Source organism: Mucilaginibacter ximonensis, from assembly GCF_042686265.1.
Lineage (GTDB): Bacteria > Bacteroidota > Bacteroidia > Sphingobacteriales > Sphingobacteriaceae > Mucilaginibacter > Mucilaginibacter ximonensis.
The window spans coordinates 400,477-735,896 of the sequence record NZ_JBHUPD010000003.1; the positions used below are offsets into that span (position 1 = coordinate 400,477).

The 335,420-nt window shown below is 43.2% G+C and carries 294 protein-coding genes, 3 tRNA genes, 1 other RNA gene and 1 riboswitch (1 of these 299 running past the window's edge); of the genes, 156 read left to right on the forward strand and 142 right to left on the reverse strand.

The genetic code is table 11. The features are described 5' to 3' along the window. The 13 genes from bamA to ACFS5N_RS15795 all read left to right on the forward strand — a co-directional run. Nucleotides 1–1,051, forward strand: the 3' end of a protein-coding gene (bamA, locus tag ACFS5N_RS15735) for an outer membrane protein assembly factor BamA (RefSeq protein WP_377187631.1). It extends 1,499 nt beyond the left edge of the window; 1,051 of the gene's 2,550 nt are visible here — the last part of the coding sequence; the start codon falls outside the window, past its left edge; it ends in the stop codon at nt 1,049–1,051. Nucleotides 1,052–1,064: 13 nt separating this feature from the next. Next, a complete protein-coding gene (locus ACFS5N_RS15740) occupies nt 1,065–1,595 on the forward strand; it encodes an OmpH family outer membrane protein (protein WP_377187634.1) in 531 nt (176 codons plus the stop codon). Nucleotides 1,596–1,648: 53 nt separating this feature from the next. Further along, complete coding sequence (locus tag ACFS5N_RS15745) at nt 1,649–2,182, forward strand: OmpH family outer membrane protein (protein WP_377187637.1); 534 nt, start codon at nt 1,649–1,651, stop codon at nt 2,180–2,182. Nucleotides 2,183–2,262: 80 nt separating this feature from the next. Next, a complete protein-coding gene (gene murI / locus ACFS5N_RS15750; RefSeq protein ID WP_377187640.1) occupies nt 2,263–3,108 on the forward strand; it encodes a glutamate racemase in 846 nt (281 codons plus the stop codon). A 117-nt stretch (nt 3,109–3,225) separates the two neighbouring features. Further along, a complete protein-coding gene (nuoH, locus tag ACFS5N_RS15755) occupies nt 3,226–4,296 on the forward strand; it encodes an NADH-quinone oxidoreductase subunit NuoH (protein WP_377187642.1) in 1,071 nt (356 codons plus the stop codon). 39 nt (nt 4,297–4,335) lie between these two features. Then, the gene (locus ACFS5N_RS15760; protein ID WP_377187645.1) at nt 4,336–4,926 is read left to right on the forward strand and encodes a 4Fe-4S binding protein; all 591 of its coding nucleotides are present in this window, start codon (nt 4,336–4,338) and stop codon (nt 4,924–4,926) included. Next, a complete protein-coding gene (locus ACFS5N_RS15765) occupies nt 4,923–5,474 on the forward strand; it encodes an NADH-quinone oxidoreductase subunit J family protein (protein ID WP_377187647.1) in 552 nt (183 codons plus the stop codon). Before ACFS5N_RS15760 ends, ACFS5N_RS15765 begins: the two co-directional genes overlap by 4 nt. Further along, entirely contained in the window at nt 5,471–5,776 is a 306-nt protein-coding gene (nuoK, locus tag ACFS5N_RS15770; protein WP_377187650.1) for an NADH-quinone oxidoreductase subunit NuoK, read from the forward strand. Before ACFS5N_RS15765 ends, nuoK begins: the two co-directional genes overlap by 4 nt. Nucleotides 5,777–5,791: 15 nt before the next feature. Next, on the forward strand, nt 5,792–7,849 hold the full coding sequence (locus tag ACFS5N_RS15775; RefSeq protein ID WP_377187653.1) for an NADH-quinone oxidoreductase subunit 5 family protein: 2,058 nt from the start codon (nt 5,792–5,794) through the stop codon (nt 7,847–7,849). Nucleotides 7,850–7,864: 15 nt separating this feature from the next. Further along, nucleotides 7,865–9,472, forward strand: coding sequence for a complex I subunit 4 family protein (locus tag ACFS5N_RS15780; RefSeq protein WP_377187656.1), 1,608 nt, complete (start codon nt 7,865–7,867; stop codon nt 9,470–9,472). Between the two features lie 2 nt (nt 9,473–9,474). Further along, on the forward strand, nt 9,475–10,968 hold the full coding sequence (locus ACFS5N_RS15785; protein WP_377187659.1) for an NADH-quinone oxidoreductase subunit N: 1,494 nt from the start codon (nt 9,475–9,477) through the stop codon (nt 10,966–10,968). Between the two features lie 268 nt (nt 10,969–11,236). Beyond that, nucleotides 11,237–12,544, forward strand: coding sequence for an ammonium transporter (locus ACFS5N_RS15790; RefSeq protein WP_377187662.1), 1,308 nt, complete (start codon nt 11,237–11,239; stop codon nt 12,542–12,544). A 179-nt stretch (nt 12,545–12,723) separates the two neighbouring features. After that, the gene (locus ACFS5N_RS15795; RefSeq protein WP_377187665.1) at nt 12,724–14,631 is read left to right on the forward strand and encodes an amidophosphoribosyltransferase; all 1,908 of its coding nucleotides are present in this window, start codon (nt 12,724–12,726) and stop codon (nt 14,629–14,631) included. Nucleotides 14,632–14,727: 96 nt separating this feature from the next. Here the strand turns inward: ACFS5N_RS15795 and ACFS5N_RS15800 are convergent, their stop codons facing one another. Further along, on the reverse strand, nt 14,728–15,177 hold the full coding sequence (locus ACFS5N_RS15800) for a DUF1569 domain-containing protein (protein WP_377187668.1): 450 nt from the start codon (nt 15,175–15,177) through the stop codon (nt 14,728–14,730). A 39-nt stretch (nt 15,178–15,216) separates the two neighbouring features. Next, complete coding sequence (locus ACFS5N_RS15805; RefSeq protein ID WP_377187671.1) at nt 15,217–15,870, reverse strand: LysE family translocator; 654 nt, start codon at nt 15,868–15,870, stop codon at nt 15,217–15,219. 162 nt (nt 15,871–16,032) lie between these two features. On the opposite strand from ACFS5N_RS15805, the gene ACFS5N_RS15810 reads away from it, so the two are divergent. Together ACFS5N_RS15810 and ACFS5N_RS15815 are read left to right on the forward strand one after the other, a co-directional pair. Next, on the forward strand, nt 16,033–17,649 hold the full coding sequence (locus tag ACFS5N_RS15810; RefSeq protein WP_377187674.1) for an MFS transporter: 1,617 nt from the start codon (nt 16,033–16,035) through the stop codon (nt 17,647–17,649). Between the two features lie 91 nt (nt 17,650–17,740). Then, nucleotides 17,741–18,205, forward strand: a complete 465-nt coding sequence (locus ACFS5N_RS15815; protein WP_377187677.1) for a deoxycytidylate deaminase — start codon at nt 17,741–17,743, stop codon at nt 18,203–18,205. Between the two features lie 2 nt (nt 18,206–18,207). Here the strand turns inward: ACFS5N_RS15815 and cmk are convergent, their stop codons facing one another. After that, nucleotides 18,208–18,894, reverse strand: a complete 687-nt coding sequence (gene cmk / locus ACFS5N_RS15820; RefSeq protein ID WP_377187680.1) for a (d)CMP kinase — start codon at nt 18,892–18,894, stop codon at nt 18,208–18,210. 79 nt (nt 18,895–18,973) lie between these two features. Here cmk and arfB point away from each other — a divergent pair, with 79 nt between their 5' ends. Beyond that, on the forward strand, nt 18,974–19,384 hold the full coding sequence (gene arfB, locus ACFS5N_RS15825; protein WP_377187683.1) for an alternative ribosome rescue aminoacyl-tRNA hydrolase ArfB: 411 nt from the start codon (nt 18,974–18,976) through the stop codon (nt 19,382–19,384). Here the strand turns inward: arfB and ACFS5N_RS15830 are convergent. Together ACFS5N_RS15830 and lon are read right to left on the reverse strand one after the other, a co-directional pair. Continuing rightward, nucleotides 19,381–20,334: a lipid A deacylase LpxR family protein gene (locus tag ACFS5N_RS15830; RefSeq protein WP_377187686.1), complete on the reverse strand. Its 954-nt coding sequence runs from the start codon at nt 20,332–20,334 to the stop codon at nt 19,381–19,383. The two genes, arfB and ACFS5N_RS15830, sit on opposite strands and share 4 nt — an antisense overlap. A gap of 57 nt (nt 20,335–20,391) precedes the next feature. Further along, nucleotides 20,392–22,896, reverse strand: a complete 2,505-nt coding sequence (gene lon / locus ACFS5N_RS15835; RefSeq protein WP_377187689.1) for an endopeptidase La — start codon at nt 22,894–22,896, stop codon at nt 20,392–20,394. A 336-nt stretch (nt 22,897–23,232) separates the two neighbouring features. On the opposite strand from lon, the gene ACFS5N_RS15840 reads away from it, so the two are divergent. Continuing rightward, nucleotides 23,233–23,862, forward strand: a complete 630-nt coding sequence (locus ACFS5N_RS15840; protein ID WP_377187691.1) for a tetratricopeptide repeat protein — start codon at nt 23,233–23,235, stop codon at nt 23,860–23,862. Here ACFS5N_RS15840 and ACFS5N_RS15845 read toward each other — a convergent pair. Together ACFS5N_RS15845 and gpmI are read right to left on the reverse strand one after the other, a co-directional pair. Further along, on the reverse strand, nt 23,859–24,458 hold the full coding sequence (locus tag ACFS5N_RS15845) for a hypothetical protein (RefSeq protein ID WP_377187694.1): 600 nt from the start codon (nt 24,456–24,458) through the stop codon (nt 23,859–23,861). The genes ACFS5N_RS15840 and ACFS5N_RS15845 overlap by 4 nt on opposite strands. Before the next feature lie 121 nt (nt 24,459–24,579). Next, the gene (gene gpmI / locus ACFS5N_RS15850) at nt 24,580–26,103 is read right to left on the reverse strand and encodes a 2,3-bisphosphoglycerate-independent phosphoglycerate mutase (RefSeq protein WP_377187697.1); all 1,524 of its coding nucleotides are present in this window, start codon (nt 26,101–26,103) and stop codon (nt 24,580–24,582) included. A 76-nt stretch (nt 26,104–26,179) separates the two neighbouring features. On the opposite strand from gpmI, the gene ACFS5N_RS15855 reads away from it, so the two are divergent. The 4 genes from ACFS5N_RS15855 to ACFS5N_RS15870 all read left to right on the forward strand — a co-directional run bounded on the left by ACFS5N_RS15855 (nt 26,180) and on the right by ACFS5N_RS15870 (nt 29,835). Beyond that, complete coding sequence (locus ACFS5N_RS15855) at nt 26,180–27,202, forward strand: alpha/beta fold hydrolase (protein ID WP_377187700.1); 1,023 nt, start codon at nt 26,180–26,182, stop codon at nt 27,200–27,202. 188 nt (nt 27,203–27,390) lie between these two features. Then, nucleotides 27,391–28,236, forward strand: a complete 846-nt coding sequence (gene nadC / locus ACFS5N_RS15860) for a carboxylating nicotinate-nucleotide diphosphorylase (protein WP_377187702.1) — start codon at nt 27,391–27,393, stop codon at nt 28,234–28,236. Nucleotides 28,237–28,329: 93 nt separating this feature from the next. After that, on the forward strand, nt 28,330–28,974 hold the full coding sequence (plsY, locus tag ACFS5N_RS15865) for a glycerol-3-phosphate 1-O-acyltransferase PlsY (protein ID WP_377187706.1): 645 nt from the start codon (nt 28,330–28,332) through the stop codon (nt 28,972–28,974). Between the two features lie 57 nt (nt 28,975–29,031). Then, nucleotides 29,032–29,835 carry a M48 family metallopeptidase gene (locus tag ACFS5N_RS15870; RefSeq protein ID WP_377187710.1) on the forward strand — a complete coding sequence of 268 codons (804 nt, stop codon included), beginning with the start codon at nt 29,032–29,034 and terminating at the stop codon, nt 29,833–29,835. Nucleotides 29,836–30,126: 291 nt separating this feature from the next. Here ACFS5N_RS15870 and ACFS5N_RS15875 read toward each other — a convergent pair whose 3' ends face one another. The 4 genes from ACFS5N_RS15875 to ACFS5N_RS15890 all read right to left on the reverse strand — a co-directional run bounded on the left by ACFS5N_RS15875 (nt 30,127) and on the right by ACFS5N_RS15890 (nt 35,555). Then, nucleotides 30,127–31,395 carry an anthranilate synthase component I family protein gene (locus tag ACFS5N_RS15875; protein WP_377187713.1) on the reverse strand — a complete coding sequence of 423 codons (1,269 nt, stop codon included), beginning with the start codon at nt 31,393–31,395 and terminating at the stop codon, nt 30,127–30,129. 50 nt (nt 31,396–31,445) lie between these two features. Beyond that, on the reverse strand, nt 31,446–32,723 hold the full coding sequence (locus ACFS5N_RS15880; protein WP_377187715.1) for an adenylosuccinate synthase: 1,278 nt from the start codon (nt 32,721–32,723) through the stop codon (nt 31,446–31,448). Nucleotides 32,724–32,759: 36 nt separating this feature from the next. Further along, nucleotides 32,760–33,227 (reverse strand): Fur family transcriptional regulator, encoded by a 468-nt coding sequence (locus tag ACFS5N_RS15885; RefSeq protein ID WP_377187718.1) that lies wholly within the window; start codon nt 33,225–33,227, stop codon nt 32,760–32,762. A gap of 108 nt (nt 33,228–33,335) precedes the next feature. Next, a complete protein-coding gene (locus ACFS5N_RS15890) occupies nt 33,336–35,555 on the reverse strand; it encodes a RelA/SpoT family protein (RefSeq protein ID WP_377187721.1) in 2,220 nt (739 codons plus the stop codon). A 106-nt stretch (nt 35,556–35,661) separates the two neighbouring features. On the opposite strand from ACFS5N_RS15890, the gene ACFS5N_RS15895 reads away from it, so the two are divergent. From ACFS5N_RS15895 to bshB1, 3 genes are read left to right on the forward strand one after another with little or no spacing between them, the layout of a single operon-like run. Further along, nucleotides 35,662–36,285, forward strand: coding sequence for a DUF4294 domain-containing protein (locus ACFS5N_RS15895; RefSeq protein WP_377187724.1), 624 nt, complete (start codon nt 35,662–35,664; stop codon nt 36,283–36,285). A gap of 2 nt (nt 36,286–36,287) precedes the next feature. Continuing rightward, on the forward strand, nt 36,288–36,788 hold the full coding sequence (locus ACFS5N_RS15900) for a glutathione peroxidase (protein WP_377187727.1): 501 nt from the start codon (nt 36,288–36,290) through the stop codon (nt 36,786–36,788). Nucleotides 36,789–36,805: 17 nt separating this feature from the next. Next, nucleotides 36,806–37,528 (forward strand): bacillithiol biosynthesis deacetylase BshB1, encoded by a 723-nt coding sequence (gene bshB1 / locus ACFS5N_RS15905; protein ID WP_377187730.1) that lies wholly within the window; start codon nt 36,806–36,808, stop codon nt 37,526–37,528. 124 nt (nt 37,529–37,652) lie between these two features. On the opposite strand, the gene ACFS5N_RS15910 is transcribed toward bshB1, so the two are convergent. The 4 genes from ACFS5N_RS15910 to ACFS5N_RS15925 form a co-directional block, all read right to left on the reverse strand. Continuing rightward, entirely contained in the window at nt 37,653–38,099 is a 447-nt protein-coding gene (locus ACFS5N_RS15910) for a hypothetical protein (RefSeq protein WP_377187733.1), read from the reverse strand. A gap of 214 nt (nt 38,100–38,313) precedes the next feature. Next, complete coding sequence (gene lat, locus ACFS5N_RS15915) at nt 38,314–39,648, reverse strand: L-lysine 6-transaminase (RefSeq protein ID WP_377187736.1); 1,335 nt, start codon at nt 39,646–39,648, stop codon at nt 38,314–38,316. A gap of 193 nt (nt 39,649–39,841) precedes the next feature. Next, complete coding sequence (locus ACFS5N_RS15920; RefSeq protein ID WP_377187739.1) at nt 39,842–40,735, reverse strand: 1-aminocyclopropane-1-carboxylate deaminase/D-cysteine desulfhydrase; 894 nt, start codon at nt 40,733–40,735, stop codon at nt 39,842–39,844. Nucleotides 40,736–40,744: 9 nt separating this feature from the next. Further along, nucleotides 40,745–41,815, reverse strand: a complete 1,071-nt coding sequence (locus ACFS5N_RS15925; protein WP_377187741.1) for a DUF6588 family protein — start codon at nt 41,813–41,815, stop codon at nt 40,745–40,747. Between the two features lie 130 nt (nt 41,816–41,945). On the opposite strand from ACFS5N_RS15925, the gene ACFS5N_RS15930 reads away from it, so the two are divergent. Then, nucleotides 41,946–43,001 carry an RluA family pseudouridine synthase gene (locus tag ACFS5N_RS15930; RefSeq protein WP_377187744.1) on the forward strand — a complete coding sequence of 352 codons (1,056 nt, stop codon included), beginning with the start codon at nt 41,946–41,948 and terminating at the stop codon, nt 42,999–43,001. Between the two features lie 6 nt (nt 43,002–43,007). Continuing rightward, the gene (locus tag ACFS5N_RS15935) at nt 43,008–43,844 is read left to right on the forward strand and encodes an aminotransferase class IV (RefSeq protein ID WP_377187747.1); all 837 of its coding nucleotides are present in this window, start codon (nt 43,008–43,010) and stop codon (nt 43,842–43,844) included. 217 nt (nt 43,845–44,061) lie between these two features. Here the strand turns inward: ACFS5N_RS15935 and fmt are convergent, their stop codons facing one another. Both fmt and ACFS5N_RS15945 read right to left on the reverse strand, forming a co-directional pair. Then, on the reverse strand, nt 44,062–44,982 hold the full coding sequence (fmt, locus tag ACFS5N_RS15940) for a methionyl-tRNA formyltransferase (protein ID WP_377187749.1): 921 nt from the start codon (nt 44,980–44,982) through the stop codon (nt 44,062–44,064). 93 nt (nt 44,983–45,075) lie between these two features. Further along, nucleotides 45,076–46,299, reverse strand: coding sequence for an exo-beta-N-acetylmuramidase NamZ family protein (locus tag ACFS5N_RS15945; RefSeq protein WP_377187752.1), 1,224 nt, complete (start codon nt 46,297–46,299; stop codon nt 45,076–45,078). An 81-nt stretch (nt 46,300–46,380) separates the two neighbouring features. On the opposite strand from ACFS5N_RS15945, the gene ACFS5N_RS15950 reads away from it, so the two are divergent. After that, nucleotides 46,381–47,601, forward strand: a complete 1,221-nt coding sequence (locus ACFS5N_RS15950; protein WP_377187754.1) for an ABC transporter permease — start codon at nt 46,381–46,383, stop codon at nt 47,599–47,601. 2 nt (nt 47,602–47,603) lie between these two features. Here the strand turns inward: ACFS5N_RS15950 and mazG are convergent, their stop codons facing one another. The 4 genes from mazG to ACFS5N_RS15970 form a co-directional block, all read right to left on the reverse strand. After that, nucleotides 47,604–48,407 carry a nucleoside triphosphate pyrophosphohydrolase gene (gene mazG, locus ACFS5N_RS15955; protein ID WP_377187757.1) on the reverse strand — a complete coding sequence of 268 codons (804 nt, stop codon included), beginning with the start codon at nt 48,405–48,407 and terminating at the stop codon, nt 47,604–47,606. Nucleotides 48,408–48,456: 49 nt separating this feature from the next. After that, nucleotides 48,457–49,131 carry a tRNA (5-methylaminomethyl-2-thiouridine)(34)-methyltransferase MnmD gene (gene mnmD, locus ACFS5N_RS15960; RefSeq protein WP_377187760.1) on the reverse strand — a complete coding sequence of 225 codons (675 nt, stop codon included), beginning with the start codon at nt 49,129–49,131 and terminating at the stop codon, nt 48,457–48,459. Continuing rightward, the gene (locus tag ACFS5N_RS15965; protein ID WP_377187763.1) at nt 49,128–50,462 is read right to left on the reverse strand and encodes an MBL fold metallo-hydrolase; all 1,335 of its coding nucleotides are present in this window, start codon (nt 50,460–50,462) and stop codon (nt 49,128–49,130) included. The genes mnmD and ACFS5N_RS15965 overlap by 4 nt, the downstream gene beginning before the upstream one ends. Nucleotides 50,463–50,586: 124 nt before the next feature. After that, complete coding sequence (locus ACFS5N_RS15970; RefSeq protein ID WP_377187766.1) at nt 50,587–52,626, reverse strand: M13 family metallopeptidase; 2,040 nt, start codon at nt 52,624–52,626, stop codon at nt 50,587–50,589. 134 nt (nt 52,627–52,760) lie between these two features. Here ACFS5N_RS15970 and ACFS5N_RS15975 point away from each other — a divergent pair, with 134 nt between their 5' ends. Both ACFS5N_RS15975 and ACFS5N_RS15980 read left to right on the forward strand, forming a co-directional pair. Next, complete coding sequence (locus tag ACFS5N_RS15975) at nt 52,761–55,391, forward strand: valine--tRNA ligase (protein WP_377187769.1); 2,631 nt, start codon at nt 52,761–52,763, stop codon at nt 55,389–55,391. A gap of 103 nt (nt 55,392–55,494) precedes the next feature. Further along, nucleotides 55,495–57,339 (forward strand): ATP-binding protein, encoded by a 1,845-nt coding sequence (locus ACFS5N_RS15980; RefSeq protein WP_377187772.1) that lies wholly within the window; start codon nt 55,495–55,497, stop codon nt 57,337–57,339. On the opposite strand, the gene ACFS5N_RS15985 is transcribed toward ACFS5N_RS15980, so the two are convergent. Continuing rightward, nucleotides 57,305–57,757: a type I restriction enzyme HsdR N-terminal domain-containing protein gene (locus tag ACFS5N_RS15985; RefSeq protein WP_377187774.1), complete on the reverse strand. Its 453-nt coding sequence runs from the start codon at nt 57,755–57,757 to the stop codon at nt 57,305–57,307. The two genes, ACFS5N_RS15980 and ACFS5N_RS15985, sit on opposite strands and share 35 nt — an antisense overlap. Nucleotides 57,758–57,929: 172 nt before the next feature. Between ACFS5N_RS15985 and holA the strand changes: the two genes are divergently transcribed. The 3 genes from holA (at nt 57,930) to ACFS5N_RS16000 (ending at nt 60,085) form a co-directional block, all read left to right on the forward strand. Beyond that, the gene (gene holA, locus ACFS5N_RS15990) at nt 57,930–58,952 is read left to right on the forward strand and encodes a DNA polymerase III subunit delta (RefSeq protein ID WP_377187777.1); all 1,023 of its coding nucleotides are present in this window, start codon (nt 57,930–57,932) and stop codon (nt 58,950–58,952) included. Nucleotides 58,953–59,046: 94 nt separating this feature from the next. Further along, entirely contained in the window at nt 59,047–59,583 is a 537-nt protein-coding gene (locus ACFS5N_RS15995) for a DUF922 domain-containing protein (RefSeq protein WP_377187780.1), read from the forward strand. A gap of 97 nt (nt 59,584–59,680) precedes the next feature. Beyond that, the gene (locus tag ACFS5N_RS16000) at nt 59,681–60,085 is read left to right on the forward strand and encodes an EVE domain-containing protein (protein WP_377187783.1); all 405 of its coding nucleotides are present in this window, start codon (nt 59,681–59,683) and stop codon (nt 60,083–60,085) included. Between the two features lie 103 nt (nt 60,086–60,188). Here ACFS5N_RS16000 and ACFS5N_RS16005 read toward each other — a convergent pair whose 3' ends face one another. Next, complete coding sequence (locus ACFS5N_RS16005) at nt 60,189–60,716, reverse strand: acyl-CoA thioesterase (RefSeq protein WP_377187786.1); 528 nt, start codon at nt 60,714–60,716, stop codon at nt 60,189–60,191. Nucleotides 60,717–60,818: 102 nt separating this feature from the next. On the opposite strand from ACFS5N_RS16005, the gene ACFS5N_RS16010 reads away from it, so the two are divergent. After that, nucleotides 60,819–63,071 (forward strand): S9 family peptidase, encoded by a 2,253-nt coding sequence (locus ACFS5N_RS16010; protein ID WP_377187789.1) that lies wholly within the window; start codon nt 60,819–60,821, stop codon nt 63,069–63,071. Nucleotides 63,072–63,158: 87 nt separating this feature from the next. After that, a complete protein-coding gene (locus ACFS5N_RS16015; protein ID WP_377187791.1) occupies nt 63,159–63,734 on the forward strand; it encodes a YceI family protein in 576 nt (191 codons plus the stop codon). A 153-nt stretch (nt 63,735–63,887) separates the two neighbouring features. Here the strand turns inward: ACFS5N_RS16015 and ACFS5N_RS16020 are convergent, their stop codons facing one another. Then, a complete protein-coding gene (locus tag ACFS5N_RS16020) occupies nt 63,888–64,340 on the reverse strand; it encodes a DUF2147 domain-containing protein (protein ID WP_377187794.1) in 453 nt (150 codons plus the stop codon). A gap of 110 nt (nt 64,341–64,450) precedes the next feature. On the opposite strand from ACFS5N_RS16020, the gene ACFS5N_RS16025 reads away from it, so the two are divergent. Continuing rightward, complete coding sequence (locus tag ACFS5N_RS16025) at nt 64,451–64,984, forward strand: hypothetical protein (protein ID WP_377187797.1); 534 nt, start codon at nt 64,451–64,453, stop codon at nt 64,982–64,984. A 163-nt stretch (nt 64,985–65,147) separates the two neighbouring features. Here ACFS5N_RS16025 and tamL read toward each other — a convergent pair whose 3' ends face one another. Next, nucleotides 65,148–67,541 (reverse strand): translocation and assembly module lipoprotein TamL, encoded by a 2,394-nt coding sequence (gene tamL / locus ACFS5N_RS16030; RefSeq protein ID WP_377187800.1) that lies wholly within the window; start codon nt 67,539–67,541, stop codon nt 65,148–65,150. Between tamL and ACFS5N_RS16035 the strand changes: the two genes are divergently transcribed. The 3 genes from ACFS5N_RS16035 to ACFS5N_RS16045 all read left to right on the forward strand — a co-directional run bounded on the left by ACFS5N_RS16035 (nt 67,532) and on the right by ACFS5N_RS16045 (nt 68,609). Then, entirely contained in the window at nt 67,532–68,281 is a 750-nt protein-coding gene (locus ACFS5N_RS16035; RefSeq protein WP_377187803.1) for a TrmH family RNA methyltransferase, read from the forward strand. The genes tamL and ACFS5N_RS16035 overlap by 10 nt on opposite strands. A gap of 49 nt (nt 68,282–68,330) precedes the next feature. Then, nucleotides 68,331–68,401, forward strand: a tRNA-Cys gene (locus ACFS5N_RS16040). Nucleotides 68,402–68,429: 28 nt separating this feature from the next. Continuing rightward, a complete protein-coding gene (locus tag ACFS5N_RS16045; protein ID WP_377187806.1) occupies nt 68,430–68,609 on the forward strand; it encodes a spore protein in 180 nt (59 codons plus the stop codon). A 342-nt stretch (nt 68,610–68,951) separates the two neighbouring features. Here ACFS5N_RS16045 and tnpA read toward each other — a convergent pair whose 3' ends face one another. Next, nucleotides 68,952–69,416, reverse strand: a complete 465-nt coding sequence (gene tnpA / locus ACFS5N_RS16050) for an IS200/IS605 family transposase (protein WP_377187809.1) — start codon at nt 69,414–69,416, stop codon at nt 68,952–68,954. 6 nt (nt 69,417–69,422) lie between these two features. After that, nucleotides 69,423–70,463, reverse strand: coding sequence for a quinone-dependent dihydroorotate dehydrogenase (locus tag ACFS5N_RS16055; protein ID WP_377187812.1), 1,041 nt, complete (start codon nt 70,461–70,463; stop codon nt 69,423–69,425). Nucleotides 70,464–70,583: 120 nt separating this feature from the next. On the opposite strand from ACFS5N_RS16055, the gene ACFS5N_RS16060 reads away from it, so the two are divergent. The 4 genes from ACFS5N_RS16060 to ACFS5N_RS16075 all read left to right on the forward strand — a co-directional run bounded on the left by ACFS5N_RS16060 (nt 70,584) and on the right by ACFS5N_RS16075 (nt 76,730). Further along, nucleotides 70,584–71,354, forward strand: coding sequence for an SGNH/GDSL hydrolase family protein (locus ACFS5N_RS16060; RefSeq protein ID WP_377187815.1), 771 nt, complete (start codon nt 70,584–70,586; stop codon nt 71,352–71,354). Between the two features lie 168 nt (nt 71,355–71,522). Continuing rightward, entirely contained in the window at nt 71,523–73,442 is a 1,920-nt protein-coding gene (locus ACFS5N_RS16065) for an ABC-F family ATP-binding cassette domain-containing protein (RefSeq protein ID WP_377187818.1), read from the forward strand. A gap of 322 nt (nt 73,443–73,764) precedes the next feature. Beyond that, entirely contained in the window at nt 73,765–75,018 is a 1,254-nt protein-coding gene (locus tag ACFS5N_RS16070; RefSeq protein ID WP_377187820.1) for a type IX secretion system plug protein, read from the forward strand. Nucleotides 75,019–75,047: 29 nt separating this feature from the next. Beyond that, nucleotides 75,048–76,730 carry an ArnT family glycosyltransferase gene (locus ACFS5N_RS16075; RefSeq protein ID WP_377187823.1) on the forward strand — a complete coding sequence of 561 codons (1,683 nt, stop codon included), beginning with the start codon at nt 75,048–75,050 and terminating at the stop codon, nt 76,728–76,730. Here ACFS5N_RS16075 and ACFS5N_RS16080 read toward each other — a convergent pair. Next, nucleotides 76,720–77,967: a sensor histidine kinase gene (locus tag ACFS5N_RS16080; protein WP_377187826.1), complete on the reverse strand. Its 1,248-nt coding sequence runs from the start codon at nt 77,965–77,967 to the stop codon at nt 76,720–76,722. The two genes, ACFS5N_RS16075 and ACFS5N_RS16080, sit on opposite strands and share 11 nt — an antisense overlap. Next, complete coding sequence (locus ACFS5N_RS16085) at nt 77,968–78,639, reverse strand: response regulator transcription factor (RefSeq protein WP_377187829.1); 672 nt, start codon at nt 78,637–78,639, stop codon at nt 77,968–77,970. It lies immediately after the preceding gene. 88 nt (nt 78,640–78,727) lie between these two features. On the opposite strand from ACFS5N_RS16085, the gene ACFS5N_RS16090 reads away from it, so the two are divergent. After that, nucleotides 78,728–79,372, forward strand: coding sequence for an HAD family hydrolase (locus tag ACFS5N_RS16090; RefSeq protein WP_377187832.1), 645 nt, complete (start codon nt 78,728–78,730; stop codon nt 79,370–79,372). Between the two features lie 54 nt (nt 79,373–79,426). Continuing rightward, nucleotides 79,427–80,089 (forward strand): MBL fold metallo-hydrolase, encoded by a 663-nt coding sequence (locus ACFS5N_RS16095; protein ID WP_377187835.1) that lies wholly within the window; start codon nt 79,427–79,429, stop codon nt 80,087–80,089. Nucleotides 80,090–80,098: 9 nt separating this feature from the next. Here ACFS5N_RS16095 and ACFS5N_RS16100 read toward each other — a convergent pair whose 3' ends face one another. The 4 genes from ACFS5N_RS16100 to pyrR all read right to left on the reverse strand — a co-directional run bounded on the left by ACFS5N_RS16100 (nt 80,099) and on the right by pyrR (nt 83,127). Further along, entirely contained in the window at nt 80,099–81,301 is a 1,203-nt protein-coding gene (locus tag ACFS5N_RS16100; RefSeq protein WP_377187838.1) for a serine hydrolase domain-containing protein, read from the reverse strand. After that, nucleotides 81,273–81,533, reverse strand: a complete 261-nt coding sequence (locus ACFS5N_RS16105; protein ID WP_377187841.1) for a hypothetical protein — start codon at nt 81,531–81,533, stop codon at nt 81,273–81,275. The genes ACFS5N_RS16100 and ACFS5N_RS16105 overlap by 29 nt, the downstream gene beginning before the upstream one ends. A gap of 4 nt (nt 81,534–81,537) precedes the next feature. Further along, complete coding sequence (locus tag ACFS5N_RS16110) at nt 81,538–82,461, reverse strand: aspartate carbamoyltransferase catalytic subunit (RefSeq protein ID WP_377187844.1); 924 nt, start codon at nt 82,459–82,461, stop codon at nt 81,538–81,540. Between the two features lie 120 nt (nt 82,462–82,581). Continuing rightward, complete coding sequence (gene pyrR / locus ACFS5N_RS16115; protein ID WP_377187847.1) at nt 82,582–83,127, reverse strand: bifunctional pyr operon transcriptional regulator/uracil phosphoribosyltransferase PyrR; 546 nt, start codon at nt 83,125–83,127, stop codon at nt 82,582–82,584. Between the two features lie 103 nt (nt 83,128–83,230). On the opposite strand from pyrR, the gene ACFS5N_RS16120 reads away from it, so the two are divergent. Beyond that, nucleotides 83,231–85,180 carry an ATP-binding protein gene (locus ACFS5N_RS16120; protein ID WP_377187850.1) on the forward strand — a complete coding sequence of 650 codons (1,950 nt, stop codon included), beginning with the start codon at nt 83,231–83,233 and terminating at the stop codon, nt 85,178–85,180. Nucleotides 85,181–85,726: 546 nt separating this feature from the next. Here the strand turns inward: ACFS5N_RS16120 and rpsA are convergent. Both rpsA and ACFS5N_RS16130 read right to left on the reverse strand, forming a co-directional pair. Beyond that, nucleotides 85,727–87,700, reverse strand: a complete 1,974-nt coding sequence (rpsA, locus tag ACFS5N_RS16125) for a 30S ribosomal protein S1 (protein WP_377187853.1) — start codon at nt 87,698–87,700, stop codon at nt 85,727–85,729. A 187-nt stretch (nt 87,701–87,887) separates the two neighbouring features. Continuing rightward, nucleotides 87,888–88,550 (reverse strand): hypothetical protein, encoded by a 663-nt coding sequence (locus ACFS5N_RS16130; RefSeq protein WP_377187856.1) that lies wholly within the window; start codon nt 88,548–88,550, stop codon nt 87,888–87,890. A 197-nt stretch (nt 88,551–88,747) separates the two neighbouring features. On the opposite strand from ACFS5N_RS16130, the gene tyrS reads away from it, so the two are divergent. Further along, entirely contained in the window at nt 88,748–90,031 is a 1,284-nt protein-coding gene (gene tyrS / locus ACFS5N_RS16135; protein WP_377187859.1) for a tyrosine--tRNA ligase, read from the forward strand. 193 nt (nt 90,032–90,224) lie between these two features. Here tyrS and ACFS5N_RS16140 read toward each other — a convergent pair whose 3' ends face one another. Further along, on the reverse strand, nt 90,225–90,878 hold the full coding sequence (locus ACFS5N_RS16140; protein WP_377187862.1) for a PH domain-containing protein: 654 nt from the start codon (nt 90,876–90,878) through the stop codon (nt 90,225–90,227). 60 nt (nt 90,879–90,938) lie between these two features. Then, on the reverse strand, nt 90,939–91,922 hold the full coding sequence (locus tag ACFS5N_RS16145) for an acyl transferase (protein WP_377187864.1): 984 nt from the start codon (nt 91,920–91,922) through the stop codon (nt 90,939–90,941). Between the two features lie 143 nt (nt 91,923–92,065). Here ACFS5N_RS16145 and ACFS5N_RS16150 point away from each other — a divergent pair, with 143 nt between their 5' ends. Both ACFS5N_RS16150 and ACFS5N_RS16155 read left to right on the forward strand, forming a co-directional pair. Next, nucleotides 92,066–92,737: a lipid-binding SYLF domain-containing protein gene (locus tag ACFS5N_RS16150; RefSeq protein WP_377187867.1), complete on the forward strand. Its 672-nt coding sequence runs from the start codon at nt 92,066–92,068 to the stop codon at nt 92,735–92,737. A 242-nt stretch (nt 92,738–92,979) separates the two neighbouring features. Further along, nucleotides 92,980–95,442 (forward strand): glycoside hydrolase family 31 protein, encoded by a 2,463-nt coding sequence (locus ACFS5N_RS16155; RefSeq protein ID WP_377187870.1) that lies wholly within the window; start codon nt 92,980–92,982, stop codon nt 95,440–95,442. 69 nt (nt 95,443–95,511) lie between these two features. On the opposite strand, the gene ACFS5N_RS16160 is transcribed toward ACFS5N_RS16155, so the two are convergent. Next, nucleotides 95,512–97,920, reverse strand: a complete 2,409-nt coding sequence (locus ACFS5N_RS16160) for an ABC transporter permease (protein WP_377187873.1) — start codon at nt 97,918–97,920, stop codon at nt 95,512–95,514. Between the two features lie 198 nt (nt 97,921–98,118). Here ACFS5N_RS16160 and glgB point away from each other — a divergent pair, with 198 nt between their 5' ends. Next, nucleotides 98,119–100,239: a 1,4-alpha-glucan branching protein GlgB gene (gene glgB / locus ACFS5N_RS16165; RefSeq protein WP_377187876.1), complete on the forward strand. Its 2,121-nt coding sequence runs from the start codon at nt 98,119–98,121 to the stop codon at nt 100,237–100,239. Nucleotides 100,240–100,642: 403 nt separating this feature from the next. Here glgB and ACFS5N_RS16170 read toward each other — a convergent pair whose 3' ends face one another. The 7 genes from ACFS5N_RS16170 to ACFS5N_RS16200 all read right to left on the reverse strand — a co-directional run bounded on the left by ACFS5N_RS16170 (nt 100,643) and on the right by ACFS5N_RS16200 (nt 109,106). Further along, complete coding sequence (locus ACFS5N_RS16170; RefSeq protein ID WP_377187879.1) at nt 100,643–101,134, reverse strand: isoprenylcysteine carboxyl methyltransferase family protein; 492 nt, start codon at nt 101,132–101,134, stop codon at nt 100,643–100,645. A 2-nt stretch (nt 101,135–101,136) separates the two neighbouring features. Beyond that, complete coding sequence (locus ACFS5N_RS16175) at nt 101,137–102,198, reverse strand: type III polyketide synthase (RefSeq protein WP_377187881.1); 1,062 nt, start codon at nt 102,196–102,198, stop codon at nt 101,137–101,139. 136 nt (nt 102,199–102,334) lie between these two features. Then, complete coding sequence (gene uxuA / locus ACFS5N_RS16180) at nt 102,335–103,525, reverse strand: mannonate dehydratase (protein WP_377187884.1); 1,191 nt, start codon at nt 103,523–103,525, stop codon at nt 102,335–102,337. A 111-nt stretch (nt 103,526–103,636) separates the two neighbouring features. Then, nucleotides 103,637–105,310 carry a sodium/sugar symporter gene (locus tag ACFS5N_RS16185; RefSeq protein ID WP_377187887.1) on the reverse strand — a complete coding sequence of 558 codons (1,674 nt, stop codon included), beginning with the start codon at nt 105,308–105,310 and terminating at the stop codon, nt 103,637–103,639. Between the two features lie 99 nt (nt 105,311–105,409). Next, nucleotides 105,410–105,760, reverse strand: a complete 351-nt coding sequence (locus ACFS5N_RS16190) for a hypothetical protein (protein ID WP_377187890.1) — start codon at nt 105,758–105,760, stop codon at nt 105,410–105,412. A gap of 115 nt (nt 105,761–105,875) precedes the next feature. Beyond that, the gene (locus ACFS5N_RS16195) at nt 105,876–107,840 is read right to left on the reverse strand and encodes a glycoside hydrolase family 97 protein (RefSeq protein ID WP_377187893.1); all 1,965 of its coding nucleotides are present in this window, start codon (nt 107,838–107,840) and stop codon (nt 105,876–105,878) included. 159 nt (nt 107,841–107,999) lie between these two features. Continuing rightward, nucleotides 108,000–109,106: a sulfatase-like hydrolase/transferase gene (locus ACFS5N_RS16200; protein ID WP_377187896.1), complete on the reverse strand. Its 1,107-nt coding sequence runs from the start codon at nt 109,104–109,106 to the stop codon at nt 108,000–108,002. Between the two features lie 307 nt (nt 109,107–109,413). On the opposite strand from ACFS5N_RS16200, the gene ACFS5N_RS16205 reads away from it, so the two are divergent. Further along, the gene (locus ACFS5N_RS16205; RefSeq protein WP_377187899.1) at nt 109,414–110,901 is read left to right on the forward strand and encodes a xylulokinase; all 1,488 of its coding nucleotides are present in this window, start codon (nt 109,414–109,416) and stop codon (nt 110,899–110,901) included. Nucleotides 110,902–111,048: 147 nt separating this feature from the next. Here ACFS5N_RS16205 and ACFS5N_RS16210 read toward each other — a convergent pair whose 3' ends face one another. From ACFS5N_RS16210 to ACFS5N_RS16290, 17 genes are all read right to left on the reverse strand, one after another. Next, complete coding sequence (locus tag ACFS5N_RS16210) at nt 111,049–111,618, reverse strand: glycosyl hydrolase 108 family protein (RefSeq protein WP_377187902.1); 570 nt, start codon at nt 111,616–111,618, stop codon at nt 111,049–111,051. After that, complete coding sequence (locus tag ACFS5N_RS16215) at nt 111,618–111,965, reverse strand: hypothetical protein (protein WP_377187905.1); 348 nt, start codon at nt 111,963–111,965, stop codon at nt 111,618–111,620. Before ACFS5N_RS16215 ends, ACFS5N_RS16210 begins: the two co-directional genes overlap by 1 nt. A gap of 4 nt (nt 111,966–111,969) precedes the next feature. Beyond that, complete coding sequence (locus ACFS5N_RS16220) at nt 111,970–112,317, reverse strand: hypothetical protein (RefSeq protein ID WP_377187908.1); 348 nt, start codon at nt 112,315–112,317, stop codon at nt 111,970–111,972. Between the two features lie 19 nt (nt 112,318–112,336). After that, on the reverse strand, nt 112,337–114,217 hold the full coding sequence (locus ACFS5N_RS16225) for a hypothetical protein (protein WP_377187910.1): 1,881 nt from the start codon (nt 114,215–114,217) through the stop codon (nt 112,337–112,339). A gap of 28 nt (nt 114,218–114,245) precedes the next feature. Further along, nucleotides 114,246–115,199, reverse strand: a complete 954-nt coding sequence (locus ACFS5N_RS16230) for a hypothetical protein (protein WP_377187913.1) — start codon at nt 115,197–115,199, stop codon at nt 114,246–114,248. A 2-nt stretch (nt 115,200–115,201) separates the two neighbouring features. After that, the gene (locus ACFS5N_RS16235) at nt 115,202–116,608 is read right to left on the reverse strand and encodes a phage tail protein (protein ID WP_377187916.1); all 1,407 of its coding nucleotides are present in this window, start codon (nt 116,606–116,608) and stop codon (nt 115,202–115,204) included. After that, nucleotides 116,605–117,075, reverse strand: coding sequence for a hypothetical protein (locus ACFS5N_RS16240; RefSeq protein WP_377187919.1), 471 nt, complete (start codon nt 117,073–117,075; stop codon nt 116,605–116,607). The genes ACFS5N_RS16235 and ACFS5N_RS16240 overlap by 4 nt, the downstream gene beginning before the upstream one ends. Further along, entirely contained in the window at nt 117,072–121,178 is a 4,107-nt protein-coding gene (locus ACFS5N_RS16245) for a hypothetical protein (RefSeq protein ID WP_377187922.1), read from the reverse strand. Before ACFS5N_RS16245 ends, ACFS5N_RS16240 begins: the two co-directional genes overlap by 4 nt. Continuing rightward, nucleotides 121,175–121,378: a hypothetical protein gene (locus ACFS5N_RS16250; RefSeq protein WP_377187925.1), complete on the reverse strand. Its 204-nt coding sequence runs from the start codon at nt 121,376–121,378 to the stop codon at nt 121,175–121,177. Before ACFS5N_RS16250 ends, ACFS5N_RS16245 begins: the two co-directional genes overlap by 4 nt. 11 nt (nt 121,379–121,389) lie before the next feature. Beyond that, on the reverse strand, nt 121,390–121,857 hold the full coding sequence (locus ACFS5N_RS16255) for a hypothetical protein (protein WP_377187928.1): 468 nt from the start codon (nt 121,855–121,857) through the stop codon (nt 121,390–121,392). Continuing rightward, nucleotides 121,857–122,627: a PKD domain-containing protein gene (locus ACFS5N_RS16260; RefSeq protein ID WP_377187931.1), complete on the reverse strand. Its 771-nt coding sequence runs from the start codon at nt 122,625–122,627 to the stop codon at nt 121,857–121,859. The genes ACFS5N_RS16255 and ACFS5N_RS16260 overlap by 1 nt, the downstream gene beginning before the upstream one ends. A gap of 58 nt (nt 122,628–122,685) precedes the next feature. Then, nucleotides 122,686–123,186 (reverse strand): hypothetical protein, encoded by a 501-nt coding sequence (locus ACFS5N_RS16265; protein WP_377187934.1) that lies wholly within the window; start codon nt 123,184–123,186, stop codon nt 122,686–122,688. A 39-nt stretch (nt 123,187–123,225) separates the two neighbouring features. Then, entirely contained in the window at nt 123,226–123,681 is a 456-nt protein-coding gene (locus ACFS5N_RS16270) for a hypothetical protein (RefSeq protein ID WP_377187937.1), read from the reverse strand. A 1-nt stretch (nt 123,682) separates the two neighbouring features. Next, on the reverse strand, nt 123,683–124,243 hold the full coding sequence (locus ACFS5N_RS16275; protein WP_377187939.1) for a hypothetical protein: 561 nt from the start codon (nt 124,241–124,243) through the stop codon (nt 123,683–123,685). Further along, nucleotides 124,240–124,473 carry a hypothetical protein gene (locus tag ACFS5N_RS16280; RefSeq protein ID WP_377187942.1) on the reverse strand — a complete coding sequence of 78 codons (234 nt, stop codon included), beginning with the start codon at nt 124,471–124,473 and terminating at the stop codon, nt 124,240–124,242. The genes ACFS5N_RS16275 and ACFS5N_RS16280 overlap by 4 nt, the downstream gene beginning before the upstream one ends. 85 nt (nt 124,474–124,558) lie before the next feature. Further along, a complete protein-coding gene (locus ACFS5N_RS16285) occupies nt 124,559–125,500 on the reverse strand; it encodes a hypothetical protein (protein ID WP_377187945.1) in 942 nt (313 codons plus the stop codon). Nucleotides 125,501–125,562: 62 nt separating this feature from the next. After that, on the reverse strand, nt 125,563–126,543 hold the full coding sequence (locus ACFS5N_RS16290) for a hypothetical protein (RefSeq protein WP_377187948.1): 981 nt from the start codon (nt 126,541–126,543) through the stop codon (nt 125,563–125,565). A 128-nt stretch (nt 126,544–126,671) separates the two neighbouring features. Between ACFS5N_RS16290 and ACFS5N_RS16295 the strand changes: the two genes are divergently transcribed. From ACFS5N_RS16295 to ACFS5N_RS16330, 8 genes are all read left to right on the forward strand, one after another. Next, nucleotides 126,672–127,100: a hypothetical protein gene (locus tag ACFS5N_RS16295; RefSeq protein ID WP_377187951.1), complete on the forward strand. Its 429-nt coding sequence runs from the start codon at nt 126,672–126,674 to the stop codon at nt 127,098–127,100. Next, nucleotides 127,100–127,339, forward strand: a complete 240-nt coding sequence (locus ACFS5N_RS16300; RefSeq protein ID WP_377187953.1) for a hypothetical protein — start codon at nt 127,100–127,102, stop codon at nt 127,337–127,339. Before ACFS5N_RS16295 ends, ACFS5N_RS16300 begins: the two co-directional genes overlap by 1 nt. Beyond that, nucleotides 127,339–128,940 carry a hypothetical protein gene (locus tag ACFS5N_RS16305; RefSeq protein ID WP_377187956.1) on the forward strand — a complete coding sequence of 534 codons (1,602 nt, stop codon included), beginning with the start codon at nt 127,339–127,341 and terminating at the stop codon, nt 128,938–128,940. Before ACFS5N_RS16300 ends, ACFS5N_RS16305 begins: the two co-directional genes overlap by 1 nt. Beyond that, on the forward strand, nt 128,900–129,397 hold the full coding sequence (locus tag ACFS5N_RS16310; protein ID WP_377187959.1) for a hypothetical protein: 498 nt from the start codon (nt 128,900–128,902) through the stop codon (nt 129,395–129,397). Before ACFS5N_RS16305 ends, ACFS5N_RS16310 begins: the two co-directional genes overlap by 41 nt. Nucleotides 129,398–129,413: 16 nt before the next feature. Beyond that, entirely contained in the window at nt 129,414–130,688 is a 1,275-nt protein-coding gene (locus tag ACFS5N_RS16315) for a phage portal protein family protein (RefSeq protein ID WP_377187962.1), read from the forward strand. 77 nt (nt 130,689–130,765) lie between these two features. Then, a complete protein-coding gene (locus tag ACFS5N_RS16320; RefSeq protein ID WP_377187965.1) occupies nt 130,766–132,049 on the forward strand; it encodes a phage minor head protein in 1,284 nt (427 codons plus the stop codon). A gap of 77 nt (nt 132,050–132,126) precedes the next feature. Further along, on the forward strand, nt 132,127–132,675 hold the full coding sequence (locus ACFS5N_RS16325) for a phage virion morphogenesis protein (protein WP_377187967.1): 549 nt from the start codon (nt 132,127–132,129) through the stop codon (nt 132,673–132,675). Beyond that, nucleotides 132,672–133,103 carry a hypothetical protein gene (locus ACFS5N_RS16330; protein ID WP_377187970.1) on the forward strand — a complete coding sequence of 144 codons (432 nt, stop codon included), beginning with the start codon at nt 132,672–132,674 and terminating at the stop codon, nt 133,101–133,103. The genes ACFS5N_RS16325 and ACFS5N_RS16330 overlap by 4 nt, the downstream gene beginning before the upstream one ends. Here ACFS5N_RS16330 and ACFS5N_RS16335 read toward each other — a convergent pair. The 26 genes from ACFS5N_RS16335 to ACFS5N_RS16460 all read right to left on the reverse strand — a co-directional run bounded on the left by ACFS5N_RS16335 (nt 133,100) and on the right by ACFS5N_RS16460 (nt 146,511). Continuing rightward, nucleotides 133,100–133,324 carry a hypothetical protein gene (locus ACFS5N_RS16335; protein ID WP_377187973.1) on the reverse strand — a complete coding sequence of 75 codons (225 nt, stop codon included), beginning with the start codon at nt 133,322–133,324 and terminating at the stop codon, nt 133,100–133,102. The genes ACFS5N_RS16330 and ACFS5N_RS16335 overlap by 4 nt on opposite strands. Before the next feature lie 183 nt (nt 133,325–133,507). After that, nucleotides 133,508–133,738, reverse strand: a complete 231-nt coding sequence (locus ACFS5N_RS16340) for a hypothetical protein (RefSeq protein ID WP_377187976.1) — start codon at nt 133,736–133,738, stop codon at nt 133,508–133,510. 36 nt (nt 133,739–133,774) lie between these two features. Beyond that, nucleotides 133,775–134,014 carry a hypothetical protein gene (locus tag ACFS5N_RS16345; RefSeq protein ID WP_377187979.1) on the reverse strand — a complete coding sequence of 80 codons (240 nt, stop codon included), beginning with the start codon at nt 134,012–134,014 and terminating at the stop codon, nt 133,775–133,777. Next, nucleotides 133,998–134,681, reverse strand: coding sequence for a hypothetical protein (locus ACFS5N_RS16350; RefSeq protein WP_377187982.1), 684 nt, complete (start codon nt 134,679–134,681; stop codon nt 133,998–134,000). Before ACFS5N_RS16350 ends, ACFS5N_RS16345 begins: the two co-directional genes overlap by 17 nt. Before the next feature lie 246 nt (nt 134,682–134,927). Next, entirely contained in the window at nt 134,928–135,338 is a 411-nt protein-coding gene (locus ACFS5N_RS16355) for a hypothetical protein (protein ID WP_377187985.1), read from the reverse strand. A gap of 35 nt (nt 135,339–135,373) precedes the next feature. Continuing rightward, nucleotides 135,374–135,706, reverse strand: coding sequence for a hypothetical protein (locus tag ACFS5N_RS16360; protein WP_377187988.1), 333 nt, complete (start codon nt 135,704–135,706; stop codon nt 135,374–135,376). A gap of 8 nt (nt 135,707–135,714) precedes the next feature. Continuing rightward, a complete protein-coding gene (locus tag ACFS5N_RS16365; protein WP_377187991.1) occupies nt 135,715–135,975 on the reverse strand; it encodes a hypothetical protein in 261 nt (86 codons plus the stop codon). After that, a complete protein-coding gene (locus ACFS5N_RS16370) occupies nt 135,972–136,352 on the reverse strand; it encodes a hypothetical protein (protein ID WP_377187994.1) in 381 nt (126 codons plus the stop codon). Before ACFS5N_RS16370 ends, ACFS5N_RS16365 begins: the two co-directional genes overlap by 4 nt. After that, nucleotides 136,349–136,723 carry a hypothetical protein gene (locus ACFS5N_RS16375; RefSeq protein ID WP_377187997.1) on the reverse strand — a complete coding sequence of 125 codons (375 nt, stop codon included), beginning with the start codon at nt 136,721–136,723 and terminating at the stop codon, nt 136,349–136,351. The genes ACFS5N_RS16370 and ACFS5N_RS16375 overlap by 4 nt, the downstream gene beginning before the upstream one ends. After that, nucleotides 136,720–137,283, reverse strand: coding sequence for a hypothetical protein (locus tag ACFS5N_RS16380; protein WP_377188000.1), 564 nt, complete (start codon nt 137,281–137,283; stop codon nt 136,720–136,722). The genes ACFS5N_RS16375 and ACFS5N_RS16380 overlap by 4 nt, the downstream gene beginning before the upstream one ends. Before the next feature lie 5 nt (nt 137,284–137,288). After that, nucleotides 137,289–137,678 (reverse strand): hypothetical protein, encoded by a 390-nt coding sequence (locus ACFS5N_RS16385; RefSeq protein WP_377188002.1) that lies wholly within the window; start codon nt 137,676–137,678, stop codon nt 137,289–137,291. Between the two features lie 3 nt (nt 137,679–137,681). Then, entirely contained in the window at nt 137,682–138,026 is a 345-nt protein-coding gene (locus ACFS5N_RS16390) for a DUF4406 domain-containing protein (protein ID WP_377188004.1), read from the reverse strand. 11 nt (nt 138,027–138,037) lie between these two features. Continuing rightward, a complete protein-coding gene (locus ACFS5N_RS16395; RefSeq protein ID WP_377188007.1) occupies nt 138,038–139,546 on the reverse strand; it encodes a DNA cytosine methyltransferase in 1,509 nt (502 codons plus the stop codon). A 60-nt stretch (nt 139,547–139,606) separates the two neighbouring features. Further along, complete coding sequence (locus tag ACFS5N_RS16400) at nt 139,607–139,741, reverse strand: hypothetical protein (RefSeq protein ID WP_377188010.1); 135 nt, start codon at nt 139,739–139,741, stop codon at nt 139,607–139,609. A gap of 6 nt (nt 139,742–139,747) precedes the next feature. Continuing rightward, nucleotides 139,748–139,972, reverse strand: coding sequence for a hypothetical protein (locus tag ACFS5N_RS16405; protein WP_377188013.1), 225 nt, complete (start codon nt 139,970–139,972; stop codon nt 139,748–139,750). 81 nt (nt 139,973–140,053) lie between these two features. Next, nucleotides 140,054–140,473: a hypothetical protein gene (locus tag ACFS5N_RS16410; RefSeq protein WP_377188016.1), complete on the reverse strand. Its 420-nt coding sequence runs from the start codon at nt 140,471–140,473 to the stop codon at nt 140,054–140,056. Nucleotides 140,474–140,483: 10 nt separating this feature from the next. Beyond that, complete coding sequence (locus ACFS5N_RS16415; protein ID WP_377188019.1) at nt 140,484–140,618, reverse strand: hypothetical protein; 135 nt, start codon at nt 140,616–140,618, stop codon at nt 140,484–140,486. 37 nt (nt 140,619–140,655) lie between these two features. Then, a complete protein-coding gene (locus ACFS5N_RS16420) occupies nt 140,656–141,306 on the reverse strand; it encodes a DUF3164 family protein (protein ID WP_377188022.1) in 651 nt (216 codons plus the stop codon). An 11-nt stretch (nt 141,307–141,317) separates the two neighbouring features. After that, complete coding sequence (locus tag ACFS5N_RS16425) at nt 141,318–141,626, reverse strand: hypothetical protein (protein WP_377188025.1); 309 nt, start codon at nt 141,624–141,626, stop codon at nt 141,318–141,320. Beyond that, a complete protein-coding gene (locus ACFS5N_RS16430) occupies nt 141,595–141,987 on the reverse strand; it encodes a helix-turn-helix domain-containing protein (protein WP_377188028.1) in 393 nt (130 codons plus the stop codon). The genes ACFS5N_RS16425 and ACFS5N_RS16430 overlap by 32 nt, the downstream gene beginning before the upstream one ends. Continuing rightward, nucleotides 141,984–142,313 carry a hypothetical protein gene (locus tag ACFS5N_RS16435; protein WP_377188031.1) on the reverse strand — a complete coding sequence of 110 codons (330 nt, stop codon included), beginning with the start codon at nt 142,311–142,313 and terminating at the stop codon, nt 141,984–141,986. Before ACFS5N_RS16435 ends, ACFS5N_RS16430 begins: the two co-directional genes overlap by 4 nt. After that, complete coding sequence (locus tag ACFS5N_RS16440) at nt 142,310–142,702, reverse strand: hypothetical protein (RefSeq protein ID WP_377188034.1); 393 nt, start codon at nt 142,700–142,702, stop codon at nt 142,310–142,312. Before ACFS5N_RS16440 ends, ACFS5N_RS16435 begins: the two co-directional genes overlap by 4 nt. Continuing rightward, complete coding sequence (locus ACFS5N_RS16445) at nt 142,699–143,334, reverse strand: hypothetical protein (RefSeq protein WP_377188036.1); 636 nt, start codon at nt 143,332–143,334, stop codon at nt 142,699–142,701. The genes ACFS5N_RS16440 and ACFS5N_RS16445 overlap by 4 nt, the downstream gene beginning before the upstream one ends. A gap of 5 nt (nt 143,335–143,339) precedes the next feature. Further along, the gene (locus ACFS5N_RS16450; protein WP_377188039.1) at nt 143,340–144,248 is read right to left on the reverse strand and encodes an AAA family ATPase; all 909 of its coding nucleotides are present in this window, start codon (nt 144,246–144,248) and stop codon (nt 143,340–143,342) included. A gap of 13 nt (nt 144,249–144,261) precedes the next feature. Beyond that, nucleotides 144,262–146,292 carry a hypothetical protein gene (locus ACFS5N_RS16455; RefSeq protein ID WP_377188042.1) on the reverse strand — a complete coding sequence of 677 codons (2,031 nt, stop codon included), beginning with the start codon at nt 146,290–146,292 and terminating at the stop codon, nt 144,262–144,264. A 27-nt stretch (nt 146,293–146,319) separates the two neighbouring features. After that, nucleotides 146,320–146,511, reverse strand: coding sequence for a hypothetical protein (locus ACFS5N_RS16460; protein WP_377188045.1), 192 nt, complete (start codon nt 146,509–146,511; stop codon nt 146,320–146,322). A gap of 78 nt (nt 146,512–146,589) precedes the next feature. Between ACFS5N_RS16460 and ACFS5N_RS16465 the strand changes: the two genes are divergently transcribed. The 5 genes from ACFS5N_RS16465 to ACFS5N_RS16485 all read left to right on the forward strand — a co-directional run bounded on the left by ACFS5N_RS16465 (nt 146,590) and on the right by ACFS5N_RS16485 (nt 151,250). Beyond that, nucleotides 146,590–147,402, forward strand: coding sequence for an XRE family transcriptional regulator (locus ACFS5N_RS16465; RefSeq protein ID WP_377188048.1), 813 nt, complete (start codon nt 146,590–146,592; stop codon nt 147,400–147,402). A 6-nt stretch (nt 147,403–147,408) separates the two neighbouring features. Beyond that, nucleotides 147,409–147,957 carry a hypothetical protein gene (locus ACFS5N_RS16470; protein ID WP_377188051.1) on the forward strand — a complete coding sequence of 183 codons (549 nt, stop codon included), beginning with the start codon at nt 147,409–147,411 and terminating at the stop codon, nt 147,955–147,957. Nucleotides 147,958–147,961: 4 nt separating this feature from the next. Then, on the forward strand, nt 147,962–148,522 hold the full coding sequence (locus ACFS5N_RS16475) for a hypothetical protein (RefSeq protein WP_377188054.1): 561 nt from the start codon (nt 147,962–147,964) through the stop codon (nt 148,520–148,522). Between the two features lie 591 nt (nt 148,523–149,113). Then, the gene (locus ACFS5N_RS16480; RefSeq protein WP_377188057.1) at nt 149,114–150,559 is read left to right on the forward strand and encodes a phytoene desaturase family protein; all 1,446 of its coding nucleotides are present in this window, start codon (nt 149,114–149,116) and stop codon (nt 150,557–150,559) included. Between the two features lie 373 nt (nt 150,560–150,932). Then, nucleotides 150,933–151,250 carry a hypothetical protein gene (locus ACFS5N_RS16485; RefSeq protein WP_377188060.1) on the forward strand — a complete coding sequence of 106 codons (318 nt, stop codon included), beginning with the start codon at nt 150,933–150,935 and terminating at the stop codon, nt 151,248–151,250. Nucleotides 151,251–151,316: 66 nt separating this feature from the next. Here ACFS5N_RS16485 and ACFS5N_RS16490 read toward each other — a convergent pair whose 3' ends face one another. Continuing rightward, nucleotides 151,317–154,799: a carboxypeptidase regulatory-like domain-containing protein gene (locus ACFS5N_RS16490; RefSeq protein WP_377188063.1), complete on the reverse strand. Its 3,483-nt coding sequence runs from the start codon at nt 154,797–154,799 to the stop codon at nt 151,317–151,319. Nucleotides 154,800–154,920: 121 nt separating this feature from the next. Beyond that, nucleotides 154,921–154,994, reverse strand: a tRNA-Arg gene (locus ACFS5N_RS16495). A 372-nt stretch (nt 154,995–155,366) separates the two neighbouring features. On the opposite strand from ACFS5N_RS16495, the gene ACFS5N_RS16500 reads away from it, so the two are divergent. Then, on the forward strand, nt 155,367–156,227 hold the full coding sequence (locus tag ACFS5N_RS16500; protein ID WP_377188066.1) for a BadF/BadG/BcrA/BcrD ATPase family protein: 861 nt from the start codon (nt 155,367–155,369) through the stop codon (nt 156,225–156,227). Between the two features lie 172 nt (nt 156,228–156,399). On the opposite strand, the gene ACFS5N_RS16505 is transcribed toward ACFS5N_RS16500, so the two are convergent. Continuing rightward, the gene (locus ACFS5N_RS16505; protein ID WP_377188069.1) at nt 156,400–157,092 is read right to left on the reverse strand and encodes an NUDIX hydrolase; all 693 of its coding nucleotides are present in this window, start codon (nt 157,090–157,092) and stop codon (nt 156,400–156,402) included. A gap of 129 nt (nt 157,093–157,221) precedes the next feature. Here ACFS5N_RS16505 and pfkA point away from each other — a divergent pair, with 129 nt between their 5' ends. The 4 genes from pfkA to ACFS5N_RS16525 all read left to right on the forward strand — a co-directional run bounded on the left by pfkA (nt 157,222) and on the right by ACFS5N_RS16525 (nt 161,347). Then, complete coding sequence (gene pfkA / locus ACFS5N_RS16510; RefSeq protein ID WP_377188072.1) at nt 157,222–158,208, forward strand: 6-phosphofructokinase; 987 nt, start codon at nt 157,222–157,224, stop codon at nt 158,206–158,208. Then, complete coding sequence (locus tag ACFS5N_RS16515; RefSeq protein WP_377188074.1) at nt 158,208–159,056, forward strand: hypothetical protein; 849 nt, start codon at nt 158,208–158,210, stop codon at nt 159,054–159,056. The genes pfkA and ACFS5N_RS16515 overlap by 1 nt, the downstream gene beginning before the upstream one ends. A gap of 6 nt (nt 159,057–159,062) precedes the next feature. Next, nucleotides 159,063–160,058, forward strand: a complete 996-nt coding sequence (gene gap, locus ACFS5N_RS16520; RefSeq protein WP_377188077.1) for a type I glyceraldehyde-3-phosphate dehydrogenase — start codon at nt 159,063–159,065, stop codon at nt 160,056–160,058. Nucleotides 160,059–160,267: 209 nt separating this feature from the next. Then, nucleotides 160,268–161,347 (forward strand): alpha/beta fold hydrolase, encoded by a 1,080-nt coding sequence (locus ACFS5N_RS16525; protein WP_377188080.1) that lies wholly within the window; start codon nt 160,268–160,270, stop codon nt 161,345–161,347. A 193-nt stretch (nt 161,348–161,540) separates the two neighbouring features. Here the strand turns inward: ACFS5N_RS16525 and ACFS5N_RS16530 are convergent, their stop codons facing one another. Further along, complete coding sequence (locus tag ACFS5N_RS16530) at nt 161,541–161,927, reverse strand: YtxH domain-containing protein (RefSeq protein ID WP_377188082.1); 387 nt, start codon at nt 161,925–161,927, stop codon at nt 161,541–161,543. Nucleotides 161,928–162,124: 197 nt separating this feature from the next. Here ACFS5N_RS16530 and ACFS5N_RS16535 point away from each other — a divergent pair, with 197 nt between their 5' ends. Then, entirely contained in the window at nt 162,125–162,487 is a 363-nt protein-coding gene (locus tag ACFS5N_RS16535) for a hypothetical protein (protein WP_377188085.1), read from the forward strand. Between the two features lie 119 nt (nt 162,488–162,606). Here the strand turns inward: ACFS5N_RS16535 and ACFS5N_RS16540 are convergent, their stop codons facing one another. From ACFS5N_RS16540 to ACFS5N_RS16555, 4 genes are all read right to left on the reverse strand, one after another. Beyond that, the gene (locus ACFS5N_RS16540) at nt 162,607–163,746 is read right to left on the reverse strand and encodes a GAF domain-containing protein (protein ID WP_377188088.1); all 1,140 of its coding nucleotides are present in this window, start codon (nt 163,744–163,746) and stop codon (nt 162,607–162,609) included. Between the two features lie 460 nt (nt 163,747–164,206). Further along, nucleotides 164,207–165,358, reverse strand: a complete 1,152-nt coding sequence (lysA, locus tag ACFS5N_RS16545) for a diaminopimelate decarboxylase (protein ID WP_377188091.1) — start codon at nt 165,356–165,358, stop codon at nt 164,207–164,209. A gap of 90 nt (nt 165,359–165,448) precedes the next feature. Continuing rightward, on the reverse strand, nt 165,449–166,759 hold the full coding sequence (locus tag ACFS5N_RS16550; RefSeq protein WP_377188094.1) for an aspartate kinase: 1,311 nt from the start codon (nt 166,757–166,759) through the stop codon (nt 165,449–165,451). Nucleotides 166,760–167,101: 342 nt separating this feature from the next. Next, a complete protein-coding gene (locus ACFS5N_RS16555; protein WP_377188097.1) occupies nt 167,102–167,599 on the reverse strand; it encodes a DUF892 family protein in 498 nt (165 codons plus the stop codon). Nucleotides 167,600–167,713: 114 nt separating this feature from the next. On the opposite strand from ACFS5N_RS16555, the gene ACFS5N_RS16560 reads away from it, so the two are divergent. After that, nucleotides 167,714–168,661, forward strand: a complete 948-nt coding sequence (locus ACFS5N_RS16560) for a Smr/MutS family protein (RefSeq protein ID WP_377188100.1) — start codon at nt 167,714–167,716, stop codon at nt 168,659–168,661. A gap of 3 nt (nt 168,662–168,664) precedes the next feature. Here ACFS5N_RS16560 and ACFS5N_RS16565 read toward each other — a convergent pair whose 3' ends face one another. Further along, the gene (locus tag ACFS5N_RS16565; protein ID WP_377188103.1) at nt 168,665–169,687 is read right to left on the reverse strand and encodes a glycosyltransferase family protein; all 1,023 of its coding nucleotides are present in this window, start codon (nt 169,685–169,687) and stop codon (nt 168,665–168,667) included. A 266-nt stretch (nt 169,688–169,953) separates the two neighbouring features. Here ACFS5N_RS16565 and ACFS5N_RS16570 point away from each other — a divergent pair, with 266 nt between their 5' ends. The 5 genes from ACFS5N_RS16570 to ACFS5N_RS16590 all read left to right on the forward strand — a co-directional run bounded on the left by ACFS5N_RS16570 (nt 169,954) and on the right by ACFS5N_RS16590 (nt 176,352). Continuing rightward, nucleotides 169,954–171,003: an acyltransferase gene (locus tag ACFS5N_RS16570; protein WP_377188106.1), complete on the forward strand. Its 1,050-nt coding sequence runs from the start codon at nt 169,954–169,956 to the stop codon at nt 171,001–171,003. Between the two features lie 44 nt (nt 171,004–171,047). Continuing rightward, nucleotides 171,048–171,686 carry an START domain-containing protein gene (locus tag ACFS5N_RS16575; RefSeq protein WP_377188109.1) on the forward strand — a complete coding sequence of 213 codons (639 nt, stop codon included), beginning with the start codon at nt 171,048–171,050 and terminating at the stop codon, nt 171,684–171,686. 237 nt (nt 171,687–171,923) lie between these two features. Continuing rightward, a complete protein-coding gene (locus ACFS5N_RS16580; protein WP_377188112.1) occupies nt 171,924–174,671 on the forward strand; it encodes a glycoside hydrolase family 2 TIM barrel-domain containing protein in 2,748 nt (915 codons plus the stop codon). A gap of 128 nt (nt 174,672–174,799) precedes the next feature. After that, a complete protein-coding gene (locus tag ACFS5N_RS16585) occupies nt 174,800–175,582 on the forward strand; it encodes an ABC transporter ATP-binding protein (protein ID WP_377188115.1) in 783 nt (260 codons plus the stop codon). Between the two features lie 11 nt (nt 175,583–175,593). Beyond that, nucleotides 175,594–176,352, forward strand: a complete 759-nt coding sequence (locus tag ACFS5N_RS16590) for an ABC transporter permease (protein WP_377188118.1) — start codon at nt 175,594–175,596, stop codon at nt 176,350–176,352. A gap of 46 nt (nt 176,353–176,398) precedes the next feature. Here the strand turns inward: ACFS5N_RS16590 and ACFS5N_RS16595 are convergent, their stop codons facing one another. From ACFS5N_RS16595 to ACFS5N_RS16610, 4 genes are all read right to left on the reverse strand, one after another. Continuing rightward, the gene (locus ACFS5N_RS16595) at nt 176,399–178,030 is read right to left on the reverse strand and encodes an ArnT family glycosyltransferase (protein ID WP_377188121.1); all 1,632 of its coding nucleotides are present in this window, start codon (nt 178,028–178,030) and stop codon (nt 176,399–176,401) included. A gap of 147 nt (nt 178,031–178,177) precedes the next feature. After that, nucleotides 178,178–178,402 carry a hypothetical protein gene (locus tag ACFS5N_RS16600; RefSeq protein ID WP_377188124.1) on the reverse strand — a complete coding sequence of 75 codons (225 nt, stop codon included), beginning with the start codon at nt 178,400–178,402 and terminating at the stop codon, nt 178,178–178,180. Nucleotides 178,403–178,421: 19 nt separating this feature from the next. After that, nucleotides 178,422–178,889: a VOC family protein gene (locus tag ACFS5N_RS16605; RefSeq protein ID WP_377188127.1), complete on the reverse strand. Its 468-nt coding sequence runs from the start codon at nt 178,887–178,889 to the stop codon at nt 178,422–178,424. 87 nt (nt 178,890–178,976) lie between these two features. After that, nucleotides 178,977–179,246, reverse strand: coding sequence for a hypothetical protein (locus tag ACFS5N_RS16610; RefSeq protein ID WP_377188130.1), 270 nt, complete (start codon nt 179,244–179,246; stop codon nt 178,977–178,979). A 126-nt stretch (nt 179,247–179,372) separates the two neighbouring features. On the opposite strand from ACFS5N_RS16610, the gene ACFS5N_RS16615 reads away from it, so the two are divergent. After that, nucleotides 179,373–181,895, forward strand: coding sequence for a PAS domain S-box protein (locus ACFS5N_RS16615; RefSeq protein ID WP_377188133.1), 2,523 nt, complete (start codon nt 179,373–179,375; stop codon nt 181,893–181,895). A 61-nt stretch (nt 181,896–181,956) separates the two neighbouring features. Here ACFS5N_RS16615 and ACFS5N_RS16620 read toward each other — a convergent pair whose 3' ends face one another. Continuing rightward, nucleotides 181,957–182,508 (reverse strand): ferritin, encoded by a 552-nt coding sequence (locus ACFS5N_RS16620; RefSeq protein ID WP_377188136.1) that lies wholly within the window; start codon nt 182,506–182,508, stop codon nt 181,957–181,959. Nucleotides 182,509–182,596: 88 nt separating this feature from the next. On the opposite strand from ACFS5N_RS16620, the gene ACFS5N_RS16625 reads away from it, so the two are divergent. The 6 genes from ACFS5N_RS16625 to ACFS5N_RS16650 all read left to right on the forward strand — a co-directional run bounded on the left by ACFS5N_RS16625 (nt 182,597) and on the right by ACFS5N_RS16650 (nt 188,692). After that, entirely contained in the window at nt 182,597–182,857 is a 261-nt protein-coding gene (locus ACFS5N_RS16625) for a DUF4342 domain-containing protein (RefSeq protein WP_377188138.1), read from the forward strand. A gap of 250 nt (nt 182,858–183,107) precedes the next feature. Continuing rightward, nucleotides 183,108–184,640 (forward strand): carbohydrate-binding domain-containing protein, encoded by a 1,533-nt coding sequence (locus ACFS5N_RS16630; RefSeq protein WP_377188141.1) that lies wholly within the window; start codon nt 183,108–183,110, stop codon nt 184,638–184,640. Nucleotides 184,641–184,769: 129 nt separating this feature from the next. After that, nucleotides 184,770–187,091, forward strand: a complete 2,322-nt coding sequence (locus tag ACFS5N_RS16635; RefSeq protein ID WP_377188144.1) for a S9 family peptidase — start codon at nt 184,770–184,772, stop codon at nt 187,089–187,091. Nucleotides 187,092–187,239: 148 nt separating this feature from the next. Next, a complete protein-coding gene (locus tag ACFS5N_RS16640) occupies nt 187,240–187,569 on the forward strand; it encodes an ArsR/SmtB family transcription factor (RefSeq protein WP_377188147.1) in 330 nt (109 codons plus the stop codon). Nucleotides 187,570–187,601: 32 nt separating this feature from the next. Further along, the gene (locus ACFS5N_RS16645) at nt 187,602–188,141 is read left to right on the forward strand and encodes a DUF6428 family protein (RefSeq protein ID WP_377188150.1); all 540 of its coding nucleotides are present in this window, start codon (nt 187,602–187,604) and stop codon (nt 188,139–188,141) included. Nucleotides 188,142–188,275: 134 nt separating this feature from the next. Continuing rightward, nucleotides 188,276–188,692 carry an arsenate reductase ArsC gene (locus ACFS5N_RS16650; protein WP_377188153.1) on the forward strand — a complete coding sequence of 139 codons (417 nt, stop codon included), beginning with the start codon at nt 188,276–188,278 and terminating at the stop codon, nt 188,690–188,692. 166 nt (nt 188,693–188,858) lie between these two features. Here the strand turns inward: ACFS5N_RS16650 and ACFS5N_RS16655 are convergent, their stop codons facing one another. Further along, nucleotides 188,859–189,800, reverse strand: a complete 942-nt coding sequence (locus ACFS5N_RS16655) for a sugar phosphate isomerase/epimerase family protein (RefSeq protein WP_377188156.1) — start codon at nt 189,798–189,800, stop codon at nt 188,859–188,861. A 358-nt stretch (nt 189,801–190,158) separates the two neighbouring features. On the opposite strand from ACFS5N_RS16655, the gene ACFS5N_RS16660 reads away from it, so the two are divergent. Next, nucleotides 190,159–191,286 (forward strand): glycoside hydrolase family 76 protein, encoded by a 1,128-nt coding sequence (locus ACFS5N_RS16660; protein WP_377188159.1) that lies wholly within the window; start codon nt 190,159–190,161, stop codon nt 191,284–191,286. 113 nt (nt 191,287–191,399) lie between these two features. Here ACFS5N_RS16660 and ACFS5N_RS16665 read toward each other — a convergent pair whose 3' ends face one another. Next, nucleotides 191,400–192,410: a LacI family DNA-binding transcriptional regulator gene (locus ACFS5N_RS16665; RefSeq protein ID WP_377188162.1), complete on the reverse strand. Its 1,011-nt coding sequence runs from the start codon at nt 192,408–192,410 to the stop codon at nt 191,400–191,402. A 222-nt stretch (nt 192,411–192,632) separates the two neighbouring features. Between ACFS5N_RS16665 and fucP the strand changes: the two genes are divergently transcribed. From fucP to ACFS5N_RS16715, 10 genes are all read left to right on the forward strand, one after another. After that, on the forward strand, nt 192,633–193,895 hold the full coding sequence (gene fucP / locus ACFS5N_RS16670) for an L-fucose:H+ symporter permease (RefSeq protein WP_377188164.1): 1,263 nt from the start codon (nt 192,633–192,635) through the stop codon (nt 193,893–193,895). Continuing rightward, a complete protein-coding gene (locus ACFS5N_RS16675) occupies nt 193,895–194,227 on the forward strand; it encodes an L-rhamnose mutarotase (protein ID WP_377188166.1) in 333 nt (110 codons plus the stop codon). The genes fucP and ACFS5N_RS16675 overlap by 1 nt, the downstream gene beginning before the upstream one ends. Nucleotides 194,228–194,235: 8 nt before the next feature. Next, nucleotides 194,236–195,000: an SDR family NAD(P)-dependent oxidoreductase gene (locus tag ACFS5N_RS16680; RefSeq protein WP_377188168.1), complete on the forward strand. Its 765-nt coding sequence runs from the start codon at nt 194,236–194,238 to the stop codon at nt 194,998–195,000. Nucleotides 195,001–195,113: 113 nt separating this feature from the next. Then, nucleotides 195,114–195,971 (forward strand): fumarylacetoacetate hydrolase family protein, encoded by an 858-nt coding sequence (locus tag ACFS5N_RS16685; RefSeq protein WP_377188172.1) that lies wholly within the window; start codon nt 195,114–195,116, stop codon nt 195,969–195,971. Further along, nucleotides 195,958–196,788, forward strand: coding sequence for an amidohydrolase family protein (locus tag ACFS5N_RS16690; protein WP_377188175.1), 831 nt, complete (start codon nt 195,958–195,960; stop codon nt 196,786–196,788). The genes ACFS5N_RS16685 and ACFS5N_RS16690 overlap by 14 nt, the downstream gene beginning before the upstream one ends. 115 nt (nt 196,789–196,903) lie before the next feature. Further along, nucleotides 196,904–197,686: an SDR family oxidoreductase gene (locus tag ACFS5N_RS16695; RefSeq protein ID WP_377188178.1), complete on the forward strand. Its 783-nt coding sequence runs from the start codon at nt 196,904–196,906 to the stop codon at nt 197,684–197,686. Nucleotides 197,687–197,870: 184 nt separating this feature from the next. Then, on the forward strand, nt 197,871–198,857 hold the full coding sequence (locus ACFS5N_RS16700; RefSeq protein ID WP_377188181.1) for a family 43 glycosylhydrolase: 987 nt from the start codon (nt 197,871–197,873) through the stop codon (nt 198,855–198,857). 168 nt (nt 198,858–199,025) lie between these two features. Further along, the gene (locus ACFS5N_RS16705) at nt 199,026–201,020 is read left to right on the forward strand and encodes an FAD-dependent oxidoreductase (protein ID WP_377188184.1); all 1,995 of its coding nucleotides are present in this window, start codon (nt 199,026–199,028) and stop codon (nt 201,018–201,020) included. A gap of 41 nt (nt 201,021–201,061) precedes the next feature. Further along, a complete protein-coding gene (locus ACFS5N_RS16710) occupies nt 201,062–201,481 on the forward strand; it encodes a DUF1810 domain-containing protein (protein ID WP_377188187.1) in 420 nt (139 codons plus the stop codon). Nucleotides 201,482–201,629: 148 nt separating this feature from the next. Then, nucleotides 201,630–202,472, forward strand: a complete 843-nt coding sequence (locus tag ACFS5N_RS16715; protein ID WP_377188190.1) for a DUF2911 domain-containing protein — start codon at nt 201,630–201,632, stop codon at nt 202,470–202,472. A 60-nt stretch (nt 202,473–202,532) separates the two neighbouring features. On the opposite strand, the gene ACFS5N_RS16720 is transcribed toward ACFS5N_RS16715, so the two are convergent. From ACFS5N_RS16720 to ACFS5N_RS16735, 4 genes are all read right to left on the reverse strand, one after another. Next, nucleotides 202,533–202,916 carry a YidH family protein gene (locus ACFS5N_RS16720; RefSeq protein ID WP_377188193.1) on the reverse strand — a complete coding sequence of 128 codons (384 nt, stop codon included), beginning with the start codon at nt 202,914–202,916 and terminating at the stop codon, nt 202,533–202,535. Between the two features lie 5 nt (nt 202,917–202,921). Continuing rightward, a complete protein-coding gene (locus tag ACFS5N_RS16725; RefSeq protein ID WP_377188196.1) occupies nt 202,922–203,098 on the reverse strand; it encodes a hypothetical protein in 177 nt (58 codons plus the stop codon). Nucleotides 203,099–203,159: 61 nt separating this feature from the next. Continuing rightward, on the reverse strand, nt 203,160–203,654 hold the full coding sequence (locus ACFS5N_RS16730) for a DUF421 domain-containing protein (RefSeq protein WP_377188199.1): 495 nt from the start codon (nt 203,652–203,654) through the stop codon (nt 203,160–203,162). A 246-nt stretch (nt 203,655–203,900) separates the two neighbouring features. Continuing rightward, nucleotides 203,901–206,276 carry a TonB-dependent siderophore receptor gene (locus ACFS5N_RS16735; RefSeq protein WP_377188202.1) on the reverse strand — a complete coding sequence of 792 codons (2,376 nt, stop codon included), beginning with the start codon at nt 206,274–206,276 and terminating at the stop codon, nt 203,901–203,903. A gap of 220 nt (nt 206,277–206,496) precedes the next feature. Between ACFS5N_RS16735 and ACFS5N_RS16740 the strand changes: the two genes are divergently transcribed. From ACFS5N_RS16740 to ACFS5N_RS16750, 3 genes are all read left to right on the forward strand, one after another. Further along, entirely contained in the window at nt 206,497–206,838 is a 342-nt protein-coding gene (locus ACFS5N_RS16740) for a HopJ type III effector protein (protein ID WP_377188205.1), read from the forward strand. 76 nt (nt 206,839–206,914) lie between these two features. Next, nucleotides 206,915–207,232 carry a hypothetical protein gene (locus ACFS5N_RS16745; RefSeq protein WP_377188208.1) on the forward strand — a complete coding sequence of 106 codons (318 nt, stop codon included), beginning with the start codon at nt 206,915–206,917 and terminating at the stop codon, nt 207,230–207,232. 65 nt (nt 207,233–207,297) lie between these two features. Further along, nucleotides 207,298–207,486 (forward strand): hypothetical protein, encoded by a 189-nt coding sequence (locus ACFS5N_RS16750; RefSeq protein WP_377188211.1) that lies wholly within the window; start codon nt 207,298–207,300, stop codon nt 207,484–207,486. A 105-nt stretch (nt 207,487–207,591) separates the two neighbouring features. On the opposite strand, the gene ACFS5N_RS16755 is transcribed toward ACFS5N_RS16750, so the two are convergent. From ACFS5N_RS16755 to metE, 4 genes are all read right to left on the reverse strand, one after another. Next, the gene (locus tag ACFS5N_RS16755; RefSeq protein WP_377188214.1) at nt 207,592–209,409 is read right to left on the reverse strand and encodes a glycoside hydrolase family 2 protein; all 1,818 of its coding nucleotides are present in this window, start codon (nt 209,407–209,409) and stop codon (nt 207,592–207,594) included. Nucleotides 209,410–209,585: 176 nt separating this feature from the next. After that, complete coding sequence (locus ACFS5N_RS16760; protein WP_377188217.1) at nt 209,586–211,799, reverse strand: beta strand repeat-containing protein; 2,214 nt, start codon at nt 211,797–211,799, stop codon at nt 209,586–209,588. A 465-nt stretch (nt 211,800–212,264) separates the two neighbouring features. Then, nucleotides 212,265–213,221 carry a methylenetetrahydrofolate reductase gene (locus ACFS5N_RS16765; protein ID WP_377188220.1) on the reverse strand — a complete coding sequence of 319 codons (957 nt, stop codon included), beginning with the start codon at nt 213,219–213,221 and terminating at the stop codon, nt 212,265–212,267. A gap of 114 nt (nt 213,222–213,335) precedes the next feature. After that, nucleotides 213,336–215,642 carry a 5-methyltetrahydropteroyltriglutamate--homocysteine S-methyltransferase gene (gene metE, locus ACFS5N_RS16770; RefSeq protein WP_377188222.1) on the reverse strand — a complete coding sequence of 769 codons (2,307 nt, stop codon included), beginning with the start codon at nt 215,640–215,642 and terminating at the stop codon, nt 213,336–213,338. 23 nt (nt 215,643–215,665) lie between these two features. Continuing rightward, a riboswitch (cobalamin riboswitch) is annotated at nt 215,666–215,868 on the reverse strand. Between the two features lie 163 nt (nt 215,869–216,031). On the opposite strand from metE, the gene ACFS5N_RS16775 reads away from it, so the two are divergent. The 10 genes from ACFS5N_RS16775 (at nt 216,032) to ACFS5N_RS16820 (ending at nt 227,150) form a co-directional block, all read left to right on the forward strand. Then, on the forward strand, nt 216,032–216,493 hold the full coding sequence (locus ACFS5N_RS16775; RefSeq protein WP_377188225.1) for an Lrp/AsnC family transcriptional regulator: 462 nt from the start codon (nt 216,032–216,034) through the stop codon (nt 216,491–216,493). 93 nt (nt 216,494–216,586) lie between these two features. Continuing rightward, the gene (locus ACFS5N_RS16780) at nt 216,587–217,144 is read left to right on the forward strand and encodes a thioredoxin family protein (RefSeq protein ID WP_377188228.1); all 558 of its coding nucleotides are present in this window, start codon (nt 216,587–216,589) and stop codon (nt 217,142–217,144) included. After that, entirely contained in the window at nt 217,141–217,737 is a 597-nt protein-coding gene (locus ACFS5N_RS16785; RefSeq protein ID WP_377188231.1) for a TlpA family protein disulfide reductase, read from the forward strand. The genes ACFS5N_RS16780 and ACFS5N_RS16785 overlap by 4 nt, the downstream gene beginning before the upstream one ends. A 142-nt stretch (nt 217,738–217,879) precedes the next feature. Beyond that, complete coding sequence (locus ACFS5N_RS16790) at nt 217,880–219,229, forward strand: sigma-54-dependent transcriptional regulator (protein WP_377188234.1); 1,350 nt, start codon at nt 217,880–217,882, stop codon at nt 219,227–219,229. A 271-nt stretch (nt 219,230–219,500) separates the two neighbouring features. Then, nucleotides 219,501–219,578, forward strand: coding sequence for a potassium-transporting ATPase subunit F (locus ACFS5N_RS16795; protein ID WP_144248180.1), 78 nt, complete (start codon nt 219,501–219,503; stop codon nt 219,576–219,578). A gap of 12 nt (nt 219,579–219,590) precedes the next feature. Then, on the forward strand, nt 219,591–221,309 hold the full coding sequence (gene kdpA, locus ACFS5N_RS16800; RefSeq protein WP_377188237.1) for a potassium-transporting ATPase subunit KdpA: 1,719 nt from the start codon (nt 219,591–219,593) through the stop codon (nt 221,307–221,309). Nucleotides 221,310–221,317: 8 nt separating this feature from the next. Next, the gene (gene kdpB / locus ACFS5N_RS16805) at nt 221,318–223,348 is read left to right on the forward strand and encodes a potassium-transporting ATPase subunit KdpB (RefSeq protein WP_377188241.1); all 2,031 of its coding nucleotides are present in this window, start codon (nt 221,318–221,320) and stop codon (nt 223,346–223,348) included. 92 nt (nt 223,349–223,440) lie between these two features. Beyond that, nucleotides 223,441–224,004: a K(+)-transporting ATPase subunit C gene (locus ACFS5N_RS16810; protein WP_377188244.1), complete on the forward strand. Its 564-nt coding sequence runs from the start codon at nt 223,441–223,443 to the stop codon at nt 224,002–224,004. 261 nt (nt 224,005–224,265) lie between these two features. Then, nucleotides 224,266–225,393, forward strand: coding sequence for a sensor protein KdpD (locus ACFS5N_RS16815; protein ID WP_377188247.1), 1,128 nt, complete (start codon nt 224,266–224,268; stop codon nt 225,391–225,393). Next, entirely contained in the window at nt 225,390–227,150 is a 1,761-nt protein-coding gene (locus ACFS5N_RS16820; protein WP_377188250.1) for a HAMP domain-containing sensor histidine kinase, read from the forward strand. The genes ACFS5N_RS16815 and ACFS5N_RS16820 overlap by 4 nt, the downstream gene beginning before the upstream one ends. 113 nt (nt 227,151–227,263) lie before the next feature. Here ACFS5N_RS16820 and ACFS5N_RS16825 read toward each other — a convergent pair whose 3' ends face one another. The 6 genes from ACFS5N_RS16825 to ACFS5N_RS16850 are packed head-to-tail and all read right to left on the reverse strand — an operon-like array spanning nt 227,264 to nt 236,895. Further along, the gene (locus tag ACFS5N_RS16825) at nt 227,264–228,157 is read right to left on the reverse strand and encodes a glycoside hydrolase family 16 protein (protein ID WP_377188253.1); all 894 of its coding nucleotides are present in this window, start codon (nt 228,155–228,157) and stop codon (nt 227,264–227,266) included. A 21-nt stretch (nt 228,158–228,178) separates the two neighbouring features. Continuing rightward, nucleotides 228,179–229,210, reverse strand: a complete 1,032-nt coding sequence (locus tag ACFS5N_RS16830) for a family 16 glycosylhydrolase (protein WP_377188255.1) — start codon at nt 229,208–229,210, stop codon at nt 228,179–228,181. Between the two features lie 10 nt (nt 229,211–229,220). After that, nucleotides 229,221–230,120 carry a PKD domain-containing protein gene (locus ACFS5N_RS16835; RefSeq protein WP_377188258.1) on the reverse strand — a complete coding sequence of 300 codons (900 nt, stop codon included), beginning with the start codon at nt 230,118–230,120 and terminating at the stop codon, nt 229,221–229,223. A gap of 17 nt (nt 230,121–230,137) precedes the next feature. Then, on the reverse strand, nt 230,138–232,228 hold the full coding sequence (locus tag ACFS5N_RS16840; protein ID WP_377188261.1) for a hypothetical protein: 2,091 nt from the start codon (nt 232,226–232,228) through the stop codon (nt 230,138–230,140). Between the two features lie 26 nt (nt 232,229–232,254). After that, nucleotides 232,255–233,769 (reverse strand): RagB/SusD family nutrient uptake outer membrane protein, encoded by a 1,515-nt coding sequence (locus ACFS5N_RS16845; RefSeq protein ID WP_377188264.1) that lies wholly within the window; start codon nt 233,767–233,769, stop codon nt 232,255–232,257. Between the two features lie 18 nt (nt 233,770–233,787). Continuing rightward, the gene (locus tag ACFS5N_RS16850; protein WP_377188267.1) at nt 233,788–236,895 is read right to left on the reverse strand and encodes a SusC/RagA family TonB-linked outer membrane protein; all 3,108 of its coding nucleotides are present in this window, start codon (nt 236,893–236,895) and stop codon (nt 233,788–233,790) included. Between the two features lie 411 nt (nt 236,896–237,306). On the opposite strand from ACFS5N_RS16850, the gene ACFS5N_RS16855 reads away from it, so the two are divergent. The 27 genes from ACFS5N_RS16855 (at nt 237,307) to ACFS5N_RS16985 (ending at nt 279,504) form a co-directional block, all read left to right on the forward strand. After that, nucleotides 237,307–240,231: a ligand-binding sensor domain-containing protein gene (locus ACFS5N_RS16855; RefSeq protein WP_377188270.1), complete on the forward strand. Its 2,925-nt coding sequence runs from the start codon at nt 237,307–237,309 to the stop codon at nt 240,229–240,231. A 107-nt stretch (nt 240,232–240,338) separates the two neighbouring features. After that, a complete protein-coding gene (locus tag ACFS5N_RS16860) occupies nt 240,339–240,926 on the forward strand; it encodes an RNA polymerase sigma factor (RefSeq protein WP_377188273.1) in 588 nt (195 codons plus the stop codon). An 87-nt stretch (nt 240,927–241,013) separates the two neighbouring features. After that, nucleotides 241,014–242,129 (forward strand): FecR domain-containing protein, encoded by a 1,116-nt coding sequence (locus ACFS5N_RS16865; RefSeq protein WP_377188275.1) that lies wholly within the window; start codon nt 241,014–241,016, stop codon nt 242,127–242,129. A gap of 174 nt (nt 242,130–242,303) precedes the next feature. Continuing rightward, nucleotides 242,304–245,738: a SusC/RagA family TonB-linked outer membrane protein gene (locus ACFS5N_RS16870; RefSeq protein WP_377188278.1), complete on the forward strand. Its 3,435-nt coding sequence runs from the start codon at nt 242,304–242,306 to the stop codon at nt 245,736–245,738. Between the two features lie 10 nt (nt 245,739–245,748). Then, a complete protein-coding gene (locus tag ACFS5N_RS16875; protein WP_377188281.1) occupies nt 245,749–247,221 on the forward strand; it encodes a RagB/SusD family nutrient uptake outer membrane protein in 1,473 nt (490 codons plus the stop codon). 11 nt (nt 247,222–247,232) lie between these two features. Further along, the gene (locus ACFS5N_RS16880) at nt 247,233–248,093 is read left to right on the forward strand and encodes a DUF4843 domain-containing protein (RefSeq protein ID WP_377188284.1); all 861 of its coding nucleotides are present in this window, start codon (nt 247,233–247,235) and stop codon (nt 248,091–248,093) included. Between the two features lie 2 nt (nt 248,094–248,095). Further along, nucleotides 248,096–249,505 (forward strand): PKD-like family lipoprotein, encoded by a 1,410-nt coding sequence (locus tag ACFS5N_RS16885; protein WP_377188287.1) that lies wholly within the window; start codon nt 248,096–248,098, stop codon nt 249,503–249,505. A 7-nt stretch (nt 249,506–249,512) separates the two neighbouring features. Further along, complete coding sequence (locus ACFS5N_RS16890; protein WP_377188290.1) at nt 249,513–250,643, forward strand: redoxin domain-containing protein; 1,131 nt, start codon at nt 249,513–249,515, stop codon at nt 250,641–250,643. A gap of 1 nt (nt 250,644) precedes the next feature. Then, the gene (locus ACFS5N_RS16895; RefSeq protein ID WP_377188293.1) at nt 250,645–252,183 is read left to right on the forward strand and encodes a trypsin-like peptidase domain-containing protein; all 1,539 of its coding nucleotides are present in this window, start codon (nt 250,645–250,647) and stop codon (nt 252,181–252,183) included. Between the two features lie 176 nt (nt 252,184–252,359). Next, complete coding sequence (locus ACFS5N_RS16900) at nt 252,360–253,166, forward strand: helix-turn-helix domain-containing protein (protein ID WP_377188296.1); 807 nt, start codon at nt 252,360–252,362, stop codon at nt 253,164–253,166. Nucleotides 253,167–253,241: 75 nt separating this feature from the next. Then, entirely contained in the window at nt 253,242–255,695 is a 2,454-nt protein-coding gene (locus ACFS5N_RS16905) for a TonB-dependent receptor domain-containing protein (RefSeq protein ID WP_377188299.1), read from the forward strand. A gap of 159 nt (nt 255,696–255,854) precedes the next feature. Continuing rightward, nucleotides 255,855–256,958 (forward strand): substrate-binding domain-containing protein, encoded by a 1,104-nt coding sequence (locus tag ACFS5N_RS16910; protein WP_377188302.1) that lies wholly within the window; start codon nt 255,855–255,857, stop codon nt 256,956–256,958. 105 nt (nt 256,959–257,063) lie between these two features. Next, nucleotides 257,064–257,696, forward strand: coding sequence for a carbohydrate-binding family 9-like protein (locus ACFS5N_RS16915; RefSeq protein WP_377188305.1), 633 nt, complete (start codon nt 257,064–257,066; stop codon nt 257,694–257,696). A gap of 132 nt (nt 257,697–257,828) precedes the next feature. Next, entirely contained in the window at nt 257,829–258,941 is a 1,113-nt protein-coding gene (locus tag ACFS5N_RS16920) for an acyltransferase family protein (RefSeq protein WP_377188308.1), read from the forward strand. Nucleotides 258,942–258,994: 53 nt separating this feature from the next. Beyond that, complete coding sequence (locus tag ACFS5N_RS16925) at nt 258,995–260,503, forward strand: DUF4832 domain-containing protein (RefSeq protein WP_377188311.1); 1,509 nt, start codon at nt 258,995–258,997, stop codon at nt 260,501–260,503. A gap of 12 nt (nt 260,504–260,515) precedes the next feature. Next, nucleotides 260,516–261,559: a UDP-glucose 4-epimerase GalE gene (gene galE / locus ACFS5N_RS16930; protein ID WP_377188314.1), complete on the forward strand. Its 1,044-nt coding sequence runs from the start codon at nt 260,516–260,518 to the stop codon at nt 261,557–261,559. Next, the gene (locus ACFS5N_RS16935; protein ID WP_377188317.1) at nt 261,559–263,547 is read left to right on the forward strand and encodes a hypothetical protein; all 1,989 of its coding nucleotides are present in this window, start codon (nt 261,559–261,561) and stop codon (nt 263,545–263,547) included. Before galE ends, ACFS5N_RS16935 begins: the two co-directional genes overlap by 1 nt. Nucleotides 263,548–263,669: 122 nt before the next feature. Further along, nucleotides 263,670–264,824, forward strand: coding sequence for a phosphotransferase enzyme family protein (locus ACFS5N_RS16940; protein WP_377188320.1), 1,155 nt, complete (start codon nt 263,670–263,672; stop codon nt 264,822–264,824). Nucleotides 264,825–264,865: 41 nt separating this feature from the next. After that, nucleotides 264,866–266,782, forward strand: a complete 1,917-nt coding sequence (nagB, locus tag ACFS5N_RS16945) for a glucosamine-6-phosphate deaminase (RefSeq protein WP_377188323.1) — start codon at nt 264,866–264,868, stop codon at nt 266,780–266,782. Between the two features lie 16 nt (nt 266,783–266,798). Beyond that, nucleotides 266,799–268,184: a phosphoglucosamine mutase gene (glmM, locus tag ACFS5N_RS16950; protein ID WP_377188326.1), complete on the forward strand. Its 1,386-nt coding sequence runs from the start codon at nt 266,799–266,801 to the stop codon at nt 268,182–268,184. Nucleotides 268,185–268,568: 384 nt separating this feature from the next. After that, on the forward strand, nt 268,569–269,708 hold the full coding sequence (locus tag ACFS5N_RS16955) for a phosphotransferase enzyme family protein (protein WP_377188329.1): 1,140 nt from the start codon (nt 268,569–268,571) through the stop codon (nt 269,706–269,708). A gap of 117 nt (nt 269,709–269,825) precedes the next feature. Next, complete coding sequence (locus tag ACFS5N_RS16960; protein ID WP_377188332.1) at nt 269,826–272,969, forward strand: SusC/RagA family TonB-linked outer membrane protein; 3,144 nt, start codon at nt 269,826–269,828, stop codon at nt 272,967–272,969. 20 nt (nt 272,970–272,989) lie between these two features. After that, nucleotides 272,990–274,453, forward strand: coding sequence for a RagB/SusD family nutrient uptake outer membrane protein (locus tag ACFS5N_RS16965; protein WP_377188335.1), 1,464 nt, complete (start codon nt 272,990–272,992; stop codon nt 274,451–274,453). A 40-nt stretch (nt 274,454–274,493) separates the two neighbouring features. Beyond that, on the forward strand, nt 274,494–275,876 hold the full coding sequence (locus ACFS5N_RS16970) for a DUF4832 domain-containing protein (protein WP_377188338.1): 1,383 nt from the start codon (nt 274,494–274,496) through the stop codon (nt 275,874–275,876). 20 nt (nt 275,877–275,896) lie between these two features. Continuing rightward, complete coding sequence (locus ACFS5N_RS16975; protein WP_377188341.1) at nt 275,897–276,757, forward strand: PKD domain-containing protein; 861 nt, start codon at nt 275,897–275,899, stop codon at nt 276,755–276,757. A gap of 53 nt (nt 276,758–276,810) precedes the next feature. After that, nucleotides 276,811–278,097, forward strand: coding sequence for a sugar MFS transporter (locus ACFS5N_RS16980; protein ID WP_377188344.1), 1,287 nt, complete (start codon nt 276,811–276,813; stop codon nt 278,095–278,097). A gap of 57 nt (nt 278,098–278,154) precedes the next feature. Further along, nucleotides 278,155–279,504, forward strand: coding sequence for a Gfo/Idh/MocA family protein (locus tag ACFS5N_RS16985; protein ID WP_377188347.1), 1,350 nt, complete (start codon nt 278,155–278,157; stop codon nt 279,502–279,504). 468 nt (nt 279,505–279,972) lie between these two features. Here ACFS5N_RS16985 and ACFS5N_RS16990 read toward each other — a convergent pair whose 3' ends face one another. Further along, nucleotides 279,973–280,686: a LytR/AlgR family response regulator transcription factor gene (locus tag ACFS5N_RS16990; RefSeq protein WP_377188350.1), complete on the reverse strand. Its 714-nt coding sequence runs from the start codon at nt 280,684–280,686 to the stop codon at nt 279,973–279,975. Next, a complete protein-coding gene (locus ACFS5N_RS16995; RefSeq protein ID WP_377188353.1) occupies nt 280,683–281,759 on the reverse strand; it encodes a sensor histidine kinase in 1,077 nt (358 codons plus the stop codon). Before ACFS5N_RS16995 ends, ACFS5N_RS16990 begins: the two co-directional genes overlap by 4 nt. Before the next feature lie 177 nt (nt 281,760–281,936). Between ACFS5N_RS16995 and ACFS5N_RS17000 the strand changes: the two genes are divergently transcribed. Further along, nucleotides 281,937–284,345, forward strand: coding sequence for an outer membrane beta-barrel protein (locus tag ACFS5N_RS17000; RefSeq protein ID WP_377188356.1), 2,409 nt, complete (start codon nt 281,937–281,939; stop codon nt 284,343–284,345). Nucleotides 284,346–284,935: 590 nt separating this feature from the next. Here ACFS5N_RS17000 and ssrA read toward each other — a convergent pair. The 3 genes from ssrA to ACFS5N_RS17015 form a co-directional block, all read right to left on the reverse strand. Beyond that, nucleotides 284,936–285,305: a transfer-messenger RNA gene (ssrA, locus tag ACFS5N_RS17005) on the reverse strand. Between the two features lie 124 nt (nt 285,306–285,429). Continuing rightward, on the reverse strand, nt 285,430–286,671 hold the full coding sequence (locus tag ACFS5N_RS17010) for a pyridoxal phosphate-dependent aminotransferase (RefSeq protein ID WP_377188359.1): 1,242 nt from the start codon (nt 286,669–286,671) through the stop codon (nt 285,430–285,432). A gap of 158 nt (nt 286,672–286,829) precedes the next feature. Beyond that, entirely contained in the window at nt 286,830–287,246 is a 417-nt protein-coding gene (locus ACFS5N_RS17015) for a DUF1573 domain-containing protein (RefSeq protein WP_377188362.1), read from the reverse strand. A gap of 350 nt (nt 287,247–287,596) precedes the next feature. Here ACFS5N_RS17015 and ACFS5N_RS17020 point away from each other — a divergent pair, with 350 nt between their 5' ends. From ACFS5N_RS17020 to ACFS5N_RS17035, 4 genes are all read left to right on the forward strand, one after another. Then, nucleotides 287,597–290,029 carry an alpha-ketoacid dehydrogenase subunit alpha/beta gene (locus ACFS5N_RS17020; RefSeq protein ID WP_377188365.1) on the forward strand — a complete coding sequence of 811 codons (2,433 nt, stop codon included), beginning with the start codon at nt 287,597–287,599 and terminating at the stop codon, nt 290,027–290,029. A 10-nt stretch (nt 290,030–290,039) separates the two neighbouring features. Further along, the gene (locus tag ACFS5N_RS17025; RefSeq protein WP_377188368.1) at nt 290,040–290,543 is read left to right on the forward strand and encodes a hypothetical protein; all 504 of its coding nucleotides are present in this window, start codon (nt 290,040–290,042) and stop codon (nt 290,541–290,543) included. Nucleotides 290,544–290,563: 20 nt separating this feature from the next. Next, nucleotides 290,564–291,139, forward strand: coding sequence for a nitroreductase family protein (locus ACFS5N_RS17030; RefSeq protein WP_377188371.1), 576 nt, complete (start codon nt 290,564–290,566; stop codon nt 291,137–291,139). A gap of 186 nt (nt 291,140–291,325) precedes the next feature. Then, nucleotides 291,326–292,126, forward strand: a complete 801-nt coding sequence (locus ACFS5N_RS17035) for a murein L,D-transpeptidase catalytic domain family protein (protein ID WP_377188375.1) — start codon at nt 291,326–291,328, stop codon at nt 292,124–292,126. Between the two features lie 128 nt (nt 292,127–292,254). On the opposite strand, the gene ACFS5N_RS17040 is transcribed toward ACFS5N_RS17035, so the two are convergent. Continuing rightward, the gene (locus ACFS5N_RS17040) at nt 292,255–293,772 is read right to left on the reverse strand and encodes a L,D-transpeptidase family protein (RefSeq protein WP_377188378.1); all 1,518 of its coding nucleotides are present in this window, start codon (nt 293,770–293,772) and stop codon (nt 292,255–292,257) included. Between the two features lie 99 nt (nt 293,773–293,871). Here ACFS5N_RS17040 and ACFS5N_RS17045 point away from each other — a divergent pair, with 99 nt between their 5' ends. Both ACFS5N_RS17045 and ACFS5N_RS17050 read left to right on the forward strand, forming a co-directional pair. After that, entirely contained in the window at nt 293,872–294,384 is a 513-nt protein-coding gene (locus tag ACFS5N_RS17045; protein ID WP_377188381.1) for a DinB family protein, read from the forward strand. Between the two features lie 82 nt (nt 294,385–294,466). Next, the gene (locus tag ACFS5N_RS17050; protein ID WP_377188384.1) at nt 294,467–295,765 is read left to right on the forward strand and encodes a sialidase family protein; all 1,299 of its coding nucleotides are present in this window, start codon (nt 294,467–294,469) and stop codon (nt 295,763–295,765) included. On the opposite strand, the gene ACFS5N_RS17055 is transcribed toward ACFS5N_RS17050, so the two are convergent. From ACFS5N_RS17055 to ACFS5N_RS17085, 7 genes are all read right to left on the reverse strand, one after another. Beyond that, the gene (locus ACFS5N_RS17055) at nt 295,766–297,706 is read right to left on the reverse strand and encodes an endo-alpha-N-acetylgalactosaminidase family protein (protein WP_377188387.1); all 1,941 of its coding nucleotides are present in this window, start codon (nt 297,704–297,706) and stop codon (nt 295,766–295,768) included. It abuts the gene before it with no gap. 257 nt (nt 297,707–297,963) lie between these two features. Continuing rightward, nucleotides 297,964–299,058, reverse strand: a complete 1,095-nt coding sequence (gene aroC, locus ACFS5N_RS17060; RefSeq protein WP_377188390.1) for a chorismate synthase — start codon at nt 299,056–299,058, stop codon at nt 297,964–297,966. 114 nt (nt 299,059–299,172) lie between these two features. Further along, nucleotides 299,173–300,453, reverse strand: a complete 1,281-nt coding sequence (aroA, locus tag ACFS5N_RS17065; RefSeq protein WP_377188393.1) for a 3-phosphoshikimate 1-carboxyvinyltransferase — start codon at nt 300,451–300,453, stop codon at nt 299,173–299,175. 7 nt (nt 300,454–300,460) lie between these two features. Further along, nucleotides 300,461–301,591: a chorismate mutase gene (locus ACFS5N_RS17070; RefSeq protein ID WP_377188396.1), complete on the reverse strand. Its 1,131-nt coding sequence runs from the start codon at nt 301,589–301,591 to the stop codon at nt 300,461–300,463. A gap of 26 nt (nt 301,592–301,617) precedes the next feature. Then, the gene (locus tag ACFS5N_RS17075) at nt 301,618–302,541 is read right to left on the reverse strand and encodes a prephenate dehydratase (protein WP_377188399.1); all 924 of its coding nucleotides are present in this window, start codon (nt 302,539–302,541) and stop codon (nt 301,618–301,620) included. Nucleotides 302,542–302,827: 286 nt separating this feature from the next. Then, nucleotides 302,828–304,246 (reverse strand): alpha/beta hydrolase-fold protein, encoded by a 1,419-nt coding sequence (locus ACFS5N_RS17080; protein WP_377188402.1) that lies wholly within the window; start codon nt 304,244–304,246, stop codon nt 302,828–302,830. A 188-nt stretch (nt 304,247–304,434) separates the two neighbouring features. Next, nucleotides 304,435–304,569 carry a hypothetical protein gene (locus ACFS5N_RS17085; RefSeq protein ID WP_377188404.1) on the reverse strand — a complete coding sequence of 45 codons (135 nt, stop codon included), beginning with the start codon at nt 304,567–304,569 and terminating at the stop codon, nt 304,435–304,437. A 282-nt stretch (nt 304,570–304,851) separates the two neighbouring features. Here ACFS5N_RS17085 and ACFS5N_RS17090 point away from each other — a divergent pair, with 282 nt between their 5' ends. Further along, nucleotides 304,852–305,118, forward strand: a complete 267-nt coding sequence (locus tag ACFS5N_RS17090) for a hypothetical protein (protein WP_377188407.1) — start codon at nt 304,852–304,854, stop codon at nt 305,116–305,118. On the opposite strand, the gene ACFS5N_RS17095 is transcribed toward ACFS5N_RS17090, so the two are convergent. Both ACFS5N_RS17095 and ACFS5N_RS17100 read right to left on the reverse strand, forming a co-directional pair. Beyond that, complete coding sequence (locus ACFS5N_RS17095; protein ID WP_377188410.1) at nt 305,110–305,511, reverse strand: DUF5655 domain-containing protein; 402 nt, start codon at nt 305,509–305,511, stop codon at nt 305,110–305,112. The two genes, ACFS5N_RS17090 and ACFS5N_RS17095, sit on opposite strands and share 9 nt — an antisense overlap. Before the next feature lie 37 nt (nt 305,512–305,548). After that, the gene (locus tag ACFS5N_RS17100) at nt 305,549–305,938 is read right to left on the reverse strand and encodes a winged helix-turn-helix transcriptional regulator (protein ID WP_377188413.1); all 390 of its coding nucleotides are present in this window, start codon (nt 305,936–305,938) and stop codon (nt 305,549–305,551) included. 109 nt (nt 305,939–306,047) lie between these two features. Here ACFS5N_RS17100 and ACFS5N_RS17105 point away from each other — a divergent pair, with 109 nt between their 5' ends. Continuing rightward, the gene (locus ACFS5N_RS17105) at nt 306,048–306,647 is read left to right on the forward strand and encodes an FMN-dependent NADH-azoreductase (protein ID WP_377188416.1); all 600 of its coding nucleotides are present in this window, start codon (nt 306,048–306,050) and stop codon (nt 306,645–306,647) included. Between the two features lie 112 nt (nt 306,648–306,759). After that, nucleotides 306,760–307,059, forward strand: coding sequence for a hypothetical protein (locus ACFS5N_RS17110; RefSeq protein ID WP_377188419.1), 300 nt, complete (start codon nt 306,760–306,762; stop codon nt 307,057–307,059). Between the two features lie 161 nt (nt 307,060–307,220). Here ACFS5N_RS17110 and ACFS5N_RS17115 read toward each other — a convergent pair whose 3' ends face one another. The 3 genes from ACFS5N_RS17115 to ACFS5N_RS17125 all read right to left on the reverse strand — a co-directional run bounded on the left by ACFS5N_RS17115 (nt 307,221) and on the right by ACFS5N_RS17125 (nt 309,726). Continuing rightward, entirely contained in the window at nt 307,221–307,637 is a 417-nt protein-coding gene (locus ACFS5N_RS17115; RefSeq protein WP_377188422.1) for an OsmC family protein, read from the reverse strand. A gap of 87 nt (nt 307,638–307,724) precedes the next feature. Then, entirely contained in the window at nt 307,725–308,666 is a 942-nt protein-coding gene (locus ACFS5N_RS17120; protein ID WP_377188425.1) for a helix-turn-helix domain-containing protein, read from the reverse strand. 262 nt (nt 308,667–308,928) lie between these two features. Then, nucleotides 308,929–309,726, reverse strand: coding sequence for an SDR family oxidoreductase (locus tag ACFS5N_RS17125; RefSeq protein WP_377188429.1), 798 nt, complete (start codon nt 309,724–309,726; stop codon nt 308,929–308,931). A gap of 130 nt (nt 309,727–309,856) precedes the next feature. Between ACFS5N_RS17125 and ACFS5N_RS17130 the strand changes: the two genes are divergently transcribed. After that, nucleotides 309,857–310,216 carry a winged helix-turn-helix transcriptional regulator gene (locus tag ACFS5N_RS17130; protein ID WP_377188432.1) on the forward strand — a complete coding sequence of 120 codons (360 nt, stop codon included), beginning with the start codon at nt 309,857–309,859 and terminating at the stop codon, nt 310,214–310,216. Nucleotides 310,217–310,221: 5 nt separating this feature from the next. Here ACFS5N_RS17130 and ACFS5N_RS17135 read toward each other — a convergent pair whose 3' ends face one another. Next, nucleotides 310,222–310,593: a winged helix-turn-helix transcriptional regulator gene (locus ACFS5N_RS17135; protein WP_377188435.1), complete on the reverse strand. Its 372-nt coding sequence runs from the start codon at nt 310,591–310,593 to the stop codon at nt 310,222–310,224. Nucleotides 310,594–310,690: 97 nt separating this feature from the next. Between ACFS5N_RS17135 and ACFS5N_RS17140 the strand changes: the two genes are divergently transcribed. Further along, complete coding sequence (locus ACFS5N_RS17140; RefSeq protein WP_377188438.1) at nt 310,691–311,656, forward strand: alpha/beta hydrolase family esterase; 966 nt, start codon at nt 310,691–310,693, stop codon at nt 311,654–311,656. 148 nt (nt 311,657–311,804) lie between these two features. Here ACFS5N_RS17140 and ACFS5N_RS17145 read toward each other — a convergent pair whose 3' ends face one another. The 4 genes from ACFS5N_RS17145 to ACFS5N_RS17160 form a co-directional block, all read right to left on the reverse strand. Next, complete coding sequence (locus ACFS5N_RS17145; protein WP_377188441.1) at nt 311,805–312,482, reverse strand: helix-turn-helix domain-containing protein; 678 nt, start codon at nt 312,480–312,482, stop codon at nt 311,805–311,807. 245 nt (nt 312,483–312,727) lie between these two features. Then, on the reverse strand, nt 312,728–313,657 hold the full coding sequence (locus ACFS5N_RS17150) for an alpha/beta hydrolase family protein (protein WP_377188444.1): 930 nt from the start codon (nt 313,655–313,657) through the stop codon (nt 312,728–312,730). 347 nt (nt 313,658–314,004) lie between these two features. Beyond that, a complete protein-coding gene (locus tag ACFS5N_RS17155; RefSeq protein ID WP_377188447.1) occupies nt 314,005–317,049 on the reverse strand; it encodes an FG-GAP-like repeat-containing protein in 3,045 nt (1,014 codons plus the stop codon). 184 nt (nt 317,050–317,233) lie between these two features. Next, nucleotides 317,234–317,307, reverse strand: a tRNA-Ile gene (locus ACFS5N_RS17160). 119 nt (nt 317,308–317,426) lie between these two features. Between ACFS5N_RS17160 and ACFS5N_RS17165 the strand changes: the two genes are divergently transcribed. After that, on the forward strand, nt 317,427–318,371 hold the full coding sequence (locus ACFS5N_RS17165; protein ID WP_377188450.1) for a sugar phosphate isomerase/epimerase family protein: 945 nt from the start codon (nt 317,427–317,429) through the stop codon (nt 318,369–318,371). Beyond that, entirely contained in the window at nt 318,368–319,000 is a 633-nt protein-coding gene (locus ACFS5N_RS17170) for an HAD family hydrolase (protein WP_377188453.1), read from the forward strand. Before ACFS5N_RS17165 ends, ACFS5N_RS17170 begins: the two co-directional genes overlap by 4 nt. Here the strand turns inward: ACFS5N_RS17170 and ACFS5N_RS17175 are convergent, their stop codons facing one another. Then, nucleotides 319,001–320,179, reverse strand: coding sequence for a proline dehydrogenase family protein (locus tag ACFS5N_RS17175; protein ID WP_377188456.1), 1,179 nt, complete (start codon nt 320,177–320,179; stop codon nt 319,001–319,003). A 139-nt stretch (nt 320,180–320,318) separates the two neighbouring features. On the opposite strand from ACFS5N_RS17175, the gene ACFS5N_RS17180 reads away from it, so the two are divergent. The 9 genes from ACFS5N_RS17180 (at nt 320,319) to ACFS5N_RS17220 (ending at nt 335,197) form a co-directional block, all read left to right on the forward strand. Beyond that, nucleotides 320,319–320,525, forward strand: coding sequence for an RNA-binding S4 domain-containing protein (locus tag ACFS5N_RS17180; RefSeq protein ID WP_377188459.1), 207 nt, complete (start codon nt 320,319–320,321; stop codon nt 320,523–320,525). After that, nucleotides 320,526–321,623, forward strand: a complete 1,098-nt coding sequence (gene aroB / locus ACFS5N_RS17185; protein ID WP_377188462.1) for a 3-dehydroquinate synthase — start codon at nt 320,526–320,528, stop codon at nt 321,621–321,623. A gap of 442 nt (nt 321,624–322,065) precedes the next feature. Continuing rightward, nucleotides 322,066–322,644 (forward strand): RNA polymerase sigma factor, encoded by a 579-nt coding sequence (locus ACFS5N_RS17190; RefSeq protein ID WP_377188465.1) that lies wholly within the window; start codon nt 322,066–322,068, stop codon nt 322,642–322,644. A gap of 230 nt (nt 322,645–322,874) precedes the next feature. Further along, nucleotides 322,875–323,999, forward strand: coding sequence for a FecR family protein (locus tag ACFS5N_RS17195; RefSeq protein ID WP_377188468.1), 1,125 nt, complete (start codon nt 322,875–322,877; stop codon nt 323,997–323,999). Nucleotides 324,000–324,306: 307 nt separating this feature from the next. After that, nucleotides 324,307–327,702, forward strand: coding sequence for a SusC/RagA family TonB-linked outer membrane protein (locus ACFS5N_RS17200; RefSeq protein WP_377188470.1), 3,396 nt, complete (start codon nt 324,307–324,309; stop codon nt 327,700–327,702). A 167-nt stretch (nt 327,703–327,869) separates the two neighbouring features. Beyond that, a complete protein-coding gene (locus ACFS5N_RS17205; protein WP_377188473.1) occupies nt 327,870–329,114 on the forward strand; it encodes a RagB/SusD family nutrient uptake outer membrane protein in 1,245 nt (414 codons plus the stop codon). A gap of 85 nt (nt 329,115–329,199) precedes the next feature. Next, nucleotides 329,200–330,138: an ABC transporter ATP-binding protein gene (locus ACFS5N_RS17210; protein ID WP_377188476.1), complete on the forward strand. Its 939-nt coding sequence runs from the start codon at nt 329,200–329,202 to the stop codon at nt 330,136–330,138. Continuing rightward, the gene (locus tag ACFS5N_RS17215; RefSeq protein WP_377188479.1) at nt 330,138–332,519 is read left to right on the forward strand and encodes a Gldg family protein; all 2,382 of its coding nucleotides are present in this window, start codon (nt 330,138–330,140) and stop codon (nt 332,517–332,519) included. The genes ACFS5N_RS17210 and ACFS5N_RS17215 overlap by 1 nt, the downstream gene beginning before the upstream one ends. Before the next feature lie 5 nt (nt 332,520–332,524). Continuing rightward, entirely contained in the window at nt 332,525–335,197 is a 2,673-nt protein-coding gene (locus ACFS5N_RS17220; protein WP_377188482.1) for a MutS-related protein, read from the forward strand. The last annotated feature ends 223 nt before the right edge of the window (nt 335,198–335,420 follow it).

Sequence of the window (335,420 nt, forward strand, 5' to 3'; positions counted from 1 at the left end):
GAAACTAAGTATTAGAGGCCAGTCAAGCGGTCGTAGCTATCAAAACTACTCATTTACTTTCTCTGAGCCATGGTTAGGCGGTAAGCGCCCTATTTTCTTCTCTGTAACTGCATATACCCAGTTAAGTTCAACCGGTCAGTATTATGCTAAAACAGACCCTAATTATAACAACCTGCGTATAAACGGTATTGGTGTAACATTGGGTAAACGTTTAAAATGGCCTGATAATAGGTTCCAGTTAAACTACTCGTTAAACTTTGATCACTATAATCTGGATAACTATCCGGGGTATCTGTTCTCAAACGGTACTTCATACAATATTAAGTTAACGCAAGAGCTTACACGTAACTCGCTGGAAGGTTCGCCGATATTCCCTACAGGTGGTTCAAACATCAGGTTCACCCTGCAGGGCACACCGCCTTATTCATTATTTAACAACATCAATTACAAATTGCCACCAACACAAGAGCAATTGTATCATTTTGTTGAATATTATAAGGTGAAGTTTGACGCACAATGGTTTATCCACCTGGCAGGCAAATTTACCTTATTGACCCAAACCCGCTTTGGCTGGTTGGGCGAATACAACTCAGTGGTTCCGGGTTCGCCGTTTGAGCGCTTTAAATTAGGCGGCGACGGTATGCAAAGCTACCAGTTTTTACAGGGTAGCGATATTGTGGGTTTGCGTGGTTATGAAAACTTCTCTATTGTGCCGGTTGGTTCAAACTATACCGCCAATAATAACCCGGGCGCAGCTATTTACGATAAGTTAACCTTCGAAATTCGTCACCCGGTTATTACCAGCACATCGGCTACCATATTTGCACTGGCTTTTGCCGAGGGTGGTAACGTGTGGGATCATTTCTCACAATTTAACCCTTACAACGTCAGAAGATCGGTAGGTGTTGGCGCCAGAATATTTTTACCTATTTTTGGTTTGCTTGGCTTGGATTATGGTTATGGTTTTGACCCTATCCCGGGTATACCTACTGCTAACAAAGGACAATTTAGTTTCTCAATATCGCAAAGCTTAAGCGGTGGTTTTAACTAAGGAAAAAAATTAAATGAAGAAGGTAATTTTAGTACTGGCTTTAACGTTTGTAAGTTTCACAGCAGCGCTGGCGCAACGTTTTGCCTATGTTGATTCTGACTATATACTGAAACATATGCCTGATTATGTATCAGCACAGAAGCAGTTGGGCGCGCTGTCAGACCAATGGCAAAAAGAGGTAGACAGCCGTTTTCAGGAGATTGACCGGTTGTACAAGGCTTACCAGGCCGACCAGGTTTTAATGACACCTGAGATGAAGAAAAGGAGAGAGGATGAAGTGGTTACTAAAGAAAAGGCGGCTAAAGATTTTCAACGTCAGAAATTTGGCCCCGGCGGCGAATTGGAAACCAAAAGCAGCGCGGTAATGAAACCGATACAAGACCGGGTTGCCAAAGCAGTGCAGGCCGTTGCCGAAGCCGAAAACCTGGATATGATATTTGATAAAAACAGCGAGGTGATAATGTTATACGCAAATCCCCGTTATGATAAAAGTGCTGAGGTGATAACCCGTTTAGGATTAAAGCCCGGCGTATTTGCTAAATAAGATTTTTATATATATAATCGCAAAATAAATTAAAAACACACAGAACAAAGACAATGAAAAAATTAATTAAAGTTGCTTTAGTGGTAGTTTGTATGGTATCGATGAGCAGCTTTGCCAATGCGCAAAAAATCGGCTATATCAACACTAATGATTTGATCCCGAACATGCCTGAGTACAAAACTGTAACTACCCAGGTAGACGCTTATAAAAAGACCTTTGTTGACGTTTTGCAAAACTTAAGCAACGAGCTTCAAACTAAAGGCGCTGATTACCAAAAAAACCAGGCTACAATGACTGACGCTCAAAAAACCGCTAAACAAGCTGAGCTAAATGATTTGAATACTCGTGCCAACAACTATCAAAATGATGCTCAGCAAAAAGTAGCTCAAAAAGGCGAAGAGTTGATGAAACCTTTGCTTGATAAAGCTAAAGCAGCAATTACTGAAGTAGCTAAAGAAAAAGGTTACACTTACGTGGTTGATTCGTCAACTACTACTTTCATTGTTGCTCCGCCGGCTGATGATTTATTACCTGCTGTTAAAGCTAAATTAGGTATCGCTGCTACCTCAACTGCAGTTGGTAAGTAATTGACGATATTTAACTTTACAAAAAGGCGTCTCCAATTAAGGGGCGCTTTTTTTATTTTTGATTAATTTTAAAGTAAATTATGCCCGGTAAGACACCTATAGGTATTTTTGATTCAGGAATTGGCGGTTTGACCGTCTTTCGCTCGATAGCCGAGCAGTTGCCTGCTTATGACTATATTTATCTGGGCGATAACAGCCGTGCGCCCTATGGCAATCGCTCGTTCAATACTATTCACCAATACACCTGGGAATGTGTACAATGGCTGTTTCAGCAAGGTTGCCCGTTAATTATCCTGGCTTGTAATACAGCTTCAGCCAAAGCGCTGCGTACTATTCAGCAAAAGGATATGCAAGGGCTTGATCCGTCTAAACGGGTTTTAGGCGTTATCCGGCCGACGGCCGAGGTTATAGGCAAATACTCAAAAACCAAAGAGATTGGTGTGCTTGGTACTGTAGGTACGGTTAAGTCAGAGTCTTATCTTATAGAGATACAAAAATTCTTTCCCGAATTAAAAGTTTACCAGCAAGCATGCCCCTTATGGGTGCCTTTGGTTGAAAGCGGCGAATATGAAAAGCCGGGATCTGATTATTTTATACAAGAATACCTGGGCGAACTGATGGCGCAATCAACCAATATTGATACCATATTACTGGCTTGTACACACTATCCCTTATTGCAGGACAAAATAAAGGCGCATTTGCCGCAACACGTTAATGTTATAGCGCAAGGCGATATAGTAGCCAAAAGTTTAGTTGATTACCTGCAGCGCCACCCTGAGCTGGAGCAGCAGCTCAGCAAAACCGGCACGCGCGAATTTTATACCACCACTGATGATACTGCCGACTTTGATCATCACGCGTCACGGTTCTTTTCGGCGCCGGTTAAATCGTCATTTGTATCGGTTACTGAGTTTAGCTGTAAATAGGGCTTATGTAATTTGCAATTCCTTTTTAATAAAATACTACTAAATTGGTCAACTTTATACAATCTAATCAATTCAATCACCCTAAAATTTATTAAGTTTGCAGCTAAAGCAAACCGGTTGAACTTTTATATTACATATTTCCTTATAGCGATAGGCTTATTTGTATTTGTAGCCGTATTTACGCTGTTTGGTGTTTACGCCGAACGCAAGCTTTCAGCCTTTATTCAGGATAGGTTGGGCCCAACTGAGGTTGGTAAATTTGGATTGCTTCAAACCGTTGCCGATATTCTGAAGCTTATTCAAAAGGAAATCATTGTGCCGGCGGCCGCCGATAAAGTGCTGTTTTTAATGGCTCCGCTTATTATCTTCGTTGCGGTTTACCTGGGTTTTGCTGCGTTACCCTGGGCGCCTGATCTTATCCCGGCTAAAATCAACATCGGCATTTATTATGTTTTGGCTATCATCTCTATCGAGACTTTAGGCATATTGATGGCCGGATGGGGCTCAAATAATAAATATTCAATTTTGGGCGCCATGCGTTCGGCCGCGCAGATTATTTCGTACGAAATTCCCGCCGGCTTTGCGCTGATAGCCGTTGTGATGATAGCGCAAAGTTTAGATCTTCAAACCATTGCTGTGCAACAGGGCATCCTATCGCACGAAAAAACAAAATTCCTGGGTTTCTGGGATGTGTCTTCAACCGGTGGATTTTTATCGTGGAATATTTTCAGGGCGCCACATTTAATAATTGCTTTTGTAATTTATTTCATCGCTTCATTGGCCGAGAGTAATCGTGCCCCGTTTGATATTCCCGAAGCCGAATCAGAATTAGTTGCCGGTTTTCATACTGAATTTACCGCTTTGCAATTCGCGCTGGTATTTTTAGCCGAGTATGCCATGATGTTTTTAGTGTCGATGGTTGGGGTAATATTATTTCTGGGAGCCTGGAACACACCACTGCCAAATATAGGGGCAGTTCGCCTGGCCGACTGGACGACCGGAACGGGTTTCGGTATTTTTTGGATAGTGCTGAAAACATTTGGACTGATTGGCGTGCAAATGTGGATACGCTGGACATTGCCCCGCTTACGTGTTGACCAGTTGATGAATTTATGCTGGAAAGTACTAACTCCGCTGGCGTTTATATGCATGCTAATATCAGGCATATGGCGGTTGTGGGTAATGTGAAATAGTGATTAGAAAAATCGGTGAAAAAAAAACAGATCAGTGAGATTAACTAAATTAAACGGATTGACTACTGCGCTAAAGGGGCTTTCGCTTACTTTAAAGCATGTGTTTTCGGGTAACTCGAAGAGACAAGTGGTGCCCATCACTGATAATAACTATTTCAAACAATTGGATAATACCACCAATACTATTCAATATCCGCATCAAAAATTACCGGTTCCTGAAGTAGGCCGTTATCAGTTGGATGTGATGATGGATGATTGTGTGGTATGTGATCTGTGCGCCAAAATTTGCCCGGTTGATTGTATAACTATCGATTCTATCAAAGCTACCGAACCTATTGGCCAAACCTCAGACGGCACTACCAAACGTATCTATGCCGCCCGGTTTGATATCGACATGGCTAAATGTATGTATTGCGGCTTGTGTACTATTGTTTGCCCAACCGAGTGCATTATTATGACCAACCAGTATGACCGTACTGTTTTCGAGCTAAAAGACCTGAATTATGAGTTCTCAGACATGTCGCCGGAAATGGCGGCCGAGAAACGCCGGTTATTAGAGAACCAACTGGCCGAGCGCCAGGCGGCTAAGTTTGCTGCTTTGAACAAAAAGGAGGGCGACGCATGAGTTTAGTACAGGTAATGTTTTATATTTTGGCGGCTGTAGTTATAGGCTCGGCATTATTTGTAGCTGGTAGCAAGAACCTGGTGCGCTCGATATTTATGTTTTTTATTACGTTGTTTGGTTTGGCCGGATTATATGTTTTATCTACGGCCGATTTTGTAGCTGTGACACAAATTGTCATCTACGTGGGTGGCGTATTGGTGTTGATCTTGTTTGCGTTTATGCTGTCGGGCAAAGAAAACCTGGAACTGCTTCAACAGCGCGAAAGTAAATTCATCACGGTTAAAAAGCTACCAGCGTTATTGTTAGCAGTTTTGTTTTTTATAGTGATCATCAATATAATTTTAAAAGTTGATATCAGCCGTTTACCATGGATACAGGCAAGCCAGGATAAATTACCACAATTGCAGATTAACGATTCAACCGTCGAAAATATTGGCATAAACTTGATGACCCGATATTTATTGCCATTTGAAGCCATTTCGATATTATTGCTGATGGCGCTGGTAGGTGCCGCCCATTTGGCCAGAAAGGAGCGCGGGCTGCTATGATATCACTAACCGACTTCCTTATTGTTAGCGCTACGCTGTTTTGCATTGGTTTATACATGATCATCACTAAAAGCAATGCTATCCAGGTTTTAATAGGCATTGAGCTGATGCTTAATGCCGCAATTTTAAATCTGGTGGCTTTTGGTAAGTATGACAAAATAAATAATGGCGGCAATGTTTTCGCACTGTTTGCTATTGTGCTGGCAGCTGCTACCACTGCTGTAGCGCTGGCTATTATATTAAACGTTTATAAAAAATACCGGACTATTGACCCGGATAAGGTTAATAAATTGAAGGATTAACCTGTACTAATTGATTTGAGAACATCATTACCATACCATGATCTGTCAACTATTTACTTTGCTGTAGCAACGGTATTATTGCCGCTTTTTGCCTGCCTGGTAAATTGTTGCCTGCCTGGTAAGCGTAATAAGGCTTCGGGTGTTATTTCTACGGCGGCTATTTTGGTGGCGGCTGTTTTGTCAATTATAGTGTTCAGCAAAACCTGGAATGTACATCAGATACATGTTCAGCAGTTGTGGTTTACCATTGGGGCTACGCAACTGCATGCCGGATTATTGCTTAATAATCTGTCAGTCATTTTGCTGATGTTGGTGTGCCTCATCGCCTTGCCGGTGCATATTTACTCGACGGCCTACATGAAACACGACGAAAATTATGATCGTTACTTCATTTACCTGAGTCTGTTTTGTTTTAGTATGCTGGCGCTGGTATTGGCTGATAGCATGGTGCTGTTATATGGCTTTTGGGAGTTGGTGGGTTTTTCGTCATACCTGCTTATCGGTTTCTGGTTTACCAAAGAAAAGGCAGTTCAAGCTAATAAGAAAGCTTTCCTGATGAACAGAATAGGAGATATCGGTTTACTGACAGCTATCATGACCCTGTTTGCACAATACCATACTTTTGATATTGTACAGCTTTTTGGTACTGATGGACTGATCAGCCAATCAACTATTCAAAACGGGCAATGGGTTGGGCCCGCAGGTAGTCTACCCGCTGTTTGGCAATATGTGGCTTTTGTAGGTATACTGCTGGGCGTCGCGGCCAAATCGGCGCAGTTTCCGCTGCATACCTGGCTGCCCGACGCTATGGAGGGCCCTACCTCTGTATCCGCTTTGATCCATGCCGCTACTATGGTTGCAGCAGGTGTGTTCTTACTGGGCCGGGTTTACCCGATGTTTACTACCGGTGAGTTGGATATACTGGCTATCGTAGGTTGCTTTACGGCTTTTATGGCTGCAACCATTGCCTTAACACAAAACGATCTGAAACGTATCCTGGCTTATTCAACCATATCGCAATTAGGCTTTATGGTGATGGCGATGGGTATTGGCGCATATGCCTCGTCATTATTTCATTTAGTTACGCACGCCTTTTTTAAATGTGCGTTGTTTTTGGTAACTGGCGTAGTTATTCACGAGATGCAGCATATCAAACAAGACAACAATCTGGACATCGACCCTCAAAATATTCTGTACATGGGTGGCCTGCGCAAAAAGCTGCCGGTTACTTTCCTGGTTGCTGCCGTTGCCGGTTTGGCGCTTATTGGTTTGCCACTTACATCGGGGTTTTTATCTAAAGACGGTATTTTGGTACAGGCGGTAGATTGGTCTGACAGCAAAGGCCCTTTGTTCAGGTTAATACCCATAGGTGCTATCGTTGCTACCTGGTTAACCGGTTTTTATGTGGCCCGGTTAATTGCCAAAGTATTCTTCGGCCATTTCAGGCTGGAGCAGTTTCATCCGCATGTACAATATCACATTGGCGATGGCAACTGGCAATATCGTGTTCCGCTGATTTTTTTGGGTTTGGCCTCGTTATTCCCGCTGTTTTCATTGAACCCGTTTATTTATGAGCATGCCTGGATCTTTGCCGGGTTCGGTTCCATCCACTTAGAACGCGTAAATATCTATCATACCATTATCCCTGTAGGGGTAAATATATTGAGCCTGTTTGTGATCTACTGGTCATGGTCGGTTTATTCAGGCCGCAAACAAATGCCGTTTAAGCAAACCGGCTTTTTGTTTCATCTGTCATATCGCGAATGGTATATCGATAAATTTTACAATCGTGTTGTTGTAAATCTCGTCCTGAGCCTTAGCAAAGCTATGGCATGGGTCGACCGTACAGTTATCGATGGATTTATCGACGGTTTATCGAATGTCACTGTCAGTCTGGCAAAAGTTACTGCCTGGTTTGATTATCATATAGTGGATGGGATATCGCGTGTACTTACCATTTTTGTGCAGATAACCGGTAATTTTATCCGCCGGTTTCAGGGGGGTAAAGTGCAGTACTATTTATTCAGTATGCTGGTATTGGTACTGGCGCTTATTATTTATTTGACTATTTGATACATTGATCATAAAATGAACCAACTTACGCTACTCATATTTATACCGCTGCTGTTTGGCCTTATTATATCCTTGCTGCCGTCAACCATGCGCAATAGCTTTAAGTACATTACGCTTGTGGCTACGCTGGTGCAGCTGGGTTTGAGCATTTGCCTGTACCTGAACTTTAAAACCGGTGCCGGTTTTGCCGGAGTAGCTAATGAGAGCCAGTTTCAGTTTGTACAGAAATTACCCTGGATAAACCTGAATTTAGGCAACATGGGCCGTATGCAGATGGATTATTTTGTCGGTGTCGACGGTATATCGATCATGCTGCTCTTGATGTCATCATTGGTAATGGTTATCGCAGCCCTGGCATCGTGGGAGATTAAAAGTAACCTGAAAGGTTTCTTTATTTTGTTTCTGATATTGGATATGGCAGTAATGGGCGTGTTCTGCTCGCTGGATTTCTTCCTGTTCTACATCTTCTACGAACTGATGTTGCTGCCGCTTTACTTCCTGATTGGTATGTGGGGTGGGGTAAGGCGCGAGTATGCCGCTATCAAGTTTTTCCTGTATACGCTATTTGGTTCGGTATTTATGTTACTGGTGATGATAGGCTTGTACCTGTCTGTGTCAGACCCATCAACCGGTACGCATACCTTTAATATGGTGTATATGATGAACCCTGCGAATTATGGGGCCAACAGCATCTTCTCCATTGTTAACCATTATACCTTACTGGGAATACCGGCCCGTACTTTAGGCTTTATTGTATTGTTTGTTGCTTTCGCGATAAAAGTGCCGGTAGTGCCCCTTCATACCTGGCTGCCCGATGCACACGTTGAGGCGCCTACACCGGTATCTATCATACTGGCAGCTATTTTATTGAAGATTGGCGGTTACGGTATTATTCGTATCTGCGTAAGCATATTCCCGGAGGTTGCTACTCATGGGGCATTTTGGCTGGGATTATTAGGTGTCATATCTATTATATACGGCGCGTTAAACGCTTTAGCGCAGCGCGACCTGAAAAAGGTTATCGCCTACTCATCGGTATCACAAATGGGTTTTGTTTTATTGGGGATAGCCTCTCAGACACCCGAAGGTTTAAGTGGAGCCACCTTCCAAATGGTAAGCCATGGCTTCCTTTCAACCATGCTTTTCTTCCTTGTTGGGGTGGTTTATAACCGCGTGCACGATCGCGATGTTTATAATTTCCGTGGCCTGGGTTCATTAATGCCTAAATACACGTTGTTTGTCATGATCGCTTTTTTTGCGTCATTAGGTTTGCCCGGTTTCTCGGCATTCATAGCCGAGGCATTCTCATTGGCAGGCGCATTTAAATCGCCAACGGTTAATGGTTTGCTGCCCTATTGGTTATCAGTTGCGGGTGCAGCAGGCATACTGTTAAGTGCCTGCTATTTCTTGTGGACTTTACAACGCATGTTCTTTGGCTCGGTATCGCTAAAAGGCGGAGATGTCTGGAAAGTAGCTTTAACTGATTTGAACGCCCGCGAAATAATTACCCTGGTACCTTTGTCGCTGGTGGTACTCATTTTGGGTATAATGCCATCACTGGTGTTTGATAAGGTGAACGACTCGGTATTGGCTGTGGTGCAACTTTTACATCTAACTAAATAAATATGTTGGTACCCGATATAAGCGCGCAATTAAGCAGTATCCTGGCCGATTTGAAATATATCGGCCCTGAAATCTGGCTGTCGCTTTTATTTTTGGTAGTATTAATTACTGACTTGCTTTTTGGCCGTAACTCTGAAAACCTTTGCCGGATTGTAGCTACAGCCGGTATTTTATTTGTACTGTTTCAGGATTATAAACTGGTTGCCTTATTAGGGGGGCAGGGCCGGTTGGCTTTTGGCCGAATGCTGCTTGAAACAGAGCTCTCTGTGATATTGCGATTTATTATTGATGTTGGCGCATTTATCCTTTTACTTTATTTTGGTTGGGACGAACAGCTTAAATCGCACCCAAAGAAACTTTCTGATCTGTATTCTATCTCTATTGCAGCCATCTTTGGTTTGCATTTGATGACTTTGGCGGCTAACCTCTTATCAATATACCTTGCCATTGAGATGGTATCTATAGCGTCATATTTGCTGGTTGCTTATCGTTCAGAAAATGCCTTTACAGCCGAGGCCGGATTAAAATACGTATTGTTTGGCGCTGCTGCATCGGCGGTAATGCTGTATGGTATATCCTTACTATATGGCTTTACCGGTTCTCTCGGTTTGTTTGACGCCAATTTTATGCCGGGCCTGTTGAATATTAATAAAGCAGCCGCAGCTTTTGCCGTGGTATTGGTACTGGTAGGTGTGGGTTTCAAACTATCATTTGTACCTATCCACTTCTGGGTTCCTGATGTTTATGAGGGCGCATCAACGCCAATCACGGCATTCCTTTCAACTTTGCCAAAAGTGGCAGGCTTTGGTTTGCTTATCAATATCCTTACGCCATTTATTATAGAGCCGGCTTGGAAAACCTTTAACTTTGGGCTGTTTATATCTGTTATCGGCATCATTACCATGATAGCCGGCAACTTTGCCGCCGTTATGCAGAAAAATGTAAAACGATTACTGGCTTACTCAAGTATTGGGCACACTGGTTTTGCTTTAATGGCCATAGTTACCTTTAATGCCGAGGGCATTAAAGCGCTTGATTTTTACCTCGCGGTTTATATGCTGGCCAATATTGGTGCACTTATGCTGGTATCCTATTTTACAGGTATCACTCAGTCAGAAGATATAGAAAGTTATAAGGGTTTAGGTTTAAAATATCCTGCGGCATCAATAGCGTTCGTTATTATCCTGATTTCATTGACCGGTTTGCCCGTCAGTGCAGGTTTTTCTGGTAAATTATTTGTTTTCTCTGCTGTTTATGGCGCCTACACCGTAAATCATAACCATTGGCTACTGCTTTTAACCATAACGGGGGCCATAACTACCGTCGTTTCGCTATTTTATTATATTAAAATACCACTGTATCTTTTTTTAAAGCGTACTGAGATTGCCAAACCTACTCCCCGGCCATCTAATTTATTAACTGCTGCTATTATCATAGCTGTTGCTTTGTTGGCATTAGGCATTTTCCCAAATTGGCTGGGCAGTTTTTTATCGTAATCATTTCTTGCCCTTTTTTATATTCATTTCTGCTTTAGTTTTACAGGGTTTGCGCTCTAATCAACACCCATTTTACTTTAATTTATCATTTTGTTAATTTTTATTCTGCATTTAATGGTATTGCAGCTTTTTTATGGTTTTTAAATTTGATTTTTATAAAAATCGCATATTTAGCGTTGATTTTTAAATAATTTTTGATAAATTATAAGTTTTATATGATTTAAATCATAATTTTAGGCGTTTTTAATAATTATCGCACTAAATTTTTATGAAGCGCTATTTTCCGTTTTTACTTATCGTAGCTATTCTTGTATTAACGTTTATTTTTCCATCGGTAGAGTTTAAAAACACCGGAGCCAGTCATTATAATACCGGTGATATTGCCTGGATGCTAATGTCGACCGCATTGGTTTTGATTATGACGCCGGGATTGGCTTTCTTTTACGGCGGCATGGTTAACAAAAAGAATGTGATATCAACCATGCTGCAAAGCGTGATCTGTATGGTAATTATCACGGTAATGTGGGGTATTTTCGGGTTTAGTTTAGCCTTTGGCGATAGCTTTCATGGTATAATTGGTAATCCTTCAACCTATTTTATGATGAAGGGTATGCTGGGCGATTCAACCTGGCCATCGGCACCAACCATTCCCTTGTTGTTGTTTGCCATGTACCAGTTAAAATTTGCCATTATTACGCCGGCGCTGATCACCGGGGCCTTTGCCGAGCGTATACGTTTCAATTCGTACATTATCTTCCTTTGTCTGTTCAGCATCTTTATATTCTCACCATTGGCCCACGCAACCTGGCACCCGGATGGCTTGTTAGCTAAAATGGGCGTGCTTGACTTTGCGGGCGGTACCGTGGTACATATGTCTGCAGGTTGGGCGGCTTTGGCATCGGCCTTATATTTAAAGAAACGTAATGAGGTAAGCCATTCACCCGCACGTATTACTTATGTATTAATAGGTACCGGCTTACTATGGTTTGGCTGGTTCGGTTTTAACGCCGGTTCGGCCTTTGGTGCCAATCATCTTGCAGTTACGGCTTTGGCTACGAGCACCAGCGCGTCGGCAGCGGCAGGTTTAACCTGGATATTTTTTGACATGCTGCGCGGTAAGAAACCATCGGCCATGGGTACCTGTATTGGCGCTGTAGTTGGTTTGGTAGCTATTACGCCTGCCGCGGGTTTCGTTTCTATCCCGCACTCATTAGCCATCGGTATTATATCGGCAGTGATCAGCAACCTGGTGGTTGAGTGGCGTACCGGTACTTCAATTGACGACACTTTGGACGTGTTCCCTTGCCACGGCGTTGGCGGTATGGTAGGTATGTTGCTTACCGGTGTGTTTGCGCATAAAAATGTTAATCCCGGCAATACTACAGGCAACGGTTTGTTCTTTGGCGAACATCATCTGTTTGTGGTTCAGTTGTTGGCTCTGGTATTGGTATCTATTTTCGCTTTCTTCGGATCATTATTATTACTAAAGATCACCGACATGATCTCTCCGCTGCGCGTATCAGCAGAGGACGAGGTTATAGGTCTGGATATCAGCCAACATGGCGAAAAATTATAATCAGCAATCTCTAAACAATCTATAGACCATAATTTGGAAGGCGGCCGGCGGTCGCCTTTTTTGCTTAACACTGTCCTAGCACTATGTTTAAATCTTGTTAATATTTAATACGATATAATGACAATTAGCCTGCCTATTGTACGGTTTAAAAGTTTAAATTTGCTGCTCCATAATCAATCATGAGCGATCAGATTAAACACGAGTGCGGTGTGGCATTTATCCGCCTTTTAAAGCCACTATCTTATTATCAAAAAAAGTATGGCACTGCGCTGTACGGACTCAATAAGCTGTATCTTTTAATGGAAAAACAACATAACCGTGGCCAGGATGGCGCCGGCGTTGCTACCATTAAATTAGATATTGAGCCGGGTAAGCGCTACATTAGCCGACACCGTTCGATGGCCTCAAATGCTGTTGCCGACATCTTTGAATACATACAGAAGAAGTTTGCCGACATACAGAAGGAATCGCCGGAGAAAATGGCTGATACTGAATGGCTCAAAGAGCACGTAAGCTTTACCGGCGAAGTGTTATTGGGCCATTTACGTTATGGTACCCATGGCAAAAACAGTATTGAAAGCTGCCACCCTTTTCTGCGTCAAAATAATTGGATGACCCGTAACCTGGTGATAGCCGGTAACTTTAACATGACCAATGTTGACGAACTGCTGCAGCAACTGTACGACTTAGGTCAGCACCCGAAAGAGAAAGCCGATACGGTTACGGTATTGGAGAAAATGGGCCACTTTATCGACACAGAGGTGCAAGGCTTGTTTGATCAGTACAAACGCGAAGGCTTGAATGATAATGCTGAGATAAGTAAGCTGATTGCCCGCGACATGGACGTAGCCAAGATTCTGCATAAATCGGCCCGTAACTGGGACGGTGGCTATACTATTGCCGGTATGCTGGGCCATGGCGACGCCTTTATTATGCGCGACCCTGCCGGTATACGCCCGGCGTTTTATTACCGTAATGACGAAATTGTGGTGGCCGCGTCTGAGCGCCCTGCAATTCAAACCGCTTTCAACGTTCCGTTAGAGGAAATTAAAGAAATACAACCCGGTCATGCGCTGATTATCAAAAAAGACGGCAAGATATCTGAAGATATGTTTAGCGAACCGAAAGAGAAGAAATCATGCTCATTTGAGCGTATTTATTTTTCAAGGGGTAGCGATTCATCTATCTACCGTGAGCGCAAGCAGTTGGGACGCCTGTTGTGTCCGCAGATATTAGATGCTGTGGGTCATGATATCAAGAATACCGTATTTTCTTATATCCCAAACACAGCCGAAGTAGCATTTTACGGCATGGTTGAGGGGGTGCATAAATACATCAAACAGTATCAACGCGATCGTTTATTAAATCGCGAAGACAAAATAAGCGAAGAAGAGCTGACCGAGGTGCTGAGCATGGCGCCACGGGTGGAGAAGATTGCTATTAAAGACGTAAAGCTGCGTACTTTTATTACGCAGGATGCCGACCGTACCGAGATGGTGGCTCACGTTTACGACACCACTTACGGCCTGATCAAGAAAGATACCGACACCCTGGTGGTATTGGACGATTCAATTGTTCGTGGTACTACATTAAAACAAAGTATCCTGAAAATATTAGACAGATTAGGGCCTAAAAAGGTTGTGATCGTGTCGTCTGCTCCGCAGATACGTTATCCCGATTGTTACGGGATTGATATGTCGCGCATGGGCGAGTTTGTAGCTTTTGAAGCCGCTGTGAGCTTGCTGAAGGAGCAAGGCAAAGAAAATATTATTGCCGACGTGTACAACCTGTGTAAACTAAGTGCAAGCTTACCTAAAGAAAACGTAATTAACCACGTAAAAGCTATTTACGAACCTTTTACCGATCAGCAGATATCTGACCGCATTGCCCAGATCATCACACCAAAAGACATCAAAGCCGAGGTTAAGGTGATTTATCAAACGCTGGACAATCTGCACAAAGCTTGCCCTGATCATTTAGGCGACTGGTATTTTTCGGGCGATTTCCCGACCCCGGGTGGTAACAAGGTTGTAAACCGTGCCTTTGTTAACTGGATGGAAGGAAAGAATCAAAGAGCTTATATGTGATTTAACTGAAAGCGAAATTACAAAGGCGAAGGTTATCAACTTTCGCCTTTTTTACTAAAGACAGCTTTGGTCTTTAAGCTTTTCGCTTAGTTGCACTTACACCCCAAACTGCCTTAAATGGTGATCCAGGTGTTTCCAGTTAAGCTGGCACCATTCGCCCGCCTTGAATTTATGAAAATATGGGTGAGGGAATTTTACCAATCCTGCTTCACCTTTTTCTAGGGCTGTTCGGATGATCTGCAGAAATTTTTCTTTTGCTTCCTCAAAATTGCAGGAGTGTTCAACACGCATAGCGATAAACGCCGGTATATGGTGGTCCATATCTTTTGTTTTCAAAACGCGGCGTTTGGCTATATTGCCAAACAAAACGCCTATCCAATGCCTGCGGCATTTAGTCAGGCCAAAGGCAATATTCATGGCTGCTGTACAATGCGTCATCATTTGAGCAACATCCATTTTACCCCATAGTGCTTTGGTATAGGGGCATAATTGATTTACGCGGGCAACTAATTCCGCATTGTCATCGGCATTAAAAATACTTTTCATGATGATAACCAGGGGGCTGGCTACGGCGAAGATAGCAATTTATGCTGATGGGGCCGAGAAAACGTAGTGTGTCACTAATTTGTCCACCAGTATTAGCGAGGCAATAATGAGCGCGGCACCTGCAACCTCATTTAAACGATGGACGAATTTCTCAGAAATACGATCGCGTAGTTTATTGGCATAAAAAGCCTTGGTTGTATCCAACCCAAACTGAACAATCAGAATGGTTAAAAACATAATAGCAATTTTAGCCGAACGATTGTGCGTGTCGCTACGGTAGATGGTGCTTGCGGTACCTATAACAGTTATCCAGTGAAATAGCAGCGTGGGGTTAAAAATACACATCAGGAAACCTTTCAGGAAATAACCGGTGCGCTTTAGGCCGGTAGGCTGTGTGTTGGTGTAGTTTACTTTAGGCTTCTTGATGATATATCGTATACCTACAACAAACAAAATAACGCTGCCAACAACGCCGGCTATAGTTTTAGTTTGACTGGTGACTTCGAAAAATTGCGATCCGAACAATATAGAGCCTACAAAAACAACATCACTGCACACTACGCCCAAGGCTAGAAAAACTCCGGCATGAAAACCTCGTTCAATACTGGTTTTAATCAATGCGAAAAATACCGGGCCTGTCAAAAACGTAAGCACTAAGCCAATCCCAATACCCGAAATAACAGCTTCTATCATTAATCTGTAACCTTTGTTCAGTTTAAAGTATGCGAAGATGCGGTTTTTTTCGCTTATACAAAGAAACTTTAATATGGTATGTTTATTAATTTAACACGATAGAATTACAAAAAATAGTTATGTTAGTGCTTTAAAACCAATTTCAAATCAACTAACATAAAAATGAAAGAAAACAACACCAAAAGTTATGGTTCGGCTTTGTATACGCTGGTAACTGTATTCTTTTTTTGGGGCTTTTTGGCGGCCTCAAACGGTATATTTATTCCTTTTTGTAAATCGCATTTTCATTTAACACAATTTGAGTCGCAACTTATCGACTTTACATTTTACGGCGGATATTTTATTGGTTCGCTGATATTATACTTCGCCTCGCAAGCTACTAAAGTTGATATATTAAATAAGCTGGGCTATAAAAATGGTATTGTTTGGGGATTGGTTATATCGGCTGTAGGCGCTTTATGTATGATTCCTGCAGTAGCAACCGGCTCGTTTGCTTTCATTTTAGGATCGTTATTTATAATAGCTTTAGGATTTTCCCTGCAGCAAACGGCAGCTAATCCGTTTGTGGTTGCCCTCGGTCCGCCAGAAACAGGTTCAAACCGGCTTAACTTTGCAGGGGCCATCAATAACATCGGCGGTTTGCTGGGGCCAATTGTAGTTAGTTTGGTTCTGTTCGGCTCTGCCCAGGGCGCTGCGTCAACCAGCGATGTGAAACTATCATCAATAGACACTTTATATTATATACTGGCAGGGCTGTTTCTAGCCGTCGCCGTATTTTTTTATTTCGCTAACCTTCCGGTTGTAACCAGCGACGAAAAAATAGAGAACAGTAAAAAACCTACGCCGCCGCTGTTTATTATGTTTCTGGCGTTTTGTTTGATACTGGTCGCAGATCAGTTAGCTGCTGCTACCGGTATTTCAAAAGCCACTTACATTTATGCTGCTTTAGCCATTATCGTAGTTACGTTGGTAGGTTCATTAATGTCGGCGCAAAGAAATAAAGAGGGTTGGGGAGCAATGCAATATCCACAATTGATTTTGGGTATGATAGCTATTTTTACTTATGTTGGTACTGAAGTAACTATTCAAAGTAATTTGGGTGCGCTGTTAAAAACGCCGGCCTTTGGCGGTTTTACTGAGAGCCAGATGTCTCCGTTTATCTCGCTTTATTGGGGTAGTTTGATGATTGGCCGATGGACTGGTTCAATCGGGGCTTTTAACTTTTCAAAAACTGCCAAAAATATTTTGACGTTAGTTGTTCCGTTTGCAGCATTTGCTATCATACTTTTAGTAAATCACTCAAGCGGGTCTGATGTAAGCAGCCTGTACAAATATGCTATAAGCATTGTTGTAATGATTATCGCCTTTTATATCGGGGCCCAAAAGCCTGTGCGTACTTTAGTGTCTTTGGGGGTGTTAGGTATCATATTTATGCTGATTGGCTTATTTACTACCGGTACGGTTGCAGTGTTTGCATTTATTAGCGGTGGTTTATGCTGCTCAATTATGTGGCCATCAATTTTCTCGTTGGCTATCACAGGTTTAGGCAAGTACACCGGTCAGGGGTCTGCATTTCTGATCATGATGATCTTAGGTGGATCGATTATTCCGCCGGTACAAGGCTTAATGGCCGATACCATTGGCATCCATCAATCATATATAGTTCCGGTGTTAGGCTTTGCCTATATCGTGTTCTTTGCCTGGAAGGTGCGTGTTGAATTGATTAAACAAGGAATCAATATAGACCACGTACAAGTTGAAAAAAGCGGTGGGCATTAATAATTAGTCATTAAGTCATTAGTCATTGAGTCATTAGTGAAGCCACTAATACCAATGACTAATGACTTAATGACCAAATGACTACAACAACATGAAACCATCCTTCGATCATATCTTTATGAAACTGGCTACTGATCTGGCTTTACGCTCACATTGCGTAAAAGCTCATGTCGGGGCGGTTTTAACGCAGGATACACGTATTATTTCAATCGGCTACAACGGCCCACCTGCCGGGACGCATAACTGTGATGAAGAGTGGCCGGAGCAGGGTTGCCCGCGCGACTCAAAAGGTAGTTGCTCGCTGGCCTTGCATGCCGAAGAGAACGCTATTTTATATGCCGTAAAAAGCGGTGCTAAATTGGAAGGCGCTACTTTGTATACCACCTTGTCGCCGTGCATAGCCTGCGCGCGATTGATCTTTTCGGCAGGTATTAAAAAGGTATATTACAATAAGTCGTACGCTAAATACAAAGGTATCCCGAGCGATGAAGGGGTAGACTTTCTGAATAAATTTGGCGTGCCTACAGTAATGCTTGAAGAGGAAGCAGTTGTTTAAATTCAAGAATTTCGCCCATCAACAAAAGGCTTAACCAGGTCTACCGCCAGCTGTAGTTGCTGTTCAGGGGTAAGATTGGTATTATCGAGCACTATGGCGTCCTCGGCTCGTGTTAACGGGCTTTCTTCACGGGTTGTATCTGCATAATCACGGTGTGCCAAATTCTCAAAAACATCTTCAAGTGTAATATCAGGATTGGTTGACTGCAGCTCTTTATAACGACGTTCTGCACGTACTTTCGGATCGGCAGTCATGAACAACTTTAGCTGTGCATGAGGAAACACCACAGTGCCAATGTCGCGGCCATCCATTACTACATTTTTTGATTTGCCCATGCGCTGTTGCTGGCGAACCATTTCTTTACGTACTTCTTTAATTGCAGCTACCTCGCTCACTTTGTCAGATACGGGCATTTGTCTTATTTCGGCAGATACTTCTTCGTCATTTAAGGTAATGTGAGTCTGATAATCGCGCGAATGAAAATTGAGATGGATGTTTTTCAGCGCCCCGGCAACCTGATCATGGTTTTTAGTATCGACATTATTACGAATGAAGTATAAGGCGACGGCACGATACATCGCACCGCTATCAACATAAATAAAATGGAGTTTCTTGGCTAATGCCTTTGCCAGTGTGCTTTTACCACATGACGAATACCCGTCGATAGCTACTACGATGTTGTTGCTCATATCGTAAGCAAAGTTAGTAAAATTTGGCTGTTTAAAATTTGATGGCTGTCACTAATCACAAACTTCATTACCTTTAGCCATGAATTTTTCTAAAGACGATCTGCAGCGCGAAGTCTTTTATAAAACGTCACGCAGCGGCGGAAAGGGCGGGCAAAATGTAAATAAGGTTTCCAGCAAAGTTGAACTGCTGTTTTCTATAACCGGCTCGGTTTTGTTTACCGATGACGAAAAGCAGCGCCTAACAGAAAAACTGTCTGCCAGATTAAATAAAGATGGCTTTGTACAGATTGTTTGTGACGAAGAACGCAGCCAATATCTTAATAAAGTTAAAGCTATTGATCGCTTGGTCAACACACTTACACGGGCTTTAATTGTTCAAAAACCCAGAAAGGCTACCAAACCCAGCAAGCAGGCCAAAGCCAAACGCCTGGACGATAAAAAACAACAGGGCGCAAAAAAAGAAAGCCGCAAACGCTACTTCGAGTACTAATCAAATTTGTAGTACAGTGTCGCTGATCCCCACGCTTCAGACAATTGCTGATATTTGGTGTCTTTACTATGGAATATGGCAGCCACGTCAATCACCCAACGTTTAGTTGCATACGTAACGCCCACGTGGTTGCTCAATACAAAACGTTGCGGTTCGGCAGTAACTTCTAAGCTACCCGCTTCATCCTTTTTATTGAATAAACCGCCCTGGATAGTGGCATCATAAGCAATTACGTTCGCCATGGGCTTATAATATAAAAAGAATTCGTGCTTATTAGGGGTCACTATGCTATTATCGGCAATGACAGAGCTTTGTGTACTGGCCGAATTAAACAACTGGTTAAACACTCCTAAACGAAACAACAATCCGGCCCCTGCACCGGTAAAGCCCGTACCCAAATTTGCGTAAGACGCAAATGAAAGGTCTAATGCAGTATCCCTGGCAATAAGCCTGTTGTACTCGCCTGAAAAATTAACCACTGCATTATTCTTGATTTGATATTGCCAGCCATTCGGGGCATAAAAACCAAAGTTGTTGTGAACCCATGTTTGCGCAGTTTGGCCGCCCGAGGCCGGGCCGATAACCCCTAATTGAACGCCTATCTTAAAATTGGATTCGTTTTTATATAGATAATTCATGCTGGCACCTGCATAAAGATAACCGGCAAATGGCCTGTCGATGTAACTTGCAGAGGGTACAGCTCCACTTTGCGGGTTAAATATTTTCTGACCTAAATCGAATCCCAAAACTTTATTTTTTAGCTTGTCGCTGGCCTTGACATCCAGTGCATGTCTGAAATAAAGGTATAAGCCGTCGGTGTAGTACCGGTCGCTGCCCTGACCCAGGTAAGAATCATTGTCGCTTTGTATACCAAACTCATTTTGATGATTTTGTGCAAATGTGCAAGTTACTGTTATCACCAGCAGCAAGGTTAAGTACAGGTTTCTCATTAAGGTTATAACTATGATAAAGTATAAAGGCCCGTTAATTTCAACGGGCCTTTAAAGTTAATTTAAAATGGGCTTAATATCTTCTTTTACGGTTAAATCTAGCGGGTCTTTTACTTTTTCATTGAGTAAAGCCAAATCAATCACTTCGCGCATTTCGGTAACGTAGTGAAATTGTAAATCTTTAATGTAGCTTTCTTTGATCTCAAGGATATCTTTCTGGTTTGACTTGCAAAGAATGATCTCTTTGATATTAGCACGCTTAGCAGCCAGGATTTTTTCTTTGATACCACCAACTGGCAACACACGGCCCCGAAGGGTGATCTCGCCAGTCATAGCCAGGTGAGGCTTTACCTTGCGTTGTGTGAAGGCTGATGTCAGCGCAGTGAGCATGGTAACACCTGCCGACGGACCGTCTTTAGGTGTAGCGCCAGCGGGTACGTGCACATGGACATCCCATTGATCAAATAATCTGTTATCAATACCAAATTTGGCCGAATTGGCGCGCAAATAGGCTAACGCGATGGTCGCAGATTCTTTCATAACATCGCCCAGGCTACCTGTTAAAGTCAACCGGCCCTTGCCTGGGCTTAAGCTGGCTTCAATAAACAAAATATCACCGCCAACTGATGTCCAGGCTAAGCCTGTAACCACACCGGCTACCGTGTTGCCTTCGTATAAGTCTTTATCAAATATCGGCGCGCCCAGTATTTTCTCGACGTCTAGCTTGCTTACCGTAGTGTTGTACGGTTCTTCAAGCGCAATGTTTTTAGCGGTGCCCCGCACTACAGAACCGATCTTTTTCTCCAAGCCGCGTACGCCCGATTCGCGCGTATAATCCTCAATCAATTTTTCAATGACGTCGGCTTTCAGCATGATATCTTTAGGCCTCAGACCATGTGCTTCGCGTTGTTTGGGCAGCAGGTGCTGTTTAGCTATCTCGACCTTTTCTTCAATGGTATAGCCATTTACCTCGATGATCTCCATACGATCCAGCAAAGCAGGCTGTATACTGCTTAATGAGTTTGCTGTCGCGATGAACATTACGTTTGAAAGGTCAAAATCCATTTCTACATAATGATCATAAAAATTGGCATTTTGTTCAGGGTCAAGAACTTCAAGCAGCGCAGATGATGGGTCTCCGCGAAAATCATTACCCACCTTATCAATCTCGTCCAGGATGAACACCGGGTTGGCCGCCCCGGCTTTTTTTATCGATTGGATAATACGGCCGGGCATGGCGCCAATATAAGTTTTACGGTGACCGCGAATCTCGGCTTCATCACGGATACCACCCAGCGCCATACGTACATATTTACGACCTAAAGCCTTGGCTATTGATTTGCCTAATGAGGTTTTACCTACTCCCGGGGGGCCGACTAAACAAAGGATAGGTGCTTTCATGTTATGCTTTAATTTAAGTACTGCCAGGTACTCAATTATCCTTTGCTTAACCTTATCTAACCCAAAGTGGTCTTTATCTAATACTTTTTGTGCACGTTTCAGGTCGAAGTTGTCCTTGGTAAATTCATTCCATGGCAGGTCTACCAACAATTCAAGGTAATTAATCTGTACTGAATAGTCGGCGGCAGCCGGATTGGTTCGCGCCAGCTTTTCAATTTCTTTGTCGAAATGTTTTTTTACCTCAACATCCCATTTCTTTTTGGCAGCACGCTGGCGCAGACTTTCAATTTCCATGTCGGCAGTGTTGCCGCCCAGTTCTTCCTGAATGGTTTTGATCTGCTGGTTCAGAAAATAGTCGCGTTGCTGCTTGTCCAGATCTACACGCACCCGGGTTTGAATCTGATTTTTCAGCTCCAGCAATTGCAGCTCAATAGTTAAATGCTGTAATACGGCATTGGCCATTTCGGCCCGGTCGGTAATCTCCAGCAATTTTTGTTTGGCTGCCATGTCGGCGTTCATGTTTGACGAGATAAAGTTCATCAAAAACGAGGTGCTTTCAATATTACGAATTGCAATACCTGCCTCGCTCGGGATGTTTGGCGATAGCTGTATAATATTCATAGCCATATCCTTTATTGAGGATATCAACGCTTTGAATTCTTTATCTTCTTTCGCTTTTTTAAGTTCAATAAACGGGTCGATGGTCGCTTTTAGATAAGGCTCGGTCTGAACTTCTTCTTTTAGACGGAAGCGCTTCTTGCCTTGTAAAATAACGGTGGTATTACCGTCGGGCATTTGCAGCATCTTAATGATAAGGGCTACCGTGCCCACTTTATTTAACTGATCGAATGCGGGATCTTCAATAGCTACATCTTTTTGCGATACTACACCAATCATGCGGCTGCCTTTGTTGGCATCGCGTATTAATTTGATTGATTTGTCGCGGCCTACCGTAATCGGAATTACAACACCCGGAAAAAGCACAGTGTTACGCAATGGCAGTATCGGCAAAACCTCGGGTACTTCTTCATTATTCATCTCTTCCTCGTCTTCAGACGACATCAAAGGGAAAAACTCCGAATCTTCATTTATAACCGGCATCGCACTCTTAAAATCAAACGGGTCAAAACTCATTAATACACTTTTTAAAATAAACGCCATGTTGTCAGGTTACGATATTATCGGGCTGCTGAACATTGCTTAAATAACGGCTTTTAAATGCCTGATGTTATGTTTCAAGACCTATGCCAAGTTAAGGCAATATAAACATAACCACTAACACCGACAGGTATTCCACTGGTAATTTGGTGGTTACAAATTTAAATGGTTTTTAATAATTATTGATAAAATTATTGGTAAAGATGAAAAAAAGTCATAGTCTTATGGCTGAAGGTTTTTTACAAAACACCACAATTGAAAATTAAATTGTTATTAGTTCATAATAATTTTAAGGTTAGACAGTTAATAGTGTACAATTCGTTTAATTTTAAACTTTTGATGAGGTTATCAGTCTTATTTTCCATTCTGGTTTTTTCGACTGTTGAGCGTGCAGCCGCACAGAACGCTTATACCCGTTTAGGCCAGCAAGCTTATATCGACGGTAATTTTAAAGTAGCCATAGCGCAGTTGGAAAAAGGTCGCCTTATTGACTCAACCGATGCCAGTGCACTTTGGATGCTGGGCTATTCTTATTTTCATAACGAAAACTTTGCAAAATCTATAGCAGCTTTTACAAAAGAAATTGCCATTGAGCCGGCCGACGCACACGCTTATTATTATAGGGCTAAAGCTCAGTGCCATTTAGGTTTAGATTCACAGGTCCCAACGGAAAAAGAAAAGTACTTTCTGGGGTCTATTATTGATTTAACTAAAGCTATCTCCATTAACCCCGCCGAAGCCCGGATGACATCTTTTTACCTAAACAGGGGAGTAGCTTATAAAGAATACGGTTTTTTTCGTTTGCAGCAAAACATGAGGCTTTATGACAAAGCCCGTGGAATCAATTCATTAAAAGCTGCCATAGCCGATTTTCAGAAAGTGCTGGACTCTGACAGAGGTCGTCAGGACATTATTGTACTGATAGATGAATGTAAAGAAAAGCTCTCAACGGTGTTAGGTCACCACTAATTCAGACTGCCTTTAATAAAATAGTTGTTAGTGCCCAAAAAGCTAACATGTTGTTGCTTTTTTATAGTATAAAGCGAGTCGGGCCTGTAGGTCAGCGTTTCGTCTGTTTGATACAGCCTGTTCTTGCTTTCGTTAAAAATCATGATCCACTTAATGCTGTTGTTTTTATTACGCGTAATGACAATCTCGCGGGTTCGCAGCTCTGGCTCCTTAGCGGTGTAAACTATGGAACCATCAATGCCTGATTGAACCGAATAACTATCTCGCCAGGCCGGTTTGTTAATGTCCGACTGGACGAACAAAGCTAATTCCAGTGCCCAGTCATCAATGTGTACCTTTTTAGTTTCAGTACTGCCATTGTGCGTTACTGATTTTAAGGTAGGGTGATTAAGCTTGCGTTGTTTGGCGATCTCAGCTTTAAAATATCCGGCGATGTCGTAATACTTTGGTTTTGAGCCGTCCTGAACATTATCAGGTTTGCAGGATGAGAGAATAGATAAAAGTATGATGACAAAAATCAAGGCAACTGCATTCTGACCCTTTTTTGAGAAAGGGAAAGCCTGACTGAGCATTTGATGAGATGTGTTATTTGTCATTTAAACTTATTTTAAAAAGAATTGTCATTCTGAGCGTAGCGAAGAATCTTATTCGATTTGCTAATCGCTTATATAAGATTCTTCGCTACGCTCAGAATGACAAGTGTATTATTAAGGTGTTTTATACTAATACGTTACCGCCCATTTCTTTAGGTATCTCAACACCCAAAATGTGCAAAATAGTAGGGGCGACATCACCTAATTTGCCATCTTTTACCGAAGTAACGTCCTTGTCAATCACTATACATGGCACCAGGTTAGTAGTGTGGGCTGTGTTTGGCGTACCGTCGTCGTTTATCATATAATCGGCATTCCCGTGGTCGGCAAGGATAATAAAAGAGTAACCATTGGCTAAACCAGCTTCTACCACATCCTGTGTGCACCGGTCGGCCGTTTCGGCAGCTTTAACAACGGCGCTAAAAACACCTGTGTGACCCACCATATCGGTGTTGGCAAAGTTAAGAATAATCAAATCTGCCCAGCCGCTTTGCAGTTCGGGTACAATGGCATCACGGATACCTTCGGCACTCATTTCAGGCTGTAAGTCGTAAGTAGCAACTTTTGGCGATGGTACCATAAGTCTTTTCTCGTTATCAAACTCTTTTTCGCGACCACCTGAGAAGAAGAAAGTAACGTGCGGGTATTTTTCTGTCTCTGCAATACGTATCTGGTTTTTGCCTGCATCCTGGATAATTTCGCCCAGGGTTTTGGTCAGATCCTCTTTAGTAAACACCACTTTAACGTCTTTAAAAGTTTCGTCATAAGTAGTCATGGTTACGTAGTACAATTTAAGCGGATGCAGGTTATACTCAGGGAAAGCTTTTTGAGTTAACGCAACGGTAATTTCGCGACCACGGTCTGTACGGAAATTAAAGCAGATCACCACATCGCCGTCCTTAATTACAGCGGTTGGTTTACCCTCGCCATCGACCTTAACAATCGGCGGCATAAATTCGTCAGTAACATCTTTTAAGTATGATTCTTTAATAGCCTGTGTTACGCTGTCAGTTGGCTCGCCAATGCCGTTAACCATTACGTCATAAGCTTGTTTAACGCGTTCCCAGCGGTTATCGCGGTCCATTGCGTAATAACGACCAATAGCCGATGCTAATTTAACCGGCGTATTTTCAATGTGGTTTTCCAGCTCAGTAATAAAACCTAAGCCCGATTTGGGGTCAGTGTCGCGGCCATCCAAAAAAGCATGAACAAAAACATTGCTCAGGCCAGAAGTTACCGCGGCATCGCACAGGCCCTTCAGGTGTTTGATATGTGAGTGCACGCCACCGTCTGATACCAGGCCGATAAAGTGCACGTCTTTATTGTTTTGTTTAGCGTAGTCGAAAGCGCCTTTAAGCACCTCGTTAGTCACCAGTTCATTGTCATCAACAGCTTTGTTGATGCGGCCAAGTTCCTGGTAAACGGTACGGCCGGCACCCAGATTCATATGCCCTACTTCTGAGTTGCCCATCTGCCCGTCAGGCAAACCAACGGCCATACCAGATGCTTCCAGTTTTGAGTGCGGATATTTCTCCAGCAAAGAGTCAAAAAAAGGTGTCTTAGCTGCTAAAATAGCGTTCGACTCATCATTGCGGCCGTAACCCCAGCCGTCCAATATAATTAATGCAAGTTTCTTCTTATTTTCCACGACGCAAATATAACCGCCACATAGGATAGATTATAATTTCTTTTATATAGCTTAGTTTATTCAATTATACCTAACCATGAAAAAGTTATTATTGACGGTGCTTTTGTTTTGGGGCACTTTAAGTTTTGGCCAAACCCACAAGGCCGATCGCCAACAAATAGCCAATATCGGCGACTTCAAAGTAGCAGGCGGAACAATAAAAGATTGCAAAGTAGGCTACCGCATGTTTGGCAAACTAAACGCCGGTAAAAGCAACGCCGTAATATTCCTGACCTGGTTTGGTGGGGTGTCCCGAGATATTGTGAATCCTGCAAATTTTAGCGCTATCGATACCACGCGCTATTGCCTCATTATCATCGATGCTTTGGCTGATGGTGTTTCTTCATCGCCCTCAAACAGTAAAACGCAGCATGGTCGTAATTTTCCGGTGTTTACTGCTGCGGATATGATTGAGAGCCAGCATATGCTGTTGACCAAGAATCTGGGGATTAAACATGTAAAAGTGGTAATGGGCATTTCAATGGGCGGGATACAAACGTTTCAATGGGCGGTAAGCTACCCGGACTTTATGGATTACCTCATACCCATAGTTGGTACACCACAATTTACCAGTTATGACAATATGCGCGGCGAAATTTATCGTCGCCTGCTGGAAAATGATCCGGAGTATAACCACGGTAATTATACTGTTAATCCTAAAATCACCATTATTAACATGTTTTGGGAGATGTTGCTCACCACACCAACTGAAAAGGTCCGTGCTCATCCGCATGATGACTTTTCAAAATGGCTAAAGGATGTGGAGGCGCAACAACATAGCGACTGGAACGATACCTGGTATCAATCAAACGCCTTGTCAGAATTTGATATTACCAAAGCATTTGGCGGATCGTTTGAAGAAACTGCAAAGCACGTTAAAGCCAAAATGATAATTATAACTTGCCTGCAAGACCATATTGTCAACCCAAAACCTTGTATTGACTTTGCGAAGGCAGCCAATGCTAGGCTGATTAAGATTGACAATGATGCAGGGCACCTGGGTGGCAACCTTGGTAATGCTGACGCGCGTAATGCGGTTATTGAGGCTTTGGCTAATTAATTGAAGGATATTAATATGTTTAGAGAAATGATATTCTTCATTGCCGTTGACTTTAGTCAACGGCAATGTTTTTTTTAATGATGCCTGATAAGGCAAATTTAGATAGTTTAATAAGGGATTGTGCCACCAAAAACTATCACAACCCAAAAAATGTTACTACTTTTGAACCTTCTAAAAAATAACTGATTTTGGATATAGAACTAGTACAACCGTTTATTGACAACGCCTTAAAAGAGGATGTTGGCGATGGCGACCATACATCGCTGGCTACCATTCCGCCGGGCACTACCGGCAAAGCCAGGTTATTGGTAAAAGACAACGGCATTATAGCGGGCGTAGAACTGGCCCAGTATATTTTTCATCGCGTAGATAAAGCTCTTAGCGTAAATATTTTTATCAAAGACGGCACCGTGGTTAAACCTAAGGACGTTGTATTGGAGGTTGAAGGTGATGTAATCAGCATATTGACAGCCGAGCGTTTGGTGCTTAACTGTATGCAGCGCATGTCTGGCATTGCTACTAATACTAACCATATCGTCGATTTATTGAAAGGTACCAATACCCAGGTTTTGGATACGCGTAAAACTACGCCGGGTATGCGTTATCTGGAAAAATGGGCGGTGCGTATAGGCGGCGGCGTAAATCACCGTTTTGGCTTATATGATATGATATTGATCAAAGATAATCACGTGGATTATTCGGGTGGTATTGCCCGTGCTATTGAGAACGCACACCAGTACATTGAAAAAACGGGTAAAAAACTGGCAATAGAGATTGAAGTGCGTAACCAGGAAGAACTGGACGAAGTAATTGCTGCCGGCGGGGTCGACCGTATTCTGTTAGATAATTTCAATTTTGCCGATTTGAAACAAGCGGTAAATATTATTGAAGGACGTTATATCACCGAGGCATCGGGCGGTATAACGGTGGACAATGTGCGTGAATATGCAAATTGCGGAGTAGACTATGTTTCTATAGGTGCGCTTACGCATTCGGTCAAATGCCTGGATCTGAGTTTAAAAGCGGTTAAGTAAGCGCATTTAAAACAATTTCCCCAGTTTAACCCTCTTACGCTAAGTATGAATAAACTTGTTAGTACGCTCATCAATTTTTAATATTGCGTTGATATGATAACCCCTTATTCAATTTCAGCGCTTATACTTGCTTACTTATTTGGCTCTATCCCTACGGCAGTTTGGATAGGTATGGCGTTTTATGGGATTGACGTACGCGAATACGGCAGCGGCAACGCAGGGGCTACTAATACATTCAGGGTGCTGGGTAAAAAAGCCGGCATACCCGTAATGTTGCTCGATATTTTAAAAGGATTTACTGCGACTAACCTGGCTTATTTTATTGGCGTTACTACTACGGGTGGCGTACACTCAACTTCATATACCAATTATGCCTTAGCGCTGGGCATCGCAGCAGTAATGGGACATTTGTTCCCAATCTTCGCAGGTTTTAGAGGGGGTAAGGGCATAGCGACGCTATTGGGTATGGTTCTGGCCATACATTTGCACGCAGCACTACTTTGTGTGGTTGTATTTATTATTGTATTATTAATTTTCAGATATGTATCCTTAGGTTCGATTTTGGCCGGTTTTACATATTTAATTGGCGTAACCTTCATCTTTCCAAGCAACCGTTCGGTAGTAATATATGGTATGTGTATGTTCCTGCTTATTTTGGTTACCCACCAAAAAAACATAGAGCGTTTAATTCGCGGTACCGAAAGTAAAGTGAACCTCTTCAAAAAGAAGCAAGCTTAAACATTTCGGTCTTATTTATGTTATGTTCAATAATAGTATTAACCTAACTAAACTATTATGAAAACCGCAAAACCACTATTATTATTCGTATTATTTTTTTCAGTTATATATTCATGCGCTACTGTACCCTTAACCGGCCGCAAGCAGTTGAGCTTGGTTGGCGACAGCCAAATTAATCAAGCAGCGGCAGCAAGTTACTCGCAATTGTTGTCTGACCCTAAAACTAAAGTTATTGCCAGCGGCACGGATGCACAACGTGTTAAAAGAATAGGTGGACAACTATCAGCAGCTATTGAGCGTTATCTGCAACAAAACGGCTACGCCAGTCAATATCAATTTAAATGGGAGTTTAATTTGATTCAAAGCAGCGAGATAAATGCCTGGTGCATGCCGGGTGGCAAAGTTGCGGTTTACAGCGGTATATTACCGGTAACCCAAAATGATGCCGGTTTAGCAACTGTAATGGGTCACGAGATAGGTCATGCCATAGCCCGCCACGCGGCCGAGCGAATGTCGCAGCAATTGGCAGCACAGGCCGGCGGAGCAGCGGTAGGTGCTGCTATCGGCGGACAATCGCAAACTACCCAAGCGATAGTTAACCAGGCTTATGGTATTGGCGGACAATTAGCTTTACTAAAATATTCCAGAGATCAGGAGTCAGAAGCCGACCGCTTAGGCTTAACTTTTATGGCCATGGCCGGGTATGATCCACATGAGGCTATCGCCTTTTGGAAACGCATGCAAGCCCAAAATAAAGGCGGCGCGCAGCCTGAGTTTTTAAGTACCCACCCGGCAGACGCTACCCGGATTGCCGCCATTGAGCAGTTGATACCTGAAGCGATGAAATACTACAAAAGGTAAGCTTCGCACAACCCTGTTTTTTTAAAGGCACAATGGCATAAATTAATAATGATCAACTATGAGGTTGATCAAGATGTGCTTTTGCCTTATTAACCCGTAGATACTGAAATTGATTTATGGCAAGGCAAAGCCCCGGTAAGTATGGTTGGCTTTATGTTTAACAATACCTCAGTTTGGGTATAAAGTAGCCTTTCCATATTAATTTTGAAAAGGTCAATCTCCGGTTTTACCTACGATATTCTGATGGGGCGATTTGGAAGCGCGGAACCGATATCAACCTGCGCAAGGGTTCTAAGCTAAAGATTGCCCCAAAACCTGTAAAATGGCCTTTGCCTTAAGCAGGCATTCGTCATATTCACGTTCTGCGTCGGCGTGGTAGGTAATAGCGCTTCCGGTAGTGAATGAGAGGTACTTGTTACTGCGGTTGTATAGCAACGTGCGTATCACTACATTAAAATCAAAATCATTATTGGGGCTAAAGTAGCCTATTGCACCTGAGTAGATACCGCGTTTACTTCGCTCATACTTATCCATCAGTTGCATCGAACGTATTTTGGGCGCCCCTGTCATGCTACCCATCGGAAAAGTATTGCGGATGGCTTCGACGGGGCTGATATCATCACTTAATTCGCAAACCACCGTCGATATCATTTGATGTACCTGTTTAAATGTGTAAACGCCAAATAGCTCTTCAGTTTTTACAGTGCCGGGTTTTGCCGAATGCGTCAGGTCATTCCGTACCAAATCAACAATCATGACATTTTCCTGTAGCTCTTTGGTATGGTTGCGCAATTGCGCTTTAATAGCTTCGTCTTCTTCGGCTGTCTCGCCGCGTTTAGCCGTACCTTTAATAGGTTGCGATATCAGCTTGTTGCCACGTTTTGCCAGAAAACGCTCGGGTGAGGCGCAGAGAATGTAATTATCCATCCACTTATAAAAGGTGCCAAAAGGGGTGGGGGATATTCGGTTAAGCTGTAAAAACGTAGCCACGGGATCTATGTTGGCGTCACTGGCAAAAAATTCCTGGCAGAAATTGGTTACATAAATATCGCCGCGGCTAATGTGGTCTTTGATTTGGTTAACCGTGGTTACATAATCAGCTTTGCTAAAACGGGCTTGCAAGTTGAGTGTTCGCGGCTCATAGTCTGTTAAAACCTCGGCATTTATATCATCTAACACAGCTTGTGCGTCATCAGCAATAATTTCAACTAAGCCGTTGTTTAAAATGATAATATTTTTTGGTGCAAAGAAAAACAGATCAGGAAAGTTAAGCTGGTCCGGGTTTTCAGATGATAGCAGTTCAACTTCGTTTTTCAGGTCGTAGCTCAAAAAGCCGGTCAGCCATTCGGGATATTTTGTTCTGAAGGTTTCCAGTTCGGCAAAAGCACAGCCCGTATGCGCAGTAATGCTATCATGAATGCCGGCTGTGATCAGCGTATCAAACTTCGAATAAGGGTCGTTAAAGTTGTTGGAATCCAGATAACTACACGCATCAAACCTTGCCGCCCATTTCAGGGCTTTTTGCTTGAATAAGTTGAGGTCAGTTATTTGCAGAATCACAAGGTAAATTTAAGTAAAAAAGAAAAGTCCCGGCGGGCCGGGACTTTTTATTAATGCAGTGTTAAAGTCTGTTTCCTATCCGGACCTACCGACAACCATTTGATCGGTACGCCAAGCTCCTGCTCCAGGTAGTCGATATATGACTGTAGTTTAGCGGGAATCTGAGAGGTTTCGGTAATACCGGTCAAATCTTCGTTCCAGCCGTCAATTTCTTTCAGTACGGGCACAGCATCAACTGAAACGAGGTCGTATGGCATATAGTCAATAGTTTCGCCTAAATAAGTATAGTGTGTGCAAGCGTAGATTTTATCAAATCCACTTAAAACATCAGCCTTTGTCATTACCATTTGGGTAACCCCGTTCAGCATAATAGCATATTTTAACGCAGGTAGATCGATCCAGCCTGTACGGCGTGGGCGACCGGTAGTAGCACCAAACTCGTGACCTATTTTGCGCAGTTCTTCGCCGGTTTCGTCGTTCAACTCGGTAGGGAAGGGGCCGCCACCAACGCGGGTACAATATGCTTTAAAAATACCTATCACATCGCCTATGGTCGATGGGGCAATACCCAAACCGGTACAAGCGCCTGCGGTGGTAGTATTTGACGAAGTAACAAATGGGTATGAACCAAAGTCTATATCCAGCATGGTGCCTTGTGCACCTTCGGCTAATATTTTTTTGCCTTTTTTCAGGTAGTCATTTACAAAATGTTCAGAATCAACCAGCTTGAATTTGCTGATTAGTTCAATGGCTTCAAAGAAAGCTGCCTCGCGTTCGCTGAAATCGGCAACTTCACCATATAGCTGGTGCAGCATTGATACGTGCTTTTCAACCAGTTTTTTATAGCGATCTTTAAAGTCAGGTAAAGTGATGTCGCCCACACGTAAACCGTTCCTGCCGGTTTTGTCCATATAAGTTGGGCCTATACCTTTAAGTGTCGAACCAATTTTGCCTTCGCCCATTTTCTTTTCGTTAGCAGCGTCAAGCAATTGGTGAGTAGGTAAAATAAGATGTGCTTTTTTAGCGATGAGTAAGTTGCCTTTAGCCAACAGGTCATGGCCGGCATCTTTTAACTTGTCAATTTCACGTTTAAGTGTTATTGGGTCAATCACAACACCGTTACCAATCAGGTTTACGGTATTGTCAAAAAATATTCCCGAAGGGATGGTATTTAATACGAACTTTTTGCCGTCAAACTCCAAAGTATGACCTGCATTGGGGCCGCCCTGGAAACGTGCAATCAGGTCATAACCTGCGCTTAGTACGTCAACAATTTTTCCTTTTCCTTCGTCGCCCCACTGGAGGCCTAATAATACGTCAACAGCCATTATATTTTTGAAATATTTACTAACAAGGGGGCGAATTTATACTTTTCTATCGCAAAAACCCTCTTTTAGTTTTTCACAATTACCATAAAGATTCAACGAGTGGTGCTTGATGTCGAATTTTAACAGCCCACCCATCATACTTTGAATCTGCTGGATACGCGGATCGCAGAACTCAACCACCTTGCCACAGTCAAGGCAGATAATGTGGTCGTGCTGCTTATAACCGTAAGATTTCTCGAATTGGGCCATGTTTTTACCAAATTGGTGTTTGGTCACCAAATCGCATGATACCAGTAGTTCAAGCGTGTTATAAACAGTAGCACGGCTAACGCGATACTTTTTATTTTTCATGTGGATATACAATGATTCCACATCAAAATGGTCATTACGTGAATATATTTCTTCCAGAATGGCAAAGCGTTCAGGGGTTTTACGTAACGCCTTATTTTCAAGGTAAGCCTCGAAAATCTTTTTTACCATATCTATAGTTTCCTGTTGGGACATAGTATTTTATTGAAGTATCAAAAGTAATGTTTTTAGTTGATTTTGTTGATAGAGTTTATTGAGTTATGACAAACCAATCACCTAATCAACCAGTCACTGATCAACCCGTCAGGACGCTTTTTCTATCGCATCGAAGCGGGTAACTGCAGTTACACCGTTTACTGTTTTAAGTTTTTTGATCAGGTTATCCAAATGTTGTGTGTCATTTACATACACCATGATTGACCCCTCAAAAATACCATTATCGCTATCTACGGTAATTGAACGCATGTTAACTTTAAAGTCGTTTGATATAACTGTGGTTAGCCGGTTAATCAAGCCAACATCATCAATACCTGTAATACGCAATCCGGTAAGGAAAGCCAGTTCCTGCTGGTTGGTCCAACGGGCTTTAACCACCCGGTAACCGTAGTTGGCCATTAACTTAGCCGCGTTAGGGCAGTTGGTACGATGTATCTTGATGCCGTCGTTTACGGTAATAAAACCAAAAACGTCATCGCCCGGAATAGGGTTACAGCAATTTGCCAGTTTATAGTCAATCTTCTGCATATCCTCGCCAATCAGCAATATATCGCTGTCCTTAGCTTTGATATTGCGCAGCAGACCCTGTAGTTGCTCGTTATCAATGCGATCCTGAGGTTTGTTTTCAACTGCCTTTTCAGATAGTTGGTACTCCTTAAGATCTTTCATGTCGATCAAGCCCTTAGCAACATTAAAGAAAAGGTCTTGTGTAGATTGCAGCTTGAAGAAATAACTGATCTTGTGAAGGTTTTCTGAATTGTAAGTGATCTTCAGGGCTTTCAGTTTACGCTCCAGGATTTCTTTACCATCCTCAGCAATCTTACGTTTTTCTTCTTTTAGCGCAGATTTAATTTTGGACTTGGCCTTTGCGGTAACCACAAAGTTTAACCAATCTTCTTTTGGTATCTGTTTGCTTGAAGTAATCACTTCAACCTGGTCGCCGTTTTGCAGCTTGTAACTCAAAGGCACCAGTTTATGATTTACTTTGGCGCCTATACAACTGGCCCCAACGTCGGTATGTATCTCAAAAGCAAAGTCAAGCGCGGTAGCATTCAAGGGCAACTGGATCAAGGCGCCTTTCGGCGTAAAAATGAATATCTCGTCAGAGAATAAATTCATTTTAAAATCATCCAGAAACTCCAGTGCGTTTGAGTCTGGGTTTTTCAACATATCCCGCACCTTTTGTACCCATTGGTCGAGGCCGCTGTCGGTTGACGATTCTTTATATTTCCAGTGTGCTGCGAAACCCTTTTCGGCAATCTCATTCATGCGTTTGGTGCGTATCTGCACCTCAACCCATTGGCCGCGCGGCCCCATAACTGTAGTGTGCAGCGATTCGTAACCATTTGCCTTTGGCGATGAGATCCAGTCGCGCAGACGGTCGGGGTTAGGGCGATAAAGATCAGTAACTATAGAGTAAGCTTTCCAGCAGTCGGCTTTTTCATTTTCCGGTGGGCTATCCAATATGACACGGATAGCGAAAAGATCATACACCTCTTCAAACGGAACCGACTTTTTCTTCATCTTGTTCCAGATTGAGTGTATAGATTTTGGCCTGCCAAATACGTCGGCATCTAAACCCTGATTTAATAACACTTTTTTAACCGGCTCAATAAAATCGCGGATAAACTTCTCGCGTTCGGCCTTTTTTTCGTTCAGTTTATTTTTGATGAACTGGTAAGTTTCCCGCTCCATGTATTTCATAGACAGGTCTTCCATTTCAGATTTTATAGCATATAAACCTAAACGGTGAGCCAACGGTGCGTACAGGTAAACGGTTTCAGACGATATTTTAAGCTGTTTGTCACGCGGCATTGACTCCAGCGTACGCATATTATGCAGCCGGTCGGCAAGTTTGATTAATATTACCCTAACGTCATCGGCCAGGGTAAGCAGCATTTTTCTAAAATTTTCGGCTTGTAAAGAGCTATTCGTATCAAATACGCCAGATATTTTAGTCAATCCGTCAATAATTTTGGCAACTTTTTTGCCAAACTCCTGTTCAATTTCGTCCAGCGTTACGTCGGTGTCCTCAACAACATCATGCAGTAAAGCGCATACAATTGAAGTAGTGCCTAAACCAATCTCTTCTGCAGCTATCTGCGCAACGGCAATTGGATGGTATATATAGGGCTCGCCGCTTTTGCGCCGCATATCTTTGTGGCTCTCTAAAGCCATATCAAAAGCCTTGCGTATCATGCGTTTATCGCCCTTTTGCAGGGTCGATTTAGATGCACGCAGCAGCGCCCGGTATCGTTTCAATATCTCGGTCTTCTCAGCTTCCAGATCAATTACTAATTCTTTCATTTACAAGGTTGTGTTAGCTATATCATAAACACGCAATAAATTATTAAATTGCGTGTTATTATGACATGCCAAAAAAAATTGCATTAATTTTGCACTAGGTAAATTTATGAAATTATTCGGGCTTTTAGTAGTGTTTTGCTGCCTGATGGGTAAAGTTAACGCCCAATCTGCGCATCCTCCTTACCCTGTTATTGGCAAAAATGATACCATAAAAACCTATTTGACTTTGCTTGATGGCGAAATGGTGCCATGGGTGGTTACCAACGAGGTGGTGATACGTGCAGGCCGCATTTTTAAAACCGATGCCGACCGTAAAGCTTTTAACCTGTTGCGCTATAACGTAAGCAAAGTTATTCCTTATGCCCATTTTGCCGGCGACAGGTATCGTAAATTGCAGCGCGACCTGGCCCTTACAGGCGACAAGGACAAACAGAAACAACTTATAGAAACCTGTAATCATGAAATTAAAGACATGTTTAACCGGGATATTAAAAACCTGACAATTAGTCAGGGCGAGATTCTGATTAAACTGATTAACCGGGAAACAGATGTGACTACTTATGCTGTGGTAAAAGAACTGAAGGGAACCATTACTGCGTTTTCCATGCAAATGCTGGCCGGCCTGTTTGGCCATAACTTAAAGGAAACCTACGATCGCGAAGAACAACGGGATATAGAAACGATATTGCAGGAATATAATTACGATTCTTACAAGTCTCCGTATCAATAATAATGAGCGATAAGACCATCTATACATTTAAAGCCCATCAGATATCGGGCGATGAATTCAGCTTGTCAGACTATAAAAATAAGGTGTTGATGATTGTTAATACCGCGTCTGAATGTGGTTTTACGCCGCAATTAAAAGATTTGGCGGCCCTGAAAAACGAATTTATTGGGCAGGATTTTGAAATACTGGCTTTCCCCTCAAACGATTTTGGAGGGCAGGAACCGTTGCAAGGTGATGCTATAGCCACGTTTTGCGAAAACTACGGATCCAACTTTCCGGTTTTTGATAAGATAACCGTAAAAGGTGCTCAGGCGCACCCGCTTTATAAATTCTTTGCCGATAAAAAACTAAATGGCCGGCTAAGCTCAAAACCGCGTTGGAACTTTCATAAATTCCTGATTAACCGGAAGGGCGAAGTGGTAGATTTTTATTTGCCATTTACCAAACCTACGTCGCCGAAAATTAAAACGAAAATAAGCCAATTGTTGGCAGACGATCAATAAACATCTTACAAAAAAACATGCTTAAATTAGATATACTGGTTTTAGCCGTCCATCCTGACGATGCCGAGCTGGGCTGCTCAGGAACCATTTTGAAACATATTGCCTTAGGTAAAAAGGTAGGTATAGTTGACTTAACCCGGGGTGAATTAGGTACCCGCGGTTCGGCCGAACAACGTGATAGGGAAGCAGCGACTGCCGCAGATATATTGGGCTTGGCTGTACGTGAAAATCTGGCTATTCCTGACGGTTTTTTCGAGAATACCAGGCAATACCAGTTAAAGGTGATTGAAGCTATACGTAAGTTTCAGCCAGAGATCATTATTACCAACGCTTATTATGATCGTCATCCTGATCATGGCCGTGCTTGCCAATTGGTTTCAGATGCAGCTTTCTTGTCCGGGCTTCGGAAAATCGAAACATCGTTAGAAGGCGGGCAACAAGAGCCATGGCGCGCAAACTTGCTGTTACATTTCATTCAGGACATGTACATACAGCCCGATATTGTAATTGATATCACCGAGTATTGGGACAAAAAACTGGAAAGTATTTTCGCGTATCAATCGCAATTTCACAACCCTGAGTGGGAACAGGAGCCGCAAACCTACATATCATCGCCTGAGTTTATAGCCGTAGTTGAGGGCCGAGCGCGCGAGTTTGGAAAAGCCATCCATGTTAAATATGCAGAGGGGTTTACTTCACGCAAAATTTTAGGCGTAGATAGTTTGTTTGATTTGCGTTGATGATTAAAGATAAAAAGTTGTCATTCTGAGCGTAGCGAAGAATCTTATCAAAGCGGGTATCTAACTAAGCACATAAGATTCTTCGCTACGCTCAGAATGACAAATGGTTATTAATGTTATCTGGTTAAACTGCTACGTATTCGAAACGATTATTCTCGTTATTGCGCTGGCGTTTAAGTTTATTTTCTTTAGCTAATTTTAGCAGGATGCCTGAAAGTTCAGAGGTCTTAAATTCTGAATCAAAATGCTCTTTGCAGTAATTGGCAATAGCTGATATAGAATGTGGTGTAGCGAAGAAATCGGTAGTAAGCAACTGGTTTAATATTTTTGTTGCTCCTGGCTTTTTGCGGCCAATAACGGCGCTATAGGCTCCTTGTTCTGTGCCGTTTTTTATTTTGTTTGATTTTCTGTTTAAAAATTCCAGCCCCTCAGCATCTCCTCTCTCAAACTCAATCATCGCATCTAAAAGCTTATCAACAATTTTTACTTGTACAGCTTCTGATTTGAACGCATTTACAACTTCTGATATTTCTATCAATTGTTTTTTTAGTTTTTCAATGGGTTTGCTCATGATATATTATAGGTATGGTTAATATATTATTTCCGGTGAAAGGCTAACAGAACGACACAAAGGGGGGATATTATTCTGTTAAAGGAAATAATGATAATAGATGTTAACGCAAACATACGATTATAGTATAGTTTACCTAAAATAATTGCTTAATACGTTAAAAAAATATCGTGATGTAGCGAAAACGTTACATTGTGGCTTTTAATAATATTACTCAGGATAGTTTTTTAATGATATCGCTCAGGATATTTAAGCCATCATCAATATTGTTTTTTTCAATGATGAGCGCCGGCCTGAAGCGGATAGTGCTGCGTCCGCATCCCAGGAACATCACATTTTTTTCCATCCCTTTCTGTATGAACCTATCGCGGATTTCTTTTTCTGCAAAATCAAACGACGACAGCAAGCCCTTGCCGCGCACGCCGCTTATAATTGTGTGCTCATTAGCTATTGCTGTGAGTTGTTGTTGAAGATATTGCCCAGTATCGGCGGCTTTATTGCAAAGTTTATCTTCTTCAATTATCTCCAGTATTTTGGTCGCCCTTACCATATCTACCAAACTACCGCCCCAGGTGGAGTTAATGCGCGATGATACATTAAACACATTGTGCTCAACTTCATCTATACGCTTGCTGGCCAGTATGCCGCACACTTGCATTTTTTTACCAAAAGCAATAATATCCGGGCGGGCGTTTTCTCCAAAATGATCGTGGCACCAAAACTTGCCTGACAAGCCTACGCCGGTCTGTACTTCATCATAGATCAATAACGCTTCATGCTCATCGGCCAGAACGCGAAGCTGTTCCATAAACTCTTTACGGGCATGATTGTCGCCGCCTTCAGCTTGTACAGGTTCAATAATGATGGCGCAAATGTCGTCTTTGTTGTCTGAAAATGCTTGTTTAATCTGGGCGATTGATTTTTTCTCTCTGTCTATCAAATCGGCAAGGGTCTCTTCTGTTTGCGGGAATTTAATCGCAGGAAACGAAACCCTCGGCCAGTTAAACTTGGCGTACCATTTAGTTTTTACGGGCAGCGTATTGGTGAGGCTCAATGTATAGCCCGAGCGGCCGTGGAAAGCGTTTTCAAAATGCAGAACTTTTAAGCCCTTTTCTTCGGTATAGCCTTTTGCAAAGTTTTTCTGCACCTTCCAGTCCATCGCCGTCTTGAGTGCGTTTTCGATGGCTAAAGTTCCCCCTGAAATAAAAAAAGCGTGCGGCAAGTAATCAGGGATGCCTATGCGCTCAAACGTTTTTACAAACTCTGCATATTGCTCCGTATAGATATCTGAGTTTGACGGATTGGTCAACGCCGCCAACATCAGGTTTTTCTTAAATGCTTCATCATTCAGCATTTTGGGATGGTTGTAGCCAAGTGGCACAGATGCAAAGCAGGTAAAAAAGTCAAGCAGGGTGCGTTTGTTTTTTGAATCGTAAATATGTACGCCCTGGCTTTTTTCCATGTCAAAGGTAAGATCAAAGCCATCGGCTAGAACATGTTTGTTTAGTGAGCTAATAACATTTTCAGGAGCAACAGATAAGTTATACATCGGAATACGCTTTTAACAAATTTACCAAAAATGCCCCTAAAATGGGAAATAAAGCAGTTTTTGAACCGATTTGATAGAAACAACGTTTAAATTGTTTAAACATTGTTTTTATACCAATGCCGCGATCGGTATGTATTAACAGAATGTAAATTTGTGATTGATCTGATAGAATTCTGCTTTTGATGCGTCTTCTTTACGCTAAAAATTTATCCTTCATTCCTAATAATCCAAATAAGCCACCGGTATGAATAGCCAGGATTTTATCGCCGGGTTTAAAATAGTTTTTGGTAACCAGGTCATACAGGGCATAGAACATCTTGCCGGTATAAACCGGCTCGATCAAAATTCCGGTATCAGCCACAAATTGTTTTATAAAACTGATTAGCTCGGGCTTGGTTTTGCCATATCCGCCAAAGTGATATTCGGTGTGAAGTTGATAAGCAGCGGGAGTGAGTAGCAGTTTATTTATTTCATCGCCAATAAAGCCGCCATTTTTTAAAACCGGGATGACGTGGCAAACGGTATCTAAATGTTTTTGGGTAATGCCGCTAATAATGCCGGCTGCCGTTGCGCCGGTGCCGGCAGCGCAAAAAATGTGATTGTAGGTTTGAGGCAACTCGGCAACCAGTTCGCTACAGCCTCTTACAGCTTCGGCTGATGCTCCGCCTTCATTAATAAAGTAAGCTTGCTCATCGTCGCCAAAATAGCGGTTAAACAGGCCTTGCTTGTCACGATAGCTTTCGCGATCTACAAATATCAAATTCATTCCGTGCAGGCGGCATATAAACAAAGTGTCATTATCAACATCTTCGCCACGGACGAAGCCCGTCGCCTTGAACCCAAATTTTGCGGCTGCTGCGGCCGTCGCCAATAAATGATTAGAAAAAGCACCACCGAAAGTCACCAGATGCTTTTTTTGCTGAAGGCGGGCTTCATGAAGCAAGTATTTTAGTTTACGCCATTTATTACCCGAAATAATCGGATGGATCAGGTCGTCTCGTTTGGTATAAACAAACAAATCCCGCTCATCAAACAACTTATTTTTGATTTGATGAACGGGACTAAATATTTCCAGATCGATAGTCAATACCGATTATTAAAGGCCAAAGCCTATACCTGCGTTAAATGAATTATAGCTGGTGCTGCTTACTCCATATGAGGCATAAACTTTAAAGAATGCCAGGCTTAACTGAAAACCCAGATCAGCACGTGTGCCACTTAAGCCTGCATATGAGCCGCTAATTGAAATTGGGTCAGCGTATGATGTGTAAGTAGGTTTACCTGTCAAAGTGGCGCCGGTTACAAACGGATAGTTGCCTTTAAGCGTTACATCTGTATTGCTTTTTTGATAACCCACAGATACAAATGGGGTAAAGAACATTAATTTCTTTGAGAATATCAATGATGCGTTGATACCATTAAAATGACCTTCCAACCTTTGGTTGCTAAAGTCTGTACTGCCGCTAACGGTCGATCCGTTGTCAGGCTGTACATCTAATGATTTTGTATAATTCAAACGGGTGTAGCCAAAAGCAATGGCCAGGTCAAATGGATACTCTTTGCCCTTTATCGCAAAGTCCTGTATGATATCATGCTTTAAACCAAATCCAAACATCCCTACTTTACCTACATCATCGGTTATTTTAACTGTAGGGATAAAGCGTACAGAAAGATCAGTGTGTTTGATCAAACCTACTGTCAATTGTATTTGCGGAGCAGGTACATATTGGGTAACACCTTTAGGCAACGTGGTTGAGTACTTTGCCAACGGGTTGTTTGGGTCAGTATATGTAATACCTGTACTCATGTTTTTATCGCCACCAAAAGTTGGAGCGATAGTTTGATTTGGATCTGTCGGCTTGATGTTAGCCAAACCCAATGAATTGATATCAAAAGTTTTATCTTTTGTCGGGATCATTGACGCTGTCGCACTTATCCTCAAAGAAAAGCCTAAGAAGTGCTGCGTTTTAGCGGTATTGGTCCAGCCGCCGTTTAAGCTGTTACCAAATCCTTTGAAAAGCGATACGCTATAAGCGTTTACCAATTTGTTTACGTCGCTTGGGCCGCCTTTAAATAACGATGAAATCCCATCGTCCGATTGAGCCTGCGCATTGAAAGACAGCGCAGTTACACATGCAAGAGTGATTAGAGAGTAGAGTTTTTTCATATAGTTTGTTATGTTAGGTTTAACGCCACTAAAGTTAGTATATATTTCTTAATAATCAATATTACAGCCCTTTAGTGATATCGCAGCCAGGACTTTTAATTAAATAGAAAGCTGTATTTTTGTCCAAGATATGATAAATGAAACCGATGTCCTTGAACAAGAGGAACAGGATCTGTACGAGCACCTGCGCGTAGTGGTTGACAAAGGACAATCGCTTTTGCGTATTGATAAGTTTTTGATGCATCGTATTGAAAACGCTTCACGCAGCCGTATCCAAAATGCTATTGACGCTGGCAACGTGCTGGTTAATGAAAAAGTAATCAAAGCCAGTTATAAAGTTAAGCCGCAGGATATCATTTCCATCGTTTTGCCGCACCCGCCGCGCGACACGGAGGTTTATCCTGAAAACCTGCCTATAAATATTGTTTATGAAGATGATGATGTACTGGTGGTTAACAAAGATGCCGGCATGGTTGTGCACCCCGGATATAATAATTACACTGGGACGCTGGTAAATGCCCTTGTATATCATTTTCAACAGCTGCCCACGCTGCCGGGTAACGATGGCCGGCCGGGTTTGGTGCACCGTATTGACAAGGATACTTCGGGTTTGTTATTGATCAGTAAGAACGAGCGGTCCATGACCTATCTGGCACGCCAGTTTTTTGATCACAGCATCACCCGTAAGTATATTGCTTTGGTTTGGGGCGATTTGGCGGAGGACGGTACCGTGACCGGCTATATAGGCCGTAGTGTTAACGACCGCCGTGTTATGTCTATTTATGACGACGAGGAAAAAGGTAAATGGTCTGTAACCCATTATAAAGTTTTGGAGCGATTGAATTATGTTACGCTGATTGAATGTCAGTTAGAGACAGGCCGTACGCACCAGATACGTGCGCATATGAAGCATATAGGGCACCCGCTGTTTAGTGATGCTACTTACGGTGGTGACAAAATTTTGAAGGGCGCTGTTTACAGTAAATACAAACAATTTGTCGAAAATTGTTTTGAGTTGATGCCGCGTCAGGCACTCCATGCACAAACGTTGGGATTTGTGCATCCATCCACCAAAAAATATATGTTTTTTGAAGCGCCTATGCCACAGGATTTTGAAGCCGTGCTTCAAAAATGGCGAAAATATATTGGTGCTAATGCCACACAAAATGGTGAAATTAGCGATTAATTGACCATGGCGCTTCTGTACATCAATTTTAACGGAGAAATAGTTCCTTCGGAGAGTAAATTACTACCGGTGGCAAATCGGTCATTTAAATACGGCGACGGCCTGTTTGAGAGCATGCGCATGCTTAAAGGTGAGCTCAAATTCGCCGAACAGCACGCCGACCGGCTGCAACGTGGCATGAAAGCCCTTAAAATGGACGGCTATTCGCAAATGGATGCTTATTTTCTGAAAGAGAAAGCCGAGCAACTTGCTATTCGCAATAAAGCTAAACATGGCCGGTTGCGTTTAACTGTTTACCGTGATTCTGGTGGATTTTACGCTCCTGCGCAAAACAAGGCGGGTTATTGCCTGGAATTTATCCCGGCAGACGAGCCACGTTATTTTTTGAACGAAAAAGGTTTAATTGCAGATGTATTCACCGAACTGCCCAAGCCCATTAATTATTTGTCGAACATCAAAACCTGTAACTCGCTTACCTATGTAATGGCGGGCCTATATAAAATGCAAAACAATCTCGACGAGGTTTTTCTGGTAAATCAGAATGGTTTTTTATGTGAGGCCAGTAGCTCCAATGTTTTTGTGTGGTACCAGGATCATTTGTATACTCCGGCTTTAAGCGAGGGTTGTGTAGAAGGTGTAATGCGTCAAGTGATCATTGATATCGCCAGGAAAAATAATATCGGGATAACCGAAGCTCAGATCAACCCTGAAATTTTGTACGAAGCCGATGAGGTTTTTCTAACCAATGCCAGCAAAGGTATTCAAGGGGTTATGGGATATGGCATTCGGCGGTACTTTAATAAAATAAGCAAGCAACTGATGGATGAGCTGAATAAACTCTGATCGACTTATATTAGCCTGTTGTTCTGATTACCTCCCTGTCATTCTGAGCGATAGCGAAGAATCTTATGTGTCTGGCTAACATATTCTCATAAATCTAATTAAAAAAAATGTCATTTTGACCAAAGGGGGAAATCCATACACGCGCAGTTATAAGCATATGTGTAGATTTCTCGCTCCGCTCGAAATGACAAATATTGAATAGAATTAGATTCTCGTGTTACAACTTCACCCCACGCAAAAATTCAGTAATTTCCATGCGTTTTTTGCCTTCCTGCTGTACATCCGTAACATTGATAAAGCCATCTTGTGCGGCAAATTTCAGGTGCGATTTGTTGTCGGTTATGAAGGCGCCTGGCTGTATACCAGGTTCAGTTTCCTGGTAGTCGGCTTTGTATATTTTAAAGGTTTTGCCGTTTAGTTCAGTAAAAGCAGTAGGCACGGGGCTTAAACCGCGAATAAAATTATAGATATCAACTACCGGCCTATTCCAGTTTATTTTGCAATCGTCTTTGTAAATTTTCGGGGCAGTTTTTAGTTCTGAATTTTCAGCCGCTAATATCGCCTGCGGATGTTCATTGTATCGTCCGCTCTCAACAGCCTTTACTGTTTTTACCAGTAAGCCTGCGCCTTTATACATTAGCCGGTCATGCAGTTCGCCGGCTGTTTCGTGGCCGGTTAAAGTAACCTTTTCAGTAAATAATACGTTACCTGTATCAATTTCTTGTTTTAAAAAGAAGGTGGTTACGCCGCTTTCTTTTTCGCCGTTAATAATAGCCCAATTAATAGGGGCCGCGCCGCGATAATTGGGTAATAACGAGGCATGCAGATTGATTGTACCTTTGTCAGGCATGTTCCAGACCTCTTCAGGCAGCATTCTGAAAGCTACTACTACTTGCAGGTCGGCATCGAGCGATCTTAGTTCGGCCAGAAACTCGGGGTCCTTTAAATTGGTGGGTTGCAAAACACGTAGTCCGCTTGCTACAGCATATTGTTTTACTGCCGACTCGCTTATTTTTTGACCGCGACCGGCAGGCTTGTCCGGTGCGGTTATTACACCTACAATTTCTGAGCCTGATTTTATCAATTCATCTAACGATGCCACAGCGAATTGCGGCGTTCCCATAAATACAAGTTTCATGCTGATAATATCGGTATTAAATCTGACAAGTTAAGGTGTTTTGAAGCCAAATCAGCAAAAATTACTTAATTAATAACGGTCCGCTAAGACTGATTATTGATATAGCAAATATTTGTGACGCGTGGCCTTAAATTTAGCTAACCCGGGCTCCCAACTCCTGCGTATTTGTGCCTCTGTCATGCCTGCCTCAATTTGTTTTTGAAGCCGGTCTGTGCCGGCTAGTTTGGTGAAGTAGGCATTAAAGAAATGCGCCTTATCCGGGAAAGCTTTGTAAAGCTCGATTAACCATAAAAGGTTAATGTGTCCACTGTTTTTAATGATATTAGTATCATAGTTTTTTAGATTGATACCATAACAAATCTGGTTTTTTTGCGGTGGATCTTCGCTCATACCCGGAATGCTCACGGGCTTAAACGAAAAGCTATATTTACCTTTCAGTAAGGGGTGCCCCACTTGTAAAAAAGGTAACAGCGTACCGCGGCCCAAACTCAATGTGGTGCCCTCAAATAGGCATACACTGGGGTATAATAAAATTGATTGCGCGGTATTTAAATTAGGCGATGGATTAACTGGTAAAGTATAGGTAAAAGCGTGCTTATAGTTAGCCATTTTAATAATCCGCAGTTTGCATTGTATACCATTTTTTAGCCAATGTTCGCCGTTAATCATTTGTGCATACTCGCCAATGGTCATGCCATGAGCAATTGGTATTTGATGCATACCCACAAAAGAGCGGAATGCAGTGTCCAGAATTGGCCCGTCGATAATAGTTCCGTTTGGGTTAGGGCGATCAAGAACCATAAGCTCGATATTGTTTTCGGCGCAAGCTTCCATGACATAATGGAGGGTAGAAATGTAGGTGTAAAATCTGACGCCTACATCTTGTATGTCAAATATAAGCAGGTCGATGCCATTAAGGTCAGCAGGAGTTGGTTTGTAATGTTTTCCGTAAAGCGATATTACCGGCAGGCCTGTCTTAGCATCGACTGCATCATCTATTTTTGCGCCGTTACTGGCGTCGCCCCTAAAGCCATGTTCTGGCCCGTAAACTTTTTTGATATTGATACCGAGTTTCAGCAGGCTATCAACTAATGACGTTTTGTTTTTGCCGATGATTGACGTGGGATTAACCACCATGCCAATATTTTTGCCTTTCAGGTAGTTTAGGTAAAGTTGGGTTTGATCGGCGCCGGTCAATATCGTGGGCAAAACGTTGCGACGGTTTAGTGTTCGGGGAGCAACGGGTTTGCCAAAGGTGTTAAGGGCTAAACTGGCCGTTATCAGTACATACAGGGACAAAGTTTTTATGGTCGTCATAAATATTGATCTCTCTTAAATTAAAATACAATATTAGGCGTTAAAAACGCATATTTGCTATTTACGAAAACAAATACTGCCTTGAGTTTCGCATCATTTATAGCCAGCCGCATTTCTTTTAAGTCTAAACGCACTTTCTCTAAATTGATTGTGCGCATAGCCATTGCGGGTATAATGCTGGGGCTTGGTATTATGATTCTTTCGCTTGCTATTATTCGGGGTTTTAAAGCCCAGATTTTAGAAAAAGTGCGTGGTTTTGATGGCGATATAAAGGTTGTAAAATATGATCTGAATGCTTCATATGAAAACTCCCCGTTTATTAAAGCTGATACCTTTGAAAGTAAAGTTAAACATTCAAAACTTGTAGAATATGCGGCTCCCTTTGCTACTAAACCCGGCATTATCAAAGCCAATAATGAGATTGAGGGTGTACTGCTAAAAGGGGTCGATAAAAACTATAATTGGGCTTTTTTGAAGGCTAATTTGATGGCAGGCCGCGTGGTCGACTTTTCTGATACTACCAGGTCAAAGCAGGAACTCATGATATCGCAGACGCTGGCTAACCGGTTAAAGTTGAAGCTGGGTGATAACCTGATGATGTACTTTGTACAGGAGCCATTGAGACGCCGGCCTTTTAAGGTTGTAGGAATTTTCGACACCAGTATTGAAGATATTGATAAGATTTACGTGATAGGGGATATAGCACTCATTCGCCGTTTAAACGATTGGCGACAAGACGAAATTGGTGGTTACCAGATACGTGTTGCTGATTTTAGCAAGATCGAGGAAACCGGCCGCTTTATTGACAATAACCTGCCGCCAAGATTGAAATATACCACGGTGTTTGAAAACTTCCCGATTATATTTGAATGGCTGCCATTGCTGGATGTTAACGCCCGCGTAATGCTTGTGCTAATGCTTGCTGTCTCTGTTATCAATATGATTTCGGCCTTGCTTATTATGATTTTGGAGCGTACTTCGATGATCGGGATCTTTAAAGCTATGGGCGCCACCAACTGGAACATACAGCGCATATTTTTGTACAATGCTGCTTTAATCATTGGTATCGGATTGATTTTAGGTAATGTGCTGGGTTTAGGTTTAAGTTTGCTGCAATATAAGACACATATCTTTAAACTTGATGCCTCGTCATACTACATGCCATTTGTGCCGATAAAATTAACCTGGTATGATGTGGTGGGATTAAATATCGGTACGATGATTATTTGCTTATTGGTACTGTTGATTCCTTCAATGTTGGTATCAAAAATATCGCCGGTGAAGGCCATACAGTACAAATAGGATTATAGTTTCTTTGCTTCGTTCCAGAATACATCCATCTCATCCAAACTCATATCATGCAGTTGCTTGCCGTTTTCGGCAGCTTTATTTTCCAGATACTGAAAGCGTTTGATGAATTTGCGGTTGGTTTTTTCCAGTGCATCCTCTGGATTGATGTTAATGAAACGGGCATAATTGATCAAAGAGAAAAGCAGATCGCCAAACTCGCTTTCGGCACGTTCATGGTCGATGGTTGTTTCATCTTCGGCATTAAATTCATTTCTGAACTCCTGCATTTCCTCTTCAACTTTGGCCCAAACCTGGCTTTTCTCTTCCCAGTCGAACCCGACACCGCGGGCTTTCTCCTGAATGCGCGATGCTTTAACCAGCGCAGGCAATGACACAGGTACACCGCCCAAAACCGACTTGTTGCCTTCTTTGAGTTTGATCTGCTCCCAGTTGCGTTTTACATCATTCTCGTCGTTCACATTAACATCGCCATAAATATGCGGGTGGCGGTTAATCAGCTTTTCGCAAATACCGTTTAATACATCGGTAATATTGAAGTTGTTAGTTTCAGACGCAATTCTGGCGTAAAATACCAGATGCAGCATAATGTCACCAAGCTCCTTTTTAATCTCGGGCATATCGGCGGCCAATATCGAATCTGAAAGCTCATAAACTTCCTCGATGGTAAGATGTCTTAAACTCTCAAGAGTTTGTTTTTTATCCCACGGGCAGTTTAGGCGCAGGTCGTCCATTATGGTTAACAGGCGTTCAAAAGCTGTTGCAGGGGTGGATGCGTATGCAGGTGGAGTTAAAGCCATGATAGATGTGTAAATGTGCAGATATGCAAATGTGCGGATTTTTAGTGACCTACAGAACAGCGCGTAACATTTCCCTTTTGCCCGGCGCTCCCGGAATTTTCTGTATCGTTAGTCCCAGGCTTTTTAGTATGCGTTTCAGATTTCCGGTAATGGCATAGGTTACAAACACACTGCCCGGCTTCATGAATTTTACGGTATGGCTTATCGCTTCTTCGCCCCACATTTCAGGTTGATGGATAGCGGCAAAAGCATCAAAGTAAATCACATCAAACTTTTGCGCCGATTCAAATTCGAGTAATTGCGTATTCGCGACGTGTAATCTGCAATATTCATTCAGATCTACCGGTTGCTGGAGTGTCGTTTGATAATTGCCGAGCATTTGCTGCCAGGTTTCCGGCGATGCATATTCGTTGTATCCGGTATTGTTAATGAATTCAAAGGTAAGCGGATAAGCTTCGATGCCTGTGTAATTTAATTTGATCTGGTGTTCAATGCAATAGTCGGCTGTTAACAAAAAATTTAATCCGGTGCCAAAACCAACCTCTAATATCGACGCTGACTGTGATTGGCTTTGCTCCAGGAAGTATAACAAACCTGCATTCAGGAAAACGTGCTTACTTTCTTGCAGAGCGCCATGTTTAGAATGATAATTTTCACCAACCAACGGGTTGAAAATGGTTTTCGAGCCATCAGCAGTGGTAACTATTTGCAAATCGCCGGTCATGAATTTGAGAATTGAGTGATCGTATCGCTAAGGTCATAAACCGGGGTCGAACTTATTCTGGCGGCAATTATGCTGCTGGCAGCGGCCGAGCGATAACCAGCTGCGCAGTGAACCACGATAGGTTTCCCTGTCGGGATTTCGTGCAGGCGTTTCCTTAACTCGGGCAGCGGGATTGTTAATGCGTCGGCAAATATCTTTCCATGATTAACCTCGCCATGGTTCCGTACATCTACAATAGTAAATTTGTCTGGGTTGGCTTTGAAATCGTTCAGCTCAAAATTGTCCGACTGAACATTGCCCTCATTGGAAACAACGCCTGCTTTGATCTTTTGCTCGTAACCTATCTTGGCCGCCTTTTTTATGGCGATTTCTAAAGCATCGGTGCTGTCGGCCAATAAATAAAAAGACTCATAGGGTTCAACCACCGAGCCAAGCCATGTCTCAAATTTCTCCGCATCCTGCAAATTTATGGCGCCCTGAAGGTGCCCTGCTCTGAAAGCTTCTTTTTTACGTGTGTCAATAATTAAAGCGTCTTTTTGAATATCATCTGCGCCGGTTATTTGTACAGCTTCAACGCTCGGTATAAAAGCCGGTGCGCCTTGTTTATTCATATCTACATCAAAACCAAAGTAATGCGGTACAAACGGCTGGTCGGCGAGGAGTACTTTGATGAATTCACTTTTGTCGGCTATCTGTAACATGTGGTTTTCCTTCAGTTCGCGGCCCACCGTGGTTTGCAGATCAGGGCTGGTAGTTTTACCACACAGCGAGCCTGGGCCATGGGCAGGGTATACGGTAACATGCTGGGGCAAATGCATCAGTTTATCGCGCAGCGAATCAAACAGCTGCGCCGCCAGCTCTTCTTTTTTAGCAGTAATGTTACCTGCATCTTCGCGCAAATCCGGGCGGCCCACATCGCCAACAAATAAAGTGTCGCCAGTGAATAAGGCGGTGGCTCTGTCATCTTCATCCTTTAATAAAACACAGATAGAATCAGGAGAGTGTCCAGGCGTATTAATGGCCGTTAGCTTAATATCGGCCAGACTAATTACGTCGCCATCATCAAAACTTTGATGTGGGTATAGCGCACCAACCAGTTTACTGCAATAAATGGTTGCACCGGTGGTTTGGTGTATTTCAAGATGTGAGCTTACAAAATCGGCATGTGGATGAGTTTCAATAATGCCCACAATGTCTGCCTCGTGCAAAATTGCAAAGTCATAATATGGCTGTGGATCGCGCGATGGGTCAATCACGACCATCTTGTTATCTCTGATAATGGCGTACGACGCATGGGCCAGGCCCTTGTCGTAAAACTGATGAATGATCATGGTATAAAGATACGGTTTAAGGATAAAGCTAAACAACAAACCCCGGCTTTGGCCGGGGCATGTTTGTAATATTACGTTTTAACCACTTTAGAGTCATCTTGTGGCTTCCGGAAGTTTTAAATACCTACCAAACCTTGGTTCTGTCCTCAGGTTTTTTGTACAGCTTATCGCCTGGTTTAACGTTAAATGCTTTATACCATGCATCAATATTAGTTAATGCAGCATACGCACGGTATCTGCCCGGTGAGTGCGGATCAACCAATACAGCCTGGCCGGCAGCCTCAGGACGAACCATACCTCGCCAAATCTGTGCAAACGACAGGAAGAAACGCTGGTCTGGTGTAAAGCCGTCAATTTTAATGTTACCCTTGCCTTGTTTGGTTTTTTTGAAAGCTTCGTAAGCAATATTAACTCCACCTAAATCGGCAAGGTTTTCACCTAAAGTTAAGCGACCATTTAAGTGTAGGGTATCATTAACGGTGTATGCGTTAAATTGGTCGACCACTTTATCGGCGCGGCCTTTAAATTTGTCGGCGTCCGATTTAGTCCACCAGTCATGTAATGAGCCATCGGCATCAAACTGCCTGCCCTGATCATCAAAACCATGGGTCATTTCGTGACCGATAACAGCCCCAATACCGCCATAGTTTACTGCATCATCAGCAGCAAAATCGAAGAACGGCGGCTGCAGGATGCCTGCAGGAAAAGTAATCTCGTTTTTGTTAGGGCTATAGTTAGCATTAACTGTCGGCGGCGTCATGTTGAACTTTTTCTTGTCGACAGGCTTACCCAGCTGACTTACGTTGTAGTTATAGTGCCATTCGCCAATTCTGCGTAAATTGCCTTCAAAATCATTGCGAACTATAACCAGGCCTTTGTACTCTTCCCAATTGTCGGTATAGCCTATTTTTACACTGAAGGCTGCCAATTTTTTTAGTGCACGGGCTTTGGTTTCATCACTCATCCATTCTACACGTTTAATACGGTCGGCAAAAACACTTTTAAGGTTATTTACCAGATTAATCATGTAAATTTTAGCGGCAGGCTTAAAGTATTTAGCTACATAAAGCTGACCTAATAAGTCGCCCATACTGCCGTCAATCTGCGCAGCCATGCGCTCGCTGCGTGGCGACTGAACTTTTTGACCGGTTAGGGTGCTGGTAAAATCAAATGATGCTTTTACAAATGGCGAGCTTAACTCGTTGGCTGAGTTTTTTAATATCTGCCATTTTAAATATACCTTCCAGTCATCAACCAGCGTTGAGCCAACCAGGTCATCCTCAAATTTAAAGAAATCAGGCTGTCCAACAATTACGCTGTCCTGGCCGGGCGCTTTCATATCAACCATCAACTTAACCCAGTTAAAATGCGGAGTTGATTTCTTGAAGTCGATAACAGATAGCTTGTGGTAGCTTTTGTTAGGGTCGCGTAACTCAACACGGCTCAATTGTGCTTTAGCCAGTTTGCTCTCTATACCAAAAATTACATCAGCATATTTAGAGGCGTCGTTGGCCTCGCCTACCAGGCTAAACAGGTTTATAATATACTGTTTATAAGCATTTTGGATTTTTTTTGAACGTGCGTCATCTTTTAAATAATAATCACGGTCGGGCAATGAGGTGCCACCCTGATAAAAGTTGGCAATATTCACCTCGGGGTGTTTTGAATCGGGCCCTACGCCAAAGGCAAATAGCGGGCTACCCAAGGCGTGTGTGCGCTCATAGGTAATTTCAGCAACAACGTCGTCAGTGGTTTTGATGCGGTCTATGCGCGCCAAATCTGCTTTGATTGGTGTGTAGCCCAGTTTTTCAATGGCTACACTGTCCATAGCGCTGGCATACATATCACCAACGCGTTGTTTAACACTTCCTTTTGGTTGTCCCGGTGTTTTGCTTGTTTCTTTAAGGATGGCTACTACGTGGTCAACATTTTGTTGCGCCAGGATGTTAAATGCGCCCCAACTGGTTTTGTTGCCTGGAATAGAGTGGGTTTTTAGCCAACCTCCGTTGGCATATTCCCAAAAATCATCGCCGGGTTTTACGGATAAGTCCATATTTGCCCGGTCAATAAATTTGGGTTTCGGCTTTACGTTGTCAATAACGAAAGCGCTGGCAGCAAGACATACGCCCCCCGCCAAAATCAGATGAATGATTCTTGGTTTCATTGAATAATTGAGTTCAGTTATTTAATACAATATTAATGATTATTTTATGATAAAAGTATGCATGCATAGTAACAATTATCACACAGATATTCCCGCTACGAAGTTTAGCTGCAAAAGCTTATTTTTGCAGCCTTATGAGTATTGCTAAAACATATTTGCCTAAAGAAGCTGAAGAGAAATGGTATAGTTACTGGTTAGAAAATAACTTTTTCAGATCTGTACCTGACGAACGTGAACCTTACACCATTGTAATGCCGCCGCCTAACGTTACCGGTGTGCTGCATATGGGCCATATGCTAAACAATACCATACAAGATGTGCTGATACGCCGTGCACGTATGAAAGGCAAAAACGCCTGCTGGGTGCCGGGTACAGACCACGCCAGCATCGCTACTGAAGCCAAGGTTGTTGCCATGCTCAAGGAGAAAGGGATCAACAAAAAAGACCTTAGCCGTGCTGAGTTTCTGGATTATGCCTGGGAATGGAAAGAGAAATACGGCGGTATAATCCTTGATCAATTAAAGAAACTGGGCGCCTCATGCGACTGGGAGCGCACCCGCTTTACCATGGATGATGACCTGAGTGAGGCGGTGATAGATACCTTTATTCACCTGTATAAAAAAGGTTGGATCTATCGTGGTATCCGCATGGTGAACTGGGATCCGCAGGGTAAAACTGCTGTAAGTGATGAAGAGGTTATTCGTAAAGAAGTAAATCAAAAGTTATTTTACATCAATTATTATATTGTTGGAAGCTCTGAGTTTTTAACGGTTGCAACTACCCGACCGGAAACTATTATGGCTGATGCCGCCATCTGCATAAACCCTAACGATGCGCGATATACGCATTTGCATGGCAAAAAAGTTTTCATCCCATTAATTAACCGCGAGATACCGGTTATATTGGATGACTATGTAGAGATGGATTTTGGTACCGGCTGTCTGAAGGTTACTCCCGCACACGATTTAAACGACTATGAACTTGGGCAGAAGCATAACCTGCCGGTTATTGATATTTTAAATGATGACGGTACACTGAACGCCAAAGCCGAAATTCTGGTAGGCGAGGACCGCTTTGCCGCGCGCAAAAAAATTGCTGCAATGCTGGAAGAAGCCGGCATGCTGGGCAAAGTCGAAGAATATAAATCGCAGGTAGGTTTTTCTGAGCGTACTAACGCGGTTATCGAGCCGAAGCTTTCGATGCAGTGGTTTTGCAAAATGGAAGAGATGGCTAAGCCTGCATTGGATTATGTTTTAAACGGGGATATTAAACTGATACCCGATAAGTTCATTAATACATACCGCCACTGGATGGAGAACGTAAAGGACTGGTGTATCAGTCGCCAGTTATGGTGGGGGCAGCAGATACCTGCTTACTATCTGCCTAACGGGCAGTATGTAATTGCTAAAACTGTTGAAGAGGCACTTGAGCAGGCTAAAGAACTGACTCAAGACTCAGCACTTACGACTCAGGACTTAACCCAGGAGGAGGATGTAGTTGATACCTGGTTCTCGTCGTGGCTATGGCCGATATCTGTGTTCGATGGATTTAAAGACCCCCAAAATGCTGATATCAATTACTATTACCCAACCAATGATTTGGTAACAGCTCCGGAAATATTGTTTTTTTGGGTGGCACGTATGATTATGGCCGGCCATGAGTTTAGAGGCAAAATTCCGTTTGAGAATGTTTACCTGACCGGGATAGTTCGCGATAAGCTGGGGCGCAAAATGTCTAAGTCGTTAGGTAACTCTCCCGACCCCCTGGATTTGATTGCACAATATGGTGCTGATGGCGTACGTGTAGGCATGTTGCTAAGCTCGCCTGCGGGTAATGATTTGATGTTTGACGAAAGCCATTGCCTGCAGGGACGTAACTTTTATAACAAAGTATGGAACGCCTTTTTATTGGTAAAAGGCTGGGAGGTTGATGATAAACTGGAGAATCCTAACCGGTTGGCTATTAGCTGGTTTGAAAGCCGGTTTAATCAGGCTATGATAGAGATCGAAGATAACTTTGGTCAATACCGTTTGTCAGAAGCTTTGATGTCAACTTATAAACTGGTATGGGACGATTTTTGTGCCTGGTACCTGGAAATGATCAAACCTGCTTATCAAGCGCCTATTGATCGTGATACTTATACCAACACCATTGCTTTCTTCGAGAATATCTTGAAAGTATTGCATCCGTTTATGCCTTTCATTACTGAGGAGTTGTGGCACGACGAACTGTTTGGAATCCGGGATACCCGCGATTGTTGCATTGTGGCGCAATTGCCTGCTAATGGGGAAATTAATGCCCAGCTTTTGGCAGACATTGAAAATGTTAAACAAATTATTACGCAGGTTAGAAATATTCGCAATAACAAAGGTATGTCACCTAAAGAAACACTGCCCTTAGCTGTTAGAGCTAACGGGAATGTTAATTATTTGGCTTATCAAACAATTTTAACCAAGTTGGCAAATCTTAGCGAATTAACTATCGTTAAGGAAAAGATAACCGGCGCGAACAGCTTTTTAGTGTCGACAGATGAATTCTATGTCCCGCTAAGTGAAAATATTGACCCCGTTGCTGAACGCGAACGTCTGCAAAAAGAAAAAGAATACCTGGCAGGGTTTCTAAAATCTGTTAATGCCAAATTAAATAATGAAAGGTTCATGGCTAACGCCAAGCCTGAAATTATTCAGGCTGAGCAGAAAAAGAAATCTGATGCTGAGGCTAAATTAATAATCATAGAAGAGGGTTTGCAGGGATTGGCAGATTAATTGCATCAGTGGTTGGGTTTCCTGATTTTTAATAATAGGTTAATTAAACTTTAATAATAAATTTCAAACCCCATTGGTATAGCGTTTTGCTTATCCACTGATTATGAGTAAAAAAGTAGGCTTTTTTAATTTCTCGTTGCGTAAGGTATTGTCTGATGATCTCTCGATCCTCGATAATGCACGTTTGCGTATGTTATACTATGGGTTAGCCTTATCATTTTTTACCTTATTTGTGATACTTGCTGATGTTATATATCAGCATCATACTATATTGACTATTACAACGGGTATGATGTTCATATCAGCCGGGGTATTATTCAAATTTCTCACTTTTCGCCCCCGTTGGACGCTGATTTCTCACTTAATACTGATAGTAGGCACACTGGCGAACATTGTCGATAGCTATATAGCGATACAAAATGTTGACGTAGTTACTGTTGAAGTGATAATCACTATCCTGCTTTTTAGTGTTTACATGCTGGGCCAGAAAGCGGGCATGATTTATTCGCTGCTTAACGTTGTGCCAGTTTTGGCTTTGGCGCTTTTGCAGTTTAGCAATAACTATGTGTTGCCATTTAAACCTGAGAAAGTTGATCAAACCACCACAATAGTGGCTATGGTTGCCTGCATGGCGCTTATTGCTTTTATTGTAAGCCATTTTTATACAGCTTTTATAAAAACTTTCACTCAACTTGTTGAAACTAACGAAAAGGAGAGTAAACTAACTGCCGAGTTTGAGGAAGCCATGGAAAAGGCGCAAAAATCGTCAGAAGCAAAGTCTGAGTTTTTGTCGACGATGTCGCACGAGATCAGGACGCCATTAAATGCAGTTATAGGCATGAGTAATTTGCTTATCAGCGGTAATCCCCGGCCAGATCAGCGTGAAAACCTAGAGGTGCTTAAATTTTCGGCAGGTAATCTGCTGTCTATCGTAAATGACGTGCTCGATTTCAATAAAATTGAATCGGGTAAATTGGTGTTTGAGAATATCAAGTTCAATATAGTTGAACTGATGCAGAATATTTGCGGCGGCCAGGCCATGACAGCCCGAACCAAAGGCTTGTCATTTCAATTAGATATAGACAATTCACTCAATAGTAAAGTATTATTTGGCGACCCCACCCGTATCACCCAAATAGTATTTAACCTCATCAGTAACGCAATTAAGTTTACCGGCCAGGGTGGCGTAACTGTAAAGGTATCTTGTATTGAAGATCGCCATAACCAGGTTACCGTGAGCTTTACGGTAAAAGACACCGGCATTGGTATAGAGCAACAGCGCCTGGCCATGATATTTGAGCCATTTATACAAGAATCAACCAGTACCACCCGGGAGTATGGCGGCACAGGTTTAGGGTTGGCTATTGTTAAACGTTTGCTTGAATTGCAAGGCCTGAAAATTAAAGTAGCCAGCTCAGTGGGTCGCGGGTCAGAGTTTTCATTCAACATGGAGTTCCCGGTATCTACAGAAGTGTTTGTGGCTAAGCCAAATGTGCCGCAGCAAACCAGCGAAAATAGTGATACGTTAAGCAGTGTTAGGATGCTTATTGCTGAAGATAACCCCGTTAACGTAATGCTAATGAAAAAGCTGTTATCTAAATGGGGCATCACCCCAACCGTTGCCGAGAACGGCGAACGCGCGGTTGAACTGGTGCAATACGGCAACTTTGATATTATATTGATGGATTTGCAGATGCCGGTGATGAACGGCTTCGACGCCGCGATAGAGATACGTAAAATGCGCGATCATCAAAAATCAAGTATCCCAATTATAGCGCTTACAGCTTCGGCGCTGTTTGATATCCGCGAACGCGTACTTGAGTCTGGTATGAACGATTACGTTTCCAAGCCATTCAAACCAAATGAGTTACTGGAGAAGATTCAGGCGCTCACTAAACTCTCTGCCAACTCTTTCAGATTTTCTGATAGTCCGGCAATTGCTCAATAAACTGATAGTTGTTTTCTTTAAAATTAATGCGGCAGTAATAATGCTGTAAACCGTTGGTTACGGCCAGCAAGCCAATTTTGTGCACTATATTATAGCGCGCCACCTGGTCAAATACTTTTTGGTCAATAGCAACAGATGGCGCCTTGCATTCCACCATTAAAACTTTATCGCCGGCCGAATTAAAAGCTATAATGTCCGACCGCCGTTGCTGGCCGTAAAGTCTATGACCTCCCTCCAATTTCAATAAACTTTTAGGATAATTTTTGTGCCCGATGAGGAACTGCACAAAATGCTGGCGCACCCATTCTTCGGGTGTTAAAATGATATTACGCTTGCGTATTTCATCAAATAGCGATAACTGTCCATCCTGGTCGGTAATTTTAAAAGGGTAGGGAGGCAGATTTAGCGGTTGCAGCATTTGGTGAATTCAAAAGGTAAAAGTAAAAATTCAAAACGATTTTACCTTATTGTCATCCTGAACATGGTGAAGGATCTTATACGCCATCATAAGATATTTCGTTATGCTCAACATGACAGGTTATTTATCAACCATACATCATTTTGCCTTTTGAATTTTTACTTTTGACTTAATGAACGCTTCTGACATAATTAAAGACCTTAAAAACCGAAAGTTAAAACCGGTTTATTTATTGCATGGCGATGAACCTTACTTTATTGACCTGGTAAGCAACTATATAGAGCACAAATTATTGTCAGATGCAGAGAAGGGATTTAACCAGACGGTTTTGTACGGTAAGGATACCGATATCATGGCTGTGCTAAATGCAGCCAAGCGTTACCCTATGATGTCAGATTACCAGGTAGTATTAGTTAAAGAAGCGCAAGAACTTAAATGGGGCACTGAAAACGACGACAAGAAAGGCCTCAACCCGTTATTGGCTTACCTGGAAAGCCCGCTGCCAAGTACGGTACTGGTATTTTGCTACAAATACGGCAAGTTTGACAAGCGAAAAAAGGCCTACAAAGCCATCGAAAAAAGCGGGTTGGTATTCGAGTCGGGAACTTTGTATGACAATAAGATACCCGGCTGGATAGAAGAGTATGTAACCGAAAAAGGCTACAAGATCAATGCGCAGGCCTCGGCTATGTTATCGGAGTATTTGGGGAACGACTTGTCTAAGATTGCCAATGAATTAGATAAACTAATGCTGAACGTGCAGCCAGGACAGGAGATAACCCTCAAATTGATTCAGGACAATATCGGTATCAGCAAAGAATATAATGTTTTTGAGCTGCAAAGTGCGTTGGGCCGTAAGGATGCTGTAAAAGTCAACCAGATCATTAATTACTTTGAGGCTAATCCAAAGAATAACCCTATAGTTTTGGTACTAGGTAATCTGAATAACTTTTTTACCAAGGTGCTCATCTATCATTATGTAAAAGATAAGTCGCAACAAAACCTGGCGAAAGAGATGGGTGTAAGTCCGTTTTTTGTGAAAGATTATGAGCAGGCGGCGCGTAGTTATCCGTATGGCAAAACCATGCAGATCATTCATTTTTTGCGTGAGTATGATGTGAAAAGTAAGGGTGTCGATTCAAATACCGATCATGGTGGTTTGATGAAGGAGCTGATGTTTAAGATATTGCATTAATGACAGCTTTTAAATTAGATTAAGAACAACACGATTTTTTAAGATAAAAAGTCTTAACTTGCTTCTGCAATCTATCTTATCTAAACCTTCGGCAATGCGTTTCATTACATTTATCGCATTCTTAATATCGGTTTGCTGCCCAAAGTTACTCAAAGCCCAGGTTATTAAATGGGACGAAAACAGACCTTTAAAATGGTCGGACTTTAAAGGCCGGCTTGGGTTTGGTTGGAGCGCTTCTACTTACACTCAAATTAACTATACTTATAAGGTCTTGAATCTTGATTGTAATTATCTGATTACTTTTGATATAGAAAGTGATTTTTATCCTGAAAATTCGATGTCTTGGAGTCATTATAACGGAGACGATGCCTATTTGCTTAAACATGAGCAATTACATTTTGATATTAATGAGCTTTTTACGAGAAAATTTGCTGCCGCTGTAAATGCCACCGTTTTTACAGATAATTTTAGATCTGAAATACAGGAGATATTTAACAAAAACTGGGCAGAACGCTGTGCTATGGAATCCAGATATGATGCTGAAAGTGAGCATTCAAGAAATTCAAAAATGCAATATCGATGGCAGTTGTTTGTTTACTTACAGTTGTTGCACCTGCCACGAAATTATTGATAAAATGTCTCGTAGGCTTTCGGGTCAAAGCAAAAAGTTTCAAACTTTTCTAATTCTCTTCGGTTTTCTGCATTTTTACGCCATCAAATCACACAACATGAACTACTGGTTAGTAAAATCTGAACCTCATAAATATAGTTGGGAAAAATTTAATGAAGATGGTCTTACCTTTTGGGATGGCGTGCGCAATTACCAGGCGCGCAATAATCTGCGCGATATGAAAGAAGGCGACCTGGTGCTGTTTTATCACAGCAACGAGGGTAAAGAGGTTGTAGGTATAGCCAAGGTTGTAAAAGAATCTTACCAGGACCCAACCACTACCGATCCCAACTGGCTGGTTGTCGACCTGTCGCCGGTTGAAACTTTGAAAAAACCTGTAACTCTCGAGCAAATTAAAGCCGACGAGCGTTTAAAAGATATCGGCCTGGTACGTCAGGGTCGCCTTTCTGTAATGGGCATGAAGCGCGAGGAATTTGACCGTATTGTAGAGCTGGGTAGTTAGTGTATGGAAAAAATGTCATTTCGAGCATCGCGAGAAATCTATACATCTGCTTATGAACGAGTGTATAGATCTCTCATTTCATTCGAAATGACAGCCTTTATATTTAAGCCTTGCTCTGATCACTTATAAATAGCGCTTTCAACTCTGTAGCGTCATCCGCTTTCATTTTTCCGGCCAGTACTAAACGTAGCTGGCGGCGGCGCAGCGCTCCTGCAAAAAACTCCTTTTCCTGATCGGTTTCAGGCAGCAAATTTGGTACTTCTATTTTGTTACCCTCTTGGTCAAGCGCTACAAAGGTGTAATAGGCCTCGTTGCTTTTTACTATCGTAGCTGATGGAACGTTCTGTGCCCATACATCCAGTCTCACTTCAACTGAAGTATTAAAAGCGCGGGTAACCTTAGCTTCTATAGTGACCACATCGCCCAGTTTGATGGAATGCTTAAAAGAAACGTTATCAACCGATGCGGTTACCGCAATGCTGTTACAATGCTTTTGTGCACTTATAGCCGCGGCGATGTCCATCCAATGCAGCAGGCGGCCGCCCATCAGGTTGTGCAGCATATTGGTATCATTGGGTAATACCAGCTCGTTCATAATGGTTAGCGAGTCTTTGGGCGTTTTGGTAATCATAGATCAGTATTTGCACGCAAAGATACAGCTATTGTAACTTAGTACAGATATAATTGTCCAAATGAGGTAAATACTTTAGCTTTAAAACAAATTAACTGAACTATGAATAAAACCGCTGCACAATACCTGTGCATGGCGCTCTTGTCATGGAGCGCGCTCATCAATGCCGCCGAGGCTCAAAGCAAAAAAGAATATAAAAACTTAGGAGACGCCATTATGTCGGGCGGGCAATTGCGTGGCCGGTTAGGTCCGCAAAGCGTGAACTGGATAAACGACGGGCAGAAGTATTCGTATATCTCTGGCGAAGAAATCCGCTCAATGCAGCCTTCAACCTTGAAAGACGAATTGATCTTTAATAACAAAGGACTAAACTTTCCCGGCACGCAAAATCCTTTTAATTATGAATCGTTTCAGTGGTCGCACGATTCAAAAAATCTGGTTTTTCAGTCAAATTTCCGTCCCATCTATCGTAAGTCAGGCATAGCAGACTATTACGTCTACAATCTGGCAAGCAAGCAGCTAAAGCCGGTTGCAAAAGATGCCCGTACGGCCGAGCTATCGCCAAACGGCAAAAAAGCAGGCATTGAGCGTAAGGGTAATATGTTTGTGTATGATTTTACTACAGGCAAGGAGAAGCAGTTAACTAACGACGCTACCGGCGATCACGGAATATTTAACGGGCATTACGATTGGGTTTACGAAGAAGAGTTTGGCCAGCCGCAAGCCTGGAACTGGTCGCCCGACAGCAAGTACATAGCTTACTGGCAATTTGACGAAAGTAAGGTGCCCGATTTTGAAATGACCAACTACGAAGGCCATCATAACGATAACATCAAAATTTCGTTGCCGCAAGTAGGCGACACCAACCCAAAGGTTAAAATTGGCGTAGTTGATGTTAGCACCGGAAAAAAAATCTGGTTAAAGCCCGATGAAACCGGCGATTTTTACATCCCGCGTATTTACTGGACAAGCAACCCGGATGTGCTGGCCATGATGACGCTTAACCGCGAGCAAAACCACATGAAGTTGTATTTCTTCAACGTTAAAACGGGCGAGCACCATGTGGTACTGGAAGAACAGAATAATGCCTGGGTTGCAGTGTTCGACTTTTATACCAACGTTAATGATATGATCTATTTCCCTGAGCACAGCAAGGAGTTTTTCTGGGTTTCAGACCGTTCAGGGTATTACCATATTTATCGTTACGGTTACGATGGTAAACTGATTAATCAGGTTACAAAGGGCAACTGGGATATGATCAAATGCGAGGGCATCGATACCAAATCGCAAACTATTTACTATCTGTCGGCCGAATCATCAGGATTGGCGCAGGAGCTGTACAGTATCAAATTTGACGGCAGTAGTAAGAAAAAATTAAGCGCGGTTGATGGTTTTCACGACGTGAATATGTCGCCGGATACTAAATATTACCTGGATAGCTATAGCAATATTAGCACCCCGACACACGTAGCGCTGTTTGACAACAGCGGAAAGGCTCTGAAAATGCTGGAAGAGAACAAAGGCGTAACCACTTACTTAAGCACGCATGCTTATTCGGCTCCTGAGCCCTTTAAAGTAAAAACCAGTGATGGTGTAACTTTAGATGCCTACATGATCAAGCCTTTCAATTTCGACGAAAATAAAAAGTACCCGGTTGTACTAACTGTTTACGGCGGACCAGAATCGCATTCGTTCTACAATAAATTCTCAGCAAATCCATGGCAGCAGTGGCTGGCGCAAAACGGATATATTGTGGTCGATGTAAATAATCGCGGTATTTCTAACTATGGCAGCCAGTTTTTAAAAATCGGCTACAAACAATTGGGTAAATATGAAAGCGCCGACTTTGCCGAGACAGCACAATACATGAACACGCTGCCTTATGTAGATAAAGGGAAAATTGCCATTATGGGCACCAGCTATGGTGGCTATGCTACCATCTATACGTTATTAACGCACCCGGGCGTGTTTACAGCAGGTATAGCCAACTCGGCCGTAACCGACTGGCGTTTGTATGATGATATTTATACCGAACGTTACATGGGCCTGATGAAAGAGAATGCAGCGGGTTATGACGAAAGCTCTGCTATTAAGCACGCAGCAGGTTTACAAGACCATTTGCTGGTAATTCACTCAATGAGCGATGATAATGTGCATCCGGCCAATACCATGCAGCTGTTAACGGCGTTAACCACAGCAGGTAAAGACGTCGATCTGCGTATATATCCCAAAGGAGCGCACGGTGCTGCGTACGACTTTCAAAGTTATATGCTGATTAACGATGTACAGTTTCAGTACCTGGAAAAATGCCTGAAAGGTAAATACGACCAGCCGAACTTAAACGGAAAAAAGTAGAAAAAACATAGTAAAGTCATAAATATATGTTTAAACATGTATTTTGAAGTGGTCTTTTTACATTTGTCAAAATTAATAACAAGACAAATGAAAAAGACCATTTTACTTTTTGCAGCTATTGTATTCACTGCAAATACTTTGTTCGCGCAAACCACCTGGAAATCGGACAAAATGCACTCTAAGTTAACTTTCACTATCACACACCTTTCCATCTCAGACGTTGATGGTTTGTTTAAAGATTTTGATGCAACTATTGTAAGCAATAAACCAGATTTCAGCGATGCTAAAATTACACTGGTAGCGCAAACTGCATCTATTAACACTGAAGTTGACAAACGCGATGCTCACTTAAAAAGCGCCGACTTTTTTGAGGTTGATAAATTCCCGACCATGAATTTTACCAGCACCGGCATTACCAAGGTGGCTCCTAATAAATATCTATTAAAAGGTAACTTAACCCTGCATGGTGTTACTAAACCTGTTGCCATGAACCTGGTATACCGTGGTAACTTCACTAACCCGCAAACTAATACAACTTCTGCAGGTTTTCAGTTAACCGGTGAGTTAAAACGTTCAGAGTTTAACTTCGGGCAGAAATTTACTGCACCTGTATTAAGTGACGAAGTACAGATTAAAGCTAACGGCGAGTTTATTAAGAGCTAATTAGCTAGCAGTCATGATGCTTGTTATTCTGAGCTACAACGAAGAATTTATGAGAGTGATAGTGAATGGGGATGATGTATAAGATTCTTCGTTATACTCAGAATAACAAATGATAAAAGAGAAAGGCTTCACAATTTGTGAAGCCTTTCTCTTTTATTGAACTCTGTTGAATATCATCGTCTTGCCTATAAACTTAAAGTGCCAGTAGCCAACTACTTTTAAAACGCCGTTTTTATCGAGTTTGGCGACAGCGCTCCAATAGTGGCCGGTTTGTGCATCATATATTTTGCCGTTTTCCCAACTCTCTGAATTTGCATCGTAAGTTACCCCGTTTATTACGTCGATACCTAATATTTTACGGCTGCGCAGCTTAGGGTCGGGGTTATGCTTATCGGTCCACTCTTCCATGGTTTTGCTGTTGTCATCACTTTTAAACCAAACCATTTTGCCCCGGTAAATATTGCCGGTTTTATAGATCTGTACAATAAGGTTTTTATTTGACGATATCCATTTGCCGCAAATGCGGTCGCCTTCGAAATTTGGTTTATCAGGTTGAGGCTGCGCTATTAAAGTTGTGAAAAAAAATAGCGTTAAAAATTTAAACATTAACAGGTTATTCGGCATTATTGCTTTAAAAATCAGATGCACTTAAATTGATGTTTATATTAACTAAATTTAAAGCGTGTTGTTTTAAACTTTCAAACCTAGCAATAAAAATGAAAAAGATATTATTTGTGGTTGCGTTGATACTTTTTGCCGCCGATTTTGCCTTTGCAGACACTATTGCCATAAAGCATTTTGACGTAAAGGAAAATCCCTTTGCTGATAGCGAAGTAGCCATAGTTGCCACCGATAGTTTGGGTAATGTGCAGGAAAATGTAGACGGTGTCTTCGCTTTCACCATCAATGGTTTTGAAGAGCAACTGCAGTTTCAAAAAGGGACGGCCTTTTATCGTCATAAGTTAGATAAGTCTGCCTTTTTTTATGTGAAGCATATTAATGATGCAGGTACGCATTCGGCATTGTATTATATCTACAAATCATCCAACAAACTAAAACCGATACATATCAGCTGGATGCTTTTAGTGATTATCCCCCTGGCGCTGGTATTGTTGGGCTATATGTTTAAGCGATTTATTATTATCGCAATAGTGATATTCCTGATATTTATCTATTTCAACCATCACAATGGCCTTAGTGTCCCAACGTTCTTCGAGAGTATTTTTGATGGATTGAAAGGGATGTTTTGAGATGAAGATATGCAGATGTGCGAATATGCAGATGTGCATATGACAATAAATGAAAAAGGCTCATGGTAAAACCATGAGCCTTTTTCATTTAACAGCAAATTTCTCTACAAAATTACCACATCAAAATGATCTATATCTGCATATTCGTACATTCGCATATCCATCAAAACGGCATTCCAATGCCAAAGTTAAGCTGCATGAAGTTATAGGTATCGCCGATTGACCTGCCATTTGCATCTACACCCACACGATTGGCATCCAGGTAAGCCTGTTTGAATGCACCCGGATGAAAAAGTTCATTGCCATGTTTAATGAGCACCCATTGGTCGGCGCCATTAAATTGCGGGTCTTTAAACTTAAATGCGGCATCCAGTCTGAATACGAAAAAGCTAACGTCAAAACGCAAGCCGGTACCAATGCCAATAGCGCTTGATTGCAGCAGGTTATTAAATCTGAACTCGCCGTTTGGATTCTCAGGTTGTTTATGCAGGCGCCAAACGTTACCTGCATCAATAAATACAGCCCCTTTTAACTTAGAGCCAAAAAAATTATTGACTAATTTGTATCTGTATTCGGCATTGGTTACAAATTTAATTTCGCCAAACTGATCGATGTACTTCAAGCGGCTGCGTAGTGTAGTGTCGCCGCCGTAAGCAGTGGCGCGGTTAAACTGCCCGGGACCTAAAGTACGTGGTAACCAGGCGCGGATATCATTTGCCCCGCCCGTGTAAAAGTTTTTCTCAAATATCAGTTGGTTGCTATTGCCGTACGGTATACCAATACCCGGGTTTACCCTGAAGATAAACTGGCGCTCGCCACCAAAACTGCGGTAAATGCGCAAGTCAATCTCTGTTTTTGCGTACTGGGCAAAAGTGTAACCAAACAGGGTATGCTTGCCCAGGGTATCTTTTGGTGAGTTGGTTAAATTGCTTACAGCTGATAAGAAATTACCGCCGATGTCTAACGATCCTTTGAAGTAGGTAAAGTTGTGGTAACTGTTTAGCAAGTTACCATTGGCCTGGTAAGTATATTGGCTACCTGTAGTAAAGATGGTTCGCCCTATAAGATAAATATAAGAGTAACTGTTTTTACTTAACAGTTCGGCACGTGCCTGCGGGTCAATAATACCTCTCGAAAACTCAATATCAATAGGGGTTATGCTATGCACTTTGTTAGCCGTCTCCAGGAAATCGTAAGTGATAGAGTTTACTAAGCTGGTACGCTCAACCAGCCCTTTTTGAAAAAACAAGGAATAATTACTTGAAAACGTGGTATGCGGTACCCCGTATTTTCCCGGTTTGGCAAAATTAAACGGTGTAACTATCCATGGGTAAATCAGGCTCGCCCCAATTTTGAAATCCTGGTTCTCTACAATACTTTTATTATTAGAGGTGTTAGTGCCGTTGTCATATAACACGCTCAGATTTAGTTTTATCTGCAGCGTTACGGCCTTTTTGAAAATGTTTCTGTCGGTAAATGTATTACCGATATTGTAACCGTACCGGCCGTCGGCAAATAAAAACTCGCCTTCTACGCGGTCAGACATGCGCTTAAGCGGTATCAGTTTCAGTACCATGTTTAAGCGGTTGGTACTGTCAGATGTTTTAATGTACTCCGGGTTGGGCACGTTTCTGAACACATTAAGTTCCGACAGGCGCGAGGTGGTGGCCGTTTGTAAGTCTGCATCGTATAAGTCGCCTTTTTTTAACAGCACATAGTCAACCACCGGGTGTGGTTTAAACCGATGCGAAAAATCAACAAACCTGAATTGACTGTCCACTTGTATGGTATCCTCTTTACCCTTATACTGCCCATTGCTGTTTGAAATGGTTACCAATGTGTTGTTCATGGTATAAATAGGGTGGGCGTTCTTATCTGCCGGATTGTCAATAAACATGGTCAGATCAACTACCCCGCTGTTATAAGTGGAGTCGGCCGTATAGTTGATATATTGGCGATAAAAATCATAATAGCCATTGCGTTTCATCTCCTGATAAAACGCATCGCGGTCAAAAGCCAGGCTATCGGTATCGAACCTGCCGCCAGGTTGCAGGTGCGAGAACACCAAACGGGTTTTGCGATATAACAGGCGCACTTTCGTGTCTGCAATACTGTCCTGTATCTTCCGTATCCTGAACATTGGCCCTTGGTTTACAGCAAATAATAACTGTGCCTTTTTCTTTTTGATCTGGATAGTGTCATCCACCTTAGCCTTTAAATAGCCTTTGCTTTTAATAAATTTTTCGATTTGTAAACGCGAGAACTCTACCAGGTTGCTATCCAGGATAGCAGGCGGTTCGCCAATATTTCTTTTACCTTTTTTGTTAAACCAATAGTAAAGTTGCAGGTTAAAGGCATTGTTAGGCTGTTGTTGCTTATCTACATAGTTTAAAGCCTGCTCAACAAACTCTTTATCCATGCCTTTAATGGTCACTTTACGCACTAATTTTTCATTTCCCTTGAGTCCGCGGGTTAAACTGCAACCCGAGCCTATAATAAGCAGCAGAATACTTAATATTGCAATACGGTATTTAGTTGTGCCTATATATGCTTTCAAAATCAAAAATTAGTTTATTACAATCTTTACAACAAAAAAAGTTTCGCCGCGAACATGGTTTGTTTTTGGTTGAAGGCTTCAAATCTGTGAGCGAATTTGACAATTCGGCTTACCAGATCGAAGCTGTTTACCATACGGCAACCATGGCCCCAAAAATGCTTAAATTATCGCAGAAAATAAACTCCATCGAGATATCATCTGCCATAATTGAAAAAATAAGCGCATTAAAAACGGCCGCCGATGTTGTAGCAACTGTGCGGATACCGCAATGGCCGGCCCTGGCTCATGATACTCTTAACAAAAAATTTTCAATTGTGTTGGATGGTATTCAGGATCCGGGCAATATGGGCACCATTATTCGTACGGCCGACTGGTTTGGTATAGAAAATATAATTTGTTCTGAAGATTGTGTAGAGGTTTATAACCCCAAAGTGGTGCAGGCTGCCATGGGCTCGCTTTCGCGGATAAACGTACACTACGTTGATTTGAAACAAATGCTTACCGACACAAAGTTACCGGTTTACGGCGCACTGCTTGACGGTGAGAACATCTATGCTACCAATTTTGGTACTGAAGGATTGATTGTCATGGGTAATGAGGGCAAGGGTTTAACCGAAAATGTGAAGCAATTGGTTACCCGGGCCATCACCATTCCGCGCGGGGGTAAGGCCGAAAGTTTGAACGTTGCCATAGCTACAGCAATATTTTGTTCAGAAATAAACAGAAATAAGCTTAAATAAATGTTGGTTCGCAACAAATAATTACTATTTTTGCATTCCTAAAAAACAGGGTCGGATGGCCGAGTGGCTAGGCAGAGGTCTGCAAAACCTCCTACAGCGGTTCGAATCCGCTTCCGACCTCAGGTATACAGCTATTAAAAATAAAGTCATGGGCGTAACACGTTTAAAAAGAAAAGATAGAAGAAACAAAACCTTCTCAAGATTAGAAGTTCAGTTTTTAAAGAACGCTACCAACCTGGAAGCAGGAAGCCGTTCGCACGAGTCAGCAAAAAGCCAGATCAGCATTAACAATGCGGTGTTGGCGCAAGCTGCTGCTGCTCTTAAATAATATTTAATTTAAGATTATTCAGATATTGAAAGTCCCGTTGGTTGTGCCGACGGGACTTTTTTTATAGGCTATATTTTCGCTTGTTTTAGGAGGCTCCTATGGAGCCAAGTCGTTTTGTTATGCATTTCTATAAACACGAGGGCTCCTAACGGAGCTTTCGCTTAGATAGAATTGTTTTGCCGGGCCAGGCTCAATGTGAACCTCGTGTCAGCCTCCTCACGGAGCTTTCGCTTAAATACCATTGTTTAGCGGAGCTATGGCTCCATAGGAGCCTCGTGTTTATAGAAAAGAACAGAGAGAGGTGTTTGGCTCCATAGGAGCCTCCTTTAAACGCAACGCTATTCATCCCGCCCCAAAATCAAACAAAAACCATTCTTCAAAAGATATATCAAATTTCTTCAATAGTTCGATGTACTCCTGTTTAAATGTTTTCTTTTGATGATGCTTTTCCTGATTCAAAATATATTTAACAACACTATCGATGTGCGATTGGGAGTAAGAAAATACCCCATAACCCTCTTGCCAGCTAAATTTACCTTTTATCCAATTTTTGCTATTAATAAATTCGTTGCTTTCAACTTTGATCTCTTTCACAAAGTCAGCAATCAAGATGGTGGGTTTAAATCCGACAAATAAATGGATATGATCGGGCATGCTATTAATAGCGAGCACTTTGGTATGGCGATGTTGCACTAATGCCGTAATATACCTGTGCAATTCTTCCTTATGTTCTTTGGGTATGAGATTTTGCCTGCCTTTCACAGCAAATACAAATTGCAGATAGATTTGAGAAAATGTATTTGCCATATTTCGTTACGATTTCAATAGCGCTTTATTAACCCTTTTAATCAATCCAGGCCCTTCATAAATAAAACCGGTATACAGCTGCACCAGCGAGGCACCAGCTTCCAGTTTCTCTAAAGCATCCTCGGCCGAATGTATGCCGCCTACACCAATGATGGGGAACGAACCGTTTGATTTTTTTGACAGATAACGAATAACCTCGGTTGATCTTTTGGTTAGCGGTGCGCCGCTCAACCCCCCGGCTTCTTCTTTTAGTTTTGCATCGGCTATTGCTGATTTGTCGATGGTGGTGTTGGTGGCTATAACCCCGGCGATTTTTGTCTCCTGAACAATCTCTACGATATCGTTCAATTGCTCATTTGTCAAATCGGGCGCTATTTTAAGCAGAATTGGCTTGCTGATGCCGTTTTTATTATTACGCTGTTGCAGCGTATTTAATATAGCCATCAAAGGCTCTTTTTCTTGCAGTGCACGCAGACCGGGGGTATTTGGCGAGCTTACGTTCACCACAAAATAATCAACCACATCAAACAGGCGGTCAAAGCATTTAATGTAATCACTTACGGCGTCCTCGTTCGGTGTATTTTTATTTTTGCCGATATTGCCGCCGATGATTAATCCCTGTTGCTTTTTGGGGTGTTTGTGGCGATAGGCCGCAATGCGCTCGGCCACTACATCAACTCCCAGGTTATTAAAACCCATGCGATTGATCAGGCCTTTTTCCTTCGGGCTGCGAAACATCCTGGGTTTAGGATTGCCTGGCTGGGGCAGGGGAGTAACCGTACCTACCTCAATAAAACCAAAACCCAGGTTTGCCATCTCGCTGATTACTTCGCCGTTTTTATCAAAACCTGCAGCTAAACCTACCGGATTGATAAATTTCAAACCAAAAACTTCTTTCTGCAGGCGATGATCCTTAATATCCCACACTGCGCGGCTCAAAGCTGCACCACCCGGCAAACGGTTAAAGCGTTTTAAGTTACGCGTTACAAAATAATGGATGTTTTCCGGGTCGAACTGAAAAAAGATAGGTTTAATAAGCTTATACATAGGCGCGAAGTTAGCAGTTTTAGGGCTGACCCTGAATAATTAAAGTGCCATAGGTTTGAATTTTTAAATTAATCTGTAAATTCGGTCATCGCCAGGCAAGGCATCAACCAATTATAATTTATGGGAAATCAGGAAAACAACCGCCGCAGTTTTATCAAAAGCGCCTCAATAGGTGCCGTAGCAGCTATCAGCATACCGCAAATAGTTAGCTCGGCCGTGGCCGTTGCGCCTAAGGGCAGAAGGGTAAGTATTGATCAGGGCGATGTTATTCTGTTTCAGGGCGATTCAATTACAGATGCCGGTCGTGGTAACCGTAATGCTTTTTCGCCAAACAATGCGGGCGCTATGGGTAATGGTTACGCATTGATGGCTGCCGGACAGTTATTGTCACAATATCCGGGGAAGGATCTTAAAATTTATAACAAAGGCGTAAGCGGCAACAAAGTTTTCCAGCTGGCCGATCGCTGGGACGCCGACACCCTGGCCATTAAACCAAATATACTGAGCATCCATATCGGCGTAAATGATTATTGGCATACCCTGACTAACGGCTATACCGGTACTATTGATAACTACATTACCGACTATAAAAAGCTGCTCGACCGAACCAAAGCAGCACTGCCAAATGTAAAACTAATCATCTGCGAACCGTTTGGCGTATTGGGCGTAAGGTCCGTCACCGATGCCTGGTATCCAGCTTTTAACCAATTCAAAAAAGCTGCACGCGATATTGCCGATCAATACGACGCTGCATTCGTGCCTTATCAGGCCGCTTTCGACAAAGCCATAACCCAGGCTCCGCCCGCTTACTGGACAGGCGACGGCGTACATCCGTCAATTGCTGGAGCTGCGTTGATGGCCCACACGTGGTTGGAGGCGGTGAAGGGATAAGATGTAGAGACGCAATATATTGCGTCTCTTTTTCTGATAATAATTTTGACTTCACAGTGGGGACGCAAAATATTGCGTCTCTACGGAATGATGTCCCCTAATCTCCAATCAACTAATCACCAATCTCCGTTTTTAAGCCCCGCTTAAAAACCGTATCTTTGCGCGCAAATGATTGCTATAAATAATCTTACGTTCGAGATCGGTGCGAGGGCATTGTATGACGAGGCCAATTGGCATATTAAACCCGGTGAAAAGATAGGCCTTATCGGCGCTAACGGGACTGGAAAAACCACACTCTTAAAAATTATTACCGGCGAATATACCCCGACATCGGGTACTATATCAATGGCTAAGGACCTGACTATGGGTTACCTTAACCAGGACCTCTTGTCTTATTCGTCCGACAAAAACATAGTGCACGTGGCTATGGAAGCTTTTGAGCGCCAAAACCAGTTGCATGACGAGATTGAGGCCCTGCTTAAAAAGCTGGAAACTGATTATACCGAGGACCTGATCCATAAACTAAGCGACAAGCAATCAGAGTTTGAAGCATTAGATGGTTACAACATCGAATACAAGGCACACGAAATTTTGGCCGGTCTGGGTTTTAGCGAAGCCGATTGCCATCGCAAGTTAAGCACTTTTTCGGGTGGATGGCGCATGCGTGTAATGCTGGCCAAGATATTGTTGCAGGCGCCGGACATTCTGCTGCTCGATGAGCCTACCAACCACTTAGACTTACCGTCTATCCAATGGCTTGAAGATTATCTGAAATCATTTCCCGGCGCTATCATTATCGTATCGCACGATAGATGGTTTCTGGACAAAGTAATAAACCGTACGGTCGAGTCGCGCAAAGGCAAGCTGACCGTTTATGCGGGCAACTACTCTTTTTATTTAGAAGAAAAAGAGCTACGTGCCGAAATACAGCGTGGTGAGTTTAAAAACCAGCAATCAAAGATCCGCCAGGAAGAGCGTTTAATCGAACGTTTCCGCGCTAAGGCGTCAAAAGCAAAAATGGCGCAGTCGCGTATCAAGATGCTCGACAAAATGGAGCGTATCGACGATGTAGATGACGATAATCCTGAAGTTAACTTTAGCTTTAAGTTTAGCAAACAATCGGGTCGTCATGTAGTGACTTTGGAGCACATTACCAAAAAGTATCCTAATATCGATATTCTGGAAGATGCCGAGGCCATTATTGAAAAAGGCGACAAAATAGCCTTAATTGGTGCTAACGGTCGCGGTAAATCTACCTTGCTGCGCATCATAGCCGGTGCCGACAAAGAATTTGAAGGTAAAGCAACAACCGGGCACAACGTTAGTCAAACCTTTTTTGCGCAGCACCAACTGGAGAGCCTGCACCTGGAAAACCAGATTTTGCAGGAACTGCAATCATTCGCCCCGAAACATACAGACACCGAATTACGCTCAATCTTAGGTTCATTCCTGTTTACAGGCGACGATGTGTTTAAAAAGATCAAGGTACTTTCCGGTGGCGAAAAGTCGCGTGTGGCGTTAGCCAAAGCTTTAACTGCCGATGCCAATTTCCTGGTGCTGGATGAGCCCACTAACCACCTGGACATGGCCTCAGTAAATATTTTAATACAGGCCCTGCAACAATATGAAGGTACGGTAATCGTCGTATCGCACGACCGTTACTTTCTGGACAATATCGCCAACAAGATCTGGTTTATTGAAGATCAAAAGATCAAAGAATATCCGGGTACTTATCAGGAGTATGAAGAGTGGGCCGCAAAGCGTAAAGTTGAGCCTAAAGGTTTGCCAATTGCTCAGCCAAAAAAGGAGGAGAAAAAGCTTGAACCGGTTAAAGTGCAACCATCGGAAAACAAGCAGCAGCAACTGAAAAAGATGAACCAGGATCTTTCAAAAATGGAAGAACAGATCTCAGTTTTAGAAAAAGCTGTAAAGGATATGGAGACCGCGCTGGCCGACGAAAAGATTTATAACGACGCCGGCAAGCTAAAAGAAACCAACGCCACCTACAGCCAAAAGAAAGACGAACTTAAACTAACCCAGCAAAAATGGGAAGAACTGGCCGAGCAGATCATGGAACTGGAAGCATAAGATTGTTTGATAGATTTTTAAGCGTTGAACTCCGTTCAGCGCTTTTTTTATGGTTTCAAGTTTTATACCTAAGAGTCCTGGGTATGTTTCAACGTTGGTGTTTCACTTTAATTCATTACAATGATGAAATTTGATATAAGTCATTGGTATTTTAATACTTAAACCCATATGTTTGAAGTATTGGTAGTGTTTCACACTGTTTCAGGTGTTTTTATAACTAGTTGATAATCAAATGATATTGTGGAAAAGTGTTCCAAAGTGTTTCACATTTATGTGGAACACCCGCGTTTATAACCCACCGAAAAGTACGTATTATTGCATCATGAGAAATTGCGTTGCACTTCTTTTCATATTGATAGGGTTCAAGGCCTACAGTCAGCCCTATACGGATAGCGTTTACAATGCGCACATCAAAGCCGTTCAGTTTTACAATGCCAAAATGGACATGTCGTTCCCGGTTATTGCTTTGCAGGGCGAACAGGCTTTGTTAATGTTTGATGACCTGCGCGGCGGTACGCGCAATTACTATTATACGCTTGAACATTGCGATAGTAAATGGAACTCAAGCAATATCTCGAAATCTGAATACCTCCAGGGTTTCCAGGACGACCGTTTGCTGGATTACAGGTATTCGGTCTCCACCTTACAGAAATATACGCACTATGAGCTAAAGGTGCCTAATGAAAACATGAAGCCTAAAATATCGGGCAACTATATACTGAAAGTTTATGAGGATGCCGATCAGGCAAAAATGGTGCTGACACGACGTTTGTATGTGGTGGATGCCAAAGTTGCTATAGCTGCCGATATAGCGCCCTCTAACGATCCGTCGTTAAGGCAAACCAACCAAAAGGTAAACTTTCAGGTTGCTTTCGGCGGCTTGAATGTACAGAATCCTAATACCGATATTAAAGTTTTCCTGATGCAGAATGCCCGTTATGAAACCGGCATCTGGAACACATCACCCTCAACCATCCGCGGCACGCAGTTGGTTTATAACGATATTAACGCCAATGATTTTCCTGGTCGTAATGAGTTCAGGCACTTTGATACCCGTAGCCTTCGGTTAAATTCTGATAGGGTAGGGCATATCTATAGGGATACGGCTTACACAGTTACCTTGCTAACCGACCCGCCACGTAGTCAGGAGGGTTACACCTTGTTATATGATAACGATGGCAAATACTTCATCCTGAACCAGGACGGCAGCGGCGAGCCTAAACGCGACGCCGATTATGCCCACATGTATTTCGCTTTATTCGCCAATAAAACAGATCAGGAAGGCTCGGCTTACATCGTCGGTAAATTCAATGACTACAAGCTCGATGCCAGCAGCAAAATGGATTTTGACGCCATAAAAGGTCGCTTCTTCACCAACCTGTTCCTAAAACAAGGTGTTTATGATTACGAATACGTTTGGGTTGACAAAACAGGTAAGGCCGACGATATACCTATTGAGGGCAGCCATTTTGAAACGGAGAATGAATATCAGCTACTGGTTTACTATCGCCCGGTAAGCGGCCGATGGGATGAACTGGTAGGTTATCGATTATTGAGCAATAGGCAGCAAAGGTAGTCTGCCAAAACTATTACCTTTACCCTCAAATGGATAAACAAACCCCGGTAGTTGAAACTAAATGGCTTTACGCGCTCATTGGCGTAGCTGTTTTGGTGAATTTTAGCGGGCTGTTTGTCCCGGTAATCGGTCCCGATGGTACCTTATATGCCTGTATAGCCAAAACCATGGCGCAGACCAATAATTTTGTTGATCTGTATGCTTATGGACACGACTGGCTAGATAAGCCCCACCTCCCGTTTTGGGTTACTGCTTTGTCTTTTCGGCTTTTTGGCATTAGTACCTGGGCGTATAAGCTGCCAGGTATTTTGTTTATGATGATGGGTGCTTTCTATACCTATCTGTTTGGAAAATCGCTGTACAACAAACAAACCGGTCTCTGGGCGACTTTGATCTTGCTGACAGCCCAGCATATCGTCCTCTCCAATAATGATGTTCGGGCTGAGCCTTATTTAACCGGGTTGATTATTGCATCGGTTTATCACTTATATCAATCGCATACCAAAAACAGTTATTGGCAATTATTATGGGGATGCTTGTTCGCCGCCTGCGCTATCATGACCAAGGGCGTGTTTGCTGTTATACCTATCGGTGGAGCTATTGCGGGGCATTTTATGATCACCAGGCAATGGAAACAACTGTTTAGCCTGCGCTGGTTAGCGGCTATTGTTTTAACCCTGATATTTATTGTTCCTGAACTTTATTGTCTTTACCAGCAATTCGACTTACATCCTGAAAAGTTAATATTTGACAAGCATTGCGTGTCAGGCGTACGCTTCTTTTTCTGGGATAGCCAGTTTGGCCGCTTCTTTAATACCGGGCCCATTAAAGGGCACGGCGATCCAAGCTTTTTTATTCATACCACATTGTGGGCTTTCTTGCCATGGTCGCTATTGCTATTTGTGGCTATTTACCAATTTATTAAAAAAGGCGCCAGGCACATACAGACAACTGAATGGTATTGCATCTCCGGTTCACTACTGACGTTCCTGCTGTTCTCAACCTCTAAGTTTCAATTGCCGCATTATTTAAATATTGTTTATCCATTTTTCGCTATTATTACGGCTCAGTATTTGCAAAATGTACGTCAGCTAAAAAGCATCAAAGCTATCCGGGTAGCCCAAACCATCGTTACCGGGCTGATGGCTTTGCTCATCATTGGTTTAAATTACTTTTATCAGCCCGAAACATGGAACTTATCTGCGGCTATTTGTTTGTTGCTGTGTATAGCCGGGCTGCTCTATCTGCCGCATCGTGTTACCCGGGGGGTAGTAGCACAGATGGTAGTACTTACTGCGATAGTTTCATTCTTTGTTAATATTTATTTGAACACCATTTTCTACAGCTCGTTATTGAAATATCAGGCGGGCGGCGAGGCTGCGATGTGGATCAATCAAAACAATATTCAGAATTTACCGGTGGTGCAATTGAACGATGAGTATGTGTCATCCTTTACCTTTTACATCAAATCGCAGGTTAATACTATTACCGATGACAACCCAAAAAACTACCCTGTAACTCCGTTTATATTTTACGGTAAGGCCGACAGGATCAAGCAATTGGCTGAACTTGGCTGGCAAATTAAATCATTAAAATTATTTGAACGCTATTGGGTAAGCCGCCTTAAACCTAAGTTTTTAAATAAGGCTACCCGTGCTCAGGAACTGACAGAGATGCAGGTTGTCTACATCGATCCACAACCTAAAAGATAACGCTAAACCGGTGCATCTGGTTTTCAAATCTATAGGTCAGTTGGTAACCGTATTGTGCGCAAATATTTTTTGCGATGGTTAATCCCAACCCCGTCCCATCTGAATTACTGCCGCGTTTAAAGCGCTCAAAAATTTCAGCGTCGTTAAGCGCAGCGCTGCCGCTGTTTTCAAATACCAGCTCGCGTTTGCTTAGCCTGATGTATAATTGCCCTTTTGTAACGTTATGTTTAATTGCGTTATTGAACAGGTTATTAATTAATATTTCTATCAAATACTGGCTGGCGGTGATTTCTTTATCGTCAAGTAAATCAATCAGGGTAATGCCTTTGCTCTGAACCAGTTCCTGTAACTGGCGCTCTTTTTGAACAATAACATTTTTAAGGTTAAAGGTCGATACTTCATTAATCAGGTGATTATCAATTTTCACCAAAAGTAAAAGCGATTGGTTTAACCTCGACAATTTATTAGTGGCTGCGTATATGTGACTGATTTGGGCAAATTGCTCGTCCCGCAATTGTTCATCCTGTATCAGTGTATCCAGTTTAGAATTGATTACTGCAATGGGCGTCAGCATTTCGTGCGAGGCATTTTCAGCAAACGTCTTTAAATTTTGATAATCTGTTTTTACGCGGGTCGACATCGTAGCTACCGCATCATTCAACTCTCTGAACTCTTCAATATTACTACTGTTAGTTTTAATGTTTTCTGAATCTGCAATATTAAATGCTTTTAACTCCTGCAGTATGTCATAAAAAGGCTGCCATATGCCGCTAAAGATATAACGGTTTGTTAATGCCAAAATAATTATTAAAACGGCAGTCAACAATATGGTGACGCCTATAATCAGCTGTGCAATGTTTTCAGAACCCTCTTTTGAAATAGTTACAGTAGCAACATAATTCTTGCCATGAAGGGTTATAAACGCTTTGACTGCGCGCCCTGCTTCTGTTTTGTTATTGCGTTTATAGTAAGGGGTGTCGTAAAAAGTGATGGACGATTCTTGCCGAGTTGTAGGGGTAAATGCCGTCTGGTCGCCTTCAAAATCCAACTGTTGCGGCAAATGCTTATTTTGTTTTACAAAATCGCGTATTTCAGTAAGTTCTTCTATCAGGTCTCGGTCAAGTTGTTTGTTGACGATGTAATTGATTAAGGCATAGTACACCGCGCCGGTAATCAGTAACACAACAATGGTGATAACCAACGTCGCTTTGTTATATCTGGCCGATAATTTTATCACTTATACAAATTTATAACCTACGCCGTAAATGGCTTTGATATAGTCTTTACGTGCAGCCTCCATTAATTTTTTGCGTATGTTCTTGATGTGGGTATAGATAAAATCAAAGCTATCGGCCAAATCAAACTCATCACCCCACAAATGCTCTGCTATGGCATTTTTTGAGATAACCTTGCCCTTGTTGGCAATAAAGTACAACAACATATCGTACTCCTTACGGGTAAAAATAAGGCTTACGGAATTGACCTTCACCTCGCGGGCAGACAGATCAATATTAATCAAATCATGCACGAGTAAGTTGTTGGTATTAAATGCTCTTCGGCGATAAATAGCGTCAATGCGCGCTTTCAGCTCAGCTAAATGAAAAGGTTTTATCAGGTAATCGTCTGCGCCTAAATTCAACCCTTTAATTTTGGTATCAAGCGAATTGCGTGCAGAAATAATTAACACACCTTCGTTTTTGCCGTGGGCTTTCAGATGCTCCAGCACAGTAAAGCCTTCGCCGTCAGGCAGGCCTATGTCCAGCAAAATACAATCATAGTCATATAATGAAATTTTGCTTATTGCGCCATCGAGGGTGTCGCAGCTTTCGCACAACACCCCGGCTTCGCTAAAATATTTTTCAATACTCTCGCGCAGTGCCGGTTCGTCTTCAATGATAAGTAGTTTCAAGAAAAAGCGTTTGGTTTTAAATTTAATAATAGATTTTGAGTAAAATTTGAAGAAGTTCCTCCAAAATTAAAACCTACTTTTGCCACCGATGAATAATTTATTAAAAAGCCAATTTGATAGTATAATTTTTGATCTTGATGGCACATTGTGGGACAGCTCATCTAATGTCGTGGTGGCCTGGCAAACGGCTAAAGAACAGGTAGACTATATCAAAGAAGATTTTACCCGCCCCATGGTCCACTCGATAACCGGCATGACCTACAAAGCCATTTTTGAAACCCTGTTACCTTACCTGACAGAAGAACAGCGTGAAGAATTCAAAGCATTGGCCGGCAAATATGAACTGGAGATTTTATATAAAAAAGGTGGCGATTTATATCCGGGTTTGGAACAGGCTCTCGAGCAGCTTTCTAAAAAATATAAACTTTTCATAGTAAGCAATTGCCAAAGCGGTTACATTGAGGTGTTCTTCAAGGTTAGTGGGTTTGAACATTATTTTGCAGGCCACCAATGTTACGGTGCCAAAAATCAGCCCAAAGCCGAAAATATTATTGACATTATAAAGGATCATGAGTTGAAAGCGCCGGTTTACGTTGGTGACACTTTAGGCGATTATACAGCAGCAACCAAAGCCGGAGTACCCTTTATTTTTGCTGACTATGGTTTTGGCGAAGTAGAGGAAGGGCAGGTGGCTACTATATCATCATTGGTTGAATTGACAGCGTTGTTATAATTAACACAAAACCTTTCGTGGGCAACCCGGTTAAAATCTTATTACACTGTCAACATGAAAATATCCAAATACCTGCACTCTTGTTTAGTTTTTGAGATAGATGACTACAAGCTGTTGTTCGACCCGGGAAAGTTCAGTTTTGCCGAAGGCGACGTTCAACCAGAATTGTTTAGTGATGTCAATGCTATCGTTATCACCCATATTCATCCTGATCATCTGGATATTGATAACCTGAAAAAAATTGTGGAGCTAAGCAACGCCCCGGTTTATACAACCGCGCAAGTGGCCGAAGTTTTGCAAAAAAACGATATGGCGCACAATGTTTGGCAAGATGGTACACATCAACTTGGTCCGTTCAAACTGGAGGCTATTACGGTTAAACATGCACTGATTTTGGATAACCCGCTACCGCAGATGCTGGGTTTTGTTATTAATGACCGTGTGCTGCATCCGGTCGATTCGATGGAAGATGAGCTACTGCGTTATAAAGGTATTGAACTGTTAATAATGGTCACCATGGCGCCTTTTGCCAATGAAATTATGATATCAGCTTTTGCTGACAAGCTGCAACCCGAACAAATACTGCCGGTGCATGATGGTTATGCTAAAGAGTTTTTTATTAAACAACGCTATGAAGCTTATACCAAACATTTTGATAAACAGGGTATCAAATTTCATAATATTTATAAGCCCGGCGATAGCATAACTATTTGCTAAACTTAATGGTTACTGTAATTTATATATAATATCTACCCCGGTATTATCTGTACTTGCGCCCGCGTTAGATAGCAGGATCACAGCTAATTTTTTCTCAATATTATAAGCCAGGAAGCTGCTGCTGCCTTCGGTACCGCCATTATGAAACAGGTAACTCACCCCATTAACCTTAATGATATGCCAACCCAAACCAACCTGCGTATCGCCATTGTTAAAAGTTATTTGATGTGCCAATTCCATAGCCTTTGAGAGCTTGGTGTCAGTTTTGTTCATGTTGGCTTTAGCATAGAGTAGCAGGTCATTAATAGTCGATCGGAGAGAGCCGCAGGCTGCCAGCGCATCAAAATCCCAGGCCGGCGTTTGCTTGCCCTCCTCATCATAAACAAAAGCAAATCGCCCTGCAATAAGCGGATATAGATGTTGTAAGGTTGACTTCATCCCCAGGGGGCGACAGATAATTTCGGTGACCAATTGCTCATATGGTTTTCCGCTAATGCGTTCCAAAATTACGCCCAGCAAGCCCACCGCCAAATTTGAATAAGCGTACTCGGTACCAGGCTTGCTTCTTAACTTGCAATTTGCCAGGTAGCTGAATAACATTTCGCGCGTGTAATTTTTATAAGGATTGGCATCGCTGTAATCTTTTTGCTTCGCAAAGTTGGTGGGTAAGCCCGGCAGGCCTGATGTGTGGTTGCTTAGATTTACCAGTTTAATATCTTTCAAGGCCGGGTTAGCAGCAACCGAGTCGGGCAGATATTTCGTGATTGGATCGTCCAGGCTCAATTTACCTTCATTCACATACCAGGCTAATAAAGTAGCCGTAAACGTTTTAGTGATGGAACCGATCTCATACAGTGTGCCCATGTTGGGCATATTACCTTTACCTTTTTTAGTTTCGCCGTAATTGTAGGTATGAACGCTTCCGTTCCTGATAATGCCCACGCTCATGCTTACCGTATTAGAACGCTGGATATATTTACGCACAACAGAATCAACCAACCCGTCAACCGGGGTTGCCATAGGGTTATTTGTGGCAGCCGGCGATGGTTTGGTTACCGATGTCTCTCTATATGGTTCAAGTTTAAAATAGGATAGTTTATCATTTTCGCTCAGGCTAATAGTGAGCAGCATAGTCACGGCATCAAATTGTACACGATAGGCCGCAGTAACATTGTTTACGAAACTAATGAGCGAGTCTTTCCACAATCCCAAGCGGAAACAGTTCTTTCGCCAGAAAATCATTAAAGTCGCCATGCTGGATGGATTTTTTAAAACGGGCATCGGCCAGGTTATAAATAGCGTCCGGGTTTTTGGTAACGATGTACTGTTTAATAAGCACAAAAACCGAATCGGTTTTGCGAAGCTGGCGTGCCTGTGCGTTTGTGTTGAGACTTAACAATAAGCCAATCGCACAAAGCAATAATCCACGCAGCGTTTTTATCATATTATCAAGGGTTTTGACCTGCCAGCAGGTATAGCACGGCCATACGTACGGCTACACCATTTTCAACCTGATCCAGAATGATAGACTGTTTGCTGTCGGCTACGTCGCTGGTTATCTCTACCCCCCGGTTTATCGGCCCCGGGTGCATTACCGTAATCTCTTTATCTAACGAGTCTAAAATCTCTTTATTCAATCCGTATAGCATAGTGTATTCGCGCAGCGATGGAAAATATTTAATATCCTGACGCTCCAATTGAATGCGCAGCATATTGGCCACATCGCACCAGTTCAAAGCTTTGATCAGGTTATGCTCTACTTTAACGCCTAAGGCACTAATATATTTCGGGATCAGCGTTGTTGGTCCGCAAACCATAACTTCGGCACCCAGTTCTTTCAGGCAAAGGATATTTGATAACGCCACGCGAGAGTGGAGGATATCGCCCACAATAACAATCTTCTTACCGGCAACATCGCCATATTTTTCACGGATTGAAAAAGCATCCAATAACGCTTGCGTTGGGTGCTCGTGTGCGCCGTCACCGGCATTTACTATCTGCGCCTTTACGTGTTTTGATAAAAAGGTAGCCGCGCCGGCATAGGGGTGACGCATCACTACCATATCCACTTTCATAGCCAGGATGTTGTTTACCGTGTCTATCAGCGTTTCGCCTTTACTCACTGATGATGACGAAGCGGCGAAATTTACCACATCGGCAGACAGGCGTTTCTCTGCTAATTCGAATGACAAGCGGGTACGGGTAGAGTTTTCAAAGAAAATATTGGCAATGGTCACATCCCGAAGCGACGGAACTTTTTTAATCGGACGGTTTAACACCGTTTTAAAATTGTCGGCTGTTTCAAATATCAACTGAATATCAGCTTCATTTAAACCTTTAATTCCAAGTAAGTGGCGTGTGCTTAAACCCATTTTTATTTCGGATTTCGAATGTTCGAATTCGGATTTGTTATAATTATTTTCTTATTAATTGTCGGTTTCCGATTGTTCGATTGGATTTAAATCCGAACTCGAACATCCGAAATCCGATATCTACTTAGCTTCAGATACCAAAAGTATTCTGTCCTCGCCATCAGTTTCTTTCCAGCTTACCACCACTTTTTGCGACGCGATGGAATCAACCTCAATGCCGATATAATCAGCTGCTACCGGGATGTGGCGAGAGTAACGCCTGTCAACCAGCGTTAACAGCTCAACACGCTCCGGCCGCCCAAAGGCCAGCATCGCGTCCATAGCTGCGCGGATGGTACGGCCGGTCCATAGCACATCATCCATTAAAACCACTTTTTTGCCTTCAATAATAAAGTCGATCTTGGTTTGATTAGGCACTAGTGGCGATTCGCGTCGGCGAAAGTCATCACGATAAAAAGTTATATCCAGGTCGCCTTGCTGAATGTTGTGATCGGGTAAAATTTTGCGTAGTTCATCAGCAACGCGTTTAGCCAGGTAAATACCCCTTGGCTGTATGCCAATTAATACTGTTTGCGAAAAATCGTTATGATTCTCAATTAATTGACGACAAAGACGCTGAATAGTGATTTGAAATTTCTGACCGTCGAGCAGCGTAAGATTTTGCATCGTATGGGTGGATTTGGGCAAAGGTAATAATTTTGGTAATTATTTGTGTAGCTTAATCGAGACAAAAGCTAACATTCAATCTTGTTTTACGTAAAAGGCCTTGATGATGTATAAATTTAATTACCCCTTAATTTTGCTGTTGATATGCAGCACCGCATTTGCCCAGGTACCGTTATCTACGCTGCGATCGCGTCTGAAAAATGAGAGTAACCAACAAAAAATAGATACCTACTTAGAAATTAGTAAACTTTATGCTACTGATCAGCCCGATTCGGCTGTGCATTATTGTAACCAGGCCATGCGCCTGGCTGAATTGATGGGCGACCATCACAGTCAGGCTGTATTACTTATGGAGCTTGGTAGCGTAAATATTCTGCATAACCATGCAAACCTGGCGCGCCGGTTTATTAATGAAGCCTTGTCGATATTTCGTAACCTGCATGAGCCGGAAGGTGTGGCCGCAGCGTATGATCAACTGGGGCTGCTGGATGGCCAGGGGAAGAACGTCGCGGTAGCAGTTACTGAACTGGATAAGTCGCTTACTTTTTACAAGGATAGTCATGATAGTAGCGGTATACTGGATACTTATAGCGGTTTAGGTAAGGTATACGAAGAAAAAGGCGATATTGAAAAAGCGCTTACGTATTACCTGCGCACGTTGGTGCAGTATGAGCATCGGCAAAAGAAGCCTGAAGAGTACTTTATTTTACTGGACAGGATAGGCCATCTGTATTTGCGTAAAGGTGATAACCGTACAGCCATCAAATATCTGGAAGAAGGCGTACAAAATAGTAAGATCCCGGCCGAACGCGATACGGAGATCAATATGTTGGGCGAAGAAGGTAAGATTTACGAGCAGGAAGGCCAGTCTGCTCACGCGCTTTCTACATACAAACAAGCGCTTTCTGAAGCTAAAAAATACAATCGCCCGGAGCAGCAGGCCGAAGCTTTGATTAATATAGCCGGTGTGCTGAAAAAAGAGGATTCGGGCCAGAGTTTAAAAGATTTGAAAAGTGCATTGCATCTGGCCGATAGTCTGCACCAGCCACGTCTTGCGGCCAGCATCTACGCAGCAATGGCCGGTGTCTATCAGCAGGAAAAAGATTATAAGGAGGCGATGGCTGCTCTTGAAGAAAATCATCGTTTGCTGGATAGTTTGTTAAATGCCGATACCACCAAAGATATCGCAGCTATAGACAGCAGCTACGCGTTAGAGTCATCGCGCGAGAAGATTGGTAACCTGCAACAAGTAAGTAAAGTAGAAAAAAAAGAGCTTGATTTAAGCCTGGTGATATTAGTGATTGTATTGGCGGCTTTGGTAATGTTCTTTTTTGAGCGACGCAAAATAAGACGGTTAAACAAGGAGCTGAAAGCTGCTAACCAGGTTAAAGATACCTTATTCTCTGTAATTGGTCATGACCTGAAGGGGCCGGCCGGCAGCGCAGCGCAGTTATTTGCTTTGATGGAAACTGAAGATTTTACCGAAGAGGAATTGAAGCTCATGATATCTGACCTGCGCAAACAAACGGAGGCTTCTTTTGAGCTGCTGCAAACATTGTTTGAATGGGGGAGGACGCAATTGCAAGGTATTAAGGTACAGCCTGAAACGCTCGATACCAAGGCTATTGTTGACAAAAACATAAATTTGCTTTCCAGGCAAGCTGCACTCAAAGATATAGCGGTTATTGACCGTGTACCCTTGGGTGCCGGGATTATTGGTGATATTAACCATTTTGATTTTATTATACGTAATCTGCTGTCAAACGCTATTAAGTTTACTTATGAAAAAGGCAGCATTGAACTTGGCGCAGATAAGCAAGACGGCAAGGTGATATTTATGGTTCGTGATACCGGTAAGGGCATTACTGAAGATCAGCAGAAGCAATTCCTTACTTCAAACTTGCAGGTGTCTTATGGTACAAAAGGCGAGAAAGGCAGTGGCCTGGGGTTAAGTCTGATCAAAGAGTTTGTTGCTGCAAACCATGGTAAAATCTGGCTGGAAAGCTATGAGGGTAAGGGTACTACATTTTATTTCTCGTTCCCGGCGGCTTGATAGGTAATTACCCGCAGTAATCTCTTTCGCTATATTTATTTTAATGACAGAGAGCTAATGGAGCTGTTTTGTTTCAGGTGAATGTGAAACAGATGAAACAAGTGAAACAACATTTTAATGTAATTGGCTTATTTATAGCTGCTTACAAAAAGCAGTGAAACAAATTGAAACTGAATGAAACAACATTGCTGACAATGCCCCGTCAGCATAAATATGAAATTTAACTATTTGCAGTACAACTTTTGGGAATGTTTTGTATTTTCACATACAAAGCTTTAAAATTTAAATCCTGAACCTGTGCCCGTACGCAACCGAACCTATGAAAACTTTTTACAGCTTGTGTTAGGTTTTATAACCATGTTAGTTTTAGGCTATATAGCACTTAAACTATTCATCGAGTTGATAAGCTATTGCTCCCGGTTACACATGTGAGGTCTACTTTGTTAATTAAGCGAAGCAATAACCCTGTCAGTGATGATGTTTTTATTATACAAAAAAGCCCCCGATCACTCGGGGGCTTTAGTTTTAAAAATATTCGGTTAAAGCTTATTTAGCTTCTTCTTCAGATTTTTTTGGAGCGGCAGCTTTTTTAGCAGCAGCTTTGGTTTCTGCACCTTCCATTTGTTCTTTCAATTGAGCAAGAACTGACAAGTCGCCTAAAGTTGATTTCTCAACTGAATCTTTCACTTTCTTAACCGCATTGCTGGCAGATTTTGCCTCTTTTTTACGGTTTTCGAAGTCTTGTACACGAGCATCAGCGCGAGCATCTTCCCAAATACGAGCGTGTGAAATCACGATACGTTTGTTCTCTTTGTTAAACTCAATGATTTTGAAGTCAGCCGTTTCGTCAGCTTTTAAAGCTTTGCCATCTTCTTTAACCAGGTGTTTGGTAGGAGCGAAGCCTTCAACACCGTAAGGTAAAGCAACAATTGCACCTTTGTCAGTTACTTTCAATACAGTGCCTTCGTGGATTGAATCCAGTGTGAACACAGTTTCGAAAGTATCCCAAGGGTTTTCTTCTAATTGTTTGTGACCTAAGCTCAGTTTGCGGTTTTCAACGTCAAGCTCTAATACAACCACGTTCAGTTTTTCACCAACTTTAGTGAACTCGTTAGGGTGGTTTATTTTTTTAGACCATGAAAGGTCAGAGATGTGGATCAAACCGTCGATACCGTCTTCCAGTTCAACAAACACACCAAAGTTGGTCATGTTTTTAACTGTAGCTACGTGCTGAGTGCCGATAGCGTATTTCTCAGCAGCATTTTGCCATGGATCAGGCGTTAATTGTTTAATACCTAATGACATTTTGCGCTCGTCGCGGTCTAATGTCAATACCTGAGCTTCGATCTCGTCGCCAACTTTCAGGAATTCTTGCGGGTTGCGCAGGTTTTGTGACCACGACATTTCTGACACGTGGATCAAACCTTCAACACCCGGGATGATTTCTAAGAAAGCACCGTAATCAGCAACAGTAACTATACGGCCTTTAACTTTTGAACCAACCTGAATTGACTCGTCAAGCGACTGCCAAGGGTGTGGAGTTAATTGTTTCAAGCCCAAGGCGATACGTTTTTTCTCATCATCAAAGTCAAGCACAACAACGTTGATTTTTTGATCCAATGATAAAACTTCTCTTGGATGCTCAATACGGCCCCATGAAATATCTGTAATGTGTAATAAACCGTCAACACCACCAAGGTCAATAAATACACCAAAGTCGGTAATATTTTTAACTGTACCTTCCAATACCTGACCTTTTTCAAGTTTTGCGACAATTTCGGTTTTTTGGTTTTCTAAGTCGTCCTCGATCAACACTTTGTGTGATACTACCACGTTTTTAAACTCGTGGTTAATTTTAACAACTTTGAACTCCATAGTTTTGCCCACGTAAACGTCATAATCCCTGATAGGTTTAATGTCGATTTGTGAACCTGGTAAGAAGGCTTCAACGCCCATGATGTCAACGATCAAGCCACCTTTAGTTCTGCTCTTAACAAAACCGGTGATGATCTCATCGTTATCCAATGCAGAATTGATTTTCTCCCATGATTTTTGAGTTTTAGCGCGTTTGCGAGACAATACTAACTGACCGTTAGCATCCTCTTGCGACTCAACAAAAACATCAACTGTATCACCGATCTTCAGATCAGGTGTATCACGGAATTCAGAAACTGATACCAAACCATCAGATTTAAATCCAACGTTCAAGACAACGTCTTTGTTGTTGATACTTACAACGGTACCAGTGATGATTTCGCCTTTGGTGATAGAGCTGAAAGTTCCATCATACAATTTTTCGAATTTCTCACGGTCGCTGTCGCTGTAGTTACCAAATTTTTTGTCATCAGCATCCCAATCAAAATCTGCATTAGGTACTGAAGCAATTTGAGATTTAATCTCTTCGATTGATATTGAATCAGCCTCTGATTCAATAGTTTCTTTTTCGCCACCAGCTCTTGCTGTTTCCAGCTCAGCTTGTTTAGCTTTTAATTCTTTTTCTGCTTCTTGTTTTTTTGCCATTAATTAATTTATCTCCTTTTCCCAATTTGTTAATTGGGACTGCAAAGGTACGACTATATTTTATACAAGGAAATTTTATTTAATGTTAAATGCTGATTTTTAAGGGCTTTTGATGACAAAACGCGGATTTTAGGCGATATTGTTAACTGACAGCTCATTAGCCGGATCTAAATCATCATAAATGAGCTTACAGCTTACTTTCAATCTCACTAAAAATCGACATAAATTCAGGCAGCAACCGCTCACGATAATTGATAACTACCTTGTTCATCTGTGCCTCATGTTGCGGGGTGAAGGGGTTGTCCCAAATACGCATACAGATGCGTTTTAGCGCATATGCAATTTGCTCTGTTTCTGAATAGGTGTTCAGATATTTATCACGTTTAAATCCTTCAAAAAAACGAAAGAAACGGGTAGTGTCTTTCAATCCGGCTGAAACGAGAAAGTCATCAATCACTTCGTTATCGCAACCTTTTAAATGGTCATAAAAATCGCCAACCATTATTTCGCCGGTGGTGAGCAGCAGGTTGTCAATAATTAGTTCGACTGCAATATGACCTAAAAAAAACGGTTTGACCGGCGAGCCTGTTATAGCTGGTAATAATTCTTTCTTAAGCTGATGCGAGTGCGTTATGAAAAAATTTGAAGAGTGGAAATGCTTATCTACATCAAGATGTTTGTTCCATCCGGCTACAATGCTGTTAACTGCAGGGTTGGTATGATGCAGTTTTTCAGGATGCAAAACAATGCGCTTATCCGCATTCTTCAATAAATCGGGCAGTACGGTACCAAGTACAAAATAGCAGTCGGTAGCCTCACAGTCAAAATAAAAGTGGGATAAAAAATTCATAAACGGGCCTCAGCTAAAAATAGGAAAAATGTTTGATAGCAGCTAAAATTTAGATGTTGTTATAACATTTAGATTACTGTAAAATGACGAGTGTTTATAAATCGGTATATAATCGCCCATATAAAGTGTATAAAAATGTATAATCTGTTATCTTTGGCGGCCCGATAGTTACGGGCATTTTAAAAGATACTATATCAATGAATTTTGTTGAAGAATTACGCTGGCGCGGCATGTTGCATGATATTATGCCCGGAACTGAGGAACTGTTAAATAAAGGTATGACATCCGGCTATATCGGGTTCGACCCAACTGCCGATTCATTGCATGTAGGCAGTCTGGCGCAGATCATGACCCTGATACATTTTCAACGTGCGGGCCACAAACCTTTTGCCCTGGTTGGCGGCGCCACCGGTATGGTAGGCGACCCTTCAGGTAAATCGGCCGAGCGTAATTTGTTGTCAGAAGATGTTTTAGCGAAAAACCTTGCCGGTATTAAAGCGCAATTAGAGAAATTTCTTGACTTTAATAGTGGGGCCAATAGCGCTCAGATGGTGAACAACTTTGATTGGTTTAAAGATTTTACTTTTCTTGATTTTATCCGCGAGGTTGGTAAGCACATCACTGTTAATTATATGATGGCGAAAGACTCGGTTAAGAAGCGCTTGGAAGGCGAGACCGGTATGTCGTTCACTGAGTTTACCTACCAGTTGGTGCAGGGATATGATTTTTACTATTTGTGGAAACATAACAACTGCCAATTGCAAATGGGTGGCTCAGATCAATGGGGTAACATTGTTACCGGTACTGAATTGGTGCGCCGCAAAGGTGGCGGCGAGGCTTTTGCTTTAACCACACAATTGATTAAAAAGGCTGATGGCTCAAAATTTGGTAAAACCGAGGGGGGTAATATATGGTTGGACGCTGAAAAAACATCACCTTATAAATTCTATCAATTTTGGCTAAATACCAGCGATGACGATGCAAAAAGCTACATCCGCATATTTACCCTGTTTGACGAGGACACTATTAAAGGTTTGGAAGCCGAGCAAGACAGCGCACCGCACCTGCGTACCTTACAAAAAGCTTTAGCTAAAGACATCACCATACGTGTACATGGCGAAGCTGAATATGAAAAAGCTATCAAATCGTCAGAGTTTTTATTTGGCAATACAGGCATTGAGTTTTTGAATGAACTAAGCGAGGCTGAGGTAATTGGTTTATTTGAAGGTGTGCCTAATTTTAAAATAAGCTTGAGCGATTTACAGGCTGGTATCAGTGCTGTCGACTTACTGGCTGCCAATACCCAAGTTTTTGCATCAAAAGGCGAAGCAAAAAAAATGATCCAGGGTGGTGGGGTAGCCATCAATAAAACTAAAATAGGCGCTCCTGAAGATGTTTATAACACAGATAGTCTGATAGGTGGGAAATTCCTTGTCGCTCAAAAAGGTAAAAAGAATTACTTTTTGATTATTGCTGAGTAAGTAACGCAATCCTGTTTGTCATCAATAAACTCCACTTGTCATCCTGAGCGTAGCGAAGGATCTTATCCGATTGATAGTTAAAGGTCGATAATCGCTTAAATAAGATTCTTCGCGATGCTGAGAATGACAAATTTGATAAAGAGGAAAGGGGCAGATGATCATCTGCCCCTTTCCTCTTTATGGTTTCTTTCAATTACAGATCGCTTAACAAATCCAATTTCTTAGAATTATATTCCTCTTGTGAGATTAGTCCGTTATCGAACAAGGTTTTCAGCTTTTTCAATTTCTCAGTCAACACATCTGGTTTAACCTCGGCGGCAGGTGCTGCCGGAGCAGGAGTTGGCTCAACTTGTGCCGGTGCGGCAGCCTGTAATGCAGGAGCTTGCGGCGGAGCATGCTGATCGTATTGAATAGAGCCCGATTCGGCGCGTTTCTCTTCAAGCTCGCGCTGGCGGCGTGCTTCGCGTTCGGCTTCTTTTCGCTCTTGCGCGTATTGATATAGTTTACGGGCCTGTACCTTCGGTAGATAGTCGACACCCATTTCAGCACCATTGGTGGTTTTTACGCTAAATATAGCGCCAATGATCTCTTCCTTTGTATAAACGTCAACAATATCCTTCCAAACAAAGTCGACAAATTTTATAGACAGGCCCAGGTTTGCCGGGGTAAAAAACAGTACGCGCTTATTCGTAATCGCAATACAATCAGGTAAAATGTTTACCAAAGGTTTTTTTTGTACGGCTATGTATATAATTTCTTCTCCGGTGGTTAACAAGTCAACCAGGCGGGTGTAAACTTTCTCTATCGCTTTTGGGTCTTGCTCGTCACGCAAAAATTGATCCATCATGTTGTTTCGGTATTTGTGAGGTGCAAAAATAGTTAAATTCCGTTAGTTGCATATTAAGTTTTACGCTATCAGTAAATTACAGCCGCGTATATCGGCATTATCAAAACGCCCTAAAACCTCAAAGCTACCATCAGCATAAATCTTACCTAAATCTTTGGTTGCAATGAATGAGCACGAATTAATATTAGCCAGGTCGATAACATTAATGCCGCCAACTTTGCCGTCGGTAATTAAAGTTAATGGGTCGTTGGTATCGCGGGTGATGATCTTCATCCAGGGCGGACAGTAAAAAACTCCCCCGCCTTGTGAGTAGGCTTGCGAGAGCAGCTCAGTCATACCATACTCTGAATGAATGGCGGTTACGCCAAACCCTTCGCATAAAACAGCGTGCAGTTCTTCACGGATCATTTCCTTACGACGCCCTTTCATGCCGCCGGTTTCCATCACAATCAATTCTGGAAAGTTAATTGGGTGCTGCTCCACAAAATCAAGCAGCGCAAAAGTCACGCCTATTAACAAGGTAGGTTTGGCAGCAATCTGCTGTTTGGCCAGTTGCGCGGCCAGTTCGTCGTAGTTATATAAGTAAAAGCCACTGTCAGGGTTGTTTGACTGGGTAATCAGATCCTGGGCCATATAAATCAATGACGATCCCTGACGCTCAAGGTACGAGGGCAGCAGCGCCAGGACGGTATAATCTCTTATATCGCCATAAAATAAATTAAACGCTTTGCGAAAGCTTTCCTCATACCAACTCACGTCAGTTACATAATGGCTGCTGGTGATCATGCCTGTAGTACCCGAGCTGGTAAAGGTAACCTGCGCCGCATCTGCCGAGCTTAAAATATGGTGGCCCTTAAAAAACTCGATAGGCAAAAACGGAATTTGCGTAACTGCGTTTATTCGTTCGGTATCAATACCCAAACCGGCGATAAAATCAGCATAAACCCGGCAGTTTTTTGCCTGATACCTGAAAGTCTGCAAAGCAATTTCGTTAAATGCCGCATCATTATCTATAGAAAATACCTGCTGTTTACCGGGTTTCATTTGTGCAAAGATAAGCACCGGGTTTAATATGCTATTATGCTAAAAACAGATAGGATAATTATATGACGGGGAAACTTACATTTTAGCAAACAACTACCGGATTCGCAGGTTTTGTTCATAACACAAATTAATATCTGTCAATCATGAAAACTTTAAAATTATTTATAGCGCCGGTATTGTTATCTGTACTGATGATAATGGCGTCGGCCACTGATGTGAGTAAAGAAACTGAGCGCGTCAATAAATCAACCGATGTGCTAAAGGCTTTTAGTAAAATGAAAGAAACCATACCCCATGATCTGATATCGCAATATGAAGGTATTGTAATTATCCCGGGGCTGTTGAACGCCGGCTTTGGTGTGGGTGCCAAACGCGGCAAAGGCATTGCGCTGGTAAAGTTGCCAGACGGTAAATGGAGCGACCCGGTATTTGTTACTATGACAGGCGGTAGCATTGGTTTGCAGATCGGTGTGCAGTCTACCGACCTGGTGTTGGTATTTAGGCACAAAGGTGTGTTAGCCAAAGTTAAAAATGGCGATTTTACCATTGGCGGTGACATATCAGCAGCAGCCGGCCCTGTAGGCCGCAGTTCGCAGGCAACTACCGATTATAAGTTAGAGGCCGAGGTTTATTCCTATTCACGCAGTCGCGGATTATTTGCAGGTATCACCATTCATGGTTCAAACCTGGCTATTGATAAGGACGCTAACCATGCGTTTTACAGTAATAAAATGTCATCGGCCGAAATATTTGAGGCTGGTAACAGCAGTAATGCCGCGGTTGTTGGCTTAAAAGCAGCGTTAAACGCTTTATAAATCTTTTAATTCCGGATAGCAGCGGGTACCCGCCCGTTGCTATTTTAATATTAAATTGCAGTACTTTAAAGTACTGAAAATTATGACTTTCATAATTTTTCACTGTTGTCCATCTTTTCCGGCTTCATCTGTCCTTTTTATAGAATAAAAGTCGTTTATTAGCTCTTGAAACAGGCAATTGCCATTAATTTTTGGCTTTTACTGCGAATATTTGTGTGCAAGTGCCGAATCGATCATAGTATATGGAAGAGAACACGACAAACCCCGAATTAGAATTAAACAAATCCACAGTGGCCGAAGAAGAGGTGTTTCAACATGTAAACAACCCTGTAATCGGAATAAAACCCATCATAAAAAAATATCTGGGCATACCCAAACAAGCCGATCAGATAGGTCACAAGTTCTATTTTACAGACGGAGAGGCCAAAGTTGAAATAGTAGTAGTAACAGACGAGATTATCCGGGTTAGACTGGCTCCGCATGGGGTTTTTCTGGAGGAGTTTTCTTATGGAGTGCCTAAGATTACTCCTAAGGCCACTGCCTTTACCTTGTTTGAGGATGATGCTGAGTTTCGTGTTTCAACAGGTGTAGTTACCTGCCATATCCGTAAGGCTGATTTTTTCATCTCATTCTCCGATGCGGATGACACCATTACCAGTATGGACGCCGTACCTATGCACTGGGAAGAAAACGTGGCCTTTGGTGGTTATTATGTGTTTTGTACTAAAGAATGCCTTCCCCGTGAGGCGTTTTTTGGTTTGGGCGATAAACCTACTGAGCTCAACCTGCGCGGTAAACGTTTTGTAAACTGGAATACCGATGCTTATTCGTTCCAATGGAATCAGGATCCTATTTACCGCACCATACCTTTTTACATCAGTATAAATGAGGGTATATCCCACGGTATTTTCTTTGACAATACGTTTAAATCGCATTTCGACTTTGGTTCGCAAGAGCCTGACAAAACCAGTTTCTGGGCTGATGGCGGCGAATTACAGTATTACTATATACACGGGCCACATATGATGGACGTGGTTAAAAACTACCACAAACTTACGGGTACGCATCCAATGCCGCCGTTATGGGCTCTTGGTTATCATCAATGCCGCTGGAGCTACTACCCTGAGGCTAAGGTTAGAAAGATTGCTACTACATTTCGTGAGCAAAATATTCCTTGCGACGGTATCTACCTGGATATTGATTACATGGACGGTTACCGTTGCTTTACCTGGAATAAAAAATATTTCCCTGATCCGAAAGCCATGATCAGTGATTTGGCTAAGGATGGTTTCAAAACCGTGGTAATTATTGATCCGGGTATTCGGGTTGATGATAATTATTGGGTATTTAAAGAAGGTAAGGAGAAACGCTATTTCTGCCGCCGGAGCGACGATTATTTTATGGAAGGCCATGTATGGCCCGGCCGTTGCCAGTTTCCTGACTTTACAAACCCGGAGGTACGTGAGTGGTGGGGCGGCTTGTTTCAGGGCCTTGTTGACGCGGGCGTCGCCGGGGTTTGGAACGATATGAATGAGCCTGCTGTATTTGGTACCAGCACTTTCCCTGATGATGTCCGTCATCAGTACGATGGCCACCGTGGCTCGCACCGTAAAGCACACAACGTGTATGGTATGCAAATGGTACGCGCTACGTATGAGGGCTTGCGTAATATCATGAAAAATAAACGCCCGTTTACAATTACCCGGGCCGGATATTCGGGCGTACAGCGTTATTCGTCAGTTTGGACGGGAGATAACGTGGCAACCTGGGAGCATTTGAAATTGGGTAACGTTCAGCTACAACGTCTGTCAATGTCAGGCATTCCGTTTTGCGGTACTGATATAGGTGGCTTTAGCGGCGAACCAGACGGCGAACTGTTTACCCGCTGGATTCAGTTAGGAACATTCTCGCCGTTTATGCGCGCGCACTCTGCCGGCGATACCAAGGAACGTGAGCCATGGAGCTTTGGCGATCCGTATACCGCTATCAATCGCAAATTCATCGAATTACGTTATAAATTGCTGCCTTACCTGTACTCAACCTTCTGGGAGCACCACCGTTATGGTTTCCCTATTTTAAGGCCTATTGTGATGCAGGAGCAGCTGGAATCAGATAACTACTTCCGCCAGGACGAGTTTACTTATGGCGATAAGATACTGGTTTGCCCGGTGTTGGAGCCTGGTCAGAAAAGCCGCCGTGTTTATCTGCCAACCGGCGTTTGGTATAACTTCTGGACACTTGAAGTTGTCGAGGGTGGTAAAGAGGTTGAAGTTCAAACCCCGTTAGAAACGATCCCCGTATTCATTAAAGCCGGTGCGGTTATTCCGGAATACCCTATACAGCAGTACGTTGGCGAAAAAGAGATTGAAGAGGTTAAACTAAATATTTATTTTGCCGATCATGATGCCAACTCGTTCTTCTTTGAAGATTATGGAGAAACTTTTGCCTATGAGCAAGACATCTACTCTGAGAAAAAATTTGTTACCAGCGGTACCAAAACCAGCATGAGCATACAGCAAAGTGTTGAAGGTTTGTATACACCACGTTATGATATGTATACCTTTACGGTATCGGGTTTGCCGTTTAAAGCTAAAACCATTACTGCTGACGGCAAAGCGATTACCGATTTTGCGGTCAACGCAGATGGCTTGCTAGAGTTTAAATACAGTAAAAACTTTAAGAAGATTGATATTGCCGCTAAGTAATTAGCGCCTGGAATAATAAAAGCCTTGCCGATTTTTTCGACAGGGCTTTTTTGTTTTACACCAAAAAGTTTACCCATCCACCCTTAAACTGTTCACCGGGTTTGCCAATGCCGTTTTAACGGTTTGTAAGCCAATTAATATTGCCGTCAAAACAGTCAGTGTACCCATAGTCAAAACAAATGGTAGCAGTGTAATGCTTACGCGTGACGCGTACCCGTCTAACCAATGCGACATGATGACGTAGGCTAGTGGACAAGCAACCAAACCTGCTATAGCCACGGTGACCAGAAAATCCTTCATGAAAAGCATAATGATGGCATTGATGGATGATCCCAGCACTTTGCGGATACCGATCTCTTTAGTGCGTTTTTGTACGCTAAGCGATATCAAGCCCAATACACCTAATAGCACGATGATTATAGATAAGGCGGTTGCTAATGAGGCCGCTTTTTTAAGTTGTAATTCAGTAGCATAAACTTTTGCCAGAGCGTCGTCCATAAACTGATATTCAAAGGGGGCATCGGGCATCAATGCAGTCCACTTTTTTTGAATAGCGGCCAGGCTGCTTTGCAAATTACCGGGTTTTAAACGGATATTGAAGTAACGGTAAACGGAAACATAATTATTACTCATAAACGTTACTGGCTCTATTTTGTCATGCATCGATCCAAAATGAAAATCGGCAGTTACACCGCAAACTGTAAAAGGCTTTGCCGAATAGGCCCATATCATTACCGGCTTGCCAATAGCCTCCTGCGGGTTAGCCCAACCCAGCAATTTAGCCTGTGTTTCATTAATGACAATTTTTAAGCTATCGGCTTTAGTAAATACCGGGTCGAAAAATTTTCCGGCTCTGAGCGGAATTTTATAAGTTGACAAATAGCCATCGTCGCAAACCAGTCCGGTGCTGCTGATCACTTTGTCTGGTTTGTCGGGTCGGTTCACTTTAAAATTGCTGCCGTTGTGGCCGTCGGGTATTTCGTACGATAGCGATATGTTACGTACTTCAGGTAACTGAGCTAGTTGCGAGCGTATGTATTCCATTTTCTGTACCCCTTGTGATGACCAGTCGCGGGACGGTTGTGCGTAGATCAGATTGTCTTTTTTATAACCCAGATTATCGCTAAAAAATAAACTGATTTGCTGCGACATGATAATGGCGCCTGTTAAAACCACTGCAGCTATGGTAAATTGAAAAGCTACCAGCGTTTTACGAAGTAATACGCTCTCTTTTACCGAACTAAGTTTGCCTTTTAATGAATCGACAGATTTTGAAGCCGATAGTACAATTGCAGGATACAGGCCCGCTAATGCACCTGTCAACAATATAAATACCAATAGCCCAGGACCGATGTATGCCGGGAAGCTAAACAAACCTGGAATATTTCTACCTAAAATGGTACTAAAATAAGGTTTGGCTGCCAGGTATATTATCAATGCAATTAAGGTTGAGGCCAAAACCAATACGGTCGACTCAATTAAAAATTGAAAGATGAGCTGTTTACGTAAACTACCCAGCGCTTTTCGTATTCCCACCTCGCGCATGCGGCTTGCCGAACGGCCAATGCAAATGTTTACGAAATTGATAATCGCCATAAATAATATAAATACTGCTATGCAAGAGAGAGTATAAACCATCTTTTTAATCAGGCCCTTGTTAGCTTGCAGATTATAGTCGGTAAGTTTTACCAGGTATTCTGTAAGCTCTTTTTTAATCGTTTCGTCAGATACGTTTCTATCTATCAAAAACTTCATGGCTTTTTCAACCGCGACGGGGTTTGCACCTTTTTTTAACTCCACATACCCTATATTGCCCGGATTCATCCAGCCGTTAAGGCTGCGATTAAAATATCGCGCACCTGCATTGTTAAAAAAGAACTCATTTTTGCCCGCTAATGATGTTACCGAGTTTTCGGGCATCTCTTTCAATACCCCGGTAATGGTAAAGTCGTGGTTGCCCCCGTTAAGGTTTGCAAAATTGAGGGTTTGGCCGGTTACATCGGTATGTCCAAAATATTTGATAGCCATCTTTTGGGTGATTACTACCGTAAACGGATCTTTTAGTGCGGTATTGGTATCACCATATAATAGTTTAAATCCGTAGGTGCTTAATAAGGTACTGTCGCCTAACTGCAGGTTTTCCCTGAAATGTTTATCGTTTTTTGATACTACTGTCGTAATACCATCGGCGTGATAATAATTGGCAACCAGATTGGGGCAGTTATCCTTAAGCGCTTTTGGTATTTCTGCCAGAACACCAATTTCGCTTCCCAGGTTAGGGTCCTTCCAACGGCTTAGGATGATATATTGGTTGTCGGCATTTTTAAGCTGATGATTGTAGCGTACTTCGCTCCAAACGTAAGCCCCAATTAACAGGGTAAAAGATATCCCAACAGATAAACCGAAAATATTAATGAGCGAAAAAGTCTTGTTTTTTAGTATGTTTCGCCAGGCGATAGTAATGTAATTGTGCAGCATAAGCGTTTGGGTTTTAACCGAAAGTAATCACTAACATTCACCCAACGAAAAGATTAACATTTTTTAACGCAGTATGGCATCCGCAAACAATAATGCCCTTTATTACTTTTTCATCGAACAATTATATGTTTGATTGTTATAAAAAACTCATTACCTTGATTGAGTTTATCTAAAACCGCCCGAAAGGGCAAACCTATTATGGCAAAAAAAACCACGATTACCTCTCCTGAATCTGCAAACCCAAAATCTGAAAAAACTGCTAAGGCTAAAGTTGTAACAGAGAAAGCCGCGCCGGCTAAAGTCGCCAGAGAAAAAACGGCGGACAAACCGAAAGCGGGCAGCAAGTCTGTAACGGCTAAAAAAGCTGTTAAACCTGAAATTGCCGCAGATGAGGTGGCGCATCTGAACGATGTGCGCCGGGTAATTCCATATAGCCGTTTTACTGATTTTGACATAGCACTGTTTCAGTCGGGTAAGCACTACAAATTATATGATAAGTTAGGATCGCATGTGGTTGAGCTAAATGGGGTAGTGGGCACTTATTTTGCAGTATGGGCACCCAACGCACATTATGTGTCGGTTATCGCCAACTTTAACGGTTGGGATAAGGGTTCGCATCCGCTGTATAGCCGCTGGGATGGCTCTGGGATATGGGAGGGATACATACCTAACGTAGGGAATGGTGAGGTATACAAATATTTCATTAACTCTACCACCGGCGAAGATCTTGAAAAAAGCGATCCGTTTGCTTTACGCTGGGAGGTTCCGCCGCTTACAGGGTCAATAGTGGCCGATACTTTTTATGAGTGGAAGGATGCTAACTGGATGGCAAACCGCTATCAGCATAATGCTTTAGATAAACCTTATTCTGTTTACGAAGTACACTTAGGTTCATGGGCGCGCGATTTTGACCGCCCCGACGAGTTTTATAACTACGAACAATTGGCCGAAATGCTGGTGCCCTACGTAAAATATATGGGCTTTACGCACGTGGAGTTTATGCCGATTATGGAGCATCCTTTTTACCCGAGTTGGGGTTACCAGGTAAGCGGTTATTACGCGGCATCGTCGCGCTACGGCACTCCTCAGCAGTTAATGTATCTGATTGAGCGTTTTCATCAGGAAGGTATAGGCGTAATATTGGATTGGGTGCCCTCGCATTTCCCTGGCGACGCTATGGCGCTTTACAAATTTGATGGTACGCATCTTTACGAGCATGCCGACACCCGCAAAGGGTTTCACCCTGATTGGAAATCATATATATTTAATTACGGCCGCAATGAGGTCAGAGCGTTTCTGATCAGCAATGCTATTTTCTGGCTGGACAGATATCATGTTGATGGTTTACGTGTAGACGCGGTGGCTTCAATGCTTTACCTTGACTATTCGCGTAACGTAGGTGAGTGGGAACCCAATGTATTTGGTGGTAATGAAAACCTGGAAGCCATATCGTTTCTGAAAGAGTTTAATGAAGCTGTTTACAGCCATTTTCCTGACATTCAAACCATAGCCGAAGAGTCGACCTCATTTACCGGTGTAAGCCGTCCGGTTTTTGTCGGGGGACTGGGTTTTGGTATGAAATGGATGATGGGCTGGATGCACGATACGTTGAAGTATTTTTCTGAAGATCCGATCAATCGTAAATATCACCACAATGTATTGACCTTTAGTTTGATTTATGCGTTTACTGAAAACTTTATGCTGCCTTTCTCGCACGATGAGGTGGTATACGGTAAAGGCGCTATGTTACGCAAAATGCCGGGCGACGAATGGCAGCAGTTTGCTAACCTGCGCTTGTGTTATAGCTATATGTTTACTCACCCGGGTGCCAAGTTGCTATTTATGGGCTGTGAGTTTGGCCAGGGTGATGAATGGAATTTTCAAACTGCGCTGCAATGGCACGTAACTGAATATCCAAATCATAAAGGTATCAGCGAAACGGTTAGAGCATTAAATCAACTATATAAATCTGAACCTGCATTATACGAAAAAGCCTTTTCGCCCGAAGGTTTTGAATGGATAGATGGGGGGAATGTTGACGACTCAGTAGTGGTTTACCTGCGTAAAGGTAATAACCCTAAAAATGACTTGCTGGTGGTGTTGAACATGACCCCTGTTGTGCGCGAGGGCTACCGGATAGGTGTGCCTACCGCCGGTGACTGGCAGGAAATATTTAACTCAGATGCCGTAGGTTACTGGGGTAGCGGTGTTAATAATAATAAGCCGGTAATAAGTGAGAAGGTAAGCTGGCATGGCAAAAGCAATTCAATCAATATTACCTTGCCGCCGCTGGCTGCAACGGTATTTAAGTTAAAATGATTTGGATGGGTGATTGTAAATAAATTTGCGCAGGGTTTTTGATTAGCCCCGCCTTAGGCGAAAAATTTGCTTATTAATAAATTCAATTTTAAATAAGACTATATTTTTTATAAAAATTTGATTTTTAGAGGTTTAGGGTGTTATATTTAATATAGATAGTTGATTTTTCGTCGCGAATTATCAGTTATCAGGCCCCTAACCCCTAATTGAATGAAACTATTCTTATCACTATTTTTCGCCTTTTGCGCAATAGCAGCCCTGTCGTTTGCTATTTATATAGCAGTTCCAATATATCCTTATATTAAAGACCCGACTGTAATTGTCAGCTTTATGGTGTTCCTAGTATTTTATTACCTGGCTTACCGCTCTTATAACGGGCACAAAAAAAGCAGGGTCATTTAACCTATTGCGCCCATACTTTATTCTCAACTTTTATGCGTACCGTTAACATAATAGCATTGAGTAAAGTAAATATTATCGCCGTGTAATAAAGATGAAATACCAGGGGGATTATGGCTATCTCACAAATTACTTCCATATAGTTGGGGTGTTTGAAAAATTTGTATGGTCCCTTTTTTACAGGGTATACTCCAGGGATACGATAAATCTTGGTGTTCCAATATTTGCCAAGCGACAACAAAGCCCAGAATTTAAAAGAAAGTACAAGCAAGAAACTGACTAGTGCTATCCAGCTAATTGGCTGGCCATCTTTTAAGTTATATTCAACAATCAGCGAAAGCAAAAACAGTGTATGCATGGTAACCATATACGGGTAATGGTCTTGCCCATATTGAATAGCGCCATTGGCCAGCAGCCATTTCTCATTGCGCCTGGAGATATACAGTTCAGACAGCCGCTGAAGAATCAAAAAAGTAATAAAGACGATAAAATACATGATTAGCTTTCTGTAAGCTTTAACAACACCATCTCGCTCGAAAACCCGGGGCCCATGGCCATCATTAATCCGTAGCCGGGCTCAAAGCCCTCGTTCATAAAACGCTCTAAAACATAGAGTACAGTAGCGCTGCTCATGTTACCATTGTCGTTCATTACGGCGCGGGTTTTATTTAAAAAGTCGCCCTCCACTTGTAAGGCATCCGCGTAGGCATCTAAAACCTTTTTACCACCGGGGTGGAAAATGAAATTTTTGATATCGCTTAGCTGTAAACCTTGTTTGGTTAAAAACTCGGTGATATCTGCCTTTACATTTTCATGAATGAAGGTAGGTATATCTTTTGAGAAAAGTACTTTAAACCCGGTATCATTAAAATCCCAGCCCATTACGTCGAGCGAGTCGTAGTATAATTTGCTGCTGGCGCCTATGTAAGCCACTTTTTGTTTTGGGGCGTCAAAGGCATCGCCTTTAATGATACAAGCCGCTATACCGTCTGAAAACAGGCTTGAGCCTATGAAATTACTCTTGCTGTAATCGGTTTTGATTAAGGTGAGTGAACACAATTCAACTGCCACCAGCAAAACCACCGCATTTGCATCGGCAATGGCAGCCATATTGGCTTTGGCCATACCCGACACGCCACCACCGCAACCTAATCCCCACAGCGGGCTTCTCCGAATATGCTGATTAAGCCGCATATTATTGATGATTAAGGCGTCCAGACTTGGCGTTGCAAGGCCCGTGGTCGATACAAAAATAATATCGGTGATATCACCTTTGCTTATACCTGCTTTAACGATACAATCTTCAATCGCCTGTACCGAGTAATTCAATGCATTTTCAATATAATCATTATTGCGCTGCTCGAAGGTGTTGGGTTCTGCATAATAGGAGAGTGGCTTACAGAAATTGCGCGTCACAATCTCTGTATTATCAAAAGCAAATATCAGCCGGTCTGTTTGTGGGAAGTTGGCCGAAAATAGCTCGTGAGCCTGTTGCTTAACTTCCTGTTGACTGATCTTGTAAGGTAGATCTATGGTAGATGTGGCTGCTATATGAGGCATATTGTACTTACGATGGCGTTTAAACAATAGTTGCCCTTAGATAAGCAAAAAGCCTGTTGATTGTTTCAATTTGTCAGCCTAAAAAGCAAAAACCCGTACTTTTTGCAAACACGGGTTTATACTTGAGTGACTAACTTTATAGCAAGCTGCGTTTTACACCCAGCTCCAGCCCCCGCAATTCTGCCAGACCCTTTAAACGGCCAATAACTGAATAACCCGGGAAGGTGTCATGGTTAAAATCATCCAGCAATTTATGGCCATGGTCTGGGCGCATGGGTATGACTGCATCGTCGCGGCCGGCGTCTTGTCTTTTCTTTTGCTCAAGGGCGATAGCTTTCATCACGGCAAACATATCGGTGCTGCCTTCCAGGTGATTGTCTTCATAAAAGCTGCCATCGGCCTCACGTTTAACGTTACGCAGGTGCAGAAAGTGGAAATGCTGACCCAGCCGTTCAACAATACCCGGCAAATCGTTATCGCCACGGGCACCCAATGAGCCGGTGCAAAAAGTTATACCATTGCTCGGTGATGGCGCCGCGTTTACTACATCGTTCAGGTCTTTTTCTGTCGATACTATCCTGGGTAAACCAAAAATCGGGAACGGGGGATCGTCGGGGTGTACACACATCTTGATACCCAGTTTCTCCGCATCAGGAATGATTGCCTGCAGGAAATAAGCCATGTTAGCTTTCAGCGATACCGCATCGGTATTTTCATAACGTTTTAAAAACTCTTTAAACTGGTCGATAGTCAGTACATCTTTAGTGCCCGGCAAGCCGGCCATCACGTTTTTTATGAGTTGTTGCTTTTCTTCAGCAGTGATGCTGTCCAGATAAGCTTTGGCAGCTTGTTGCTGGGCTGGCGTAAATTCATCAAAAGCGCCGGGGCGTTCTAAAATGTACAAATCAAACGCCGCCAGGGCAGGGGCGTGAAAGCGCAAGGCCGAGGCTCCATTTTGTAACCGATAATCAATATCGGTACGTGTCCAATCCAGCACCGGCATAAAGTTGTAACAAACTGTTTTTACGCCGGCGGCAGATAGGTTTTTAAGTGTCTCGATATAGTTTTTGATATGCTGATCGCGACCTGCGGCTGCTGTCTTAATGGTGTCGTGCACGTTTACGCTTTCTACTACCGACCAGCGGAAACCGGCGGCCTCAATGATGTCTTTACGCTTCTTTATTTCATCAAGGCTCCATACCTCGCCGGTAGGGATATAGTGCAGCGCGTTTACAATTCCGGTAGCGCCGGTGTGGCTAATGGCTTGCAAAGTTGCAGCGTCATTTGGCCCGTACCAGCGAAATGTTTGTTCTAAATTGGTGATCATGTAAGGGATGATGTTATCGGTTACAAAAAACGGTATATAGGTTATAAAAAACAACCCTCTTGTTGATTGACAAGAGGGTTGTTAGTATGATGCCACCGGCAAATATTTTTCTTACCAGTAAATTGAATAAAGTGCTACCAGGATACCGCCTACAATCAAAGTACCTACCGCAAAGCCTTTTGATGTTTTAAACATGCTTGAATCAACTTCAAGTCCGTGAACTTTATCACCTTTGGCATTTTCGATCATAGAGATGATGTACATTCCGATAACGCAGATCAGGAATACAAAGCCCATACGGTCAATAAACGGCATCTCATAAACACCGTTAGCGTTTTTAGCGGAGAAACCGTAAGGTGCCAAGCCTGCTAAATTTACATAGCCTGGTAATACTTTGAATCCGCATGAAAGGATGAAACCACCTATAGTTGCAAACAATGCCGCGTTTGAAGTGGTTTTTTTCCAGAAGAAACCCAGGATAAACATGGCGAAGATGCCCGGCGAAACAAAGCCGGTATATTCCTGGATGTATTGGAAACCGCCTTTTTTATCGATACCCAGGTGAGTACATAATAAAATACCCAGCAACATGGCAACAACCACGGTTATTTTGCCAATAGTTACGGTTTGCTTATCGTTAATTTTTGGATTGATCTTTTTGTAAACGTCCAGTGTAAAGATGGTTGCAATACTATTTGCTTTACCAGCCAAAGATGCTACCACAGCCGCAGTTAAAGCCGCAAATGACAAACCTTTTAAGCCCGACGGCAACAGATTCAACAAAATGGGATAAGCACGATCAGGGTTCATGTCGGCACCAACGCCGATTTTATGCGAAAAGTCAAATACGTCGTGTTTGTACAGGATGAACGCAGCAATACCCGGCAACACTACGATAACCGGCATTAACAACTTCAGGAAAGCTGCGAATAAAATACCACCACGGGCAGTCTTCAAATCGGCACCCAAAGCACGTTGGGTGATGTATTGGTTACAGCCCCAGTAGTTCAGGTTAACAATCCACATACCCCCAATTAATACGCTTAAGCCCGGCAGGTCAAGATAATTTTTATTGTCATGGCTAAATATCATGTGAAAGTGATCTGCCGCTTGTTCTTTCATGACACTTAAACCGGCAAGCACACCATGCTGCCCAAATTGCGTAGAAACAAGATTAACGGCAATATAAGTTGTCACCAATCCACCCAGAATCAAGAAGAATACCTGGATAACGTCTGTAAAACCAATAACCTTCATACCACCCAAGGTGATAATTACGGCAAAAATGGCCATCCCCCAGATACAGGCCATCAGGCTAACGCCAGAGATTGCGCTAACCGCCAGTGCACCCAGGAATAATATTGAGGTTAAGTTAACTACTACGTAAAGCAGCAACCAGAAAATGGCCATGATCATAGCAACAGTACCATTATATCGCTGGTTCAGGAACTGAGGCATGGTGAATATCTTATTTTTAAGATAAACCGGAATGAAAAATATGGCTACGATGATCAGGGTGGCAGCGGCCATCCACTCATAGGTAGCAATAGCCAGGCCCATTTTAAAACCTGACCCACTCATTCCGATAAATTGCTCGGCTGAGATATTTGAGGCGATAAGAGATGCACCAATAGCCCACCATGTTAGTGAACCTTCTGCCAGAAAATAATCATTTGAACCAGATTCGGCTTTACGCTTGCGTTGGTAAACCCATAATCCGTAAAAAGCTACTACAAAAAAGTAAATTGCAAATACTACATAGTCGCCGGTTGTCAGCTTATTCATTTTTAAAGTTTAAAATTGGTTGAGCAATTATAAACTTTATATCACGCTTTTTCAAACTATAAGTGCTTATTGTTACAAAATGTTAATAAAAGGCAAATATCATTGATCAACCTTGATGTGTCCGGGTTCAAATGCTATCACCTGAATAGTGTTTTTGTACATTACTACCGTCCCTGTAACGCACAGATGCTTATTTTTAAGATTTGCCCAATCCAACTGCAACTTGTTCCCTTTTACCGCAATGGTGAATTTTTGGTGCGGAACGTTACCGCCCATGTATAAATAGGTAACCGTATCGCTAATTACTTTTACCTGGTAAACCACATCGCACAAGGTGGCTACTTTGGACAGGTGAGTCCGATAGTCAGCAGGATTACGTAAGGTGTCCTGGGCTTTTGCGGTGATGGCGAAACTGACAAGTAGCGTAAAAGCAAGTAATGTTTTTTTCATGGCAATATTGTGTCAATATACAACCATCGATATGCCTGAATGTTCTTTAGCGGTTTGAAAACAAAAAAGTCCGGCCAGTTATGGCCGAACTTGATATTGTGGGTAATTTTTAACCTTATTGTAATACAGCAGCAAAGCCACCGTTGCGCACCATTTTAACGGTCATTTTATCGCCTGCTTTTACCTGTGCAGTTTTGCGGCGATAATCCATAGCCTGACGGCCCGCATTGATGCCATCCTCAAAATAGTTCATGGTATAGGTTTTGCCTTTTTCCAGGAAATTGAAGTTCAATTCCACCTCGCGGGTTTTTTCCTCGCCATTAGCAATACCACCGATAAACCATTTCTCGCCTTTGCGTTTAGCTACTACAGCCACCTGGCCCGCGTCGGCTGCCAAAGCCTTGGTTTCATCCCAGGTAGTAGGTACGCTGGTGATGAATTCAGTACAATCCGGGTTACGATAGTATAGTGTCGGGTTATCGGCCAGCATTTGCACACTAGTTTCAAATACCACATATAAAGCCATTTGGTAAGCGCGGGTGCCTATGCTGGCAGCGTTTGGTCTTTCGGCGCGATAAACGTCAGGCTGCATGTTGATCATTGAACCCGGCGTAAAGTCCATCGGGCCAACTGCGTTACGTATAAAAGGGAAGTAAACGCTATTGTTTGGATAACAACCGCCCATTTGTTCTAAACCGCGCACCCCTTCGTACGATACCAGGTTAGGGTATTTATATTCCAACCCAGATGGTTTAAATGCACCGTGAAAGTCAACAAACACCTCGTTTTTAGCAGCTTCTTTAACTACGTCTTCATAGTAGTTAACCATCCATTGGTCACTGCGGTCCATAAAGTCAATTTTCACACCTTTAATACCCCACTCATGGAAGGTTTTAAACAAATCCATATGGTTATGAACGGTTAACCAGGTTAACCATAATATAATACCAACATGTTTCTCTTTACCATATCGAATCAGTTCTTTCAAGTCAACTTTTGGGTTTGGCGTGAAAGGGTCGGTTGTGCTGTTTGCCCATCCCTCGTCCATTACAATGTATTTAACACCGTATTTCGAAGCAAAATCAATATAGTATTTATAAGTATCCAGGTTATAACCCGACACAAAATTTACGTCAGGGCCATAAGGCGAGGCATCATTCCACCACTCCCAGCTGGCCTGGCCCGGTTTAACCCAGGTTGGGTCGCCTATTGCGCTTTTTGATGCCAGTTTTAAATTCATGGTGTTCTCAATCAGCTGGCCATCTTGTTTAGTGATCACAAAATAGCGCCACGGGAAATTGCGGGTGCCTTTTGTTTTGGCAATGAAGTCGGCTGCTTTTACGATTTTAAGGCTACGGTCGCCATCAGGGCCAAACTCAAGCGGTGCTTTCGGGAAAGTTCCTTCAGCCCCATTTTCGCCCGTACCTTTCAGGAACATGCCCGGGTAATCGCTCAGGTCGGTCTCGCTGATCAGTATTTTATATTTGTCTTTTGTATCGATCAATACCGGCAGGGTAGACATTTTATCAGTCGCCTGCCAGCCTTTAGATGAAATATGGGTATACAGATCTTCGTATGAAGTTTTGAAGCCACCTACCTGCTGCAGATTAAGCGTATAATCGGCCGGGAAATTAATTGAGAAATCTTCATTCATTACCTCGATATCACCTTTCTTGCTGGTAATAAAGCGATAAGCAAAACCATCATCAAAAGCGCGGAATTCAACAGCATAGTCACCTTTAAAAGTTAAAAGCACCCAGTTATAAACGCTGTTTACTGTCGAAAATTTAATCGGGAAATAGGGTTTAATAACCTCGCTGCCTTTACCTTTTTTGGTAGCCGAAAGTTTAGGATTAGCGCCTAAGGTACCATCATTTAAAGTTAAAGCTAAATGATCTTTGGTTAGTAGCTCTTTACCTTGCTCAGATACCGAGTAATAGATCTTGTCGCTAAGTGTAATAGCCACTTTTATCTCGCCATTTGGAGATGTCAGATTGATTGATTTGCCTTGTGCATACACTGCGGTGCCCGTTGCCGAAAGCAGCATAATGCAGCAAACAAGTTTGTTAATAAGTTTCATGGTTTGTAATTGGTTAAACTTAAAATGTCGGGGCTAAAAGTAGCTTTTTTTGATAAACTCCATGCAACAAAATGTGCTTATAAAGCAAAACCTCCGTTACGTAATCGTTGCCGGAGGCTGCAGGGGTATTAAATATTAAAAAACAATATAATCAACTTGCTACCTAAAAATGGCGTCTATCACTTTGCCTTTACCATAATCCATATTAAAATGCAATAGTTTGGCTACGGTTGCGCTGATATCTATTTGCTCAAATTTCTGATCAAAACCTGCGCCTTGCTTAAAATCGGGCCCCAAACCCAGGAATGATATATGACGGCACCCTTCGCAACCATCGCCATGGTTTACAAAACCATCGGCAACATCATTGAGGTGTCTGCCATGGTCATTGGTGATAATCACCGTGGTTTTGCCTTTGTAAACCGGGTCGGCCTCAATCTGATCATATAATGCTTTAATGTAAGTGTCTATTTTAGTGATTGAAGTCAGGTACTTTGCCCAAAGGGCAGAATGGCCCGAAACATCGGCATCTTTAAAGTTGATCAGCATTAGGTTAGGGTGATATTGCGCCAATACTCGTTTGGAATGCTGAAAGGTGGTGTCATCATCGCGATAGCCGCTAAACAGTCCATTAACACCGCAATCAGTGCGCGGCATATATTTGCCATTCCAGCTATCCGTTTTACAATTACCTAAAATCTCTAGTTTATCTTTTGAAGCTACCACCCATGCCGCTTCGGCAGGTTTGCCCGTGGCTTTTAAGTATTGCTGAAAGATAGAAGGGTAAGTTGGCAGTTCTTGGCCGGTGTTTTCAAGGTTTTCATAATTACCAGTACAAATTGCGTCATGGCCCGAGTCGGTATTAGTTGTTCCCATGTTGTAAAAGTTGCCCAGCAAAACACCACGGGTATACATGCGGTCAGAGTTCGGAATATACTTTCGGCTGTAATCTCCAAATGTTTCGCTGTAACGGGGACCATCTAAAACTATAATAATTACATTTTGTGTTTTACAACAGCCAGTGTAAGGCAAGCCATCGTCAGGATTTGCTGTCGATGCATCAAAGTAAGGTGATTGCGAAGTAGCGGACGCACCCGAGCTGGACGAGGTTGAACTCTGGTTGCTGTTGCTTGTTGAAGAAACATTAGCAGGTGCAGTAAAATATCCCGAGCTGGTTGCCGGTACTTTGACATCTTTACCGCATGACAACATGCTGAAAATCAAAGTACCAACAACCGCCCGCAATATGCGGTTGGGGTATCTCATAATTTAAATTAATTAGGCTTGTAGATACAAGTATAAAACATTTATTATAATGTAACAAAAAAGATACAACTTTTATATAAATTTTATTGACCTCATTGTCAGTGAGTTATGTTTTTTAAAAAAGCTTAAGCTTTTTTAACCGAAAAAGTTGTGAGCGAAACAGGGAGAGACTAATAATGGAGATAATATCCAGCTAAAGAAGTGGGCGCCAAAAATATTATTGCAATCGATTGTATTTTAAAGCTTAAAAAAATTAATTTGCGCCGTCTTATTGCTAATCATTATAAACTTATCAGCTCAAATCAGCATGTTATTATTAGGAATCGACGTAGGCACCTCGTCCATCAAAGTGTCAGTGGTTGACGCCCAAACTCAAAAAAACCTGGCGTCGGCACAATATCCTGAAACGGAATCGCCTATAACCACTTTGCAGCCCGGGTGGGCCGAGCAATCGCCCGATATGTGGTGGCAGCATGTGCAGCAGGCTATCAAAATTTGTAATCAAAGCGGTAAGTATGATCCGCAGGATGTCGCAGCCATTGGTATAGCTTACCAAATGCATGGACTTGTGCTGGTTGATAAAGACCAGAATTTGCTGCGCGACAGCATTATTTGGTGCGATAGCCGGGCTGTTCAAATAGGCGAAAAGGCCTTTGACGCTATTGGTCACGAAAAATGCCTGTCGCATCTGTTAAACTCGCCGGGCAATTTTACAGTAAGCAAACTGGCCTGGGTGAAACAAAATGAGCCGCAGACTTATGCACGGGTAGATAAGATCATGCTGCCGGGCGATTACATCGCGATGAAATTAAGTGGTGAGATCACCACCTCGATATCTGCACTATCAGAAGGGGTTTTTTTTGATTTTGTGAATAACAGCATATCGCAGGATATTATTAGCCAGTATGGTTTTAGTGAAAGTTTATTTCCTAAGGTACAACCGGTGTTTTCTAACCATGGCGGCATAATGCCGTCTGTAGCACAACAACTAGGTTTAAAATCTGGCATACCTATCGCTTACAAAGCCGGCGACCAGCCCAATAACGCCCTTTCTCTAAACGTATTGAATGCGGGTGAGGTGGCAGCTACTGCCGGGACATCAGGTGTTATATACGGTGTTAGCGATAAATTGACTTACGATCTGCAGTCGCGCGTAAACACATTTGCGCATGTTAATTATACTGATCAGCAAAAAAGCCTGGGCGTATTATTGTGTATTAATGGTACAGGTAGCCTTTACCGTTGGACGAAGAATCTGTTTGGTTCTGCCATGGGCTATAACCAGATGAATAATGAAGCCGCTCAAGCGCCGTTAGGCAGCAACGGCCTGCGTATATTGCCTTTTGGCAACGGCGCCGAACGGATGCTGAATAATGAACTGATAGGCGTGCATTTTCATAACATCGACCTTAACCTGCATACGCATGCACATATCTTCCGCGCGGTGCAAGAGGGGATAGCCTCTGCTTTTCGTTACGGAGTGGATATTATGCGTGAGAATGGCATGAACCCTACAGTGATTCGTGCGGGTAAAGCCAATTTGTTTTTGAGCGATCTGTTTGCACAAACTTTTGTGAATGCTACCGGCATTCCTGTCGAACTATATAATAATGATGGCAGCGTAGGGGCAGCTTTAGGGGCTGGAATAGGGGCAGGGATATTTTCATCACCTCAGGAAGCCTTTAAACAAATGCATCCGCTGCAACTCATTGAGCCTAATACAAGCGCCTTTGAACCCATTTACCAGGAGTGGAAAAGTTTATTATTAAAACAGCTTTCAATTTCATCATCATAAAACAAAAGCTCAGGCGATGTCTGAGCTTTTGTATAATCGGAAAAACCAAAAGTACAATTTTAGCAAAACGAAAACCGCAATTTTTTCGCAAATTATTTAAAAATTAAAAGCCGCTTAAAACATAATTAAGCGGCTTTTAAATGTGGTTTAACTCAATTGTCTGGCACTCCTGAACAGCCAGCTTGAAAGCCATTGCGACGCCGAAGGCGTTAGCCTGGTGCGTTCGTAATAGTTAGCCTGCCTAACGGCGCAGAATGCTAAATCAAACAGTTTTTCATCTAACGCATTGATACAAGCAAGTGTCAACGCACCGAAATCGCCGTCTACACTAACGGACTTTTGCTTGATCGCATTGCAGGCGATTTGAGCGGCTTTCACAACCCCAATGATACAAGGGTTTACCGAGCAGTCAAATAGCGCATTAGCCTTGATCTGAGAGCTTACAGCGTCAAGCGAAAGCACATCCCAATAATTTGCCTTATAGAAAGACTGTATATCAGCCTGTAATTGAGTATTAGCAGCAAGGGCGGCGTTCATTCTGGCCACACTGATGCCAGGGCTTTCTTTTTTGATAGCATCAATGATAGCCCAGCCTGGCCACTTAGGGTTTGCGCCGCGATCGATGCCGCGGTAAGTCTCAGCCTCGCCGTTGCCTGGGTTATATTCACCCTCTATCTTAATGATAGTGCGTTGGTAAGCAATATTGAAATTAGCCATTACTTTCGCGCCTCCAGCGTCAGGTTTTTGAAGATCTGTGAAACCTTGTCAAGACACAGGCCGATTAGGAAACCGAGCCATTCGCTCACGTCCTGTCCAAACAGGTAACTTGAGAACCTGATGCCAAAGAAAAGCAGCATAAGGGTAAAGCCCAGCCTTTGCAGGTTATCTATAAAAAAGAACTTCCAAGAGAAAAGCGCTGGTGTAGCGTCGCTGAACTGATCCCGATTGTTTACATGGAGTAATAAGGAAAAGATCACGCCCAGAACACTGAATCCATAAATAATTAAAAACTTTCCGGCATCTGCCATGCCGAGAATTTGCTCGATGTAGGTTTGCTTAATCATGATGTTATTTTTTAGGGTTTTTATTGTTTTCGTTAACAGCAGGTGCCTGCGGGTGTCGCTCGTTATAAATTATTGCGATCAGTTTGCTGAGGTTATCCATCACCTGCAATGAAGCTGACGCCTCAGCAGCCGATACAGTACTTGAGCCTGGCAAGCCCTTTTTTACTGTTTCAATAGCTCCATAAAGCCCGGCTAGATTAGCGTCAGCAAATACGCTGGCTTTGATACTTGTTGTATCGTTTTTGAAGGTAGGTTTCTGTGAAGCCTCACTGACTTTTGATTCCTGTTTATTTTGGGCGAACGTCACAGTTGCGATCATCACCAGGATAATAATTAAAATTGCTTTTTTCATGTATTTGATTGGTTAAAAATTAAAAAGTTGAACCGGTGACTTTAATCCAGCTATTCGTAGCGATACACCAAAAAATGCCATTAGATGTATATCTGATCTCACCGGTAGTACCAGTGTCACTTGAACTGGTTGGCGCTGCGTTAAGTGCAGATATTCGTAATTGCGTAACTTTTAAATAGCCTGATGATATGGTATTGCCTGAATTATCCACTGTGAAAACAGTACTATAGCCACCTGCATTCAATTGGGTAGATAGTGTCCATAATGAAGTAACAGGGTTACTGCTGGTTGGCCTAACGTCTAACCTCCAGTTTATACTATTAGCCGTAGATAATATTGGGTTATATGCACTTGCATCCCATCGTATGGCTGTAGAATATTGAATCGGTATGGCTAATGTTGCAGTGGATGCATTTGATAACGCTACCGCATCTGTCGGGGTAGTTTGTATATTCCCTGTATTTAAAGTTATTCTAGGCGCTGTAATGGTGCTGGCTGCATTAAATGTACTGGTGATAGTTAAACCTCCGGCTGGGGTTAATTTCATGATATCGTTAGTGATTGTGCCATTAATATTGCTGTTCCATGAAAAATAAGAAGTTGATAAACTTGCCGAGGATACTGGAACTGTCTTAACAAAAAAGCTAACATATTGCGACGAACCTGCGCCGGATGTTGACCAGCCCTGCCCCCCTGATTCTATAGTCGGTGATGGTTGTTGGACGCTTGAAGTTGCTAATGTTGGATTTATATAATATCTATTTCCGGCACTTGTCTTGTCACCAGTTAATCCGGTTTGCGTGGTGTTTGTAGTAACGTAGTTCGATGGAATATCATCCAAATAAGCAAACACTCCATTTTTATCCTGAATGGTTTGCGATCTGTTATTTGTCAGCGACGGTGCGGTTATTTGAACACCATAGGTCGAATGCGTAATTCCTAAATTACTTGTACCTACGCCGTAATCGGAAATGTAACTGGTTGAGGTTTCAAATGCGCTGCCAATAATCGGAGCTTCAATGTGTAGCTCGTGATTGTCTTTATGATAAAATATCCGGCTGTAAGTAGTTCCGTCTCCATTCAAAAATCTGAAACCCTGCTGTCCATTACCGGCAGTAGCGGTAATATTGGTAAAACTTAAAATACCGGTAATATTCGGCGATTGCCCAATTGTTTGAGTGCTGCCGGTAAGATTGAGATAATTTGCACTTCCTGATATCGGCGCATAGGCCAAATCAGACCAGGCCTGTACTCGCGCCTGGGTGTAATACTTATTGGTTGAACCCTCACCAACGTCATCCGTATTTAAGTTAACAATGCCCTGGTAGCCATTTACCGAGGTTACCCGATTAGTACCAGCGGAGAGCTGCCAGGCGCTGCCGTTATAGATAACAAAATCGCCCTGAAGAAAATGGAGGGTGCCTGAACCGAAGTTATGATCGCCGTCTGCGCTGGCTTCCCATACGTCGCCTGAAGTGCCGGTGCCATTGACCAGTGTAGGCGTATTGGTTGCCGGATTCCACTGACCTTTATAAACCAAAAGGTTTGCGGGTAATTGTGAAAGCGGCACTTTACCACCACCGTCAAGGGTCGCCACGCCGTTTGTGGCTCCTTTTTGAGTTAGCGCAATCTTTTTAACGGTATCAGCATATTTGTTGCCGCCGATGTATAAAGCCTGTTCAGCCGTGTTTAACAGGATACCGGCAGCCCAGTTGCTATCTGGCACGTAGCTTGGCTTTATAACGCCGATAGCTTTGGGAATTGCTAAAAATTCCTGTGCTTTAGATGCCATGTCACTAACCACCTGTCTGGTGAGGGTTCGCTTGTAATCGGGTTTTGCCTGCGCTAATACCAGCGCAGGCAAACAGATCATGATTAAAGTTTTTAATAGTCGTTTCATTGTTATTTATAGGGGTTTTAAAAGCAGTTTAAACACCGGCATATTCTATCCATATACCGATTAAATAAGGGTTCATTATGCTGTATGGCTTGGCTACTTTGTTGCCGCTGCCATCATCCACGCCGCCTGCGCTTTCAGTGGTCAGTGTCCGGTGATCCCCTTCGCCGTCGTGCGTCAGGTCGGGGCCTGCGTTGCTATAGTTTGCTAGATCGCGGCTTGGTATAATGATATCATGCTCATGCGGCACCATTTCCTCAAGCGTGTTGGTGTGCATTTTAGTTCCTCCTGGCGTACCTATAGGTCTGCTCAGGCCGTCAGGATTGGTAACAGCATTGTAGATATCGGCAGGATCATGCGCGATCGGGAGTCGGCCACGCATGGCGATACACTCCTGCCAGCCTGCCGGTATGGCGCCTGCTGATTTAGGCCACCATACTTTGCCACCATTAGGGCCGGTAAGCGTCGGAATAAACGGCGCTGCAATGGCCTTCAGCATAGCCACGTCGGCTTTCAGCTGAGCATACTCGGTGTCTGAGCTGGCGTCGCGTTCACCTGGTAATGTGATTATGATCTGCTCGCCATTATCCAGCTGAAAGCCGCTGATAATAACCGAGCCTTTGGTGTCGTCATCTGGATCAACCGAATTATAGGCGAGTACATTCAGCCTGAAATAACCGCCTCCGAACTGTGTTGTAGCTACCGGATACTGCGTTTTATTGAGCAGGCGTTCGTCAAGGATCTTTACCGTATTTGCTCCGGCATCAGGAATGTAGTTTGGCGAGGTATTGACCACGATAAACGGCGAGGCCACCGATATGATCGAAGTGCCGCCACCGCCACCGCCGCCGCCAGTGCTGGCAGGTAGATCTGATACCGCTACAATGGCGTTTTTCTCCTCTTCGGTCGCCCAGACGAGTATCAGGTCATTATCGGCGAGATCTCTGCCTAAAGCGGGAAAATCGGTAAACTTCTTTTTTGCCATGTTTAAATTTTGTTGAATAGTTTAACAATTGGGGTTTGCGGCAAAACGGTGTTTGCCAGCGTCAGCGAGGTATATAAATTGCGGTTGCGCAGGTTGCGGGTAAAGCCGACCACACGAATCTGCATTTGGATATTGGCCTCAGTCATCACCAGCGTCAGGCTTGAGCCGTTTTTGATGCGTATGCTATTATCCCTGAAGTAAACAGGATTGCAGGCTACGGTGAACGTGAATTTAGCGGGGCCGTTATCGTCCAGGTATTTCTGACCAGCAACTTGCAGCCTGTGCTCAGCATCCGTATAATAAGCATCAGGCATAAGCATATCTACCAGCACATACTCGTCGCCTACAGCCGGTTTTAGCGCCTCTGAAGGCACCGACTGCGTCTGTGTGGTGCTCGACACAATCACAAAGGTTTTAGTGACGTTATTGTATGATCCGATCTCAAAGGTGTAACCGGCCAGCAGACCTGTGTTAAACGTTACCTTTGCCTTATCGCCGTTTGGCAGCGGGTAAAGGTTTACGTCGAAATCCATTGTGTCGTCGGTAAACGTGGTGATATCGCCCACAGCCGTAACAACGCCGGTACGGGTAGGGAATATTTCAGCCAGGTTGTCTGAGCCGTCAAACTTTACTGTCTTTTCGTACAGGCCAAAAAGGTTTACGTTTTTATCCAGGTATAACTTATCCGGCATGCGCAGGCGCTGCGCACCATTGCGGTAATTGTCGCCCAGGTTTTTGCTGCTGCCATATACGTACAAGCGGGTAAATATCCCCTTGGATACATCCGCGTTTTTGCGCTCGATAGACCATAGGGCCTTACCCTTGCCATACTCCAGCGTGATGCCGCTGTTTGGCTGGCTTAATATCAGGTTGATCTTGTTGCTTTCAACCGTAAATTCGGTCTGGTAGCTTTCGGCTACTTTGGTAAGGGCTTCCAGGCAGTTCTGGCCGTCAAATTCAATCGTTTGATAGTCGCCATCCAGAACAGATCCTACCTGCCAATTTTCAGTCGGAAACAAGCGGTTCATGTTCTTAACGGCCAGCGTCACGAAATCTATAGGCCGCCCCGTTAACGGAAAGGTGCCTTCCGTAAGCTCGTTATGGCTGTCGTAGGTAAAATAGTACGGCCTGCTTAATTGGTGATACGGCCCTTCCATTGTCATGGTATAAGAAAAATCCCGCTTAAAAGTCTTCACAAATTCCACATCGCGGTTAATGCGATAGGTTAAGCCGTCCAGCTTACAGTAATCACCGATCTGGAAGCCTACAAACTGCGCCAGCTTAAATGTAAGGTTCAGGGTGTCGCCGCGCATAATGCCGGTATCCTGAGCGTTGCTGGCTTCAGGATCTATCACCGCACGGACGTCGTTTCCGGCAAACTTGTAAATGGTTATCTCTGCCGTATTCATATACCGATTATAAAATTATCCTGCTCGTCAACCAGGTAGTCGCCTACGTTATCCTGCGGGTTGGTTTCGCTGAAAATGATGTCGAAGGATATGCCGACGATTTCACTGGTAAACCGGCTGGTGATCTTCTTAAGGTTTTGCTGCTCTTTGTAATAAACCAGGTAAGTTTCGTCATGATCGGCGAAATAGAACTCATTCAGGCCCGCACTCATCACCTCGTTACGGAAGCCCCAATACTTCGTTTTAAAGTCGGCCAGACCGGCAGCAGTTATCGTGAACGAAACAGCAAATTCGCGGGGATCCACATGCGGATCAACCAGATCTCTGTCCTCGCCGTCCTCTTCCTGGTAATTGTGATTAACGCTGTCCTTACGTTTACCCCAATTAAAAAAAGCGTCCATGCCTTTATTAATAACAGCACCGAAAGCCTGAAAATCAATATTGTTAAATGTGCCTTGCGATATCATATAATGCCTGCTGCTCTAAGTGTGTTGGTTAATCCTGTAGTAGAGGTATTGGTGGCAATTGATGCCAGCGAGTCGACCATTTTGTCGGTATTATCGGCGGTACGCTTCGTGTTAGCCTCGATGTTCTTTTGAACCAGCGTTTGCCTGCGCATCTCGTCGAGCTGATCGGACATAGCTTTACTGTTTGACGGCTGATTGTCTGCGATCTCATTCACAGCTAACTGTATGCCCCTGGTGATGCCCTCCAGCGCGTTTGCCTGCACTTCAGATATCCCTTTGATGGAATTAGCCACAATGCCGCTATTGCTTGCGCTGCTGCTGCCCGATGGCGGCGTAATGCCGGTAATTTTGTACAGATCCTCGTAGGCAGTAGATGCGCCGTTAACCAGGTTAGCGTACTGGCTCTTCAGCTGCGAGATCTCGTCAGGTGTAAGTCCGCCGCCGCTTTCACTGGCAGCAGCAAAAGCTTTGTAGAAGGCGGCGGCCTTATCTTTCAGGTAAGAATCTTCGAAAATGCTATCCAGCGAGGTTTGCATCGCCTGTTCAAAATCGCCGGTAAAATCTGGGAAGCCACGTTTGCCGTTTTTCAGGCCGGTTAATATAGCCTGCTCGAGACTGTCAGCAGTTGTACCGGTAAAGATTTTGTCGATCTGATCATTAACAGCCGCGGTAGCGTCGCTGATATCGCCCATTTCGTCATGAACGTTTTTTAACTGCTCAAACCATTTGGCGGTCTCGTCGCTCAGCTTACCTTCGGTGTACAGCTTTAACAGGGTGTCATAATCAGCACCGCCAATACCGGCCAGATCCTGCACGACTTTGGTTTTACGGGCTATGCCCAGAAAGCCGCCGTATTTTTCGGTATGCTCACCGGTTACCTGCTGGCCATTGTTCTGAATGAGCGCCAGGAGCTTGTTATAATCACTCTGCGCCTCCAGCTGCTGCTGTGCCAGTAATTGCTTGCGCTGCTCCAGCTGCTGAGCATTCAGTGCGTTGATATCCTTAATTGCCGATGCCTGCTCACGCAAAAGCTCATTGTATTTTACCTCATTAGCAATCAGCCCTTCCTGGTAGCTCTTCATCTCCTTAGCGGCGGCGATCGCTGATTCTTTGGCGGCCTTGAAAGCGCCGACAACTGAGCCAACGGTGCTGACAACCGAGCTAATGATACCGCCCACAACCGGCACCATACCGGCAACTGCCGATACCGTGCCCAGAATACCGCCACCGGCACTTTTTTTATCTGCGGAGAAATTAGCCAGGCCCTTCTGGAAAGCATTGATCTGCTTACCCATATTGGCCACCTGCGATATGGTTTGCGCGATAGTGCTAAGTGTCGAAGAGAAAGCAGGGTCGAGACCTTCCGCATTGCGGGCGATATTTTCTAAAGCTCCGGCTATTGCATTTAGGCCGTTTAAAATGGTGTTAGAATTTATCGCATCTTCAGCTTGTTTAATGTAAGTCATTAAAGACTGATAGGTCGCCGCAGATATTCTGTTAGCATCCAGATCTGCCTTTACCCTGTCTTTTGCAAAACTGACTTGCAAAAGCGCTTCATCCTTCGTCATACCAGATATCTGGTCATAAAACGACTTATATTGACTTATTAACTGCTGTTGGCTATCAACACGCAATTGCACCTCGTCTACTGCCTGAGAAAGTATTAAGTCGCCTTGCGCTTTCTTTCCTGCTGCATACAAAAGCGTGGCTTTACGCAGGCCGTTTTCAATTATAACCGACAATTGCTGCTGGAAACTCAGGGTATCAGCCAGCATGCCAAGATTTAAAGAGCTGTTGATTTTTTGAATCTCCAGCGCATATTTCTCATACAGCTTTTTGCGATCTTCGAAGGCAGCGGGCGAGATATCGTTCTGCACATCAGTAAGCGACTTTTGTAGGGTCTGAATATAAACCTCGAAAGTCGCACCCGATTTTAACAGATCTGCATATTCTGCATTTGCGGCGTCTTTACCTACTTTTTCGCGATAGGCTTCGTATTCAGCGTACAGCTGCTTTTTCTTTTGCAGGTCAAGCTCAATGTATTTGGTTTCGTTCAGATCGGCCTGATTACCCAGCGCGGCAAACTCCTGCGGGTTGAGCGCATTGATATCACCCTGGCCAATCTGGTTGTTTTTGTTTTTAGGATTGGCATTAAAGGCCGCAATCTTTTGACGCAGCTGGTCAAACTTGTCGCTAATAGCAGTTAAAGCGGCCTGATCGTCGCTCAGCGTACGGCGGTTAAACTGATCGTTGGCCGCAGCCAGCTCGCGCAGGAGCGCCATTTTGTTTCTTAGCGATTCGGCGTCCTGGTCGTCCTGTTGTTTGCGTTTTTCTGCGGCCTTGTCGGCGGCCTCTTTATTCAGGTTATCCAGCTTTTGCTGATAATCTGCCTGAGCCTTCAGCCGCTCCTCGTTAGCTTTGGCAGAAACCACTTTCCGGTCAGAGGCAGACAAGCTCGCATTCAGCAACTGCTGCTTTTCATTCAGGCCAATAAGGTTTAACTCGTCATTAAGACCCTGTTTAAGCGCGGCCTGTCTTTCCTTGAGTGACTTCTGGCGATCTTCAAAAATGGCGTTTTGTGCATCAGCATCACTCTTTACCGTTTGCTTTTGCAGCTCGATAGCATTTGCCGCGTCCTTAGCTAGTACTTTGGCACCATTACCCGCAATGTCACCGCCTTTTTTCTGGAGCTTCAACTGATCGCTGACAACGCCGTTAGTCAGCTGATCAATGTTTTTTTGATAATCCGCTATTTGCGCCACCAGTGCCTTAGCGGCAGGATCTGTGATACCTGAAAGGCCATGAGCCTTTACGTTTTTAGCCAGGTCTATTGTGCCAATAATATTGGCCATACTGCGAAGCGACTCTCCGAATTGCTCCAGAAAGCCGTCACCTACTTTTTTTGTCTGAACAGCTAGCAGATCGTTCTCAGCTTGCAGCAGCTTTTTGTATTTGTCGGTTAACAACGCTTTACCGGCTTCAATCCTTGAGTTTAAATCCAGCGCCTCGTTATATTTTTTAAATGCATCAGGCAGTTTACTCACGATATCGTGAATGTCCTTCAGGTTGCCGAAATAAGTAGGCGATATCTGGTTAAGTTCGCTCAGGATCTCTCTTTGTCGATCTTGCGTCGTATTTGTATTTTGCAGCTCGGCCACCAGCAGGCGAACATTGACCGACTGCTCGGCGTAAATGTCACCGGCTTTTTTGGCAAGCTCCATGTTCAGTTGCATAGCGCTCTCGCCGCCCGTCATGATATAAAACACTTTTTCAAGCGCGTTGCCGAACTCCTCTAACAGCTTGGCACCTACGGCATAGCTTAAAAAACCAACGCCCAGGCTGATTAGTTGCCTGGTTAACTGCGTTACTGCCCGTGCACCTATGGCACTGAAGTCTGAAACCTTATTTAAGGCAGCCGTAAACTTGCTGACCTTCTCAGTCGGCAGCGCATTGCCAAACTCGTCAAAACCGGTTTTACCAACATTGTTAAGCCTGGCGATCTGTGCCTCAGTCTCCTGGATAAGCGCGTTTGTCCTGGCGAGCTTTTCTTCGTCGAAGATACCCGGCCTTGATTCTTTTAGCCGCTTAAGCTCAACCTCCAGCGTTTCAATTAAACCGGCCTGCTCTTTTATCTGGGCGCTTTCCCGCTGCCTGGCTTTTGCCTGCTCATTTTCTGCGACAGTAGCTTGCTGGATAGCGGCTTTTAATTCGTTTTCACTTTTGATAATGGCGTCTAAACCGGCTTTGTATTTTTCCAGTCCGACAATCTGCGGATCTAACGATTCAAACTCGATATGCGCCTGCTGGATTTGAACCAGGCGGGCTTTCATGTCATCCAGTGAAAAACTGGCTTTATCGGCAAACTTTGAGATATCCCCGACGCTGGCGGCAACGGCTTCGGCGGCTTCTTTTTGTGAGTCAGAATAACCTCCTTTAGCTATAAGCTTGGCAATAGCATCACCGGCTGTCTGCGCTTTTTCTTCGATATTGCCTACAGTTTCATCATACATCTGCTCGGTCGCTTCCAGGTCGGCTGCGATCTGCTGTCTGTTGATGATCCATTCTATCTGTACAGGGCCTAAGCTGTTTACGTCCTCGTTCATGGTTGCCAATATTCCATAAGCTCTTCCAGGCTCATGTCTTTAACTTCGTTTTGTTGCGAACTCTTTTTTACTGATTTGTAGCGGGGCGCATCTGCGAACATCCGCCGTACATTTTGCCAGGATATGCCCCAAAGCAGGTAATCCCGTGCCCATCCCGTTTCCTTTATGATGCTTATCTCTAATCCCCAAGGGCTATGCATGCCGAAGCATTTTAACTCCCTTTCGCTGTCTGACCCAGATTCGGCCTCGTCATCTTCATCCCGATCACCGATCTGGTAGTATTCAAAAAAGCCTTATCGAGCCTCAAAGCCTCGATCACCTCACCGACCGTCAGCAGGTGCAGCGGCTGTAAATGCTCCCTGAGCCACCAGGCTAAAGGCTTCCGAACTAGCCAGCCGATCGCGCTTCCATTGCTTATACAAATAGCAATCGCCAGCGATAAGGGCTTCGTGAACCTGCGGCGGGCTTCGTGAATATTGACCGACTGGTCGTCGATCAGCGCCGTCATGCCGCTGGCCTCGACCAGCTCGTCAACCCTGTATAGCGTTCCCAGCGTAGGCGGGGGGATCAGGATGCTGATTTCCTTTTTACCGAAGGCACGTAACAGTGAAGGTGCCCTTGCAGGCACCTTCATTCCATGTTCTAACAATGCCCGCGCGGCTAATTGTTCCTGTGTCATTATGCCAATGCTACAGTTACTGAAACAAGAGCCGAGCTGGTAAAGCCGTTTTCGTCGGTTACGGTTACCTTCAGTTTATACAGGCCGTCAATGGTCAAACCGGTTACCGTAGTGCCTAAAGCGGCAGGCGTACCGAACGCAACAACAGCTCCCGCAGGTTTTGTGTCGACAGTCCAGGCAATGGTGCTGATATCGCCTCGATAAGCAGTCGCAACAGCCAATAGGTTAGCGTGATCTACCGTGATGTTTTGCGCATTACCGGCGTTTAAAACCGGCGGCAGGTATTTGGAGATCATTACCGGTTTAACACCGGCACCGGCAGGCATTAAAGGCGTACCAAAAACGTCGGTCAGGCCCGCCGCATCTTTTTGCAGTTTACCGTTTAGCACCGCGTTTATGCCCATACGGGGAAACTCCATTAACACATCTGTTTGTGTTAATACCGCGTAGCTCTCTTCGATGACAGGCACAGTATCAGGCTCCTGCCAAACGCCGTTTACTACTTCGCCGCCTTTTACGATCTGTAACACTTCGGGCGTCCAGTCAGGCAAGCTGAATGCAAGTTTCTTTGCGCCTTTGGTAAAGAACTGGAAGATCGGATCGTCCTGCTCTTCAACCATTACGTTAAATGCGCTGGCGGCATCTTCCACGAAGCTTACCGAACCTTTATAGGTTGGGCCGATTTTGCTTAACACGGTGCCCATCGTTCCGTCGTTGGGAATCGGGCCGCGCTTTACCCATTTTACGCCTATAGGGATTAAATTTGACATATTTAATAGGGGTTTAAATTTTAATTAATGGTTATTTAAATAAGCTCGGTCGGCTTTTTTATACCTGCTGATCTGAGCCGCTTTGGTCAGCCGGTTTTTCTTCGTCAGCTGGTTTTTCTTCGTCGGCTGGCTTTTCGTCGTCGGCTGGCTTTTCAGCAGCTTTGCCTTTAGCCGGAGCTTTGTCTGTCGCTGGCTTGTCAGCAGCTTTGCCTTTAGCCGGAGCTTTGTCTGTCGCTGGCTTGTCAGCAGCTTTGCCTTTAGCCGGAGCTTTGCCTGTCGCTGGCTTGTCAGGAGCATTGTCTTTAGCCGGTGCTTTGGCCGCCGCTGGTTTCTCAGGAGCTTTAGGCGCTGATACCGGCTGCTCTTCTGTTACCGGCTTGCCTTCGCTGGCTTCCGAGCGGGTGATGACTACCGTTGATTTATCCTTCAGCGTATTGGCGTGATTAAGACAAGGATTCTTTTCAAAGAACGCCTGGCCGTCGGTAGTAAAGTGCAGCTCGTCTTTTGAGCTGTACTTGTCGAAAATGCCTTTGGCCTTTTCTAAAAATTTTGCTTTCATTTATGAGTAATTAAAGTTTGACAATAAACCAGATCTGAGCTATTTGATCAGCGCAGTTGTGGAGACCTTCGACGTCTGTGTGCCAAAGCCTTTTAGCACGACCTTGTACCACAGAAAATTATTTGCCGTCAGTTTCCACGTCTTGACCTGTTCGCCTGCTTTATCTGCGACGGCCAGTGTGTCTGTGGCTGTGGTCACCAGATCCCAGCGATTTTTGTTATTGCCGCCGTAAAGCTTAATAGAGGTTCCTGCGCCAATGGTTCCGGTCAACTTCGTTACACCGGTCATAATGGTAATCACGGTCGGCTTACCCATGATCTGCAATAGCTGGGTTGTGGAAACCGGTGTACCGGTAGTCACGTTGGTATCTAAACCGGCTTTGTGAACCGTTTGATCCGACAGCATATTGTATACACCTGGTTTGTCGGCGGTCTGGGCTTTCGCTACCGAAAGCGAGGCAGTTAATGCAACTGCGAAAATTAAAAGGTATTTCATGTTAAAAGTTGATTGGTAACGATTTAATGAGCCATCTTATTAGTATGGCCAGCAAGCCAGCTGCGAGTAACCAACACCACCAGGGGATACGAAGGCCCGTATGTGTAGTTGTTGTAGATTGCACCTGCGCGGTGGAGTCTTTTTTAATCGTCGCGTGGACATTGACCTGTTCCGTTTTGCTGGTGTTGGTTACTGTCACCGGTTTAGCTATCGCACTGTAATCGGTCTTGAGGCCGGTGAGCTGGTTGTTTTTATATACTGGCTTGAATGTGCCGCTGAGGCTTATGCCGGTACTGTGTAAGCTAAAATTGATCAGCGAGTCGTCAGACGCACTGGTGGTATCTTTTAATGCACTAACTGGTATAAAGCCCACGCCGACAAGCGTATCGCCATATGTTTTGGTACTTACCAGATAGCTGCCTGCTTTGGCTGAGTCTACAGCAACTATTGTATGAACAGCCGTATCGGTTTTAACGCTTTTTTTAACGCTGCCGCAACCGCACAGAAACAGTGCAAGTATGGCCAGCAGGAAAAGCAGGTAATCGGTTAAAATCTTTCTCATTGTTTAGCCCTTTCCTTTTTTAAGTCGTCAATCTCCTGACGCTGGATTTTTAATTCGTTTTCAACATTGCCTAACCGAACCTCTGTAACCCTGTTATTGACCACCAGATCGCTTTTAAGCGCCATGTAACTGCCGCATACTCCGGCTGTTATTAATACTGCTCCTGACAATGTAGCCCAGATCAGCTTTAGCGTTATTCCTTTTATTTCTTTGTGTTCTATTGCTGTCATGGCTTCAAAAAACCGCCCGGGCCAATGGCAGGCCCGAGGCGGTCGGCGGTCAGGGTTGGTGGTTATCAGGGTTAGGGGTTATCGATTAAGCGGCGCTCGCAGATGCAATCACACCAATGTATTTGTTGCGTTTAGGCACACAGATAAAGTAGTGGCGATAAGCTAAGCGGTTAGTTTGGTTCTCCGGATCCAAAGCAGACGGTTTAAAGTACTGTTTGGTCATACCGGTCTTTTTAGCAATGTTCGGCACGTAGAACGCTACTGAACCTTGATATTGACCGTCTGCCGGTACAGATCCGTAAGCCTGCTTGGTAGTACCGTCATAGATTGGGTTATTGATATACTGGTATATCTCAAAGCCTGCAATCATAGGCGCTACGTCACCTGTTTTATAATTGGCCAGCAAGTCGCCAAAGCGTTTTCTGTCCAGTAACAGGTCGTTCCAGTGGTCGCTGCAAAGGATGATCCGGCGACCGTCAGCAGGCACCTGCATGTCGTCGAATTTCTTTTTAAGCGCTACCAGATCCGCATATACCAGGATCAATCTGCCGTTATCGGTGATCGGCGCTGCCTGATCCTCGTCACGCATACCGGTAGTGGTGATCACCGGCGTGTTTACGGTGTTTGCTGCGGCACCCAAAGCCCATACCGCTTTGCCATACTTCTTTTTAAGAATGGCGCGGGTAGTCAGGCCGGTAGCGGCATCAATTTGCACGTAAGACGCGCCCATTGTCTGGTCGTCGGTCAGCGTTACCACTTTGGTCTGGTATTTATCCAGCTGAATAGTGACTTTGTCGTCATCATATTGCTGAAGGGCCAGCGGGTAAGCATTGTTATTGATCAAAACATCCGGTTCAAAATCCGTGGTCGGAATATGAATGATGTTTTGCTCGCTGGCCGAGCCTGAACCTACCTCAATAATGGTAGTGTCAAGTTCTGGTATACCAGCTAAAAACGGGGCCTGGTCTTCGGTGGTCAGGTTGATTTCAACCCTGCTTTCCCACATTTCAGGAAAATTTTGTGGCATGTTCTTTAGTTTAAGTTAATAGGGGTAATTTTTAATTCTCTCTCTCTGCTTTCCGGCGGTGCTTATCTTTTGAACAGGCTTTTATACTCTTCCGGGTTTGCTTCCTTCCAGGCCAGTTTTGCTTCGTTTGACAGCTTTTCGAAATCGTCGATAGATTTCACGGCGGTGGCGGTGGCGGCGGTGCCTGAGCTATTGCTCATGCCAGCGGTCAGGCTAACTTTGCCGGGCAGTTTATTGATCTGCTTAGTAGCAAGCGACAGGTTAGCTAAAGCAAGCTCAACCCATTCGGCCTTATCACCGGCAACGATCTTTTCGGCAGCGATAGCGGCGTCGACTAATGCCTCAGCCTGCAACTTGATTTGTTTGTCATGCTCGGTTTTCAGATCGTTGTACTTTTGATCTTTGCTATCCAATTCAGCTTTCAGCTTCATGATGGCATTACTGATACCAGGAGCGGTATCGCAGTTTGTTAAACCGAAAGCCAGCAGGAATGCGGCCGCGTCGGTTGTTAAAGTGATTTTTCCTTCCATTGTAGGGGTATTTGAGTTTTTAAAGTCTGCTTTTAGTTGAGCCAGCGAAAGCTTGATCTGATCTTCAGTAATGATTTCGCCGGTACGTTTATCGAGTAGCTGAACCAATGAACCTGGGCCGCTCGGCACGGCGCAAACGGTGCCTTCAACCATTTCAGAGCGTATCAGATCCCAATTGCCGTCCGGTTGGCGCTCGAAAGGATCTTCGCTCCAGTCTATGGCGAGACCAGGCGATGCGCCTTTGACAAAACCTCTGTCGACTTGTCCCTCCAGCGTTTGCGCTGCCGGTAGGTCTACATCAAAGTTTCCGTCCATAACTAACTTAGATCCTTCTGTACGCCTGTTTTTCCAGTTTCCTCTTACATAGGCTGTCTCGTTTCGATGATCTTCGAGCATTACCGGATTGTCGTCGAACCTTTGAAAGTTGATACCAGAGTTTCTCACACGGAAACCATAAGAGTTGATCACATTTTCATCGTTCAATACAAAGGGGTAAAGCTTCTTTTCGGACATCGTTTTTAATCGTTGATGGCTCAAAGATGCAAGCATCTTTAAGCGGCATCAATTAAGCGCGCAAGGCTTGCACAACTATTTAAAATCGGGGGTATTTCAGGCCACTTTTGCTGAGCAAAAGAAATCCAATGGCTAACAAAAAAGAGAAAACAAGGCTAAAAGCAGAGGAGTGGTACATCGAGCACACCGACTGTACACAGGCTCAAATTGCCGAATTATTCCACGTCGCGCCTAACACCGTCGGCGATTGGGTGCGAAAGCATAATTGGGATGATAAGCGATTAGAGTATCACTCCTCGCCGGTGCGTATTAAGCAGATCCTGCAAGATGAGTTTATCTGGGTATCACAGGGCAATAAGGCCCGTATTGATACAGATGCGCTTTCGAAGATTAACGCCTCGTTGGAGCGCGTCGATCGCAAAGCGGATCCTTATGTATACGCGCGTATGCTTAAAGAGCTGGATAACTTCATTAGCCAGATCAACCCAAAATTCGCAGCTGACTGCACACCATTCCACAAGCTTTTTTTACAACACCGTATAGATCTGGAGGCATAATGAGAACAACTGTCAAATACAAGAAACGTGCTGCTGACTACGATCAGTACTTAAAACAGCTTAAAGAACAAACTCACACGACGACTATCGAAACGCGTGAGGACAAATACATTAGAATTGCCAAAGTGCGGCAAGATTTCGGGGCATTTGTTAAGTTCTATTTTCCTGATTACAAATCGTTACCAGACGAGGCGCTGTCATTTCACAGAGGCTTAGTTGAAAATCTTATCGGGTCGTAATGGTTGTTAAGTCAGCGAAATATCAAAAGCTCATTGCCGATTATGACAAGCATTGCCTGCGCATTGCCAAGGCCACCTCTGTAAACATACATGAGACAGAGGCAGAAAAGCAAAAGCGCATTAAATGGCTTGAAGAAGATTACGTGCGCTGGTTTGAATACTACTTTCCAAACTTCGCTAAAAAGAAGTGCGCATGGTTTCACGTCAAGCTTGCTAAGTACATCATAGAAAATAAGCGCATCAGGCTGTTGGCGGAGATGTTCAGATCTGCCGGTAAATCCGTGCATATCTGTATGGGTATACCGTTATTTCTGTACCTGGCTAAAAAAGAGTTAAAGTTCATGCTGCTGATCGGCAAGACCGAAAAGAAAGCCATGTTACTACTTTCTGGCCTCCAAAGTCAGCTCCAGTACAATAACCGGCTTAAGAACGACTACGGCGACCGCTACCAGCAGGGCAGCTGGGCCGAGGGCGACTTCACAACCAATGACGGCGCTAAATTCTTATCGCTTGGCTTTGGTCAGGATTGCCGGGGCGTAAGAGAAAACGCTGACCGTCCCGATTATATCGCCTGCGACGATGTGGACGGCAAAAAGCACCTGAATAATGACCGTATTATGAGCGAGTCGCTGGAATACATCACAGAGGACGTTTGGGGCTGTTTTGATGCGGACGACGATAGCATCGAACGGTTTGTATACGCCAATAACAACTTTCATAAGGACTGTATTACTAACCGGCTTAAAGGCTTTTACAATGTGGTTATCAATAAGCGAAAAGCCAGGCTAAAAGAGCGTAAAACGTCCCGACCGCGCGACAGCTTTAAGTCTACCGAGTTTAAGATCTTAAAGGTTAATGCCGTTAAGAACATTGTAGACTTTACACCTGAGTGGCCTGAGAAAACCTCAGCAGCCTACTGGCGTGAAAAGTTTGAGGAGATGTCCTTCCGTTCGTTCATGCGCGAGTACATGAATACGCACGTAAGCGAAGGCAAGATCTTCAAACACGAGTATATCCAGTTCAAAAAAATGCGGCCGCTCGGCGAATACGATGCGCTGGTTATGTACGGTGACTTAAGTTACAAGGACAAAGGGGATTTTAAGTCCCTGGTTCTGGTCGGCAAGATCGGGCATGAGTTCCACATCATTTATGTTTTCCTCCGGCAAAAGAGCCGCGCCAAGGCTGCCAAATGGCTGTACGATCTGTACGAGGAGCATAACCTTGAGAAATATAATATCAAGTACAAGATCGAGGGGCTTTTCGCGCAGGATGAGTTTGTAAATGACTTTGACGACGAGGGCGACCGGCGCGGCTATCGCATACCCGTAAGGGCTGACAAGCGCGGTAAAGAAGGCAAGTACGACCGTATCGAAAGCATGGACGGCGACTTTGAGCGCCTTTGGTTTTTCTTCAACATCGATTTCGAGACTGATCCGGATATGGTTGAGCTTGTCGATCAATTTTTAGAGTTTGAAAAAGGCAGCACCAAAAATGACGACGGCCCAGACAGCGTGCACGGCGCAAAGAGCCTGTTAACGAGACGAACCAAAAAATCAACCAGTGGATACGCCAGCGGCGGCCACACAGACAGACGATACTAATATGGCATTTTTAACTAAAGAAGATCTGCGCAGCGCGATAAGAGAGTATCAGCTGGACGCTATTACCGATAACGACGACACGATCGTGCAAATGGCCATCGACGCCGCCATTGAACAGGCTAAAAGCATGCTGACGCCAAACGATATGAAGATTTGGGACGATGGTAGGCCGCATTATGATGTCGACGCAATTTTCACGCAGGAAAATGCCGACCGCAATGCACTTATGCTGGCCAATACCAAGACGGTAGCGCTATGGCACCTGATACAGCTATGCAATACCGGTTTGAATTATGACGACGCGAAAGACCGTTACGACCGCGCTATTAAGTACCTGAAAGATCTTGGAGCCGGTATCGTTAACAGCGGCACTTTGCCGAAGATCACCGCCGATCCGCCGCCAGATCAGCAGCCGTTCTACTCAGGCAGTAGAGCTAAATTTTCACACGATTATTAATTATACCCCTATTAAAATGAGTTTTAAAGAACAATTAAACAGTGTGGTAAACCTGTTTAGGGGCCGGTCAGATGTTAATCTGGCGGCTGCTGACTATAAACCCGGCACCGGTCTGCCCGTTCATCAGGGCCAGTTTTTGCAGCACGACCTTAAAAGTGTATTCCAGACCCGCAAGGATATAAAGGACTGGCGCAGGGCCGAAGCTTTGTATTACAGCCAGGATCCCAAAACATGGATGCTTCAATTATTGCTGAATGACATTTATAAAGACGCGACACTTACCTCGCAAAAAGAGAACCGCACACAGCAGGTATTTGCCCGTGAGGTAAGGATCAAAAAGAAAAACGGCGATATCGACAAAGAGCAAACCGACGCGCTTAAAAAAATGCCATTGTATCGCTTCCTGACCCACAAGGTGCTCGATGCCATTTACTACGAATACAGCGTTGTGGAATTATCAATGGAGCAAACTATCGACGGCGAGCAGTTCCTGGTCGGCAACGATGTGCCGCGCACCAATATCGTACCGATAACCGGCACCTTTTACAAAGATTACATGGACACGGTAAACGGCATTCAGTACCGAGACATGCAGGAGTACGGCGTCTGGATACTGGAGTTCTGGACAAAGGAGATGCCGCTGTTTAACAAAGCGGTGCCGCACGTGCTGTTCAAGCGTTTTGCCGAAAGCTGCTGGAGCGAGCTTTGCGAGATCTTCGGTATTCCGCCGCGTGTATTAAAGACCAACACACAGGATAAAAAGATGATGGATCGGGCACAGCGCATGCTAAAAGATATGGGCGCTGCCTCCTGGTTTATTATTGACGAGGACGAGGAGTTTGAGTTTGCCCAGGGCGCTACAACCAACGGCGATGTTTACCACAACCTGATCAACTTGTGTAATAACGAGATGTCGCTGCTGATAGCCGGTGCTATTATCGGGCAGGACACCAAAAACGGCAACCGCAGCAAAGAGGAGGTTTCAAAGGATCTGGCGGCCCTTCGCGTTGAAAGTGATATTGCAATGGTCGAAGAGGCTTGGAATAACAAGATTATCCCCTGCCTGAAGCGCCACGGCATGCTCACCGGCGACATTACCTTCGAGTTTGTGCCGGTAGTGAACATCAAGGAGCTTTACGAGCGCGTTATCGGTCTTTTGCAGTACTGCGAGATTGACCCCAAATGGATCTCGGATGCTTTAGGCATACCGATTTTAAAGCTGCGCGATAAATTGCAGCCGGCAGATCAGAAACAAGCCGACAAATCTAAACTTAAAGCTTTTTTCGACTAAGCCCTTCAGCTCCGCTCGGTGCGCAGCTGGCGGGGCTGGGGGGCTTAGGCTTCGACAGGTTAAAGACAGCGGTCGACATGCTTTATAAGAGCTGCTGTCCGGCCACCGGCAACCACATTATTACGCTTTCTGCCGAGGGCAAGGATCACGTAGACAAGCTGATCAAAAGCATCTATGACGACAAGGCCATACCTGATATGGACGCTGGCCTGGCGAAAGCCTACGGCGGTAAATTGGGCAATGCGGTTGTCGAGGGTTACGGCGCTGATCTGGCCGGTGTCGACTGGAACTCGCCCGACTATGCGACCATATCAGCCCTGCAAAATAACGTCTGGCAGTTTAGCGCCGCCAAGACCAGGACGCAGTTAATCGACTTTGGCAAAGCGCTGATCGGGCCTGACGGCAAGATCCGCAGCTTTGACGATTTCCAACGCGCCGCGCAGCAGATCACCGACGAGCAGTTACGCTGGTTACGTACCGAGTATGATACGACGGTAGCCGGTGCCCAGATGGCCGCTAAGTGGCAAAGGATACAGGCAGAAAAAGACACTTTCCCGATGCTGGAGTTTGACGCGGTGCTGGATAGCCACAGCTCGACGATCTGTCCGCCGCTGGATAAGGTACGCAAGCCGGTTGATCACCCGTTCTGGTTAAAATGGTATCCGCCCAATCACTTTAACTGCCGTAGTACCGTAAGGCAGCTTACCGAAGGCGAAGAGACGCCGGATGATCAGATCGTATACCCTGAGAAGATATCGCCGATGTTCGCCGGTAATGTGGGTGTGAGCGGGATCATCTTTCCGAAGGATCACCCGTACTATGAAGGTGTCGAGCCGCACATCGTGGATAATGCGACACTGTACATGCCGGAAGAGGAGCAATACCTGATCACCTATGAGCCTGAAAAAGGCGACGGCGGTGTTACAGTAAACCGCAAGACGTTAATCGCTGACAAGCCCGACCTGGAGCAATTGCAGCAGGCAGCCGAGGCGCTGGCCAATGCGGGCAAAAAAGTAGAGATACTGCCGGAGATCCACGCTGCCGAAAGCGCATTGCGTGACGAACTGTTACCTGATGCCAAGCCTAACAAAAATCCGGATATGCGCGTCGACGGCAATTATACCGAGGTGAAAGCGCCAGGAGCGCCGCTGTCAGTCGATAAGCTGGAGAAAGCAATATCCAAAGGCATACGGCAGGCAAATGATCTGGTAATACTGCTGGAAGAGGATTTCGATAAAGACGCCCTGAAGAGCGCGGCAGAGAATCGTTTCAATTTATATCCGGAGCTGGATAACGTCGGCTTTGTCACCATTGACGGCGAGTACGTAGAGTTTAAAAATGACAAGAGGCAAAAGAAATAAATCTTTTGCCTCAAGGTCGACCAGGTACGCAGCCTGGTCATAAGCACAAATATAAAGTTTAATCAATTCAAAACCAAATGTCTAAAGGCAGAGAGCAGGTCAAGATCATTTTCTCCAAGCTTAAAAGCGGGATGGATGCCGCCATGAATGAACTGCCTATGATTATTGGCAATGAGGTTGTTAATTACACATTAGAAGCTTTTGACAAACAAGGCTGGAACGGAAAGCCCTGGGAGGAGCGCAAAAACGATAAGGATCCGGGCAGAGCCATCAATATAAAAACCGGCAGGATGAAACGCGGCAACAGGATCATACGCACTACGGTTAATTCGGTTGTAGTAGGCAATGACGTTCCTTATGCACCCATACACAACAACGGCGGTGTGATCAAGCGCTCCGCGCATTCTGAAACATTTGTGCGGCCACGCTTTAAACGAGGCGATAATCGCGGTAAGTTCAGAAGAATGACGCGAGAAGAACGATCGGCAGCACCAGCGCAGGGCTTCCAGGTGAAAGCCTATGAGATTAACATGCCACAGCGCCAGTTTATAGGTGTCACGCCCGAAGAGATTAAACGGGTTAAGCGTGTGGCCAATCAGCATATTATCAAATTCATAAAAAGATGACAGATATTTTTTTAACCTTCCGCGACCTGTGCGCTGGTGCCGACGGCATTAAAGAGGCCGACAGGGATAACGGCCAGCTTAACCAGGCTAACCCAGCGGTTAACTTTCCATGCGCTTTGATCAAGCTTACATTTAACGGATCTACGCTCACTACCAAAACCCAGCAGTGTAAAGGCAGTTTGCAGGTTACCGTGGCGCACAACCTTATGAAGATGGAAACGACATCACTGGCTCCCGATGAAGCCGCGCAGCGAAGCCTGGCTTTTGTTACCTATGCCAATAACGTTTACAAAAAGCTTCAGGGATATGCTGACGCTATGATCAACTACACGGACAGGATCAGCTATACCGACATGAATGTAAACGGACTGGCTACGGTAGTGATGACGTTCAACTTTGGATTTTTAGATCAGTCTGCCGAGGACTAAACGGGAAACAGTGTAGGCTGTTTGTATTCGGACGGCTTCATACCCTTGTAGTTCATCAGGGTACGATAAGAGATAAAGATATTGTATTCGGCGAGGCGTTTCAGGATGCGGGTATCGGGCACGTCGCTCTCTTTTAACTCGTTATATTTATTCATAACGTAGTTAACCCGCTTTTGCTGATTACTCCTGTTGTATGCCATTGATACAAAGATAAATGGCATGTTTCGATATTTAATTTACGTTTGCTGAAGGCCGTATGCGAAGCTTTGGAAGTTCTGATTCGGCATAAAGTGCGGTACAGATGGCGCATTGATAAAGGTTGTTTTCAGGCACCTTGTAAACAGGGCCGGTGCACTCTTCGCAGCACCGGCCACTATCGGCTATTGTTTGAGGGTGATTTTGCATTAAAAATAAGCTTCGTGTATCAGGTAAAAGCCGTGAACTTCATAAACGTGCGACGGTTTGTGATCTTCATGCCATTTACCAGGAACTGCTTGTGCAGCATTGTTGTAAAGCTCACACAGCCTGTCGGCCTCTTCTTTATCGCTATACATGCGCATCTCTTTTGCGTTATAGGGGGTGAAAATCAACCCATCCTGAACGATCACCCACACCTTTCTGAACTTTTTTGGCATGGGTTAAAGTTATGCTAAATGAATTAGTATATCAATCTATAATTCCGGATCAAGTCTTTCTCCTAGTTCATAATCCTCCCGCGTTATTTCTTGCCAGTTCAATAACACGTATTGCCTTTTCGCTCCTGGCTGAGGCGCGGCATCCGGCCTATCATTCACGCTATCTATATACTCAAAAGGATGATAGTTTAACACTCGCGTAAATTTGTAAGCGCTGCCTGAGTGTACTACCGTACACTCAACACACATCCAGTAATATTTAGTCGTTTTGCTCATAGCTACCCAGTTCGTCAAGTTTCTCTTTTATCGTGTTAAAGGTAGAGTCCAACAATGAGGGGATCGAATTTTCTAATTTGTTGCAATCAAACAGGTAATCCACATAGTTTTTGTTTTTCCAAACGCGAATCGATATTGCATTGTCATTTTCAAAAAAGTCTATCTTATCGTAATTGCCTTCCAGTGATTGCCTGATATATGCCACTATGCCCGACTGGTCAAGTACCGGCTCTTCTTTGCGTGTTACTTCACCTGTAGGCCAAATATAATCGCCATTACAATTAAAACGGCCATGATTAGGGTAATAATCAGATGCTGGGTTATTGATCGATCCAGCCGATTTTTCATTAGTCGTATCCGAGTCCTCGTTTTTCAAAAGATGCTTATAATAAGTATCTGTCATTTTAACAGTATAAACTCCATCTGATTCAGATTCCTTCATTTCTAAAAAATAACCTTCGGGAATTAGGCGTAAATATCTTTCAAGCGGATCAGCAATGTCCTGTACGGCTGCCTGAGCTTTATAGTCGCTTATAAAAGATTCTAACGAGTTCCAATGCTGATTGTCATTAAAAGTGTGGAACCGGTCGCAAATAGTCGTAAACCAGGCAAAGCAGGGGTCGTCGTCTAGGTATATCTGACCTCTCAAATCAATAAATCTAATCATAATGTGAAGTTACTTCTTTATTTGGGTTGTGGGGTTAAATTCATCTTGCTTTATTAAATAAGTAGTCTTTGACCACTTAAAGCACAAAAAATAAATGCTTTGGAAGAATTGAACGTGTTGTTTGTCATAGGCAAAGTATTGCGTAAAATAGCCAAATGCTAAAACGGGCCAAATACTAAGCTTGTACTTTGTTTTGCCGTTCAGGCGGTATCCTGTTTTCATATTACTGTTTGCTTTTAATTGGGATTAATTAAATATCGGTAATTGTATCAGTTGCGCCCGTGAAATATCAAACAAACCTGTTTCTTCATTAAAGAGTTCGCGGTTATATCTTTCCTCATAATCAGAAAAATATAAAAAGTCATCAGAGACGTCCCTTACATAAACTTTACTAAGAAGTTTACCTTTGTCTTTATTAAAAAATGATGGGGTGTGCTTAAATACAAAAACCTCATCTGTTATGTGAGATGTTTTCCAAGGCCAATACCACTTCCCGGGCAGTGAATTATTTTCAATTAGAAGTTCGCCTACTGCCTTTCTGAATTGACCTACGGTTTTAGCTTTTTCAAAATCGCCATCATAGGCATTTGATGTACAACCCAGTAACTCTAATTTTCCGTCAGTGTGTTGAATATAGAAATCTGCTCTTGTTGCCATTACTTTTGATTTATTTGGTTTGATATGACCGTTAATTAATTCTTTGATTGATCCGGTTTATAAAACTCTATAATATTATGCGACGTATCCTTTTTAGCCACAAAGCCCAGGCTTCGCAGATAGGCGAAATACTCGGTAGCTTTAGCCGGTGATAGCGTGTTGTAATAGGGCTGGCTCCAGTGATCCGGATGCGGGCTTTTGGGTTTACCGGCGTTCTTAACCTCGACCAGCAGCTCGTTATAAAAGTTAACCAGGTTGTGAATGCTGTATTTGCCTTTAAACAGGTTGTTATTGCAGGTAAAGTAAACCGTCAGGATCTGCTCGTCAAGTTTCACCAGTTTGATTTTGCCGGAATCCTTCAGTGTCACTTTATACTTTAGGCCGACATGCTGCTCATAAACCGGCAGAATAGGGCTATCTTTTGATTTGCGGCTGGCTCCTGGGTAACTACCAGGCCGATACCGGCCAGCAGTGTCAGGTTGCTTTCAAACTGCGGTATGGCACCCATCAGCGTATCAAACTGAACGCTGTTTAATTCGCTTTTAAAATCAATTTTAATCACATTTAAAAGGCCCTTATCATATTGCAGCTCGACGCATCCCGTCATCTTCTCGCTTGTTAGTGTGTAGGTATTCATTTGTTTAAGTTGGTTAAGAAGTCGCCCAATACTTTATCCTCGTAAATGGTGCAGATCACGCCCAGTTCGGCGACGTTGTGCAGCATGAGCGGCTTTTTATATTTCTGCTTTCGGCACCAGCCGTCGAGGATCTGCGCAAGCTCTTTATTAGTTTTGCCTGCATACATCTGCTTAGTGATCATGAACATTTTGCGGCGGATCTCATTACCTGGCGGAATCTTATTAAACTGCTGCATCCACACCATGAGGCGCCTGAACTCGTCGTCATTCAGTGCGGTCAGGCTATTGGTGCGCTGATCGGTAAACTGCAAAACGACCTCCTCCTTTGTGAAGCCGTTTTTGTTGCAGATAGCGTAAAATTCTTTGTAGGATCTCATTCGCCTTCCTCATTGTTGTGCCACCGTATAAAATCTATCACCGCCCTGATTGTCGCATCAAACTTAGTATCGGACTGATGTTCTGTTATAGGCACCTCGCCATCTTTGTGTATAAGGCAGTAGTTTGAATCGATTTGAACACCGTATACCACATTCAAGCCGTCAGGTTTTATGCTTTCTATCTTTTCAACTACTGGCATTAACCAATCCCAGTGTGAGTGGTAATAAGTATCATAAATTGAGCGGCTATAAATCCAATCTCCTTGAGCATTTTGGTAATACATACCAACATCGCCACCAGGCGTATCCTCGACTTTATAGCCTAAAAATTTTGCTATAAGCTCGGCGTGTTCTATTTCTGCTATTGTCATATTATATCTATTAAATTTTTTGATTTCTGTTGATCAGACGGCTTGTCGAACGCCATCGTGATTTGTGGGTGCTTTTTGCGGTGTGCCATAATTTCTCTGGCCACCAGCTTAATGGTCTGGTACATGGTGTGGTTAAAGTCTGTGTTGAAGTAGCTTTCGTAAGGCGTATTGCATATTACCTCATTTTCGAGATAGGTTTCAAGATCTGCCTGGTGGCAGTTGATAGGTAACTCTTGTTTAGCCGCCTGCTTTTTAAGCGTAATGTAAAACCTCGCCTGAAAGAATAGCACATTCTCTTCAGGTGTCAACCCGACACCGGCGTCGCGCTTATCCATCAGTCTTTCCTGGGCTTGTATAAAATAATGCTCCTTTTTGGTCTCAGCGGTTACAGGCGTCATGTTGTCAATGGTGAAAGCTGAGAGCATTGTTTTAATGTTCTCAGCAATCGAACTGATACCCTCTTCAACATACTCACCTTCTCGGAAAACCTGATCTATTCCGTCGAGCAGTGACTTTATCTCTACGAAAAGGTTTGCAATATGCTTGCTATCAACTTTCATGGCGATCAATACCAAAATTTTGTCCAGTGAAGTAATACGCCTTTATAGGTTCTGTCGGGATGTTCCATTAAAACGGGTATCCACCAGCTTTCAAAGTCTTTCCAGTCTTTAAAACCGTCGCTAACCGCGAAGTTGTCTTTTTCGGGATAGCCGTAAATGAGCGTTTCGTTTACAGACACTTCTAACTTTCCGTTGTAATAAGTCATAAATAAATCCTGAACAGATACGCATTCATGCTCTGTAAATTGGTGATACTCTTTTGAGAAACGACCACCTGTATACATGTGCATGGTCATTCCGGCTTTCCAGCGACCGCCTTTATCTTCTCTTATCGTGTGTATTTTGCTGCCTGTCAAAATCGGATTGACAAACTGCTGTTTAAATCCTATTACCATTTTTCACTCCATTACCACGTTTAACCCGAACCTTTGAGCTATCTCAAACTCTATTCTCGCGCCCTCGCTGTCCATCCAGTCCGGCAGCAAGTAAATGGTATCGGCCATGCAGAGCAGAGGCAGTGCAAAGCGCATCGCCATTTGCCAGTCTTCGTCTGCTTTTATAAAGTCGCAGGGATTTAACACTGTCCAGCCGTCAGCCTCAAGCTTCGCCTGGGCGGCTTTGAATTTTAAATAACACTCTGTTGGTTCCAGCCCCGTTACCTTTCCGGCTACGTAGGCGACATGCTTTTTACTTTTTGTAATGGCCGTAGCCAGTTTAATTAGGAATTGAATTTTGTTATCCATTTTCTGTTGATTTATGCCGCTGCTAGGCCGTTTTTAAATTCTTTGATTGCTTTGATATTGTGTTTGAGTTTCTTCTCTGTCCAGTATGGCGGAACGGCATTGCCGATCAAGCCGACAGCGGCTTTGTGTGACAGCTTTAGCTCCGGATGACTGAAGTAATCGCGCGGGAAGGTGCTGCAACCAGCTAATTCGTCAGGGCGTAGAAACCTTACCTTTATATCGAAGTCGTCAAGTATGGTTACCAGCTGATGCTTGTTAATTTCAAGTATTGCCGAAATTGGCTCGTCAAGGCTTTGGGTATTGTATTCCGGATTGCCTGAGCTGTTAAAGTACTTGGCTATAAATTGCGCTTTCTCCAATCTAACTAGCTGGTGTGTATCCCTGCACGGTATTGTATAAATTGGCTCGTCAAGCGTGTTCGACTGGATACCACCGCCATAATATTGAGTGATGAACGTTGTGTCTATCGTTGCAAACTGCTTTGTTTGTCGGGTTAAAATTGGCTTGATAGGTTCCAGCAAACTGTGATAATTGTCTGAATGACAATGATCCATTATGAATTGTAGTTTTTCAACTGTCACCAGTTGATGCCGGTTGCTGCCGTCTATAACTGCGATAGGCTTGTCTAAACTTTGCGAGCGCTCCGGATTTTCACCCGCATGATACTTACAAAGAAATTGGTTTATACCAGCCAGCGCCGCGAACGTTTCAGGACATTGTTTTTTAATACCGCCTATTATCCGGCGTATGCTGTTGGCACAAAGCGGCTGTTGCTGGATCTTTTTAAGAGACTTATTGTATTTGCGTCCAAATATGCTGACACCGTGATCGTCAGTGTCAATGTGCGGCCTGCATGCCAACCATTTTAATTTACCATCTTCGCCGGTCTCTGAGTGAGTGTACTCCGGAAACGATATATTCATGCCTGGGCGATAGAAGTAACAGAAATACCTTACTCGGCGTGTAGGCAGGCCGTCATCAGCGGCGTTTCTAATCGATTCGATATAATCATAACCTAAGTCCATGATTGCTTTTTTCCAGCGTTCAAACTCTTCACCCTGGCGGGCCTTAATAGGTTGGTTGTGTTCGTCGAGCGGTGCCCATTTTTTAAACTCCGGAACATTCTCAATGCTTATCAGCATAGGGTTCAGATGTTTAAGGTATCGGTAAAACTCCCAGCCCATTGTATAAGAGCCGATCTCCTTTTCTTTTCCTGCGTTTGCGCCGGTGTGCTGGTCGCATTCTAGCGACGCCTGCACTATATCAACCGGCTCCATTTCAAGCTCGTCCTGCACGTATACGTCTGCCCAATAAGCCTTAACGCCTTTGTTATGAAAAGCACTGGTCTTTATAGCAGTTGCATCATGGTTTAGTATCCAGCGCAGTTCTATGTCTTTTACTTTTTTGGCACCGTGACTGATGCCGCCACCACCGGCAAAAAACACGCCGAGCGTAATTTTATCGCTGGCCGGTTTGGGCTGATCTAAGTTTAAATTGTATTGATTGTGGTTTATCCGCATAGTTTTAGTTGGTAACCCGCGCACGTTCACACATGCGCGGGGGTTAATTAGGGGTTGGGGTTATTTCTCGTTTTCGCAGGCCTCGCAAACGCAAAAGCAGCATATTAGCTCGCCGCATTTGTCGCAGGTCTCCATTTCGTCAAGTTCGTCCCTGTTACCGCAATTGCTGCATGTACCTATTTCTGTGTCTTTCATGGCATGTTAATTAAAGTGGACGCTCAAACCTGTTCCTGACCTTTTTACATTCAATGAAAGCATGTGCTTTGTTGAAATAGTTGCCAAATCCATTACATCACTGGCGTTAAGCGACTGCTTTGTAAATGCCAGGTTGATACCATTAGCGCCTGTTGAGTTTTTAACTTTTGCATCAGGGAAATAGCCTTGTACTTCCTTTTCGATTGCGGCTAAATTTTCTGCTGTAATCATGTTGTTTTGTTTTTTAATTGTGGCAATATTACCATCGAACCCGCGCCGGTATCGATCCGGTCGCTGAAGCTCCAAGCCGGGTTAGTTAATTTCGGTTACAAGATTTTCGTTAATCAGGCGTTCAAGGGCCTCATTCGGGGTTAAACCTTCCGCATATAGCTCGTCGACAGCTCCTTTTATTTCAGATGGAATCATGATTTTCCTTTCATATCCCAATGTGGTTAACTGATGTAGCCAGTTATGGTACTCTTCCTGTGTAGCCGAGAAGCATTCGTTACAGTAGTCGTTACCTTCCGTGTCGTTACCGCCTGCCTCGCCTTCTAATATTGACACTCCGCAGCCATTGCAGTGATCAATACCTAACCACTTGTCGCCATCAAAGACACTATCTGCCTTAAAGCCTCTATTTTGCTTTTCAGCCAACTTTACCGCATCCAGCGGGGTAGCTGCTTCGACATCCACGTCAATGATCGATCTGAGTTCTATTCTGTAATTTTTCATGCTACAGATCTTAACAGGTGTACATCCTGCCAATCAGGTAAATAAATGCGCCGCCTAATAGTATCAGTGTTGTAAATACAAACACTGCTTCAGTAAGCGACATTTCGTCGCTTATTACTCTGTCTATAAATCTTTTTGCTTTCATGTTATTTAATTGTGTTTTAAATGGTGATTAATTCGGGTTATGCTGTGATTGAAAATGACATGCTGATCTCACGTCCGTCTTGTACCTGTTTGCGGTAGTAGCCGCGCACATACATGGTCGTGCGTGTTTTAAACTGGCTTTGCTCGACGATCTCCACACCCTCGGTAAATAGATCATTATCCATTTCGGCTTTAAGCTCTGACAGGGCTATTACCTTTGTCGGGTTCAGATCGCCCTTTTTGTTCTTTTTGGTAAGCGTGGATATGATCTTTTGAAGCTTTTCGCGGTTGGCATCGTCTACAGACAGCGACGAGATAAACTCATGTATTTTTTGCAGGCCAACGTCAACCGTGTTGTCAAAGCCGATGATCTCATTGTAACCGATGATGATCTGTGCTTTGCCGTCGCGGGCGGTAAACGTGTGGCTTGACTGCTTTTCATCAAAGCCGTAGGTCTCCTTTTTAAGCGCTATAACCGACGCGAACCGATTAAAGACAGTTTGTATTATCTCTTCCTGTTTTTGGCCGAAATCAGCGCAAATCGGGGCCAGCTCGACCACCGCTTCATCCATCAATGTTTTTAGCGCTTCGCGGTCATCTACTTTTTTCTTTTTGGCGGCTTTCTGCTCTGCGGCCAACTCGTTTAGTAAGGTTTTCTTTTCTTCTGGTGTTAATGTTTGTAAATTCATATCAATAATTTTTATGCGTATACTTTGTCTATTTCTCCGATGTGATTGTTTATAAAAGCGGCCTCATAAAGGCGGCTGTAGCCTAAACCCCTGTCCCTGAAGTACAGGTAATAGGCGATAGCTTCTTCGTCGGTCAGTGCCAGGCTATACCCCTGTCCTTTTAGCCTTGCTTCGAGTCGGGTTCTGAGCTTCTTATAAATTTTAATCATGATAAGCTGCAATAGCTTGTCGTCCATATGGATTGGCTTTTCTGGTATTACCAGATCCTCGAAAACTAGTCGCAGGGCGTTAGCTTGCTGTATGTTCAGTTTTATGGTCATGTCGTCGGTTTATTCTTTCTAATAATTGGTTCACACGGGCTTTAAATCTGGAGTCGGAAAACATCAGGTCGTTTACCGTATCGATACTGTAAATTGCCGTTGAATGATCCAGTTCAAACAGCCCGCCTATATGCTTAAATGGCATCTTAGGATAGGTCTTTCGAATCAGGTATATAGCAACCTGTCTCGGTTCGGTATAGGCTCGTTTTCGGCTTTTCTTTACGATCTTGTTAACCGAAACCTGATAGTTATTTGCGACTATTTCTATGATGTCGGCAGGTGGCATATTTGAGCCAAGCACCTGCGCCGCCCCGTAGGCATTCCGCCATACAAAAGGCGATGGTTTACAATAGGCCATCATGCCGCATCCTCCAGTTGTGTGATCCTGCCCATAATCGACAGGTAGCTCCTTTTGAAATACCTGTCATAGCCATCCATCCAGGGCCATGTACTTAAAATCGCGTCCGCATTTTGTATCAGCGTATAAACTCGGTTAGGAGAAACGCTGATCATCCTGGCTATAAAGGCAGCGCCGTAACCTTCCTGGTCTAATACCAGCGCTATCATGCAGCGCAGGCGCAGTCCTGGGTGATACTTTGAAAGCCGCACCTCGTAGGTGCCTGCTATCTCTGAAAGCCGCATACCCATTTCCTGCTCTGTAATCCTTATTATCTCTTGTGGGTTCATTTGCAAATCATTCTCACTACGTTTTCAAATCGGTTATAAAAGTTCTCGTCGGTATAAAGCTGTTTAGCATCGTGTATGTACCGGTATTCGGCCCGCATTTCCGGCACATCGAACTTGCACTCATAGGCCGCTGGCAGAAATTTCTGCTGGTTACGCGCCGACCATTCGTTATTCCAAAATCCGCGGTAAAGCGGCGAGGTCAGTATCGGACGCATCAGCTCATACTTATTCTCGCAGGCCATGGCGACAAAGCTTTCATACTGGCGGTACTGATCCCAGCAGTAATGCTCAGGCGTGTAGCCCAAAAGCGCACAGATTTCGCCCAGCTCTTCAGCCTGGCGATCTCTCACCTTGCCGATGTGTGTTGCAGGTATGGTTAGTGTCTTCATGCTGTTTTGTTCATTATATCCTGACCGTGATACAAGAGCGACCGGCTCTCGTCTATCATGATCATACCGCCAGGGCATCTGCCGGATACGTGGCAGGCCAGGCCCTCAACTCGTATTATAATTTTTGCCAGTTTCCGCACTTCTCTCGCCAGTGCTGTATAAGGCTCTCCGCGCTCTTCGTGAGCCAGGAAAATGAATAGTACTTCGGGAAACTCCCTGAGTAATGGTTGTACTTGTGATGGCTTAAGCTCGGCGCGATAACAGGTCAGGTTATCTATGATGACTATTCGGGGCGCTTTTCGCTTTTTTAAGCGCTCTTTTAAGTCTTCCAGGGCTTCGTACTCCTCAACTTGTATCTGCGTGTCTGAGGCGCTTATTTTAGCCCTCTTCAACGATGCGACGAAATCCTTTCCGGTTCCCTCTTCCGCCGACACGTAATGCACTTTTTCAAATTGACTCAGGTACTTTGCCGCCAGCATTGTAATCCACGTCTTGCCATTCTTTTCAGGCCCCCAGATCAGCCACGCTCCGGCTCGGTCAGGGTTGCCGCATCTATCTTTCCAGATGCCGTCAAATTCAAATTCCTGGTGTTTTTTATCGAAGAGGTTTTTGATAGTTTTAGCCCTCCTCATTTAGTCTATGCCGCCCTTTCTAAAATCAGTGTACTTTCCAGTCGTCTCAAACCGCCTATCTGGTTGGTCAGCTTGTCAATCTTCATACATTTTGCTGCCAGCGCAGGTATTTGCGCATGGTTCCTGATGTTTGCCTCCAGTACCTTGTAGATCAGGTTTCTGATAAACAGCGTTCTGTCGTTGGCGCTCAGTTCTGAGGTAAGGCTGGAGAATGAACCGGAGAAACGGCTGAATAGCGCCCTGAATCCTGGCTTGTGGCTCCTGATCGCTTTCTCTATCAGGTGGCTCAGGCTATCATCGCCGATCATGTACCACGCGCAGTAACCTTCAGTACCATTCCAGAACTCCTTTAGCTCCAGAAATACTTCCAGCTTCAGGTCTCCGGCGTCGTCAATGATCACTATAGGTTCTTTTAAGGTCAGCAGCTGCTCTTTGATCGATGCTTTGATATCGGCTATCCTTCCGCTGTTGTCTACGCCTACGGCCTGTGCAAGCGCACGAACGAAAAGGTGTTTGGTTTTGCACTGGCTGCCATCCAGGTAAATCACGTTCTCTATTCTCATGGCCAGATCTTTGGCGGCAGTGGTTTTGCCGATCTCGCAGATATCCACGAATATCATAGCCTTGCTATGCTTTTTACAGAACATCACATCCTCTTCAATTTGCTCATACACGTCCGTTCTGGCTATTTTAAGGTTTAGCTTACCAGGCAGTATGTTTAACTGCCTGCCTATGCGAAGCCAGTTTGCATCGCTGATAATGCCGGTAAGCTCGCCGCCTTTTAACCGGCTGAATACCGACTTGTTGATATCCCATTTGATGGAAAAAGCTTCGTTTGTACCGCCGTAGTTTTTGCGCACTTCCAGTAACGCCTTAGCTACTTTTTGTCTGAATTCATTGTTTACTTCAATCATGGTCATCAATAGTTTAAAATCTTTCGTTAAGGCTCCTTCTGAAGCCTGGTTGCATATATTGGTTGTTATTAGGAATTTCAGTTTCGGTATTGCCGGTCTCACCGGTGTTTCCCTCCTGGTAGCGTACCTTTTTAGGTAGGCCAGGCATCACGAAGTCATCAAACTCAGGCTTTCTCTCGTCTATCAGGATGATAGGATCTATCGAGCGTTTAACACGCCTGCCGTAAGCATCGATCGTGGCGGCATAAGCGCTCATGATGGTTCTGGCATGGTGATCGTCGACCGTCTGCTCAATCCGCGCACGTTGGTACTCCGGTTTCTGTATGGCCTCGCAGATCAGCTGGCCGTCAAGGTATACCAGCGCTTTGAAGATCACTCCGTCGTCGTCGTCCATCCAGTACACCACTACCTTTTTACCTTCAACCTGCTTCATTAAGCCGATCAGCTTTTCGCCGAGGGCGATGCTGCCGTCAAGACCGAGCAGGTATTCACCGTAGTTTAATTCGATAGTTCCGGTGCGCACGCTGGTATCTGTTTTATAGCCTATATGCGGTAATATGGCCTCGTAATTGGTGGCTTTCAGATCAGGGTTTTGCATTGTGCAAAACATCTTCCAGCGCGAAATATGGGTATGCGTGCGGTGCGGCTGATTGTTCCATTTGGTAATGTCCGCCAGTGAGTTCTCTACGATCTCACCGTATGGCAGGCGCGGAACGTTTTCTGAAGGTATGGCCGGTTGGTTAGCCTCGGTGATGGCGTTAGGTCTGGCCAGCCATCCTTCTTTGTCTTTTTCGTAACCGTAACGTAATGATCTGAAGTAGCGCTCTATCTTCTTTGCGCGGGCCTTGTTGGCTTCAATACGCACGTATTGGAACATCGCACCCTCACGCAAAAAACTGTCTTTGTAGCTGCTGTTTAAGCTCATTTCGGCCTCAAGCTCTGCCGGTAGCTTAAAGCCCCAGCTATGATAGTTGCGTACAAGCTGGCGGTAAAACTCCAGGATAATACCTTCCTTGGTTTCGCCGTGCACCCAGCAGGTGAACGCTTCGCTGGCCAGATCAATGCCCATGTAAAACCATAGCCTTTTGCCGTTCTCCATTTTGAAAGGCGGCTGGCGGTCGTCGATAGAAAGGATACTACCGGCGTATTTCGGAATCTTAAGTGAGTGACTCGGTGTAAAGTGCTGCATGTATACCTGGCGGTTGCCTGAGCGCAGTTCGTAGGTGCCTATGGCGCTCGCCCACGACTTCATATAGTTTTTTACGGTAGTATCGCTCAGGGCCTTAAAGTCCTTCGGATCGTAAGCCTCGCCGGTGTCGCCGTTGATGGCTTGCATATAGCCGTTTATAAAGGCGTCATAACGGCGGTGTACTTCGGTTGCGGTAGGTTTCTTTTTAGTTCCTGCAAACAGGCACTCCAGCAGGTTAAGTGTGGTATCGGTAACCTTGCGGGTGTTCTGGTTGCCGTGTTTTTTGCTGATTAGGGTTTCATAGCCTTCACATTCGAACGCCTTAAGCGTATCCATGAACGTACGGTAGTTATCCGGCAGCGTGTGCTCTACGTTATCCTTGTCAAGCAGGTACTTTCTGAAGCTGATGGCATCTTTCCATACCGTCTCGTTAACATCGCCGGTCTTGCCACCTTTGTTTCTGCGGTCATCTATACGGGCCTTACGAAGACGTAAAGCAGCTTGAAGGACGCTGGCGTTAGTGATGTACCGCTCCTGGTATTCCGGACGCAGGTACGTGCCGTTTTCAAACCGATAAGTGGTGTAGTAAGCGACAGCGTCAGAGTCAACCCTGTAAAAACGCTCCATGATATGATTAATCCGGCGCGGATCTGGGATTGAGTTTTGCACCTCGGCAGGCAGCGTATCGTAGTTATACAAGGCAATGCGGCCATTGCCGCCACGCTGTACGCGCTTGATGCCGTAGTTTTTTTTAAGGTGACGTCTAACTGTCTCTTTTAAATTACTGTAATTGAAAAACTTTGGCACAAGTTCATCCTGCGTCACTACTAAAATATCGTTCCAAATGTGCGGCATAGCTTAATTGTAATTAGGTTAGTTATCTTATAGTCCTTTTTCGATAAGTTGCTCTCTCTGCTCGACGATGATTGTTAAAGCTTTGATCATTGATTCATGATGCTTGCTTTCTTCTCTCTCTATGGCTTTATAACCATTAGCTGTACTGATCCCTACCATTTTTGAAGCGGTGTCGATATCACCAGGTTTAATTTTTTCTTTCAGATTATCGATTGGCATAACTATGTTTGTCTAAATATTTAGACAAATGTTGCAAGAATTTATTTCAAATGCAAGAAATTATTTCAAAAAAGTGAAATGACTATACACGCCCGCATAAAAGACCTAAGAATACAGTCTGGTAAAAGCCAGGAGGAGTTTGCTGTATCTATAAATTTGAAGCGGGGTAACCTATCTCAAATAGAATTAGGCAAACAATTGCCGACTTTAGATACCATTAGAGAAATTGCAAGAATTTATGGCAAAAGTTACCAGTGGATTATTGATGGAAACGAAAATTCGGCATCCTATGGCGAGCATAAACCAGCGGTTCCTGTCCTAAACGAACCAAAGGTGAGTTATATTCCACAAGTAGTTACTGTAACGCCAGATGATGACGATATCATTAGCATTGTTGGACAAAAAGCTGCTGCGGGATATTTGAATGGATATTCTGATCCTGAATTTATCGAAAGACTACCTACGATATCAGCACCTGGTTATCGGGGTGCCTTGCATCGTGCCTTTGAGATCAGAGGTAACTCTATGCCGCCTTTGCACACAGGTTCAATAAGCATAGGCAGATATGTAGAAAGCCTTACTGATATTAAAAACCGGCGCGTCTATATAATACTGTCAAAACTTGATGGGGTGGTTATTAAGCGAGTAATAAATGTTCCTGAAGAACAAAAACTTATCTTAATATCGGATAATCCAAATAAACGAGAATTCGGAAATTATACCATTGACTATGAAGACATTCTCGAAGTATGGTATTGGCGGGGGGGATTGATTAGAGAACTTCCAGATCCTTCAGATCTATACAACAGAATGAACGATTATGAAGCCAGATTGACAATTTTAGAGGAAAGACAACTACAAATGATAGGAAAAGGCAAACAAAAGGGTTAAATAATTATGCATCAATTACTATTTAATTTTTCTGGTTGTAAAACTTTCGAAGAATTTATGCAGGCAAATGAACAGTTTTATTTTTGCTATAATAATTATAAATCGGAAACTTTTTTTTCGGAAGCCTTATTCTTTCTTGAAGAAAGAGCCCTTATTTTAGCTAAAAATGAGTATGGTCAAGCCATCATTCATATGCAATTAAAACGATTATGGGACAATATAGTAACTAATATTAATATCTTTCCATATTTGGAATACGATGCGGTTATAGATGATTACGCTACAGATATTGATCGGAAATTAAATAAGGTTATCAAAAGAGCAGATGATGATTTTTGGGATGTATATTTCCCTCTTAATTACAAGGGCGATAGGAGTACGGTTAGACAATTAATATCTGGAAATCTGTCGAATGTCACTGATCTACCATTGCCAAATCCAGGTTACAGAAAAAATTTATATAAAATTCATAAAATCGACTTGAACAAACGCATTTTTTTAATTCATAATACACAGGAAAATATCTCTTTATTTAAAAACAGTTTTAAAACATAAGTATATGAAAATACAATACTTGTTATTAATATTTGTCTCTGCTTTTTATAAAGCAAATGCGCAAACTGTAACAATTGACAGTATTTATAAAACGAGCAAAATAGATACAGTTGTTTTTACAAAATTCACTAGATCTCAAGCATACGAAAGCATATTGAAATATTTCCGTTCGAGACCTGATGGGACAAGTGATTTAAGATATTTGACAAGTCAAGATCCGTTAGATGGAAAGATAACTTTTACAGGCCATATAGCTAAAAATATCATCAAACATTTAAGGCCAAAAGATAAAGACACAATCGAATTAGTAGCCCTAAACTACAAAGGAACAGTTTATATTAAAGATCAAAAATATAAGATCATATTAAACTCGCTTGTATATCAATATGGCTTTAAATCAGCTATTGATATCCCAGATTACGCCTTAAAAAATGGTATCGATTGGACGCCTTTATCTGCATCAAATGATGAAAATAAAGAAAATACTTTATGTAAGGAACTTGCGAAATCTCTTATTGTTGATATTGCGCGAAAAACAAATATAAGTTCAGATTCTGACTTTTAATATAACTACCTGAAGATCAATAATATGTATTTGTATACGGTTTTAAACTTTTTGTTTTATAGGGTGTCGAATCATTAAAAACAAGCATTTTTTACCCTGTTTTATGACCTTATAGGGTACTTAATTCGCTAAATTAAACACACATTTGTGTCCCCAACTGTGGCCCCAACTGTGTAACCAACTGTTTATACTTGTTGTTTTTGGCATAAAACAGGGGGTAAAATTGCTATTTCAGACAGGCACCTGCACTGGCAAATCAGCGCTAAAACATCAATTTAAACCGCTTATAAACGCTGTTTTAAGTCGGTTTAAACGCTGTTTTTACCTATAAAATCTCAGTTTTTGTAACAATTGCAAGGTATGCAGGGGCAAGTTTCACAGGCAAAATCGCAGCAAATCGCAGTTTGCACTTTTCGTTTTTCGCCGCCACCAAACAAAAAAAGCGCTAAAAAGCGCCTTAACAATATCAAAAAAGCCTTTTTTTTCAATTTTGCCGTTTGGTATTATTTGTATGTTTTGTTTTACCCCCTATATTTGTTTTTAAACAACCTGTTAATTCTACGCGTTTTAATAACCTATATTTGTTTACGCATGAGTTTAGAAAAACGCGAATACGATGCCATTGTAGTAGGTTCTGGCCCTAACGGACTGGCGGCTGCTATCTTGATGCAAGAACAAGGCTTACGCGTTTTACTTATCGAGGGCATGGATAAGTTAGGAGGTGGCCTGTTATCTGCTGAGTTAACTTTGCCCGGTTTTATCCATGATGTTTGTTCTGCTATTCATCCGCTGGCTGTGGCTTCTCCATTTTTTAAGACCCTGCCATTGGAAAGACATGGGTTGAGTTTCATACAACCTGAACTGGCGGCGGCACACCCTTTTGATGACGGCAGTGCCGCCATACTTGATCATTCTATCCAAAAAACGGCGCAATATCTCGGAGCCGATGAAATAACTTATATAGAGTTAATGCAATCGGTTACCCAAAACTGGCAGCTGATTGATAAAGATGCCTTAGGTCCGTTGCATTATCCGCAACATCCGTTAGCTATGGCCCGTTTTGGCTTAAAAGCATTAACAAGCGCGGGGCATTTTATTAAACGATTTAAAACTATTGAAGGGCGGGGTTTATTTGCTGGCATGGCGGCCCATTCTATACAACCCTTAAATAATTTAGGCACTACAGCCGTAGGTTTAGTGCTATTGGCCGCAGGGCATATGCAAGGATGGCCTATACCTAAGGGCGGTTCAATTAGTATTGCCAACGCTTTAGCGAGCTATTTTATGTCGATAGGTGGGCAGGTGCAAACGGGCACTTATGTAAAATCGCTTGAGCAATTGCCACCTGCCCATGCCGTTTTGTTTGATGTCACACCGAGGCAGTTACTGCAAATTGCCGGACATAAATTTTCGCCCATTTATAAATGGCAATTGGAGCGTTACCGTTATGGAATGGGCGTGTATAAAATAGATTGGGTGCTTGACGGACCGATACCTTTTACCAACGCAGATTGCCGACGTGCCGGTACAATTCACCTCGGAAATACGTTCGAGGAAATTGCTGCAGGTGAACTGTCAACCAGCAAAGGCCGGCCGGTTGACAGGCCATTTGTGTTATTGGCACAGCAAAGCCTTTTTGACAGCAGTCGCGCTCTTGAGGGAAAGCAAACGGCCTGGGCTTATTGCCACGTCCCCAATGGCTCAACAAAGGACATGACCAATATTATTGAAACCCAGGTTGAACGTTTTGCACCGGGCTTTAGAGATTTGATACTGGCCCGGCATACAATGAACACACATCAAATGCAGCACTATAATCACAACTATATAGGCGGCGACATCAACGGCGGTGTAATGGATATCCGTCAATTGTTTACCCGGCCTGCGCTACGCTGGTCGCCCTACAAAACATCTGCAAAAGGTTTATATATCTGTTCGTCGTCGACGCCGCCGGGAGGCGGTGTACACGGTATGTGCGGTTATAATGCTGCTAAGCGGGCACTCAAAGATGTATTTAACATCAAAGTTTCGCTGTGATCCACTGTCGTTTTTTAAACGATTATCTGCCTATTGTCTTCTTAAAATAGTTTTTATTGGACGCTTTGTTGCTGCAGTGTGTAGATAAAAATATACGTCTATGCCTTAAAAACGGCTTTTTTATATTCAAAACACTCGTGGCATAGTTTTTATTTAGTTAAAGATGAAAAACAGATGAAAATCGGCTTATCGAATACCGAAGAATCAAGCTTAATATCCTAATAAAAAAGCTATTGCCGGTAGATATTAAATAGTTTCAGTTTAAAAATAACTTGTGGTTAACCGTTTGATGGTTAAAGGCAGTTTGGTTTGGGCTGAGCTATGAGTAAAACGGAAAGTAATTTGTTTTTTAAAAACAACGCTAATAAACAGTATGAAAAGATTTGAAGAAAATGCATCTGTAGTTTACACAGATAATGAAGGAAGGCAAATTGACACCTTTGTGATTTTTGCTACCGATGCCGTGACGGGGCTTACACACATTAACCATGAAAACCTGCAAGTACCGCTTGACAGGCTCAGGCTGCACGAAAAAACAGTTACGCGTTACCACTTACCTATAGCCGATGCTTTTAGCTTTGAGATATTTAGAAAATTAAGGGATAAATATGCAGCGCTTGACAGCCGCGTAAAGCAGGAAATTTTAAAACCAGAACTGGCGCCCCTTACCTTATTGGCAAAAGCTTCGTAAAAGAAATTTTGTTTAACTTTTACAATTGCGAAACCCTTTTCGGCGAAAGCTGCAAAGGGTTTTCTGTCATAATTCAACCTTGTAATGGTACACCAGCCGGCCCAATTCGCCGGCGGCATCAATACCTTCAATTACAACGCGGTAATTACCCGACCCATCGGCATTGTAAAAATCAATCGTCGCTTTGCCGGCAGCGTCGGTATTTACATAAGGGTCCCAGTAAATAGTGCTACGCAGATCGGGTTTGGGTATATCATTTGGATGATTATAACGCGGCGAGTAGAACTGCCTAACCTTATTGTATCCTTTTGGAGCAATGTTTACAATATTAGGGTAGTAATGTTTACGCTCGCTAGGTGGTTTGGTAACAATAAATAAAAAACCTGCCGGATGATCAGAGCCCTGACGTAACATATTAATTATGGCCTGATTATTTCTAACTACTTCTATTTTCGCTATATCCTCCAAATTCATGTCTGTTAGTGGGTCACCGGCTACGTGTGCACCATTTACAACAATTACGATTTCATTGCTGGTGCCATCTGTGGTTACCGGCCTAATATCCACCACTTTGCTGTTCCCAAAACTGTCAGTTTCAATTCTTAAATTTGAAATCCTGGCTTGGATAAAACTTTTCAAGTCAATGAAGCTGTCGGGATCCGGTATGGTATATATGTGATCTGCCGATTGCTCATCTGGAAGGCTAAACATTTCTTGCGTTACAATTCTTTGATTTTTTTTATTTCTCAACGCTTTAATATCAACCTGTTTCAAAACATGACCGGTTAAGTTAATTCTTTTGCCATCGTCCACCGCTTTTCGCAGGTTAGTATTAATGATAGCCGCATCGGCTGTGCTTGGCTTAATATTGACAGTAACACGCGGAAGGCTATCTAAGGTAATAATAGCGTGGTCAGAATTATTAGGTGCACGAGCCTGAATAGCAAATTTTGCGCTATCCGCAAATATCAAGCTGTCAAATTTAAAATGCCCGTTTTGGTCGGTTAGCATGCTTTTGTTAATACGCGCATTTATTGACACTAACGATACCACTGCTTTTTCCATCGGTTGATGTCGTAAATCGGTAACAACTCCGGATATGATATTGCCAAAGCCTTCGGCCTGGAAAGCTGGTTTAATGCTTACCACATCGTTTATAGCCTGCCACTCAAACCGACGATATCCTTGCGTAAGCATGAGGTTGTCTAAAGCCTTGCTTGTTAACGTATCTGCCGAGAAATAATAGTTGGGTTTTTCTACATACCCTTTAATATCTGAGGTAAGTAATAAATTAGAAAAAATGGTGCTTTCTGAATCTTCGTCTCCAGCTACTTTATTTTGATCGATCACCGCTACCGAGAAACTGCCATAGGCAGGCATGTCCTGATCATTTTTGATGTTCAGATTCAATTGCACATGTTCGCGGCTTTTATAAGTGGTTTGCGCGCTGTCAATGCTTATTTTTAGATTATCGTTGTTTTTAATAAATGCAATGCGTTCGTTTAAAGGGCGATTATTACTGTCAAAAATGGTGAACTGCGCTATACCGCTCGGGAAAGTTTTTGTATCCAGCCAAATGGAACTCATTGCGTTTTTTATAGTTATAGGCGACGCAAAGATTATCTCCCCACTGCTATGAACTATCAGGGTAATGGCGGATTGTTGTAAGTTCTGCGATGCCTGTATGCGTACCAGTATACTGTCTTTATTTGGCTGGTAAACATTTAATACATAGCCATCATTCAGCGCGTCAGGAAGTGCAATATCTTTTATAACACTGTCTGCAAGTTTTACATGAGCCATATAGGTTTTGCCAGCCAGGGGTCTTAGCAAAAAGCTACCCATACCCGCGTGCAAGGTGTTTACTACTGCTACCTCTTTGTTGTCGTTATCGGTAATTACGCCATGTATGTTAACACCTAATCCGTTGGTGCCGACGGCTTTAAAAGCAACTTTTGTGGTAATATCATTTACTAAATCGCCACTTTCCGGGAAAAATTGTATATCGGCTTGCTGATGCGAATTGTCTTTTTCAGGTTTTTTAAAATTTGCCGGGTCTATAACAGCAATAACATGATCAAAAAAGTAATCTGCACCCGTATTTCGCATCCATTGTGTATAGGCTCTGATCCGATAAGCGCCGGGCGGTATATCTTTATCTAAAACAATATCGCCGTCTGTCATGCCCGCAGTTACGGGGCGTTTTATAGTTTTTACGATGTGATTTTGCTGATCAACCAAATCTATATAAACTGAGCCGCTCAAGGCAGAAAGCTGATGCCGGCTACCAGTGGTGAGATAGGTTTTGAACCAAATGGTATCTCCGGTTGCGTAGTAGGGTTTATCCATATGCAGGTAAGCTTTTTCCTGCGGGATGCTATCTGTCCATTTTTGTAGGGCCGCTACCATAGGGTTAACTGAAAAGGCACGGTGAGCGGCAGGTGTGGTGATTGATTGATATTCAAGTGGTAATTGGTCGCCCACCCGGTATCTGGCCCAATAGCCATGAATGTAAAAATCGCGGTAGTCGGTATAGTTGCCCTGGCGGTCAACTACCGCCTGCTCATTCGCCAGCCTGAGTACAGATGCTTTTTTTTCAATAAAAATGCTTTTGGTATAACCTGTAGCATTCGAAGCGAAACCTATTGATTTTGTTGGGTCATACAAAACGTAAAGCTGATTGAATTTTAGAGAGATAAAGTTAGTATCAATGCTTGTAACGAGCGAGTCGAACTTTACCGGGCTGTTTTTTACAATGGCTTTAAATTGGTTATCTATAACACTGCCATCGTAACGCAGGCTTCCGTAACCGAACATAGGTTTGGTAATAAAGCCATTTTCTGCCGTGCTATTGCTATAAACAGATCGTAAAAAATGCATAAACGAACCCAGATAGGCATCTTCACGGTTTTTAGCCCGTTCTTTCCGCTGGTCGTCGGCACCGGTCAATTCTTCGAAATTACATTGGCCATTATAAAGTGCAATATCTCTGCGCGAATTATATTCGAAACCTTTAAGCAGATAACGGATTCTATAACCAAGTCGCTTGTTTTCTATTACCAGAAAATCGTCAGCATCGGCCATTAATACCCCTTTTTGTGTGCTGAAATTTATCAATTCGGGATTGAGAATAGTACAAGCTTTAGCATTTTCAGATGTGCCTAAAAAGTTTTCTTTAAATAGTTGGTAGTTTCTTTCCCAGGCGCGTTTATCGGTGATTACTTTATTTAGCAATATAGGTTTGGTTTGCATTTTTAGTTCAATGCTTACAGGTGCGTTCTTTATAACGATATCGCGTGTTACCGATGCATACCCGATCATCTGCACTGAAATCTGAAATTTACCTGGTAAAACATGTCCAAAATTAAAATGGCCATTTGTGTCGGTAGGCATCACCCGTTCCGAGCCGCCAATGAAAACCGTAGCGCCCCTAAGCGGTTGTCCACTTTCATTAACAACGATGCCGGATACGTTGTAATCTTGAGCAAAGGTGGTAACCGTTATAAATAGTAGGGGAATAATGAGTAAATAACAAAAGATGGTTTTCATAAGGCAGGTAATAGGCGTAGTAAATATACAACCTTGTTTAATCGGTTGCAATAGCTGCAAATTATAGAGTGGAATGCATAAAAAAAGCCTTAGATCACATGATCAAGGCTTTCAATAGGAGTGATCTCATTTGGATTCGAACCAAAGACCGACAGATTAGAAATCTGTTGCTCTATCCAGCTGAGCTATGAGACCATCACGAAATAGATTCGTGCTGCAAAGATGCAAAAATCCTATAAAATACCGAAGCCAATTTTAAAATAATCAAACCCTCCGTTTTGGGTTCAATTAGTCTTGGCAAATTGATAAATATTACATTTTGATATTACCAATATTAAGGATTGTAAAATTACGATTGACGCAATAAATCGCGTTAATCTTTAATTATTTAGCTTACAATTAATAATAATGCTGCATAGAAAATATAGCAGAATAGGGTTTTATTATTAAAAATTTAATCAACCCTTAATATAAAGCATAAGCTCGATCATATTTTTTTGGATACAAAGTGTAGGAAATACAATAAGAAGTTATACATTTAGCCCACTATTTTAAAAACTTAAAGGTATGATCATAATTGCTGACGGCGGCTCAACCAAAACGAACTGGTGTTTACTGAATGAGGAGGGTAAGAAAGTATACTTCAATACCGAAGGATATAACCCATATTTTTCAAGCGTAGAGTACATCATAAATTCGTTAAATGAAAGTTTACCTGCCGATTTGGAAAAGGAAAAAATTACAGAAGTAAACTACTATGGTGCCGGCTGCTCAACACAAGAAAAACGCGACCAGGTTAAAGAAGCAATGGCTGCAGTATTCACTAAAGCTACTGTAAACATTGGCCACGATTTATTGGCTGCTGCACGTGCATTACTGGGCCGCAACGCCGGTTTTGCTGCTATTTTGGGTACAGGTACCAATACCTGTATTTATGACGGTAAAGACATTGTACAAAACATTGATTCAGGCGCCTATATACTGGGCGACGAAGGAAGCGGTTGCTATATCGGAAAGAAATTACTGACCGACTATATACGTGGTTATATGCCCGAGGTAGTGAGGACCTTGTTCTGGGAAACTTACCAGCTTACACCAGATGATGTTAACGAGCAGGTTTATACCAAGCCTTTAGCTAACCGATTTTGCGCCAGTTTTAGCAAATTTGTTTACGACAATAACGTACACATTGAATATTCAAGAAATCTGGTGAGAACATCTTTTGAAGATTTCTTTAAAAACCTGGTAACTCATTATCCTGACTATCAAAAATATACTTTTAACTGTATCGGTTCGGTAGGTTACAACTTCCGTAATGTGCTGGAAGAAGTGTGTATTGAGAACGGTATGCAGGTGGGTAACATCATTCGTTCACCTATAGATAGCCTGGTTAAATTTCATCAGGAATTAGCTGCCGAATTAAAGTAATAAAAACAATAATCAAGAGTCAGGAATCAAGACCAAAACCAAACCGGAACTGATTTGAGACTAACAAAAAATGCAGATTATATGATCTGCATTTTTTTGTTTATAATAAAAACTAAATCTTTATTTCTAACCATTGTCTTGGCTCCTGGTTCTAAGCTCCTGACTCTAGAAATCACTCCCCCATTAATTCATTCTGAAATATCTTAGCGTACTTTCTTCGGTCAAACTTGTACAATTTAGCTGCGCGATAGGATACACCTTTTTGTTTTTCAACCAGTTCTTTCAGAAATCCGTAGCTCAGCATCTTTTTGCGGAAATTACGCTTGTCCAACTTTTTGTTCAAAATAGCTTCATACAAGGTTTGCAACTGCGTAAGCGTGAATTTTTCGGGCAACAAATCAAACGCTATAGGCTGATGATTTAAGCGGCGGCGTATTTTACTGAAACCGGTTTTAAATATCTCGGCATGGTCAAAGGCCAGCTTAGGTAAACTGTTAACCGGGTACCACACCGCGCGGCGGGCATAATGGCTAATCGGCCTCAGCTCTTTTTGTCCATTAATGCGTATCAGTGCGTAATATCCTACGGTAATTACCCGGCCTTGCGGGTGACGGTTAACTTCGCCAAATGTATGAAACTGTTTCATTTGCAGGTCCCGCAAACCGGTTAGCTCATAAAGTATGCGATCGGCAGCGTCGTCAAGGCTTTCATCTTGTTGAACAATGTATCCAGGCAGAGCAAACCATCCGCTGAAAGGCTCTTCATTACGTTCAATTAAAAGTATTTTTAGTTCGCCGGCCTCAAACCCAAAAATCAGACAGTCGATACTGAAAATCGACTCAAAAGTGGGTAATTTCTCTTCCAAAATAGCGTTGTAATTAAGATGTTATTTTATTTAGATAAATGCTTTACTGCCACCAAAAATAAATAAAAATAAATTTAAGAGTGTAATTTTCACACCTTATATTCGCGTAAAATTTTTTTGAACAAAAAGATGAGTAAAATTTCGAAAATAGGAGTACTTACATCAGGTGGCGATGCGCCGGGCATGAACCCGTGTATTCGTGCCGTTGTACGTACCGCTATATTCAACGGATTAGAAGTTGTTGGTATTAAACAGGGCTACAAAGGGATGATTGAGAACGATATGTACGAAATGGGTACCCGCTCTGTAAGTAATATTTTAAATTTAGGCGGCACCATTTTAAAAACAGCGCGTTGCCTGCCTTTTCGTACCGACGAAGGTATGGAAACCGCTTATCAAAACATTAAAGCACGAGGTATTGACGGCTTAGTAGTTATAGGCGGCGATGGTACTTTTACCGGTGCCCTGCGTTTTTCGCAAAAATATCCTGATGTGGCCGTGATTGGCGTACCAGGAACTATTGATAATGACCTTTACGGTTCAACCTATACCTTAGGTTTTGATACCGCTACCAATACCGTAATTGAAGCTATTGACAAAATTCGGGATACGGCCGATTCTCATGACCGTTTGTTTTTTGTTGAAGTAATGGGCCGCGACTCGGGCGCTATTGCTTTACGCGCAGGCATCTCCTGCGGTGCTGAGGCCATACTGTTACCTGAAAAAGAAACTGCTTTGACAGATCTGATCGAACATCTTAAAAACGGTGCAACTAATAAAAAGTCGTCAAGTATTGTAATCGTTGCCGAAGGTGATAAAACCGGCGGTATTTACGACCTGGCTAAGGCTGTTCAGCAGGAGGTTACTCACTATGACATTAAGGTTACCGTGTTGGGCCACTTACAACGTGGTGGTGCGCCGAGCAGCTTTGACCGTGTATTGGGCAGCCGTATGGGTTTTGCTGCGGTTAATGCGTTGATAGCCGGACATAACCAGAAAATGGTAGGTCTTGAAGCCAACCATATCAAATTGACACCTTTAGACGAAGCGTTAAGCCATCACGATTTTAAACTTGAGTCTGACTTGTTACAAATGATGGACGTTTTATCCATATAATGATAGCAGTTGTTTATAGCGGATCAAACCATGCAGACTGGCGCTTGTCAGACAAAGGACGGACTGTTTCCTCGTTCAGAACAAATGGTATCAACCCCTATTTTATCGATGAAAAACACATCGTACAACTGTTAAACAAAAATATTAACCTGATTCATCACGCCGAAGAATTAAAACGAATTTACTTTTTCGGTGCAGGGTCATCATCAACCGAGCTGCAGGCTATCGTCCATAATGCTTTGGCTTCGTTCTTTAAATTTGCTAAGATTACCGTATCGCACGACATAGAAGGTGCTGCCATAGCATGTTGTAAAAATACGCCGGGCATCATTGGTATTTGTGGCAGCGGATCAAACGCAGCCTGGTACGACGGCCGTAAAGTAAAGCCTAACAACTACGGTTTGGGCTATATTTTAGCCGATGAAGGGTCTGGCAACTGGCTTGGACGTGAGCTTATTAAAGGTTTCATGAATGAGACGTTGCCTGAGCACCTCCGCAAGAAATTTGTGCACAAGTATGAAGCCGACAGAAAGACTTTGCTTGAAAAGGTATATCGCCAAAAACAAACTGCTTTGTATTTAAGCGCATTTAGCGAATTTTATATCGAGAATGCAGGCGATGAATATCTTAAAAGCGTCATAAAGCGCGGTTTTAATTTACTTATAAACACATACTTGTTACCTTTACATAAACAGCATCCGCAGGCGCCGCTTTATTTTGAGGGCTCGGTTGCTTTTGCGTTTCAGGATTATCTGCAAGAAGCTACCGCTGAGGCTGGTTTGACGATAGCAGGTATTATAAAAGAACCTATAAACAATCTATTAACGTATTATTCAAATAAAAATTAAAAAATCATGAAAATAGGAATTAACGGTTTCGGCCGTATCGGTCGCCTTGCTTTCAGAGCTGCAGTTGAAAGACCCGACATTGAAGTTGTTGGTATTAATGATCTTGTTGAGCCGGATTATATGGCTTACATGTTAAAATACGACTCAACTCACGGTCAGTTCAAAGGCACAATTGCTGTTGAAGGCGGTCATCTGGTTGTAAACGGTAAAACTATTCGCGTAACTGCTGAAAAAGATCCTGCTAACCTTAAATGGAGTGAAGTAGGTGCCGAGGTGATCATCGAATCAACCGGCTTATTTCTGACTCAGGAGAGCGCACAAAAACACATTGACGCTGGTGCTAAAAAAGTAGTAATGAGCGCACCTGCAAAAGACGATACCCCAACGTTTGTTATGGGTGTAAACCATAAACTGTTGAAAGCTGATCAGAATATAGTATCAAACGCTTCATGTACTACCAACTGTTTAGCACCAATTGCTAAAGTGTTAAATGATAAATTTGGTATTGAAGAAGGTTTGATGAGCACTATCCACGCGGTAACTGCTACTCAAAAAACTGTTGACGGCCCGTCTGCAAAAGACTGGAGAGGTGGTCGTGGTGCTTACCAAAACATCATCCCTTCATCAACCGGTGCTGCTAAAGCTGTAGGCTTGGTATTGCCTGAATTGAAAGGTAAATTAACCGGTATGTCTTTCCGTGTACCAGTTGCCGACGTTTCGGTGGTTGACTTAACTGCACGTTTGAAAACCCCTGCTACTTACGAGGAGATCAAAGCTGCCATGAAAGAAGCTTCAGAAGGCGAATTGAAAGGTATCCTGGGTTACACTGAAGACGAGGTTGTATCTGAAGATTTTAAAGGCGATGCACGTACATCAATTTTTGATGCTAAAGCAGGTATCGCTTTAAACAACAACTTTGTTAAAGTTGTTTCCTGGTACGATAACGAGTGGGGTTACTCAAACAAATTGATCGACCTTGTTCAGGAAATCGGTAAATTATAATCGAACACGTTAATATAATTGGAAAGCCGCTGAGTAATCAGCGGCTTTTTTTGTGATACCGCGTGGGGTGTCACCCTGAGGCCCTCGAAGGGTGAGCGTAGGGAATGGAACGTGTTGACTGGTCTTTGCCCTCATGCTTCGACAGGCTCAGCGTGACACCCTTTGTTTAGTTAATTGCGTATATTAGTCATACACATTAACTGCACCACATGCTTAAAAACTCATTACTCATCGCATTATTATGCATAGCCATCACTGGCCGTGCGCAAATCAAATATCCCACACCGCAGGAAAGCGACTACATTGCCAAAGACTTCAAATTTGAAAGCGGCGAGACCTTGCCCGAACTGCGCTTGCATTGCATCACCGTCGGCAAGCAACACAAGGATGCCAAAGGCCAAACGGATAATGCAGTGCTTATCATGCACGGCACCACCGGCGACTCAAAAGGGCTTATTGGTATTGAACGTTTCTCAAATACCTTGTTTGCGCCGGGAGCGGTTTTGGACGCTAATAAGTATTACATTGTTTTTGTAGATGGCATAGGTCACGGTAAATCTAGCAAGCCCAGCGATGGTCTGCACATGAAGTTTCCGAAGTATACTTATAATGACATGGTGAAAGCGCAATACTTGCTTGTAACGCAGCATTTGGGCATTAATCACCTGCGTTTGGTTATGGGTACCTCAATGGGTGCTATGCACACCTGGGTTTGGGGCTACACTTACCCTGATTTTATGGATGCACTGATGCCGCTGGCCAGTAACCCGGTGGAGATTGCCGGCCGTAACCGAATGATGCGCAAATTGGCTATTGACATGATTGAGAATGACCCGGCGTGGATGGGCGGCGAATATAAAGAGCAACCTAAAGAAGGCTTATTAGGGGCTACCGCTTGCCTGTTATTTATGGGTAGCAGTTCATTGCAAATGCAAAAAGCAGCTCCAACCCGCGAACAGGAAGATGCCCTGCTGGCCCGCACAGAAGAACGGTATTATAAGATACTCGACGCAAATGACGTGATTTATGCTTTTGATGCGTCACGATATTACAACCCGGCTCCTCATTTGGAACAGATCAAAGCGCCGCTGTTTGCAATTAATTCAGCGGACGACGTCATTAATCCCCCTGAACTGGGATTGATTGACAAAGAGATTAAACGAGTACCTAAGGGGCGATATATACTGCTGCCAATTACCGATAAAACATCTGGCCACGGCACGCACTCCAACCCGACTATATGGGGCGATTATTTGAAGGAGTTGATGTCGGTGTCTGAGAAGAAGTAAAAAATAATCGGCTTGTCATCCTGAGCGATAGCGGAGGATCTTATACGATTTACTTGTTCGCAGCTCGCTTGAATAAGATTCTTCGCTATCGCTCAGAATGACAAGCTGGGCAAAATCGTTTTAAATAAAAAAGCCTCTGCATCGCGCAGGGGCTTTTTTATAATTAACTGTTCTTATTATTATTTGCGAAGTTTTATGCCTCCTGGATAGAGTCATTCACATCGTTAGCTGCGCTTTTTACTTTTGATTTTGCGCGTTCAATATGATCTTGAGCCTGGTCTGCAATATCATTGCCTCTTGAGCGAATTTCGTCAGAAACGCCGTCTCTGTAATTGTACAGGTCGTCTGCCGCGTTGCCAAATTTTGATTTTGCTCTTTCATACATGTCATTGCCATAATTTTTTATCTGGTCGGACACTGAACGTGCCCCGTCTTTTGCTTTCCCTGCAAGGTCATCAGCATAACCTGCCAGGTTGCCTCTGGTTTCTTCACCACTGCCGGGAGCAAATAATAATCCTAATACCGCGCCTGCTGCAGCACCCACTAAAATTGCTGCTAAAAGTTTTGATTGATCTTTCATGGTTTTCATTTTTATGTAGCCGACAGGTTATTACAACAACGGTGCCAATAGATTAGACATGATAAAAAATCCAAGGCGGTGGCGTAAAGCTGTAACAAATACAATACGGAAGTGACTTACATGTAACACAAAATAATACAATACTTTATTGGCTCGTTATAAATCGTAATTTTACCCGTACGCATAAATTAATGGATATGAAAAAGTTTATCATTCTTACAGGTTTAATAATAACAACAGCCGGCGCTAAATTATTCGCCCAAACTAATATTACCGCCAAAGACGCCGCCAAACACATCAAAGAAAAAGTGGTGGTGACTGACCAGGTTTACGGTGGCAAGTTTTTAAGTAATGGCGGTATTACACTGATTGATGTCGGCGGAGCTCACCCTAATGAAGCTTTAACGCTTTTAATTAAAGGAGATGATCGTAAAAAATTTAAAGACGCGCCCGAAGAAGCTCTGAAAGGCAAAAAAGTGATTATTACCGGCGAAGTTATTGATTACAAAGGCAAGCCGGAGATTGTGATCACAGACCCAGCCCAAATTAAAGTGCAGTAATGAGGTTGAATAGTTAATAGTGAGCATTGGGTCTATAAAAGTGGTTTTCTGATAGTCATCATCATCCCTTATTGGTATTCACTGCTCACTATTTCCAATTCTATACTGCCCACTCCCTATCAGGCTACAATAGCCAATTGGTTGCCAATAGTACTTTCTGAATCTTTAACTATCTCACGTATTTTAACGTCGAGTTCATTTACGGTATGTTCGAGAATGTCAAAATATTCAAGGCCCGCACTTTTCTGTTCCAGCTTAAGAAGCGCCATAATACCCAATAGGGATGCAACAGGCCGCCTTAGCTCATGCGATTGTATGATGGCAATACGTGTTAAGGCAGCATTCTGGATATTGATTTGATATTCCTGATTCTTACGCTCGGTAATATCTGTCGAATTTAGCGCTACGCCTATAATGTTTTTGATACTGTCTTTTATTGGTACAAACTCCAGTTCTTTCCAGGCTGCATTTTCTGTGTCCGGACGCATATGCCACTCAAACTTGATGGTTTTGCCCTCAAATGCTCTGCGAAAGCACTTTGCAAAAGCTTCTGTCACTTCAGGGTCGGCATACTCCAGCACAGAAGCTCCTATCTCTAATTTTTTGCTGTAAGCGTGTCGTACAAATACTGCCGAAGCACGATTAAAAGCTACAACCTGCAAATCTTTATTTACCAGTATGTGCGTATGCTTAGAGCTGTTGAAAATAGCGTTAAGCTTTAGCTCAGACTCAGCAATCAGAACTTTTTGCTTTTCAGTTTCGGTTTGGTGCTGTTCTTTGTCGCGGCGCGCATAATTTAGCTCCAGCATATTCATCACTTGTTTTGATAAAATGCGCAGCGTGTTTTTTTGAGTTTCGTTTAAATGGCGGGGTTTAAAGTCGACAATGCACAAGGCGCCGATAGCATAGCCATCTGAGGTTGTTAAGGTTGAACCCGCGTAAAAGCGAATGTTCGGCGCTCCGATAACCAATGGGTTGCTTATAAAACGTTCATCTAATAATGTATCGCTAATGATATGCAGATCGTTTTGCAATATAGTGTAATTGCAAAATGATATTTCACGGCCGGTGCAATCAATATCCACTCCCTTGCTGGCTTTAAACCATTGGTTGTCCCGGTCAAGCAAGGTTATTAATGCAACCGGGGTGTCACAGATCTGGGCAGTTAGTTCCACCAGTTCATTCAGGTCTTTTTTCAGGGCATCATCAAGCTGCATAAATCTGCTGACAGCATTCAGGCGATTGAGTTCATTGCTCATTTACGTAGGAGTGTTTGGAGTTAAATGCTGTTGTAAAATTTATTATAGATACGTTTCGATATATCCGTTAGTTTTCGAATTTAGCTTCAAAATAATGCTCTTTGCGTAACTTTTATGGTACAATTGTTTCTTAATAGTTACGTATTAACTATTGATAAATAGTCGTCGTGAGGTTGTGTGTCAATTATTGTATCGCAGGCAATTGTGCTTAACCTATATGAAAAATAACCATCTGGTATTGTCGACTATATTAGCACTATCTGTTCGTCATGTACGCCATTGTATTTGCCGGCAATCTATCTCAGGATATAGCTTAGACGCGCAAATCGGCATTATTTGAAGTTTTGACCATGATTAATGATTTTAGGATAGCCTGGATTTGATTTCGTAATTAATCTGTTAGATTAATCCTGTCGATGACTATAGAAATCAAGGCAATGCTAAAATCCTTTAATCACGGTTAGACAGAATATAAACTCTGTACCCTGTCCCTCAAATTATAACCTGAAGCCATAACTTCGCCATATGCGCCAGCCGTACGTACGGCAATCAAATCGCCTCGAAACGATTCGGGTAATTCAACATCCTTGCGGAAACAGTCGGTGCTTTCGCATATGGGGCCCACTACATCATATTTCAGATCGGCAGCGCCGGTGCGACTAACATTTTCAATTTCATGATAAGCCTGGTAAAGCATGGGGCGTATTAACTCGGTCATGCCAGCATCCAGCACCAGGAAATTCTTTTTCTGTCCGTTTTTAACGTACAATACTTTTGAAACCAGCGACGCACATTGAGCAACTAACGCACGCCCCAGTTCAAAATGTACTTCCTGATCGGCACGGACGTTCAGAAAATCTTTAAAAACTTTGAAATAGCTTTGAAAATCGCTGATGTTGTTAGTGTCCGGATTGTGGTAGTCTACCCCCAAACCGCCACCTGCGTTTAATATTTTTACTGTAAAGCCGTGATCTTCAAACCAGGCTGCAATTTCGTTTATGCGTATGCAAAGGCTTTTGTATACCTCCATATCGGTAATTTGCGAGCCGATATGAAAGTGCACACCCATAAACTGTATGTTTTTGCAGGCGCGTAAGGCTTTCAATACATCGTCCAGCTGCCAGGTGTTAACGCCGAATTTGTTTTCGTCTAAACCAGTAGTAATAAAGTGATGTGTATGGGCATCAACATTTGGGTTTATTCGGATAGCCACTTTAGCGATTTTGCCTTTTTTTTCGGCCAGCTCATTAATAATTTCAAGCTCCTGTACAGATTCTACGTTGAAGCAGAAGATATCAGCGTCTAAAGCAAAGTTGATCTCTTTGTCTGATTTACCCACGCCTGCGAATACCACCTGGTTGTTTTTAAAACCATAGTCTATAGCTGCCTTAACCTCGCCGCCGCTTACGCAGTCGGCGCCAAAACCAAACGACTGGATCATTTGCAGCACTTTTGGGTTAAAGTTGGCCTTTAAAGCATAATGAACATGAAAGCCATAGCGTGACGATGCGTCATAACAAGCCTGCAACGTTTGGCGAAGCATGTCCAAATCGTAATAGTAAAAAGGTGTTTCGGCGTTTTTAAAACGGGTAATGGTATCTGGAGTGAACATTATTGGTAAGTCAAAATTCAAAATTAAAAAGTCAAAATCCGGAGTCGATATCAAAGTATTAACCCGAAATCGAACATCCGAAATTCGATATTAGAACAGTCTGCTGTGTAAACTTCTCAAAGCCTCTACTTTATCTTCGGTTTTTACCAAAACAGATAGGTTGTGGTTGCTCCCGCCGTACGATATCATGCGTAACGGCAAATGTTTCAACGCCTCTAAAACGCGCGAACCAAACCCGTGTTTATCGGCAGCGAAATCGCCAACTACGCAAATAATAGTTTGATCGGTATCTACCTCAACATCGCCAAAGGTTTTCAGTTCACCTAATATCTCTTCAAGATGCGTAGTGTCATCTATAGTTAAAGATACAGCCACCTCTGAAGTGGTGATCATATCTATCGATGTTTTATATCGCTCAAAAACCTCAAACACACGACGCAGGAAACCGTAGGCCAGCAGCATGCGGCTTGAGTTAATTTTAATGGCGGTAATGCCATCTTTAGCGGCTATTGATTTGATTTGGTTCTTCTCACTATCTGTAGTGATTAATGTGCCCTTAGCCTGCGGGTCCATTGTATTAAGCAGGCGCACCGGTATTTTATATTTTTGCGCCGGAAAAACGCTTTGCGGATGCAATATCTTTGCGCCGAAATAAGCCAGTTCGGCAGCTTCATCAAATGACAGCTGGGCAATAGGCCTGGTACCCTGAACAATACGTGGGTCGTTATTGTGCATGCCATCAATATCGGTCCATATCTGCACTTCTTCGCTGCGAATGCCGGCACCAATAAGCGACGCCGTATAATCGCTGCCGCCACGGCGCAGGTTATCAATTTCACCGAATGAGTTGCGGCAAATATAACCTTGTGTAATGAATAGCTTATTATCAGGCGCTGCTTCCAAAAGCGGGGTTAAATGAGTTGTAATGAAATCTACATCCGGTTCATTGTCCTCGTCTGTCTTCATAAAATCTAACGCAGGTAACAAAACTGATGGCACACCAATTTCTTTCAGATAAACATGGTATAGCGTTGTAGATAATAACTCGCCTTGAGCCAAAACTATCTTGTCCTCAACAGGTGTGAACAGATCGTTCGCAAAATTGCTCAGCAAACTAAAATGGTAATCAATCACCTCTTTACCTTGTGCTAAAAACTCAGGCTGGGCAAACAGGTCGTTAATGAAGCCTTCGTACTTGCTTTTTAAAACAGCAATTAATTGAGTAGCCTTTGGCTTATCGCCGGCTAAATAAGCCTGGCCAATTTCAACTAAACTGTTTGTTGTACCCGATACGGCCGACAGCACGATAATTTGCCTTTCAGAAGCATCAATAATGTCCAGCAGCTTTTTCATCCGCTCGGGACTGCCTACTGATGTTCCGCCAAATTTTAAAACTTTCATTTTATAGTTCTTAAACACAATTGCTACCTGATATCTATCGCATCAGCGTTAGCGGCGTTAAAATTAGGATTTTAGCGCCTATTAATTGCATTAAAGATCACAAAAAGTGTATGGCTGAAATGCGCTTTTTAATCCTTTTAGCCCACTTTAATAGTCAAGAAACATTGCGAAAATGTCAAAATACTGACTAACTCGTCAGAATTTGAAAAGAGTACGCGCTATTTTTTGGAGCTGGTTATTTTATTACTTTACTTTACAACAGGTTATTTTAATAGGGGTATTAAATAGCTATAACCAGCCGCTTGTGTAATTACAAGCGGCTTATTTTTTTACAGGTCTTTTCTATTTGATATACTCTTTAGTAATAAGGTTGAATAACTCATCATTATCTACATTTTCATCAAAACATTCTGTTAGTAATTGTTCTATATGATCGTAATTAAGGCGGTTGGCTACGGTTTTGAGCAAGCCGTAAGTTGTAATATTGATATTTTCCAAAATCTGCACGTAAATTATCAGATCCATATCATTCAATATTGATAGCTCATGTTTTTCGTTCAGGCAAAATTCTTCTTTAACAATAGCCTTAATGGGGTTGCAATTTTTGTCTGAAGGATATTCGCTGATCACATCATAGATCTTGTCCATCCGGGCAATTTGTTTTTTTACGTCTTCCCAAAATTCAGTCATGCCTAACTGCAATGTTTTAAATGAAGCCATTTCAATTAAGTTGGGCATTTTTTGATCCAGATATCGTTTTGCAAAGTATAGGCGATTCAAATTGTGAACAAATATTTTGAACAGGGTTTGTCCGTCGGCGGTGTCGGGTATGTTTTTCATGGTATAGTGCTTAAATAGAAGTGCAAGAAGCGACAATACTAAAACAATTAAAAAACGGAATGTTTGCCTTTATGGATTTATATACGGTAGCTTTGTGCCCATAATTTTGCAGCTATGAAATATAAATTAGGCGATTTTGTGCGATTTGTTGATGAGAAGATGGAAGGTTTCATTACCCGCATTATTGACGACCAGATGATAGGCGTAACCGGCGAAGATGAATTTGAAATACCGGTACTGGCCAGCAAAGTAACACTGGTACACGGCTACAAGCCCGCCGGCGCAGACGCGCAACAAGTAACCGGTAACGAGCCTCAAACACCTCAGGGTGAATTTAAAACCAAAGGTGTTTACCTGGGTGTAGTGGCCGATGCCAAAGCAAATTCGGTAGTTCATTTTCACTTACTCAATGATACCTCGTTTCAACTACTTATTACACTTACAACCGATAAGCAGGGTTTTAAAGGCGAGTATGCAGGCATCGTCGCGCCAAAAACGGCCACTAAAATATATTCAGCACAGTTAGCCGATCTGCAGCTATGGCCTAAGTTTCTGCTCAATATACTTTATTACACTACCCAAAACGTAGAAGCGCCTCCACCATTAACCTTTAGCGAGAAATTTAAGGCGAAAGATTTTTCGGGCAGCAAAAAGAATTTGCCGTTGATAAATCAGCAGGGCTGGTTAATTCAGGTAGATGAGCCGGAACTGGTTATCGATGCGCAAAAGTTGAAGGAAAGTTTTTTCAAATCGCCAGAAGAAAAGGTGGCGATTGATAAGCCGCAACGCGAAGTCGACCTGCACATCGAAAAACTGCGCGACGATTATCAATTTTTAAACAGCACCGAGATACAACGTATCCAGATGGCACATTTTAACAAAGCGTTAGACGCGGCGATTGTACATCAATTGCCCGATATAGTTTTTATTCATGGCACAGGTAACGGTGTGCTGCGTCACGAGATACAAAAGGTGCTTAGCAAACATCCTAAAGTGCAAACCTTTATGGATGCCTTGAAAGAGAAATTTGGTTATGGGGCTACACGAGTAGTTCTGAAATAATAATTAAGATGCTGTTAGTTGTGCCTTATGGTAGCTGGTTTGGGCGTACTCTTCAAACAGCAGGTCGAGTATTTGCTGCGTGTTATCAGGATAGTTTACCTTGATCACCTTCCCGTTTTGCAGCCAGTCACGGATGGTATCGTAATGTTTAGGTTTTAAGCTTTTGATAACGGGCACCCCCATTTCACGCAACAATTCTGCATTTAATTGTTGTTCGTACTGGTTTTTCATCGGGGTAACCATTAGTTTCTTACCAAGAAACAGCGCTTCGGCCGGTGTCTCAAAGCCGCCGCCGCACAATACCCCGGCGCTTTGTGCCATGCTGCGCACAAATGCTTTATTCTCAATAGGTTGTATGGTTACGTTTTTCTGGGTAAATGTTTTTTTGTTATGTTTTGAGAAAACGTCCCAGGTAATGTCCGGGAACTCGGCTAAACGTTTTACCAGGCGCTTATCATCGTAAGCCGGCAGATAAACGGTATAATGTCCTTTATTGCTTATAGGCTGCTCACGTACCTGTTGGCGTATAACTGGAGTGAATATGTTTTTATCTAAAGCCTTAAAGTGAAAACCGTAATTGGCGGTCACAGGTGCATAGTTTTTCAATATCAGTCTGCCTATCATATCAGCATCTGCAGGTACAGGCGCTTTTTCGTGCAGTACCGCTGCCTGGTGGCTCAAGCCAATGCAAGGCTTATTTTTTAAATAACAAGCCCAGGCCGATACCGGTTCAAAATCGTTGATTACCAGATCGTACTTGTCAATCGGCAAATTTTTTATCTCTTTGATAAATTTCCTGAAGCGTGATTTCATGAACGACGCCCACAAATCAACCCCGCCCGATTTACCAAAGATAAATCCAAACCCATGCAATTTATACTTAATAGGGAAAGGCAGGTTCAAATCGCCCTGTATGCCACTAACCAGTACATCAACATCGCCCATTTTTTTGAGCAAAGGTACAATGTCCATCGATCGGCTTAAGTGGCCGTTTCCCGTTCCCTGTATGGCATATAAAATCTTCATGAATTATAATGAGAATGTTTGAGCGATAAAATAGTTTTAAAAAAATAAAGAGAGCCTTTTGCGCTCTCTTTACTATTAACTGATCTTATTAGTTCAATGAAAAAAGAACGATTGGTTAGTACATCATCTGAATAATGCTACAAAAGTAAAGGTGTAATGTTAAGCATTGATTAACTTAGTGTTAGTTGTGTGCCAGATTAACATTTGTTAGCCATTCATTTCATATGCACCAAATATATTACTTTCGCTCAACAGCATTTTAACCCATGGCACCGGCAACCCCCAAAAACATTGATTGGATAAACAGCCTCAGGCTTATAGCCTTGCTGGCCGTGATTGTGCTGCATGTTTCGGCGATACCGCTTGGTCAATATGGCCACATCGATATTGATACCTGGCTTACAGCCGATTTTTATAACGCGCTGGTGCGCTTTGCCGTACCTGTATTTGTGATGATAACCGGCGCGCTCACCCTACACCGGGATTATGAACTTGGAGCTTTTCTTAAAAAACGGCTAAGCAGGGTAGTGATTCCTTTTATTTTTTGGAGCCTGGTGTATGTTTGGTACTCCTGGTATATAGAGATTCTTGTATTTACAGGCAATTGGTGGGCAGATAGCAAACTGGTGCTGCACCAGTTAAAATACAGCGCATCGTACCATTTATGGTACGTATATATGCTCATTGGGCTTTACTTCGTAATACCTGTTATCAGTATATTTGTGCGCAATGCTACCAAGCGCCAACTGGAATATTTTTTGGCGATGTGGTTTATTGCTATGCTGCTTACACAACCCGGGATATCACGCTTTAACCCACAGGTTGATATCCATTATTTTAGCGGTTATGCCGGTTATCTGGTGTTAGGGCATTACCTTACTTTCTGCGTTAATTATAGCAGGCGGCTACTGATTACTATATGGTCTATGTTCTTTAGCTTGCTGATAATTATCACGATAAGTACTTATTTTATGTATAAGTACACCACTTGGATTACACTGCTTTATGAGCCGCTTGGCCCACCTGTGGTGTTGCTGGCCGGTAGTGTATTTTTGTTAGCAAGATTTACCAAAATGCAATTGCCTGGCTTTATTATTAAAGCCAAAGACTTTGCTTGTACCTATAATTATGGCATCTATTTAAGCCACGCATTAATACTTTATTTCCTGGATGACCCTTTTGGTATCAGCTTTAAATTATGCACATCAATTTTGAGTATTCCGCTTACGGCTGTTATTTGTTTTGGAATATCGTTATTGTTGGTATGGCTATTGAGTAAGTTGCCGGTGTTTGGCAAATGGCTTGCCGGTTTGTAAATGGCACCGTTTAAGCCTACAGCATTGAATATAAAATTGAACAAATGAAATTAAAACTACTTGCTTTCTTTGCCTTAACCTTTACGGCCAACATGGCGCTTGCGCAAAGCAATTGGACCTTTAAAACACAAAGCGGCGATATTAAAGTTTACGTGGATAAAGAATCGCCGATGAAGGTTAAGCCTATTAAGGTTGAGAGTACTTTTAGCGCAACCCCTGTTCAGCTAGCGGCTATTTTACTGGATATAAAAAATTACCCGGATTGGGCATACAAAATCAAATCGGCAGCTGTGGTAAAACAGGTTTCGGCAACAGATCTGTATTACTATGCAATAGTAGACATGCCGTGGCCAGCGCAAAATCGAGATTTTGCCGCACATATAAGTGTCACACAAGATCCGGCTACCAAGGTAATAACCGTCGACGCGCCCTCAATAGCCGACCTTGTGCCGCAAAAGGAAGATTTGGTGCGCGTTAAAAAATCAACCGGTAAATGGATATTAACGCCAGACGGCGCCCACCAAACCAAAGTTACCTACTATCTCACGCTTGAACCTGATGGCGGCGCGCCTGCCTGGATCATCAATATTTTTGTTTCTGACGGACCGATGCAAAGTTTCAAAAAGCTTAAAGAACAGGTGCAGAAACCGGCATACAGGAATGTGGCGTTGCCGCTTAGGTAGCCAACGTAAAACTACCCCAGGTTGTCATTTCGACCAACGGGAGAAATCTATACACATGCTAAGCATAACCTCTATGAACGGGTGTATAGATTTCTCGCTACGCTCGAAATGACAACGTGTTAATTATATAGAGGCTTTCTTCAACATTCAGATTACGCAATCGTTGGCGTAGTTTTTACTTCTAAGACAGGGCAGATATGGTTAGCTTAGCCCAACAAACCAATTGCTGTTAAATACATGAAGAAGTTTTACATAGCCTGCCTGGGCTTATTGATGTCTCTTAGCTCGTTTGCGCAACATACTATTGTTAAATATTTGTCGGGTACCGATAAAGATCATACCGTGCAATGGGATTTCTTTTGTACCGAAGGCCGTAACAGTGGCGTCTGGACAAAAATTGCCGTACCGTCGTGTTGGGAACTGCAAGGTTTTGGCACTTATAATTACGGTGGCGACAAAGATAAAGCTCACGAGAGCGGCTTGTACAAACACCAGTTTATGGCTGGCCTGTGGACCGGTAAACGCGTATTTATTGTTTTTGAAGGATCAATGACTGATACTAAAGTGATGATCAATGGCAAACAAGCCGGACCGATCCATCAGGGTAGTTTTTACCGGTTTAAATACGATATTACCGATCTGGTAAAATTTAATACTGAAAATTTATTAGAGGTAAGAGTCGATAAAATGTCGGCTGAATCATCAGTAAATGATGCAGAACGTAACCGTAGTGATTTTTGGGTTTTTGGCGGGATCTATCGCCCAGTTTATCTGGAGATAGTGCCCGAAACTTATATAGACCATACTGCTATCAATGCCGGGGCCGACGGCTCTTTCCGAATGGATGTTTACGCCAGCAATCTAAAAGGCGATGAAATAATTGAGGCTCAGGTACAAAAAACAAATGGCCAGAACGTAGGTAAACCAATTGTGGTAAAGGCCGACCCGTCTGCCGGTCATCTGGAAGTAAAAGCTAATTACAGCAGACCGGCTTTGTGGAGTTCAGAGTTTCCAAACCTGTATCAGGTAATCGTCAGTATAAAAAATAAGCAGGGCACAGGACACATTATCAAACAGAAATTTGGTTTCAGAACCATCGAAGTGCGCCCGCAGGACGGCATATATGTTAATGGCGCGAAAACTATTCTGAAAGGCACCTGCCGACACAGTTTCTGGCCTGAAACCGGGCGAACCTTAAGCTATGCTGTACAGGTGGCAGACGTAAAGTTAATGAAGGATATGAACAACAACGCCGTACGGATGTCACATTACCCGCCTGATCAGGATTTTTTGAACGTTTGCGACTCGCTGGGCCTTTATGTGCTGGACGAGCTTACCGGCTGGCAGTCTAAATACGATACCGTGGTTGGTCATAAACTGGTTAAAGAAATGGTAATCCGTGATGTTAATCACCCTGCTGTTTTGTTTTGGGATAACGGTAACGAAGGCGGCTTTAACTTTGGCCTTGATAATGACTATGCATTATACGATCCCCAAAAACGCGTGGTGTTGCACCCCTGGTCAAATTTTCATAACGTGGATACACATCATTATCCGGACTATAGTTATATCGAAAAAACGGTTAACACAGGTAAGGACATCCTCATGCCAACCGAATTTATGCATGGCCTGTATGATGGAGGCGCAGGTGCCGCACTCGAAGATTTTTGGAGTAAGATGATGTCTTATCCGCATTTAGGGGGCGGTTTTATCTGGGCTTTTCTTGATGAATCTGTGATCCGCACCGATAAAAACAATACTTACGATGGTAACGGTAACCGCGCACCTGACGGTATCCTTGGCCCGCACCGCGAAAAGGAGGCGAGCTTTTATACAGTGAAGGAAATTTGGTCACCGGTTTACATCAAGCCCGAGCCTATCGACGAAAAGTTTGATGGTAAGATACCTGTAGAGAACCGATATGTATTTACCTGGCTAAGCCAGTGTAAGTTTGTGTGGAAACTGGCTAAACTACCATCCGCGCAAGCGAAAACAACATCTGCTATTATCAACTTAACAGGCAAGCCATTGCCACTGGAGTTGGCTCCGGGGCAAAAAGGAGTATTAGATTTACATTTACCTGCTAACTGGGCAAGCAATGACGCTTTGTATCTTACCGCTTACGGCCCGCATGGTGAAGAGCTCTGTAGCTGGAGCTGGGCTATTAAATCGCCGCAGGCAATTGCTAAAGCCCCTGTTATAGCAAATGGCGCAATAAGTCATGTGGAGCAGGGTGATGAGTTGATAGTTTCTGCCGATGGCAAAAAATATTACTTTAACAAAAGCACCGGTTATATTGAAAAGGTAGTTAAAGGCGATAAAACCATCTCACTATCTGGCGGGCCTGTACTTGCCGGCGTAAATACAACGCTTAAAGACTTTACGGCTAAAGCCGAAGGCAAGCAATTTATTATCCAGGCTAATTATACCGGCGATGCCACCATGCAGGTAAAATGGACCTTTGCGCCTGGCAAACGCGTTAGGCTCGATTACACTTATAGCCAAACAGGCGATGCAGATTATATGGGTATCACTTTCAATTATCCTGAAGCAAAAGTGACCGGTATGAAATGGATGGGCCGCGGGCCTTACCGTACCTGGAAAAACCGGGTGCCGGGACAGCAATTTGGTGTATGGCATAAAGACTATAACAATACTATTACCGGCGAAAACTGGGGATATCCTGAATTTAAAGGCTATCACGGCGAATTAAACTGGGTTGTGCTGGAGAATAAGGAGTCGCCGTTTACGGTTTATACTGATACCCAAAATATGTACCTGCAAATGTACCGCCCTGCCCGTGAAATGGATGCGCTGAAAAATAACAACGTTGAGCCGCCTTTTCCTGACGGCAATATTGGTTTCCTGAATGCCATCAGCGCCATTGGTACCAAGTTTCAGGCAGCCCGGCAAATGGGTCCGCAGAGCCAGAAAACACATGCTGATGGCACACCGTTAAGTAATACATTATGGTTTGAATTTTAGAGATAGTACTCCTGCCACATGTCATGCCGAACAAGTTCGGCATCACGCGTTAATGGTATCTCCCAATTTTTTCCTTTACAAAATGTAATTATCTTGCGGTATCTCACTCTAACAACAAAACGAATAAAATGAATACTGGGCAAGATCAATACATTTTGAAAGTAGAAGGTTTGGCTGTCAGTTACGGCAGTTTTGAAGCAGTAAAAGATGTCAGTTTTAATGTATTGCAAGGCGAAATTTTTGGGTTACTGGGGCCTAACGGCGCCGGCAAAACCAGTACGTTAAGCTCGATAGAGGGGCTGGTGAAATTTAAAAGCGGCAGCATTAAACTAAATGATTATGACGTACAGCAGCAACCCCTGCAAGCCAAAGCCTCAATGGGCGTACAGCTACAGTCAACCAGTTTTCAGGCTGAACTGAATGTTGCCCAGATACTGCAGTTATACTCAGGAATATATGGGGTACCGATGGATGCGGATCAAATAAAAACGACTTTAAGGGAGATAGGTTTGGATGAAGCTGGTAAAAAGAAATACAGCCAGTTATCCGGCGGCCAACAGCAACGTCTGTCGCTAATTATTGCAACTATTCATAACCCAAAATTAGTTTTGCTGGATGAGCCGACTACCGGCCTCGACCCGCAATCGCGCCGCCAGTTATGGGAGCGTATAGAGGCTATAAAAGCGCGCGGTCATGCTGTGTTGCTAACTACGCACTCTATGGAAGAAGCAGAAGCGGTATGTGATCGGATAGCTATTGTAGACCATGGGTGTGTAATCGCCATTGATACCCCGCAGGCCCTGGTTGACAAACATCGAGACGACCCGGAAGTTATCGCCGTATCGCGCCGTGGTAAAGTAACTTTAGAGGATGTATTTATCGGCCTTACCGGCAAAGCGGTGAGGGCTTAATTAATTACAATATGGAAAATAATAACGTCAGTATACCCAAAACTTCAACGGTATTAGCTACCCTATTCAGGGCCGATGTAGCCACGCAGGTTAATAACCGCCGTTCGGTAATGATCACCCTGGTGGTGCCCATCATGATCATGATATCTTGGAAAAGCTTCGCCCAAAAAGTAGGTGGGCCTTATGTACTGTCGTCTGCAATAGGTATCGGTTTGATATCTATCGGCCTGATGGGCTATTCTCTTGCACTAGCGCGCGACCGTGATAAAGGTGTTTTTCAGCGCTTGCGTGTAGCACCTGTGCCAGCTTGGGCAATTATGTTTAGCCGTATTAGCATTCAATTGCTGATGATTATGATCCTGAACCTGGCCATTTTTATTGTAGGTGCCCAGGTTGATAAAGTGACTTTGTCGGCAAGTGGTTATGTGGCGGCATTTTTTACCGCTTTTATAGGTGGCGCAGTATACCTTAGCCTTGGCCAGCTGATTGTCGGCTTAATTAAGAGTTTTGAAACGGTAAACGCAACCGTGCGCCTTGTATATTTTCTGTTTATTATGATCGGGATGTTTGGCGAGCTGGGTTTGCTGGGAGAATATGTTAAAAATGCGATCCATTGGTCGCCTTATGGCTCGGTAAAAATAATGCTTGCAGGCAGTATGAACCCCGATAAATGGGACGCCGATGCTACCCAAGCCCTACTGTTATCGCTGGGATATATTGTGGTATTTTCGGCGGTTGGTATTAATAAGTTTAAGTGGAGTACTAAATAGATTAAAAAGAAAAAGGCCAGCAAACGCTGGCCTTTTTCTTTTTAATCTATTTTCCAAACGGAACCAATCCATTCAACTGTCTGTATAATGGATAATCAGGCAGTGGCTGTTTTGACTGATGGAAATTTTTGCAGTAATAAACCTGCAAATGTTCTTCAACCACCCCACCGCGAATAATCGGCACATCAGGTAGCTTGGTAATGCTGTCAAAAAATGGCGTCGCATCATTGTAAATAGTTTCGTCGTAGGCATGAGCTTCGCCAATCATTATACAATCTTTGCCTATCAGTTTTTTGGGATCAACCAGGAAAGCCAGGTTGCGCGGATCGCGATTAAAGCATACAATATCTTTTTTTCCTTTTAGCGCCCAGTCTACTTTACCGGCCAGCCACCAGCGGGTGCTGCCTGCAAATATCTTGTCGTTTTTTATCCAGCCTTCTTTTTCAAAACGGGTCATTACATCATCGTAGTCTACACCCTGGATAGTGGGGTCAATTTTAGCGCCACCCAGGCTGGCTACCCATTTTGGCCCGTAGCTTTGCCAAAAACCGGTTACCAAATGCAGGCCCAATATGGTGATGGTGATCACCGTAAAACATATCGAGAAATTCAACCAGCGACGAGTAAACCGCTTACGCTTTTGATTGGTGCCATTAAGGGCTTTGTCAACCGCAAACCCTAAAGGCATAAACAGCATCATATACCCAGGCGCCTGCCAATGGAAATGATATTGCAGATCGGCCCAAAGCGTAATTACCGTAAAGAAAACAATCGGCAGTACCGACATCCAGAAGTTAAATCCATACGCTTGCTGTACGCGTTTTTTGTAAGCAATAAACATTTGGCGGATGGTAGGGAACCAGATCCATGGCAGCAACCATACCGCCTGCCCGGCGATGCTGCGGAGGAACCAATCAAAATGGATGGTAAAAGGTTCATCGCGGGTGCCCGCGCGCGAGCCTTGCCACACAAACGATACCCAATTGTTTTTATAGTTCCAGTACAGTACCGGGGTAGCCATAATAATGGTGATCAGGATAGCCAGATAAGGGCCAGGATGCGCCAGCCAATGGCGTTGCTTTTTGTTGGTGAGAATAAACATAAACACCGCCGCAAACAGAAACAGTACGTGGTATTTGCTCAAGGTAGCCAAACCCATGCAAATGCCAATGATTACCCAAAGGCCATAAACTTTGCTTTTATCGGTTTTTGGATCAAGGGGCTTTTCTTCGCCTATGCCCAGCACTTTTACAATGTACCAGGTGCTTAGCAGCCAAAAAAACATAAGCGGGGCATCGGGCTGATACCAGCAGGCTACGCCTACCGTAAATAAGGCGCTCAAATTCATTACCACTACGGCCCAAAAGCCTGCAGCAGCGTTAAACAGTTTGCGGCCAAGCAAAAACAGCAACCAGCTTGTTCCCGCAAACATTAATACATCCGGAAAACGTAAGCCAAAATTGGTTAAGCCAAAAAGCCGGATACTTAAACCACCTAACCAAAAGAAAAGTGGTGGCTGGTCAAAATAGCTCCAGTCTAGATGAATAGCTCCCCGAAAGTAATACGACTCGCCGTTGCCCAAGCCTGTATATGCCGCTATCCATAACCTGGCAAAAAATGTAGTAGTGATTAGCACCAGGGTATATAGTGCGGCGTTTTGTTGGGTTATTTTTTTCATGGATGGCGAACGCGAGCTTTGTTTTACGCGTGCAAATCTCCGAAAAAAATGTAATTAATCCGCATTGGGTTGCGTAGTTTGGCTAGAAAGCCTGCAACAATACAGGTAGGGAAGTATCGTAAGCTCGCTACCTCTATTATAAATAATTTATGCCTCTAACTTTTGCTCTTTACGTAGTTTGCGCATATTTACCACAATAACTACCAGAGCCGCGGCAAAAAAGAGCAAACCGGTACCACTTACTAAAATGCGCCAAAGCTCGCCTTTATTCAAGGCTGATATAAAGGTACAAAGCGCATAAATAGTCATTGAGCCGTTGATTACTAACGATGCCGTAAACTTTTTCTGCGGATTTTTTACTGGTTCTTCCATACCAGTAAATATACAAAAATTATTTGCCTGCTTCTTCTAACGCAGACATATCTAACTTGTCCATTTTCATCATGGCTCGCATAACGTTCGCAGCTTTCTCCGGGTCTTCATTATGCAGCAATTGTCCCAGGTTATCTGGTACTACCTGCCATGATAAACCGAATTTATCCTTTAACCAACCGCAGCGGCTTTTTTGTCCACCCTCTGCCAGTCGCTCCCAATAATAATCTATCTCTTCCTGGTTAACGCACGATATGAACATGGATACAGCTTCGGTAAATTTAAATAGCGGCCCGCCGTTTAATGCCATAAATTTCTGGCCTTCCAGTTCAAAGGTTGCGGTCATGATCGTACCTTTCGGTCCCGGGCCTGCATCGCCGTATTGCACTTTATAAAGCAGGCGGTGGTTCTTAAAAACAGACGAATAAAATTTAATGGCATCGTCCAGGTTATTGTCGAACCATAAAAATGGGGTGATCTTGCTCATGATTTTTTGCTTTTATTAATGCAAATTTATAAGGTCGCAAAACTACCCATAGGGGGTGTATGGGACATTTTAAGGGCCAAATCAGGACTAAATATGATAGCCCTCTAGCTGGTCACAGATCAAATTAAGTACGTATTCTGACACCACGCCAGGGTTCTGGCAAATGTGTAATATTTTGTGATGATCGGGCTCTAAACTGCCTACGAATTTCCCTTCTTTAAAAACTTCGTATTTACACTTGTCGCCCTCATGGTGCATATAGTCACGAATTTCAAAATGTTGATTTTGATTATTTACTGGCACTGATATTTCAAATTTCTCCATGGTCACAAAAATGTTTCTACCTACAGAAACCATTAAGCGTTATAATTGTTGTAAATATACTTGTAGATACAACCAATAGGAACAAAACTTTTTGCCCCTCCGTTAAAAACCAATAAATTATAAGCCCAAACAAAATTTAAAGTTTGCCCCAACGTACGTATGACCGACGAAATTCAAGCCGATATTGAAGCAGTTTCACAAATCCCCCTTATTAATACATTATTGGATGTTGCAATTGAAACCACCGGCTTAGGTTTTGCTGCTATTGCCCGCATTGTTGACAAGCAATGGATAGTTTATGCTGTAAAAGATAGTGTTGGCTTCGGCTTGTTGCCCGGCCGCGCACTGCCATCAAATATGGCCGTTGATAATGATATACTTCAAAGCGGCGAAACGGTTATTATAGACGATGTGCAGACTCATCCGCATTACCGCAACCACCCAATGGCCGCCGCGCTGGGCTTTCGCAGTTATATTGCTGTGCCTGTCTTAAAAAATGATAATAATCCTTTCGGGATTTTATTTGCTATGGACCGGCAGCCAATAAGTTTTGATACATCTAAATTTATTGGCATGTTTAATTTATTTGCTAACCTAATAGCAAATCAGCTCAATGCTTTTGAAAGTTCGCACAAGTCAGAGTCAGAATTGCTTCGTGAACAGCAAATATCAAAACTACAACATGTTTATAACAATCAATTAAGCGAGGCTAACAGGAACTTAGAAAAAGCCAATCTTAAGTTACAACAGGCTATTGACACTGGTAATATGGGCACATGGAGCATAAATCCTGAAAGTAAGCAGGTAACCATGTCTGCTTTTATACGGAATCTGGCCGGTTTGCCAGCTGAAGGCGAGCTTACAATTGAGCAAAGTATGTCGGTTGTTGATCCTGCCTACCGTGAGGCGTTAACCGATGTATTGAGAGATGCACTGGTGAATCATATAGATTGTGATATTGAATACCCTTTAATAAATGGTGTAACCGGCGAGCGAAAATGGGTGCGTTGTACAGGAAAGTTATTGTATGATGGCGAAGGTAATATTACCGAATATTCAGGTGTTTTACTGGATATTACCAGCCGTAAACAACACGAAGATAAACAGGCTATGCTGGCTGCTATTATCGAGTCGTCAGACGATGCAATTGTGAGTAAAACACTCGACGGAATAATTACCAGTTGGAACAACTCGGCCGAGCGAATGTTCGGCTACACCGAACGTGAGGTGGTTGGTAAACATATTTCTATAATTATTCCTGAAGACAGACTTGCCGAAGAAACCCAGATTATCAGCAAAGTGAGCAACAGCGAAAGGGTAGAGCATTTTGAAACCATGCGCCGCACTAAATCGGGGGTGGAGATACCGCTATCATTAACCATATCGCCTATACGTAACGAGCGTGGCCAGGTAATAGGCGCTTCAAAGATTGCGCGCGATATCAGCAGGCAAAAGATAGCCGAAGAACGCCTGCAAAACTACGCCGAACACATGGAGATATTAAACTCTATTGGTCAAACAATTTCTGCCGACCTGGACACAAAGGGTATTTTGCAAAAAGTAACCGATGCTACAACGCAATTAACAGGGGCTGAATTTGGCGCATTTTTTCACAACATGGTCAATGATAAAGGCGAATCGTACACCTTATATACTTTATCTGGCGCTCCGCGCGAAGCTTTCGAAAAGTTTCCGATGCCGCGAAATACCAAAGTATTCGGACCCACTTTCAGAGGCGAGGGTATCGTACGTTCGGATGATATTACCAAAGATCCCCGTTATGGTAAAAATGCTCCTTATTATGGTAAACCTGAAGGCCATCTACCTGTTGTCAGTTATTTGGCTGTACCTGTAACAGCCAAAAACGGAGAAGTAATAGGTGGTTTGTTCTTCGGACATTCCCAGCCGGGCAGGTTTAAAAAGGAGCATGAGCAACTGGTGGCTGGCGTAGCTGCTCAGGCTGCGGTGGCTTTGGATAACGCTAAATTATATGATGAAATCAGGATATTAAACGCTAAAAAAGACGAGTTTATAGGCTTGGCCAGTCATGAGTTGAAAACGCCTGTAACCAGTATTAATGGATATCTGCAGATAGTAGAGCGAGGTATGGCTAAAGACGATCGTAATAAAACGTTTATCAATAAGGCCCGCACACAAGTAAGTAAATTAACGACGCTCATTGAGGATTTGCTCGACGTATCTAAAATACAAACCGGTAAGTTGCCGTTTTCATACACCAAATTTGACCTGGCAGCTATACTTAACGATATTACAGATATGATGCAGCAAAATAATCTTACTCATAAAATACAGCTGCATTATAATCAACAACCCATTATGCTAAAGGCCGATCAGCAGCGTATTGAACAGGTGTTAATTAATCTGATTAATAATGCTATCAAATATTCGCCGGGGGCAGATAAGATTATTGTAAATGCTGAGCTAAGCGGTAATAAAGTAAGTGTTTCAGTGCAGGACTTTGGTATCGGTATCGAGAAAGATCAGCATGAACGCATCTTCTCGCGTTTTTATCGTGTCGAAAACCTGGCAGCACATATGTCCGGTCTGGGTATTGGCCTTTATATTTCTCAGCAGATTATAGAACGTCACAAAGGCCGGATGCGGGTGGAGAGCGAACCCGGTAAAGGCTCAACCTTTGTTTTTGAACTCCCCGTCAACTAAATTAAAAGGCGAATATTTTACAATATTCGCCCTTCAAACTAAACATTATTGATGGTTATTATTACGGGTTTTCAACCGTAACATCTTGTGCAAGGGTAGCGTCGTCAGGCGTGTTCTTGAGGTCATTGTCAAGTGCATACAGGGCATCGTCCTTAGCGTTAGCACCGCCTGCTACTTTAATCTTGCTTAACAGATCGAGTGCCAGGGTTTCCTCTTCTGTTTGCTCTTTTACAAACCACTGCATGAAATTCCAGGTGGCCCAGTCTTTTTCGGCCATACTCAAATCTACAATACGGTAAATCTTAGCCGTATTTTCAATTTCTGATTTGAATACCTTTTCAAAACAATCATTTACGTTAATGGGGTCTTCACCAGGCGCCGGGATAGCGCTAACTACCACCTTGCCGCCACGTTTTAAAATGTATTCCAGAAATTTCATCATATGGTTACGCTCCTCATTGGCGTGCCTGAACAAGAAATTTGAAATGCCGTCATAACCTTTATCAGCTGCCCATGATGCATAAGCCAGGTATATCTGCGCATTATGAGCTTCGTTGGTCATTTGTTCGTTTAAAGCTTGCGCTATTGTGGGTGATAATCTGTTGGTTTCCATAAAACCTTAAACCGACAGGCACGCTAATAGTTTTTACGCTTTTTCTTTTTTATTGAAAATGATTATCTTCATATAAAAGAAGGTATAAATGGCTAATAAAGAGTATTTTTCGATTAACGGCGAGGGCTTGCTCAAAAAGGTAAAAGAGCTAATTGCCGAAGGTAATGTGACCCGCATTACCGTGGCCGACAAAACCGGAAACGAAATTGCCAGCTTCCCGCTGACACTGGGTTTGGTGGGTGTAGTTTTAATGCCGATGTTCGCTGCGGTTGGCGCCATAGCCGCATTAATAGGGGAGTGCACTATTATAGTTGAACGAAAAGAAACCGAAGATACTAAACAACAATAGCTACTGACTGATTGCGAAGCCGTTAGTTTTTACAGATCAAATTGGCAATACCGGCCAACGCAATATAGTCCACCCTTACTGTGCCGTAAATGTACAAGGTATTTGCTTTACTGCGCCCGCACACAATTACCCGGTATATAACTGAAACTTTACAATTGCGATACGCTGATTACACTTAACTTTGTTGAGAAAAATCTATCATCGCCAACATATTTGCCGGTTAAATATGTCACAATTAGCCCATTTATTTATGAAAAACCTGTTTATGAATCATCGTAGCGTTAAATCCCTGGTGTTTGCCATAGCTTTGGTAGCTGCAGCAAGTTGCAAAAAAGGCAGTAATAACAATGGCGGGAGTTCAGCGTCCATTACTGCAAAAATTGATAGTGCCGGGGTAACTACCGGCGCAGCCGAGGGGTTGAATTATACTGGCGCCAATACTGATGATACCTATACGTCGACAGACTTTCCGACAACGGTATCCATCGCATTTTTCCCGGGCGGGGCGACGGTTACACCGGCAATCGCTAATGGCGTAACCATTACGCAAACCGGCGGTAATGTGGTGGTTACCGCAACAGGATCAGGTATACAATATATGGTTTCAGGTTCGACATCAAATGGTTCGCTTAAGATTTATAGCGATAAAAAGTTTCTGGTAACTTTAAATAACGCCACCATAATTAACCTTACCGGCCCTGCGGTGAATATTCAATCTAAAAAAAGAGCTTTCATTTCGGTAGCCGATGGTACAACAAATACGTTGAGCGATGGTGCTACTTATGCTTCGTCAACTGAGGATCAAAAGGGCACCATCTTCTCCGAAGGCCAGATAGTGTTTGGCGGTACCGGAACCCTGAAAGTTAGCGGTAATTATAAACACGCTATTTGCAGCGATGACTATGTAAGGATAGTTAGCGGTAATATCAATATAAATAGGTCAGTGAGTGATGGTATTCACACCAATAACGCTGTTTTTGTTGACGGAGGAACGATTAATATAACCGCCGGCAGCGACGGAATAGAAGCCGAAGCCGGCAATATCATTATTAATGGTGGTAACCTGAATATAACATCGGGAGGTAAAGGAATCCGAACCTCTTATACCGGTACCGATGGCTCGATAGCGCGTTATATCGTCATAAATGGGGGTAACATAAACGTTAAATCGACTACTGACGAAGGTATATCAAGCAAGGGTAGTTTAACTATAAATAAAGGTAACATATCCTCATTTGCCAGCGATGATGCATTTAAGGCCGATTCGGCCATTTACGTAAATGGGGGCTATGTTTTTGCCAACAGTACGGCTAACGATGGCATGGACTCCAATGGTATTTTCGACCTGAACGGTGGTACCGTAGTAGCTATTGGCGCCCCGGTAACTGAATCAGGCATTGATTGCGACGACCGCCAGTTTAAAATCACCGGCGGACAGTTGATAGCAACAGGCGGCAGCACCAGTGCCCCAAGCGCAACTTCGACCATTAATTCGGTTGTTTTGGGTGCAGGGACGGCACAAATAATTCATATTCAATCAACCACCGGTACTGAAGCGCTTACTTTCCAGGCGCCTGCTACCTACGCCACATTAGTGTTTGCCAGCGCCAAATTAAAATCCAACACAGCATACAATGTTTACACAGGCGGCAGCGTTAATAGCCCTGTAAATTTTAGAGGGTTATTTACCGGGGGAACCTATAAGGCAGGTACCAAATCATCTACAACCTTTACTACCGGTAGTGTGGTAACCAAAGTTGGCGGTATTATAGCAACCAATTAAAAGTTTTTAATATTAATTAGGGTAAGCGGATGGACTAACGTCATCCGCTTTTTTGTTGCCGGCAGTTTCTTTAAAAACGTACGAATAGCCGTATATTGCTTACCTGAATTAACTGTACTTAACAAACACATGAACAAGTTTTTATTGGCCGCTATACCCCTGAGTTTAGCGTTTACTGCTGATGCGCAACAAAAGCAGGCGGTAACTGCACAAGATTATGCGAGGGCCGAAACCCGCCTGAGCTACAATATTGAACCATTAGTGCAACGTAACGGCATTCATCCTAACTGGCTGCCCGATGACCAGTTTTACTTCCGTACGTCTGATGCCGAAGGCGGCAAATATTTTGTGGTGAACCCAGCTAATGGTAAAAAATTACCGGTTTTTGACCAGCAGAAACTGGCTGAAGCTCTATCGCAGGCAACCGGTAGCAGCGTTGTTGCAGAAAAACTGCCGATCACGAAGATTCTTAGCATTGACGACCGGGGTGTAATATTTAGCGCCGGGGGCAAGCAATGGAAATATAAAGATAATAAGTTAGTGGCTGATGATAGTTCTATACAGGCAGTAGCAACAGGCAGGCGCGGCCGCCGTGGCGGCGCGGGCAGCGACGGAAATCCCGGAGAAGTTTTGTCGCCTGATAAACAAAAGGCCGTTTATATCAAAGATTTTAATTTGTGGCTGCGCGATGTAAAAAGCGGACAGCAAATACAGCTTACCACTGATGGTGTTAAGGACGATGGCTACGGTACCGACAATGCCGGTTGGGCACAGGGCATTAGTCCGATTTTGGTTTGGTCGCCCGACTCAAAAAAGATTGCGACTTTTCAGCAGGACGAGCGCAAGGTAAACAACATGTACCTGGTGAGCACAAAAGTTGGTGCACCAAAACTAAGCGAATGGAAATATCCGCTCCCTGGCGATAAGGAGATCCCAATGTTGAGCCGTGTGATCATTAACGTTGACGCGCCAAAAGTGATTAAACTACAATGCGACCCTGATCCGCATCGCTCCACACTAAGCGATGATATTAAGGGCGGCCTGGGCTGGGCTGATGTTTACTGGAGCGATGATGCTACCAAATTGGTGTTTGCCTCAACCAACCGCGACCATAAGGTTGAAAAAGTGCGCATGGCCGATACTGAGACCGGTGCCGTACGTGAAATATTTACCGAAACCGTTAAAACACAATTTGAATCAGGCTGGGACGATGTTAACTGGCGTTACCTGAGCAAGAGTAATGAGATTTTATGGTTCTCTGAACGCGACAACTGGGGGCATCTGTATTTATATGATGCTGCTACAGGCAAACTTAAAAATCAGGTTACCAAAGGCAATTGGGTGGTAACCAATGTGGTTAAAGTTGATGAGAAAAACCGTATAGTGTACTTCACTGCTGATGGTTTGCAGGCGGAGAACCCATATTTTAGCCAATTGTGTAAAATCGGCTTGGACGGTAAAGGCTTCGCAGTATTAACGCCTGGCGCAGGCAACCATACCGCGGCTTTTTCGCCCGGCGGTAACTATATTGTCGATACTTACTCAAAACCCGATGTGCCGCCGGTAACGGTGTTGCGTGATACAAAGGGTAAACAATTAATGGAACTGGAGAAGGTGGATGTAAGTAAGTTGCAAGCCACAGGCTGGAAGCCATGCATCCCGTTTTCGGTAAAAGCAGCCGACGGTAAAACTGATATCTACGGATTGATGTGGGCTCCGGCCAATGCTGATCCAAATAAAAAATACCCCATCATTGATTATATCTATCCTGGTCCGCAGGGTGGTAGCGTGGGCAGCTGGTCGTTCTCGGCTGTAAGGGGTGATAATGCGGCATTGGCCGAGTTAGGTTTTGTGGTGGTTGAAATTGAAGGAACCAGTAATCCGCTCCGCTCGAAAAGCTTCCATGATATGGCCTATGGCGATATGGCACAAAATACCCTGGCCGACCAAGTGACAGGTATTAAGCAACTGGCAGTCAAATATCCATATATGGATTTGGATAGAGTAGGTATTTGGGGTCACTCTGGCGGTGGTTTTGCAACCGCTGGCGCTATGTTCCGTTACCCCGATTTCTTTAAAGTTGGCATTGCCGAATCGGGTAACCATGATAACCGTAATTACGAGGATAATTGGGGCGAACGCTATAACGGCCTGCTGGAAAACGCCAATTACGAAGAGCAGGCTAATCAGAACCTGGCCAAGAACCTGAAAGGTAAGCTAATGCTGGCTCATGGTTTAATGGACGATAACGTTCCGCCGCAAAATACCTTGCTGGTGGCTGAGGCACTGGAGAAAGCCAACAAAAGCTTTGACCTGGTGATCTTCCCGAATAGCCCGCACGGTTATGGGCAATATTCGTACTACATGATGCGCCGCCGCTGGGACTATTTTGTGAAGAACCTGCTGGGCGCAGAGCCTCCGGTTGATTATAAATTGGGGCCAAATAAGTAAGCCGTCTAAAATAATATTGAAGCGGATAACCGGCCGGTTATCCGCTTTTTTTGATTACAGAAGTCCCAGATTCCCTGAATTTTGTAATTCTATTTTAAAAAAGATTGTTTGGTTTTAATAAAATTAATCGTAATATTGCGATTGATATATGGGTGCGTCAAAAACAGAAATATTCTCGACTGAGCAAAACGAGCTGGCTACTTTGTTGAAAGCAATGGCACATCCGGCACGTATTGCCATACTGCAGCATATCATTGCTGCCAATGCATGTATCTGCGGCGATTTGGTTGATGAACTGGGTTTGGCGCAAGCCACCATATCGCAACATTTAAAAGAGTTGAAAAATGCAGGTATTATACAAGGCACTATTGAAGGTGTAAAAACCTGCTATTGTATAAACCCCAAAACCTGGCAGTTGCTCACAGCGCAATTGGGCGGATTTTTAAACGGATTTAAGTGCGGCGATAATTGCTGCTAAAATTTTTTGATCATATTAATCGTAATATTACAATGGATAATTTGGAATTAATGAACTGGCAATCTTTCAGAGAGAAGTTGCTGGCCAATACTGAATTTATACTGCAATTTGAATATGCTGCCGGCAAGTGGGTCGACGCAGCTTATCACATCACCGAGATTAAGCAAGCACAGATAACATCGGTTGATTGCGGCGGGAAAGTTAACGATTGGACGGAGGTCATTGTGCAGTTATGGGAACCTCAAGGTAAACAAACCGATCAGGCTATGGAGGTTGAAAAAGCCTTGTCTATTATCAACGTGGTAGAAAAATCATTGGCTTTGAACCCCGAAGGTGTCGTAAAGATCGAGTTCGGTAATTCACAATTTGATACCCGGCAAATGTATCCTGCTGAGTTTTTAGTGAGTGGTGGAAATTTGATCGTTATACTGAATCCTGACAAAACGCAATGCAAAGCAATTGGCCGCGGCGATACTTGCGGCGATGGCAAATCAGTTGCAAAGCCTAAAGTACAATTGGCAACATTGGGGAAACAAGATACTTGTTGTGCGCCTTCATCAGGTTGTTGCTAACATGGAGGTGAATTTTAAGCGCTATAAAAAGGCGGCTATCATTACTTCGTCGGTAATGATATTACAGCTCATATTTGGTTGGGACGCCAAGTTTTGCATCATCAATTTAGTTTGGTTATTAGTTTAAATTATACATGAAAAAAGTATTGGTACTTTGCACGGGCAACAGTTGCCGCAGCCAGATAGCCGAAGGTTATTTAAGATATTTCGCCGGCAATAAGGCTGAAATTTATAGCGCAGGGATTGAAACCCACGGTGTCAATCCGAAAGCGATTAAGGTTATGAAAGAGGATGGTATTGATATCTCCCATCATACCTCAAACAATATCGACGAGTATAAAGACATCGATTTTGACTACGTGATAACTGTTTGCGATAACGCTAAGGAGAGCTGCCCGTATTTTCCGTCAAATGCTGTCAAGTTTCACTATAACTTTCCCGACCCTGCGAAAGCAGTTGGTACCGAGGAGGAGGTGATGGCAGAGTTTAGAATGGTGAGAGAGATGATCAAGTTGTATGCTAAGGATTTTGTGGCGGATAATCTTTTCTGACAATGTCATCTCGAACAAAGTGAGAGACCTATACACCTGCTAAGCAATCTTAACTATCTATGTATAGATTTCTCCCCTTGGTCGAAATGACAAAAACGTAATTACGGATTAAAAAAAATCCCCGCGTGAAGACACTGGGGATTTTTTTTATCGCTTTAAACAAACTTTATGCTTTCAACGCCTGCTCGGCAAAGTCGCGGCATTTTTTAACCTCGGCAACTGCGTCCGATCCTTTAGGGATGTCGTACTCCAGCTCAATAGTTACCGGAAACTTATATTTTTTGTCTCTTACCGTGTGCAGAATATCTGCTAACGGTGTATCGCCTTGTCCCCATGGCTCATTAGGTCCGTCATGAAATTTGCGGTCTTTCAGGTGCATACTAACAATACGGTCGTGATATTTTTCAATAAATGGAACAGGGCTGCTGCTGGTGCCTGAGGCATAGTGGCCGGCATCCAGGTTAATGCAGTTGTATTTTGACTGGCTTAAAGCGGTATCCCACAGAGTTGGCGTGGCCTGCGTATGCGCGTGATAACCAATTTTAAATTTATGAGCTGTCGCCAGATCGCCCAGGCGTTTGGTTTGCGCGGCATCACCCAGTTCAACAGTCACGTGGCTGGCGCCTAAGGCTTTACCGGCATTAAAGGCGTAGATGATCTCATCGTCAGTGTTATGCGGGTCTAAAGCACTTGGCTTCCAGGCGTAAATGCTCACGCCGGCATCTGCATACATTTTGCGAATCTCTTTAAATTTATCCATTGATACCGTGGCACGCCACTGCGCAACGGCTTTATTGTAGTCTTCGCGCGACTGGCCCTGCTCGTGTTTTGGAATGCCGGCATAAGCTTCGGGAGCGTCGCCCATTAACTCTATAGCATTGATGTTGCAGGCCAGGCAATATTTTAACAGGTCTTCAATAGACGAAGGCATGCTTCTGAATGAGTAAGTTATAGTACCTATCTGTACGCCTGCAATTACTGAATTGGGCTTAGCCTCAGCACGTAAGAGGCGTGATGCAAACGATGTTTTTGATAAAAACATAACCCCTGTTGCGGCAAGTGCGCCGGTGCCCAAAAAGCGGCGCCTGGATATCTGAGAGTTTTCCATAATTATTTTACGGTTTATTGGTTTTTAAACGGTGTTTTCAAATTTAAAAAATTAAAGCAATTTGCATAAGTTGTACTAAAACTGTTACTATAGAAAATATAGATATAAACTTTTGTGTAATGCCAATGTTGCAGAATTTGTTTCCGATAATTAGGTATAAATGGTAGAATTGCCATGGGTTATAACTAAGCGATAATTGATAAAAATTACAATCAAATAGGTCAATCCGCAATAATTAGATCAGTATAAACGCTTGCGACCTGAAGGCGTAAAGGCGGCTTTATCCTGGTAAATTTTGCATAGCAGCGTTTATTTTAAAATATTTGAAGACAAATCAATCCACATCTAATAAATCTATATGAATACCAAAAAGCACAATCTACTTTTTGTTTTACTGCTGACGTTTACCGCCGGATTGGCATCGGCACAAACCAAAACCGGTGGTAACTACTATAACGAAATGAAGTCGTTACAAACCGCTATCGAGAAAAATTTTCATGACAAAAAATCGGGCGAATACTTTGTAGAGCTTGATCCATCAAAACGCGAAAACAAAAATGGTTACCTGCGCGAGTATACTTACCTATGGTCGTACTGTGCCATGTACCAGGCGGCTAATGAAATTGAAAAACTGGAGCCTAAAGCCAACCTGATGGCTCCAATGTTGAAGTTGATGTATGAATATTACAGCCCGGCTCCGCCCGCTGCCGGTTTTACTGACTATATCATGAAGCTAAAACCTGGTGAACGTTACTACGACGACAACGAATGGATAGGCATTGCTGCTTTAGATTCGTACGCGCGCACTAAAAAGAAAAGCGACCTGGCCTTAGGCAAACTGATGTATGATTTCATTATGAGCGGCCATGATCAGGTGTTGGGTGGCGGCATTTACTGGAAAGAAGGCGACCTGAGCTCAAAAAATACCTGCTCAAATGGTCCAGGCGCGTTGGTTGCCCTGCAAATGTATGAGGCAACCAAAAAGAAAGCATATCTGGATACAGCTATTAAAATTCTTAAATGGACGGATGCAAAACTGCAAACCCCTGAGAAATTGTATTGGGACAACATCCGTACTAAAGACGGTAGTGTCAATAAAGGCATTCTGTCATACAACACCGGTACGCCTTTGGAGGCTTATATTTACCTGTACGAGATTACCAAACAGAAAAAATACCTTGACGAGGCTAACGCAATTGCTGATGCTTCGCTGGCTTTCTTTTATGGCGAAGGAAAATTCAGGGATGATTACTGGTTCAATGCGGTATTGCTAAGAGCTTACCAGCATTTATTGAAATTTAATAAAGACACCAAATACATTTTGGGCTTTAAAAAAGCTTTGGATAACACGTTGCAGCACGAGAAGAATGAGCAGGGCCTTTTTACCGGCCGCAATGGCGTGCGTAACCTGGTTGACCAGGGTGGTTTGCTAGAAATACTGGCCCGTTATGCGTGGCTGGAAAAGCACTACGATTTGAAAGGATAATCTATTTCTGATGTTTTGGCATCAAGAACGTAGCGAGAGATCTATACGCTGACCTGACCTTATCCGTGTATAGATTTCTCGTTAAACGAATGGCCGGTTGGGTTTAAAGCTCTTTACTGAACCAGGTGCAGCTCGGTATCCAGCACCCTTGTCTCAAACTCGGTGATTGGATATTTTGCTTCAATTAGTTTCAACAGCATTTCAATGGCTATCTGACCCATTTCAAATGATTTTTGTTTGACATAAGAAATAGACGGCTGCAGTAGGTCCACCACATCTGAATTGGCAAATCCGGCTATGGCTATTTCTTTTGTGTCAAAGCTGAGGTTTTTGAGCGCACGCACACAGCCAATACTTATACGGTCGGCGCTGATAAAAATAGCGTCAGGTTTGTCGGCCATAGTGAGCAGGCCTTTCACCGCATCTTCAACTTCCTGGTAATTGTTGCCGCCCTCGTTGCAGTAACGTATAAAATCCTCGCGGAAAGGCAGACCATAATCAACCAGTGCCTTTTGATAGCCCGAACGACGCTCATTAGTGATAGATAAATGCGAGGCACTGGCCAGCAGAGCTATCTTGCGTTTACCTGCCTTAATCAGGGATTCCGTAGCGTTGTACGCGCCCTTGCGATTATCAGAGGTTACTTTAAAGGTATCGATCTCATCTATCGTACGGTCAAAAAATACCATTGGCATTCCGTCGTCATGTAAGGCTTTTAAAAAGCTGAAATCTGAAGCTTCTGATGATATTGATATCAGCAAACCGTCTACCGATCGTTGTGCCAGGTGATTTATATTAGCCCGTTCACGTTCTGCCGATTCATGACTTTGCGTAATTATTGTAAAATATCCCCGTTCGTGGGCTATTGATTCAATCCCGGCTATAGCCTGCGAAAAAAAGCTGTTAGCCAGCCGGGGTATTACAATACCTATCGAATAGCTGCGCTTGTTTTTAAGGCTCAGGGCAATAGGATTCGATTTATAATTTACCTTTTGGGCATAAGCTACCACCAGCTTTTTAGTTTCTTCACTAATCTCATAACCATCGCGCAAAGCACGCGACACTGTGGAGGGCGACAGGTTAAGCGCGAGGGCAATATCTTTTATAGTGGCGGGTTTATACATATTTGTCGGCTAAGTACAATTATACGGCTAATTCAAGTGAGTGCCATAAAAAAATAAAAACGGTAACGATTGCATAAATTTTTAGTTATCAATTGGCACTATTTTGCCATAAAACGACATAAACATGCCAAGATTGTGTAATATTTTAATGATAAAATACCATTTTTAAGCGCTTATTCTGCTTTCTTTGCTATTACCAATTAAAACCAACCGTACTTAACTATGTCAAAAAACAAATACCTGTTCCCATTAATTTTGGTGACCTCGTTATTTTTTCTTTGGGCGTTCTTGCACAACATCAACCCAATCCTTATCCCTCACTTAAAAAAAGCTTGTCAATTAACTGATACCCAGTCGTCATTTATTGACTCGGCAGTTTACCTGGGCTATTTTCTGATAGCTATACCGGCCGGTTTATTTGTACATAAGTACAGTTATAAAAAAGGTATTATTTTAGGCTTGATATTATATGCTTTGGGCGCGTTGTTATTTATACCGGCAGCTGGCGCGCAAAGTTATGCTTTCTTTCTGGTGGCATTATTTATCATGGCCAGCGGGGCTACTTTTTTAGAGACCGTTGCCAACCCATATATAACTGTTTTGGGCGATAAGGAAACATCGGCACAACGTTTAAACTTTGCGCAATCATTTAATGGTGTAGGGGCTTTCGTGGCGCCGATTGTTGGTGGCCAGGTTATTCTTTCAGGTATTGAACATACGCCTGCGGAAATGAAGGGCATGTCTCCTGCGGCTTTAGCCTCTTATCTACAGTCAGAAGCTGACACCGTTAAAATTCCGTACTTGATTATCGGCGCTGCTGTTATTATATTGATTCTGCTATTTGTATTCAGCCATATTCCTGATGTAAAAGAAGACGATAGCGCGATAGACAGTCACCATGCGCCGGGTACAGACTTTTCAGCAGCTGTGTTAAAGCACAAGCACCTGGCCTGGGCCGTTGTTGCTCAATTTTTCTATGTAGGTGCGCAGGTGGGCGTTGGCAGCTTTTTTATCCGTTATTCGAAATTTGTTGCCGGTATGGCCGAAAAAGAAGCCGCATTTTTATGGGGATCAATAGCTATGGTAGGCTTTATGGTTGGCCGCTTCGCGGGAACTTTCTTTATGAAATTCATCGACCCTGCCAAGCTGTTGACTATTTATGCAGGCATTGCAATTTTGTTGTTGGCCGTGGGCTTAACTGCACATGGTAACGTAGCCTTATATTCAGTAATGGCGGTGCCTTTCTTTATGTCGATCATGTTCCCAACTATATTTGCTTTGGGTATTAAAGGTTTGGGTGAGGAAACCAAAATTGCCTCTTCTTTCCTGGTAATGTCTATCATAGGTGGCGGCATCGCTCCGCTGTTTATGGGGCTGATCTCAGATAAAACAGGTAGCATCCAGATGGCTTATATTGTGCCATTGATCTGCTTTGTAATTATATTGTATTATGGCGTTAAAGGACATAAAGTAGTAAAAGCATAATGGCCAGATATTGTTTAGCGTTAGATTTGGTAGACGACCCGCAGCTGATTGCCGAGTATGAAAAGTATCACGAGTCGATTTGGCCCGAGATACATGAAAGCATTGTAACGGGTGGTGTTACCAATATGGAGATATACCGTGTATTTAATCGGTTATTTATGATTATGGAGACAGATGACGCGACTTTCAGCTTCGATAAAAAAGGGGCAATGGATGCCGCGAACCCAAAAGTGCAGGAGTGGGAGCAACTGATGTGGAAATATCAGCAGGCCTTGCCCGGCTCAAAGCCCGGCGAGAAGTGGGTACTAATGAATAAAATTTTCAATCTATAGAAAATATAATGTTTAGTTTAAAAGATAAAGCAGCAGTAATTACCGGCGGTGGTAGTGGTATTGGCCGGGCTATAGCTGTAAAGTTTGCCGAGGCAGGCGCCAAAGTACATATTATTGAGCTTAATGCTGACGCCGCAGCCGATACCGTACATGAAATAACCCAGGCCGGTGGCCAGGCCGAAGCCCATAGCTGTAACGTAAGCAACCAGCAGCAGGTGCTCGATGTTTATAATAAAATAGGCGACATCGATATCCTGGTAAATAATGCCGGCATTGCGCACATCGGCGAAGCCACAACTACCAGCGAGGCCGATTTTGACCGCATAGTAAGCGTAAATATTAAAGGCGTTTACAACTCACTGTTCGCGGCTATTCCGTTAATGAAACAAAAAGGCAAAGGCGTTATACTTAACATGGCATCTATAGCGGCAACGGTAGGTATCCCTGATCGCTTTGCTTATTCCATGAGCAAGGGTGCAGTTTATTCTATGACACTGTCGGTAGCGAAAGACTATCTGGCCGATAACATCCGTTGTAACAGCATATCGCCTGCAAGGGTGCATACCCCTTTTGTAGATGGCTTTATTGCCAAGAATTATGCAGGTAAAGAAGAAGAAATCTTCGATAAACTATCAAAAAGCCAACCCATAGGCCGCATGGGCAAGCCCGAGGAAGTAGCCGCACTGGCGCTATATTTATGCAGTGACGAAGCCGGTTTTGTTACCGGCTGTGACTATCTGCTGGATGGTGGCTTTGTGAAGTTGAATAATTAAAAAAAAACAATACCGTCATGCCGAACTTGTTTCGGCATCCCAATCGCTAAACAGACGATCTGTCTGTCCTGTGGGATGCTGAAACAAGTTCAGCATGACCTAATTTATATAATATGAAACTAATCAGACACGGCGCACTGGGTAAAGAAAAAACCGGCGTCATTATTAACGATATTAAATACGATACCTCCGCTTTTGGCGAGGACTATAACGAAGCTTTTTTTGAGAACGATGGCCTGAACAGACTAAAGAAGTTTTTGGCCGATAATGAAGGGAAACTAACAAAGGTAGCCGATGGCGAACGTTTAGGCAGTCCTGTTGCCCGACCATCGAAAATCCTTTGTATTGGTTTGAATTATGCCGACCACGCGCGGGAAACCAATGCACAGGTACCTGCCGAGCCGGTTTTGTTCATGAAATCGACCACAGCGCTGGTTGGCCCGAATGACGATGTGATCATTCCGCGCGATTCGGTTAAGACGGATTGGGAGGTTGAATTGGCTGTAGTGATTGGTAAGAAAGCAAGCTATGTAGAAGAATCAGAAGCTTTAGATTATGTTGCTGGTTATGCTTTACACAACGACGTATCTGAACGCGAGTTCCAGATAGAGCGTGGCGGCACTTGGGACAAGGGTAAAGGTTGCGATACCTTTGCGCCGGTTGGTCCGTTTATGGCTACGCCCGATGAATTAGGCGATATTAATAACCTGCGCCTGTGGCTAAAGGTTAACGGTAAAACTATGCAGGATGGTAATACCTCAAATTTTATCTTCAATGTGCCTTTTGTGATTGCTTACGTGAGTAAGTTTATGACCCTGTTGCCCGGCGACATCATCTCAACCGGCACGCCCGCGGGGGTTGGCCTTGGTTTTAAGCCGCCAATTTATCTGAAAGCCGGCGACGTAATGGAACTGGGTATTGACGGTTTGGGCGAGTCGAGACAGGAGTTAAAAGCTTATGCAAAGAATTGATTCGCACCAGCATTTCTGGAACTATGATCCGGTAACTCATGGCTGGATCAGTGACGATATGGAGATCATCCGGCAGGATTTTTTACCTGATGATCTGGAACCGATATTACAGGAGTATGGTTTTGCCGGATGTGTTTCAGTACAAGCAGATCAGTCAGAAACGGAGAACCATTTTTTGCTGGAGCACGCTATCAATAAAAGCTTCATAAAAGGTATTGTAGGTTGGGTTGATTTTAAATCGGCAAATATTGACGATCGGCTGAATTATTACCGGCAGTTCGACAAAATGAAAGGCTTTCGCCACATATTGCAGGGTGAAGCTGACAGGGCTTACATGCTTAATGCTGATTTTAAACGCGGTATCAGCAAGTTGAAACAGTTTGGTTATACATATGATATTTTGATCTATACTGATCAGCTAGCATACGCCAACGAGTTTGCAGCAGCATTTCCTGATCAGCCATTCGTGATCGACCATCTGGCGAAGCCGAAAATAAAAGAGCATGATATTGACCAATGGGCAAAAGACATGCGTACGATCGCCCAAAATCAAAACGTAAGCTGCAAGCTATCGGGTATGGTAACCGAAGCCGACTGGAAAAACTGGAAGCCTGAAGATTTTACCCCATATATGGATGTGGTATTCGAAGCTTTTGGCGCTGACAGAGTAATGTATGGGTCTGACTGGCCGGTTTGTCGCGTGGCGGCAACTTACGGTGAGCAGCTATCAATATATGAGGATTATGTGGCTAAACTATCAGCCGATGAGCAGGCCAAGTTTTGGGGTAGGAATGCGGTTAAGTTTTATGGGTTGTAAATAGAATTTTTTGTCATTCTGAGCGTAGCGAAGAATCTTATGCGCTTTGATAAGATTCTTCGCTACGCTCAGAATGACAGCTTTTTAAAAGAGAAGACAATAACAAAATCAAAATATGGACTTACAGTTAAAAAATAAAGTGGTAATAGTGACCGGCGGTGCAAAGGGCATTGGCGAGGGTATTGTGAACGTGCTGGCTAACGAAGGTGCTATACCCGTGATAGTAGGCCGTAGCGAAAAGGATAATTTAAAAACAGTTGAAAGCCTTGCAGCTCGCGGCCTGCAATGCTTTCAGGTACAGGCTGAGTTGACCGATCCGGCCGAATGTGAAAAAGCAATAAATGCAGTTATAGAAAAATTTGGCCGTATTGAAGGTCTGATTAACAATGCCGGCGTGAATGACGGTGTAGGATTAGAGAAAGGCAATTACGACGACTTTGTACGCAGCCTGCATCGTAACGTAACGCATTACTACCTGATGGCAAAATTTGCCTTGCCTGAGCTAAAGAAATCAAAAGGTAACATCGTTAACATAGGCTCAAAAGTAGCCGAAACCGGTCAGGGCAATACTTCTGCCTATGCAGCGGCAAACGGCGGGCGTAACGCGCTTACGCGCGAATGGGCAGTTGAGCTGTTGCCGTATGGCATACGGGTTAACGCAGTAATTGTAGCTGAGTGCTGGACGCCACTTTACGAAGCCTATATAGCCGGTATGGAAGACCCTGAGGCTAAATTGAAAGATATTGTAAAAAATATCCCCCTGGGTCACCGCATGACCACTGCCGAAGAAATCGCCAATATGGTAGTCTTCCTGCTTTCTGAGGCGTCAAGCCATACTACCGGCCAGCTGGTACATGTGGATGGTGGTTATACGCATTTGGATAGGGTGATAGAGTAGTTAAACAGCTAACCAACTTGTCATTCTGAGCGAGAGCGAAGAATCTTATGCGCTTTGCCAGCCGCTTCGATAAGATTCTTCGCTCTCGCTCAGAATGACAAATGATTTATGTGAGGCGTTGTATATAAGTTTCAATTTGATTTCTTCCCCACCACTCATAGTTTCGCGATAACCCATACAACCTATGTTCAAATTTGTCCTCATCGGCTTCCTGTTTACTTTTTGCGCGTTATCAGGTATCGCCCAAAACAAGACGATTAATCCCGGCGCTGTTTGGCCCGACGACCGTGGGCAGCATATACAAGCGCATGGTGGCGGCATTATTAAAATTAAAGACACTTATTATTGGTATGGCGAAGAGCGGGCTCAGGGGCTTGATCCGCATTATCGTTACGTTAGCTGCTATTCGTCAAGGGATCTAACCAATTGGAAGTTTCGTGGTGATGTGGTTAAAATGTCTGATCCTGAAAATTTAGGCGAAGGTTGGATATTGGAGCGCCCTAAAGTTTATTACAATAAGCTCACCAAAAAATACGTGATGTATTTTCATCTGGATACCCGTAATTACCAGTACGCGAGGGTAGGCATAGCGGTGAGCGACAAGCCTGATGGCAATTATACGTTTGTAAAGAGTTTTCGACCATTAGATCATCAAAGTCGCGACATCGGTCAGTTTATTGATGATGATGGTAGCGCATACCTGATATTTGAGGATAGGGCGCTTGGTTTTCATATTGTAAAACTGGCCGACGATTATATGAGCGTCGCTAAAGAAATGAGCCTGGTGAATATGCCTTTAGAGGGTGGCGCTGTAGTACATTACAAAGGTTTATACTATGCCATAGGCTCTGCGCTAACCGGCTGGGCTCCTAACCCAAACAAATATGCTACCGCTACATCGTTAGCAGGGCCCTGGAGCGAATTTAAAGACATTGCACCGCCTGAAACAAAAACCTACCATTCGCAATCAACCATGATGCTGAAGGTTGTGGGTACCAAAGATACTACAGTAATTTTTATGGCCGACCAATGGAAACCCAACGCGCAATGGGATTCAAGATACCTGTGGATGCCGCTGGAAATAGGAGAGGGCAAGCTATGGCTCAATGAGCCAAAACCCTGGAAGATAAATGTAAAGACAGGGGAACATAAGATTGCAGAAAAGCTATAATAATCAACATCCAGTCATGCCGAACTTGTTTCGGCATCCCACTCACTAAGCGGGCATACAGCCTGTCCTGTGGGATGCTGAAACAAGTTCAGCATGACGGTCTTTTTTACACGCCCCTTGTTATTCTCCCTGTCAATCATAGCTTTGCAATAACCAATACGCAAACCTATGTTCAGATTAATCGCTGCCTGTTTTCTGCTATGTGTTAATTTATCAGCAATTGCACAAGCTAAGAAGCCCGCTGGTCGCCTCGACGTCTGTGTTTATGGCGGCACATCGGCGGGTGTAATTGCCGCATATACCGCAGCCAGGATGGGCAAGAGCGTTGTGCTAATTGAGCCGGGCTATAGATTGGGTGGCCTTTCAAGTGGCGGACTGGGTTTTACAGATATCGGCAATAAATATGTCGTAACCGGGCTGGCGCGCGATTTTTATCGCCATATAGGCCAACATTACGGAAAATTTGAACAATGGACCTTTGAACCGAAAGTAGCTGAAGCTGTTTTCCTGGATTACGTTAAGCGCGGCAATTTTAAGGTAATTTACGATGCCCGCCTGCGTAATGTAAAAAAGTCGGATAATCATATCTTAAGCATTGAGTTGGAAAAGTCCTCGAATCCATCGGCACACACACAAACCATAAAAGCTAAGCAATTTATTGATTGCAGTTATGAAGGCGATTTAATGGCAAAAGCCGGCGTGAGCTACACAACCGGCCGTGAGGCCAATTCAGTTTATAATGAAACGGTAGATGGTGTGCAGTTAAAAGATCAGCATCAGTTCCCTAATGGCATCGATCCATATAAAATTCCGGGTAAGCCGGAGAGCGGTTTGCTTTGGGGTATCAACAATGAAACATTGGCGCCTATCGGCAGCGGCGATAAAAAGATACAGGCTTATAATTTCAGATTGTGTTTAACTAATGATGCGGCTAATACGATCGAGATTACGCGACCTGCTAATTATGACTCTACGCGTTATGAGTTATTGTTGAGATATCTGCAGGCTAAACCGGCTAAAGATTGGAGCGCGTATCTGAAACCCGACATGATGCCTAACCATAAAACAGACATCAATAATAACGGTCCGTTTAGTACAGATATGATTGGGATGAACTATGCCTATCCAGATGGTGATTATGCTACCCGCGCGGTTATTATTAAAGCACACGAGGATTATACCAAAGGCTTTCTCTATTTTATTGGTCATGATCCGCGCATGCCAGAGCACTTGCGTGCGCAGGCGCTTAAGTGGGGTTATCCGAAAGATGAATATGTAAATTCAAATCATTTCACACCGCAGTTGTACGTCCGAGAAGCGCGAAGAATGATTGGAGCCTATGTGATGACCGAGGCCAACTGCCTGCGAAAAGAAGTTGTAGAAGATAAAATAGCTATGGGCGCTTATAACATGGACTCGCACAATGCCGAACGCCTGGTGGTAAACGGGATGGTGAAAAATGAAGGCGATGTACAGCTTCGCGGAATAAATCCGTACCCCATTGCTTATCGTTCAATTACACCTAAGGTTACGGAGTGTGGCAATTTGCTGGTACCGGTTTGTTTATCGGCCAGCCATATGGCTTATGGTTCTATCCGAATGGAGCCCGTATTTATGGTTTTAGGGCAATCGGCTGCGGTGGCGGCTTGCCAGGCTATTGATGAGGGTGTCGATGTACAAAACATCGATGTTAAACAATTACAGACCGAGTTGACCGGTAATCCGCTGGTTGATCATAGCACGCCTGAGATTTTGGTGGATAACGATGACGCAGATAATGTGATCAAAACCGGTCAGTGGATAAGGCAGACCACCGGTGGTTACGGGCCGTCGTTATTTATCGATACTGCCAAAAGCTCTGCTGCCGAAGTTAAATTCATCCCGCAGATAAAAGAGGCAGGTAAATACCAGGTATACGTGTACTATCCAAGGGTGTCGCACGGCTCGAATGTCACACAAATTACTTTATTTGATGGCCAAAACATTTCAAATAAAACCATTGAAAAAAATAAAGTACAAGTGGTAGGGCAAACATCGGGTGAGTGGGTATCTATGGGAACGATGCAGGTCCCAGTTGGTAAAAAAGCCTATGTCTCGGTCTCTGATAAAGGTGCCGATGGTGTGGTGGTTGCTGATGCCGTACTTTTTATACCGCAGCGGTAACCCTTACTAAATCTAAACAGCCTGTTTATTGTTAATTTAATATGGACGATTTACAAAGATTTATTGACGCGCAGGAAAGCAGTTATGCCGATGCGCTTGCCGAAATAAAACACGGCCGTAAACGCAGCCATTGGATGTGGTTTATTTTTCCGCAACTGCAGGGTTTAGGTTTTAGCGAGATGTCAAAGCGCTATGCCATCAAAAATCTGGACGAGGCAGAGGCTTATATCAATCATCCCATTTTGGGCCAGCGACTGATTGAAATATGTGCAGAACTACTTAGTCTGGAGACTAATAGTGCTTACCAGGTCTTCGGCTCGCCTGACGATCTGAAATTGCGGTCGTCCATGACTTTATTTGCCTCGTTGCCTGATGCTTACCCGGTTTTCAAATCGGTGCTTGATAAGTTTTTTGAGGGTGCTATGGATAAGGCTACTTTACATCTGTTAGGAGAGATATAGTTTGAATCTGGAAAAGCCGGAACTATTTAAATGTTTACATAAATTTACCTTAGCTGGTCTTTCGGCATTATGTCTGAAGTAACAAGCAACCCGTATATGCCTTTATTCGTAACAATGATAAATTTGGCCTGCACTTAACCGAACCATTATGAAAAGAATTATTATCTGTTTAGCCGTACTATTTTGTACCGGCTTTTTAACCTCAAAAGCGCAAGATCTGACTATACCGCAGCCAAGTACGCCACAAACTATTATTCAGGGTTTTGGGTTGGGCCAAATAACACTCACTTATTCACGCCCCAATGTAAAAGGCCGCAAAATTTTTGGTTATATGGAGCCTTATGGAAAAGTTTGGCGCATGGGCGCCAACTGGGCCACTACCATAAAGCTTACTGACGATGTAACTATTGAGGGTAAAAGCGTCGCTGCCGGCGAGTACGCGTTGTTTAGTATACCCGGTGAAAAGGAGTGGGTTTTTATCTTAAACAAAGCTGCTAAGCAATGGGGTGCATATACTTATAAAGAAAGCGATGATGTCATCCGGTTTACAGTACCGGTTAAAACTACATCTGCCATTACCGAGACTTTAACGTTTAATTTTGAAAATGCTACGCCAACTGATTGCTTCCTGCAGCTTAATTGGGAGCATATACATACCGGTTTGCACTTAAATACAGATGTAGATGCAAAAGTAATGGCTAATATTGACCGCGCCATGCAAAGCGAAAAAAAGCCTTACTACTTTGCAGCTATTTATTACTACAATAACAACCACGATCTGAAAAAAGCCCTGGAGTGGATGCAAATTCAGGATAAAGCACAACCCAACTCTGATAACTTGAAATATTGGATTGCCCGTATTAAATTGAAAATGGGTGACAAAAAAGGCGCGATAGCCTCAGCTACTGAAGGCCTTAAGCTGGCAACCCAAAGCAACGATACCGAATATAGCCGCATGAACAGGGAAGTATTAGCAGACGCTTCAAAATAAATTTGATTTAGTTTTAGTTTGAAAAAGAAAGGCACTTTAATAAGAGGTGCCTTTTGTATTTTACAAATTAGGCAGCAAATAATAGAGCAGTAATAAACTGCTCATAATAATCCCGATTGTCAATACAAGCAGCAGTTTTGATTTTGGATAAAATGTTTGCGAGAGCAATTGCTTCTCAATGCGCTGATAGCGCAGATACCCAATTAAGGCAGTCAAAGCGCCTATGGCAACCATCCCCATTCCAATTAGTCCGGAAAATCCCCGGGCCGCAATAACGGGGTGCCCTGTAACAACCAGTGATAACTGGCGCACAAAAAGCGAAAATTTGACTACCACAAAGCCAAAGCCCATCAGCGCAATGGCGGTTCTTATCCAGGCCAGGAAAGTACGTTCATTAGCCAGGTGGTCGCTGGCGCTGATCTTTGGTTTATGGTTTTCCTCCAATGTTGTTACTTTTTGTTCTGTTTGGCAAAGTGCGCGCGGGCCTGCTTTAAGCCGGTGGCGATAGCCTCGCCTTCGTTGCCGGTTGTTTTTAAAACTTCGTTAGCTATTTCGGTTGCCTTATCACGGATGCGTTTAGGTTGGTTTTTGTATGATGGCGGGTAATCGCCGTTGTGCCATGGCATAATGTTGTCTCCTTTCTGCTTATAATAAATGCGTTAAGGCTATGTGTTGTTTTAGATGTCTTTATTTTTTTCTGATCGCACTGATCTCGCCATTTCGTTCAATGTATACGTGATCTATTTCGCGCAGGTCTTCAGTAAGCGATTGTCGTCTGATACCCTGCATGACGTCTTCGCGGCAGATCTGCACACGCTTCATGTTATCCTCAAGAAACTTACTATCCTTATAAATCAAAATTTTATCGCCTTCTACAAAACGGCTAAAGCGTGGATTTCTGGCAATAAACCAGCCCAAAGTTCGGTGCAGGGTCACTACAATGAGACAGGTAATAACAACCGGCAAAAATGGCGAGGCGCCAACTACAGCCCTGCTTAACACAGCGCCCAGTAATATAGAAACGATATTATCAACCGGTGTCCGCAAACCGAATGACCGACGCCCGGAAATACGAATTAAGATCAGAGCCAGGACAAAAATAATTACACCGCGGATGGTCATTTCCGAAATATCCAATCGCTCTTTAGTACCAAACCAAAAGTCATAAGAAAATGATATCATAGCACTTAAATTGTTGTCGATAATTAACAACAACCCGGGGTTGTATTTTGTGTGATTAGAATGCAATAAGAACTTTAATCTGGTAGGGCTAATACAGGTCGACTAAAAATTAGATGATGTGTCTGAAAGTAATTTTCTTTAAAGTTAATAACGGCATGGTAGCGTCTGTTTTGTATATCTGAAAAAATATCAGCTAAATCTTCAAACCCGGCTATGGCCGGGTTTGAAGATTTAGATAGATGAAAATTAAAATTTGTAAGAGACAGACAGGCGATAATTGCGCGGAGGATCTGCCTGCCAGTAATAAGCTTTAAGGTAGCTGTAGTATGAACCGCTGTAGGTATACTTGTCAAGTATATTAAATACGTTAGCAGTTATACGCATTTTAGTGCCTTCCCAAAACAAGCCGCCATCCATTTTAAAGTAGTTTGGCAAATGCTGCAAGCCCACGCTCCAGGTATCGGTTTGCCGGCCACCCAGGTACGTGCCGCCTAATGATACACCTGTACCTTTTAAATCGCCGCTTAAAACCTTGTAGGTTAACCAGGCATTGGCCACATGTTTAGCATAGCCGGGCACCACATCGCCCACTTTGATACCCAGGCTATCTGTAACGCCCGGATTTACTTTGCTAACCTTTGAATCGGTATAAGCGTAGTTAGCTGTAACATCCAAACCTGGAGCCAGCTCGCCACGCAGATCAAACTCCAAACCTTGGGCTCTTTTTTGTCCAAATACAATGCTATATCCGCTATTCATATGATATGGGTCGGCAGAAAGCTCATTGTTTTTTAGAATACGGTATACCGCTACAGTAGTATTCCATTTACCATCGGCCCAGTCTTTTTTCAGGCCAAACTCGGTGTTGCTACCCGTTAAAGGCTGTAATTTACCCACGCTTACTTTGCCGGCTTGCGGTAAGAAAGTTTGATCATGCAACCCATAAACCGCTGTCTCATCGTCTATGGATACACTTAACCCAACACGCGGTGTAAAGTGATTGGCCGATATCGGCGTACCATAGTCTGACATATTTACGTTGGTGTACCGCCCCGCCAGGGTTAACCTAATTTTGTTATCTAAGAAACCCAGTTCGTCCTGAACATAAAAACTTGAATAGCGCGAGTTAATAATGCCAAACCCTGCTTCGGCTAATTGTTCCAGACTTTTATTGGTGGTAAAATCGCCATAGCCGTTTGAAGGGGCTGTTGGTGGCGCTAACGGATTATACGGCTTTGAACCAGTATCCAGCGAATGAGAACGCGAATAGTCTGCCAGGTATCGCTTGTCGGCCATATCAATACCTGCAAGTATTTTATGAACTACATTACCGGTGCTAATTTTTCCATTTAAAAATATTTGCCCTAAAGACATGGTACTTTTAGCAACCCACGGGCCCGAATTACGATAGTAAGTGCCATCTGTATTCACTGAATCGGCCCACGATGATGTACCCGTTTGCCCATAATTATATTGGGCAGCCTGCGCGGTTAACTTCCAGTTGTCTGACAGTTGATGCTGTAAGTTTATGGTGAAGCTATTGTCATTAATAATTGTCGGCGGCAAACCGGCAGCCAGCGGACTGGTATTTCTTGGCAAGGTTGCATAGCCTGTGCGGCTAAACAGGTAATATGAACCTAAATCAGACATTTTAGCGCGCTGATACACATATTCGCCGGTAATTTTGGTTTTGTCGTCCAACTGGTAAGACAGCACCGGGGCCACAACATAACGATCATTATATTCACTGCCCCGGAAAGAACCTTTGTTTTGTGCAGCCAGATTTAAACGATACAATAGCTTACCGTCTTTGCTCAGCTTGCCATCCAGGTCAAGCATAGCCCGGTTAAGGTTAAAGCTGCCGGTGGTATAGCTAAACTCGCCTTTGGTTTGACCGGTAGGCTTTTTGGTTACTACATTGTATAAACCACTTGGGTCGCCGTTTGAAAGCATGAAACCTGCCGGGCCTTTGACAAATTCGATATGGTCGACAAAACTCATATCCTCTGTAAGCGGGCCCCAATATGAGCTTACTACGTTAAAACCGTTGCGGAATGCCTGCACCTGCGACCCGCGCATCGTAATATTGGTATAAAGGTCGGCCCAGTGTTCTAAACGTACAGCGCCGCTTACATTACGTATTAATCCATCGCTCATGCTAATAATTTGCTGCTGTTTAAGCGCTTCAGCCGAAATTACCTGTATGTTTTGCGGTACCTCTATCAGCGGCTCCTGCAAGCGCAGCGATTGCGAAGGATTATCCATTTTGATGCCGTTGTTTCGGGCGTTGATTTTTACTTCTTCCAACTGGGCGTTGTTGATATCAAGCACAAAGTTGGCAACAGCATTTTGGCCCCCAATAATGGTCACCATCTTTTCTTGTGCAACAATGTTTACAGCAGTAACGCTTACAGTGTAGGTGCCCGGCACTATATGATTAATGCTGAAGTGGCCCTTATCGGTAGTTGAAGCGCCATATGATGTGCCCTTAAGCAACACCGATACATAAGCAACCGGTTCGCCGCTTGAGGTAGTAATTGTACCACTTAAACTGCCATGCTGCTGGGCAAATGTGGTTGAAATGGAGAGAAGTGTAAGGAAAAGTAGTATGATTTTTTTCATCTTTAATTAGATTAATTCTAAACAGTGGCAAAGTAAAGTCAAAAAAACTTACAAGGCAAATATTTTTTAGAATAATTCTAAATAACATAATATATGTCTGTAATTCAATTTGTTACATTGTTATTATTTGCTGGATTTCTTTTTGGTTTCGTCTGTTAGATACTTGTTGTAGCTTTACAAACACTTGATATTTTTAATCAGATAAAAGACTATTCCAAAAATGACTGAAGAGATAAATACGTTGCTTGATAAGCTGAAAGGCGGATTGCTATCATTTAAAGATGTAATTGAATTTATAGAGGCGCATTACCAACATACGCCCACTGCCTTTAAAAATGGCGAAGCCTTTAATGAAGCCACTCAAAACCAGGGGAGCGCCAAAGTATTTGCATTTGCGAAACTGAATAACCTGAGTAAAGATGATACTTTACACCTTTTTGCCGAGCACTACAAGGCAGTCCTGGATACACCGGAAGGCACCGATCACCAAAACATTCGCCAGTTTATGGCTCATGGCTGGGAGGGGATTGTTTTTGAAGGGCGGGCTTTAATAGCCAGGTAATTTTATGCCCCGGATCATTTTTATTTTAACGCCTTAGCACTTACATTTGGCTATGCGATTTTTGTCTGTCGTTTTAATGGCCTGCATTATTTTCCTGTCCTCATTTGGGGCCATGGTCAAGCCCGCGCAGCCTGAAATGGCCGACTGTTGTAAAAAGATGGCTAAAATGGTTTGTCGCGAAAAGCCAACCAGGCAAAAAAATAATCATGACGACTGCGGCCAGCCCGGTTGCGCTGTTATGCTTTCATGCAGTATCTGCGGATTTGTGGTGTGCGATATTTTAACTGTTGGCCCTTTGCAGGGTCATTTAATTCAGAAACCGGTTGCTCATTATATTACCGGCAATCTTGCCACTTATCAACCCGACAACTGGAAGCCACCCAAACGTTGTTAAATGATGAAACGAACCTTGCCTTATCCGCATAAAATAAAATCATTTAACACTTAAAAATACTTAAAATGAAAAAAATAATGTTAAGCATGCTGGCAATTGCTTTTGCCGCAACAACTGTAATGGCCGGCGGTACAACACCTGCTAAACCTAAAGTTAAAGCAAAGCAGGCTACCTGTACCAAATGCTCAAAGACACAGAAATGTGGTAAACAATGCGCAAACACCTGCGATAAAAAGGATGTATGCTGTAAATAAGCATTTGCCGTAAAGCAAAAAGCCCCTGAATTTTCAGGGGCTTTTTTTGTTAATTATCATTCAAAGGTTTCTCTCTCTCTTCGTTCGAATTACTTTCCTGGTTAGTTATTTCTTTACCACTTTATTCATCTCATAACTATCCTTCATCACGGCGTCATTGATCTCCTTAACGCGTTGCGGATCCATCTTTTCAACAGCCCGGTCATAAGTAAGCAGTCCGTTTACTTCGTGCTCCACGTCGGTAGTTTGGGTGTAAATGGCTACGCTGAGTCCGTGGTATTTCATGAGCTGGTCCACCTGCTGCAGCAGTAGCGTGTAACGGTCGGTGAGGGCGGCTTTGGTTGGCTGGTAGTCGTACGCATCATTTTCAACGGGCCACATGTGGCCCATCACAAACAAGCCCACGCCGCCAAATTCGCCCAGTGAGGCTGCACGGATCTTATCGGGTTTTGAGGCTCCGTTGGGGCCAATGTAGATATGCGTGTCAACGTAGTCGCCGTTTTTAGGGTCGCCGTAAGCTTTTTGATAGCCGGGGTTATTGTTAAAGCCCGAGTTGCCATTAACCAATCTTGAAGGGTCATATTTTTTTACCCAGTCGGTAATCTCCTTTACATCAAAAGCGCCCCAGTTTTCGTTAAACGGCACCCAGGTAATAATGGATGGGGAGTTATAATGATCATCCATTATTGCCTTCAGTTCTTTACGAAACATGCTGCGATGGCGCAGGGTATCTTCATTTTGATACCAGGCGGCAGGCATATCCTGCCAAACAAAAAGGCCCAGTTTATCGCACCAGTAATAAAAACGCTGCGGCTCGGTTTTCATGTGTTTGCGGATGAGGTTAAAGCCTGCCTTTTTGGTGAACTCTATATCAAATTTCATGGCTTCCTCGGTTGGTTCGGTCAGCACGCCATCGGGCCAGTAGCCCTGATCAAGCAGCCCCAGCTGCATGATGAACTTGCCATTTATTAGCGGCCGGTTTACGCCGTTTAGTTTGCCCAGTTTAATGTCGCGCATGCCAAAATAGCTCTTTACCTCGTCGGCCACGCTGCCATTGGCATTGTAAAGTGTCAGCTTCAAATCGTACAGAAACGGGCTATCGGGCGACCATAATTCAGGTTTATCAATCGGGATGTAAAATGATGTACCGGTTGCCGACTTAGCCTCACCGGCAACTTTTTTGCCATTTAATGCAACCGCAGTCACCTGGCCATTGCCATTGCTGTTCACCAGAACTTTTAGCCTGTGGCCGTCAACATCGGGCAGTAAGCGAATATTTTTAATATAGGTTGCGCTAACAGGCTCCATCCAAACGGTTTGCCAAATGCCTGACGAAAAGGTATAATCGCCACGTGGCCCATTTTTACCTAAGGGGGTAGTACCGTCGTTAAGATCGTGGGCCGCAACAATCAGCGTGTTTGTGCCTTTGCCCAGGAAAGCCGTAATATCAAAGCTGAAAGAATCATAGCCACCGGCATGTGTACCTACTTTTTTGCCATTGACAAATATGGTGGCATCATGATCTACCGCGCCGAAGTTGAGCATAACATGTTTACCTTTCCAACCTGACGGCACCTCAAAGGTGCGGCGGTACCACATATTGATTTCCTGTGCACGCTCAATACCCGAAAGGTAAGACTCAGGGCAATAGGGTACCAATATTTTTTCGTTGCCGTTAAAAGCAGCAGCAGTCTCAGGATGTGATGCATCAGGCGCATCTTTGCCACCCCGATAGTCCCATTTCCCGTTCAGGCATAGCCAGTTGTCGCGCTCCAGTTGAGGGCGGGGGTATTCTGATAGCGGAGTTTCGGCATGTTTGGCAGCCTCGGTCCATGCCGTTGGCAATTTAGCCTCTTGTGCGCGGCTACTCAAGTATGAAAACAACAGAATGAAAGGCAGAATGGCTTTTTGGCTAAAATTCATGGGTATGGTTTATAGTTTTTATTGAATTTGCGGGCTTAAGATAATCAAAATCTTTTTTTGCTGTTAAAGCAAGATTTAAAACAAGACATACAAGGCTTGGCTGTTGTACTTGTAATAATGGCTTATCCCGGACTATCGCAGATCCCGAGCCCCACTTTTTATACAATAGGAGAAGCTTAGTTTTTTTGGATGATTTTGTTAATAGCTTCCACTTGCTTGCTTAGCAGGTTTATTTGTTGTTGTTGTATTTTGGCGTTTTCTTCTTGTTGTTTCAATTGTTTGTCCTTTTCAATCAGGTACAGCGTCAACTCTTCTACTTTTTTAACCAATACTTTGTTGATCTCGCCCAGATTTTGGCCATCCGCGGCAATTTCCTTTTCAGAGGGCATATCTGGCAGGTGTTTATTTTTGTCGATATAAGCCTTTAAGTCTGATAAATTGGGTAATGTATATTGTGAAGCGAAAACATAATCAGGCCAGTTTGCGGTCTCTATTTTTATTTGCCTGGCGCGGATATTGCCATTTACAGATAACATCTCATCACGTGCGGTGGTGGTTCCAATAAGTATTTTCCCGCTAAAAGAATTTTTGGTACCATTAAAGAAAGAATCGCCGGAATTAATATATAAGGCGTAAGGACTAGTTATGATTGTATTGGCGCCAGGGCTTGGTGCACCGGCTATATACATTGTTGCTGCTGTGGTATACGTTACGGGGCTTCCAGAAGTTCCGTTAGAAGCTGTTAAGGCATGAGGCCCTAAGGTAAATTGCGTTGTTGTAATCCCTGAAACTGTTGCACCTGTTGCTGTAGAATTATCAATAGCTGTTCCTGAAACAAATAACATAGGTGAAATTGAACCCCACGCAGAAGCCGAGGCACTCCCAACTTGTAACTTAGCTATTGGAGTTGTTGTTGCAACTCCCAAATTTCCTCCTATATAGTTTGCAGCATTGCCAGCCATATATAAATTCCACCTGCCTGTGCCTGCCGGAATGTTTCCCAAAAAGCCGTAATTATTTGCGGCGCCTATAAGCGAGTTTGTCGCAGTAAAGCCGGCTTGGGTTGTTATACTTGAACCAGTACCTATAGTAGATTGGCTTGCGCTGTAATGGTATAAGTTAGTTAAATTGAAATTTGAAGATGCGGTGCCAGGTGCTGTTAAAAAAAGATAAGCTGTGCTAACGTCGGGTTGTATGACATTTGTAGAATAAACACCGTATGCTGATGAGCTACCGGTCAGAATTTTACCTAAGTATAAATTTATATTGCTTTGCGTAGTAACACCCTGGCTCATGTTACCTCCAATTTGCACATACCCGTTAGTTAGGCTTCTTATAGCATAATTATGTACGCTGGTATAACCTAATCCTGTAACTGTAATGCTAAAGCCACTTCCGGCTCCAATACTATCAAATGAAGCCGCTGCACTTAATACATCACCAACAGTGTATCCGGTACCATTTGTAGTAACACCTGTAGAAGTCACTGCTCCACCAGATACTGTTATACTAGCTAAAGCGCCAGAACCAGTACCACCAGTTAGAGGTACGTTTGTGTAAGTACCATTAGCATAACCTGACCCTCCAGTTAAGGAGCCAAAATTTAAGATTCCTGTTCCAGAATTAGTAAATGTTGGACTTATGTCCAATGCTACTTGGCTTGAACCATTGCTTGTTGCACCTAATGATTGTGCCAGATAAGCGCCTCTGGTTACGCCGGCTGCGGTGATGCCAGCTAATGTAACATACAAGGGGGCGGTACTTGTATTTGTTGTACCAATAGACAATTGCCCCGCCAGATAGTTATTGGCAGTGCCGGGCATGTATAAATTCCATCTTCCGGTACCTGCGGGGATACTACCGTAAAAGCCAAAATTGTTTGTTGCTCCCACCATGGTACTGCTGACAGTAAATCCATATTGATTAGTTACAGTCGAGCCAGCGCCAAAGGTGCCCTGACTGGAGAGATAGTGGTATAAGTTTGGCAATGTGAATGAAGCTGCTGCTGTTGACGCCCCGGTTACAAAATATGTGCCGGTGGTAGTAACATCTGATTGTATAACACCCGCTCCATATAAACCATATGCTGTTGACGCCCCTGTCATCGCTAAGCTATTGTATAATCCGGTCGCTATTTGAATTCCTCCCAGCCCTAAGTGTCCGCCACTTGGCTTAAAAAGTAAATTACCTGCAGAGCTGGTGGTAAATGTCGAATAATGTGTTGAATCATAAGCTAACCGCAACTGTTCCGTAGTTGATAAAATATGCGTTTTTACGGCCGGAGTGTAGGTGCCAATACCCACGTTACCACTTGGGGGGAAATTGTTTGTTTGAGCGAATGCACAATGGCCTATAAATACAACAGCCACTAAGGAGATTGCTTTTTTCATTGTCGATAAGGTTTTGATACCCCTAAGATAACTAATGCTTAGTCAGAAAAAAAGTCTCTAAGATTATTTTGGCAGCTTTAATTAACATATCAACTTGCTTGTTTCCCTTTAAAGAACTACAACCATTTTACAAAGTACGCTCCGGTATTGATAAATAACGAAATCCATGACAATCACTGTGAGCATGTTTCATACTAACTGTTTCACTCTAATAGCGTCAAAAAGTCAAAAAAAACATAAGTTATTCGTTTACAGTAAAATGTGTTGTTTACTTAAATGTTTAGTACTGTTTCAAAGTGTTTCACTGAAATTTGTTAAATTATTGATTTTTAATATATTAATTGAAAATGCTGTTTCAAAGTGTTTCATATTTAGTGAAACACCCAATAGCCGTTCATCAGGGTATAAAATAAAAAGTCCGCCCTGTTTAAAGGCGGACTTTTTATTGAATTAATCTTGTAGATGTTATTGTCCCACCGATACCGGATTAACTTTACGGATCCCTTTTTCAACCAGCATAGCGCCGATCTGGTTCACCATATTAACCGAGGCTTCAATTTCATCTTTACGGATAGCAACGCTTTCAATATTAAAGCCGAAAGGTATACCACGAGCCGAGCATAACGCCGTTAGCTCGGCAGCTATATTCATACATACATTAACTGATTTTTCGAGCATATTTTCAGAAGCCTTTAGCTCTTCTTTTAAACTATGCGGAATATGAATACCCAGCCATTCCATAAAAGTCAATGTCTTGGTCGATCCGCAGGCGGTAAGCGTAAATATAATAGTCGGAAACTGCTTGTTTTCCCTCACACAGGTATTCCCTAAATCTTCAATAACGCGTTTGGCATATTCGATATCAAAAACGCATTGCGAAATAAAATAAGAGACGCCGCAGGCCATTTTGTCCAATATGCGCTGGTCTTCATCTTTTAAAACCGCATGCCTTTCGGGGATGGTTACAGCACCTATTGCCGATGTGTTTTTGTGCTTGCTCCAAAGTTGATAAGCTTCAGGCAAAGTGGTTTTTACCGGGAAATCGGGCGCAGGCACACCTACAAATACAGGGTAAAAGTTAAGTTTATGCAAATCTTCCAGCCAGTCAGAAAGTTCATCTTTAGAGAACTTGCCCGCCGGGCGATAAATGATCTTCGGCACTTTAAGGTCCTGCAAATGCTGGCTGGCAAACTCAAATGGGTCCAAAGCCTTTAAAAAAGGGAATGGGCGCTCTTCTGAAGTGCGGGCGGCTTCATCCTGCACATCATAAACTATAAGCGCGTCGATATCTAAAGGAATAAGCCTGGCTATGGTTCTTTCGGCTATTTCAGCAACCCGCTCCGGGCTTGTTTCTGACTTAGGCGGCGTAATGCCATATATTAAAATGCCGGATTCGCCCGACTGGATCTTATTTAAGAACATAAATATTAAAACTTTCCCGGAAGCTCAGCGCTCCCAATATCTTCTCATTAATGGTTGATGGTGTAAAATTATATAAATAAAAGCTGCGGGCAATAGCACCCGCACTTTTATACGTTAAATAACAGCTTCAATGTTTATTTGTTCGCGTGCCTGGCGGGCAGCCTCAACCATGTTTTCTAGAGCAGCTTTGGTCTCTGGCCATTTGCGGGTTTTTAAGCCGCAGTCAGGATTTACCCACAGGTTTTGCGCCGGCAGCAAGCTGGCAGCTTTAGTTAATAATGATACCATTTCTGCTGTTGAAGGTACGCGTGGGGAGTGGATGTCATAAACACCCGGCCCAATTTCATTTGGATACTCAAAGTGGGCAAAGGCCTGCAGCAGTTCCATTTGCGAGCGCGAAGTTTCAATAGTAATCACGTCGGCATCCATAGCGGCAATATGTTCTATAATGTCGTTAAACTCGCTATAGCACATGTGGGTATGTACCTGGGTTTTATCTTCGACGCCACCAGCGGTTATACGGAAGGCTTTTACTGCCCAATCCAAATAATGCGGGCGTTTGGCCTTACGCAACGGCAAACCTTCGCGAATAGCTGCTTCGTCAATTTGAATGATACCTATGCCGGCCTGCTCCAAAGCAACCACTTCGTCGCGTATAGCCAGGGCTATCTGGTTGGTGGTAACCTCTCGCGGCTGGTCGTCGCGTACAAATGACCATTGCAAAATAGTAACCGGTCCGGTGAGCATACCCTTCATCGGTTTATAGGTTTGGGCGGCGGCAAATTTGCTCCAGCGTACGGTCATATCCGCAGGGCGGCTAACATCGCCATAAATAACCGGTGGCTTTACGCAGCGGCTGCCGTAGCTTTGTACCCATCCGTTTTTGGTAAACAAAAAGCCATCTAATTGCTCGCCGAAATACTCTACCATGTCGTTGCGCTCAAACTCGCCATGAACCAGCACGTCCAAACCAATTTCTTCCTGCCAGCGGATAGACTCAACAGTTGCCTGCTCAATGGCTTGCTCATATTGCTCAAGGGTTAGGTCGCCTTTTTTGAATTTGGCGCGCAGCTGGCGGATATCGTCAGTTTGAGGGAAAGAGCCGATGGTAGTTGTAGGGAAAGCCTGCAGCTGAAAACGCTCACGGTGCAATTGTTGACGAACAGGGAACGCGCTCTTGCGGGCAGCGTCGGCCTCGGTGATAGCAGCAACACGGTCTTTAACAGCCTGTTTATGTACTTTCAACGATGTACGACGGCTTGCTATTGCTTGTTTATTGGCATCTAAAAGCACATTATTGTTTCCTTCTGCAATTTGTTTAAGCTCTGCAACCTCATTCAGCTTTTGCTTGGCAAAAGCCATCCAGTTTTTAATTTCCGGATCGATGACGGTCTCCAGATCCAGGTCTATAGGGCTGTGCAATAGCGAGCATGAAGGCGCAATAATTACACGGTCGGCACCCAGTTTCTCAACCGCTTTATTAATGTGCCGGAGCGATCTCTCGTAGTCGTTTTTCCAAACATTACGCCCATCAACCACACCTATTGACAGCTGAAGAGTTTCCGGGCTTAAAGCCAGTACTTCATCTAGTTGTTCAGGTGCACGCACCAAATCAACATGTAACGCGGCAATCGGCAGGTTCAGCGCTAACGGTGCATTATCAAGCAGGGCTTCAAAATAAGTAGCCACTAATAATTTCACGCCGCCAATTGCGCCGCCAATAGCGCGGTAGGCGTATTCAAACGCTTCTTTGTCTTTTTTTGATAAATCGAGTGTCAGGTACGGCTCGTCCAGTTGCATCCAGGTTGCACCTTGTTGTTTCAGGCGATTGATGATCTCTATATAAACCGGTACCAGGTTTTTAATCAGGTCAATACGTTCAAAGCCTTCTTCTTTTTCTTTACCCGATAGCAGATAAGTTACCGGGCCAATCAATACGGGTTTAGCTTTTGCGCCCAGGATTTGTTGGGCTGCTGTATATTCATCAAATATTTTTTCTGAGCGTATTTTGAATTGTTGGTTAGCTGCAAATTCAGGAACTATGTAATGATAGTTGGTGTCGAGCCATTTGGTCATTTCCATGGCGGTAATATCCAGTCCGTCTCTTTGGTATCCACGAGCCATCGCAAAATAAAGGTCGGTTTCTGTATTACCCTCCACTTCAGTTACGGGCATATAGCGCTGTGGAATAACACCAAGTGATAAGCTCATGTCCAACACATGGTCATAAAAGCTGTAGTCATTACAAGGTATCAGGTCAATGCCGGCGTCCAGTTGAGTCTGCCAGTTTTCGTCTCTGATCGCGTTTGCTGCCTGGTTTAGTTCATCCAGGTTGATTTTGCCTGCCCAATAATTTTCGCAGGCTTTTTTAAGTTGTCGTTGGCTGCCAATGCGCGGGTAGCCCAGGTTTTGCGTTAACATTTTTTGATGGTTTAAAAATTGATAACCATTTATCACAAAAAGGCAGATATCCTGACTTGTAACATCGCTGCCATCCTTCCCATCCGCTGGCCGGCGTAACGGTGGACATTATTGGCAGAGACTTTTTTGCGTTACTTACAGTTGCGCGACAGTCCATGATTCACACATGGTTCCCTTTTAATCCATCTGCCAGTTGGCAGATGAAACCTTTTGCAATAACCGATCAGTTAAATAATATAATAGTCTAAAATTCTGCTCAAATCTATAAATCAAAGATTAATAAGCTTTATTTTAATATTAATTCGGTTTAAAAATCTAAATTTATTTACTATTTAAGATGTTTAATCTTTTTAATTTGATTAAAATTGTTAGCAAAAGAAAATTATTCTATGGAAGAATTAGATAACACCGATATCCATCTCTTAAAGTTATTGGGCGATGATTCGAATATGACGATGAAAGAGCTGGCCGCAAAAGTTAACCTTTCGCCGTCTCCGGTTTTTGAACGGGTTAAGCGGTTGGAAAGCAATGGGTACATTAAAAAATATATAGCCCTGCTTGATGCCGAAAAATTGAATCATGGTTTGATTATTTTCTGTAGTATAAGGTTAAAGCAGCATGACAAAAGCATAGGGATGGAATTTGTACAGGATATTATGAAAATAAAGGAGGTGGTAGAATGTTACAACGTTTCCGGCGATTACGACTTTTTGCTCAAGGTATATGCGCGGGATATGAAGCACTACCAGGATTTTGTATTTAACAAATTAGGTTCGGTAAAAAGTATTGGCAGTACACATAGCACCTTTGTGATGTCTGAAAATAAAAACAGCCATAACGTCAATTTGTAATCTTTCGGTTTTGTTAATATCGTGTTCGCTTTGTGCCTGCATGAGCATAAATTACCGGTGTGACCTTAATTATAATAATACGATCTTTACGTTATGACTTATGCAGATTACAACAACTTATTCCAGCAAATACTGGATAGCGAACATCCGCATGCTCCATACGATGCTGCAGATTACCTGCATTATACGCGGCTTAACCAGACGCGCATGAGGCGGTGGGACAGACAACTGACCCTGAACAATCAGCTTGTTGATGCCTTAAAGAAACTTGATCAAAAACAACACTGGATTATTATTACCGAGCCTTGGTGTGGCGATGCAGCGCATATTCTTCCGTTTTTGATGCAACTGGCTGCATGTAACCCGCTTATTTCTTATGATATTCAGTTGCGGGATAGTCCGCCATTTTTAATAGAATCTTATTTAACCAACGGTGCCAAAAGCATACCCAAACTGATTGTAAGGGATGAACATGGCGCTGATATTTTTAACTGGGGCCCGCGGCCAAAGCCGGCGCAGCAGTTAAGGGATACCCTGAAGGCTGCAGATGCCAGTTATGATGTGATCAATAACGCGCTGCAACAATGGTATAATCAGGACAAAGGGGTATCACTTTGCGAAGAATTATTGACGCGCTACTATACCCTATGAATAAGTTTAAAGCGTTGCTAACGCGTAAAAATTTAGGAAACGCAGTGTTTTTAATTATCTGCGTTGTAATAGTCGTTAGTCCGGCAGCAAAGGCATTATTAATCAGGGCGATGATGTATATCGGGCTCATGCGGCCGCCCACTCAAAGTACGGCCTCGTATAGCGCACCTGCCATACCGGCAAAGTTGTTCCTTAAATCTTCAACAGACAGCTTAATCACGATGGAGAAGCTTAAAGGTAAAATAGTGATTATAAACTTTTGGGCCACATGGTGCCCTCCATGCCGTGCCGAAATGCTGGCGTTGGCAGAGCTTTACAAACACTATCAAAAAGATCCGGGGATTGTGATATTGCCGGTTGATGTAGATGGAGACCTGGCGCGGTCAAAACATTTTATGGAGACTTATCAATATTATTTGCCCGTTTATAAGCTAGCCGCCGATTTACCTGCTCAGTTAAATTTTGAAAGTATCCCCACAACTATTGTTCTCGATAGTAAAAGCCGTATTGCCGCTAAACACTCGGGCGCGGCTAATTATGCCGACCCTGCATTTTATGGTTTTATCGACCAGTTGTTAAAAGCTGCCAGGTAAACCAACCCAAAACGATAATCCCCTTATCATTTTGATAGGACTTTTTAAAGCTGAAAATTTTAATGAATAACGTCTTGAAGCTCTGAGATAGCCATTTATCAGTTAATTAAAAAAAAGGCATGTGTTTGGCGAAGGCTTTAGTATGGAAACTAAAATAACATCATCTGCCAATGTGCTTATCATTGACGATGAGCAAGGCTTGGCGGCTTTAATATCCCGAATTTTAGAACTCGAGGGTTTTCAAATGTTTAAATGCTACAATGCCAAAGACGGATTGAAAATATTGATGCTGGAGGATATTCATGTGGTCATAAGCGATGTGAAGTTACCCGACATGAATGGTGTAGATCTGGTAAAATTGATTAAAGAAAAAAAGCCTTATGTAGAAGTAATTAATCTAACCGCTCACGGTACCATTACCGATGGCGTACGGGCCATCAAAAATGGCGGTTTCGACTACATAACAAAAGGAGACGACAACGACAAAATCATTCCACTTGTTTATAAGGCTGCTGAGAAGGCATTGCTGCAATTGCGCATATTTAATCTGGAAGGCCGCATAAGCGGAAAGTACAGTTTTAAAAATATTCTGGGCCAGTCAAAGGCAATTACCTCTGCTATTGAACTGGCAAAGAAAGTGGCCCCGACAGACACAACCGTATTGCTGTTAGGCGAAACCGGCACCGGCAAAGAGGTATTTGCGCAATCTATTCATTATGAAAGCGGTCGCAGGCTGCAACCGTTTGTCGCTGTTAATTGCAGCAGTTTTTCGTCAGAGTTATTGGAAAGCGAATTGTTTGGCCACAAAGCTGGTTCATTTACAGGAGCATCAAAAGACAAGAAAGGCTTATTTGAAGAAGCTAACACCGGCACTATATTTTTGGATGAGATAGGCGAGATGAGCCTTGAGTTGCAAGCCAAATTGTTGCGGGTGCTTGAAAGCCGGTCGTTTATAAAAATAGGGGACACCAAAACCACCAAAGTTGATGTACGCATTCTGGCGGCAACCAACCGCGACCTGCAAAAAGAGGCAGATGCAGGCAGGTTTAGGCTCGATTTATTTTACCGCTTATCAGTATTTACTGTAAATCTGCCGTCTTTAAATGATCGTAAGGCAGATATCCCTGTAATTGCCAAACATTACCTGAAACAATTTGCAGCTAAAACTAATAAGCATATTGAAGGTATGACCGATGAGTTTTTGTATATCCTGACCCAACACTATTGGAAGGGTAATGTACGCGAACTCAAGAACCTGATAGAGCGGGTGGTGATCCTGGCCGAAACCGCAAAGATAGGCGTAGAGTTACTGCCAATTGAATTCAGGACAGTACACGTAGATGCCGAGGCGCTTGACCTGGAATCAATCGAAAAGCAACATATCTATAAGGTATTAAACCATACGCACGGTAACAAAACCGAAGCCGCCCGCCTGCTCAACATTGGCCTAACCACACTTTACCGTAAATTAGAGCAATACACCATAGTTTGATATTGAAATCCCATTATGATAACCCGACCCTTTCATTTTGAAAGGGTTTTTGTTTATCCGTATTTTTTGGCACAAGGATATTTAAAATAATTTGCTGAAAATCAATTACTTATTAATGTGATCATGCCAGTGGCATTCGCTTAGCATATACCCACATAAAAAATTAAATAATCATGGACGTTATGCAAGTTGCGCTTTATCTACTGGCTTTTATCGCCACGTTTTGGCTGTTTTTCAAATCTGTTAACTACTTCGAAAAAATTTAACCGTCATGGTAGCACTATTCATTGTTGCAGTGGCCGTGTTTATTTACATGGTGTACGTACTGCTTAAACCCGAAAACTTTTAATCCTCACAAATCATGAACACCGAATTAGCAGGTATAATTTTTACTTACGCGCTTTCGCTGGTAATTGCCGTTTTAATGGGCCGTTACATAGCCCGCGTTTTTAAAGGCGAAAGCACATGGCTTGATTTTATGGCCCCGGTTGAGCGCCTGATCTACCGTATATGCGGTATAGACCCACGCAAAGAAATGACCTGGAAACAGCACCTGTATGCATTGTTAACCGTCAATAGCGTTTGGTTGGTATACGCCTTTTTCTGTTTGCTGTTTCAGGCACACCTGCCGCTTAACCCCGACGCCAACCCCAGCCAAACACCCGATCTGGCTTTTAACACCGCCATCAGCTTCCTGGTAAACTGCAACCTGCAGGATTACTCGGGCGAGAGTGGCGCCACTTATTTTACACAGCATTATGTTTTTATGTTCCTGCACTTTATGTCGGCTGCAACAGGTGTTGCTGCGCTGATTGTAGTATTCAGGGCATTTAAAGATAAGGTTACTGACAAGCTGGGCAACTTCTGGGAATATTTCCTGAAAACTATTACCCGCATTTTGTTGCCGATATCGATAGTTATCGCCGTTATTCTGGCATTTAACGGTATGCCAACCAGCTACAAAGGTAAAGATACGTTTATCAGCATGCAGGGCGATACCGTTCACGTTTCTCGTGGTCCGGCAGCTGCGATGGTAGCTATTAAGCACCTGGGTACCAATGGCGGCGGCTGGTTTGGTGCCAACTCGGCCCACCCGTTGGAAAATCCAAACTATTTTACCAACATTCTGGAAATGGTGGCCCAGCTGATCATCCCGATGGGGTTAGTTTTTGCTTTAGGTTTTTACCTTAATAAAAAGAAATTCGCTTATGTAATTTTTGGCGTAATGACCTTGGGTATGCTAATGCTGCTCATTCCGACAGTTAGTGCAGAAATCGGCGGAAACCCAGCTATTGCACACATGGGCATAGCACAGCCAACAGGCGCCATGGAGGGCAAAGAGGTGCGTTTTGGCCCGGCTGCCTCAGGCTTTTGGAGCATCATTACAACTATTATCTCTACCGGCTCTGTAAATTCTATGCACGACAGCGCCATGCCGATGTCAGGCTTTATGATGCTGATGGCTATGATGATCAACTGCTTTTATGGCGGTTGCGGTGTCGGGTTTTTAAACTATTACATATTTATCATCATCGCGGTGTTTATATCCGGCTTGATGGTGGGGCGTACGCCAGAGTTTTTAGGTAGAAAAATAGAAGCCCGAGAAATGAAAATTGCGTCGCTGATAGCCCTTTTACACCCTTTTATCATATTGGTAGGTACGGCCCTGTCGTCATATATATTAGTGCACATGCCCAATGCCGACTGGGCTACCAAACCATCGGCATGGTTAGCAAGCCCGGGTTATCATGGTTTCTCTGAGATGTTGTATCAATACACCTCATCGGCTGCCAATAACGGTTCTGGTTTTGAGGGTTTGAGCGATAACAACATATTCTGGAACGTAACCGCCGGCTTTGTTATGATTTTGGGCAGGTTCCTGCCGATAATCGGTCCGGTGGCTATTGCCGGTATATTGGCCAACAAAAAGTATATCCCTGAATCGGCAGGTACTTTGAAAAGCGATACCTCTACGTTTGGATTGATGACTTTCGCGGTTATCGCCATTGTTGCTGCGCTGTCATTCTTTCCTGCCTTGGCACTGGGCCCAATTGCCGAACACTTTTCACTATTTAGATAATTAAGAAAATGAACTCTAATCAAAATACATTGTTCGAGGCCAACCAAATGAAGGCCGCGTTTAAACAATCGTTCGTTAAACTTGATCCGCGCATACTGGTGCGCAACCCGGTAATGTTTACCGTTGAGGTAGGTACCGTGGTGATGCTCTTTGTAACGGTTTATTCATTTGCCAATAAGGGCCAGGGTAGTTTTGGTTATAATTTAACCGTGTTCCTGATCCTGCTATTAACTGTATTATTCGCCAACTTTGCCGAGGCTATTGCAGAAGCCCGTGGTAAAGCACAAGCCGAAAGCTTACGCAAGACCCGCGAGGAGACACCGGCCCGTATGCTGGTAAATGGCAAAGAGCAAACTGTAATGTCATCCCTATTAAAAAAGGGTGATGTGTTTGTTTGCGAAGCCGGGGACACCGTTCCGACTGATGCCGAAATTATTGAAGGTATTGCTACCATTGATGAGTCGGCCATTACTGGTGAGTCTGCCCCGGTTATCCGTGAATCGGGTGGTGATAAATCATCGGTAACGGGGGGGACTAAAGTGTTATCCGATCGTATTGTTGCCCGCGTAAGCACTCAGCCCGGCGAGAGCTTTTTGGATAAAATGATTGCATTAGTTGAAGGCGCATCACGCCAGAAAACACCTAACGAGATAGCATTAACCATTTTGCTGGCCGGTTTTACGCTGATCTTTGTGATTGTGTGTGTAACGTTGAAACCATTTGGCGATTATGCCAATACTCCTATTACTATTGCCGCATTTATCTCGCTGTTTGTATGTTTGATACCTACTACCATTGGCGGCCTGTTATCAGCCATCGGGATTGCGGGTATGGACAGGGCGTTGCGCTCAAACGTTATCACCAAATCGGGTAAAGCTGTTGAAACCGCAGGCGATTTGGATGTTTTACTGTTGGACAAAACCGGCACCATTACTATTGGTAACCGCAAAGCCACCAACTTTTATCCAACCCAGGGTGTTGACGAGGCTGATTTTACCACCGCCTGTGTATTAAGCTCGTTGGCCGATGAAACTCCTGAAGGTAAATCTATCATTGAACTTTCTGAGCAGAGCAAACCCCAGCTTTCAGTAAAAGCGCCTGAAGGTTCGCAATTTATCAAGTTCACTGCCGAAACCCGCTCAAGCGGTTTGGATACGCCTGATGGATTAAGGATACGTAAGGGTGCTTTTGATTCTATCCGCGAGATGGCCATCAAAGCCGGCCACACTTTTCCTGCTGATGTTGAACTGAACGTGAAAACTATCGCCTCAAATGGCGGTACGCCGTTGGTAGTAGCTCAAAACGAAAAGATAATGGGTGTGATTGAGTTGCAGGATATCATTAAACCCGGCATAGCCGAGCGTTTTGAGCGCCTGCGTAAAATGGGTGTCAAAACCGTAATGGTAACCGGTGATAACCCGCTTACCGCCAAATTTATTGCCAACAAGGCGGGTGTTGATGATTTTATTGCCGAGGCTAAGCCTGAGGATAAAATGAACTACATCAAAGCCGAACAGGTACAAGGTAAACTGGTAGCCATGATGGGCGATGGTACCAACGATGCCCCGGCCCTAGCCCAAGCCGACGTAGGCGTGGCTATGAACAGCGGTACCCAGGCTGCAAAGGAGGCCGGTAACATGGTCGACCTGGATAATGACCCTACCAAGCTCATTGAAATTGTTGAAATTGGTAAACAGTTATTAATGACCCGTGGTACTTTAACAACCTTTTCAATAGCCAACGACGTAGCAAAATACTTTGCTATTGTACCGGCGCTGTTTATGGTATCTATCCCGGCTTTGGGTGCTTTAAATATCATGGGTTTGCATAGCCCGCAGTCGGCAATATTGTCGGCGGTGATCTTTAATGCTATCATTATTCCGTTATTGATCCCGCTTGCCTTGCGTGGGGTTGAATATAAGCCTATCGGCGCCAGTGCGCTATTGCGCCGTAACCTGCTCATCTATGGTTTAGGCGGCGTGATTGTACCATTTATCGGTATCAAGGTAATTGACTTAATCGTAGGATTTTTAATATAAACATAGACGTGAGATATGAGATTTGAGACGTGAGATATCACGTGCAAATCAAATGTCTCACATCTCATATCTCAATACTCAATCTCAAAAAAATGAAAACATATCTGCTTCCCGCTATAAAGATGACCATTGTATTGATCATTCTAACAGCAGCAATTTACCCCCTGGCTATAGCAGGGGTAGGCAAATTAACACCGGGACAAGGTGATGGCGAAACCATCAGTTATAAAGGCCGCGTGGTTGGTTACGCCAACCTGGGTCAAAAATTTACTAAGGACAAATATTTCTGGTCACGCCCGTCAGCAGTTGATTATAATGCTGCCGGCTCAGGCGGCTCAAATAAAGGCCCTTCAAACCCTGATTACCTGAAAGATGTAAAAAGCCGTATTGATACCTTTATGAAACACAATCCGGATGTGAAAAAATCAGATATTCCAGCCGAACTGGTTACCGCTTCGGGCAGCGGCCTTGATCCTGACCTATCGCCAGCTGGGGCAAAAGTGCAAGTGGCCCGTATTGCTAAAGTGCGCAATATTTCTGCCGATGTGGTGAATAACATCATCGCCAAAAACACCGAGAAACCGCTTTGGGGTATGTTTGGCCCGGCAAAGGTAAATGTGTTGAAGCTAAATATTGCTTTGGATGAATTGAAGTAAATAAGAAAATAAAAGCCTGTGCTCGGGTTCCCCTCTTGAGAGGGGCAGGGGTGCGTCTTAGCAAGCGCCAAACACACCCCTGCAGCCGCACATTGCTTAGCGCACCCTCTCAAGAGGGGAGCCATTATAAAACTTAAATATTAAAGGGCATGCATGGGCTTTTATATCAGTCGGATTTGTTGATTTGATCGATTGCTACAAAGCGTACATGCTCAGGGGGATGCTGTGATTCGCATCCCCTTTTAGAGTTTTTAAAAGATTATGGTTCCAGATGATGAACAACCGGTTGAACATTTCCTAGAGCTGATCCGAAAATCGCGGCGGGGAAAGTTCAAAATTTACATAGGCATGAGCGCCGGTGTTGGTAAAACCTACCGTATGCTACAGGAAGCTCATGCGCTGCTGCGTAGTGGTGTCAATATCCAGATAGGTTATATCGAAACGCACTTTCGTGCTGAAACGCATGCTTTGCTGGATGGGCTGCCGGTTATCCCGCGTCGTAAGATATTTTACAAAGGCAAGGAACTGGAGGAGATGGATTTGAAGGCCATTTTGAACAGGCATCCTGAGGTTGTGATAGTTGATGAATTGGCGCATAGTAATATTGAGGGCAGCAAAAACAGCAAACGCTGGCAGGATGTGATGGATATTCTGGAAGCAGGTATTAATGTTATATCGGCAGTAAATATTCAACACCTGGAGAGTTTGAATGAGGAGATTGAAAGCATTACCGGCGTAAGCATTAACGAGCGTATACCCGATAAGGTGTTGGAAATGGCCGACGAGATCGTTAATATCGACTTAACTGCTGACGAATTGATTGATCGATTGAAAGCCGGGAAAATATATGATAAAGCCAAAGTGGCGCGTGCGCTGGAAAATTTTTTCCGCAGCGAAAAGATCTTGCAATTGCGCGAAATAGCCCTGAAAGAAGTGGCTCATCACCTGGAACGAAAAATTGATACCGAAATACCTAAACAAATCAAGCTGCGGCCCGAAAAGTTTCTGGCCTGTATATCATCCAATGCCGAGACCGCTAAAATCGTGATCCGCAAAACGGCGCGGTTAGCTTCATATTACCGGTCGCCCTGGATTGTGCTGTACGTGCAAAGCAGTAATGAAAGTTTAGACAGGATTAAACTGGATAAGCAAAGATACCTGATAAATAACTTTAAATTAGCTACCGAACTGGGCGCCGAAGTATTGAAAGTTAAAAGCGACCAGATAACACAAACAATCATGCAGGTAGCACGCGACCGCGACATTACCACCATTTGTATTGGTAAGCCGCATTTAAGTTTATTCCAGGTGATATTAAGAACCCCCGTATTTAACGGTCTGCTTAAAAATATAGCAGCTGCCGAGATTGATTTAGTTATACTGTCATGAAAGTAAAAAATAAACTCCGTTTGGGCTTCGGCTTCCTATTTGTCGTGGTCTTGTTGTTTGGTATGATTACCTTGTTTTATATCAATGAGATATCAAACAGCGCCAAAGTAATTTTGAAAGATAATTATGAGTCGCTCAATTTTACGCGCGACATGCGCACCGTTCTGGATGAGCAGGATTTACCATTGAATGCTAAAAGCGCCGATTATTTCAATGCTCAACTTATTAAAGAAGAACATAATATAACAGAAGCAGGTGAAGCCGACCTGGTCAAAAGCCTGCGTAATGATTTTATCAAACTGCAGGATAAAACTGCAACGCCCGAACAACTAAAACTGGCCGGGCGGGATGCGCGCCGTCGTCTGCGTGATATTGACCGGGTAAATATGCGCGCTATTGTTTTAAAGAACGATAAAGCCCATGAGTCAGTAAAGCATGCCGGTATCTTTATGGGCCTGGCAGGTACGCTGATGTTTTTAATACTGTTTAGTTTTAGTGTTAATTTCCCCGGCTTTATCTCTGATCCGTTGAATTCATTGCTAGATGGTATCCGTGAGATTGCCCGTAAAAACTACCAATCGCGCATTCATTTTGATAAGAACGATGAGTTTGCAGAGGTTGCCAATGCTTTTAATGAGATGGCCCTCAGACTCGACGAATGGGAGAACAGTAATATCTCTAAAATCATGTCGGACAAGCAGCGGATAGAAACCATTATTGAGCAAATGCATGATGCTATTATTGGGGTAGACGAAAATCAGCATATCCTCTTTATCAATTCGGCGGCTAAAAATATCCTGGGTTTGAAGGAAGCGAGCCCTGAAGGTAAATCGGTGGAGTTGCTTGCCAGGGACAATGATTTATTTAAATCTATAGTTCAGGGTGATCAAACAGGCCTGCCATTCAAAATATTTGCCGACGGAAAGGATTCACACTTTCAGTTAGAAACACGTAAAATATCGGTCCCTAATCTGTCCTCGGTTAATGAATCTGAGGCTATACGCAGGTCGCAAATGTCGGCAGGTATTGTATATGTATTAAAAAATATAACCGAGTTTAAGGAGCGCGATGAAGCTAAAACCAATTTCATTGCTACCATATCGCACGAATTAAAAACCCCGATATCGGCTATAAAAATGAGCGCCAAATTACTGGCCGACGCGCGGGTAGGCCATCTGAATACCGAGCAGCAACAACTGGTTGAGCACATCACCGGCGATGCTGAGCGCCTGTTAAAAATAACTTATGAGTTGCTGGATCTGTCGCAGGTTGAAACCGGTAATATTCAGTTAAACTTTGTGGTAGCTAACCCTGCGCAAATTATTGAGTATGCTGTGAAGGCCGTGAAATTTGAAGCCGATCAGAAAGGGTTGATCATTGAACAGCACATAGCGGGCAACATTCCCAATATTAATGCCGACGTTGAAAAAACCGCCTGGGTGATGATCAATTTCCTGTCGAACGCGTTACGCTATAGCCACACCAAATCAAAAATACTGGTTAATGTAACACGCGAGGGCGACAAAGTAAACTTCTCAGTACAGGATTTTGGAAAAGGCATTGATCCGCAATACCAGGAGCGGTTGTTTGACCGCTATTTTCAGGTACCTACAGATGGACAGAATAAATCAGGCTCCGGACTTGGCTTGGCCATATCCAAAGAGTTTATAATGGCGCAGGGCGGTGATATACATGTGGAAAGCGAAGTAGGGGTGGGCAGTCGGTTTTATTTCAATTTGCCTGTGGCAGAAAAGTAAGTTTCTTAGCAGTTTTTAAAAGCGTACCTAATACAAAAGCCTTCCTGATCATAAGGCTTTTGTATTAAATTGGGGATGTCTTGACCTGATTAGTTACAGGTAAAACATTTAGTTTAGTCGTTTTTGGTTACTTTAACCCAGTCAACCAGCATTTTGGCTTTGCCGCTTTTAATGAGCTCAATGGTTGCGGCAGGCATACCATAATAAGGGCTTTTTACGCCGTTTAATTTAACGGGATACGCACCGCCCAGTGCATAATTTAAAATGAGGAACTTTTCGTTGTCGAAGGCCCATTTGCCATAGTGCTCGGCCATTTTACGGTTTACCCTAAACATTAGGCGGCCATCATATTTAAAATTAAGGCTGTTAGGCGTCCATTCTACAGCGTACGTGTGCCATTGTGTAACATCATTATTTGCCGGAAAATATTGACGGTTTACAAAAGGCGTTTCACCACTGTAGCCCGGCCCGTGTACCGCGGCGCTGGCCCAATCTTTTTCGCCCACATACTCCATAATATCTATTTCGCCCGTCCCTGGCCAATCGCCTTTGCCCAACATCCACCATGCAGGCCACAGGCCTGCGCCGTCAGTTAGTTTTATGCGGGCCTCGGCAGTGCCATAGGTAAAATTAAACTTATCGCGGGTGTTAATGCGGCCCGATACAAAATCAAAATGTTGCCCGTCTTTTGTTTTGTAACCCGTTGCTATTCGCGGCCGTAAAACCAGGGCTCCGTTAACTGCGCCGTCTGCATCTTTGCCATGTGTAATAGCGATGGTGGCAGCCGAGTCAACATACGCCTGTAACTCGTTATTGACGTGTATGCCCGTGATTTCGACGTTCCATTTGCTGCGGTCGAGCCTGGTGCCATTAAAATCGTCGAAAAAAACAACTTTCCTGGTTGAGTTAGCCGGCCTTTCAATACTCACAAAAGCGTATAGCCCGAGCAAAATAAATGGGCACAAGCCACCTAGTATGTAAATGTATTTGTGTTTTTTAAAATTCATTTTGATAAAGTTGAATAGCGTCTACTGATAGTATCTGATATAGTCAATCTCCATAGTCCCGCTTGTAAAGTTCGGATCTACCGTACCGCCCAGATTACCGCCCATCGCTACGTTTAAAATGATAAAGAAATTGTGGTTGAATGGCATACTGCTATTGTTGGCAATGTTGCGGTATACCACCCCGTCAACAGAAATTTTAATGGTGGTAGCGTCCCATTCCAAACCATAGATGTGAAAGTCGGTGGTTGCATTGCTTACAGCGGTATTCCCGGTGTCGCCGTTGCCGCCCGAATGGCCTGGGTAATGTATAGTACCCAAAACGCGACTTTTGTCAGCGCCCGTTTGCTCCATAATGTCCATCTCGCCGCAGGCGGGCCAGGTGTTTGTGGCAAAATCGGTCCCTAAAGTCCATATCGCAGGCCAGGTTCCGGCGCCCGCCGGCAATTTAGCCCTGATAAGCAGTTTACCATACTTAAACGAAAATTTGTTATAAGACGTTAAACGTGCCGAGGTATAAGCGCTGCCATTATAGTTTTCTTTTTTGGCGATGATCTTTAATGTGCCGTTTGAAACAATTGCGTTATCTGTGCGACTGGTATAATATTCCAGTTCATTATTGCCCCAGCCACCGGCACCAAGGTCATAGCCCCATTTAGAGGCATCGGGTGCACCGTCAACGTTAAACTCGTCGCTCCAGGCTATCGCCAACGTCACCGTAACGGTAACCGATATGGATTTGGAAATAGTTTTGCCGCTGGCGCTTTTAGCTGTAACGTTAACCGTATAAGTACCCGATGCCGGATACTTATACGTTACTACACCTGACGGAACGGTTTGATAAATGCCGTTACCAAAATCATAATCAAATGAAACAGCGTTTGATGCCCCTGCCGTAAAGTTTACATTGCCGCTATTGTCGGTGCTTACATCGGCCGTTAAGGTGATGTTGGTAGGGGCTATATCTGTCGAGCCATTCCCGCCATCACTTTTTTTACTGCACGCGGTACATACCGATACCACTAAGATCAAAACAGATATGCGTAGATATTTCATTGGATTATGATTATTGTTTAACTTTTAGTTTCTGATACCAGGCCAGTCCGTCGATACCGATATTACGCAGCGTAATGTTGGTTGGAGTAAGCGATAATATCTCGTAAGTGGTGCCGCCTGTTCCAAAATTAATTAATCCGTTACCCGGAACTACAAACTGTACCCGGGTTGATATTGCAGATGTAGAAGCCGAAGTAGCATCCATAAAAGATAGCTTACGCGGTGCCGATACATCAATCACGTAACAGCCGTCGCCGCCCGATACGCCATAGAATACGGTTGAGGCGCCTATTACAAATGATTTGCCTTTATTATCGATAGTTAACGATATGGTACCATCGCTGTTTTTGGTAAAGGTCATCAAGTCATCATATAAACAAGGATCGCGTTGGTTCGGATCGGCAGCGTAATAGGATGGTGTAAAGCCGTCAGCAGGGCCAACACCTACGTGGCCTGGCGCCAGGTTATCAGTGATCCAGGTTTTACTTGATCCGCCGGTAAGGTTAGCCATAATATCGTCTGGAATAGTATAGGCTACAAAAACGGTTACCTGTTTAGTGATGGTTGATGTGGTACCGCCGGTACCCACTGCGGTAACTACCACGTTGTAAGTAAACGTACCCGGATTGGTGTATTTATAATTTATAGTGCCTGATGGAACCATTTGTGTATTGCCGTCGCCAAAATCAATGCGGTAGCTTATGGCATTGGTAGCGGTAACGGTAATAGTGACGTTGCCAGTACCACCGCCATTTGGATTAGCAGAACTTACTCCGGCAACTGCGGTTGTTAAAGAAAGCCCTGAGGGCGTCTTTATTTCACCAAAGGTATATTCCCGTTTTTTGCAGCTGTAAATACTTGTTCCTGCCAGTAGCAGCAGTATCAGGATTGCTTTTATATGAATTTTCATGATCATTAATTTTAAGGTTAATTCAATGTAATGTCGTCAAAATACCAGGTGTAGTTTGCAGAGCCATCGCCTTTGGTGCCGTTGTCAAAAATCAATACTACTTTTTGGTAAGATTTTGCGGTGTTGATGCCGGTGTAATCAAACGTTAGTGTTTCCCAGGCATTTGCAGCGGTTGACGCTACTTCCTGCTGGTAGAATACCGTACCATCGGTCAGGTTTTCAACTTTCAGTAATACCTTGGCACCCACACGAGGAGAGTACACTTTCATTTTAAAGGTTTTTGATCCTGAGAAATCAATCGGGCTTGGTAAAGTAAGGTAACTACCTCCGTAAACCTCGCCATTACTTTTAACCATTTTGCCCACTTTGGCGCTGGTGTTAATACCTGTGGCTGATGGATTATTTACGATTGTCCATGCTCCGCCGTTAAAATCAGTAATTGCAGCAGCGTAATTAATGGTTGTCGATTCAAAGTTTAGTGGTAAGCCCAATACGTTTGATGCAGCAGCCATTTGCAGGTCATCCCAATAAAACTTCTTGCCGTTTCCTGCTACGCCAAAGTCAAAGAACACGGATGCTTTGTCGTAAGTGTAAGCGGCATTATAAGCGGGAGTGCCCGCCGCAAGGTTGTTAAAGTCGAATGTCAAGGTTTCCCAGCCGTTGGCAACGGTGGTGAGCACATCCGTTTCTATGGAATGTGTACCATCATTGTGATCTTCCAACTTAAGCTTAACATCTAAACCTGCGGCAGGCGAATAAACCCGCAATGTCATTTTTGAGTTTGATGGAGTGATTGGCACCTTAGCAGCAAAGCCCTGTGCGGTACCAACTGTTGTACCGGCCCAGGTTTCAGCACCCGCCGGTTTGGTGGTTAGTTTAACTTTGTTTGACGCATTGGCAGGGTCGACACTGTTAACGGTTTGGTTATTACCAAAATCAGTAACAGTGTAGTCAACGGTAGGGTCATCAAAAGTTACCGGCAAGTTTATTTGAGATAGGGCCGGGATGAATTTCAGGTCGTCGGCATAATAGGTTTTGCCATTACCCGCCACACCAAAGTCGAAGAATACTGAGGCTTTGTCGTAGGTCCAGGCGGCGTTAAATGCAGGGGTACCGGCAGCTTGTTTGCTAAAGTCGAAGGTAAGGGTTTCCCAAGCGTTGGCTACGGTTGTCAGTACGTCGGTTTCAACGGAGTGCGTGCCATCGTTATGATCTTCCAATTTCAATTTAATATCCAAACCTGCAGCAGGAGAATAAACCCGCATGCTCATTTTGGTTGATGTAGCCGTCAGTGGTATTTTGGTGGCAAATCCCAGCGCAGTACCTATGGTGGTACCCGCCCAAACTTCTGAGCCCGTACCTTTTACCGCTTTTAATACCTTGTTAGCAGCGTTTGTAGGGTCGGCGGCTATTGACGATACGTTGCCGCCAAAATCGCTCGTGGTAAGGTCGTAGTTCGGATCGTCAAAGGTAACCGGCAAATCTATTTGCTTGCCTACTTTAACCGCCTGCGTGGTCTCAGTAGTAGCTTTACCGCCGCTTAGCGCAACAACACGCACATTATAGGTACCTGCACCTGCGTAAGTGTGGGTGATGGTTTGTCCCTCTAAAAATGTAGCATAGTGCAGCGGGGTTACAGTTAATGAGTCGCCAAAATACACATGGAACATGGTTTCATAGTTGGCAGATGCGCCAACGCTCAAAACCAGGCCCGAGGTGCTTAAAGTAGTTTTTAAATTTTCCGGCGCTCTGAATGATACGGTTAGCTGTTGCGTCATATCGGTAGTTTGACCGCCCAGCCCTTTAGCAGTAATCTTGACAGTGTAAACGCCTTCGGCGTAAGTATGCTGTACGCTTTTACCTGCAGGTACATTGGTTGGCTTGGTGGTACCGTCGCCAAAATATACATCGTATGACGCAGCGCCTTCACCAGATGGGATGATAGTTACTAAACCGGTATTATCCTGCGTAATGTTAAACAGCACCGACAGCTTGGCCGGCGCCCCTATGTTTGATGCAAATGAGGTATCATTATAGCTTTCTTTTTTACAACCGGCAAATACGGCTGCTGTAAGCGCAATACCTAAAAAATATTTCATTGATCTCATGATCGTCAGTTTAAAGGTTAATTGAATTAATAGCCAGGGTTTTGTGCGAGTCTGGCAATGTCAACTTCATTTTGCGGTATAGCAAATACCTCGTTTTTGCCTGCTTTAAAGCCCGTAAGCTTGGTAGCTGCCTGTCCGGTGCGTACCAAGTCGAAAAAGCGGTCGCCTTCCATAGCCAGCTCTAAACGGCGCTCGTCCCAAATAGCTTGCTTCAATGCTGTACCGGTTACTGTTACGTTGTGGTTAGCATCACCAAAGGCACGTGCACGTACCTGGTTTAAATAGCCTTGAGCTTTTGCATCGTTAGGAGCAGTGGCGCGGTTGTTGGCTTCGGCCGCCATCAACAATACCTCTGCGTAGCGGATGATTCGGAAGTTGTTATCGTAGTTTAATTCCACCTGGCCGGAAGTTTCACCTTTACGTGGCAGATATTTACCGTTATAATAACCGGTGTTTTTGTAAGGAGCAACCTGGTAAGTTAAATTGAAGCTTGGATTTGCGGCTGCATAAGCGGCTGGGTCAAACAGGGTAACGCTTTTGCGCGTGTCGCCGGCAGTGTAAGCAGCCGCCAGGTTTTGCGATGGCAGGTTAGTACTCCAGCCTGCTGCATAAGGCATGTTTGGATTAGCGCTGCTAATACCTCTTACACCATTTTGTTGCACCGCATAGTTTCCCTGGCCGCGGGTTGCGCCGCCCCAGTTATAATATGGTGAGCCGTTGGTATATTGAATTTCGAATATAGATTCAGGGCCGTTTTCTCCGGCCAGTAAAAACATCGACCCAAAATCATTCACCAATGAAAAAGCACCAGATGTAATGATCCCTTCAAGCACCGGAACCGCAGCGTCAAATTTGTTTTCGTATAAATAAACTTTACCCAGCAAGGCTTGGGCAGCATACTTCGTAATTTTACCTTTTTCGGTTTGTACCGCCGGTAACACGGCTATCGCCGCATTTAAATCGGCTTCTATTTGTTTGTAAACATCCGCCTTAGGGCTGCGTTTCAGAGATCCTGCATCAGTGAGCGTTAAGCGCTTGTCAATAAACAGCGGCACGTCACCAAACATGCGTACCAATTGGAAGTAGTAGTAAGCACGCAAGAAATAAACCTCGCCATACACGGCATCTTTACCCGCAAAATTTACGGTTTGGCCGGCCAGGTTTTTGGTTTTGTATTCGGTTAGGTAATTGGTACGATTAACACCTTCATAAGCCACCTGCCATAAATCGGCCATCGTCGAGTTTACAGAAGTATTAGTATAATCGTCAATTTGTTGTAACGGCAATACGTCCGATGCACTTTCGCCACCGGCCACTGAGTTATCTGACGCAATATCGGCCACCACATACTCCTGGTTCAGCCATTGCAATGGCGAGTAGGCGCTCACAACCATGCTGCGATAATCGCCTTCTGTTTTTAAATAGTCCTGCTCGGTAACCTGAAAGTCTTCGTGCGGGTTATAGTCAACAAATTTCTTGCATGCCGAAAACGTGGTAATCAGCATCACCAGGCCCAGCGTTTTTATGTATATCTTATTCATCTTATTAGTATTAAATGATTACAACTTGATGTCTAATCCTACGGCATAGATACGCGGCTGCGGATACTCGCCACGGTCGACACCGCTGTCCATTACACCTCCTGAAATTTCAGGGTCAAAGCCAGAGTATTTGGTAAACACAAAGGCATTTTTAACCTGTCCGTATATCCTCACACTTTTAAATATGTTTTTGGTGATTGAGGTAGGAAAGGTGTAACCCAATTGTATGTTTTTGATCTTCACGAATGAGCCGTCTTCAACATATCTGTCGCTTACGCGGATATTGCTGTTAGGGTCGGTAAATGAATAGCGCGGGGTGGTTGCATCATTTGTGGTACCCGGCCCGGTCCAGCGGCCCAATATGCTGCGGAACTTATTGTTGAAAGTCGCATTGCGCTCATAGGCACGATACACATCATTACCTACCGATGCATAAGTGAATACACTTAAGTCGAAGTGCTTGTATGATGCAGCGAAGTTCCATCCGGCAGTAAAGTCAGGGAACGGATCGCCGATCTGTACCTGGTCGTTCGCATCAATTTTACCATCGTGGTTGGTGTCAGCATAGCGAATATCGCCGGGCTGTGCGCCCGGTTGAGTGGGTGCAGCAGCAATCTCGGCAGCTGTTTGGAATAAGCCCTGAGTTTTGTACCCGTAGAAGTATCCTGGTGTAAAACCTTTTTGGAAAACAGTAACCGTTTGCGATTGTCCGTTGAAGTAAGAGCCGCCCAATACTTTGGCTGTACCGTCGGTATTAGTAGCAGTAACTTTATTACGGCTGGTAGTAAACGTGAAAGTGTTATTCATGTTAAACGCGCCAATTTTTTCGCGATAGGTTAAAGTGATGTCGATACCACGGCTTTTGGTTGAACCAATATTGGCGATAGGAGCGGGCACCGTACCCAGGTATAGAGGCACCGATGGGGTAAACAACAAACCGTTTACTTTTTTCTCGAAATAATCTGCCGATAAAGAGAAGCGCTCGTGGAAGAAAGTTACGTCAAAACCTGCGTTTGATTGTATTTGGGTTTCCCAGGCCAGAGCATTGTTTGCTGCCGAACCTACTGTTGAACCCGGAACAAACACGTTGTTATAATTATAGCCATTGCTGTTGGCCGTAGGGCCATAATCAGGGCCGCCGGTGGTTATGCGCACAAACTGCGGACTAACCTCTTCATTACCGGTTGAACCGTAGCTGCCTCTAACCTTTAAATAATTAACAAAATCTGAGTGGAAGAATTTTTCGCTGCTTACTACCCAACCTAATGAACCTGCGTAAAAATTACCGAATTTTTTGTCAGGGCCGAAGGCCGAAGATCCATCGCGACGAACAGAGAACGACGCCAGGTAGCGGTTTTGATAATCGTAATTTAAACGACCGAAATACGAGATATTACGTTTAAAATACTGATAGTAACCACCGGTTTGTGCCGATGTATTGGTGGCCGAGTTAACGCCTGTTGCCGCGGTAAAGTCTGCAAATTCGTATGAGTTGTAAGGCACGTCTTGTCGGGCAACATTCATTGAATTACCGCTGGTTTTAGCTAACGCGAAACCTGCAACAGCCTGGAAGTGGTTGTCCTGCGCTATATTGAAGTCGTAGTTTGCAAAAGACTCCCAGTTGTAATTGAAATTGCTGTTTTTAGTTTGTGCTACGCTGTTGTGGGCACCAGTTACCGTGCTGCCATCAGCATTCATGGTATTGTCTACGTTTTGAGGCCCGTAAAACACTAATGGGGTAAATGTTTTTGAAATATCGTCATACTTGGTATAACCAAAGCGGCTCGTTAAATTCAGGCCTTTAATTACGTTGTACTGTAATTCAAACTTGCCATATAACTTGTTGCCGGTGTTACTGTTATAAGTATTGTCAAGCTTGGTTAATGGGTTATAAACTTCTGACAGAATGTTGTTGCTGAACCCGTATTTGCCCACCGTGCCGGGTACTGTATTTAGCACAGGTACTGTGGGATCGAAGTTCAAGGCACTACCCAGGATACTGTTAAATGAGTTTTCCTGAACGCCTTTGCCGTTCAATACAACATCGGTAGCATTTACAATAAATTTAACTTTAGGAGCAAGATCAAAAGATAAATTGGCTGTAAAGTTGCCTCTTCTGAAATTAGACTTATCAATACCGCCAACAATACCGCCCTGGTCTAAATAACCTGCCGATAAGAAGTATTGCATTTTATCGCTGCCGCCACTGGCCGATACATTATGTGTTTGCATAGGCGCGGTATGAAATACCTGGTCCTGCCAGTTAGTGCCCACACCCAGGCTTGACAAATTAGGGAATATTACGTTGCCGCCTGATGTCACGCTACCTTCGTTAATAATAGCTGCATATTCGGTGGCGTTTAACACGCCAATTTTATGTATTACCTGTTGTATGCCATAATTACTGCTTACAGAGATTTCGGTTTTTTGATTTTTACGGCCCGATTTAGTGGTAACTACAATAACGCCATTGCCGCCCTTTAAACCATATATAGCATTGGTTGCAGCATCTTTTAATACGTTTATTGACTCAACGTCTGAAGGTGCCAGTGCATTCAAATCTGTTAATGTTTGCAGTACTCCGTCAATTACAACGGCCGGGCTATTGCCCGAAAACGAAGGGATACCGCGAATAAGCACTGTTGGTGCCGAGCCCGGCGAGCCGCTCTGTATAACGTTAACGCCCGATGCCTGGCCCTGCAGCGCCTCTTCAATACGCACGGGGTTAAGCTTTTTAATATCGGCGCTTTTTACAACCGATATAGCGCCCGATATATTGGTTACTTTTTGCGTACCGTAGCCAACTACTACAACCTCATTCAGGTTACTGGCTTCGGTATCGTTAATTATAAAATTTAATGTATTGGTTCCATCATATGTTTTTTCACTATCTGGCATGCCTATAAACTTAACTACAACTACAGCGCCTTTTTGAGGCGCCGGCATCGAGTAATTACCGTTGACGTCTGTCACGGTGCCTGTAGTAGTTCCTTTAATAAATACTGACGCGCCGGGCACAGCCTCGCCGTTTGATTGCTGGGTTACTTTACCTGTTAACCGGCTGGTTTGCGCATGGGCTTGATTTAACAAGCCTAACAGCAAAGCAATGCCGAGGCAAAACTTCATTTTTGATAACATAGAAATTATTTTTGGTTTATAATTGGGTTTAAGCTGCACGTTTTAACGAGCTGTTCGCCTCTTACGGGCGAATTTATAAATTGGGTTGTCAGAATATATCAAGGCGGATATCCGTTGACTTTTTCTGCGATTGGTTTAACAAACAAAAGGCATGCATTTTTATAAAATATGCGTTGCACTGTATAGTTTATTGCATTCATCATACAAGCGTTTTTTATTTCAGGAAATGGTGCTGAGGGCAGCGGTTTATAATGACTCAAAGGTATAGGCAACCTTATTTACTGCGAAATTTTAGACTACATCACTACTACACAACTCTAAAAAAAAATTACAATGATTGTTATTGGCGCTTATGTTTGATATTTTTAGAAAATGTTGCAACCAACAACATAAGCCTACATGTTTCTACGTACTGTTTTAATATTATTAATGCTTGCCGGCGTGCAGGTATTGCGTGCTCAATCATACATCGGGCAGCGCGAAACCATTAATTATTCAAAAAAGCAATACAACGCCGGCACCCAAAACTGGAAGATAAAACAGGATGCCCAGGGCCGCATTTACTTCGCCAATAACGAGGGCGTGCTGGTTTTTGACGGCGCCAACTGGCAGCTTTATCCATTGCCAAACAAAACTATTGTTTGGTCTATTGAATTTGGAGCAGATAAACGTCTGTACGCCGGAGGGCAGGATGAGATAGGTTACTTTTCACCTGGTAAAAACGGACTGCTGGTTTTTACGTCATTAAAAGAACTTTTACCGAAAGCCGACCGCAAGTTTTCTGATGTGTGGGATATCGTGGCTTTGGGTAATGATATTTTCTTCCGCTCGCGCAATAAGATTTTCCGTTACCACGATAATCAAATGACGGCCTACCCATCCGTGTCAGGATGGTTGTACCTCGGTGTCTATAAAAATCAGTTATTGGCGTTTGAAGACCGGAAGGGCATAATGCTTTATAAAGACGGCAACTGGCAAACTTTTATTGAGAAGTCTAAATTACCGGCAGGTTTTTATATCACCAGCACTCTGCCCATAGGCGTAGATAGCACGCTAATCACCACTGCGCGAAACGGCAACTACATTTTAACGGGAAGGCAATTATCCTACTGGCCGCTTAATGGTTTGAGTATTGATAATCATCAGCATTTTTTGAGCGCCATAGCGCTGGGCGACGGTTACCTGCTGGGAACCTACACCAACGGAGCTTACCTGGTAGATAAAAAAGGCCACGTCTCTGAAAATATATCGAAGAAAGAAGGGCTTCAAAACAGCAATATCCGGTGCTTGTTTATGGATACCAATCAGAATATATGGCTTGGCCTGGATAATGGTATTGACCTGGTAACTTACAACAATGCAGTAAAACACATCAACCCGGCTATATTTAAAGATGGCGGTGGTTTCTCAATGACCAAGTATAACAACAGCTTATATTTTGCGCTGTCCAACGGTATTTATGAGCTGCCGTTTCAAAACATTCCTGACCAAAGCTATAACACTGGCAGTTTTAAACTTCTCGCTGACGGACTGTCATGGCAGGTATCTGTAGTAAATAATAACGTACTTGCCGGCCGGGATGACGGTATCTTTAGAGTATCTAATGATAAATTAGTTCCGATAGCCAATAACACCGGCTTTTGGTTATTTGAGCCTTTGCTAAATACACCAGGGTCGTCATTAATAGCTGCCGGTAACTACGAGGGCGTAAGGGTGTTCGATCAAAATGGCGGTACTTTTATTGATAAGGGCAACATTAGCAGCTTCAATGAATCAGCGAGATTTTTAGGTATCGACGACAGAAATACCATCTGGACCTCACACCCGTATCGTGGTATATATAAGCTTGGGCTAAACCAGTCAAAAGCCAGGCTGTACGGCAGGGCTGAGGGGTTACCTTCGTCATTAGATAACTTTATTTTCAAGATACGTAACCGGGTAGTTGCTGCTACGCAGAAAGGTATCTATGAATATAACTATAACACAGACAGGTTCGAACTATCGCCCGAGTTTAGTGGTATTTTTGGCACCAAAAGCCTGCGTTATTTAAAGGAAGACCCGAATGGTAATATTTGGTTCGTTGAAGGTAAGAGCCTGGGCGTGGTTGATTTTTCGGCTAAAGAACCAGAGATTATCTATTTCCCCGAGTTAACCGGCCGCGTATTGAGTGGCTTTGAAAATGTTTACCCGGTTGACAGTCAAAATATATTTGTAGGCAGTGAAAATGGTTTTTATCATCTTAACTACGCTAAATACCGGCAAAATATTCGCCCGCTTAATGTTTATATCCGCAAGGTAAAAGCTATAGCCGACAATACAGACAGCCTGCTTTTTGGCGGCTATTTTAAAAATGTAAATGGTGACATTGTCCAAAATACCGCAAGTATACCATCATTAAGCTATTTATGGAATTCAATACACCTGGAATACTCATCGCCGGTTTTTGAAGCGCAATCTAATGTAACCTACAGCTATTTTCTGGACGGGTTTGATCATTCCTGGTCAGAGTGGACTAAAAAGACTGAAAAAGATTACACCAACCTTGCTGCCGGAAATTACACGTTTAAAGTAAAGGCGCGTAATCATCAAAACAATGAATCGGCCGTTTATAGCTACTCGTTCACTATCAATCCGCCATGGTATCAAACTATTTGGGCATATATTTTATACCTGATCATTATTGTATATCTGCTTTATGCATTTTATAAACGCCAGGAAAGGCGTCACATCCGCGATCGTGAGAAAGAGTTGCAACTCCAGCAGGAAAAAAATGAAGAGTTACAGCGCGAAATGGCTTACCAGCATCAACTGGAACTGGAGATATCTGAAAAAGAACTGGTGAAGTTGAGAAATGAAAAACTGGAATCAGAAATTGAGTTCAAAAACTCTGAGCTGGCCACGACGGCTATGACACTGGTTCAAAAAAAGGAATTTATATTAAAAGTACAGAATGAATTGCAACGCCTGCAAAAGTTGGGCAAAGAAACTATTGACACTATTGAGATAAAAAAGATACTGCGCTTATTGTCTGAAGAAAAAAAGGTAAACGAAGAATGGGAACAGTTTTCGGCGCATTTTAATAAAGTACACGCCGATTTTTTAACAGTGATCAAGGAGCGTTACCCCACCATTAATCAGCAGGAATTAAAACTTTGTGCTTATTTAATTATGAATTTATCAAGCAAAGAAATAGCGCAGCTGTTGTCAATATCTGTACGCGGTGTTGAAATAAGCCGTTACCGCTTGCGTAAAAAATTGCAGATACCTACAGAAGTTAACCTATTTGAGTTTTTATTTGAGATACAGCGCGATTGCCTGCGGTAGTTAAAATTTATAGGTTACCAAAAGGCAGTTTTCTCTTTTTCAATTTTTTATCCTATTTTGGATCCCGTAAACCTGGCTATGAGAGACGAGATTCTATTGCAGGATTGATGAATAACGGTTTATTAGAAAATTTAACTGATCAGGAACTATTGACGCAACTGACTGCTGAATGCAGCCGGGCAGCTTTTGATGTCCTGTATAATCGTTATTGGAAGCAGGTGCTCAACCAAGCGTTTAAACGTTTGGGCGATGCCGAAGCCGCACAGGATGTAGCACAAGAGGTGTTTTTCCAGCTCTGGAAAAAGGGTACATCTGAAAACTTAATTATTGGAAATTTAGGGGGATATTTATTTGTTTCGGTACGGAACGGGGTGCTCAGGCATTTCGAAAAGGCCAGCCGTTATGAATCATTGTCAGACGTAGTGTCTGAAATGGAACAATTGCACGCAGGTGCCGATGGCAACCTGTTATATCAGGAGTTCCTGAATTCTTTTTCGGCATTGATCAATAGTTTGCCACCACAACAACAAATAATTTTCAGATTACGATTTGATGATGGCCTGAGCACCCAGGAAATAGCCGAACAGCTTGATTTATCTGTCAAAACCGTACGCAACCACTTGGGCCGGGCCCTCGCCACCTGTCGCGAGGCCCTGTTATTACAAGTTATAATTTCTTTTTTTTTGCATCGTTAGGAGCCTGCTTAACATTTTCTTAAAAAAAAGTTTACCTGCACTGGGCTTTTCTAAAAATTACGTATCATTTAATTATACAAGCTTAATATGAAAGATATTGACAAACAATATTTCAAGGAAATGATGGCGCGCTATCGCCGGGGAGAGGCATCGGCTGAAGAGCGGCGTTTGCTGGAATCTTTCTATGAAGCTTTTGACGCGAACGAAGAACTTGTTACCGCAGATAATGAGATAGCTTTAAATCAGCAGCTGAAACAGCGTATTGATGCCCGTATTGAGGCAGAGCGCCCTGTAAGGCGTTTGTGGATACGCTGGTGGGCCGCTGCAGCGATATTGTTGCTTATCGGCACCGGTATTTGGTATGTACGCATGCCTGAGATAAGCCAATTGGCTCTGGCTAAGAATAAAATAGAACCAGGCGGTAACCGTGCGACCCTGCAGTTAGCAAATGGCTCGAAGATTGACCTTACAGCGGTGGGCAATGGCCTTATCGCTCAACAGGCAGGTGTATCGATTCAAAAAAATGCGAAGGGTTTATTGGTTTATACCATAGCATCGCCAACTGCAGGGTCGGTGGGAGACAATACGATTTCAACGCCGCTAGGCGGCCAGTATGAAGTGGTGCTGCCTGACGGCACCAAAGTAATGCTAAATGCGGCTTCTTCCTTAACCTATCCTTTGGTGTTTGGCGCTGAACGTAAAGTGACTTTGACCGGTGAGGCCTATTTTGAAGTTGCTAAAGACAAAGCGCATCCGTTCAAGGTAAGCTCGGCCGGGCAGACGGTGACTGTATTAGGTACACATTTTAATATTAATGCCTATGCTGATGAGGCGTCTGTGAAAACTACATTGTTGGAGGGTTCTGTCGAGGTAGCAGGTGGCGCAGTTAAAGAGCGGATTGTACCGGGCGAGCAAGCAATGATGCAAGGTACAGATCTGTCAAAGCGTACGGTTGATGTAGATAAGGAAGTAGCCTGGAAGAACGGTTTATTTGCGTTTGATGGCGATGACCTGAAGACTATTTTAAGACAGGTGGCACGTTGGTATAATGTGGAAATTGTATACGATGGGGCAGTGAGTACAGAGAAGTTTTATGGCGAGATTCCGCGGGAAAGCAAGCTGGCGGATGTGTTGAAGATATTGGAGTTAAATAATGTGCATTTTACAATTGAGGGGCGCCGCCTCTTGGTTTCAACTAACTAAAATAAACTATTAACGATTAACCCCCAAAGACAAGCCTATGCAGCAATTCGACTAAACTTCATAAAAAAAGCCGGGGCATTGGAGTGCCGCCGGCCCGATCAAAAAAGGTGGACAGTCCCCATTGGAACCGCGGACTGTCTGATTTCTCTTACCTCTTATTTCTTGTTCAAAAATATGAAATTAAATTTTCTTCGCGGCCCTATGGGTAGCGCGAAGCATAAAGCCTATGTAGTGATGAAGTTAACTACTCTAATACTCCTTGTTGGCGCACTCCAGCTTTCGGCTGCAGGTTTTGCGCAAACGGTCACTTTAAGCCGCCATCAGGCGCCTTTGGCATCGCTTTTTAAGGAGATAAAAAAACAAACCGGCTATACCTTTTTTTACAGTGGAAAGATTGATACACGCCAATTACAGGATGTTGAGGTGAAATCGGCGTCGTTATCAGATGCCATTCAGGCATGCCTGAAAAACATGGGTCTGACTTTTACTATCGTTGATAAAACTGTTGTAATTAGTCCGGCCAGGCCAAAGATTACTGAAATACCTTCGGTAATCGGCCCTGGTGCTGTAGCGCCTATTGTAATTCAGGGTAAGGTAATTGATAGCGCAACACATGAGCCTTTAATAGGCGTAAACGTCAGCGTTAAAAACAAACCCATCCATGTGCAAAGCAATGTAAACGGCGACTTTGGTTTAGCCGCCAGTGCTGGGGATGTGCTGGAATTTAGCTATGTGGGTTACAACCTGAAAGATGTGGTAGTTAGCGCTGCTAACAATAAGCCATGGGTAGTAATGCTGTCAGCACGTAATAATCATGTTAATGATGTGGTGGTAACCGGTTACCAGGTGATTAAAAAAGATAATTACACCGGTTCGGCTATCACTATAAAAGGTGAAGATTTGCGCAGGGTAAACCCGCAAAGTTTGATTAAAAGTATTGCAACTTTTGATCCTTCGTTTCGTATAGCAGATAACACTTTATTAGGTTCAGACCCCAATAGCCTGCCTAAGGTAACTGTACGTGGATCTACAACGCTGCCTTCTGTAAACGGTTCGATTATAGATAAAAACAACCTTTCAAGTACTTACAACCAACCGGTATTTATTTTGGATGGTTTTGAGGTTTCGCTTGAAAAAATAGTAGACTTAGATATGAACCGCGTATCATCGGTAAATATTCTGAAAGATGCGGCGGCAACTGCGGTCTACGGCTCAAAAGCAGCAAACGGCGTAATTGTGATTACCACCCGCGCACCTGTGCCGGGTAAACTGCAGCTCACCTATAATTATGAACTAAAGGTACAGGCCCCTGATTTGACCGGTTACCATGTATTAAACGCAGCCGATAAGCTGAAATATGAACAGCTGGCCGGCCTGTACAGTGCGGTAAATAATACTGCCACAACACAAGATCAATTAGATCAGCAATATTATGACAAACTGAGCAATGTGGTAAGTGGAGTAAACAGCTATTGGTTATCGCAACCTTTGCAAAATGCTTACGGCATGAAGCATTCGCTGTATGCCGAAGGCGGTGACTCGACATTCCGTTATGGTATTGACCTGCGTTATGAAACACAGCCCGGGGTGATGAAGGGCTCGGGCCGTGATCGTTATACTGGCGGTATGAGTTTCTTTTACAACCCAACCCGCAGTTTGCTGGTGAAAAATGAAGTTACCATCAGTCAGATCAAATCCACCAATACTGAATATGGTAATTTTTCTACCTATGTCGCAATGAACCCGTATTATCCCATCCGCGATGCAAACGGCAATTATTTGCGCGAGATAGCTAACTGGCGGATAGATACTCACCAGAGTGGCTCTGCTCAATACAGGGACGAACCGGTTTATAATCCGTTGTTTGAATCAACGCTGGGTAGTTTTGATCGCGCAGCTTACCTTGAACTACAGGATAATTTTTCTGCCGATTGGAGGATAGTACCCGGCCTTCGTTTGATAGGGTTATTTAGCCTTATTAATACCAAGAGCACAACCGACGTCTTTGTTTCGCCGTTAAGTAACAGTTTTTATTACGGGCCAACAAGCGATATACAAAATCGTGGCAGCTATAATTATACTAATGATAACATGCTGACATTGAATGGTAGTTTGAAATTGGTTTATAACAAACAACTTGGCGACCACTCCATCAATGCCGTGCTCAACTCGCAGATTTATACTTCTAACGAAGACTTTAAAGGTTTTGAAGCACGTGGTTTCTCTAACGATCGGTTTACCAATATAGGCTTTGCACGTACGTATACACCCAATTCAGCTCCCAGTGGCGACATAGCACAAACGCGCACTATTTCGCAGTTTTTAACAGGTAACTACGCTTATAAAAACAAGTACCTTTTAGATGCAACATTGAGTGCAAACGGATCATCGGCTTTTGGGGCCAATCAGCGTATTGCACCGTTTTGGGCAGCGGGTATTGGCTGGAATGCGCATTATGAAGATTTTATCAAAAATAATTTACCAGCCATATCTCGTTTAAAGCTGACTTTTACCACCGGTTTAACAGGTTCGGTAAACTTCCCGCCATCGCTGGCCAGAACAACCTATAGCTACCAAACTAATAACTGGTATTCAACCGGTGTCGGTGCAACAGTAAATGCATATGGTAACGAGGATTTGAAATGGCAGAAAACAACCAACTACGATTTCTCACTGGAACTGGGTTTGTTAAACGATAAGATATTGTTGAATCCGCATTATTACTATAAGCTAACCAAAGGGTTGGTTAACAGTATCAATATAGCGCCATCAACCGGTTTTACAACCTACGATGCCAATTTGGGCGATATGAGTAATAAAGGTTATGAACTTTACTTAACCCTTAATGCTTATCGGGCAAAGGATATAAACATTAATATCATTGGTAACCTGGCTCACAACAAAAATACCATTGTAAGGATATCTAACTCGTTAAAGGCCTACAATGACGCGGTAAATGCGTATCAGTCTAACACAGCCAACAACGCGCAGGGTGTGCCTTTGCTTCACTACCAGGAAGGACAGTCGTTATACACCATCTGGGGGGTAAAATCATTAGGTATTGACCCTGAAAATGGTAAGGAGTTATTGGTAAAACGCGATGGTACGCTAACCTACGACTGGAATGCGGTTGATGAGCAGCCCATTGGCAACATGGAACCTAAGGCCGAAGGTTTTATAGGTAGTAACATCACCTATAAGCAATTCTTACTGAGCTTTCAGTTCCACTATAAGTTTGGCGGGCAGGCTTTCAACCAAACTTTGATTGATAGAGTAGAGAATGCCGACCCGCGTTTTAACGTAGACAGCCGCGCGCTAACCCAACGCTGGCAGCAACCTGGTGATAAGGCTTTATTTAAAAATATTGCCGATCTGGGAACATCGTACGCAACTTCACGTTTTGTGCAGCGCGAAAATACCATTGATCTGCCGTCGGTTACCTTGTCTTATGACGTTACTAAATCATTTGCCAAAAAAATAGGCATGCAATCTTTGCGCGCAACAGTTACCGTAAATGATGCTTTTTACTCGTCAAGCATTCAACAGGAACGCGGTATATATTATCCCTATGCACGTAGTTTAACGGCCGCTTTACAGGCTACTTTTTAATGGAATGGATATGAAAAAAATATTTTATATAGCTTTTTTAGTTGTGCTCACATCAAGTAGCTGTAATAAGTTCCTGGATGTTAAGCCAGCTTCGCAGATTGACCAAAGCGATTTATTTAAAACCGAACAGGGTTTTGAAGAAGCCTTGAATGGCGTATATACGCTTTGCAGCGGTTCTTCGCTTTATGGAGGTAATTTGACTTTTTATAACGATATCCTGTCGCAAAATTACCAGTTCAATGACGTAATTCTGCAGCAGACAGCCAATTTTAATTATACGTTGCCCTCGGTGGTATCAAAAAATTCGGATATCTGGAACAATGCTTATCGGGCTATTGCTAACTGCAATTACTTACTTGCCGCAATTGATAATCAGAAAGTACAGTTCAGCGCCGGCAATCGCGACCTGATCAAGGGTGAGACTTTAGCTTTACGTGCTTATTTACATTTTGATTTGCTACGGATGTTTGCGCCGGCTTACGTAACCGGTGCTGGTCAAACTGCTATTCCTTATGTAACGCAGGTAACCACCAAGAGTACGCCTAATTCAACTGTTCAGCAAGTTATCGATCAGTTATTGACAGATTTAAAATTGGCTAAAACATTGCTGAAAAGCGATCCGATATTGTCGGCCAGTTATGTCGTTGGTTATCCTTCAGCAACAACAACTACAGAGCTTGCCTCGCCGAGCTTGTTTATGCAGAATCGGCGTCAGCGTTTAAATTATTACGCGGTATGTGGCGAGTTGGCAAGAGTGTATTTATATGAGGGTGATAAAGCCAATGCGTTAAGTAATGCGCAGGAAGTGATCAACTCGAAAAAATTTCCTTTTACCAAACAGGATGACTTTTTCGCCAGCGACCCTCAAAAACGCGACCGTATTTTTTACCCAGAGCTGGTTGCTTCATGGTTTATTGATAATGCCAATGAGGTTGGCTTGCTGCAAGGTCTTTATACAGGCAGTAACCCATATTATAGTGGTACTGTTGACCAGGTGTCTGACATTTATGAACTGGGAGGTGACGGCGCTGAAGATTGGCGCTACAAACAATGGTTCCTCTCTACGGCTTCAGTTACCGGCGGAGCTAACCGAGCAGTGCTGCAAAAATATGTAGAGAATCCTGCCCCATTAGCTAATCTGCACCCGCTTGTAGCGCCGGCAATACGTTTAAGTGAAATGTATTATATAGCGGCAGAAGCAAGTTTTGATGTTAACCCTTCGGCGGCGCTGGATTATTACAATACCATTCGTACTAAGCGGGGTATCGGTAATAACCTCACCGTTGTGCCGTCAAAAGACGATTTTATTAATCGCTTATTGGCAGAGGCGCGTAAAGAGTTTTACGGTGAGAATCAAATATTCTACATGTATAAACGCTTAAACCATGCCGTAGTGGTTAATTCGACGCAAACCGTGTTGCCATCAAACAGCGTTTTTGTGTTCCCGAAACCACAGGATGAATTGACTTATAGAACCAATTAAAGATCAACGACATGAAAAAAATCACTCTGTTTTTAGTTTGCTGTGCGGTTGGACTTTTATGGACTGCCTGCAAAAAAGAAAACCTCACCACCTACAGTTCTCCGGGTGGTAAGGATAATATATATCTGGGTTTGGCTACAACTGATACGGCCGGATATATCTATACATTTGCGTATAATCCGGCGCAGATTAGCGATACACTTTGGGTTAAGGTAACTGTATCTGGCGAACGCGTTCATAAGGCCCGCAGTTTTGTATTGAGTGCAGATCCCAAGAGTTCTACCGCAATACCATCGGTACATTATGAACCCTTGAAGCCAAGCTATATAATGCCCGCCGACTCGGGCATAGTGCATGTTCCCATTATATTATTAAATACAGACACGGCATTACAAAATAAAACCGTTACTATTAAACTGGTAGTTACTGGCGGTACCGATTTTAGTACTAATCTGCCGTTAGCTGACCGGTCGCGCTTAATCTCGTTTTCTAATCGTTTAGAAGAACCGTCTTGGTGGCCGTATTGGGGGCAGTTGGGCGCTTATAGCCGGGTAAAACATCAGTTATTCCTCATCGCATCCGGCACCCGCGATCTTGTTGAGCTAAATCCGGCTAAGGACCCTAATTTTTATTTACAGATCCCGCGTTGCCTGTATTATATCGAAAACCTGCATGAGTTTCTTCAAGATCCGTTTACCTGGGTTGCGCAAAACCCCGATAAAGGTTACACGCTTACCAAGCGCAACGATAATACCGGCGACTATGACTTTTACAGCACTAGTGCGCCCAACAAAAAGTTTTGGCTTAAATATTTTCCGTCAGTCAATAAACTCATTTTTATTGACGAAAACGGCAATCAAATCCTGATCTGATCATGAAACGTATTTTATTTATTTTTTCGATACTCGTAATAGGTCTGGCTTCATGTAAGAAAGATCTTGGTAACTACAACTATCATGTTCCCAGCAAACCTATTGTAACCGGGTTTACCGATTCGACTTTCCAGGCTTTGGTAGGCGACTCATTAATACTGGCGCCAAAAGTAACCATACAAGGAGCCAACCCACTCACAGATTTAACTTACCAGTGGGATATTATTGTAGCCGACGAAGCACGGACAGATACTTATATGGGTTACCCGCTAAGGATAGTTTACAACCTGGCGCCCAGCCTTCGAGATGCCAAACTTACTATTACTGATAAACGTAATGGCATTAAGTACTTTTTCCCGTTTAAAATTCAAGGCGGTACCCAGTTTTCTACAGGTACCAGTGTACTAACAATTGATGGCAGTACTACAAAGCTATCGTTCATTAAGCCAGATGGTACAATTTTGAGCAACCTTTACAAATCATTAAATGGTGAGGATCTGCCGGCAAACCCTATACAGCTGTTTGCCAAACCATTAGCTTACCAGCCGGGCACAGTAGAGGATTACTGGGTAGTTTGCCAGGATAATAATAAGCAAAGCGTTATTATTGATGGCAGCACCATGTTGCTCAAGCGGTATTTTAACCAGCAGTTTTTCACTGCTCCAAACCCAATTAATCTGGGGCATTTTGAGGCGTCGACAGGTACTCCTACCGGCGAGATCAATGGTAAGTTGTATTTATCGGTAACCAGTACCGCGCCGTTTGCGCCAGATTTTGGTAAATTCTCCAATGCGCAATCAGGCACTTATACCTTATCTCCTTATTACAGCCGCACGCCAAATTATTTCTTCGGATTCGATTCGGCTGCGCAGTCGTTCATCACCTTTGATGGCGGCGGTAATTATATGGGCAATGATTTTACATCAGACGGCAATGCCTTTGATCCCAAGCATATTGGTAGCTCTAATCTGGTATTTATGCAGGCACAACCGGGCCAATCCTACGCCTATATAAAAGGCGCTGATAATCAGCTATATGAATTGTCTTTTTACATCGATATGGACAACTACGCACAGCGAACGTTGCATGTTTATGGCAAACGGATATTTAAAGGCGCTGCGTTAGTGAATGCTGATACCAAATGGCAGCAATCAACCATCAATGTTTTTTACTTTACCTCAAATGATAAAATTTATCGGTACAACCCGCTTAATGAAGATCTGCGCGCACTTGACGCCAACTTTGGTGGTAAAAAAGTAAGCATGATCAAACTGAGTGCAGATGGCAATACACTTACTGCGGGTACAGATGGGGCGCTTTATACCCTGGACATAAGCGTAGGTAAAAACGGCAATATAACTAAAACAATAACAGGCATCCCCGGCGCACCGGTTGATGTCGTAATACGTTAAACAATCTATGAAAAACATATTCACCACATTATTATTAAGTGTAGCTGCGCTGGGCGCGGCTGCACAAACGCCCGGCTTTACCGTAAATGGCCATATAGGTAATCTGGACGGTCAAAAAGTTTATTTGAGCTACATGACTGAAGGTAAAGATCATACTGATTCAGCCACGCTGGTAAATGGCGAGTTCCATTTTAAGGGGAGTATGAACCCTTACAGCTCTGTACGTTTGGCGCTTGACCATAAAGGCTTGGGGCGTGAAATTGCTACACATGGCGGCGACGTAATTTATTTTCACTTTGGTAATGAGACGTTAAATATCTCGTCAAAAGACTCATTGGAAAATGCCCTGATAAGCGGTTCAAAAATCTATGACGAATATGCGGCTTATGCCAAAGCAGTAGGCCCAATGCCGTGGGATATCGACAAAATATCAAACGCCGAGATTGCTGCTGCACCTGAATTAGTTAACGATACAGCGTTTACTAATCAGGTGGCGCGTCACCATTACAAAATGATAGCTGATTTTCAGGTAAAAAACCTGGAGTTTGCCAAAACACACCCTAATTCATATTTCGCGCCGGTGGCATTGTTTGGAACTGCCGCAAATGACAGGACGGTGACCACAGCCGAAGAGGTTTTCAAAACCTTTAGCCCTGAAATTCAGGCGACTGATAACGGCAAGATTATTAAAGAATTTATAGCGGCGCATTATCGTTTAAAAATAGGTGGCCCAGCCCCGGTGTTTACCCAGGTTAACCCTGCCGGTAAACCAGTGTCGTTAGCCAATTATAAAGGTAAGATAGTGCTTATTGACTTTTGGGCCAGTTGGTGTTCACCTTGTCGCCAGGAAATCCCTAACTTGGTGAACCAATACAAAATGTATAAAGACAAAGGTTTTGAAATATTATCGGTGTCGTTAGACAATAGCCGCGACAAATGGCTGAAGGCCGTACAGCAAGAAGGTATGGCCTGGCCGCAGGTTTGCGACTTGAACGGTCAGAATAATAAGGCAGCAGTTTTATATGGTGTTTCTGCAATACCTGCTACTTTCCTGGTTGATCGGGACGGTAAACTGATCAGTACCGGTTTGCGTGGCGAAGAGCTGAATAAAAAGTTGGCTGAATTATTCAAGAACTAATATGCGTAACCGCTTTTATATCATCCTGCTCTGCTTGCTATTCCCTGTATTGGTGGCGGGGCAGGATCTGTATTCAACCATTTCTAAGGTACGGCCGGCTTGTGTACGAATGTGGGGCTTTGACACCGTGCAGCAGCAACGAACAAGCGCGCAGTTTAGCGGCGTAGTAGTAAAAGGGAAATATGTACTTACAGCCGCGCATGTAACCATACCGGGTAATACCTATAAAGTATTTTTTACAGATGGGCGCGAAGCAATTGCAAAAGCTTTGGGTAAGATAGAACTTGCCGATGACAAAACCCGCCCGGATGTGGCGATGATGATGATTGTGAAAGGAACCGATTGGCCGAGCGCGGAGATGAGTGAATCTAAGTTAAATGACAATGAGCCATGTCTTAGTATCGCTTATCCTGAAAGTCTTAATCAAACCCAACCTACGGTTCGTTTAGGTAAAGTTACCGAGCCGCTGAATAGCCGCGGCTTTATACGGTCGACAGCGCTTATGGAGCCCGGCGATTCGGGCGGTCCATTGTTCAATATACGCGGCGAACTTATTGGGCTGCACAGCGCTATTGAGATACCTGAAGCGGCAAATTACGATGTGCCGGTGGATTTATATCAAAAATACTGGCTTGCTTTGCAGGACCCTGTTGTTTACCACAACTGGCCCGAAAAGTCAACTTTTATTGCAGGCAAAACCCGGCTTTCAACATTTTCCTGGCCAAAGGCTGGTAATTATACAGGTGCTTATGTAAAGATGACAAGCTTTTACAAAGGGCAGGCTCAAAATGTACTGGGCACAGTTGTTTCCTCATTGGTGGTTTCTAAAAGCTCTTTAGTCGGCGATTCGGTAATCATCATGGGTAAGCTGGCAACGGTCATTGCCCGCGATAAAACCAATGACCTCGTGTTGCTTCGCCCTGTACAAAAGCTTAAAGGGATAAGCATCAATCCGGTAACACCTCAAGTAGGCGATTTTTTATTTGCGCCAGTTGAAGATTCAGTAGTTGCGGGAATTATAAGCGGCGGCCAGCTTGATCTTGCCAAGGTTAGCGGTGGCGGTTTTCTCGGCGCTACACCTGCACATGGCAGCAGTCCTGCCAGGGTTTATTTTGTTCGTCCGGGTTCGCCTGCTGCGCAGCATGACATCAGGGTAGGGGATATTCTGGATGGTTACGCGGACGCGGCTGCGTTTAATGCTATGATTGCAAACCTATGGCCTGGTGATACTGTGAGTGTTCAATTGAAAAGGGGCGCCGAAATACTGAAAAAAACGATCGTCCTGACTTATCCTCCACAAATTGTGTATGATCATCCGGCCGATCACTTTGCCGGCGGTAAAAGCCTGCGCCGCGATGGATTTAAAGAGGTTTATACCAGCGATCTGGTTTTAAAGCCTGAACAATGCGGAGGGCCTGTATTTGATGCAAAAAATCATTTTTGCGGCATAGTTATAGCTCGCTTTAGCCGCGCTAACAGCATAATTCTTACTGCTGAAACTATCAGGAAATTTATTGAAACAAACTATTTGAAAAAATAATCAGTTATTGATAATACATCGATTTTATATTTCGCAAGATCAACTAACAAATACCTGCATTTTAATGCGGGTATTTGTTTTTATATACCAGCGGTATTATGGTATTATTAAGCTTAACCGGCCTTGGTATTTATAAAAATTGAAATTGTAATTTAGCAAAGCAATTTTTAACAAGCATGGCATCAGGCATTCCTGTAAAATCTAAGATCGGTAAAACCGAATTGCTTAAAATCAGCCCCTTTAAGGAAGTAATTAAACCAACAGTGCCGCATAAACACGCAGGTTATTTTGAACTGATAATACTAAACGACGGCGCCGGAATACACCAGATTGATGATCAAAGCTATGAAGTGACACCGCCCGTTATATTTTTTTTAAAACCCGGCCAAACGCACTGTTGGGATTTCACCCGGATACCTAAGGGTTATGTTATACTATTTAAAGAAGAGTTATTAACAGCGGATCAGCTGGCAATTATTTACAACTTGAATATGGTAATGCATTTAGTCAATGATGAAGCCTATTTGCAGTTGCTAAAATTGTTTTGCGACGAGTATCGTCGTACCGAAGCCGATATCCAAATATTAACCGGCTATTTACGTCTGTTAATTCAGAAGACAGCTATACGGGCCCAGCAAATTGACAAGCCAACCGTTAGCGCTCTTTACTACCGGTTTAAAAGTTTACTTAACTCAAGTGAGCCGGGGTTAAAGAACGTGCATGATTATGCTATTGAATTGGGTACTACGCCACAGCAGCTAAACACCGTTTGCCGCAAGGCCGCAGGTAAAACTCCTTCTATGATGTTGAATGAACGTTTATTACAGGAATGTAAGACCTTGTTGTCGGCACCTGAGCAAACTATTAAAGAGATAGCGCATCTGCTTCATTTCAGCGATACTTCGCATTTTGTTAAATTTTTTAAAAGCTCAACCAACCTTACACCAGGCGCTTATCGCGAGCTGATTGTCGCTAAGCGTTGAATATACCGTATAACCTGGCAATTTTACCGTACTACCATGCAGCGCATATCTAATTTTGAGTATTCCTTTTTATCCATGAAGAAAATATTTTTGTTGTTATTATTATGCAAAAGCTTCAGCCTTTTTGCACAATCAAGCTTGGTTAAAGGCCATATTATGGACAGCAAAACGCATCAGCCTGTTGAATATGCCAGCGCCGCATTATTTAGAGCAGACAATTCAAGTTTGGTAACCGGCACAGTTACTAAAGCCGATGGTAGTTTTGAATTGAATAACCTTTCGGCTGGTAATTATTATCTGAAAATTGTTTTTATAGGCTATCAGAATTTTATAAAGGCCGACCTGGAATTAGACGGAAGAACTCACCTGGATTTAGGCGAGCTTTTATTACAATCTGCTAATCATCAGCTTAAACAGGTTGACGTTCAGGCACAGCAGGTTAATACGCTTAATAAAATTGATAAACAAGTTTACAGGGCGGGGCAATTCGAGGCAGCAAAGGGCGGCTCGGCTATTGATGTTATCAAAAACCTGCCGTCGGTGTCGGTAAATGGAGAGGGCAATATCAGTATGCGTGGCTCTGAAAGTTTTATGGTGCTGGTGAACGGAAAACCGGTGTTAACCGACGCTCAAACGGTACTCAGCCAAATACCGGCAAATGCGGTGGAGAATATTGAAGTAGTTACTTCCCCGTCGGCAAAGTATGATCCCGATGGTCGTGGAGGCATACTTAATATTATCACCAAAAAAGGTGCTAACGACGGATTTACTTTGGCAACTAATGTTCAGAGCGGATTGCCAAGCAACAATGACTTTAATAATAGCCGTGAGCCGGTACGTATTGGCGGTGATGCCACAGTAAACTACCGTAGAGGAAAATGGGATGTTTCGGTAAGTGGTAATTATAATCGTAACGATAACGCCGGTTATCGTGAAGGCGATGTCTACACCAAAAACTTCGCTGCGGGCACTATAACACGTTTTCCGTCAACCGGCGAGCGCAGCTTTAAAAAGTATAATTATGCCGGCCGGGCGTCTGTCAATTTTACAGCCGATGAAGCAAATGTTTTTTCAGGCGGATTGTTTTTAGGTCAACGCTATCAGGATCGGCTTGCCAACTTGCTTTATCATAACACAACCTCCAGCTTGAGTAATGGCGGGTTTATCAAAAACACAACCTATTATAACTCTAACCTGCAAACTAAGGAGGGAAGTTTTGCGCTGGCTAATTTTGATTATACCCATACCTTTACTGATAAATCCACATTATCTGTTGGTATGGTATATGAACATGCCGGTTTATATGGTAACACTAAGAACCGTAATTTACATTATCCTAATACTGCCGATACCATACAATATGTTTACAATCCTTACAAACGGCCAATTACAGGTTATCGCTTTAAACTTGACCACAGTATAGCCTTAGGAAATGGCAAATTAGAAAGCGGTTATCAGCTGCGGTACGATACTCAGGATGGTCAATTTGATTACCTGGTTACCCCCGCAACTTCACAGCCTGACGCCGATAAGTTTCAAGGCAGCCTGCACGCTAAAAATGTAATCAACTCGGTTTATAGTCAATATTCAGGGAAATCAGGCAAATGGGATTACAACGGCGGGCTACGTTACGAATATGCTACCCGTTCCGTCAACCTTTCATATGACGCAAACGTACATCAGCTTGATCTTTCAAATTTGTTTCCTTCAGCATTGCTGCAATACAACTTAACTGATAATTGGAAGATTAAAACAGATTACAGTAAACGGATAAACCGCACAACTAACTTAGAACTTAACCCAATTCCGGAACGTGAGCACTCAGAAACGCTGGAAGAAGGTGACCCCGATTTATTACCCGAATTTATAGATCAGGTAGAGCTGGGATTTGTTCATACTTTTAAAGCGGGTTCGATTTTTTTTAACGGGTATTATCAGCATATTAAAAACCCCATACAGCGGCTTAATAGTGTTTATGCTGATACCATATTAAATCGCGTTTATACAAACGCCGGCTCGGCTAATCAAATAGGTGCCGAAATGGGTACAAGCTTACAACTTACAAAATGGTGGAATTTTTACCTGGGCGCTAACGCTTATAACTATCATATCAGTGGCGCCATACAGATACTTAATCAGCCGGTAACTGTTAATAACCAGCGATGGGCGTATTCTCTCAATATGAATACTGCTTTTCAATTAGCCAAAACGTGGAGCGCTCAGGCTAACTTTAACTACCTGTCAACACGGCCTACTGCCCAGGGCGAAGATTCTCAATATTTTATTCCAAATGCTTCTGTTAAAAAGACCGTTATGAATGGGCGTTTGGCAGCATCGTTATTGTGGCAAAACATTGGCTTATTTAACGCGGCTAAACAACGTATCACAACCTCTGGCGCAGACTTTTATACTACCACCAATTATATTTACGAAACCAATATATTGCTGATTAACTTAAGTTTCAACCTCAATAAGTTTACCAGCAAACTGAAATTGCCTAACAGCGAGTTGAACGATAAAGAATTTTAGTTGTACGATTTATCATAGCTCAAATTATTAACTTTTAGTGTTATCGGCATTTTTCGTTAATTTGCCTGCTTAACGCGAAGCAAATCTATTGCCGGTTATTTTAATTAGTTTTTGTGATTATCGGATGATGTATCCCACACTCAAATTTTACCCTTATCGATGAAAAAAGTACGTCCGCAAACCAAAGCAATTGTTCGTATAAAAGATATTGCGCTTAAAGCGCAGGTTTCAACCGGAACTGTTGATCGCGTGATTCACAACAGGGGCAGAGTTGCAAATGACGTGAAGGAAAGGGTTTTAAAAATTATTAAAGAGCTAAATTATGAGCCTAACCTTATGGCTCGTATGCTGGGGTCAAAGAAAGAGTATCACCTTGCTGCTTTATTTCCCGATCATAATTACGATGCATTCTGGACAGCCCCAAAATCAGGTATTGAAAAGGCCGAGCAGGATTTTAAACAGTACAACGTTTTTATTGAGCAGTATGTATTCGATCCTCATGACGTTAATGATTATGTTAAAAAAGCTACCGAGCTAACCCGCAAAAAACCCGACGGTGTCTTATTGTCGCCTATATATTATAAAGAGACATTACCCTTTTTTGAAAAATGGAATGCCGATAAGATACCCTTTGTGTTATTTAATACCCAAATAGCAGATTTTGACCCCCTGAGTTATATTGGTCAGGATTCATACCAAAGTGGCCTGCTTGCAGGTAAGTTAGCACATTATGGTAACCCTGACGCTTGCTCCATGTTGATAGCACATATTGACGAAAAAATAAGTAATGCACAGCACCTGGTTAAAAAGGAACAGGGTTTCAGGAATTATTTTGCCCAAAATAATCTTGACCATAAATATAAGATACTAACTGTTGAACTTACCCGCTCAAGTCAGTCAAGCTTTATTAAAAGCCTGGACGCGTTAATTGAAAGTACATTTGATCTGAAGCAAATTTTCGTCACCACATCGCAGGCCTATGATATTGCTAAATATTTAGAACAGCGTCATATCAATCATATTAAGCTTATAGGGTACGACTTAATACCGCCCAATCTGCATTATCTAAACAATGGAGGTATTAGCTTTCTTATCAATCAAAATCCGAAGGGGCAAGGTTATTGGGGTATTTATCAATTGGCAGAGCATCTGGTATTCAAAAAAGAGGTTCCTATTATTAAATACCTGCCTTTGGATATTGTAACAAAGGAAAACCTGAACTATTTCCTTGACGAAAAAGATCAGTCATTCGTAGAAATATAATAACAGTTTACTGGTGATTAACTTGTTTATTTACAGAACAAGTTTAAATTTGTGTCCGTGCACGCGGTTTATACGGTGTATATTACCTTTTATCTGCATTGATACATGTCAAAACAAATAAACTGTCAATTCATTTCTCCTGAAAATGAGGACAACGCTGCGATATTTTTAAATAATTATCCTAAAGAAAAGCTGAACAACCTTTTGTGGAGCGAAAATGGTTATTTTCCTGAGGTTAGTTTTAGCATGGCCTACACTAGTAGTAGTATTTTGTTAAAATATTGGGTAACAGAAAACTATGCTGAGGCAAGGCACACACAAGTGAACGATTTGGTTTATAAAGACAGCTGTGTGGAGTTTTTTATATCATTTGACAATGGCGCTAATTACTACAATCTTGAATTTAATTGTATCGGTACACCCTATGCCGCTTACGGTGCCTGCAACCCGGGGCGCGTTACATTACCGGCAGATGTGATTGAGCAATTTAAGATTTTTGTTAAAACAGAAAGTTTTGAAAATGAAAGTCTTAGTAAGTGGGAACTAGTTCTTGATATACCTTTTTCTGCTTTTATTTACGATGATATCAAATCTTTAAAAGGCGTAATCTGTATGGGGAATTTTTATAAATGCGGCGATGAGACGACGGTACCTCATTACTTAAGCTGGAATAATATTGTAAACCCTGTACCTAATTTCCACTTGCCCGAGTTTTTTGGAACCATCAGCTTTAAATAAAAAAATATTTTTTTAAATGTGTGCGCACACGCAAAAAGTTTATATATTTGATTTTATCAAGTCGCCCATTGGCTGTGTTGTTGGAATTATATGTCTGTATATTATTAAAATGATTTGTTGATTGATTAGTTCATGGAAAAAAAGGTAAATGTTTCGTCAGATCGCCTGGTTTCGCTCGATGTAATGCGTGGACTTATTATGATTTTGCTCGCCGGCGAAAGCTGCGCTGTTTGGGAGTCATTAAAGGAAATGCATCTGGGCAAAGCCGGAGATACGGTTGTTAACCAATTTTTTCATCATAGATGGCATGGACTGCACCTATGGGACATGGTGCAGCCAGCCTTTATGTTAATGGCTGGTACAGCAATGTACCTGTCTTATCAATCAAAATTAAAAAAGGGTGTTAGCTGGTCTCAAAATTTTAAACATATAGCCGTTCGTGCCTTAAAGCTATTTTTGCTGGGAACCGGTCTTCATTGTATTTATGCAGGTAAGTTGGTTTTTGAGTTGTGGAATGTGCTTACACAGCTTTCATTTACTACATTGATAGCCTATTTGATCATTAACAGGTCGTTTTGGTTTCAAATTGGGTTCACGCTTTTTTTGCTGATATTAACAGAGGTTTTATATCGCGCCATTTTGATGCCTGGTTTTGATCAGCCGTTTGTAGAGTTCCATAATTTCGGCGCTTATATGGATAACGTACTCATGGGTAAAATAAACCCTGACGGATGGGTAGCTATTAATATCATACCAACCGCTGCGCATACCATTTGGGGGGTATTGGTGGGCAAAATGCTGACTTCTCCTTTCACATCTAAACAAAAAATCTCGTATTTAATAATAGCCGGCGCAGTTTGCCTGATTGCGGGTTTTGGACTTGATATTGCAAATATTACTCCTATTATAAAAAGAATAAGTACAAGTTCATTTGTTTTGGCATCAGCAGGTTGGGTACTATTGTTCATGGCGGCCTTGTACTGGTTTATAGATGTACAGCAATTAAATAAGCATGCCTGGATATTTACAGCCGTTGGCATGAACGCCATTTTTTTATATCTGTTTTTTGAAACCGTAGGTGCGCAGTGGTTTAATGGAGCTATAGGCATTTTCGTAAAAGGTGGCCTGAGTTTACTAAACGTATCAACAACGGTGGTAGCCCTGGTATCTGCAATGGTAACGTTATTTGCAGAGTGGTGTATTTGCTATTGGCTAAGCCGCAACAGGATATTCATCAAAATATAACGACCAACATAAATTGCTGCGCGGAATAACCCGCCAGCTAAAATTATTATGCTATGAAGTCTTTTTCAGTAGTACTGGCATTGTTATGGCTGGCAATTGCCGGCAAAAATGCTTTTGCAATGCGGCCTGATACAGTTATAACTTATCATGAAAGCAGCGACGATATAATGAACCCTGAAAGAGGGTTTTACAGGCCGCATAACATTTTTGCATCAAATTATATTCCGCTAAGTGAAAGTACACTAGCTGGTTATCGTAACCGCCAAAAGGTTGAAAAAGCATTGTACGCCGTTTCAAGCAGCCTGATTTATGTAGAATATGTATTGGATACTTTTACGCGGACACCTATTTCTGATACTTTTTTAAAAAAATTAAATGCCGATTGTGCAACGGCCCGTAAGGCAGGCGTAAAGCTTATTATCAGATTCTGTTATGTTAATAAAACGCATGGAGGTTCGTGCCCCGGTGGCGCGTTTTGTCCGCCCTATGGCGATGCACCTAAGTCAATAGTACTTAAGCATATCAGTCAGTTAAAACCTTATTTGCGGCAAAATGCAGACATCATTGCCTGTATGCAATTTGGCTTTATAGGGGTTTGGGGTGAAAATTATTACACCGATTTTTTTGGGAATGCCTCAGACAGCGCTCAGGGGCGCTTACTGGATACCAACTGGCGCGATCGTATCGAAGTATTAAAAGCATTATTAAATGCCTTACCAAAAAGCCGTATGATACAAGTGCGCATACCTCAATTAAAGCAACGAGCCGTCTACGGAATAAATGCTCCAGTTGAGTCTGCTGGGTTGACATTGGCCGAGGCCTTCAATGGTTCAGATAAGGCCCGGATAGGGTTTCATAATGACTGTTTTATGTCCAGCCCTAATGATCAGGGCACCTACATGGATTATGGTAATTCATCAACCCCTCAAAAAGATGCTACGCCGGCCTTGCGTAAATTTGAAATGGCCGATAGTAAATTCACAGTGGTAGGCGGCGAAACCTGCGACGACATGTTTAGCCCTGAAAATGATTGCGGACCGACAGGACGGGTGCAACAGGAGCTTGCCGCGTTTCATTATAGCTTTCTTAACGCGGGATATAACACAGAGGTAAACAACGATTGGGTTACCGGTGGTTGCATGGATGAGATTAAACAAAAATTAGGGTACCGGCTGGTACTGCGTAAAGCAAGTATTCCAACCCGGGTGCAAAAAGGCGGTGTAATTGACGTTGCTTTAAATATCGAAAACGTGGGTTATGCGTCGCCTTACAATGCAAGGCCGGTGCAGTTAATATTAAAAAATCGTGCTAATGGCAAAGTAGTGGTTTTGCTATTAAAAACAGACATACGCCGCTGGTTTACAGGCGCGGTAAATTTACATCAAAAACTAGCTTTACCTGCTGATGTAAAAGCCGGCGTGTATGATCTCTATCTTAATTTGCCCGATGCGGCGGCCACAATTTCTTCAAGACCTGAATACAGCATACAGTTGGCTAATCAGGATCTATGGGAAGCCAGTACCGGATATAATAAATTAAAAGTTGCACTACAAGTGAAATAAATCATGGATGGAATGCGTGTTTCAAAAAAAAGTAAAGTATTAGTGACTGGCGGTACGGGTTACATTGGCGCCCACACCGTAGTCGAATTGCAGCAATCTGGTTTTGAGGTGGTTATTATAGATAACTTGTCTAATTCTGATATCAGGATCATCGACCAGATCAAAACCATCACTGGTATTACGCCAGTCTTTGAAAGGCTTGATTTGCGTGATAAAGTGGGTGTATGTGCGTTTATACAGTCACAGCCCGATCTGGAGGGTATCATACATTTCGCAGCGTCCAAGTCTGTGGCAGAATCAGTTAAAGACCCATTGCTTTACTACGATAATAACATCTGTACATTGATTAATTTACTCAATGCTATTAAAGGCCGGCCTGTAAACCTGGTGTTTTCTTCCTCGTGCACTGTTTATGGCGAACCCGATGTTTTACCGGTAAATGAGCTGGCTCCTGTAAAAAAAGCTGAATCGCCCTATGGCAATACCAAACAAATTGGAGAAGAGATTTTAAAAGAAACCGCTCACGCAGTTGCCGGTCTAAAGGTCATCGCTTTGCGCTATTTCAATCCGGTGGGGGCTCATGCCTCTGCGTTAATAGGCGAATTGCCTTTGGGAGTGCCGCAAAACTTAGTGCCTTTTATAACACAGTCGGCAATTGGAAAGCGCGGGCAGATAACTGTTTATGGCGACGATTACGACACAGCCGATGGAAGCTGTATTCGCGACTATATCCATATCGTTGATTTGGCCAAAGCGCATGTCGCTGCATTAAAACGCATGGAGGCCGGGCAAATGGAAACTGTTTTCGAAATATTTAATGTAGGCACAGGCAAAGGCAATTCGGTACTGGAGGTAGTCAACGCATTTGAACGCGTAACGGGTGTTAAGCTTAATTACCGCATCGGCAACCGCCGCGAAGGAGATATTATTAAAATATGGGGCGATGTTACTAAAGCCCAAAACAAATTAGGCTGGACCGCGCAATCAAACCTTGATGACATGTTGGCTTCTGCCTGGGCTTGGGAAAAATATATAAATGAAAATCCTTTTCAATAATGATTGATCTGAAAAAATATATACTAGTTACTATCAGCTGCTTAATTCTAAGCGCAGAAGTTAGTACTGCGCAGGTCGCTTACCCGGGCATTGTCCCAGGTATTGCCTCCATAAAAGCACAATACAACACCATAACATTACAAAACCAGCTACTCGGCATCAGTTTTAAAAATAGCAATGGTAAATTGGTGTTGACGGCTTTTCAAGACCGGCAAAATCATCGGCGGATAAGCTTGAATCAACCCATTTTTGAAGTGTCGCTCGCCGACGGAAAAGTACTTTCGTCCGATGATTTTAAGCTTGATAAGCAACCGGTTTTAAATAGTAAAACATCTATTAAGACTTACACGGCCCAGTTGGAAAATGCAAAACTGGGGCTGAAGGTAAGTTGGAAAGCGTCACTAACCGATAACGACAACTTTGTGAGACAAACTTTTGTATTTGACGCGAGTGATTCTGTAAAAATCAGTAAAATAACCTTGGTCAAATTGCCGTCTGTTTTAAATGCCAGGAAAACAGGCACAGTAGATGGCTCTCCGCTGGTACTTGATAATTTCTTTTTTTCAGTGGAGCATCCTATGGGTCAGACTTTGGTTGATAAAGCATTTACGACGGCTTATTTGCCGCGTTTAGAAGCGCTTGGTAATGGAAACCCTGTTACCGTATCGTCAGTTTTTGGTGTGGTGCCGGCAGGGCAGTTGCGCCGTGGATTTTTGTATTATGTTGAAAGACAACGCGCACATGCTTACCGTCAAATATTGCATTATAACTCCTGGTTTGATCTGTCGTGGGTTGACCGTAAGTTGAATGATAGCGTCTGTTTAGACCGTATAAAAGCATTTACCGACAGCCTCATCAGCAAAAGGGCAGTAAAGCTGGACGCCTTTTTGTTTGATGATGGCTGGGATAATAATAAAACGCTGTGGCAATTCAACGCCGGTTTCCCTAACGGATTCGCTAACTTAAGTAAAGCAACCCGGGCAGTAAATGCACGCCTTGGTGTGTGGATCTCGCCATGGGGTGGTTATGATGAGCCTAAAGCACAGCGCCTGGCTTTTGGCAAAAAACAAAACCCTCCGTTTGAAACCAATGATAACGGATTTTCATTAACCGGGCCGGTTTACTACAACCGGTTTAGAGATGTTACCATGTCATTTATAAAAAACTACAATGTATCTATGTTTAAGTTTGATGGCGTAGGCGCGGGCAACGGCGCCTCGGGGGCCAGCATAACTTATCAAAAGGATATCGAGGCGTTTCTAAAACTGATAACTGAGTTGCGCAGTAACGAGCCGGATCTATACCTGAGCCTTACTGTGGGTACCTGGCCGTCGGTTTATTGGCTTAAATATGGTGATGCTATATGGCGGGCCGGCGATGATACCGGTCTGGCCGGTGACGGCTCAAAAAGACAGCAGTGGATAACCTATAAAGACGCACAAGCCTATAAAAACATCGTAAAACGTGCACCGCTTTTCCCGCTCAACTCAGTTATGTATCACGGTATTTGCATTGCTGACAATGGCCTGCCAGGTAAACTAGAAATGGATGATAAAGACATTGCCGACGAAGTTTGGGCCTTTTTTGGAACAGGCACAGGTTTGCAAGAACTTTATATAAATCCTCATAAGCTTAACAGTAAGGCCTGGGATTGTATACGCGACGCGGCAAATTGGTCAAGAGCCAACAAAAAACAGCTTGAAGATATACATTGGGTAGGGGGCGACCCTGAAAAAGGCGAGCTTTACGGTTATGCCGGTTGGGCAGAAAAAAAAGGCGTACTCACCTTACGTAATCCTGCGGGACACCCGCAGGCAATAGTAATAAACGCCGGGCAGGTATTTGAAATACCCGGCGGACACTTAAGAAGCGGCTATGTTTTTTATGATGCTCGTAAGAAAGGCAATCCCGAACAATACTCAGGCAGCACTGTGACTATAAAGCTTGCACCGTACGAGGTTAAGGTAATGAGCGTAAATGCTCTATAATTACACACGTTTTTTAAAAAAATAACATTTTGCGTGTACGCACACGCAAAATGTTATTATATTTGCAATACACTTATAAGTGCTGGAATCCTGTTAAAAAAATTCCACTTACCACATTAATAATGAATAATAATAAAGCAGTGGCTTACAATTTTGCTGATATACTTGCACAGTTTGATATTGTCGAAGGTGAATTTAATATCAAGCCGTTTGGATCGGGGCATATCAATGATACATTTATCATTCAGTCGAAAAACAAAAGAGTGGGCGATTACCTGCTTCAAAAAATTAATCGTTTTGTTTTTAAAGATATTGACGGGCTCATGGATAACATGGTGTATGTCACCAATCACCTCAAACAAAAAATAGCAAGAACCGGAGATCCAGAAAAGGAAGTATTAACCCTTATAAAATGTCATAACGGTAAATATTACTGCCAGGACGCTCAAGGCGAATATTGGCGAATGACCAATTTTTTGCATAATACTAAAAGTTACGATCTGGTTACCAATACCAAACAAGCTTTGCAGGGCGGTATTGCTTTCGGAAGATTTCAAACTTTATTATGCGATCTGCAGCCGGATAAGCTGGTACATACAATTCCCGATTTCCTGAATATTGAATATCGACTTGGAAATTTTAAATTGGCCATACAAAATGACTGTGTAAAAAGACTATCATCTGTACAGTATGAGGTAGACTTTTTACTTAGCCGTGCCACCAACATGAACGAGATATTGCAACTGGGTAAGGCCGGCGTTTTGCCATTGCGTATTACACATAACGACACTAAGTTTAATAACATATTACTTGATCAGGACGATGAGATACAATGTGTTATTGATCTGGATACGGTTATGCCCGGTTATGTGGCTTACGATTTTGGCGATGCTATTCGCAGTATAATCAATACCGCTCCCGAGGATGAAAAAGATCTGAATGCTATCAAGCTAAACATCCCATTATTTGAGGCTTTTGCCAAAGGATATTTAAGTCAAACTGCTTTTTTTTTAACAAGCTCTGAACTGAAGTCACTTATGATGGGGGTGGTGTTATTGCCTTACATGCAGGCGGTACGTTTTTTAACGGATTACCTGGAAGGTGACATATACTATAAAACACATTTTCCTGAACATAACCTTCAACGTACACGAGCGCAGATGCAATTGCTCAGATTGCTTGAAGCAGATTATCAAAACCTTAGCGATATAATACAAAGCCAATGGCTGGCGCTGAAAAACTCAGTTAAGAATGCAGCCGCAATTGTGGTTGAATAACGGATATCAATAATACGCCTATCATCATACAACTTTAAACTATGCCACGCTTAAATCTTTTAGAAGAAACACGATTTGAAAAATTACCGGTAAAAGTTTACCCCGATATGTACAGTGCCTCAAAAGCTGTGGCACAACGTATAGCGGCAATTATTAAACAAAAAACGCAGAAAGGCGAAAAAGTTGTACTTGGCCTGGCAACCGGGGTAACGCCCATTGGTGTTTACAACGAACTGGTCAGGTTGTACCGCGAAGAAGGCCTGAGCTTTAAAAACGTTGTAACCTTCAACCTGGATGAATATTACCCCATGAACCCTGAGGCACCGCAAAGTTATAAAGTTTTTATGTACAAGCATTTGTTTGATCATGTAGATATTGATCCGCAGAATGTGCATATCCCTGACGGTGCTTTGGCACAGGACGATATAGCGGCTTTTTGTCTTGATTATGAGCAAAAAATAACGGCTTATGGCGGCTTGGATTTGCAAATACTGGGTATTGGGCGCACAGGGCATATCGGGTTTAATGAACCTGGCTCAGCACCTAACTCGGGTACGCGATTAGTAACCCTTGACGAACTTACACGGGGGGATGCTGCACACGATTTTGGCGGTAAAGCGAATGTTCCGCTTAAGGCTATAACCATGGGTATAGGAACCATATTCAAAGCACGCGAGATTATACTTATGGCCTGGAACGCCAAAAAGGCCGAGATTATCAAAAAAGCGGTTGAGGGTGAGATATCTTCAGATATCCCGGCTACTTACTTGCAACATTCTGACAACGTTGAGTTTGTATTGGATATAGCCGCTGCTTCTGCGCTTACCCGTTTTAATACCCCCTGGCTGGTTAAAGACTGCATCTGGGACGAGTGGCTGATAAAAAAGGCAGTGATATGGCTGGCTAAAACCTTGAATAAGCCTATTTTGAAATTAACGGACGAAGATTACAATAATCATGGCATGGCGCAACTGGCAACAGAAAAGGGGCCGGTTTATGACATCAATATCCATATTTTTAATAAGCTTCAGCACACCATTACCGGCTGGCCGGGTGGTAAACCAAATGCTGATGACAGCCAAAGGCCCGAGCGGGCAGAACCCGCAAAAAAACGTGTTATCGTCTTTTCACCGCACCCTGATGATGATGTGATTTCAATGGGCGGTACTTTTATCCGCCTTGCCGACCAAGGCCATGACGTGCATGTAGCTTATCAAACCTCGGGGAATACCGCCGTATGGGACGATGATGCTTTGCGTTTCGTGGAATTTGCCATGGATTTTTTACAATCGCAAAATACAGATGATCAAAAAATAAAAAGCATTTACAACGCTGCCCGCAACTTTTTGAAAACAAAACAACCCAATGAAAGAGATCCGCAAGAAGTCGAAACCATTAAGGGCTTGATTCGTAAAGGCGAAGCTATAGCAGGAGCCAGGTTTGTAGGCCTTGACGATGCGCATATTCATTTTCAAAATTTACCATTTTATGATAGGCGCAAAGTAAGCAAGGAGGTATCATATGAGGATGATATTTTAAAAACCATGACGCTTCTGCAGCAGGTAAAGCCACATCAAATTTATTCGGCTGGCGATTTTGCTGATCCGCATGGTACACATAAAATATGTTTTGACATTTTATATGAATCATTAAAAAGACTGAGTAACGAAGATTGGGTTAAAGACTGCTGGTTATGGCTTTACCGCGGCGCCTGGCATGAATTTGAAACGCACGAGATAGAGATGTGTGTGCCGCTTTCTCCGAAAGAAGTTGAGCGCAAACGCGAGGCTATTTTTAAACACCAGTCTCAAAAAGACCGGCCCGTATTTCCGGGTGATGATGCCAGAGAGTTCTGGATGCGCGCAGAGGATCGTACCAGCGAAACCGCCAAAATCTATAATCAGCTAGGCTTGGCAGAATATGAGGCGATGGAAGCATTTGTAAGATTCAAATTTTAAGACAGCTTGTAACCGTATGACACTCATCAAATCAATTTCCGGAATAAGAGGGACAATAGGCGGGCCGGCCGGTGCAGGCTTAACTCCGGCCGATATAGTTAAATATACCACGGCTTACGGTCGTTGGGTTATAGCTACCACAAACAACAAAAAGGTGGTTATTGGCCGCGATGCGCGCATCTCTGGCCCGATGGTCAATTATTTAGTGACCGGAACCCTAATGGGCCTAGGTATTAACGTGGTAGATCTGGGCTTGTCAACCACGCCAACTGTTGAGTTGGCGGTAGCCGATGAGCAGGCCGGCGGTGGCATCATCATCACTGCAAGCCACAACCCCAAAGAATGGAATGCATTAAAATTACTCAACTATAAAGGCGAATTTATTAATGACGATGAAGGTAAAAAAGTGCTTGAACTTGCTGAAAACTCCGACTTTCAGTTCGCGGAAGTAGAGCAATTAGGCACTGTAGTTCCTAACCAAACGTACCTGCAAAAACATATCGACAAGATATTGTCATTGTCGCTGGTCGATGTTGACGCAATTAAAGCCGCCAACTTTAAGGTGGTTATTGACTGTGTAAATTCAACCGGCGGTATTTTTTTGCCACCCTTATTAAATGTGTTGGGTGTGACGCAAATAGAACAGTTATACTGCACGCCTGACGGAAACTTTCCGCACAACCCGGAACCGTTGCCCGAGAATCTTACGGCTATCTCAGCAAAGGTTTTGGAAGTTAAAGCCGATTTTGGCATTGTAGTAGATCCGGATGTTGACCGCTTGTGTTTTGTGAATGAAGATGGCAGCATGTTTGGCGAAGAATATACACTTGTAGCCGTAGCTGACCATGTGTTGCGACATACTCCCGGCAATACGGTTTCAAACTTATCATCAACGCGTGCTTTGCGGGACGTGACCGAAAAGCTAGGCGGCACTTACGAGGCTTCGGCTGTTGGCGAAGTTAACGTAGTTGCCAAAATGAAAAAAACGGGCGCGGTAATAGGTGGCGAGGGTAACGGCGGAATTATATACCCTGAACTGCATTACGGGCGTGACGCACTCGTGGGGATAGCTTTATTCTTGACCCATCTGGCAAAATCGCAAAAAAGTATAACCGCATTAAAGCAAACCTATCCTGCTTATTATATATCGAAGAATAAGATAACCCTGCAGGCAGGCATGGATATAGATGGTTTGCTCAAAAAAATTGAATTGAAGTATAACCACCAGCCTTATAGTACAATAGATGGGCTGAAAGTGGAATTTGGTAAACAGTGGGTACACCTGCGCAGATCAAATACCGAACCGGTAATCAGAATTTATACTGAAGCTGATTCGGCCGAAAAGGCGGAAGAACTTGCTCAGTACATTATCAGCGACATCACCTCTTATCTGAATAGTTAACTTAAGCTATCTAAACTTGCACATGTCTGAAGGTTGTTAAATTTTAACAACCTTTTTTTGTTAAAACGCCGCTAACAGTTGTGTGCCAGATTTCAAAGTGGCCGGCACTATTTCCAATCCTTTTCTCATTTGGTTAGAATAAACGAATATTATTAAAAGTGTGTTCGATTACAATCAGTAGTAAATCTAATTTTTATATTAAATCCGTCATATTATAGCTGTAATTAACTGGTTGTTTACCCAGTGTTAAATTTTTTTTAAAATAAATTTTGATTTGTGTGTGCGAACACGCTATATTTAAGAAATATATAACCAACTGAAATATAGTATTTAAGTGTATCGGTACTTACTTGCTATTGCCAGGCAGAACAACTAAACTAATTAATGAATACGCCAGATTTTGATATAACCGCCGTTGCACTTAACTTCCAGATAGCAGGAGAAATTTCTGAGGTGCGGAGTTATGGTAACGGCCATATAAATGATACCTTTCTTTTAGTAACTACAGATGCTACTGCCCCTGGTTATTTGCTGCAGCGAATCAATCATCATGTTTTTAAAGACGTTGCGGGCTTGATGGAAAATATAGCCAGGGTAACAGCACATATTGAGGGTAAGTTTTTACCGGGCAACACCCAAAAGCTGTTGCATCTTATCAAAACAACGGAGGGAAAGACCTATTATCGAGACCAGGATAATAATTATTGGCGCCTTTACTTTTTTATCCCCGGCTCCAGAAGCTATGATGTTGCTGAAACAGAGCGACAGGCCTATCAGGCTGGTATGGCGTTCGGCCATTTTCAATCCATGCTTGCAGATATGGACCCTGAGTGTTTAACGGAAACAATAGCTGATTTCCATAACATCGAGAAAAGGCTTAAAGATTTCTATCAAGCGGTGCAGCTTGACAAAGCTGGTCGCGTGGCTGGAGTGAATGCTGAAATAGCTGTTATCTCACAGCATGAGCAGGCAATGACTACCATAAACCAGTGGGGGCGAGCCGGTTTGCTACCCAAACGCATTACGCATAATGATACCAAGCTAAATAATGTATTGCTTGATGATAATGACAACGCTATATGTGTGATAGATCTGGATACGGTTATGGTGGGTTACGTAGCTTATGATTTTGGTGATGCTATAAGAACCATTGCTAATACTGCTGCCGAGGACGAGCCCGAACCGGATAATATCCAGGTAAATACAGCTTTTTTTAAGGCTTACACAGAGGGCTACATTCAGGCGGCAGGCAGTTTCCTTGAAGAAAAAGAAATCGAATCGCTTTTATGGGGGGCGTTGCTTTTGCCTTATATGCAGGGCGTTCGCTTTTTAACCGATTATCTGGATGGCGACAATTACTTTAAAATTGCTTATCCGGAACATAATCTTATACGTGCCCGGGCACAGTTCAGTCTTTTTGAAAAACTAAGGGCTTTAAGCCCACAACTGCAGCAAATTATTACCGACACAGTTTTGAGCTGCAATAATCTAACATCAGCCAGCAAACAATTATCAGATAACTAATGAATTAATTTTTACTAACGTGCCACCAAAAAACCAAGTATGTATTACAATTATTTAAAAAAAATGAGGCTCTTATTTGCAGTGATATTGCTTTTAAACTTGCAGTATTTACCCGCAATGGCTACAAGCGTAGTAAAGAGCAAAGCTGATGGACGCCGGTTGGCGCTTATTAGCGGTACAGTAACCGACACCAAGGGAGAGCCGCTTCCGGGTGTAGTTGTCACTGTTAAAAACAGCACGGTTACTGCCATAACCAATGCAAAGGGAGAGTTTAGCATAACCGCTAATGCCGGAGATGTTTTAGTGGTTAAATTAATTGGCTATAACACTAAAGAAATTGTTGTTGCAGACAATTTACCCTTAAGTATAGTGCTTGAAGAATCAAACACTGGCTTAAACGAGGTAGTGGTGATTGGTTATGGTACGCAGAAGAAAAAGGACCTAACCGGAGCCGTATCATCAGTAAAAACAAGCGACCTGGTGTTAGGACAAGGGCCCGAAATTGGCAATATGTTGAAAGGTAAAGTAGCAGGGGTAACTATCAGGCAAAATAGTGCGCAGCCGGGTGGTGGGTTAGACATATTGGTACGTGGCTATGGCGGCTCTGCTTATGCCAGTTCAGAGCCGTTATATGTTGTTGATGGGTTCCTTATATCAGATTTAGCTCAGCCAGAAACAGGCGGACGATATCAGGCAGGAACGCAAAGCCCGTTAACCTCATTTAACCCAAATGATATTGAATCTATTGAGGTATTAAAAGATGCTAGTGCAACTGCTATATATGGTTCGCGCGCAGCCAATGGCGTAATTTTGATAACTACTAAACATGGCGCCGAAGGTAAACCCAAAGTTAATTACCAGGTAAACTTTACTTATCAAAAATTCAAGAACCCGTTTGACGTACTGCCGTTAAATGAGTGGATGCAAGTAAGGAACGAACAAGGCCAGGAACAGTGGGACTTTGATAATCATGTTGCGCCATATGGTACTGCAACTGCAGCCGATGTGTTAGCATCGGGAGTGGCTCCTTATCGTAAGTTGTATACGCAAAATGCCATCAACAATGTTGGTCGTGGTACAGACTGGATGAAGCTGGTTACCCGTAACGGTACAACCATGCAGCATAACGTTTCCATATCCGGGGGCACTAAGGCTACAAAATACTTTATATCAGCTAATTATTATGACCAGGAGGGCGTTATTAAAAATTCAGGTTTAAAACGCTATAGTATGCGCACGAATATTGATCAGGAGCTAAGCAAGCTGTTTAAATTCAGCATAAATTTAACCGCTAGCCGTATTGATAATTTAAATAGCCAGTTAGGTGGCGATCAATATGAAAACTCGGGGGTGATCAGGGCCGCAATACAGCAAGGCCCACATATTCAGGCTATCGACGAGGACGGAAATTATCCAATTAATCCCCAATTAGTATTAGAACCCAATCCTTATTCTTTATTAACCATTACAGATAGGGGTAGGGTTGAGCGGCTGTTGGTAAATGGGTTTTTGGATATTACCCCAACAAACGATTTGACCATAAGGCTTAAGGCAGGCGCTGATCGCGGGTCTACTTTGAGACAGAGTTATATTCCAACATCAACCATACAAGGAGCTTTAGAAGGCGGCCGTGCCTTTATAGGAAGTACAAATAACGATAACTATCTGTTAGAAGCGACAGCCACTTATAAAAAGACTATCGCAAACTCACATAACATTGAGTTGCTTGGAGGTGTTTCAAAACAAAAATTTGTAGATCAAAGTAATTCTTCTGGCGGTACAGGCTTTATTACCGACGCATTTCTATGGAATGATTTGGGCGCAGCCAAAAATGTCTCAACTCCAGCATCTAATGGATCTAATAACGAAATAGCTTCGTATTTCGGCCGCTTTAATTACAATTACCAAAGCAAATATTACTTTACCGGTACCCTGCGTAAAGATGGTGCAAGCGTTTTTGCCCGGAATCACAAATGGGGAACTTTCCCATCGGCGGCAGTGGCATGGAACGTGGCCGAAGAACCATTCTTTGCTAAAATAAAGAATACGGTATCGCAATTTAAACTTAGGCTTAGCTATGGTCAAACCGGTAATGCTTCAATTGAAAAAAATATATCACAGTTTGCAAATGCTTTTGCAGCTTATGGCGCTTACCCGGCATGGTTATCGTCTCAAGATACTAAGTTGATCGGTGTTTCATTATCACGACTTGAAAACCCTGATTTGAAATGGGAGACCACAACCAGCGCCAACCTGGGTTTAGATTACTCATTATTTAATGGGAGGGTCGATGGATCTATAGAGGTGTTTCGAAATGTAGTGTCTGATTTATTGGACCTAAAATATCTCAATTCATACCAGGAGATCAATTCTGTAATATACAATGTCGGTAAAACCTTAGGTAAAGGTTTTGAGGTCAGCATTAACGTCCGTAACATTAAAACTGATAAATTTCAGTGGAGGACATTATATACTTTTTCAAGGGTGAAAAACAACTGGAAAGAGCGTTCGCCAGATTGGAAACCTAACGTTTATATGAGTCCTAATGATCCTCTCAGGGCAAATTATAATTACGTGTCCGACGGTATTTTACAAATCGGTGAGGCGCCTCCGGCTTCGCAGCCCCTGTTATTGCCCGGTATGATCAAGATAAAAGATATCAATGGTTATGTACGTGACGCTGCCGGTCACCCGGTAGTTGATGCCCAGGGCAGATTTTTAAGAACCGGTAAACCAGACGGCATTATTGACGATGCTGATGAAAAATTATTTGGTACTACAGATCCATATGCTATGGCAGGTATCACCAATATAATTAACTACAAAAGGTTCTCATTAAATTTTGATTTTAACGGCTTGTTTGGCCGCTCAATGGAAGATCCGAATTATGTAACTTACGGTGTAAGCGCTTATGGCATCTACTCAAACGGTTACAATGCTTTAAGATCTGTTAAAAATAGATGGACGCCAACAAACCCTTCTACAACGCAGCCAAGCTCTTTTTACGGCTTTTCACAATATCCAACAGGTAACTTTTTCATGGAAAATGCTTGGTTTATAAGATTGCAAAACATATCGGTGGGCTATGATATCCCGGTTAAATGGTCAAAAGGTGTAATTTCTTCCATGCGTTTTCATTTAGACGGCCAAAATGTTTTTGTGATCACACCATATAAAGGAGTTGATCCTGAAACTGATTCATATACAGCTGCTTACCCTAATATCAGGTCGTTTTTAGCTGGTATAAATGTTACATTTTAATTGATACTAAAAATTAAAAGATGAAAAGATATATATTAATAACAGCGTCGATAGCACTACTATTAAGCAGCTGCACCAAAGACCTTAAGTCTATTGATTATTCAGACATCAATCCGGCTATTTTTCCCAAAACAGCGTCAGACCTTGACGCAATGGTTAATGCGGCTTACTACCCGCTAAGGGGGGCATACAGCAACGGCATTTTTTCGACTTCAGAAAAAGGCGTAATGTTTCTGTCAGATGCTACGACAGAAATACTTTATGGCCCCTACGGCGATCAATATACCGCTACCTTACAAAGCTATTTGCCTAAAGACGCCGCCTTTACGCATTATTATGATGATTATTATAATAAAATAAGCATGATGACAAACACCATTGACCTGATACAGAAATCAACTGTCAGTGATGATTTGAAAAAGAAAGCAATAGCCCAGGTACGTTGCGCCAGAGGACTTTTAGCCTATACCTTATTTGACTTGTACGGACCAATTGTTATCGCCCCGTTGGACGTTATCCAGAACCCGTTAAAAGAGGCCACACTTCCCCGTTTATCAAATCAGCAAATGGTTGATTATATCAAGGCTGACCTGGTGGCTGCTGCTGCCGACTTGCCCGCGCCCGCCGATGCCGAATACGGCCGGTTTAATAAAGCCCTGGCAAAAATGATCCAGATACGGTTAGATCTTCATGAAAAAAACTGGTCTGAGGTGTTAACATTATGCAACGATATCATTGGTTACGGTTATTATAGCATCGACCCTAACTATGTAGGTATGTGGGACCTTGAGGGGGCTAAAAACAGTAAAGAGGTTATTTGGGCTATACCTTGCGATTATGCCGGTACAAGCGAAAACCAATGGCAGTTGATGGTATTGCCGGCAGTTTACGCACCCAAAGGCGGTTTTGGTACTATACAAAGCACCTGGTATTTCTACGATAGCTTTGAAGCCAATGATAAACGTAAAACCATGCTCATTTCTGAGTTTACCGGTACAGATGGTATAACTTACAACAGAGCTAATCCGGGCACGCTGATCAATTACGGACCTATACCGCTTAAAATTAATCCTGACGCTGCCCGTACAACCGGTTTAACAACTGTTGATATTATTATGTATCGTTATGCCGACGTATTATTATCTAAAGCAGAAGCTATTGCCAATCTTTCTGGCCCAAACCAGGAAGCTATGGATCTGGTAACCACTATCAGGAAAAGAGCGGGCCTGGATCCGAAACCTCTTGCAAATTACTCAACCTTATCACAATTTAACGATCTCATTTTATTAGAGAGAAGCCATGAGTTTTGGTGCGAGAACGGCCAGTATCGCGCCGATTTGATTCGCATGGGTAAGTTTATATCCCGCTGTCAGGAAGTTAAGCATTCTACGCTTACTGCCCCGTACAAAGTGCTGTATCCGTTTTCGCAGGCGCGTGTAGCCGAGGGTAAGGGTAAATTTTTACAAAATCCCGGTTATAATTAAAGATTGCTAAGGGTGTTCAGATAACCTTTTAAACGATAAGATGATGAAGAACTTTAATAAATTGATTGTTGCAGGCGCCGCGTCTGTCTTGTTAACCTGTAGCATAATTGCAGCCTGTAAAAAAAGTGGGTCCGGTGGTAACAGCAATCCTGTTGTAACCACAGATGACGGGGTGAAATTTGACCAGTCTACAGATATATTTCCGAACCCTGAACGCGGTTTTACGAAAACGTATACAACTAATACGCCCTTAGACCCGGTGTCATTAAATACTTTTCGCGTAAACCAGAACACAACGCTTATAGTTCGGCTTTTTTATCTGTCAGATTATAAAAACAAAGCAATTGATCAGACTTATCTTGATTTTATCCAAACCGATCTGAATACCATTCGTAACGCGGGTCTTAAAGGTGTAATACGCTTTGCATATACTGAAACTGGAACAGATGCTCCACTTGCCATTGTTGAACAACATATGGATCAGCTTAAGCCAATATTTGAGTCTAATAAAGATGTGATTGCATTTGTGCAAGCCGGTTTTATTGGCGACTACGGCGAATGGCATGACTCAACCAATGGCTTAGCTACCGTTGATAATGAGAAGACCATACTCAATAAATTGTTAAGTGTTGTACCTAAGGATATCATGATACAAGTACGCACACCGTCTCAAAAACAACAGATATTTGGAACCAGCGTAGCTATAACTGCAGCGCAGGGCTATTCAGGAGCCGACATAGCCAGGATAGGGCAGCATAATGATTGTTTTTTGTCCAGCGATGACGATTACGGTACCTATGTAAACGCCGCTGTAGAAAAACAGTTTATCAGTAACGAGGCGCTATATGTACCTGTAGGCGGCGAAACCTGCCCGCCAATCGGTAACTATTCTACCAGTTGTGATCAGGCCCGTACGCAAATGAAGCTGCTGCGTTTAACTTATCTGAATATGGATTATTATCAACCCACACTTAGTGGTTGGAGAACGTCAGGTTGTTTTGATGAGTTTATCAGAAACCTGGGTTATCGCCTTGCTTTGGTAAATGCAGTGCTTCCCGGCGCAGCCAGTTTAAACGGTAGCTTAAAATTGGGTATTAACATCACCAATGTGGGCTACGCGCCGCTTTACAATAAAAAAAATACCAGTATTATCTTAAAGAATACCAGTACGGGTACTTATTATGAGGCCCCGCTTGCTTACGATATCCGCGGAGTAAAGCCCGCCGCCACCGTAAAGCTTGATGAGTCCGTAAGCCTTAATGGTATCCCGGCGGGTACTTATGCGCTTTACCTGCGCATTGCTGATCAATCGCCAGCTTTAAAAGGCAGAATAGAATATGCCGTAAGGTTAGCGAACAAAAACACCTGGGTTGAGGATAATGGGGGGATGAATGATTTAAAATCAACTTTAAAAATTCAATAATCTTTATAAATATTAAGAAAATGAAAAAAAGTATTTTATACCTATGCTGTATCGCTATAGCGATGATTAGCATCAATGCCTGTAAGAAAAATGATCAGGGCAGCGGTACCAAAGCGGTTTTTAGTTACGTGGCCGATGGCTTCAATGTCAACTTTACCAATTTTTCGCAAAATGCCACTGAGTACAGCTGGGACTTTGGTGACAACAGCGGTGAGACCTCTACTAAAAAATCGCCGCAACATATTTTTAAAAGCAAAGGCGACTTCCTGGTTACACTAACCGCGAAACAAGGATCTTCAATCAGTAAATTCGCCGATACGGTTAGTATTATAGGCCCGAACATAAAAATTGACGGCGACTTTACCGATTGGCAATATGTAGATTATGCGTTTACCAATACCGATGCTACAAACGGAGGTACGTTGCTTGCTGTTAAAACCTTTGCCTCGCCAACAGATATTAACGTTTACCTGGAAGGCACTACCGATATGAAATTTGATATCATCGATATGTATATTGATTCAGATAATAACCCCAAAACAGGTTTCACAACCGGTCAGTATCCGGCAGGCTCAGGAGCTGACTATTTGTTTGAAGGAAGTTTATCAGGCGGTTGGGGTAGTTTGTACATCCATAGCGGCGACCCTGCAAGCTTTTCATTCTCGCCGGTTTTTGACATCGCCAACGTTCTGCATTATTCAGCTATAAAAACGGTTAGCGGTAAAAATGTGATGGAGTTTTCAATCAAAAAATCTGCATTGGGTACTCTTAAAAGCGCTATAAACTTTTGCATTGTCGAAAGTACTTCAGGCTACGCGCAAACAGGCGCTATCCCGGCTAATAATTCAGCATCATCAGGGTTTTTACAAGTAAAGTTGTAATGCCATTACTTATCCAGATTTGCACCTAATTTTATACACTAGCCGAGAAACCAATGACGACAATTGAACTACCCCCTCAACAAATTAAAAAAAACGCTAATCCAATAGTTATTATTGGTTCGTTGTTTTTTGTTTTCGGTTTTGTAACGTGGTTGAATGGTACGCTTATTCCTTTTTTGCAATTAGCTTGCCAGCTTAATATATCACAAGCCTTGCTGGTAACCTCGGCCTTTTATATGGCTTATTTCTTTCTGTCGCTGCCATCATCGTACATCCTTAAAAAAACAGGATTTAAAAATGGCATGTCGCTTGGGTTATTTGTGATGGCTATAGGTGCCTTAATATTTATCCCCGCAGCCAATACGCGTGTTTTCCCGTTGTTTTTAATTGGCCTGTTTGTACAGGGCATGGGTCTGTCTTTATTACAAACGGCCTCTAATCCTTATATTACTATTGTCGGGCCTATTGAAAGTGCCGCACAACGCATTAGTATAATGGGGATATGTAACAAAGCAGCAGGCGCGCTTAGCCCGCTTATATTAAGCACGTTGGTGCTTAAGGGGGCGCAGGGTATTGAGAACCAATTAAAAACCATTACAAATGCTGCGCAGAAAGAAGTTTTATTAAATGATCTGGCAGCACGTGTAATTGTGCCCTACATTATCATAGCTGTTGTGTTGGTAGCGCTGGCTTTACTAATCAAATTTTCGTCTTTGCCTGAAATTGATACCGACAAAGAGCAAGTGAACGCCGATGGAACAACCAGAGCGTCCAAAAGCAATATTTTCAAACATCGCAATTTAAGTTTGGGCATAATATGTATCTTCCTGTACGTTGGAGTTGAAGTTATGGCCGGCGATGTGATTGGCACTTATGGCAAATCGTTGGGTATGAGTTTAGATCAAACAAAGATATTCACCTCGTATACGCTGGCCTCGATGGTTGTAGGTTATATTATTGGCATACTTACCATCCCGAAATATATCAGTCAGGAAAAAGCCTTAATGGTGTCGGCCATAGTGGGCATCGTATTCAGCGTCACAGCCTATGCAACACACAGCTACGTTAGTGTGGCATTTATCGCTTTGTTGGGTCTTGCAAATTCTTTAATGTGGCCAGCCATTTTCCCGTTGGCAATAAAGGGTTTGGGCAAATATACCAAGTTGGGCTCGGCGCTTCTGGTCATGGGTATTGCAGGCGGAGCTGTGGTGCCACAGGTATACGCAGCACTAGCAAGGTCATTTACGGCCCAGCTGGCATTTTTATGCAGCATGCTGCCATGTTATGCTTATATATTATATTACGCCGTTGCAGGTCATAAAGACATGGCAAGCCGGTAGCAAAGCCAGGTATTAATAGACATTCATTAAAAAAACGATATAATACAATTACTAATTATGGAAAGAAGAACGTTTTTGAAACATAGCACCATTGCCGCTGCCGGTATAAGCTTACTACCAGGCGCTAGCCTTTTTGCGTCAGCACCTCAAAAAGTCAGAATGGGCTACATAGGAGTAGGCGCGCGCGGCATGGGGCATGTAACCGAAGGTATTCTACGGGATGACGTAGAAATTGTAGCGGTATGCGATACACAGGAAAGTTCATTAAAAATATTCAGAGAGTTCATAGCAAAAAGAGGGCACGCGCCCGTAAAAGAATATACAGGAGGGGTAGACGCTTACAAAAAGCTGCTTGACCGCAAAGATATAGATGCCGTGATCATTGCTACGCCGTGGCAGTTTCATCATCCCGTGGCGATTGACGCTATGAAGGCTGGCAAATATGTAGGGTGCGAAGTGATTGCCGGGCTAACGGTTGAAGATCACTGGGATATTGTAAATACATCAGAAAAAACGGGGATGCCTTACATGACGCTTGAAAACGTCTGTTATCGTCGCGATGTAATGGCAGCCCTGAATATGGTCAGGCAGGATCTGTTTGGCGAAATTGTACACCTTGAAGGGGGCTATCAGCATAACCTGCGGCAAGTTTTGTTTAACAACGGTAAACAGTATTATGGAGGCGGTGTTGAATTTGGGCCCAACGCCTTAAGCGAAGCGCAATGGCGCACGCAGTTTAACATTGATGTTGACGGCGATATTTATCCTACACATGGCGCCGGTCCTTGTATGCATTATGTAAATATTAACGCCGGGAACCGTTTTACAAATTTGGTTTCGGTAAGTTCAAAAGCCAGGGGTTTGGCAGCTTATGTTGAAGAGCTGGCGCCGGGTAACAAAAACGCTAAGATCAATTATAAAAATGGCGACGTAACCACAACCATGATTAATTGCGCCAATGGTGAGACGGTGCTGCTTAGTCATGATACGCACTTGCCGCGGCCATACTCTTTAGGGTTTAGGGTACAAGGTACAAAAGGGCTTTGGATGGATGTGGCAAACAGTGTTTATATAGATCATAAATCGAAACAAGATGACGAATGGGACCCGGCTCAAACCTGGTTCGATAAATACGATCATCCGCTTTGGAAAAAATATGAAAAATATGCTGCAGGCGCCGGCCACGGCGGTATGGACTGGTTTGTATTTAATGCTTTTGTAGAAGCCGTTAAACAAAAGAAACAAACGCCGATTGATGTTTATGATTCTGTTACCATGAGCGTTATCACACCATTGTCAACAAAATCCTTGCGAGAGGGTAATGCACCACAGGAATTTCCGGACTTTACACGAGGCAAATGGAAAACCAGAAAAAATACTTTTGCACTTGATGACAGCGGATTTTAATGAATCTAAAGTTCTTAATATTTTAAAGCTACCTCAAAAGGGTGGCTTTTATTTTTGTGGTGTTGATTGACACAACACAGTTATTCAATCGAATGACGCAATTATCCGCCTGCTTATTCGAAGTAAAGCCGTTGTGCAAGTATGTACGTGATGAACGAAGTTAGGGTTATATGTAAAATGACAGGACAAATAAAAGTGGCTGTCTCAAAGTAAGACAGCCGCTTTTCTGGTGTGGACGCAGTGAGCCAGATCTTACACCAAAAGAGCCTTCATTGGTTAAAAACGAAGATTATTTGTTAAAAGCGCAAAACATACTTGATGCCATTGAAGGGATGTTAAAGTCGCCAAAAGATATCAAATCGGGTCAATGACAATCTCATGGAATGGTTGCCAAATTGGTTATGTTATTCATACCTAACTGCTAAATTTTAAACCCCAATCATATACATTTCCAAAACATCAATAGGTTTAATTTATACTATTTAGCGCCTTATGAACTAACCATTTGTAGCTTTCGCCTATAGGAAGTTCAACTGTTCCGATCTCTACATCGCTTGCTGTAAAAGCCTTTATTTGTTTTAAGTTGGCAATAAATGAGCGATGAATACGTAGAAAGCCCTTAGCCGAAAGTTTATTTTCGAGATCGCTAATGCGATATTTGACGGTCAGTGTTTCTTTGGTAGTAACGATTTTTACATAATCCTTTAGGCTCTCTACGTACAAAATGTCGTCGGTGTTGATCCGGATGTTTTTATAACCCGATTTAAAATAAATGACATCAGGTTCAGGAGATTGTAGATGGGCAGTTTCGGTTACGGGATGGTCATTGCCCCGCAAGTAACGCTCGACCGCTTTGAAAAAACGCTCGAAGGTGATGGGTTTAAGTAAATAATCGACAATATCCAGGTCATAGCCATCGACGGCGTATTCCCGGTAAGCGGTAGTGATGATCACTTTTGGCGGATGTTTCAGGGTTTTCAACAGGTCGATCCCGCTGATGGCGGGCATTTGGATATCCAGGAATACGAGGTCGATCCCATCCCGCTTCAGCACTTCCAGGGCTTTTAGCGCATTGCCGCAGGTGGCGGTTACTTCCAGGAAATCGAGTTGCGCAATATGCTTTTCCAGTAGCATAATCGCCAGGGGCTCATCATCTATCAGCAAACACCTGATCTTTTTCACGCGGGAATGGTTAGTTCTACTCTAAAGGTACAGTCATCTTTGTTGATCTCCAAGCTATAGGCACTACCATATACGAGGTCCAGTTGCCGTCTTAGATTTTGCAGGCCGATGCGTTCTGTCAGATGGACTTGCGCGGGCTTATCGCGGGCCATGGTGTTGACGATGCTGAACCAAAAACGATTCTGATCGGCCCTTAGTTCAATCTTGATCTCGGGCGAACCGGCATCATCGCTGGCACCATGTTTAAACGCATTCTCGGTTAATGACAACAGCACGAGGGGTGCGATCTTGATTTCTCCTGCGATATCGGCGGTAAAATTTACGGTCAGCCGTTCATCATAACGCAGTTTTTCCAAACCGATATAATTCTCCAGCAAAGATAGTTCAGCTTTTAAGGGCACAAGGTTATCGTTACACCGGTATAGGATATGATCTAAGATGTCTGCCAGCCGGGCAATGGATGGCGAGGTCGCCGTCGATGAGGTCAGCGATAAGGAATAGATGTTATTGAGCGTATTGAACAGGAAATGCGGGTTAAGCTGGTTCTTTAGCATCTTCAACTCCGTTTCTGCTTTTTCTTTTTCCAATGCCAGCGCCCTTTTTTGGGTTTCCAACTGGTCTTTAAATATTTTGAAGAATACAAAGACAAATGCGACGGTTATGATCTGGAAATAATAGACGTAAATGAGCTTCGGGATATCGGTCAGTATTTCGGTATAGGTTTCAAAGGCTTTTGGTGCCACACCAGCCATCGGCTCACATATCTTAACGATAAAAATGCGGCCCAATACCGAAACCGCATAGCTTAAAACGATAAAGGCGATGATAGAGCTAACGTATTTTTTCCGATAAACAAATTGTGGAATGATCAGATAGGCTAAGCCATAGCCTGCTATTACCTCGGTTGAGATATAAAGTGCGTCGCTGATAAACTCAAAGCTGTAAGTGCCTTGCTTGCCATCAGCATATTTGCTGGCGCTCACCGAGATCAGCAGGAAAATGAACCAATAGAGCAGATGGCTGAGCCAGCGGTGCTTTTTGTGAAATGATAAGACGGTATCTACGAGGTTCATGTACAATGATAACCAATTTAACGGGCTGATCTTTCATTTGTCGACCAACAGGCAAAAGCGCCCCCTGAAACGGGTTAATCGCGCTATTTTGCTTGTCTGCCGTCCGAGATCGACTTACTGCCTTTTGTTTGACGCGCGCGTGTTTGAAGAGCTTATCCTTGCCGCAAAAACGACCGTATGAAATACCTGTTTTGCCTGCTCTTTCTCTTTAATTATCTGTTCGCCGATGCCCAGTTCAGCCTGAAAGGGAAGATCAGCGATGAACAAAAATTGCCTCTACCATCGGCCATAATCCGTTTAAAACAATTACCGGATTCTACACTGTATAAAAGTGCCGTGGCCGATACCGCTGGACTTTTTACGCTGACTGCTATCCAGCCGGGAAATTATGTGCTGATGGTCAGTTCAGTAGGTTACCAAACTTTTATGGCAAGCGTTGGTGTCAGCAATAATCAAACGATGGATTTCAGTTTGAAATCTTCGCAGTCTACTTTAAAAGAAGTAGCTATCCGGTCTACTGTACCGCTTTTCGAAAAACAAATCGACAGGACCGTAGTCAACGTGGAGCAAAACATCGCCAATACAGGTATCAATGCGTTGGAGTTATTGAAAAAAATACCGGGTGTACAAGTATCGTCCGACGGACAGGTCACGCTCAACGGCAAATCGGGTGTTAATATCACGATCGACGGGCGAACAACATTTTTGTCGGCCGATGACCTGGCTAGTTTGTTAACTAATACACCTTCGTCGGATATACAGAAGATCGAGATCATGACCAATCCATCGGCCAAATATGATGCCGGTGGCGCTGGCGGTATCATTAACATCATCCGGAAAAAGAACACCAAAAGCGGATTTAACGGAAATGTCACCGCCAGCTCCGGCTTGGGTCCGCATTACAGTCGTTATAACAGCAGCCTGGTGCTCAATTTCAAAACAGACAGGTATAATTTGTATTTGAATAACAGCTACGGTTATAGCAATGGTTATACCGCCAGTTACGGCACCAGTGACATTATGAATGGCAACGCTTTAGCTTCCGAACAAACCACGACTAACCAGGCGACGACCGTCAACGAAGCGTACAATTCCTCAGCGGGCCTTGACCTTTATCTTTCAAAAAAAACCACGCTGACGCTGACCGGCAGTATCTCTGACCGCAGTTCCAACAATAACCTCACCTCGATGTTAACCACCGCAGACAGCAGCCGGGTTAAAATCGGCAGCGAAAATTTTAACGCGCTGAACATCGACAAGCCGTTGAATTTCACGACCGGGGTTCAACTCATGCATAAGCCGGATACGACCAACAGGCAGTGGTCTGTTGATGCGGACTACTCAGACTATCATTACCGGCCCGGCCAGTACAATACAGGGTTAAACTATGACCCATCGGGGAACTTTTTGAGCCGTAGTGACGTATTTATCGACGAAATGCGGACGCTACATGTTTTCGGGACAAGGACAGATTATGTTTTGCCCTTACGGGGGAACGGCAAAATAGAAACGGGCCTAAAATCGAGTTATGTCAAAACCCTGAACAATAGCATTTATTATAACCGGTCGGGCGGGCTAAACGTCGAAGCCCCCTATCAAAGCAATCATGATGTGAATATTGAAAACATTAACGCGGCGTATATCAATTTTAATCACCCGTACAAAAAAATAACCCTGCAAGCCGGTTTAAGGGCCGAACAAACAGTCATGAACGGTGAGCAGTTAAACAACGCCGCTTCCTTCCATCAAAACTATTTCGGACTGTTCCCGACTGTTTTTATTAACGGCAAGATCGATGAGCATAATACCTTAAATTTCCAGTTCGGGAAACGGACCGACCGGCCGGATTATCACGAGCTGGTGCCTTTCAGACGGCCGCTTTCGGCAACGCTTTCTTTCCAGGGGAACCCGAACCTCAAACCGGACATCAACTGGCATACGGAATTGACCTGGTCATGGAAGAACACCTTTTTTGTGACGGCGGCTTATGATATTGACCGTAATTATCTGCGCACCTTATACTATCTAGATTCCGATAAAATAACCATTACCCGCATGCCCACCAATATACCGCTTGCGCATTCCTGGAATATAGACCTCAGTTTCAATAAAGAGCTGGCCAAATGGTTCAGCACCAACACCACCGCCACTTTTTACCGTAACCTGTTTAACGGCACCGCTAATAACGGCTTCAGTTTTGACGACCAAGGGTTTGTCACGCTTGACCTGGTGACTAATAACAGTTTCCGCCTGAGTGATAAATTATCCTTAGAAGCCGATTTTGAGTATGAATCACGACGGCAGTTCGTAGGTTCTATTTTTGGCGCCTATTCGGTTTTAAACCTCGCTGCCAAACAAAAATTGTTTCATGGACAGGGTTCGCTCAGCCTGAACGCAAACAATATATTAAACACCGAAAGCCGAGGTAGCAGCGACCGTTATCTCAATCTGAATCAATCCGGTTATTCCTACGTTTATTCCCGTGCATTTTTATTGACCTTCAATTATCGCTTTGGTAACGGTAAACTCACTAAAACACAAAACAGATCAGGCTCAGAAGAAGAACAGAAAAGAGCCTGGAATTGACATTATACAGACACTCGCCTGAAATACTTGGTGGAAAATCTAATGAGAATCGCAAATTGGGGAAACAGCATGACTGCACTGAGAAACAATGCAATCGGATTGCGTTCATTTCATATTAATCTTGTCTTCTAAAGTAGGCTATAGATTGTGACCATCAGCCTCACTTTTGGCAGCATATATCGTTTCCTGCTCAATAATTTCGACGATCATTTCAGCGATAAGGTCAAGCATATCTGTACATTGTTCTGCACACTCCTTGCTACACGCTTCTCCGGTCTTCCTTCAATAATGGCTTTTACAATTTTGATATCCTCGTTATGCATAAATTATAAAGCTAATATTTAAGCATTTTGATACCCAATTTGAAAACTGTTCAACTATGGTTCAAACCTATCGTTAAATTTTTGCTTTTCAATTTGCTTAAGAATGGCTTGAAATGCAGTCCTGATGCGGTTCAATTCTCATCAACCCTCGCAAAAAATGAATGAGATTATGCAATTTTTCAAATGGAATTATAGAAAATATACCTAAATATCAATTACTTATAAAAGTAAAAAATAAACGGGAATGTGGTTCTAAACATTCCCGTTAAGTGGAGCCGGAGGGATTCGAACCCTCGTCCAAACATGGTATAAGGTACGCTTTCTACATGCTTAGCGTCTCTTTAATTGTCGGGAAGGGGAAGGTGAGCAGCTTACCTGTACCGTCTTCCTTAGGTGCTTTGTTTCGCCGGTTGTTCGCACCTTACAATCAGCTATTTTCATTTGTTCGATGCCCCGGATGCCGGCCCAATGAAACCAGAACCGGCGGGACAAAAGCTATGCTAATTCTAAATTAGGCAGCTAAGGCGTAGTTATTTTCGCCAATTATTGTTTTGAATGTTCAGATTAAAGCGCTAATTCATCCAACGCGCTGCATGCTTACATACTTATCTCCATCCTGTCAATTCCGGTCGACCCCATTAATGAGCCAAAAGCTGAAAGGATAAAGCTTAAAGCGATTACAAATATACAAAACTCAAGCCAATTGCTAAGCCTTTAAAACGTTTCCAATGTAATGGTAAGTCAAATGGGCGCTTCCAGCTTTATGCTTTACAAAACGCTTTCAGCTTTGGCTTTACGCTTTCAGCTTCAACCCGTCCCGGATAAACTTTCAAAGCTTCCTCCAGGCATACCATGGCTTTTGCCAGGTCGTTATTGTTCAACACATAGGCTAACCTAACCTCATTCAAACCGGCACCGGGTGTGCTGTAAAAGCCGGTTGCAGGGGCCATCATTACAGTTTGGTTCTCGTAGCTAAACTCTTCCAGCATCCATTGGCAAAATTTGTCAGAGTTGTCAATAGGTAATTGAGCCATTACATAAAACGCACCTCCGGGATTAGGGCAAAATACACCTTCCATGTTGTTTAACGCATTAACTACGGTATTTCGGCGGGCCGTATATTCAGCTTTTACGCGGTCGAAATACTCGTCAGGCGTGTCAATAGCTGCTTCGCCGGCAATCTGCTCAACCAGGCCTACGCTTAGTCGCGCTTGCGCAAACTTGATAGCTGTTTCCCAGAATTTTCTGTTCTTGGTAATAATACAACCCAAGCGTGCGCCGCAAGCACTGTAACGCTTGCTCATGGTATCAATAATGATCACATTATCTTCCAGTCCGTCCAGATGCATTGGCGACACAAACTCCTGGTCGTTATAGCAAAACTCGCGGTAAGCCTCGTCGGCAAAAAGATAAAGATCATGTTTTAATACTAGCGCTTTGAGTGTCTCCATTTCGTCGCGCGAGTACAGGTAGCCTGTCGGATTATTTGGGCTGCAAATAAAAATAGCGCGGGTTTTGTCGGTAATGGTTTTCTCAAACTCGCTGATAGGCGGCAAGGCAAAACCGTTACTAATGTGAGACAGTATGGGCTTTACAACAATATCGCTCTGGCTGGCAAAGCTGTTGTAGTTAGCATAAAATGGCTCGGGCACTATCACTTCGTCGCCAGCATCCAGGCAGGTCATGAAGGTGATCGATATTGCTTCTGAACCGCCTGTAGTTACAATAATATCGTCGGTAGTGATATTGTAGCCGTTTCTGTTGTAATATTTAGCTAATTGCTGGCGATAGGATAAAGTACCTTCAGACGCGGTGTAAGCCCAAACTTTAAAATCTATATTTTTAACCGCCTCAATCATACCCGTCGGGGTTTCGATATCCGGCTGTCCGATATTTAAATGGTATACTGTTTTTCCGTCAAGCTTGGCTTTGTCGGCAAAGGGTGTTAATTTTCTGATCGGGGAAGCGGGCATCCGCTGTCCCTTACGCGATATACTTGGCATTTGGCAAAAATAGAAAAAAGATGAATTTTATTTTGAATAAATCGATTTAGCGTATAATTAAATTGCATATAAACAAAAAAGACCCGAATATTCGGGTCTTTTTTGTTTTGTTTACTGACCCTTTATTCTGTAGAGATTAAAGGGTTAAGCTATAATCACTACCTGGTACCTGTCGCCGCCGCTTTGGCTACAACTTCGCCTACGATAGTTAAATATTTTTGTGGGGTTTTTGCATTACTGGTAACCACAATAGTTTTGCTGAATGGCGCTGCTACAGCCGCATTATAAGTAATGGTAATTTTACCGGTGGCTCCTTTTTTAACCGGTGTTTTAGTATAGTCAGCTATGGTGCAACCGCAGGTAGGTCTTACTTCAGTTAAAATCAACGGGTCATTTCCCACGTTGGTGAAAGTAAATACAGTGGTAACAGGCGTACCTTGAGGTACTTTGCCAAAGTCGTGCTTTTCTTCGTTAAATTTAAATTCAGGCTTGTTAGCGTCCTGGGCATTGTCTTGTGCTGAGGCGTTAACAACGAATCCTAAAACTACTGCGCACATTAAAATAAATCTTTTCATAACGTATGTTTGATTATTACAAATATAAAAGGTTTAACTAAACCATTGCTGTTCATTTTAAAATTAATGAACTGTTTTTGTGGTTTATACGGCCCTACAGTCATTTTGTTAGAGTTTAGCACAAGATTTTTACAAATGTAAATATCGCGCCATAGTTAGTGAGGCAGCATTGCACCATTAAATACTTTTTATATGTTTGCCAAAACAGGGGTAGGTATTGCACTTAACCGCGGCGCGCCGAAACATCTGCTTTGCTGAAAAAAAACTATACCATAAAGCGCTTGTTTTGATAGAGGGTTATATCAATAACCAAATAGATTTTTTTAATTTTACAGACTAAATATACGCTTATGCCCGAAACTACAAATCCTGGTACCAGTAAAATTGATCTTACTGAACTAAGTTTTGATGATTTCAAGAACGTAGTAATTAATGATTACCGTATAGCTTATGAGAGCCGGCAGGCCAGCCTGATAGGCCGCCGTGAGGTACTTACGGGCAAGGCCAAGTTTGGCATTTTTGGCGATGGTAAAGAAGTTGCCCAGATAGCCATGGCTAAAGCCTTTAGAAAAGGCGACTGGCGTGCGGGCTATTACCGCGACCAAACTTTCATGTTTGCTACGGGCATGAGCAACTTGAAGCAGTTTTTTGCGCAATTATATGCTAATCCTGATATCAGTGTTGAGCCATCATCAGGCGGCAGGCAGATGAACTGTCATTATGCAACACGATTTATTAATGAGGACGGCAGCTGGAAAAACCAGGTAGAAAGCATGAACTGCTCGTCTGATATGTCAACCACCGGTGGCCACATGCCACGGTTGCTGGGTTTGGCATTTGCTTCAAAACTATATCGCGAGAATAAAGAGTTATCAGCGCTTGATAATTTTTCTGTTAGTGGCAACGAGGTGGCTTTTGGCAGCATCGGCAATGGAGCTACTTCTGAGGGTTTATTCTTTGAAGTGTTTAATGCTGCCGGCGTGCTGCAGGTACCTATGGCTATTTCTATTTGGGATGATGCTTACGCGATATCTGTTCCGGCTGATATCCAGACCACCAAAGGCGATATTTCTGAGGTTCTGCAAGGGTTTCAGCGAGAAGAAGGCACCAACGGTTTCGAGATATTTAAAGTAAAAGGCTGGGATTACGTGGCCCTTTGCGAAACTTATGAACGTGCTATAGCCATGTGCCGCAAAGAGCATGTGCCGGTAATGATACACGTAATTGAGATGACCCAACCCCAGGGCCACTCAACCTCGGGTTCGCACGAGCGTTACAAAAGCAAGGAGCGTCTCGATTGGGAGAATGAGTACGACTGCCTGCTGCAAATGCGCACCTGGATGCTCGAGTCGGCTATTATTACTGAGGATGAACTTAGCGCTTTGGAAGACAGCGCTAAAAAATATGTACGCGAATGTCAGCGTGAAGCCTGGAACGACCTGCTAAGTCGTGTTAAAGGCGAGATAGACGAGGTTTCAAACCTCATTGATCAACTGGCGCAGGTTTCAGCTTTTAAAAATGAACTGGATGCTATTAATGCCGAGTTATTGGCTTGTGTAGATCCGGGGCGAAAAGATACCACAGCAGCCGCACGTAAAGCGCTGCGGTTAACCGTTTCAGAAACTTCTGCAGAAAAAAATATGCTGAGCAATTGGCTGGAAGTTGAAAACGAAAAAAATGCAGATCGCTATAACTCAAAATTATTCAGTAATTCGCCCGACTCGCCGTTAAACGTACCGGTAGTGCCCGCGCAGTACACAGACGACGCGCAGCTGATTGACGGCCGCGAAGTATTAAATGCCTGCTTTGACGCCAACTTTACCCGCGATAAGCGTGTAGTTGCCTTTGGAGAGGATGTTGGCGCTATTGGTGACGTAAACCAGGGCTTTGCCGGCTTGCAGGCCAAGTACGGCCGGTTGCGTATTATGGACACCGGTATACGCGAATCGGCTATTATTGGTAAGGGCTTAGGTTTAGCTATGCGCGGACTGAAACCTATTGCCGAGATTCAGTATGTGGACTATGTTCTTTATGCCTTAACCGTTTTAAGCGATGATCTGGCCAGTCTGAGTTATCGCACAGCCGGCGGGCAAAAAGCGCCTGTTATTGTACGTACCCGGGGCCACAGACTGGAGGGTATCTGGCACTCAGGCTCGCCCCTGGGTATTATGCTGAGTTCAATGCGTGGTTTACATATATGCGTGCCGCGTAATATGACCCAGGCTGCCGGCATGTATAATACCTTATTGCGCGGTGACGAACCTGCTATTATGGTGGAATGCCTGAACGGATATCGCCTGAAAGAGAAATTACCGGCTAACGTAGGCGATTTTACGGTGCCATTAGGTAAAGCTGAGATTTTGCGCGAAGGCTCTGACATGACCGTCGTTTCTTACGGCTCTACCTTGCGTGTTGTTCAGGAAGCCGCAATTGAACTTGAGAAATTAGGTGTCTACATTGAAATCGTCGATCCGCAGACTTTATATCCCTTTGATATTGATAATGTTTGCGGAAACTCGCTTTATAAAACCAATAAGCTTTTGGTGGTTGATGAAGATTTACCGGGAGCGGCGTCCGCTTATATCCTGCGCAATATTTTGGAATCCCAAAAAGGCTATTACGCGCTTGATGCGCCGCCACGGACGTTAACTGCTAAAGATCATCGTCCTCCGTATGGATCAGATGGCGACTATTTCACCAAGCCATCGGTTGATGACGTTGTGGAGCTGGTGTACAGTATGATGAGCGACAGTAATCCGGGAAAATATCCTCCTGTCTATTAAACGCGGCTTAGTGAGCAAACAAACCCACGGAAATAACAATGAAGCCGGTATGGTTTGGTGGCCGTACATCAAGTATGAACTGGTCAGTAAATTATCGCCTGAGCAAATCAGGCAAAAAATTGAGCTATCAGGTGAGGAGGATTTTGTCATTCATTATTTGAATGGTATTATTTACATCAAAGAATCATCCAGCTTTAAATTTGGGTCGCATTCGCGTTCATTTAAACCTGAAGCTGCTTTGATAGGTGCGTCAGCCGGCGATGCGTATAAATATCGTGTCGAGCTCAATGCAAGGCTAAGTTCAATGCTTTTATTGGGCCTGGTATTGCTGGCTATAGTGGCTACCATAGCTTTTTCTAAAAGAAATGATCTCATCATCGGGCATTACAAAGACGCTGTAATTGCTTGTATTTGTGTGTTGATGATGGGTTATGCCTTGCCGGTAGTTACTTTCAATGCCGATTTGAACCGGATCAAATTATTTATCGATGACCTGTTGGAAATCGAACCTTAAATTAAATCTTACAAATTCTTATGGATACAAATTTTGAAATTGTTGCCGGCGTAATTAAAAATCGTCGCACCATAAAGCCGTTTATGATGAACGGCCAAAAAATAGATAATGCACAAGTTACTCAACTGTTGGAACTGGCCGACTGGGCACCCAACCACGGATTGACCGAGCCCTGGCGCTTTGTGGTTTACGCTAACCCCGCTGACTTTTGCAGTGCACACGCGGCGCTTTACAAGCAAAACACCCCGACTGAAGAATTTGCCCAGGGCGTTTATGACAACCTGGCTCACCAGGGTGATAAAGCCTCGCATGTTATTGTTGTGGTAATGAAACGCGGTAGCCTGCCTAAGATACCCGCTTTTGAAGAAATTGCTGCGACGGCTTGCGCTATCGAAAATATCTTGCTGGGAGCTACAGCCGCCGGCTTTGCATCTTACTGGGGCACAGGCGGCATGATACTAAAACCTGCAATGCGTACGTTTTTAGACTTAGGCGATGAAGATGAGGTAATGGGCGTGCTATACCTGGGCTATGCCGACGAGCAGCCTAAAGGCATACGCAGGATACCATTAAGCGAGAAAATTAAATGGGCCTGAGCCTAACTAATTACAAGGTGTTTCGTAAACTGGTATAATTTAGCTGATATATAATTGTTTTGTCAGAATTTAAATAGGTGTTAATAAAATTTATTTAATAGTAAAAATTGCGTATATTTGTATTACCAATTACACCAACTCACTGCCGATTTTTTATTAACTATTGGATTTTAAACTCAATAAAGTATGAGAAAACATTTTTGGTGGATTAACTGCGTACTAATCATTTTATTGATGAGTGTTATAAGCTGGACACCGGTTCGCACGATAAAGAATTCTAAAAATTTAACGGTTACACATAACGCTACTGCTAAAGAATTATTTAACCAGTATGTAAGCACGGTTTACCAGACAGCAGGTTTGCAGCAAAGCGGGCTAAATCTGGAAGTTTTTGAGAAAGCGTTGACAGGTTACTTTAACATTAAGGCGCAAAATAATCTGGCTCAAAATAACTCGGTTATCACCGTGGTTGACTTTACCAAATCAAGCCGCGAAAAACGCATGTGGATCATAGACTTATTGAACAAGCACCTATTGTTAAACACCTGGGTGGCCCACGGTAGGGGTAGTGGCGACGAAATGGCAACCAGTTTTTCTGACACTAACGAGTCGCATCAAAGCAGTTTAGGCTTTTACCTTGCCGACGACGTTTATGTTGGTAAACATGGCCGTTCGCTGCGTTTGGATGGCCTGGATGCAGGTTTTAACAGCAATGCACGCTCACGGGGCGTGGTTGTTCATGCTGCTGCGTATGTTAGCGAGGGTACTATAGCGGCTATGGGTCGTTTAGGCCGTAGCTTTGGTTGCCCTGCGGTATCACCAATGGTAATCAACCAGGTAATTAATACCATTAAAGGTAAGTCGGTGTTTTTTATCAATGGCAACAGCAGCAACTACACTTCAAAATATTTAAACGAAGCTGTATTTGCCAACTTTACGACGCCTGATACTACTACCCAGGCCATGATCGAGTCGCCGAAATTGTAAGAACTTTTTCGTTGTAGTTTTTTATAAAATAATAAGGCCCGCAAGTATTTGCGGGCCTTATTATTTTATAACGTTTGGTTGATTCGGCACCTTGTTGTTTTATAGCGATAGCTAAAATTGCAAAGCTGCTATTTCAACGTCGCCAGTGCATTATATAGCACAATATCCAACCCGTATACATCGCGGGCTGCTTTTAAATTACCTGAATTGTCAGTCCAGGCAGTTTGATAAGTTATAAGCACAGGCACTTTAGGACTGAGTGTAACTGAGGTTGGTTCAGGTTTATCCAGTTCCATATCTTTTGATATCAGGTCGAATTTTGGTCCTTCTCCAAATAAATTCAGCGCCAAACCTTTCGGGTCGCCAAGCCTAACGCAGCCGTGACTGATGGCGCGCATTGACATGCCGAACGCATTTTTAGCAGGAGTGTCGTGCAGGTAGACGCTGCTTTGGTTATTGAATAAAAATTTAATTTTCCCTAACGAGTTATCATCACCGGGCTTTTGTTTAAACTCATAATCAGCAGCCGTAGCGGTATCCCAGTCAATGTCATCCGGGTCAACCAGTTTACCGTCTTTATAAACATTAATGCCTTTGTTTTCCAGGTAGTAGCGGTCTTTCTTCGCTTCTACAATAATCTCTTTATTGGCTATACTTTGCGGAATATTCCAAACCGGGTTCACCTCCACACTATGTATCAGGCTGCTTAGTTGAGGTGTAGAGTGGCGGTTCGGTTTGTCAGTTTTACCGGTATCACTATAATTCATTAACGATTCGCTATAATTACTGTTGCGGCCCTGGCCTACACAAACCTTCATGTTTAGTGCCGATTTGCCGTTCTGCATCACATCAAGCTGAAACGCCGGGATGTTTACTTTGACGAATTTACCGGCATCAGGCATGTTCCGCCATCTTAAACGTTCAAGGTTAACAATTAGCAAACGTTTAGTTTCTTCCGGCGAAAAACCATCTGCTGCACTACCCGCAGCTAAAGCTTTTTGCAGCGTAATATATTCCGGCGATTTTGGCTGAATGCTGTCCAGGTAGGCTTTGAGGTCTGTAACCTGGAAAACTTTAGTCATGCCATTAGTATCAGGCCTTGGTGTAGGGATGTAATACCGCACATAGATAGATTTTGGATTGATCACACCATATTGCAAGGCATTTGAGTACCGCAGCAATGAATTGGCCGATAATATCTCCAGTTCGGCAATGTCATGGTATGCTTCATCAAGCGTTTTAATGCCTTTCTTATCATAAAACTTATTGACCAATTGCGCAATCTCTGACGCTTTGAATAATTCAGGATCCAGACCGTGTTGTGCGGCATTTTGGTAATAGGTCACCGCTGTATTCAGGTCTTTGTTGAAAATATGATCCATCACAAAAACCGGATCATAGCCGTTTTGCTCGTAAAAATTGCTGATAAATGTACCGTAAGTAAGGTTATGCTTTTCGTCGGCCAATACTTTTTGAAATACCTCGGCAAGGCCATCGGGTGTAACATCTTTAAAAACTTTATTTTTAGTTTTTTTGTAAAGGGTCTGCCCCATATCTGAGCGGCTTTTTTTACAGCCGGGAAAAAGTAAGGCGGCCGCCAGGAGCATTATACATAGTTTGATGTAGGTTTTTGTACTTGTTATCATAGAGTTTAAATTAAACGCGTCGATTATTGCAATACCTATACCATTTAATTAAATAAGCGCATAATATTTGCTGAAAAAACATGCTTAATAAAAATATTTATGGAAAACGATAGAAAGTTGGAGGTTTGGCTCCGCGGGCCGCTGGAAGGTATTTCGCCGTTGTTACAGCCTGTTGCCCACGCTTTACTGCAAGCGCGGGAGGAGGTTAACCGCTTAATGGCCGATTTCCCGGAGATATTATTGTGGGTAACGCCGGTGGGCATGGCCTCGCCGGGTTTTCACCTGCAACATATGGCCGGCGTGCTCGACCGCCTGTTTACCTATGCACGCAGTGAAGCTTTAACTGAACACCAGCTCCATAAACTGTCGCTTGAAGGACAAATGCCCGAAATAGGCTACAGTGTAAACACTTTACTGGAAATTTTTAACCGGCAGGTTGACGATGCTATCACGCAGTTAAGTAGTGTTGACGAAATTACGCTGACTGACAAACGGGCCGTTGGACGCGCTAAATTACCATCGACAGTTATAGGGCTTTACACCCATGCTGCCGAGCACATTATGCGGCACCTCGGCCAGCTTTTGGTAACCGCCAGAATGTTAAGAGGATAAAAGCGGTAAAACATATTTTAAATTCCGCCCGGCAATTTTGTATTTTGGTATGCTGCCCGCTAACCTCATATAGCCAACCATTATGCAAGAGAAGAAAACCAACACAGAGATAAGCCGCCGTAAGTTTGTGGAACTTGCCGGTGCTGCATCGGCCATAGGTTTGATGCCTAAAAGTACGTTAGCTGCAAATCTGGATTATAAAAAAGCTTCAGGCACCCCAAATATCGGCAATACACCTAAGGAAAATGCCTTGCCGGTAAACCAGATAGCTGAGGTGCTTGAAAACAAAACAATTTGCGTTGAACCCGGGCGCTTCCAAATTTCACTTACTAATGAGCTGGACGTTAACGGGCATCTGGTTAGCAAAGGATTAGTAATGGAGCCTAACCGTTATCTGGGGTGGCCAACTATTCTTAAAAGCAACACAGGCAGATTATTTGTTGTTTTTTCAGGCGATCGCGATTCGCATGTTTGTCCTTATGGAAAAACACAGGTAATTATATCTGACGATAACGGCAAGACCTGGTCAAGCCCCGCCATTATTAACAACACGGCGTTAGATGACCGCGACGCAGGTATCATTCAGACGAAAAAAGGAACCCTGGTAATGAGTTGGTTCACTTCGCTGGCTTTTGAAGATCCGTCGAGAGGCGCTACTTACGCCAAATATGCGCGCATTGGTGAAAAGATTCCTATTGAAACTAAAAAGCAATTGCTGGGCAACTGGACAAGGCGATCAGAAGACGGCGGCAAAACCTGGCTGTCGCCAAGCCGCACCAATGGCACTGCTCCGCACGGCCCCATAGCATTAAAAAACGGCGATTTGCTATATATTGCAACGGGCACTTACCAGGGCAAAGCAGGTATCATTGTCGAACGGTCGGCCGACGATGGCCGCACCTGGATGGTAACCGGCAAAATTGAAAAGCCTGAAGGTTTGCAATCCTCATTGACAGAGCCCCACGTAGTTGAGCTCAAATCCGGAAAATTGATTGCCATGATACGCAATGAACCGAAAGACCGTACGCAATGCTTTTTACTACAGTCTGAAAGTTTGGACGGTGGCAAAACCTGGTCGGTAATGAAAAGCACCGGCATATGGGGCTATCCGCCACATTTAAAACAGCTAAGCAATGGCTGGGTGTTGCTGGTGTATGGCGTGCGTAAACAGCCGTATAGCGAGCGGGCGTGTATCAGTAAAGATGAAGGCGCTACCTGGGATTATCAGAACGAAATTACCCTTTGCACTGCTGATAGTGCTGATCTGGGCTATCCATCAAGCGCGCAACTGGACGATGGTTCTATATTAACGGTTTATTACCAGGCGCCAAAAGCCGGTGAGCCGGCTTGTTTAATGAGCAGCCATTGGAAGTTGAAGTGATTAATTATCAAAAAACACCCCCGAAAAGGTAGGATATCCCGGGTTTTTAAAGCCATCGTAAAAAAATCGCGTTAAGCGCAGTTGTACATGCCCGCTTATGTTATAATTGAGATAGATACCGTTGTCAAAGTTGGAAATGATATTATAGTTTAACACCTTTTTGGTTATCGGGTCAATTGCTTCTACGAGCATTTGCCGGTGCTGATGCTGACAATCAAGTACATACAGGGATATCTTTTTCCTGGCGTGGTCGTTGATCTTGATATCTATAAGCTCATGTAAGGTCGCCGTGTTACCCGCGGCTATGCGGTTTTGTTTTTTGGCCGATGCATATAAAGCGCTGTTATCTGTTGTGTTTGGTGTTAAGATTTCAGGGCTATTGCCAATATAATTTAGGCTGATGCCCGCCGGTAGCTTGCGTTCGCCGCCAACAATATCATAACCTAACTTTCCATATTTCCCAACCCAATTGCCTTTGGTTTTTCTGTCGACGCCGTTAAAAGTTGTCGCTCCCGAGGCGGGTAGCTGATAGATGGTGCGAATGTTATTGATGTCTGTACCATGTGGAACGATACTTACACATTCGCCGGCATTCATTTTGAGGGTTATGGTGTGATTATGTATAGCCCGGTTAGTTTCTTTGAGCAGGATAGTATCGGGTTTGATAAGATAGACATCCGCACGTTTTATTTTGTCCCAGCTTTTAGGGAATGTCCAGGTATGTGTCGCCCCATTCAGGGAGTAGCTCATCATCTCTAAATGATCGAGCCAGTAAACCGGCATAAAAACGTCATAGCCTGATTTAATGAGATGGCCGTCCTGCGTAATGGTTTGCAGGCTGTCTTTATAGCTGCTACCGGTATTGTCAGAAAAACAGGCTGTGTATGCGCCATCATTCACCAAATATTTTTCGCGCAGCAATCGGTTTAAGTTAAAGTAGGTGAGGGTATGATGCGTAAACTCACGCTGCGCTCGTTCGGGGTGTCGTTGAAACTGGATATCCTCAAACTGAACGCTGCTGCCAAACACCTGCAGGGCCGGTTTAATATCCAGTTGTTGGTTCAATAGTTTATCATGAGCGATGTCGCGTCCGCCACACATCAAATAAGGCGGTACCTCCATCGGGTTTACGCCGAGCGAGTATTCGCCCCAGTCCCAGGTAATACCCTGCGACAAATAGCCGTATAGCTGTTTATCGCCATATTCGGCAATTAGTTGTATGCCGTATATGTCTTTGAGATAAAGCGCTATCTGTTTAATGGTATTGCGCTGGTCGTCCTTAGTATGATTATGATACGGGCTTGCCGGATACTGCGTGATGTTATCAAAGTAAAGCACGCCTGTTTCTTTCAATTGCGGAAAGGCCGCTATGAAAGCATCAATACGTTGCCTGGTAACGCCCGTGCTCCACTCATTCACCAAATCAACAAAATAACATTGCCGCCCCCACCATTTGGGGCCCCTTACATAGCTTCCATCTTTTTCTTTGCAGATCAGGTCTTTACCGGCATACAAACCCCATTGCGGGCTTTCCATATAAGCATCAAACGGGTTAACGTGGAAGGTGCAATGGGTATGGTATTTAGCGGCTTCTTTTATGAGCCAGTATAGGGCAGCTTTTCCTTTTAGTCCGCCGGGAGCAAACAATGTGGTATCTGCCGGCAACCACCACGGATATTGATGATCATGCCCGTCTTGCTGGTAGCCGCCCAGGATCACAATTTTGGGCAGCCCGCGGGTAATGTTGTCCAGTTGCCTGATATATTTTAAAACGGCGCCGAGATCGAGATTTGAAACCTGGTCGGGCGTGGCGCACCGCAGCATCACTTTAAAGGTCATGGTCTGTGAAAGGTCCCTGCCAAAGGGATAAGAAACCCGTGGTTGTTGCGCCAATAATTGCCCGGTCATTAACAACCAGACAAAAAGGAGAAAATATTTCATGCAGATGCTTAACCTAAGTTAAGCGCTTTACCACAATATTTAAAATAAAGGTGTTTCATTTTAACTGTTTCACTGCATTTTAGCAGAAAGCAGTAAAAAGTCATATAGTATTTATGAGCAGGGGTTTACAAGCTTTACCTTAAGCTTTGCTACTGTTTCAAAGTGTTTCACTGCTTTTGTTTAAAAAACTGATAATCAGTTTATAACAGTAAATTGGTGTTTCAAAGTGTTTCATATTTTCATGAAACACTTTGCGACTATTGAGGCAAAATAGTGTTGCGGTTACGCAGCCAGTGATCGGCCAGAACCAAAGCAGCCATGGCTTCAACAATAGGTACGGCGCGCGGCACTACGCAAGGATCATGGCGGCCCTTGCCTGATATCTCGGCCGCATTACCTTGGGCATCAACCGTAGCCTGGTTGTGCATAATGGTAGCCACCGGTTTAAAGGCAACTTTAAAATCAATAGGCATACCATTGCTGATACCGCCCTGTATGCCACCCGAGTAGTTGGTTATAGTGCGGACGCCTGTATCAGAAGTGATGAAAATATCGTTATGCTCAGAACCGCGCATCTCGCTGCCCTCAAAGCCCGACCCAAACTCGAAGCCGTGCACTGCATTGATGCTTAGCATAGCTTTGCCTAAGTCGGCGTGCAGTTTGTCAAATACCGGTTCACCCAAACCAACAGGGCAGTTCAATATGTGGCAGCTTACTTTACCGCCTACAGTATCACCGTCTTTACGTACTGAATCAATAAAGGCAATCATTTCTTCGGCTGTCGCCGGATCAGCGCAACGCACGATGTTCTTTTCACGATCGGCTATAAATTCCTGCGCGCTTTTGATCTCTACATTTGGCGCATTTATCTTGCCTACGCTGCTTACGTGCGCTACAATCTCAATTCCCTGCGATTTCAATAGCAACTTAGCCAGAGCGCCTGCTGCTACCCGGGCCGCAGTCTCGCGCGCCGACGAGCGGCCGCCCCCGCGGTGGTCGCGGATACCATACTTGGTTTGGTAGGTGTAATCGGCATGCGAAGGGCGGAATACATTGGTATTATGGCTGTAGTCCTTACTGCGCTGATCTTCATTCGGTATCAGCATCATAATTGGCGTACCGGTGGTTTTACCTTCAAACACACCCGAAAGAATGCGTACGGTGTCGCTCTCTTTGCGCTGGGTAGTAATCTTTGACTGACCCGGCTTGCGTTTATGCAATTCAGCTTGAATATAGTCCAGGTCGACCGGTAACTGCGACGGGCAGCCGTCAATGATTACGCCTATAGCCTCGCCATGCGATTCGCCAAATGTGGTTATCCTGAATAATTGTCCGAATGAATTACCTGCCATTTTATAATGAGTAAATGAGTGATTTGCGAATGAGTGAATTGTAGATGCGTTGTTATTTAAAAAGGATTGCATCCGGCGCTAACAACAAACGCCTGGGATGCAATCTCTTTTGTATTATATGTCTTTTACTTCAAAACCTACTTTTTCAAGATCGGTCCAGAAGGCAGGATATGATTTTTCAACTACCATGGCGTCTTCAACTTCTAGTTCAGGAACTATCAGCGCCAGTGGTGCAAAAGCCATAGCCATGCGATGGTCGTCATAAGTGTTAATAAACATTCGTTCGGGGATAAATTTACCGCTACAGTCAAGGGTGTAGGTTTCATTATCCTCAATTAGCTTAACACCCATTTTGGCCAGCTCGTTTTGCAAAGCTGCTATACGGTCGGTTTCTTTAATTTTTAAAGTCTCCAAGCCGGTAAAGGTAACCTCATGATTCAGGGCTGCACATACCACTACGATGGTTTGCGCCAGGTCAGGGCACTTCTTTAAGTCAAACTCTTTGCGTACTATTTGCTTAGGCTCTTTTTTAATATGCACGCCGCCGTCTCTAAACTGCGAGGTAATACCAAAATTAGCCATGATCTCAGCGATCACGCTGTCGCCCTGTAAGCTGTAAGCCGTTAAGCCGTGCAAGAACAAATCAGCTTCATCAGCTAAAGCAGCTATGGAGTACCAGTATGATGCAGCGCTCCAGTCAGGTTCAACCGGTAAGCTGGTTTCTTTAAACTCCTGGTGCGGGATGTTGATCACATTGTCATTCCACTCGTGCTTAATACCAGCCTGCTCCAGCATCCCCAAGGTCATCTCCACATATGGGCGCGATGTTAAATCGCCTTCAATATGTACTTCCAAACCCATAGGCAGTTTTGGAGCGATGAGTAACAACGCAGTGATATATTGGCTGCTGATGCTGCCTTTAATGCTAATCTTATCAGTAGCCTGCTTAATATTGCCTTTGATACGAATAGGAGGGTAGCCATCGTTCTCCTCATAGCTGATCTCTGCACCCAGTTTACGTAAAGCGTCAACCAATATACCTATCGGGCGTTGCTTCATTCGCTCGCTGCCTGTTAGGATAACCTCTTCATCCTGCAAAGTATAATAAGCAGTCAGAAAACGCATAGCTGTACCGGCAGGGCCGATATTCACAATTTTATGCTCTGCTAGTTGTTTAATAGGTTGCGACTCATAACCAGCGGGTTGCAAAGTCAAGCCCAAAACCTTTTGCAGGGTAACGGTGTCGGCAGCGTCTGATATATTTTCAACACGCACCTTTCCGTCGCTCAGCGCCTCAATAACTAATGCGCGGTTGCACTCGCTTTTCGAGCCGGTTAGGTGTACCTCGCCTTTGGCTACTTTATCTTTTTTAGTAAGCAGAATGTTCTGGCTCATTGTAATATTAAACGTGAGTAAGTTTCTCAGCTTGCTGACCTGCTGCCTGACCTTCGTTCATGATCTCAGTTTGTCTGCGGATAGACTCAGTGTGCAACAACTCTAATAATTTCTCGGTAAAATCCGGGCTTAATTTCAGGGCTTTGCCGTAGTTAACGCGTTTGTTTAATATTTCGTCCCAACGGTTTACCTGCAAAATGGTAATGTTGTTCTCTTTTTTGTAAGTACCAATCTGCTCAGCAATTTTCATACGCTCAGCAATTTTCTGAATAAGCAGGTCGTCAATCTTATCGATATTGTTCCGCAGCTCAGCCAATTTATCGTTAACCTGCGCATTGTTGGTATCAGGTTTACGTAAAGTTAAATGGTCAATCAAATCAGACAAAGCAGCGGGAGTAACTTGCTGTTTAGCATCGGTCCAGGCAACGCTTGGATCAATGTGCGACTCGATCATTAAACCTTGCATATCCAGATCCAATGCTTTTTGAGACACATAGCCAATCAAATCGCGGTTACCGCTGATGTGACTTGGATCGCAAATTATTGGCAGGTGAGGTGCTAGGGTTTTCAGGTGAATAGCAATATCCCACATTGGCTCATTACGGAAAGCGGATTTTTCGTATGATGAGAAACCACGGTGAATAGCAGCCAGTTTAGTAATGCCTGCGTTATTAATACGCTCAATAGCGCCAATCCACAAAGAAATATCAGGGTTAACAGGGTTTTTAACCATTACAGGCACGTCATGACCTTTAAGGGCATCAGCAATTTCCTGAACGGTGAAAGGGTTAGCGGTTGAACGGGCACCCACCCATAAAATATCAACGCCTGCAGCTAAAGCTTCTTCAACGTGTTTGGCGGTAGCAACTTCAACTGCGGTAGGTAAACCGGTTTCAGCTTTAGCACGTTTTAACCACTCTAAGCCAATACTGCCAATACCTTCAAACTCGCCCGGACGGGTACGTGGTTTCCATATACCTGCACGCAACGCAGTAACGCGGCCTGTGTTTTTTAATAAATGAGCGGTGGCTACTAATTGATCTTCAGTTTCTGCACTGCACGGGCCTGAAATTAGTAACGGTTCTTTAGTTGCGGTTATCCAAGAACTTAGTGGTTGGATGTTTAAATTAAGTTTCATTTTTGTTGTTGTTATAATATCTTGACTTATTTACTATCTTTTGCCAGCTTTTTTATGTTGATATATTTGCGCTCGGGTTTAGCGGGCGACGTTTTGATACTTCTTTCTGGGGCAATCTCTTCTTCGTAGCGTTTGTATTCACCCAGTATATTAAAGTTGTGGGTGTATTTTAAGATCTGTTTTACCGCACTGTCGTATTGCTTGGTTTCTTCCCACTCCACGTCTACATAAAAGTTGTACTCGTTACGTTTGCCCAATACCGGCATCGACTGTATTTTGCTCATGTTAACGCTTTGGTTGGCAAATATGTTAAGCACTTTGGCCAAAGCGCCAACCTGATTACTTACCTGGAAACATAGCGAAGCCTTATTTGCTGTGGTTTTAACTACGTTTTCATGCGTAGTTAAGATTAAAAAGCGGGTAAAGTTTTTCTTGTTCGATTCAATACGACGCTCCAGAATATCCAACCCGTAAAGTTTAGCTGCTAAAGTATTAGCGATGGCTACGGTATCGGTTAATTTTTCGTCGTGGATGCGTTTTGCGCAAGCTGCGGTATCAACGCTTTCTACAATTTTTAAATGCGGATACTCGTCAAAAAAATCAATACACTGGCGGATGGCGATAGGATGCGAGGTCACATATTTAATCTGATCAAACGACACGCCCGGCAAAGCCATCAGGTGTAATTGTATAGGCAGGTAAATTTCTCCGATAACCGGGAAATTGTAGTTTAATAACAACGAGTAGTTAGGTAATATACTGCCCGCAATGCTATTTTCTATCGCCATTACCACATAGTCGGCCTGGTTATTTTCCAGAGCGTCAAATGTTTGCTTGAAAGAGTTGCACTCAATAGTCTGGATATTTTCGCCAAAATATTTAAAGGCCGCCTCTTCGTGGAACGAAGCGCGGATACCTTGTATAGCAACTCTTGGTTTTTCTTTCTTCATAATGTTATTAAAGCAAAAAGTCCCGGCTGTTTGGGCCGGGACTTTTCAGTTTCTTTATATGATTGTTAATGCATATCAGTCCCGGCTCTTACTGGTAAAGTAAAAGTAGTAGCCATAAAAATATGCAGCGTTTAATTTCATTTGGTTTGTTAATTTCTGGCGTAAAAATAGGAGTAATAAACTACTTTGTCAATAGATTATTTTAATTATTTGAAAATAATTAAGTCTAAACAAATTTTATATTGAAAAATGAGATTTGAGGGTAGTTTGTTTGGTCTGAAGCTCATTAATTCAGCGATGCTTGTAATTTCAACGCCGCTTCATTTTTGGGATTTATTTTTAGAGACTTGTTTAAATATATTTTAGCTTGACTTATATTTTTTAAATAAAAATAACCTTTAGCGATTTCAGCATTAACACTATCGTCTGTCTTGCTCCAATGGCCTAAAACTATATGTTTTCCGGTGAGCATTGACTTTAATAGCGCTATACCTTTATCAACATCTATATTTTTGTCGATATACCGGTAACCTATAACATACAGCATGCTTTCATTTTTTGCTTTTGTATTTAGGTACCCTTCCTGCAATATTTTTAATGCTTCATCTGGTTTTGCATCGAGGTCATAAACTTTAGCTAGCTGAAAATAAACACTGATGTCATCCATATATGATTTTCCGGTGTTTTGTTTTTTCAGTAACGCCATTTGATAAGCCTTTTCTGCGTTTTGATACAAACCTTTGGACATAAGCTCATATCCCACAACAAACAGATCGATGTCCATGCATTGTTTCATGCTGTTTACCGAATCAATAAACGCTTTAATCTCGCTATCAGTGGATTTACTTATATCAGAATTACTCAGAATTTGATAAATTAATTCATTATAGTTGATATTACCATATTTCTCCGTCTTTTCTGTTAACACAGCGTTGTAATAAGTAGCTAAAGCTTCATCAGAACGCTTTTTCCTTACTATATTATAGTTCTTAAAAGCAAATAAAAGCGCCTCAGGCAAAGCATAAAGTATGCTATAAGAGTGAATTGCATTGTTGAAATTTTCTTTTTGTATGTTGATATAAGGAGATTTCTTCAGCGAGTCGACCAATTGATTTGCGAATTTGACTCTTTCGGGGATGTCATTTGCAATTGCTATAAAATAGGCGGTTGTATCTTTTACTTTAGCTGTATAGGATGAAAAATCGGGTGTGTAATAAATGGGGCGCTCTAATGAAAAATTCAAATAAGTATTGAAAAGCGAGGGATCATTACGAAGAATATAATTGATATAATCTGCTCCCTGCGAAAGGCCCGCTGCTACTTTTAGATTTGCCGTATTATACGTTTTATCAATGTAGGGGATAAGTTCGTTTTTAACAAAACCGTAATATTTAACCCCTTCAGCATCGAGGTTAGTGCTTTTGTAGTGATCATTGCCGCCCTTTATATCAGCATGAACCACTAAAAGAGCAGGTATATCCCACATATTGCTTGCTGTGGCGGCAATATAATTAGCATGATCATAAATAAACTCGTAAACAACGGGATATTTTTCTGTTTTTGAATAGTTTTTAGGCAAGTAAACTTCTATAGCAACACTGTCTTTTACATATGTAGAAAAAATTTTCTTGGTTATCAGTGTTTGAGCGTTTGCACTTATCGAAAGTAAAGCAAATAGAAATAAGGTAAATAAAGTTCTTTTCATCTTTTACAGCATTATTGAAACCAACCTGGTAAGTGTAAATATGTGGTTGTTCCTTGCCTATAAGACGTACTGTTTAATAAGGAAGTTGCACAGACTTAGATATCAATGCTGAAAAGTAAATGTTACCAAAAAAAATACCCGGCTGGTATAGCCGGGTATTTTTCGGTACTATCTATTTAAAGAATCAATTATAAGTTAGCATAGTAGTTTACACCTTCAATTAGTTCTTCCGGTGTACAAATATTGTCAATATTAAACTGACCGATTTTGCCTAACAAAGTGCAATTAATCTTGCCGTTCTGATTTTTCTTGTCTTTTTGCATGTATTCTATCAAAATGGCAGTATCTGCTTTTTTGAGATCGTAACGGGGATATAGTTCAATTAAACTTCTGATTTTTATGGTTACTTAGTTCATCATCGAAGACTGCCACTGCTACATAATTGCGATTTAACCATTAAAACACACATAAAGCATAAGCGGATCCTGGCTTTTAAAAGTTCGGATCAGGCTATTCTCTTCGCGGTCAGCCAGGAAGGTGGCGTTACATCATACAAGTCTTCCGCCTGATCGTGGTGACGCGCTCCAATAAATTCATACGCGGTCATGATCAATTTAGCAAACAAATCATTAATTTGGCCGTTAAATCAATACAAGTTAACGCATATGATGAGCAAGGAAGAACTACTGGACGGTCTGGAACTACTGTACACCGGTAAAGCTTTTAAAGGCTTTACGGAGGATAACCCATTTGTCACCTTTTTAGGTTATGCCAAGCGAAGCCGCTCACGTATCTGGGTCAAGTACGGCGGTAAACGGATCTTTACTTCGTTACGCCACGTCATGCTCAAACGGGATGCGTTGTCAATTTAAGTCATAAGATTCCCGGATATAGACGAACAGTTCAGGGCGGATATCGTCAGCCGAAGAAATCCGAATATGATTCTCGAACTTCCTACCCGCCGCAACGCATTTGATGACCGGTTTTTCTTTATGCTCCGCCGCCGAATAGAATTTAATATCCAGCTCCTTTTTCATTGGCCGGATGATCAAAAAGCCGACCCGTCGGGTGAACACGATACAATTGGGTGTAACGCCGATCAACACCTTCGGCCAGTCTGCTACCTCCGCCAGGATCTTATCAAAAGCTAAAACCAGCTCCGGCGAGCGACCCTCGAACAAACTGTCAAGGCTTACCCGCTGGCAATAATGCCGGTAATCTTTCCAGGGCAATTCGCGGTCGCAGTTTGGGCAGGTCCAGCTCATATTCATAAAAACGGCCCAGGCACCATATTAGTTTGCCTTATTTGCTTTTTCGGCTGGCGACGATGCGCTGGCGGTGATTGATCCCCCAAACCTTCAGTTCATGCAACACCTGCTGTAAAGACCGGCTGTAATCGGTTATTTCATACGTCACGGTAACCGGAACCGTTGGGATAACCCGGCGGATCACAAATTCATTCAGCTCCAATTCCTTCAGTTCTTTCGACAATATTTTAGGCGTGATATCGCCCAGCGTGCGTTGGATATCCTTAAAGCGGGCCGGGCCTTCGGTTAACGCAAACAGTAGCGGCAATTTCCATTTACCATTCAGTACATATAAAGCATCCCGGATGCCAGTGACCCCTTCGCTGCAGGCATTCTGCCCGCAGGGATGGTCCCCGCCAAGGCCATTGGTCAGATCTGTTTTCATACAGCAAAGATAAGCAGTATCCCAAATGATACCGGTATCCTTTGGGATAGTACTATCTTTTTGAAAGCCAGGCTTTTTACGTTTGCGTTGTAAAAAAACACAAAAGCATATGAAAAAAATATTGCATATCATTTCGAGCCCCAAGGGCCAAGCCTCTTTCAGTATTAAACTGGGAAACGCGGTAATTGAACAGCTCAAAGCCGCTTATCCCGGTAGCACGGTCAAGGTCCGTGATCTTACCCAAACCCCATTTCCTCACCTGGAAGAAGCCACGCTGGCCGCATTTTATACGCCCGCTTCCGAACAAACTACCGCGACCAAAGCAGCCCTCCAGCATTCTGATGAAGCCATCGCAGAGCTGATGGCAGCAGATGTGATCGTGATCGGTGCTCCCTTATGGAATTTTAGTATCCCGTCAGTACTCAAAGCGTGGATCGATCACATTGCCAGGGCAGGGATAACCTTTAAATACAGCGACGCCGGAGCGGAAGGTCTGGTGAAAGGTAAGACCGTGTATGTCGCCATGGCTTCTGGCGGGGTTTATTCCAGCGGGCCGTACCAGGTCTACGACTATGTATCTACCTACCTGAAAAGCGTACTTGGTTTTATGGGCATGACCGATCTTAAGGTCTTCCGGGCAGAGGGCGTGGCCTATCCGGCACAGGCGGAAGCCGCCCTGCAAAAAGGCCTGGACAGTATCGCGCTCTGATCAAATTTAAAGGAGAACGACCGGCCAACGTTCTCCTTTATTGCGTTGAAACTATTGCCTGTTAATTTTCCGCTGCGTTATAAATTGGTAAACAGATCCTGCTATAAATAGTATGAAAATAACAAGTAGTGTTTTTGCTATGACAGGGTCTGTGGGTGCCTTAGCCAGCGGATGTCCGACCGGAACACGGGTCAACGTTTCATTAACCGTGGGAATCCAGGATAAGAAAAAACTAAAAGACAAAAGGAAATTCTCAAAAAACCGGGCTTTTGTATTCCCTTGTTTTCTTGAATTAAGCAGAAAAGCTATTACCACCAATACGACGATGAACAGAGCAAAAATATGCCCGGCATTGAAACCGCCATGTTTGGATATGCCTAATGCTGTTAACGAGGTAACAACAGTTGTATAAAAATAGATCTTGCCGGTATTATGCCTTAGGTTTATTTTGCCGAACCTAACGTAAGATATCACAGCGGCAATAATGGCTGTGATACCTATGATCGTATGAAAAATGCCTAAATTAGATAAGCCCATTTTAATAAAAATTGAAGATTGCTGTAATTAAAAAGATTAAGATATCAGGCGAGCGTCTGAACTGATTGGTATGTTCAATACTTTTGAGATCAGGCAATTCTTTTCAGCACCACTTACGATAGCTTCAAAATCAGCAGCATCAATGCCCGGTACCACACCAGTAATCGCAAGATGGATACTTTTAATAGCAACACCTTCCATTAATAAAGTGGCTTCAGTATCCAACGATGTCGGGTTGAATCCTTTTTCTGTTAACCCTAAGCTAACGGCCATGGTAAAACATCCGGCATGTGCTGCGGCCAACAATTCTTCCGGATTGGTACCTGTCTCTTCGCCTGTGAAGCGGGTTTTGAAACTGTAATTGGTTTGGTTTAAAATTTCGCTTTGGGTACTTAACTGGCCTTTACCTTCTTTAATTGTGCCTTCCCAATGTGCTTTTGCTGTGCGTTTCATGTTGTTTATGATTTAATTTTTGATTGTCGATATTGACAATACAAAGGTGCAGCACAGCCAGGAAACACGTTTTGTTATTCAGGTCAATTACTTGGCAATTTGGTTCAGCCGGTAATGGGTTGGAGAGAGGTGGTATTTATCATGAAAGCTTTTGGTAAAATTAGCCAGATCATTAAACCCACACTGATAGGCAATGTCAGCAATGCGGTTATCAGAAGCCAAAAGCAGTTCTGCAGCTTTCTCCAGTTTTTTATTCTTGATATAATTTGCTGGTGTGTCGTTGTATAATTTGGCGAACTCTCTTTTAAATGACGAAACACTTAAGTTGGTTTTTTGCGCCAACTCTTCAATGTTGATCTGTGAAAACAGATGAGCTTCGATAATTTGTTTAAAGGAAAATTTTGCGGGCGAAAAAAGTTGAGATAAAATAACCTGAATGGTTTCCAGCTGCTGCGTTTGGGATAATAAAAGAATGATCTCCTTTAATTTTAAGATCAATATCTCCTCATTTACCAGTGATGGGTTCTCAAAATAAAAAAGCAGCCCCTCAATATACTTATGGATCAGGAAATCATTATTGATCCTCTCGTGAGATTGATTGGATATAGATTTGCCCGGTTGAATGATAGCGGGGAGTTCCCTTTCATAAATTTTCTTTAAGATTTCCGGGTGAAAGGTCACAATGACCACTTCACCCACGCCGGTGTCTCTGGTATTGCGAATTCGTTTCCCGGAGTTAAGGCAATTCAATAACAGCGAATGGTTAACAGGAATATCTGTATGGTCATCCTCAAATTGAAATTGCATTTCACCCTGCAAAACATATAAAAAGCAGGCGCGCTCTTCTACCGGGAAATCATATGCAAAGGGAGGTTTTACCACCAACTTTTGGAGGAACGGCTTTCCAAGCAGATCGATCTTTTTATAATTGTTTTGCATTTTCTTAAATACTCTCCACGGATGTGCTAAAATACCAAAAAAACGGATGCTTGCGGAACCTGATGCGTCGCTTGATCTGGATATATTCATTCATTGTGCGGCAAAACCATGAGTAATGGAATATTGAATGACTAAAGACGCTAACTCTTAAATCGCATGAAAATCTTTTATCGTCACGATCTGGTTATCACCCCAATAATTAATACCAGACCCCCGCATAGAAATTTATTAAAAGGGTTGCACGACTGGCAACCCCTTTTAATTTAACTAACCTATAGACCTGGTTTTTCTAGCGATCCGAATAGTTCGCTTAAGATTGCAAATGTTCAAAGTGTGATAGCCCAGCTGAACCTTATTTCACCACCGGAAAATTGCCGCCGTCAATAAAATAATTTGCCCCGCTGATATAAGATGCCTTTGGCGATGCCAGGAAGTATATAAGCTCGGCCGTTTCTTCCGGTTCAGCCATTCTGCCCAGCGGTACCCCGCCAACCCGGTCAAAGAGCTTTTGGGTCATTTCATCAAAAGTAATGCCCTCTTTGGCTGCCAGCTGACCCAGAAAGTCGGACATCGCTTCCGTTTTATTAAGCCCGGGGGAAACGGTAAGTACGCGGACGCCATACGGACCCGCTTCATCCGCCAGCGATTTACTGTACGAGTTCAGCGCCGCTTTGGCCGCACTATAGGCCATGGTCGATTCCCAGATCGGGAACTGCCCGCTTGTAGAAGAAATGTGTATAATCACGCCGCTCTTCTTTTCCAGCATCTTTGGCAATAAAACCCGGTCTAACCGTACAGATGATAGCAGGTTGATCTCCAGCGCCTGGTACCAATGCTCATCAGCAAGCGTACTGAAACCACCACCAGGAAAGGTGTTAGCCCCCATGTTGTTGATCAGAATATCAACCCCGCCATACTGCTCATTGATTTGCGCCGCAACTTTCTCTGCGTCCTCATGCTTAGCCAAATCGGCAGCAATAAAATGATATGGTTTATTAGGCTCATCCGGTTCGTTTCGTGCCGTAACAATAACCGTTGCTCCCGCCTGTAATAATCTGGCGGTCAACGCTTTACCGATGCCTTTGGTGCCGCCTGTTACCAATACTATTTTTCCTTCAAGGTCTTTAATCTGGTGCTTCTGTATTTCCATATTTATAATAATTACTTTTGTTTCACAAAGAAACTAAAGCAGATGGGCTATATTTGAAGACATTACTGCTATTAGTGGTTACAAGCAGGTAACTAAAGCAAAATAGCAGTAACCTATTGGTAACTAACAAATGAGAAAGACGCTGCAAAATCCCGAAAACTGCGCTGTTGTAAGAACGGTGGGTTATATTGGGAACAAATGGAAGCCCATCATATTGGTGCGCTTGCTGAATGGGGGAAAGGTCCGGTTTGGTAAACTTTGTGTGCAAATGGCTGATATTTCACGGAAAATACTCAGTCAGCAATTGAAAGAGCTGGAAGAGGATGGGCTGATCATCCGTCATAGCTATATGGAGAAACCGCCGCGGGTAGAATACGAGTTAAGCGAACTGGGCAAAACGCTTATTCCGGTGCTGAAAGCTATGTATGACTGGGGAAATCAGATCGCACCGCCGGAAAAGCAGGGAATCTGGGATCCGGTAGTGAAATAATAAGCTTACTTTTTAGTCTCCAACCTGATTTTTTCACGGTGCAGTACGCCCCAGTTGATCAGTGCATAAACAACCTCTTTTAAGGTTTGGCTATACGGCGTAAGTTCATACTCCACGACCACCGGCATCGTATCAGCCTTAACTTTACGCTCGACGAAGCCGTTTAACTCCAGTTCTTTCAGTTCTGCCGAAAGCACCTTACCGGATATCCCGGCAATAGTTCTTTGCAGGTCATTGAAACGCTTATGCCCTTGTGACAGTGCAATGACCACTCGGAGCTTCCACTTGCCGCCGATAGCGTACAAGGAGTCGCCGACGGCCTGTAATTTTTCAGCACAGCCCAGTGCCTCTACGCTGATTTCGTTTTCCTTTGTCATCCCGATTACCTTGAGGTTAGTAGTTACCTTTGGTAAACTACTGGCTTTTGGTAAGTAAAGGTAGGTATCTTTGATCGAAATCAAAATTTCAGCAACCATGATCATTGCAATAGCAATTTCCAGCTTGTTAGCCTTCACCGCCTCCATCTTATTTTTGTATTGGGGCTATGCATCTACACCAAAAGCGCCCCGTTTGTCTTCAAAAATATCTCGCGAAGAACTGATGGTCGGCACTGAAAAACGTACCTATTGGAAATACGTTCCCGGCGGCCGGGGCGAGGATAAAGTGCCGCTGGTTATCGTTTTACATGGTTCCGGTATAGATGGCGCTAAAATTCGGGCCTGGACCGGTTATGAATTTGACCAACTGGCGGATCAATATGGTTTTGCGGTGGCTTATCCCAATGGCTATAGACACAACTGGAACGATATCCGCAAGAACGCGCCCTTCCCCGCAAAGAAGAAAAATATCGATGACGTCGGTTTTATCCGGTCGCTTATTGAAAGTTTCCGGCTGTCGCATAATATTGATCCTCAGCAGGTATATATCTTCGGCTACTCCAACGGCGGTATGATGGCACTCCGGCTGGCCATATCCAACCCCGGTTTACTGGCCGGCATCGCTACCGTCGGGGCTAACCTGCCGACGCCCGATAACCGAACCGACAACCTTCAAGCCCCAATGCCTCCTGTGATGATGATACACGGCACAGCAGATCGTATCATTCCTTATGAGGGCGGCAGGGTTAATTTTTTTGGCAAGGACCTCGGAAATGTCCTCAGTACTCAGGCTACCGCTGAAGCCTTTGCTGAAAGTCACCACGGACACAAGACGATAAAAGCCGATCATTTGCCGCATTTAGATCCGGATGACCCAACAACTGTAGATCGGCAGATTTGGTTACAAGGCGAACAAAAGGTTGTTGAATTATACACGGTACATGGGGGCGGCCATGTCGTCCCGCAAACGGTAGCCAAATTACCGAGACTGATGGGGAAAGTAAACAGAGATATCGAAGCAGCCCGTGAAGCCATCGCATTTTGGGGATTGGATCAACCATGATTGACTGAACGATCTGTTAAAAAATTGGCTGAATCGGGCCGCAATTAACTCGTTTCTTTTAAAAGTGTACTGAACTAATGCGGATGCTTAAGCGATCTAAAATAGTTTAGGTCATGATACGCACATGCACAAAATATGCTAGCAATCTTTAGTTAAAAGAGCGCCTGAAATCCAAAGGCGATACATTGGTTTTGAGCTTAAAGAATTTGCTGAAAGACTGGGGATGTTCGAACCCTAACTCATAGGCTATCTCGCTTATGGACGCTGCACTTGTCGATAACTGCTCCTTGGCTTTTTCGATAAGGTGGTTATGAATGTGCTGTTGTGCATTTTGCCCCGTAAGGGATCGTAGCATATCGCCTAAATAACTGGCACTGACGTTTAACCGCTCTGAAAGAAATTGAACAGTTGGAAGCGCCTGCTTTTGTGTGGGTGGTGACCGGAAGTAAGCCTGCAAAATTTCTTCGACCTTTTGAAGCAGATCGCTGCTTACCGCCTTGCGGGTGATGAATTGCCGGCTATAGAACCGGTTGGCATAATTCAGCAACAATTCGATCTGAGAAATAACCACGTCCTGGCTAAAATTATCAATTCTGCCTTTTAATTCTTCTTCAATACTTTCAAAAACAGCAATGATCGTCATTTTTTCTTTTTCCGATAAATGCAACGCTTCATGGATGGAATAAGAAAAAAAACCATATTCTTTGATCTTCCTGGCGAGTTCGTAACCCAATAAGAAATCCGGGTGAAAAAGTAACGTATAACCCGATTGATCATTAAGCGGTTCATGGGCTCCTGTGATCTGGTTCGGCGAAACAAAGAACATTCCCCCCTCGTCGAAATCGTAGTAATGCTGCCCATATTTAAACTTTCCTGGAAGTTCATCTTATAGGAGATCTTGTAAAAGTTCAAAATGTGAGGGCTGGGTAGTCTTTCCAGCGGTATGCTCCCTGAAGCGTTATTAATCAAACTTACTAATGGATGCATAGGCGCCGCCATGTCCAGCGCCTTATGCATCTTTGATAATGATTCAAATCTATGGTTAGACATTTCGGCCTTCATATTGTCATTTTATAATTTACTTTCAATGCTGCCTAACGCCCCCTCTACGCCATTCAGCGACTTTTTTGCTTTCTCCCAACTTGGATCGTTCGCATCGAATGTACTCCGAATATAGGCAAGAATACTCTCACATACAAAGGCAACACGCTCGGGGTTTTCATCACTTGTCTCACGGGCATCATACCCTGATATGCCACCAAAGATATGTTCAGCGCCAAACACGGTCAGTAGGTCCTTTGGGCCGGGGCTCTGGTAATAAGCGTCCGCGCGCCAATTATCCACGTCAGAGAACATGAGGTTGATGTCTTTGTCTCCATTCACAATTAGTGCTGGCAAAGTCATGGTGCCGAAATTGCCGTTCGCCAATACAGGATAGTGCTGTCTGACTGATCCGTTAAATCCTTCGGGCCCACCGCTCACACCGATCAGCACTTGCGCTGTTATCCGTGGCTCTGTGAAATTCACTATTTTACCTGTAGCTGGATCCGTCACTTCCATGCCAGCCAGCATTGCAACCGTGTGCCCGCCCATGGAATGCCCGATGGCTGCAACTTTTGATTTGTCGACTCTCCCGGTTAAGCCAGGCACGGTTGAAATTATCTCGTCCAGGTGATCCAGGATAAATTTCATATCCGTTGCACGTGAACTCCAAAATAAGGGTGCTTCAGGAAGGGATGCAGGAAGCGCGAGTGCTCTGGAGTTTTGATGAGTAGGTTGGATGACAACAAAACCTTCGGCTGCAAAAAAATCTACAATAGGGCCATAGCCTCTGTAAGAAGAGAGAAAGTTAGAGGGGCCATGTCCATGCGAAAGCAAAATTACCGGCAGATTGTTTCCGATTGCGGGAGCAGATACTTTTATTTCAAGGTTTACGTGACGGCCAGCAACGGGTAAGACAACCGGGCTAAAGCTCATAATGGGTGTTTTTGACTGTTTCATTTTTTTATTGATTAAATTTTGATAAGTCAAAGGTCGTCAGCCTTCGGGTACCCGGCGTAGTGAAATTGGGGCATTACTTAGCCAAACTCCGGAAGTTGCAATCACCAGATCAAGAAAATGTATCTTACAACTTTTACGAACAGCATTAAAGTACTTTACAGCGAAGATGAGTAGGTTGTACTAATTAAAAGCAAGCATCGGTATCGACTTAAAGGATGGACATTGTTAGCGTTCGAATATTAATGATTTGAGGCCGGTTTGGCCTTAAGTAACTCCTTGAATTACGGCAGGCAAAAACTTTGTGGTCCGTTTAGAACTATTTTTTCACAACGAATTCCTAAACCTGTCTACCGAATAATAGTAACATGCCCTGACAGAGGCTCACGGCCGGCTATATTGATAACATAATAATAGACTCCAAAGGGCAACAAAGCACCTTTCCGGGTGCCATCCCATGAGTTTTGGTAGCCAGTTGAATGGAATACCAGTCGGCCATATCTATCGTATACATTTACCTTACAATTTGGCAAGCTTACCAGTGACGGAATCAGCCAGGTGTCATTTATACCATCGCTATTTGGAGTGAAAGTATCGGGAATAACAATAGTAGCGGGTGACGCCAGCATAATCTTTAAATCATTACTGCTGATGGGCACGCTGCAAGGCAGGTCGCTGGTAACAATACAAACTATTACATCATTATTATGTAGCTGGTTACTTTTAAAAATACTGTCATTACCCCCCGCGCTTTTGCCATTAACAAGCCATTGGTAGTTTATTATATTACCGGCGTTAGCGGGGTGTGCTGCCATTGTTACGTAAGTACCTTCGTACATACCATTTTCAATAATGCTGATATTTAAAGTAGGCGGCGGATTTGAAGCTGTAACAATACTCACTTTATAAGGTGCAGAAACAGCATTTTTAGATATTATGCAATTGCCAGGAATATCAGCAGCTTCACATGTAACAATATCATCATTGAGTAAGGTTGCAGTCGCAAAAGTTGGTGAATTAGTGCCGGCATTAATCCCATTCACCTGCCAATTGTATGCTGCAGGGGACGCACCACCGCTTACCGTTGCTGTAAAAATAATTGTTTGGCCAGTGCAAACTAACCCGGTCACCGACGAATTGATGGTTATCGATGGAGAACTATAAGCTTCGATATTTAAACCAGTTAAACTATTTGACGTGCCGGGCGGCAGGCAGCCCGTTTTGTTTGTCGCTGTGCAAATAAGTTGATCGGTCGGATTAACGGCATTCAAAAGCAATGTCGGGCTATTGCTCCCGGTACCAACGCCGTTAATAGTCCATTGAAAATTAAAATCAGTAGCTACCTGTCCTGTTATCGTAGCATTCACGATTATTGGGGTACCCTGACATACTTTTGAGCTATCGGCAGTAATAATAACTGCAGGAGCTACCGGTTGGGTAACCGTTAACTTTTGTGTTACTGGTGAGGCTGCATTATAAAGACCATTACCTGCTTGCTTTATAGTAATATCGGTTGTACCCACACCTACTATATGGATGTTTCCCATATTATCAACCGTTGCTACGCTGTTATTTGAAGTTGTATAAGTAAGCGGAATAGACGCATTGTTACTGGTGGCGTTTAATTGAAAACCAAGCGAACATGTAGTTTTTGCGGTAAGAAGCGGAAAATTTATCGTTTGCACACCAAAAATTGTTAACGGTTGCGAAATTGACCCCGCAGCGTTAAAGTCATCGTCTGCAGGCTGGCTGGCGGTAATGGTAACTGTGCCTGGCGCTAATATATGGAGCTTGCCGTTGGCATCTATTTGAGCTACTGCAGGGTCGCTACTGACGTAGGTAATGGGTGTAGAAGTGTTGGTGCTGCTTGCTCCGGGATCGAAAGGTGCGTTATCATTGGTCGTTTTGTTGGCCAGTGGAGGGAACGTGATGACAGGCGTTTGTTTACCCGGATCGGAAAGTAATATAAATGTTTGGCTCGTATTGTTGCTTGTTTCTATAATATCCGGCTTGCCGTTGTTATCCATATCTGCAATTGCCAGTCCCCTTGGGTAATTACCGAACGGAAAATCTACCTTACTTGCAAATGTAATAGCCCCTGACGGCGAACTGGTATTAATTAATACTGACAAGTTATTACTTACCTGGTTAGAAACGGCTAAATCAGGCCTGCCATCGCCGTTGATATCACCCGCCGCAATACTAAAGGGATTTAACGGGGTGGGGGAAGTTTGAGCGGCTCCGAACGATATAGTACCCGGCGTACTTGTGTTGTTGAATGTGTAGATACTGCCGGGGGCATTGTTAGCGGCAACCGCTATATCGGGTTTATCATCGCCATTAAGGTCTACAGACACAACACTTTCGCAAGATGCGCCCGTTATGCCAAATGCTATATATGGTGCGAATGCTATATTGCCTGGCGTTGAGGTATTTCTGTATACCAAAACGCCACTACTCTGACTCGCCACTACGAGTTCAGGTTTTCTATCGCCATCAAGATCGGCAGTTGCTATTCCCCGTGGAAAATATCCTGATGGAAATTGTTTGTCGGCACTAAATGTAATAGGCCCGCCAGGTACGGTGGTATTAGTAAGTATTGAGATGGTCGCCGGCACGGCATTTTCATCAGTAACAGCAATATCTGATCGTCCGTCGCCATCAAAATCTGCGATGACAGCATTGTATGCGCCCGAGCCTACGCCTACTATCAACGGGGAGTCGAAGCTCACCTGTCCAGGTACGGATGTATTTTTAAAAACACTAACAGTATGTGCGTTAAAATTGGTCACCACAGCATCAGGCTTACCATCGCCATTTAAATCATCTAACACAATACCAACACTGTAGTCATTAAGTGTTTTATTCACCGGTGCCGCAAACGATAATGTATTGGCTGTAGTGTTTCTATAAAAACTAATGCTGCCGCTACTATTTACCGCAGCCATATCTGAAAGACCATCGCCATCGATATCTTTAATTGCCACGCCGTAGTTGCCCGCGTAGTCTTGAAAAACAGTATTAAAGTAATTTGTTGAGAAAGCCGGCGCCGCAAATGTCAAATTAAACGGCTTAGGCGAATATGCAGTTAGTCCATTTGATGTGACGCTAATAGCTTGAAGAGTTGCCCCGTTTGGCACCTTTACGGTAATAGTAGTAGCGTTAGCGGTTAGTACTGTAGCTTTTGCTGCACCAAAATATACTGTATTGGCTATAGCTATCGGACTAAAATTATTGCCGCTAATACTTACTGTAGTTCCTTTTGCGCCACTTAAAGGACTTATTGAAGTTATTACTGGGACTTGACCTAAAACGCGGCTGTGTATAGCAATCAGCGACAGCCAAAGCAGCTGATATTTAAGCGATTTAATTGTGAAACAGATTCGGTTCAGCATCAGGTGCATAAAGTCTCTAATATATCACAAATCATTGAAATCAGCGATCTACGACACGCAATAGCAACTTGCACAATGGTTTTTCGTAAGACTGAAAAGGATTTTGAATAAAATAAATAACCCTGTAAATCGTTGATTTACAGGGTTATCTAAAAAAGAAAGTTGTGTTAAAACTCTCTAAAAGTGCGCCCACCTGGGCTCGAACCAGGGACCAAAAGATTATGAGTCTTCTACTCTAACCGACTGAGCTATAGGCGCGGTTGAAATCCTTCGAATTTCAGGCTGCAATGTTACAACTTTTAGCCAATATATCCAAAGGCTTATTTAATTAAAATAGTATATTTTTGGTGCGCAGGATTAAAAGTATTTTTGTCAAAATGGAGCAATTATCACAAAATCGCAGGCGGGCATTGCAAACTTTGGGTTTGGGCGCCGGGGCAGCATTGCTGAATACTAAAGCTTCAGGTGTGGGAGTGGCCAAAAAATCTGCCCCGCCTTTTAAATACTCACTTAACATGAGCACCATACGCGGCCAGCAACTGGGGTTTATTAAAGAAATTCAGACTGCAGCCGCAGCCGGCTTTACTTCGGTTGAGATTTGGCTGGATACTTTTCAGGTTTTCCTTCAAAACGGCGGGACTACAAAAGAAGCGCACAAAATCATCTCCGACCTTGGCGTAACTGTCGAAAATGCTATCGGTTTTGCACCATGGATATCAGATAATGCAAATGCCCGTAAAGATGCACTTGCTACATTACAACACCAAATGAACTTACTGGCCGAAATAAAATGTCATCGCATAGCCGCTCCTCCTGCCGGCGCTACTGGTTTGCCCAAGATCGACCTGGATGTAATTACAGAAAGATATCGTGCTGTACTCAATCTGGGTGACCGTACTGGTGTTAAACCCATGCTGGAGATGTGGGGAGGGTCGCACAACCTAAAAAAAATAAGCGAGGTACTTTATGTGGCAGCTGCAAGCGAACATAAAGATGCAGCTATACTGTTAGATGCCTTCCATATTTACAAGGGTGGTTCAAGCTTGAATAGCCTGCCGCTAGTGGGTAAAAATGCGATCGAGGTATTTCACATCAATGATTATCCCCCAGCTATATCCCCGGAAAAAATATCTGAGCCTGATCGGGTCTATCCGGGCAATGGCGTGGCGCCCTTAAAAGAAATATTACAAATTATTAAAAACCCTGACAAACCAGTTATATTATCGCTCGAAGTATTTAACGAAAACTATTATAAACAAGATGCCCTGCAGGTAGCAAAAACCGGCCTGGCTAAAATGAAGGCAATTACCCAAGGAATATGAAACCCATAAAAAACATCATTTTTGACTACGGCAACGTGATCTTTCACATAAATTTTCAACAGGTTGCCAATGCCTGGAAAGCATTGGGTATTGATAATGCCGATGAGTTTTATGGTCACCGCAAGCAGGATGATGTGTTTAATGCGCTGGAACGCGGTGAGATTACCCCGTCAGCATTCAGAGACCGCATTCGCGAACTGACTCATAAGCCAGAGCTGACAGACCAGCAAATTGACGATGCATGGAACGCGATATTTATCGGCATCCCAAAAGGAAATCACGAACTGTTGCTGGAAGTAAAAGCAAAATACCGGACGTTTTTGCTAAGCAATATTAATGCAATACACTACGACTATGTACATAATTACCTGCGGCGCGAGTACAATATGGAGGGCAACTCTGTATTGTTTGAGAAAACTTATTACTCGCACCTGATGGGCAAACGCAAGCCTGATGCCGAAATATTTGAGCAGGTTTTACAAGAGAATAATCTCAACCCTGTCGAAACGCTCTTTATTGATGACAGTCCGCAACATTTAGAGACAGCCAAAAAGTTGGGTATGCAAACTTACCTCATGACAGCCCCTGATAACATTCAGGACTATTTCAAAACCAACGGGCTGCTGTAATTAAATACCGCGGCGTTTCTTTTCCTTAACAATAAGGCTTAGCTCACGGCTCATTTGGCCGGCGATGGCTGTATTTTCCTGCGCACGGCGGAACAGGTAAGGCAATACTGCTTTTATAGGTCCGTAAGGTACATATTTAGCTACAAGGTAATCAGCATCTGCCAGGTTAAAGCTCAGGTTGTCGCTCATACCCAGCAACTGTGCAAAATAAACGTGGGGGTGTTTGTGGTCTATCTTTTTGGCTTGCATCAGTTCGGTAAGCAGCCGACAGCTATCTTCGTTGTGCGTGCCTGCCACAAAGGCAACCTGGTCAATATGATCCGTACAATATTCCAACGCCAGGTTAAAATCGCGGTCGCTCGACGCTTTGTCGGGTTGTATGGGCGACGGATAACCTTTTTCATCAGCGCGTTTACGTTCTTTTTCCATATAGGCACCCCGTACCAGTTTTGCGCCCAAGATAAAACCTTCTTTTTTGGCTTCTGCAGCATCAGCTTTTAGCGATGCCAGTTTATCGTGACGGTATAATTGATAAGTATTATAAACAATAGCTTTTTCTTTATTGAATTGACGCATCATTTGCAGCGCCAGCCAATCTATGGTATCCTGAATCCAGGTCTCCTCAGCGTCTATCATCACCGGGATACCTACCGAGTAGGCTTTCTCACAAATAGCTAGTACGCGCGTTTGTACTTTTTGCCATTCTTCTTCTTCAGAAGCTGTAAGTTTTTGTTTGGCATCCAGCTTTTCAAGCAAGCCGAAACGGCCTACACCCGTAACTTTAAATACCGTGATGGGAATAGCTTTGTCTTTGTTAGCACGTTTTATGGTGCGAATAATTTCTTCGCAGGTCTCATCAAAAACTTTTTCGTCGTCCTCCCCTTCAACTGAATAGTCCAGGATGGTACCTACTTTGCCGCGCTCTAAGGTCTTAATAGTATTTTCGCATTCGCGGATGGTTTCACCGCCGCAAAAGTGGCTGAATATGGTCTTTTTGATCAATTCTTTAATTGGCAGGCCTATCTTTATTGCAAAGTTGGTTATAGGTGGGCCTATTTTTACCAGGGTATTTACGTTGATGATTTTAAAAAGCCAGAAGGCACGTTTCAGATCAGCATTTGTAGAATGGCGGAATGCTATTTCCGTATTTTCAAAAGACAAGCTTTGTTTTTGAGTCATATAAATATTAGACGATCCACGTTTTCGCTATCCGCAAAACCAATAATGCTTTAGCCGTGAACCCTTAGCGTAGTGCAAAATTATAAAATGATAAGTTACATAACTCATTATTCTGCGAATAGTTTATTTTTGCTGCCCAATGATAGAGTTTAAAGTTGACGGCGATTACATCCCGATGATCCAGTTATTGAAAGCTACTAACCTGGTTGCTACCGGCGGCGAGGCGCAAATAGTTGTTGACCAGGGCGAAGTAAAATACAATGGCGAGATTGATTATCGTAAACGATTGAAAGTTAAGCCCGGCGATATAGTTGAGTTTGCCGGCAACAAGATTAAAGTAATTTAAATGATGAATACAGTAGATAACGATATCTGCACAGAGGTTATGGATACTATTGAAAGCAACAGCTACAATATATATTTTGAGAACAGCCTGGGCGAACTGGCTAACTTTATTGAACGGGGACGTTACTCGCGCTTTTTTGTTTTAACTGACGAAAACACAGGTAAACACTGCCTTCCGTTATTACAGGAGCGATTGGGTAATCCGGACAATTTTGATCTGATTGAGATACCAGCCGGCGAAGAAAGCAAGGACATTGACTTTTGCATCGGCGTTTGGAAAATGCTTATTGATTTTGGTGCAGATCGTCAGAGTTTGCTAATCAACCTGGGTGGAGGCGTTATCAGCGATCTGGGAGGCTTTGCTGCCTCAACGTTTAAGCGCGGCATCGACTTTGTTCATGTACCCACTACACTACTTTCGCAGGTTGATGCATCAGTCGGTGGCAAAACAGGTATCGATATTGACAGTATCAAAAATATTATAGGCACATTTACCCAACCAAAAGCCGTGTTTATTGAAGCCGATTTTCTGAAAACACTTCCAGCCCGTCAAATACTTTCGGGCACAGCCGAAATGCTAAAACACGGGCTGATTTGCGATGCTGACTACTGGAACCGACTTAAACAAAGCGACCTGTCTACTCCTGCTGTTGAATTGGTACATCGTTCGGTCGAAATTAAGAACGCGGTGGTGCTTGAAGATCCAAATGAAAAAGGTATACGCAAATCGCTGAACTTTGGCCATACCATTGGCCATGCTGTTGAAACTTATTCTTTGATCAATGATAAAGATTCATTGTCGCACGGCGAAGCTATTGCTATCGGTATGATCTGTGAAGCTTATCTGGCCCACAAAAAAACAGGACTAAGCGCAGAAGAATTATCCGAGATCACCGAAGTATTAATGGAACTATACCCACGATACGATCTTAAAAAAGCGGATACGGATATTTTGATAGAATACATGCAGAAGGACAAAAAGAACCAGAACGGCAAGATTAATTGTACTCTGTTAGACAAAATCGGTCAGTTTAATATTGATAATATTTGTACACCGGAAGAACTGATTGAAGGTATAAATTATTACGCTACTTTATAACCAGCGTAAACTATATTAAAACGCCCGGCTTTAAATTAAGTCGGGCGTTTTCTATTTATGTCGTGATTGCCAGGATAAATATAATCAGACTGATACTTAATATCCCGATAACGCTACATTCGGGATGCGAGGATCGCAAAATACTATTGCCTCAAGCATTGCTTTTGTATCATTTGAAATAAGCCTGCGCTAATGTTGTGGGTGAGCAAGTCTTTCCTATGATGCGACCGCAGGGTAAGCTGGTGCAGATTACCAGCCACTTTGTTTTTGTAATTCGCAGGCTGATTATAGTGTTTTTGACTTTTATTAACATCAAAAACGTCTAATTTTAAACACAAATCTGTAAATATCGCACTACTATTTAGGAATTACACCTCTGAGTATGAAAATTTTATTAAGAATTTAAAAAAATATCTAAATTTAGATTTTCGGTTGAAATAACATGAGCGATTATCGTGAACTTTCCGATTGTGATTTAGCGTTTCTCTTAAAAGACGGAGATCATGTCGCTTATACCGAAATTTACGAGCGCTATTTCGGGCTACTTTATGTACATGGCAGAAAGAAAATCCGGGATAATGAAGAAGCAAGAGACGTGGTTCAGGAAACCTTTGTTTCGCTTTGGAAGAATAAGATTCACCTGAAACCTGAATTAGGTATTAAAGCATATCTCTACACTTCTCTAAGGAACAAAATCATAGATTTCTATGCCCATCAGGATGTAAATTCCCGGTATATAAACTCGTTTAAAGACTATCCGCAAGCTTCGTACTGTATTACAGATCATCGTATCCGAGAAAGTCAATTAGCAGCGATTATCGAAAACGAGATTAAAGCGCTGCCGCCGCGTATGCGGGAGATTTTTGAATTAAGCCGGAAAGAACATCTTACGCATCGGGAAGTTGCAGAACGCCTTGATCTGTCGGAGCATACTGTGAAGACACAGGTAAAGCACGCCTTACGCATCTTAAGAGTACGTTTAGGATTCCTGGTTTATTTATACCTGATAACGCGTTTTTGAAAAGGTAACTGAACTTAACATAAATATCTCGCTGCTTCTTTTAACTCGTCCCAGTAATAACCGCTAATGCCGGCGCCATACACTTATCTTATACAAATAAAGGTGAATGGTAGCAGGGGAGGCGCAATGCGAGCTAATAAAAACATTACACTCTGTTAAAAATAATTTAACAGTATATACCCCCCACCGTCGCGAAGCCCGTATACACATTATATAGGTATACACTTAAGATGGATAATCAACGGGCTAAAGAACTATTAATAAAATACAATGAGGGCCAGTGCACCGAAGAGGAAAAGGCATTGGTAGAAAGCTGGTATTTATCGACGGTTCAAAATGACGAAAAAATCACTCACGACGAGATCGAGTCTGCGATGCACCACGTTCGCAAGGCTCTTCCTGGGCTCAAAGTTAAACGGCTTTCTCTATGGCCCCGTATTGCAGCGGCTGCAATATTATTGGTTGCAATTGGTGTAACGCTTTTGTATTTGAAAAAGTTGCCTGAAGCTCAATCTGACGTAAAAAACGATATGTTGCCAGGCAGCAATAAAGCGACCCTCACCTTAGCAAACGGTAAAAAAATATCGTTAACAGATGCTGCCGATGGTACTGTTGCCAAAGAACGCAATGTTACCATTAATAAAAATGCAAATGGCAACCTGAGTTATGTTTCAGGAGACCAGCAGGTAGCGCCCGGGGAAATTGAGTACAACACGATTGAAACGCCTAAAGGCGGACAATATAAAATTAAACTGCCCGACGGTACAGACATTTGGTTAAACGCAGAAACCAAGTTAAAATACCCTACAACTTTCGCATCACTTAAAAACAGGCCGATCGAACTCGAGGGCGAAGCATATTTTGAAGTTGCGAAAGATAAAGGCCACCCCTTTATCGTAACAACGAGCAAAGAAAAAGTAGAGGTGTTAGGCACTCACTTTAATATTAATGCTTATGACAACGATAAGGTTGTAAAGACCACTCTGCTTGAAGGCTCTGTGAAGGTTTCCAATCAGGCCGGCAGTACCAAAATTATGAAACCCGGCCAACAAGCTACGGCTGACGGCGAAAGTTTGGCTATCAGGGATGTTGAAACAGACTACGAAGTTGCCTGGAAGGACGGTTATTTCATATTTAACAACGAAAATCTGGAATCTATTATGGCCAAGATTTCCCGCTGGTATAACGCGGACGTAGTATTTATGGATCCAACATTAAAATCGAAAAGCTTTATCGGTACGATCAGCAGGTTCGACAAGGTTTCAAAAGTACTGAATATGTTGGAGAGAACTGATGTAGCTGTTTTTAACATTGAAAGTGGAAAAATTATTGTAAGCCGCAAAACCAGGCATTAGAAATACACAGCAATCATATAATAACATACAGATAACCTACATTAATTAACTGATCAAACTCAAAGACGATGAAAAAAAGCACCCCGCCCCCGTGGAAATTGTAAGGATGCAAAAAAGGCCTCGATTGGCGTCGAGACCTCATAACTGCATTACAAGAACAATTTAATTAACAATAATTCTTGACGCTGGCGAGTGCCTTATCCCTTGTAAAGATCGGCACAGACCATAACAGACTATTCAAATGTATAAAAACTTTACAACATTTTTTTGTACGTCGTGCAGCCCCCTACATAAAACTGCAAGAATCATGAAATTGACGACATTACTATTGATAATTTCTTTCCTGGAAGTAAGCGCATCGTCATTCGGCCAACGCTTCACGTACAAAGCAAATAATTTGTCAATTACCAAGGTTTTTTATGAGATAAGAAAGCAAACAGGCTACGATGTGCTTGTAGAAACTGACCAATTCAAAACCTCCAAATCAATCGACGTTAATTTTAACAACACAAAGCTGGAAGATGTTTTAGCAAAATTAACGGAGGGAACAGATTTAACCTTTACCATTGAAGACAAAACAATCGTTATTAAACCCAAAGATGTGTCATTTCTCCAAAAACTGAAGGACAAGGTCAATTCAATAATACAACTGAATAAAGACATACGGGGCCGTGTAAGTGATACCAGTGGCACACTGCTCACTGGTGCAAGCGTAACTTTGAAAAATGAGAATTTTGCCCGTACGGTCTTATCAGATAACAACGGCATTTTTGAGATACCAGCGGTACCTGATGGCGACTATACACTGACTGTGACTTACGTTGGCTATGAAAAATATGAAATAAAAATCGCCTCTTCCAGTGTTGCGGCCACCTTATCGGTGGTATTATCCAAAGCCTCATCTGCCCTGGACCAGGTGCAAGTTATTGCTTATGGACGGAATACGAAAAGGTTCAGCGTAGGCGCTGTCGCAACTATTACGTCAGAAATCATCGAAAAGCAACCAGTAACCAACCCGCTATTAACTTTGCAGGGGCAGGTACCCGGACTGATTGTTACGCCTACCGGCGGGGCACCGGGATCAGCAGTAAAACTGCAAATTCGGGGACAAAACTCTTTACGGCCAACCTCAAGTGTTTATGCCCCTCAGCCTTATGACCAGCCGCTCTATATAGTTGATGGCGTACCATTTGCACCACAAAGTAAAACTTTAGGTAATTTGTTAACATATTCTATATCAGCAAATTCGCAAAGTGTATTGCCCGATAATGGTATAAGTCCGTTTGAACTGATCAACCCTCAGGATATCGAAAGTATAAGTGTTTTAAAGGATGCCGATGCCACATCAATTTATGGCTCGCAAGGTGTTAACGGGGTTATCATTATTACAACAAAAAAAGGCGCTGCAGGTAAGGCATTGCTTAACGTAAACGTTAACTCTGGTTTTAGCGCGCCCACGCGGCAGCTTCAAATGATGAATACGCAGCAGTATTTAGCCATGAGGCGCGAGGCGCTCGCCATTGACAAGGTCACCCTTACATCAGCGAATGCAAACACCTATCCTGATTTGCAGATTTTTGATCAGACAAGGAGCGTGGATTGGTATAAGCAATTTTTTGACCGCACGCCATTCAATACAAATATTCATGCAAGTTTCAGTGGTGGTCAAAACAATTCTACTTATATTTTTTCCGGCGGATATAACAAGACAACATACAATTTCCCGGGTGACTATGCCGATAACCGTATCACATTTCACGGCAACTACACATATCGCTCTATTGATAACCGGTTCACAGTACAGTTTGGAACAGACTACGCTTACGATAAAAACTTTGCCAGTTCGGCCCCTTCTGTGGCGGCTGCAATGTCTTTAGCACCCAATTTTCCGGAAATGATTGATGCACAAGGCAACTTGATCTGGTCTTACAAAACTTACAAATTAGGTAGTCTTAACCAGTATTCTAAGCTGCTGCAGCCGGCTAATATCCAAAGTTACGATCTGAATAATACGGTACGATTGAGCTATGAGGTAATACCAAACCTGCTGGTGAGCGCCAATATGGGGTATAGCAGGGTAGATAGTAAAAATTATACCGCTACTCCAAAATCTGTGCTGGATCCTTTTAACACCAACCTGCAGTCATCAGCAACATTTATCAACAATGTGTATCAAACGCTGAATATTGAGCCTCAGTTAAATTATCAGCATCAGCTTGGTCAGGGTGTGCTGTCTGTATTGTTGGGCGGAACATATAAAAAACAGTTTTCTGATTACAATTATCTTAGGGGTGCTAACTATCCAAATGATGACCTTTTAGGCTCAGTAAACGGCGCCACAACTATTACCGGGCAAAATTCAAACACCATTTATAAGTATGCGGCTGCCTACGCCAGGATCAATTACATTTACGATCAGAAATACATCCTCAATTTAACAGGTAGGAGAGATGGTTCGAGCAACTTCGGGCCTGACCGTCAATTCGGTAATTTTGGCTCTGTTGGCCTCGGCTGGATATTCTCTGAAGAATCTGGCTTTAAAAATGCCTTACCTTTTGTAAGTTTTGGTAAACTATCGTCCAATTACGGTACTAATGGTACCGATGGTGTCGCGCCGTACAGTTATCAGGCCTTTTATACTGTTGCCTATACAACACAGTATGGCCCTTATCAGGGTGCCCGCGCTTTCATGCCGGCCAATCTGTATAACCCCAACTATAGCTGGTCAACAAAGAAATCTTTAAATGCAACGCTTGATCTGGGCTTTTTTAAAGACAAATTGCTATTGAATGTTACTGCCTATCAGAGCAGAACTTCAAACGAGTTGATCAATTATGCCTTACCAAGTCAAACGGGCTTCAGTGCTGTGTTAGACAATTTTCCGGCAACATTACAAAACAGGGGCCTTGAATTCACGGTTACCTCCAACAACATAAAAGATGAGGATTTTAAATGGACAACTACGTTTAATATTGCATTTAACAAAAATAAGCTTGTATCATTTCCAGGCTTAGCAACTTCATCATACGCTGACGTCTACGTGATCGGCAAAAGTCCGAATACCGTTTTCGCTTTTAATTACAAGGGCGTTAATCCAACAACTGGTTTGTTTGAGTTTTATAAAACTGATGGCAGTATAACTACCAACCCAACGCAGACCAACGCAACTGCCGGCGGTGATCTGAAACCGCTTTTTGATAGGGATCCCAAATTTTCCGGCGGATTTGGAAATACATTTACCTATAAAAATTTCAGCTTATTGCTATTCTTCCAATTCGCCAAGCAAACTGCTTACAACTATTTGGCCGGAATATATTCCTACGGTATGCCGGGAAGGTTTAATAACCTGCCTACTGCGGTCATTGGAAATTACTGGCAAAAAGCCGGTGACCAGCGCCCAATGGAGCGGTTAAGCGGAGCATATGGTGACGGCGCTTCTACTATAGCTGCCAATGCGTTTATGCAATCTTCCGGCGCATACAGTGATGATACTTATCTGCGTTTGAAAACAGTCTCATTAAGTTATAGCCTTCCAAAACAATGGGTTAGACATATTGGGGCAAAAAATGTCAACGTATACGCTAACGCCCAAAATCTGCTGACTTTTACAAACTACAAAATTGGAGATCCTGAACAACCGGGTGTCTTATACACCATACCCTTGCAACGTAACATTGTAGCCGGTCTTTCTTTAACCTTTTAATGGATATGATCATGAAACATTTTATTGATAATAATAAAAAGATTTCGGCTTTAGCCGCAATTATATTAACTCTGAGCTTAAATGCATGTAAAAAGTTAATCCAAATACCACCTAATCCATCAAATCAGGTTTCAACAACACGCGTTTATTCTGATAGCACGAATGTGATGAGTGCTCTCGCGGGTGTTTATGCCGGTTTCAATACAGGTAGTTTCGTTTCAAACATCAATGGTGGTTTGCTTAGTCAATATACAGGTATGTCGGCAGACGAGCTTGTTTATACTTTTCCGGGGCAATCAACGCTTGATGCAATTGCTAACAACAACATACAGGTAGATAATTCTGTGGTTCTCAGTATGTGGTCTTCAGCCTATACTGGCATATACCAGGTAAACGCATTTTTAGAAGGTGTTACCGGCAATACCAAAATCTCGGCTTCTTTTCAAAAACAAGTTAGAGGCGAAGCTTTGGTTAGCCGCGCGCTTTACTATTTTAACCTGGTAAATGTATTTGGCGGAGTGCCTTTAGTTACCACCACTGATTTTAAGACAAATGCCGTAAAGCCGCGGTCGTCTGTTGATGAGACCTATGCGCTGATAACCAATGATCTGACTACAGCGATCAGTTTAATGAATGAAACTTATCCGAGTGCCGGCAGGCTTAGGCCAAATATATACGCAGCAAAGGCGTTGCTTGCACGCGTTTATTTATACCGCGGGCAATGGAAGGACGCGTCAGACATGGCCACTTCAATTATTAACAGCGGCCTTTATGACCTTGTAGCGCCAAATCAAACATTTAAAGACGGTAGCCGCGAAGCGATATGGCAAATGTTGACGCTAAACCCCTATACGCAAACTGCCGAGGCGCAGGGCTTTGTTCCTTATTCCAGTTCATCTTATCCATCATTCACGCTAATTGATAATCTGAAGAATGCCTTTGAAGCGAATGACAAAAGATTTACTACCTGGACGGGCACCAACGTTATTAGCGGCATAGCCTATACTTACCCGGCTAAGTACAGAAACCTTAATAGTACCGATTCGCCGAAGGAAGATTACATGATCTTCCGCGCAGGTGAACAATACCTCATCAGGGCCGAAGCACTGGCCAACCAGGGGCTGCTTAGTGACGCCATTGCGGATATCAACAAAATCAGAAACCGGGCGGGCTTGGGTAATACCACGGCTGTAGCAAAGAATGATGTACTTGCCGCTATAGCTAAAGAGCGCCAAACGGAGCTTTTTTGCGAGTGGGGCCATCGTTGGTTCGACCTTAAACGTACTGGTCAGGCTACGGCAGTACTTGGGCCATTAAAAGGCACCAACTGGGCAGCTACCGATATGTTGTACCCCATCCCGATAACTGAAATTAAAACCAACCCATACTTGGTACAAAACCCTGGTTATTAAATTATTATAACTAAGCGAACGCGCGGTCTGCCGGTATAAAAACCCCGGCAGACTGTGGTTCGTTTTGCCAAAATTTCACTGAACTATGCAAAATTCAATCTTAAAAATTGAACATCTGTCACACAGATATTCAAGCAGTTGGGCCATCCGGGATATTAATATCGAGATAGGTAAAAGTGGCGTTACCGGGTTACTTGGATCTAATGGCGCCGGAAAATCAACCACCATGAATATCATATGCGGCACTTTAAATCAAACAGAAGGAAATATTTTTATCAACGGCGTTGACATGAGAGCAGAGCCGCAGCGGGCTAAAACAAATATCGGTTTTTTACCGCAAACGCCCCCGCTTTACATGGATTTTACCGTCGACGAATATCTGGGTTATTGTGCGGATCTGCGACATATTCCTAAAGCCTCAATCAAATCGGCTGTTAAAGACGCAAAAGAACGCTGCGGCATTGATCACTTCAGCAACCGGCTAATCAAAAACTTATCGGGTGGTTACAGGCAGCGGGTGGGTATTGCCCAGGCAATTGTACACCGGCCGAAGCTGGTGGTTTTTGACGAACCTACCAACGGGTTAGATCCGAATCAAATTATCGAAGTTCGGGCGCTGATAAAAGACATTGCTAAAGACCGGGCCGTGATATTTTCTTCGCATGTACTTTCTGAAGTAGAGGTGCTTTGTCAGGACATTATGATGATTGAAAACGGCCGGATTGTTTTTTCAGACACTATGAATGCTTTCAACAATTACGTACAGCCTCATTGCATGATAGTGTCTATGGAGAACTTTCCGTCAGAAGATGAGATTTTAAAAATTAATGGTATCACAAGGGTAGAGGTACTAACGCCGCGCCGGGCTCGGATATATTTTAACGGCGACCAGGAAATCGCCGAAAAAGTCGTCATCGCCAGCGTTCAGCATGACTGGCGCCTGCGGGAAATAAGTCTGGACAAAACTTCAATTAACGAAGTCTTTGCCCAATTGTCAAAAAACTCAACTAATTCCACGATTTAATGAAAACAATTCTAAAAATCGCAAAAGCGGAACTCCGCACGCTCTTCTATTCTCCAATCGCATGGTTTTTGATGATCGTATTCCTTATCCAATGTAGCGTGGTTTACATTGCGCTGCTGGAAGCTAATGCCCGTTCGCAAGAGCTTAACGGCAGTGCGCCAACCTATTTCGGCTACTTAACAGAAACGATCTTTTTGAGTCCGGGAAGTTTGTTCTCCACCATCATGCAGAATCTATATCTGTATATCCCTTTGCTGACAATGAGCCTTATCAGTCGCGAAACAGGTAGCGGAACTATAAAATTATTATACTCATCTCCAATTAAGGTACGGGAAATCATTTTAGGGAAGTTTGTTGGGATGATGGGATACAACCTGGTTTTGGTTTTTGTTATATCCATCTTTTTAATTTCGGGCATTTTCCATATCCAAAACCCCGACACGGGAATGTTTTTTACAGCCGTGCTGGGCTTTTATTTACTGCTGAGCGCTTACGCGGCGATAGGTTTATTTATGTCATGCCTAACTACCTACCAGGTTGTCGCTGCTATATCCACCTTCATTATGATTGGGATTTTGAGCCATATTGGTTCGCTTTGGCAAAATATCGCGTTTGTGCGCGAGCTTACCTACTTCCTGTCCATGAACGGCAGAACGCACAATATGCTAATGGGATTGATCACATCTAAAGATGTAATCTACTTTTTGGTAATTGTATACATTTTTTTAGGCATAAGTATCTATAAGCTAAGAGATGGTATGGAATCAAAGTCCGCTTGGGTGAGGACGGGCAGATACGTGTCTGTAGTTGCTACCGGATTGTTAGTGGGTTGTATCAGTTCCATTCCAAGCATGATAGCCTATTATGACGCCACGGCCAATAAGCTGAGAACTTTGACACCTAATGCACAAAAAATTATCAAAGAACTTGGTCATGATCCTTTAGAGGTAACGGCTTATAATAACCTGCTCAGTAAATTCTGGTTCCTGGGAGGGCCGGATTCTTATAAAGATAACCAGGCAAGGTGGGAATACTATCAGCGCTTCAAAAACGATATCGTTTTGAAAACCGTTTACTATTACGATACCCCGCTGGACGAGCCCTACGTTCTATTAAGTTATCCGGGCAAAAACTTAAAGCAGGTGGCTGAGACATTTGCCAAAATAAAAAAAGTGAGCTTCTCAGATATCAAAACTCCCCGGGAGATACATAAGATGGTGAATCTGCAGCCCGAAATGAACCGCTATGTAATGCAGTTGAAATGGAGAGGCAGAACAACTTTTTTACGTGTTTTTGAAGATCAGGCTATCTGGCCGTCAGAAACTGAGGTTTCCGCAGCAATCAAAAGGTTGTTGCAGGCAAGGCTTCCAAGGATAGGTTTTGTTACCGGACACCTGGAGCGTGACGTTAATAAAATGGGCGACAAAGATTATATGATGCTCACTAAAATGAGTGCGCTCAGAAATTCGCTCGTCAATCAGGGATTCGACGTTGATTCTGTATCATTAGACGGTCAATCAATACCCGACAATATCTCGACATTAGTGATTGCAGATCCGAAAGTTGAGTTGCCCGCAGCAACACTTGCCAAGATTGAAAATTATATCAGCAAAGGGGGCAATCTACTTATTGAGGGTGAGCCTGGCCGCCAGCATATATTGAATCCCTTGTTGGCAAAAATAGGTGTTCAAATGTCCGAAGGTTTGGTGATACAAGAAAGCGACCAAAACGCTCCCGACCTTGTGACGGCCAGACTAACGCCATTCGCCGGCACGCTTTATAAGCCGCTTATAAACGCTATTGCTGATAGTACTAAAGTATCTATGCCAACCGCAGCAGCCTTATCATATAGTGGAAACGACGGCTTTAACACCCACCCGCTTCTGCTTACCGACCCGGTAAAATCCTGGATAAAGAAAGGGAAAATAGATATTGAAATGTTCAATAGAGCTAACGCCGCCAATGCTACAGGTAACGCCAACTCGCCTGGCGCTACTAAGGCCCCGGCATTAGGTACGCTTCAATATTCTTCTGCCGATGGAGATATTAAAGGCTCCGTGCCAACAGCATTGGCGTTAAGCAGAAAAATCAATGGTAAAGAACAGCGAATTATCGTAGTAAGCGACGCGGACTTTCTGAGCAATTCAGAACTAAGAAGATTCAACATGCGGACAGCCAACTTCATTTTCAGTACTGGTCTGTTCAGCTGGTTAAATAATAACGAGTTTCCGATAGACACGTCAAGGCCTGAATCGAAGGATAAACGACTCAATGTAACGCTGAATCAAATACCATTGCTCCGTATTATTTATGTATGGGTTTTGCCGGCGGTTCTTTTGATCTGTGGTGTGATACTGTTATTAAGACGCAAGAGAAAATAACACGAATGGCATTTTTAACAGATAAACAAACGTTGGATGACCTGAATATCTTTGGGCATCACAATGGCGATTCCATTTACAGCATATTCAACCGCTGTGTAACCAGGGGAGGTGCCGCAGTTTTAGAAGATTTTTTTCGATCTCCGCTTTCAGACGTTGCGGAAATAAGCAGACGAAGCGAAATAATAAAATATTTTGCATCGGCCCAAATAGAGCTCCCTTTTCAGCCTGCAATTTTTGATGCGCTGCAAGTTTATCTTTCAAATACTGACGAAAGATCGAAACTGGTTGCCCAAGATGTTTCGCTCGGAAAAAAAGTAGCCGGCTTTTTAAATACCGACGTTACTGTCGCGCAGATTCAAAAGGGAATACTAGCGGCAATTGAGCTGGTGAAAGGCCTACACCGCTTTGCCGGTACGTTAAAGGCTGACAGCGGATCAGCCCTTTATCAAGAGATGTCGGATATACAAAATTTATTATCGTCACCGGTATTTGAAAATTTGCTAAGCAGTCATCTAAAGCCTTCATCACCAGAAATGGCGAAGCTTGATGATCTCATCAGGTTCAAAAACCCGGAATTGATGAACAGACTGATAACACATATTTATCAGCTTGACGTATTTATCTCGGTCGGCAAGGTAGCTTCCGACCGAAAATTTAGTTTCGCTCAAGCGCATAAGTCTGACGGTACTTTTTTCGATATCATTGGCTTCTACCACCCCCGTGTACAGGCAGCTGTTCCTAATAGCATCAATATTACAAACCAGCAAAATGTAATTTTTCTTACCGGCGCTAATATGGCCGGTAAATCTACCTTAATGAAGTCATTAAGCATTGTGGTTTACCTGGCTCATATGGGTTTTCCCGTGCCGGCCGAAAAAATGACTTTTTCTGTTTTAGATGGCATCTATTCAACCATCAATCTGTCGGATAATCTGGGTTTAGGTGCGAGCCATTTTTATGCAGAGGTATTAAGAATAAAAAAAATAGCTCAGGAGTTGCGTAAACGAAGACTATTTGTGGTGTTCGACGAGCTTTTCCGGGGCACCAATGTGAAGGATGCGGGCGAAGCGACCAAAGCGTTTACCGAGGCATTTTCACGCAAATCAGGCAGTGTCTTTATCATATCCACTCATATTATTGAGGCCGGAGAAAGCCTTAAAGAGACCAACAAAAGGATAAATTTTGTTTTTCTGCCAACTATCGCAAACGGCAATGAACCAATTTACACCTACCAGCTCCAGCAAGGCATCACTGCGGACAGGCACGGTATGCTGATTGTGAACAACGAAGGAATATTGAATATCCTTATTAAAGGGCAAAAAACCGTGAAAGAACCTACAAAACCTGTTAGTGAGTTTAATATTGATAAACAAACACTTACCGACCTGAATATTTTAGGCAAATACAATCCCAATTCCATTTTTAGTTTATTCAATAACGTTAAAACAAGCGGGGGTGAGCGGTTGCTCAACGAAATGTTTACGCATCTGCTTACAGATGCCGATCAGATAAACACGCGCAGTAACTTATTCAGATACTTCGGAGAACTGACCACAAAGTTCCCGATAAGTAATGAAACCTTTTTAATGGCCGAAAGCTACTTTGCGATTGGTACAGCAACAAATTTTATTGGCTCGGCTGGTAATTTATTACTTAAGAAAGCAAAGTCGGTGTTGTTGCAGGACGACCAATATGATAAAATATACGCCGGGCTTTTGGCGAGTATTCATGTATTGACCGCCTTTTACAAATTTTTACAGCGAATTAAACAAAATAACGGGTTTGACAATGTTTTTGGGGCTGAGTTGAAAAGGCTGTTGAAGCTTTATGAAGATTCGGGTCTCACAACACTGATCGATAAAGTGAAAGACCAAAATTTATCGCTAAGTGATGTAATTAAATATGATCATTATTTAAAAAATAGCATTCGCGATCACGTTGAAACGATCCTTAACTCAATTTACAAAGTTGACGTTTTTTTAGCGGTAGGTAACACGGCAGCCGACCGGGGATTTTTCTACGCCACGGCGTTACCTGCCCACCAAAATACAATATCCAGTACAGCATTATGGCACCCGTCCATTTCACGGGGAGTGCCTAATCCCATATCTTTCAGTAAACGTGAAAATATGATCTTTTTGACCGGCGCAAATATGGCCGGCAAGTCAACACTTATGAAAGCTGTAGGGATTGCTGTCTATCTGGCCCATATGGGTTTTCCGGTGGCGGCAAAGGAAATGCAATTCTCAGTAATGGATGGCCTGTACACCTCTATAAATGTATCTGATAACCTCAATTTGGGCTATAGTCACTTCTACGCGGAAGTGCTGAGGGTAAAAACTGTGGCAGAACAAGTTGCGTCCGGCAAAAACCTCGTGGTTTTGTTCGACGAGTTGTTTAAAGGCACCAATGTACAGGATGCCTTTGACGGCACCTTTGCAGTTACTCAGGAGTTCTCTAAATACAGAAATTGTTTTTTTATCATATCTACCCATATTATAGAAGCGGGACACGCTTTAAGAGACCAAGTGGACGGACTTAGGTTCGCTTACCTGCCCACCTACCTGAATGGGAACAAGCCGCAATATACCTATCAGCTGGAAAACGGCGTTACCAATGACAGGCAAGGAATGACCATCATAGAAAATGAAGGGATACTGGAAATTTTGAAATAGCGAAGATACTTAACAATGGTTTTGGTAGATCTTAACCGGTAAGATAATAGGCAGGTTTGCCTGCAATAAAAAAGATCAGCATGATCATAAGATGGCGTGAGCTTTCAAATAGTTAGTCGCTTGAAGTTTAATTTTTTTTGTAAAAAGCAAGCTTATAGCAATGGTTTTATAATTGGGATTGAAATAAATACGATATAATTACAGTAAAAGCATAAAATTTACG

Bases quoted from the DNA above. Each gene is read 5' to 3' on its own strand.
- nagB (WP_377188323.1), top strand. From the start codon at position 264,866: ATGCCACGCTTAAATCTTTTAGAAGAAACACGATTTGAAAAATTACCG.
- ACFS5N_RS16210 (WP_377187902.1), bottom strand. From the start codon at position 111,618: ATGGCTAATTTCAATATTGCTTACCAACGCACTATCATTAAGATAGAG.
- ACFS5N_RS15995 (WP_377187780.1), top strand. From the start codon at position 59,047: ATGCGTTTCATTACATTTATCGCATTCTTAATATCGGTTTGCTGCCCA.
- ACFS5N_RS16220 (WP_377187908.1), bottom strand. From the start codon at position 112,317: ATGAAAAAAGCAATTTTAATTATTATCCTGGTGATGATCGCAACTGTG.
- ACFS5N_RS16595 (WP_377188121.1), bottom strand. From the start codon at position 178,030: ATGAAAAAAATAACCCAACAAAACGCCGCACTATATACCCTGGTGCTA.
- ACFS5N_RS16775 (WP_377188225.1), top strand. From the start codon at position 216,032: ATGGAAGAATTAGATAACACCGATATCCATCTCTTAAAGTTATTGGGC.
- ACFS5N_RS17190 (WP_377188465.1), top strand. From the start codon at position 322,066: ATGAGCGATTATCGTGAACTTTCCGATTGTGATTTAGCGTTTCTCTTA.
- ACFS5N_RS16010 (WP_377187789.1), top strand. From the start codon at position 60,819: ATGAATAAAACCGCTGCACAATACCTGTGCATGGCGCTCTTGTCATGG.
- ACFS5N_RS16435 (WP_377188031.1), bottom strand. From the start codon at position 142,313: ATGAACCCACAAGAGATAATAAGGATTACAGAGCAGGAAATGGGTATG.
- ACFS5N_RS17135 (WP_377188435.1), bottom strand. From the start codon at position 310,593: ATGACAAAGGAAAACGAAATCAGCGTAGAGGCACTGGGCTGTGCTGAA.
- ACFS5N_RS16015 (WP_377187791.1), top strand. From the start codon at position 63,159: ATGAAAAAGACCATTTTACTTTTTGCAGCTATTGTATTCACTGCAAAT.
- pyrR (WP_377187847.1), bottom strand. From the start codon at position 83,127: ATGCAAAATCTTACGCTGCTCGACGGTCAGAAATTTCAAATCACTATT.
- ACFS5N_RS17010 (WP_377188359.1), bottom strand. From the start codon at position 286,671: ATGCCAAGTATATCGCGTAAGGGACAGCGGATGCCCGCTTCCCCGATC.
- ACFS5N_RS17220 (WP_377188482.1), top strand. From the start codon at position 332,525: ATGGCATTTTTAACAGATAAACAAACGTTGGATGACCTGAATATCTTT.
- ACFS5N_RS17045 (WP_377188381.1), top strand. From the start codon at position 293,872: ATGGAAAACGATAGAAAGTTGGAGGTTTGGCTCCGCGGGCCGCTGGAA.
- ACFS5N_RS16120 (WP_377187850.1), top strand. From the start codon at position 83,231: ATGATGTATAAATTTAATTACCCCTTAATTTTGCTGTTGATATGCAGC.
- tnpA (WP_377187809.1), bottom strand. From the start codon at position 69,416: ATGGCAAATACATTTTCTCAAATCTATCTGCAATTTGTATTTGCTGTG.
- ACFS5N_RS16610 (WP_377188130.1), bottom strand. From the start codon at position 179,246: ATGGTTTCTGTAGGTAGAAACATTTTTGTGACCATGGAGAAATTTGAA.
- ACFS5N_RS15780 (WP_377187656.1), top strand. From the start codon at position 7,865: ATGAACCAACTTACGCTACTCATATTTATACCGCTGCTGTTTGGCCTT.
- ACFS5N_RS15900 (WP_377187727.1), top strand. From the start codon at position 36,288: ATGAGCGATAAGACCATCTATACATTTAAAGCCCATCAGATATCGGGC.
- ACFS5N_RS16375 (WP_377187997.1), bottom strand. From the start codon at position 136,723: ATGACAATAGCAGAAATAGAACACGCCGAGCTTATAGCAAAATTTTTA.
- ACFS5N_RS16260 (WP_377187931.1), bottom strand. From the start codon at position 122,627: ATGTCAAATTTAATCCCTATAGGCGTAAAATGGGTAAAGCGCGGCCCG.
- ACFS5N_RS15985 (WP_377187774.1), bottom strand. From the start codon at position 57,757: ATGCTGCAACCGCTAAATCTGCCTCCCTACCCTTTTAAAATTACCGAC.
- ACFS5N_RS17090 (WP_377188407.1), top strand. From the start codon at position 304,852: ATGATCAATTTAGCAAACAAATCATTAATTTGGCCGTTAAATCAATAC.
- uxuA (WP_377187884.1), bottom strand. From the start codon at position 103,525: ATGATCACCAATTTAGAACAAACATTTCGCTGGTACGGGCCAAATGAC.
- ACFS5N_RS16910 (WP_377188302.1), top strand. From the start codon at position 255,855: ATGAAAAAAGTACGTCCGCAAACCAAAGCAATTGTTCGTATAAAAGAT.
- aroB (WP_377188462.1), top strand. From the start codon at position 320,526: ATGATGAATACAGTAGATAACGATATCTGCACAGAGGTTATGGATACT.
- ACFS5N_RS16190 (WP_377187890.1), bottom strand. From the start codon at position 105,760: ATGAAAAAAACATTACTTGCTTTTACGCTACTTGTCAGTTTCGCCATC.
- ACFS5N_RS16760 (WP_377188217.1), bottom strand. From the start codon at position 211,799: ATGAAAAAAGCAATCTCCTTAGTGGCTGTTGTATTTATAGGCCATTGT.
- ACFS5N_RS16525 (WP_377188080.1), top strand. From the start codon at position 160,268: ATGCTTAAAAACTCATTACTCATCGCATTATTATGCATAGCCATCACT.
- ACFS5N_RS16705 (WP_377188184.1), top strand. From the start codon at position 199,026: ATGTTCAGATTAATCGCTGCCTGTTTTCTGCTATGTGTTAATTTATCA.
- ACFS5N_RS17195 (WP_377188468.1), top strand. From the start codon at position 322,875: ATGGATAATCAACGGGCTAAAGAACTATTAATAAAATACAATGAGGGC.
- ACFS5N_RS16305 (WP_377187956.1), top strand. From the start codon at position 127,339: ATGGTTGTTAAGTCAGCGAAATATCAAAAGCTCATTGCCGATTATGAC.
- ACFS5N_RS16810 (WP_377188244.1), top strand. From the start codon at position 223,441: ATGAAAACATATCTGCTTCCCGCTATAAAGATGACCATTGTATTGATC.
- ACFS5N_RS16320 (WP_377187965.1), top strand. From the start codon at position 130,766: ATGCTTTATAAGAGCTGCTGTCCGGCCACCGGCAACCACATTATTACG.
- ACFS5N_RS16570 (WP_377188106.1), top strand. From the start codon at position 169,954: ATGGCACCGGCAACCCCCAAAAACATTGATTGGATAAACAGCCTCAGG.
- tyrS (WP_377187859.1), top strand. From the start codon at position 88,748: ATGAATTTTGTTGAAGAATTACGCTGGCGCGGCATGTTGCATGATATT.
- ACFS5N_RS16755 (WP_377188214.1), bottom strand. From the start codon at position 209,409: ATGAATTTTAGCCAAAAAGCCATTCTGCCTTTCATTCTGTTGTTTTCA.
- ACFS5N_RS16635 (WP_377188144.1), top strand. From the start codon at position 184,770: ATGAACAAGTTTTTATTGGCCGCTATACCCCTGAGTTTAGCGTTTACT.
- ACFS5N_RS16500 (WP_377188066.1), top strand. From the start codon at position 155,367: ATGATCATAATTGCTGACGGCGGCTCAACCAAAACGAACTGGTGTTTA.
- ACFS5N_RS16585 (WP_377188115.1), top strand. From the start codon at position 174,800: ATGAATACTGGGCAAGATCAATACATTTTGAAAGTAGAAGGTTTGGCT.
- ACFS5N_RS17175 (WP_377188456.1), bottom strand. From the start codon at position 320,179: ATGACTCAAAAACAAAGCTTGTCTTTTGAAAATACGGAAATAGCATTC.
- ACFS5N_RS16390 (WP_377188004.1), bottom strand. From the start codon at position 138,026: ATGGATAACAAAATTCAATTCCTAATTAAACTGGCTACGGCCATTACA.
- murI (WP_377187640.1), top strand. From the start codon at position 2,263: ATGCCCGGTAAGACACCTATAGGTATTTTTGATTCAGGAATTGGCGGT.
- ACFS5N_RS16205 (WP_377187899.1), top strand. From the start codon at position 109,414: ATGTTATTATTAGGAATCGACGTAGGCACCTCGTCCATCAAAGTGTCA.
- ACFS5N_RS16465 (WP_377188048.1), top strand. From the start codon at position 146,590: ATGACTATACACGCCCGCATAAAAGACCTAAGAATACAGTCTGGTAAA.
- aroA (WP_377188393.1), bottom strand. From the start codon at position 300,453: ATGAGCCAGAACATTCTGCTTACTAAAAAAGATAAAGTAGCCAAAGGC.
- ACFS5N_RS16780 (WP_377188228.1), top strand. From the start codon at position 216,587: ATGACTTATGCAGATTACAACAACTTATTCCAGCAAATACTGGATAGC.
- ACFS5N_RS16795 (WP_144248180.1), top strand. From the start codon at position 219,501: ATGGTAGCACTATTCATTGTTGCAGTGGCCGTGTTTATTTACATGGTG.
- ACFS5N_RS16405 (WP_377188013.1), bottom strand. From the start codon at position 139,972: ATGATTACAGCAGAAAATTTAGCCGCAATCGAAAAGGAAGTACAAGGC.
- ACFS5N_RS16270 (WP_377187937.1), bottom strand. From the start codon at position 123,681: ATGAAATACCTTTTAATTTTCGCAGTTGCATTAACTGCCTCGCTTTCG.
- ACFS5N_RS17085 (WP_377188404.1), bottom strand. From the start codon at position 304,569: ATGCAAAAAGACAAGAAAAATCAGAACGGCAAGATTAATTGCACTTTG.
- ACFS5N_RS16065 (WP_377187818.1), top strand. From the start codon at position 71,523: ATGATTGCTATAAATAATCTTACGTTCGAGATCGGTGCGAGGGCATTG.
- holA (WP_377187777.1), top strand. From the start codon at position 57,930: ATGAACGCTTCTGACATAATTAAAGACCTTAAAAACCGAAAGTTAAAA.
- ACFS5N_RS16235 (WP_377187916.1), bottom strand. From the start codon at position 116,608: ATGAATACGGCAGAGATAACCATTTACAAGTTTGCCGGAAACGACGTC.
- ACFS5N_RS16735 (WP_377188202.1), bottom strand. From the start codon at position 206,276: ATGAAAAAAATCATACTACTTTTCCTTACACTTCTCTCCATTTCAACC.
- ACFS5N_RS16445 (WP_377188036.1), bottom strand. From the start codon at position 143,334: ATGAGGAGGGCTAAAACTATCAAAAACCTCTTCGATAAAAAACACCAG.
- ACFS5N_RS17035 (WP_377188375.1), top strand. From the start codon at position 291,326: ATGAGAAAACATTTTTGGTGGATTAACTGCGTACTAATCATTTTATTG.
- ACFS5N_RS15910 (WP_377187733.1), bottom strand. From the start codon at position 38,099: ATGAGCAAACCCATTGAAAAACTAAAAAAACAATTGATAGAAATATCA.
- ACFS5N_RS16790 (WP_377188234.1), top strand. From the start codon at position 217,880: ATGGAAACTAAAATAACATCATCTGCCAATGTGCTTATCATTGACGAT.
- ACFS5N_RS16440 (WP_377188034.1), bottom strand. From the start codon at position 142,702: ATGAAGACACTAACCATACCTGCAACACACATCGGCAAGGTGAGAGAT.
- ACFS5N_RS16915 (WP_377188305.1), top strand. From the start codon at position 257,064: ATGTCAAAACAAATAAACTGTCAATTCATTTCTCCTGAAAATGAGGAC.
- ACFS5N_RS16105 (WP_377187841.1), bottom strand. From the start codon at position 81,533: ATGATAAAAACGCTGCGTGGATTATTGCTTTGTGCGATTGGCTTATTG.
- ACFS5N_RS15975 (WP_377187769.1), top strand. From the start codon at position 52,761: ATGAGTATTGCTAAAACATATTTGCCTAAAGAAGCTGAAGAGAAATGG.
- lat (WP_377187736.1), bottom strand. From the start codon at position 39,648: ATGTATAACTTATCTGTTGCTCCTGAAAATGTTATTAGCTCACTAAAC.
- ACFS5N_RS16605 (WP_377188127.1), bottom strand. From the start codon at position 178,889: ATGAGCAAGATCACCCCATTTTTATGGTTCGACAATAACCTGGACGAT.
- ACFS5N_RS16275 (WP_377187939.1), bottom strand. From the start codon at position 124,243: ATGAGAAAGATTTTAACCGATTACCTGCTTTTCCTGCTGGCCATACTT.
- ACFS5N_RS16195 (WP_377187893.1), bottom strand. From the start codon at position 107,840: ATGAAACTTATTAACAAACTTGTTTGCTGCATTATGCTGCTTTCGGCA.
- ACFS5N_RS15810 (WP_377187674.1), top strand. From the start codon at position 16,033: ATGAAAGAAAACAACACCAAAAGTTATGGTTCGGCTTTGTATACGCTG.
- ACFS5N_RS16740 (WP_377188205.1), top strand. From the start codon at position 206,497: ATGACTGAAGAGATAAATACGTTGCTTGATAAGCTGAAAGGCGGATTG.
- ACFS5N_RS15815 (WP_377187677.1), top strand. From the start codon at position 17,741: ATGAAACCATCCTTCGATCATATCTTTATGAAACTGGCTACTGATCTG.
- ACFS5N_RS17120 (WP_377188425.1), bottom strand. From the start codon at position 308,666: ATGAATATATCCAGATCAAGCGACGCATCAGGTTCCGCAAGCATCCGT.
- mnmD (WP_377187760.1), bottom strand. From the start codon at position 49,131: ATGACCGGCGATTTGCAAATAGTTACCACTGCTGATGGCTCGAAAACC.
- ACFS5N_RS15840 (WP_377187691.1), top strand. From the start codon at position 23,233: ATGAGGTTATCAGTCTTATTTTCCATTCTGGTTTTTTCGACTGTTGAG.
- ACFS5N_RS15795 (WP_377187665.1), top strand. From the start codon at position 12,724: ATGAGCGATCAGATTAAACACGAGTGCGGTGTGGCATTTATCCGCCTT.
- ACFS5N_RS16430 (WP_377188028.1), bottom strand. From the start codon at position 141,987: ATGATGGCCTATTGTAAACCATCGCCTTTTGTATGGCGGAATGCCTAC.
- ACFS5N_RS16240 (WP_377187919.1), bottom strand. From the start codon at position 117,075: ATGATATCGCAAGGCACATTTAACAATATTGATTTTCAGGCTTTCGGT.
- ACFS5N_RS15965 (WP_377187763.1), bottom strand. From the start codon at position 50,462: ATGATCATTCATCAGTTTTACGACAAGGGCCTGGCCCATGCGTCGTAC.
- ACFS5N_RS16215 (WP_377187905.1), bottom strand. From the start codon at position 111,965: ATGATTAAGCAAACCTACATCGAGCAAATTCTCGGCATGGCAGATGCC.
- ACFS5N_RS17050 (WP_377188384.1), top strand. From the start codon at position 294,467: ATGCAAGAGAAGAAAACCAACACAGAGATAAGCCGCCGTAAGTTTGTG.
- ACFS5N_RS15935 (WP_377187747.1), top strand. From the start codon at position 43,008: ATGGCGCTTCTGTACATCAATTTTAACGGAGAAATAGTTCCTTCGGAG.
- ACFS5N_RS16975 (WP_377188341.1), top strand. From the start codon at position 275,897: ATGAAAAAAAGTATTTTATACCTATGCTGTATCGCTATAGCGATGATT.
- ACFS5N_RS17000 (WP_377188356.1), top strand. From the start codon at position 281,937: ATGAAATACCTGTTTTGCCTGCTCTTTCTCTTTAATTATCTGTTCGCC.
- ACFS5N_RS17100 (WP_377188413.1), bottom strand. From the start codon at position 305,938: ATGAAAACAGATCTGACCAATGGCCTTGGCGGGGACCATCCCTGCGGG.
- ACFS5N_RS16485 (WP_377188060.1), top strand. From the start codon at position 150,933: ATGAAAAGATTTGAAGAAAATGCATCTGTAGTTTACACAGATAATGAA.
- ACFS5N_RS16230 (WP_377187913.1), bottom strand. From the start codon at position 115,199: ATGGCAAAAAAGAAGTTTACCGATTTTCCCGCTTTAGGCAGAGATCTC.
- ACFS5N_RS16300 (WP_377187953.1), top strand. From the start codon at position 127,100: ATGAGAACAACTGTCAAATACAAGAAACGTGCTGCTGACTACGATCAG.
- ACFS5N_RS16565 (WP_377188103.1), bottom strand. From the start codon at position 169,687: ATGAAGATTTTATATGCCATACAGGGAACGGGAAACGGCCACTTAAGC.
- metE (WP_377188222.1), bottom strand. From the start codon at position 215,642: ATGTTAACGCAAAACCTGGGCTACCCGCGCATTGGCAGCCAACGACAA.
- ACFS5N_RS17140 (WP_377188438.1), top strand. From the start codon at position 310,691: ATGATCATTGCAATAGCAATTTCCAGCTTGTTAGCCTTCACCGCCTCC.
- ACFS5N_RS16330 (WP_377187970.1), top strand. From the start codon at position 132,672: ATGACAGATATTTTTTTAACCTTCCGCGACCTGTGCGCTGGTGCCGAC.
- ACFS5N_RS17070 (WP_377188396.1), bottom strand. From the start codon at position 301,591: ATGAAACTTAATTTAAACATCCAACCACTAAGTTCTTGGATAACCGCA.
- ACFS5N_RS16965 (WP_377188335.1), top strand. From the start codon at position 272,990: ATGAAAAGATATATATTAATAACAGCGTCGATAGCACTACTATTAAGC.
- ACFS5N_RS16885 (WP_377188287.1), top strand. From the start codon at position 248,096: ATGAAACGTATTTTATTTATTTTTTCGATACTCGTAATAGGTCTGGCT.
- ACFS5N_RS17075 (WP_377188399.1), bottom strand. From the start codon at position 302,541: ATGAAGAAAGAAAAACCAAGAGTTGCTATACAAGGTATCCGCGCTTCG.
- ACFS5N_RS16920 (WP_377188308.1), top strand. From the start codon at position 257,829: ATGGAAAAAAAGGTAAATGTTTCGTCAGATCGCCTGGTTTCGCTCGAT.
- lon (WP_377187689.1), bottom strand. From the start codon at position 22,896: ATGGCGTTTATTTTAAAAAGTGTATTAATGAGTTTTGACCCGTTTGAT.
- ACFS5N_RS16425 (WP_377188025.1), bottom strand. From the start codon at position 141,626: ATGACCATAAAACTGAACATACAGCAAGCTAACGCCCTGCGACTAGTT.
- ACFS5N_RS16855 (WP_377188270.1), top strand. From the start codon at position 237,307: ATGTTTCTACGTACTGTTTTAATATTATTAATGCTTGCCGGCGTGCAG.
- ACFS5N_RS16055 (WP_377187812.1), bottom strand. From the start codon at position 70,463: ATGTATAAGCTTATTAAACCTATCTTTTTTCAGTTCGACCCGGAAAAC.
- ACFS5N_RS16295 (WP_377187951.1), top strand. From the start codon at position 126,672: ATGGCTAACAAAAAAGAGAAAACAAGGCTAAAAGCAGAGGAGTGGTAC.
- ACFS5N_RS15845 (WP_377187694.1), bottom strand. From the start codon at position 24,458: ATGACAAATAACACATCTCATCAAATGCTCAGTCAGGCTTTCCCTTTC.
- ACFS5N_RS17130 (WP_377188432.1), top strand. From the start codon at position 309,857: ATGAGAAAGACGCTGCAAAATCCCGAAAACTGCGCTGTTGTAAGAACG.
- ACFS5N_RS16130 (WP_377187856.1), bottom strand. From the start codon at position 88,550: ATGAATTTTTTATCCCACTTTTATTTTGACTGTGAGGCTACCGACTGC.
- ACFS5N_RS16665 (WP_377188162.1), bottom strand. From the start codon at position 192,410: ATGTATAAACCCGCCACTATAAAAGATATTGCCCTCGCGCTTAACCTG.
- ACFS5N_RS16560 (WP_377188100.1), top strand. From the start codon at position 167,714: ATGAAATATAAATTAGGCGATTTTGTGCGATTTGTTGATGAGAAGATG.
- ACFS5N_RS16970 (WP_377188338.1), top strand. From the start codon at position 274,494: ATGATGAAGAACTTTAATAAATTGATTGTTGCAGGCGCCGCGTCTGTC.
- fmt (WP_377187749.1), bottom strand. From the start codon at position 44,982: ATGAAACTTGTATTTATGGGAACGCCGCAATTCGCTGTGGCATCGTTA.
- ACFS5N_RS15895 (WP_377187724.1), top strand. From the start codon at position 35,662: ATGAAATTATTCGGGCTTTTAGTAGTGTTTTGCTGCCTGATGGGTAAA.
- ACFS5N_RS17150 (WP_377188444.1), bottom strand. From the start codon at position 313,657: ATGAAACAGTCAAAAACACCCATTATGAGCTTTAGCCCGGTTGTCTTA.
- ACFS5N_RS16995 (WP_377188353.1), bottom strand. From the start codon at position 281,759: ATGAACCTCGTAGATACCGTCTTATCATTTCACAAAAAGCACCGCTGG.
- ACFS5N_RS16150 (WP_377187867.1), top strand. From the start codon at position 92,066: ATGAAAACTTTAAAATTATTTATAGCGCCGGTATTGTTATCTGTACTG.
- fucP (WP_377188164.1), top strand. From the start codon at position 192,633: ATGTCAAAAAACAAATACCTGTTCCCATTAATTTTGGTGACCTCGTTA.
- ACFS5N_RS16675 (WP_377188166.1), top strand. From the start codon at position 193,895: ATGGCCAGATATTGTTTAGCGTTAGATTTGGTAGACGACCCGCAGCTG.
- glmM (WP_377188326.1), top strand. From the start codon at position 266,799: ATGACACTCATCAAATCAATTTCCGGAATAAGAGGGACAATAGGCGGG.
- ACFS5N_RS16160 (WP_377187873.1), bottom strand. From the start codon at position 97,920: ATGCTGCACAATTACATTACTATCGCCTGGCGAAACATACTAAAAAAC.
- ACFS5N_RS16345 (WP_377187979.1), bottom strand. From the start codon at position 134,014: ATGAGCAAAACGACTAAATATTACTGGATGTGTGTTGAGTGTACGGTA.
- ACFS5N_RS16460 (WP_377188045.1), bottom strand. From the start codon at position 146,511: ATGCCAATCGATAATCTGAAAGAAAAAATTAAACCTGGTGATATCGAC.
- kdpB (WP_377188241.1), top strand. From the start codon at position 221,318: ATGAACTCTAATCAAAATACATTGTTCGAGGCCAACCAAATGAAGGCC.
- ACFS5N_RS16645 (WP_377188150.1), top strand. From the start codon at position 187,602: ATGGATAATTTGGAATTAATGAACTGGCAATCTTTCAGAGAGAAGTTG.
- ACFS5N_RS16450 (WP_377188039.1), bottom strand. From the start codon at position 144,248: ATGATTGAAGTAAACAATGAATTCAGACAAAAAGTAGCTAAGGCGTTA.
- ACFS5N_RS16955 (WP_377188329.1), top strand. From the start codon at position 268,569: ATGAATACGCCAGATTTTGATATAACCGCCGTTGCACTTAACTTCCAG.
- ACFS5N_RS17105 (WP_377188416.1), top strand. From the start codon at position 306,048: ATGAAAAAAATATTGCATATCATTTCGAGCCCCAAGGGCCAAGCCTCT.
- ACFS5N_RS17030 (WP_377188371.1), top strand. From the start codon at position 290,564: ATGGATACAAATTTTGAAATTGTTGCCGGCGTAATTAAAAATCGTCGC.
- rpsA (WP_377187853.1), bottom strand. From the start codon at position 87,700: ATGGCAAAAAAACAAGAAGCAGAAAAAGAATTAAAAGCTAAACAAGCT.
- ACFS5N_RS16650 (WP_377188153.1), top strand. From the start codon at position 188,276: ATGAAAAAAGTATTGGTACTTTGCACGGGCAACAGTTGCCGCAGCCAG.
- ACFS5N_RS15805 (WP_377187671.1), bottom strand. From the start codon at position 15,870: ATGATAGAAGCTGTTATTTCGGGTATTGGGATTGGCTTAGTGCTTACG.
- ACFS5N_RS16880 (WP_377188284.1), top strand. From the start codon at position 247,233: ATGAAAAAAATCACTCTGTTTTTAGTTTGCTGTGCGGTTGGACTTTTA.
- ACFS5N_RS16455 (WP_377188042.1), bottom strand. From the start codon at position 146,292: ATGCCGCACATTTGGAACGATATTTTAGTAGTGACGCAGGATGAACTT.
- ACFS5N_RS16000 (WP_377187783.1), top strand. From the start codon at position 59,681: ATGAACTACTGGTTAGTAAAATCTGAACCTCATAAATATAGTTGGGAA.
- ACFS5N_RS17180 (WP_377188459.1), top strand. From the start codon at position 320,319: ATGATAGAGTTTAAAGTTGACGGCGATTACATCCCGATGATCCAGTTA.
- ACFS5N_RS15800 (WP_377187668.1), bottom strand. From the start codon at position 15,177: ATGAAAAGTATTTTTAATGCCGATGACAATGCGGAATTAGTTGCCCGC.
- ACFS5N_RS16255 (WP_377187928.1), bottom strand. From the start codon at position 121,857: ATGACACAGGAACAATTAGCCGCGCGGGCATTGTTAGAACATGGAATG.
- ACFS5N_RS16385 (WP_377188002.1), bottom strand. From the start codon at position 137,678: ATGGTAATAGGATTTAAACAGCAGTTTGTCAATCCGATTTTGACAGGC.
- ACFS5N_RS16490 (WP_377188063.1), bottom strand. From the start codon at position 154,799: ATGAAAACCATCTTTTGTTATTTACTCATTATTCCCCTACTATTTATA.
- ACFS5N_RS17145 (WP_377188441.1), bottom strand. From the start codon at position 312,482: ATGTTCTTTGTTTCGCCGAACCAGATCACAGGAGCCCATGAACCGCTT.
- ACFS5N_RS16815 (WP_377188247.1), top strand. From the start codon at position 224,266: ATGGTTCCAGATGATGAACAACCGGTTGAACATTTCCTAGAGCTGATC.
- ACFS5N_RS16660 (WP_377188159.1), top strand. From the start codon at position 190,159: ATGAATACCAAAAAGCACAATCTACTTTTTGTTTTACTGCTGACGTTT.
- gap (WP_377188077.1), top strand. From the start codon at position 159,063: ATGAAAATAGGAATTAACGGTTTCGGCCGTATCGGTCGCCTTGCTTTC.
- ACFS5N_RS16285 (WP_377187945.1), bottom strand. From the start codon at position 125,500: ATGCCACAAAATTTTCCTGAAATGTGGGAAAGCAGGGTTGAAATCAAC.
- glgB (WP_377187876.1), top strand. From the start codon at position 98,119: ATGGCAAAAAAAACCACGATTACCTCTCCTGAATCTGCAAACCCAAAA.
- ACFS5N_RS16060 (WP_377187815.1), top strand. From the start codon at position 70,584: ATGGGAAATCAGGAAAACAACCGCCGCAGTTTTATCAAAAGCGCCTCA.
- ACFS5N_RS16575 (WP_377188109.1), top strand. From the start codon at position 171,048: ATGAAATTAAAACTACTTGCTTTCTTTGCCTTAACCTTTACGGCCAAC.
- ACFS5N_RS16090 (WP_377187832.1), top strand. From the start codon at position 78,728: ATGAATAATTTATTAAAAAGCCAATTTGATAGTATAATTTTTGATCTT.
- ACFS5N_RS16335 (WP_377187973.1), bottom strand. From the start codon at position 133,324: ATGCCATTTATCTTTGTATCAATGGCATACAACAGGAGTAATCAGCAA.
- ACFS5N_RS17170 (WP_377188453.1), top strand. From the start codon at position 318,368: ATGAAACCCATAAAAAACATCATTTTTGACTACGGCAACGTGATCTTT.
- pfkA (WP_377188072.1), top strand. From the start codon at position 157,222: ATGAGTAAAATTTCGAAAATAGGAGTACTTACATCAGGTGGCGATGCG.
- ACFS5N_RS16850 (WP_377188267.1), bottom strand. From the start codon at position 236,895: ATGAAGTTTTGCCTCGGCATTGCTTTGCTGTTAGGCTTGTTAAATCAA.
- ACFS5N_RS16870 (WP_377188278.1), top strand. From the start codon at position 242,304: ATGAAATTAAATTTTCTTCGCGGCCCTATGGGTAGCGCGAAGCATAAA.
- ACFS5N_RS16025 (WP_377187797.1), top strand. From the start codon at position 64,451: ATGAAAAAGATATTATTTGTGGTTGCGTTGATACTTTTTGCCGCCGAT.
- ACFS5N_RS16110 (WP_377187844.1), bottom strand. From the start codon at position 82,461: ATGGGTTTAAGCACACGCCACTTACTTGGAATTAAAGGTTTAAATGAA.
- ACFS5N_RS16630 (WP_377188141.1), top strand. From the start codon at position 183,108: ATGAAAAACCTGTTTATGAATCATCGTAGCGTTAAATCCCTGGTGTTT.
- ACFS5N_RS16655 (WP_377188156.1), bottom strand. From the start codon at position 189,800: ATGGAAAACTCTCAGATATCCAGGCGCCGCTTTTTGGGCACCGGCGCA.
- ACFS5N_RS16340 (WP_377187976.1), bottom strand. From the start codon at position 133,738: ATGCCAAAAAAGTTCAGAAAGGTGTGGGTGATCGTTCAGGATGGGTTG.
- ACFS5N_RS16370 (WP_377187994.1), bottom strand. From the start codon at position 136,352: ATGAGATCCTACAAAGAATTTTACGCTATCTGCAACAAAAACGGCTTC.
- ACFS5N_RS17095 (WP_377188410.1), bottom strand. From the start codon at position 305,511: ATGAGCTGGACCTGCCCAAACTGCGACCGCGAATTGCCCTGGAAAGAT.
- ACFS5N_RS16175 (WP_377187881.1), bottom strand. From the start codon at position 102,198: ATGCCTCATATAGCAGCCACATCTACCATAGATCTACCTTACAAGATC.
- ACFS5N_RS16840 (WP_377188261.1), bottom strand. From the start codon at position 232,228: ATGAGATCAATGAAATATTTTTTAGGTATTGCGCTTACAGCAGCCGTA.
- ACFS5N_RS16625 (WP_377188138.1), top strand. From the start codon at position 182,597: ATGGCTAATAAAGAGTATTTTTCGATTAACGGCGAGGGCTTGCTCAAA.
- ACFS5N_RS17200 (WP_377188470.1), top strand. From the start codon at position 324,307: ATGAAATTGACGACATTACTATTGATAATTTCTTTCCTGGAAGTAAGC.
- ACFS5N_RS16140 (WP_377187862.1), bottom strand. From the start codon at position 90,878: ATGATGGATCAATTTTTGCGTGACGAGCAAGACCCAAAAGCGATAGAG.
- ACFS5N_RS17210 (WP_377188476.1), top strand. From the start codon at position 329,200: ATGCAAAATTCAATCTTAAAAATTGAACATCTGTCACACAGATATTCA.
- ACFS5N_RS16045 (WP_377187806.1), top strand. From the start codon at position 68,430: ATGGGCGTAACACGTTTAAAAAGAAAAGATAGAAGAAACAAAACCTTC.
- ACFS5N_RS15870 (WP_377187710.1), top strand. From the start codon at position 29,032: ATGAAAACCGCAAAACCACTATTATTATTCGTATTATTTTTTTCAGTT.
- ACFS5N_RS16365 (WP_377187991.1), bottom strand. From the start codon at position 135,975: ATGAATACCTACACACTAACAAGCGAGAAGATGACGGGATGCGTCGAG.
- ACFS5N_RS16940 (WP_377188320.1), top strand. From the start codon at position 263,670: ATGAATAATAATAAAGCAGTGGCTTACAATTTTGCTGATATACTTGCA.
- ACFS5N_RS17040 (WP_377188378.1), bottom strand. From the start codon at position 293,772: ATGATAACAAGTACAAAAACCTACATCAAACTATGTATAATGCTCCTG.
- ACFS5N_RS15765 (WP_377187647.1), top strand. From the start codon at position 4,923: ATGAGTTTAGTACAGGTAATGTTTTATATTTTGGCGGCTGTAGTTATA.
- ACFS5N_RS15980 (WP_377187772.1), top strand. From the start codon at position 55,495: ATGAGTAAAAAAGTAGGCTTTTTTAATTTCTCGTTGCGTAAGGTATTG.
- ACFS5N_RS16145 (WP_377187864.1), bottom strand. From the start codon at position 91,922: ATGAAACCCGGTAAACAGCAGGTATTTTCTATAGATAATGATGCGGCA.
- ACFS5N_RS16830 (WP_377188255.1), bottom strand. From the start codon at position 229,210: ATGAAATATCTACGCATATCTGTTTTGATCTTAGTGGTATCGGTATGT.
- ACFS5N_RS15930 (WP_377187744.1), top strand. From the start codon at position 41,946: ATGATAAATGAAACCGATGTCCTTGAACAAGAGGAACAGGATCTGTAC.
- galE (WP_377188314.1), top strand. From the start codon at position 260,516: ATGCGTGTTTCAAAAAAAAGTAAAGTATTAGTGACTGGCGGTACGGGT.
- ACFS5N_RS16640 (WP_377188147.1), top strand. From the start codon at position 187,240: ATGGGTGCGTCAAAAACAGAAATATTCTCGACTGAGCAAAACGAGCTG.
- ACFS5N_RS17020 (WP_377188365.1), top strand. From the start codon at position 287,597: ATGCCCGAAACTACAAATCCTGGTACCAGTAAAATTGATCTTACTGAA.
- ACFS5N_RS15970 (WP_377187766.1), bottom strand. From the start codon at position 52,626: ATGAAACCAAGAATCATTCATCTGATTTTGGCGGGGGGCGTATGTCTT.
- ACFS5N_RS16480 (WP_377188057.1), top strand. From the start codon at position 149,114: ATGAGTTTAGAAAAACGCGAATACGATGCCATTGTAGTAGGTTCTGGC.
- ACFS5N_RS17205 (WP_377188473.1), top strand. From the start codon at position 327,870: ATGAGTGCTCTCGCGGGTGTTTATGCCGGTTTCAATACAGGTAGTTTC.
- ACFS5N_RS17155 (WP_377188447.1), bottom strand. From the start codon at position 317,049: ATGCTGAACCGAATCTGTTTCACAATTAAATCGCTTAAATATCAGCTG.
- ACFS5N_RS16005 (WP_377187786.1), bottom strand. From the start codon at position 60,716: ATGATTACCAAAACGCCCAAAGACTCGCTAACCATTATGAACGAGCTG.
- ACFS5N_RS16960 (WP_377188332.1), top strand. From the start codon at position 269,826: ATGGCTACAAGCGTAGTAAAGAGCAAAGCTGATGGACGCCGGTTGGCG.
- ACFS5N_RS16265 (WP_377187934.1), bottom strand. From the start codon at position 123,186: ATGAAAGCAAAATTTTTAGAAAAGGCCAAAGGCATTTTCGACAAGTAC.
- ACFS5N_RS16745 (WP_377188208.1), top strand. From the start codon at position 206,915: ATGGCCTGCATTATTTTCCTGTCCTCATTTGGGGCCATGGTCAAGCCC.
- ACFS5N_RS16750 (WP_377188211.1), top strand. From the start codon at position 207,298: ATGAAAAAAATAATGTTAAGCATGCTGGCAATTGCTTTTGCCGCAACA.
- ACFS5N_RS16555 (WP_377188097.1), bottom strand. From the start codon at position 167,599: ATGAAAAACATACCCGACACCGCCGACGGACAAACCCTGTTCAAAATA.
- ACFS5N_RS16680 (WP_377188168.1), top strand. From the start codon at position 194,236: ATGTTTAGTTTAAAAGATAAAGCAGCAGTAATTACCGGCGGTGGTAGT.
- ACFS5N_RS16935 (WP_377188317.1), top strand. From the start codon at position 261,559: ATGATTGATCTGAAAAAATATATACTAGTTACTATCAGCTGCTTAATT.
- ACFS5N_RS16725 (WP_377188196.1), bottom strand. From the start codon at position 203,098: ATGCCATGGCACAACGGCGATTACCCGCCATCATACAAAAACCAACCT.
- ACFS5N_RS16765 (WP_377188220.1), bottom strand. From the start codon at position 213,221: ATGTTCTTAAATAAGATCCAGTCGGGCGAATCCGGCATTTTAATATAT.
- ACFS5N_RS16035 (WP_377187803.1), top strand. From the start codon at position 67,532: ATGCTTTCAAAATCAAAAATTAGTTTATTACAATCTTTACAACAAAAA.
- ACFS5N_RS15880 (WP_377187715.1), bottom strand. From the start codon at position 32,723: ATGGCTGTTGACGTATTATTAGGCCTCCAGTGGGGCGACGAAGGAAAA.
- ACFS5N_RS16820 (WP_377188250.1), top strand. From the start codon at position 225,390: ATGAAAGTAAAAAATAAACTCCGTTTGGGCTTCGGCTTCCTATTTGTC.
- ACFS5N_RS16280 (WP_377187942.1), bottom strand. From the start codon at position 124,473: ATGACAGCAATAGAACACAAAGAAATAAAAGGAATAACGCTAAAGCTG.
- ACFS5N_RS16695 (WP_377188178.1), top strand. From the start codon at position 196,904: ATGGACTTACAGTTAAAAAATAAAGTGGTAATAGTGACCGGCGGTGCA.
- ACFS5N_RS16700 (WP_377188181.1), top strand. From the start codon at position 197,871: ATGTTCAAATTTGTCCTCATCGGCTTCCTGTTTACTTTTTGCGCGTTA.
- ACFS5N_RS16155 (WP_377187870.1), top strand. From the start codon at position 92,980: ATGGAAGAGAACACGACAAACCCCGAATTAGAATTAAACAAATCCACA.
- ACFS5N_RS16895 (WP_377188293.1), top strand. From the start codon at position 250,645: ATGCGTAACCGCTTTTATATCATCCTGCTCTGCTTGCTATTCCCTGTA.
- ACFS5N_RS15945 (WP_377187752.1), bottom strand. From the start codon at position 46,299: ATGACGACCATAAAAACTTTGTCCCTGTATGTACTGATAACGGCCAGT.
- ACFS5N_RS16475 (WP_377188054.1), top strand. From the start codon at position 147,962: ATGAAAATACAATACTTGTTATTAATATTTGTCTCTGCTTTTTATAAA.
- ACFS5N_RS16550 (WP_377188094.1), bottom strand. From the start codon at position 166,759: ATGAAAGTTTTAAAATTTGGCGGAACATCAGTAGGCAGTCCCGAGCGG.
- ACFS5N_RS16200 (WP_377187896.1), bottom strand. From the start codon at position 109,106: ATGAGATACCCCAACCGCATATTGCGGGCGGTTGTTGGTACTTTGATT.
- kdpA (WP_377188237.1), top strand. From the start codon at position 219,591: ATGAACACCGAATTAGCAGGTATAATTTTTACTTACGCGCTTTCGCTG.
- ACFS5N_RS17115 (WP_377188422.1), bottom strand. From the start codon at position 307,637: ATGAAACGCACAGCAAAAGCACATTGGGAAGGCACAATTAAAGAAGGT.
- plsY (WP_377187706.1), top strand. From the start codon at position 28,330: ATGATAACCCCTTATTCAATTTCAGCGCTTATACTTGCTTACTTATTT.
- ACFS5N_RS16715 (WP_377188190.1), top strand. From the start codon at position 201,630: ATGAAAAGAATTATTATCTGTTTAGCCGTACTATTTTGTACCGGCTTT.
- lysA (WP_377188091.1), bottom strand. From the start codon at position 165,358: ATGTTCACTCCAGATACCATTACCCGTTTTAAAAACGCCGAAACACCT.
- ACFS5N_RS17215 (WP_377188479.1), top strand. From the start codon at position 330,138: ATGAAAACAATTCTAAAAATCGCAAAAGCGGAACTCCGCACGCTCTTC.
- ACFS5N_RS17110 (WP_377188419.1), top strand. From the start codon at position 306,760: ATGAAAATAACAAGTAGTGTTTTTGCTATGACAGGGTCTGTGGGTGCC.
- ACFS5N_RS16420 (WP_377188022.1), bottom strand. From the start codon at position 141,306: ATGAATTTACAAACATTAACACCAGAAGAAAAGAAAACCTTACTAAAC.
- ACFS5N_RS16250 (WP_377187925.1), bottom strand. From the start codon at position 121,378: ATGCATAGCCCTTGGGGATTAGAGATAAGCATCATAAAGGAAACGGGA.
- cmk (WP_377187680.1), bottom strand. From the start codon at position 18,894: ATGAGCAACAACATCGTAGTAGCTATCGACGGGTATTCGTCATGTGGT.
- ACFS5N_RS16535 (WP_377188085.1), top strand. From the start codon at position 162,125: ATGAAAAAGTTTATCATTCTTACAGGTTTAATAATAACAACAGCCGGC.
- bshB1 (WP_377187730.1), top strand. From the start codon at position 36,806: ATGCTTAAATTAGATATACTGGTTTTAGCCGTCCATCCTGACGATGCC.
- ACFS5N_RS16410 (WP_377188016.1), bottom strand. From the start codon at position 140,473: ATGAAAAATTACAGAATAGAACTCAGATCGATCATTGACGTGGATGTC.
- ACFS5N_RS16825 (WP_377188253.1), bottom strand. From the start codon at position 228,157: ATGAATTTTAAAAAACACAAATACATTTACATACTAGGTGGCTTGTGC.
- ACFS5N_RS16325 (WP_377187967.1), top strand. From the start codon at position 132,127: ATGTCTAAAGGCAGAGAGCAGGTCAAGATCATTTTCTCCAAGCTTAAA.
- ACFS5N_RS15830 (WP_377187686.1), bottom strand. From the start codon at position 20,334: ATGAGAAACCTGTACTTAACCTTGCTGCTGGTGATAACAGTAACTTGC.
- ACFS5N_RS17055 (WP_377188387.1), bottom strand. From the start codon at position 297,706: ATGAAATATTTTCTCCTTTTTGTCTGGTTGTTAATGACCGGGCAATTA.
- ACFS5N_RS16905 (WP_377188299.1), top strand. From the start codon at position 253,242: ATGAAGAAAATATTTTTGTTGTTATTATTATGCAAAAGCTTCAGCCTT.
- ACFS5N_RS16590 (WP_377188118.1), top strand. From the start codon at position 175,594: ATGGAAAATAATAACGTCAGTATACCCAAAACTTCAACGGTATTAGCT.
- ACFS5N_RS16530 (WP_377188082.1), bottom strand. From the start codon at position 161,927: ATGAAAGATCAATCAAAACTTTTAGCAGCAATTTTAGTGGGTGCTGCA.
- ACFS5N_RS16690 (WP_377188175.1), top strand. From the start codon at position 195,958: ATGCAAAGAATTGATTCGCACCAGCATTTCTGGAACTATGATCCGGTA.
- ACFS5N_RS16730 (WP_377188199.1), bottom strand. From the start codon at position 203,654: ATGATATCATTTTCTTATGACTTTTGGTTTGGTACTAAAGAGCGATTG.
- ACFS5N_RS16075 (WP_377187823.1), top strand. From the start codon at position 75,048: ATGGATAAACAAACCCCGGTAGTTGAAACTAAATGGCTTTACGCGCTC.
- ACFS5N_RS15785 (WP_377187659.1), top strand. From the start codon at position 9,475: ATGTTGGTACCCGATATAAGCGCGCAATTAAGCAGTATCCTGGCCGAT.
- nuoK (WP_377187650.1), top strand. From the start codon at position 5,471: ATGATATCACTAACCGACTTCCTTATTGTTAGCGCTACGCTGTTTTGC.
- ACFS5N_RS16845 (WP_377188264.1), bottom strand. From the start codon at position 233,769: ATGAATAAGATATACATAAAAACGCTGGGCCTGGTGATGCTGATTACC.
- ACFS5N_RS16470 (WP_377188051.1), top strand. From the start codon at position 147,409: ATGCATCAATTACTATTTAATTTTTCTGGTTGTAAAACTTTCGAAGAA.
- ACFS5N_RS16185 (WP_377187887.1), bottom strand. From the start codon at position 105,310: ATGAATAAGCTGACAACCGGCGACTATGTAGTATTTGCAATTTACTTT.
- ACFS5N_RS16615 (WP_377188133.1), top strand. From the start codon at position 179,373: ATGACCGACGAAATTCAAGCCGATATTGAAGCAGTTTCACAAATCCCC.
- ACFS5N_RS16355 (WP_377187985.1), bottom strand. From the start codon at position 135,338: ATGGCAACAAGAGCAGATTTCTATATTCAACACACTGACGGAAAATTA.
- ACFS5N_RS16600 (WP_377188124.1), bottom strand. From the start codon at position 178,402: ATGGAAGAACCAGTAAAAAATCCGCAGAAAAAGTTTACGGCATCGTTA.
- ACFS5N_RS16860 (WP_377188273.1), top strand. From the start codon at position 240,339: ATGAATAACGGTTTATTAGAAAATTTAACTGATCAGGAACTATTGACG.
- ACFS5N_RS16785 (WP_377188231.1), top strand. From the start codon at position 217,141: ATGAATAAGTTTAAAGCGTTGCTAACGCGTAAAAATTTAGGAAACGCA.
- ACFS5N_RS17015 (WP_377188362.1), bottom strand. From the start codon at position 287,246: ATGAAAAGATTTATTTTAATGTGCGCAGTAGTTTTAGGATTCGTTGTT.
- mazG (WP_377187757.1), bottom strand. From the start codon at position 48,407: ATGGCTTTAACTCCACCTGCATACGCATCCACCCCTGCAACAGCTTTT.
- ACFS5N_RS16020 (WP_377187794.1), bottom strand. From the start codon at position 64,340: ATGTTTAAATTTTTAACGCTATTTTTTTTCACAACTTTAATAGCGCAG.
- ACFS5N_RS16170 (WP_377187879.1), bottom strand. From the start codon at position 101,134: ATGTATTTTATCGTCTTTATTACTTTTTTGATTCTTCAGCGGCTGTCT.
- ACFS5N_RS16835 (WP_377188258.1), bottom strand. From the start codon at position 230,120: ATGAAAATTCATATAAAAGCAATCCTGATACTGCTGCTACTGGCAGGA.
- ACFS5N_RS16900 (WP_377188296.1), top strand. From the start codon at position 252,360: ATGGCATCAGGCATTCCTGTAAAATCTAAGATCGGTAAAACCGAATTG.
- ACFS5N_RS15740 (WP_377187634.1), top strand. From the start codon at position 1,065: ATGAAGAAGGTAATTTTAGTACTGGCTTTAACGTTTGTAAGTTTCACA.
- ACFS5N_RS15790 (WP_377187662.1), top strand. From the start codon at position 11,237: ATGAAGCGCTATTTTCCGTTTTTACTTATCGTAGCTATTCTTGTATTA.
- ACFS5N_RS16350 (WP_377187982.1), bottom strand. From the start codon at position 134,681: ATGATTAGATTTATTGATTTGAGAGGTCAGATATACCTAGACGACGAC.
- ACFS5N_RS15890 (WP_377187721.1), bottom strand. From the start codon at position 35,555: ATGAAAGAATTAGTAATTGATCTGGAAGCTGAGAAGACCGAGATATTG.
- ACFS5N_RS16070 (WP_377187820.1), top strand. From the start codon at position 73,765: ATGAGAAATTGCGTTGCACTTCTTTTCATATTGATAGGGTTCAAGGCC.
- ACFS5N_RS16685 (WP_377188172.1), top strand. From the start codon at position 195,114: ATGAAACTAATCAGACACGGCGCACTGGGTAAAGAAAAAACCGGCGTC.
- ACFS5N_RS16400 (WP_377188010.1), bottom strand. From the start codon at position 139,741: ATGAAAGACACAGAAATAGGTACATGCAGCAATTGCGGTAACAGGGAC.
- aroC (WP_377188390.1), bottom strand. From the start codon at position 299,058: ATGGCAGGTAATTCATTCGGACAATTATTCAGGATAACCACATTTGGC.
- ACFS5N_RS16225 (WP_377187910.1), bottom strand. From the start codon at position 114,217: ATGAAACGACTATTAAAAACTTTAATCATGATCTGTTTGCCTGCGCTG.
- ACFS5N_RS16395 (WP_377188007.1), bottom strand. From the start codon at position 139,546: ATGCGGATAAACCACAATCAATACAATTTAAACTTAGATCAGCCCAAA.
- ACFS5N_RS16925 (WP_377188311.1), top strand. From the start codon at position 258,995: ATGAAGTCTTTTTCAGTAGTACTGGCATTGTTATGGCTGGCAATTGCC.
- ACFS5N_RS17165 (WP_377188450.1), top strand. From the start codon at position 317,427: ATGGAGCAATTATCACAAAATCGCAGGCGGGCATTGCAAACTTTGGGT.
- arfB (WP_377187683.1), top strand. From the start codon at position 18,974: ATGAATTTTTCTAAAGACGATCTGCAGCGCGAAGTCTTTTATAAAACG.
- ACFS5N_RS16290 (WP_377187948.1), bottom strand. From the start codon at position 126,543: ATGTCCGAAAAGAAGCTTTACCCCTTTGTATTGAACGATGAAAATGTG.
- ACFS5N_RS16980 (WP_377188344.1), top strand. From the start codon at position 276,811: ATGACGACAATTGAACTACCCCCTCAACAAATTAAAAAAAACGCTAAT.
- ACFS5N_RS15925 (WP_377187741.1), bottom strand. From the start codon at position 41,815: ATGAAAAAACTCTACTCTCTAATCACTCTTGCATGTGTAACTGCGCTG.
- ACFS5N_RS16985 (WP_377188347.1), top strand. From the start codon at position 278,155: ATGGAAAGAAGAACGTTTTTGAAACATAGCACCATTGCCGCTGCCGGT.
- ACFS5N_RS16890 (WP_377188290.1), top strand. From the start codon at position 249,513: ATGAAAAACATATTCACCACATTATTATTAAGTGTAGCTGCGCTGGGC.
- ACFS5N_RS16580 (WP_377188112.1), top strand. From the start codon at position 171,924: ATGAAGAAGTTTTACATAGCCTGCCTGGGCTTATTGATGTCTCTTAGC.
- ACFS5N_RS15745 (WP_377187637.1), top strand. From the start codon at position 1,649: ATGAAAAAATTAATTAAAGTTGCTTTAGTGGTAGTTTGTATGGTATCG.
- ACFS5N_RS16380 (WP_377188000.1), bottom strand. From the start codon at position 137,283: ATGAAAGTTGATAGCAAGCATATTGCAAACCTTTTCGTAGAGATAAAG.
- ACFS5N_RS16875 (WP_377188281.1), top strand. From the start codon at position 245,749: ATGAAAAAAATATTTTATATAGCTTTTTTAGTTGTGCTCACATCAAGT.
- ACFS5N_RS15855 (WP_377187700.1), top strand. From the start codon at position 26,180: ATGAAAAAGTTATTATTGACGGTGCTTTTGTTTTGGGGCACTTTAAGT.
- ACFS5N_RS16095 (WP_377187835.1), top strand. From the start codon at position 79,427: ATGAAAATATCCAAATACCTGCACTCTTGTTTAGTTTTTGAGATAGAT.
- ACFS5N_RS16315 (WP_377187962.1), top strand. From the start codon at position 129,414: ATGAGTTTTAAAGAACAATTAAACAGTGTGGTAAACCTGTTTAGGGGC.
- ACFS5N_RS15885 (WP_377187718.1), bottom strand. From the start codon at position 33,227: ATGTCCCAACAGGAAACTATAGATATGGTAAAAAAGATTTTCGAGGCT.
- ACFS5N_RS16515 (WP_377188074.1), top strand. From the start codon at position 158,208: ATGATAGCAGTTGTTTATAGCGGATCAAACCATGCAGACTGGCGCTTG.
- ACFS5N_RS16415 (WP_377188019.1), bottom strand. From the start codon at position 140,618: ATGAAAGCAAAAAGATTTATAGACAGAGTAATAAGCGACGAAATGTCG.
- ACFS5N_RS16710 (WP_377188187.1), top strand. From the start codon at position 201,062: ATGGACGATTTACAAAGATTTATTGACGCGCAGGAAAGCAGTTATGCC.
- ACFS5N_RS17080 (WP_377188402.1), bottom strand. From the start codon at position 304,246: ATGAAAAGAACTTTATTTACCTTATTTCTATTTGCTTTACTTTCGATA.
- ACFS5N_RS16540 (WP_377188088.1), bottom strand. From the start codon at position 163,746: ATGAGCAATGAACTCAATCGCCTGAATGCTGTCAGCAGATTTATGCAG.
- ACFS5N_RS16620 (WP_377188136.1), bottom strand. From the start codon at position 182,508: ATGGAAACCAACAGATTATCACCCACAATAGCGCAAGCTTTAAACGAA.
- ACFS5N_RS16245 (WP_377187922.1), bottom strand. From the start codon at position 121,178: ATGAACGAGGACGTAAACAGCTTAGGCCCTGTACAGATAGAATGGATC.
- ACFS5N_RS17125 (WP_377188429.1), bottom strand. From the start codon at position 309,726: ATGGAAATACAGAAGCACCAGATTAAAGACCTTGAAGGAAAAATAGTA.
- ACFS5N_RS16865 (WP_377188275.1), top strand. From the start codon at position 241,014: ATGAAAGATATTGACAAACAATATTTCAAGGAAATGATGGCGCGCTAT.